Annotated in this window: 411 protein-coding genes, 2 tRNA genes, 8 pseudogenes and 1 riboswitch (2 of these 422 cut by a window edge); of the genes and pseudogenes, 153 read left to right on the forward strand and 268 right to left on the reverse strand. The window is 67.0% G+C overall.

Translation table 11 applies throughout. The features are described from left to right. The 3 genes in view from ACV22W_RS02140 to ACV22W_RS02150 are tightly spaced (at most 10 nt apart) and all read right to left on the reverse strand, a layout consistent with a single transcriptional unit that may run on beyond the window. Nucleotides 1-209 carry the beginning of an aspartate/glutamate racemase family protein gene (locus ACV22W_RS02140; protein ID WP_448017521.1) on the reverse strand. 493 nt of this gene lie to the left of the window's left edge, so 209 of the gene's 702 nt are visible here — the first part of the coding sequence; its start codon is at nt 207-209; the stop codon falls past the left edge of the window. A 10-nt stretch (nt 210-219) separates the two neighbouring features. Further along, on the reverse strand, nt 220-1,536 hold the full coding sequence (locus tag ACV22W_RS02145) for a dicarboxylate/amino acid:cation symporter (RefSeq protein ID WP_448017522.1): 1,317 nt from the start codon (nt 1,534-1,536) through the stop codon (nt 220-222). Between the two features lies 1 nt (nt 1,537). After that, complete coding sequence (locus ACV22W_RS02150) at nt 1,538-2,494, reverse strand: ABC transporter substrate-binding protein (protein ID WP_448017523.1); 957 nt, start codon at nt 2,492-2,494, stop codon at nt 1,538-1,540. A gap of 321 nt (nt 2,495-2,815) precedes the next feature. Between ACV22W_RS02150 and ahpC the strand changes: the two genes are divergently transcribed. Continuing rightward, nucleotides 2,816-3,379 (forward strand): alkyl hydroperoxide reductase subunit C, encoded by a 564-nt coding sequence (gene ahpC / locus ACV22W_RS02155; protein WP_006488685.1) that lies wholly within the window; start codon nt 2,816-2,818, stop codon nt 3,377-3,379. A gap of 125 nt (nt 3,380-3,504) precedes the next feature. Beyond that, the gene (ahpF, locus tag ACV22W_RS02160; protein ID WP_448017524.1) at nt 3,505-5,103 is read left to right on the forward strand and encodes an alkyl hydroperoxide reductase subunit F; all 1,599 of its coding nucleotides are present in this window, start codon (nt 3,505-3,507) and stop codon (nt 5,101-5,103) included. Nucleotides 5,104-5,217: 114 nt separating this feature from the next. Here the strand turns inward: ahpF and ACV22W_RS02165 are convergent, their stop codons facing one another. From ACV22W_RS02165 to glnH, 7 genes are all read right to left on the reverse strand, one after another. After that, entirely contained in the window at nt 5,218-6,030 is an 813-nt protein-coding gene (locus ACV22W_RS02165) for an extensin (protein WP_448017525.1), read from the reverse strand. A gap of 328 nt (nt 6,031-6,358) precedes the next feature. Beyond that, nucleotides 6,359-6,913, reverse strand: coding sequence for a carboxymuconolactone decarboxylase family protein (locus tag ACV22W_RS02170; RefSeq protein ID WP_059679148.1), 555 nt, complete (start codon nt 6,911-6,913; stop codon nt 6,359-6,361). A gap of 25 nt (nt 6,914-6,938) precedes the next feature. Beyond that, nucleotides 6,939-8,273 carry an aspartate aminotransferase family protein gene (locus ACV22W_RS02175; protein WP_448017526.1) on the reverse strand — a complete coding sequence of 445 codons (1,335 nt, stop codon included), beginning with the start codon at nt 8,271-8,273 and terminating at the stop codon, nt 6,939-6,941. 15 nt (nt 8,274-8,288) lie between these two features. Further along, the gene (locus tag ACV22W_RS02180) at nt 8,289-9,338 is read right to left on the reverse strand and encodes a C45 family autoproteolytic acyltransferase/hydolase (protein WP_448017527.1); all 1,050 of its coding nucleotides are present in this window, start codon (nt 9,336-9,338) and stop codon (nt 8,289-8,291) included. A 20-nt stretch (nt 9,339-9,358) separates the two neighbouring features. Beyond that, nucleotides 9,359-10,087 carry a glutamine ABC transporter ATP-binding protein GlnQ gene (gene glnQ, locus ACV22W_RS02185; RefSeq protein WP_448017528.1) on the reverse strand — a complete coding sequence of 243 codons (729 nt, stop codon included), beginning with the start codon at nt 10,085-10,087 and terminating at the stop codon, nt 9,359-9,361. Beyond that, a complete protein-coding gene (gene glnP, locus ACV22W_RS02190) occupies nt 10,084-10,791 on the reverse strand; it encodes a glutamine ABC transporter permease GlnP (protein WP_448017529.1) in 708 nt (235 codons plus the stop codon). Before glnP ends, glnQ begins: the two co-directional genes overlap by 4 nt. A 15-nt stretch (nt 10,792-10,806) precedes the next feature. After that, a complete protein-coding gene (gene glnH, locus ACV22W_RS02195) occupies nt 10,807-11,559 on the reverse strand; it encodes a glutamine ABC transporter substrate-binding protein GlnH (protein ID WP_448017530.1) in 753 nt (250 codons plus the stop codon). 314 nt (nt 11,560-11,873) lie between these two features. On the opposite strand from glnH, the gene ACV22W_RS02200 reads away from it, so the two are divergent. Then, the gene (locus ACV22W_RS02200; protein ID WP_448017531.1) at nt 11,874-12,386 is read left to right on the forward strand and encodes a hypothetical protein; all 513 of its coding nucleotides are present in this window, start codon (nt 11,874-11,876) and stop codon (nt 12,384-12,386) included. Between the two features lie 153 nt (nt 12,387-12,539). On the opposite strand, the gene ACV22W_RS02205 is transcribed toward ACV22W_RS02200, so the two are convergent. Then, complete coding sequence (locus ACV22W_RS02205) at nt 12,540-12,911, reverse strand: MAPEG family protein (protein ID WP_448017532.1); 372 nt, start codon at nt 12,909-12,911, stop codon at nt 12,540-12,542. A 303-nt stretch (nt 12,912-13,214) separates the two neighbouring features. On the opposite strand from ACV22W_RS02205, the gene alr reads away from it, so the two are divergent. Then, complete coding sequence (gene alr, locus ACV22W_RS02210) at nt 13,215-14,336, forward strand: alanine racemase (protein WP_448017533.1); 1,122 nt, start codon at nt 13,215-13,217, stop codon at nt 14,334-14,336. Between the two features lie 139 nt (nt 14,337-14,475). On the opposite strand, the gene ACV22W_RS02215 is transcribed toward alr, so the two are convergent. From ACV22W_RS02215 to ACV22W_RS02240, 6 genes are all read right to left on the reverse strand, one after another. Then, nucleotides 14,476-15,270 (reverse strand): enoyl-CoA hydratase, encoded by a 795-nt coding sequence (locus tag ACV22W_RS02215; protein ID WP_448017534.1) that lies wholly within the window; start codon nt 15,268-15,270, stop codon nt 14,476-14,478. 232 nt (nt 15,271-15,502) lie between these two features. Next, nucleotides 15,503-15,868, reverse strand: coding sequence for a response regulator (locus ACV22W_RS02220; RefSeq protein WP_006765703.1), 366 nt, complete (start codon nt 15,866-15,868; stop codon nt 15,503-15,505). A 36-nt stretch (nt 15,869-15,904) separates the two neighbouring features. Continuing rightward, nucleotides 15,905-16,864 (reverse strand): chemotaxis protein CheX, encoded by a 960-nt coding sequence (locus tag ACV22W_RS02225; RefSeq protein ID WP_448017535.1) that lies wholly within the window; start codon nt 16,862-16,864, stop codon nt 15,905-15,907. A gap of 26 nt (nt 16,865-16,890) precedes the next feature. Then, nucleotides 16,891-17,475 carry a hypothetical protein gene (locus tag ACV22W_RS02230; RefSeq protein WP_448017536.1) on the reverse strand — a complete coding sequence of 195 codons (585 nt, stop codon included), beginning with the start codon at nt 17,473-17,475 and terminating at the stop codon, nt 16,891-16,893. Continuing rightward, nucleotides 17,472-18,212, reverse strand: coding sequence for a methyl-accepting chemotaxis protein (locus ACV22W_RS02235; RefSeq protein ID WP_448017537.1), 741 nt, complete (start codon nt 18,210-18,212; stop codon nt 17,472-17,474). Before ACV22W_RS02235 ends, ACV22W_RS02230 begins: the two co-directional genes overlap by 4 nt. A gap of 2 nt (nt 18,213-18,214) precedes the next feature. Next, the gene (locus ACV22W_RS02240; RefSeq protein ID WP_448017538.1) at nt 18,215-20,605 is read right to left on the reverse strand and encodes an ATP-binding protein; all 2,391 of its coding nucleotides are present in this window, start codon (nt 20,603-20,605) and stop codon (nt 18,215-18,217) included. Nucleotides 20,606-20,701: 96 nt separating this feature from the next. Here ACV22W_RS02240 and ACV22W_RS02245 point away from each other — a divergent pair, with 96 nt between their 5' ends. Beyond that, entirely contained in the window at nt 20,702-21,097 is a 396-nt protein-coding gene (locus tag ACV22W_RS02245; protein WP_448017539.1) for a hypothetical protein, read from the forward strand. Continuing rightward, a complete protein-coding gene (locus ACV22W_RS02250) occupies nt 21,094-21,780 on the forward strand; it encodes an alpha/beta hydrolase (RefSeq protein ID WP_448017540.1) in 687 nt (228 codons plus the stop codon). Before ACV22W_RS02245 ends, ACV22W_RS02250 begins: the two co-directional genes overlap by 4 nt. 33 nt (nt 21,781-21,813) lie before the next feature. On the opposite strand, the gene ACV22W_RS02255 is transcribed toward ACV22W_RS02250, so the two are convergent. Further along, entirely contained in the window at nt 21,814-23,313 is a 1,500-nt protein-coding gene (locus tag ACV22W_RS02255; RefSeq protein WP_448017541.1) for an amino acid permease, read from the reverse strand. 103 nt (nt 23,314-23,416) lie between these two features. After that, entirely contained in the window at nt 23,417-24,823 is a 1,407-nt protein-coding gene (gene aspA / locus ACV22W_RS02260) for an aspartate ammonia-lyase (RefSeq protein WP_448017542.1), read from the reverse strand. Nucleotides 24,824-24,978: 155 nt separating this feature from the next. Between aspA and ACV22W_RS02265 the strand changes: the two genes are divergently transcribed. Beyond that, nucleotides 24,979-25,953, forward strand: a complete 975-nt coding sequence (locus tag ACV22W_RS02265; RefSeq protein ID WP_448017543.1) for a LysR substrate-binding domain-containing protein — start codon at nt 24,979-24,981, stop codon at nt 25,951-25,953. An 81-nt stretch (nt 25,954-26,034) separates the two neighbouring features. Here ACV22W_RS02265 and ACV22W_RS02270 read toward each other — a convergent pair whose 3' ends face one another. From ACV22W_RS02270 to ACV22W_RS02285, 4 genes are all read right to left on the reverse strand, one after another. Next, nucleotides 26,035-27,099, reverse strand: a complete 1,065-nt coding sequence (locus tag ACV22W_RS02270) for an asparaginase (protein WP_448017544.1) — start codon at nt 27,097-27,099, stop codon at nt 26,035-26,037. Nucleotides 27,100-27,316: 217 nt separating this feature from the next. After that, nucleotides 27,317-28,339, reverse strand: a complete 1,023-nt coding sequence (locus ACV22W_RS02275) for a DUF2891 domain-containing protein (protein ID WP_448017545.1) — start codon at nt 28,337-28,339, stop codon at nt 27,317-27,319. 10 nt (nt 28,340-28,349) lie between these two features. Next, entirely contained in the window at nt 28,350-29,300 is a 951-nt protein-coding gene (locus ACV22W_RS02280; protein ID WP_448017546.1) for a DUF979 domain-containing protein, read from the reverse strand. Next, nucleotides 29,297-29,986 (reverse strand): DUF969 domain-containing protein, encoded by a 690-nt coding sequence (locus ACV22W_RS02285; protein WP_059466340.1) that lies wholly within the window; start codon nt 29,984-29,986, stop codon nt 29,297-29,299. The genes ACV22W_RS02280 and ACV22W_RS02285 overlap by 4 nt, the downstream gene beginning before the upstream one ends. Nucleotides 29,987-30,319: 333 nt before the next feature. Here ACV22W_RS02285 and ACV22W_RS02290 point away from each other — a divergent pair, with 333 nt between their 5' ends. From ACV22W_RS02290 to ACV22W_RS02300, 3 genes are all read left to right on the forward strand, one after another. Further along, nucleotides 30,320-30,544 (forward strand): hypothetical protein, encoded by a 225-nt coding sequence (locus ACV22W_RS02290; protein WP_448017547.1) that lies wholly within the window; start codon nt 30,320-30,322, stop codon nt 30,542-30,544. Nucleotides 30,545-30,934: 390 nt separating this feature from the next. Further along, nucleotides 30,935-31,939, forward strand: a complete 1,005-nt coding sequence (cheB, locus tag ACV22W_RS02295; RefSeq protein ID WP_448017548.1) for a chemotaxis-specific protein-glutamate methyltransferase CheB — start codon at nt 30,935-30,937, stop codon at nt 31,937-31,939. Nucleotides 31,940-31,994: 55 nt separating this feature from the next. Next, entirely contained in the window at nt 31,995-33,086 is a 1,092-nt protein-coding gene (locus tag ACV22W_RS02300) for a diguanylate cyclase domain-containing protein (protein WP_448017549.1), read from the forward strand. Between the two features lie 4 nt (nt 33,087-33,090). On the opposite strand, the gene ACV22W_RS02305 is transcribed toward ACV22W_RS02300, so the two are convergent. Beyond that, complete coding sequence (locus ACV22W_RS02305) at nt 33,091-35,340, reverse strand: putative bifunctional diguanylate cyclase/phosphodiesterase (protein ID WP_448017550.1); 2,250 nt, start codon at nt 35,338-35,340, stop codon at nt 33,091-33,093. A gap of 586 nt (nt 35,341-35,926) precedes the next feature. Between ACV22W_RS02305 and ACV22W_RS02310 the strand changes: the two genes are divergently transcribed. Next, a complete protein-coding gene (locus ACV22W_RS02310; protein ID WP_448017551.1) occupies nt 35,927-36,649 on the forward strand; it encodes a haloacid dehalogenase type II in 723 nt (240 codons plus the stop codon). Between the two features lie 13 nt (nt 36,650-36,662). Here ACV22W_RS02310 and ACV22W_RS02315 read toward each other — a convergent pair whose 3' ends face one another. Continuing rightward, the gene (locus ACV22W_RS02315) at nt 36,663-37,616 is read right to left on the reverse strand and encodes a LysR family transcriptional regulator (RefSeq protein ID WP_448017552.1); all 954 of its coding nucleotides are present in this window, start codon (nt 37,614-37,616) and stop codon (nt 36,663-36,665) included. Nucleotides 37,617-37,772: 156 nt separating this feature from the next. On the opposite strand from ACV22W_RS02315, the gene ACV22W_RS02320 reads away from it, so the two are divergent. From ACV22W_RS02320 to mmsB, 3 genes are all read left to right on the forward strand, one after another. Continuing rightward, nucleotides 37,773-39,092 (forward strand): MFS transporter, encoded by a 1,320-nt coding sequence (locus ACV22W_RS02320; protein WP_448017553.1) that lies wholly within the window; start codon nt 37,773-37,775, stop codon nt 39,090-39,092. 125 nt (nt 39,093-39,217) lie between these two features. Then, the gene (locus ACV22W_RS02325; RefSeq protein ID WP_448017554.1) at nt 39,218-40,744 is read left to right on the forward strand and encodes a CoA-acylating methylmalonate-semialdehyde dehydrogenase; all 1,527 of its coding nucleotides are present in this window, start codon (nt 39,218-39,220) and stop codon (nt 40,742-40,744) included. Nucleotides 40,745-40,757: 13 nt separating this feature from the next. Continuing rightward, nucleotides 40,758-41,648: a 3-hydroxyisobutyrate dehydrogenase gene (gene mmsB, locus ACV22W_RS02330; RefSeq protein ID WP_448017555.1), complete on the forward strand. Its 891-nt coding sequence runs from the start codon at nt 40,758-40,760 to the stop codon at nt 41,646-41,648. Between the two features lie 110 nt (nt 41,649-41,758). Here the strand turns inward: mmsB and ACV22W_RS02335 are convergent, their stop codons facing one another. The 4 genes from ACV22W_RS02335 to ACV22W_RS02350 form a co-directional block, all read right to left on the reverse strand. Then, the gene (locus tag ACV22W_RS02335; RefSeq protein WP_448017556.1) at nt 41,759-42,091 is read right to left on the reverse strand and encodes a hypothetical protein; all 333 of its coding nucleotides are present in this window, start codon (nt 42,089-42,091) and stop codon (nt 41,759-41,761) included. A gap of 216 nt (nt 42,092-42,307) precedes the next feature. Beyond that, entirely contained in the window at nt 42,308-44,743 is a 2,436-nt protein-coding gene (locus ACV22W_RS02340; protein WP_448017557.1) for a c-type cytochrome, read from the reverse strand. Further along, on the reverse strand, nt 44,733-45,239 hold the full coding sequence (locus tag ACV22W_RS02345) for a (2Fe-2S)-binding protein (RefSeq protein ID WP_448017558.1): 507 nt from the start codon (nt 45,237-45,239) through the stop codon (nt 44,733-44,735). The genes ACV22W_RS02340 and ACV22W_RS02345 overlap by 11 nt, the downstream gene beginning before the upstream one ends. Nucleotides 45,240-45,428: 189 nt before the next feature. Then, nucleotides 45,429-46,592, reverse strand: coding sequence for an FAD-dependent monooxygenase (locus tag ACV22W_RS02350; RefSeq protein ID WP_448017559.1), 1,164 nt, complete (start codon nt 46,590-46,592; stop codon nt 45,429-45,431). A gap of 295 nt (nt 46,593-46,887) precedes the next feature. Between ACV22W_RS02350 and ACV22W_RS02355 the strand changes: the two genes are divergently transcribed. From ACV22W_RS02355 to ACV22W_RS02375, 5 genes are all read left to right on the forward strand, one after another. Then, nucleotides 46,888-47,640 (forward strand): maleate cis-trans isomerase family protein, encoded by a 753-nt coding sequence (locus tag ACV22W_RS02355; RefSeq protein WP_448017560.1) that lies wholly within the window; start codon nt 46,888-46,890, stop codon nt 47,638-47,640. A gap of 26 nt (nt 47,641-47,666) precedes the next feature. Beyond that, nucleotides 47,667-48,497 carry an alpha/beta fold hydrolase gene (locus ACV22W_RS02360; RefSeq protein WP_448017561.1) on the forward strand — a complete coding sequence of 277 codons (831 nt, stop codon included), beginning with the start codon at nt 47,667-47,669 and terminating at the stop codon, nt 48,495-48,497. Between the two features lie 44 nt (nt 48,498-48,541). After that, on the forward strand, nt 48,542-49,582 hold the full coding sequence (locus tag ACV22W_RS02365; RefSeq protein WP_448017562.1) for a 2,5-dihydroxypyridine 5,6-dioxygenase: 1,041 nt from the start codon (nt 48,542-48,544) through the stop codon (nt 49,580-49,582). A gap of 19 nt (nt 49,583-49,601) precedes the next feature. Continuing rightward, nucleotides 49,602-50,249: an isochorismatase family protein gene (locus ACV22W_RS02370; RefSeq protein WP_448017563.1), complete on the forward strand. Its 648-nt coding sequence runs from the start codon at nt 49,602-49,604 to the stop codon at nt 50,247-50,249. Nucleotides 50,250-50,466: 217 nt separating this feature from the next. Next, nucleotides 50,467-52,746: a molybdopterin cofactor-binding domain-containing protein gene (locus ACV22W_RS02375; protein ID WP_448017564.1), complete on the forward strand. Its 2,280-nt coding sequence runs from the start codon at nt 50,467-50,469 to the stop codon at nt 52,744-52,746. A 36-nt stretch (nt 52,747-52,782) separates the two neighbouring features. Here the strand turns inward: ACV22W_RS02375 and ACV22W_RS02380 are convergent, their stop codons facing one another. Continuing rightward, entirely contained in the window at nt 52,783-53,229 is a 447-nt protein-coding gene (locus tag ACV22W_RS02380; RefSeq protein ID WP_059598821.1) for a MarR family winged helix-turn-helix transcriptional regulator, read from the reverse strand. A 536-nt stretch (nt 53,230-53,765) separates the two neighbouring features. Here ACV22W_RS02380 and ACV22W_RS02385 point away from each other — a divergent pair. Both ACV22W_RS02385 and ACV22W_RS02390 read left to right on the forward strand, forming a co-directional pair. Then, nucleotides 53,766-55,073, forward strand: coding sequence for an MFS transporter (locus tag ACV22W_RS02385; RefSeq protein ID WP_448017565.1), 1,308 nt, complete (start codon nt 53,766-53,768; stop codon nt 55,071-55,073). Nucleotides 55,074-55,501: 428 nt separating this feature from the next. After that, entirely contained in the window at nt 55,502-56,266 is a 765-nt protein-coding gene (locus ACV22W_RS02390; protein WP_448017566.1) for a DUF4397 domain-containing protein, read from the forward strand. A gap of 51 nt (nt 56,267-56,317) precedes the next feature. On the opposite strand, the gene ACV22W_RS02395 is transcribed toward ACV22W_RS02390, so the two are convergent. Both ACV22W_RS02395 and ACV22W_RS02400 read right to left on the reverse strand, forming a co-directional pair. Next, nucleotides 56,318-56,866 carry a DUF3005 domain-containing protein gene (locus ACV22W_RS02395; protein WP_448017567.1) on the reverse strand — a complete coding sequence of 183 codons (549 nt, stop codon included), beginning with the start codon at nt 56,864-56,866 and terminating at the stop codon, nt 56,318-56,320. 195 nt (nt 56,867-57,061) lie between these two features. Then, nucleotides 57,062-57,451, reverse strand: coding sequence for a hypothetical protein (locus ACV22W_RS02400; protein WP_448017568.1), 390 nt, complete (start codon nt 57,449-57,451; stop codon nt 57,062-57,064). Between the two features lie 99 nt (nt 57,452-57,550). Here ACV22W_RS02400 and ACV22W_RS02405 point away from each other — a divergent pair, with 99 nt between their 5' ends. The 3 genes from ACV22W_RS02405 to ACV22W_RS02415 are packed head-to-tail and all read left to right on the forward strand — an operon-like array spanning nt 57,551 to nt 61,031. After that, on the forward strand, nt 57,551-59,083 hold the full coding sequence (locus ACV22W_RS02405; RefSeq protein WP_448017569.1) for an NCS1 family nucleobase:cation symporter-1: 1,533 nt from the start codon (nt 57,551-57,553) through the stop codon (nt 59,081-59,083). A gap of 22 nt (nt 59,084-59,105) precedes the next feature. Beyond that, nucleotides 59,106-59,834 carry an aspartate/glutamate racemase family protein gene (locus ACV22W_RS02410; protein WP_059524874.1) on the forward strand — a complete coding sequence of 243 codons (729 nt, stop codon included), beginning with the start codon at nt 59,106-59,108 and terminating at the stop codon, nt 59,832-59,834. 24 nt (nt 59,835-59,858) lie between these two features. Continuing rightward, the gene (locus ACV22W_RS02415) at nt 59,859-61,031 is read left to right on the forward strand and encodes a LysR family transcriptional regulator (protein WP_448017570.1); all 1,173 of its coding nucleotides are present in this window, start codon (nt 59,859-59,861) and stop codon (nt 61,029-61,031) included. Between the two features lie 66 nt (nt 61,032-61,097). Here ACV22W_RS02415 and ACV22W_RS02420 read toward each other — a convergent pair whose 3' ends face one another. After that, nucleotides 61,098-62,666: an MFS transporter gene (locus ACV22W_RS02420; RefSeq protein ID WP_448017571.1), complete on the reverse strand. Its 1,569-nt coding sequence runs from the start codon at nt 62,664-62,666 to the stop codon at nt 61,098-61,100. Nucleotides 62,667-62,767: 101 nt separating this feature from the next. Between ACV22W_RS02420 and ACV22W_RS02425 the strand changes: the two genes are divergently transcribed. Further along, complete coding sequence (locus ACV22W_RS02425) at nt 62,768-63,646, forward strand: LysR family transcriptional regulator (protein WP_448017572.1); 879 nt, start codon at nt 62,768-62,770, stop codon at nt 63,644-63,646. A 207-nt stretch (nt 63,647-63,853) separates the two neighbouring features. Continuing rightward, nucleotides 63,854-64,843, forward strand: a complete 990-nt coding sequence (locus ACV22W_RS02430) for an ABC transporter substrate-binding protein (RefSeq protein WP_448017573.1) — start codon at nt 63,854-63,856, stop codon at nt 64,841-64,843. Nucleotides 64,844-64,859: 16 nt separating this feature from the next. On the opposite strand, the gene ACV22W_RS02435 is transcribed toward ACV22W_RS02430, so the two are convergent. Continuing rightward, nucleotides 64,860-65,234, reverse strand: coding sequence for a phage protein NinX family protein (locus tag ACV22W_RS02435; protein ID WP_448018108.1), 375 nt, complete (start codon nt 65,232-65,234; stop codon nt 64,860-64,862). A gap of 288 nt (nt 65,235-65,522) precedes the next feature. On the opposite strand from ACV22W_RS02435, the gene ACV22W_RS02440 reads away from it, so the two are divergent. Both ACV22W_RS02440 and ACV22W_RS02445 read left to right on the forward strand, forming a co-directional pair. Further along, nucleotides 65,523-66,599 (forward strand): glycosyltransferase family 2 protein, encoded by a 1,077-nt coding sequence (locus ACV22W_RS02440; RefSeq protein WP_448017574.1) that lies wholly within the window; start codon nt 65,523-65,525, stop codon nt 66,597-66,599. A gap of 16 nt (nt 66,600-66,615) precedes the next feature. Next, complete coding sequence (locus ACV22W_RS02445) at nt 66,616-67,878, forward strand: glycosyltransferase family 87 protein (protein ID WP_448017575.1); 1,263 nt, start codon at nt 66,616-66,618, stop codon at nt 67,876-67,878. Here the strand turns inward: ACV22W_RS02445 and ACV22W_RS02450 are convergent. The 12 genes from ACV22W_RS02450 to ACV22W_RS02505 all read right to left on the reverse strand — a co-directional run bounded on the left by ACV22W_RS02450 (nt 67,842) and on the right by ACV22W_RS02505 (nt 78,382). Continuing rightward, on the reverse strand, nt 67,842-68,882 hold the full coding sequence (locus tag ACV22W_RS02450) for a TadG family pilus assembly protein (protein ID WP_448017576.1): 1,041 nt from the start codon (nt 68,880-68,882) through the stop codon (nt 67,842-67,844). The two genes, ACV22W_RS02445 and ACV22W_RS02450, sit on opposite strands and share 37 nt — an antisense overlap. Then, entirely contained in the window at nt 68,875-69,303 is a 429-nt protein-coding gene (locus ACV22W_RS02455; RefSeq protein ID WP_448017577.1) for a TadE/TadG family type IV pilus assembly protein, read from the reverse strand. Before ACV22W_RS02455 ends, ACV22W_RS02450 begins: the two co-directional genes overlap by 8 nt. Next, nucleotides 69,300-70,157: a tetratricopeptide repeat protein gene (locus ACV22W_RS02460; protein ID WP_448017578.1), complete on the reverse strand. Its 858-nt coding sequence runs from the start codon at nt 70,155-70,157 to the stop codon at nt 69,300-69,302. Before ACV22W_RS02460 ends, ACV22W_RS02455 begins: the two co-directional genes overlap by 4 nt. Next, nucleotides 70,154-71,098 carry a type II secretion system F family protein gene (locus tag ACV22W_RS02465; RefSeq protein WP_448017579.1) on the reverse strand — a complete coding sequence of 315 codons (945 nt, stop codon included), beginning with the start codon at nt 71,096-71,098 and terminating at the stop codon, nt 70,154-70,156. The genes ACV22W_RS02460 and ACV22W_RS02465 overlap by 4 nt, the downstream gene beginning before the upstream one ends. Next, on the reverse strand, nt 71,095-72,072 hold the full coding sequence (locus ACV22W_RS02470) for a type II secretion system F family protein (protein WP_448017580.1): 978 nt from the start codon (nt 72,070-72,072) through the stop codon (nt 71,095-71,097). Before ACV22W_RS02470 ends, ACV22W_RS02465 begins: the two co-directional genes overlap by 4 nt. Then, a complete protein-coding gene (locus ACV22W_RS02475; protein WP_448017581.1) occupies nt 72,069-73,508 on the reverse strand; it encodes a CpaF family protein in 1,440 nt (479 codons plus the stop codon). Before ACV22W_RS02475 ends, ACV22W_RS02470 begins: the two co-directional genes overlap by 4 nt. Further along, the gene (locus ACV22W_RS02480; protein WP_448017582.1) at nt 73,490-74,713 is read right to left on the reverse strand and encodes an AAA family ATPase; all 1,224 of its coding nucleotides are present in this window, start codon (nt 74,711-74,713) and stop codon (nt 73,490-73,492) included. The genes ACV22W_RS02475 and ACV22W_RS02480 overlap by 19 nt, the downstream gene beginning before the upstream one ends. A 22-nt stretch (nt 74,714-74,735) precedes the next feature. Then, entirely contained in the window at nt 74,736-75,119 is a 384-nt protein-coding gene (locus ACV22W_RS02485; protein WP_448017583.1) for a CpaD family pilus assembly lipoprotein, read from the reverse strand. Between the two features lie 14 nt (nt 75,120-75,133). Then, entirely contained in the window at nt 75,134-76,516 is a 1,383-nt protein-coding gene (locus ACV22W_RS02490; protein WP_448017584.1) for a type II and III secretion system protein family protein, read from the reverse strand. A gap of 54 nt (nt 76,517-76,570) precedes the next feature. Continuing rightward, nucleotides 76,571-77,611 carry a Flp pilus assembly protein CpaB gene (cpaB, locus tag ACV22W_RS02495; RefSeq protein WP_448017585.1) on the reverse strand — a complete coding sequence of 347 codons (1,041 nt, stop codon included), beginning with the start codon at nt 77,609-77,611 and terminating at the stop codon, nt 76,571-76,573. 20 nt (nt 77,612-77,631) lie between these two features. Further along, nucleotides 77,632-78,111 (reverse strand): A24 family peptidase, encoded by a 480-nt coding sequence (locus ACV22W_RS02500; RefSeq protein WP_448017586.1) that lies wholly within the window; start codon nt 78,109-78,111, stop codon nt 77,632-77,634. Nucleotides 78,112-78,199: 88 nt separating this feature from the next. Next, nucleotides 78,200-78,382, reverse strand: coding sequence for a Flp family type IVb pilin (locus tag ACV22W_RS02505; protein ID WP_044843866.1), 183 nt, complete (start codon nt 78,380-78,382; stop codon nt 78,200-78,202). A gap of 891 nt (nt 78,383-79,273) precedes the next feature. Between ACV22W_RS02505 and ACV22W_RS02510 the strand changes: the two genes are divergently transcribed. Both ACV22W_RS02510 and ACV22W_RS02515 read left to right on the forward strand, forming a co-directional pair. Continuing rightward, nucleotides 79,274-79,681, forward strand: coding sequence for a DUF427 domain-containing protein (locus tag ACV22W_RS02510; RefSeq protein ID WP_448017587.1), 408 nt, complete (start codon nt 79,274-79,276; stop codon nt 79,679-79,681). A 213-nt stretch (nt 79,682-79,894) separates the two neighbouring features. Continuing rightward, entirely contained in the window at nt 79,895-80,887 is a 993-nt protein-coding gene (locus tag ACV22W_RS02515) for a sulfonate ABC transporter substrate-binding protein (RefSeq protein WP_448017588.1), read from the forward strand. 20 nt (nt 80,888-80,907) lie between these two features. Here ACV22W_RS02515 and ACV22W_RS02520 read toward each other — a convergent pair whose 3' ends face one another. The 4 genes from ACV22W_RS02520 to ACV22W_RS02535 form a co-directional block, all read right to left on the reverse strand. Beyond that, a complete protein-coding gene (locus ACV22W_RS02520) occupies nt 80,908-81,492 on the reverse strand; it encodes a putative glycolipid-binding domain-containing protein (protein ID WP_448017589.1) in 585 nt (194 codons plus the stop codon). A 317-nt stretch (nt 81,493-81,809) separates the two neighbouring features. Then, nucleotides 81,810-82,967 (reverse strand): iron-containing alcohol dehydrogenase, encoded by a 1,158-nt coding sequence (locus ACV22W_RS02525; protein ID WP_448017590.1) that lies wholly within the window; start codon nt 82,965-82,967, stop codon nt 81,810-81,812. Beyond that, on the reverse strand, nt 82,964-83,299 hold the full coding sequence (locus ACV22W_RS02530; RefSeq protein WP_448017591.1) for a putative quinol monooxygenase: 336 nt from the start codon (nt 83,297-83,299) through the stop codon (nt 82,964-82,966). The genes ACV22W_RS02525 and ACV22W_RS02530 overlap by 4 nt, the downstream gene beginning before the upstream one ends. Nucleotides 83,300-83,548: 249 nt before the next feature. Then, entirely contained in the window at nt 83,549-84,265 is a 717-nt protein-coding gene (locus ACV22W_RS02535; RefSeq protein WP_448017592.1) for an SDR family oxidoreductase, read from the reverse strand. Nucleotides 84,266-84,398: 133 nt separating this feature from the next. Here ACV22W_RS02535 and ACV22W_RS02540 point away from each other — a divergent pair, with 133 nt between their 5' ends. The 4 genes from ACV22W_RS02540 (at nt 84,399) to ACV22W_RS02555 (ending at nt 87,843) form a co-directional block, all read left to right on the forward strand. Beyond that, nucleotides 84,399-85,376, forward strand: coding sequence for a LysR family transcriptional regulator (locus ACV22W_RS02540; protein WP_448018109.1), 978 nt, complete (start codon nt 84,399-84,401; stop codon nt 85,374-85,376). A gap of 171 nt (nt 85,377-85,547) precedes the next feature. Continuing rightward, nucleotides 85,548-86,936, forward strand: coding sequence for a nucleobase:cation symporter-2 family protein (locus ACV22W_RS02545; RefSeq protein WP_059689777.1), 1,389 nt, complete (start codon nt 85,548-85,550; stop codon nt 86,934-86,936). 95 nt (nt 86,937-87,031) lie between these two features. Further along, nucleotides 87,032-87,454 carry an NUDIX hydrolase gene (locus ACV22W_RS02550; RefSeq protein ID WP_448017593.1) on the forward strand — a complete coding sequence of 141 codons (423 nt, stop codon included), beginning with the start codon at nt 87,032-87,034 and terminating at the stop codon, nt 87,452-87,454. A gap of 86 nt (nt 87,455-87,540) precedes the next feature. Beyond that, nucleotides 87,541-87,843 carry a hydrogenase maturation factor gene (locus ACV22W_RS02555; protein WP_448017594.1) on the forward strand — a complete coding sequence of 101 codons (303 nt, stop codon included), beginning with the start codon at nt 87,541-87,543 and terminating at the stop codon, nt 87,841-87,843. 49 nt (nt 87,844-87,892) lie between these two features. On the opposite strand, the gene ACV22W_RS02560 is transcribed toward ACV22W_RS02555, so the two are convergent. Next, complete coding sequence (locus ACV22W_RS02560; RefSeq protein ID WP_448017595.1) at nt 87,893-88,105, reverse strand: hypothetical protein; 213 nt, start codon at nt 88,103-88,105, stop codon at nt 87,893-87,895. A 362-nt stretch (nt 88,106-88,467) separates the two neighbouring features. On the opposite strand from ACV22W_RS02560, the gene ACV22W_RS02565 reads away from it, so the two are divergent. Beyond that, nucleotides 88,468-89,625 carry a DUF4382 domain-containing protein gene (locus ACV22W_RS02565; RefSeq protein WP_448017596.1) on the forward strand — a complete coding sequence of 386 codons (1,158 nt, stop codon included), beginning with the start codon at nt 88,468-88,470 and terminating at the stop codon, nt 89,623-89,625. Between the two features lie 288 nt (nt 89,626-89,913). Here the strand turns inward: ACV22W_RS02565 and ACV22W_RS02570 are convergent. The 7 genes from ACV22W_RS02570 to fdnG form a co-directional block, all read right to left on the reverse strand. Next, nucleotides 89,914-90,009: transfer RNA gene (locus ACV22W_RS02570), tRNA-Sec, on the reverse strand. Nucleotides 90,010-90,039: 30 nt separating this feature from the next. Beyond that, nucleotides 90,040-91,965, reverse strand: a complete 1,926-nt coding sequence (selB, locus tag ACV22W_RS02575; RefSeq protein WP_448017597.1) for a selenocysteine-specific translation elongation factor — start codon at nt 91,963-91,965, stop codon at nt 90,040-90,042. After that, nucleotides 91,962-93,401, reverse strand: coding sequence for an L-seryl-tRNA(Sec) selenium transferase (gene selA, locus ACV22W_RS02580; protein ID WP_448017598.1), 1,440 nt, complete (start codon nt 93,399-93,401; stop codon nt 91,962-91,964). Before selA ends, selB begins: the two co-directional genes overlap by 4 nt. A 76-nt stretch (nt 93,402-93,477) precedes the next feature. Next, entirely contained in the window at nt 93,478-94,413 is a 936-nt protein-coding gene (fdhE, locus tag ACV22W_RS02585) for a formate dehydrogenase accessory protein FdhE (protein ID WP_179949127.1), read from the reverse strand. A gap of 110 nt (nt 94,414-94,523) precedes the next feature. Beyond that, on the reverse strand, nt 94,524-95,150 hold the full coding sequence (locus tag ACV22W_RS02590; RefSeq protein WP_059524797.1) for a formate dehydrogenase subunit gamma: 627 nt from the start codon (nt 95,148-95,150) through the stop codon (nt 94,524-94,526). After that, the gene (gene fdxH, locus ACV22W_RS02595) at nt 95,147-96,061 is read right to left on the reverse strand and encodes a formate dehydrogenase subunit beta (protein WP_448017599.1); all 915 of its coding nucleotides are present in this window, start codon (nt 96,059-96,061) and stop codon (nt 95,147-95,149) included. Before fdxH ends, ACV22W_RS02590 begins: the two co-directional genes overlap by 4 nt. Before the next feature lie 10 nt (nt 96,062-96,071). Beyond that, nucleotides 96,072-99,143 carry a formate dehydrogenase-N subunit alpha gene (fdnG, locus tag ACV22W_RS02600; RefSeq protein WP_448017600.1) on the reverse strand — a complete coding sequence of 1,024 codons (3,072 nt, stop codon included), beginning with the start codon at nt 99,141-99,143 and terminating at the stop codon, nt 96,072-96,074. 141 nt (nt 99,144-99,284) lie between these two features. On the opposite strand from fdnG, the gene ACV22W_RS02605 reads away from it, so the two are divergent. The 3 genes from ACV22W_RS02605 (at nt 99,285) to ACV22W_RS02615 (ending at nt 102,702) form a co-directional block, all read left to right on the forward strand. After that, the gene (locus ACV22W_RS02605) at nt 99,285-100,205 is read left to right on the forward strand and encodes a YihY/virulence factor BrkB family protein (RefSeq protein WP_448017601.1); all 921 of its coding nucleotides are present in this window, start codon (nt 99,285-99,287) and stop codon (nt 100,203-100,205) included. Nucleotides 100,206-100,602: 397 nt separating this feature from the next. Continuing rightward, nucleotides 100,603-101,760, forward strand: coding sequence for a porin (locus ACV22W_RS02610; protein ID WP_059689719.1), 1,158 nt, complete (start codon nt 100,603-100,605; stop codon nt 101,758-101,760). Between the two features lie 468 nt (nt 101,761-102,228). Then, entirely contained in the window at nt 102,229-102,702 is a 474-nt protein-coding gene (locus ACV22W_RS02615; RefSeq protein ID WP_448017602.1) for a VOC family protein, read from the forward strand. Nucleotides 102,703-102,841: 139 nt separating this feature from the next. Here ACV22W_RS02615 and ACV22W_RS02620 read toward each other — a convergent pair. Further along, a pseudogene (locus ACV22W_RS02620) lies at nt 102,842-103,642 on the reverse strand (aminoglycoside adenylyltransferase family protein). 259 nt (nt 103,643-103,901) lie between these two features. After that, the gene (locus ACV22W_RS02625; RefSeq protein WP_011548077.1) at nt 103,902-104,351 is read right to left on the reverse strand and encodes an HU family DNA-binding protein; all 450 of its coding nucleotides are present in this window, start codon (nt 104,349-104,351) and stop codon (nt 103,902-103,904) included. Nucleotides 104,352-104,619: 268 nt separating this feature from the next. Between ACV22W_RS02625 and ACV22W_RS02630 the strand changes: the two genes are divergently transcribed. Continuing rightward, complete coding sequence (locus tag ACV22W_RS02630; RefSeq protein ID WP_448017603.1) at nt 104,620-105,738, forward strand: acyltransferase family protein; 1,119 nt, start codon at nt 104,620-104,622, stop codon at nt 105,736-105,738. Nucleotides 105,739-106,057: 319 nt separating this feature from the next. On the opposite strand, the gene galU is transcribed toward ACV22W_RS02630, so the two are convergent. Together galU and ACV22W_RS02640 are read right to left on the reverse strand one after the other, a co-directional pair. Further along, nucleotides 106,058-106,945 (reverse strand): UTP--glucose-1-phosphate uridylyltransferase GalU, encoded by an 888-nt coding sequence (gene galU / locus ACV22W_RS02635; protein ID WP_034179975.1) that lies wholly within the window; start codon nt 106,943-106,945, stop codon nt 106,058-106,060. Nucleotides 106,946-107,173: 228 nt separating this feature from the next. After that, a complete protein-coding gene (locus tag ACV22W_RS02640; RefSeq protein ID WP_006479318.1) occupies nt 107,174-107,317 on the reverse strand; it encodes a hypothetical protein in 144 nt (47 codons plus the stop codon). A 213-nt stretch (nt 107,318-107,530) separates the two neighbouring features. Here ACV22W_RS02640 and ACV22W_RS02645 point away from each other — a divergent pair, with 213 nt between their 5' ends. After that, a complete protein-coding gene (locus tag ACV22W_RS02645; RefSeq protein ID WP_448017604.1) occupies nt 107,531-108,706 on the forward strand; it encodes an acyltransferase family protein in 1,176 nt (391 codons plus the stop codon). Between the two features lie 351 nt (nt 108,707-109,057). On the opposite strand, the gene ACV22W_RS02650 is transcribed toward ACV22W_RS02645, so the two are convergent. From ACV22W_RS02650 to ACV22W_RS02660, 3 genes are read right to left on the reverse strand one after another with little or no spacing between them, the layout of a single operon-like run. After that, nucleotides 109,058-111,523: a glycosyltransferase family 4 protein gene (locus ACV22W_RS02650; protein ID WP_448017605.1), complete on the reverse strand. Its 2,466-nt coding sequence runs from the start codon at nt 111,521-111,523 to the stop codon at nt 109,058-109,060. Continuing rightward, complete coding sequence (locus tag ACV22W_RS02655) at nt 111,520-112,986, reverse strand: flippase (protein ID WP_448017606.1); 1,467 nt, start codon at nt 112,984-112,986, stop codon at nt 111,520-111,522. The genes ACV22W_RS02650 and ACV22W_RS02655 overlap by 4 nt, the downstream gene beginning before the upstream one ends. A gap of 43 nt (nt 112,987-113,029) precedes the next feature. Continuing rightward, nucleotides 113,030-115,222: a hypothetical protein gene (locus ACV22W_RS02660; protein ID WP_448018110.1), complete on the reverse strand. Its 2,193-nt coding sequence runs from the start codon at nt 115,220-115,222 to the stop codon at nt 113,030-113,032. 494 nt (nt 115,223-115,716) lie between these two features. On the opposite strand from ACV22W_RS02660, the gene ACV22W_RS02665 reads away from it, so the two are divergent. The 3 genes from ACV22W_RS02665 to ACV22W_RS02675 are packed head-to-tail and all read left to right on the forward strand — an operon-like array spanning nt 115,717 to nt 118,824. Beyond that, entirely contained in the window at nt 115,717-116,781 is a 1,065-nt protein-coding gene (locus tag ACV22W_RS02665) for an acyltransferase family protein (protein WP_448017607.1), read from the forward strand. A 35-nt stretch (nt 116,782-116,816) separates the two neighbouring features. Continuing rightward, nucleotides 116,817-117,863 (forward strand): GDP-mannose 4,6-dehydratase, encoded by a 1,047-nt coding sequence (gmd, locus tag ACV22W_RS02670; RefSeq protein ID WP_059524769.1) that lies wholly within the window; start codon nt 116,817-116,819, stop codon nt 117,861-117,863. Then, nucleotides 117,850-118,824, forward strand: a complete 975-nt coding sequence (locus tag ACV22W_RS02675; RefSeq protein WP_448017608.1) for an NAD-dependent epimerase/dehydratase family protein — start codon at nt 117,850-117,852, stop codon at nt 118,822-118,824. The genes gmd and ACV22W_RS02675 overlap by 14 nt, the downstream gene beginning before the upstream one ends. Before the next feature lie 97 nt (nt 118,825-118,921). Here the strand turns inward: ACV22W_RS02675 and ACV22W_RS02680 are convergent, their stop codons facing one another. The 18 genes from ACV22W_RS02680 to leuC form a co-directional block, all read right to left on the reverse strand. After that, nucleotides 118,922-120,112, reverse strand: a complete 1,191-nt coding sequence (locus ACV22W_RS02680) for an O-succinylhomoserine sulfhydrylase (protein ID WP_448017609.1) — start codon at nt 120,110-120,112, stop codon at nt 118,922-118,924. A 257-nt stretch (nt 120,113-120,369) separates the two neighbouring features. Then, complete coding sequence (purF, locus tag ACV22W_RS02685) at nt 120,370-121,902, reverse strand: amidophosphoribosyltransferase (RefSeq protein ID WP_448017610.1); 1,533 nt, start codon at nt 121,900-121,902, stop codon at nt 120,370-120,372. A gap of 51 nt (nt 121,903-121,953) precedes the next feature. Beyond that, on the reverse strand, nt 121,954-122,448 hold the full coding sequence (locus ACV22W_RS02690) for a CvpA family protein (RefSeq protein ID WP_448017611.1): 495 nt from the start codon (nt 122,446-122,448) through the stop codon (nt 121,954-121,956). Between the two features lie 6 nt (nt 122,449-122,454). Beyond that, nucleotides 122,455-123,303 carry an SPOR domain-containing protein gene (locus ACV22W_RS02695; protein WP_448017612.1) on the reverse strand — a complete coding sequence of 283 codons (849 nt, stop codon included), beginning with the start codon at nt 123,301-123,303 and terminating at the stop codon, nt 122,455-122,457. A 29-nt stretch (nt 123,304-123,332) separates the two neighbouring features. Then, nucleotides 123,333-124,643, reverse strand: a complete 1,311-nt coding sequence (gene folC, locus ACV22W_RS02700) for a bifunctional tetrahydrofolate synthase/dihydrofolate synthase (protein ID WP_175915662.1) — start codon at nt 124,641-124,643, stop codon at nt 123,333-123,335. 100 nt (nt 124,644-124,743) lie between these two features. Next, the gene (gene accD, locus ACV22W_RS02705) at nt 124,744-125,616 is read right to left on the reverse strand and encodes an acetyl-CoA carboxylase, carboxyltransferase subunit beta (RefSeq protein ID WP_044843820.1); all 873 of its coding nucleotides are present in this window, start codon (nt 125,614-125,616) and stop codon (nt 124,744-124,746) included. Between the two features lie 64 nt (nt 125,617-125,680). Then, nucleotides 125,681-126,499 (reverse strand): tryptophan synthase subunit alpha, encoded by an 819-nt coding sequence (gene trpA / locus ACV22W_RS02710; RefSeq protein WP_448017613.1) that lies wholly within the window; start codon nt 126,497-126,499, stop codon nt 125,681-125,683. A gap of 41 nt (nt 126,500-126,540) precedes the next feature. Then, the gene (locus ACV22W_RS02715) at nt 126,541-127,392 is read right to left on the reverse strand and encodes a DNA-methyltransferase (protein WP_059524755.1); all 852 of its coding nucleotides are present in this window, start codon (nt 127,390-127,392) and stop codon (nt 126,541-126,543) included. A 9-nt stretch (nt 127,393-127,401) separates the two neighbouring features. Then, nucleotides 127,402-128,595 carry a tryptophan synthase subunit beta gene (gene trpB / locus ACV22W_RS02720; RefSeq protein WP_448017614.1) on the reverse strand — a complete coding sequence of 398 codons (1,194 nt, stop codon included), beginning with the start codon at nt 128,593-128,595 and terminating at the stop codon, nt 127,402-127,404. Between the two features lie 55 nt (nt 128,596-128,650). After that, nucleotides 128,651-129,352, reverse strand: coding sequence for a phosphoribosylanthranilate isomerase (locus tag ACV22W_RS02725; protein WP_448018111.1), 702 nt, complete (start codon nt 129,350-129,352; stop codon nt 128,651-128,653). Next, nucleotides 129,349-130,161, reverse strand: coding sequence for a tRNA pseudouridine(38-40) synthase TruA (gene truA / locus ACV22W_RS02730; protein WP_448017615.1), 813 nt, complete (start codon nt 130,159-130,161; stop codon nt 129,349-129,351). The genes ACV22W_RS02725 and truA overlap by 4 nt, the downstream gene beginning before the upstream one ends. Then, nucleotides 130,161-132,209: a FimV/HubP family polar landmark protein gene (locus ACV22W_RS02735; RefSeq protein ID WP_448017616.1), complete on the reverse strand. Its 2,049-nt coding sequence runs from the start codon at nt 132,207-132,209 to the stop codon at nt 130,161-130,163. The genes truA and ACV22W_RS02735 overlap by 1 nt, the downstream gene beginning before the upstream one ends. Before the next feature lie 509 nt (nt 132,210-132,718). Continuing rightward, nucleotides 132,719-133,840, reverse strand: coding sequence for an aspartate-semialdehyde dehydrogenase (gene asd / locus ACV22W_RS02740; protein WP_059466419.1), 1,122 nt, complete (start codon nt 133,838-133,840; stop codon nt 132,719-132,721). Nucleotides 133,841-133,922: 82 nt separating this feature from the next. Continuing rightward, the gene (locus tag ACV22W_RS02745; RefSeq protein ID WP_006756675.1) at nt 133,923-134,042 is read right to left on the reverse strand and encodes a hypothetical protein; all 120 of its coding nucleotides are present in this window, start codon (nt 134,040-134,042) and stop codon (nt 133,923-133,925) included. Nucleotides 134,043-134,150: 108 nt separating this feature from the next. Continuing rightward, nucleotides 134,151-135,218, reverse strand: a complete 1,068-nt coding sequence (leuB, locus tag ACV22W_RS02750) for a 3-isopropylmalate dehydrogenase (protein ID WP_059524744.1) — start codon at nt 135,216-135,218, stop codon at nt 134,151-134,153. 75 nt (nt 135,219-135,293) lie between these two features. Further along, nucleotides 135,294-135,944 (reverse strand): 3-isopropylmalate dehydratase small subunit, encoded by a 651-nt coding sequence (gene leuD, locus ACV22W_RS02755; RefSeq protein WP_059524742.1) that lies wholly within the window; start codon nt 135,942-135,944, stop codon nt 135,294-135,296. 65 nt (nt 135,945-136,009) lie between these two features. Continuing rightward, nucleotides 136,010-136,156, reverse strand: a complete 147-nt coding sequence (locus ACV22W_RS02760) for an entericidin A/B family lipoprotein (protein ID WP_059450800.1) — start codon at nt 136,154-136,156, stop codon at nt 136,010-136,012. 3 nt (nt 136,157-136,159) lie between these two features. Next, nucleotides 136,160-137,569, reverse strand: a complete 1,410-nt coding sequence (gene leuC, locus ACV22W_RS02765; RefSeq protein ID WP_057923944.1) for a 3-isopropylmalate dehydratase large subunit — start codon at nt 137,567-137,569, stop codon at nt 136,160-136,162. Nucleotides 137,570-137,843: 274 nt separating this feature from the next. Between leuC and ACV22W_RS02770 the strand changes: the two genes are divergently transcribed. Together ACV22W_RS02770 and ACV22W_RS02775 are read left to right on the forward strand one after the other, a co-directional pair. Continuing rightward, complete coding sequence (locus tag ACV22W_RS02770) at nt 137,844-138,176, forward strand: cupin domain-containing protein (RefSeq protein WP_448017617.1); 333 nt, start codon at nt 137,844-137,846, stop codon at nt 138,174-138,176. A gap of 127 nt (nt 138,177-138,303) precedes the next feature. After that, complete coding sequence (locus tag ACV22W_RS02775) at nt 138,304-139,029, forward strand: glutathione S-transferase (RefSeq protein WP_448017618.1); 726 nt, start codon at nt 138,304-138,306, stop codon at nt 139,027-139,029. Between the two features lie 14 nt (nt 139,030-139,043). Here ACV22W_RS02775 and ACV22W_RS02780 read toward each other — a convergent pair whose 3' ends face one another. The 5 genes from ACV22W_RS02780 to ACV22W_RS02800 form a co-directional block, all read right to left on the reverse strand. Continuing rightward, nucleotides 139,044-140,741 (reverse strand): flavin monoamine oxidase family protein, encoded by a 1,698-nt coding sequence (locus ACV22W_RS02780; protein WP_448012963.1) that lies wholly within the window; start codon nt 140,739-140,741, stop codon nt 139,044-139,046. A gap of 39 nt (nt 140,742-140,780) precedes the next feature. After that, complete coding sequence (locus ACV22W_RS02785; protein WP_059524736.1) at nt 140,781-141,263, reverse strand: aromatic-ring-hydroxylating dioxygenase subunit beta; 483 nt, start codon at nt 141,261-141,263, stop codon at nt 140,781-140,783. Continuing rightward, nucleotides 141,241-142,587, reverse strand: coding sequence for an aromatic ring-hydroxylating dioxygenase subunit alpha (locus ACV22W_RS02790; RefSeq protein WP_448017619.1), 1,347 nt, complete (start codon nt 142,585-142,587; stop codon nt 141,241-141,243). Before ACV22W_RS02790 ends, ACV22W_RS02785 begins: the two co-directional genes overlap by 23 nt. 156 nt (nt 142,588-142,743) lie before the next feature. Next, the gene (locus ACV22W_RS02795) at nt 142,744-143,142 is read right to left on the reverse strand and encodes a DUF4440 domain-containing protein (RefSeq protein WP_448017620.1); all 399 of its coding nucleotides are present in this window, start codon (nt 143,140-143,142) and stop codon (nt 142,744-142,746) included. Nucleotides 143,143-143,150: 8 nt separating this feature from the next. Beyond that, nucleotides 143,151-144,533 (reverse strand): MFS transporter, encoded by a 1,383-nt coding sequence (locus tag ACV22W_RS02800; protein ID WP_448017621.1) that lies wholly within the window; start codon nt 144,531-144,533, stop codon nt 143,151-143,153. Nucleotides 144,534-144,671: 138 nt separating this feature from the next. Here ACV22W_RS02800 and ACV22W_RS02805 point away from each other — a divergent pair, with 138 nt between their 5' ends. After that, complete coding sequence (locus tag ACV22W_RS02805) at nt 144,672-145,577, forward strand: LysR family transcriptional regulator (protein ID WP_124628505.1); 906 nt, start codon at nt 144,672-144,674, stop codon at nt 145,575-145,577. A gap of 32 nt (nt 145,578-145,609) precedes the next feature. Here the strand turns inward: ACV22W_RS02805 and iaaH are convergent, their stop codons facing one another. The 6 genes from iaaH to ACV22W_RS02835 all read right to left on the reverse strand — a co-directional run bounded on the left by iaaH (nt 145,610) and on the right by ACV22W_RS02835 (nt 152,087). Next, on the reverse strand, nt 145,610-147,031 hold the full coding sequence (gene iaaH / locus ACV22W_RS02810) for an indoleacetamide hydrolase (RefSeq protein WP_448017622.1): 1,422 nt from the start codon (nt 147,029-147,031) through the stop codon (nt 145,610-145,612). Between the two features lie 107 nt (nt 147,032-147,138). After that, complete coding sequence (locus ACV22W_RS02815; protein ID WP_448017623.1) at nt 147,139-148,671, reverse strand: amino acid permease; 1,533 nt, start codon at nt 148,669-148,671, stop codon at nt 147,139-147,141. A gap of 103 nt (nt 148,672-148,774) precedes the next feature. Beyond that, the gene (locus ACV22W_RS02820; protein ID WP_448017624.1) at nt 148,775-149,239 is read right to left on the reverse strand and encodes an Lrp/AsnC family transcriptional regulator; all 465 of its coding nucleotides are present in this window, start codon (nt 149,237-149,239) and stop codon (nt 148,775-148,777) included. Between the two features lie 101 nt (nt 149,240-149,340). Beyond that, nucleotides 149,341-150,099 carry a dimethylarginine dimethylaminohydrolase family protein gene (locus ACV22W_RS02825; RefSeq protein ID WP_448017625.1) on the reverse strand — a complete coding sequence of 253 codons (759 nt, stop codon included), beginning with the start codon at nt 150,097-150,099 and terminating at the stop codon, nt 149,341-149,343. Nucleotides 150,100-150,331: 232 nt separating this feature from the next. After that, complete coding sequence (locus ACV22W_RS02830; RefSeq protein WP_448017626.1) at nt 150,332-151,585, reverse strand: DUF1479 domain-containing protein; 1,254 nt, start codon at nt 151,583-151,585, stop codon at nt 150,332-150,334. 112 nt (nt 151,586-151,697) lie between these two features. Beyond that, nucleotides 151,698-152,087 carry a VOC family protein gene (locus ACV22W_RS02835; RefSeq protein WP_448017627.1) on the reverse strand — a complete coding sequence of 130 codons (390 nt, stop codon included), beginning with the start codon at nt 152,085-152,087 and terminating at the stop codon, nt 151,698-151,700. A gap of 71 nt (nt 152,088-152,158) precedes the next feature. On the opposite strand from ACV22W_RS02835, the gene ACV22W_RS02840 reads away from it, so the two are divergent. Continuing rightward, nucleotides 152,159-153,127 (forward strand): helix-turn-helix domain-containing protein, encoded by a 969-nt coding sequence (locus ACV22W_RS02840; RefSeq protein WP_448017628.1) that lies wholly within the window; start codon nt 152,159-152,161, stop codon nt 153,125-153,127. 90 nt (nt 153,128-153,217) lie between these two features. Here ACV22W_RS02840 and gltA read toward each other — a convergent pair whose 3' ends face one another. From gltA to ACV22W_RS02875, 7 genes are all read right to left on the reverse strand, one after another. Continuing rightward, nucleotides 153,218-154,519 (reverse strand): citrate synthase, encoded by a 1,302-nt coding sequence (gltA, locus tag ACV22W_RS02845; protein WP_050011289.1) that lies wholly within the window; start codon nt 154,517-154,519, stop codon nt 153,218-153,220. Nucleotides 154,520-154,572: 53 nt separating this feature from the next. Continuing rightward, complete coding sequence (locus ACV22W_RS02850; RefSeq protein WP_059450790.1) at nt 154,573-154,845, reverse strand: FAD assembly factor SdhE; 273 nt, start codon at nt 154,843-154,845, stop codon at nt 154,573-154,575. An 8-nt stretch (nt 154,846-154,853) separates the two neighbouring features. Continuing rightward, a complete protein-coding gene (locus tag ACV22W_RS02855; RefSeq protein WP_011658352.1) occupies nt 154,854-155,555 on the reverse strand; it encodes a succinate dehydrogenase iron-sulfur subunit in 702 nt (233 codons plus the stop codon). Nucleotides 155,556-155,576: 21 nt separating this feature from the next. After that, nucleotides 155,577-157,352: a succinate dehydrogenase flavoprotein subunit gene (gene sdhA / locus ACV22W_RS02860; RefSeq protein WP_044843800.1), complete on the reverse strand. Its 1,776-nt coding sequence runs from the start codon at nt 157,350-157,352 to the stop codon at nt 155,577-155,579. Nucleotides 157,353-157,355: 3 nt separating this feature from the next. Next, the gene (sdhD, locus tag ACV22W_RS02865) at nt 157,356-157,724 is read right to left on the reverse strand and encodes a succinate dehydrogenase, hydrophobic membrane anchor protein (RefSeq protein WP_006399546.1); all 369 of its coding nucleotides are present in this window, start codon (nt 157,722-157,724) and stop codon (nt 157,356-157,358) included. 4 nt (nt 157,725-157,728) lie between these two features. Further along, the gene (gene sdhC, locus ACV22W_RS02870) at nt 157,729-158,145 is read right to left on the reverse strand and encodes a succinate dehydrogenase, cytochrome b556 subunit (protein ID WP_059601793.1); all 417 of its coding nucleotides are present in this window, start codon (nt 158,143-158,145) and stop codon (nt 157,729-157,731) included. A gap of 170 nt (nt 158,146-158,315) precedes the next feature. Beyond that, nucleotides 158,316-159,140, reverse strand: a complete 825-nt coding sequence (locus tag ACV22W_RS02875; protein ID WP_082721900.1) for a GntR family transcriptional regulator — start codon at nt 159,138-159,140, stop codon at nt 158,316-158,318. A gap of 288 nt (nt 159,141-159,428) precedes the next feature. On the opposite strand from ACV22W_RS02875, the gene ACV22W_RS02880 reads away from it, so the two are divergent. The 5 genes from ACV22W_RS02880 (at nt 159,429) to acnA (ending at nt 166,586) form a co-directional block, all read left to right on the forward strand. After that, the gene (locus ACV22W_RS02880) at nt 159,429-160,415 is read left to right on the forward strand and encodes a malate dehydrogenase (protein WP_448017629.1); all 987 of its coding nucleotides are present in this window, start codon (nt 159,429-159,431) and stop codon (nt 160,413-160,415) included. Between the two features lie 184 nt (nt 160,416-160,599). Continuing rightward, nucleotides 160,600-161,604 (forward strand): HpcH/HpaI aldolase/citrate lyase family protein, encoded by a 1,005-nt coding sequence (locus ACV22W_RS02885; RefSeq protein ID WP_448017630.1) that lies wholly within the window; start codon nt 160,600-160,602, stop codon nt 161,602-161,604. Between the two features lie 223 nt (nt 161,605-161,827). Next, nucleotides 161,828-162,337, forward strand: a complete 510-nt coding sequence (locus tag ACV22W_RS02890; RefSeq protein WP_059524708.1) for a hypothetical protein — start codon at nt 161,828-161,830, stop codon at nt 162,335-162,337. A gap of 32 nt (nt 162,338-162,369) precedes the next feature. After that, on the forward strand, nt 162,370-163,821 hold the full coding sequence (locus ACV22W_RS02895) for a bifunctional 2-methylcitrate dehydratase/aconitate hydratase (protein ID WP_448017631.1): 1,452 nt from the start codon (nt 162,370-162,372) through the stop codon (nt 163,819-163,821). 47 nt (nt 163,822-163,868) lie between these two features. Further along, nucleotides 163,869-166,586 carry an aconitate hydratase AcnA gene (gene acnA / locus ACV22W_RS02900; RefSeq protein ID WP_448017632.1) on the forward strand — a complete coding sequence of 906 codons (2,718 nt, stop codon included), beginning with the start codon at nt 163,869-163,871 and terminating at the stop codon, nt 166,584-166,586. Nucleotides 166,587-166,705: 119 nt separating this feature from the next. On the opposite strand, the gene ACV22W_RS02905 is transcribed toward acnA, so the two are convergent. Genes ACV22W_RS02905 through ACV22W_RS02915 form a run of 3 tightly spaced genes read right to left on the reverse strand, consistent with a single transcriptional unit; the run spans nt 166,706 to nt 167,882 of the window. Further along, a complete protein-coding gene (locus ACV22W_RS02905) occupies nt 166,706-167,134 on the reverse strand; it encodes a DUF1801 domain-containing protein (protein ID WP_448017633.1) in 429 nt (142 codons plus the stop codon). Beyond that, nucleotides 167,131-167,562: an SRPBCC family protein gene (locus ACV22W_RS02910; RefSeq protein ID WP_448017634.1), complete on the reverse strand. Its 432-nt coding sequence runs from the start codon at nt 167,560-167,562 to the stop codon at nt 167,131-167,133. Before ACV22W_RS02910 ends, ACV22W_RS02905 begins: the two co-directional genes overlap by 4 nt. After that, nucleotides 167,559-167,882 carry an ArsR/SmtB family transcription factor gene (locus ACV22W_RS02915; protein ID WP_059524698.1) on the reverse strand — a complete coding sequence of 108 codons (324 nt, stop codon included), beginning with the start codon at nt 167,880-167,882 and terminating at the stop codon, nt 167,559-167,561. Before ACV22W_RS02915 ends, ACV22W_RS02910 begins: the two co-directional genes overlap by 4 nt. A 700-nt stretch (nt 167,883-168,582) precedes the next feature. On the opposite strand from ACV22W_RS02915, the gene ACV22W_RS02920 reads away from it, so the two are divergent. Next, complete coding sequence (locus tag ACV22W_RS02920) at nt 168,583-170,322, forward strand: S53 family peptidase (RefSeq protein WP_448017635.1); 1,740 nt, start codon at nt 168,583-168,585, stop codon at nt 170,320-170,322. A gap of 82 nt (nt 170,323-170,404) precedes the next feature. Here the strand turns inward: ACV22W_RS02920 and ACV22W_RS02925 are convergent, their stop codons facing one another. The 5 genes from ACV22W_RS02925 to ACV22W_RS02945 form a co-directional block, all read right to left on the reverse strand. Continuing rightward, nucleotides 170,405-171,820, reverse strand: a complete 1,416-nt coding sequence (locus tag ACV22W_RS02925; protein WP_448017636.1) for an MFS transporter — start codon at nt 171,818-171,820, stop codon at nt 170,405-170,407. A 242-nt stretch (nt 171,821-172,062) separates the two neighbouring features. Next, nucleotides 172,063-172,899 (reverse strand): ABC transporter permease, encoded by an 837-nt coding sequence (locus ACV22W_RS02930; protein ID WP_040141016.1) that lies wholly within the window; start codon nt 172,897-172,899, stop codon nt 172,063-172,065. A 46-nt stretch (nt 172,900-172,945) separates the two neighbouring features. Continuing rightward, the gene (locus ACV22W_RS02935; RefSeq protein ID WP_448018112.1) at nt 172,946-174,202 is read right to left on the reverse strand and encodes an ABC transporter permease; all 1,257 of its coding nucleotides are present in this window, start codon (nt 174,200-174,202) and stop codon (nt 172,946-172,948) included. Nucleotides 174,203-174,304: 102 nt separating this feature from the next. Beyond that, nucleotides 174,305-175,351, reverse strand: a complete 1,047-nt coding sequence (locus tag ACV22W_RS02940) for an ABC transporter substrate-binding protein (RefSeq protein ID WP_448017637.1) — start codon at nt 175,349-175,351, stop codon at nt 174,305-174,307. Between the two features lie 79 nt (nt 175,352-175,430). Next, on the reverse strand, nt 175,431-176,522 hold the full coding sequence (locus ACV22W_RS02945; protein ID WP_448017638.1) for an ABC transporter ATP-binding protein: 1,092 nt from the start codon (nt 176,520-176,522) through the stop codon (nt 175,431-175,433). Between the two features lie 107 nt (nt 176,523-176,629). Here ACV22W_RS02945 and pdxR point away from each other — a divergent pair, with 107 nt between their 5' ends. After that, nucleotides 176,630-178,153, forward strand: a complete 1,524-nt coding sequence (pdxR, locus tag ACV22W_RS02950) for a MocR-like pyridoxine biosynthesis transcription factor PdxR (RefSeq protein ID WP_448017639.1) — start codon at nt 176,630-176,632, stop codon at nt 178,151-178,153. Between the two features lie 9 nt (nt 178,154-178,162). On the opposite strand, the gene ACV22W_RS02955 is transcribed toward pdxR, so the two are convergent. From ACV22W_RS02955 to ACV22W_RS02975, 5 genes are all read right to left on the reverse strand, one after another. Beyond that, nucleotides 178,163-179,197 (reverse strand): lipase secretion chaperone, encoded by a 1,035-nt coding sequence (locus ACV22W_RS02955; protein WP_448017640.1) that lies wholly within the window; start codon nt 179,195-179,197, stop codon nt 178,163-178,165. Nucleotides 179,198-179,200: 3 nt separating this feature from the next. After that, the gene (locus ACV22W_RS02960) at nt 179,201-180,295 is read right to left on the reverse strand and encodes an alpha/beta fold hydrolase (RefSeq protein WP_448017641.1); all 1,095 of its coding nucleotides are present in this window, start codon (nt 180,293-180,295) and stop codon (nt 179,201-179,203) included. 235 nt (nt 180,296-180,530) lie between these two features. Then, nucleotides 180,531-182,663 (reverse strand): TonB-dependent copper receptor, encoded by a 2,133-nt coding sequence (locus tag ACV22W_RS02965; protein ID WP_448017642.1) that lies wholly within the window; start codon nt 182,661-182,663, stop codon nt 180,531-180,533. An 83-nt stretch (nt 182,664-182,746) separates the two neighbouring features. Further along, nucleotides 182,747-183,115 (reverse strand): DUF2946 domain-containing protein, encoded by a 369-nt coding sequence (locus ACV22W_RS02970; RefSeq protein WP_448017643.1) that lies wholly within the window; start codon nt 183,113-183,115, stop codon nt 182,747-182,749. Between the two features lie 156 nt (nt 183,116-183,271). Next, entirely contained in the window at nt 183,272-183,808 is a 537-nt protein-coding gene (locus ACV22W_RS02975) for a cytochrome b (protein WP_448017644.1), read from the reverse strand. 229 nt (nt 183,809-184,037) lie between these two features. On the opposite strand from ACV22W_RS02975, the gene ACV22W_RS02980 reads away from it, so the two are divergent. Then, a complete protein-coding gene (locus ACV22W_RS02980; protein WP_448017645.1) occupies nt 184,038-184,676 on the forward strand; it encodes a Pr6Pr family membrane protein in 639 nt (212 codons plus the stop codon). Between the two features lie 48 nt (nt 184,677-184,724). Here ACV22W_RS02980 and ACV22W_RS02985 read toward each other — a convergent pair whose 3' ends face one another. Beyond that, entirely contained in the window at nt 184,725-185,459 is a 735-nt protein-coding gene (locus tag ACV22W_RS02985) for a peptidoglycan DD-metalloendopeptidase family protein (RefSeq protein ID WP_448017646.1), read from the reverse strand. 427 nt (nt 185,460-185,886) lie between these two features. On the opposite strand from ACV22W_RS02985, the gene ACV22W_RS02990 reads away from it, so the two are divergent. After that, nucleotides 185,887-186,207, forward strand: a complete 321-nt coding sequence (locus ACV22W_RS02990; protein WP_006760526.1) for a hypothetical protein — start codon at nt 185,887-185,889, stop codon at nt 186,205-186,207. A 116-nt stretch (nt 186,208-186,323) separates the two neighbouring features. On the opposite strand, the gene ACV22W_RS02995 is transcribed toward ACV22W_RS02990, so the two are convergent. The 4 genes from ACV22W_RS02995 to ACV22W_RS03010 all read right to left on the reverse strand — a co-directional run bounded on the left by ACV22W_RS02995 (nt 186,324) and on the right by ACV22W_RS03010 (nt 189,913). Next, nucleotides 186,324-186,668 carry a DUF4148 domain-containing protein gene (locus ACV22W_RS02995; protein WP_448017647.1) on the reverse strand — a complete coding sequence of 115 codons (345 nt, stop codon included), beginning with the start codon at nt 186,666-186,668 and terminating at the stop codon, nt 186,324-186,326. Nucleotides 186,669-186,868: 200 nt separating this feature from the next. Beyond that, nucleotides 186,869-188,281: an NADP-dependent phosphogluconate dehydrogenase gene (gene gndA / locus ACV22W_RS03000; protein WP_448017648.1), complete on the reverse strand. Its 1,413-nt coding sequence runs from the start codon at nt 188,279-188,281 to the stop codon at nt 186,869-186,871. A gap of 97 nt (nt 188,282-188,378) precedes the next feature. After that, a complete protein-coding gene (locus ACV22W_RS03005) occupies nt 188,379-189,020 on the reverse strand; it encodes a DUF938 domain-containing protein (RefSeq protein WP_448017649.1) in 642 nt (213 codons plus the stop codon). Beyond that, nucleotides 189,017-189,913 carry an NAD-dependent protein deacetylase gene (locus ACV22W_RS03010; protein WP_448017650.1) on the reverse strand — a complete coding sequence of 299 codons (897 nt, stop codon included), beginning with the start codon at nt 189,911-189,913 and terminating at the stop codon, nt 189,017-189,019. The genes ACV22W_RS03005 and ACV22W_RS03010 overlap by 4 nt, the downstream gene beginning before the upstream one ends. Before the next feature lie 1,185 nt (nt 189,914-191,098). On the opposite strand from ACV22W_RS03010, the gene ACV22W_RS03015 reads away from it, so the two are divergent. From ACV22W_RS03015 to ACV22W_RS03025, 3 genes and pseudogenes are all read left to right on the forward strand, one after another. Next, nucleotides 191,099-192,058, forward strand: a complete 960-nt coding sequence (locus tag ACV22W_RS03015; RefSeq protein ID WP_448017651.1) for an LLM class oxidoreductase — start codon at nt 191,099-191,101, stop codon at nt 192,056-192,058. Nucleotides 192,059-192,339: 281 nt separating this feature from the next. Then, nucleotides 192,340-194,769 (forward strand): mechanosensitive ion channel family protein, encoded by a 2,430-nt coding sequence (locus ACV22W_RS03020; RefSeq protein ID WP_448017652.1) that lies wholly within the window; start codon nt 192,340-192,342, stop codon nt 194,767-194,769. Nucleotides 194,770-194,844: 75 nt separating this feature from the next. Continuing rightward, nucleotides 194,845-195,231: pseudogene (locus ACV22W_RS03025) on the forward strand (peptidase S53); the annotation flags it as partial. A gap of 142 nt (nt 195,232-195,373) precedes the next feature. On the opposite strand, the gene ACV22W_RS03030 reads toward ACV22W_RS03025, so the two are convergent. After that, a complete protein-coding gene (locus ACV22W_RS03030; RefSeq protein ID WP_448017653.1) occupies nt 195,374-196,924 on the reverse strand; it encodes a phospholipase D-like domain-containing protein in 1,551 nt (516 codons plus the stop codon). Between ACV22W_RS03030 and ACV22W_RS03035 the strand changes: the two genes are divergently transcribed. Beyond that, nucleotides 196,917-197,063, forward strand: coding sequence for a hypothetical protein (locus ACV22W_RS03035; protein ID WP_448017654.1), 147 nt, complete (start codon nt 196,917-196,919; stop codon nt 197,061-197,063). The genes ACV22W_RS03030 and ACV22W_RS03035 overlap by 8 nt on opposite strands. A 175-nt stretch (nt 197,064-197,238) precedes the next feature. Here the strand turns inward: ACV22W_RS03035 and ACV22W_RS03040 are convergent. The 6 genes from ACV22W_RS03040 to ACV22W_RS03065 all read right to left on the reverse strand — a co-directional run bounded on the left by ACV22W_RS03040 (nt 197,239) and on the right by ACV22W_RS03065 (nt 204,082). Then, a tRNA-Ile gene (locus tag ACV22W_RS03040) sits at nt 197,239-197,317 on the reverse strand. Nucleotides 197,318-197,455: 138 nt separating this feature from the next. Further along, entirely contained in the window at nt 197,456-199,873 is a 2,418-nt protein-coding gene (gene rpoD / locus ACV22W_RS03045) for an RNA polymerase sigma factor RpoD (protein WP_082721897.1), read from the reverse strand. Between the two features lie 88 nt (nt 199,874-199,961). Further along, a complete protein-coding gene (dnaG, locus tag ACV22W_RS03050; RefSeq protein WP_448017655.1) occupies nt 199,962-201,839 on the reverse strand; it encodes a DNA primase in 1,878 nt (625 codons plus the stop codon). Nucleotides 201,840-201,910: 71 nt separating this feature from the next. After that, on the reverse strand, nt 201,911-202,357 hold the full coding sequence (locus tag ACV22W_RS03055; RefSeq protein WP_448017656.1) for a GatB/YqeY domain-containing protein: 447 nt from the start codon (nt 202,355-202,357) through the stop codon (nt 201,911-201,913). Nucleotides 202,358-202,542: 185 nt separating this feature from the next. Further along, nucleotides 202,543-202,755 (reverse strand): 30S ribosomal protein S21, encoded by a 213-nt coding sequence (gene rpsU, locus ACV22W_RS03060; protein WP_006479415.1) that lies wholly within the window; start codon nt 202,753-202,755, stop codon nt 202,543-202,545. Nucleotides 202,756-202,861: 106 nt separating this feature from the next. After that, nucleotides 202,862-204,082 (reverse strand): NAD(P)/FAD-dependent oxidoreductase, encoded by a 1,221-nt coding sequence (locus tag ACV22W_RS03065; RefSeq protein WP_448017657.1) that lies wholly within the window; start codon nt 204,080-204,082, stop codon nt 202,862-202,864. 260 nt (nt 204,083-204,342) lie between these two features. Here ACV22W_RS03065 and ACV22W_RS03070 point away from each other — a divergent pair. Continuing rightward, nucleotides 204,343-204,468 (forward strand): annotated as a pseudogene (locus ACV22W_RS03070) (IS3 family transposase); the annotation flags it as partial. 168 nt (nt 204,469-204,636) lie between these two features. On the opposite strand, the gene cblR reads toward ACV22W_RS03070, so the two are convergent. The 3 genes and pseudogenes from cblR to ACV22W_RS03085 form a co-directional block, all read right to left on the reverse strand. Further along, nucleotides 204,637-205,308, reverse strand: coding sequence for a cable pilus system response regulator transcription factor CblR (cblR, locus tag ACV22W_RS03075; protein ID WP_448017658.1), 672 nt, complete (start codon nt 205,306-205,308; stop codon nt 204,637-204,639). A 461-nt stretch (nt 205,309-205,769) separates the two neighbouring features. Further along, nucleotides 205,770-206,078, reverse strand: coding sequence for a hypothetical protein (locus tag ACV22W_RS03080; RefSeq protein ID WP_448017659.1), 309 nt, complete (start codon nt 206,076-206,078; stop codon nt 205,770-205,772). Between the two features lie 131 nt (nt 206,079-206,209). Beyond that, nucleotides 206,210-206,479, reverse strand: a pseudogene (locus tag ACV22W_RS03085) (fimbrial protein); the annotation flags it as partial. A gap of 493 nt (nt 206,480-206,972) precedes the next feature. Here ACV22W_RS03085 and ACV22W_RS03090 point away from each other — a divergent pair. Both ACV22W_RS03090 and tsaD read left to right on the forward strand, forming a co-directional pair. After that, nucleotides 206,973-207,257, forward strand: a pseudogene (locus ACV22W_RS03090) (transposase); the annotation flags it as partial. A 105-nt stretch (nt 207,258-207,362) separates the two neighbouring features. Next, the gene (gene tsaD / locus ACV22W_RS03095; RefSeq protein WP_448018113.1) at nt 207,363-208,403 is read left to right on the forward strand and encodes a tRNA (adenosine(37)-N6)-threonylcarbamoyltransferase complex transferase subunit TsaD; all 1,041 of its coding nucleotides are present in this window, start codon (nt 207,363-207,365) and stop codon (nt 208,401-208,403) included. A gap of 108 nt (nt 208,404-208,511) precedes the next feature. Here tsaD and folE2 read toward each other — a convergent pair whose 3' ends face one another. From folE2 to ACV22W_RS03115, 4 genes are all read right to left on the reverse strand, one after another. Further along, nucleotides 208,512-209,321: a GTP cyclohydrolase FolE2 gene (gene folE2 / locus ACV22W_RS03100; RefSeq protein WP_448017660.1), complete on the reverse strand. Its 810-nt coding sequence runs from the start codon at nt 209,319-209,321 to the stop codon at nt 208,512-208,514. 155 nt (nt 209,322-209,476) lie between these two features. Beyond that, entirely contained in the window at nt 209,477-211,381 is a 1,905-nt protein-coding gene (gene dxs, locus ACV22W_RS03105; protein ID WP_448017661.1) for a 1-deoxy-D-xylulose-5-phosphate synthase, read from the reverse strand. A gap of 80 nt (nt 211,382-211,461) precedes the next feature. Further along, nucleotides 211,462-212,346 carry a polyprenyl synthetase family protein gene (locus tag ACV22W_RS03110; protein ID WP_448017662.1) on the reverse strand — a complete coding sequence of 295 codons (885 nt, stop codon included), beginning with the start codon at nt 212,344-212,346 and terminating at the stop codon, nt 211,462-211,464. Continuing rightward, a complete protein-coding gene (locus tag ACV22W_RS03115; RefSeq protein ID WP_006479428.1) occupies nt 212,343-212,636 on the reverse strand; it encodes an exodeoxyribonuclease VII small subunit in 294 nt (97 codons plus the stop codon). Before ACV22W_RS03115 ends, ACV22W_RS03110 begins: the two co-directional genes overlap by 4 nt. Nucleotides 212,637-212,907: 271 nt before the next feature. Between ACV22W_RS03115 and ACV22W_RS03120 the strand changes: the two genes are divergently transcribed. Together ACV22W_RS03120 and ACV22W_RS03125 are read left to right on the forward strand one after the other, a co-directional pair. Then, nucleotides 212,908-214,014: an aromatic ring-hydroxylating oxygenase subunit alpha gene (locus tag ACV22W_RS03120; protein WP_448017663.1), complete on the forward strand. Its 1,107-nt coding sequence runs from the start codon at nt 212,908-212,910 to the stop codon at nt 214,012-214,014. A gap of 115 nt (nt 214,015-214,129) precedes the next feature. Next, a complete protein-coding gene (locus ACV22W_RS03125; protein ID WP_448017664.1) occupies nt 214,130-214,999 on the forward strand; it encodes a sulfurtransferase in 870 nt (289 codons plus the stop codon). A 51-nt stretch (nt 215,000-215,050) separates the two neighbouring features. On the opposite strand, the gene ACV22W_RS03130 is transcribed toward ACV22W_RS03125, so the two are convergent. From ACV22W_RS03130 to polA, 3 genes are all read right to left on the reverse strand, one after another. Continuing rightward, entirely contained in the window at nt 215,051-215,926 is an 876-nt protein-coding gene (locus ACV22W_RS03130; RefSeq protein ID WP_448017665.1) for a dienelactone hydrolase family protein, read from the reverse strand. Between the two features lie 412 nt (nt 215,927-216,338). Beyond that, on the reverse strand, nt 216,339-217,673 hold the full coding sequence (locus tag ACV22W_RS03135) for an NAD(P)/FAD-dependent oxidoreductase (protein WP_059531493.1): 1,335 nt from the start codon (nt 217,671-217,673) through the stop codon (nt 216,339-216,341). A 279-nt stretch (nt 217,674-217,952) separates the two neighbouring features. Continuing rightward, complete coding sequence (gene polA / locus ACV22W_RS03140) at nt 217,953-220,706, reverse strand: DNA polymerase I (protein ID WP_448017666.1); 2,754 nt, start codon at nt 220,704-220,706, stop codon at nt 217,953-217,955. A 1-nt stretch (nt 220,707) separates the two neighbouring features. Between polA and ACV22W_RS03145 the strand changes: the two genes are divergently transcribed. Then, complete coding sequence (locus ACV22W_RS03145; protein WP_059531499.1) at nt 220,708-221,466, forward strand: LOG family protein; 759 nt, start codon at nt 220,708-220,710, stop codon at nt 221,464-221,466. A gap of 391 nt (nt 221,467-221,857) precedes the next feature. Then, complete coding sequence (locus ACV22W_RS03150; protein ID WP_448017667.1) at nt 221,858-222,148, forward strand: hypothetical protein; 291 nt, start codon at nt 221,858-221,860, stop codon at nt 222,146-222,148. A 119-nt stretch (nt 222,149-222,267) separates the two neighbouring features. Here the strand turns inward: ACV22W_RS03150 and ACV22W_RS03155 are convergent, their stop codons facing one another. Beyond that, the gene (locus ACV22W_RS03155; RefSeq protein WP_059690185.1) at nt 222,268-223,794 is read right to left on the reverse strand and encodes an AMP nucleosidase; all 1,527 of its coding nucleotides are present in this window, start codon (nt 223,792-223,794) and stop codon (nt 222,268-222,270) included. A 140-nt stretch (nt 223,795-223,934) separates the two neighbouring features. Here ACV22W_RS03155 and ACV22W_RS03160 point away from each other — a divergent pair, with 140 nt between their 5' ends. The 5 genes from ACV22W_RS03160 to ACV22W_RS03180 all read left to right on the forward strand — a co-directional run bounded on the left by ACV22W_RS03160 (nt 223,935) and on the right by ACV22W_RS03180 (nt 227,443). Continuing rightward, complete coding sequence (locus ACV22W_RS03160; RefSeq protein WP_059466512.1) at nt 223,935-224,342, forward strand: hypothetical protein; 408 nt, start codon at nt 223,935-223,937, stop codon at nt 224,340-224,342. A gap of 107 nt (nt 224,343-224,449) precedes the next feature. Next, a complete protein-coding gene (locus tag ACV22W_RS03165) occupies nt 224,450-225,448 on the forward strand; it encodes a homoserine kinase (protein WP_448017668.1) in 999 nt (332 codons plus the stop codon). Continuing rightward, nucleotides 225,439-226,248, forward strand: coding sequence for a BPSS1780 family membrane protein (locus ACV22W_RS03170; RefSeq protein WP_448017669.1), 810 nt, complete (start codon nt 225,439-225,441; stop codon nt 226,246-226,248). The genes ACV22W_RS03165 and ACV22W_RS03170 overlap by 10 nt, the downstream gene beginning before the upstream one ends. A 167-nt stretch (nt 226,249-226,415) precedes the next feature. Continuing rightward, nucleotides 226,416-226,868 (forward strand): MarR family winged helix-turn-helix transcriptional regulator, encoded by a 453-nt coding sequence (locus ACV22W_RS03175; RefSeq protein WP_448017670.1) that lies wholly within the window; start codon nt 226,416-226,418, stop codon nt 226,866-226,868. A 155-nt stretch (nt 226,869-227,023) separates the two neighbouring features. Beyond that, on the forward strand, nt 227,024-227,443 hold the full coding sequence (locus ACV22W_RS03180) for an organic hydroperoxide resistance protein (protein ID WP_448017671.1): 420 nt from the start codon (nt 227,024-227,026) through the stop codon (nt 227,441-227,443). A 108-nt stretch (nt 227,444-227,551) separates the two neighbouring features. On the opposite strand, the gene ACV22W_RS03185 is transcribed toward ACV22W_RS03180, so the two are convergent. Continuing rightward, nucleotides 227,552-227,728, reverse strand: coding sequence for a DUF3563 family protein (locus ACV22W_RS03185; protein ID WP_448017672.1), 177 nt, complete (start codon nt 227,726-227,728; stop codon nt 227,552-227,554). 81 nt (nt 227,729-227,809) lie between these two features. Next, on the reverse strand, nt 227,810-228,919 hold the full coding sequence (locus ACV22W_RS03190; RefSeq protein WP_448017673.1) for an extracellular catalytic domain type 1 short-chain-length polyhydroxyalkanoate depolymerase: 1,110 nt from the start codon (nt 228,917-228,919) through the stop codon (nt 227,810-227,812). Between the two features lie 250 nt (nt 228,920-229,169). On the opposite strand from ACV22W_RS03190, the gene ACV22W_RS03195 reads away from it, so the two are divergent. The 4 genes from ACV22W_RS03195 to ACV22W_RS03210 all read left to right on the forward strand — a co-directional run bounded on the left by ACV22W_RS03195 (nt 229,170) and on the right by ACV22W_RS03210 (nt 232,302). Further along, complete coding sequence (locus ACV22W_RS03195; protein WP_448017674.1) at nt 229,170-229,868, forward strand: phosphatase PAP2 family protein; 699 nt, start codon at nt 229,170-229,172, stop codon at nt 229,866-229,868. A gap of 140 nt (nt 229,869-230,008) precedes the next feature. Beyond that, a complete protein-coding gene (gene modA, locus ACV22W_RS03200) occupies nt 230,009-230,806 on the forward strand; it encodes a molybdate ABC transporter substrate-binding protein (RefSeq protein WP_448017675.1) in 798 nt (265 codons plus the stop codon). Between the two features lie 10 nt (nt 230,807-230,816). Further along, a complete protein-coding gene (gene modB / locus ACV22W_RS03205; RefSeq protein ID WP_448018114.1) occupies nt 230,817-231,494 on the forward strand; it encodes a molybdate ABC transporter permease subunit in 678 nt (225 codons plus the stop codon). Nucleotides 231,495-231,600: 106 nt separating this feature from the next. Then, entirely contained in the window at nt 231,601-232,302 is a 702-nt protein-coding gene (locus ACV22W_RS03210; RefSeq protein WP_448017676.1) for a sulfate/molybdate ABC transporter ATP-binding protein, read from the forward strand. Nucleotides 232,303-232,462: 160 nt separating this feature from the next. Here ACV22W_RS03210 and ACV22W_RS03215 read toward each other — a convergent pair whose 3' ends face one another. From ACV22W_RS03215 to ACV22W_RS03225, 3 genes are all read right to left on the reverse strand, one after another. Then, nucleotides 232,463-233,308: a TOBE domain-containing protein gene (locus tag ACV22W_RS03215; protein WP_448017677.1), complete on the reverse strand. Its 846-nt coding sequence runs from the start codon at nt 233,306-233,308 to the stop codon at nt 232,463-232,465. Between the two features lie 48 nt (nt 233,309-233,356). Continuing rightward, nucleotides 233,357-234,988, reverse strand: a complete 1,632-nt coding sequence (locus tag ACV22W_RS03220) for a CHAD domain-containing protein (RefSeq protein WP_448017678.1) — start codon at nt 234,986-234,988, stop codon at nt 233,357-233,359. 139 nt (nt 234,989-235,127) lie between these two features. Beyond that, the gene (locus tag ACV22W_RS03225) at nt 235,128-235,511 is read right to left on the reverse strand and encodes a tautomerase family protein (protein WP_059531531.1); all 384 of its coding nucleotides are present in this window, start codon (nt 235,509-235,511) and stop codon (nt 235,128-235,130) included. A 106-nt stretch (nt 235,512-235,617) separates the two neighbouring features. On the opposite strand from ACV22W_RS03225, the gene ACV22W_RS03230 reads away from it, so the two are divergent. From ACV22W_RS03230 to ACV22W_RS03250, 5 genes are all read left to right on the forward strand, one after another. After that, nucleotides 235,618-236,475 (forward strand): LysR family transcriptional regulator, encoded by an 858-nt coding sequence (locus ACV22W_RS03230; protein ID WP_448017679.1) that lies wholly within the window; start codon nt 235,618-235,620, stop codon nt 236,473-236,475. A gap of 41 nt (nt 236,476-236,516) precedes the next feature. Next, nucleotides 236,517-237,440 (forward strand): DMT family transporter, encoded by a 924-nt coding sequence (locus tag ACV22W_RS03235; protein WP_448017680.1) that lies wholly within the window; start codon nt 236,517-236,519, stop codon nt 237,438-237,440. A gap of 67 nt (nt 237,441-237,507) precedes the next feature. Next, the gene (locus ACV22W_RS03240; RefSeq protein WP_448017681.1) at nt 237,508-238,287 is read left to right on the forward strand and encodes a sensor histidine kinase; all 780 of its coding nucleotides are present in this window, start codon (nt 237,508-237,510) and stop codon (nt 238,285-238,287) included. Nucleotides 238,288-238,363: 76 nt separating this feature from the next. After that, the gene (locus tag ACV22W_RS03245; RefSeq protein WP_448017682.1) at nt 238,364-239,704 is read left to right on the forward strand and encodes a hemolysin family protein; all 1,341 of its coding nucleotides are present in this window, start codon (nt 238,364-238,366) and stop codon (nt 239,702-239,704) included. 22 nt (nt 239,705-239,726) lie between these two features. Beyond that, nucleotides 239,727-240,311 carry a thiamine phosphate synthase gene (locus tag ACV22W_RS03250; protein WP_448017683.1) on the forward strand — a complete coding sequence of 195 codons (585 nt, stop codon included), beginning with the start codon at nt 239,727-239,729 and terminating at the stop codon, nt 240,309-240,311. Nucleotides 240,312-240,347: 36 nt separating this feature from the next. On the opposite strand, the gene ACV22W_RS03255 is transcribed toward ACV22W_RS03250, so the two are convergent. Then, entirely contained in the window at nt 240,348-241,997 is a 1,650-nt protein-coding gene (locus ACV22W_RS03255; RefSeq protein ID WP_448018115.1) for a DUF3459 domain-containing protein, read from the reverse strand. 302 nt (nt 241,998-242,299) lie between these two features. Between ACV22W_RS03255 and ACV22W_RS03260 the strand changes: the two genes are divergently transcribed. After that, nucleotides 242,300-243,010, forward strand: a complete 711-nt coding sequence (locus ACV22W_RS03260) for a class I SAM-dependent methyltransferase (protein ID WP_448017684.1) — start codon at nt 242,300-242,302, stop codon at nt 243,008-243,010. A gap of 129 nt (nt 243,011-243,139) precedes the next feature. On the opposite strand, the gene ACV22W_RS03265 is transcribed toward ACV22W_RS03260, so the two are convergent. Continuing rightward, nucleotides 243,140-243,793: a DUF1345 domain-containing protein gene (locus ACV22W_RS03265; protein WP_448017685.1), complete on the reverse strand. Its 654-nt coding sequence runs from the start codon at nt 243,791-243,793 to the stop codon at nt 243,140-243,142. A gap of 136 nt (nt 243,794-243,929) precedes the next feature. Between ACV22W_RS03265 and ACV22W_RS03270 the strand changes: the two genes are divergently transcribed. Further along, complete coding sequence (locus ACV22W_RS03270; protein WP_448017686.1) at nt 243,930-244,655, forward strand: metallophosphoesterase; 726 nt, start codon at nt 243,930-243,932, stop codon at nt 244,653-244,655. Between the two features lie 94 nt (nt 244,656-244,749). Here ACV22W_RS03270 and ACV22W_RS03275 read toward each other — a convergent pair whose 3' ends face one another. Both ACV22W_RS03275 and ACV22W_RS03280 read right to left on the reverse strand, forming a co-directional pair. After that, nucleotides 244,750-245,448 (reverse strand): RES family NAD+ phosphorylase, encoded by a 699-nt coding sequence (locus tag ACV22W_RS03275; protein WP_448018116.1) that lies wholly within the window; start codon nt 245,446-245,448, stop codon nt 244,750-244,752. A gap of 2 nt (nt 245,449-245,450) precedes the next feature. Continuing rightward, nucleotides 245,451-245,870 carry an MbcA/ParS/Xre antitoxin family protein gene (locus ACV22W_RS03280; protein ID WP_059531557.1) on the reverse strand — a complete coding sequence of 140 codons (420 nt, stop codon included), beginning with the start codon at nt 245,868-245,870 and terminating at the stop codon, nt 245,451-245,453. A gap of 233 nt (nt 245,871-246,103) precedes the next feature. On the opposite strand from ACV22W_RS03280, the gene ACV22W_RS03285 reads away from it, so the two are divergent. Further along, nucleotides 246,104-246,886 (forward strand): ABC transporter substrate-binding protein, encoded by a 783-nt coding sequence (locus tag ACV22W_RS03285; protein ID WP_448017687.1) that lies wholly within the window; start codon nt 246,104-246,106, stop codon nt 246,884-246,886. Between the two features lie 565 nt (nt 246,887-247,451). On the opposite strand, the gene ACV22W_RS03290 is transcribed toward ACV22W_RS03285, so the two are convergent. The 3 genes from ACV22W_RS03290 to ACV22W_RS03300 form a co-directional block, all read right to left on the reverse strand. Continuing rightward, nucleotides 247,452-247,805, reverse strand: a complete 354-nt coding sequence (locus ACV22W_RS03290; RefSeq protein WP_448017688.1) for a hypothetical protein — start codon at nt 247,803-247,805, stop codon at nt 247,452-247,454. 53 nt (nt 247,806-247,858) lie between these two features. Further along, entirely contained in the window at nt 247,859-249,331 is a 1,473-nt protein-coding gene (locus tag ACV22W_RS03295) for a sigma 54-interacting transcriptional regulator (RefSeq protein WP_448017689.1), read from the reverse strand. Nucleotides 249,332-249,774: 443 nt separating this feature from the next. Continuing rightward, nucleotides 249,775-250,692, reverse strand: a complete 918-nt coding sequence (locus ACV22W_RS03300; RefSeq protein WP_448017690.1) for a metal-dependent hydrolase — start codon at nt 250,690-250,692, stop codon at nt 249,775-249,777. A 576-nt stretch (nt 250,693-251,268) separates the two neighbouring features. Between ACV22W_RS03300 and ACV22W_RS03305 the strand changes: the two genes are divergently transcribed. The 3 genes from ACV22W_RS03305 (at nt 251,269) to ACV22W_RS03315 (ending at nt 254,033) form a co-directional block, all read left to right on the forward strand. Continuing rightward, nucleotides 251,269-251,610: an FKBP-type peptidyl-prolyl cis-trans isomerase gene (locus tag ACV22W_RS03305; RefSeq protein WP_059531564.1), complete on the forward strand. Its 342-nt coding sequence runs from the start codon at nt 251,269-251,271 to the stop codon at nt 251,608-251,610. Nucleotides 251,611-251,636: 26 nt separating this feature from the next. After that, nucleotides 251,637-252,404 (forward strand): helix-turn-helix domain-containing protein, encoded by a 768-nt coding sequence (locus tag ACV22W_RS03310; RefSeq protein WP_448017691.1) that lies wholly within the window; start codon nt 251,637-251,639, stop codon nt 252,402-252,404. A 171-nt stretch (nt 252,405-252,575) separates the two neighbouring features. Continuing rightward, complete coding sequence (locus tag ACV22W_RS03315; RefSeq protein WP_448017692.1) at nt 252,576-254,033, forward strand: MFS transporter; 1,458 nt, start codon at nt 252,576-252,578, stop codon at nt 254,031-254,033. 94 nt (nt 254,034-254,127) lie between these two features. On the opposite strand, the gene ACV22W_RS03320 is transcribed toward ACV22W_RS03315, so the two are convergent. Then, a complete protein-coding gene (locus ACV22W_RS03320; protein ID WP_448017693.1) occupies nt 254,128-254,598 on the reverse strand; it encodes a winged helix-turn-helix transcriptional regulator in 471 nt (156 codons plus the stop codon). 156 nt (nt 254,599-254,754) lie between these two features. On the opposite strand from ACV22W_RS03320, the gene ACV22W_RS03325 reads away from it, so the two are divergent. Next, a complete protein-coding gene (locus ACV22W_RS03325) occupies nt 254,755-255,987 on the forward strand; it encodes an MFS transporter (RefSeq protein WP_448017695.1) in 1,233 nt (410 codons plus the stop codon). Nucleotides 255,988-256,122: 135 nt separating this feature from the next. Here ACV22W_RS03325 and ACV22W_RS03330 read toward each other — a convergent pair whose 3' ends face one another. From ACV22W_RS03330 to ACV22W_RS03375, 10 genes are all read right to left on the reverse strand, one after another. Beyond that, nucleotides 256,123-257,289: a glycosyltransferase family 4 protein gene (locus ACV22W_RS03330; RefSeq protein WP_448017696.1), complete on the reverse strand. Its 1,167-nt coding sequence runs from the start codon at nt 257,287-257,289 to the stop codon at nt 256,123-256,125. Further along, complete coding sequence (locus ACV22W_RS03335) at nt 257,289-258,473, reverse strand: glycosyltransferase family 4 protein (RefSeq protein WP_448017697.1); 1,185 nt, start codon at nt 258,471-258,473, stop codon at nt 257,289-257,291. The genes ACV22W_RS03330 and ACV22W_RS03335 overlap by 1 nt, the downstream gene beginning before the upstream one ends. Then, entirely contained in the window at nt 258,470-259,936 is a 1,467-nt protein-coding gene (locus ACV22W_RS03340) for an O-antigen ligase family protein (protein ID WP_448017698.1), read from the reverse strand. The genes ACV22W_RS03335 and ACV22W_RS03340 overlap by 4 nt, the downstream gene beginning before the upstream one ends. A gap of 10 nt (nt 259,937-259,946) precedes the next feature. Next, nucleotides 259,947-261,083, reverse strand: a complete 1,137-nt coding sequence (locus ACV22W_RS03345) for a glycosyltransferase family 4 protein (protein WP_448017699.1) — start codon at nt 261,081-261,083, stop codon at nt 259,947-259,949. A 127-nt stretch (nt 261,084-261,210) separates the two neighbouring features. Further along, complete coding sequence (locus ACV22W_RS03350; RefSeq protein WP_448017700.1) at nt 261,211-262,170, reverse strand: glycosyltransferase family 2 protein; 960 nt, start codon at nt 262,168-262,170, stop codon at nt 261,211-261,213. A 62-nt stretch (nt 262,171-262,232) separates the two neighbouring features. Further along, on the reverse strand, nt 262,233-264,458 hold the full coding sequence (locus ACV22W_RS03355) for a polysaccharide biosynthesis tyrosine autokinase (protein ID WP_448017702.1): 2,226 nt from the start codon (nt 264,456-264,458) through the stop codon (nt 262,233-262,235). Nucleotides 264,459-264,508: 50 nt separating this feature from the next. After that, entirely contained in the window at nt 264,509-265,687 is a 1,179-nt protein-coding gene (locus tag ACV22W_RS03360; protein WP_124621109.1) for a polysaccharide biosynthesis/export family protein, read from the reverse strand. After that, nucleotides 265,681-266,124, reverse strand: a complete 444-nt coding sequence (locus tag ACV22W_RS03365; protein ID WP_059531598.1) for a low molecular weight protein-tyrosine-phosphatase — start codon at nt 266,122-266,124, stop codon at nt 265,681-265,683. Before ACV22W_RS03365 ends, ACV22W_RS03360 begins: the two co-directional genes overlap by 7 nt. Before the next feature lie 40 nt (nt 266,125-266,164). Beyond that, complete coding sequence (locus tag ACV22W_RS03370; RefSeq protein ID WP_448017704.1) at nt 266,165-267,580, reverse strand: UDP-glucose dehydrogenase family protein; 1,416 nt, start codon at nt 267,578-267,580, stop codon at nt 266,165-266,167. A gap of 71 nt (nt 267,581-267,651) precedes the next feature. After that, a complete protein-coding gene (locus ACV22W_RS03375; protein ID WP_059532388.1) occupies nt 267,652-269,025 on the reverse strand; it encodes an undecaprenyl-phosphate glucose phosphotransferase in 1,374 nt (457 codons plus the stop codon). A 426-nt stretch (nt 269,026-269,451) separates the two neighbouring features. Here ACV22W_RS03375 and ACV22W_RS03380 point away from each other — a divergent pair, with 426 nt between their 5' ends. Beyond that, on the forward strand, nt 269,452-270,978 hold the full coding sequence (locus ACV22W_RS03380) for a mannose-1-phosphate guanylyltransferase/mannose-6-phosphate isomerase (protein ID WP_448017706.1): 1,527 nt from the start codon (nt 269,452-269,454) through the stop codon (nt 270,976-270,978). 121 nt (nt 270,979-271,099) lie between these two features. Here the strand turns inward: ACV22W_RS03380 and ACV22W_RS03385 are convergent, their stop codons facing one another. The 8 genes from ACV22W_RS03385 to ACV22W_RS03420 all read right to left on the reverse strand — a co-directional run bounded on the left by ACV22W_RS03385 (nt 271,100) and on the right by ACV22W_RS03420 (nt 278,195). Further along, on the reverse strand, nt 271,100-272,041 hold the full coding sequence (locus ACV22W_RS03385; RefSeq protein WP_448017708.1) for a transposase: 942 nt from the start codon (nt 272,039-272,041) through the stop codon (nt 271,100-271,102). Between the two features lie 722 nt (nt 272,042-272,763). After that, nucleotides 272,764-273,345 carry a DUF3501 family protein gene (locus ACV22W_RS03390; protein ID WP_448017709.1) on the reverse strand — a complete coding sequence of 194 codons (582 nt, stop codon included), beginning with the start codon at nt 273,343-273,345 and terminating at the stop codon, nt 272,764-272,766. Nucleotides 273,346-273,389: 44 nt separating this feature from the next. Continuing rightward, the gene (locus ACV22W_RS03395) at nt 273,390-274,727 is read right to left on the reverse strand and encodes a heterodisulfide reductase-related iron-sulfur binding cluster (protein ID WP_448017711.1); all 1,338 of its coding nucleotides are present in this window, start codon (nt 274,725-274,727) and stop codon (nt 273,390-273,392) included. Between the two features lie 123 nt (nt 274,728-274,850). Continuing rightward, nucleotides 274,851-275,273, reverse strand: coding sequence for a rubrerythrin family protein (locus tag ACV22W_RS03400; protein WP_059466550.1), 423 nt, complete (start codon nt 275,271-275,273; stop codon nt 274,851-274,853). Nucleotides 275,274-275,579: 306 nt separating this feature from the next. Then, nucleotides 275,580-276,848, reverse strand: coding sequence for an RNA polymerase sigma factor (locus tag ACV22W_RS03405; RefSeq protein WP_448017712.1), 1,269 nt, complete (start codon nt 276,846-276,848; stop codon nt 275,580-275,582). After that, a complete protein-coding gene (locus ACV22W_RS03410; protein WP_448017714.1) occupies nt 276,845-277,261 on the reverse strand; it encodes a VOC family protein in 417 nt (138 codons plus the stop codon). The genes ACV22W_RS03405 and ACV22W_RS03410 overlap by 4 nt, the downstream gene beginning before the upstream one ends. A 35-nt stretch (nt 277,262-277,296) precedes the next feature. After that, nucleotides 277,297-277,716 (reverse strand): YciI family protein, encoded by a 420-nt coding sequence (locus ACV22W_RS03415; RefSeq protein WP_448017715.1) that lies wholly within the window; start codon nt 277,714-277,716, stop codon nt 277,297-277,299. Nucleotides 277,717-277,841: 125 nt separating this feature from the next. Beyond that, entirely contained in the window at nt 277,842-278,195 is a 354-nt protein-coding gene (locus ACV22W_RS03420) for a YciI family protein (RefSeq protein WP_059466554.1), read from the reverse strand. Between the two features lie 790 nt (nt 278,196-278,985). On the opposite strand from ACV22W_RS03420, the gene ACV22W_RS03425 reads away from it, so the two are divergent. From ACV22W_RS03425 to ACV22W_RS03435, 3 genes are all read left to right on the forward strand, one after another. Next, complete coding sequence (locus tag ACV22W_RS03425; protein ID WP_448017716.1) at nt 278,986-279,372, forward strand: DUF883 family protein; 387 nt, start codon at nt 278,986-278,988, stop codon at nt 279,370-279,372. 64 nt (nt 279,373-279,436) lie between these two features. Further along, entirely contained in the window at nt 279,437-280,021 is a 585-nt protein-coding gene (locus ACV22W_RS03430) for a BPSL1445 family SYLF domain-containing lipoprotein (protein WP_448017718.1), read from the forward strand. 231 nt (nt 280,022-280,252) lie between these two features. Beyond that, nucleotides 280,253-281,305: an AI-2E family transporter gene (locus ACV22W_RS03435; RefSeq protein ID WP_448017719.1), complete on the forward strand. Its 1,053-nt coding sequence runs from the start codon at nt 280,253-280,255 to the stop codon at nt 281,303-281,305. A gap of 9 nt (nt 281,306-281,314) precedes the next feature. On the opposite strand, the gene ACV22W_RS03440 is transcribed toward ACV22W_RS03435, so the two are convergent. The 5 genes from ACV22W_RS03440 to ACV22W_RS03460 all read right to left on the reverse strand — a co-directional run bounded on the left by ACV22W_RS03440 (nt 281,315) and on the right by ACV22W_RS03460 (nt 286,223). Then, entirely contained in the window at nt 281,315-281,809 is a 495-nt protein-coding gene (locus tag ACV22W_RS03440) for a thioesterase (RefSeq protein ID WP_448017720.1), read from the reverse strand. A 157-nt stretch (nt 281,810-281,966) separates the two neighbouring features. Next, nucleotides 281,967-282,983, reverse strand: a complete 1,017-nt coding sequence (locus tag ACV22W_RS03445) for an NADP-dependent oxidoreductase (RefSeq protein ID WP_448017722.1) — start codon at nt 282,981-282,983, stop codon at nt 281,967-281,969. A 34-nt stretch (nt 282,984-283,017) separates the two neighbouring features. Continuing rightward, nucleotides 283,018-283,806, reverse strand: coding sequence for an SDR family oxidoreductase (locus ACV22W_RS03450; protein WP_448017723.1), 789 nt, complete (start codon nt 283,804-283,806; stop codon nt 283,018-283,020). 432 nt (nt 283,807-284,238) lie between these two features. Further along, nucleotides 284,239-284,826: a phosphatase PAP2 family protein gene (locus ACV22W_RS03455; RefSeq protein WP_175915598.1), complete on the reverse strand. Its 588-nt coding sequence runs from the start codon at nt 284,824-284,826 to the stop codon at nt 284,239-284,241. 80 nt (nt 284,827-284,906) lie between these two features. Next, nucleotides 284,907-286,223, reverse strand: a complete 1,317-nt coding sequence (locus ACV22W_RS03460) for an Nramp family divalent metal transporter (RefSeq protein WP_448017724.1) — start codon at nt 286,221-286,223, stop codon at nt 284,907-284,909. Nucleotides 286,224-286,496: 273 nt separating this feature from the next. On the opposite strand from ACV22W_RS03460, the gene pseH reads away from it, so the two are divergent. Then, nucleotides 286,497-287,129 (forward strand): UDP-4-amino-4,6-dideoxy-N-acetyl-beta-L-altrosamine N-acetyltransferase, encoded by a 633-nt coding sequence (gene pseH / locus ACV22W_RS03465; protein WP_448017726.1) that lies wholly within the window; start codon nt 286,497-286,499, stop codon nt 287,127-287,129. Nucleotides 287,130-287,271: 142 nt separating this feature from the next. Here the strand turns inward: pseH and pseI are convergent, their stop codons facing one another. The 15 genes from pseI to ACV22W_RS03540 all read right to left on the reverse strand — a co-directional run bounded on the left by pseI (nt 287,272) and on the right by ACV22W_RS03540 (nt 305,395). Next, nucleotides 287,272-288,315, reverse strand: a complete 1,044-nt coding sequence (pseI, locus tag ACV22W_RS03470) for a pseudaminic acid synthase (protein ID WP_448017728.1) — start codon at nt 288,313-288,315, stop codon at nt 287,272-287,274. Nucleotides 288,316-288,318: 3 nt separating this feature from the next. Further along, nucleotides 288,319-289,425 (reverse strand): UDP-2,4-diacetamido-2,4,6-trideoxy-beta-L-altropyranose hydrolase, encoded by a 1,107-nt coding sequence (gene pseG / locus ACV22W_RS03475; protein ID WP_448017730.1) that lies wholly within the window; start codon nt 289,423-289,425, stop codon nt 288,319-288,321. Then, a complete protein-coding gene (gene pseF, locus ACV22W_RS03480; protein WP_448017732.1) occupies nt 289,422-290,114 on the reverse strand; it encodes a pseudaminic acid cytidylyltransferase in 693 nt (230 codons plus the stop codon). The genes pseG and pseF overlap by 4 nt, the downstream gene beginning before the upstream one ends. Further along, entirely contained in the window at nt 290,111-291,268 is a 1,158-nt protein-coding gene (pseC, locus tag ACV22W_RS03485) for a UDP-4-amino-4,6-dideoxy-N-acetyl-beta-L-altrosamine transaminase (RefSeq protein WP_448017734.1), read from the reverse strand. The genes pseF and pseC overlap by 4 nt, the downstream gene beginning before the upstream one ends. Continuing rightward, nucleotides 291,269-292,270 carry a UDP-N-acetylglucosamine 4,6-dehydratase (inverting) gene (gene pseB / locus ACV22W_RS03490; protein ID WP_448017735.1) on the reverse strand — a complete coding sequence of 334 codons (1,002 nt, stop codon included), beginning with the start codon at nt 292,268-292,270 and terminating at the stop codon, nt 291,269-291,271. It abuts the gene before it with no gap. 149 nt (nt 292,271-292,419) lie between these two features. Then, nucleotides 292,420-293,691: a right-handed parallel beta-helix repeat-containing protein gene (locus ACV22W_RS03495; protein ID WP_448017737.1), complete on the reverse strand. Its 1,272-nt coding sequence runs from the start codon at nt 293,689-293,691 to the stop codon at nt 292,420-292,422. A gap of 1 nt (nt 293,692) precedes the next feature. Then, nucleotides 293,693-294,442, reverse strand: coding sequence for a WecB/TagA/CpsF family glycosyltransferase (locus ACV22W_RS03500; RefSeq protein ID WP_448017738.1), 750 nt, complete (start codon nt 294,440-294,442; stop codon nt 293,693-293,695). After that, nucleotides 294,439-295,602: a hypothetical protein gene (locus ACV22W_RS03505; protein WP_448017739.1), complete on the reverse strand. Its 1,164-nt coding sequence runs from the start codon at nt 295,600-295,602 to the stop codon at nt 294,439-294,441. Before ACV22W_RS03505 ends, ACV22W_RS03500 begins: the two co-directional genes overlap by 4 nt. Beyond that, entirely contained in the window at nt 295,583-296,599 is a 1,017-nt protein-coding gene (locus ACV22W_RS03510; RefSeq protein WP_448017740.1) for a glycosyltransferase family 52, read from the reverse strand. Before ACV22W_RS03510 ends, ACV22W_RS03505 begins: the two co-directional genes overlap by 20 nt. 21 nt (nt 296,600-296,620) lie before the next feature. Beyond that, the gene (locus ACV22W_RS03515; RefSeq protein ID WP_448017741.1) at nt 296,621-297,928 is read right to left on the reverse strand and encodes a lipopolysaccharide biosynthesis protein; all 1,308 of its coding nucleotides are present in this window, start codon (nt 297,926-297,928) and stop codon (nt 296,621-296,623) included. Between the two features lie 8 nt (nt 297,929-297,936). Further along, nucleotides 297,937-300,234: a polysaccharide biosynthesis tyrosine autokinase gene (locus tag ACV22W_RS03520; protein ID WP_448017742.1), complete on the reverse strand. Its 2,298-nt coding sequence runs from the start codon at nt 300,232-300,234 to the stop codon at nt 297,937-297,939. Between the two features lie 3 nt (nt 300,235-300,237). After that, nucleotides 300,238-300,717 carry a low molecular weight protein-tyrosine-phosphatase gene (locus ACV22W_RS03525; RefSeq protein WP_448017743.1) on the reverse strand — a complete coding sequence of 160 codons (480 nt, stop codon included), beginning with the start codon at nt 300,715-300,717 and terminating at the stop codon, nt 300,238-300,240. A 90-nt stretch (nt 300,718-300,807) separates the two neighbouring features. Continuing rightward, nucleotides 300,808-301,854 (reverse strand): polysaccharide biosynthesis/export family protein, encoded by a 1,047-nt coding sequence (locus ACV22W_RS03530; protein ID WP_448018117.1) that lies wholly within the window; start codon nt 301,852-301,854, stop codon nt 300,808-300,810. Nucleotides 301,855-302,034: 180 nt separating this feature from the next. Beyond that, on the reverse strand, nt 302,035-303,450 hold the full coding sequence (locus ACV22W_RS03535; protein ID WP_448017744.1) for an undecaprenyl-phosphate glucose phosphotransferase: 1,416 nt from the start codon (nt 303,448-303,450) through the stop codon (nt 302,035-302,037). A 601-nt stretch (nt 303,451-304,051) separates the two neighbouring features. Next, nucleotides 304,052-305,395, reverse strand: a complete 1,344-nt coding sequence (locus tag ACV22W_RS03540) for a helix-turn-helix domain-containing protein (RefSeq protein WP_448017746.1) — start codon at nt 305,393-305,395, stop codon at nt 304,052-304,054. A gap of 286 nt (nt 305,396-305,681) precedes the next feature. On the opposite strand from ACV22W_RS03540, the gene ACV22W_RS03545 reads away from it, so the two are divergent. Together ACV22W_RS03545 and ACV22W_RS03550 are read left to right on the forward strand one after the other, a co-directional pair. Further along, nucleotides 305,682-306,602: a LysR family transcriptional regulator gene (locus ACV22W_RS03545; protein ID WP_448017747.1), complete on the forward strand. Its 921-nt coding sequence runs from the start codon at nt 305,682-305,684 to the stop codon at nt 306,600-306,602. A 119-nt stretch (nt 306,603-306,721) separates the two neighbouring features. Beyond that, nucleotides 306,722-307,123: an OsmC family protein gene (locus tag ACV22W_RS03550; RefSeq protein ID WP_448017749.1), complete on the forward strand. Its 402-nt coding sequence runs from the start codon at nt 306,722-306,724 to the stop codon at nt 307,121-307,123. 100 nt (nt 307,124-307,223) lie between these two features. Here ACV22W_RS03550 and ACV22W_RS03555 read toward each other — a convergent pair whose 3' ends face one another. After that, nucleotides 307,224-308,105 (reverse strand): Dyp-type peroxidase, encoded by an 882-nt coding sequence (locus ACV22W_RS03555; RefSeq protein WP_448017750.1) that lies wholly within the window; start codon nt 308,103-308,105, stop codon nt 307,224-307,226. Between the two features lie 486 nt (nt 308,106-308,591). Here ACV22W_RS03555 and ACV22W_RS03560 point away from each other — a divergent pair, with 486 nt between their 5' ends. Then, a complete protein-coding gene (locus ACV22W_RS03560) occupies nt 308,592-310,454 on the forward strand; it encodes an ABC transporter ATP-binding protein (protein ID WP_448017752.1) in 1,863 nt (620 codons plus the stop codon). Nucleotides 310,455-310,569: 115 nt separating this feature from the next. Then, complete coding sequence (locus ACV22W_RS03565; RefSeq protein WP_448017754.1) at nt 310,570-311,283, forward strand: riboflavin synthase subunit alpha; 714 nt, start codon at nt 310,570-310,572, stop codon at nt 311,281-311,283. Nucleotides 311,284-311,369: 86 nt separating this feature from the next. Here ACV22W_RS03565 and ACV22W_RS03570 read toward each other — a convergent pair whose 3' ends face one another. The 11 genes from ACV22W_RS03570 to ACV22W_RS03620 all read right to left on the reverse strand — a co-directional run bounded on the left by ACV22W_RS03570 (nt 311,370) and on the right by ACV22W_RS03620 (nt 327,207). Then, nucleotides 311,370-312,611 (reverse strand): voltage-gated chloride channel family protein, encoded by a 1,242-nt coding sequence (locus ACV22W_RS03570; protein WP_448017755.1) that lies wholly within the window; start codon nt 312,609-312,611, stop codon nt 311,370-311,372. Nucleotides 312,612-312,690: 79 nt separating this feature from the next. Next, nucleotides 312,691-312,793, reverse strand: a riboswitch (Fluoride riboswitch). Nucleotides 312,794-312,850: 57 nt separating this feature from the next. Further along, nucleotides 312,851-313,870, reverse strand: a complete 1,020-nt coding sequence (cheB, locus tag ACV22W_RS03575) for a chemotaxis-specific protein-glutamate methyltransferase CheB (RefSeq protein ID WP_448017757.1) — start codon at nt 313,868-313,870, stop codon at nt 312,851-312,853. Then, on the reverse strand, nt 313,867-316,173 hold the full coding sequence (locus tag ACV22W_RS03580; protein WP_448017759.1) for a response regulator: 2,307 nt from the start codon (nt 316,171-316,173) through the stop codon (nt 313,867-313,869). The genes cheB (ACV22W_RS03575) and ACV22W_RS03580 overlap by 4 nt, the downstream gene beginning before the upstream one ends. Beyond that, nucleotides 316,170-316,874 (reverse strand): chemotaxis protein CheW, encoded by a 705-nt coding sequence (locus tag ACV22W_RS03585; RefSeq protein ID WP_448018118.1) that lies wholly within the window; start codon nt 316,872-316,874, stop codon nt 316,170-316,172. The genes ACV22W_RS03580 and ACV22W_RS03585 overlap by 4 nt, the downstream gene beginning before the upstream one ends. A gap of 45 nt (nt 316,875-316,919) precedes the next feature. Next, the gene (locus ACV22W_RS03590) at nt 316,920-318,335 is read right to left on the reverse strand and encodes a CheR family methyltransferase (protein ID WP_448017760.1); all 1,416 of its coding nucleotides are present in this window, start codon (nt 318,333-318,335) and stop codon (nt 316,920-316,922) included. Beyond that, on the reverse strand, nt 318,332-318,844 hold the full coding sequence (locus ACV22W_RS03595; protein ID WP_448017761.1) for a chemotaxis protein CheW: 513 nt from the start codon (nt 318,842-318,844) through the stop codon (nt 318,332-318,334). Before ACV22W_RS03595 ends, ACV22W_RS03590 begins: the two co-directional genes overlap by 4 nt. After that, a complete protein-coding gene (locus ACV22W_RS03600; RefSeq protein WP_448017763.1) occupies nt 318,841-320,517 on the reverse strand; it encodes a methyl-accepting chemotaxis protein in 1,677 nt (558 codons plus the stop codon). Before ACV22W_RS03600 ends, ACV22W_RS03595 begins: the two co-directional genes overlap by 4 nt. A gap of 123 nt (nt 320,518-320,640) precedes the next feature. Beyond that, complete coding sequence (locus ACV22W_RS03605) at nt 320,641-321,774, reverse strand: hybrid sensor histidine kinase/response regulator (RefSeq protein WP_448017765.1); 1,134 nt, start codon at nt 321,772-321,774, stop codon at nt 320,641-320,643. 502 nt (nt 321,775-322,276) lie between these two features. Then, on the reverse strand, nt 322,277-323,860 hold the full coding sequence (locus ACV22W_RS03610) for a Na+/H+ antiporter (RefSeq protein WP_448017766.1): 1,584 nt from the start codon (nt 323,858-323,860) through the stop codon (nt 322,277-322,279). 244 nt (nt 323,861-324,104) lie between these two features. Further along, on the reverse strand, nt 324,105-325,538 hold the full coding sequence (locus ACV22W_RS03615; protein WP_448017768.1) for an aldehyde dehydrogenase family protein: 1,434 nt from the start codon (nt 325,536-325,538) through the stop codon (nt 324,105-324,107). Between the two features lie 28 nt (nt 325,539-325,566). Continuing rightward, nucleotides 325,567-327,207: an acetolactate synthase large subunit gene (locus ACV22W_RS03620; RefSeq protein WP_059531686.1), complete on the reverse strand. Its 1,641-nt coding sequence runs from the start codon at nt 327,205-327,207 to the stop codon at nt 325,567-325,569. 377 nt (nt 327,208-327,584) lie between these two features. Here ACV22W_RS03620 and ACV22W_RS03625 point away from each other — a divergent pair, with 377 nt between their 5' ends. Both ACV22W_RS03625 and ACV22W_RS03630 read left to right on the forward strand, forming a co-directional pair. Next, complete coding sequence (locus ACV22W_RS03625) at nt 327,585-327,905, forward strand: type II toxin-antitoxin system RelE/ParE family toxin (protein WP_448017769.1); 321 nt, start codon at nt 327,585-327,587, stop codon at nt 327,903-327,905. 3 nt (nt 327,906-327,908) lie between these two features. Then, on the forward strand, nt 327,909-328,208 hold the full coding sequence (locus ACV22W_RS03630) for an addiction module antidote protein (protein WP_448017771.1): 300 nt from the start codon (nt 327,909-327,911) through the stop codon (nt 328,206-328,208). A 48-nt stretch (nt 328,209-328,256) separates the two neighbouring features. Here ACV22W_RS03630 and ACV22W_RS03635 read toward each other — a convergent pair whose 3' ends face one another. The 5 genes from ACV22W_RS03635 to andAc all read right to left on the reverse strand — a co-directional run bounded on the left by ACV22W_RS03635 (nt 328,257) and on the right by andAc (nt 333,021). Continuing rightward, entirely contained in the window at nt 328,257-329,543 is a 1,287-nt protein-coding gene (locus ACV22W_RS03635) for a DUF445 domain-containing protein (protein ID WP_448017772.1), read from the reverse strand. A 162-nt stretch (nt 329,544-329,705) separates the two neighbouring features. Then, nucleotides 329,706-330,926 (reverse strand): anthranilate 1,2-dioxygenase system ferredoxin--NAD(+) reductase, encoded by a 1,221-nt coding sequence (gene andAa, locus ACV22W_RS03640; RefSeq protein ID WP_448017773.1) that lies wholly within the window; start codon nt 330,924-330,926, stop codon nt 329,706-329,708. Continuing rightward, nucleotides 330,916-331,242, reverse strand: a complete 327-nt coding sequence (gene andAb, locus ACV22W_RS03645) for an anthranilate 1,2-dioxygenase ferredoxin subunit AndAb (protein ID WP_448017775.1) — start codon at nt 331,240-331,242, stop codon at nt 330,916-330,918. Before andAb ends, andAa begins: the two co-directional genes overlap by 11 nt. A gap of 16 nt (nt 331,243-331,258) precedes the next feature. Continuing rightward, nucleotides 331,259-331,735 carry an anthranilate 1,2-dioxygenase small subunit AndAd gene (gene andAd, locus ACV22W_RS03650; RefSeq protein WP_014900133.1) on the reverse strand — a complete coding sequence of 159 codons (477 nt, stop codon included), beginning with the start codon at nt 331,733-331,735 and terminating at the stop codon, nt 331,259-331,261. Nucleotides 331,736-331,749: 14 nt separating this feature from the next. Continuing rightward, nucleotides 331,750-333,021, reverse strand: a complete 1,272-nt coding sequence (gene andAc, locus ACV22W_RS03655) for an anthranilate 1,2-dioxygenase large subunit AndAc (RefSeq protein WP_448017778.1) — start codon at nt 333,019-333,021, stop codon at nt 331,750-331,752. Nucleotides 333,022-333,233: 212 nt separating this feature from the next. Between andAc and andR the strand changes: the two genes are divergently transcribed. Next, a complete protein-coding gene (gene andR / locus ACV22W_RS03660; RefSeq protein WP_448017780.1) occupies nt 333,234-334,190 on the forward strand; it encodes an anthranilate 1,2-dioxygenase regulatory protein AndR in 957 nt (318 codons plus the stop codon). Between the two features lie 173 nt (nt 334,191-334,363). Here andR and ACV22W_RS03665 read toward each other — a convergent pair whose 3' ends face one another. After that, a complete protein-coding gene (locus tag ACV22W_RS03665; protein ID WP_059601570.1) occupies nt 334,364-335,254 on the reverse strand; it encodes a LysR family transcriptional regulator in 891 nt (296 codons plus the stop codon). Between the two features lie 91 nt (nt 335,255-335,345). On the opposite strand from ACV22W_RS03665, the gene ACV22W_RS03670 reads away from it, so the two are divergent. From ACV22W_RS03670 to catC, 3 genes are read left to right on the forward strand one after another with little or no spacing between them, the layout of a single operon-like run. Further along, nucleotides 335,346-336,479: a muconate/chloromuconate family cycloisomerase gene (locus tag ACV22W_RS03670; RefSeq protein WP_059699810.1), complete on the forward strand. Its 1,134-nt coding sequence runs from the start codon at nt 335,346-335,348 to the stop codon at nt 336,477-336,479. Nucleotides 336,480-336,515: 36 nt separating this feature from the next. Then, nucleotides 336,516-337,418 (forward strand): catechol 1,2-dioxygenase, encoded by a 903-nt coding sequence (catA, locus tag ACV22W_RS03675; protein WP_448017783.1) that lies wholly within the window; start codon nt 336,516-336,518, stop codon nt 337,416-337,418. Nucleotides 337,419-337,458: 40 nt separating this feature from the next. Continuing rightward, nucleotides 337,459-337,749 carry a muconolactone Delta-isomerase gene (catC, locus tag ACV22W_RS03680; protein ID WP_050017398.1) on the forward strand — a complete coding sequence of 97 codons (291 nt, stop codon included), beginning with the start codon at nt 337,459-337,461 and terminating at the stop codon, nt 337,747-337,749. A 139-nt stretch (nt 337,750-337,888) separates the two neighbouring features. Here catC and ACV22W_RS03685 read toward each other — a convergent pair whose 3' ends face one another. Beyond that, nucleotides 337,889-338,674 (reverse strand): NAD(P)H-dependent oxidoreductase, encoded by a 786-nt coding sequence (locus ACV22W_RS03685; protein WP_448017784.1) that lies wholly within the window; start codon nt 338,672-338,674, stop codon nt 337,889-337,891. A gap of 86 nt (nt 338,675-338,760) precedes the next feature. On the opposite strand from ACV22W_RS03685, the gene ACV22W_RS03690 reads away from it, so the two are divergent. Together ACV22W_RS03690 and ACV22W_RS03695 are read left to right on the forward strand one after the other, a co-directional pair. After that, entirely contained in the window at nt 338,761-339,654 is an 894-nt protein-coding gene (locus ACV22W_RS03690; RefSeq protein ID WP_448017785.1) for a LysR family transcriptional regulator, read from the forward strand. 186 nt (nt 339,655-339,840) lie between these two features. Continuing rightward, nucleotides 339,841-340,245, forward strand: coding sequence for a DUF2471 family protein (locus tag ACV22W_RS03695; RefSeq protein WP_448017787.1), 405 nt, complete (start codon nt 339,841-339,843; stop codon nt 340,243-340,245). A 125-nt stretch (nt 340,246-340,370) separates the two neighbouring features. On the opposite strand, the gene ACV22W_RS03700 is transcribed toward ACV22W_RS03695, so the two are convergent. After that, entirely contained in the window at nt 340,371-342,404 is a 2,034-nt protein-coding gene (locus ACV22W_RS03700; RefSeq protein WP_448017788.1) for an oxidoreductase, read from the reverse strand. A gap of 76 nt (nt 342,405-342,480) precedes the next feature. Here ACV22W_RS03700 and ACV22W_RS03705 point away from each other — a divergent pair, with 76 nt between their 5' ends. Beyond that, nucleotides 342,481-343,563, forward strand: coding sequence for an AraC family transcriptional regulator (locus ACV22W_RS03705; RefSeq protein WP_448017789.1), 1,083 nt, complete (start codon nt 342,481-342,483; stop codon nt 343,561-343,563). A 217-nt stretch (nt 343,564-343,780) separates the two neighbouring features. Here ACV22W_RS03705 and ACV22W_RS03710 read toward each other — a convergent pair whose 3' ends face one another. The 3 genes from ACV22W_RS03710 to ACV22W_RS03720 all read right to left on the reverse strand — a co-directional run bounded on the left by ACV22W_RS03710 (nt 343,781) and on the right by ACV22W_RS03720 (nt 345,968). Continuing rightward, the gene (locus ACV22W_RS03710; RefSeq protein WP_448017791.1) at nt 343,781-344,230 is read right to left on the reverse strand and encodes an aconitase X swivel domain-containing protein; all 450 of its coding nucleotides are present in this window, start codon (nt 344,228-344,230) and stop codon (nt 343,781-343,783) included. Next, a complete protein-coding gene (locus tag ACV22W_RS03715) occupies nt 344,223-345,470 on the reverse strand; it encodes an aconitase X (protein ID WP_448017793.1) in 1,248 nt (415 codons plus the stop codon). Before ACV22W_RS03715 ends, ACV22W_RS03710 begins: the two co-directional genes overlap by 8 nt. 69 nt (nt 345,471-345,539) lie before the next feature. Beyond that, entirely contained in the window at nt 345,540-345,968 is a 429-nt protein-coding gene (locus ACV22W_RS03720; protein WP_448017795.1) for a MarR family winged helix-turn-helix transcriptional regulator, read from the reverse strand. Between the two features lie 109 nt (nt 345,969-346,077). Here ACV22W_RS03720 and ACV22W_RS03725 point away from each other — a divergent pair, with 109 nt between their 5' ends. The 5 genes from ACV22W_RS03725 (at nt 346,078) to ACV22W_RS03745 (ending at nt 351,746) form a co-directional block, all read left to right on the forward strand. Beyond that, on the forward strand, nt 346,078-346,998 hold the full coding sequence (locus ACV22W_RS03725) for a LysR family transcriptional regulator (RefSeq protein ID WP_448017796.1): 921 nt from the start codon (nt 346,078-346,080) through the stop codon (nt 346,996-346,998). Nucleotides 346,999-347,105: 107 nt separating this feature from the next. Further along, nucleotides 347,106-347,537 (forward strand): MarR family winged helix-turn-helix transcriptional regulator, encoded by a 432-nt coding sequence (locus tag ACV22W_RS03730; RefSeq protein WP_448017797.1) that lies wholly within the window; start codon nt 347,106-347,108, stop codon nt 347,535-347,537. A 64-nt stretch (nt 347,538-347,601) separates the two neighbouring features. Continuing rightward, the gene (locus ACV22W_RS03735; RefSeq protein ID WP_448017799.1) at nt 347,602-348,693 is read left to right on the forward strand and encodes an HlyD family secretion protein; all 1,092 of its coding nucleotides are present in this window, start codon (nt 347,602-347,604) and stop codon (nt 348,691-348,693) included. A 13-nt stretch (nt 348,694-348,706) separates the two neighbouring features. Further along, nucleotides 348,707-350,281, forward strand: coding sequence for a DHA2 family efflux MFS transporter permease subunit (locus ACV22W_RS03740; protein ID WP_448017801.1), 1,575 nt, complete (start codon nt 348,707-348,709; stop codon nt 350,279-350,281). A gap of 16 nt (nt 350,282-350,297) precedes the next feature. Further along, nucleotides 350,298-351,746: an efflux transporter outer membrane subunit gene (locus tag ACV22W_RS03745; protein WP_448017803.1), complete on the forward strand. Its 1,449-nt coding sequence runs from the start codon at nt 350,298-350,300 to the stop codon at nt 351,744-351,746. Nucleotides 351,747-351,810: 64 nt separating this feature from the next. On the opposite strand, the gene ACV22W_RS03750 is transcribed toward ACV22W_RS03745, so the two are convergent. Next, nucleotides 351,811-352,221, reverse strand: coding sequence for a TIGR02594 family protein (locus ACV22W_RS03750; RefSeq protein ID WP_448018119.1), 411 nt, complete (start codon nt 352,219-352,221; stop codon nt 351,811-351,813). 345 nt (nt 352,222-352,566) lie between these two features. Here ACV22W_RS03750 and ACV22W_RS03755 point away from each other — a divergent pair, with 345 nt between their 5' ends. Continuing rightward, nucleotides 352,567-353,520, forward strand: a complete 954-nt coding sequence (locus ACV22W_RS03755; RefSeq protein ID WP_448017805.1) for a hypothetical protein — start codon at nt 352,567-352,569, stop codon at nt 353,518-353,520. Between the two features lie 210 nt (nt 353,521-353,730). Here the strand turns inward: ACV22W_RS03755 and ACV22W_RS03760 are convergent, their stop codons facing one another. The 4 genes from ACV22W_RS03760 to ACV22W_RS03775 form a co-directional block, all read right to left on the reverse strand. Next, nucleotides 353,731-356,178: a heavy metal translocating P-type ATPase gene (locus ACV22W_RS03760; protein ID WP_448017806.1), complete on the reverse strand. Its 2,448-nt coding sequence runs from the start codon at nt 356,176-356,178 to the stop codon at nt 353,731-353,733. 219 nt (nt 356,179-356,397) lie between these two features. Further along, nucleotides 356,398-356,664, reverse strand: a complete 267-nt coding sequence (locus ACV22W_RS03765; protein WP_448017807.1) for a DUF5676 family membrane protein — start codon at nt 356,662-356,664, stop codon at nt 356,398-356,400. Between the two features lie 72 nt (nt 356,665-356,736). Beyond that, nucleotides 356,737-357,393 carry a methyltransferase family protein gene (locus ACV22W_RS03770; protein WP_059699793.1) on the reverse strand — a complete coding sequence of 219 codons (657 nt, stop codon included), beginning with the start codon at nt 357,391-357,393 and terminating at the stop codon, nt 356,737-356,739. Beyond that, a complete protein-coding gene (locus tag ACV22W_RS03775) occupies nt 357,377-357,631 on the reverse strand; it encodes a DUF2933 domain-containing protein (RefSeq protein ID WP_082721894.1) in 255 nt (84 codons plus the stop codon). The genes ACV22W_RS03770 and ACV22W_RS03775 overlap by 17 nt, the downstream gene beginning before the upstream one ends. Nucleotides 357,632-358,118: 487 nt before the next feature. On the opposite strand from ACV22W_RS03775, the gene ACV22W_RS03780 reads away from it, so the two are divergent. From ACV22W_RS03780 to ACV22W_RS03790, 3 genes are read left to right on the forward strand one after another with little or no spacing between them, the layout of a single operon-like run. Beyond that, a complete protein-coding gene (locus tag ACV22W_RS03780) occupies nt 358,119-358,781 on the forward strand; it encodes a LemA family protein (RefSeq protein WP_448017810.1) in 663 nt (220 codons plus the stop codon). A gap of 17 nt (nt 358,782-358,798) precedes the next feature. Continuing rightward, nucleotides 358,799-359,632: a TPM domain-containing protein gene (locus ACV22W_RS03785; protein ID WP_448018120.1), complete on the forward strand. Its 834-nt coding sequence runs from the start codon at nt 358,799-358,801 to the stop codon at nt 359,630-359,632. Nucleotides 359,633-359,634: 2 nt separating this feature from the next. Beyond that, nucleotides 359,635-360,132: a TPM domain-containing protein gene (locus ACV22W_RS03790; protein ID WP_448017811.1), complete on the forward strand. Its 498-nt coding sequence runs from the start codon at nt 359,635-359,637 to the stop codon at nt 360,130-360,132. Between the two features lie 160 nt (nt 360,133-360,292). Here the strand turns inward: ACV22W_RS03790 and glmS are convergent, their stop codons facing one another. The 7 genes from glmS to ACV22W_RS03825 form a co-directional block, all read right to left on the reverse strand. Next, nucleotides 360,293-362,110 carry a glutamine--fructose-6-phosphate transaminase (isomerizing) gene (glmS, locus tag ACV22W_RS03795; protein ID WP_448017813.1) on the reverse strand — a complete coding sequence of 606 codons (1,818 nt, stop codon included), beginning with the start codon at nt 362,108-362,110 and terminating at the stop codon, nt 360,293-360,295. Between the two features lie 47 nt (nt 362,111-362,157). Further along, nucleotides 362,158-363,246 carry a hypothetical protein gene (locus tag ACV22W_RS03800; RefSeq protein ID WP_448017815.1) on the reverse strand — a complete coding sequence of 363 codons (1,089 nt, stop codon included), beginning with the start codon at nt 363,244-363,246 and terminating at the stop codon, nt 362,158-362,160. Nucleotides 363,247-363,338: 92 nt separating this feature from the next. Then, nucleotides 363,339-365,492: a hypothetical protein gene (locus ACV22W_RS03805; RefSeq protein WP_448017817.1), complete on the reverse strand. Its 2,154-nt coding sequence runs from the start codon at nt 365,490-365,492 to the stop codon at nt 363,339-363,341. Between the two features lie 297 nt (nt 365,493-365,789). Continuing rightward, nucleotides 365,790-366,560: a hypothetical protein gene (locus ACV22W_RS03810; RefSeq protein WP_448017819.1), complete on the reverse strand. Its 771-nt coding sequence runs from the start codon at nt 366,558-366,560 to the stop codon at nt 365,790-365,792. A 14-nt stretch (nt 366,561-366,574) separates the two neighbouring features. Beyond that, nucleotides 366,575-367,591 carry a YaiO family outer membrane beta-barrel protein gene (locus ACV22W_RS03815; RefSeq protein ID WP_448017821.1) on the reverse strand — a complete coding sequence of 339 codons (1,017 nt, stop codon included), beginning with the start codon at nt 367,589-367,591 and terminating at the stop codon, nt 366,575-366,577. Between the two features lie 11 nt (nt 367,592-367,602). Then, nucleotides 367,603-368,598 (reverse strand): polymer-forming cytoskeletal protein, encoded by a 996-nt coding sequence (locus ACV22W_RS03820; RefSeq protein WP_448017823.1) that lies wholly within the window; start codon nt 368,596-368,598, stop codon nt 367,603-367,605. A 3-nt stretch (nt 368,599-368,601) separates the two neighbouring features. Continuing rightward, on the reverse strand, nt 368,602-370,137 hold the full coding sequence (locus ACV22W_RS03825) for a glycosyltransferase family 2 protein (RefSeq protein WP_448017825.1): 1,536 nt from the start codon (nt 370,135-370,137) through the stop codon (nt 368,602-368,604). 1,244 nt (nt 370,138-371,381) lie between these two features. Between ACV22W_RS03825 and wecB the strand changes: the two genes are divergently transcribed. Then, nucleotides 371,382-372,599: a non-hydrolyzing UDP-N-acetylglucosamine 2-epimerase gene (gene wecB, locus ACV22W_RS03830; RefSeq protein ID WP_448017827.1), complete on the forward strand. Its 1,218-nt coding sequence runs from the start codon at nt 371,382-371,384 to the stop codon at nt 372,597-372,599. A gap of 126 nt (nt 372,600-372,725) precedes the next feature. Here the strand turns inward: wecB and ACV22W_RS03835 are convergent, their stop codons facing one another. The 6 genes from ACV22W_RS03835 to ACV22W_RS03860 all read right to left on the reverse strand — a co-directional run bounded on the left by ACV22W_RS03835 (nt 372,726) and on the right by ACV22W_RS03860 (nt 379,257). Continuing rightward, the gene (locus ACV22W_RS03835; RefSeq protein ID WP_448017828.1) at nt 372,726-373,514 is read right to left on the reverse strand and encodes a hypothetical protein; all 789 of its coding nucleotides are present in this window, start codon (nt 373,512-373,514) and stop codon (nt 372,726-372,728) included. 101 nt (nt 373,515-373,615) lie between these two features. Beyond that, nucleotides 373,616-375,478: a methyl-accepting chemotaxis protein gene (locus tag ACV22W_RS03840; RefSeq protein WP_448017830.1), complete on the reverse strand. Its 1,863-nt coding sequence runs from the start codon at nt 375,476-375,478 to the stop codon at nt 373,616-373,618. A gap of 149 nt (nt 375,479-375,627) precedes the next feature. After that, complete coding sequence (locus tag ACV22W_RS03845; protein WP_448017832.1) at nt 375,628-376,305, reverse strand: OmpA/MotB family protein; 678 nt, start codon at nt 376,303-376,305, stop codon at nt 375,628-375,630. A gap of 18 nt (nt 376,306-376,323) precedes the next feature. Continuing rightward, nucleotides 376,324-377,088 (reverse strand): flagellar motor protein, encoded by a 765-nt coding sequence (locus ACV22W_RS03850; RefSeq protein WP_448017834.1) that lies wholly within the window; start codon nt 377,086-377,088, stop codon nt 376,324-376,326. Nucleotides 377,089-377,111: 23 nt separating this feature from the next. Beyond that, complete coding sequence (locus ACV22W_RS03855; protein WP_448017835.1) at nt 377,112-378,359, reverse strand: Crp/Fnr family transcriptional regulator; 1,248 nt, start codon at nt 378,357-378,359, stop codon at nt 377,112-377,114. 235 nt (nt 378,360-378,594) lie between these two features. Beyond that, nucleotides 378,595-379,257 (reverse strand): glutathione S-transferase family protein, encoded by a 663-nt coding sequence (locus ACV22W_RS03860; protein WP_448017837.1) that lies wholly within the window; start codon nt 379,255-379,257, stop codon nt 378,595-378,597. Nucleotides 379,258-379,560: 303 nt separating this feature from the next. On the opposite strand from ACV22W_RS03860, the gene ACV22W_RS03865 reads away from it, so the two are divergent. After that, entirely contained in the window at nt 379,561-380,919 is a 1,359-nt protein-coding gene (locus ACV22W_RS03865; protein WP_448017839.1) for a polyhydroxyalkanoate depolymerase, read from the forward strand. 122 nt (nt 380,920-381,041) lie between these two features. Here ACV22W_RS03865 and ACV22W_RS03870 read toward each other — a convergent pair whose 3' ends face one another. From ACV22W_RS03870 to ACV22W_RS03900, 7 genes are all read right to left on the reverse strand, one after another. Further along, nucleotides 381,042-381,509, reverse strand: a complete 468-nt coding sequence (locus ACV22W_RS03870) for a DUF3761 domain-containing protein (RefSeq protein WP_448017841.1) — start codon at nt 381,507-381,509, stop codon at nt 381,042-381,044. 68 nt (nt 381,510-381,577) lie between these two features. Beyond that, complete coding sequence (locus tag ACV22W_RS03875) at nt 381,578-381,715, reverse strand: HHHH-motif protein (protein WP_167359252.1); 138 nt, start codon at nt 381,713-381,715, stop codon at nt 381,578-381,580. A gap of 292 nt (nt 381,716-382,007) precedes the next feature. Beyond that, on the reverse strand, nt 382,008-382,442 hold the full coding sequence (locus ACV22W_RS03880) for a cupin domain-containing protein (protein ID WP_059818690.1): 435 nt from the start codon (nt 382,440-382,442) through the stop codon (nt 382,008-382,010). A 70-nt stretch (nt 382,443-382,512) separates the two neighbouring features. Beyond that, nucleotides 382,513-383,280, reverse strand: a complete 768-nt coding sequence (locus tag ACV22W_RS03885; protein ID WP_448017842.1) for an ABC transporter ATP-binding protein — start codon at nt 383,278-383,280, stop codon at nt 382,513-382,515. Between the two features lie 33 nt (nt 383,281-383,313). Further along, nucleotides 383,314-384,027, reverse strand: a complete 714-nt coding sequence (locus ACV22W_RS03890; RefSeq protein WP_448017844.1) for an ABC transporter permease — start codon at nt 384,025-384,027, stop codon at nt 383,314-383,316. Further along, nucleotides 384,024-384,713: an ABC transporter permease gene (locus ACV22W_RS03895; protein WP_448017846.1), complete on the reverse strand. Its 690-nt coding sequence runs from the start codon at nt 384,711-384,713 to the stop codon at nt 384,024-384,026. The genes ACV22W_RS03890 and ACV22W_RS03895 overlap by 4 nt, the downstream gene beginning before the upstream one ends. A 175-nt stretch (nt 384,714-384,888) precedes the next feature. Further along, on the reverse strand, nt 384,889-385,662 hold the full coding sequence (locus ACV22W_RS03900; RefSeq protein WP_059531821.1) for an ABC transporter substrate-binding protein: 774 nt from the start codon (nt 385,660-385,662) through the stop codon (nt 384,889-384,891). A 495-nt stretch (nt 385,663-386,157) separates the two neighbouring features. Between ACV22W_RS03900 and hutC the strand changes: the two genes are divergently transcribed. Next, complete coding sequence (gene hutC / locus ACV22W_RS03905) at nt 386,158-386,853, forward strand: histidine utilization repressor (RefSeq protein ID WP_448017848.1); 696 nt, start codon at nt 386,158-386,160, stop codon at nt 386,851-386,853. A 16-nt stretch (nt 386,854-386,869) separates the two neighbouring features. Here hutC and ACV22W_RS03910 read toward each other — a convergent pair whose 3' ends face one another. Beyond that, entirely contained in the window at nt 386,870-388,111 is a 1,242-nt protein-coding gene (locus ACV22W_RS03910; protein ID WP_448017849.1) for a glycosyltransferase, read from the reverse strand. A gap of 94 nt (nt 388,112-388,205) precedes the next feature. Here ACV22W_RS03910 and ACV22W_RS03915 point away from each other — a divergent pair, with 94 nt between their 5' ends. Next, nucleotides 388,206-388,826, forward strand: coding sequence for a TetR/AcrR family transcriptional regulator (locus ACV22W_RS03915; RefSeq protein WP_448017851.1), 621 nt, complete (start codon nt 388,206-388,208; stop codon nt 388,824-388,826). Between the two features lie 252 nt (nt 388,827-389,078). Next, nucleotides 389,079-389,432, forward strand: coding sequence for a hypothetical protein (locus ACV22W_RS03920; protein ID WP_059466632.1), 354 nt, complete (start codon nt 389,079-389,081; stop codon nt 389,430-389,432). A gap of 51 nt (nt 389,433-389,483) precedes the next feature. Here the strand turns inward: ACV22W_RS03920 and ACV22W_RS03925 are convergent, their stop codons facing one another. The 4 genes from ACV22W_RS03925 to ACV22W_RS03940 all read right to left on the reverse strand — a co-directional run bounded on the left by ACV22W_RS03925 (nt 389,484) and on the right by ACV22W_RS03940 (nt 393,621). Continuing rightward, on the reverse strand, nt 389,484-390,311 hold the full coding sequence (locus ACV22W_RS03925; protein WP_448017853.1) for an alpha/beta fold hydrolase: 828 nt from the start codon (nt 390,309-390,311) through the stop codon (nt 389,484-389,486). 109 nt (nt 390,312-390,420) lie between these two features. Beyond that, entirely contained in the window at nt 390,421-391,338 is a 918-nt protein-coding gene (locus ACV22W_RS03930) for a LysR family transcriptional regulator (protein WP_448017854.1), read from the reverse strand. A 238-nt stretch (nt 391,339-391,576) separates the two neighbouring features. Then, complete coding sequence (locus ACV22W_RS03935; protein ID WP_006761486.1) at nt 391,577-391,822, reverse strand: DUF3717 domain-containing protein; 246 nt, start codon at nt 391,820-391,822, stop codon at nt 391,577-391,579. A gap of 263 nt (nt 391,823-392,085) precedes the next feature. Next, a complete protein-coding gene (locus ACV22W_RS03940) occupies nt 392,086-393,621 on the reverse strand; it encodes an amino acid permease (RefSeq protein WP_448017856.1) in 1,536 nt (511 codons plus the stop codon). Between the two features lie 596 nt (nt 393,622-394,217). Between ACV22W_RS03940 and ACV22W_RS03945 the strand changes: the two genes are divergently transcribed. The 3 genes from ACV22W_RS03945 to argG all read left to right on the forward strand — a co-directional run bounded on the left by ACV22W_RS03945 (nt 394,218) and on the right by argG (nt 398,634). Then, on the forward strand, nt 394,218-395,750 hold the full coding sequence (locus tag ACV22W_RS03945) for a diguanylate cyclase (protein ID WP_448017857.1): 1,533 nt from the start codon (nt 394,218-394,220) through the stop codon (nt 395,748-395,750). 146 nt (nt 395,751-395,896) lie between these two features. Further along, the gene (locus tag ACV22W_RS03950) at nt 395,897-396,967 is read left to right on the forward strand and encodes an FUSC family protein (RefSeq protein ID WP_448017859.1); all 1,071 of its coding nucleotides are present in this window, start codon (nt 395,897-395,899) and stop codon (nt 396,965-396,967) included. Nucleotides 396,968-397,296: 329 nt separating this feature from the next. Further along, complete coding sequence (gene argG / locus ACV22W_RS03955) at nt 397,297-398,634, forward strand: argininosuccinate synthase (RefSeq protein WP_059531840.1); 1,338 nt, start codon at nt 397,297-397,299, stop codon at nt 398,632-398,634. A gap of 113 nt (nt 398,635-398,747) precedes the next feature. On the opposite strand, the gene ACV22W_RS03960 is transcribed toward argG, so the two are convergent. After that, a complete protein-coding gene (locus ACV22W_RS03960) occupies nt 398,748-399,551 on the reverse strand; it encodes a hypothetical protein (protein ID WP_448017860.1) in 804 nt (267 codons plus the stop codon). Nucleotides 399,552-400,018: 467 nt separating this feature from the next. Between ACV22W_RS03960 and ACV22W_RS03965 the strand changes: the two are divergent. The 4 genes and pseudogenes from ACV22W_RS03965 to ACV22W_RS03980 all read left to right on the forward strand — a co-directional run. Next, nucleotides 400,019-400,204, forward strand: a pseudogene (locus ACV22W_RS03965) (LysR substrate-binding domain-containing protein); the annotation flags it as partial. A gap of 128 nt (nt 400,205-400,332) precedes the next feature. Continuing rightward, entirely contained in the window at nt 400,333-400,959 is a 627-nt protein-coding gene (locus ACV22W_RS03970; protein ID WP_448017861.1) for a LysE family translocator, read from the forward strand. Between the two features lie 13 nt (nt 400,960-400,972). Beyond that, a complete protein-coding gene (locus ACV22W_RS03975) occupies nt 400,973-401,734 on the forward strand; it encodes a class I SAM-dependent methyltransferase (RefSeq protein ID WP_448017862.1) in 762 nt (253 codons plus the stop codon). 50 nt (nt 401,735-401,784) lie between these two features. Further along, nucleotides 401,785-403,008, forward strand: a complete 1,224-nt coding sequence (locus ACV22W_RS03980) for an RtcB family protein (RefSeq protein WP_448017863.1) — start codon at nt 401,785-401,787, stop codon at nt 403,006-403,008. Nucleotides 403,009-403,052: 44 nt separating this feature from the next. Here the strand turns inward: ACV22W_RS03980 and ACV22W_RS03985 are convergent. Beyond that, nucleotides 403,053-403,184, reverse strand: a pseudogene (locus ACV22W_RS03985) (methyltransferase); the annotation flags it as partial. Nucleotides 403,185-403,278: 94 nt separating this feature from the next. On the opposite strand from ACV22W_RS03985, the gene ACV22W_RS03990 reads away from it, so the two are divergent. Together ACV22W_RS03990 and ACV22W_RS03995 are read left to right on the forward strand one after the other, a co-directional pair. Beyond that, complete coding sequence (locus tag ACV22W_RS03990) at nt 403,279-404,574, forward strand: O-acetylhomoserine aminocarboxypropyltransferase/cysteine synthase family protein (RefSeq protein WP_448017864.1); 1,296 nt, start codon at nt 403,279-403,281, stop codon at nt 404,572-404,574. A 12-nt stretch (nt 404,575-404,586) separates the two neighbouring features. Then, nucleotides 404,587-404,724 carry a hypothetical protein gene (locus ACV22W_RS03995; RefSeq protein WP_448017865.1) on the forward strand — a complete coding sequence of 46 codons (138 nt, stop codon included), beginning with the start codon at nt 404,587-404,589 and terminating at the stop codon, nt 404,722-404,724. A 10-nt stretch (nt 404,725-404,734) separates the two neighbouring features. On the opposite strand, the gene ACV22W_RS04000 is transcribed toward ACV22W_RS03995, so the two are convergent. Together ACV22W_RS04000 and ACV22W_RS04005 are read right to left on the reverse strand one after the other, a co-directional pair. Next, a complete protein-coding gene (locus tag ACV22W_RS04000; RefSeq protein WP_448017866.1) occupies nt 404,735-405,232 on the reverse strand; it encodes a hypothetical protein in 498 nt (165 codons plus the stop codon). Nucleotides 405,233-405,265: 33 nt separating this feature from the next. Next, nucleotides 405,266-405,610, reverse strand: a complete 345-nt coding sequence (locus tag ACV22W_RS04005; protein ID WP_448018121.1) for a DUF4148 domain-containing protein — start codon at nt 405,608-405,610, stop codon at nt 405,266-405,268. Between the two features lie 246 nt (nt 405,611-405,856). Here ACV22W_RS04005 and ACV22W_RS04010 point away from each other — a divergent pair, with 246 nt between their 5' ends. Continuing rightward, nucleotides 405,857-407,017, forward strand: coding sequence for a porin (locus ACV22W_RS04010; RefSeq protein ID WP_448017867.1), 1,161 nt, complete (start codon nt 405,857-405,859; stop codon nt 407,015-407,017). Nucleotides 407,018-407,221: 204 nt separating this feature from the next. Here the strand turns inward: ACV22W_RS04010 and ACV22W_RS04015 are convergent, their stop codons facing one another. After that, a complete protein-coding gene (locus ACV22W_RS04015) occupies nt 407,222-407,566 on the reverse strand; it encodes a hypothetical protein (protein ID WP_448017869.1) in 345 nt (114 codons plus the stop codon). A 196-nt stretch (nt 407,567-407,762) separates the two neighbouring features. Between ACV22W_RS04015 and ACV22W_RS04020 the strand changes: the two genes are divergently transcribed. Then, nucleotides 407,763-408,053 (forward strand): DUF4148 domain-containing protein, encoded by a 291-nt coding sequence (locus tag ACV22W_RS04020; protein WP_448017871.1) that lies wholly within the window; start codon nt 407,763-407,765, stop codon nt 408,051-408,053. Nucleotides 408,054-408,147: 94 nt separating this feature from the next. Here ACV22W_RS04020 and ACV22W_RS04025 read toward each other — a convergent pair whose 3' ends face one another. From ACV22W_RS04025 to ACV22W_RS04075, 11 genes are all read right to left on the reverse strand, one after another. Continuing rightward, nucleotides 408,148-409,575 (reverse strand): heavy metal sensor histidine kinase, encoded by a 1,428-nt coding sequence (locus ACV22W_RS04025; protein WP_448017873.1) that lies wholly within the window; start codon nt 409,573-409,575, stop codon nt 408,148-408,150. Beyond that, nucleotides 409,572-410,255, reverse strand: a complete 684-nt coding sequence (irlR, locus tag ACV22W_RS04030; protein WP_059466657.1) for a heavy metal response regulator transcription factor IrlR — start codon at nt 410,253-410,255, stop codon at nt 409,572-409,574. The genes ACV22W_RS04025 and irlR overlap by 4 nt, the downstream gene beginning before the upstream one ends. Further along, entirely contained in the window at nt 410,255-413,467 is a 3,213-nt protein-coding gene (locus ACV22W_RS04035; protein ID WP_448017875.1) for an efflux RND transporter permease subunit, read from the reverse strand. Before ACV22W_RS04035 ends, irlR begins: the two co-directional genes overlap by 1 nt. Nucleotides 413,468-413,523: 56 nt before the next feature. Beyond that, the gene (locus ACV22W_RS04040; RefSeq protein ID WP_448017876.1) at nt 413,524-414,993 is read right to left on the reverse strand and encodes an efflux RND transporter periplasmic adaptor subunit; all 1,470 of its coding nucleotides are present in this window, start codon (nt 414,991-414,993) and stop codon (nt 413,524-413,526) included. Nucleotides 414,994-415,019: 26 nt separating this feature from the next. Beyond that, nucleotides 415,020-416,324 (reverse strand): TolC family protein, encoded by a 1,305-nt coding sequence (locus tag ACV22W_RS04045; protein WP_448017877.1) that lies wholly within the window; start codon nt 416,322-416,324, stop codon nt 415,020-415,022. Nucleotides 416,325-416,552: 228 nt separating this feature from the next. Continuing rightward, nucleotides 416,553-417,761 carry a phosphotransferase enzyme family protein gene (locus ACV22W_RS04050; RefSeq protein ID WP_448017879.1) on the reverse strand — a complete coding sequence of 403 codons (1,209 nt, stop codon included), beginning with the start codon at nt 417,759-417,761 and terminating at the stop codon, nt 416,553-416,555. 36 nt (nt 417,762-417,797) lie between these two features. Further along, on the reverse strand, nt 417,798-418,409 hold the full coding sequence (gene pnuC / locus ACV22W_RS04055; RefSeq protein WP_448017881.1) for a nicotinamide riboside transporter PnuC: 612 nt from the start codon (nt 418,407-418,409) through the stop codon (nt 417,798-417,800). A 59-nt stretch (nt 418,410-418,468) separates the two neighbouring features. Beyond that, a complete protein-coding gene (locus ACV22W_RS04060) occupies nt 418,469-420,700 on the reverse strand; it encodes a TonB-dependent siderophore receptor (RefSeq protein WP_448017883.1) in 2,232 nt (743 codons plus the stop codon). 619 nt (nt 420,701-421,319) lie between these two features. Next, a complete protein-coding gene (locus ACV22W_RS04065) occupies nt 421,320-421,523 on the reverse strand; it encodes a DUF2970 domain-containing protein (RefSeq protein WP_448018122.1) in 204 nt (67 codons plus the stop codon). 124 nt (nt 421,524-421,647) lie between these two features. Continuing rightward, the gene (locus ACV22W_RS04070) at nt 421,648-423,735 is read right to left on the reverse strand and encodes a pyridoxamine 5'-phosphate oxidase family protein (RefSeq protein WP_448017884.1); all 2,088 of its coding nucleotides are present in this window, start codon (nt 423,733-423,735) and stop codon (nt 421,648-421,650) included. Between the two features lie 31 nt (nt 423,736-423,766). After that, the gene (locus tag ACV22W_RS04075) at nt 423,767-424,411 is read right to left on the reverse strand and encodes a glutathione S-transferase family protein (protein ID WP_448017885.1); all 645 of its coding nucleotides are present in this window, start codon (nt 424,409-424,411) and stop codon (nt 423,767-423,769) included. Nucleotides 424,412-424,537: 126 nt separating this feature from the next. Between ACV22W_RS04075 and ACV22W_RS04080 the strand changes: the two genes are divergently transcribed. Next, the gene (locus tag ACV22W_RS04080) at nt 424,538-425,482 is read left to right on the forward strand and encodes a LysR family transcriptional regulator (protein WP_448017886.1); all 945 of its coding nucleotides are present in this window, start codon (nt 424,538-424,540) and stop codon (nt 425,480-425,482) included. 63 nt (nt 425,483-425,545) lie between these two features. Here the strand turns inward: ACV22W_RS04080 and ACV22W_RS04085 are convergent, their stop codons facing one another. After that, on the reverse strand, nt 425,546-426,202 hold the full coding sequence (locus tag ACV22W_RS04085; protein WP_059689453.1) for a TetR/AcrR family transcriptional regulator: 657 nt from the start codon (nt 426,200-426,202) through the stop codon (nt 425,546-425,548). A gap of 88 nt (nt 426,203-426,290) precedes the next feature. Between ACV22W_RS04085 and ACV22W_RS04090 the strand changes: the two genes are divergently transcribed. Genes ACV22W_RS04090 through ACV22W_RS04100 form a run of 3 tightly spaced genes read left to right on the forward strand, consistent with a single transcriptional unit; the run spans nt 426,291 to nt 429,746 of the window. Next, nucleotides 426,291-427,193: an SDR family NAD(P)-dependent oxidoreductase gene (locus ACV22W_RS04090; protein ID WP_448017888.1), complete on the forward strand. Its 903-nt coding sequence runs from the start codon at nt 426,291-426,293 to the stop codon at nt 427,191-427,193. Beyond that, nucleotides 427,190-428,752 (forward strand): flavin-containing monooxygenase, encoded by a 1,563-nt coding sequence (locus ACV22W_RS04095; RefSeq protein WP_448017890.1) that lies wholly within the window; start codon nt 427,190-427,192, stop codon nt 428,750-428,752. Before ACV22W_RS04090 ends, ACV22W_RS04095 begins: the two co-directional genes overlap by 4 nt. A 7-nt stretch (nt 428,753-428,759) precedes the next feature. Next, entirely contained in the window at nt 428,760-429,746 is a 987-nt protein-coding gene (locus ACV22W_RS04100) for an alpha/beta fold hydrolase (protein WP_448017891.1), read from the forward strand. A 40-nt stretch (nt 429,747-429,786) separates the two neighbouring features. On the opposite strand, the gene ACV22W_RS04105 is transcribed toward ACV22W_RS04100, so the two are convergent. Beyond that, entirely contained in the window at nt 429,787-430,185 is a 399-nt protein-coding gene (locus ACV22W_RS04105) for a carboxymuconolactone decarboxylase family protein (protein WP_448017892.1), read from the reverse strand. Between the two features lie 369 nt (nt 430,186-430,554). Here ACV22W_RS04105 and ACV22W_RS04110 point away from each other — a divergent pair, with 369 nt between their 5' ends. Both ACV22W_RS04110 and ACV22W_RS04115 read left to right on the forward strand, forming a co-directional pair. Then, complete coding sequence (locus ACV22W_RS04110; protein WP_448017894.1) at nt 430,555-432,615, forward strand: collagen-like triple helix repeat-containing protein; 2,061 nt, start codon at nt 430,555-430,557, stop codon at nt 432,613-432,615. A gap of 120 nt (nt 432,616-432,735) precedes the next feature. After that, a complete protein-coding gene (locus tag ACV22W_RS04115; RefSeq protein ID WP_448017896.1) occupies nt 432,736-434,019 on the forward strand; it encodes an isoprenylcysteine carboxylmethyltransferase family protein in 1,284 nt (427 codons plus the stop codon). A 79-nt stretch (nt 434,020-434,098) separates the two neighbouring features. Here ACV22W_RS04115 and cml read toward each other — a convergent pair whose 3' ends face one another. Beyond that, nucleotides 434,099-435,292, reverse strand: coding sequence for a CmlA/FloR family chloramphenicol efflux MFS transporter (cml, locus tag ACV22W_RS04120; protein WP_448017898.1), 1,194 nt, complete (start codon nt 435,290-435,292; stop codon nt 434,099-434,101). A gap of 635 nt (nt 435,293-435,927) precedes the next feature. On the opposite strand from cml, the gene ACV22W_RS04125 reads away from it, so the two are divergent. Both ACV22W_RS04125 and ACV22W_RS04130 read left to right on the forward strand, forming a co-directional pair. Then, nucleotides 435,928-436,605 carry a histone acetyltransferase gene (locus tag ACV22W_RS04125; protein ID WP_448017900.1) on the forward strand — a complete coding sequence of 226 codons (678 nt, stop codon included), beginning with the start codon at nt 435,928-435,930 and terminating at the stop codon, nt 436,603-436,605. A 54-nt stretch (nt 436,606-436,659) separates the two neighbouring features. After that, nucleotides 436,660-437,232, forward strand: a complete 573-nt coding sequence (locus tag ACV22W_RS04130) for an NADPH-dependent FMN reductase (protein ID WP_448017901.1) — start codon at nt 436,660-436,662, stop codon at nt 437,230-437,232. 36 nt (nt 437,233-437,268) lie between these two features. On the opposite strand, the gene ACV22W_RS04135 is transcribed toward ACV22W_RS04130, so the two are convergent. The 4 genes from ACV22W_RS04135 to ACV22W_RS04150 are packed head-to-tail and all read right to left on the reverse strand — an operon-like array spanning nt 437,269 to nt 442,356. Next, a complete protein-coding gene (locus ACV22W_RS04135) occupies nt 437,269-437,904 on the reverse strand; it encodes a DUF2894 domain-containing protein (protein ID WP_448017903.1) in 636 nt (211 codons plus the stop codon). Next, complete coding sequence (locus ACV22W_RS04140) at nt 437,901-438,545, reverse strand: OmpA family protein (protein ID WP_059531940.1); 645 nt, start codon at nt 438,543-438,545, stop codon at nt 437,901-437,903. Before ACV22W_RS04140 ends, ACV22W_RS04135 begins: the two co-directional genes overlap by 4 nt. A gap of 3 nt (nt 438,546-438,548) precedes the next feature. Then, complete coding sequence (locus ACV22W_RS04145; protein WP_448017905.1) at nt 438,549-441,596, reverse strand: DUF802 domain-containing protein; 3,048 nt, start codon at nt 441,594-441,596, stop codon at nt 438,549-438,551. Nucleotides 441,597-441,606: 10 nt separating this feature from the next. After that, complete coding sequence (locus ACV22W_RS04150) at nt 441,607-442,356, reverse strand: DUF3348 domain-containing protein (protein WP_448017907.1); 750 nt, start codon at nt 442,354-442,356, stop codon at nt 441,607-441,609. Between the two features lie 454 nt (nt 442,357-442,810). On the opposite strand from ACV22W_RS04150, the gene ACV22W_RS04155 reads away from it, so the two are divergent. Further along, nucleotides 442,811-444,022, forward strand: coding sequence for a hypothetical protein (locus ACV22W_RS04155; protein WP_448017909.1), 1,212 nt, complete (start codon nt 442,811-442,813; stop codon nt 444,020-444,022). 122 nt (nt 444,023-444,144) lie between these two features. Here ACV22W_RS04155 and ACV22W_RS04160 read toward each other — a convergent pair whose 3' ends face one another. After that, the gene (locus ACV22W_RS04160) at nt 444,145-444,783 is read right to left on the reverse strand and encodes a LysE family translocator (RefSeq protein WP_059532414.1); all 639 of its coding nucleotides are present in this window, start codon (nt 444,781-444,783) and stop codon (nt 444,145-444,147) included. Nucleotides 444,784-444,935: 152 nt separating this feature from the next. Here ACV22W_RS04160 and ACV22W_RS04165 point away from each other — a divergent pair, with 152 nt between their 5' ends. From ACV22W_RS04165 to ACV22W_RS04175, 3 genes are all read left to right on the forward strand, one after another. Next, a complete protein-coding gene (locus tag ACV22W_RS04165) occupies nt 444,936-445,400 on the forward strand; it encodes a GNAT family N-acetyltransferase (protein ID WP_448017911.1) in 465 nt (154 codons plus the stop codon). Further along, nucleotides 445,400-445,975, forward strand: coding sequence for a hypothetical protein (locus ACV22W_RS04170; RefSeq protein ID WP_448017913.1), 576 nt, complete (start codon nt 445,400-445,402; stop codon nt 445,973-445,975). Before ACV22W_RS04165 ends, ACV22W_RS04170 begins: the two co-directional genes overlap by 1 nt. Before the next feature lie 160 nt (nt 445,976-446,135). After that, nucleotides 446,136-447,512 (forward strand): FAD-containing oxidoreductase, encoded by a 1,377-nt coding sequence (locus ACV22W_RS04175; RefSeq protein ID WP_448017915.1) that lies wholly within the window; start codon nt 446,136-446,138, stop codon nt 447,510-447,512. Between the two features lie 53 nt (nt 447,513-447,565). Here the strand turns inward: ACV22W_RS04175 and ACV22W_RS04180 are convergent, their stop codons facing one another. Further along, the gene (locus ACV22W_RS04180; RefSeq protein WP_059690309.1) at nt 447,566-448,459 is read right to left on the reverse strand and encodes an SDR family oxidoreductase; all 894 of its coding nucleotides are present in this window, start codon (nt 448,457-448,459) and stop codon (nt 447,566-447,568) included. Nucleotides 448,460-448,553: 94 nt separating this feature from the next. Here ACV22W_RS04180 and ACV22W_RS04185 point away from each other — a divergent pair, with 94 nt between their 5' ends. The 4 genes and pseudogenes from ACV22W_RS04185 to ACV22W_RS04200 all read left to right on the forward strand — a co-directional run bounded on the left by ACV22W_RS04185 (nt 448,554) and on the right by ACV22W_RS04200 (nt 451,932). Continuing rightward, the gene (locus tag ACV22W_RS04185; protein WP_448017917.1) at nt 448,554-449,423 is read left to right on the forward strand and encodes a helix-turn-helix transcriptional regulator; all 870 of its coding nucleotides are present in this window, start codon (nt 448,554-448,556) and stop codon (nt 449,421-449,423) included. 73 nt (nt 449,424-449,496) lie between these two features. Beyond that, a pseudogene (locus ACV22W_RS04190) lies at nt 449,497-449,757 on the forward strand (cyanate transporter); the annotation flags it as partial. A gap of 16 nt (nt 449,758-449,773) precedes the next feature. Further along, nucleotides 449,774-450,079, forward strand: coding sequence for a hypothetical protein (locus ACV22W_RS04195; protein WP_448017919.1), 306 nt, complete (start codon nt 449,774-449,776; stop codon nt 450,077-450,079). Between the two features lie 293 nt (nt 450,080-450,372). Beyond that, on the forward strand, nt 450,373-451,932 hold the full coding sequence (locus tag ACV22W_RS04200; RefSeq protein ID WP_448017920.1) for a methyl-accepting chemotaxis protein: 1,560 nt from the start codon (nt 450,373-450,375) through the stop codon (nt 451,930-451,932). A 106-nt stretch (nt 451,933-452,038) separates the two neighbouring features. On the opposite strand, the gene ACV22W_RS04205 is transcribed toward ACV22W_RS04200, so the two are convergent. Together ACV22W_RS04205 and ACV22W_RS04210 are read right to left on the reverse strand one after the other, a co-directional pair. Continuing rightward, nucleotides 452,039-452,422, reverse strand: coding sequence for a hypothetical protein (locus ACV22W_RS04205; RefSeq protein ID WP_448017922.1), 384 nt, complete (start codon nt 452,420-452,422; stop codon nt 452,039-452,041). Nucleotides 452,423-452,751: 329 nt separating this feature from the next. Further along, a complete protein-coding gene (locus ACV22W_RS04210; protein WP_448017923.1) occupies nt 452,752-453,651 on the reverse strand; it encodes an IclR family transcriptional regulator in 900 nt (299 codons plus the stop codon). A 294-nt stretch (nt 453,652-453,945) separates the two neighbouring features. Here ACV22W_RS04210 and ACV22W_RS04215 point away from each other — a divergent pair, with 294 nt between their 5' ends. The 6 genes in view from ACV22W_RS04215 to ACV22W_RS04240 are tightly spaced (each overlapping or abutting the next) and all read left to right on the forward strand, a layout consistent with a single transcriptional unit that may run on beyond the window. Then, nucleotides 453,946-455,028 (forward strand): ABC transporter ATP-binding protein, encoded by a 1,083-nt coding sequence (locus ACV22W_RS04215; protein WP_448017925.1) that lies wholly within the window; start codon nt 453,946-453,948, stop codon nt 455,026-455,028. Further along, nucleotides 455,029-456,018, forward strand: coding sequence for an ABC transporter permease (locus tag ACV22W_RS04220; RefSeq protein WP_448017927.1), 990 nt, complete (start codon nt 455,029-455,031; stop codon nt 456,016-456,018). Continuing rightward, the gene (locus tag ACV22W_RS04225) at nt 456,015-456,809 is read left to right on the forward strand and encodes an ABC transporter permease (RefSeq protein ID WP_124901421.1); all 795 of its coding nucleotides are present in this window, start codon (nt 456,015-456,017) and stop codon (nt 456,807-456,809) included. Before ACV22W_RS04220 ends, ACV22W_RS04225 begins: the two co-directional genes overlap by 4 nt. Beyond that, a complete protein-coding gene (locus tag ACV22W_RS04230) occupies nt 456,809-457,156 on the forward strand; it encodes a (2Fe-2S)-binding protein (RefSeq protein WP_448017929.1) in 348 nt (115 codons plus the stop codon). The genes ACV22W_RS04225 and ACV22W_RS04230 overlap by 1 nt, the downstream gene beginning before the upstream one ends. Further along, nucleotides 457,153-458,592, forward strand: a complete 1,440-nt coding sequence (locus ACV22W_RS04235; RefSeq protein WP_448017931.1) for an FAD-dependent oxidoreductase — start codon at nt 457,153-457,155, stop codon at nt 458,590-458,592. Before ACV22W_RS04230 ends, ACV22W_RS04235 begins: the two co-directional genes overlap by 4 nt. Beyond that, nucleotides 458,585-458,904: the 5' end (the start) of an NAD(P)/FAD-dependent oxidoreductase gene (locus tag ACV22W_RS04240; RefSeq protein WP_448017933.1), read on the forward strand. 826 nt of this gene lie beyond the right edge of the window; 320 of the gene's 1,146 nt are visible here — the first part of the coding sequence; it begins with the start codon at nt 458,585-458,587; its stop codon lies off the right edge, out of view. The genes ACV22W_RS04235 and ACV22W_RS04240 overlap by 8 nt, the downstream gene beginning before the upstream one ends.

The following is a 458,904-nucleotide window of genomic DNA, read 5'->3' on the forward strand; positions in this document are numbered from 1 at the left end:
AGCAGCGCGATGCCATCGAGCAGCGCCGGCAGCGGATCGGTCCCGCCGTCGATGATCGCGCGCGAGCGATCGGGCGTTCGCGTCAGGTTCGCGACGATCATCGGCAGGTGCTCCTGGTCGCAGCGCGCGCGTGTCAGGCAAATCACGCGATGCATGAAGTCGACCGTGGCCAGCGGCCCCATTCCGCCCAGTACGCCGACGAGTGCCATGACGCCTCCTTCACGCGCGCGGCGGCCGCGCGCAGATCGCGGACACGACGGCCGAGTTGCCGATCACCAGCAACAGCGTCCGCAATATTTCGCAGAACGGATCGATTGCCGCGAACAGCACGAACGCAGCCTCGAACGGCAGGTGCAGTGCCGCGCACACCATGCCGGCAAGCGACACCGTCACGACGCCCGACGTGCCGGTCGACGCGAATCCGGCCAGCACCGATGCGACCAGCACGACGCAAAGCTCGCCAGGGCCGAGCGACCGTTCGTAGAGTTGCGCGACGAACAGCGTCGCGCTCGCGTAATAAACCATCGGCCCGACGCGCAGCAGCGACACGGCAAGCGGAACAACCAGTTCGACGCGTGCACGGGCGAAGCCGAAGCCGTCGGCCAGGCACTCGATCATGCTCGGCATGCAGGCCACGCTGCTGCGCGTGGCGAGCGCCATCGCGAACGGCGTGCGCAACCCGGCGAGCGTCTCGGCCAGCGTCGCGCCCGAGCGCTTCCAGATCACGACGATCGCGGCCGCGATCAGTACGAGCGCGACGACGGCGAACGCCGCGACGAAGCGGACCATCGCCTCGAGCGGCCCGAATCCCGACGTGCCGATCTGCGCGGCGCCGCCGCAGAACAGCACGATCGGCGTCGGATACGCGAGCCAGTGCATGATCTTCTGGCACGTGAAATAGACCGTCTCCAGGGTCTGGCTCAGCGCCGCCGAGATGCTCGCCGGCACACGCCCCGACGCGAAACCGAAGAACAGCGAGAACACCAGCGCCTTCAGCGTGTCGCCGCTCGCGAGCGCCGCGAAGAAGTTGCCGGGTACCAGCGCGATCAACATGTCGGCAAGGCCCGACGACTTCTCCGCGGGATCGGTGCCGTACAGCGTCATCACGGTGTCGCTCGCCGCGCCGTCGGTGCCGACCAGCGCGCCGAACGCCTTCAGCGTCGCGTTCGACAGATGCTCGCCCGGCCGCATCGCGACCAGCACGACCGCGCCGACCGCCACGACGAACACCGACGCGCAGCCGAAGATCGCGATCACGCGCATCACGAGATCCGACGCGCTGCCGTCGCGCAGCAGCCGCTGCAGGCTGAAGATCACGGCGGCCGTCATGAACGGCAGCGCCGTCATCTTCAGCAGGCCGACGTATACCTGGCCCACATAGTCGAACTTCGGCGCGGCGGCCGGCCACAGCACGCCCGCCACGATCCCGAGCGCGAGGCTGCCGAAGACCGTCAACGGATGAATCGCGAGCGCATGCAGCCGCTCGATGCGCGGCATGATCCTGATGTTCTCGTTCCTGTTCCGGTTCGTGTTCATGTCAGCGACCCATCGCATCGAGCAGGGATTTCACGTCGAGCCGCTTGTTGCGCTCGGCCAGGAACTGGTTGACGAACGCGAGCAGCGTCGGCGTCGACACCGGCACACCGACGGCAAGCGCGTCGGTGAGGTCGTCGAAGGTCGCGACGCGCAGGCGGATCGGCGCGGTCGGGTCGTCCTGCATCACGAGCTTGATCGCGAGTTCATCGCGATACACGGCCGTGACCGCGCCGGCGCTCAGCGCGTCGAGCGTCGCCGGCCAGCTCGGATACGTGCGCACCCGCGCGGCCGGGAAGTCGTTGCGCACGTACTCCGCGTAGGCCGACCCCGCGACGACGCCGATCGTGCCGCGGTAATCGCGCACGACTTCCGGCAGCGCGCGCCCTTTCGCCAGTTCCGCGAAGCTGACGCGGTTGATCAGCAGCGCGCGTCGCAGGTTGATGTACGGCGTGCTGAAGCGGACCACCTGCGCACGCGGCAACGTGCGCGACAGCTTGCTGATCGCGACGTCGGCCTGCCCGGTCGCGAGCAGGTGAACGACATCGTCGAAAGTGCGCGCATCGCGGTCGAACTGCACGGACACGCCGAGCTTTTTCGCGAGTTCGTCGGCGAGATCGATGTCGACGCCGGCCAATGCGCCGTTGCGCGACATGAAGAACGGCGGCTGATCGACGCCGAGCACCGCGACGACGAGCGCGCCGCGCGAAACGATGCGGGCGAACTCGGGCGCGAGCAGCCGGCCGTCGGGCATCTGCACGAGGCCGGTCGACGTGGTGGCGGGTGTCGCCGTCGCGGCCGGCGCGGACGCATCGACGGCGAGCGCCGGCGCGGCACACGACACGGTCATGAGTATGCAGGCCGCACCGCGCAGGAGCCGATGCTGGCATCGCCGCTCGGGGACGATCTCGTGGAACCACGCGAGCAGCGCACGCAGGGTGCGTCCGGAAAAGAGGTTCATGGCGGCAGTGGGACGAAGCGTGTCTGACGACCGCGCAGCCGTTCGTGACGAACGGACGCCGGGCCCTTGCGCGGGGCGCGTCGCCGTCGCCCGGCGCGGCGCCCTCCCGCACGCCCAATGTGTCAGAAGCGCCGGCCGGCCGAAATCCGCCGGATGGCCCGGCCCGGATGGCATGGGCCGACCGGACGGCCCGTCGCGACGGGGGCCGGAAGCAGATAGAAATTCCCGATGCCGCGGATTGAAACAAGCAATTTCACAAACCAGGGGTGAACCCGGATACTGGCAACACTTCATCAACACCCAAGCAAAGGAACTCGCAAGATGCCGATCATCAACACCCAAATCAAACCGTTCAAAGCCACCGCATACCACAACGGCGATTTCGTCCCCGTGTCCGAAGAGAACTTCAAGGGCAAGTGGTCCGTCGTCGTGTTCTACCCGGCCGACTTCACGTTCGTCTGCCCGACCGAGCTGGGCGACCTCGCCGACCGCTACGCGGAATTCCAGAAGCTGGGTGTCGAGATCTACGGCGTGTCGACCGATACGCACTTCACGCACAAGGCATGGCACGACACGTCGGACACGATCGGCAAGATCAAGTACCCGATGATCGGCGACCCGACGCTCACGCTGTCGCGCAACTTCGACGTGCTGATCGAGGAAGAAGGGATGGCGCTGCGCGGCACGTTCGTGATCAACCCGGAAGGCGAGATCAAGCTGTGCGAAATCCACGACAACGGCATCGGCCGCGACGCAGGCGAACTGCTGCGCAAGGTGCAGGCCGCGCAATACATCGCGGCGCATCCGGGTGAAGTGTGCCCGGCCAAGTGGACGCCGGGTGCGGAAACGCTGACCCCGTCGCTCGATCTGATCGGCAAGATCTGACGATCGTGCCGCGCGCCTCGCACGAGGCGTGCGCGTCTCGCGAATGCGGGCCGCCTCGTGCGGCCCGCGCCTTTCTCCGGCACGACGTGCCCGACCATAATTATCAATACGGAATCCGAAACGCCATGCTCGACGCCAATCTCAAGAACCAACTGAAAGCGTACCTCGAAAAGATCACGCGCCCGATCGAACTCGTCGCGTCGCTCGACGACAGCGCGAAATCGCAGGAACTGCTTGCGCTGCTGAACGAGATTGTGTCGCTGACGTCGCGCGTGACCGTGACCGAACGCCGCGACGATGCCGAGCGCAAGCCATCGTTCTCGATCGGTGAACCCGGCAAGCCGGCCGGCATCCGCTTCGCCGGCATCCCGATGGGCCATGAATTCACGTCGCTCGTGCTCGCACTGCTGCAGACGGGCGGCCATCCGCTCAAGCTCGACGACGACGTGATCGAACAAATCCGCGCGCTCGACGGCGACTACGCATTCGAGACGTATTTCTCGCTGTCGTGCCAGAACTGCCCGGAAGTCGTGCAGGCGCTGAACGTGATGTCGCTGATCAACCCGCGCATCCGCCACGTCGCGATCGACGGCGCATTGTTCCAGAACGAGGTCGAAGCACGCCAGGTCATGGCCGTGCCGACGATGTTCCTGAATGGCGAATCGTTCGGCCAGGGCCGCAGCAGCGTGAAGGAAATCCTCGCGAAGCTCGACACGGGCGCCAGCGCCCGCGCCGCGAAGTCGCTCGAGAACAAGCCCGTGTTCGATACGCTGATCGTCGGCGGCGGCCCGGCCGGTGCGGCCGCCGCGATCTACTCGGCGCGCAAGGGCATCGCGACGGGCGTCGTCGCCGAGCGTTTCGGCGGCCAGGTGCTCGACACGATGGCGATCGAGAACTTCGTGTCGGTGCAGGAAACGGAAGGACCGAAGTTCGCCGCGGCGCTCGAGCAGCACGTGAAGCAGTACGACGTCGACATCATGGACGTGCAGCGCGCCGACGCGCTGATTCCGGGCGACGTGCACCACGTCCGCCTCGCGAATGGCGCCGTGCTGAAGGCGAAGACGATCATTCTCGCGACCGGCGCGCGCTGGCGCGAAATCAACGTGCCGGGCGAGCGCGAATACCGCAACCGCGGTGTCGCATACTGCCCGCACTGCGACGGCCCGCTGTTCAAGGGCAAGCGCGTCGCGGTGGTCGGCGGCGGCAACTCGGGCGTCGAGGCCGCGATCGACCTGGCCGGCATCGTGAAGGAAGTCACGCTGATCGAATACGGGGCGCAACTGCGCGCGGACGAAGTGCTGCAGCGCAAGCTGCGCAGCCTGCCGAACGTGACGATCGTCACGCAGGCGCAGACGACCGAGCTGACCGGCGACGGCAGCAAGCTGAACGGGCTCGTCTACAAGGATCTGCGTTCGGGTGAAACGAAGCGGGTCGATCTCGAAGGCGTGTTCGTGCAGATCGGCCTCGTGCCCAACACCGAATGGCTGAAGGGCACGATCGAACTGTCGAAGCACGGCGAGATCGTCGTCGATGCGCGCGGTGCGACGTCGGTGCCGGGCGTGTTTGCCGCCGGCGACGTGACGACGGTGCCGTTCAAGCAGATCGTGATCGCGGTGGGCGAAGGCGCGAAGGCATCGCTCGGCGCGTTCGATCACCTGATCCGGCAAGACGCGACGCCCGCTACCGCCGACGCGCCGCAGGCCGAAGAAGCGATCGCCGCGTAACGCGCGACGCACCACACAAGTTCGTGTCTCTTGGCCCCGCATGCCCTGGTCGGCGTGCGGGGCCCTTTTTCATCCGGCATCGAGCGGCGCTGCGCGAGCGCGGCCGCTCCGTTCTCACTGGGTCACGCCGGGCCCGGCGTTCGCCGGTGTGGCTGCCTTGAAGCTGCTCGACTGCCTGACCAGTTGATCGGTCATCGCGGCTGCGACCGGATTCGCGCCCGTCGTCGCGTGCTGCCGATCGGCGCTCGGCGTCGCCACGTATTGCGGCGGCGGCAACGACGGATCGAGCTTTGCCGATTCCCGCACGAGTGCAGCGGTTTCAGGCGTTTCGGATTTCACCGCGGGCGTCGCGGCAGCGTGCCGCTCGAGCCCGTCGCGCTTGCGCGCCGCGTGCTGGGTCGGCTGCTCCGCCTGCTGACTCGGCCGAGCCGCCTGCGTCGCCTGGGCCGGCGGCATCGATTGCACGGGTTGCGCCGCTTGTACCGGCGCTTTTACCGGCGGAGCGGGCTGGGCTTTCGGCGGGGTCGCATCCTCCGGCTCGACCGTCACGACATGGACGGTCGGCGGCGGCGCACTCGGTTTCGGCGGTGGCGCCGGCGCGGCGACGACCGGCGCGACGGCAGCGGATGCCGGCGCCGCGCTCGTATGCGCAGGAGTCGCGGGAGGCGGCCGTACGGCCGCAGGTTGCGGCACGGCCTCATCCATATGCGTGGAAGGGACGGCGACCGCCGCAGGCGGCGCGATCGTGCCTTGTGCGGTGTGGCCGTCGTTCGCTGCCGTCACGGCGGCGGCAGGCGCCGCGGCGTCGCCGATGCCGGCCTCCGCGATCGCGCGGTGGTCCGCACGCAGGAGCATCACGTAGCCGGTGCCGGCCGCGGCAACCAGCAGGCCGCCGGCGATCATCAATGTCTTACGGGTACTAGTCATGCTTGCTCACCGATCTTATCGACGTGAACAAGCCATCATACGCGTGCGATCGCGGCTGATCCCGCACGAATACAATTGGTTTCATTGATGTCGACCCCAGAGCGGCGCGGCCTTGCCGCACCGCGTCGCCCTATCGTCAGACGGTTCGACATCGCCCCCCGGCGGTATTTCATCGGACGATCGATGTCGCGGAAGATACGCCATCCACGCTGAAGCACGGCGAGTCAGGGAAAGTGCCGCGTGTCGCGAAACGGCGCCGTACCTTGCCGCGCCGGCGTATGAACGACACACGCAATGAACGCGATCAAAAGCACCCCGCATGCGGCGATTACTCCGGAAACGGCAAATCCGTTTGTCCGTCCGCGCGCATACCGAACGTGTTGAGCGTCATCGCCACGAGCGCGTAATAGCCGAGCAGCGCGACGAGGTTCACGACGGTCTCGTGGCCGAAACGCGCCTGCGCGCGCGCGAACGTCGCGTCGCTCACGCGCCGCGTGTCGTACAGCTCGGTCGCGAACGCATGGATCAGCGCATCGTCGTCCGATTCGAACGCCGGCTCGACGCCGCGGCGGATCGCGTCGGCCGTCGCAGCCGGCACACCCGCATCGAGCGCGATCGGATGATGGATGTGCCACTCGGCCTGCGAGCGCCAGCGCGCGGCTGTCACGAGAATCGCGAGCTCCGACAGACGCAGCGGCAGCCCCGTGCGATAGCGGCAGAACGCGCCGAGCCGCTGCGCGTGCTGCGCGAGCTCGGGACTCGCGATCCAGCCGAGGAACGGCCCGTTCAGGTTGCCGCGCGGGCCGCTGAGAATGTCGGCGAGCACGGCCTTCTGCTCGTCGGTGGCCGATGCGGGATCGAAGGGAGGCAGTCTGTCCGTCATGGTGAGGATTCGATGAGATAGAGGTTCACGCGCCGACCGATGCGAGCGCCGCATCGATCGCGCCGGACAGCCGTTCGACGATCGTGTCGATCTGCTGCGCGGTGCAGACGAACGGCGGTGCGATCAGTATGTGATCGCCGTGCACGCCATCGATCGTGCCGCCCATCGGATACACCATCAGGCCGCGCTGCATCGCTTCGCGCTTGACTGCCGCATGCAACTTCAACGCGGGATCGAACGTCGCCTTGCTGTCGCGATCGCGCACGAGCTCGACGCCGACGAACAGCCCGCGGCCGCGCACGTCACCGACATGCGGATGCGCGCCGTAATGCTCGCGCAGCGACGCGCGCAATTGCTCGCCGCGCGCCTTCACGTTGTCGAGCAGCTTCTCTTCGGCGATCACGCGCTGCACTTCGAGCGCAGCCGCGCAGGCCGTTGCATGACCGAGATACGTGTGGCCATGCTGGAAGAAACCCGAGCCGTCGACGATCGTCCGGTAGATGCGATCGCTCACCAGCGTCGCGCCGATCGGCTGGTATCCTGCGCCGAGCCCCTTCGCGATCGTCAGCAGGTCGGGCGCGATGCCATCTTCGTCGCACGCGAACAGGTAACCGGTGCGCCCCATTCCCGACATGATTTCGTCGAGGATCAACAGCACGCCGTACTTGTCGCACACCGCGCGAATCTTCTTCAGGTAGGTACGCACCGGCGGTACCGCGCCTGCCGTCGCACCGACCACCGTTTCCGCGACGAATGCCGCGACGTTTTCCGCGCCGAGTTCGACGATCTTCTGCTCCAGCTCGTCAGCCAGGCGCTGTGCATAGGCTTCGTCGGTTTCCCCTGCCTGCTGGTCGCGATACGCATAGCACGGGCTCACATGATGCGCCTCGATCAGCAGCGGCAGGAACGGCTCGCGCCGCCATGCGTTGCCGCCGATCGCGAGCGCGCCGAGCGTGTTGCCATGATAGCTCTGTCGCCGTGCGATGAAATGGCGGCGCTGCGGCTCGCCCTTCTCGACGAAATACTGGCGCGCGAGCTTCAATGCGGCTTCGATCGCCTCGGATCCGCCGGACACGAAATACACGTGTTCGAGACCGGCCGGCGCGGCCTCGACGAGCCGGTCCGCCAGTTCTTCCGCCACGTCGGTCGTGAAGAACGACGTATGCGCGTACGGCAGTTGCTGCACCTGCCGCTTGATCGCATCGATCACACGCTGGTTGCTGTGGCCGAGGCACGACACGGCCGCGCCGCCGCACGCGTCGATGTAGCGTTTGCCGGTCGAATCGATGATCTCGATGCCGTCGCCTGCAACGGCGACGGGCAAAGTGGCGCGTGGAGCGCGATGAAAAACGGTCGTCATGCGTTGCCTCATGGATCAGGACGCGCTGCGCGCGTGCGCGGACGGCACGATGCGCGACGCGAAGCGCCGCGTGCCGTGTTGGTGAATGGTGAAGTCGATCGCGGTGTCGCGAATCGCGAACACGGCAGTCGCCAGCGTGTTTTCATCGTCGGGGTCGGCCGGATCGTCGCGATAGATCGGCAGTCCTTCCGGTGCGCGGTCGCCGAGCACGCGCAGCAGCGCGGCTTCGTCGATCGCGTCGATGCCCGGCGTCAGCGCATCGACACGCCGCTGACGATCGCCGGACGATTGCGTGACGATCTGCGCTTCCGCCTCGCATCCCGGATGCACGAGATGATTCGCGTGACCGGCAAGATGCGCGACTTCGACGACCGAGCAGCGCGCGACGCTCGCCTCGATGCTCAGGAGCCGCGGATCGCCGGTCGCGCCGAGCGTATGGTGAAAGCCGCTCGCGCGCGCATGCGTGCGCAGCACGTCGGCGGCCGCATCGAGCGATGTGGCGTCGAGCACGGCGCGCGCGAGGATCATTCGCGGCACGCCGACCGCCGGCGTGCGGATCCGCAGGTTGTTGATCGCCTGCGTGACGCCCGCGCGGTTCGCGGCAAACGTATGCCCGGGCAGCGAGCCCGGGTAGTAGAAACTGATGAAGCCCGGCTTGCCTTGTGGCTGCACGTCGACCAGCAGGCAGCGCTCGCGCAGGTACGGATCGCCGTCCTCGTTGTGCGCGATCCAGCGCGTGCCGTGCGCATCGCGCCCGGCGAGCGTCGTGCAGCCGTCCGGCGCGTGATGGATCAGTTCGCCGCGGCAGTTCCACAGGAAAATGTCCTCGGCCGGCCAGCCGATGCCCGCCGCAATCCCGTCCAGTTCCGCGACGAGATCGGGGTACGCGGCCAGCGCGGCCTGTCGCAGCGCGGCGACGAACGGATGGCCGCGCCAGCGGCGCACGGCCTGCCATGCGCTGCTCTGCTGCATGTACGCATCGAACACGGGGCGGGCAAGCTCGCCGAGGCGCACGCCGATGTCGAACGGCGTGCCGGCGATGACGGGAGATGGGGAAAGCGGCATGTCGGTTGACTCGGTTTCGTTCAGGACACGTGTTTCAGGAATTCCTTCAGGCGCGGGGTCGGCGGCCGGTCGATCAGGTCGACCGGGCGGCCGTCCTCGGCGATGCCGCCCTGATCCATGAACAGCAACCGCGTGCCGACCCGCTTCGCGAAGCCGATCTCGTGCGTGACGACGATCATCGTCATTCCTTCGGTCGCGAGATCCTGCATCACTTTCAGCACTTCGTGGCGCAATTCCGGATCGAGCGCCGACGTCGGCTCGTCGAACAGCATCAGCCGCGGCCGGATCGCGAGCGCGCGTGCGATCGCGACGCGCTGCTGCTGGCCGCCCGACAGCTCCGACGGATAATGATTCGCGCGCGATTCGAGGCCGACCTTGTCGAGCAGCGCCATCGCCTGGTCGCGCGCGTCGGCGCGCGACGCGCCGCGTACCTGGGTCGGCCCGAACATCACGTTCTCGAGCGCGGTCATCTGCGGAAACAGGTTGAACTGCTGGAACACCATGCCCGCTTCAAGCCGGATGTTGCGGATCGTCGACGCGTTGCCGCGCACGCTCTGGCCGTCGACCAGCAACTCGCCGCTCGTGATTTTCTCGAGCGCGTTGATACAGCGCAACATCGTCGACTTGCCCGAACCCGACGGACCGATCACGACGACCACCTCGCCCGCATCGATCTTCAGGTCGATATGCTTCAGCACCGGCACATGGCCGAAGCTCTTCGACACGTTCTGGAATTCGATCATGCTCATAAGATGCGCATCCTCTTTTCGACGAGCCGAAGCGTCAGCGTCATCGCGCCGGTCAACAGCAGGTAGATGACGGCCACCGCGGTCCAGATCTCGACCGCCTGGAAGTTGCCGGCAATGATTTCCTGCCCCTTGCGCGTCAATTCGCCGACGCCGATCACGATGAACAGCGACGTGTCCTTGAGGCTCACGATGCACTGGTTGCCGAGCGGCGGAATCAGGCGCCGGAATGCGAGCGGCCCGACCACCTTCAGCAGCACGCGCGGCATCGACAGGCCCATCGCGAGCCCCGCTTCCGTCAGCCCCTTCGGGATCGACAGCAGCGCGCCGCGCACCACTTCCGCGAGATACGCGCCCGAATTCACCGTGATCGCGATGATCGCGGCCGTCAGGCCGTCGATGCGGATATGCGCGAGCAGCGGCAACGCGAAATACAGGAACATCACCTGCACGACGATCGGCGTGCCGCGGATCAGTTCAATATAAACCTGTGCGAGCACGTTCATCGCCTTCGGTCCGTATGCGCGGAACATGCCCGCGATCATCCCGACGACGAATCCGCCCACCAGCCCGAAAAATGCGATGAACACCGTCAACCGGACCCCGTCCATCAGGTCCGGCAACGCCGCCCAGATCGCCGACCAATCGAAATTCACCTGTCGCTCCCCGTCCGATCCAAGACCGGCGCGGCCGCCCGGCCACGCCATGCTGTGCCGTCACGCTCACATCTTCGGCGGCTCGGCGCCGAACCACTTCTTGTAGATCTGCGCGTAGCGGCCGTCGGCCTTGATCTTCACGAGCGACGCGTTGACCTTCGGCACGAGCACGCTGCCCTTCGGGAAGCCGATCCCGTACTTGTCGCCGCTGACCGGCTGGCCCGCGACCTTCACCTTGCCCTTGCCTTCGTTGTTCACGAAGAACAGCACGTTCGGCGTGTCGTGCATCGCCGCGTCGACGCGGCCGGCCTCGAGCGCGAGATATGCCTGGTCGATGTTCGGGAACTGGCGGATCTCCTTCGGCTTCAGGTGCGCCTTGATCCAGTCGATCGTCGCGGTGCCCGTCTTCGCGGCGATCACCTTGCCGTTCAGGTCGTCGATCGACTTGATCGTTGTGTTGCCGGTCTGCACCATCGCGGCGAGGCCGCTGTCGTAGTACGGCGCGGAGAAGTCGATCGCCTTCTTCCGCTCTTCCTTGATGGTCATCCCCGACAGCGCGACGTCGATGTTCTGCGTCTGCAGCGCCGGGATCAGGCCCGCGAAATCCATCGGCTGGATCGTGTATTTCCAGCCCTGGTCCTTCGCGATCTCGGCCCACAAGTCGAGATCGAAGCCGACGTACTTGTCGCCCTGCTTGAACTCGAACGGCATGAACGACGTATCGGTCCCGACGACGAGCGTCTTGGTATCCGCGTGCGCGATGCTGGCGCCGAGCGCGGCGACCACCGCGACGGCTTTCAGGAAGGAACGGCGACTCATGACTTTTCTCCGCATGGTTGAGCGATGTAACCGGCCGGCCGGCCGGGGAACGACGACATCAAGCCGCACCGCAACATGCGATGTTGAATTAGACATTAGTGCAACAAGTGTTGTCAACACGGATACTACGACAACAAAAAAATGCTCAACAGGAAAATGCATCGAGACAAACCCGAGCCGCACGGGCGGGATTGATCGGAGGAAAGGCGCGCGCGTGGACGGGCGCCCGCCCGGCAATTCGGCGCGACCGGAGGGTCCCATGCGCGCCGACGCCGCGGCGATCGCGATGCCGGCCACCGCCGCCGTTTTCGTCGATGTGGCTCGCGCGCCGCCTCGCGGAACTTTCGTCGCTGCATCCGGAAACGCCGCTGCACGCCGTCGTGGTCGACGACGAACCGGATTTCGCGCGCAGCGGCGTTGATCTCGCGATCGTGCACGTGCTCGCGCCCCGGCTGCGCGACGACGATGACGTGTTGATGCGCGAAACCGTGTTTTCGGTCTGCAGTCCAGAACTGTATCCGCACGCATCGGGGTATGTATGCCGATCGCGGCTGCTGCAGAAGATGCACGAGGACAGCCCCGAAATCGACTGGCGCAACGGGGCCGTGCAGTTCGGCTTGCCGGACGACTTCGAGACGAAGATCGTCCGCTACAGCAGTTTCAGTCAGGCAATCGGCGCGGCGCTGGGCCGCGCGTGCCGCCGATCGAGCCCGAACTGTGCAGCGGCCGCCTGGTGCCGCTGGTGCCGGGCCTCGCACGCGATGCGTCATGGCGCGTCGTGCTTCGCCGCAATCCGTCGGCACGGCTTCGGCTGCTCGATCCGTTGATCGCATTCCTGCGCCGCGAAGCCGATGCACCGCCGCTTCAGCTCGCGAAGATCGTTGCGCTCGCATCCAACGACAGTCACGCGCGCGGCGCGGGCGGTGCGTAGCGACCCGCGCGCGAGGCCCGCGCCGCCCCCCCCCCTGTTCATCCTCTCGTCACGGCGCGGCAAAGAACAACGCGACGACGCAGGCCATCCCCGCGAACCATACGAGCGAGCGCAGTGCCGCCCAGTTCAGCAGGTACGTCAGCACATAGACGACGCGAATCGCGACGAACCCCATCGCGAGCTGGTCGACGTGATGCGCGTTCGCGCCGTTGTGCCATGCGACGACCAGTGCGGCCGTAAACAGCGCCAGCGCTTCCCAGGCATTCTGGTGCGCGGCCTGCGCCCGCGCGCGCCAGCCTTCGAGCCTTGCCAGGTACTCGCGCGGCGCGTGGTTGTCGTAGCCCTTGCGGGCCTTGGCCAGGAACGTCATCGGGAACGGCAACAGCGCCACGATGAACAGGCAGATCTGGGACGTCGTCATCAAAGTCTCCTCCTTTATGATTACATTGATCACTGACACGGTCGCGCAGAGCTTAGCATTGCACCCGGCTGTTCGCGCACCGGTTTTCTAGACGGGAGACTCGGCAAGTCAGCCTGCCAAAGGCCGTGACGGCATGGATCAGGCACCAAAAATTCCACCAAATCGTCGACAAATACGTTAATTAAAACTGGTCGAACACCAATAAGATAGCGTTCAACACTGGCTCGGCGTATTGCCGCGCCAGCCTGCTCACCCGCGCCGCGCCGCCGCGTGCGCCGAACGACTTTCGACCCAAGCCCGCCCATGCCCCGTCCCATCGTCGCCCATATCCGTCCCGATGCCGTCCGCCACAACCTCGACTTCATCCGCCGCACCGCCGCGCAATCGCGCGTGTGGGCCGTGGTCAAGGCCAACGCTTACGGTCATGGGATCGAACGGATCTATCCGGGCCTCGCGGCCGCCGACGGCATCGCGCTGCTCGATCTCGACGAAGCCGTGCGCGTGCGGGAGCTCGGCTGGGACAAGCCGGTGCTGCTGCTCGAAGGGATCTTCGAGCCCGCCGACGTCGAACTGGCCGATCGCCACCGGCTGACGGTGGCCGTACACTGCGACGCGCAGCTCGATCTGCTGATCGCCGCGAAGCCGCGGCAGCCGATCGACATCCAGCTGAAGATGAACTCCGGGATGAACCGGCTCGGCTACCGGCCCGGCGCATTCCGCGCCGCGTGGGAACGCGCGGCGGCCGCGCCGTCGATCGGCAAGATCACGCTGATGATGCATTTCGCGAACGCCGACGAAGGCGAAGTCGACTGGCAGCTCGAGCAGTTCGATGCGGCCACGGCAGGGATTCCGGGCGAGCGCACGGCATCGAATTCGGCGGCCGTGCTGTGGCATCCGCGCGCGCACCGCGACTGGGTGCGGCCGGGCACGATCCTGTATGGCGCGTCGCCGACCGGCGCGTCGCGGCACATCGCCGACACGCCGCTGATGGCCGCGATGACGCTGACGAGCAAGATCATCGGCGTGCAGACGCTCGCGCCGGGGGAAACGGTCGGTTATGGCCGTCGCTTCACGGCAGACCAGCCGATGCGCGTCGGCGTCGTCGCGTGCGGCTACGCGGACGGCTATCCACGTCACGCGCCGACCGGCACGCCGATCGCGGTGGACGGCGTGATGACGCGCGTCGTCGGCCGCGTGTCGATGGACATGCTGACCGTCGACCTGACGCCGTGCCCGAACGCTGGCATCGGCTCGAGCGTCGAGCTGTGGGGCGATCGGGTGAAGGTCGACGACGTCGCGGAAGCCAGCGGCACGATTGGCTACGAGCTGATGTGCGCACTCGCGCCCCGCGTGCCGGTCGTGATCGCGCCGCCCGGCACGTCGACGGTGCAGCCGGCGCTGCGCACGGGCAGCTACGGGCGTTGATGCCCGGCGCAGATGCGGCGGCACGCTCGCTGCCGCCGCGCATCCGGATCAGCTCGCGGGCCGCTTTGCCAGCGGCCCGTCTGCTTTTGCACCGTGTAAAAAGCGCTGGCGCGGGCAATGCGCACGCGCGGCCGCCGCGCTACGAACGCCACACCGGCTTGCGTTTCTCCAGGAACGCGTCGATCCCCTCGCCGGCGTCCTCTTCCATCATGTTGCGCGCCATCACGTCGCCGGCAAACGCGTACGCGTCGTCGAGCGGCAGTTCGCGCTGCCGGTAGAACATCTGCTTGCCGTAGCGCACCGCCGCCGGGCTCTTCGCGACGATCTCCGCGACCTTGCGCGCGACGGCCGCGTCGAGCGCATCCTCGGGCACGGCCTCGTTGACGAGCCCCCAGGCAGCCGCCGTCGCCGCATCGACGAAACGCCCGGTGACGAGCATGTCGAACGCGCGCTTCGCCGACACGTTGCGGCTCAAGGCGACGGCAGGCGTCGAACAGAACAGCCCGACGTTGATTCCGGATACCGCGAAGCGCGCGGTGTCCGCTGCGACGGCGAGATCGCACGCGGCGACGAGCTGGCAGCCAGCCGCCGTCGCGATGCCGTGCACGCGTGCGATCACCGGCACCGGCAATGCGCGCATCGCGAGCATCACGCGGCTGCATTGCGCGAACAGCGTGCGGTAGTAATCGAGTTCGGGTTTGGCGCGCATCTGCCGCAGGTCGTGGCCCGCGCAGAACGCCTTGCCTTCGGCGGCGAGCACGACGCAGCGCACGTGCGGATCGGCGGCCAGCGAATCGAACGCGTCCTGCAGGCTCGCCAGCATCGCCTCCGACAACGCGTTGAACTGTTGCGGCCGGTTCAGCCGCAGCGTGACGACGCCGTCGCGCACGTCGCGCAGCAGGATCGGCTCGGTGGTTTCGTGACGGGGTTCCATGATGCTCCGCTCGACGGGGTTCGATCGGGCGCGAATCTGCAGCACGGGTGGCACGCGCCCGGATTCGCGATCGACATGATCACGAATCGTCCTCCACATTGCACGCGGCGTCCAGCGGGGGCGACCGGCCGGCCGGCGAAGCCGGCTTGCACGTCGCCGCACCGTGAAGCGAAGGCTACCCAGGCTGCCCGTTGATCGCCGCTCAACGGCGATGCATCTCCCGCGTGCGCGCTCAGCCCGCGAGCTTCTTCAGCGCGTCGAGCACCGCGTCGCCCTTGAACGGCTTCACGATCCAGCCCTTCACGCCGGCGGCCTTGCCGCGCTCCTTCATCGCCGGGCTGCTTTCGGTCGTCAGCATCACGACGTTGACCGACGTATTCGCCAGCTCGCCGCGGATCTTCTCGACCATCGTCAGGCCGTCCATGTTCGGCATGTTCACGTCGCTGATCACGAGGCGCACGCCGGGCGTCGCCTTGAGCTTCGCGAGCCCGTCCTTGCCGTCCACCGCCGTCGCGACGTCGAGCCCGTGATTGCGCAGGAACCCCGCGACCTCGTCACGCACCGTGCCCGAATCGTCGACCACCAGAATCTTTGCCATGCCGTATTCCCCTTTCCTTGTTGCTGACTTCAACATTCAAAACAGTTCGAGTTCGCCCGACTCGACCATCGGCCCCACGTCCTGCACGGATTCGCGGAAATCCTCCGGCGACCAGCTCAGGCTGAACACGAAACGCTGGTCGAGCCGCACCGATCGTCCCGACTCGCGGTCGGTCATCCGGTACTTGAAACAGAGCTGCGGACAGTCGCCGCCGAACGAAATGAATTTCTGCTTGTGATTGACGACGAGCGGCACCTGCACGGGATGGCGCGCGAGTGCCTCCGCGTCGCCGAGATAGCGGTTCTTGAACGCGCCCCACACGAGGTTGGTCAACTCGCCAAGCACGTTGTTCACGTCGCGGAAATCGGGTGCGCGGCCGTCGTCGCGCGTGCCGCCGATCATGTCGAGCAGCGGCTGCTCGCTCGTCTGCAGCAGCATGTAGCCGCGGCACCACGCGCTTTCCAGCGCGATCAGGCTGAACACCTCGCCGAAGATGATCTGGTCGCGCACGATGCACGGCGTGTCGCGCTCGATCGCGAGACCCGGAAACAGGCTGTCGAGCCGCGCCTCGGTGATCTCCGCGATGCCGCGCACGAGTGCGTTCGGGTAATCGCGGCCGAACAGGTATTCATCGATCGCGCGCTTGAGTGGCGTCAGGTCGTCGGCGACGTAGGCTGCGCACGCGACGCGCGCGAGCGCATCGGGCAGCCCGTCGCGCGACGCATTCGACGCGCGGCGCAGGATGATCGGCAACTCGGGCCGCAGCGCATCGATCTGCGTCGCGATGATCGCGCTTTCGTCCGGCGAGCCGCCGTAGTCCTCCGCGAGCAGGATCGCGCCGAGATCGATGTTCGAGCGCAGCACCTTCAGCAGCCGGTTGCGCCGCACGGTCAGGCCGACCAGGTTGTGCTCGTCGCAGAAGCGCTTGAGCGTCGCCGCATGCGCGCGGCTGTCGTCGAGCACGAGCACCTTGCTGACGGGTTGGTCTACGGTCATCTCAAGGAGTCCTTCCTCGCAATCGGTCAAAAGAGTTCGAGCTCGCCGCCCGTGTCCACGCTCGCCGCTTCCGGCACGTGGAAATCGACCGGCGCGTTCGCGCACACGCACAGCGTCGCGCCGATCCGCACGTCGCCGTCGAGCGTCACGTCGTACGCGGCCACGTGGTCGGGATGCAGCGCCGGCAGGTAGTCGACGCTCGCGCCGCTCAACAGGTAAGGCGTCGACATCCCGAGATCGGGGAACGGCGCGGTCAGCGCCTGGTTGATCGCGCCGCAGCACAGGTTCGCGACTTCCATGAATGCCTCGGGCAGCGGCCGCTGCGTGCTCGCGCCGGGCGTCGTCGTGGCGAAGTGACGACGCGTCGGTTCGTCGTCGCGAAAGCGCAGCGCGAGCAGCAGCCGGAAGTACAGTGCCGAGATCGTCAGCACCGCGACGTGCTCGGGCACCTTCGGCGTCGCGCGCGACTTCGCGCGTGACGAATCGTGCGACGCGTCGTGCGCATCGCCGGCTACCGGCCTGATTTCGCACGCGCCGCCGGACGCGAGCCGTGTGCGCGCCGCATCGAAGAAGATCCGCTCGAAACCGGCCCTGGCCTGCGCGCTGATCACGCCGCCGCTCCCTCGAGCCGCGCATGCAGTTGCCCGGCCAGCGTCTCGACCGTCGCGAGCGCGGCCGTGATCATCTTGCCGCCGGCCTGGATGTCCTGGAACGTCGCGGCGGTCACGAGATCGTTGCGATTCAGGCTGTCGCGATAGCTGTTCGACAGCTGCTGCGAGCGCGCGGCGAGCCCGCGCACCTCGCTCGCGACGATCGAGAAGCCTCGCCCGGCCGTGCCCGCGCGCGCGGCCTCGATCGACGCGTTCAGCGACACGATCGACACGTGCGCGACGATCGCCGACAGCTCCTGGTTCTTCGTGCGCATGTCCTGGTTCTGCGTGGTCAGCGAGATCATCTGCTCGTGCCAGCGTTCGAACGTGCCGGCCAGCCCGCGCAGCCGCGCAGCTTCGTCGGCGAGCTTCGTCGCATGCTGCGACAGCGCGGCGCGCTCGGCCGCGAGCGCCTGCAGCGCGTCGCGCTGCTCGCCGGTGCCGGCCGCCTCGCGCGCCAGCGCCTCCTCGAGCGCCGCTTCGCGGCGTGCCCACGCCCGCGCCGCTTCGGCATGTGCGGCAACGGCTTCATCGGCCCGTGCATCGGCCGCGCCGAGTGCGGCGCGCAACGCCCCGGCTTCGCGCGTCAGCGCGGCAACGAGTCGCGCTCGCGTGATGCGACACACGATCGCGGCCACCGCCGCGACCACCATGCCGCCCGCCAGCGCGGCGCCGATCGGGATCATCCACGCTTGCACGATCACTCCGCCACGTCGACGTTCGCGATGGCGGCGCCTGTCGGCTGCCCGGCGTCGCGGGCGGCGCCGTCCGCCACGAATCGCGCCGGCAGCGACACGATCGTCTCGAACGCGCGATACGACGCGCCGACGCGATCGTCGGTGAAGCGCAGCGCGATGTCGCCGCCGTCGCGCTTCAGGAAGTTGCGCACCGCGTCCATCCCGACGCCGCGCCCCGATACTTCGGTCACCGCGCGCGCGGTCGAGAAGCCCGGGCGAAAGATCAGTTCGGCCACCGCTTCGTCGGTCAGCGCGGCTTCGTTGCCGGCGTCGATCCAGCCGCGCTCGCGCGCGATGCCGCGAATCCGGTCGAGCGCGAGGCCGCGGCCGTCGTCGCCGAGCACGAAGCGCAATGCATCGTCCTCCACGTCGACCGCGATGTCGATCTTGCCGGCCGGCGCCTTGCCGGCCGCGCGACGCTCTTCCGACGTTTCGATCCCGTGGTCGATCGCGTTGCGCAACAGGTGCATGAACACGTTCTTCAACGTCGCGCCGATCTCGCTGCGCACGCGATGGCCGTTGCTGTCGATATGCACGACGGGCGCCGGCTTGCCGAGTTCGGCCGCCAGCGACGGCAGCGATTCGATCACCCCGCCCAGCGCATCGCCGATGCCCTGCGTGCCGAACTGGCTCAGCAGGCGGCGCACCGAATCGCGCGCCGCGCGCCAGTCGTTTGCGTTCGCCGGATCGGCGCCGTCGAGCATGCGCAGGCTCTCGCTGATATGCGCGCGCTCGACCATCAGGTAGTCGGTGCCGCCGTGCTGCGCCGCCTCGCCATGCCGGCCGAGCGTGACCGCGTTGATCGTCGCGTAGTGGTCGACTGCTTCGCGCACGCGGGCCAGGTCGTCCATCAGCGCATCGCGATTCCACTCGGGGCCGCCGTCCGCGCGGCGCAGCGATTCGTACGCCTGCTCCGCTTCGTGCACGATGTTGGTCAGATGCTGCAGGCTGTACGTGCGCGCGTTGCCCTTGATCGTGTGCATGTTGCGGAACAGCGCCGCGACGATCGAATGATCGGCGCGTTCGTGCTGGCGGATCATCCGCTCGTTCTCGCTGAGGAAGCCCTTCGCGCTGTGCACGAAGTCGTGGAACTTGTCCTGACTGATCGACAGGATCTCGCCGATCATCTCGAGGCGGCGCTGCTGCTCGCCGGCCTGCGCGGTCAGCTCGCGAATCTCGGTCACGTCGCGCACGCACAGCATCAGGCGCACGACCGTGTCGGTCTCGTCGGTGATCGCCGACCAGCTCAGGTCGAGCCATTTCTCGCGGCCGTCCGGCATCCGCTTCGCGACTTCGTTGACGAGCAGGTGCTCGTTGAACGCGAAGTTCATGCTGTCCTCGCCGAGGCACGCATGCACGGCCGCGTCGACCTGCGAGCGCGCGTCGGAGCCGATGCTCGAATCGTCGAACACGAGGGCCATCAGGTCGCGTCCGGCGATGTCGCCGGTCTCGAAGATGGTCTCGAGGTAAGCCGAATACTCCGCATGCACGACGCCGCCTTCGACGACCGTCAGGATCCCTTGCTGCATGTTCTGCAGCATCGCCTGGATGTCGGCCGTCTTCTGCTTCAGTTGCGCGGCGTTCTCCTGGATCTTCTCGATCATCCCGTTGAACGCGACGATCGAATGACCGATCTCGTCCATCCGGCCCACCGGCACGCGGCGCGTGAAGTCCTGGCTCGCGGCGATCTCGCTCATCGCCGTCTGCATCCCGATCAGCGGGCGCGTGATCTGGCGATACAGCACGAAGCCGAGCGCGGTCAGCAGCACGACCACCGTGCCCGCCACGCCCGCGATCGCGGTGGCCGTCGTCGCGAGCATGCCGTTCAGCGCGCGGATCGCATCGTCCTTCTGGCGGTTCTTCTCGACGCGCAGCGTGTCGACGATGCCCTCGAGTTCGTCGCGATACTGCGCGACGTTCGCGAACAGGTACGCCTGCGCCATCTCGGGCTTGCCGTCGGTCTTCATCTTCACGGTGTCGTCGATCGCGGCGAAGTAGTTCGTGGCGCTGTCCTTCGCCTGCTCGACGAGGCCTTCCTGCGCGCGGCCGACCGCCGATTTCGCCTGGGCGTCGAGCGCCGCGCGCAGCGCGCCCTGCTTCGCCTTCAGCTCGTCGCGCGCCTGCGCGGCGGTGTTCGCGTCGGGCGCGTACACCAGCGTCATCGTCGCGATCTGGATGTTCTTCACGTCGGCGACGAGATCCGCCGATGCGAGCGCGCTCGGCACGATTCCCTGGGTAACCTGACGCACCTCGGACGCGCTCTTGCGCGTCTGGTACACGGCGTACACGCCGATCGCGGACAGCGCGAAAAACGTCAGGACGACTAGCAGCGTAATGCGATGACGGATGGTCATGAGTACAGCTCCCCGCAGCGATCCGGCTTCGATCGCCCTTTTGTCTATTGAAAGAATGTGAGCGCCGAATTATCGGGGATGGTGTATGACTGTCCGATGACTGAAAATCAATCGGTCGTTGAGAAACTCGCAATGATCAATTGCGGCGAGAAAACCCTAAAGTTCTTCTCGAATCGGCCGTTAACCTCCGGCCTGAACGGCCCAGCGGGCCTGCCTGGCGGCCTCGACAAATCGAATCCTGATATTCATTCTTTCAATTTCGATCCGGTCATTCAATCCGGCCGAATGCCGGTAAAACGTTTGCGCATTATCCGCGAATCGAATCGGGTATGCACCTTCTGCCGTGCGGCCGGAATCGCTGCGTCGGCCGACTTGGCGAATGGCCGTCGATTCATTCCAGTCAGGAAACAATCAATCGCCGTCCCGCGATTCACCTTCCCGCCCGCGCGTTCTAGACTGTCGGATCACTTCCCCACCGGACCCTTGCAATGACCGACGTCCTGCCGACCACCGACTCCGAATCCGGCCTCCACTACCGGCTGCGCCCGGCCGCGGGCCGCCCCGTGGGCCGCCTGTTGCTGCTGCACGGCGTCGGCGGCAACGAAACCAATCTGCTGAATCTGGCCGGCACGATCGACCCTTGCATCGAAATCGCGTTCGTGCGCGGCCCGCTGACGTTCGGCCCCGGCCAGCACGCGTGGTTTCCGGTGCGCTTCGGCCCGAACGGCCCGGAAATCGATGCGGCTCGCGCGGAGGCGGGCCGTGTGCAGCTGATCGCGCTGCTGCGCGCGTTGCGCGCCCGGGGCAACGACAACGAACGCGCCGCCCTGCCCACCGTGATCGCCGGCTTCAGCCAGGGCGGCATCATGAGCGCGAGCGTCGCGCTCACGTCGCCGGCCGATGTCGCCGCGTTCGCGGTGCTGTGCGGGCGCATCCTGCCGGAGATCGATCCGCTGATCGCGCCGCGCGACGCATTGAGCGCGCTGCACGCGCTGGTGATGCACGGCCGCTTCGATGACAAGCTGCCGGTCGCATGGGCCGAAACCGCCGACGCGAAGCTGACGGCGCTCGGCGTCGCGCACGACACGCGCCTCTACGACGTCGGCCACGAACTCACGGCGGAGATGGCCGGCGACTTCGGCCGCTGGGTCGGTGCACGCACCGGATCGAACTGAGCGCGCGGGCAGTTGCCCCGCCCGTGCGTATCGTCAGACGTTGCTCGCCGGATCGGCGCCGATCGGCGCGGCGGCTGCAGCGGACGCCTCTCGCGCGGCACCGCGCTTCGCGAGCTTCCAGCCCACCACGAGCGCGAGCACGACGACCGGGATCATCCCGACGGTCCACGTGCCGCCCGGGTAATCGAACGCCATCAGCACCAGCACGCTGACCAGGAACCCGAGCGTGAGCCACGACGTGAACGGCGCGCCGGGCATCCGGAACGACACGGGGTTCAACTCGCCGCGATTGACCGCGCGGCGGAACAGGATCTGGCACATCACGATGAAGCCCCAGGTCGTGATGATCCCGAGCGACGCCATGTTCAGCACGATCTCGAACGCCTGCGCCGGAACGATGTAGTTCAGCGGCACGCCGATCGCATTGACCGCGACCGTGACGAGGATCCCGCCGTACGGCACGCCGCGCGCGTTCATCCGCGACACGAAGCGCGGCGCCGAGCCGCCCATCGCCAGCGAACGCAGCACGCGCCCGGTCGAATAGAGGCCGGAATTCAGGCTCGACAGTGCGGCGGTCAGCACCACGACGTTCATCACCGTGCCGACGTACGGTACGCCGAGCTTGCCGAAGAACGTGACGAACGGGCTTTCGTGCGCGCTGTACGCGGTCCACGGCAGCAGCATCGTCAACAGCACGACCGAGCCGACGTAGAACAGCGCGATGCGCCACATCACGCTGTTGATTGCCTTCGGCAGCACCTTGCGCGCATCGGCGGTTTCGCCCGCCGCGACGCCGACGAGCTCGATGCTCGCATATGCGAACACGACGCCCTGCACGATCAGCACCGCCGGCAGGATTCCGTGCGGGAAGATTCCGCCGTGATCGGCGATCAGATGCAGCCCCGGCATCTGGCCGGCGACCGGGTGGCCGCTGCCGAGAAACACGGCGCCGATCACCAGGAACAACGCGAGCGTTCCCACCTTGACGATCGAGAACCAGAACTCCATCTCGCCGAACACCTTCACGCCGATCATGTTCATCACCGACACGATCCCCAGCGCGCCGAGCGCGAACACCCACTGCGGCACGTCCGAGAACACGGCCCAGTACTTCATGTAGATCGCGACCGCGGTGATGTCGACGATGCCGGTAGTAGCCCAGTTCAGGTAGTACATCCAGCCCGCGACGAACGACGCGCGCTCGCCCATGAACTCCCGTGCGTACGACACGAACGAGCCGCTGGTCGGCCGATGCATCACGAGCTCGCCGAGCGCGCGCATGATCAGGAATGCGAATACGCCGCACACGAGATACACGACCGCCAACGCGGGCCCCGCGCTCTGCAGGCGGCCACCCGCGCCGAGAAAGAGGCCGGTGCCGATCGCTCCGCCCATCGCGATCATCTGCACGTGGCGCGGCTTCAACTGTTTCTCATACCCGGATTCGTGCGACGCGAACATCGCGTCTCGGTCGGCATGACGGGGATCCGCGCCGCCGGCCGTGCCGGCTGCGCGCTCGCTGGCGTGCTTCATGGAGTGTCTCCGTTTCTTGATGTGTCGCGCCCGTCGACGGGGCGCTGCGGGAACGGCCGCACACGGGTCGCCGGCGGCATGCGCCGGCGCCGCGCGGCCGGAATCAGTACGCGCGCGGACGGATCAGCGCTTCGGGCTGCAGTGCTTCGTCCAGTTGCGCGTCGGTCATCAGCTGGCGATCGAGCACGACTTCGCGGATCGACTTGCCGCTCGCATGGGCCTCTGCGGCCACGGCGGTCGCGCGCTTGTAGCCGATATACGGGTTCAGCGCGGTCGCGAGCGCGACCGACTGCTCCATCGTTTCGCGCAACCGCTCGGGGTTCGCGGTGATTCCGCTCACGCAGCGGTCCGCCAGCGTCGTGCAGGCGGCCGTCAGGTGACCGAAGCTGCGGAACAGCGCGCTCGCGATCACCGGCTCGAACGCGTTGAGCTGAAGCTGGCCGGCCTCGGCGGCGAACGTCACCGTAAGGTCATTGCCGAATACTTCGAATGCGACCTGGTTCACGACTTCCGGAATCACCGGGTTCACCTTGCCCGGCATGATCGACGAACCGGCCTGCACGGGCGGCAGGTTGATCTCGCCGAAGCCGGCGCGCGGGCCGCTCGACAGCAGCCGCAGGTCGTTGCAGATTTTCGACAGCTTCACCGCGATCCGCTTCAGCACGCCGGAGACCTGCACGAACGCGCCGCAGTCCTGCGTCGCTTCGATCAGGTTCGGCGCGGTGCTCAGGTCCAGGCCGGTGATGCGCCGCAGCGCGGCCAGCGCCTTCTTCGCGTACTGCGGATGCGCGGTGATGCCGGTACCGATCGCGGTCGCGCCGAGATTGATTTCGCGCATCAGCAACCCGGCTTCCTGCAGGCGTGCGATGTCTTCCGTCACCATCACCGCGTAGGTCGAGAATTCCTGGCCGAGCGTCATCGGCACAGCGTCCTGCAACTGCGTGCGGCCGAGCTTCAACAGATCCGAGAACGCGTCGGCCTTTTCCGCGAACGCATCGCGCAGGCGCGCCATCGCGTCGAGCAGATGCTCGACCGCGAAGCAGGTCGCGATCCGGATCGCGGTCGGATAGACGTCGTTCGTGCTCTGCGCGAGATTGACGTGCTCGTTGGGATGCAGGTATTCGTACTCCCCGCGTGCATGCCCCATGATTTCGAGCGCGCGGTTGCAGATCACCTCGTTGGCATTCATGTTGGTCGACGTGCCTGCCCCGCCCTGGATGATGTCGACCACGAACTGATCGTGCAGCCGGCCCTCGCGGATCTCGACACAGGCGGCGGCGATCGCGTCGCGATACGCATCGGGCAGCAGCCCGAGCTCGCAGTTCGCATCGGCAGCGGCTTCCTTCACCGCCGCGAGCGCCATGACGAGATACGGCAGCGACGCGATCGTGCGCCCCGAAATGTCGAAGTTTTCCTTCGCGCGCAGCGTATGGACGCCGTAGTACGCCGAATCCGGAATGCTTCGTTTCCCTAATAGATCCGCCTCGACGCGGAAGCCGCTTTCCGTCATGGTGCCCCTCCTGAATTGTCTCGTGCCGCCGCGGGAAACCGGCTACGTTCACCGCTTCCCCATGCGACGGGATCGCATTCTATGCCTTTGCATAAAGAACCTCGCTTCTGTATTATCGAAAGCGGTTTTGCGTGTGACGCAACAGCGATAGGCGAATGAAAACAATGGCGAGAGACACAGGCATCGATCACCTGGGCGCGATGCGCGCGTTCGTGCGGGTCGTCGAAATGGGAAGCTTTTCCGCGGTCGCGAAGGAGATGCACGTGTCGACGTCGACGGTCGCGCGCAAGATCACGGCGATCGAGGACGCCCTCGGCGTCGCGCTATTGCACCGCTCGACGCACAGCGTGGCGCTGACCGAGGCCGGCCACATCTACCTGGAACGCGCGGTCACGATGATCGCCGATCTGGACGACACGCTGCGCGTCGTCGCCGAGCTCAATTCACAGCCAAGCGGCCCGCTGAAGCTCACCGCGCCGGTCGCATTCGGCCGCCGTCACCTCGCGCCGCTGATCGCACCGTTTCTCGCGCGCTACCCGACGATCCAGCTCGACGTGCGGCTCACCGACAACCACAACGACCTCGTCGCCGGCGGCTTCGACCTCGACATTCACGAAGGCGAGAACTACCTGGACAATCTGATCGTGCACCGGCTGTCGCGCAATGACAGCATCCTGTGCGCGACGCCCGGCTACCTCGACCGCTGCGGGCGCCCCGCGACGCCGGACGACCTGCGGCATCACAACTGCCTGCGCTACGTGCATCCCGAGGGCGATCCGCGCTGGGAGCTCGTGCGCGGCGATGCACGGCATAGCGTGCTGCCGGCCGGCAACCTCGTCACCGACCATTCGGAATTGCTGCTGGACGCGACCTGCGCGGGCCTCGGCATCGCCGAATTCGAGATCTGGCTGGTGCGCGACCTGCTCGCGAGCGGCCGGCTCGAAGCCGTGCTGCCGCGCTACCGGCTGCAGAACAAGCTCACGGGCGACTACATCTACATCGCGTATCTGGCGAACCGGCGCAGCTCGGCAAAGTTGCGCGTGCTGAAGGACTTCCTCGCGGAGCATCTCGCGCACATCGGCGAGCTGTCGGAAGTCGAACTGACGAAGATTCGCGACGCGGGCGCGTAGCGGCGGCCATCACGCCGGCCGGCAAGCCAGCGCCGATGCCGCATGCACCTTCGGCACGCGGCATCGGCACGACAGCCGCCGTCAGGCCGGCTGCAATTCGAACGGGAACGTCGCGTGCCCGATCTCGACGCCCTGCGTATTCAGCATCCGTGGCCGGTGGAACGCGGCGAGCCGCGCGCGCTGCGCGTCCGTGCCGATCCGCAGCCGTTCGAGCAGTTCGCTGACCATCATGTACAGCACGTCGATGTTGCCGTCCTCGATCTTCACCGAGATGCCGAGGGCGCCGTCGGCGCCGAGTTCCCGCGTGCGCGCCGATGCGCGTACGCCGATCCCGTAGCACGCATCCGCGCCGAGCTTGCCGACGACTTGCCCGTCGAAGGCCTCCATCAGCACCGTGCAGTAGCGCCCTTCTCCGGCGACCAGCTCGGGATGGGCCGTCATCGCATGATGAATGCGCGCCAGCGCGCGCACGCGATCGGTCGTCGCCGCGCCGCCGGCTTCAACCGTATCCGCACCGTCTGCCAGCGATGCATAAAGACGCGCGAGGCGGTCGAGCGGGAACGCCGGCGTCGGCAGGTTGCAGCCGTCGATCGCCCAGTCGACCGCGTCGTCGGGCAGGCCGCACGCATCGGCGACCACCTGCTTGACACGCACCTGCATCGGATGCGCCGGCAGATGATAGTCGGCGATCGCGGCGCCGATTGCCCGCGCGCCGGCCAGCATCCCGACGTGCTTGCCCGAGCAGTTGCTGCACACGCCGGTCGGCGTGTAGTCGCGCTTGATCCATGACCGGTACACCGCGTCCGAGAGCGGCGCATGGCCGCCGCACCGCAAATCCGATTCCTGCGCGTCGACCTTCGCCAGCATCGCCCGCGTGCGGGCGATGTGCCGCTCCTCGCTGCTGTGCGACGCACACATCAACGCGATGTCCGCTTCGTCGAAGCCGAACCGCTCCGGCGCACCCGTCTCGATCACGGACAGCGCCTGCGCCGGCTTCGCCGCCGAGCGCGCGAGCGTCATCCGGAACGGATCGCCGAGCCGGAACAGCAGCCTGCCGCCGGCATCCACCACCGCCACATCGGCGACGTGCGTGTTCTCGATCGCATTGCCGCGGTACGTCACGACCGCTGCGCGTTGGGTGTCCATCTGTGCTGTCTCCTTCGTCGGGGCCTGATATGCCGGGGCCCGTGCAACCGGTATGGCAGTGTATCGACTCTGCCGCCGGGTCGAGCCGGTCGCCCCGTGGAAAGCGGTATTGCGCCGAGTGCAAAGCCGTCGGGCCGCAAGGCGGGCGCCCGCGGCACATTGCGCGACACCCGCCTGGGCATTTCGCCGGCCAAACACCGATCTTCCGACGCGGCGACTACGCGTCCAGCGCCAGCAGCGCGAACGTCGCGAGCCAATGCTCGCCCATGTAGTCGCCGGCCACGTGCGCGAGCGCGCTCGCGAGGTGCCGGTCGGCCGCATCGCGCAGCCTCGCGCGCCGGGCATCGCCCTCAGGCAGCGCGCCGGCAAGCGAGCGCTGGCACCATGCGCGGCTCAGATTCAATCCGTCCAGATGCGCGATCTTGCCGTCGCTGCGGTCGCTGACGGTGGCCGGCTCGAACAGCGTCGCCGGCTCGCCGCGCGCGAGATCGGGCAGGAAACGTGCGAACCAGCCGTCGAATTCGCCGGCCGGCAGCACGCGGCGCATCAGCTCCGCCTCCATCAGCGCGGGCGACAGGAACTCGTCGCCCGAGGGCTCCCACGCCTGGCACGCGACATCGTTCAGATGCCAGCGTTTCGCCGTATCGACGATCAGCGCCGCGAGCCCGTCGCGCTGCGTCGCGCGCGCGAAGTCGAGCGTGAGCGCCAGCGCGAACGCGGTGTTGAAGTGCGTGCCGACCCGCAGCGGATAGGTCGCCTTCGGCAGGAAGGTCTCGAAACGCGCGACGAACAGGTCGGCGAGCGGCGCGATCGTCTTCGCCCAGCGGGCGGCCTGCGGCACCACGCCCTTCAGCGCGAGCCGCTCCAGCCGCGCGGACAGCGCCAGCAGCCATGCCCATCCGTAAGGCCGCTCGAAGCCGCTGTTGTGCGGCAGCGCCAGATACGCGCGTTCGCCGGCGACGTTCGCGTCGGTGAAGTGCGCGTCGACGACGGCGATGATCCGCTCGGCCTCCGGCAGCGCCGGATAGCGTTCGAGCACGCTCAGCACGAGCCAGTAGCCGTGCACGCACGAATGCCAGTCGTAGCTGCCGTAGAAGATCGGATGCAGCGCGCGCGGCCCCTGCACGTCGTGCGGGCCTTCGAGCGAATGCGTGAGCTTGTTCGGATATTCGCGGGTCAGGTGCGCGAGCGCGAGCGACGCGAATTTCGATGCGAGTTCGGGGGTCAGTCGGTCGGTCATGGGCGTCTCGTCAGAAGCGGAATACGAACGCGTACATCAGCAGCGTGTTCACGGCCAGCAGCAGCACGGCGGTCGGCCACTGCGCCTTGATCACGCCGTTCTTGTCCTTCAGTTCGAGCAGCGCGGCCGGCACGATGTTGAAGTTCGCGGCCATCGGCGTCATCAGCGTACCGCAGAAGCCGCTCAGCATCCCGATCGCACCGAGGATCGCCGGGTTGCCGTGAAATTGATGGACGATCAGCGGCAGGCCGATGCCCGCCGTCATCACGGGGAACGCGGCGAACCCGTTGCCCATGATCATCGTGAACAGCGCCATGCCGACCGTGTAGGCGGCGACGACCGCGAACGGCGAATCGATCGGCACCCACGCCCTCACGAGCCCCGACACCACTCCGCCGACGCCCGCGACCGCGAACAGCGCGCCGAGCGCCGCGAGCATCTGCGGCAGGATCGCGGCCCAGCCGACCGCGTCCATCGTGTGACGCGCCTCCTTCAGCGCGTGCACCGGCGAATCGCGCAGCATCGCGAGCGCGACGGCGAACGCGACGAGCGTGCCGAGCACGAGCGAGATCAGCGTCACGCTCTTCGGATCGACGAACGGCACCAGTTTCAGCGCGAACGTGCCGATCAGCGTGACCACGGGAATCAGCAGCGCCGGCAGGAACAGCCGGTTGCCGAAGCGCAGCGCCTTCGCGTCGCGCCGCGCACCCGCCGCGTCGCTGGATTCGTCGGACTTGCCGCGTCCGAGCTTGCCCGAGCCCGCGATCAGCGCGAGCGCGATCGCGAGGCAGCCCGTCACGAAGTGCGGCAGCAGCGCGCCGAACAGGAACGTGAGCGCGTAGATCGCCCAGAACGCGAAATTGACGACGCGGCGCGGGTTCGTGCGGTCCGTCAGGTTGAAGCATGCGAACGCGGCGAACATCAGGCCGGCGAGCGTGTACAGCGGTTCGAGGCCGATCATCGCGCGCCCTCCCGCCCGAATGCGCCGAAGCCGCGCGACAGCCGGTGGTCGAGCAGCGCGAGCCGCGTGCAGTGGATCAGCAGCGCGGCGATCGCCGTGGGAATCGCCCAGACCGACAGGTGCAGCGGCTCGATCGCGATCCCGTTCTGTTCGAGAAAGCCCTTGATCAGCAGGATCGACTGGATCGCGATGAAGATGTCCTCGCCGAAGAACACGGCAACGTTGTCGGCGGCCGACGCATGCGCGCGGATCTGCTGGCGCACGGATTCAGGCAGGTCGCCGAGCCGGCTGACGGCCGCGGCTTCGGCCATCGGCGCGATCAGCGGCCGCACCATCTGCGCGTGGCCGCCGAGCGACGTGAGGCCGAGCGCGGCCGTCACCTGGCGCAGCACGAAATACAGCATCAGCACGCGGCCGGTGGTCGCCGCGTGCACGCGCGAGATCATCCGCTTAGCCTGCTCCTTGAGCCCGTTGCGCTCGAGCAGCGCGATCACCGGCAGCGTCAGCCAGATCAGCCCCATGTAGCGGTTGTCGGTGAATGCCTTGCCGAATGCGCTGACGATATCGACGAGATTCATCCCGCCCGCCAGCCCCGTCGCGAGTCCCGCGATCGTCACCACCAGCAGCGCGTTGAAGCGCAGCGCGAAACCGATCACGACGATCGGCACCCCAATCAGCACCAGCATTGCCCCTCCTTGTGATGGATTCGCCGCGCCGTGAAGGCGCGCCGCCCGCCCGGTTTCGACCGGGTTCAGGCGGCAAAATCTAACACGAGACTTTATCGATAAAAAGTCGACAATTTGAGGCTTCGGGTAAACGTTGAAACCGATGCCACGTTGCGCCGGCCGTATGTCCGCCGAGTTTCGGCGCAACGATTCGCGGCGGGCGGCGGCGGGTGGCGACAACGCGCGCCGCACGCACGCTCCCGGCCGGCGTGTCGGCGACGGCCCCGCCCAGCATGGCGGAGCGCCGGTGCGCCGACTACACTGGAAGGCATCGCAACGTTCGGGAGAGCCGCCATGATCGACGTATTCCAGACCATCGGCAGCCGCGCGTTCTCCGCTCATCTGGCGAAGGACGGGATGGTGACGCTGATGGAACAACACCATGAAGTCGATCGCGTGACGCTCGCGACAGCCTATGCCGCGCTCGTCGAGGAATCGGAGCAGGAAGCCGACCTGCTCGACGCGACGGTCGAAGGGATGATGCGCGCGCTGATCCAGGGGTACGCCCGCAGCCATTGAACGACTGAACGCGCATCGGGCGCGGTGTGCCGGCCTGCGCGGCCGGCTCGCCGGTGCCTGAGCGCGCCCGTGTCGGGCGCCCACTTCCCGCCATCACGAACGCGTCGGCGACGGATTGCCGCGCTGCCGCGGGAACCCGCACGTATGCTGCCCGTCCGCCCGGGCGGCAAAAAATGCCGCCAGGCCATAGAGAAAAGGGGCGGAATCGACGCAATGCGCAATTTTTTCGATTGCCGCCGCTCGCGTCGCATGACAGCATTCGGGGCGTTGCCAGTCGAAAAGAATTCCGTGCCATCCGGCCGCCGACGCCGTTCGGCGGCGCCGGCCCGCACCGCCTTTCATGAACCCGGCCCATATCCAACACTACGAACCGACCGGAGTATCCCGCTTGTGAACATCGGCATCGTCAACGACCTCCCGCTTGCCGTCGAGGCGATGCGCCGCGCGCTCGCGCGCCGGCCCGAGCACCGCGTGCTGTGGGTCGCGACCGACGGCGCGCAGGCCGTCGAATTGTGCGCCGAGCAACCGCCGGACATCGTGCTGATGGACCTGATCATGCCGAAGTTCGACGGCATCGAGGCGACGCGGCGGATCATGCGTTCCAGCCGCCCGTGCGCGATCCTGATCGTGACGAGCTGCATCGGCGCGAACGCGTGGCGCGTGTTCGAAGCGATGGGCGCCGGCGCGCTCGACGCAGTCGACACGCCGCGCCTCGGCGAAGGCGCGGGTGGCGACACCGCGCGGCTGCTGCTCGCGAAGATCGACCAGATCGGCCGGCTGCTCGACGCGCCCGGCGGCGTCCGCGCGGCCGGCACCACCTCGCGCGCGAGCGGCGGCCCGCTGATCGCGATCGGTGCGTCCGCCGGCGGCCCCGGCGCGCTCGCGTCGATCCTCGGCAGCCTGCCGGCCGACTTCAGCGCGCCGATCGTGATCGTCCAGCACGTCGATCGCGCGTTCGCCGAAGGGATGGCGCAATGGCTCGACGGCCAGACGCCGCTGACCGTGCGCGTCGCGCACGAAGGCGACCGTCCTCAGCCTGGCGTCGCGCTGCTCGCGGCGACCGACGATCACCTGCGCATCACGCGCACCGGCACGCTCGAATACACGCGCGAACCAATCGCCACGCCGTACCGGCCGTCGGTCGACGTATTCTTCAACAGCCTGACCGAGCACTGGCCGGGCCGCGTGATCGGCGTGCTGCTGACCGGCATGGGACGCGACGGCGCGATCGGCCTGAAGGCACTGCGGATGAAGGGCTGTCACACGATCGCGCAGGACGAGGCGACCAGCGCCGTCTACGGCATGCCGAAAGCGGCCGCGACGCTCGGCGCCGCGCGCGCGATCCTGCCGCTCGAGCGCATTGCCGGCGAGCTGGTGGCACTCGCGCGGATCTGATCCCGATGAAACCCTGTCACACCCATCGCTACCATGGCGCAACCCTGCATCAATCATGACTAGCGACTTCACCCGCCCGCCCGGCGGCCTGCATGCGGCGTTCGACGCCGCTCACGCGGCACCCGTGCCGCATGCCAACGCCCCCGCGATGGTCCTGCTGGTCGACGACCAGACGATCGTCGCGGAAGCCATCCGGCGCGCGCTCGTCGACGAGGACGGCATCGACTTTCACTACTGCCCGCGCTCGGACGACGCGCTCGCGACCGCGATCGAGACGCGGCCGACCGTGATCCTGCAGGATCTCGTGATGCCCGGCACCGACGGGCTGAGCCTCGTGAAGGCGTACCGCTCGAATCCGGCGACGCGCGACGTGCCGATCATCGTGCTGTCGACGCAAGAGGAGCCGGTGATCAAGAGCGCCGCGTTCGCGGCCGGCGCGAACGACTACCTGGTGAAACTGCCGGACCGCATCGAGCTGATCGCGCGGATCCGCTATCACTCGCGCTCGTACATGAACCTGCTGCAGCGAGACGAGGCCTATCGGGCGCTGCGGCAATCGCAGCAGCAACTGCTGGAGGCCAATCTCGAACTGCGGCGCCTCACCCATTCGGACGGCCTGACCGGGCTGTCGAACCGGCGCTATCTCGACGAATACCTGGCCGCCGAATGGCGGCGCGGCACGCGCGAGCGCAGCGAGCTGTCGCTGCTGATGATCGACGTCGACAACTTCAAGCTGTACAACGACACGTACGGCCACGTGTCGGGCGACGGCGTACTCAAGCAGGTCGCGGCCACCATCGAACGCTGCCTCGGGCAATCCGGCGATCTCGCCGCGCGTTTCGGCGGCGAGGAGTTCGCGGTCGTGATGCCCGCCACGTCGCCGGGCGCCGCGCGGCTGCTCGGCGAGAAGATCCGCCTCGCGGTCGAATCGCTGCGGCTCGAGCACGCGCATTCGTCGACGGGGCGCTACGTGACGATCAGCATCGGCGGCGCGAGCATCGTGCCGGCCGCCGGCCTGCCGACGACGTCGCTGATCGAGGCCGCCGATCGCGCGCTGTACCGCGCGAAGCACGATGGCAAGAATCGCGTCGAGATCGATGCGCCGCCTGCGCCCACTGCCCCGCCGGGCGGCGGCGGTTTAGCGTGAACGCCTAGACGGCGACGAGCCGGCGCGCGTAATCGGCCGGATCGAGCGGCCTGCCGAACAGGTAACCCTGCTGCATGTCGCAGCCGATCTGCTGCAGGAACCACGACTGCGCCTCGGTCTCGACGCCTTCCGCGGTGACCTTCATCCCGAGCGAATGCGCCATCGCGACGACGGCCTGCGTGATCGCGACCGAGTCGCGATGATCGGGCACGCCCGACACGAACGAACGGTCGACCTTCAGGTTGTGCAGCGGAAAACGCTTCAGGTAAGCGAGCGACGAATAACCGGTACCGAAGTCGTCGACCGAGATCCGCACGTTCATGTCCGTGAGTGCCTCGAGCATCGGCAGCACGGTGTCCGTGTCGTTCATCAGCAATCCTTCGGTAATTTCCAGTTCGAGCGCGCCCGGATCGAGCCGCGTCTGTTCGAGGCAGCGGTCGACCGACTCGACGAGCCCCTCGTGGAACTGCCGCGGCGACAGGTTGACCGCCAGCATCAGGTCGGGGGCGATCGTGCGGCGCCATTCGGCGGCCTGCCGGCAGGCCGTTTCGAGCACCCACTGGCCGATCGCGACGATCAGCCCGGTATCTTCCGCGACCGGGATGAATTCCGCCGGCGACATCGGCCCGAGCTCGGGGCTCGTCCAGCGCAGCAGCGCTTCGGCACCGACCGTGCGACCGCTGCGCGCGTCGACGACCGGCTGGTAGGCGAGCCGCAGCGCATCCGAGGCGATCGCGCGCCGCAGCGACTGCTCGATCGCGAAGCGGCGCTGCAGGCGCAGGTTCAGCTGCGCGGTAAAGAACGTGAAGTGGTTGCGGCCGCGCTGCTTCGCGTCGTACATCGCGGAATCGGCGTTGCGCATCAGCGTGGCCGCATCGTCGCCGTCGCGCGGCGCGACGCTGATCCCGATCGACACGCCGAGCCAGTACTCGTTGTTCGCGATCGCGAACGGCTTTGCGATCGTGTCGATCACCTCGCGTGCGAGCACGGCGAGCGCGTCTGGATCGTCGCAGTGGTCGACGAGGATCACGAACTCGTCGCCGCCGACGCGCGTAAGCGCGTGGCGCCCGCCCGCGCACGCCGCGAGGCGCGCCGCGACGCTGCGCAGCAGCGCGTCGCCGGCGTCGTGCCCGGCCGTATCGTTGACCTTCTTGAAGCCGACGAGATCGATGAACAGAATTGCGACACGCGCGGGCCCGGCCGCCGCATCGTGCGCATCCAGCAGCTCGCGCATCCGGTCGGAAAGCCAGCGCCGGTTGTAGAGGCCCGTCAGCGCGTCGCGCGTCGCCAGATAGCGCAGTTGCTGCTGCGCTTCGCGCACGGGGCCGATGTCGTGAAACGACACGAGCACCGATTCGGGCTGCGTCTCGCCCGGCTTCACGATCGGCACCGCGTTGCCGCGCACCCAGATGATGTCGCCGTCGGCAAGCCCGAAGCCGACCGAGTAGTCGAGCTGCGGCGTGGCCGTGGTGAACGCGCGCCGGCTCGGCCAGTCGTCGGGCGCGACCGGCGTGCCGTCCTCGTACAGCTTGTACAGGATCACCGTCGAAAGTCGGCGGCCGACGAGGTCGCCCTTCGCGCGCATCATCCGGTTCGCGCTCGGATTGCTGGCGACCACCACGCCGTCGGGCGACACGACGAGAATCCCTTCGTTCAGGCTGTTGACGACCAGGCGGTGATGTTCCTCGCTGCGCGCGAGCTGCCGCGCGATCCAGTCCTGGTGCACCGCGAGGCCAACGCTGTTGCCGATATCGCGCAACAAGTCGGTTTCCGCGTCGGTGGGCCGCCGCGGCGTACGGTGATAGACGGCGAACGCGCCGAGCACGGTGCCCGCGTCGTCCAGAAACGGCACCGACCAGCACGCGCGCAGGCCGAACGGCAACGCGAACGAACGAAAGTCGGCCCACAGCGGATCGGTTTCGATGTCGTCGACGGCAATCATCCGGCGCTCGTACATCGCCGTGCCGCACGAGCCCGCGGCGGGCCCGATCGATGCCCCGTCGATCGCCGCGCTGTACTGCGCGGGAAGCGACGGTGCGGCGCCGACGTGCACGTGCACGCCGTCCGCGTCGAGCAGCAGGATCGTGCACGAGGCGCCGTCGCCGAGCAGCGCCTCGGCGCGCCGGCATACCTCGACGAGCAGTTCCGGCAGCGGTGTGTTGCGCGTGATCAGCCTCAGCACGCTCTGCTCGGACGCGAGCACTTCCGCTGCGAGGCCGAGGCTGTAGCGAGAACTTTGCGGTTCGGTATTCAAGACGAATCCTGCCGTCAGTTCGACCGGGTCTGATGCGCCCGATTCGTTAGCGATCCTTCGTGCCGTTTCATCGCTCCGGGTTTACGCGACCCCGTTGCGTCCCCATTCGGGCGCCCCTGATGCGCACCAAAATACATTTAACACCAATCCGGTCAGCCCCGCGCGTCCCTGCGCATCAGGGCTTACGCGCGGTCGCGCCGGCCTGCCGCCGGAACCCGATTCGTCTGATGGTTGCGCCGCCGTCAGTCCTTGCGGATATGCTCGGCGAGGAAGTCGATCAGCAGCCGCAAGCGCGCGTTGCGTGACTCGAACCGCCCGAGCCTGCCGGCCCGTGCGGGAGACAATGCGACCTGCATCACGTGGCATCTCGACGACGAGTCTGCCGTCTCCAGCTGGGCCCCGCGATCCGCGTCGGACGCCGTGGCCTCCCTCCCCCAAAGCACCTTCGACGCCGCACCGCGCTTCACTCGAGACGACACGGCCAGCCGCGTTCGCGGATACGTGCTTCAATGTCGTTCGAATCGGCGTCGCGCGTTGTCACCACGCCGCGCATCGCGCCTCCCTCGACCGACCTTCACGGAATCCCATGACGAACCCTGCCGACATCAAGGCGCTCGTTTTCGACGTGTTCGGAACGATCGTCGACTGGAGAAACGGCGTCGCGCGCGAAGCCGCCACGTTCCTGGCGCACCATGCGCCGGATCGCGATCCGTTCGAATTCGCCGATACATGGCGTCGCGAATATGCGCCGTCGATGGAGGAGATCCGCAGCGGGCGCAGGCGCTACGTGCGGCTCGACGTGCTGCATCGCGAGAACCTCGTGCGCACGCTCGACCGCTACGGGATCGACGGCGTGCCCGATACGGAGATCGACGCGCTCAACCTCGCGTGGCACCGGCTCGATCCATGGCCCGATTCCGTCGCGGCGCTGCAGCGGCTGAAACAGCGCTACATCATCGCACCGCTGTCGAACGGCAACATCCGGCTGATGGTCGACGTCGCGAAATACGGCGGCCTGCCGTGGGACGCGATTCTCGGCGCCGAAGTCGCGCACGCGTACAAGCCGTCACCGAAGGTCTACACCGAAGCGGTCGAGATTCTCGGCGTCGGGCCGGCCGAGCTGTGCCTGGTCGCCGCGCACAACGGCGATCTGGCCGCCGCGCGGCAACTGGGGCTCGCGACCGCGTTCGTACTGCGGGCGACCGAACACGGGCCGAACCAGACGACGGATCTGAAAGCCGACGGCGCGTGGGATTTCGACGTCAAGGACCTGCACGAACTCGCGGACCGGCTCGGTTGTCCGGGTTGATGCACCGCCGCGCTCAATCGCCGACGAATCGCAACTGCTCCGACTCCCCCATCAGCAATGCCCGGTTCGCGTCCGCCGCCGCGCGCAGGTAGTCCCATAGCGCCGTCACGCGGCGCAGCTTGCGCAGGTCCTCGCGACACGTCAGCCAGAAGCACCGCGTGACCACCACGTCGTCCGGCAGCACCGGCACCAGCGCCGGCTGCGTGGCCGCCATGAAGCACGGCAGGATCGCGAGCGCGCCGCCCTGCAGCGCCGCGAACACCTGCGCGATCACGCTCGTCGTGCGCAATCCGGCGGCCGCGCCGGGCACCGCGCGCTCCAGGTACAGCAGCTCGCTGCTGAACGCGAGATCGTCGACGTAGCTGATGAACGCATGCCGCACGAGATCGTCGGTGCACGTGATCGGCGCGTGGCTCGCCAGATAGTCGCGCGTCGCATAGAGCCGCAACTGGTAGTCGCACAGCTTCGTGACCACGTAAGGCCCGCGTTCGGGTCGCTCGAGCGTGATCGCCAGATCGGCCTCGCGCTTCGGCAGGTTGACGAAATGCGGGACCGGCAGCAGATCGACCGTCACGTGCGGATGCGCGACGCGAAACTGCGCAAGCTGCGGCGCGAGGAAAAAGCAGCCGAACCCTTCGGTCGACCCGATCCGCACGTGGCCCGACAGCGCCTCGCCGGTATTGGCGACCTGGTCGCACGCGGACTGCACGGTCGTCTCCATCGCGTCCGCGTACGCGACGAGCCGCTGCCCCTCGGCCGTCAGCGTGAAGCCGCCGGAGCGCGACTTGTCGAACAGCAGCGTGCCCATCGCGGTTTCGAGCGCGCGAATGCGCCGCGCGACGGTCGTGTAGTCGACGCCGAGACGCTTCGCCGCCCCGCTCGCGCGCTGCGTGCGGGCGACTTCGAGGAAGAAGCGCAGGTCGTCCCAGTTCAGGTTGCCGGAAACCGGCTCGGTGGCGTGTCGCATCGGCGGGAAAAAGGGCTGGAGGCTCCGGGCCGGCCGTCGATATGCATAAATGCACATCCAACCGGTTTTCTTGTCGGTACATTGTGGATCTGCGCATAACTATACTCGACCGTGACCTGCGGACCATGAGCCGCGGGCAATAAATACGGAGACACCATGCAGACGCGATCCACCCTCGATGAGCATGCCGCCGTCGCGACGCCGGCCCCCGCCCGCACCGCGAGGCACTACCTGCTGGCCGGCTGGGCCAGCATGGCCGGCACCACGATCGAGTGGTACGACTTCTTCCTCTACGGCACCGCCGCCGCGCTCGTGTTCAACCGCATCTTCTTCCCGTCGCTGGACCCCGTCGTCGGCACGCTCGCCGCGTTCGGCACGTTCGCAGTCGGCTTCATCGGACGGCCGATGGGCGGCATCGTGTTCGGTCACTTCGGCGACCGCATCGGCCGCAAGTCGATGCTGATGATCACGCTGCTGCTGATGGGCGTGCCGAGCATGATCATCGGGCTGATCCCGTCATACGACCGCATCGGCTACTGGGCCGCCGCCCTGCTGATCGCGATGCGCTTCCTGCAGGGGATGGCGGTCGGCGGCGAATGGGGCGGCGCGGTGCTGATGGCCGTCGAGCACGCGCCGAAGGGCCGCAAGGGGCTGTTCGGCAGCCTGCCGCAGACGGGCGTCGGGCTCGGGCTGATCCTGTCGTCGGTTGCGATGGCCGCGGTGGCCGCGCTGCCCGAAGCCGACATGCTGTCGTGGGGCTGGCGCGTGCCGTTCCTCGCGAGCATCGCGCTCGTCGGCCTCGGCTGGTTCATCCGCGCGAAGGTGCCCGAGTCGCCGGACTTCGAGAAGATGCAGCGCCAGGGCAAGGCCGAGAAGTCGCCGGTGACGGCCGCGCTGCGCCGCCATCCGCGCGAGGTGCTGACGATCGTCGGCGCGCGCGCCGCCGAGAACACGTGGTTCTACATGGTCGTCACGTTCGCGCTCGCCTATGCGACGCAGCAACTGCATCTGCCGAAGGCCGACATGCTGCACGCGATCACGGCCGGGGCGGCGCTGTCGCTCGTCACGATGCCGCTGTGCGGACATCTGAGCGATCGCATCGGCCAGCGCCGGATGTTCGCGATCGGCCTCGTGCTGATGTGCGCGTTCGCCGCGCCGTTCTTCATGATGCTCGGCACGCAGCAGACGTCGTACGCATGGTGGGCGATCGTGTTCGGCCTCGGCGTCGTGTTCCCGATTCTTTATGCACCGGAGTCGCTGCTGTTCGCGCAACAGTTCCCGGCGGAAATCCGCTACAGCGGCATCTCGCTGTCGGTGCAGCTCGCCGGCGTGATCGGCGGCGGCTTCGCGCCGATGATCGCGACGTCGCTGCTCAAGGCCGGCGGCGGCCAGCCGCACTACGTGATCGCGTATCTCGTCGGCTTCGGCGTGTTCGCGCTCGTATGCACCGCCCTGATGCGTCCGGCACGGACATAAGCGCATCGACGCACGCCGGCCCGTCTTTTACCCGGTTTCAATTCGACTTGCCGTCCGCCGTTGCCGAACGCTCGACGGACGCAGGCCACCCATTTTCTTCGCACCAACGTTTTCCGGAGAGTTCCATGAACGCCGCAGTTCCCCAGACCACCCTCGCCCTGCCCACCGCCAAGCTGCTGATCGACGGCGCGTTCGTCGAATCGCAAAGCGCCGAATGGGGCGACATCGTCAACCCCGCGACGCAGGAAGTGATCGGCCGCGTGCCGTACGCGACGCTGGACGAGGTCGATGCCGCGATCGCGTCCGCGCAGCGCGCGTTCCAGACCTGGAAGACGACGCCGATCGGCGCGCGGCTGCGCATCATGCTGAAGTTCCAGGATCTGGTGCGCCGCAATCTCGAACGGATCGCGCACACGCTGACGGCCGAGCAAGGCAAGACGCTGCCCGATGCGCAGGGCGACATCTTCCGCGGCCTCGAAGTGGTCGAGCACGCATGCTCGATCGGCACGCTGCAGCAAGGCGAGTTCGCGGAGAACGTCGCGGGCGGCGTCGACACCTACACGCTGCGCCAGCCGATCGGCGTGTGCGCGGGCATCACGCCGTTCAACTTCCCCGGCATGATCCCGCTGTGGATGTTCCCGATGGCGATCGTGTGCGGCAACACGTTCGTGCTGAAACCGTCCGAGCAGGACCCGCTGTCGACGATGCAGCTCGTCGAGCTCGCGATCGAGGCCGGCGTGCCGAAGGGCGTGCTGAACGTCGTGCACGGCGGCAAGACGGTGGTCGATCGCCTCTGCACGCACCCGGACATCAAGGCGATCTCGTTCGTCGGCTCGACGCGCGTCGGCACGCACGTGTACAACCTCGGCAGCCAGCACGGCAAGCGCGTGCAGTCGATGATGGGCGCGAAGAACCACGCGGTCGTGCTGCCGGATGCGCATCGCGAGCAGTCGATCAACGCGCTGGTCGGTGCGGGCTTCGGCGCGGCCGGCCAGCGCTGCATGGCGACGTCGGTCGTCGTGCTGGTCGGCAAGGCGCGCGACTGGCTGCCCGATCTGGTCGAGAAGGCGAAGGCGCTGAAGGTCAACGCCGGCGCCGAAGCCGGCACGGATGTCGGCCCGGTCGTATCGAAGGCGGCGAAGGCGCGCATCCTGTCGCTGATCGACGCGGGCGTGAAGGAAGGCGCGACGCTGCTGCTCGACGGCCGCGACGTGAAGGTGCCCGGCTACGAGCACGGCAACTTCGTCGGCCCGACGATCTTCTCGGGTGTGACGGCCGACATGTCGATCTACACGGAAGAAATCTTCGGGCCGGTGGTGGTCGTGATGGAAGTCGACACGCTCGACGAAGCGATCGCGCTCGTGAACCGCAACCCGATGGGCAACGGTGTCGGCCTCTTCACGCAGAGTGGCGCGGCCGCGCGCAAGTTCCAGAGCGAAATCGACGTCGGCCAGGTCGGCATCAATATCCCGATCCCGGTGCCGGTCCCCTACTTCAGCTTCACCGGCTCGCGCGGCTCGAAGCTCGGCGATCTCGGCCCGTACGGCAAGCAGGTCGTGCAGTTCTACACGCAGACGAAGACGGTCACCGCGCGCTGGTTCGACGACGACGCGACGGCCGGCGCCGTGAACACGACGATCGCGCTGCGCTGACAGGAGTCCGAACATGGAAATCGCATTCATCGGACTCGGCAACATGGGCGGCCCCATGGCCGCCAACCTGCTCAAGGCCGGCCACGCGCTGACGGTGTTCGACCTCGATGCGAACGCGGTCGACACCGCCGTGCGCGCGGGCGCGACGGCGGCCGTGTCGCCGCGTGACGCGGCCGCCCGCGCGTCGCTGGTGATCACGATGCTGCCGGCCGCGCAGCACGTGCACGCGGTGTATCTCGGCGACGACGGCGTGCTGGCCGGCGCGCGCGCCGGCGCGACGTTCGTCGACTGCAGCACGATCGATCCGGCCACCGTGCGCGCGGTGGCCGACGCTGCCGCGCAGCGCGACTTCCCGCTCGCCGATGCGCCGGTGTCGGGCGGCACCGGCGGCGCGCAGGCCGGCACGCTGACCTTCATGGTCGGCGCGGAAAGCGCGCTGTTCGAGCGCATCCGCCCGGTGCTGCTCGACATGGGGAAGAACGTCGTGCGCTGCGGCGGTACGGGCACCGGGCAGATCGCGAAGATCTGCAACAACCTGCTGCTCGGGATCTCGATGATGGGCGTGTCGGAAGCGATGGCGCTCGGTGCCGCGCTCGGCATCGATCCGGCCGTGCTGGCCGGCATCATCAACACGTCGACCGGCCGCTGCTGGAGTTCGGACGCTTGTAACCCGTACCCGGGCGTGAACGGCGCGGCGCCCGCCGCGCGCGGCTACTCGGGCGGTTTCGCCGCGAACCTGATGCTGAAGGATCTCGGGCTCGCGACCGAAGCCGCGCGCAGCGCACGGCAGCCGGTATGGATGGGCGCGCTCGCGCAGCAGCTTTATCAGTCGATGAGCCAGCAGGGGCTCGGCACGCTCGACTTCTCCGCGTGCGTGAAGCTGTACGAGGCGCAGCCCGCGTAACGCGTCCGACGGACGTGCGCCGACCCGCGATGCTCGTCAACGGCATCGCGGGTCGATTCACTTCCGGAGCAGCGCGGGCGTGGACCACGGCCGCGCGGGCGACGCGGCGCTTATCCGCGCGGGTTCGACGCCGTCTCGAAGGTCGGATGGCACTCGAACGCGAGTTCCGAGCGCGCGTCGACGCGGCGGCCGCCGGTCACGGACTCCTGCTTCAGGCTCGCGCGCATGCCGCGCTGCGTGCAGTAGTTGGTCGCTTCGTTGACGGCTTTTTCATGGGCATCGGCCCACGTCGTCGACACGCCGAGCGTGCGCGTCGTCACGGTGAAGACGTTCGGGTTCGACGTCGTGGTCACGTCGGAAGCGGTCGAACACGCGGCGAGCAGACATGCAGCGGCCGCAATGGTCAACCCTCGCAAGGATCGAAAAGGTACAGAGATGGACATGGGGAGGGCAGGCGCACGTCGATTCGACGGCATTGAGCAACATAGGCGACAGTATGCCTGCCAGATTGCCGGAGATCATGCCCTTTTCGGTGAACACATTGTTTCGAATGGTTAAACGATGGGGGCGCCCGGCAAGATTTACGGCCCGCGTCGCGCCCGGCGTTGCCCCGTGTGTCGCTTTTCCCGGCTGCCGTGCGGCTTCTTCACGCGCACCGGTCAGTGCGAGCGCGCCTGCCTGATTCTCGCCGAGGCTTCCTCCAGGTTTCGCCACGCCGGTTGACCGGGCGCGTAGCGCGCGCGGATGTACGCGGCGAGCTCGGCCATCTGCCGGTCGTCGAACGCGTCGCGGAAGCCCGGCATGTAGCCGAGCGCGTCGGTGGCAGGATGGTCGATCCCGTCGTGCAGCACACGCAGCAGGTTGTCGGGTGCCGCCTGGCTGACGCTCGTGTTGAGCCCCATCAGCGGACGCACGCCGAAATGCCCAACCCCGCCCGCTTCCGCGTGACAGACCGCGCACGCGGCGTCGAACGCGCGCCGGCCGCTCTCGAGGCCGAGCGTCGCGACGGCTTGCGCGCCGAGCGCACGGCGGGTCGCCGCGTCGGCCGCCACGGCCGCATCGACGGGCGGCGACAGCGACGTCAAATAATGCGCGATCGCCCTGACATCCGATTCGGGCAGCACCGCGAGCCCTGCGACCACCGGCGCCATCGGCCCGGCCGCGACGCCGTGCTGCGCGGAGAAGCCGGTGCGCAGATAGTCGAACAGCGCGCCTTCGGTCCACGGCACCGGCGACGCCGGCGACGCGACGAGCGGCGGCGCGACCCATCCCTCGGCATCGCCGCCGGCCAGATAAGCGCGCCCGCCCCGTTCCGCGCCGAGCGCATTGCGCGGCGTGTGGCATGCGCCGCAGTGCCCGGCGCCGTCGACCAGATACTTGCCGCGATTCCACGTCGCGGAGCGCGCCGGGTCCGGCGCGAACGGCCGCGTGTCGTGAAACAGCCAGTTCCATCCGGCGACAAGGCGCCGCTGGTCGAGCGGGAACGGCAGCTTCGTCTTCGGCGGTGCATGCGCCACTGGCGGCTGCGACATCAGATATGCGTAGAGCGCGAGCAGGTCGGATTCGCTCAGCTTCGCGAACGCGGTGTACGGAAACGCCGGATACAGATGCGAGCCGTCGCGGCCGATGCCTTCGCGCATCGCACGCGCGAACGCCGGATACGACCATGCACCGATGCCGGTTTCCGGATCGGGCGTGATGTTGGTCGTGTAGATCGTGCCGAACGGCGTGTCGAGCGCGAGACCGCCCGCGTTGGGCGCGCCGCCGGGCGCGGTATGACAGACCGCGCAGTCGCCGGCGAGCGCGATCAGGCGGCCGCGTTCGAGCGTCGCCGCGCTCCACATCGCGCCGTCCGCACCGCCCGATGCGACCGGCGCGATCGGCGCCGGGCCCGGCAGGATCGCGCACGCGAGCCCGATCAGCCCGCCGACGACCCCGCCCGCGCCGCCTCCGGCCAGCCAGCGGCGCCAGCGCGACGACGCGCGACGCGGCGTGCCGGAACGGCTTTCGCCCGAATCGACCGGCACCGGTCGAGCCAGCGCCTCGCGAATGCGTGCGGCATCGAACGGCGGCGCGCGAAAACGCACGCCCGTCGCGTCGTGCAGCGCGTTCGCGATCGCGGCCGCGGCCGGCGCGGCCGCCTGCTCGATCCGCTGCGCATCGTATGCCGACAGCGAGCGGGCGCGATTCGCGCCCGGCGCGGCGTCGTCGAACGCGACGAGCTCATGCGCGATCGCATCCGGCGCGACATCGCCGCCGGTTTCGTCATGTGCCGGCCGCGCGGACAGCCGCGCGCCCATCACGCGCGAAATCGCCGCCTCGATCTGCCATGCGGGCAAGCCCGCCATCGACGCCTGCCCGGGTTCGCCCGCGCCCTGCCCGGCGACGACGCGGCGCACCGCGACGTCGCCCGTCGCACGATCAACGTCGAGATCGACGACCCACGCCGACCAGTGCGGGGCGTTGTCACGGCCCGCATCGGCTTGCGCGGTTTCGTCCGCGGAGGATGCATCGGGCGCACCGGCACCGTCGAATGCAAAGCCGCGTCCGCTCGAGCGGTCATGCATGCGTGCCGTCGCCGGTTCGCCCCACGCGGCGCGTTCGCTGACCATCCGGATAATTTCGCGCGGCCCCGCATCGCGAGACGCATCGAGATGCTGCAGGCGCAGTGCGACCGGATCGCGCTTCAGCGCACCGGCCAGCTCGTCGATGAACGATTCGCGCGCGAATGCGTGCGCGTGGCCGGGAATCGCGTGGCGGGTGTCGGCCATCTCGATCGACGTCCGCGCATGTCGATAGACGAACGGCGACGATGGCGCCGACGCGCCATCCTCCGCCATCGCGCGCCGCGCGTCCGCCACCGTGTCGGCCTGCGCGCGATAGCGCCACGTCGTCAACCGGCCGTCGGCGGCGGTCCGTGTTTCGACATCGAACGACGCGTGCGTGCGCGCATCGCCGATCGGCCACTCGTAGCGCGCGCGGTGCGTGCGCACCGCGTCGTCCGCACGCCGCGCCGAACCGGCCATCACGTCATCGCATCGCACATCGCCCTCATCGGTTTCGGGCTGCGCGGGCACGCCCGGGTCATGCTTCATCGCCGTCATCCCGCAGATAGCGCGCGGCCCGATGCACCGCGCGGATGATCTCCAGGTGCGTGCCGCAGCGGCAAAGATTGAAGCGCAGCGCGTCGCGGATCGCCGCATCGTCCGGGGAGGGATTGCGATCGAGCAGCGCTTTCGTGCTCATGATCATCCCGTTCAGGCAATAACCGCACTGCGCGGCCTGCTCGTCGATGAACGCGCGCTGGATCGGATGCGGCGCATCGCGCGAGCCGAGCCCTTCGAGCGTCGTCACGTCGCGCCCGTGCGCGGCGGCGGCCGGCACGACGCACGCGCGCGTTGCCTGCCCGTCGATCAGCACCGTGCACGCGCCGCACTGCCCGAACCCGCAGCCGTACTTCGGTCCGTTGAGCGCGCAGTCGTTGCGCAGGATCAGCAGCAGCGGGGCGTCGGGCGCGGCTGCGTCGAACGTGTGCGGCATGCCGTTCACGCGGAACGCGAGCGGCCGCGACGAAGAAGCGGGATGGGACATGAATGAATCCGGAATGCGGGGCGCGGGCCGGACGACCGGCGGGCCGAGGTCTGGAACCGGCGGCGGACACGGCCGCCGGCTCGCGACGGCCAGCGTCGCGCGCACGGCTCACGTATAACACGCCGAAATGCGCGCGTGCCGCCGCGTCGACACGGCGGCGCGGCATCCGGCGCGGACATCGCATGTGCGTCAGGCGACGGCCGCCACGTCGCCGCGCGACGGCGACGGCGACACGAGCGGTACGTCGAACACGTCGTAGCCGAACACCCACGACGGATCCTCGTTGGTGCGCAGCCATGTGTTGTTGTGCGACACGAGCTGCACCTTCGACGCACGCGCCGCGCGATTCGCCTCATACAGCGCGAACGCACCCGCGTGATCGCCGATGCCGACTTCGTCGAGACAACGCGCGAGCATCGCCGCATCCTCGATCGCCATCGCCGCGCCCTGCGCCATGTGCGGCTTCATCGGATGGCACGCATCGCCGAGCAGCACGAGACGGCCGCGGCTCCACAACGGCAGCGGGTCGCGTTCGAGCAGCGGCCACTTGGTGATCGACGGCGACACGTCGATCAGATGCTGGATGTCGGCATGGAAACCCGCGAACGCCTCGCGCATTTCATCGCGACTGCTGTCGACCATCGACACGCCTTCGGGCCACTCGGCCTGCGGCACGCCCGTCACGTAGTAGTACTCGTCGCGCTTTTCGGTCACGTAGTAGACCATCATGTGACGATCCTCCGACCACCACTTCACGCACATGTCGTACGGCTTGTTGCCGAGCAGCGATGCCGGGAACACCGCGCGATGCGCGACGTAGCCCGTATAGCGCGGCGGTTCCGCGCCGAGCAGATGCTCGCGGATGCGCGAATTCACGCCGTCCGCGCCGATCACGATGTCGGCCGTCTCGACGCTGCCGTCGGCGAACGTCAGGCGCACCGCGTCGCCGGTGTCCTCCACCGACGCGAGCCGCTTGCCGAAACGGATCGTGCCGGGCGTCACCGCCTGCGTCATCAGCGCATGGAAATCGCCGCGATGCACGGTCAAATAGCTCGCGCCATAAGTCTTGCGCGCGTAGTCGCCGAGCGGAATCTGCGACAGCACGTCGGCGGTCCGCCAGTCGCGGCTGTACCAGTAATCCGGATGCGAACCCATCGTCTCCAGCGCGTCCTCGCAGCCGATGCGCCGCATGATCTTCATCACGTTCGGGCCGAGATGGATGCCCGCGCCAAGGCGCGAGAACGCCGGCGCCTGCTCGTACAGCGCGACATCGTAGCCGCGGCGCTGCAGCAGCGCCGCGGCGGCCGTGCCGCCGAGACCGGCGCCGATGATTGCGATACGGGGTTTGCTCATGCGGATCTCCTGATCGTGAGCCCGTCGCCGAACGCGGCGCGAGAACGGGCGGATTGAATGGCGTTTATGTAGCGTACACACTCAATTTATTCAGGACAAGCGGATTGTTGACGTGATCGACGCATTCGGGAAAACACCAGTTACCCTCAACAAACACGTAATCACCAACGATGAATGCCAGACGGCAATCATTTTGATCCATTGCCATTTTCAAATGTACACACTAGACTTTGCTCGAAACCAGGCGACCTCGCGCAAGCGCCGCCCCACCCTTACCGACACGGAGCCTCCCGTCATGAGCAAGACCTACCGCATCGGCCAGATCGTGCCGAGTTCCAACACGACGATGGAAACCGAGATTCCTGCGATGCTGCGGTTGCGCGAGGCGATCCGGCCCGAGCGCTTCACGTATCACTCGAGCCGGATGCGGATGAAGAAGGTCGTCAAGGAAGAACTCGCAGCGATGGATGCCGAATCCGACCGCTGCGCGCTGGAATTGAGCGATGCGCGCGTCGACGTGCTCGGCTACGCGTGCCTCGTCGCGATCATGGCGATGGGCCGCGGCTATCACCGCGCGTCGCAGGCGCGCCTCACGAAGCACACGGCCGACAACGGCGCGCAGGCACCGGTGCTGACGAGCGCGGGCGCGCTCGTCGACGCATTGAAGGTGATCGGCGCGAAGCGCATCGTGGTGGTCGCGCCGTACATGCTGCCGCTGACCGAACTCGTGGTCGACTACATCCGCAACGAAGGCTATGACGTGATCGCGTACCGCGCGCTCGAGATTCCCGACAACCTCGACGTCGGCCGCCACGACCCGGCACGCCTGCCCGACATCGTGAAGACGCTGCCATACCAGGACGCCGATGCGATCGTGCTGTCCGCTTGCGTGCAAATGCCGTCGCTGCCGGCCGTCGCGAAGGTCGAGGCGATGACGGGCAAGCCCGTGATCACCGCCGCGATCGCGACGACCTACGCGATGCTGCGCGAACTCGATCTCGAACCGATCGTGCCCGGCGCCGGCGCGCTGCTGTCCGGCGCGTATTGAGCACCCCGCTACTTCGGAGCCTCTCCATGTCCTCGACATTCCTGTACGGCGCGAACGTCCGCGCGAACGGCATCCGCCAGCACTACCTGCGCTACGGCGGCGCGACGGGCGCGCGCGGGTCGCGACCCGCGATCGTGCTGATTCCCGGCATCACGAGCCCTGCGATCACATGGGGCTTCGTCGGCGAAGTGTTCGGCGCGGCGTTCGACACTTATGTGCTCGACGTGCGCGGCCGCGGGCTGTCCGACGCGTCGCCGTCGCTCGACTACAGCCTCGACGCGCAGGCCGACGACGTCGCGGCGCTCGTCGCCGCGCTCGGCCTGCCGCGCACGAGCCTCGTCGGCCATTCGATGGGTGCGCGGATCGCCGCGCGCGCGGCGCAGCGCGACATCGGCGGGCTCGAGTCGGTCGTGCTCGTCGATCCGCCGGTATCGGGCCCGAACCGTCGCGACTATCCGGGCAAGCTGCCGTGGTACATCGACTCGATGGCACTTGCGCGCGCCGGCGTCGACGCCGAAGGGATGCGCGCGTTCTGCCCGACCTGGACCGATGCCGAACTGCAACTGCGCGCCGAATGGTTGCATACCTGCGACGAGCGCGCGGTGCGCGCGTCGTACGAAGGCTTCCACACCGACGACTTCCACGCGGATGCCGCGCGACTGACCGTGTCGTCGCTGCTGATCACGGCCGAGCGCGGCGACGTGGTGCGCGACGACGACGTCGCCGAATTGCAGCGCGCGATGCCGTCGATGCGGCACGTGCGCGTGCCCGATGCCGGCCACATGATCCCGTGGGACAACGCCGCAGGCTTCTACGCGGCCTTCGGCGACTTCCTCGGCGCGCCGCTCGCGGCCTGATTCGCGTCGCGCCTTTTCCCTTCATGCCTTTACCGGAGCCGACGATGCCAGTCAGCGACTATCAATTGATCGACGCGTGGAAGCAGGTGCTCACGCTGTCGCGCCTCGAACCGGGCCAGACCGTCACGATCCTGACGAGCGCGGCCACCCACCCGCAGACGCTATCGTGCGCACTGATCGCGACGCAATCGATGGGCGCGGTCGTCAACCGGCTCGACCTGCCACCGGTGAACAGCGAGAAGGCGTTCAGCCGCGACCCGCTCGCGTATCTCGGCACGACCCCGCTGACCGGCAACCGAGCCGCGATCGCCGCACTGCGCGAGAGCGACCTCGTGCTCGACCTGATGACGCTGCTGTTCTCGCCCGAGCAGCACGACATCCTGAAGTCCGGCACGAAGATCCTGCTCGCGGTCGAGCCGCCCGAGGTGCTTGTGCGCATGGTGCCGACGCTGGCCGACCGCACGCGCGTGCTCGGCGCCGCAAAAAAAATCTCCGCCGCGCGCGAGATGCGCGTGACCTCCTCGGCCGGCACCGCGCTCGTGTGCCCGCTCGGCGATTTCCCGCCGACCGCCGAATACGGATTCGTCGACGCGCCGGGGCGCTGGGACCACTGGCCCAGCGGCTTCGCGCTGACCTACCCGAACGACCGCACCGCGCGCGGCACGATCGTGATCGATCGAGGCGACATCCTGCTGCCGCAGAAGCACTACGTGAGCGAGCCGGTCGCGCTGACCGTCGAAGGCGGTTACGCGACGCGCATCGAAGGTGGCGTGGATGCCGACCTGCTGCGCGACTACATGGAAACCTTCGCCGACCCGGAAGGCTACGCGATCTCGCACATCGGCTGGGGGCTGCAGCCGCGTGCGCGCTGGTCGACACTCGGCCTGTACGACCGCGAGGCGACGATCGGGATGGATGCGCGCGCGTTCGAAGGCAACTTCCTGTTCTCGCTCGGCCCGAACAACGAAGGTGGCGGCAACCGCACGACCACCTGCCACATCGACATCCCGCTGCGCCGCTGCACGGTCGAGCTCGACGGCGAGACCGTCGTGCGCGAGGGCCGCGTGACCGATCAACCCGCCTGACAGACGAGTGCCCGACACCATGACCGACCTCTCCCACCACGCCGAAGCGAACGTCTACCGCCAGCAGGGTTTCGGCACGCCGCTGCCGCCGCACGGCAACATCGGACTGCTGATCGTCGACTTCGTGGTCGGCTTCGCCGATCCCGCGACGTTCGGCGGCGGCAACATCGCGCCGGCGATCGCGCGCACGACGCGGGCGCTCGCGCTCGCGCGCGAACGCAGCTGGCCGGTCGCGCACAGCCGCATCGTATACGCGGACGACGGCAGCGACGACAACGTGTTCTCGCTGAAGGTGCCGGGCATGGCGACGCTGACCGAGCACCATCCGAACAGCGCGATCGTGCCCGAACTCACGCCTGCCGCCGGCGAACTCGTCGTGCGCAAGACAGTGCCGTCGGCATTCTTCGGCACGCAGCTCGCACCGTGGCTCGCGCAGCGCGCGGTCCAGACGCTGCTCGTTGCCGGCGCGGTGACGAGCGGTTGCGTGCGCGCAAGCGTGGTCGACGCGATGTCGCACGGGTTCCGTCCGCTCGTGCTCGCCGATTGCGTCGGCGATCGCGCGATCGCGCCGCACGACGCGAACCTGTTCGACATGCAGCAGAAATATGCAGCCGTGATGCCGCTCGACGATGCGATCGCGGCGATCGATGCCGTGCACGCGCGCTGAGCCGCCACGCCGCTCCGTGCCGCGAGGGCGGCGGCCTGGCCGCCGTCCGCGCCCTACCCTTCCCCCGCGTGCGATTGACGCCGCGGTTTTGGCGACCTAGATTGACCGCGTGCGCCGTCGCGAAAGTCCGGGCCGTCACCCCGTGCGCGACACGCCGCGTCCGCGCCGAAGCGCGCCCGGCCGCCGGGCGCGCCCTCCCCGACAGGACACCTCGATCGTGAACCGCTCCGAACTGCTTGCGCGCGACGGCTGCCTGACCGTGATCCGGCCGCCCGTGCCTCCGCTCAAGCCGGCGCCCGGTCAGCCGGGCAGCCAGTCGTCGTATGTGCCGGCGCAGCCCGAGGTGTTCGTCGCGATTCTCGACGACGGACGCATCCTCGCATTCAACGGGCACGTCGACCTCGGCACCGGCATTCGCACGTCGCTCGCGCAGATCGTGGCCGAGGAGCTCGACGTGCCGCCCGCGCGCGTGACGATGGTGCTCGGCGATACCGCCGCGACACCGAACCAGGGCCCGACCATCGCGAGCGCGACGATCCAGATTTCTGCGACGCCGCTGCGTTGCGCGGCCGCCCAGGCACGCCACGCGTTGCTGACGCTGGCCGCCGAGTGCTTCGGAGTCGACCTCGCGCAGCTGAGCATCGACGACGGAACGATTTCCGCTCCGGCACATGGGCACGTCGCGACGTTCGCCGCGCTCGTCGCGACGCGCCGCATCGCACTGACACTCGACCTGAATGTCCGGACGAAGGATCCCGCCGACTACCGGATCGTCGGCCGATCGTCGCCGCGCGTCGACCTGCCCGCGAAAGCAACCGGCCAGCTCACGTTCGTGCACGACATGCGCTTGCCGGGCATGCTGCACGGCCGCGTCGTACGGCCGCCGTATGCGGGCCACGACAGCGGCACGTTCGTCGGCGCGTCGCTGGTCGACGTCGATCGCGCGTCGGTCGCCGACGTGCCGGGGCTCGTGGCGGTCATCGCGATCGGCGATTTCGTCGGCGTCGTCGCCGAGCGCGAGGAACACGCGATCCGCGCGGCGCGCCAGTTGCGCGTCACGTGGCGGCCGCATCCCGCGCTGCCGCCGCTCGATGCGCCCGCGGCTGCGATCGCCGCCGCGCGCGCGCAACGCCGCGTGCTGCTTGACGAAGGTGACGTCGACGCGGCACGCACGCAACCCGACACGATCACGCTGTCGCGCACCTACACATGGCCGTTCCAGATGCACGGCTCGATCGGCCCGTCGTGCGCGCTCGCCGACTATCGCGCGCCCGGCGACGGCCGGATCACCGTATGGTCCGGCACGCAGAACCCCGTATCGCTGCGCTACGACCTCGCGACGCTCGTGGCGCGCAACGAAGCCGATTTCGACATCGTGCGAATGGACGCAGCCGGCTGCTACGGCCGCAACGGCGCGGACGACGTATGCGGCGACGCGCTGCTGCTGTCGCGCGCGGTCGGCCGCCCGGTGCGCGTGCAACTGTCACGCGCGGACGAACATCTGTGGGAACCGAAGGGCGCCGGGCAACTGATGCAGGTGACGGGCACCGTGACGCGCGACGGCCGCCTGCTCGGCTACGACTTCACGACACGCTATCCGTCGAACGACGCGCCGCTGCTCGCGATGCTCCTGACCGGCGCGATCGCGCCCGAGCCGCGCGTGTTCGAGATGGGTGACCGCACGGCCGTGTCGCCGTACGAAAGCCCGAACCGCCGTTTCGTGTGCGAGGATCTCGCGCCACTCGTGCGCGCATCGTGGTTGCGTGGCGTATCGGCATTGCCGAACTCGTTCGCGCACGACGCGTTCGTCGACGAATGCGCGACGCTGACCGGCATCGACCCGCTCGCGTTCCGGCTTCGGCATCTCGCGGACACGCGCGCGCGCGAGCTGCTGCAGGCTGTGGCCGATCGCGCGGGCTGGACGCCGCGCGCGAACCGCAATCGCGGACACGAAGCATCTCGCGTCGTGCGCGGACGCGGCGTCGCGTATGCGCGCTACGTGCACAGTCGCTTCCCCGGTTTCGGCGCGGCATGGTCCGCATGGATCGTCGATCTGAGCGTCGATCGCGTGTCCGGCGAAATCCGCATCGAGCGCGTGACGGTCGGCCAGGACACCGGCACGATGATCAACCCGGACGGCGTGCGCCACCAGATCCACGGGAACGTGATCCAGGTATTGAGCCGCACGCTGAAGGAGCGTGTGCGGTTTGCCGAAGGCAAGGTCGCGTCGCGGGAATGGGCAAGCTATCCGATCCTGACGTTCGACGAAGTGCCGGACGTCGACGCGGTGCTGATGCCGCGGCAAGGCGAGCCGCCGCTCGGCGCTGGCGAATCGGCGTCGGTGCCCGGGCCCGCCGCCGTCGCGAATGCGCTGTTCGACGCGACTGGCGTGCGCTTCTACGCGCCGCCGTTCACGCCCGAGACGGTGCGTGCCGCGCTGCGCGAGGCCGGCCGGCTTCCTGGTGCGGAAGCGCCTGTCGCGACACGCGCCGTGTAACGGTGGTTTGCGCCGAGGGCCGGACCGCGCCGCGCGTCACGCGTCGCCGTCGGCCTCCATCATCTTGCGCAGCAGGTACTGCAATGCGACACGCTCGCCCGGATTGAGCGGTCCGTACGTGCGCTCGGTCACCTGCCGCGCGAACGGCACCGTGCGGTCGATCAGCGCGAGGCCCGCCGCGGTCGCGCGCACGATCAGCTTGCGACCGTCGTTCGGGTCGGGCAGCACCTCGATCAGCGCGCGCGTCTTCAACCGATCGACGACGCCGCGAATCGTCGCCTGGTCGATCGCGGTGGCCTTGACGATGTCGTTCAGCGAACACGCCTGCTTTTCCTTGACCGCGCACAGCGCGACGAACTGCGCGGCCGTCAGGTCCGAATCGGGGATCGCTTCCTGGAAGATCGCGACGTGCCGCTGATAGGCGCGGCGCAGCAGGTGCCCGACCTGGTCATGAAAGTCGTAGGAATCCTTGGAAGACGCCATGAAGATGAGAGCCCGCGCGGCATGAATGAGAAAGGCAAGCAGTGTACACCCTCGAATCGGCACGATCGTTCGCGCGGCGGCCGCTTCATTGCGGTACGTCAGGGTTCATCGCGCCCTTTCCGGCTTTCACCTGACGATTATCCGACGGAGCAGGGCCCGCTCTCGCGACATCGCGCCTCGAGGGCGCCGTTCGCGTCCGTCTGCGGGCTGCCGAACGCACGCCATCGCACTACCGAAGCACTTGCATGCACACACTCCACTTTTGAGCGCATACGCACGAATTTCGTGCATTCCGATCCGCTCGCGACGCTCGCTCACATATGTGCATTTTTCCGAATAATTCCTCAAAAAACATGAGGCTTATCCGGCACATCGGTCGATCCTCATCCGGCCGTTTCCATGCCTGTGTGATTCCGTATTTTCTAGTGTGTACGCTATGTAATTGGCGTGCTATACAGACTCCAGCGCGCGGCGAATCTTCGCTCGCGTCGAACGGCCACCCACTTCATCCGTCACATTCGAACAGGGGCAATCCCATGTCTACCGCACACCCGAGCGCCGCCGTCTCCGCCGACGACACGCTGCACGGCGCGCTCTACCGCAAGGTCACGCTGCGCCTGATCACGCTGTTCTGCCTGTGCTATTTCGCGGCCTATCTCGACCGCATCAACATCGGGCTCGCGAAGCTGCAGATGCTCGACGCGCTGAAGTTCAGCGATACCGTGTACGGGCTCGGCGCCGGCCTGTTCTTCGGCGGCTACATCCTGTTCGAAGTCCCGAGCAACCTGGTCCTGCAGCGCGTCGGCGCAAAGCTGTGGATCGCGCGAATCATGATCACGTGGGGTCTGCTGTCAGGCGCGACGATGTTCGTGCAGACGCCGATGCAGTTCTACATCGTGCGCTTTCTGCTCGGTGCCGCCGAAGCCGGCTTCCTGCCCGGCGTGCTGTTGTACCTGACGCAGTGGTATCCCGATGCGCGCCGCGCGCGGATCGTCGCGCTGTTCATGGTCGGCCTGCCGCTGTCGAGCATGATCGGAAGCCCGATCTCCGGCTGGATCATGCGCGCGTTCGACGGCGCGCACGGGCTCGGCGGCTGGCAGTGGCTGTTCCTGCTCGAGGCATTGCCGTCGGTGCTGCTCGGCTTCGCGGTGCTGCGCTGGCTGCCCAACGGCATCGAAACCGCGCGCTGGCTGAACGCCGATGAGAAGCGCGCGCTGCGAGCCAACCTCGACGCCGACCCGTCCGGCAACAAGAGTCATGCGCTCGGCCGCGCGTTCACCGATCCGAAGGTATGGGCGCTCGGGCTCATCGATCTGTGCGTGCTGCTCGGGCTGTACGCGGTGAGCTTCTGGCTGCCGACGATCCTGCGCGATACCGGCGTGAAGGACGCGTATCACATCGGCTGGCTGATGGTGATCCCCAATGCCGCGGCCGTGCTCGCGACGCTGTATTGCGGCGCGAGTTCCGACCGCGCGCGCGAGCGTCGCTGGCATATCGTCGTCCCGTTCCTGGTGTCGGCCGTCGCGCTCGCATTTGCCGCCGCGTCGTCGCACGGCACGCTCGCGACCGTGCTGCTGTTCTCGCTGATCAACGCAGGTGCGGCCGCCGCGATGCCGGTCGTCTGGGCGTTACCGTCCACGTTCCTGAAGGGCTCGGCGGCGGCCGGCGGGATCGCGTTCGCATGCTCGATCGCAAACCTCGGCGGCTTCGGTAGCACTTACTTCATCGGCTGGCTGCGTGACACGTTCCATTCGCAAAGCGCGGGGCTGTACGGCTTCGCCGCATGCATGCTGGTCGGTTGCGCACTCGCGCTCGCGTATCCGGCGAAGCTCGTGAATCGCTGATGCACATCACGCGCGCGGCGCCGCCAGATCGCCGCGCGCCCGCGCGATTTTCTTCATATCGATGCGCGCGCAACGATGTACGCGAAAATCGTCACCCCGCCATCCCGCTTCGGCCGCACCGTACAATGCTCGGCGTTTGAAACGCCTTTTCGGCACACGTCGCGCGCTCCCTGGTTGCATCGCCTTTTTACAAGCATGCAACCACGACTCGCAGGATCCGCCACGGCACGCCACGACCCTGCGTGCCACATCTCGGCCACACGGGCGTCCGCGCCGATTCCGCCGCGTGGGCACGTCGCTTGCGACATCCATGCGCCCGCCGCCCCGGCGGACGGCAATTCCTTCCTTCAATCCGGCACTGCGTACTGCGCGATCGCTCGCGCGGCGACATTGCATCGCAATCAGGTTCCCTGAATGAGAGGACGACAATGAAATCCATTCGAACGATAGCGGCCCTGTGCTCGGTCATTTCCGTGCTCGCGGCATGCGGCGGAGACGGCAACGACGTCGGCACCGAACTCGGCATCTCGAAACCTCAGGCTCGCTTCATCAACGCGGTGCCGGCCGGCCCGAATCTCGATTACTACCTGAATGCGAAGGTCGATGCGTCGGGTGTCGCGTACAAGGGCGTGACTCGCTATCACGACATCGACTCGGGCACGCAGACCGCGAGCTACGACGTATCGGGAACGACCACGACCGTCGCGTCGCAATCGTTCGGCGCGGCGAATGGCCATCACTACACCACGGTCGCGTTGCCGAGCACGTCGTCGGCGATTTCGGTGATCGACGACCCGTTCGACAAGAAGCTGCTGTCCGACAAGGCGCGCGTGCGCAGCTTCAACGCGTCGCCGAACGCGCAGAATGTCGACGTGTACGTCGTGCCTCCCGGTACCGACATCAACGCGCAAAGTCCGACGCTGGCCGGCGCCGCGTATCAGAACGCCGTGCCGGCATCCGGGCAGGATTCCGTGTACCTCAACGGTGGCAGCTACCAGGTGATCGTCACGACGGCCGGCAGCAAGTCGCCGATCCTCAAGACCGCACCCGTGAGCCTCAACAACAACGCCGACTGGCTGCTGGTGACGATTCCGTCGGGCGGCATCGGCGACGTGACACCGAACGACGTCCACGTGCTCGTTGCGCAAGGCAACGATGCGGACACATCCGCGCAGGAACTCGGCCCGCAGTAACGGCCATCGGCGGACCGCCGGCCGGCGGTCCGCCCGGCACCCACCGATACGTCAGTCGGTTCGCTCGAGGCGTATCACGTGCTCGGCCCGCGTGCCGTCGCCGTGCTCGACATCGACGTCGCCGACATACCGGACGCGCCAGCCCGGCCGCGTCGCGATTTGCGGCATGTTGCCGCCCGGCCGGCTCTCGATCCCGCCGAGCCCTTCGTCGGGCGTGTCGACCGCGTCGTCGAGCGACGCGTTCGAATAGATCACGTTGTCGTGCCATTCGGTCGCGCCTGCGCGGGCCTCCAGGCCCTTGCCGTCGACGTCGACCGTGTTGTCCGTCATCGCCATGTTGGCGTTGTCGAGCGTGACGATCCGCCCGGCCGCGCGACGCACGGGGTCGCCGCTGTCGACCGCATGCGCGTCGACGTCGATCGGCGGCAGGCCGGTCGGCGTTTTCGCCGCGACCGCCTCCGGTGTCAGCGGATGCTTCGCGACTTCGGCTGCCTGGGTCGCCGCATCCGGCATGTCGCCGGCCGCCGGCGTCTTCACCGGGCTCTTCTCGATCTGTTCCCGCTGCTGTTCCGGAGTTGGATTCGATTCCGCGTTCTGCATCGCACCTCCTGTTCCCGACGACGGGCGCCAGCATGATGCGGCCGGTGCCGCTCCGGGAATCGCTACAACAGTCCTTGCAAATCTTTCACGCGCAGCGCGCTGCCCGCGCGCGTCCCGAGACGCACGCATCGGGCGGGCAGGCCGTCACGGCGGCACACGGGCAGCCCGCCCGTGCACCCCGCCCGCTCCCGTCGGTCAGCCGCCGCTTGCGCCCGTTGGCGCGGATGCCGCGCCCGGCATGCTCGCCGCGCCGGCCGCGTCGCTGCCCGGCATCCCCGACGGCGCGGTGGACGGCGCCGGCGCCATGCCGCCGGTGGCGCTCGTGTCCGAACTCGCGCCGGTGCCGGTGTCGCTCTTTTTCTGACAACCCGCACCCGCCGCCAGACCGGCGATCAGGATGCCGGCGAAGACGGCCCGCGATACGTGACGAATGGAATATCGCTGCATGACACCTCCGCTGATGTCGATGTGGATGGAGCCCTTCAATACGCAATTCGCGTGCCTCGTCGTCGATCCAGCCCCATTCATTTTTCGAATGACGGCCAGCCGAATATTTAATTTCCCATCGCCGCGCCCGCCACCCATACTCGCGAACAAATCCGAGACATAACGTCCACGGCGGCCGGGCCCGCGCTGCGTGCACACGCAGCCGGTTCGCGCCCCGCACATGGAAGGAGACAAGGCGTGCAACTGGAAGCCACCCACCGCGCGGGCATCGTGCTCGGCGCGCACGACGCACTGCATCGAACCGACACGGCCGCGCGCGATCCCGCGTTGAGCCCGCGGCTGCACAACGCCGACCTCGCGCCGACCAAGGCCGAGGGCCGCACCTGGGGCCGCTACAGCATCTTTGCGCTGTGGACCAACGACGTGCACAACATCGCGAACTACTCGTTCGCGATCGGCCTGTTCGCGCTCGGCCTGTCGGGCTGGCAGATGCTCGCGTCGCTCGCGATCGGCGCCGTGCTCGTGTATTGCTTCATGAACCTCACCGGCTACATGGGCCAGAAGACCGGCGTGCCGTTCCCGGTGATCAGCCGGATGAGCTTCGGCATCTACGGCGCGCTCTTGCCCGCGATGATCCGCGCGGTGATCGCGATCGCATGGTTCGGAATCCAGACCTATCTCGCATCGGTCGTGCTGCGCGTGCTGCTCACCGCGATCTGGCCGGTCCTGGCCGCGTTCGACCACGATGCGATCCTCGGGCTGTCGACACTCGGCTGGATCACGTTCGTCGCGATCTGGCTGGTTCAGATCGGCATCCTGACTTACGGGATGGAGATGGTCCGCAAGTACGAAGGGCTCGCCGGCCCGGTCATTCTCGTCACGACGCTGTCGCTCGCCGCGTGGATGTTCAGCCGCACCGGCGGCCATCTCGCGATGTCGATCGGCAAGCCGTTGACCGGCCTGAAGATGTGGATCGAGGTGTTCGCGGGCGGCTCGCTGTGGCTCGCGATCTACGGCACGCTGGTGCTCAATTTCTGCGATTTCTCGCGCTCGTCGCCGAGTGCGAAGACGGTGCGGGTCGGCAACTTCTGGGGCCTGCCGGTGAACATCCTGGTGTTCGCGGCGATCAGCTTCGTGCTCGCGGGCGCGCAGTTCAAGTTGAACGGTCAGATCATTCACAGCCCGACGGAAATCATCGCGACGGTGCCGAACAAGCTGTTCCTCGTGCTCGGCTGCCTCGCGTTCCTGATCGTGACGGTCGCGGTAAACATCATGGCGAACTTCGTCGCGCCGGCCTTCGTGCTGACGAGCCTTGCGCCGCACCGGCTGACGTTCCGCCGCGCGGGCCTGATCAGCGCGACGGCCGCAGTGCTGATCCTGCCGTGGAACCTGTACAACAGCCCGATCGTGATCGTCTACTTCCTGTCCGGCCTCGGCGCGCTGCTCGGCCCGCTGTACGGGATCATCACGGTCGACTACTGGCTCGTGCGCAAGCAACGCGTGAACGTGCCGGATCTCTATACCGAAGCGCCGACCGGCGCCTATTTCCATACGCGCGGCGTGAACCGCAAGGCGCTCGCGGCCCTGGTGCCGTCCGCGCTGATCTCGATCGCGCTCGCCGTCGTGCCGGCCTTCAGCGCGATGACGCCGTTCTCCTGGCTGCTCGGCGCGGCCGTCGCGGGCAGCGTGTACTGGCTGACGGCCGATCGAAAACGGCAATACGAGGAGCGCTCGGGCGAACACATCGCGGTCGCCTGCGCCCGACACTGAACGCAGCATACGGAGTGCACCGATGAGAATCCTGGTAGTCAACGTCAACACGACCGAATCGATCACCGACGCCATCGCCGCGCAGGCGCGCGCCGCCGCGTCGCCCGGCACGGAGATCGTCGGGCTGACGCCGCGCTTCGGCGCGGAGTCGGTCGAGGGCAACTTCGAGAGCTATCTCGCGGCGATCGCCGTGATGGACCGCGTGTTGAGCTACGACGAGCCGTACGACGCGGTGATCCAGGCCGGCTACGGCGAACACGGCCGCGAAGGACTGCAGGAACTGCTGACGGTGCCCGTCGTCGACATCACCGAAGCAGCCGCGAGCGTCGCGATGCTGCTCGGCCACCGCTATTCGGTCGTCACGACGCTCGACCGCACGGTGCCGCTGATCGAGGATCGCCTGAAGCTCGCCGGACTCGATGCGCGCTGCGCATCGGTGCGCGCGAGCGGCCTCGCGGTGCTCGAACTCGAGGAGAACCCGGCCCGCGCGATCGAGTCGATCGTCGATCAGGCCGCGCGCGCGGTGAAGGACGATCACGCGGAAGTGATCTGCCTCGGCTGCGGCGGGATGGCCGGCCTCGACCGGCAGATCGAGGAATGCACGGGCGTGCCGGTCGTCGACGGCGTGTCGGCCGCGGTCGCCCTCGCCGAGTCGCTGGTGCGCCTGAAGCTGAAGACGTCGAAGGTCCGCACGTATGCGCCGCCGCGTCCGAAGCGGATCGTCGGCTGGCCGGGCACCTTCGCCAAATGACGGACCGCGCGAACGCGTAGCGCCATGCGGGACGCACCGGAGCCGAACGGCCTTGCCCTCGACGTGTCCGACGCAACGGGCGCGCTCGACGTGCTGGACGCGCGGCTGATGCGCATCCTGCTCGTGCTGCTCACCGAGCGCACCGTGTCGCGCGCGGCCGTGCGGCTGAACATGTCGCAGCCGGCGACGAGCGCCGCGCTCAAGCGCCTGCGCACGCTGCTCGGCGATCCGCTGCTGGTGCGCAGCCGCTACGGGATGGTGCCGACCGAGTTCGGCGCGCGGCTGATCGAGCCGCTGCTCAACGCGCTGCGCGTGATCGACTTCATCCGCATCCAGCAGCCGACCTTCGATGCGCGCACGTCGGTGCGCACTTACCGGATCGGCTGCCCCGACTACCTGAACGTGTTGTTCGTGCCGAAGCTCGTCGCGCTGTTCCGCGAACGCGCACCGAACGCGCAGCTCGTCTTCCATCCGCTCGGCGACGGCTTCGACGACGAACGTGCACTCGCCGACGGCGAGCTCGACGTCGTGATCGACAACCGCCCTGCCCGCTCGTCGCAGTTCCGGCAGGACGACCTGTTCAACGATCGCGTCGTGTGCCTGATGCGCGCGACGCATCCGCTCGCGCGGCGCGGCGCGATGACGGCCGCCGAATTCGCGCAGGCGCCGCAACTGTGCCCGACGCCGTCGTGGCTCGAAGCATCCGGCGCGATCGACCGGCAGCTCGAACGCGTCGGCCTGCAGCGGCGGATCGTCGTCACGCTGCCGCACTTCGAACTCGCCGCGCATGCGCTGGTGCGCTCCGATCTGGTCCTGACCACCACGTACCGGCTCGCGCGCCACTACGCGAAACTGCTGCCGCTCGGCGCGGTCGCGCTGCCGGCCGAGCCGCCCGAGATCGTGTACCGGATGACGTGGAACGAATCGGGATCGTGCGTCGACGGTGTGCGCTGGCTGCGCGCACTGATCGTCGAAGCGACGCGCAGCTGGCTCGATGCGGAAGCCGCACAGCCGGCCGTTGCGGCGGTCGCCGCGAACGCGGATGCGCACGCGCGAACGAACGCGCCGATCGCCGATGCCCCACCCGAACCATTGCGGCGCACACGCCGCCGGCAGGCGACGCATTGCGGTGTCTCGCGGCGACCGCACGTCGCGCGCGCAGCGCGCATCCATCGCATCGCGACGAAGCCGCGCTGAATCGCAAGCCCGACGGCTCCGCGTCGTCGTATGCAACGGGCGGCGGTCCACGCGGCGCAGCATGCGTCACGCATCGCGCATTGGTTGCGCAAGCAACTTGTATGCAATGGCGGCGACAGCGAGCGCGAGCGCGCCGCTCACCGTCAGCGCGGCGGCGAATCCGCTCGCGAAGGCCGCGGGCGCCGCGTCGGCGAGCATGCGCGCGGCCGACGGCGGCACGTGCGCCAGCGCCTGCCCGAGATCGCCGGCCAGCAGGCTCGACATGAACGGCGCATCGACGAACGCGCGCACGTCCGCCACGGCGGACAACATCCGGTCGAGTCGCGCGTGCGTGCTGGCGGCCAGCACCGCGCCGAGCACGCCGACCGCCGTCACGATCGCCGAGAAGCGTGTGGTCGTGCTGATGCCCGACGCCATTCCGGTCCGGTTCGGCGGCACGCACGCCATGATGGCCTTCTGCGTGTCGCCGTTCATGATGCCGGCACCGCAGCCCGTCACGAACATTCCGAGCGCGACGAGCCGGTAGTCGCCGCAGGCCGTCAGCGCCGCGGTCGCGAGATTGCCCGCGCCGATCAGTGCGAGCCCGCCCGCCAGCACGCCGCCGGACGACACGCGCGACGCGAGCATGCCGCCGAGCGACGGTCCCGCGATCATCGCGAACGCGAACGGCAACATCCCGAGCCCCGCGTCGATCGCCGACATCCCGAACGCGTTCTGCAGGTACAGCGGCAGGAACGTCATCATCACCTGCGCGCACGCCGCGTAGCCGAACATCGAGAGCACGGCGCCGACGAAGCGCGGCTGGCGAAACAGCGCGAGATCGATCATCGGCCGTGCCTGCCAGCGCTCCGCGCCGATGAACGCGGCCAGCAGCGCGCCGGCGAGCGCGAGCCGGCCGAGCGTCGCGGCCGACAGCCAGCCGTGCGACGGCGCGCCGATCAGCGCCGCAATCGCGCACGCGAGCGCCGTGCCGAACAGCAGGCTGCCCGCGGCGTCGACCCGTTTCGCATGCGGGTCGCGCGACTCGTCGATCGCGACGCGCGCGCCGACCGCGAGCAGCGCGCACACCGGCAGGTTCAGCAGGAACACCCAGCGCCAGCCGATCCACTGCGTGATCGCGCCGCCGACCAGCGGCGCGACGGCCGTCGCGATCCCCATGCACATCCCCCAGATCGCCCACGCGCGGGCGCGTTCGCGCCCGTCCGGAAAGCGGTTCGCGATCACCGCGAGCGCGGCCGTCAGCAATAGCGCGGCCCCGCCGCCCTTCACCGCGCGCGCGGCGATCAGCCAGGCTGCCGACGGCGCGATCCCGCATCCGAGCGACGCGAGCGCAAAGAGCGCGAGCCCCGCGCCGAGCATGCGTTTGCGCCCGAAGCGATCCGCGAGCCCGCCGGCCGGCAGCAGGCATGCGGCGAACGCGGTCATGTAGGCGCTCACGACCCACTCGATGTCGGCGAAACTCGCATGGAAGCTGCGCGCGACACTCGGCAGCGACACGGCGACGACGTTCGTGTCGAGCACGATCAGCGAGCACGTCGCGGAGGCGACCGCGAGCGTCGCGGCGGCCGGCAGGCGGGCACGCGCATGCGCGGCGGCGTGCGCGCCCGAGCGCGGGGCGGGAGAAAACTGGGGCATCGACGGGCTCCGAAGCAAGAGGGACGAGCCGTATGCTAGGCTGGCCCCGTATTGCCTGTCATTGACATACCCATGCAGTTTCATTGACGAAAATCGCAATCATGAATCCGCTCGAATTCCGTCACGTGCGCGCGTTCCTGGCCGTCGCGCAGCACCTGCATTTCGCCCGCGCGGCCGACGCGCTCGACATGGCGCCGCCCGCGCTCACGCGGCAGATCCAGGAAGCCGAGCGGGTGCTCGGCGTGCGGCTGTTCCAGCGCTCGCGCCGCGCGGTCACGCTGACGGCGGCCGGCGAAGCGTTTCTCGCCGAGGCAAGCGCCGCGTTCGAGCATCTGCAGCGCGGGCGCGAACTCGCGACGCTCGCCGAGCGCGGCGAGCTCGGCCGCCTCGAGATCGGCTATGTGTCGTCGGCCGTCTATTCGGGCACGCTGCAGCGCACGGTCGGCGCGTTCCGCGCCGCGCATCCGCGCATCGAGCTGAACCTGCGCGAAGTGCCGATGGACGACGTCGCGAAGCAGCTCGACACGGGCCGGCTCGACCTCGCATACGTGCGCCCGCCATTGCCGCTGCCGGGCGGCCTGCGGATCGTCACACTGCAGCGCGACGTGTTCGTCGCGGCGGTGCCGGCCGATTCGCGTTACGCGGCGATGACCGCCGTGCGAGCCGCCGATCTCGCCGACGCACGCTTCGCGGTGCCCGAACAGGAACGCGGCACGCTCGAAGTCGCACGCCGCGGCCGCTTCGCGCCGGTGATCGCCGCGCGGCCGGGCGGGTTGCTCGCGGTGCTCGCGTGCGTGTCGGTGAACGGCTGGGTCGCCGTGATCCCGGACGCGCTCGCCGGCTGCGTGTCGTTGCCGGGCGTCGTATACCGGCCGATCGCCGGCAGGCCGATCATGTCCGAACTCGCGCTCGCGCATCGACGCTTCGAAAAGGCGCCCGCGGTGCGCGCTTTCCTGCGCACCGTTCCGGCCGCTGGCTAGGGACTGTTCGCGCAAAACGGACTGGCGCCGCCCCGCCGCCGTCGAGCATGCCTCGAGGGCGGCCGCAGCCTTGGCTTCTCCACCCCGTCACGCACCATCCTCGCGTGAATAAGCATTTCGCGATTCGATGTTTGCCCGCGCGAAGGCGATTCCGTAATCTGCCCGGCAGCCGCGCGGCCTGCGCGGATCACCGAGGACCCGCCGCCGATGACTTCTCCCCCCGCCCCGGCCCGCCGCCGCGCCCTGCTGCGCGTGGCCGCCCTGGCCGCCGCACCGCTGGCCGGCAACGCCGTATTGCCCGTGCGCGCGGCCGGCCCCGACCCGTCGAACGTCACGCTGGTGCTCGGCGACCAGGCCGGCGGCCTGCGCGCGCTGGCCGAAGCGGCGCGCGTGTTCGACGGCGTGCCGTACCGGTTTCGATGGGCGAATTTCCAGGGCGCGGCACCGTTGTTCGAAGCGCAGCGCGCGGGCGCGATCGATCTCGCGCCGGCCGGCGACCTGCCGGTGTTGACGGCCGCGCTCGGCGATCCGGCATTGCGGATCGTCGCGACGCGCGTCGGCTCGCCCGCGTCGCTCGGCATCGTCGTGCAGCCCGATTCGCCGGTGCGCACCGTCGCCGACCTGAAGGGGCGCACCGTCGTCGTGTCGTCGGCGCGCGGCAGCATCTCGCAATACCAGCTGTACGGTGCGCTGCGCGAACACGGCCTCGCACCGGGCGACGTCGAGGTGCGCTTCGTGCTGCCGGTCGATGCGTTCGCCGCGTTCGAGGCAAAGCAGATCGGCATCTGGGCAACCTTCGATCCGTATTACGGGCACGTGGTACGGCGCGGTGCACGCGTCGTGCGCGACGGCAGCGGGATCAATTCGGGCCTCGCGTTCCTCACGTCGCCGGTCGACACGCTCGACGATCGCTCGAAGCGCGCGGCGCTGTCGGACGTGCTCGCGCGGCTGACCCGCGCCGGCCAGTGGGCGTTGTCGCACCCTGTCGATTACGCGGCCGTCTATGCGTCGCTCACGCGTCTGCCGCGCGATGCGGCCGCGGACATCGTCCATCGGGCGGCGCTCGCGCAGCGCGGTGTCACCGGCGCGGACATCGACGTGCTGCAGCGTGTCGCCGACCGTGCCGCCGCGGACGCGATCCTGCCGAAGCGCGTCGACGTCGCGTCGATCGCGATACGCAACCTGTCGGCCGCATGACCGGCCTTGCGCGCGCTCAACGCGGCTTCGACATGTCGAGATCCGGCACGTCGTCGCCGAACGTCGACGCGACCAGCGTGCGCATCGCGGCGACCAACAACGTCGGCCCCGACTGGTTGAACGTACAGCGCTCGCCCGCCGCCGGCACGGCCCGATGCAGGACCGCGCGCCACGCGCCGCGCCCGCCGTCGCGCTCGAACGCACCGAACGGCAAGCGCTCGACCAGCGGGCCGCCGTCCGCCCACGACGACGACGGCGCGTACGGCACCGGCGTGCCGCCCGGTTCGCGAATGACCGTGCACCCCGCGACGTCGACGCGCGGCACGCCGAGGTCTTCCACCATCGCCACCCAGAAATCGAGCGGTGCACCGGTCAGCTCCTGAACCTGCATCGCGCCCTCCAGCGGTCTTGAAAACGTCATCCTAGCGCCACCGCGCGTGGTTCGCCGACGCGCCGCCGTCCGATGTTTTCCCGGACAAGCCGGTCCGGCGTGCAAGTCCACCGATACGTGTTACGAATCGGCGATTCCTGCCTACAATGAACGCAATGCCTGTCGTCCGGCCACGGTGGACGAGCAGGCCGGAACCGACTTCACGCCGAACCGGGCCGGGCCCGCTCGGTGAACGACAACCGGAACCATACGGTGCAGTGCAGACCGGATCTCTCGGGGGACCGCAGGATGTCCACGCACGCCAGGAAGCCGCTGATATCGCTCGTCGTGCCGTTTCACGACGAAGAGGAAACGATCGACGCATTCTTTGCAGAAACGCTGCCCATTCTCGAGTCGGTCGCCGGGGTGCGCTTCGAGATCGTCTGCATCAATGACGGCAGCCGCGATCGCACGCTCGACCGGCTGGTCGCGGTCGCCGCCCGCGACCCGCGCGTGCACGTCGTGGATCTCACGCGCCGCTTCGGCAAGGAAGCGGCGCTCACCGCGGGCCTCGACGAGGCCGCCGGCGCCGCGGTGATCCTGATCGACGCCGATCTGCAGGACCCGCCCGCGCTGATTCCCGCGATGATCGAACACTGGCGCGGCGGCGCCGAAGTCGTCGCCGCGAAACGCACCGACCGGATGTGCGATCCGTACCTGCAACGCGCGGCGGCGGCACTCTACTATCGCGTGCACAATGCGCTGTCCGAAGTCGAAATGCCGGAAAACGTCGGCGATTTCCGCCTGATGGATCGTGAGGTCGTCGATGCGCTGCGCGCGCTGCCGGAGCGGCGGCGGTTCATGAAGGGGCTGTTCGCGTGGGTCGGCTTTCGCACCGCGATCGTCGAATACACGCGCGCGCCGCGCAGCGGCGGCCGCTCGAAGTTCTCCGGATGGCGCCGCTGGAACTTCGCGCTCGAGGGCATCACGAGCTTCAGCACCGTGCCGCTGCGCGTGTGGACCTACGTCGGCCTCACGTTCGCGATGCTGTCGCTCGTGTACGGCGCGTTCATCGTGGTGCGAACGCTGCTGTTCGGCAATCCGGTGCATGGCTACCCGTCGCTGATTTCCGTCGTGCTGTTCGTCGGCGGCATCCAGTTGATCGGCATCGGCGTGATCGGCGAATACCTCGGCCGGATCTATCACGAGTCCAAGCAGCGCCCCGTCTATCTCGTGAGGCGACGCTATCGTGCCGAGCGCGATGCCGCCGGGCAGCCGGCATCGAAGCTGCTGCAGTTCCCGCTGAAGCGCGCGAACGCCGCGCGCCGCCGGACGGCGCTGCCGGCGGCAACCGGCGTCGCTGCTCGCAAGGCGTCGTTCAAGTAGAACCGGGCGGCCGCAATTGGACATTCCCCGGCAATCGCTGCACACGGCGGAGCGCCCGGTCGTCGCGTGGCTCACACCGCGACGCGTCATCCTGTACAGCATGCTGATCCTGGCGTTGTCCGCGCTGTTCGTCGCGATCTGGATATCCGTCGTGCGTCATGCGCACGGCAGCGTCCCGTCACGCGCCGGCGCCGACTTCTCGGTGTTCTGGTCCGCATCGTACGTCATGCTGCACGGCTCGCCCTCGCAGGCATACGATTTCTCGGTATTCTCGCGGCTGACGGCCGAACTGTTCCCGAATCTTCGTCGCGACGCCTTCGCCCCGTGGCTGTACCCGCCCACGTATCTGCTGCTCGTAACGCCGCTGGCGCTGCTCCCCTTCGCGCTTGGTTATCCGCTGTTCGTCGCGTTCGGCGTCGCCGTGCTCGGCCTCGCCGCGTGGCGCGTGGCGCGTCTCGGCGTGATTCCCGGCGCATGGCGCGCCGGCATCGTTGCGCTGCCCGTCGCGCCGTGCGTGTTCGTCACCGGGGCACTCGGGCAAAACGCGTTCCTGACCGCATCGTGCGCGGCGCTGGCCGTCCACTGGGCCGAGCGACGGCCGATGTGGGCGGGCCTTTGCATCGGACTGCTGTCCGTCAAGCCGCAGATGGCGCTGCTGTTCCCGTTCGTGCTGGTGGCGACACGCGCATGGCGCGCGATCGCGTGGGCTGCCCTCGCCACCGGCACGTTCGTCGCGCTGAGCGTCCTGGTCTGCGGCATCGAGTCGTTGCGCCTGTTCGCCGCCGGCACGGACCTCGTACGCTCGATCGTCCTCGAACACGGCGTCGTGTTCTGGCTCGCGTCGCCGACGCCGTTCGCGGCGTTCCGCCTCTCGGGCGTGCCGCTCGGCGCCGCGTATGCGGCACATGCGGGTATTGCCGCGATCGCGATCGCGGCCGCCTGCATCGCCTGGACGCAGTCGCGCGATACCCGCGTGCGCGCCGCCGTGCTGACGGTCGCGACGCTCGTGGCCACCCCGTACCTGTGGCACTACGAACTCTCATGGCTCGCCATCGCGATCGCCTGCATGCTGTCGATCGGCTGGCGCGACGGGTGGCTGCGCGGCGAACAGACCGCGATCGCGCTGATGTGGGCACTGCCGATCGTCGAATACCTGAACCCGTGGTTCCAGTTACCGCAGATCGGCCCGGCCGTGACGCTCTTCGCGCTGCTCGTGCTGCTGCGCCGCGCGCGCCACGACGCTCACAACGCGAGCCGCGGCGGCACGTATACGCCGTAGTACGGCCCGACGCCCGTCGCGACGCCGGTCATCTTCACGCCGGCGACGAAGTGCCCCTGGATGTACTTGTACGTGCCGCCGAGCGACACGTCGATATGAAACGCCGCGAACGCGACGATCGGCACGTAGGTGCTGCTCGCCGTCTGCGTGACGACCGGCAGCACGACCGTCGTGCCGACCGGCACCGACGTGTAGAGCGTGGCCTTCACGCCGGTCGCGAGATAGATGCTGTCGCCGATGTTGAGCGTCGTCGGGTTGCCGGTCACCATCAGGCCGCCCATCGTCGTCGTATCGGTCGCGGTCGACTGGAACGACGTCCACTGGCCGCCCATGCACAGCGCGCCGTAGGTCTGGCCGTTCGTGATCGAGAATTCGTACGGCAGGCCGGTCAACGGATCGATCAGCGGCTGGTTGGTCGCCGCGTTCCAGTACTGGTTGTACACGCACTGGTCGATCGCGATCGGAAAGAGCCCGCCCGCCGCGACCCCGCCGGGCGCCGCGAGCACCGCGATCGCGGTCGCACTGCCGGACGCGCCGGCGATGCCGAGCAGCCCGCCGAGCAGCAGCGGAATCGACCCGCCGTTCACGCCCGGCGCACGCGACACGGTCACCTGCACCGCAGGCACATCGTACGAGCCGGGCGTGATGGTGGTCGGCTGCATCGACGCGGGGCTGCGCGTCACGTTCCAGTAGCCGGTGGTCACCGTGCCGGTCGCCAGCGGTGCGCCTGCCGCCGCGTTCTGCGCGATCACGCCGTTCGCCGCGGGCGCGGCCTGCGACCAGTTCAGCGCGCCGCCGGTCGGCGACATCATCGCGTCGGCCCCCGCGAGCGCAGCCGCGTCGGCGGCGTTCTGCAGCTGGTTGCGCACCGTGGCCACCCACGCGATGTCGATCGCCAGCGCGCCGAACGACAGCAGCGGAATCAGGAACATCAGGAAGAACAGCGCGACGGAACCACGCTCGCGCGCGGCGCCGACCCCTGGCGCGTCGGCGGCGTCATTCATAGAGCATCACCGAACTGGCCGAGATCGTCACCGGGCCGGTCAGCGCGCTGAATGCCGAACCCAGCACCAGCCCCGAATACGTGTAGGTCACCGTGACCGTCAGCGCGGTGCCCGACGTCGTGCCGTTCGCCTGCGTCACGGTCACGGTCGGCGTCGTCGCTGTGCCGCCGGTGATCAGGCTGTTCTGCGTGTAGCTCGATGCGACGCTGGCGATCTGCGTCGTGGTCAGCATCGGCACTCGCAACACGACGCCGGCGCGCGCGGCCTCGCGGCTCGCGTTCGTGATGACGGCCTTGTCGCACAGCAACAGGCTGGTGTCGATGATGCCGATCAGCACCATCAACAGGAACGGCAGCATCAGCACGAATTCGAGCGATACGACGCCGCGCGCGCGGCGCGCGCCCATCGCCCCACGTGTCATTTTTCGGCCTCCGCGGCGGGCGGCACGGCGCGCGGCTCGAGCGCGGCGCCCGTCGACGGCCGTGCCGCGGCGGAGGCCGGGCGCGATGCGAGCTGCGCGCGCACCGCCTGGTAGACGCGCAGATTGTCAGCCACCGCCGACGCGGGCAGATCCGCGGACAGCAGCTTCTTCGCCGAATCGGTGTTGCCGAGCACGCCATACGCGAACGCGAGATTCTGGCGTGCCTGCCACGGCGCATCGGGGAGCCCGGCCACGTCGAGCAATACGTTCACGCCCTCGCGTGGCCGGTTGGCCAGCACGAGCGACAGCCCGAGGTCGACACGCAGCCCCTGCGCATCCGGATGCGCGCGCAGCGCATCCCGGTATACGGCCTGCGCGTCCTCGTGGCGGCCCTGCAGATCGAGCACCGTGCCGAGCCCTTCGGCCGCGAGCGGAAGATTCGGCTGCGCGGCCAGCAGGTCGCGGTAGCGCCGTGCGGCCTCGTCGAGCCGACGCTGCCGCAACGCGACCCGCGCAAGCCCGATCTGCGGCCCGAGTTCGGCGGGCGCCTGCTGCCGTGCCTGCTCGTAGAGAATTCGCGCGCGCTCCAGATCGCCCGCGCGGTAGTTGACGTCGCCGAGCCCCAGACGCGCCGGGAGCGAATCGGGATGCCGGGCAAGCACCTTCTCGTACAGCGTCGATGCGAGATCGACGTTGCCGCCTGCAAGCGCGCTGTCGGCAATGCGCAATTCGGCCTGCGGGTCGTCGCTCTTGTGCGACAACGCCGGCCGCGTCTGGATGCCCGGCGCGCAGCCGCCGGCCAGCACCGGCAACACGGCCGCGAACGCGAGCGCACGGAGGACGGATCGTGTCATTTGAATACCTCGAGCAGGCGGATCGCCGCCGGGCCCGCCGCGATCAGGCCGACCGTCGGCAGGATGAACAGCATCATCGGCAGCGTGATCTTCGGCGCGAGCTTCGCGGCCTGTTCCTCGAGCGCGACGATCTGCTCGGTCCGCTCGCTGCGCGACAGCGTCCGCAGCGCCTGCGTGATCGGCGTGCCGAATCGCTGCGACTGCGTGAGCGTCGTGGCAAGCGAGCGCGCCGACGCGAAGTCGACGCGTATCGAAAAGTGCGCGAGCGCTTCGGCCACGTTGCCGCTCAGCGTCAGCTCGTCCGCGCACACCTTCAGCTCGTCGGCGAGCGGCGGGCAAATGCGCTCGAGTTCGCGCGCGACACGCCGCACGCCCGATACGAGGCTGTTGCCGGCCATCGTGCAGATCACGAGCAGGTCGAGCGCATCCGGAAAGCACGCGGAGATGATGCGCCGGCGCCGCCGGATCATCGCGCCGAGCACGTATTCGGGAACGATCACGCCGATCACGAACGCGGCGACCATCGCCAGCGCCCGGATCACGAAGTATTCGCCGAAGCGCGGAATGTACGGGCTGAACACGATCGCGACGCCCGCGAACAGCACGCCGCAACTCAGCTTGATGCCGATCATCGACGACACCGCACGCCGCTCGCGAAAACCCGCGCGCGTGAGCTGCAGCCCGAGCTTCGCGCGCTGCATCGGGTCGAGCACGGGCAGCCGCTCGCCGAGCTGCGCGAGCCGCCGCGTCAGGTCCTGACGCACCTCGCCCGGCTGCAGCCGCCCCGACGCCAGCGACGGCGGACGTTGCCCGGCCGCCTGCTGCACACGCTCCGCGATCCGCCGGCGCGTGCCGCCGCCGGGCGGCGCAAGCGCCACCGCGACGCACGCGAGCAACAACAACAGTTCGAGGCCGCGGGCGGCCAGCATCGACATCGTCATCGCGCGGTATCCAGTTTCGAGATCTTGCGAATCGTCAGCAGTCCGATCGTCAGCAGCACCGCGGCGATCGTCAGCATCACACGTCCGGCATGCGTATCGAACAGCAGCATCACATACGCGCGGTTCACGAGGAACAGCGCACCGATCATCACGAACGGCACCGCCGAAATGATCTTCGTCGTGATCCGCCCCTCGGCGGTCAACGCGCGCGTCTTCAGGCGGATGTCGCGGCGCGTGCGGATGATGCTCGACAACTCGTCGAGCGTCTCGCCGAGGCTGCCGCCCGTCTCGCGCTGCAGCAGCAGGTAGACAGTGAAGAACGAGAAGTCCGCGATCATCAGCCGGTCCGCCGCGAGCGTCAGCACGTCCTTCAGATCCGCGCCGACGCGCAGGCTGTCGCCCATCGTGCGAAAGGTGGAGCGCACCGGCTCCGCCGCGCTGTCGCCCACCGTGCTGATCGCCTGCGTGACCGGAATGCCCGCGCGCACCGCCCGCACGATCAGGTCGATCGCGTCCGGGAACGCTTCGAGAAAGCGCAGCCGGAACCGCTCGACCAGCGCCCGGTAGCTGGCGCGCATCGCCACCAGCGGCAGCCCGACGTAGATCAGCGGATGAAGTACGCTCGGCAGCGCGACGAGCTCCACCACGGCGATCGCGGAGATCGCTCCGGCGATCGTGCCGGCGACGACGATCCGCATCCCACGTTCGCCGCCGACCGCTCGCACGCGCGTCACGTAACGCTGCAGCCACGCGCGCGCGCGGCTTTGCCGGCGAGGGAGGTTGAACAGCGCGACGCCGGGCGCCGCGGCCGCACCGGCCTCCCGGCCCGCCAGCGACGGCGCAAGGTGCCGCATCCGCGCGCGAATGCGCTGCTCCGGCGTGTGGCGCGCACGATCGAGCAGCGCGGACAGCGCAAGGCCCGCCGCGAGGATCACGACGAATGCGCCGAACGCGAACAGGTCCGCGGGCCTCATTGCCGGAATACCTCGGAAAGCGCGTCCTCGACACCGTAATACGCGGCGCGCGGTGCGAACGCCGGCCGCAGCGACGACGCCTCGAACACGCCCTTCACCACGTCCCGCGTCGTGTCACCTTCCTGGCGGAACGCGAAGAGATCCTGCGTGATCACCACCTCGCCCTCCATCCCGACGATCTCGGTGATGCGGGTCACGCGGCGCACGCCGTCACGCATCCGCTCGACCTGCACGAACAGGTGCACGGCACTCGCGATCTGGCGCCGGATCGACAGCAGCTGCAGGTTCGCGTTCGCCATCATGACCATGCTTTCGAGCCGGCTGATCGCATCGCGCGGCGAGTTCGCGTGGATCGTCGTCATCGAGCCGTCGTGCCCCGTGTTCATCGCCTGCAGCACGTCGAACGCCTCCGCGCCACGGATTTCGCCGAGGATGATGCGGTCGGGCCGCATCCGCAGCGCGTTGCGCACGAGGTCGCGCTGCGAAATCCCGCCGAGGCCCTCCGTATTCTCCGGGCGCGTCTCGAGACTGACGACGTGCGGCTGCAGCAGTTGCAGCTCGGCGGCGTCCTCGATCGTCACGATCCGTTCGTGCTCCTCGATATGTTGCGACATCGCGTTGAGCAGCGTCGTCTTGCCCGAACCGGTACCGCCCGAGATCACGATGTTCAGCCGGCATGCGCACGCGATCTTCAACACCTGAAGCATCCCGTGCGAGATATTGCCCTGGTGCGCCATGCGCGCGAGCGTGATGTCGCGCTTCGCGAACTTGCGGATGGAGATCGACGCGCCGCGCATCGCGATCGGCGGCAGGACCACGTTCACGCGGCTGCCGTCGGCGAGACGTGCGTCGACCATCGGGCTGCTTTCGTCGACGCGACGCCCGACCGCCGCCGCGATCCGCTGCGCGACGCTCGTCACGTGTGCGTTGTCGCGAAACTTCAGCGGCGTAAGTTCAAGCCGGCCCGCGCGCTCGACGTACACCTGATCGGGGCCATTCACGAGAATGTCGGAGACGGTGTCGTCGGCGAGCAGCGGCTCGATCGGCCCGACGCCGAACATGTCGTTCAGGATCGCATCGACGATCAGCACCTGCTCGCCCGTCGTGATCTTCAGTCGTTCGCGCTCGACGGTATGCGCGGCCACCTGTTCGATGCCCGCACGCACTTCGTCGCGCGTCTTCATCAGCGCCGCCGACATGTTCATCGACGAAAACACCGCGGTGCGAATCGCATCGAACTTGCCGGAGCGAATGAGCGCCTCCTGGGTATCGGCCGACGCCAGCGCGCGCGCGGACGCGGGCGCCGGGCTCGCGGCCGGACCCGCGCCTGGGCCCGGCCCGGGCGCGCCGTCGGGCGGCGCGGCGGGCGCCCCTGCCGGCGCCGGGTCCGGCGTCGACTGCTTGCGGGTGCCGAACGTCACGATCCCTTCCTCCATTTGACGAAGCGCGCGTACCACGGCTCGGCGACGGCCATCGATTCGCCGGTGATGCCGTTCGCGAGCAGCCGGATCTCGTCCAGGAACCCATGACGTTTCGCGCGCTCGATCGGTTCGCCGAGGTTCTCGGCGACCGCGAGCGGCTGCGGCTCATGCGGCAGCTCGCGCAGCCTCACGCCGCCGAATGCGTCCTCGAAGTCGGTCTGCGCGACACGCCCCTTGACCGGTTCGAGCGGGTTGTTCAGCGTCATCGACAGCAGCCGCTCGCCGGGTAGCTCCTTCACGAAGCGCGCAAGCCGCGCAGCTTCGTACGCGGCGTGCACCGAGCGGTCCGCGACGATATAGACGAGATCGGACACCGCCAACGCGTCCTCGAACAGCTTGCCGACGCGAGTGCCCACATCGAACAGCACGTAGTGAAAGCGGTCTTTCAGCATGTCGACGAGCAGCGCGACCGCATCGTCGCGCAGCGGCGCGTCCTCGCCGTACGCCAGTTCGGCCGACAGCACGTGCAGGCGGTCGCCCTTCGTGACGAACATGCGGTCGAACAACGCGTCGTCGGGGCGCTGCTCCATGTTCAGCAATTCGATCAGTCCGTTGTTGCTCGACAGCCCGAGCATCGAGTTCGCGCCGCCGCCATGCAGGTTCAGGTCGACGTACGCGACGCGGCGGCGCTTCTCGCCCGCCAGACAGCGCGCGAGACTCACTGCGATCGTGGTCGTGCCGACACCGCCGCGCGCGCCGACGAACGCGACGATCTTGCCGGTGCGCGCCTGCACGACCGATTCCGTCGCGGTCAGCGCGCGCCGCATCAACTCGACGGTCAGCGGCTTCACGATGTAGTCCTGCACGCCGATGCCGAGCAGGTTGCGGAACAGCCCGACGTCGTTCTGCGTGCCGATCGCGATGACCCTCACCGACGGATCGCACACGTCGGCGAGCCGCATCAGATCCGATACCGGCAGCACCGAATCCGACACGTCGACGATCAGCTGGCGCGGCGAGCGCTCGTGCTGCTGCAACAGCCGGATCGCGTCGTCGCAGTTTCCCGGCTGCACATGGGCGCGCGTGATCGACAGATCCTGCGCGACGCGCCGGATCACGTCCTCGCTGCCGGCATCGGACACGACCGCGACGAGGTCCGCCGCTCCGGCTGAGGCGGCGCGTTTGGCGTTCTGGCGGTCGAGGACGTTCATGGGCGGCATCGCGCTTCGCATCGGGAGTGGGTCAATGGCCGGGCGAGCCGGTCGTCGTCAACGTCTTGCCGGGTGCGGGCTGCTTCACGCGATCCTCGACGTAGCGGCGCACGGCGTCGGCCGCGACTTGCGCGTCCGCGCCGCCGTACGGCACGGGCGCGACGAGATCCTCCGGGCGCGCGAGCATCGTCGCGAGATTCGTGTAGGTCGCGCAGCCGAACGGCACGCCGGGCCGCCCGAACCCCGCATCGACGAGATGCGACGGCTGCATCAGCTTCGCGCAGTCGGGCGGCACCGCGTGCACGCCGTCGAAGCCGATCGCGCGCGCATCGGGCAGGTTGATCGGCGGCGGCGCCGACAGGCAGCCCGCCAGCACCGGCGGCAACAGGACGGAGACGATGGTTCGAATTCGCATGCGCGCTCCTCCGGTCAGTACACGAAGCCCGCGGCGCCGACGAGGCGCGGCGTGTCGCCCGACAGCATGTCGATCCCGAGATTGCGCTGGATCGCGAACTCGAGATCGCTGCTCGGCCGCGCGACGGTGTCGAGCGCCTGCTCGAGCTGGCCGGGGCCGGACGGCTGCACGATGTACGGCGTCACGATCACGACGACCTCGGTCTTGTTGTCCTGGAAGTTCTTCGACGAAAACAGCCGGCCGATGATCGGCAGCCGGCCGAGCCCCGGGATCTGCGACACGGTATCGGCCGTCTGGCTCTGCAGCAGCCCGCCGATCGCGAAGCTCTGCCCGCTCGACAGCTCGACCGTCGTCTCGACGCGCCGCACGGAGAGTCCCGGCACCGTGACGCCGCCCGTCGTCACGCTGTTGCTCGAGTCGACCTCGCTCACCTCCGGCCGCACCTTCAGGCTGATCCGGTTGTCGGCGAGCACGGTCGGCGTGAAGTCGAGCGACACGCCGAACGGCTTGAACTCGACCGTGATCGCGCCCGTCGTGGTGCCGGCCTGCGCGACCGGAATCGGAATTTCGCCACCGGCGAGGAAACTCGCGGTCTGGCCGGACATCGCGGTGAGATTCGGCTCCGCGAGCATCGTGATCAGGCCTTCCTGGTCGAGCGCATCGAGCACGACGTCGATCGACCAGCGCCCCGCGTGGAATCCACCGAGTACCGAATACGCGCCGGTCGGCGACAGGTTGAACAGCTTGGTCGTCGGATCGATCAGCGTGCGTCCGTTGAACAGCCCGCCGACGAAATTGCCGGCCGCGCCGAGCGAGCTCCAGTTGATGCCGAGCTGCTGCGTGACGTTGCGGCTCACCTCGGTCACGCGCACGCGCAGGTTCACCTGGATCGGGCGCGACAGCGTGAGCCGGTTGACGATCCTTTCCTTGTCGTTGAGATACGGCGTGAGCGACTGCATCACGGCGTCCGCGTCGGCTGCGCTCGGCACCTTGCCCGACACCATCAGCGAGCCCGGCGCACCGGACACCGACAGCTTCAACTGCGGAAAGCGGCTGTCGAGCACCGCCTGCAGCGACGCGGTATCGACCTGAACGATCACCGTCCGGCGCAGGATCGGCCGATGGTTCGCACCGAGCGCGATCAGCGTGGTGGTGCCGGCCTTCTTCCCGAACACGAACACGGTGCGCGGCGACGGCACCTGGATGTCCGCGATGCTCGGGTCCGCGACGAACATCGCGGTCGCGGGTTCGGACAATGACAGCATCTCGCCCTTGCCGGTCGCGATCGACAACGCCGAGCCGGCGTCCGCCGCCTGCGCGCGCGGCGCGAGCACGACGCCCGGCGCGACGATACAGGCCAGGCACCAGAAAGCGATCCAACGAACCATGCGCACCATGCGTCTTCCCGTCAAATGCCGGCCGCCGGGCGGCCGGCCCGAATCGTCATCCCGTCACTGCGGCACGGCCGCGCGCGGCGCTTGCGCCGTCGCGTCCGCGGCAGCATTCCCGCCCGCGGGCACAGCCGGCGCAACCGGCGTGCCTGGCGTACCTGGCATAGCCGGCCACCCGGACGGCAGCGGCGGCAAGCCAGGCGTGCCGATACCGCTGCCGCGCGATCCGTCGTCGACCGACGAGCCGCGATAGATCACGACCGTATTGCCCTGCGACGCAGGCCGCGTGCCGCCGTCCGTTCGGCCGGACTGTGCCCGCGCCGCGTCGCGGGCCGCGCGCGATACGTCGCCGGCCCACACCGGCGGCGTATCGGGCTCCTGTTCGCCGCCACCCGCCGCCTGACGGCGATCGCTCGTCGCGAAGCTGCGCAGGGCCAGCGACAGCGAACCGAGGCGCGTCGCGACCAGCACGACCTGGGCGGTGCGCGGTGCGACCTCGAGCGTGACCGTGCGCGCGCGGACCGGCACGTCCGGCGCGCTCGCGGGCGCCTTCGCACGCTGGAATTCCGAGCCGACCGCGAGCACGCGCGCGCGCCGCACGACCGTCTCCGCTTCGAACGTGCCGGGCGTCGTCGCGGACCCGCCGATCTCCTGCGTGAGCACCACGTCGACGAAGTCGCCCGGCTGGATCAGCCCCGCGTTGCCCGACACGTCGTCGACCGGCACCGAGATCGCGCGCATGCCGGGCTGCAGCGCGGCCGCGAGAAAATCCGGCGCGCCCGCCGCAATCACGTTGTCCGCGCGGATCGGCGCACCGGCGTCGACACGGTTGCGCAGCAGCGCGCCTTTCAGGTCCGCGCCCGGTTGCGACTCGACGAACGCACCGGCCGGCACCTGCGTGCGCGGTATGCGCTTCCACGCGAGATCGTTGTCGCGCAGCAGCAGCCCTTCGGGCAGGTCCGCCGCCGCGACGCGCACGCTCACCTCGGCCGCTTCGCCGGGCGCGGAAGGCGTCGACGCGGAGACATACAGCTGACGCAGGATGAACGCGCCGATCGCGGCAGCGATGATCAGCACGGCCATTCTCAGGGGTTTGGGCATGGCGGCGTGCGTCCCCCTGTCTAGGTAAGCGAAACCGCGTGAGGAAACGGCACCCAGACGGCCAGCATGCCGCCGAGCGCGAGCGCGATGCCGTACGGCACGCCGCGCGGCGCGATCGCACGTGCCGGCGCTGTGTGACGCCGCCATGCAACGGCCGCGAGCGCGGCGACGCCATACAGGGCGCCGCTCGCGGCGACGAGCGTCAGAACCGGGAACGCGAGCGTCGGGCCGGCCCACAGGAACACCGCCGCCGCCAGCTTCACGTCGCCGCCGCCCATCCAGCCCGCGTGACGCAAGCCCGCGAACAGCAGCAGCATCGCCGCGGCGGTCGCCACGTGAGCGGCAAGTTGCGCGAGTCCGTCGCGCGCGAGTGCCGCCGCGACCAAATACAGCACCGCGAACGCCAGCACGGCACGATTGGACAAGCGCCGCTCGCGCAGGTCCTGCGTCGCGAGCGACACCAGCACGAGCGTCGCCGCCGACTGTACGAGAAAGAGCATCGGAGAGCCGTCCGTCGGCGCGCCCCGGCTGGATACGTCGTACCGCTGCGGATCCGTGTGTCCGCCGACGGCGCGCGGGTTCAGGAGATCAGATCAACGCCGTGACCTTGTTGATCAGCGCGGTGAACACGGCCGGCAAGCCGCCGGACGTGCTGCTGAGAATCACCCCGACCGCCGCCAGCGCGACCACGACGATACCGGCCAGAACCGCATATTCGAGCGAGCTGACACCACGTTCATCGCGCAGCAAGGTCTTGACGTATTGCAGCATGACAACCTCCGTGTGGCGGGGTCGGTGATCGACCGTTGAATGTAATGACGCGGTGTTGCACGGGGTGGTGCGCACGGCGTTCGCCCATTCGTGACCCATGCGGCGGCCCCGGCATCGGACCGTGCGCATTCCCCGGAATCCATTCGATCGCTGCAACGCGTGGTGTGCGGCGATGGCGTTCGCCGCTACATTCGCGCGTCTGATGCGCAGCCGCATTGGCACGATGCGAATCACGCTAATTCGTCTAGGGTATAGACAATTTTTTGGGCGAATTCAAATAATTTGGCGTCGGAATGCATTTATGGGCAGAGCGCTTCAGCGATGAAATACGCGCACGCCATTTACCGCTTTTTCAACGTGGCGCGGCAGGCCGGTCATGGCTCGAAGTAAGAATGTTAATGCCCGGCCGCATCATTGCCGCCACCGTTCAATTCGATGGTTTTTTATTCAGTTTTTCGATATGCCGCGCGCTTCGTAATTACGAATTCAGAACAAACTCTCGCGTGCATTGCCCGGCAATCCTTTCGTGCATTCCAGCGCGATCCGGAAAATATTGCACGCGCCGATCGGCATGCGTGAACCGCATTCGCCCCACGCGCGCCGGCCTGCCTTCCTCAATCCAGCCAGACGGCGTCGAACCGGTGCCCGCCGAGCGGCGAGAACGTCACCCCGGTGCACGCGCTTCGAGATCGGCAGCGACACGATCGCTGTCGCGATCGGCGTGAACGGGCGACGCCATTCGCGGCCCGCCTTCCGGCCCCCTGCAGGTTCTCGGTAATTGGCGCATCGTAGCGGTTGGTCAACGCCGACACCGGCGCGCGAGCATTCGCCCGCACGCACGTGCAGCGCGACGTGCCCGCCGGCGCGCCGCACCTTCCTGGAGGACCCACGATGTCGATCAGCCCCGATACACCTTCTCGTCCCGTGAAGTCGCCGGGCCCCGATCATCCGATCACGATCGAACCGCATCCGTCTCGCGTGGTGGTCAAGGTGGCCGGCAAGGTCGTCGCCGATACGTGCCACGCGCTGGCGCTGCGCGAGGCCAGCTATCCGGCCGTGCTGTACGTTCCGCGCGAGGATGCCGACATGGCGCTGCTGCAACGCACCGACCATGCGACGTACTGCCCGTACAAGGGCGATTGCGCGTATTACTCGATTCCCGCCGGCGGCGAACGCGCGACCAACGCGGTATGGACGTACGAGCATCCGAACCCGGCCGTCGAATCGATTCGCGCGCACCTCGCGTTTTACCCGGATCGCGTCGACTCGATCGAGGAAAGCCCGCTCGGCACCGATTGAATGCGGCGGCGCCTGCCGGCCCGTCGTTCACGTATCGTCCGGCCGCTGATTTGCATATGCGGATTCATTGGTTGGCCGCCGATTCGCGCGGCCGTATCGTCGTGCATCCGGCGCGGGCCGGCCGGTCGCGCGCAGCTTGCGCATCCGGCTGCGTCCCGTGCCGATCGCGCCGCAAACGCGCGCGCCCCGTGAACCCGCCTGCAGGACGCCTCGATGAACGACGAATCACACGCAGACCTTGGAACGACCCCGGCAAATCCGCGCCGCCGCCAGTGGCTGCACGGCGCGGCCGCCGGACTGGCCGGGTTCGCGCTCGGCCCGCTCGCGGGCATGCCCGCACTGGCGCAGGGCAGCGAGAAGCGGCTGCGCGTCGGCTTCCAGAAATACGGCAACTTCGTCGTGCTCAAGGCGCGCGGCACGCTCGAGAAGCGGCTCGCGAGCCAGGGCGTGACGGTCCAGTGGCTCGAGTTTCCGGCCGGCCCGCAATTGCTCGAGGGGCTGAACGCGGGCGCGATCGACGTCGGCACGGTCGGCGAGACGCCGCCGATCTTCGCGCAGGACGCAGGCGTCGATTTCGTCTATCTCGGCAACGAACCGCCCGCGCCGCACGGCGAGGCGATCGTCGTGCTGCCCGATTCGCCGATCCGCACCGTCGCGCAGCTGCGCGGCAAGAAGGTCGCGTTCAACAAGGGTTCGAACGTCCACTATCTGCTCGTGAAGGCGCTGGAACATGCGGGCCTCGCGTATGCCGACATCCAGCCGATCTATCTGACGCCCGCCGACGCGCGCGCCGCGTTCGAACAGCGCAGCGTCGACGCATGGGTGATCTGGGATCCGTATCTGGCGGCCGCCGAACGGCAGCTCGGCGCACGTGTGATCGCGAACGGCGACGGGCTCGTGCGCAATACGCAGTACTACCTCGCCGCGCGCAAATATGCCGCCGCGCAGCCGCAGGTGCTGCGCACGCTGCTCGACGAAGTCGACGCGGTGGATCGCTGGGGACGCGACCACGTTCCGGAAGTCGCCGCGCAACTGTCGCCGCTCGTCGGCCTCGACGCGCCGACGCTCGAAGTCGCGCTCAGGCGCACGGGCTACGGCGTGCAGCCCGTCACCGATGCGACGCTCGCGTATCAGCAGAACATCGCCGACGCGTTCAGCGCGCTGAAGCTGATTCCCGGCAAGGTGACGGTCGCCAACGCACGCTGACGCGCCGTCGCTACGCCGCGTTACGGCGAACGCGTCGCGCCGATGCGCCGCCACTCGTCGTAATCGGTGACGAGGCCCGCATCGTCGACCGCGATATCGGCCGCATACGTGCCGCTCTCGTAGCGGTAAACGCGCTCCGCCGTGCGCGCATAGCGCTGCTCGCCGCGCACGATCTCGAACGCCGGAAAGCGCAGCCAGGCCGTGTGAATGACGGCCGACGCACCGACCGCCAGCCCGAGGCGCCGGATCGGCAGCGTATTGGTCGACGGACTGAAGCCGAGATCGATGTCGGTCGCGCCCGCGAGGGCCGGCGCGTCGACGCCGTCGATCGTCCAGCGCGCCGCGTCGCGTTCGATTGCGAGCTGCCGTGGCGGCGCTGCGCCGAGCCAGTACGTCACGTGCGCCGATCGCGTCAGCCAGTCGGCCCCGCACGCGATCGCATAGTCGACGCGAAACGGCGTGCCGTCGATCGCGCCCGCCACCGCGCCCGACAGGTCGATGTCCGCATGCGTCTCGACGAGCCGGCACCATTCGGCCGCCTGCCAGGTCTGCGTGTTCTGCCACGCGACGCACCGCGTGCGCGCTGCTTCGTCCCGTTGCGTCATGTCGTCTCCCGTCGGTTGCATGAGCCGGATTTGCGCTCACGGCATCGATGATCTCATGGGCCTTTGATCCAGACGGTGATGAAGACGAGCCACTAACGCCCGAGGTTCGACACGATCCTGGCCGGCGGCGGCATCGGCGTCGTGCAGGCACCGGCCTGCGGCAATGCGCTCGCGCACGGCAAGCTCGTCGAGAGCCTGTCGAGATACGCGCTTCCCGAGTTCGCGCTCAAGCGCGGGTCAACGCGCAACGGCCGATGCCGCCGCGCGTTTGCCGGCGCCGTCACGCCGTCGACGGTCGCACATTCACCCGCGCCGCATCACCAGGCCTGCCGATAGATCGCCAGCGCGTCGGCTTCCGTGACTTCGCGTGGATTGTTCACGAGCAGGCGCGTCTGCAGCATCGCGTCCGACGCCATCCTCGACAGGTCGCCCTCGCCGATGCCGACCTCGCGCAGCGCGCGCGGAATGCCCGTCGCGACGATCAGGCGATCGATCTCGTCGATCAACGCCTGCGTTCTCGCTTCGTCGCTACCCGTCGCCGACGGCGTGACGATCGCCGCGAGTTCGGCATACAGCGGCGCGGCAGCCGGCGCGTTGAAGCGCAGCACATGCGGCAGCACGAGCGCGTTCGACAACCCGTGCGGCACGTGGAAAATGCCGCCGACCGGATAGGCCAGCGCATGCACGGCCGCGACCGGCGCGTTCGCGAATGCCTGGCCGGCGAACATCGCGCCGACCAGCATCGCTTCGCGCGCGTGGCGATCGCCGCCGTCGTCGCATGCCTTCAGCAGGTTGCGCGACAGCAGCGTCAGTGCCTGCACGGCCAGCATGTCGGACACGGGATTCTTGAGCCGCGACGACGTATAGGCCTCGATCGCATGCACCATCGCGTCGATGCCCGTCGCGGCCGTTGACGCGCGCGGCAGCCCGAGTGTCAGCTCGGCGTCGAGGATCGCGACGTCCGCGAACAGGTGCGGCGACACGACGCCCATCTTGCGCGCCTCGCCGACCGTGACGATCGACACGGCCGTCACTTCGGAGCCGGTGCCGGCCGTCGTCGGCATCTGCACGAGCGGCAGCCGCGACGTTGCAACCTTGTCGACGCCGTACATGTCGGCCAGCGCCTGCCGCCCCGGCGCGAGCACCGCGATCAGCTTCGCGACGTCCATCGACGAACCGCCGCCGAGGCCGAGCACGATTTCCGCATCGGCCGCCACCGCCCGCGCGGTCGCTTCGAGCACGACGTGCTCGGGCGGATCGGCGATCACGTCGTCGATCACGGTCACCTGCCAGCCGTGCGCGGCGAGGCTCTGCAGCGCGGGCGCGAGCACGCCGCTGCGATGCAGGAACGCGTCGGTGACGACGCACAGCCGCGCGAGCGCCGGAAAGCGTTCGCGCAACAGCGCGCCGAGCCGGCGCGCGGCGCCGAATTCGACGATCTGCGTCGGAACGGTACGGAATTGAAACGGGTTCATCGGATGCCTCCCGGTGGCGTCGCCGTGCCGGTGTCCGGCTGCACGATGTAGCGCGTCACGTCGCGGCGATCGAGCAACGGAAAGATCGCACCGACACCGATCCGCTGGAAATGCGGCGTTTCCCGATGCACGTCGAGGCCGTCGGCCTCGCGATAGCGCTCGAGGATCACGATGTGGTCGGGATCGACCGGCGACCGGAAGTATTCATAGTCGAGGTTTTTCGGCTCGTTGCGCGTGGCCGGCGCGAGTTCGGCCAGCAGTTCGATCACGCGGTCGCCGTTGCCGGGTTTCGCGAAGAAATGCGCGATGACCTGCAGGTAAGGTTCGTTCATGCTGCGCTCCGTATTCGCCAGCGGCCCGCCATGACGGGTCGTCATTCCACAATGCGCGACTGCGCGTCGAAAGTGGCGGTCGCGGCCCGACGTCGCATTGTATTGAATCGGCGTCGCGTGCGCAGCGCGTCGTCACGCACGCGGCGGCAACGCTTCGCCTGAACGGTTCGCGGCAGGCCCGTCGAATGCCGGCACGGTGCCCTGGCCGGCCTTGCGCGTCACGCGTCGCACGCCCCGCTGCTCCGGCCGCTACCACGGCACGGTACGCCCCAGGTAATCGAGGTATTCGAGCCCCGCGCGCCGTTGCTTGCCGATCAACACGTTCACGAGGCTCGGCACGCTTTCGTCGATCGTCAGTCGCGCATCGGGCCCGCCGAGTTCCGTGCGAACCCAACCCGGCGCCATCAGCACCATCGCGCGCGGCGTGCCGGCCTGGCGCGCCGCGAAACTGCGCATGAACTGGTTCAGCGCGGCCTTGCTGCCGCGGTAGACCTCGCGCATCCCGCTCACGTTGTTCGCGACACTTCCCTGCCCCGACGACATCGCGCCGATCAGGCCATCCGTGGTCACGAGATCCTGCAGCGCGTCGATCACGCGCATCGGCGCCAGCGCATTCGTGATCATCACGCGCACGAATTCGTCGGTCGTGACGTCGCCGATCGTTTCGTTCGGGTCGTTGGTCGTGCCGGCGTTCACGAACAGCATGTCGAAGCGCCGGCCCGACAAGCGCGCACGCAGCGCGGCCAGTTGTTCCGGCGCGCAGATGTCGAGCGTCTCGATCTCGAGCCATCCGTCGAAGCGGTCGGCGAGCGCATGCAGTTGCGTGCGCCCCGATGCCGCGCGCACGGTTCCGGTGACGTGCCAGCCCTTGTTCAGGAATTGTTCCGCCATCGCGAGCCCGAGGCCGCGCGAGGCCGCGACGAGCAGGATCGAAGGTGTCCTGGGGGTCGATACGGTCGATTGCATGGATCGCACCTGTGCCGGAGTTCGTCATCCGGCCACTATAGGCGTGCGCCAACGCATGCACCAGACGCACCGAACTCAATTGATAGTTGCATCGAACGCCCTATCAAGCCGAGCGATGTCGTATGCTGTCCGGATGGAAGACATCGACCTGAACCTCGTCACCGCGCTCGACGTGCTGCTGACCGAAGGAAGCGTGACCGGCGCCGCGCGCCGGCTCGGACTGAGCACCTCCGCGATGAGCCGCACGCTCACGAGGCTGCGCGCCGCCACGGGCGATCCTCTGCTCGTGCGTGCCGGACGCCGGCTCGTGCCGACGCCGCACGCATCGGCGTTGCGCGATCGCGTGCACGCCATCGCGAGCGATGCGCGTGCCGTGCTTCGTCCGGCCTCGGCCGACGTCGACATGGCCACGCTGTCGTCCACGTTCACCATCCGTGCGGCCGCGTCGTTCATGGACATGCTCGCCGGCCCGGTGGTGGCCGCCATCGGCGACATCGCGCCCGGCGTGCGGGTGCGTTTCGTCGCCAGGCTCGACCGCGATCCGGGGCCGCTGCGCGACGGCACGGTCGACCTGGAAATCGGCAAGCGCGGCGACGACGCGCCCGAGCTGCACACGCGCGAGCTCTTTCACGACGGACACGTCGCGGTGGCGCGCGCCGGGCATCCGCTGTTCGCGGCGGCCAGGATCACGCCTGCGCGCTACGCGGCCTGCCGCCACGTGATCGCATCGCAGCTCGGCGACTTCGGCGGGCCGGCGAACGATCCGGCAGATGCGCGCGCGCCCGCCCATATCGTGCAGGTCGTGGTGCCCGGCTATCCCGACGCGATGCGCGTCGCGGCCGGCACCGACCTGATTGCGCTCGTGCCGCGCTCGGGCCTCGGCAACGCATTCACGCCGGGGCTCGTGGACGCGCTGGGACTGCGCAGCTTCGCGATACCGGTCCGGCTGCCCGAGATCCTGATCTCCGCGCTCTGGCATCCGCGGATGCAGCGCGACCCCGTGCATCGCCGTCTGCGCGATGCCGTCATCGAGGTGTGCAAACGCGCGTATCCGGCGGCCCGCGCACCGCGCGTGCCGAAGCGCGGCACGAACACGCGCGCCGCCGGCTGAAGCACCACGATCCGCACGCAGCGCCCGCGTCTCACACCAGCCGCACCGCCCACGCGACGCCACGGATCCGGCACCGTTTTCCCGAATCCCGGCCATTGCAACGCGCCGGGCGGCGCCGGCGGGCCCTTCGGCTAAAATGCCGCACTTTCCATCCTGTCCGGCCCGCTCGCCATGCAACCCGCCTCCCCCGCCCGATCCGCCTCCCACGGCGCCGACGACGCAGATTCGTCGCGCGACCTCGTCTATGGCCCCAATGACCGGCCCGCGCCGATGGTCGCCTTCGTCGCGGCGCTCCAGCACCTGCTGGCGATCATCGTGCCGATCGTCACGCCCGGCCTGCTGATCTGCCAGGCGCTCGGCGTATCGAGCCGCGATACGACCCTCATCGTGTCGATGTCGCTGGTGATTTCGGGTATCGCGACCTTCGTGCAGTGCAAGCGCTTCGGTCCGCTCGGCGCCGGCCTGCTGATCGTGCAGGGCACCAGCTTCAACTTCGTCGGCCCGCTGATCGCCGGCGGCAGCGTGATGGTCAAGCAGGGCACGCCGGTCGAGACCGTGATGGCCGCGATCTTCGGCGTCGTGATCGCCGGTTCGTTCGTCGAGATGGGCGTGTCGCGCATCCTGCCGTTCGTGAAGCGCCTGATCACGCCGCTCGTCACGGGCATCGTCGTGCTACTGATCGGCCTCACGCTGATCAAGGTCGGCCTCATCAGCATGGGTGGCGGCTACGGCGCGATGGCCAACGGCACGTTCGCGAGCGCCCAGAACCTGACGCTGTCGTGCCTCGTGCTCGGCACGATCATCCTGCTGAACCGCGTGCCGATCGTGTGGGTGCGCAGCACCGCGCTCGTGATCGCGCTCGCGATCGGCTATGCCGCGGCCGCGGTGCTCGGTCGCCTCGACTTCACGGGCGTGCATCAGGCCGCGCTGTTCCAGGTCCCGACGCCGCTGCACTTCGGCATCGGTTTCTCGTGGTCGCTGTTCGTGCCGATGCTGATCATCTATCTCGTCACGTCGCTCGAGGCGATCGGCGACGTCACCGCCACCAGCAAGATCTCGAAGGAGCCGGTCGAAGGGCCGGTGTGGATGCAGCGGATCAAGGGCGGCGTGCTCGTGAACGGCGCGAACTCGCTGCTGGCCGGCGTGTTCAACACGTTCCCGAGCTCCGTGTTCGCGCAGAACAACGGCGTGATCCAGATTACCGGCGTCGCTAGCCGCTACGTCGGCATCTGGATCGCGGGCATGCTCGTGGTGCTCGGCCTGTTCCCGGTCGTCGCGGGGGCGCTCCAAGCCGTGCCGGAGCCCGTGCTCGGCGGTGCTGCGATGGTGATGTTCGGCGCGGTGGCCGCATCGGGCATCAACATCCTGTCCGGCATCCAGCTCGATCGCCGCGCGCTGCTGATCATCGCGGTGTCACTCGCGCTTGGCCTCGGCGTGTCGCAAGTGCCGGACATCCTCAACAGCCTGCCGCATGCGCTGAAGAACGTGCTGGAATCGGGCGTCGCGACGGGCGGCATCTGCGCGCTCGTGATGAACTGGTTCTTGCCGGAACAGAAGTAACGCTACGGACTCCATGACGCAGCCCGACCGACGGGCCGCGTCGCGCTCGGCGGCTCCGGCTTGGCCGGGCGCCCGAGTCTCGCTAGAATCGGGTCATGCCTCAAGCCCCCGTCTCCACGAATGCGCCGGAATCCAGTGCGGTCCTCATCAAGGAACGCGCGACCGTCGTCTGCTACCGCGAAGAACAGGTCTTGCTCGTTGCGCGCGTTTCGTCGCGCTGGGCGTTGCCCGGCGGCACGATCAAGCGCAGCGAAACGCCGCTCGAGGCTGCACATCGGGAACTGTTGGAAGAAACCGGCATCATCGGCCAGAACCTCGTCTATTCGATGCAGTTCACCGGGCTCGCGAAGGTGCACCACGTGTTCTTCGCGGAAGTCGGCCCGGAGCATACGGCCCAGGCGAGCAACGAGATCGAGAAGTGCAAGTGGTTTCGCATCGACAACGTCGATGCGCTGCGTGCGAGCATCCCGACGAAGCGCATCGTCGAGCTCGTCTACCGGCACGAAATCCTCAAGTAGGTAGACACCCCACCCCCACCGGCTCGCACGAGCCGATATCATGCGCCCACGGTCCGTCGTCGCGTTCCCTTCCGAGCGAGCTGCAGATGAACAGTGCGTACACCTACCGCGGATACACCATCGATGTCCGCTGCGAATTCCGGCTCGACGAACCGCGCGACCACGCGCCGCCACCCGCCACGCTTCGGTTCGGGTTCGTGGCGGTGGTGCAGGTCCGCGCGGCCGGCATCGCGCCGCGCCTGCTGGCGCCGGTCCGGCTCGGCGACGATGGCGGCCGCCTGTTCGACGACACCCTCAACGCGCTGCGCGCCGGCCGCGCGGCCGGCGAAATCATCGTCGACGACCTGTTGGCCGATTCCGGCACCACCGACGGGCGCGCGCATTCCTGAGCCGGCGGGCGGCCGGAGTGTTCCGCGCGGATCGACGATGCCCCGACGCTCAGTTCAGGCGCTTTCGCCGCAATTCGTGTGACGAATAGACGACGAGGAAGATCCCCAGCATCGCGACGCCGGATGCCATGAAGTCGTTTGCGGTTCCCGTGCTGTTCAGCGATTTCGGGAAAATGCCGAGACTCAGTCCCGCGGCAGCCAGGAGCACGCCTGCCGCCACACCCCATACCGGTCCGGTGGTCTTTTCGATTGTGTTTTTCATACAGCACCCGTCTGCAGTTGTTACCTGAACGGGGGCGGCGCATGGCGCTCGCGACTACCGTTCGTGCTTCGACTATAGCGGCGAAATAATCGGGGCGGATTCAGTGCTTTCACCGATCAAGTTTTCGCCGATCGCGAACGTGCCTGCCACGGCGATTCATGCCCTGGCTCGATCGGGCCGGACATGATTCATTCGCTGCGCGCCGAATTACCTGCCGTTGCGTCGTGAATACTGCTCGGCAAGCGCGGGCTCTTACGCTCCGACGCAGAATTTACCGTTCGTTTCAAAGCTGTCCATACTGTGGACGTTCACCGAGGCTATGCTTCGTTGCACCCACAATAACTTCGGAGGGGGACAAAATAATGAACAATACATTCTGGAAGGCCGCACTATGTGCGGCAGCGGTGCCGTTCGCGCTCGCGGGATGCGGCGGCGGCGATGATAGCGGCCCACAAACCGGTACGCTGCATGTCGCGATGACCGATGCACCTTCATGCGGCTTCGACCATGTCTACATAACCGTCTCGCAGGTTCGCGTGAATGCGAATAGCAATGCTTCCGACAACGACGCCGGCTGGTCGACGATCACGCTGGCGACACCTCAGAAGATCGACCTGCTGTCGCTGACCAACGGCGTGCTCGCCGATATCGGTCAGACAGCGCTGCCGGCCGGTCAGTATCAGCAGGTCCGCCTGGTTCTCGCGCAGAACCAGGGCAACACCCTCGCGAACTCGGTCGTCCCGACCGGCGGCACGGAACAGGCGCTCGCGACGCCGAGCGCGACGCAAAGCGGCTACAAGATCATCCAGCCATTCACGGTGCAGCCGAACACGCTCGTCGACCTCGTGCTCGACTTCAACGCGTGCAAGTCGATCGTCCAGCGAGGCAACGGCACGTACGCACTGAAGCCGGTCGTCACCGCGATCCCGACCATCGTCAGCGGCGCGATCTCCGGTTACGTCGCATCGGCCGAAGCCGGCGCGACCGTGTATGCGGAACAAGGCGGCAAGGTGGTCCGCGGCACGGTTGCCGACGGTACCGGGAAGTTCGTGCTGTCGCCGCTGATCCAGAGTTCGACGCAAGGCAACTACGACGTCGTGGTCGTGCAGAACAACTTCGCGTCTGGCATCGTGCGCTCGGTTCCGGTCGTCGTGAACACGACCACGGCGGTGTCGACGTCGAACGCGCCGATCGCGCTTCCGGCATCGACGATGAGCACGGTCAGCGGCACGGTGACGGCAAGCGCCGACGCGTTCGTGCGGGCACTGCAGACCGTCGATGCAAAAGCGTACGAGATCACGTCGATCAACGCGAACATGGATACGGGAGCGTATGCGCTCAACGTACCCACGGCCGCGCCGATCGTCGGCACTTACTCGGGCTCGCTGCCGGTCGCGCTGGCTGCGTCGCCGGGCGCCGCGGCACAATATACGATCGAGGCGGACGCAGCGTCGGGCGCAACGCAATCGACGAACGTCAACGCAACGACCAGCCAGTCGAACGTCAATTTCAGTTTCTGACGCATCGACAGCATCATCGAAAGGGCCGCACGGCCCTTTCCTCAATAAACGGGAGAACGAAGTGAAGAAAGGGGTTATCGCATTGCTCGCGGCGGCGAGCGTGGTCGGCGCGCTAAGCGGTTGCGTCGCATACGTTCCGGGCCCGCCGGTCGTCGTCGCACCGCAAGGCGGGCCGGGGAACGGGTTCTGCCCGCCCGGACAGGCAAAGAAAGGCAATTGCTGATTGCACGAGGCCCGCGTATCGCGGGCTTTTTTCATGGTCGCTGCAAGACGGACATGGCGCGGGAATGGCGGAAGGCAGCCAGAGTCGAACTGACCCGGGAGTGTCTGACACCCCCAACCGGGTTTGAAGCCCGGCCGTACCACCGGATACGAATGCCTTCCGTGGGAAAAAACCAAAAGAACGACGAGCGCCTACGCCTGTATACCCACCCAACCGCTGTCAGGCCGCAGGAAGTGAAGATCGCGGTGGAAGCGAGTATACCCAACCCGATCGAAGAATTCGAGAATCTGGATCGCACGCTTGCGGCCGAGCCCGGTCGCGTCGCGAAACGTCGCCGCATCGAGTCCGCCGCCGCGCGTCGGCGTGAGATTGGCGACCAGCCCGGCCAGCTCGCGCACGACATCCGCGTGGTAGAACAGGTCGCGCACGACCTGATGCACGTCGCCGCGCCGCGCGAGCTTGCGCAGCAGCGTGCGCACGGCATCCTCGCCCGCACCCGTGTCGCGCGCCAGATCGCGGACCCACGGCGGATCGAAGCGCCCTGCATGAATCAGCGGCAGCAGTTGCTGCGCCAGCGCTTCCTCGCGCGCATCGAAACTCACCGCATGCGACGGCAGATGCAGCCACGGCCCGCTTCGCGCGACCTCCCCGCCATCCACCAGCGCATCGACCAACGCGCGCCACAGCACGTCGCCGACGAGCGGTGCCGCCATCCGTCGCAGGCGTGCCGCATCGAGTCCCTGCTCGTCCGGCACGCGCTCGTGATATGCGCGCAGCGTGTCGATCGCCCGCGCCTGCAGCGCATGCCAGTGCACTCGCGCGATCACCGTGCCGTCGTTCGACGCACGCTCGCGCTGGCCGATCGCCAGGGCGTCGTCCGGCAATGCGAGCGCGTCGGGCGCGAAGCCCGTCAGGTGCGTGAGCATCGTGCGTGCGATGCCCAGCGGCGCCTGCGCAAGCAGCGCATCGAGCCGCCCTTCGTCGAGCCATGCCGCGAGTGCGTCGAGCCATGCGCGACGCGCGGGCGTGCGGCGCTTGCGCGCGGGACCGAACGGGTCGAGCACGCGGCCGCCGCCGACGGTGCGCGTCGCCTGCGGATTGCGGACGATGAAGCGATCGCCCGGCAGCGCGAACACGGGTTCGTCGAACACCAGTTGCACGCGCATCTGCTGGCCGGCCGCGAGCGTATCGCCGTCGAGCAATGCGACGTGCGCGACGCGATGCAGCGTGCCGAGATGCACGTGCAGCGGCGCCCAGTGCGTCAGCGTGAGCCCCGCATCGGCCAGCAGCGTCAGGTCGACATCGAGACGAGTCGACGTCGCGACGAGCCGCGCATCCGCGACGGTATCGCCACGCTCGACGTCCGCCTTGTCGACGCCGGCCAGGTTCAGCGCGCAGCGCTCGCCCGCGCGGCCCGCGCCGACCGGCCGATTCTGCGCATGGATGCTGCGCACGCGCGCGGCGGCGCCAGTGCGCACGGCCGCGAGCGTATCGCCGGTCGCCACGCGGCCCGCGAACGCGGTACCCGTCACGACGGTGCCTTGGCCGGCCAGCGTGAACACGCGATCGACCGCGAGCCGGAACAGGCCGTCGTCGCGACGTGCGCGCCACGCGAGCGCCGCATCGGCGAGATGGCGCTTCAATGCGGCGACGCCCGGATCGTCCTCGCGCGTCGCGCAGGTTTCGAAGATCGGCGCGCGATCGAGCGTCGTGCCGTGCAGCCACGCGGCGATCTCGTCGCGCACCGCCGACAGGCGTGCGGTGTCGACGCGATCGCACTTCGTCAGCGCGACCGCGCCATGCGTGACGCCGAGCAGTTGCAGGATCGCGAGATGCTCACGGGTCTGCGGCATCACGCCGTCGTCGGCGGCGATCACGAGCAGCGCGAAGTCGATTCCGCACGCGCCGGCCGCCATCGTATGAATCAGCTTCTCGTGGCCCGGCACGTCGATCAGGCCGAGCACGTCGCCGTTCTCGAGCGGCGTATATGCATAGCCGAGTTCGATCGAAATGCCGCGCGCCTTCTCTTCCTTCAAGCGGTCGGTATCGACGCCCGTCAGCGCGCGCACCAGCGTGGTCTTGCCGTGGTCGATGTGCCCCGCGGTACCGACGATCATGCAGCCGGCCCCGCGACCTGCACGCATTGCGCGACGAATGCCGCTTCGTCTGCCGCTTCGAGGCAACGCAGGTCGAGCCGCAGCGCGTTGTCGGCGATGCGGCCGATCACCGGACGCGGCCATTCGCGCAGTTTCTTCTCGAGTTGCGCGAGCGCGCGGCCGCCGCGCTTGCCGTCCGGCGTGCGCACGACGAGCCCGGCGCTCGGCAACTGATCGATCGGCAGCGCACCGCTGCCGATCTGGCTGAACATCGGCTCGACCGTCACGTCGAAACCGCTGCCGAGCGCGGCCTGCAACGCGGGGCGCACGCGCTCGGCGGCCTCCGCGGTATCGCGCTGCGGCCGCGTCAGCAAGCGCAACGTGGTGAGCCGCTCGCGCAGGAATTCCGGCGCACGGTAGAGCCGCAGCACGGGTTCGAGCGCGGCGAGCGTCAGCTTGCCGACGCGCAGCGCGCGCTTGAGCGGATGTTTCTTGATCTTCGCGACGAGCGCGCGATCACCGACGATCAGGCCGGCCTGCGGCCCACCGAGCAGCTTGTCGCCGCTGAACGTGACCACGTTCGCGCCGGCGGCGACGGTTTCCTGCACGGTCGTTTCGTGCGGCAGGCCCCACTGCGTCAGGTCGGCGAGCGTGCCGCTGCCGAGATCGACGGCGACCGGCAGCCCGTGCTCGCGCGCGAGCGGCGCGAGTTCGGCCAGCGTCACTTCCTTCGTGAAGCCGCTGATCGCGTAGTTGCTGCAGTGCACCTTCATCAGAATCGCCGTGCGCGGGCCGATCGCGTCCGCGTAGTCGCGCAGATGGGTGCGGTTGGTCGTGCCGACCTCGCGCAGCTTCGCGCCCGCGCGGCTCATGATGTCGGGAATGCGAAATGCACCGCCGATCTCGACCAGCTCGCCGCGCGACACGATCACTTCGCGTTTCGGCGCGAGCGCGGACAGCGTCAGCAACACGGCCGCGGCATTGTTGTTGACGACCGTCGCGGCTTCCGCGCCGGTCAGTTCGCACAACAGATCGTCGATCAGGTCGTCGCGATCGCCACGGCGGCCGGTGGCGAGATCGAATTCGAGGTTGACGGGCTGGGTGAGCGCGACGACCACCGCACGCACCGCATCGTCGGGCAACAACGCGCGCCCGAGATTGGTGTGCAGCACGGTGCCCGTCAGGTTGAACACCGGGCGCACGGTGCCGGCGTTCTGTGCGGCCAGCGTGCGGGCGACAGTCGCGGCGATGCGCGGCTCGTCGAGCGGCTCGGCCGCCGGCAGATCCTGCTGAGCGGCGGTGCGCCAGCGTTCGAGTTCGGCGCGCACCGCGTTCAGCACGCGGGTGCGGCCATAGTCGGCGAGCAGCGGTTGCAGCGGGGCCGACGACAGCACGCGCTCTACCGAGGGCACGCGCGCGAGGACGGCATTCAGTTCATTCAAACCCGGTTCGGTCACGTAATGGTGGCTCCATTTCCTTGCGTGGCAGGGCAGCCGGCACCGGCACTCGCGCGCTCGCCCCGGCCGCCTGCCGTCACTCCGCTTCGCGCGACATGTCGGGCCACAGCAGCGGGTTCGGTGAACTGCGCTGGTAGCCGGCTTCGTTCATCAGCAGGTCGAGCGTGAGGCTCGCGAGATCGTCCGCCAGCGGCTCGAACTCGTAGTCCTTTTCCTGGTAGCCGATCTTGCGATAGGTCTTGCATTCGTCGCACGACTCGGCCTTGACGGCTTCGCTGCCGCCCTCGATCCCGTGGTAGGCGATGCCCTTGGTCGAATCGCAGTGCGAACATTTCGTGCGCACCATGTGCCACTCGGTCGTGCACAGCCCGCACTGCAGGAAACGGTACCCCTGGAACTGGCCGCCGACGCGCACGACGCTCGCGACCGGATGCGAGCCGCACACGGGGCACAGCCCCGGCTGGTCGAGATACGGGACGTCGGCCGGTGCGACGCGGCTCGCGAGATCGGTCCAGACGACCTGCAACGCGGCCATCAGGAACGGCGCGGTGGCCGGATCGACTTCGGCGAAGCGCAGCGCGAGGATCGCGTCGGCCTGTGCGTCGAGTTCGGCCGGCGCCATCAGCCGCAGCCGGTCGAGCAGCTTCGCGAGCGAAGGATTGACGAGCCCGGCGCTTTCGACGCGGTCGAGCAGTTCGTACAGCACGGCCCGCCACTGCGGGTTGCGCTCGCCGTCGAGCGCCGGCACGAGCGGCATCGAATGCTGCTGTGCACGCGCGATCGCTTCGGGCGACGGCATCGGCAGGTTCAGCGCCTGCAGCGTCGCGTGCTGCGCATCGGCGACGGTCGCCATCAGCCGCAGGTAGCCGCTGATCGGGTTCAGGTCGGCGAGCTTGCGCAGCCGTGCGGCACGCGCGGCAAACACGGTGTCGCGCTCCGGCAGGCGAAAGCGCGGAATGGCCGAATGATCGAGCGTCGAGATCTCGGTCGGTTCGAGAATGCGTTGTGTCACGAAAATGTCATCCAAAAAAACAAGCGCCGACGGATCGGCGCTCTTCAGGCGGTCCCGACGGCAGGCGGGGAAGGCATGCCGCAACCGGCGTACCGCCCCGCTCCGGTGCGTTATTTCACGCTTTCACGGAACCACTTCGGGTGATGCTTGCGGGCCCAGCCCAGCGTGACGGTGCCGCGCACCATCGCCCCGATCGAGCCCTTCACCCACAACGCCGCGTAAATGTGCACGATGATGCTCGCGATCAGCACGAAGGCCGCCACGGCATGCACGACGGCCGCCGCGCGGATCATCCCGATCGGGAAGTAGAACGAGAAGTAGCGTCGCCAGATCACGATCCCCGACAGCAGGAGCAACAGCAGGCACGCCACCAACGTGAAGAATAGCAGCTTCTGTCCGGCGTTATAGCGCCCGACGGGCGGCAGCTTGTCCTCCTGGTTGGTCAGCACGTCGTCGATCTGCTTCAGCCATTGCCGGTCATCCGCGTCGAGCACGTTGTGGTGCCAGAAGCGCACCACGAGAATCGCGAACGACACGAACATCACGAGACCGACGAACGGATGCAGGATCCGCGTCCACTGGCCGCCGCCGAACAGCGCGGTGAGCCAGAACATCGACGGATGGAACAGCGCGAGCCCGGACAGCGCGAGCAGCACGAACGTGATCGCGGTGATCCAGTGGTTCGTGCGCTCGTTCGGCGTGTAGCGGACGATCAGGTTGGGGTCGTCGTGCTTCATTTTGCGTCCTCCTTGATGCGTCGCGCCTCGTCGCGGGCGGCGGCTTCGTCGTCCTCGCTGACTTCGTTCGGACCGACCCGCGTGTAGTGGAAGAACCCGGCCAGCGCGGTCAGCGCGAGCCCGGCAACCGCGAGCGGCTTCGCGATGCCCTTCCACAGCTTCACCATCGGGCTGATCGACGGATTGTCGGGCAGCCCGTGGTACAGCGACGGTTTGTCGGCGTGGTGCAGCACGTACATCACGTGCGTGCCGCCGACGCCCTGCGGGTCGTACAGCCCCGCATGATCGAAGCCGCGCTCCTTCAGGTCCTCGATCCGCTCGGCCGCGTGCTGCTTCATGTCCTCCTTGGTGCCGAACACGATCGCGCCCGTCGGGCAGGTCTTCACGCAGGCCGGTTCCTGGCCGACCGCGACACGGTCGGAACAGAGCGTGCACTTGTATGCGCGATGATCCTTCTTCGAGATCCGCGGAACGTTGAACGGGCAGCCGGTCACGCAATAGCCGCAACCGATGCAGTTCTCCTCGTGGAAATCGACGATCCCGTTGTTGTACTGCACGATCGCGCCCGGCGACGGGCATGCCTTCAGGCAGCCCGGATCCTCGCAATGCATGCAGCCGTCCTTGCGGATCAGCCACTCGAGGTCGCCTGCCGGGTTCTCGTATTCGGAGAACCGCATCACCGTCCACGAGTGCTCGGACAGGTCGGCCGGGTTGTCGTACACGCCGACGTTGGTGCCGACTTCGTCGCGCAGGTCGTTCCACTCCATGCATGCCGTCTGGCATGCCTTGCAGCCGATGCACTTCGATACGTCGATCAGCTTCGCGACACTCCCGGTCACCGGTTCGCGCACCGTGGGCGGTGGCGTCGTGGTGGCCGAGACGCGCTTGATATCCAGCGATTGCAATGCCATCTCTTCCCCCTTACGCCTTTTCGACCTTCACCAGGAACGACTTGAATTCCGGTGTGTACGAGTTGCCGTCGCCTACGGACGGAGTCAGGGTATTGGCGAGATAGCCGGGCTTCGTCAGACCCTTGAAGCCCCAGTGCAACGGGACGCCGACCGTCTGGACCTTCTTGCCCTCGATCGTCAGCGGCTTGATCCGCTTCGTGACGAGCGCAACCGCGACGATGTAGCCGCGCTTGGACGACACCTTCACGCGATCGCCGTGCGCGACGCCGACTTCCTTCGCGAGATCTTCGCCGATCTCGACGAATTGCTCCGGCTGGATGATCGCGTTCAGCCGCGCATGCTTGGTCCAGTAGTGGAAATGCTCGGTCAGCCGGTAAGTCGTCGCGACGTGCGGGAACTCCGACACCTTGCCGAACGACGCGCGGTCGTCCGGGAACACGCGGGCGGCCGGGTTATTCAGCGCCTGCGGGTTGTCGGGGTGCAGCGGGTTCGCCGCGAGCGGCGTCTCGAACGGCTCGTAGTGCTCGGGGAACGGACCTTCGTTCATCCCCGCGCGGGCGAAGAAACGCGCGACGCCTTCCGGGTTCATGATGAACGGCCCCATCCCGCTCTCGGGCGCTTCGTCGGCCTTGAAGTCCGGCACGTCGGCGCCCTTCCACGCGCTGCCGTTCCAGCCGATCAGCTTGCGGGTCGGGTCGAACGGCTTGCCGCTCACGTCGCACGACGCGCGGTTGTACAGGATCCGCCGGTTGGCCGGCCAGGCCCACGCCCAGTTCAGCGTCTGGCCGATGCCGGTCGGGTCCGAGTTGTCGCGCCGCCCCATCTGGTTGCCGGCCTGCGTCCAGGCACCGCAGAAGATCCAGCAGCCGCTCGCGGTCGTGCCGTCGTCCTTCAGCTGCGCGAACGCGGCGAGCTGCTCGCCCTTCTTCACGAGCGTCTTGGCCGGATCCTTCGGGTCGGGCAAGTCGGCGAGCGCACGGCCGTTGAACTCCATTGCGAGCTCTTCGGGCGTCGGGCTTTCCGGGTTCGCATACGACCAGGTCAGGTTCACGATCGGATCCGGATACTTGCCGCCATCCGTCTGGTACATCTTGCGCATGCGCAGGAACAGCCCCGACATGATTTCGAGGTCGCTGCGCGCCTGGCCCGGCGGCTCCGCGCCCTTCCAGTGCCATTGCAGCACGCGGCTCGAACTGACGAGCGAACCGTTTTCCTCCGCGAAGCACGTGGTCGGCAGACGGAACACTTCGGTCTGGATCTTCGACGCATCGACGTCGTTGTAGTCGCCGTGATGTTTCCAGAACTCGGACGTCTCGGTCGCGAGCGGATCCATGATCACGAGCCACTTCAGCTTCGCGAGGCCTGCCGCCGTCTTCACCTTCGACGGCGCCGCCGCGAGCGGGTTGAAGCCCTGGCAGATGTAGCCGTTCATCTTGCCGGCATTCATCAGCTCGATCGCCTGCAGCAGGTCGTACTGCTTGTCCAGCTTCGGCAGGTAGTCGTAGGCCCAGTTGTTCTCGGCGGTCGCCGCATCGCCCCACCACGACTTCATGAAGCTGACGTGGAAGGCCTTGTAGTTCTTCCAGTAGCTCAGCTGGTTCGGTCGCAGCGGCAGCTGCGTGCGCTTCTTGATGTAGCCGTCGAAATCCTGCTCGGCCTGCATCGGCAGCGTCATGTAGCCCGGCAGCAGGTTCGACATCAGCCCGAGGTCGGTCAAGCCCTGGATGTTCGAGTGGCCGCGCAGCGCGTTCATGCCGCCGCCGGCGATGCCGATGTTGCCGAGCAGCAACTGCACCATCGCGCCGGTGCGGATGATCTGCGAGCCGATCGAATGGTGGGTCCAGCCGAGCGCGTACAGCACCGTGCCGGCGCGGCCCGGAACGGCCGTCGTCGCGAGCATTTCGCACACTTTCAGGAATTTCTCCTTCGGCGTGCCGCACGTCTGCTGGACCATGTCCGGCGTATAGCGCGCGTAGTGCTGCTTCAGCAGGTTGTACACGCAGCGCGGATGCTGCAGCGTCGGGTCGACCTTCACGAAGCCGTCGTCGCCGCGTTCGTAGTCCCAGCTCGACTTGTCCGGGTACGCGTGCTTCTCCGCGTCGTAGCCGGAATAGATGCCGTCGTTGAACGCGAAATCCTCGCGCACGATGAACGAGAAGTCCGTGTAGTTCTTCACGTACTCATGCTGGATCTTGTCGTTCGTCAGCAGATAGTTGATCACACCGCCCAGAAAGACGATGTCGGTGCCGGTGCGGATCGGCGCGTAGTAGTCGGCCACCGAGGCCGTACGCGTAAAGCGCGGGTCGACGACGATCAGCCGCGCCTTGCGGTGCGCCTTCGCCTCCGTTACCCACTTGAAACCGCACGGATGGGCCTCGGCTGCATTGCCGCCCATCACGAGAATCACGTCCGCGTTCTTGATGTCGACCCAATGGTTCGTCATCGCTCCACGGCCAAACGTCGGGGCAAGACCTGCCACCGTCGGGCCATGTCAGACACGCGCCTGATTGTCGAATGCGAGCATCCCCAGACTACGGATAGTCTTGTGGGTCAGGTAGCCGACTTCGTTGCTGCCCGCCGATGCGGCCAGCATGCCGGTGGTCAGCCAGCGGTTGACCTTCGCGCCGTCTTCGGTCGTCTCGACGAAGTTCGCGTCGCGGTCCGCTTTCATCAGCTTCGCGATCCGGTCGAGTGCGTCGTTCCACGAGATCGGTTCCCACTTGTCCGAGCCGGGCGCCCGGTATTCGGGATGCGTCAGGCGGTTCGGGCTGTGGATGAAATCGATCAGGCTCGCGCCCTTCGGGCACAGCGTGCCGCGATTGACGGGATGGTCGGGATCGCCTTCGATATGGATGATGCTCGGCTGTGCGTTCTTCGCGCCGTCACCGAGGCTATACATCAGGATGCCGCAACCCACCGAGCAATATGGGCAGGTGTTGCGCGTTTCGACTGTGCGCGCCAGCTTGTACTGTCGGACCTCGGCGAGCGCTTCCGTCGGAGAAAAGCCCATCAGGGCAAGACTCGATCCGGCAAGCGACGTGGCCGTCACCTTCAGGAACTGGCGCCGGGACATTTGTAGCATGATGGTCTCGGCGTTTTTGTGGGGTGAGGTGAAACTGAAAGGAATTATAGACAGTTCAGGCAACTATGATCGAATCCTCGGATCAATACCGATTTGTCTGATCCCCCGATGTCCTCGCGTACAACGCCCAACCGAACCGTCATGAAACGACAGATCACGTCCGAAGCTAGCCGCCTCGCGCAACAGCAGGCCAACTGGGCGCTCAACGCTTTCAAGCGTTTCTCCTCCCACCGCTGCTCGGCGATGGCCGCGAGCATCGCGTTCTTCTCCGCTTTTTCGCTCGCGCCGACGCTCGTGATGGTGATCGCCGTGGCCGGCTGGTTCTACGGCGACGACGCCGCACGCGGCCAGGTGTTCGAGCAGGCACATCAGTTGATCGGCGACGACGCGGCGGCCAGCATCCAGACGATCGTGCAGAACGCGCATCGCGCGGGCGAGCGCGGCGGAATCGCGACGCTGATCTCGTTCGCCGCGCTCGCGGTCGGCGCGTCGGCAACGTTCGCGTCGCTGAACACCGCGCTGAGCGTGATCTGGCCGAGCACGGAAAGCCGCTGGTCGAGCATGCTCGGGCTCGTGCGCGTGCGGCTGGTTTCGTTCGGGCTCGTGCTCGGCGTCGCGTTCCTGTTGATCGTGTCGCTGGTGCTCGATACCGCGATCACGTTCATCGGCACCTGGCTGCTCGGCGATTCGCCGTACGTCGTGATCACCAATCTGCTGCAGTTCTTCGTCGGCATCGCGGTGCTCGCGGGCGCGTTCGCCGCGCTGATGAAGTTCCTGCCCGATGCGCGCGTCGCATGGCGTGATGCGACGATCGGCGGGATCGTGTCCGCGATCCTGTTCTCGGGCGGCAAGAAGCTGTTCGCGCTCTATCTCGCGCATGCGGGCACGGCCAGCGCGTTCGGCGCGGCCGGATCGTTCGCGGTCCTGCTGATGTGGCTGTACTTCTCGGCGGCCGTGCTGTTGCTCGGCGCGGAATTCGCGGCCGCGCGCGGCGATGCGCATCGCCGCACCGGCAACGCCGCGGCCGCATCCGCGCCGGCCGATCGCGCAAGCGGCGACTGATTCATCCCCCACGTATTACCTCCCGCGGCCGCCTCCCTTTCCGCAACCACCCCGCCCGGCGGGGCATTCCTGCACGTTGATGCGTTCTTTGCGTCGGCACGCGATGCACGCTGCAACGGCAAACGTTTGCATGCGTCGTTTTTCGCGCTCGAACCGGCGAAACTCAACCTTCTCCCGCCGAACGCATCAGCCGTTGCAACAATCGCAGCGCAGCAATTGTCAACTATTTCAAAAAGAGGAACAGTCGTTGATGTCCTTGATATATATGGACTTTTTTCGGCTGTTACCTTTTCGAGACACTTTATTTTTTAAGCTTTCTTGCACGTATGGCACTGAGCTATTCTCCAATCCGCAACAAATAACGAATGACGATTCATTTGCGTGGAGATACTCAACGATGAAGAAACTCGCACTCTCGACCCTCTCGCTCGCCCTGCTGGGCGCCGCTGGCGCTGCTCACGCTCAGTCGAGCGTCACGCTGTACGGCGTGATCGATACGTCGATCGCATGGGTTCACGGCAACAACGGCCAAGCCAACAACTCGTGGCAAATGCTGTCGGGCAACCTGCAAGGCAGCCGTTGGGGCCTGAAAGGCGCTGAAGACCTCGGCGGTGGCCTGAAGGCGATCTTCCAGTTGGAAAACGGTTTTGACCCGGGTACCGGCCACCTGAACCAGGGCGGTCGCATGTTCGGTCGTCAGGCATACGTCGGCCTCGAGAGCGCCCAGTACGGTACGCTGACGCTCGGCCGCCAGTACGACCCGCTGGTCGACCTGGTCCAGGCAGTCACGGCTGACAACTACTTCGGCAGCGTGATGGCAACGCCGGGCGACGTCGACAACAACGACAACTCGCTGCGCGTCAGCAACGCAATCAAGTACACCTCGCCGGTCTGGGCAGGCTTCCAGGTCGAAGGCATGTACGCTCTCGGCGGCGTTGCGGGCAAGACGGGTTCGGGCCAAACGTGGTCGGTCGCGGCTGCCTACAACAACGGTCCGGTCGGCGTTGCAGCAGGCTACTTCTACGCAGCCAACCCGTCGCCGACGACGGCTGTCGGCCGCGCAGGCTGGGGTTCGACGACGTCCGACGCGATCTTCGACGGCCCGATCAACTCGGGTTACGCAACGGCGAAGTCGATCGCCATCGCACAAGTCGCAGGCCAGTATGCCCTCGGCCCGGTGACGTTCGGCCTCGGCTACAGCAACGCACAGTACAAGCCGGACGCGTTCTCGGGCTTCGGCTCGACCGAAAAGTACAACACGGGCCGCGCGTTCGTGACGTACCAGGTCACGCCGCCGCTGCTGCTGGGCCTCGGCTACTCGTACACGAAGGCTAGCGGCGACACGTCGGCGAAGTACCACCAAGTCGGTGTCGGCGCGGACTACTCGCTGTCGAAGCGCACGGACGTTTACCTGGTCGGCGCATACCAGCACGCAAGCGGCACGCAGCTCGTCGACGGCGTGCAGCAAAGCGCGCAAGCGTCGATCGCTTCGTACGGCTTCGCTGGCAAGAGCTCGGCCGAGCTGGTCGCGGTCGGCATTCGCCACAAGTTCTAAGAAGTACGTTTCCGGTGTGCATGGCGTCTCCGACGCCATGTCGCCGAACTGCAAAACCAGTCACCGGTTTCGGCCGTGGCTGGTTTTTTTTCGTCCGTTGCCAGCGGCGCCATGGCGGGCGATGGCCGTGGTCGGCACTTGGGTACGGCAACCGGCCGGGAGCGGCTCCTGGATCGCCTGTCGCGCGCTGGAAGCCTGTCCTGAGGCATCCGGACACCTCCTTGCTGTCCGACGGCCGCATACGGCCGGTCAGGCGCATGCCGCCACGCGGACCTCGCCATATCCCCTGACGCGCGACAACGGGATCAGGCATCGCAACGGACGCTTGCGCGCCCACCCTGCCAATTTCGATCCCGCGACGCGAAGCACTATGCTTCGACGTGTCGATTTCGACGGCCTTCGTCCGTCGTATCGATGGCGGCACGCGGATTGCCCCATCCCTCACCGACATCCGACAGGAGACGCTCCATGACGATTCAGAAGATCACGCCGTTCCTCTGGTATGCGACGGAAGCCGAAGAAGCCGCGGCCTTCTACGCGGGCATTTTCCCGAACTCGCGCGTCGTGCGCGTCACGGCGGTACCCGGTACCAGCGGCACCCGGATGGTCGAATTCGAGCTGTTCGGCCAGCCGTTCATCGCGATGAGCCACCCGCGCACCGAGACGTTCAACCACGCAATCTCGCTGATGATCAGTTGCGCCGACCAGGCGGAACTCGACCGCTACTGGAGCGCGCTGCTCGACAACGGCGGCACGGCCGACGGCTGCGGCTGGCTGCGTGACCGCTTCGGCGTCTCATGGCAGATCGTGCCCGACGCGCTGATCCCGATGATGGCCGACCGTGACGAGGTCAAGGCGGCGCGCGTGGCCGCGGCCATGATGCAGATGACGAAGTTCGACGTCGCCGCGCTGAAGGCCGCCTACGCCGGCACGGGGGGCTGACGAAGCACGGGCGCCGCGGCCTCCTTCGCGCGGGCATCGGCACGCCTGCGGCGCGCGCGCGATACGGGCGTGTCCGCGGCCGTCGACGGGATTGCATCGTGCCGCGACGCAATCGCGGGCAGCGACCGTTCGCGCGCGACTACGCCGAGAACATGGCCTCGACGATCCGTCGCACGTAACGCACGAATACGGCGACCGGTTGGCCCGACAACAGCGCATCGACACCGTCGCCGTCACCGCGCAGATAGACGGTGCGCGCGGCCGACAGAACGGGGCGGTACGTGTCGGGCAGTCGCTCCAGCGCCCACGCCGCGGCGACATCCTTCGGCGCGATCCTGCTGGTCGCGGCGCTGTACCAGATGCGCGCGAGCGCGAGCACGACGTTGCATTCGTCGCCGCGCCAGTCGGGCCCGGCATTCCACTGCGCAACCGTGGCGAGGAGCGCGGCGACGAAATCGCGTGCGGGCACCGCGTCGAACCACGCGGCCGCGCGCGGCCCCGCCCAGCGCAACGTCGTGCTGCCGCACCTTCGTCGACGGAATCGCCAGATCGTGATCGACGCATGCCGGCTCGACGATACCCGCGCGAAGATCGCGGCGCAGCCATTCGCCGAACTGCAGTTCGCGCCGGGCCGGATGACGCCGCGGCACCACGTCGCCGCGCACGACCACGGTTGCTTCCAGCGCACGCATGAGCACCTCACTCCGCGGCGCCGCAGACACGTCGGGCAAGTCGAGCATCAGCGCGCGCCGCACCGCTTCGCCCGGCGATGCGGCAACTGTTACCAGCAGGTCGATGTCGCTGCGCGGTTTCAGTCCGCTATCGAGCGTCGCACCGAACCGATGCATCGCCTGCAGCATCGCGCCGAGTGCCGTTCGATCGCGGCGCACGCGGCCGTCACCTGCTCGGCAATCTCGGCGGGAACGATCGTCGCGTTCATCGCGCGCGCCCCGCGCGACACACGCGCAACGCGCGGCGATGCACAGCCGTGCGCCGGCACGAACACGACGATCCGGCCATCCGCGCAAGCAGCCCGCAACATCGGATGCGCGTCACGTCATGCCGTATCCGCGCCGCGCGATACCGACGCGGCCGTTCGATTTGCGCGACGCAATAAAAATCCCCGTACGCTTTCGCGTACGGGGATCGTCGGACATCGCAACGGCCGCCGACATGCATTCGGCGACCGTTACGCTGCATTACGCAGCCGCGTCCTTCAGCTTCTTCAGCGCACGTGCCTTCACGCGCACGCTGGCCGGCTTTGCCGGGAACCAGCGCTCTTCGCCCGTGAACGGATCCTTGCCGAAGCGCTTCTTCTTTGCCGGCACGACTTGCGCCGTGATCTTCAGCAGACCCGGCAGCGTGAACTCGCCTGCGCCCTTCTTGTGAACCGAGCCCAGCACGACGTTCTCGAGTGCGACGAGCACTGCCTTGACCGCCTTCACTTCGACAGCTGCGCGCTCAGCGATGTGCGTTGCGAGCGATGCCTTCGTGAACTTGTCCTTCAGCGGCGTCGGAGCGGCCGGTGCTGCCTTCGCGACAGCCTTCTTGGCCACTACTTTCTTCGCGGGCGCAGCCTTTTTGGCAGCCACTTTCTTGGTGGCCGGTGCGGCAGCCTTCTTGGCCACCTTTTTTGCGGAAGTCGCCATGTTTCTCCTACCAGGTGTGGTCGTTGGATACACGAAGCGTGCAACGCGCGCGCTTCAACGCCGGATTCTACAAGCGCCTTGACGCTTCGTGGAGTACTTTTATGCGTTTTCGCGGGGTTTCCCGCAGGTTTTGTTGCGCGCGACCGACTTCGACGGCGCGCCAGCATCGAAAAACGCCTTCACGTATACGTCCAAACGCGCCCGATCGCGAATTACGTTCGATATTTGCGCACCTATACTGACCTCGCTCAGTGCCCCGGATGCCTTCATGCGCGAAGTCAGATACGTCAAAGGACTCGACGGCCTGCGAGCCATCGCCGTCATCCTCGTTTTCCTGTCCCACAAGGGCCACGTCCTCGCTGTCGACGTGGGCAAGCTCGGTGTGTGGACGTTCTTCTTCATCAGCGGATTCCTGATCGTCGGCGAACTGCATCGCAATCGTCAGGCGATCGAGCGCGGCGCGATGACGCGCCGCCATGCGCTGGCGCTGTTTCTCGCAAAGCGCGCGCTGCGGATCTTTCCCGTCTACTACCTGCTGCTCGCCGCGCTCGCGATCGCGCACGCGCTGTTCTACCAGCGCGGCGTCGATCTCGGGCTCGCTTGGCACGCCACGTTCCTGTCGAATTACTGGATCGGCGTCGTCAAGGACGGCTGGCCGGGCTCCACGTCGCACTTCTGGAGCCTCGCGGTTGAGCAGCAGTTCTATCTGATTGCGCCGCTCACGCTGCTCGCGGTGCCGGCCGTGCGCCATGTCGTGCTCGGCGTCGCGGCCATCGCGCTGTGCGCGGTCGCGCATCTCGCGCTCTACGCGGTCGATGCATCGCCGGTGCTGATCTATGCGTTTTCCCCGTGGAATTTCGCGCTGATCGCGCTGGGCGGCGTCGGCGCGATGGCGCTCGCCGATCGCGGCCAGGACGTCGTCCGCCGCGTTCCGCCCGGCTGGCTCGGCGCCGCCGGCGTCGTGTTCTTCCTCGCGCTGCCCGCATTCACGATGCTGCCGGACGTCGTCACGGGGCTCGCGGATCTCGGCCTGTCCGCGTCGCTCGGCGCGCTGATGTTATGGATCGTCACCGAACCCGACCATCCGGCCGTGGCACTGCTCGACTGGGCGCCGCTCGTGTATCTCGGCACGATCAGCTACGGCTTCTACCTGTTCCACAACCTGATCCCGGCACGTTTCGGCGAGATGCCCGCGCTGTTCGCGCACGTGCCGATGCCTGGAATCGTCCGGGAAGCGTTGCCCGAACTGCTGCAGTTCGCGCTCGCCGTGCTGCTCGCACATCTGTCATGGCGCTTTCTGGAACGGCGCCTGCTCGACTTCAAGAAGCCGATCGCCGCGATGCTGGCCCGGTACTTCGTCGCGCGGCCGAGCACGTCGCCGCGCTGAGCGCGATACCGGCGCGGGCGCGACGCAGCCTGCAAGCAACCGTCGTTCATCAGCGCGCAAGCGCGCCGACGCGCCGGCACCGGTTTCATCGCAGCGGCATCCGGCGCATCGCGCACCGCGCGCTCGAATCGCCACCATCGTCCGGCGGCGTACCAGAATCGTCACGCACGCACCCGCTCGAATCCGCCCGAAATCAGCATCGCCGCTCACCCGCCGCCGCACGCCCGCGATTCGTCCAGACGCAAAAAAGCCCCGACGCACGAGGCAGCCGGGGCCAACGGAACAACCACCACCTGAAACAACGGAGCAGCGCGGCTGCTTATGCGACAGCAGCCAGCGCGGGCAGACAGGTACGCAGGTACGCCTCGAATTCGCGGCTCACTTCCGGATGCTGGAGCGCGAGCTCGACGGTCGCCTTGAGGTAGCCGATCTTGCTGCCGCAATCGAAACGGGTGCCGTAGTAGCGATACGCGAGCACCTGTTCGTTCGCGAGCAGCGTCTGGACCGCGTCGGTCAGCTGCAGCTCGCCGCCGGCGCCGGGCTTGAGCTTGCGCAGGTGATCGAAGATCGTCGGCATGAACACGTAGCGGCCGACCACGCCGAGGTTCGACGGCGCGTCTTCCGGCGCCGGCTTCTCGATGATGCCCGACAGCTTGATGATGTCTTCTTCCCACTCGCGGCCTTCGACGACGCCATACGAACGGCTGTCCTCGCGCGGAATCGTCTCGACGCCGATCACCGAGCTGTGATAGTGGTCGAACACGTCGACGAGCTGCTTGAGCACGGGCTGTTCGCCGTGCAGCAGGTCGTCGGCGAGAATCACCGCGAACGGCTCGCCGTGCACGAGCTTTTCCGCGCACAGCACCGCGTGGCCGAGACCGAGCGCTTCCGGCTGGCGCACGTAGAAGCAGTTCACATGGCTCGGCTTGATGCCGCGCACGAGTTCGAGCAGCTTTTCCTTGCCGCGTGCCTCGAGTTCGGCCTCGATCTCGTACGACTTGTCGAAGTGATCCTCGATCGCGCGCTTGCTGCGCCCGGTCACGAAGATCATCTCGGTGATACCGGCGTTGATCGCTTCCTCGACCGCGTACTGGATCAGTGGCTTGTCGACGACGGGCAGCATTTCCTTCGGGCTCGCCTTCGTTGCCGGAAGGAACCGCGTGCCGAGACCGGCGACGGGGAACACGGCCTTGGTGACTTTCAACATGTTCGCATCCTGATTGCGTTGACTGCGCCGCGTCGCTGGGCGACCCGGCGCGATTGTTTTTCGAACGGCATATCGAGAACCGGCGGCACGGCCAATTCCACTCCGCTCATTTTCGATATGGACCTAGTGCCCATGTTTCCGAAAAATGGATAATCCACGAACCCGGTCGATATTTCCGAACCCGATACCGAGACATAAACAAATTACCGATTTTCCGGATACAAATTCTTACGATTCGAATTCCTCGATATACGGGACGCCGCCCCGCTCGAGGCCCGGGCGAATCGGCTCGTTCTTCAGCGCCTCGCGGTACGCCGACAGCACGGCCATGACCAGCAGTACTGCCGCGCTCGCGATCCAATGCATGTCCATCTTGCCGCTCCTTGCATCAATCAACTGGAGCTTCAAGCTATCAGAAAAAAATCGGCAAATAATTGTGGCAGCGGCGAAACCGCTTTCAGACCGGAATAAAACCACCATCTGAAACATCATCATTTCCCGGCGAGATTTTTTTATTCATTCGATCGAATTCTTGCGCATTACGATTGGACCATCCCCTTCATCCGTCGCAAGGAATCGAATCGCATGCAAGCTTTCAGCGGATCGTCTTTGACTGCGCCGCCCGTCGCCGACCACAAGGAACACGTGATCGACGCGATGCGCGGGTTCGCGGCGCTGCTCGTCGCCTATTTCCACTGCCGCCAGGTCGTCTGGGTCGGCATGCAGAGCTTCCATCACGCTTACGGTCATGCGCTGAACCCGAGCGTGATCGCCGGCTACCTGACCTTCCCGTTCGCGTGGGGCTCCGCCGGCGTGCCGATCTTCTTCGTGATCAGCGGCTACTGCATCCACCGCAACGCGGCGCTCAAGCTCGCGGCCAACCCCGCGTACCGGCTCGATGCGCCGAACTTCTGGGCGCGCCGCTTCGCGCGCATCTACCCGGTGCTGCTCGCCGCGCTGCTGTTCACGCTCGCGATGGACGCGGTCAGCCTGCAGATCGCGCCGGTCAGCCACAAGATCCGCGACGTCGGCCTCACCGCGTTCCTCGTGAACCTGTTCTCGCTGCAGGGCGTCGCCGGCTACACGTACGGGTCGAACGGCGCGCTGTGGACGCTGTCGCTCGAAGTGCAGTTCTATGCGATCTACCCGCTGCTGTTCGCGCTGCGCCGGCGCATCGGCATGCCGGCCATCGTGGCGGCCGTCGCGCTCGTCAACGTCGCGTCGGCGTGGCTGCTCGAACGGCACGACCTGCAGTTCTTCACGTCGTACTGGCTGTCCTGGACGGTCGGCGCATGGATCGCCGACGTGCGCGCGCAGCCGTCGCGCGGCACGGCCGCCGTGCCGTCGCGCGCGTGGTATCTCGCGGCCGCCGCGCTGCTGGCCGCAGGCTGCGGCGCGTTCCACTTCGGCCAGTACGGCGCGTTCCAGCTGTGGGCGGCCGGCTTCGCGTGCTTCCTGTACCGCGCGCTCGCCTGCCCGCCGCGCCCGACGCCGCTGTTGCGCGTGCTCGGCTGGTTCGGCGACTTCAGCTACTCGCTGTACCTGGTCCATCTGCCGCTGTTCGTCTGCCTCGGCTCGGTGCTGTTCCACTCCGAACTGCAACTGTCGATCTGGCCGTCGATCGCGTTCATGGCCGCCGCGATTCCGGTCGCCTACGTGTTCTACCGGCTATTCGAACGCCCCGCGATGATGTGGTCGGCCAGCCTGAAGCCGACGCGCGCCGCACGCGTCGTCGCACCGGCGCCCGAACGGGCTGTCTGATTGCGCCGTTACGGCGCTCCCGGCCCCCGCGCGACCTCGAGTCGTGCGGGGGCATTTTCATGGGCATGACGCGGCGTCACACGCCGCCTGGGCGGCTGCACTACCGTCGCATCGCCCGCCTCCTCGCCGGCCTCACTGCATGACCTCACGGCGTTCCGTGAAGCCAATTCCGATCCAGACTGCCGAGGATTCCCCCAAGACCCCGTACGCGAACGCATCATCAGTTCGCCTCCGGCACCCCGCGCCCGACGCGCATCAGGCTCCCGCCCGCCCAAAAAAGCAGAGCCCTCATGCAGCACACCGCCGCATGAGGGCCCGTTTCCCGGCGCATGGCGTAGATTCGCGCCGCACCTACCGCTTCTTCGCCTTCGCGGCCTTCGCCGTATCCGCGAGGATCTTCTCGACCCGTTCCACATAGATCTCGGTGCCGAACCGGCGCACCGCGGTCGCCCGCCCGCTCGCGACGAGCCGCTCGCGCAGCGCGGCGTCGTGCTGCAGCCTGCCCAGCGCATCGGCCAGCGCGGTCGCGTTGCCCGGCTCGCACAGCAGCCCGTTTTCGCCGTCCTCGATGATCTCGACGACTCCGCCCGCGCGGGCCGCGACCACCGGCCGCCGTGCGAGCATGCCCTCGACGATCACGCGCCCGAACGGCTCCGGTGTGATCGACGTATGCGCGACCACGTCGACCGCCTTCATGCACGCGGCCACGTCGCGCTGGAAGCCGAGGAAGTGCACGCGATCGTCCATACCGTGACGCGCGACGATCTCGTGCAGCTGCGCCGCGTATTCGTCCTCGCCGAACAGCGGCGCGCCGACCAGCACCACGTGCATGTCCGGATGGCGAGCCGCGGCCTCCAGCAGCAGGTGCTGCCCCTTCCAGTGCGCGAGGCGGCTGAACGAGCCGACCAGCCATGCGTGCTCCGGTAACCCGAAGCGCGCGCGCAGCGCGGCCTGGCTGGCCGTGTCCAGCGCGTCGAACGGTTCCGCCGAAATGCCGTTGAACACGACGTCGACGTGCTGCGGCGTGAAGCCCGTCAGCGCACGGAACGCCTGCGCGGACGCATCGGAGTTCGCGATCACGCGCGTGACGCCGAACCGCGCGCAGCACTTGATCGCCATCAGTTGCTTGCTGCCGAAATGGTCGCTGCTGACGATGTCGCGCAGGTGCCAGACCACCGGCTTGCGCGCGAGCCGCCCGGCCAGCGCCGCGACCACCATCGCGCGCTGCGTGTTCGCGTAGATCACCTCGGCGCGGCGTGCGCGCCGCGCGACGTCCCGCACGAGCGTGTAAAGCTGCTTCAACGCGCCTGCCGACACGCCGCCCTGCTTGCGCACCCCCGCGAGCGCGCCCTGGTCGAGCACGTCGACGCGCGCGCCGATCTCGTCGAGCGCCGCGCGGAACGGGCCATCGTCGAACAGCACCACGTCGGCGTTCGCGCGCATGTGCTTCATGATCTCCAGCAGCGACAGCTCCGCGCCGCCGAGCACGCCGCTCTGGTCCAGCACGAGCGTCGCCGGGCCGCGCGCGGGCGGCATCGGCGCGACGGCCGTGCCGCGCTGCGCGGTCGAGCCGGGCAGCGCCGCCTCCACGTAGTCGAGGAAGCGCCGCCGGAACGTGTCGGCGGAGAAGCGCTCTGCATTCGCGCGGCACGCGTGCGGCGTGAAGCGCTGCGGCGCGCGCTCGAAATCGTCGACCGCCGCGACGATCGCGTGCGGCGTCTGTTCGTCGAAGAACAGCCCGGTCGGATTCGCGTGCGCGCGCGGTTCGAGCACCGTCTCGAGCGCACCGCCCTTGCCGTAAGCGATCACGGGCGTGCCGCACGCCTGCGCCTCCACCACCGAGATCCCGAAATCCTCCTCGGCCGCGAACACGAACGCCTTCGCGCGCCGCATCCGGTCGTGCAGCACCGCGAACGGCTGATAACCCATGATCTCGACGTTCGGGCCGGCCTTCGCGCGGATCTTCTGCATCTCGGGGCCGTCGCCGATCACCACGAGCTTGCGCTCCGGCGTGCGCGAGAACGCTTCGACGATCAGGTCGATCTTCTTGTACGGCACCATCCGCGACGCGGTCAGGTAGAAATCGTCCTTCGCCTCGTTCAGCGAGAAGCCGTCGACGTCGACCGGAGGGAAGATCACCGCCGCGTCGCGGTGATACACCTTGCGGATGCGTCGCGCGATGAACGCGGAGTTCGCGACGAAGCCGTCGACCGCATTCGCGGTGCGCGTATCCCAGTTGCGGATGTAATGCAGGATCATCCGCGCGAGCAGCGACTTCGGTCCGTGCGTGAGGTTCGACTGTTCCAGATACTGATGCTGCAGGTCCCACGCGTAGCGAATCGGCGAATGCACGTAGCTGATGTGCATCTGGTCCGGCCCGGTCAGCACGCCCTTCGCGACCGCATGGCTGCTGGAGATCACGAGATCGTAGTCCGACACGTCGAGCTGCTCGATCGCGAGCGGCATCAGCGGCAGGTAGCTGCGGTACTTGGTGCGCGCGAACGGCAGTTTCTGGATGAACGAGGTCGTCACCCGCTTGCCGCGCACGAACGCGCGATCGTCGAGAAAATCGACGAGGCTGAACAGGTCCGCGTCGGGAAAGCACGCGACGATCTGTTCGAGCACGCGCTCGGCGCCGGCGTACGTGACGAGCCAGTCGTGGACGATCGCCACGCGCAGCGGGCGCGACGCATCGCGTGCGCCCGCCTGTCCGGCCGGTTCGGTCCGGCGCAGCGCGGCGGTGTCGCCGGCTTCGGCCACGGCGGCATCGGCCGTGGCGAGGTTCAGGATGGCGTGTTCCGCCAGATCGCGATTCATACGGTTTTCCTCGCATTGAGACGGACGAACAGGTCGCGCACCAGCGCGCGCAGGGCCGGCGTCATCGTGAGCGACCACGCAAGGTTCAGCACCAGCACGACCGCGCAGAGGCCGATCGACTCGCCGAGCCCCGACCACGCCTGCGCGAGAAACAGGCTCGCGAGCAGGAAGGCGAGATGCGCGAGCATGTCGAGCACGATCGCGCGCATCCGGATCGCCGACAGGTAAAGCAGCACGCCGTAATCGACCAGCGCACGGGTCGCGACGACCACCGCCGCGCCGATCAGCCCGAAGTGATGAATGCCGAACCACAGGCCGCCGACGAAGAACGGCATCTCGACGAGCCCGGCGAACGCCGCCCGGGCCGGATTGACCTGCGACTGGATCAGGATCCGCGTGACGCTCGCCTGGCCGACGAGCCAGACGCTGATCACCAGCACGCGCCCGACCGGCGCCGAATGCGCGGCGAGATCGGCGCCGACCCACAACGTGAGGAACGGTGCGAGCGCGAAAATCGCGACGATGCCGACCGGCGTGAACACGCCGTTCAGGAATTCGAGCGACTGGCGCGCGAGCGTGTCGGCATGCTCGCGGCCGACCGCCGACAGGCGCGGAAACAGCGTGCGCACCAGCGCGTTCGGCAGCATGTTCAGCCGCGTGACGAGGTTCTGCGGAACCGTGTAATAGGTGACGAACTTCGCGCCCATGCCGGCGCCGAGCATTACGCGGTCGAGCGTGTCGGCGATCATGCTCGTCGTGCTCGCGATCAGCATCCAGCCGCCGAAGTTGAACAGCCCTTTCGCGGTGCCCCACTGCGGCGGGTCGATGCGCTGGATCCCGAGCACCTTGATGCTTGCGTGACCGAGCATCACCGCCGCGATCAGCCGCGCGAGGACGGCCGCGGCCAGCACCGTCTGCAGGTTAGGCGCGATCCACCATGCGGCGCCGAGCGGCAGCAGCTGGAACAGGAACGTGCCGATCGTCTGGTTCGTGTTGAACACGCCGAACCGTTCGGCCCCGTTGATCGCGCCGGCGAACACCCACGACACGTTCGCGAGCGGAATCGCGAGCGCGAGCCACGGCAACGCGAGATACACCTCGTGCTGCATCGCCGCCGACACCTTCGTGAAATACGCGGTGTAGACGAACGCGCCGAAATAGATCAGCAGGCCGCCAACGATGCCGGTGCCGAGATTCAGCCAGAACGCGCTCCAGAAGACCCGCGCGCTTTCGTCCGCATTGCCGCTCGCGAGCGCCTTCGAGATGTGGTTCTGCGCGGCCATGCTCATCCCGAGATCGAGGATCCCGAAATAACCGATCAGCGTCCACACGAGGCTGACGACGCCGTAGCGTTCGACGCCCAGCGCGTGGATGTACGCGGGCACCGTCACCAGCGACACGAAGGTCGGCAGGATCAGCCCGATGAAGTTGATCGAAACGTTCTTGAGTATGCCTTTGTCCATGCTTCTGCCTTGTGTGACGCCAACGACGACGGCGCGCCGCCCGTCACGGTTTCCAGCGATACATCAGCACCTTGCCGCGCGCGTCTTCCTCGACGAACACCAGGTATTCGCCGTTCTCGCGCCGGAACGCGCTGATGCCGAACGGCACGTCGACCCAGCCCGATGCCTTGCCGACCTCCGCGCCCGGGCTCATCACGCCGACTTCCTTGCCGGTTTCCTTGTCGTACACGTGGATCTTGCCGACCGGCTCCACCGTGAAGATGTAGCGGCCTTCGACCGTGATACCGATCAGGTCGAGGATCGGCTTCGCGTCGAGCTGCCACGGCAGCGCGACCGTGTAGCGCACCACCGGCGAGCCGGTCGACCACTTGTCGAAGCGCACCAGCACGCGGCCGACTTCCTTGTTGATGCCTGCCTGCGGCGGCGCGTCGGCCGTGTAGCCCGTCACGTACAGCGTGTCCGTCTGCGGCTCGTAAATCGCGCGGCGCAGCTGCGTGAACGGCTGCGGCATCGGATAGGTCGTGACCTTGTCGTACGAATAGATCGGGTTGCCGGCCTTGTCGACGCCACCGTAGCCGAAGCGGTGTATGCCGCGCACGTCGCTCGTGCGCCAGATGTCGCCCTTGGTGTCGACCCACCAGCCCCAGCCACCCGCCTTTGCCTTGCCGGTCGTGTTGGTCGTGAATTCGTCCTCGTCGAGCCGGCCGTTGCCATTCGTGTCGCGCCAGATCCAGTCGCCGCCAGGCGGCTTGTTCGGCACCTTGTCGACCGGCCGCGCGCGACCCGCGATCAGGCCCGACGGAATCGCGACCTCGCCGTCGCGCTTCGCGTCGAAGCGGTAGATCTTCAGGTGGTCGGCGTACATGTCGGTCAGGTACAGGAACGTGCGGCCGTCGACGCGCCGCGCGAACGGCATGCCGGGATACTGGTCCGTGTGGAACACGGGATCGTCCGGATACTTGAAGCGGTTCGACAGAAAGCCGGCGTATTTCCAGTCCCGGCCGGGCGGCTTCGACAAATCCAGCTCGAAGCGCTTGTTGCCCGTATACACGCTGTTCGGCCGCGCCGGATCGAGCCACGCGCCGTCGACGAACAGCAGCCCCTGCACCTGCCAGCGCAGCTTGCCGTCCGGCGTATAGCTCTCGAGCACGGCGCCGAGCCCCGCGCCGATCGTGTCGTGACGCGGCCCGATGCCGTTCATCGACACATACACGTTGCCCGCTCGATCGACGCCCACGCCCGTCAGCCCGTTGAAGCGCTGCGGCCCCGGACGGCCGGGCACCGGACCCGCGAAGATTCCGCCGCGCTCGCCGAGCGTGCCCGACGGCGCATAGCCCTTGCCACCTTTCGAGAAGATCAGCACCTGCTGCCGAGGCCCGTTGTCCGCGACCAGCACGCGTCCTTTCGCGTCGACCGCCACGTCCACCGCCTCGGTGCCGTCGGGCAGCGCGGGCGCGTCGTCGAGCTTGCGGCCGTCCGCGCGCACGTGCACGAGGTGCGCGGGCCCGCCGATCGTATCGGTGAGCAGCCACAGCGTGCCGTCGCCGGCGAGCGCGATGCGGCCCGGCTCGTGCGCGCTCCAGGTGGCCTTCTTCTGCATCGTCTCGGCGTCGTACACGTCCACCGCGTCATGCGACGGATTCGTGGAGAACAGCGTCCTGTCGTCGGCCGCGAGGCCGCCGACTTCCGCCTTCGCCTCGCCCACTTCCGACCGGGCCGGGGCCGGCACCTCGTTGACCATCATGAAGCTGGCGGCCATCCGTGCGCGACCGGCATCGGCGCGCCCGCCCGGCGCGACCTGCGGCGCGGCGCGGAACGGCGCCGGCTGCTTCATGTCGCCGATCGTGCGGCGCGAAATGCCGAACCACTGCTTGCCCTTGTCCGGCCAGATGCCGGGCGACTGCAGATGGCCGCGCTCGTTGCCGACGCCGATCGCGACATACGCATACTTGCCGTTCACCGCGACCGCGTTGCCGCCGAGGTTGCCCCAGCCGTGCGTGCCGCCGGCGAAGCCGAGCATCTTCCCGTCCTGGTAGACGCTCGCCTCGGCGCCGCTCTCGTCCCACGGCGCGTTCGTATACACCTTGCCGTCGGGCGTCACCGCGATCGCGCGGATGTCGATCTGCGTCCAGCTGCCGTCGCCATAGCCGAACGTGTTGCCGATCCACGACGTGGTCGCGGGCAACACGGTTTCAGCCGATGCGGCGCTCGCGGACAGCGCCGCGCATACCGTCATGCCAACCAGAATCAGACGTCGCAATGCGCTCTCCAGACTCGATGCGGAAGCGACCGGCGGCGCGGCATGCTGCCTGCACTCGATGCCCTGTCGCTAAATAGGTTTCAAACGTCGCGATGCAGGTTACAAGCAAAAATAATCACAAGAAATTTGGAAATATTTGGGGATGTTTCGACCTGAAATATCGAGCCGGAACAGCGAGGAATTGGCCCGGCAAAACGGAAATATCGACCGCCTTTCATGCGGCGATCCGTAGAAAATGCCGCTCCGGCCCGCCCCGTCGGGGTGCGTAGCCTGCAAACCTTTCATGTCGCGATTGAAACGACCGGCATTCGAATCTTTTCAGCCGGATAAATGACATGCGTTTTTTTGCCGATTTCTTTTCCCTAGAATCGATTTCGATTCAATATTTCATTTAAACGCATGCATTACGTTCACGCATCGGATGCGCGGCGCGCCACGGCATCGGCCGCGCGTCGCGAAGGAGCGGCGCGATGACGGGCATCTCGCGCACCGCCGACCTCGCCCCGCCGCAACACGGCCGCATCGTGCAGCTCGACGGACTGCGCGCGATCGCCGTCGGCGCCGTGTTCCTGCAACACGCGCTGAAGGCGCCGCTATGGATGGGCGTCGACCTGTTCTTCGTGCTGAGCGGCCTGCTGATCACCGGCATCCTGCTCGATCGCAAGGCCCGCGGACAGTCGTACTTCAGCCACTTCTACGCGCGCCGCGTGCGCCGGATCCTGCCGCCGTACGTGCTGCTGCTGGTCGTGTCGACGCTGCTGTTCGGCGCGAGCTGGCTGCCGCACTGGCCGTGGTTCGCGTTCTTCTCGACCAACATCGGGCTGTCGCTCGGCAGCATCGGTCACGACAGCCTGAACGTGCTGTGGTCGCTCGCAGTCGAGGAGCAGTTCTACATCTTCTGGCCGTTCGTCGTGCTGTGGTGTTCGGAGCGCGCGCTGCTGTGGATCGCCGCCGCGCTGATCGTCGCGGCGCCCGTGTTGCGCGCGATCGCGACGCCGTGGTTCGATTCGTTCTGGCCGATCTACTACCTGACGCCGTTCCGGATGGACCTGCTGGCCGCGGGTGCGCTGCTCGCGATCGTGCTGCGCCGCGACCGGCGCGCGCTGGAGCCGTTCTATCCGCTCGCGATCGTCGGCGCGCTCGTGTCGCTCGCGATCCTCGGCTGGCTGCACCTGTCGTTCCCGCGTTTCCGCGCGGCGAACACGCCGCTGTCGAACGCCGCGCTCTACAGCGTCTCGCTGCTGCTCTGCACGTCGATCGTCGTGATCGCGCTGCGCGGACGCGGCATCGTGCAGCGTGTGCTGACGAACCCGCTGCTCGTGTACGTGGGCACCGTCAGCTACACCGTCTACCTGATTCACCTGAGCGTGCTGTACGCGCTGTGGCCGCTGCACCTGAATCGCTTCGTCACGGCCGCGCTCGCCCTCGCCATCACGCTCGCGTACGCCACCGTGAGCTGGTACGGCTTCGAGCGGCGCCTGACGCGCGGCCCCGCACGCGCCACGGTACCCGCCGCCGCGCGCACGACCGCCTGAATTTCTCAATCCATCGATTCGACCAGGACATTGCCATGAGCCAAACTCGCAAGAAGGCCATCATCACGGGGATCACCGGGCAGGACGGCGCCTACCTGACCAAGCTGCTGCTCGACAAGGGCTACGAGGTCACGGGCACCTACCGCCGCACCAGCTCGGTGAACTTCTGGCGCATCGCCGAGCTCGGCGTCGACACGCACCCGAACCTGTCGCTCGTCGAGCACGACCTGACGGACGCCGGCTCCAGCCTGCGGCTGCTCGAACGCACGCAGCCCGACGAGTTGTACAACCTGGCCGCGCAGAGCTTCGTCGGCGTGTCGTTCGATCAGCCGGCCACGACCGCCGAGGTCACCGGCATCGGCCCGCTGAACCTGCTCGAGGCGATCCGCGTGGTGAGCCCGAAGACGCGCTTCTACCAGGCATCGACGTCCGAGATGTTCGGCAAGGTGCAGGCAATTCCGCAAACGGAAACGACCGCGTTCTACCCGCGCAGCCCGTACGGCGTCGCGAAGCTGTACGCGCACTGGATGACCGTGAACTACCGCGAGTCCTATGACCTGTTCGGCTGCAGCGGCATCCTGTTCAACCACGAATCGCCGCTGCGCGGCCGCGAGTTCGTCACGCGCAAGATCACCGACACCGTCGCGAAGATCAAGCTCGGCAAGGCGACCAAACTCGAACTCGGCAACCTCGACGCCAAGCGCGACTGGGGCTTCGCGCTCGAATACGTCGAAGGGATGTGGCGGATGCTGCAGGTCGACGAGCCCGACACCTACGTGCTCGCGACCAACCGCACCGAGACCGTGCGCGACTTCGTGCAGATGGCGTTCGCGGCCGCCGGCTACCAGATCGAATGGACCGGCAAGGGCGAACAGGAACGCGGCCTCGACGCATCGAATGGCAACGTGCTCGTCGAAGTGAACCCGAAGTTCTACCGCCCTGCCGAAGTCGACCTGCTGATCGGCTGCGCGGACAAGGCCAAATCCAAGCTCGGCTGGGCGCCGGAAACGACGCTCGAGCAGCTTTGCCAGATGATGGTGGAAGCGGACCTGACGCGGAATCGTCACCATGACACGTACTGATGCCGGACGCTCGTCGCGCCGTGCGTTCGTCACGGGCCTGACGGGCTTCACCGGCCGCTACATGGTGCAGCGCCTCGAGGCGGCCGGCTACGACGTGTGGGGCACCGTGGCGCCCGGCGCGGCGCGGCCGGACGATCGGGCGTTCGCGAACTGCACGCTGCTGCCGGTCGACCTGCTCGACGCGCAAGCGATGCGCGCGGCGGCCGCCGATGCGCGACCCGATGCGGTCGTGCATCTGGCTGCGCGTGCGCACGTCGCGCAGGACGAGCCGTCGCAGACTTACGCGGTCAATATCGTCGGCACGCGCAACTTGCTGGCCGCGCTCGCCGGCCTCGACCGCCGTCCGTCGGCGGTGCTGCTCGCCAGCAGCGCGAACATCTACGGCAATTCGACGGCCGGCGTGCTCGACGAAACCGTCGCACCCGCCCCTGCAAACGACTATGCGGTCAGCAAGCTCGCGATGGAATACGCGGCGAAACTGTGGGCCGACCGCCTGCCGATCGTGATCGCGCGGCCGTTCAACTACACCGGCGTCGGCCAGGACGATGCGTATCTGCTGCCGAAACTCGTGTCGCACTATGCGCGCAACGCGCCGCGCATCTCGCTCGGCAATCTCGACGTGAGCCGCGATTTCTCCGACGTGCGCGACGTAACGGCCGCCTATCTGAAGCTGCTCGAAGCCGCGCCGGCCGGCGAGACGTTCAACGTCTGCTCGGAGCGCGCGTATTCGCTGAAGGAAGTGCTGGCGATGCTGTCGCGGATCGCCGGTTACGTGATCGACGTGACGATCGATCCGCGTTTCGTTCGGCACAACGAGGTGAAGCGACTGAGCGGATCGCGCGACAAGCTGCGGCGCGCGGTGGGCGAGCTGCCGGTGACGCCGCTCGACGACACGCTGCGCTGGATGATGGAAGCGATGCGCGACGTGCCGCGGCACGCGCAGGCTGGGCACGCCGGCTGATTCCGCCAGCGCGCGCGGCGCCGACCAAAAGACGACGGGCCGCTCGATCTGATCGAGCGGCCCGTCGTCATGTCGGCCGTGAAACCTGCCGCCGCGCTCAGCCCTCGAGGCCGCGCGCGAGATCGTTGCGCAGGTCGCCCGCGTTTTCCAGGCCGACCGCGAGGCGGATCAGCCCCTCGGTGATCCCCGCGGCCGCACGCGCTTCCGGCGTAACGCGAGCATGCGTCGTCGTCGCCGGGTGCGTGATCGTCGTGCGCGTGTCGCCGAGGTTGCCGGTGATCGAGATCAGCTTGGTGCCGTCGATCACGCGCCACGCATTCGCGCGCTGCTGCTCCGGCGTGTCGCCCCTCAGCTCGAACGATACGATCGCACCGCCCGCCTTCTGCTGGCGCTTCGCGAGTTCGTGCTGCGGATGCGATTCGAGCCCCGGATAGAACACGCGCGCGACGGCCGGATGCGAATCGAGCCAGCGCGCGATTTCAAGCGCGTTCGCCGACTGCTTCTCGACGCGCAGCGACAGCGTCTCCATCCCCTTCAGCAGCACCCACGCGTTGAACGCCGACAGCGTCGGCCCCGCGCTGCGTACGAACGGGAACACCTTGCCCATGATGAATTCCTTCGAGCCGACCAGCGCGCCGCCGAGCACGCGACCCTGCCCGTCGAGGAACTTCGTCGCCGAGTGCATCACGACGTCCGCGCCGAGCTTCAGCGGTTGCTGCAGCACCGGGCTGCAGAAACAGTTGTCGACGACGAACAGCGCGTTCGCGGCCTTCGCGATCTTGCCGATCGCCTCGATGTCGGCGAGTTCGGTCAGCGGGTTCGACGGCGTTTCGAGGAAGAACATCTTCGTCTCGGGCCGCACCGCTTCCCGCCATGCGTTCAGGTCGGTCGGATCGACGAAGGTCGTCGTGATGCCGAACTTGCTGAAGATCTGCGAGAACATCCCGAGCGTCGAGCCGAACAGGCTGCGCGAGCTGACGAGGTGATCGCCTGCCTGCAGCGCGGACATCACGACCGACATGATCGCGGCCATGCCCGACGCCGTCGCGATGCAGGCCTCGCCGCCTTCGAGCGCGGCGAGACGATCCTGGAACATGGTGACGGTCGGGTTCGTGAAGCGCGAATAGGTGAAATAGTCTTCCGAATTCGCGAAGCGCTCGGCCGCCTCGGCCGCGCTCGTGAAGCAGAAGCTCGACGTGAGGAACAGCGCTTCCGAATGCTCGTTGAAGTTGCTGCGCAGCGTGCCCGCGCGCACGGCGAGCGTGTCGAAGTTGAGGGAGTCGTCCATGTTCCGTTTTCCGTATTCGAGGGTCGCGCCGCGGGTCATGCATCGGGCGCGCACCCAGCCACAAATCAGGCCAAAACAAAAAGCCCGCTATGCGTCGGCATCAGCGGGCTTCGGTGCGGTACGACAGCGATCGACTCGGGCCGGCTGCCGCCGGCCTTCGCTTTAGCTGTTTTGGGAAGTCGCCCCGCGTCCGCAAGCTGAATCAAATCGACGCAAGGCCACATCCTATCACGCTTCGTCGGAAGCGCGCGCCGGCATCACTCGACCGACAGCTGCAGGTTCATCTGCGAACGCGCGGCATCGCCGGCCGTGTCGCGATCGGCCTGCGACGCCGGTGCGAGACGCGCGCGCTCGATCGCATCGAGGTACTCGGGCGTCACGGCGCCGGTGATGTAGTTGCCGTCGAAGCACGACGCCTCGAAGCGCTCGAGCTTCGGGTTGATGTCGCGCACCGCGCGGCGCAGGTCGTCGACGTCCTGATAGATCAGGTGGTCGGCGCCGATGATCTTCGCGACTTCATCGTCGGTGCGGCCGTGGGCAACCAGCTCGCCGCGCGTCGGCATGTCGATGCCGTACACGTTCGGGAACTTCACGGGCGGTGCCGCCGACGCGAAGATCACCGACTTCGCGCCCGCATCGCGCGCCATCTGCACGATCTCGTGCGAGGTCGTGCCGCGCACGATCGAGTCGTCGACGATCAGCACGTTCTTGTCCTTGAACTCGATGCTCATCGCATTGAGCTTCTGGCGCACCGACTTCTTGCGCACGGCCTGGCCCGGCATGATGAAGGTGCGGCCGACATAGCGGTTCTTGAAGAAGCCTTCGCGATACTCGACGCCGAGCTTCGCGGCGACCTGCATCGCGGCCGGACGCGACGAATCGGGAATCGGCATCACGACGTCGATCGGCACGTTCGGCAGCTCGCGCTTGATCTTCTCGGCGAGATAGTCGCCCATGCGCAGGCGCACGTTGTAGACGGGCACGCCGTCGAGGCACGAATCCGGACGCGCGAGATACACGTATTCGAACATGCACGGATTCAGTGTCGGGTGCTCCGCGCACTGCTGGCTGTGGAAGTTGCCGGCCTTGTCGATGAAGATCGCTTCGCCCGGCTGCACGTCGCGCACGAATTCGAACCCGATGCCTTCGACCGCCACCGACTCCGACGCAACCATCCACTCGGTGCCGTGTTCGGTCTCGAGCTTGCCGATGCAGAGCGGGCGGATGCCGAACGGATCGCGGAACGCGAGCAGGCCGTAGCCGGCGATCAGCGACACGATCGCGTACGAGCCCTGCAGGCGGCGATGCACGCCCGCGACCGCCTTGAACACCGCGGCCGGATCGAGCTCGAGGCCCGTCGTCGACAGCTGCAGTTCGTGCGCGAACACGTTGAGCAGCACTTCGCTGTCGGAATTGGTGTTGATGTGCCGGCGGTCGATCCGGAACATCTCGTCCTTCAGCTGTTCCCAGTTCGTCAGGTTGCCGTTGTGCGCGAGGATGATCCCGAACGGCGCGTTCACGTAGAACGGCTGCGCCTCGGCTTCGCTCGACGCCGAGCCGGCCGTCGGATAACGGACCTGGCCGATGCCGAAGGTGCCGGGCAGGCTGCGCATGTTGCGCGTGCGGAACACGTCGCGCACCATACCGTTCGCCTTGTACATGTGGAAATTGCTGCCGTCCGCCGTCGCGATGCCCGCTGCGTCCTGACCGCGATGCTGCAGCAGCAGCAGGCTGTCATAGATCAGCTGATTGACAGGGGATTGGGAGATAACACCTACGATGCCGCACATGGCATGTCCTTCAAGATGACAAAATCGGTTCCGTCCTGCCCGGCCGCGTCGTCACACGCGCACGTACTGGGCCATGCCGTCGGGCAGGAGCTGCTTCAGCTCGTGCACGCCCTGTTCGGCGAAAGGACGCAATAGCGCATTGCGCCAGAATTCCTGTTTGGGCAATTCGGTCAGCCCGGCCGCCGCGACCAGCAGCACCACCAGCACGCAGCCGCGGACGAGCCCGAACATCATGCCCAGCGAGCGATCGACTCCGCCGAGGCCCGTCGCCTGCGCGATCCGCGACAACAGCGCGTTCGCGACACCCGCGACGAACACGACGCCGATCACGATCAGCGCGAACGCCAGCACCCACTGTGTCAGCGCGCCGCCCGGCCAGTTCGCCGGGATATACGGCACGACCAGTCCGACATAGCGGGCCGCGATCGCAATCGCCGCGATCCAGCCGATCAGCCCGAAAATCTCCGAGACGAAACCGCGCCATGCGCCACGCAGCGCAGACAACGCGATCACCGCCAATACAGCGTAGTCGAAAGCCGTCAGCATCGCACGTTACTGCGTGAGTCCGGCTTCGCGCACCTTCGCGATCGCGGCGGACGCCGCCGCGCGATCCGCGAACGGGCCGGCACGCAGCAGTGTAGCCGTGCTGCCGTCCGCCTGCTTGCGATGCTCGACATATGCGGGCACCCCCGCCGATTTCAACTTGGTGGCCCACGAACGGGCCGTTGCGTCGTCCTTGAACGAACCGAGCTGCACCGCGAAGCGCGCACCGGCCGGCGACGCCGGCGACGATGCGTCGCCGGCGTCGGCCGCGGCATCCGCGTTCGCGACCGTCGCGGGCGCCGGTTTCGGCGCGGCCGGCTTCGGTGCGGGTGCGGCCGTGGCCGGCTTGGCGGCGGGCTTCGGCGGCGTCACGCTCGCCGTGGTCGTCGGGGTCGTGGTATCGGGCTTCGCGGCCGGCCTGGCCGCATCCTTGGCCGCGGGCGCGGGCACGGCCGCCACGGCGACATCGGATGCCGGCGGTTCGTCGTGCGCGACGCCCGCCTGCACGTCGGATGCATCGTCGTCGCGCGGTGCCACCGCCTGATGCGCGGGCCGGTTCGGGATGTCGATCGCGATGTCGTCCGTCACCGGCTTCGGGTGCGAATCGAGCACCATCGGCAGCACGATCACCGCGGCGACGACGAGCGCGATCGCGCCGACGAGACGCCGGCGGGCGCGTTGCTTTTCTGGAAGGGTCGGATCGAGGAGCAGTGCGTCCGATTCCGGACGCTCGGTGCGGCGCGTGCGTCGCTCGACGCGTTCAGTGCGCTCCGTGCGCACGTTCCGGGAGGCCCCGGTACGACCGCCGCGCCGCGGGGGCGCGTCGTCGTCTTTCTTGCCGAACGAGAAAATTCCCATGAATGGCTGAGTCCGAAACTGCCCGTCAGTCAGTGTTGCTGCGATTTCCGGTAGGCCATCACACCTGCCACCGTATGGAAACTGCCGAAAACCACGATTCTATCATTCTCGGATGCTCTTTTTAGTGCATCGCGAAACGCTTCGGCGGGCGACGCGAACCGCGTCACGCTCGAATCGGCCCCCTCCTCCACGCCGGCCTTGCGCAGCGCGGCTTCGAGCTGCTCCGCGCTCGCCGCACGCGGCAGCGGCAGGTCGGTCACGCACCAGTGGTCGATCTCGCCCTTCAGATGCTGCAACACGCCGTCGATGTCCTTGTCGTGCATCGCGCCGAATACCGCGTACGTGTACGGGAAGAAGCCCATGTTGCCGAGATTCTGCTCGAGCACGGCCGCCGCATGCGGGTTGTGCGCGACGTCCAGCACGATCGCCGGCTTGCCGGGCAGCACCTGGAAGCGCCCCGGCAGTTCGACGTTGGCGAGCCCGAGCCGGATGTCCTGCGCGGACACCGGCAGCACCGGGCGCAGCGCCTCGAGTGCAGCCAGCGCGGCCGATGCATTGATCAGCTGATTCGCACCGCGCAGCGCCGGATACGCGAGCGCCGGATAGCGCTTCTCGCGGCCGAGGTAGCTCCATTGCTGGCGCTCGGCGCCCGGCTGCGCTTCGTAGCGAAAATCGCGACCGACCAGCCACAGGTCGGCGCCGATTGCTTCGGCATGCTCGACCAGCGTGTTCGGTACCGCGGGATCGCCGCAGATCGCCGGCTTGCCCGCGCGGAAGATCCCTGCCTTCTCGAATGCGATCTTCTCGCGGGTATCGCCAAGGTATTCGGTGTGGTCGATGTCGATGCTCGTGACGATCGCGCAATCGGTATCGATGATGTTGACCGCATCGAGCCGGCCGCCGAGGCCGACTTCGAGGATCACCGCATCGAGCCCGCGCGACGCGAACAGGTGCAGGATCGCGAGCGTCGTGAATTCGAAGTACGTGAGCGACACCGGCTCGGGCAGCGACGTGCGCGCCGCCTCGACGGCTTCGAAGTGTGGCAGCAGCTCGGCGTCGCTCACCTGCTGGCCGTTCACGCGCGCGCGCTCGCCGAACTCGAGCAGGTGCGGCGACGTGTGGCAACCGACCTTGTAGCCCGCGTGAACGAGGATCGCCTCGAGGAACGCGCAGGTCGAACCCTTGCCGTTCGTGCCGCCGACCGTGATCACGGGGCACGCGAATTCGAGCTGCAACGCCGCCTTGACCTGCCCGATGCGGGTGAGGCCCATGTCGATGCCGACCGGGTGCGCGCGTTCGAGATGCGAAAGCCACGCGTCGAGAGTGGGAAAAGTGCTCATCGGATCAAATCTGAATCGGTACCGCCACTACGCCAAAAAACGAAACGCGCCGCCCGGCGGTTCAGCCGGGCGACGCGCGCAGTTCACAACGCCGCGCCAATCAGGCCAGCGCGTCGGCCGGCTGTCGCTGCAGCAGCGCGAGCAGTTGCGCGATCTCGTCGCGCATCTTGCGGCGATCGACGATCATGTCGATCGCGCCAGTCTTCAGCAGGAATTCCGCGCGCTGGAAGCCTTCGGGCAGTTTCTCGCGAACCGTCTGCTCGATCACGCGCGGGCCGGCGAAGCCGATCAGCGCCTTCGGCTCCGCGATCACGACGTCGCCGAGGAACGCGAAGCTCGCCGACACGCCGCCCATCGTCGGGTCGGTCAGCACCGAGATGAAAGGCAGCTTGGCTTCGGCCAGCTTGGTCAGCATCGCGGTGGTCTTGGCCATCTGCATCAGCGACAGCAGGCTTTCCTGCATCCGCGCGCCGCCCGACGCCGTGAAGCAGATGAACGGCACCTGCTGCTCCAGCGCATTCTGCGCGCCGCGTGCGAAGCGCTCGCCGACGACCGAGCCCATCGAGCCGCCCATGAACGAGAATTCGAAGCAGGCCGCGACGACGGGCAGCGTGTGGATCGCGCCGCCCATCACGACCATCGCGTCGGTCTCGCCCGTTTCGTCCATCGCTTCCTTCAGACGATCGGGATACTTGCGGCTGTCCTTGAACTTCAGCGAATCGACCGGCACGATTTCCTGGCCGATTTCATAGCGGCCTTCCGGATCGAGCAGCCCGTCGAGACGCTCGCGCGCACCGATGCGCATGTGGTGATCGCACTTCGGGCACACGTGCAGGTTGGCGTCCACGTCGTTGCGGTACAGCACGGCCTCGCAGGACGGGCACTTGACCCACAGGCCTTCCGGAATGCCCTTGCGGCTTTTCGGGTCGGTCTGCTTGATCTTCGGCGGCAACAGTTTGTCGAGCCAGCTCATCGTATGGTTTCCTGTTCCGTGGCGGGGCGGGCCGACCGGCCCGTTCCCGCTTCCTGTGTTGTGTTTATCGCGCCGTCTTGCCGGCGCCGTCCAGGGCGGCGCGCAGCTCGGCGATGAAAGTCTTCAGCGCGGCGGCGGCGCTTTCCGGCGCGGCGCTCTCGAGCAACTGCACCAGGCGGCTGCCGATCACGACGGCGTCCGACACTTCGGCCACCGCGCGCGCCGTCTCGGCGTCGCGGATGCCGAAGCCGACGCCCACCGGAACCGGCACGCGCGACTTGATGGCCGGGATTTTACCCGCAATGCTCGAAACATCCAGATTTCCGGCGCCGGTCACGCCCTTGAGCGACACGTAGTACACGTAGCCGCTCGCGATCTTGCCCACGTCGGCGATGCGTTCGTCGGTCGACGTCGGCGCGAGCAGGAAGATCGGATCGATCCGCACGGCACGCATTTTCTCGGCGAACACGCCCGCTTCCTCGGGCGGATAGTCGACGACGAGCACGCCGTCGACGCCGGCCGCCTGCGCTTCGGTCGCGAACGTATCGACGCCCATACGCTCGATCGGGTTCGCATAACCCATCAGCACGACGGGGGTTTTCCGGTCGGTCTCGCGGAAGCGCTTCACGTCGGCGAGCACGCTCTTCAGCGTGACTCCACGCGCCAGCGCACGCTCCGACGAGCGCTGGATCACCGGACCGTCGGCCATCGGGTCCGAGAACGGCACGCCGAGCTCGATGACGTCGGCGCCGCCTTCGGCGAGCGCGTGCATGAATTCGACGGTCTTCGCGGGATCGGGGTCGCCGGCCGTGATGAACGGGATCAGGCCCTTGCGGCCTTGTTCGGCGAGTGCGGCGAAGGTCTGCTGGATACGGGAGGACATGGCAATTTTCCTTGATGCGATCGGCACTGCGGCGGCGCGACTCACGCGCACGCCGGCGTGGCGAGCGCGTTCACGCGCTCGTGCGCGATCGCGCAATAACTTTCGTTGATCTCGTAGCCGACGAAGTCGCGCCCCTGCCGTGCGCAGGCCACCGCGGTCGTGCCGCTGCCCATGAACGGATCGAGCACGCGGCCGCCCGGCGGGCAGCTTGCGAGCACCATCCGCTCGATGATTTCCAGCGGCTTCTGGGTCGGATGATCAACGCGCTCCGCGTGCTGCCGGTGCAGGCGCGAGACCGACCAGACGTCCTTCGGGTTGTAGCCCATCTCCAGCCACTTGCTGCCTTCGAACAGCTTGCGCGAGCGGGCCTTCTTCGTGTCGGCGTCGTACGGGATGCGGACCGGATCGAGATCGAAGTAATACGCCTTGGAAACCGCGAAAAAGCCGATGTTGTCGTGCACCGACGTGAAACGGCGCGTCGTGCCGCCCATGCTCGGCACGCGCCGGTCCCAGATGATCTCGTTGACCATCGTGAGCTTCGTCTTCAGGAAGCTGAAGATTTCCGGCGCGTACTGCCACGTGCAGAAGATGTACATCGACCCGCTCGGCTTGAGCTTCGGGATCGCGAGTTCGAGCCACTCGCGCGTCCACGCGAGAAAGTCGTCGCCCGAGCGCTTGTCCGAGTCGTTGCCGTAGTCCTTGCCGAGCCCGTATGGCGGATCGGCGACGATCAGGTCGATCGACGCATCCGGCAGGCGCGCGGCTTCGGACATGAAATCGCGGTTGTGCAGCTCGATCCCGGACGGCAGCGCGCACGGCACGGCGACGGCGGACTGCACCGCCTCCGCTTCACTCGCGGCACCGCCGCCCGGTTGTTCGATCAGGTCACGCATCGGTCGGGGTCAGAGCGCGATGCCCGATCGCTCGGCGACCGTGTGCATGTCCTTGTCGCCGCGACCCGACAGGTTGACGAGCAGGATCTTGTCCTTCGGCAACGTCGGCGCGAGCTTCACGCCATACGCGATCGCGTGGCTCGACTCGAGCGCGGGAATGATCCCCTCGATCCGGCAGCAGTCGTGGAACGCCTTCAGCGCCTCTTCGTCGGTGATCGCCACGTACTGCGCGCGGCCGCTGTCCTTCAGCCATGCGTGCTCGGGACCGACGCCCGGATAGTCGAGCCCGGCCGACACCGAATGCGTCTCGATGATCTGGCCGTTGTCGTCCTGCAGCAGGTACGTGCGGTTGCCGTGCAGCACGCCGGGGCTGCCGGCGATCAGCGACGCCGCGTGACGGCCGGTGTCGAGGCCGTCGCCGGCCGCTTCGACGCCGATCAGCTGCACCGACGTGTCGTCGATGTACGGATAGAAGATGCCCATCGCGTTCGAGCCACCGCCGACACACGCAATTACCGCGTCCGGCTGCCGGCCGGCGAGTTCCGGCATCTGCACCTTGCACTCGTCGCCGATCACGCGCTGGAAGTCGCGCACCATCGCCGGATACGGGTGCGGGCCCGCGACTGTGCCGATGATGTAGAACGTGCTTTCGATGTTCGTGACCCAGTCGCGCATCGCTTCGTTCAGCGCGTCCTTCAATGTGCGCGAACCCGATTCGACCGGCACGACCGTCGCGCCGAGCAGCTTCATCCGGTAGACGTTCGCGGCCTGGCGGCGCACGTCCTCGGCGCCCATGTAGACGATGCACTCCATCCCGAAGCGCGCGCAGATCGTCGCGGTCGCGACGCCGTGCTGGCCGGCGCCGGTTTCGGCGATCACGCGCTTCTTGCCCATCCGCTTCGCGAGCAGCGCCTGGCCGATGACGTTGTTGATCTTGTGCGCGCCGGTGTGGTTCAGGTCCTCGCGCTTCAGGTAGATCTGCGCGCCGCCGAGCATCTCGCTCCAACGCTGCGCGTGATAGATCGGCGACGGACGACCGACGAAATACTTCAGTTCGCGCTCGTATTCGGCTACGAAATCGGGGTCATTGCGGAATTTTTCATACGCCGTGCGCAGTTCGTCCAGCGCGTGAATCAGCGTTTCGGCGACGAACACGCCGCCATACGGGCCGAAGTGGCCGTGATCATCAGGAAGGTTGTACATGGTGTCACTCTCGATCGGTCGGCGCGCCCCGCTGTCGGGGCCGCACCGGCTTGCATCACCCGGCGTCCGCTTCGCGCACCGCGCGTACGAACGCCGCCATCCGGGCGTGATCCTTCACGCCCTTCGCGCCGTCCACTTCGATGCCGCTCGAGACATCGACAGCAAGCGGGCGCAACTGGCGGATCGCATCACCGACGTTTTGCGCGTTCAAGCCACCACTCAAAACGGCCCGATGCGCGAGCTCTGCGGGAATAAGTGACCAATCGAAGACCTTGCCGCTACCGCCGTAGTCCGGCACCAGGGTGTCGAACAGGAGGCCGCGCGCTTTCGAATAATGAAGAGCCGATTCTACCAAATCGGCTGGCTGCGTCGAGGGGCCGACGCGCACTGCGCGCAACCACGGCAGACGTGCCGCGCGGCCGAGGGTGTCACACTGCTCGGGCGTCTCGTCGCCGTGGAATTGCAGCACCGTGAGCGGCACGTCGCGCACGACCGCCTCGATCTCGGCTTCGGTCGCGTTCACGAACAGCCCGACCACCGACACGAACGGCGGCGCGAGGCGCGCAAGCTCGGCCGCCTGCGCGATCGATACCGCGCGCGGGCTCTTCGGATAGAACACGAGGCCAATCGCGTCGGCCCCGAGCGCGGCCGCATGCATCACGTCCTCGGGGCGCGACAGGCCACACAGCTTGATGCGCGTGCGCGACACGAGGCCGGCCGCGGCGGAAGTCGGAGAAGACACGGCGTGATCCGTCATGGTTGGGGGTCCAGGTCGGCCCAGACGCTGCTCCACGGCACGCTGCCGAGCTGCGCGGGCGGGACGGCGAATTCCGCCGGGTAGCCGACATGGGCGAGGTACAGCCCGTCGGCCATGAACGTGGGCGCGGCGAGATTGCGGTCGCGCCCGGCCAGCACGTCGGCGAGCCAGTCCGCCGGGTAGCGGCCGCGCCCGACCGCGACGAGGCAGCCCATCAGGTTGCGCACCATGTGGTGAAGGAACGCGTTCGCGCGGAAGCGGAAATGAATGAAGTGGCCCGCACGCCGCACGTCGATCTCGTACAGGTGTTTGACCGGCGTCTTCGACTGGCATTCCGACGACCGGAACGACGAGAAGTCGTGCTCGCCGATCAGGTGCGCGGCGGCGACGCGCATTGCGTCGTCGTCGAGCGGCGTGTGGATCCAGCCGGCCCTGCCGGCCAGCATCGGCGAGCGCACGGGATGCACGTACAGCGCGTAGTAGTAGGTGCGTTCGAACGCCGAGAAACGCGCATGGAACGTGTCCGGCATCGGCTTCGCCCACTGCACGGAAACGGTCGACGGCAGGAACGCGTTGGTGCCACGCACCCACGAGAAATCCGTGCGGTCGAGATCCGTGTCGAAGTGCACGACCTGCCCGAGCCCGTGCACGCCCGTATCGGTCCGCCCCGCGACCGTCGTGTGCAGCGGCACGCACGCGAATTCGCCGAGCGCGCGCTCGAGCGCGTCCTGCACGGTCTTGCCGTGCGGCTGCGCCTGCCAGCCGCAGAACGCGGCGCCGTCGTACTGAATCCCCAGCGCGATCCGCATCACGCCTCTTCCGCCAGTTTCGCGAGCAGCGCGCGCGCATCGTCGCGCGTCGCGGCGTCGTTCGCATCGACGACTTCCTGCAGCAGTGTGCGCGCGCCGGACAGGTCGCCCAGCTCGACGTACTCGGACGCGAGATCCAGCTTGTTGCGTGCGATGCGCGCGAGCTCTTCCGGTGTCAGCGCGGGCAGCACGGCGCCCGGCGCGGACGGCAGGTCGAGATCGAAATCCAGCTTCAACGCGCCGAACTGCGCGCCGCCGAGCGGCGGCAGCGACGACGGCGCAGACGCGCCACCCGCGTGCGGCGCGGGCGTTGCCGCATCCGGATCCCAGTCGAACTCGTCGTCCTGGTCGGCCGGGTGCTCCGGCAACGGATCGTTCGCACCAACCGGCGGGTGCGATGCGGACTGACCGTTAGTTGCGATCTGCTCGCTTGCGGCTTGCCTTTCCCGAGCGGCCGGCTCTTCTGCCGTACGCGGCGGCAGCGGCATGTCGAGGCTGCTCAGCGCGCTGATCGCGTTCTGCATCAGTGCCGCGTGCTGATCGTCGTTCGTCGCCGGCGCGGCGGGTGCGTCGATCGACTGACCGGGGAGTGTCTCCGCGACGGGCTTCGCGTCGTGCGGTGCCGGCTCTGCGGCGGGCGCGGCCGGCGCTTCCATTTGATCGTCTTGCGGCGTTGCCGCTTCCGGCGACGAAGGCACGTCGAGATCCCGCGTTTCGGCCACCTCCGCCGCTACCGCAGCGGCCGAAACGAGATTCACATCGGCGGCTGCGTCGCGTGCGACCGGTGTCTCGGGAAGAATCGGCGGCACGGGTTCGACGGGCGACGATGATGCGCCGGCATCCGAAGCGGCCGCCCCGCCGGATTCCGCGGCGACCGCCTCGGCGCGCCGCGCATTCCGGCGCTTGCGCCATGCGAAGCCGGCTGCGAGAACGACCACCGCCGCGCCAGCCGCCGCGGCCGGTCGCCAATCGATCTGTTCGGAATCACGCGCGGACGGCGTCACCGTCGCGGGCGCGGCCGGCTGCACTGGCGCCGATGCCAGCTGCGCCGCACTGGCGGCCACACCGGATGCCGCCTCGCTCGCGGCAGGCGACGACGCGGCAGCAGATGCGCCGTCATTCGCGGCGGGACGCGGGGCAGCAGGCGCCGGCACGGGCGCAACGTTGTTCGTCGCGGCCGGCTTGCCGATTCCGTGTTTCTGCAGTTCCATCAGCACGCGATTCTTCAGCGCGAGCAGTTGCTGCAGGCTCGACGGCCGCGGCTGCGACGCGCCAGCGACGGGCGCCGCCGCGGATGGTTCGTGCATGCCTTGAGCCTGGCCGCCCTGCGTGGGCTGGATGGCGGCTTCGCTCGCGGACGACGGGGTCGCGGACTGGATCGCGCCGCTCCACACGTGCGGCCCGCTTGCCCCGGCCGCAGGCGCGGCCGGCTGAACTGGTTCAACCGTCGACGCGCCATGCACGGCGGACGCGCCGGTCGAAGCCGATGCCCCTGCCGCGACTGTCGCCGTCGCGACGCTTGCGCCGCTGACGGGTGCCGCATGTGCAGCCGGCGCCGTTTGCACGGCCGACCCCGGATGCGGCGCGGACGCGCCATGCTGCGTAGCCACAGCCGCAGTTGCGGCCGTACCCGACGCCGCGGCCACCGCGGACGCGGCCGATGCACCTGATGCACCTGACGCACCGGCCGCCGCCAGTGCCGCGCCCGTCGCGTCGAGCGCCGGCACCGTCAGCGTCGCGCCGACTTTCAGGCGGCTCGGGTCGCGCTTCATGAATGCCTGCGGGTTGGCATCGAACAGCGCGCGTCCGGCGCGCGCGAGCACGCCGGGATCGTGCGACTGCGTGGCCGCCTTCGCGAGATCGTTCAGCGACTGGCCCGGCTGGACTGTCACGGTGAGCGGCGCGGGGCCGCCTGCGGCGGAAGCCGGCAGTTCGACGGTGCCGGCCGCCCAGGCCGACGCGGCCGCACCGAGCGCCAGGATCGCCAGCGCGCCACGCACGGCGCGCGACAGACGGGACTGACGCGGAAACAAGGAAATTCGGGACATCGTAGGCTCTATCGCCGCGCGCGGGCGCGGCTCGGATTCGCGTAGGAAAGCGTCAATAAAGTCGCCGCAGAAATGCAAAAGCGTCGCGCAGAACGCGACGCTTTCGGCGACTCTGCGCGTCGTAATCACATAGTTTACTTCACGCGATCGGGTTCCGGCCGAATTCGTCGCCGGCGGATGCGGCCGTCCATGCCGGTGCATCGGCGCAACTGCTACCCGCGCCGCGCCGCCGGCGCGCGAATCGCGCGACCGCCATGCCGATCCTCACCATCAATCGCGCACGGCCGTTTTATCGAAAAGGGGGCATCAATCGATGAAAATTGTGGAGGCCGCATCGCTTCGGGAATGAATTCATGCCCGTATCGTTCGCGTCGGGCCCTCTCGCAAGCGTCTCGAGGTTTTCGCGCGTATGCCGCGGCGCCGACCAACAAAAAACGCCTGCCGCCCCGCGAAGGGCAGGCAGGCGTTTCGCGTCGCGCGCCGACGGGGCGCGCAGCACAGCCCGATCCTTACTTGTCGAGCAGGATGCGCAGCATGCGACGCAGCGGCTCGGCCGCGCCCCACAGCAGCTGATCGCCGACCGTGAACGCCGACAGGTATTCGCCGCCCATCGCGAGCTTGCGCAGGCGACCGACCGGCACCGTCAGCGTGCCGGTGATCTTCGCCGGCGACAGGTCGCGCATCGACGCTTCACGCTCGTTCGGCACGACCTTCACCCAGTCGTTCGCCGACGCGAGGATGCCGTTGATTTCGTCCAGCGGGACGTCCTTCTTCAGCTTGATCGTCAGCGCCTGCGAGTGGCAGCGCATCGCGCCGATCCGCACGCACAGCCCGTCGACCGGGATCGAACCCGGCTCGCCCATGGCCGGCTTGCCGAGGATCTTGTTGGTTTCCGCGCCACCCTTCCACTCTTCCTTCGACATCCCGTTGCCGAGATCCTTGTCGATCCACGGAATCAGCGAACCCGCGAGCGGCACGCCGAACTGGCTCGTCGGCATTGCATCGCTGTTCATCGTCGCGAGCACGCGGCGGTCGATGTCGAGAATCGCGGAAGCCGGATCGGCGAGCTGTTCCTGCACCGAACCGTGCAGCGCGCCCATCTGCGACAGCAGTTCGCGCATGTTCTGCGCGCCCGCGCCCGATGCGGCCTGGTAGGTCATCGCCGTCATCCAGTCGACGAGGTTCTCGCGGAACAGGCCGCCGAGCGCCATCAGCATCAGGCTGACCGTGCAGTTGCCGCCGACGAAGTTCTTCGTGCCCTTGACGAGCGCGTCCTTGATCACGTCGAGGTTGACCGGATCGAGGATGATGACAGCGTCGTCCTGCATCCGCAGCGACGAGGCCGCGTCGATCCAGTAGCCGTTCCAGCCGGCCGCGCGCAGCTTCGGAAACACGTCGTTCGTGTAGTCGCCGCCCTGGCACGTGATGATCACGTCGCACTTCTTCAGCTCGTCGACGTTGGTCGCGTCCTTGAGCGTAGTCTCGTTTTTCGCGAACGACGGCGCCTTGCCGCCCGTGTTGCTGGTGCTGAAAAACACCGGTTCGATCAGGTCGAAATCACCTTCTTCCTGCATGCGCTGCATCAGCACGCTGCCGACCATGCCGCGCCAACCTACGAGACCTACGTTCATGACTAACCCTTTGAATGGAGCTTCCCCGCCATTTCCGCCCCCGGCGTGACCGCGCGGGGAAACAGGCGGGCACGACGGACGATCAGCGTTTAATGATCGTTTTCGTGGTAATGGTTTTCGTGATGACGATGGCGCGCGCACCCGCACGGGCAGTGTTGCCGTGGAGTTTCAGGACCGGGGAGATCAGGGAAATCAGCGCCATCGTTCGAGTCTACACAAAGCCGGTTGGCCGCACAACGGCCAACCACGCGCGAACCGGCCGATTTCGCGGCCCGTTCGCACCCTTTCTACAATTCACTGCGTTACCGCATTACAGCGCGGCGACCACCGCGTCGCCCATCGCCGCCGTGCCGACCTGCTTGCAACCCGGTGTCGCGATGTCGCCCGTGCGATAGCCTTGTTCGAGCACCGTTTTCACCGCGCGCTCGATGCGATCGGCCTGCTCCGCGCGATTCAGCGAGTAGCGCAGCAGCATCGCGGCCGACAGGATCGTCGCCAGCGGGTTCGCGATGCCCTTGCCCGCGATGTCCGGCGCCGAACCGTGCGACGGTTCGTACAGGCCCTTGTTGTTCTTGTCGAGCGAGGCCGACGGCAGCATGCCGATCGAACCCGTCAGCATCGACGCTTCATCCGACAGGATGTCGCCGAACATGTTGCCGGTCACGATCACGTCGAACTGCTTCGGCGCCTTGGCGAGCTGCATCGCCGCGTTGTCGACGTACATGTGCGACAACTCGACGTCCGCGTATTCCTTCGACACGTCGATCATGATGTCGCGCCAGAATTGCGACGTTTCGAGCACGTTCGACTTGTCGACCGACAGCAGCTTCTTCGCACGCTTGCGCGCGGCCTGGAACGCGACGTGCGCGATGCGGCGCACTTCCGGTTCCGAATAGCGCATCGTGTCGAAACCCTCGCGCTCACCGGCGAACGGGCCGTCGGGAGCGGCACGCACGCCGCGCGGCTGGCCGAAGTAGATGTCGCCGTTCAGCTCGCGCACGATCAGGATGTCGAGGCCCGCGACCAGCTCCGGCTTCAGCGGCGACGCGTCGACGAGTTGCGGATAGCAGATCGCCGGGCGGAAGTTCGCGAACAGCTCGAGATGCTTGCGCAGCCCGAGGATCGCCTGCTCGGGGCGCAGCGCGCGCTCGAGCGAGTCGTACTTCCAGTCGCCGACTGCGCCGAACAGGATCGCGTCGGCTTCCTTCGCGAGTTTCAGCGTCGCGTCCGGCAGCGGATGACCGCTCGCCTCGTAGCCCGCGCCGCCGACCGGCGCCTGTTCGAGTTCGAACTTCTCGTCGAGGGCGTTCAGCACCTTGACCGCTTCGTTGACGATTTCCGGACCGATGCCGTCGCCGGGCAGCACTGCAATCTTCATGCGTTATTCCTGACTGGGTAGGTATGGGTGGCAGGTCGGCGAGCGCGCGTCATGCGCACCCGCCCGGAGGCAATCTCAGCCGACCAGCTTGTTGTTGAGCCACGGCTGCTTCGCGAGCCGCTCCGCTTCGAACTGGCGGATCTTGTCCGCGTGACGCAGCGTCAGGCCGATGTCGTCGAAACCGTTCAGCAGGCAGTACTTGCGGAACGCGGTGATGTCGAACGCATACTCGCGGCCGTCGCCCGTGCGCACGACCTGCGCGTCGAGATCGATCGTCAGCTGATAGCCGTTGAACGCGTACGTGTCGTTGAACAGGTGATCGACCTGCTGCTCGGTCAGCACGATCGGCAGCAGCCCGTTCTTGTAGCAGTTGTTGAAGAAGATGTCGGCGAAGCTCGGCGCGATGATCGCGCGGAAGCCATACTGCTGCAGCGCCCACGGCGCGTGCTCGCGCGAGCTGCCGCAGCCGAAGTTCTTGCGTGCGAGCAGCACCGATGCGCCCTGGTAGCGCGGCTGGTTCAGCACGAAATCCGGGTTCAGCGGGCGCTTCGAGTTGTCCTGGCCCGGCTCGCCGTGATCGAGGTAACGCCATTCGTCGAACGCGTTCGGACCGAAGCCCGTGCGCTTGATCGACTTCAGGAACTGCTTCGGGATGATCGCGTCGGTGTCGACGTTCTCGCGATCGAGCGGCGCCACGACGCCGGTATGCACATTGAATTTTTCCATGATCCGTCTATCCGGTTGAAGGGCCGGCAGTCAGCCGGCGCACATCGACAAATTCTCGGCGGATGTCACTCCGCGGCGCGCTGCAGCGCGTTGCCGGCGGCATTGACGTCCTGGCCGAAGCCTCGGACGGTATTGCAGCCCGCAAGGCCGAAGCCCAGCCCCGCGAGCGCCAGCGCGGCGACCAGCCGCGCGATGAGCTTCGATGCCGTCACGCGTTACCCCAGCTTGCGAATGTCGACGAAATGGCCTTCGATCGCCGCCGCCGCCGCCATCGCGGGGCTCACCAGGTGCGTGCGACCGCCCGCGCCCTGCCGGCCTTCGAAATTGCGGTTCGACGTCGACGCGCAGCGCTCGCCCGGATCGAGCCGGTCGGCGTTCATCGCGAGGCACATCGAGCAGCCCGGCTCGCGCCATTCGAAGCCCGCATCCGTGAACACCTTGTCGAGGCCTTCGCGCTCGGCCTGCGCCTTCACGAGGCCCGAGCCCGGCACGACCATCGCGAGGCGCACGTTCGATGCGATGCGGCGATTCAGCTTCTTCACGACGTACGCGGCCGCGCGGATGTCCTCGATGCGCGCGTTCGTGCACGAACCGATGAAGATCTTGTCGACCTTGATCGACTCGATCGGCGTGTTCGGCTCGAGCGCCATGTAGGCCAGCGCGCGTTCCATCGCGTCGCGCTTGACCGGATCCTTCTCGCGCTCGGGATCGGGCACGCGACCGTCGATCGACGTGACCATTTCCGGCGACGTGCCCCACGTGACCTGCGGGACGATCTCGGCCGCGTTCAGCTCGACGACGCGGTCGAACTGCGCGCCTTCGTCGGACTTGAATTCGCGCCAGTATTCGACGGCCTGGTCCCATTCCGCGCCGGTCGGCACGAACGGACGGCCCTTCAGGTAATCGATCGTCGTATCGTCGACGGCGACCATGCCCGCGCGCGCGCCGGCTTCGATCGCCATGTTGCAGACGGTCATCCGGCCTTCCATCGTCAGCGCGCGGATCGTCGAGCCGCCGAATTCGATCGCGTAGCCCGTGCCGCCTGCCGTGCCGATCTTGCCGATGATCGCGAGCACGATGTCCTTCGCGGTACAGCCGCGCGGCAGGGCACCCTCGACCTTCACGAGCATGTTCTTGCTCTTTTTCTGCAGCAAGGTTTGCGTCGCGAGCACGTGCTCGACTTCCGACGTGCCGATGCCGTGCGCGAGCGCGCCGAACGCGCCGTGCGTCGACGTATGCGAATCGCCGCAGACGATCGTCATGCCCGGCAGCGTCGCGCCCTGCTCCGGCCCGATGATGTGCACGATGCCCTGGCGCACGTCGTTCATCTTGAACTGCGTGATGCCGAACGCGTCGCAGTTCGCGTCGAGCGTGTCGACCTGCAGCTTCGAGACCGGATCGGCGATGCCGTGGCTGCGATCCGTGGTCGGGACGTTGTGGTCCGACACGGCCAGGTTCGCGCTGATGCGCCACACCGGGCGGTGCGCGACGTTCAGCCCTTCGAACGCCTGCGGGCTCGTGACTTCGTGCAGCAGCTGACGGTCGATGTAGAGCAATGCCGTGCCGTCGTCCTCGGTGTGGACGACGTGGGTATTCCACAGTTTGTCGTAGAGAGTCTGTGCCATGGGTATGCGGGGTCGTTGTGACTACAAGCCTTGCGGATGCGGTCGATTATGCCACGCAGAACACGCCACGGCGCAGGCCTGGCGCGAAAAAACCCATTAAAAACAGTGGCTTGGCTGGTAGTTCCAATACCTGTATCGGCATTACCAGCCAAACGGCAGCATCGGACACCGCGACGCCCCGCGCTCGCGACGTTCGCCTCGAGGCGGATTCCGGCATACGATGGGGCGACGTACGCCTGCCTGTCCCCACGGTCCGGAACCGGAGCCCACGACGATGAAGCTCGGCATCAACGAATCGCTCGCCCGCCTCGACGATGAAGGCACGCCGTTCACGACGCTGTTTCGCCACGGCACGCTCGACGTCGAGCTGTACCGGCCGCGCGGCGAGGACCTGCAGACGCCGCATACGCGCGACGAGGTCTACGTGATCGCCACCGGCACGTCCCGTTTCGTCGTCGACGGACGCGAATGCAGCGTCGCGACGGGCGACGTCGTGTTCGTCCCGGCATTCGCGCCGCACCGTTTCATCGGCTTCTCCGACGACTTCTCGACCTGGGTGTTCTTCTACGGCCCCGAAGGCGGCGAGCGCGACGCGCGCGGGGCATGACGCGCGGCAAGCACCGCGCTTCCCGCACGATCCCCTAGACTGTCTATTCGCAACGGGCGGCGCGGCCGCCCTCCCCGCCATCACGATGCGCGCATCGCCCGGCGCATCGACCGGACAGGAGCACGGCATGCGTTACGAACTCTATTACTGGCCCGAGATCCAGGGTCGCGGCGAATACGTGCGGCTCGCGCTCGAGGCGGCCGAGACCGACTATGTCGATGTCGCGCGCGAATCGGGGCGCGGCATGGGTGTATCGGCAATGATGCGGCTGATGGACAGCACGAAGACCGAATGCGTGCCGTTCGCACCGCCGTTCCTGAAGGCCGGCGACGTGCTCGTCGGACAGACCGCGAACATCCTGCTGTTTCTCGGCGCGCGGCTCGGTCTCGCGCCCGCCGACGAAGCCGGACGGCTGTGGGTGCATCAGCTCCAGCTGACCGTCGCCGATTTCGTCACCGAGATCCACGACACGCATCACCCGATCGGCAGCGGCCTGTACTACGAGGACCAGAAGGCCGAGGCCGCCGAGCGCGCGGCCGATTTCCTCGCGCACCGCCTGCCGAAGTTCCTCGGCTACTTCGATCGCGTGCTGGAGCAGAATCCGCACAAAGGCGGCTATATCGCCGGCGGAGCGCTCAGTTATGCGGATTTGTCGATGTTCCAGTTGATCGAAGGGCTGCGCTACGCGTTCCCGAAGGCGATGAAGCGCGCGGAGCGCAAGGTCCCCGGGCTCGTCGGCCTGCACGACCGCGTCGCGCGACATCCGCCCGTCGCGCGCTATCTGGAGTCGGCGCGCCGCATCCCGTTCAACGACATGGGGATCTTCCGGCACTATCCGGAGCTGGACAAGTAACGCCGCACGCCGCGTCAGTCGCCGTAGCGATAGCGGCTGCGCATCGCGTCGAGCGGATTGCCGTCGGCGAGCGTCCCGCCGAGACTGCGGATCACCGCGCTCGCCGCGTTGATCGCGGTCTGCACCGCGCCCTCGATCCAGCCGCCCGTGAACGAGCAGCAGCAGCCGGCCAGATAGATGCCACGATCCGACGACGGATCGGCGGCTGTCTGGAACTGATAGAACAGCGCCTGCGAGTGAATGTCCTCGCCCGGATAGTTCAGCTTGAATGCCCCTAGCGCGTAGCGGTCCGACAACCAGTCGTGGCTCGTGACGTTGCGCGCGTAATCGTCGTCGAGCGGACGCAGGTGCGCGGCGAACGCCGGCGAAACAATGCCGATCTCGGCCACGAGACGCTTGAACCGCTCGACCTTGTCGGTGAGCGACAGGATCTTGTGCGAATCGTCCTCCCACGTGTAGCTGATCAGCACGACGCCGTGTGCGTCGGGATCGTCGGGCGCGTAGTCGAGACAGTAGATGCCGCGCGCCAGCGTGTCCGTCTGAATGTTGTGCGGCAGCCCGTGCTTGAGCCAGAACTTGTCGCGGGTCAGCACGAACAGCTTCGACGAGCTGACCATGTGCGTCTCGTTGATCGCGCGAACGACGTTCGGCGCGAACAGGTTCGCGATGCCGGTGATGCCCATGCCGACCTGCATCGCGCGCGTCGTGGTCGCGACGATCACGCGGTCGAATATCTGCGTCGATCCGTCGTCGAGCGTGAGCGCAAAGGTCTCGTCCGGCTGCTTCGCCACGTGCCGCACGGCCGCGTGGACGATGCAATCGCGCACCCGCGCACCGTCCCCGCCATCGTCGAGCAACCCCTGCGCGAGCGCGAAGATGCCGGCCGGGATCAACCGCTGGTCGACTTCGAGCTCGTTGACCACGATCCGCAGGATTTCGAGGAACGAGGCGCGATAGACCGGCTGGAAGCCGCCCGAGCCGATGCCGAGCGTGCCGAACAGGCGCAGGTCCTCGCCCTTGCGCCAGCGCGCGCCGCCCGGCGGCGTCGCGCCCGTGAAGATCTTGACGATCGCCGAGTAGAACGACTCGTCGCCGAAGCGGTCGATGTACTGCTGCCAGCCATGTCGCGCATCGTCGTAGCGGTGCGCGCGCAGCAGCGCCGTCAGTTCGGCCGGGGCGGGCAGCTGCGTGCCGTCGTCGAGCCGCACGCCGTCGCGAATGAACGCGCGCCAGCCGCGGTCGACGCGGTCGAACAGCGCGGGAGGCGCATCGCCCGCGGGCCAGCGGTACGCATGGCCCTGATAGTGGATCTCGGTGTCGACGATGCCCGGATCGGGAAACGCGGATGCGCTGTCGACGCCGAACCGCTCGAGATAGTGGTAAAGCGCGGCCTGCGACGGCGGGAAACGCATCGCGCCCATTTCGGCGAGCAGGTGCGGATGGTCCGGATTGATCGACTGCGACAGCAGGCGCCCGCCCACGCGCGCGCGATTCGCCTCGAACACGACGACCTGCCGTGCCCCCGCGCGCAGCAGCTCGCAGGCGGCGACCAGACCGCCGACGCCCGCGCCGACGATCGCGATCCGCGCATCGCGTGCGCGCTGCGCCGGCAGCGTGCCGAGATGCCCGCCGGTGCGGGACAGGAAGGCGCCGTAGTCGTATAGCGTGTCGATGTACGGCAACGTGCGCGGCAGGAATTCAGGAGCGTTCATGTGGTCGGGAACGAAAAGGGACGTGCTGGCCGCACGCGATCAGACAGGCAGATGGATGCTGCCGAGCGGCGCGTCGGCGTTGACGAGATCGACACGCTTCACGCGGATGCGCAACGTGTCGTCGCATACCGCGAGTTCATGCGTGTACCAGCCGGCGAACAGCGTCTGCTCGTCGCGTCGCGTTTCGACGTAATGAAACGGCGTGCGCAGCACATAGGCGCCGCGTTCGTGGTCGGCCCGATCGACGTGCGGCTGCTGGAGCAGATGATGACCGCGACTCGCCGGCTGCTGCGAGAACGTCCGGCGCCCGGCCAGCCGCTCGATGCGGATGCGCAGCAGGAGCCGGTCCTCGTCCATCAGCGCGCCGTGCAGGCCGGTGTCGGGCTGGTCCGGCGACAGCGGCATCCAGTAGCGCGCGTCGTCCGCATAGAGCGCGAGCCATTCCTCGTAGCGCCGCTCGTCGAGCAGGCGTGCCTCGCGATACACGAACGCGACGAGCTCATCGTGCGGAAATACGCGCATCGGCGGCCTCCTGCGTCGATACCGGCGCGATGTACTGCAGCCATGCCCGGAACTGGTTGCGGATCTGCTGTTCGCTGGTGCCGTTCGTCTCCGACGTCGGCTGCGCGAACTCCTCGGGCTCGAACAGCCGCCCGACATGCACCCAGTCGCGCGCCTGCGTGGCGAGGCCGCGCTGGGCGCGTTCGTACATTTCGAGATCGTCGTGCGCGACGATCGACGTCGGCGCGTTGATGAGGCGGTTGTAGGCGAGCGTGCGCTCGAACAGCGAATCGGGTGCGCCGACGAGACGAAACGACCACGACTCCACCAGCGTCCGGTCGACCGCCAGCGGCTTGAACACGCGCAGGATCTGGATCGGCCCTTTCACCATCGCATTCGGAAACAGCACCGTGTTGTGACGCACCTCGCCGAGGATCCGCGCGGCGCGCGCTTCGCCGTAGGCTGCGGTCATCTTCTCGTGATAGCCGGGAATCGGCGTGTAGCGCGCGTGAATCGAATCGGCGATGCCGGTGTGACCATGTCCGTTGGGCCACACGCGCAACCCCATCTGCTCGAAGAATGCGTGCGGCTGGATGAACGGCTCCAGCAGCTCCACCGCCATCGGCTTCGCCTGCTGCGTGCCGTCGCGCTCCCACACGCGCACGGCCGTGCCGGCCGACGACTCGTGCGCGACCATCGGATGGCAGGTGTCGGTCTGATTCTCGACGAGCATCTTCCAGTTGCAGCCGTGCACGTAGCGGAACACGCCGCCCGCGACTTCCACGCGCCCTTCCGGCGAACGATCGACGAGGTTGTCGAGCGACGACAGCGCATCGCCGAAGTACGCATGGAAATCGACACCGGACTGACTCAGGCGGCAGAACACGAAACCGCGATGCTCATGGGTCGCGCCGACCGCCTGCATGCCCTTGCTCGCCTCGCACGTCTCGAAGCCCGTGTTTTCGTAGCCGCGCCGCAGCGGAATCGCGTAGAGGCTGCCGTCGGTCCGGTACGACCAGGCGTGGTACGGGCAGCGGAAGAATGTGCCCGTGTTGCCGGCGGCATCCGTCACCAACTGCGTGCCCTTGTGCGAACAGCGGTTGTGCAGCACCCGCACCGAACCGTCGACGTGGCGCACCATCACGACCGGCTCGGCGCCGATCGTCGTCGTCACGTAGTCGCCCGTGGCCGGAATCTGGCTGACATGGCCGACATAGACCCACGTGTTCCAGAACAGATGGCGCATCTCCAGCTCGAAGATGCGCGGCGACAGATAGAGGTCCTTGTGCACCTCGGTATCGCGCACGAGCGAAGCCACCGCATCGGTGAACGACGGCGCCGTCATGCGCGCCCCCGACTGCGGACGCGATGCGGCCGCGCGTCCTCGCGACGCGCGATGTCGATTGCTTTTATTGTCATCTCTCAGGTTTCTGGTTGGTATGCCGCTCGGAGGAGCATGTGCCTGCCGCCGCACGGCGGCGTCAGGCGTTGCGGGTAACGGTCAGCCCGTCACCGGCGTCTCGTGCAGCCGCAGCCAGCTGATGCGGCCATCGGCGTCGCGCTCGAACACGACGGTCGAACGGCGCACCGTTCGCCGCCCTGCCGCGTCGGTCTGCGTCTCGCGATAGGCGATCGTCGAGCCACCCTGCCACGCACTCACTTCGTGCAGTTCGTCGATCGCGATCCGCAGGCCGGGCCGCGCACCGAAGCCGCGCGAGAACAGAATGTCGATATCCGCGTAGTCGAGCGCATGCCCGTGCAGCGAGATCATCGAGAAGTCGCGCGAAAAGCGCGCGAGCAGCGGCGCGAGCCCGTCGCGCGCCGCGCTGCCGGACAACCATTGCTCGATGTCGACGTGCGCGTCGACCACTTCCTGGAAAAACGGGTTTGACGAATTCATCTCGAAACTCACGAACGTTGAGAAGCCGCACGCCCGGCGGGCGCACGGTGCGCGGTGAGGCGCGCGACGAACGGCAGCGGCAGCAGCGTCGCCAGCGCCGCCAGGCCGAAACATTGCTGGTACGGCATGCGCCCGTCGTCCCCGTGCATCGACAGCAGGAAGTTCAACGCGCTGCCCAGCACCGCGACGCCGAGACAGAAGCTCAGTTGCCGGTTGATGTTCCACAGCGCGCTCGCGTCGCCCATTCGCGTGGCGGGGATATCGAGAAACGCCGCGCTTTGCGACGTGCTCGTGCACATGCTGGCGCCGAGCCCCATCGCGACGAACGCGAGCACGCGCCCGGCCTCGAAACCGGCAAGCGGGGTCGCGAGCAACACGATCCCGATCGCGTCGATCGTGATCCCGCACACGAACAGCGGCTTCGGCCCCCACTTCGGGAAGCAGCGGCGCGTCGTCGCGATCGCGGCGAACGACGCGATCGCCCACGGCACCATCAGCGCGCCCGTATGCGTCGCGCTGAGCCCGAGCGCGTTCTGCAGATACAGCGCAGCGACGAGGTTCACGCCAGTGAACACGCCCGGCACGCACAGGTAGACGATCAGCCCGATCCGCAGCAGCGGCTGCGCAACCAGGCGCAGGTCGAGCAGCGGCGCGGCAACCCGGCGCGCGTGCGCGACATACGCACCACCGGCGACGAGCGCGATCGCGAGCGGAACGAACGCGTCGCGGCCCGCGCCCGGCTGTCCCGCAAACGTCAGGCCGAGCAGCAGCGCAACGAGCGCCGCGGCGCTCAGCCCGAGGCCGCGCACGTCGAGCGCCGGCGGGCTGCCGTCCGGTTCGTCGGCCGGCAGCCACGCGAACGCGAGCACGCTCGTGACCGCGGCGAGCGGCAGCATTCCGAAGAAGATCGCCCGCCACGACACGCGATCCACGACCACGCCGCCCAGCGCCGGCGACAGCGCCGGCACGAGCAGCGCGACCATCATCACGATCGACGTCAGATGCGCCCGCGCATCGGGCGGATACGCACGATAGGCCATCGTCTGCCCGACCGGGATCAGCAATCCGCCGCCGAGCCCCTGGATCAGCCGCCATGCCAGAAGTGCGCCGATCGACGCCGACAGGCCGACGCCGAGGCTGCCGAGCGCGAACAGCAGCAGCGACGCGATCAGCAGCCGGCGCTCGCCGAAGCGGCGCGCGAGCCACGTACCGAGCGGGATCACGACCGTCAGCCCGAGCACGTACGCGTTGCCGATCCACGCCAGCTGCGCGACCGACGCGTGCAGCTCGCGCTGGATCGTTGGATAGGCGGCGTTGATGACGAACATGTTGGCGAGGTCGATCGCGAACCCGAGCAGATAGACGGCGGCGATTTTCGAGCGATCGGTCATGGCGGCGGAAGACGAACGAAACGCCGCAGTGTAAGGTTCGCCGCGCACGTCGATAAGCCCGGCCGAACGGCAGGACTGGTCGAAAAATTTTGACAATCAGGGCACCATGTCGGTTTTCCGTCTCGCATCCGACACGCCATGGTGAGTCTCGATCGTTTCGCCGTCTTCCGCGCCGTCGTGGAAGCAGGGTCGTTTACGGCCGCCGCCGCCCAGCTGAACCAGGCCCGGGCCGCGGTGAGCTTCAACATCAAGCAACTGGAAGCCGAACTCGGCGTCACACTGCTCACGCGCACCACGCGGCGCGTCGAGCTGACCGACGCGGGCGAGCGCTTCCATGCGCGCTGCCTGCGCGTGCTGGAGGAAGCGGAAAGCGCGATCGAGGACGCGCGCAGCGAGCATGGCGGGATGCACGGCGTGCTGCGCGTGACGTCGACCGTCGAGTACGGAACGATGGTCGTCGCCCCCGCGCTGCACACGTTCATGCAGCGGCATCCCGCGCTGCGCGTGCGGCTCGAAACGCATGCGTCGCAGGTCGATCTGGTGCGCGAGCGCGTCGACGTGGCGATCCGGCTCGGCCGCCTCGAACAGTTCCAGGATCTGCCGTACCGCGGCGCGTGCCTCGCGACGTACGAAGTGCGGCCCGTGATCGCGCCGTCACTGCTCGCCGCGGCCGGCCTGTCGCACATCGAGTCGCCGGACACGCTCGCCCGGTTGCCGCAGCTCGGCCATACGCGGCTCGAGCGCATCGCCACGTGGCCGCTCGCCGATCGCGACGGCAACCCGCACGCGTTCCGGCCCGGCGCCAAGCCGCGCGTCGTGGTCGACAATGCGTCGGTCCTGCGCGTGCTCGCGCGGCAAGGCAGCGGTGTCGCACTGCTGCCCGAATGGCTCGTGCGCGACGATCTCGCGAGCGGCGCGCTGGTCGATGCGCTCCCCGGCTACCGGTTTCCGCCGCAGGCCGTCTATGCGCTGTACCCGTCGACCCCGCACGTGCCACAGAAAGTACGTGCATGGGTCGACTTCATGAAGGCATATCTCGCCTGAACCCGGCGTGAACGTGGCAGGCGCGCGGCGACTCACGCGCGCGCCGCATCGTCCCGCAGCAGCGCGTCGATCCGCCGGGCGATCGCGAGCAGACGGCGATCGCCGCCCCATGGCCCTTCCAGCATCAGCCCGACCGGCAGCGCTGTTTGCGGGGAGCGTCCGGCCGGGATCGAGACGGACGGCACGCCGGCGAGCGTCGCCGGCGAAGTCTGGCGTGCGACGCGCGCGAACAGCGCGGCGTCCTGCGCGGCGGTCATCGCGGCCGTGTCGTCGAGCGACGGCGGCTCGCCCGGCACCGTGGGCATCGCGATGCAATCGACCGGCGTACCGAACGCGTCGTCGTACCAGCGCACGAGACGCCGACGGCACGCGATCGCGTCCGCATACGCCTGCGCATCGACCGGCGCGGACACGAACGACCGGAAGATCGCGCGCACGTCGTCGCTCGCGATCCGCTCGACGAACGTGTCGAACGGGATGCCGAGCCGTTCCGCCGCGAAGCGGCGCCAGTATTGGTCCGCCTCGTATCCCACGAGCGGAAAGCCGCATGCTTCGCTGGCCTCGTGCAGCGGCATCGCAGGCAACGTCACGAGCGTCGCGCCGGCCGCCGCGAACGACGCGAGCGCACGCTCGATGCAGGTCGCGACGCCCGGATCGAGCGCGTCGAAGTACGGTGCACCCGGCACGCCGATGCGCAACCGCGGCCATTCGGGTGCGATCGCGATGCTGTCGTCGCGCGTCAGCACCGCGTCGAGCAGCAGCAGATCGTCGATGCCATGTCCGATCGGCCCCACCGTGTCGCGCGTGGGCGACAGCGACAGCACGCCGTGCGCCGAATAGCGCTGCGCGGACGGCCGCAATCCGTAGACACCGCAGAACGCGGCCGGAATCCGCACCGAGCCACCCGTGTCGGTACCGAGACCGAACGGGATGCCGGCCGCGACGGCCGCCGCCGTGCCGCCGCTCGACCCGCCGGCGATACGCTGCGGATCCTGCGGATTGCCGACCGCGCCGAAGTGCCGGTTGCCGCTCGTGATGCCGAATGCAAGCTCGTGCATGTTCGACTTGCCGAGCGGCACCGCGCCGGCGTCAAGCAGGCGCCGCACGGTCAGCGCGTCCGTGGCCGCCCGATAGCCGTTCACCGCGGGGCTCGCACCGAGCGTCGGCATCCCGGCGGTATCGAGGTTGTCCTTGATCACGAACGGCACGCCGGCAAGCGGTAACACGTCGCCTTGGGCGACGCGCGCATCGACGTGCTCGGCCGTGCGGCGCGCGAGTTCGCCATCGACGTGCACCATCGCATTGAGCGGCGCGATCGACGCGAGACGCGCGAGTGCGTCGTCGGCCAGATCGACAGCGCGGCGTTCGGCCATACGCACCGCATCGGCAAGCTCGCGCACGCTGGCGGCAGAAACGAATGAAGAGGAGGAAACGCGGTTCGGCTGTGTTGTCATGTTGTGTGCTGGACGCGGAATCGATCGGGAAACGCGCGGCGTGCCGAAGGCCCTGTCCGGCACGCTACGCGAACGCGATGGTATCCCGGCCCTCGGCCGCACGCACGCTACGCGCCGCGCGACGACCGCTCGCGCGTTTCCCCCGCGTCGCCGACCGGGCGCGTCAGCCACGGCCCGATCTCCATCTCCTCGTACCGCACGAGCCGGCTGTTGCGCACGCGGCGATACGCCCACCAGATCGCGACGAACAGCGGGATCCACACATAGATCGACAGCACTTCCATCCAGTCGATGCGTGCGGCGAAGAACGCCTGGTAATCCTGCCCGAGCGAGATCACGATGCAGATCGCGATTGCGAACAACGGCCCGAACGGGAACCACTTCGCGCGATACGGCAGCTGATCGAGCCGGTAGCCCTGCTTCAGAAAGCCCTTGCGGAACCGGTAGTGGCAGACCGCGATGCCGAGCCATGCGATGAAGCCGGTGATGCCGACCGTATTGAGCAGCCACAGATAGATGCGCTGGTTGTTGGTCAGCGACGTGAGGAAGCACAGCCCGCCCACCGCCATCGTCGCGTAAAGCGCGTTGCGCGGCACGCCGCCCGGCGACAGCGTCGCGAACATCGCGGGCGCACGGCCTTCCGCCGCGAGGTTGTACAGCATCCGCGTGGCCGCATACGTGCCGGAGTTGCCGGCCGACAGCACGGCCGTCAGGATCACGAGGTTCATCGCGCCCGCGGCGAGCGGAAAGCCCGCATGGCTGAACACGAGCGTGAACGGGCTCACGCCGATGTCGGTCACGTCGCTCTTCAGCAGGTTCGGGTCGGTGTACGGCACCAGCAGGCCGATCACGAAGATCGCGAGCACGTAGAACAGCATGATCCGCCAGAAGATCTGCTTCACCGCGCGCGGGATCGTCTTGCGCGGGTTTTCCGATTCGCCGGCCGTGATCCCGACCAGCTCGGTACCGAGAAACGAGAAGCCCGCGATCAGCGCGACGCTCATCATCGCGTGCACGCCGCCGACGAACGGCGCATCGCCGGTCCTGAAGTTGCGCCAGCCGACCGGATGCCCGTTGCCGAGCAGGCCAGCCGCGATCAGCAACCCCGCCGCGATGAACGCGATCACGGTGACGACCTTGATCAGCGAGAACCAGTATTCGGATTCGCCGAAGCCGCGCACCGACAGCGTGTTCAGCAGGAAGATCAGCACCAGGAAGCCCGCGCCCCACCACACGCCCGGCACGGCTGGAAACCAGTAGCGCATCACGATCTGCCCGGCGACGAGTTCGATCGCGATCGTCACCGCCCAGCTGTACCAGTAGGTCCAGCCGAGCGCGACGCCGAAGCCTTCGTCGACGTACTTCTCGCCGTAGATCGCGAACGAGCCCGACACCGGCATCAGCGCGGCCATCTCGCCGAGCCCGGTGACGACGAAGTAAACCATCAGCCCGATCGCGATATACGCGGCGATCGCGCCGCCCGGCCCCGCCTGCGCGACCGATGCGCCCGACGCGACGAACAGCCCCGTGCCGATCGAGCCGCCGATCGCGATCATCGCGATGTGGCGGCTCTGCAGCCGGCGCTTCAGCGCCGTTCCGGACGGCGCGGGCGTCTCCACTGCCGCTTGCAAAGCATCCATAGTGTTCACCCTGATTGGATTATGACCGCACCAATTGATTCGGAATACCAACCGATCGACCCGGTTATTCGCGTCGAAGAACGGCCCTGACCACCGGGCTGCGTCAGACGACGCTGCGCTTGATCGCCTGCAGCTCGGCCGTCGTCACGATCTTCTCGATCCGGAACCGCTGACTTTCCAGCCACATGTTCGCGATCCGCCGGTATTCGTCGAGATCCTCGCACGCGAGCCGCACGAGAAAATCGAACGTGCCGCTGACGAGCCAGCAGTCGAGCACCGCCGGGTTGTTCCGCATCTCGTCCTCGAACGGCGCCTGCGAACGCCCGTGGTCGGCCAGCACGATCTGCGCGATCACGACGATCGGCTTGGTCGCGCGCGGCGCGTTGATCACCGCGCGATAGCCTTCGATCACGCCGAGCGCCTCGAGCCGTTCCACGCGTGCCTGGCATGGGCGCGGCGTGAGGTTCACGAGCTCCGACAGCTTCCGGTACGAAATCCGGCCGTCGGTGCGCAGGATGTCGAGGATCCGGAGGTCGATCTTGTCGAGCTGCATCTTCTTGTCGGTCATCCGCGTTCGCTCCGGTCGTGTGGTGGATGGCGCGCGGAACGTCTCCTCCGGTTCCGCGCGTGGGCCACATTATCCGGCCGGAGCGGACGCGCGCCAATCGGCTAGAAGCGCAGCGACAGGCAGGTCAGGCCGCCGTCCATCTTGCGGAACTCGCTCGTGTCGATCACATGCAGCGGCAGCCCGAGCGAACCGATCGCGTCGTGCACGCGCGGGTAGCCGGCCGGTGTGATCAGCGTGCCGTTCACGCGCAGCGTATTGCCCGCGTATTCATCGGCGGCCGAGATGGCGATCCGGCGATAGTCGGCGAACGCCGGATGCGCGGCCAGCGCCTCGGTCACGAGCAGCGTGTCGTCGCCGAGCGCGTTGACCACCGATTTCAGATGCAGGCCGGCGCCGACCGGCACCGCGACGACCGAATAGCCGTAGCGCGACACCAGCGACTCGAACGCGGCGATGCCCTCGGCATCGGTGCGGCTCGTCAGGCCGATGTAGAAGCGCTTGCCGACGAGCATCACGTCGCCGCCGTCGAGGCGGCCCGCCTGCATCGGCAGCAGGTCGCGATGCGCGCCGAGCGCTTCTTCGATGTGCGCCGTCTCGCCGCGCCGCGCGGGTGCGCCGGGGCGCGTGATCACCGCGAATTCGGGCGTGACGACGGCGACGTCCTCGACGAAGTGCGAATCGGGAAACGCGTCCAGCGGCGGCAGTTCGGTCAGTTCGACACCGAGGCCGCGCAGCGCGTCGCAGTATGCGTGGAACTGCGTGAGCGTCTTGTCGTAGTCGGGCGCACCGAGCGCGGCGGTGGTGAGCCCCCCGCCGCAGGACGGCGCGGGACGGCGAACGATCGCTTGCGTGAATTGCATCGACTCCTCCATGGTCACGCTGCCCCCGTGCGGCGCACGGGGCAACTGCGTTGTGTCCGGACCATTATCGGAAGCCAAATTGCGCAATTCGCGTCGAATTCGGGCGTGCCCGCAGCCGATCACGTCGAATTGCGTGCGGGACGCAGCGGATTCGGCAGACGGCTGGCGTGCGCGGCGCAAACGCGCCATATGCGGGTGCCGGAGCGACCGATGCGTCCGTGCGCTGCATCCGTTATGCGACGACAGGCGCGAACCCCATTTGCGCACGCCCCAGCACCGTCAGATCGCCCTCGCCGCCGCGTCCGTCGAAATCGACCTCGAAATGATCGGCCGGGAAATCGGGTGGGCTCTCGCCGCGCAGGAACGCGAGCCGCTGGCGCTGGAGGTACGCATCGTTCTTCGCGCAACCAGGCGCGGCCGCGATGTACATCACGTTGCTGTCGCCGCTGCCGCGATGCGCGTCCTCGACCGCATGCACGACGTCGCCGTGCCAGAACACCGCATCGCCCGGCTCCATGTGCGGGATCGGCACCAGCGCGTCGAGCAGCAGCGCATGCCATTCGGGCAGGATCGACAGCGCGCGCCCCGGACGCGCGCCGCACAGGTCGTCGTCGGCGACGTCGTCCTGCAGCGCACGCAGCACGACATACGCCATCGCGTTCGCGACCGGGATCAGCTGCAGCGTGCCGTCGCCGGGCCCTTGCGGCGTCAGCGCGGTCCAACCCTGAAACGTGCGGAACATCGAGCACACCGCCGGCGACGGAATCTCCTCGACGTCGGGGCGGAACGCGGCGTCGAACGGATCGTAATCGCGCCAGTGGCCGGCCAGCACGTGGCGGTAGACCTGCCGGAAATTCGCGCCGAGCCAGCGTTCGACCGAGCCGCCGTCGACGTGCGGCGACAGCCCGAGCGACGTCGAGCCCGGTGGCCGGCGGCGGATCCGGTCCGCGTATGCCGGCACCTGGTCGGGATCGAAATGCGTGCGCGCGCCGTCCGCATGACGCCACAGGCGGTTCAGGAACACGCGTGCCCGCGTGAGGGCCGGCGACTGGCGCGCGGCCACCTGCGGCTTCGACCAGTAGACGCCGTAGATCTGCGGCTTGCCCGACGCGAGGTTGCCGAAGTAACGGTCCTCGGCACGCGCATGCAGCCGCTCCGCGAAGCGGTTGGCGTCCAGATAGGCGCCGATCTCGTCGTTCCAGTCGCGTGCTTGCTGCGCGTCGAACACGCCGCGGATCACCGCCGCGCCATGCGTACGAATCGCGGCGATCGCCTGCGGATCGACGGTATCGTTCGCGATATCCGCGAATCGCAGCACCGGAATCACGTCGCGGCCTTGCGCATGCGCGCGGCGGATCGCGTCGACCTGCCGCGCGACATCGCCCTCCAGCTCGCGGAACGTGGCCGCGTAACCGGGCAGATCGGCGCGCAGCGCCCGTTTCGCCGTGCGGATCGCGGCCGGCAGATCGTCAATCGTCAGGTGCATCGTCGTCTCCTCGCTGAATCGTGTGTCGTGTCGAGCATTCAGCGTACGGCCGGCGCGGTGCCGTTATCGACACTATCCGGTCAACTATCGATACAATCCCGACAACCACTCGCTACTCGGGGCGATGGCAGACCACGCACAGCTTGTTGCCGTCCGGGTCGCGGAAATACGCGCCGTAGTAGTCGGCGTGATAGTGCGGCCGCAGCCCCGGCGGCCCGTCGCAGGTGCCGCCCTGCTGCAGCGCGAGCGCATGACAGCGGTCGACCCGCGCGCGCGTCGGCACGTCGAACGCGATCGTATGGCCGTTGCCCGGTTCGGGCGCGTGGCCGTCGAGGGGCCGGCCGAAGAAGAACAGCGGCCGGTCGGCGTCGGCCGGCATCCAGCCCGACCAGCCGTCCGGCTCGCTGAACTTCAGACGCAGCCCGAGTTCCGCGAACAGCGGCGCGTAGAAGTCGTACGCGCGCGCGGTATCGCTGACGCCTACGCAAACATGTGAAAACATGGCATCGCTCCGTTGTGACGACCGATCACGATCATGCCACGGCGCGCTGCCCCGCTCGACCGGAGGTCGCGATGAAGCCGCAATACGAGCACGTGACGTTCGCCCCAGGCTGTTCGATTCGCGTGTACCACCGGCAGCTCGCGCACATTCCGTTCGAATGGCATCGACATCCCGAATACGAACTGACGCTGACGCTGAACAGCCGAGGCAGGCGCTTCATCGGCGATCATGTTGCCCGTTACGGGGACGATGACCTGGTGCTCGTCCCGCCCAACCTGCCGCACACGTGGTCGTCGAATGCGCGCATCGATCGCGATGCGCCGGAAGTCGCGCTCGTCGTCTGGTTCGACGGCGACTGGGCACGTCGCATCGCGGACTGCTGCCCCGAGTACGCGCCGCTGCGCTCGCTGCTGCGTCGCGCGGCGCCCGGTCTCGCGTTCGACGCCGAGACGGCCCGCGCGATGCGCGCACGCTTGCCGCAGTTGCTCGACTCATCGCCGCGCGTCCGCCTCGCGGCCGCACTCGACACGCTCGCCGACCTCGCTGAAGCCGGCGGCGAACCGCTCGCCACCGCGCAGGCTTACGGCCAGCCCGACGCCGCCGCGTCATCGGCCGACTCGGCCGCGCCCGAAGCCGAACGCCTCGACCGCGTGCTCGACGCGATCGACCGGGGCTTTCACGAGCCGCTGCGCATCGACGCGCTCGCCGCCGTCGCGCACATGTCCGAACGCACGCTTCAGCGGCTGTTCATGCGGCACCTCGGCGAAAGCGTCGGCCGCTACGTGCAGCGGCTACGGCTCGCGCATGCGTGCCGCCACCTCGTCGGGACCGACTGGCCGATCGCGACGGTCGCCGCGCGCTGCGGCATTCCGAACGCCGCGAACTTCAACCGCCAGTTCCTCGCCGCGCGCGGGATGACACCCGGCGCATATCGGCAGTTCTTCGCGCGCCACGGCCACGCTCCCGACACCGGCACGCCGCCACCGCTCGACACGCGGCCGCCGTCGCTGGAACGCCATGCCGTTCGGCCGCGCAAATGAAAACACCCCGGCGGGATGACCCACCGGGGTGTCGGGGCGTTGCAATTGCCGGACGCGAGCGGCCTTGCGGCCGTTCGCGCCGCGCACGACTTAACGTGCGTTGAGCGGCTTCGCTTCGCGCGGCGTGTCGCCGATGAACAGCTGACGCGGACGGCCGATCTTCTGCTCCGGATCCGCGATCATTTCGTTCCACTGTGCGATCCAGCCGACCGTACGTGCCATCGCGAAGATACACGTGAACATCGAGGTCGGGATGCCCAGCGCGCGCTGAACGATACCCGAGTAGAAGTCGACGTTCGGGTACAGCTTGCGCGACACGAAGTATTCGTCTTCCAGCGCGATCTTCTCGAGCTGCATCGCGAGCTTGAACAGCGGGTCGTCGTGCAGGCCGAGTTCGTTCAGCACTTCGTAGCACGTTTCGCGCATCAGCTTCGCACGCGGGTCGTAGTTCTTGTACACGCGGTGACCGAAGCCCATCAGCTTCACGCCCGAATTCTTGTCCTTCACCTGCTTGATGAATTCGGGGATATTGTCCGGCGAACCGATCTGCTCGAGCATGTTCAGCGCGGCTTCGTTCGCACCACCGTGCGCCGGGCCCCACAGACATGCGATACCGGCTGCGATACACGCGAACGGGTTCGCGCCTGACGAGCCGGCCAGGCGGACCGTCGACGTCGATGCGTTCTGCTCGTGATCGGCGTGCAGGATCAGGATACGGTCGAGTGCGCGGACGAGCACGTCGTTGACCTTGTACTCTTCGCACGGGTTCGAGAACATCATGTGCATGAAGTTCGCGCTGTACGACAGTTCGTTCTTCGGATAAACGAATGGCTGGCCGATGCTGAACTTGTACGCCATCGCGACGAGCGTCGGCAGCTTCGCGATCATGCGGATCGCCGACACTTCGCGGTGACGCGGATCGTTGATGTCGAGCGAGTCGTGATAGAACGCCGACAGCGCGCCGACGGCAGCCACCAGCACTGCCATCGGGTGCGCGTCGCGGCGGAAGCCACGGAAGAAGAAGTGCATCTGCTCGTGCACCATCGTGTGCTTCGTGACGGTGTCGACGAATTCCTTCTTCTGTGCTGCGTTCGGCAGTTCACCCTTCAGCAGCAGGTAGCAGCTTTCGAGGAAGTCCGCGTTTTGCGCGAGATTGTCGATCGGGTAGCCGCGGTACAGCAGTTCGCCCTTGTCGCCGTCGATGTACGTGATCGCCGAATTACAAGCTGCCGTCGACATGAAGCCCGGGTCGTAAGTGAACTTGCCGGTTTGGCCGTACAGCTTGCGGATGTCGATCACGTCCGGGCCCATCGTCCCCTTGTAGATCGGCATTTCGACGCTCGGCGAATTGTCGCTGAACGATAGCGTGGCTTTAACATCAGACGGAGTCATGGCACATCCTCAATCGAAATAAAGAAACGGGATTCGATAACGGGCGTAACGCGTTACACGTTGCGCAGCATCTCCAACAGCCGGTGAACGTCCGGGCTGTCTAGGTCGCCCTCTGGTTCCTTGCGCGCGAGGAGCAAGTCCATCAGGTCGTTGTCGCTCAGATCGAGCAGGCGCGACAACGCGCCTACGTCTGCATCGGTGAGGTCATGCTCGTATCTGCTGAAGAAACGCTCGAATACGATGTCGTTTTCCAGCAGACCCCGCCGCGCGCGCCAGCGGAGGCGCGCGCGACGGTGCGGGTCGGATTGATGCGAATCGTCGCTCATCACAAACTTTAAACCGCGCGACGAACCATCAGTTCCTTGATCTTGCCGATCGCCTTCGTCGGGTTCAGGCCCTTCGGGCAAACGTCGACGCAGTTCATGATCGTGTGGCAACGGAACAGACGGTACGGGTCTTCCAGGTTGTCGAGACGCTCGCCGGTGGCGGTGTCGCGGCTATCGGCGATGAAGCGGTAAGCCTGCAGCAGGCCGGCCGGGCCGACGAACTTGTCCGGGTTCCACCAGAAGCTCGGGCATGACGTCGAGCAGCTCGCGCACAGAATGCACTCGTACACGCCGTCGAGCTCGTCGCGTTCTTCCGGCGACTGGAGACGTTCCTTCTCCGGCGGCGGCGCGTCGTTGATCAGGTACGGCTTGATCGAGTGATACTGGTTGAAGAAGTGCGTCATGTCGACGATCAGGTCGCGCACGACGGGCAGGCCCGGCAGCGGGCGCAGCACGATCTTCTGCGGCAGGTCGTTCAGGTTCGTCAGGCACGCCAGACCGTTCTTGCCGTTGATGTTCATCGCGTCGGAACCGCACACGCCTTCACGGCACGAGCGGCGGAACGACAGCGTCTCGTCCACGGCCTTCAGCTTGACCAGTGCGTCGAGCAGCATGCGCTCATGCTGGATCTCGAGCTCGTACGTCTGCATGCGCGGCGCCGCGTCCTTGTCCGGATCGTAGCGGTAGACTTCAAAAATGCGTTTTGCCATTTCGGATTCCTTTGACTCGGCTTAGAACGTGCGCGGCTTCGGCGGCACGGAGTCGACCGTCAGCGGCTTCATTTGAACCGGCTTGTAGTCGAGGCGATCGCCTTCGCTGTACCACAGCGTGTGGCGCAGCCAGTTGTCGTCGTCGCGATGTTCGTAATCGCTGTGTGCGTGCGCGCCACGGCTTTCCTTGCGCGCTTCCGCCGACACCATCGTCGCGCGGGCGACTTCGATCAGGTTCTCCAGCTCGAGCGCTTCGACGCGCGCGGTGTTGAACACCTTCGACTTGTCCTTCAGGTGGATGTTTTCCACGCGTGCCTTCAGGCCGGCCATCTGGTCGACGCCTTCCTTCAGCAGTGCCGACGTGCGGAACACGCCTGCGTGCTTCTGCATCGTCGCGCGGATGTCGTTGGCGACGTCCTGCGTGTACTCGCCCGAGCTCGACTTGTCGAGCTTGTTCAGACGCGCCAGCGAGAATTCGCCTGCATCGGCCGGCAGCGGCTTGTGTTCCTTCTGGTTCTTCACGTGCTCGACGATGTGGTTGCCGGCCGCACGGCCGAACACCACGAGGTCCAGCAGCGAGTTCGTGCCGAGGCGGTTCGCGCCGTGCACGGACACGCACGAGCACTCGCCCACTGCGTAGAAGCCGTTGACCGGATCCTTGTGGCCGCGCGACGTGCCGACGACCTGACCATGGATGTTGGTCGGGATGCCGCCCATCTGGTAGTGGATCGTCGGGACGACCGGGATCGGCTCCTTGATCGCATCGACGTTCGCGAACTTCAGCGCGATTTCGCGGATCGACGGCAGACGCTTCATGATCGTCTCGGCGCCGATGTGCGACAGGTCGAGCAGCACGTGGTCCTTGTTCGGACCGACGCCGCGGCCTTCCTTGATTTCCTGGTCCATCGAACGCGACACGAAGTCACGCGGCGCCAGATCCTTCAGCGTCGGTGCATAGCGTTCCATGAAGCGCTCGCCGTTCGCGTTGCGCAGGATGCCGCCTTCGCCGCGCACGCCTTCGGTGATCAGCACGCCCGCGCCGGCCACGCCGGTCGGGTGGAACTGCCAGAACTCCATGTCCTGCAGCGCGATACCCGAGCGAGCGGCCATGCCGAGGCCGTCGCCGGTGTTGATGAACGCGTTGGTCGACGCCGCGAAGATCCGGCCTGCGCCGCCCGTCGCGAACAGCGTCGTCTTGCCTTCCATGATGTAGACGTCGCCCGTCTCCATCTCGAGGGCAGTCACGCCGAGCACGTCGCCGTCCGCGTCGCGGATCAGGTCGAGCGCCATCCATTCGACGAAGAATTGCGTCTTCGCTTCGACGTTCTGCTGGTACAGCGTGTGCAGCAGCGCGTGACCGGTACGGTCGGCGGCCGCGCAAGCGCGCTGGACCGGCTTCTCGCCGTAGTTCGCGGTGTGGCCGCCGAACGGGCGCTGGTAGATCGTGCCGTCCGCGTTACGGTCGAACGGCATGCCGAAGTGTTCCAGTTCGTACACGACGTTCGGTGCTTCGCGGCACATGAACTCGATCGCGTCCTGGTCGCCGAGCCAGTCGGAACCCTTGATCGTGTCGTAGAAGTGGAAGTGCCAGTTGTCTTCGCTCATGTTGCCGAGCGACGCGCCGATGCCGCCCTGTGCGGCCACCGTGTGCGAACGGGTCGGGAACACCTTCGACAGCACGCCGACCGACAGGCCCGCGCGCGACAGTTGCAGCGCTGCGCGCAAGCCCGAGCCGCCCGCGCCGACGATCACCACGTCGAACTTGCGGCGCGGCAGGGAAGTTTTGATTGCAGCCATTCTTTACACTCTCCAGAGAATCTGCGCGGCGTAGCCCGCACATGCGAGCAGCCAGACGATGGTCAGCGATTGCAGCAGCAGGCGCACACCGACGGGCTTCACGTAGTCCATCCAGATGTCGCGCACGCCGACCCATGCGTGGTAGAAGAGGGAAAGCAGCGTCACGAAGGTCGCGAGCTTCATCCATTGCGCGGAGAAGATCGATGCCCAGCCTTCGTACGAGAAGTCATGCGCGCCGAAGAACAGGACGAGCAGAATGACCGTGTAGACCGCCATGATCGTGGCGGTGACGCGCTGCGCGAGCCAGTCGCGCAGGCCGTAGTGAGCGCCGACGACGAGGCGCTTCGAGCCGATTCGGTTATTGGCTGCCATTTTCTTAGAATGCTCCGAACAGTTTGAGTGCCATGGCGATCGTCAGGGCGATCGAGACGACAAAGACGACGACGGCCGTCCGCTTGCCGCCTTCCTTCGAGACGGCGTCGTGATTGACGTCCATCAGCAGGTGGCGAATGCCGGCGCAGAAATGGTGGAGGAACGCCCAGGACAGCGCGAGGACGATCAGCTTGACGACGATGTTGGAGAGGAAAGCCTTGAAGACTTCGAAGCTGAGCTCGGAGGTGAGACTCTGATCGAAGAGGAACAGCAGGAACGGCAGGAACAGGAACAGCAGCGCGCCGCTGACTCGATGGAGGATCGACAATATCGCCGCCAAGGGCATGCGATATTTCATCGTGATATCGCCGAATCCGATGTTCCGGTATTCCGGCCTCGGCTTTCTTACTGCGTCAGTCATGCTAGACCCCTACTATGTTGTCACACTAATCCGCGATTTTAGCGCCTTTTTATATCGCGCTGCAGCGAAAGTCTGCTCTGGATCATTACGCGAACGGGAATAAAGGCGGCCCGAAACGTGCTACGCGAACATGGGGAGTGCGCGCGCACGCTGCTTGTGCCGATACGTCGTCAGCTCAAGTCATTCTGATAGTAATACCCGGTTGTGACATACCAGCCGCGTCGCACTTCCACCGGCCGGTCTCCGTATGTATAGGACACACGCTCCACCGACAGCAAAGGAAAACCCGCCGGCACATGCAGCAGGTCGGCCACCGCCGGCTCCGCCGCCACCGCCCGGATCTTCTCCGTCGCGCGGATCATCCGCGTGCCGAACTCCGTCTCGAACATTGCGTAGAGCGGCCCCTTGTACTCGCTCAGCCGCTCGAACGTGAGCCCGCGGAACATCGCGCCCGGCAGCCAGATCTCGTCCAGCACCGTCACTTCGTTCTCGAACTCCAGCAGGCGGCGCACCTGCACGACCGGGTCGGCCGGCTTCAGGTCGAGCTGCCGCGCGATCTCTGCCGGCGCGCGCAGGCGCCGGCATTCGAGCAGGCGGCTCACGTGCGGATGCTCGGCACCGTCGTCGGCCAGCAAACGCAGAAAGCGAAACTGCGCGCGATCTTCGTTGTGCGTTGCAACAAAAGTGCCCTTGCCCTGCCGCCGGACCACCAGGTTTTCGGCGGCCAGTTCGTCGATCGCCTTGCGAACGGTGCCCTGGCTGACCTTGTAACGGGCCGCGAGCTCCACTTCGCTCGGAATGATCTCGCCCGGCTTCCACTCGCCGGATTCCAGGCTTTGCGTGATCAACGACTTGATCTGCTGGTATAACGGACTGAAGGTCGGCGACGGCGACGCGGCAGGCGCCGGCACGGAATCGGCCGCGCCCGGCTGCCCTGGGCCGCCTGCGCCGGTCGGATTCGCGTTGTTCGCCTGGTTCGATGTCATGGCGCGCATTTCATCACAAACCGCGCTTTTCCGTCCACTCAAATTCCGCAAAACATCTGTCTTATATAAGACATATGATACCGTTTGACTTTGGGCCCGCCGGCTCCTACACTCCGGGGCGAGCAAGGGTTCGCGGGTGCAAAACGCGTCCCCGGCTACGTGCCACGGCCGTCTCCAGGTTCACCGCGTCTGCCTTTCGCGAGTCCTCCGCCCTGCTTCAATGCAACGCTACGCGTAACGCGCATAGAATGGCGTTTTGCCTAGCGTCCACCGCTTCACCCGTCCTGGAGATTTTCAATGGCTAAGCCCGCAAAGCGCGTTGCCGTCACCGGCGCCGCAGGTCAAATCGCTTATTCCCTGCTGTTCCGCATCGCGAACGGCGACCTGCTCGGCAAGGACCAGCCGGTCATCCTGCAACTGCTCGACCTCCCGCAAGCCCAAGCCGCCGTCAAAGGCGTCGTGATGGAACTCGATGATTGCGCGTTCCCGCTGCTCGCGGGCGTCGTGATCACCGACGATCCCAAGGTCGCATTCAAGGATGCTGACGTCGCGCTGCTGGTCGGTGCACGTCCGCGCTCGAAGGGCATGGAGCGCAAGGACCTGCTGTCGGCGAACGCCGAGATCTTCACGGTCCAGGGCGCCGCGCTGAACGAAGTCGCGAGCCGCGACGTGAAGGTGCTGGTCGTCGGCAACCCGGCGAACACCAACGCGTACATCGCGATGAAGTCGGCACCGGATCTGCCGAAGAAGAACTTCACGGCAATGCTGCGCCTCGACCACAACCGCGCGCTGTCGCAGCTCGCGGCGAAGTCGGGCAAGCCGGTCGCATCGATCGAGAAGCTCGCCGTGTGGGGCAACCACTCGCCGACGATGTACCCCGACTTCCGCTTCGCGACCGTCGAAGGCGAGTCGCTCCTGAATCTGATCAACGACGACGTGTGGAACCGCGACACGTTCATCCCGACCGTCGGCAAGCGCGGCGCGGCGATCATCGAAGCGCGCGGCCTGTCGTCGGCAGCGTCGGCGGCGAACGCGGCGATCGACCACGTGCGTGACTGGGTCCTCGGCACGAACGGCAAGTGGGTCACGATGGGCATCCCGTCGGACGGCTCGTACGGCATCCCCGAAGACATCATCTACGGCGTGCCCGTCACGTGCGAAAACGGCGAGTACAAGCGCGTCGAAGGCCTCGAAATCGACGCATTCTCGCGCGAGAAGATGGACGGCACGCTGGCCGAACTGCTCGAAGAGCGCGACGGCGTCGCTCACCTGCTGAAGAACTAAGCAGACTGCACGGCCGGGCCGCCTCCGGGCGGTCCGGTCACGGCACGGGCGGCGGGCCGACTGTCGGCCCCGCCGCCCGATCCGATCCGGGCACGTTTTGCCGCTCCAGGCGCCCCGCGCGCCGGCCCAGAACGCGCCCGAATCCGATTTCCTCCACGTTGCCCGCCTCCTTGACGTAGAAGAGATGTCCGCGCTCACTCCTGCACAAGTGCTGTACGACGGGGCGTCCCCGCCCACGATCCTGCCCTGCTGCGATCACTACGCGGGCAGCGAGAAGCTGATGCGCAAGTCGCTCGCGCTCCAGGCCGAACTCGGCCCCGTGTTCGACATCACGCTCGACTGCGAGGACGGCGCGGCCGTCGGCCAGGAAGCCGCCCACGCGCAGCTCGTCGCCGAATGCCTCGGCAGCGCCGAAAACCGCTTCGGGCGTGTCGGCGTCCGCATCCACGACTTTTCCCATCCCCACTGGCGCGACGACGTGCGCATCGTGCTGCGCGCCGCGCGCGCGCCGGTCTACGTCACGCTGCCGAAGATCGCGAGCGCCGCGGACGCGGCCGAGATGGTCGCGTTCATCGAAGGCACGCGCCGCGAGCTCGGCCTCGCGCAGCCGATCCCGGTCGACGTGCTGGTCGAGACGCACGGCGCGCTCGCGCAGGCGGCCGCCCTCGCCGCGCTGCCGCTGGTCGGCACGCTCAGCTTCGGGTTGATGGACTTCGTGTCCGCACATCACGGCGCGATTCCCGATGCGGCGATGCGCTCGCCCGGCCAGTTCGACCACCCGCTCGTGCGCCGCGCGAAGCTGGAAATCGCCGCCGCCTGCCACGCGCACGGCAAGACGCCGTCGCATAACGTGACGACGGAGGTGCGCGACATGGCCGTCGTCGCCGGCGACGCGCGACGCGCGCGCGACGAGTTCGCGTTCACGCGGATGTGGAGCATCCATCCCGCACAGATCCGCCCGATCGTCGACGCATTCGCGCCGCGCACCGATGAAGTCGCGCTGGCCGCCGAGATCCTGCTGGCCGCGCAGGCCGCCGACTGGGGCCCGACGCGCCACGGCGATACACTGCACGACCGCGCGAGCTACCGCTATTACTGGTCGGTGCTGCGCCGCGCACGGGCGACCGGCCAGCCGGTGCCGGCCGAGGCCGCGCCGCTGTTCGGGCCGGCCGCCGGAGACGCGCGGTGAGCGCGCGCCGACACACGCATTTCATCGAATCACCGGAGCGTGAACCCGAGACAGGTTTGCGAAACGACAAAAAACGTAACGGAGCCCGAAAACCTGAAATATGCGCGGCCAAATAGGTGAAAATAGCGGCCGCTGCGCGCTTCCGGGGCGCGTGCAGTTTCAAACCGGCCGACGGTGTCTGCCGCCGGCCCTTGTCAACTGATTATCGAAAGGTTCTGACTCCATGAAGAAACTCCTGATCGCTACCGCCATCGGCGCGTTGTCCGCCACGATGCTGGTCTCGGCTCCGAGCGCGTTCGCCCAGGATACGGCGACGACCGCGAAGAAGACGGCCAAGCGCCCGGCGCCGGCCAAGCGCATCGTTCCGCGCAGCAAGAAGGCGCAGGCGCGTGCCGCGGCCAAGGTCGATCCGGTACCGGACGGCGCAGCCAAGTGGGCGTGCAAGGACGGCTTGTCGTTCGACCTCGCCGGCGACATGAAGCGTGACCAGGTCGTCACGGTTCACTGGGCGAAGAAGAACTACAAGCTGCCGCGTCAGGCCACGACGACGGGCGCCGACACGTTCTACGATCCGGCCGCGGGCTTCAAGCTGGTCGTGATCCCGAGCAAGGCGATGCTGTTCAGCGACGCCAACGGCGGCGAGCGTCTCGCCGACGAATGCGTGACGCCGGAAATGGCGCAAGGCACGCCGGCTCCGACGCAATCGAACGAACTGAAGCCGGCAACGAACTAAGCGCCCGCGTTTTCGCGCTCCCAGGCCCCTCGATGTCCGCCTCGGTCTCCAACGTCCGCCCCGCTCCGGATACGGTACTCGTCGATATCGTCGACTACGTGCTGAACACCGGAATCGACAGCGCGCTCGCGCTGGAGACGGCGCGTCATTGCCTGATCGACACGCTCGGATGCGGACTCGAGGCGCTGTCCTACCCTGCCTGCACCAAGCTGCTCGGCCCCGTCGTGCCCGGCACGATCGTGCCGAACGGCGCGAAGGTGCCCGGCACGTCCTTCCAGCTCGATCCCGTCCAGGCCGCTTTCGACATCGGCGCGATGATCCGCTGGCTGGACTTCAACGACACCTGGCTCGCCGCCGAATGGGGTCATCCGTCCGACAATCTCGGCGGAATCCTGGCGACGGCCGACTGGCTGTCCCGCACGGCCGTCGCGGCCGGCAGGAAGCCGCTTGCCATGCGCGACGTGCTCGTCGCGATGATCCAGGCCCACGAGATCCAGGGCTGCCTCGCACTCGAGAATTCGTTCAATGCGGTCGGGCTCGACCACGTGCTGCTCGTCAAGGTCGCGTCGACGGCCGTCGTCGGCCGCCTGCTCGGCCTCACGCGCGACGAGCTGATCAACGCGGTATCCAATGCCTTCGTCGACGGCCAGGCGCTGCGCACGTACCGCCACGCGCCGAACACCGGTTCGCGCAAGTCGTGGGCGGCCGGCGACGCGACATCCCGCGCGGTGCGCCTCGCGCTGATCGCGAAAACGGGTGAAATGGGCTACCCGTCGGCGCTCACCGCGAAAACCTGGGGCTTCTACGACGTGCTGTTCGACGGGCAGCCGTTCCGCTTCCAGCGCCCGTACGGCACGTACGTGATGGAGAACGTGCTGTTCAAGATCGCGTTCCCCGCCGAATTCCACGCGCAGACGGCCGCCGAGGCCGCGCTGCAGCTGCACGCGCAGCTCGCCGCGGCGGGCCGCACGACCGACGAGATCAGCCGGATCACGATCCGCACGCACGCGGCCGCGATCCGCATCATCGACAAGCAGGGTCCGCTCGCCAATCCGGCCGACCGCGACCACTGCATCCAGTACATGGTCGCCGTGCCGCTGCTGTTCGGCCGGCTGACCGCAGCCGATTACGAAGATGCGGTCGCCGCCGATCCGCGCATCGACGCGCTGCGTGCGAAAACCGTGTGCGTCGAGGATTCGCAGTTCACGAAGGATTACCATGACCCGGCCAAACGATCGATCGCGAATGCGCTGACGATCGAATTCGCGGACGGGTCGAAGCTTGCCGAAGTAGCGGTCGAATACCCGATCGGCCATCTGCGACGCCGTGCGGACGGCATCCCGCTCCTGGTCGAGAAGTTCAGGACCAACCTCGCCCGTCGCTTCCCGGCAAAGCAGCAACAAGCGATTCTCGACGTGTCGCTGGACCAGGCAAAGCTCGAAGCGATGCCGGTCGATGAGTACGTCGACTTGTATGTGATATAGCCGTACAGGACTCTTTGTTTCCTAGCCTTAAACCCAGGAAAATCACCATGGCCCACAATCTCCACAAGACCCTCAAGGAATTCGACAGCGGTTCCGGCAAAGGCAAGTTCTACTCGCTGCCGCAGCTCGGCAAGGAACTGAAGACGAAGATCGAACGCCTCCCGGTGTCGATCCGTATCGTGCTCGAGTCCGTGCTGCGCAACTACGACGGCAAGAAGATCACCGAAGAACACATCGAGCAGCTCGCGAACTGGAAGCCGACCGCGAAGCGCGTCGACGAGATTCCGTTCGTGGTGTCGCGCGTCGTGTTGCAGGACTTCACGGGCGTGCCGCTGCTCGCCGACATCGCGGCCATGCGCGGTGTGGCAGAGCGTTCGGGCAAGAACCCGAAGAAGATCGAGCCGCTGGTCCCGGTCGATCTCGTCGTCGACCACTCGGTCCAGATCGACTACTTCCGCCAGAAGGACGCGCTCGACCTGAACATGAAGCTGGAATTCCAGCGCAACAACGAGCGCTACCAGTTCATGAAGTGGGGCATGCAGGCGTTCGACACGTTCAAGGTCGTGCCGCCGGGCGTCGGCATCGTCCACCAGGTGAACCTCGAGTATCTCGCGCGCGGCGTCCACAAGAAGGCGGACGGCGGCGACACCGTGTACTACCCGGACACGCTCGTCGGCACGGACAGCCACACGACGATGATCAACGGCATCGGCGTGGTCGGCTGGGGCGTGGGCGGCATCGAGGCGGAAGCCGGCATGCTCGGCCAGCCGGTGTACTTCCTGACGCCGGACGTCGTCGGCGTCGAGCTGAAGGGCAAGCTGCGCGAAGGCGTGACGGCCACCGACCTGGTGCTGACGATCACCGAAATGCTGCGCAAGGAGAAGGTCGTCGGCAAGTTCGTCGAGTTCTTCGGCGAAGGCACGAAGTCGCTGTCGCTGCCGGACCGCGCGACGATCGGCAACATGGCGCCGGAATACGGCGCGACGATGGGCTTCTTCCCGGTCGACGAAAAGACGATCGACTACTTCGAAGGCACGGGCCGCACGAAGGCGGAAATCGCCGCGTTCGAAAACTACTTCAAGGCCCAGAAGCTGTTCGGCATTCCGAAGGCCGGCGACATCGACTACACGAAGACGGTGACGCTCGACCTGGCAACGGTCGCCCCGTCGCTCGCCGGCCCGAAGCGCCCGCAGGACCGCATCGAGATCGGCAACGTCAAGTCGACGTTCACCGACCTGTTCTCGAAGCCGGTTGCGGAAAACGGCTTCGCGAAGAAGGCGGACGACCTGAACGCGCAATACACGACGAGCAACGGCGTGAACGTGAAGAACGGCGACGTGCTGATCGCCGCGATCACGTCGTGCACGAACACGTCGAACCCGAGCGTGCTGCTGGCCGCCGGCCTGCTCGCGAAGAAGGCCGTCGAAGCCGGCCTGACCGTCGCGCCGCACATCAAGACGTCGCTCGCGCCGGGATCGCGCATCGTCACCGAATACCTGACGAAGACGGGCCTGCTGCCCTACCTCGCGAAGCTCGGCTTCGAAGTCGCCGCCTACGGCTGCACGACCTGTATCGGCAACGCGGGCGACCTGACGCCGGAACTGAACGAAGCGATCACGAAAAACGACATCGTCGCGGCTGCGGTGCTGTCGGGCAACCGCAACTTCGAAGCGCGCATCCACCCGAACATCCGCGCGAACTTCCTCGCGTCGCCGCCGCTGGTCGTCGCTTACGCGATCGCCGGCAACATCACGCGCGACCTGATGACCGAGCCGGTCGGCAAGGGCAAGGACGGCTACGACATCTACCTCGGCGACATCTGGCCGACCAGCGATGAAATCCACGCGCTGCTCAAGTTCGCGCTCGACCCGAAGAAGTTCGAGGACAACTACTCGAAGCTGACCAAGAAGGGCGACCTCTGGAGCAAGATCGAGGGCGAAACGGGCCAGGTCTACGACTGGCCGAAGTCGACCTACATCGCCGAGCCGCCGTTCTTCGGCGACGACTTCTCGATGGAGCCGGCCGCGTCGATCCCGACGGTCAAGGGCGCGCGCGCACTGGGCATCTTCGGTGACTCGGTCACGACCGACCACATCAGCCCGGCAGGCTCGATCAGGGAAGACTCGCCGGCCGGCAAGTGGCTGAAGGAGAACGGCGTGCAGAAGGCCGACTTCAACAGCTACGGCTCGCGCCGCGGCAACCACGACGTGATGATGCGCGGCACGTTCGCGAACGTGCGGATCAAGAACCTGATGATCCCGGCGAAGGCGGACGGCACGCGCGTCGAAGGCGGCCTGACGATCCACCAGCCGAGCGGCGAACAGCAGTCGATCTACGACGCGGCCATGCAGTACGTCGCGGCCGACACGCCGACCGTCGTGTTCGCAGGCGAAGAGTACGGCACGGGCTCGTCGCGCGACTGGGCCGCGAAGGGCACGCAACTGCTGGGCGTGAAGGCCGTGATCGCACGCAGCTTCGAGCGGATCCACCGCTCGAACCTGGTCGGCATGGGCGTGCTGCCGCTGCAGTTCAAGGGCTCGGACAGCATCCAGTCGCTCGGCATCACCGGCGAGGAGACCTACGACATCGAAGGCCTCGGCGACGACTTCAAGCCGCAGCAGGACGTCACGCTCGTGATCCACCGCAAGAACGGCGAAGCGACCCGCGTGCCGGTGCTGCTGCGCATCGATACGCCGATCGAAGTCGACTACTACAAGCACGGCGGTATCCTGCCGTTCGTGCTGCGCTCGCTGCTCGCGGCGTAAGCGCCCTGCTTTTGCAGGTGCCGCAGCCGCCTCGCGGCGGTTGCGGCCGATTTGGATGCCCGACTTCGTGTCGGGCTTTTTTTATGCGCGCGCGGCAGGAGCGCAATGTCGCCGGTACGTCATGCGGTCTTGTCGGCGCGTGCCTTGGCCCCCGCCCGCACGTTCTTCTTCAGGTGCGCGCGGTTGTAGTCGATCGCCGCGCGAACGAGGCGCTTCAGCGCTCGCTCGTCGAGCGTGTCGCCTTCGAGGAAATCGATCGCGCGCCGTGCATTGCCGTCGAGGCCGGCATTGAACAGCCCATCAGGATCGGGCAGGTGCGCGCCGTGCATGAACGTGAGCTTCACCTTGCCCTTGTGCGCGTTCGCAACTGCGATCATCCCGTCGCACGACCACACCGGGCTGCCCATCCATTTCCATTCCTCGACGATGCCCTCCTCGGCGGCGAGAATCGTCTCGCGCAGCTCGGCGAACGTCTTGCCTCGCCAGTCGGCAATTCCCGCGATCAGCGCGTCGATGCGTGCCGACGGCTCCAGATCGGAGGCGCTCATGCCCCGGCCTCCGGTTCTCCATCGGGACGCGCCAGCACCTGTTCGAGCGACTCGAAGAATTGCACCCACCCGTGCTGCGCCCCGCGATACGCCTGTTCCTGATCCGCGCGGAAACCGGCCTGCTCCATGCGCAGCAGCGTGCCGCCCGGCGTCGGCGTGAGCGTCCACGTGACGACACTTTCCAGGCCATACGCGGCCCATGTATAGGACAGCACGCGCTGCGGCTCGATCGTCAGCACCGTGCAGTCGACCGAACCCCAGTCCGCGCGGAAGTTGAACACGCGGCCCGCGACGGGCTCGAAGTCGCTCTGCATCAACCACGCCTCGATCAGGTGCGGTTGCGTGAGCGCACGCCAGATCTTCTCCGGCGGATGCGACAGTTCCCGTTCGACGACGACGGTACGCGTTTCGGTAGTGGCCTGGTTCATTGATCCATCCTTTTGAGCAGATCTTCGAGAGCGTCGAACCGGTTCTGCCAGAAGCCGGCCATCTGGCTGGTCCAGTCGATCAACGGCGTCAGCGCCTGCGGCTGCGCGCTGTAGTGCGTCTGCCGGCCTTCGTGACGATCGCTCACGAGCCCGGCCTGCTTCAGTACGCCCAGATGCTTCGATACCGCCGGCTGCGACACGCCTGCATGGGCCGTGAGCGCGGCGACCGTCAACTCGCCCTCCTCGCACAGCCGCTCGAAAAGCGCGCGACGCGTCGGGTCGGCAAGTGTTCTGAAAAGCAGGTCGTGAGCGTCGTGCATGTTCGAATCAATAACCCGATGGTTATGGATTGAAGCATAGCCGGCGAACGATACGCGTCAAGGAGGAATTTCGCGCGTCACGTCGTTCGATCCCGCAGCGTGCTCGTTCGCCGGCGCGGGCCGAGCGGCAGCGAACCGGTTTGCAATGGGCATCCGGCGCGTGCCGACTCGACGCCGTCGCCCGCATTCGAGCATTTCCTCTAATCCGCTCACCCGACCTGCGAACCGAAAGCACGCTGCAAGACTCGGCAACGCGCCGTTCCACAGTTCGGGAAACGCGCGCGATCGACCGGCCCCGTTTTTGTGCATCCGCCCATCTCGACGTCGTCGCGTTGGCGTCATGGCGTCGCTTGACCACATAGTGCAACGCGCGGCGCACCCACGGCTGATCGCACGCGATGCGCTCTCGCGGCAACTCGCTCCGCAATCGCGCGCATTCCGATACCGCAACGAACGAGTCATGCGTGCAAACGCCGTCTACCGCAGCGCGATCGCGTCGCGAACCGGTTCCCTTCGCCGGCGCCGATGCCGCGTGCGCCGACGCCGCCGCGCATGCGCGCGAATACGCCGATGTCAGAACTGACAGCTATGGAAACTGGCAGCTACCTGAACGGCACCGACGCCCTACGCTCGTCACCGCTCGCGGCCCCACAAGGGCTGGGGGCTCCAGCAACGTCGTCTCTCCTAAAAAGGACTCCCGATGAAAAGGAACGCCTGGTTTGCCCTTCCCCTTCCGTCGCCCCGCCGCCTCGCGTGCGCGTGGCCGCTCGTGCTTGCCGCCGGCGCGGCGCATGCGACGACGGACTGGGTCGACACCCACACGAAGGCCTTTCTGACCGGCCCGCAACTGATGGCGCGCAGCGCAGCGCCGTCGCTCGAACTCGCGGCCGGCGAGACGACCGACGTCGTCGTCAGCCTGAAGCTGCGCAACGCCGCGCAGCTCAAGCAGCTCGCGCACGACGTGAACCGGCCCGGCAACGCGCATTACCGCCAGTACCTGACGCACGAGCAGTTCCTCGCCAGCTACGCACCGACCGACGCGCAGGTGAAGTCGGTCGTCGACTATCTGCGCAAAAGCGGCTTCGTGAACATCGAAGTGGCGCCGAACCGGCTGCTGGTGTCCGCGCGCGGCACGGCCGGCACGGTGAAGACCGCGTTCAACACGTCGCTCGTGCATTTCCAGTACGCGGGCCGCTCGGGCTTCGCGAACGCGTCGACCGCGCAGGTGCCGCGCGCGCTCGGCGACGTCGTCGGCTCGGTGCTCGGGTTGCAGAGCGTCGCGCGCGCACGGCCGATGCTGCGCATCGGCAACGTCGCGAAGCCGCAGGCACTCGCGGCCGGCACGGCCACTGGCCACTATCCGAAGGAATTCCCGGGCCTCTACAACGCGACCGGCGTGCCGACCGCGGCCGGCGTGACCGTGGGCATCATCACGATCGGCGGCGTGTCGCAAACGCTGCAGGACCTGAAGCAGTTCACGTCGAGCAACGGTTACGGCGCGGTCACGACCCAGACCGTCAAGACCAACGGCACCGGCACGAGCGGCAGCTACAGCGACGACCAGGACGGCCAGGGCGAATGGGATCTCGACAGCCAGTCGATCGTCGGCTCGGCCGGCGGCCAGGTCGGCAAGCTGGTGTTCTACATGGCCGACCTGAACGCCGCCGGCAACACGGGGCTCACGCAGGCATTCAACCGCGCGGTGTCGGACAACACCGCGAAAGTGATCAACGTGTCGCTCGGCTGGTGCGAAACCGACGCGAATGCGGACGGCACGATCGACGCCGAGGAACAGATCTTCACGACGGCCGCCGCGCAGGGCCAGACGTTCTCGGTATCGTCGGGCGACGAAGGCGTCTACGAGTGCAACAACCGCGGCTATCCGGACGGCGCGAACTACACGGTGTCGTGGCCGGCCGCGTCGCCGCACGTGCTCGCGATCGGCGGCACGACGCTGTACACCACGTCGGCGGGCGCATTCTCGAACGAAACGGTGTGGAACGAAGGCCTAGACGGCAACGGCAAGCTATGGGCCACGGGCGGCGGCGTCAGCACGGTCCTGCCGGCACCGGCATGGCAGTCGGGCAGCAATCGTCAGTTGCCCGACGTGTCGTTCGACGCCGCGCAAAGCACGGGCGCGTACATCTACAACTACGGCCAGTTGCAGCAGATCGGCGGCACGAGCCTCGCCGCGCCGATCTTCACCGGTTTCTGGGCGCGTCTGCTCGCGGCAAACGGCACGGGTCTCGGCTTCCCGGCCGGCAAGTTCTATGCGGACGTTCCGTCGAACCCGTCGCTCGTGCGCTATGACGTCGTGTCGGGGAACAACGGCTATCAGGGGTACGGCTACAACGCAGGCAGCGGCTGGGATCTGACGACCGGCTTCGGCAGCCTGAACATCGCGAACCTCAACAAGCTGATCCAGACGGGCGGCTTCTGAGCGTGATGCGAAGGCCGGCGCGCGGTGGTCGTTCACTGCGCGCCGGCCGGGAAATTCACGGGCGCCGGGCGCGCACGGAGCGCTACTCCGTCGTCGGCGTCGCCGCGACCGATGCAACCGGCGCACCGGCGCGATGCGACGGCGCGAAGAGCCGCAGCCCGCTCGCGACGCTCGCGGCACCGGCAAAGCCCGCACCGAGCATCAGCGCGAGCGTCGGCCCATGACGCCCGGCGATCCCGAACGACAGCGCAACGAGCGCCGCACCGGTCGCCTGCCCGATCAGCCGCGCGGTCGCGATGATGCCGCTCGCGCCGCCGCTGCGCTCGGGCGGCGCGCTCGACATCAGCGCCTTCAGGTTCGGCGACTGGAAGAAGCCGAAGCCCGCGCCGCACAGCATCATCCGCCAGCCGATGTCGACGACGTTCGGCGCCGCCGGCAGCGCGGCGAGCGATACCATCCCCGCGCTCAGCAGCGCGAGCCCGATCGCACCGAGCAATCCGGGCGGATAACGATCCGAAAGCCGCCCCGCGATCGGCGCGGCGAGCGCGACGATCGCCGACCATGGCGTCATCAGGAAGCCGGTTTCCACCGCGTCGCGATGCAGGACGGTTTCGAAGTAGAACGGCAGCGATACGAACGCGAGCCCCTGCGCGGCGAATGCGCACACGGCCGTCAGTGCCGACAGCGTGAACACCGGCCGGCGGAACAGGTCCACCGGCAGCATCGGCGCCGGGTGCCCGGCCTGGCGGCGGATCAGCAGTGCCCCGAACGCGAGCGCGACCGCGGCAGCCGCGAACACGATGGACAGCGGCCCGCGCTGCGCGAATTCGCCGAGCGCGAAGATCAGCGATGCGAACGTGATCACGTTGAACAGTGCGGCGAGCGGATCGAACGCATGCTTGCCGCGCGCCGTCTGCGGCAGCGACGGAATCGCCACGGCAAGCGCGAGCACGCCGAGCGGCACGTTCACCGCGAACAGCCACGGCCAGGCGGCCACCGACAGGATCAGCGACGCGATCGTCGGCCCCACCGCGAACGACACGCCGACGACGAGTGCGTTGAAGCCGACGCCGCGCCCGAGCCGGTGTGCGGGAAACAGGTTGCGGATCAGCGCGACGTTCACGCTCATGATCGCGCTCGCGCCGAAGCCCTGCACGATCCGCGCCGCCGTCAGCTGCGGCAGCGTCGCCGCGAGCGAGCAGCCGAGCGATGCGAGCGTGAACACCGCGAGGCCTGCCACATACACGCGCTTGTGACCGACGATGTCGCCGAGCGACGCGAACGGCAGCAGCGTCGCGACCATCGCGAGCTGGTAGGCGTTGATGATCCACACCGACGCGGCCGGCGACGCGTGCAGGTCGGTGGCGATCGCGGGCAGCGCGGTGTTCGCGATTGCCGTGTCGAGCGTCGCGAGCGCGACGGCGAGCAGCACGGCGGACATTGCGCGCCAGTTGACGGCCGGCTCCCGGGCGCCGGCAGGGGATGCGAATTCGGACAAGATGAGGCTCGGCTGACGAGCGACGCGCGGCGTCGCGGATTGAGCGGCGCGGCACCGGGCCCCCCCTGCTGCAAGAACGGGACGCGCGGCACCGCGAGCCGTATTGTTGCAGAGCCTCATCGAGCGTGCAGGCCACTGCGTCGCCAGTCAGCGAAACGAAAGCTTCCGTGCGCCGCGTCGAGTGTGCGGCATCGTTGAGACCGCGACGATCGGCGATACGGCGGACGCCGCGGTTGCGGCCGTCACGACACCGCGCGTCGCGCGTTGCGTCCGCGCAGCCATTCGAGCGCGAGCAGCAGGCTCGTGGAGAAGATGATCAGGATCGTCGCGAGCGCGGCGATCGTCGGGCTGATGTTCTCGCGAATGCCGGTGAACATCTGGCGCGGCAGCGTCGTCTGGTCCGCGCCCGCGAGGAACAGCGTGACGACGACTTCGTCGAACGACGTCGCGAACGCGAACAGCGCACCCGACATCACGCCAGGCGCGATCACCGGCAACGTCACGCGGAAGAACGTCGTGACGGGATTCGCACCGAGCGACAAGCTCGCGCGCACCAGGTTCTGGTTGAAGCCCTGCAACGTCGCGGCCACCGTCGTCACGACGAACGGCACGCCGAGCGCCGCGTGCGCGGCGATCAGCCCCGTGTAGGTATTCGCGAGCCCGAGCGGCGCGAAGAACAGGTACATGCCGACGCCGACCACGACGACTGGCACGATCATCGGCGACAGCAGCACGGCCATCAGGAGCCCCTTGCCGCGGAAATCCGCCTTCGTGAGACCGATCGCGGCGAGCGTGCCGAGCACGGTCGCGACGACGGTCGCCGACGGCGCGACGATGAAGCTGTTCTTCGCGGCCATCCGCCACTCGTCCGACGCGATCAGGTTCTCGTACCAGCGCGTCGAGAAGCCCGGGATCGGATAGACGAGGAACGTGCTCGACGAAAACGACAGCGGTACGATGGCGAGCACCGGCAGGATCAGATACAGCAGCGTCAGCACGACGAGCACGCGCAACGCGACGTACCACGCGCGCTCGACGAACGACATGTGCGGCGCGAACAGCGGCCTGGCGAGTTTCATGGTCGGTATCCCCTTCCCGTTTCGTTGCGTGTTTCTGCTCGGGCGCTCAACCGAGGCTCACGTTGGTGCGCGTGAAGCGCCCATACACCGCATACAGCACCAGCGTCGCCGCGAGCAGCAGCCCGCCGAGCGCGCATGCCATGCCCCAGTTGATCGTCACGTTCGTGAAATACGCGACGTAGTAGCTGACCATCTGGTCGTTCGGCCCGCCGAGCAGCGCAGGCGTGATGTAGTAGCCGATCGCCAGGATGAACACGAGCAGCGCGCCGGCGCCGACGCCCGGATAGGTCTGTGGCACGTACACGCGCCAGAACGCGGCGAACGGATGGCTGCCGAGCGACACGGCCGCGCGCTGGTAGGTCGGCGGGATCGACTTCATCACGCTGTAGAGCGGCAGGATCATGAACGGCAGCAGGATGTGCGTCATCGAGATGTACACGCCGACGCGGTTGAACAGCAGCGTCAGCGGATGCGAGATCAGTCCGCTGCCGATCAGCGCCGTGTTGATGAGCCCTTCGCTCTGCAGCAGCACGATCCATGCGGCGACGCGCACGAGCACCGAGGTCCAGAACGGAATCAGCACGAGGATCATCACGAGGTTCGCGCGCCGTTCCGACAGCGTCGAGATCCAGTACGCGAGCGGATAGCCGAGCAGCAGCGCGAACAGCGTAACCGCGACGCCGATCACGAACGTGCGGCCGAAGATCGCGAGATAGATCGACTGATCGGGATCGGCCTGCACGATCTGGCCGAAACCGTCCTGCTTGTGGTCGAGCGCGGCGAGCAGGTAGAACGGCGACACCTGGCTGCCGTTTTTCGCGATCGACTGCCAGTACGCAACGTCGCCCCAGCGCGAATCGAGGTCGATCAGTTTCGTGCGTGTTTGCGCGGGCGTCAGTACCGCGTCGTTGTCGCTTTTCAGCGGCATCGCGCGCGCCGTCTTCGCGACGAGCGAGCGGTAGCCGGGAATCTCGGTGTTCAGGCGCCGCGCCAGTGCGCCCATCGCCTCGCTGTCGGCGACCTTCGTCATGTCGGCCGCGAGCGCGACGTACGCGGCGTCGGCTGGCGGCGCCTTGCGGTCCCACCCCGACAGCGCGGCGATCGTGTTCGGCAGCGCGGTCGCGATCTCGGGGTTCTGCACCGCGCGCGTGAGCAGCGTGCCGATCGGCACGACGAAGATGAGCAGCAGGAAGATCGCGAGCGGCGCGATCAGCAGCAGCGCCATCGTGCGCTTGCGGGCCTCGGCGGCCTTCAGCTCGCGCTTGAGCGCGGCTGTCGACGGCGAGGAAGGAGCGATCGTCATCGTGTTCAACGGTTCTCTCCGGCCGGGCTCGATCCGGCGGAATGCCGCGCGACGCAGTCGATGCGCCGCGCGGCAGGTTGCATCAGGACACCTGAGTAGCGGTTACTTCGTCGCCCACGCGGCGAAGCGCTGCTCGAGCTCGTCGCTGTGGTCGGTCCAGAAGCCGATGTCCTCCAGCACCGCGTTCTTGCCGTTGGCCGGCGAGTTCGGCAGGTTCGCGAGCGTCTTCGCGTCGAGCGACTTGATCGCCGCGATGTTCGCGGGGCCGTACGCGATGTGCTGCGCATACCCTTGCTGCGGCTTCGGCGTCAGCGTGTACGCGATGTACTGCTCGGCCAACGCCTTGTTCGGCGAGCCCTTCGGAATCGCCCAGTAGTCGAGGTCGTAGATGCTGCCGTTCCACACGACCTTCAGGTTCTTGCCTTCCTTCTGCGCGGCATCGATACGGCCGTTGTACGCGGTCGACATCACGACGTCGCCGGCCACCAGGAACTGCGGCGGCTGCGCGCCCGCTTCCCACCACTGGATGTACGGCTTCAGCTCGTCGAGCTTCTTGAACGCGCGGTCCTGGCCGGCCTTCGTGCCGAGCACCTTGTACACGTCCTTCGTCGCGACGCCGTCGGCCATCAGCGCGAACTCGAGGTTGTAGCGCGCGCCCTTGCGCATCCCGCGCTTGCCGGGGAATTTCTTCACGTTCCAGAAATCGGCCCAGCCGGTCGGCGCGGTCTTCAGCTTGTCCGCGTTGTACGACAGCGCGGTCGACCACACGAAGAAGCCGACGCCGCACACCTGCGGCGATTCGGGAATCAGGTCGGACTTCTTCGCGATCTTCGACCAGTCGAGCTTTTCGTACAGCCCTTCGTCGCAGCCGCGGTTCAGGTCGCCCGATTCGACTTCGACCACGTCCCAGTTGACGTGCTTCGCCTCGACCATCGCCTTCACTTTCGCCTGCTCGCCGTTGTACTCGACGGCCGTGACCTTGTTGCCGGTCGCCTTCTCGAACGGCTGGTTGAATGCGGCCTTCTGCGCGTCGCCGTTCGCGCCGCCGAAGTTGACGACCGTGAGTTCGGCCGCCGTGGCCGATGCGCCGACGACGGCGAGCGCCAGTGCGAGCGCGGTGCGACGCGCGGTAGTGCTTGCTCCGTTCATGATGGTTCCTCTCCTCTCGTGGTGGAAGTGGGCAGTTGTTGTTGACGACGTGCTGCGATAAAAGCGGGAAAACCCTGCGTCAGGCGAATACGCGCAGATGCTCGGGCGCGAATGCGAGCGATACCGGCGCGCCGGGCAAGAACGCGTCGAGCGCGCCCGTGCCGAGCGGCACCTTCACGAAGCATTCGTCCTGGCCCGGCAGCGCGCAGCGCATGCGCACGTGATCGCCGAAATAGATGAGACTGCGCGCCTCGCCGGTCACGCGGTTGGCGGTGCCGTTCGCGTGGCCGTTCGCGAGGCTCATGCGTTCGGGACGGATGCACGCGACAGCCGGCGCGCCTTCGGCCGCGTCGCCGATGCGGCGACCAACGAGCTGCGTGCCGTCGTCGAGGCGGAATTCGCAGAATTCGCCGTCGACGCGCGCGATGGTGCCGCGCAGCCGGTTGCTGTCGCCGATGAAGTTCGCGACGAACTCGTTGCACGGCGATTCGTACAGGCGGTCGACGGTATCGAGCTGCTGCACGATGCCCTTGTCGAACACCGCGACGCGATCCGACATCGTCAGCGCCTCGCCCTGGTCGTGCGTCACGTACACGAAGGTCACGCCGAGCTTCTCGTGCAGCGCCTTCAGTTCGTACTGCATGTGTTCGCGCAACTGCTTGTCGAGCGCGCCGAGCGGCTCGTCCATCAGCACGAGCTTCGGCTCGAACACGAGCGCCCGCGCGAGCGCGATGCGCTGCTGCTGGCCGCCCGACAACTGCGCCGGATAGCGTTTCGCGAAACGCTCCATCTGCACCATCTTCAGCGCATGCGCGACGCGCTCCGCGCGCTCGGCCGCCGGCAGCTTGCGCACCGACAGCGGATACGCGACGTTCTGCTCGACCGTCAGGTGCGGAAACAGCGCGTAGTTCTGGAACACCATGCCGATGTTGCGCTTGTGCGGCGGCACGGTGTTCAGCAGTTCGCCGTCGAGGCGGATTTCGCCGCCCGTCGGAAACTCGAAGCCCGCCAGCATCATCAGGCAGGTGGTCTTGCCCGAGCCGGACGGCCCGAGCAGCGTCAGGAATTCCCCTCGGTGGATGTCGAGGTCGAGCGATTTGACGACCAGCGTCTCGCCGTCGTAGGTCTTCCGCACGCCGCGAAAGCTGACGATCACATCATCGGACTTCATCGTGGCTGTCCCCTTGCTGCGCGACAAACGTTTTTGAGATGGACCCACTATACGGTGTGTACGGTTCTACAATAGGGAACCATTTCAATATTCCTAGTAGGACCACTTTGGATACCGTGATCCTGGCCGACTGGCTCTCCGCCCGTCTCGACCGCGGCTCGTCCGAGCCGATGTACCGGCAGTTGCTGCAACTCATGCAGCAAGCCATTCTCACCGGGGAATTAGGGCCGGGGACCAAGCTGCCCAGTTCGCGCACGCTGGCGGCAGACCTGTCGATCGCGCGCAATACCGTGCTGCACGTGTACGACCAGTTGACGGCCGAAGGCTACGTGCTGACGACGACCGGGAGCGGCACCTATGTCGCCGACACACGACCGGACGCGGCCGCCATCCGCGTGCCGGGCGCCGCGCCGCCGCCGCGCGGCGCCGGTGCGGCGGCGCAGCAGGACGCACAAGGCGACCTGTCGATGCGCGGGCGGCAGCTGATCGAGCATGCGGGCGTGTCGCGGCGCCAGTGGGGTGCGTTCATGCCGGGCGTACCGGATGTATCGGAGTTCCCGAGCCGGACATGGAGCCGCCTGCAGGCGCGCCTGTGGAAAGAAGCGAATCCCGAATTGTTGACCTATTCGCCGGGCGGTGGCTACCGGCCGCTGCGCCGTGCGCTCGCCGACTACCTGCGCGTCGCGCGCTCGGTCAAATGCTCGCCCGACCAGGTGATCATCACGACCGGCATCCACCAGTCGATCGACCTCGCGGTGCGGTTGCTGTCCGACATCGGCGATCGCGCGTGGGTCGAGGAGCCGTGCTACTGGGGCGTGCGCAGCGTGCTGCAGGCGACCGGCCTCGCGCTCACGCCGGTGCCCGTCGACCAGGAAGGCATCGACCCGAGCGCGAACGACATGCAGCATCCGCCGCGGCTCGTGCTCGTCACGCCGTCGCACCAGTATCCGCTCGGGATGGTGATGAGCCTCGCACGGCGCCGGATGCTGCTCGAGTACGCGCGCCAGCACCGCTGCTGGATCATCGAGGACGACTACGACAGCGAGTTCCGCTACGGCAGCCGCCCGCTCGCGTCGCTGCAGGGCCTCGACGACGGCGGCCGCGTGATCTACGTCGGCAGCCTGGGCAAGATGCTGTTCCCGGGCCTGCGGATGGGCTACATGGTCGTGCCGGAGCATCTTGTCGACACGTTCCGCACCGGGTTGTCGGAACTGTATCGCGAGGGCCAGCTGATGCAGCAGGCCGTGCTCGCCGAGTTCATCATGGACGGGCACCTGACTTCACACGTCAGGCGAATGCGCACGCTTTATGGCGAGCGCCGGCAATTGCTGATCGATGCGATCCATGCGCGCTTCGGCGACGCGCTGCCCGTGATGGGCGACGAGGCCGGCCTGCATCTGGTGCTCGGCCTGCCCGACACGTGCGACGATCGCGCGGTCACGCAAAGCGCATTCGACGCGGGTGTGATCGTGCGTCCGCTGACGAGCTACTACAGCAGCCTGGACACTGCCCGGCGCGGGCTGCTGCTCGGCTATGCGTGCGTCGCGCACGAAGGCATCGGCCCCGCGTTCGAGACGCTCGCGGCAACCATCGAACAGCATCTGCCGCAGCATTTCACGCACGCGGCATGATCGCGTGCATCACTGCGCGGCAGCCGTGCCGCGGTCGAGCGACGCCGCGCGCATCGCTTCGCCGGGCTTCGTGAACATGCGCTGCCGCAGCGCGGCGATCTGCGCGTCGCGATCCTGCGGCGGCAAGCCGGCTGCGCCGATCTGCGCACGCTGCGCCGCGTAGTCGGCGTAGCGGCTCTGCCACGATGCGTCGTCCTGCTGCATCTGCGCGACGCGCGCGGCGGCTTCCGGGCCGAGCGTCTGCGTCAGTTGCGCGCGCATCGCATCCGGCGTCGCCCCGCTCTTCTGCAACTGCGCGATCTGGTCGATCGCGGCCTGCTGCCGGTCGGTCTTCTGTCGTGCTGCGCGTTCGTCGGCGGGCATCTGCTGCGCGAGCGCCGCGAGCCGCTCCGCCTTTTGCGCATCCGTCAGCGTGCGGTCCTGCGCAATCTTCAGCCGCGCGAGATCGTAGCGCTGCCGCCACTGCTCCGAGCCGAAGAACGGCTGGCTCCAGTCGCCGAGCGCGCGCGACGCGATCGATGCGCGCTGATCGAGCGCGAGCTGCAGCGCACCGAGATCGGACTTGTCGACCGCGCCCGCCTCCGGTAGCTTCGCCAGCGCGTCGAGATACGCGCGATAACGACGCCAGACGTCGAGCGCCTCGGGTTGCGCGAGCGTGCCGTCGAGCTGTGCGGCGATCTCGCGCACGACGAGTGCATCGAGCGCGGCCGCGTTCAGGTCGCTGCGCGCCGTCAGACAGTAGTCGAAGAAATCGCGCACCGCGCGCGACTTCGCGAGATGGCCGCCGGCATCGAGCGGCAGCCTCGGCGCACTGGAACCGGCGAGCGGCAGCGGCAGGTCCGCGCTCGCGGGCAATGCGGCCTGCGGCGGTGCGGCGCGCGCGCCGCCGGGCACTGCCGCATCGACCGACGCATGCGTCGCGTCGGCGCCCCAATGCGATGCCGTGCCGCTCCAGATCGCGACGCAGGCGATCGCCGCCAGCCCCACTGCGCCGTAGACCGCAACGCGCCGCGCGAGCGGCGCGCGTCCTTCACGTGCCGTCATCGGTCACACGCCCGCGAGCTTCAGCCGGTTCGCATGCGTGCGGATCACCGCGACCGGATCTTCCGCATTCGCGCCACGCACGCCGAGCAACTGGTTGATCTCGTCGAGATGGTTCCACTTGTAGCTCGTGCTCAGCACCTTCCCGTACAGCGCACTGCACTTCGACACGAGCCCGTCGTTCTGGCCCGAGGCGCGATTGATCATCACCGTGCCCGTGCCGAACAACGCAAGCGTCGACAGGTCCAGCGCGTTGGCCGGATCGATCAGCGGAATCGTGCTGGTATCCGTCGCACCCGTCACGCCGAACGCGGAGACGGTCGGCTGAATCGCCGTGCCGGCCCACGAATACAGCAGGTGCGTATTGCCACCGACGGTTTCCGTCGGTGCACCCGTCTGGCAGCTGCCCGGCGCGCCGAGGCCTGCGCTCGGGTAATTCTGGTTGTACGTGGCGGCCTGGGAAGTCGTCAGCGTCTTCAGTGCGGCAAGCGCGTCCTGGTTGGTGTTGTTGCTGCTGCTCGTCAGGATACCGAACACATTGACGAACGCCGCGATGACCGACGACGACAATCCGGTCGGATCGTAGGCGAGCACGCCCTGCACGAAGTCCGCGAACTCCGAGCCGCGATGCGGCGTGCCGATCGTCGTCACCGACGCGACGAGATCGGGTGCAACGGCCGCGACGTAGCGCGACGTGAGGCCGCCCTGGCTGTGACCGACCAGGTTCACCTTGGTCGCACCGGTCGCCGCGAGCACCGTCTTTACGTAAGCGAGCAGTTGTTCGCCGCGCCCGTTCGGCCCGTCGTCGCTCTGGAACCCCGACAGGTTCGCGACGTAGACGGTCGCGCCATGCTGCTGCAGGTCTTCCTGGATGCCGTACCAGTACTCGAGCACGCCCGCGTACTTGTCGGTGCCGGTGAGCCCGTGCACGAGGATGATCGGATAACGCGTCGCCGCGTAGTCGTCCGCCGGCGCGGTTGCCGCCATCGCCGCGTGCGTCGTCGCGAGCGTCATCAGCGCGGTCGACCCCGCGAACGGCGCGACGCTCATCGCGCAAGCCACTGCCCCTGCCACCACCCTGGAACGCATCGATCTGGCCATGCATGTTCTCCTGATTATTGTGCTGCCGGTGCGAATGAGATCGGATCGACGCGCACGGCAGGTCGCGAACGGACGGTTGCGGGCAACGTGTGCGTCGAATGCGGGAGTGAATCACGAGTCGCGAACGATTGCGCCCTGACTAGAAACGGTTCTCTAATCGGTTGACGCGCCCCGCCCATTCGGGCGGGGCTGCGTTCACGCGTGCGCATGCTGCATCGCACACGCGCGCCACGCGTTACAGCTTCGCGCTCACACGCAGCCATGCCGTGCGCCCCGGCTCCATCACCGGCGCGTTCGCCGGATAGCCGAAGCCCGCATTGCCGGCGAGGTTCAAATGCTCGCTGTAGGCCTTGTTCAGTACGTTGTCGATGCCGACCGAGATCTGCACCTTCTTGCTGACGTTGTACTGCGCATGCAGCGACAGCACGCCGAAGCCGGCGCTCGGACCGAAGTCCTTGCCCACCACGTTGCCTTCGTTCACGGCATAGCGATGCTGCGGTGCAACGACCCGCCACAGGCCGCCGGCCGACCATGCGCCGCGCGTGTATTCGAGCCCGAAGCGCGCCTCGAGCGGCGGCATCTGCGGCAGCGGATCGCCGCTCGTCGCGTTGCGCCCCCACGCATAGGCGAGCGACGTCTCGACGCGCAGCGGTGCGACCGGCCGCCACGACACGCCGGCTTCGCCGCCCATGATCTGCGCGTTGACGTTGGTCGCCTGCGTGGTCGGCCCCATCATTCCGGCCGCGTAGTTGAACAGGATGTAGTCCTGCACATATCCCGCGTAGGCGGACACCCATGCATCGAACCGGTCGCTTTTGTACTGCGCGCCGATGTCGAGTTGCGTGGTCTTCTCCGGCTGCACCGCCGAGAACGCGTTGACCGAACCGGCCGGCCCGCGCTTCGCGGAGAACAGCTCCCAGTAGTCCGGATAGCGTTCCGCGTGACCGATCCCCGCGTACCATGTGACCGGTAGCGCAGCGAGATCGCGCTCGTACCGCACGAAGCCGCTCGGCAGCACGCGCGCGCGATCGTCGTCGAAGGTCGGGTTCGGCTTGCTCGACATCATCCCGCGCGTCGTCGCACGCTTGTCGCGCGCGCTCGCGTAGTCGACCCGCGCGCCGCCGATCACGCGCGACGCATCGCTCGCATACCACGTCAGCTCGCCGAACGCGCCGGCGTTCCACATCGTCGCCTGCGCGTCCCACGGCTGGTCGCTGTAGTTCTGTCGCCCCATCGCCGAGCGGGCATCGAGCCGGTTCGACTGCGCATCGACGCCGGTCACGAGCTTGAAGTCGTCGCCGAATCGGAAAGTCGCGGCCGCCCGCGCACCGAGCGTGCGGCGCCGCACCTCGGATGCCATTCGCATCGGCATGCTGCTGGTCGGGTCGGGTTGCCGCAGCGTGTAGTTGTCCATCACGTGGTCGGCTTCGTTGTAGTAGACGCGCGCTTCGATCCGGTCGAGCACGTCGCCGAGATGCCGCTTGTCGAACGACAGGCCGAACGTCTCGCGGCGGAAATGAGCGCCGTCCATCCCGCGCCCCGCGTAGCGCGCATAACCGTCACCGGTGCCCGCCGTCAGTTCGACGCGCGTGTGATCGTCGGGCGTCCAGCCCAGCGCCGCGTCCGCGTTCCACTTGTCCCATTGCGACGGTACGGTGTTGCCGTTGCCGTCCTCGTAGTCCTGCGCGTGCGCATGGTTCGCGGTCACGCGGCCGTAGACGTCCGGCGTCCCGGCCGTCACGTCGACGTTCTGGTCGTTGCGGCCGAACGATCCACCGACCACGCTGCCGTCGAAGCGCATGCCGGGGCGCTCGAAGCGCGGCGTCACGCGTTCGAACAGCACGGTGCCGGCCGATGCGCCGGGGCCATATAGCACCGTCTGCGGACCCTTCACGACGGTGACCTTGTCATAGCTTTCCGGCGCGATATAAGAGGTCGGCGCATCCATCCGGTTCGGGCACGCGCCGAGCGTCGGCATCCCGTTCGCGAGAATGGTCAGCCGCGACCCGAACATCCCGCGCAGCACGGGGTCGCCGTTCGTTCCTCCGCTGCGGATCGACGTGAAGCCGGGAATCGTCTTCAGGTAGTCCGCGCCGTCGCTCGCCGGCAGCGGCTGACGCGGCGTCTTCGGATCCGTGACGACGACGAGCGGCGTCGTCAGCGGCGACGCAACGACTTCGACGGGTGGCAGCAGCGCGGCCGCGGCGTCCGTCGGCGCACCGGCGGCCTGCGCGGAGTCGGTCGCGGCCGCAGCTGCGGTCATCGCGCCGACGGCCAGCGCGGGAACAGTGAGTTTCAGCATCCGCGGCACGCGCCGCGCACGAGAATGGCGCGCCGCCCTCGGCGCGCGCAAGGAAAGAATGGTCATGATCGAAAGCCCGAGTGACGCCCTCCACGCGGCCTCGACGGACCGCACGGATATGGGCGATGAATGGAACGGAAGACAGCGCGTCAGGCGCGCTCGGGCGGTGCGCGTGGATACGCGCGCGGATAGCGGTCGGCGTGTGCCGCAACCGCATGTGGCGCGGTGGCGGAAAGGGCATGAGAGGGGGCGAAGGCGAACGGTGCGGCTGCCGCACCGCCGATCGCGGGACTGTGCGCGAAGAAGCTGCAATAGCCGCACGCATCAGGATGCAGCACATGGCCGTGCGCGCGGCCCGCATCGGGCGCGCGGTGTGCGCCATGCTCTGCACTGCAGACGATCGCGTCGGGGGTGGCCGCCTGCGCGATGCGCCACTGCGACACCAGCGGCGCCGCGATCGCGAGCCAGATCGCGAACACGCCGAGCCAGGCGGTCAGGTGACGATGTCGGTGCAGCATGCGCGGCGATGCGTAAGCGGAATGTAAAAGCAGCCGAGATGTTACAGAATGTTCGCCGCGATGGCCAGTCGCGCATCGCGGTAAACGGACCGGGGGCGCATGGTTGTCGATACAACCATGCGCCCCCGGCTGCTACACGGCTTCAGCGCGCGACAATCACGGCACCATGCGTCGCAGCACGTCGTCGCGCCGGATGAAGTGGTGGTAAAGCGCGGCCAGTGCGTGCAGGCCGATCACGAAGTAGAACGCGTTACCGATCAGTTCGTGCGCTTCCTTGATCGTCGGCCGCAGCGCCTTGTCCGGGCCGAACAGCGTGAACGACACGCCGATCCAGTCGAGCGATACGGGCTTGCCGCCCATGTTGACCAGCATGATGCCGAGCAGCGGCTGCGCAATGATGAATGCATACAGCGCGAAATGCGCGAGCTTCGACAGCCACTTGAGCAGCGTCGTCTGTGGAATAGGTTCCGGCACGCGGCTGATCATGCGCCACAGCACGCGCAGCACCGACAGCACGAGCACGAAGGTACCTGCCAGCAAGTGCACGTTCATCCAGAACACGCGACTGTCACTGCCTTTCGGGCCGCGAATCTCGACGGCCAGATAGGCCAGCGCCACCAGCAGGAAGATGGCCCAGTGGAAGAAGATTGCGGGTGAGCTGTAGCGCGTCTGTTTCGCGAGGATGTTTTTCATGCTGTGTCTCGTAATTGCTCGTGTGGTATGCGGGGCCCGCACATGCCGCGGCTGACGCGCCCCGGTGGTTGCCCCGATTGTAGCGTCACGCACGACCGGTGTTGTGCGACCGGATCAAATATCCGAGGAATCCGCGCGGCCCGTCCACCGCCCCCATATGGAAAGTCCGAATCGCGCGCACCTGCGGCTGTGGCAGGATGAAGCTTTGGTGCGACGTTGCGCGGGCATCATGAGCAAAGCGTTCTTCGTTGCGGCCTACCGGCTGATCGCCGCGTTGCTCGCGGTGTCGACCACGCTGCACAGCGTCGCCGGCTACTGGGGCATGCCTGCCTTCCATCTCGGCAACTACTTCAGCTACTTCACGCAACTGAGCAGCCTCTATGCCGCGGCCATGCTGGTCGTGGGGCTGTCGCGTGTCACGCGTCCCGGCTCGGCGCGCTACGAATCGATGCGCGGCGCTGCCGTGCTCTACGTGCTGATCACCGCGATCGTGTACGAACTGCTGCTCGCCCGGCTCGATGCGTTGCGCCACGTCACACCGGCCCTCAACAACTGGGTCCTGCACCGGATCGTGCCTTTCGTCGTGCTGTGCGACTGGCTGTACGTGGAACCGCGCTCGCCGATCGCATGGCGAAGTGCGTTCGCGTGGCTCGGCTTTCCGGTCGTCTATCTCGGCTACACGCTCGTGCGCGGCGCGCTGGAGAACTGGTATCCCTACCCGTTCGTCGATCCGCGCCCGCACGGGTACCTGCCGGTCGCGATCCAGTGTTCGCTGATCGCGCTCGGCGCGGCGGGGCTCGCGCTGGGCATTCGCTGGCTCGGCAATCATGCGAGGCAGCCCGGCACCGCGGAGCTCAAGGAAGGGTGAAGACGGGAACGTGTGCGCCGCGCGGCGCACACGTCGTGACGCGGCGCGTCAGCCGCCGTTGCGCGGCAGGAAGTTCATCGGATCGACGACCTTGCCGTTCTGCCGGACTTCGAAGTCGAACGTCGCGCGACCGCTCGCGTCGGTGCCCATCTCGGCGACCGGCTGACCCGCACGCACCGCGTCGCCTTCGTTGACGAGCAGCTTGCCGTTGTGCCCGTAGGCCGTGATGAGCCCGTTGTCGTGCTTCAGGATCACGAGCGGGCCGTATGCCTTGACGCCGGAGCCGGCGTAGACCACGCGCCCGTTCGCCGCGGCCCGCACCGAACGGTCGGGCCCGGTCGCGGCGATCACGATGCCGCGCGTCTTGCCGGCCTGGAACGGCGCGGCGACCATGCCCGTGGCCGGCCAGGCGAGCGAGCCCGGTTGCACGGCAGCGGCAGGCGACTGCCCGAGCGAGGTCGCGGCAGGCGGCGGCGCGACGCGCAGCACCTGGCCGGGCGACAAGACGTCATTCGGCGACATGTGGTTCCAGCTGGCCACGTCCTGCACGCGCTGCCCGTAGGCGGCGGCGACACCGGCGAGCGTGTCGCCCGGATTCACGCGGTAATAGCCGGCGATCACGCCCGGCGTGGCGACCGACGCCGGCGTCGATGGCCGTACCGGCTGCCAGCTGTCGGTCCACGGCGTCATCGTACAGCCCGTCAGCGCGGCAGCCGCGGCAACGAGCGCCGCCTGCGGCAACCAGCGCGCCAGCGCATCGTGGATCGGAATCGTTTTTCTCAAGGGTCCTCCGGATTTGCGTCGTTGCACCGCCCGCCGCCCTCCGGCGTGCGACGCACGATGTCCGGCCAGGCGGCCGGACCAACCATTATCCGACCGCTCTCGCGGCCGTCAGTTTCCACAGCGGGACGTCGGCGCGAACGGGCTCACCGGCCCCTTTTTCGCGCCACTTTCGCGTCGTCCCGGCCGTCAAAGATACCATCTGTCGTGGTCAGGACCGCGACAGGCGCCCGATCCGGCAACAATCTTGCGGTATGGCAGACGCAGGTCGGCGGGCCGCGATCTGCTCCGCACGGAGCATCCCGAGAGGCTGCAGGCCACCGTTCCGCGGCCGTCCGCCGTGTCGGCCGCGATGACCGCCGCCCCGCTGTCAGCCGCCTCCTATACTCGGAGGTGCACCGCTCGATCCAGCGATAACGAGGAGAAAACCATGAACAATGCGACGTTTCTGTCCGTGCAGCTCAACGCCGAGGATTTCGCCGGCTCCAGCGGCCTCGTCGAATTGCTCAACCGGCACCTGTTGTTCGCGACGGACGTCGCCGAAGCGGCGGACGCACTCGTCCAGCTGGCGAGCGTCGCGCACCTGAGCGGCGCCACCCGGCACAGCGTCGAGCTGCCGGTACTCGCGATCGAGCGGCTACGCGACGCGCTCGACACGCTGAGCGGCTACGACGAGGCCTGGCTGCAGGCGCTGGAGCCGGCCGACGCGCTGTTCCGGGACATCGGCCGCGGGCCGCGGCCGCTGCATTGACACGGCGGGGCGCCGCCAATGAAAAGAGCCCGTCGTTCCGTGATGCGGAACGACGGGCTGCGGGTACTGCGTGGGGTCACATCAGGCCGCACTTGCGGCCCGGCGATCGGCGCCGATCAACGACCCTTGTAGACCGGTGCGCCATCCGACACGCGCTTGACCTGCCAGCCGGTCTTGGCGGCCGCCGGAGCACCCGACTCTTGCTGGGCGACCGGTTGCGCACCGTAGCCGCTCGTATCGGCGGCGGCCACGTTCTGTTGCGGGTTCACACGGGCTTCAGCTGCCTGAATGCCAGCCGGGTAGTCGGTGCGGTCGCTGCCCAGCTTGTAGCCTGCCTGTTGCAGTTGGACCAGTTCGGCCTTCACCTGCGCACGGGTGACGGGAGCGTTCTGTTGGGCGAACGAGACGGCGGGAACGGCGAGGACAGCAGCAGCAGCGAACGTTGCGATCAGCGATTTCATGATTACCTCCGGGATTTTTTTGCTCCGCCGCACACACCATGTCTGCAGCGATGGAACAAAGTTTAGTCCCGAGATCACCTAGGGAAAACCATGAAAGAACGAAAACACTGTTTCCTCGAAGCCAACAATTCCGGCATCCGGGAACGAAAAACCCTACTCAAAGAATAGAATTTCGCAACAATGCCATCCTCGCCAACCCGTTACGACCAGTTCGCGTGGAAGCTGCCCGGCTTGTCGGTACGCTCGAACGTATGCGCGCCGAAGAAGTCGCGCTGCGCCTGCACAAGGTTCGCCGGCAGACGCTCGGATCGGTAGCTGTCGAAGTACGCGACCGCCGACGCGAACGCCGGCACCGGCACGCCTGCCCTCACCGCGGCCACCACGACGTCGCGCAGCGCCGTCTGGTAATTCGCGGCGATGTCCTTGAAGTACGGGTCGAGCAGCAGGTTCGCGAGCGCGGGATCCTTCGCGTACGCGTCCGTGATCTTCTGCAGGAAGCGTGCGCGGATGATGCAGCCCGCGCGGAAGATCTTCGCGATCGTCCCGAGATCGAGGTTCCAGCCATACTCTTCGGACGCCATGCGCAGTTGCGCGAAGCCCTGCGCATACGAGATCACCTTGCTCAGGTACAGCGCACGGCGCACCGCTTCGACGAACGCGGCGCGATCGCCGTCGAACGGCGCGGCGGCCGGGCCCGACAGGATCTTGCTGGCCGCGACTCGCTCGGTCTTCAGCGACGACAGCACGCGCGCGAACACCGACTCGGTGATCAGCGGCAGCGGCACGCCGAGATCCAGCGCGTTCTGGCTCGTCCACTTGCCGGTGCCCTTCTGCGCGGCGCGATCGAGGATCACGTCGACGAGGTGCTTGCCGGTTTCTTCGTCCTTCTTGCCGAAGATCTTCGACGTGATCTCGATCAGGTAGCTGTCGAGCTCGCCCTGGTTCCACTCGGTGTACACCGCGCCGAGTTCGTCGTTGGTCAGGCCCGCGACGTCCTTCAGCACGGCATAGCTTTCGGCGATCAGCTGCATGTCGCCGTATTCGATGCCGTTGTGGACCATCTTCACGTAGTGGCCCGCACCGTCCGGCCCCATGTATGCGACACACGGCTCGCCGTCCGACGGAGCCTTCGCGGCGATCTGCTTGAGGATCGGCTCGACCAGGTCGTACGCGTCGCGCTGGCCGCCGGGCATGATCGACGGGCCGCGCAGCGCGCCCTCTTCGCCACCCGACACGCCGGTGCCGATGAAATGCAGACCCGATTGCGCGAGTTCCTGATTGCGGCGGATCGTGTCCGTGAAATGCGTATTCCCGCCGTCGATCAGCACGTCGCCCTTCTCGAGCAGCGGCTTGAGCGATGCGATCGTCGCATCGGTCGCTTCGCCGGCCTTCACCATCATCAGGATCCGGCGCGGCGTCTCGAGCGACGCGACGAACTCTTCGAGCGTATAGGTCGGTACCAGATTGCGGCCGGGGAATTCGGCGATCAGTTCGTCGGTTTTCTCGCGGCTGCGGTTGTACACCGACACCGCGTAACCGCGGCTCTCGATATTGAGTGCGAGATTGCGGCCCATCACCGCGAGCCCGATCACACCGATTGCTTGTTTGCCCATTAGTCAATTCTCCGGAAAAAACAGGGCGCGCCCCGAACCGGGCCGCGCGCACAGGCGAAAGGATAGTGGAAACCCGGCTGCGATGCGCGCTTGCGTGTCATTGCTCCGCGTGCGGCAGACGCCGGAACACGACGCTCAGGTTGTTCGCCGGCATCTCGACGACCTCGATGCAGTCGAGCCCGCGGTCGAGGCCGAGCGCGACGACCGCCTCGAGATCGCGCACGCCCCACGACGGGTCGCGGCTGCGCAACTGCTGGTCGAACACTTCGTTGGACGGCGCCGTGTGCCGGCCTTCGCGGCGATACGGGCCGTACAGGAACAGCACGCCGCCCGGACGCAGCACGCGCGACGCGCCGGCGAACAGTGCGTCGGTGCAGGCCCACGGCGAGATGTGGACCATATTGATGCAGACGATCGCGTCGAACGCCGCGGCCGGCCACGACGCGTCGCGCACGTCGAACGCCAGCGGCTCGGCCAGGTTCGCAAGGCCGGCATGGGCGACCCACGCGGCGATCGAGCGGCGCGCGTGCGCGTCGGGATCGCTCGGCTGCCAGCGCAGCGCCGGCAGCGACCGCGCGAAATGGACGGCATGTTGCCCGGTGCCGCTCGCGATCTCGAGCACGTCGCCGCTGGCCGGCAGCACGCGACGCAGCACGTCGAGGATCGGCCCGCGATTGCGCTCGGCCGCCGGCGCCGACAGCCGCGCGGACGGATCGGGCGAGGACGTCGGCCCGGTCACGATGCATGCTCCGGCGCGTCGCCGGCAACACCCAGCCGCGCGTTCAGCGCATCGAGCGCGGGCGCGCAACGCGCCTCGACCTTCAGCGTCAGCATCGGATCGGCGCGCGTATGGCCGAGGTTCAGCGCGGCGACGGGCTTGTTCTGCGCCTGGGCCCACACGCAGAACCGGTAGCCGGAATACACCATCAGCGACGAGCCGACGACGAGCAGCGCATCGGCCGCATCGAGCGCCTGCGACGCCAGTGCGACGCGTTCGCGCGGCACGTTCTCGCCGAAGAACACCACCGCCGGCTTCAGCAGCCCGCCGCAGTTCGGGCAGGCCGGAATGCGGAACGTGTCGAGCGCGGCCCATTCGAGGTGCGCGTCACCGTCGGCGGCCGGTTCCGCCTGAGCGCCCAGCAGTTCGGGGTTGTCCGTTTCGAGCAAGGTCTGGATCGTCGCGCGCGCGTGATGCGCGCCGCAATCGAGGCATGTGACGCCGTGGATGCCGCCATGCAGTTCGATCACGTCGCCGCTGCCCGCACGCTGGTGCAGCCCGTCGACGTTCTGCGTGACGAGGCGCTCGATCCGGCCGATGCCGCCGAGCCGCGCGAGCGCGACGTGCGAGCGGTTCGGCTGCGCACGGCCCACCACGGGCCAGCCGATCATGCTGCGCGCCCAATAGCGGCGGCGCGCGGTGTCGGAACCGAGGAATTCGTGGAGCTGGATCGGCGGCGAGCGCATCCATTGACCGTTGCGGTCGCGGTAGCCGGGAATGCCGGAATCCGTGCTGATGCCCGCACCGGTCAGCACGAGCAGCCGAGGATGGCGCTCGACGAACGCGTGCAGCGCGTCGAGCGCGGCCGGATCAATGCTGTCGGATGAGGGGGTGGGCAAGGCGATGTCGTTCATGTTGGCGGCGCTTGATCGCGCGTGGCGGCAAACCGTGCGGCCAGCGCGCCAGCACATGATACAGAACCCCGCGCGATCGGGCCGGCAGTCCGCGCGACACCGGCGCAGCAAAAAAAAGACGCCCATCGACCACATGGCGATGGGCGCTTCAACAATTGATCCATCGGGGTAGTGGATCAACTGACAGCACAATGTCGTCAGATCCACCGCGGCGCGGCCGGCGGACCTTTCCCCGGGACTACACCTTCGAATTCCTGATGTCGGGCGGATCGCCGCGCGGCACCGCGTGCGGCAGGCACACGCATGCGTCGCGCTCGGCACGCATGCGTTTCGCGCGCCGGCATGACGGTCCGGAACTCATGATTGCCCATCTGCGTGCACGGGCGGTTCATCCCCGACGGCCGACCGGCACCGGTCGTCCTGGTGCTTCATGCCTGCACGTCGTCGTTCGGAATGAACCTGAATTGGTCGGATGGAACGAAAGGCCGCACGCTCATGTCATCGCGATCAACGGCGAAGCGAATTCACGGGCAGGTCGGCGATTCATGTTTGCAACACGACACGTTGCGATTCGGTCTGTTCTCATTCTCTTGTCCCCGTCTTCGATGCGTCCGACCCACTGATGCGATGGCCGACCCTGTACCGCGCCGGCGATCGCGCTCACGGCACACACAGATACGCAAGGAACGCACCATGCTTCGCGGCGCAAGGCCGCGCGGCCGGTGAAGCGACCCCCGATGCAGATCAGGCGGCGACAGAAATGCGTGAACGTTTCGAAAGTGAAACGACGGGAAGCGGCCTTAGCGATCGGCGAAGGGGTGGGACGCCCGTGTTGCAGGAATGTGACGTGTGCGCCGGCGAGATGTTCGAACCCGAACGACGCCGACGATCTGCTTACAATCGCCCGTCCGTTCGGCGGGTCGCTCAGATATCCGCGTGCGTCGCCGCAACCGCGCGAGCGCCGCAGCCGACCAAGGACAGCACCGTGCCCCCACAAGCCCGACCACCGCTTGCCGCAGCGCGGTCATGGCGATTGACTGCCCGATGACCGAAGGCGCCGATCATGCCGGAACCGCCGATGCCGCCGTGTCTCGCTCGCCGCGCGTCGCAAGCGTCGCGCAAACACGTTAGGATGCGAACACCGTACTGCGCGCGCCCGCTTCGCCCCGTCTTCAAGGAATGGACATGCCCCTGCCCGCCTCAGGCCGCGCCGACGTTGCGCAACGCGTCTTCTCGCCCGAGCGGCTGTCGGTCGGCCTGACGCTGCCGCTGCTGCGCGGCGGCCGGACCGTTGCCGATTTCAACGAGCAGCTCGAACTCGCGGCGCTGGCCGATTCGCTCGGCTTTCGCGCACTGTGGATTCGCGACGTACCGCTGAACAGCGCCGACTATCCCGACCCGGTCGGGCACCTCGATCCGTGGGTGCTGCTCGGCGCGCTCGCGTCGCGCACGCGCCGGATCGTGCTCGCCAGCGGCGCGATCGTGCTGCCGCTGCGTCATCCGCTGCATATCGCGAAAGGCGCGCTGTCGGTTGCGACGCTGTCCGGCGGACGCTTCATCCTCGGCCTCGGTTCCGGCGACCGGCCGCCCGAATATGCGGCGTTCGGCGTCGATGCGGAAACGCGGCGCGACCGGTATCGCCGGCACTGGGACATCGTCGCGGCCGCACTCGGCATGCCGTCTCGCGTGCTGCCCGACGAAACACCGCCCGACGCGCCCGACTTTTCGCTGCTGCCGCGCGGCGATGCCGCAGTGCCGATGCTCGCGGTCGGCTCGGGCGGACAGAGCGTCGACTGGATCGCACGGAACGCGATCGGCTGGATGACGTACCACCGCGATCCGGACACGCAGCGTTCGCGTTATTCGATGTGGCGCGCGGCCGTCGACCGGCTCGCGCAGCCGGGTTTTCGCGCGTTCGGCGTGTCGATGCGGCTCGATCTCGATGCGAATCGCGATGCGCCGGCCCGCGCGCTGTCGCTCGGCTACGCGACCGGACGGAACGCGTTGGTCGGCATCTTGCGGGACATGCGCGCGGCCGGCACGCACCACGTCACGCTGAATCCCGGCTCGGACCGGCCCGTGCGCGAGGTCATCGAGGAAATCGCCGAGCACGTGCTGCCGATCTTTCACGACGAGCAGGGCTGATTCATCAGGAATCCGGAGTTCGCTGCACGTAACCGCGGTCGTGGTTTGTACCGAGTCGATGTGCCGGGCAGCACGTTTCGTTCCTGGTCTGACCATCGCAAGGGTCGACGTGCGCGAACAGCGGCTCGCGAACACCGCCGCCACGCGAAACAGACCGCACCGCTTGCTGCATGCCCGATTCGAACATTCGTCGACGGAACTATTCGGGTCCGTTCGCGATCATGTTAACTTCCGTCCATCGTCCAGCCCGGCGGGCCACATGCGCGCCCGCACGCCTACCCATGCGACATTTCCTGCTCGGCTGGCTGCTCGCCGCCATCGTATCGATTGCCCACGCGGCCGCCCACGCACCAGCCGCCGCATCGGCGGCCTCCGGCGCCGCGCCGGCCCTGACGCCGCAACAGGCGCAGCAGGCCCTCTCCGTCCTGCAAAATCCGCGCGAGCGCGAACAAGTCGAAACGACGTTGCGCGCAATCGCCGCCGTCGGCGTGCTGACCACGCCCGTGCTTCCGGCGAGCGCCGCGGCACCGGCCAGCGCGGCATCGGCTGCGCCCGCCGCGCTCACGACGAACGGCCTCGCGTCGATGCTCGTCCGGCAGGGGGCACGTTGGACCGGCGAAATCGGCGGTGCGCTGAACGAATCGCTGCACTCGCTGCTTGATGTCGGCTCCGTCGGCAACTGGTGGCACGAACGGCTGGTGCGCGCCGACGAACGCGCGGACCTCACGCGCGCGATCCTGGTCATGCTCGCCGTGCTCGTGCCCGCGTTCGTCGTCGAATGGTTCGCGAAGCGGCTGCTACGGCGCGCGCAGGGCGCCCTGGGCACGCGTCGGGCCGAATCGTCGCGTCGGGCCGAGTCCCAACCTGCCGGGACTGGCGATTCCAGCGCGTCAGCGCCGGCCGACGCCGAGGCCAGCGGCGAAGGCACCACCGCGCCCGATACGTCGTCGCAAAGCCGTGGCCATGCACGGCGCCACACCACGCTGCTGCGCCGGATGCCGCGCGCGCTGGTCAGCCTCGCGCTGCGCGTGGTGCCGCTGCTGGTGTTCGTCGGCATCGCGAGCCTGACGATGTCGCTGCTCGACGGCGCCGGCACGCCGACCGAAACCGCACTCGAATCGCTGATCGACATCTACGTGATCTGTCGCCTGGTGACGATCGTCAGCCGGCTGTTCTTCCAGCCCGATGCGCGGCAGTTGCGGCTGCTGCACGTCAGCGACGCATGGGCCGCGATCGCGCAACGCTCGATCGCGCGGATCGTGATCGTCGTCGGCGTCTGCACGGCTGCGGTCGAAATCGCCGCGAGCTTCGGCCTCAGCGACGCCGGTCACGTCGCGCTGCTGAAAGCCGTCGCGCTCGTCGGCCACTTGATGATCTCGGCACTGATTCTTCGGTGCCGCCAGCCAGTCGCCGCCCGCATCCGCGCCGCCGGCGACGATCGGCCGGCCTTCGCGATGATCGGCAACGCGCTCGCCGACGCGTGGGCCCCCGTGTCGGTGTTCGTCGTGATGGCGCTGTGGTTCGTGTGGGCGCTCGACGTTCACAACGGCTACCGCGTGCTGATCGCGCTCGGCGGCCGCTCGATCGCCGCCATGATCGGCATGCGCATCGTGTCGATCGTCGTGTTCGGTGCGCTCGCGCGACTGTTCCAGCGCCGTGACGACGATCGCACGCTGGTCCACCTGCACGCGTACCGGTACTACCCGCTGGTGCGCCAGATCGTGTCGGCCGTGATCGCCGTCGTGACTGTCGTGCTGCTGCTGCAGATCTGGGGCGTGCCGATCTTCCACGCCTTCCAGACCGGCACGATCGGCCATCGGCTCGCCTCGGCGCTGATCACGATCGCGATCGCGGCCGTCGTCGCGCTGATCGTATGGGAAGCCGCAAACATCGCGATCGAGCGCCGCCTGCAGCAGTGGACGCGCGAGGGCAACCTCGTGCGCGCGGCGCGGTTGCGCACGCTGCTGCCGATGCTGCGTTCGCTGCTGTTCATCATGATCGCGCTCGTCGTCGTGCTGACGGGCCTCAGCGAAATCGGCGTGAACATCGGTCCGCTGCTCGCCGGCGCCAGCATCTTCGGCGTCGCGCTCGGCTTCGGCTCGCAGAAGCTCGTGCAGGATTTCATCACCGGAATCTTCCTGCTGATGGAGAACGCGATGCAGGTGGGCGACTGGGTCACGCTCGCCGGCGTGTCCGGCACGGTCGAATATCTGTCGATCCGCACGGTGCGACTGCGCGCGGGCGACGGGTCGCTCTATACGATCCCGTTCAGCTCGGTGACGACCGTCAACAACACGAATCGCGGGCTCGGCAACGCGGCCGTCAAGGTCAGCATCGCATACGGCCAGGACATCGATCGGGCGATCGCGACGCTGAAGGAAATCGGCGCCGCGTTGCGCGACGATCCGAATTACAAGGACGGCATCCTGTCGGATTTCAGCTACTGGGGCATCGACCAGGTCGACGGCGCAACGATTGCGCTGGCCGGACAGATCCAGTGCAAGGACTCGGCACGCTGGGGCGTGCAGCGCGAATTCAACCGGCGCATCGCGGTGCTGTTCCACGAACGAGGAATCCGGATCGCGAATCCGCAGCGCAGCCTCGTCGCGTATGACGACGGTTCGCGGCCCGTGGCGCCCGAGAGCGATGAGAACGGCGCCCCGACCGCCGGCACGCCACCGCCCGCTGCACCGGACCGCAAGCCGGGCTGATGCCGATGGCCGAGCCATCATGCGTCGCGTCGTGCCCTTGTGCCCATGCCATTGAACGACCGATAGCGCGCTGAACGCGCTTCACTGCCGGACGTCGGCTTCGACGCCGATCTACGCACCGGCGCGATCCTCGTGGTGAACGGCCAGACGTCCGACACGCTGTGGGACTCCGGCTACCTGAACAACGAAGGCGGCACGAGCGTCGCCGCACCGATCTTCATCGGCATCCGGGCGCGGCTGCAATCGGCCAACAACAACGCGCTCGGCTTCCCGGCGTCGAGCATCTACAAATACTTCCCGAGCAATGCAGCGCTGGCGCACGACGTGACGTCCGGCAACAACGGCAGCGGCACGTACGGCTGCAAGGCGAAGGCTGGCCGGGACGCGACGACTGGCTTCGGCGGCGTGAACATCTCGAAGCTGAACACGTTCATCCAGAGCACGTCGGATTTCGCGCGCTGATCGATCGTGCAATGAGCGGTGCGGTTCCGGGTGCGGGTCGTTTCGCGCGCCTGGAGCCGTATCTGCGCCGCTGCGCGCAGCGCCTCCAGATCGACGCTGCGCGTCGGCACACACCGCCCGCGGTCGTCGCGGGCCAGCGAAATCACAGCTGCGATTCGATCGGAAACAAGCCGAGAAACCACACTTCCATGCGCCGCGCCGCCGACACTTCCGGTTCGTGATCGATCTCGGTCACCGTCCCGTCCGCGTCGGTCTGAATCCACTTGAGCCGCCCCTTCCCGGCCGGATCGGTCCGCGATTCGACTCGCCACGCGATTCGATCGAGCCGCGGCTCGAGGTCCGTCGCGACCTCCGACGCAATTGCCGGGCTCTCGCAGTAAACGCCGATCTCGGTATTGAGGTTCAGCGAGCGCGGATCGAGATTCATCGAACCAATGAAGATGCTCTTTCGATCGAACACATAGGTCTTCGCATGCAGCGAAGCACGCGACGAGCCGATGATGACCTGCTTCGCGATGCTCTTGTCGCCGGACGGTCGCCGTTCGTAAAGCCGCACGCCGGCTTCCAGCAGCGCACTCCGATAGCGCCGGTAGCCGGCATGCACGGCCGCGACGTCGGTGGATGCGAGCGAGTTGGTCAGGATCGTCACGCGCACGCCGCGTGCCGTGAGCGCGTGCAGCCGTTCGACCATGTCCTTGCCCGGCACGAAGTACGGCGACACGATCAGCAGTTCCTGCTCCGGCCGCAACGCAAGCGCGCGCAGTTGCGGCATCAGATGCCCGTCGCTGTCTTTCGGCGAGCGTGCGATCTTCGCCGGATCGTCGTACAGGACCGTCGCCCGCCCCCAGGACAGCTCGGTGCCTTGTCCGTGCACGATCTGGTCGAGCCTGTGGCGCGCCTCGAGCACGTACGGATTGTCCTCCATCGCGCGCAGGTAATCGCGCAACCGTTCGCGCTCCCGGTCGAGGCCGCCCGGCGCCGCGTCGTGCCCGACCAGCGCATCGACCGGATACGCATACGGCGAATTCCAGAACGTATCGAATTCGGTCGAGATGTCGTTCACGACGGGGCCGTGCACGACCACATCGAGATCGCCGAACTCCAGCATCGACGACGCGCCGAAATACTCGTCACCGATGTTGCGGCCGCCGACGATTGCCGCCTGGTTGTCCGCGATCATCGCCTTGTTGTGCATGCGCCGGTTGACGCGCGAGAACTCGAGCACCGTGCCGATCTTCTTGAAGTGGCGTGTGGCGACCGGATTGAAGAGCCGGATCTCGATGTTCGGATGCGAACTGATCTCGAGCAGCTTGCGATCGTCCGCGTTCGTCCCGAGATCATCGAGCAGCGCACGCACACGAACCCCGCGATCGGCCGCACGGACGATCGCATCCGCGAGTTCGTGTCCGGTCAGGTCGTCGTGCCAGATGTAGTACTGAAGGTCCAGCGAGCGGTCCGCGCGATCGGCGAGCAGCACGCGTGCATCGAGTGCATCGACGGGATCGCGCAGCAGGTGAAACGCGTCCTGTCCCGGATGGGCGGCGGCCTGCTGGCGGAATGCGATGCCGAGGCGCGTGGTTTCGGTATCGGTGAATGCGTGCGTTGGCGCGCGACCGGCCTGCGGCGGCAGGCTGGCGCATGCGGCAAGCATCAGCAACGACAGAATCGCACTCCAGGAACGCAACGTGATCATGATGGCCGCCCCCACTGTCGGGCGAAGTCTGTTTGTGTTTGTTCTGGCCGCCGGACGGAACGCGGCGCTGGCCTACGGTTCGCGCGCGCGACGATTCTCGATCGTGCGCGCCGACCGCGCTACAGCATACTTCGATTGATATCGGGACGGCACGCTCCGCGCGTTTCGCCGGTGGCGGCAATGCGACACGCGACGCCGGCGTGAACGCATTCAACACGCTCGACACATTCACGCGGCGCGCCAAAAGAAAAACCCGCGAAGCCTTGCGGCGTCGCGGGTTCCGAGGCTTCCCCGGATAACCCTGGAAGCGAATCTGGTGGGCCCCCCGGGAGTCGAACCCGGCACCAACGAATTATGAGTTCGCTGCTCTAACCAAGCATGAGCTAGGGGCCCAGACGAGAAGCAACGTGTGCTAGACGCCACGCCGGCAACGAAGCCGGGCCGGCATTGTAACAACAAAGACGCCAAAGAGGACAAACGCCACCGGCATCACGCGGATGCCGGCGGCGTTCACAAGTAAGACGCTGGAAATCAGTTCCCTTCGAGGAACGACTTCAGCTTGTCGGAACGGCTCGGGTGACGCAGCTTGCGCAGCGCCTTGGCCTCGATCTGACGGATTCGCTCGCGGGTGACGTCGAATTGCTTGCCGACTTCCTCGAGGGTGTGATCGGTGCTCATCTCGATACCGAAACGCATCCGCAGCACCTTCGCCTCGCGCGGCGTCAGCGAATCGAGCACGTCCTTCACGACGTCGCGCATGCTTGCATGCAGCGCGGCATCCGCCGGCGCGACCGTGTTGTTGTCCTCGATGAAGTCGCCGAGATGGGAATCGTCGTCGTCGCCGATCGGCGTTTCCATCGAGATCGGCTCCTTCGCGATCTTCATGATCTTGCGGATCTTGTCTTCCGGCATCTCCATCTTCTCGGCGAGCGTTGCCGGATCCGGCTCGAGACCGGTTTCCTGCAGGATCTGCCGCGAGATGCGGTTCATCTTGTTGATCGTTTCGATCATGTGAACCGGAATACGGATCGTGCGCGCCTGGTCCGCGATCGAACGCGTGATGGCCTGGCGAATCCACCACGTCGCATAGGTCGAGAACTTGTAGCCGCGACGGTATTCGAACTTGTCCACCGCCTTCATCAGGCCGATGTTGCCTTCCTGGATCAGGTCGAGGAACTGCAGGCCGCGGTTCGTGTACTTCTTCGCGATCGAGATCACGAGACGCAGGTTCGCCTCGGTCATTTCACGCTTCGCCTGACGCGCCTTCAGTTCGCCGGCCGCCATCTGGCGGTTGGTTTCCTTCAGATCCTTCAGCGGCAGCACGACGCGCGCCTGCAGGTCGATCAGACGTTGCTGCTGTTCGCGGATCGCCGGAACGTTACGCGACAGGACCGCGCTGTACGGATGGCCTTCGGCCGTGATCTTCTCGGCCCAGTCGAGATCCGTCTCGCTGCCCGGGAAGCGCGCGATGAATTCCGAACGCGGCATGCCGCACTTGTCGACGACGATGTGCAGGATCTGACGCTCGACCTGACGCACTTCGTCCACTTGCGCACGCAGCGTGTCGCACAGACGCTCGACGGTACGCGCGGTGAAGCGGATCGTCATCAGCTCGGTCTGGATCGTTTCCTGCGCCTTCAGGTAGGACTTCGACTTGTAGCCTTCCTTCTCGAACGCGCGGCGCATCTTGTCGAACCACTCGCTGATCTGCGAGAACTTGTCGAGCGATGCACGCTTGAGGGCTTCGAGTTGAGCGGCGTTGGCCGACGCCTGAGCGGCACCGTCATCCTCCTCCTCTTCCTCTTCTTCCTCTTCCTCTTCGGCTTCCTCGTCCTCGTTCTCGATGGCTTCGGCTTCCTTCGCGGAGAAACCGTCCGTATCGGCGGAGTCCGAAGCATTCGGATCGAGCAGGCCGTCGACGAGTTCGTCGACGCGGATCTCTTCGTTCGCGACGCGCTCGGCCATCGCGAGGATGTCGGCGATCGTCGTCGGGCACGCGGAAATCGCCATCACCATGTGGCGCAGGCCGTCCTCGATCCGCTTCGCGATCTCGATTTCGCCTTCGCGCGTGAGCAGCTCGACCGTGCCCATCTCGCGCATGTACATCCGGACCGGATCGGTCGTGCGACCGAATTCCGAATCGACGGTCGACAGCGCGACTTCCGCTTCTTCCTCGACTTCATCGTCCGACGACGCGGCCGGCGCGTTGTCGTTCAGGAGCAGCGTTTCCGCGTCCGGAGCCTGCTCGTAAACCGCCACGCCCATGTCGTTGAACGTGCCGATGATGCCTTCGAGGGCTTCAGTTTCGGTGAAGTTGTCCGGCAGGTGGTCGTTGATTTCGGCATACGTGAGGAAGCCGCGCTCCTTGCCGAGCTTGATCAGCGCGCGCAGCTTCACGCGGCGCTCTTCGAGCTCCTCGGCCGTGCCGGGCGTGCTCGTCGCGAACGCTTCCTTCAGCAGCGCCTTTTCCTTGGCGCGACGATCCCGCACCTTGGATTTGCCCGGGGCAGCCGCGGCTGCGGGCTGCTCGTCGCTCTGATTTGCGTCGTCATCGACGGATACTTCGTTCAGCTTTTTGGTCATGGAGTTCGCCGTACCGGCTATATCGACTCGCGGCTGCTGGACGACAGCCGGTTGAACCGTGGGTGCATGAGTAGTACGTACTGCCGTTTCGTCCGCGGCGGCAGTCGTGTCCCTTGCGCTTTTCGCACTTGCCCGCTTCGCCGCCGGCTTGGCCGGCCCGGAGTCGGGTCTGGCGGCAGCCCGTGTTCTGGCTGCCGGCGCCGGCGCAGCCTGAGCAGTGCCGGCCGCGGTTTTCTTTCCTGCAGGGGCTGACGTGGCTGAAGACGTTGTCCTGGTGGAAGAAGCAGACTTGGCCGCTGTGACCTTCGTGGTCGGCTCCGTCGAGCCCTTGCCTGTTGCTTTCTTTCCGCCTGTCGTCTTTGCCATCGCGATTCTCGCCTCTGCTTAGAAAACAAACCGCTGGAAACCTTATATTATAGCACGCTGGGGCGCCCTCTCTTGGCGCCCCGGCCGCCTACAGCCCGAGCCGACGCTTCATGTCGGTTCGCTGCTGGTTCAATTCCGTCAATTCCGCCAGTTCCTCGGGTGTGAAGGTGGACTGCCGCGCAAGCCGATCGAGCCGGTCGCAGCAGGCGTCATAGCGCATCTTGAGCACCGCGGCCTGCAGTTCCTCCCCCGCGATCCGTTCCTGTTCACGCTGCCGCTCGGGCACCGTCTCGTCTTCCGGATTCTGTAACAGCAAATCGCGGACGTTTTCATCATAGTCCAGAATTTCGCGGAAGATTTCCTCGTAAGTCGCGCCGTTCGAGGACGTCCGCAGGACATCCGACAGTAGCCGGAACTCCGCGCCGTCGCCCAGCGCACGCGCATGCTCGACGACTTCGGCGAACAGCTCGCCGATCCGCGGCAACGCGCGCAGGGTCGCAAGCTGTTCGTCGTCGAGTTGCGACGCGATCCGCGGATGCATCACGAGCGTACGCAACGCGCGCTTTTCGCTGTCAGTCACACGCCGCCGTTCGCTGCGCGCGGGCGCCTGGCGCGCCGGCGCCGCGATGCGCGCATCGACGTCCGACAGCCCCGCGACTTCCTCGAACGGGATATCGAGCCGGTCGGCGAACATGTGCATGATCTGCGCGCGCAACGCGTTCGCCGGCAATGCCTGTAGCAGCGGCTTCGCGTCGAACAGCGCCTTCGCTCGACCCTCCGGCTGGTCGAGCGCCTTGCCGGCAATCGCTTCGTTCAACAGAAATTGTGACAGCGGCATCGCGCGCTCGACTTGCTCGGAAAACGCGTCCGCGCCGAATTCGCGCACGTAGCTGTCCGGATCGTGCTCGGACGGCAGGAAAAGGAATCGGATCGTCCGATTGTCCGCCGCATGCGGCAGGCACGCCTCGAGCGCGCGCCGTGCCGCGCGCCGGCCGGCCGAGTCGCCATCGAAGCTGAAAATGACCGTGTCGGTCTGGCGCAGCAACTTCTGCACGTGAATCGGCGTGCACGCCGTGCCGAGCGTCGCGACCGCGTTCGGGAAGCCGAGCTGCGCGAGCGCGACGACGTCCATGTAGCCTTCGACGACCAGCACGTACTTGCGCTCGCGGATCGCGAGACGCGCCTCGAACAGCCCGTATAGTTCGCTGCCCTTGTTGAACAGCGGCGTTTCGGGCGAATTCAGATACTTCGGCTCACCGCTGCCGAGAACGCGGCCGCCGAACCCGATCACCTGCCCCTTCACGTTGCGGATCGGGAACATGATCCGCTCGCGGAACCGGTCGTAGCGCCGCGCGACGCCCTGCGCATCGGTTTTCTCGCTGACGATCACGAGGCCCGATTCGACGAGCGCGTCGTCGCGGTAGTCCGGGAACGCGGTTTCGAGGTTCTGCCAGCCGTCCGGCGCATAGCCGAGCCCGAAGCGCGCAGCGATTTCGCCGGTCAGGCCCCGGTTCTTGAGGTACTGGATCGCGACCGTCGCGCCGCGCAACTGCTTGCGGTAGTAATCGCACGCGGCGGACATCACGTCGGACAGCGCGGTCGCAACCGATTTCGATACGGGCGCCGGATAGTCGCCGCCACCCGCACCGACTCCGCCACCACCGCGCATCGACGGTTCGTGCGGCACGGTCAGCCCGACCGATTGCGCGAGCTCCTGCACGGCTTCCGGGAACGTAAGCCCTGCGTGTTCCATCAGGAAACCGATCGCAGTGCCGTGCGCGCCGCAGCCGAAGCAGTGATAGAACTGCTTGGTCGGGCTGACAGTAAACGACGGGCTCTTCTCGTTATGGAACGGGCACAACCCCATGAAGTTGGCGCCGCCCTTCTTGAGCTGCACGTACCGGCCCACCACGTCGACGATATCGACGCGGTTCAGCAAATCCTGCAGGAACGAATGCGGAATCACCGTGGGATCGAGCGAAAAAAGACAATACGACGTCCCGGCGCACGCGCATGCGGCGCGCCGGGAAGCGGGTTTTACTTCGACAGCGCGGCCTTGACCTGCGCGGAAACGGCCGTCATGTCGGCCCGGCCGGCGAGCTTGCCCTTCAGCACGCCCATCACCTTGCCCATGTCCTGCGGGCCGACAGCGCCTGTTGCCGCGACCGCGGCCTGGACTTCGGCAGCCACTTCGGCATCCGACAGTTGCGCGGGCATGTATGCACCCAGCACGGTCAGTTCGGCTTGTTCCTTCGCGACGAGATCATCGCGGCCGGCGGCTTCGAACTGGCTGATCGAGTCCTTGCGCTGCTTGATCATCTTGTCGATCACCGCGGTGATGCCCGCGTCGTCGAGGGTTACCCGATCATCGACCTCGCGCTGCTTGATCGCGGCCATCAGCAGGCGAATCGTCGCCAGACGCTCGCTTTCCTTCGCGCGCATCGCGGCCTTCATGTCTTCGCTGATCTGCTCTTTCAAACTCATCTTGCACCCGGGATGGAAACGTGACTTCGGCGCCCGCGAACGGGCGTCAACACAAAAACCCGCTTGGGACTAAGTCTCAAGCGGGTTGCTCGAATCCGGCATCGGCGACTCGCGGCCCCGGATCGAGGCCGATCGCGCGGAGGTCGCCGGTGCGCCGCTCTGTGAATCGCGCGGCGCTCAATCGTTCAGTACAGCTTCTTCGGCAGCGTCTGGCTGCGGATCCGCTTGTAATGACGCTTCACTGCGGCGGCCTTCTTGCGCTTGCGCTCGGCGGTCGGCTTCTCGTAAAACTCCCGCGCACGAAGCTCGGTCAGCAGACCGTTCTTCTCGATCGTGCGCTTGAAGCGGCGCATGGCGACTTCGAACGGCTCGTTTTCTTTAACGCGAATGATCGTCATGATCCGACACGAATAAAGGTTTGCAGGGAAGACTTACGAGTATAGCAGAGCGCCAAGCAAAGACATAAGGGCCGGGTCCCGTCAATGGCGGGCCCGCGCGGCCGCGTCAGGCGCCACGCGCAAACTCCGCCGCCGCCTGCCCGGCCGCCGTGCCGGATGCCCACGCCCACTGGAAATTGTAGCCGCCGAGCCAGCCCGTCACGTCCACCGCCTCGCCGATGAAGAACAGCCCCGGCACCCGCGCGCTCATCATCGTCGCCGACGACAGTTCGCGCGTATCGACGCCCCCCTTCGTCACCTCGGCCTTTTTGTAGCCCTCGGTGCCGTTCGGCGTCAGCGTCCAGCCGGACAGCGCGTCGCCGATCTGGCGCAGCGTCTTGTCGGGCAGATCGGCGAGCCTCGCGTCCGGCGCGACATGGTGCGTGTCGAGCCAGACGTGAGCAAGGCGCGACGGCACCCAGTCCGCGAGCAGCGAGCCGATCTGGCGCTTCGACGTGCGCTTCGCGTCGAGCAGGTCGGCCACCGCGTCGCGCTGCGGCAGCAGGTCGATGCGGATCGGATCGCCGGACTGCCAGTAGCTGGAAATCTGCAGGATGCCGGGGCCCGACAGGCCCCGATGGGTCAGCAGCAGATCCTCGACGAATTCGCCGCCGCGCTTCTTGTCGCCGGTCGACACGCGCACTTCGAGCGACACGCCGGACAACGCCGCGAACGGCTCCCAGTCCTGCTGCGCAAAGGTGAGCGGCACGAGCGCGGGCCGCGTATCGACGAGCTTGTGGCCGAACTGCTTCGCGAGCCGGTAACCGAAGTCGGTCGCGCCGATCTTCGGGATCGACAGGCCGCCGGTGGCGACGATCAGCGCGCGTACGCGGATCGGCCCCGCCTGCTGCGTGTCGAGCGTGAAGCCGTCGGCCGACGCGTGGCGCACCGCGTCGACGACCACCGGCCGGCGCCAGGCAATGCCGCCCGCATCGCATTCGTGCTTCAGCATGTCGATGACCGCGTCGCTGCCGTGATCGCAAAAGAGCTGCCCCTTGTGCTTTTCGTGCCAGGTGACGTGATGGCGCTTGAGGAGCCCGAGGAAGTCGCGCGGCGTGTAGCGCGCAAGCGCCGAGCGCGCGAAATGCGGATTCGACGACAGGTAATTGTCGGGGCCCGCGTAGAGATTCGTGAAATTGCAGCGGCCGCCGCCCGAGATGCGGATTTTCTCGGCGAGCCGCGGCGCGTGGTCGATCAGCACCACGCGGCGGCCGAGTTGCCCGGCGACCGCGGCGCTCATCATCCCGGCGGCGCCCGCGCCGATCACGGCGATGTCGTAAGTTTCCATTGCGCTTCAGGAACTTTGCATGAGTTAGGCAAATTATCCAGATTTATCAGATGCTTAGGCGTAAGTGGCCGATGACCATCTTGAGGAAGGGCGAATGATACATGCGACGGCGGAGAACGCAACGCCTGGATGGTGGCGCAACCTCGATTCGCGGGCGGGGCCGCACGCAATCGCGAACCTACAGGGTTCATCCTTGTTGTTCGGCAGGGCCGTACTACCCACTCTGACCAATGACACCGCACCGACGAGCACATTGCTCGCGTATCGACTACGGAGAACCGCTGCGCGTGACGTTTGCGCTGGATTGTTGCGACCGTGAAGCGATAAGTCGGGCGGTCACGACGGCAGGTCATAGCGGCAACATCGTGCGCGACGTGATGCTGGCCCCGTAACGCGCTGAAATACCGCTCACCTCGCGAGTTCCGGCGTCCAATGGATTCAGAAATCCTTGGTGACGCTGTGCCCGGAATTACAGGGGCAAACTCCACCAGCCACCTCACTTCTTCAACACGCATATGCGCGCACGGATTCGGCCACAGCAATGACAAGGCGTCTCAGCCTCCGTCGATCAGCTTGCGCGACGCGAAAAATTCGGCATCGCTACGGACGCCCAGTTTGCGAAACGCCGATTGCTTTTGCGCGCTGATCGTCTTGAGGCTGCGGGAAAACTTCGATGCAATGTCGGACACGGTCATGCCGGCGAGAAAACAGCGCAGAACCTCGTGCTCGCGCGGGGTGAGGCGCAGGTCTGCAGACAATCCGGACTCGACCGGCGGTGCGCCATCGCCGCTCGCCGCCTTTGCCTCTTCGACGCGAGAACCGGGCGTCGCGCTTGATTCTATCCGCGCGGCCAGGTCAGTGCTGATGTATGGACGACCGTTGGCCACCATGCGGATTGCATACGCCAACTCACCAAGATCCTCACTTTTGCTGAAGAAGCCGAGTGCCCCGGCGCGCATTGTCATGTTGACCGTCGCTGGGGTATCGCTGCTCGATGTCATCAGGATCCGGCAATCCGGGAAGCGCGTATTGACGAGCTTGATGAGATCGAGGCCGTCGATCTCGCAGGGGCCGAGCGTGTAGTCAAGCAGCACGACATCCGCGTGATTCGCTTCGAGCCAGCGAATCAAATCGCGCGACTTCGCGAAACTCGCCGCTACTTCAATGCCCGCCTTCCCAGTCAGATAACTAGAAATCCCATGCTGAACAACGGCATGGTCGTCCAAGATTATGACGCGTGTCGCTTGGTGCTTTGGTCTCATTGTTACCCCTTTCGTTGCTGTGTACGGCGCGAAACGGCTGACCTCAATCTCGTTGCGGGATGTCGTTCATGATTGTCATGATCAACTTGCCGGCTTTCGACCTCGCTTTCTGGATGCGCCGGAGATCATCTCGATGTCGGACGCAAATCGATAGGCCGCCCCGGTGCAGCAAGGCAAATAATCTGATGAAACAGTGTGAGCAAGCGAAGTTTGAAGCGATGTGCCGTCCTCGCAGACACGATCGTCTGCCTGATGCCCACGTTGGGATAGGCGGTCAACGCACAGCAGTTCACTGCTGAACGAAGGGCCTGGATTGCCTCGCACCCGGTGGTGCGAACGCGCATCGATCTGCATTTGCGCCCGTTCGAATTTCGCGAAAACGGCAAGGTCGTCGGCGTAGTGCAGCCGTTTCTCGAGACCATCTCTCAAATCAGCGGGTTGCGCTTCGCCGCGAGCGACTTGTCGATAATCGATGGCACGGTCGGCAAGTCGGCGCGCGTGAGCATCGCGAGCGAAACGGGGCGTTCCTCAAGCATCCCGGAAATGTAAAGCTGGCGCGGGACGCGCCGGACGATCGGCAGCATCGTGACATCGGTGCCCAGCGCGGCGTCGGCGACCGCGGCCCGCGCGAGTTCCTCCGAATCGAACGCGAGTATGTCGAGTTTTACACCGCTTTGGCGGGTGAAGTAATCGACCGCGACGCCCCCCCCTGACCGCGATGCGCCTGCCTTCATGGCGGCTCAGGCTGAAGATCAGCGCGGAATCGTTGCGCGTAGTGGCGGTTAGCCGTCCGACAGATGCGGAAAACTCACGCGTGCATCGGTGCCGACTCGATCCGGGATCAACTCGCGCCATACACCCTGTAGCTCCAGACGAGGCTGAAGTCGATCTTGCCTGACACATCGCCCTTCGCCGCGGAGCCGTCGTCGGACGGTGCCGCCACCGGTTGCAGATAGACGCGATACAGCACCTCCTTTTTCGGAACGCCTAGCGGGATCACTCGCACGAGCCGCGTGCCGCCAGCCGGCAACGCGAACTTGGCCGGCGGGATCACGATTGCGTCGTCGCCGGAATTCATACTGGCCTCCTCGCGCTCGAGGTCCGTCGCCGGGTCGATCACGCGCTCCGCGATCGCGACAAGTGACGTCCTATGCGGACCACATTTCAATCTGCGAATAATTTGGGTAACTTATTGATTCAAATCCACTTGATTCTTCAAATCACGATCGCACCTCGATTAAGCGCGATTTCACCAGTTGAATAACTGACAGGTCGGAAATACCAGACTGACCAACTTTACCGTGCGTGCCAGCAACGCGGCCGCCTGTGCCACCAAGCTCACCGCAACCCTCCCGGACAAACTCATTGCCTCGCGGTAATTCGCGCATTTCCGCCGAGCACTGCTGCCGTGAGTAGCACGTTTCGTATCGATGACATCAACTGCTGAAGCGCACGGCCAGCATTATGATTAAACGTGTGCAAGCTGAATATAAGAATAGGCTTAAAGCGATGGCTTTCGCCCCATCGAAGGGTCACGTGCCCAACAGACTAGAGCGCGTGTGACCTGAACCGTTTCGTTTCTTTTGGCCATGTGGAAAGCGAGTTCTCTTTTATGCAAGGAGAACTCTCTGAACAAGCGATTTACCGGCGAACAAATCATCCGGATCTTGCGCGCGGCCGAGAGCCGGGACGAGGCGGTGAAGGATCTGTGCAAACGCCACAACATCTCGGAACAGACGTTCCATCGTTGGCGCAATAAGGTCGGCGGCATGGATGTGGCCGCCGCCCGCCGGCTCAAGGAGCTGGAATCGGAGAACGAACAGCTCAAGCACCTGATTCCAAGCCAGTACAACGGACAAAGCCCTAACGGGTTAGGGAGGTTCCAGAAGCGTTGTCCCTGCCCGCCCGGCCGCACACCCGGGCCGCACCCCAGCGGCGGCAGGTCCTCGCCTGCTATAATTCTCGATTACGTTTACCTTCCCGCGGCGCACTCGACGCAGCTCGCCCCGCCTCTACCCATGCTCGTTCTCGGCATCGAAAGCTCCTGCGACGAAACCGGTCTCGCGCTCTACGACACGCAGCGCGGCCTGCTCGCGCATGCGCTGCATTCGCAGATCGCGATGCACCGCGAATACGGCGGCGTCGTGCCCGAGCTCGCATCGCGCGACCACATCCGCCGCGCGCTGCCGCTGCTCGAGGAAGTCATGGCGCAAAGCGGCACGCGCCGCGAGGACATCGACGCGATCGCATTCACTCAAGGCCCTGGCCTCGCCGGCGCGCTGCTGGTCGGCGCGAGCATCGCGAATGCGCTCGCGCTGGCATGGAACAAGCCGACCGTCGGCATCCATCACCTCGAAGGCCACCTGCTGTCGCCGCTGCTCGTCGATGGGCCGCCGCCGTTCCCGTTCATCGCGCTGCTGGTGTCGGGCGGCCACACGCAGCTGATGCGCGTGACCGATGTCGGCGTGTACGAGACGCTCGGCGAGACGCTCGACGACGCGGCCGGCGAAGCATTCGACAAAACGGCGAAGCTGATCGGCCTCGGCTATCCGGGTGGCCCGGAAGTGTCGAAGCTTGCGGAAACGGGCACGCCAGGCGCAGTCGTACTGCCGCGCCCGATGCTCCATTCTGGAGATCTCGACTTCAGCTTCAGCGGCCTGAAGACGGCCGTGCTCACGCAGATGAAGAAGTTCGAAGCGGCAAAACTCGAAGGCGAAGCGTTCGAACGCGCGAAGGCCGATCTCGCGCGCGGCTTCGTCGACGCGGCCGTCGACGTGCTCGTCGCGAAGTCACTCGCCGCACTCAAGAAGACGAAGCTCAAGCGCCTCGTCGTTGCGGGCGGCGTCGGCGCGAACCGCCAGTTGCGCGCGACGCTGTCGGCCGCCGCGGCCAAGCGAGGCTTCGACGTGCACTATCCGGATCTCGCGCTCTGCACCGACAACGGCGCGATGATCGCGCTCGCCGGCGCGTTGCGGCTCGGCCGCTGGCCCGAGCAGGCGAACGCCGACTACGCGTTCACGGTGAAACCGCGCTGGGATCTCGCGTCGCTCGCACGCTGATTCGCACGACGCACCGGCACGTTTCGGAATACGGCAGCCAAAACACAAAGGCCGCTCGATCGAGCGGCCTTTTCCGTTGCAGCGGCAAAACGCCGCAGCGACGCAATGTTACGCGGCGTGCCGCTTGTCGCGCTCGATCAGCGCATACGCACTGTGATTGTGGATCGACTCGAAGTTCTCGGCTTCGAGCACATAGGCGACCACGCGCGCATCCGCATCGAGACGTTGCGCGACGTCGCGCACCAGATCCTCGACGAACTTCGGGTTTTCGTACGCGCGCTCCGTGACGAACTTCTCGTCCGGACGCTTCAGCAAGCCCCACAGCTCGCACGACGCCTCTTCTTCCGCGATGCGGATCAGCGCCTCGACCGGCAGGTCGGCCGCAAGCTCGGCGTCGATCGTCACGTGCGAGCGCTGATTGTGCGCACCGTACTGCGAGATCTTCTTCGAGCACGGGCACAGGCTCGTCACCGGCACGAGCACTTTCAGGAACAGGCGCGCTTCGCCGTTGCGGCTTTCGCCCGCGAGCGTCACTTCATAGTCGAGCAGGCTCTGCACGCCCGACACCGGCGCCGTCTTGTTCACGAAGTACGGAAACGTGACCTCGATGCGGCCGGCCTCGGCTTCCAGCTTCTCGAGCATCGACGCGAGCATCGCACGGAAGCGCTCGACCGTCAGCGGCGCACGATTCTCCTCGAGCAGCGCGACGAAGCGCGACATGTGCGTGCCCTTCTGATCGGCAGGCAGGCGCACGTCGAGATTCCAGACGCCGACGGTCGGCTGCACGTCGCCGCTTTCGGTGCACACCGTCAACGGATGCCGGACCGCCTTCACGCCCACGCGCTGAATCGGAATCTGGCGGGTATCCACCGTGCTCTGCACGTCGGGCATCACGAAGGCGGGATTCATCTGGTTCATCTTGTTCAATCCTTGTAAGCCGCGCGTCCGACGACGCGCACGCCGCGTCATGCGGCAGCCGGAAAAGCAACATGGGCCCGCAGGCCCATGTTTTCCGCATCAATGTAGACCGGTCGCACCAGTCGCACCGACGCCGCCCGCAGGCGGCGCCAGCCTCATGCGACGCGCTTCGCTTGATCGGCGACATCGGCCGCCGGGCTCAGGAAGCGTTCACGAATCGATTTCGCGATGCCCGCGCCGTCAAGGCCGCATTGCGACAGCAGCTTCGCGGGATCGCCGTGATCGATGAACTGGTCAGGGAGGCCCAATTGTATTACGGGTCGGATAACCCCACTCTCCATCAGGGCTTCGACGCAGGCCGAGCCCGCCCCGCCCATCACGCAACCTTCCTCGACCGTGACGAGATAGTCGTGCGTCTCGGCGAGTTCACGCACGAGCGCCGCATCGACCGGCTTCACGAAGCGCATGTTCGCGACCGTTGCATCGAGTTCCTCGCCTGCCACGATGGACGGCGCAACCATCGTGCCGAACGCGAGGATCGCGACGCGCTTGCCTTCCGGCTGCGACGTGCGCCGACGCACTTCACCCTTGCCGAGCGGGATTTCGGTGAATTCCTTCACCGTCGCCACGCCCGTGCCCGCGCCGCGCGGATAACGCACCGCGGTCGGGTTCGGTTGCTGAAGCGCCGTGTGCAGCATCTGGCGGCACTCGTTCTCGTCGGACGCTGCCATGATCGTCATGTTCGGAATGCAGCGCATGAATGCGAGATCGTACGCGCCCGCGTGCGTCGCACCGTCCGCGCCGACGAGGCCCGCGCGGTCGATCGCGAACACGACCGGCAGGTTCTGCAGCGCGACGTCGTGGATCAGCTGGTCGTACGCACGCTGCAGGAACGTCGAGTAGATCGCGACGACGGGCTTCAGCCCTTCGGTCGCGAGGCCGCCCGCGAACGTCACCGCGTGCTGCTCGGCGATACCGACGTCGTAATAGCGATCCTTGAAACGCTTCTCGAACTCGACCATGCCCGAACCTTCGCGCATCGCGGGCGTGATGCCGACGACGCGCGAATCGCGCTCGGCTTCATCGCACAGCCATTCGCCGAACACCTGCGTGTACGTCTTCTTCGCGGGCGTGGTCGACGGCTTGATGCCTTCTGCCGGGTTGAACTTGCCGGGGCCGTGGTAGAGCACGGGATCGGCTTCGGCGAGCTTGTAGCCCTGGCCTTTCTTCGTCACCACGTGCAGGAATTGCGGGCCGCGCAGTTCGCGGATGTTCTGCAGCGTCGGGATCAGCGAATCGAGATCGTGACCGTCGATCGGGCCGATGTAGTTGAAGCCGAACTCTTCGAACAACGTGGCCGGCACGACCATGCCCTTCGCGTGCTCCTCGAGCTTGCGCGCGAGTTCGAGCACCGGCGGCGCGACGCTCAGCACGCGCTCGACGCCCGCGCGCGCGGCCGCGTAAAAGCGGCCCGACATCAGGCGGGCGAGATGGCGGTTCAGCGCGCCGACCGGCGGCGAAATCGACATGTCGTTGTCGTTGAGGATCACGAGCAGCTTCGCATCCTCCGACACGCCCGCGTTGTTCATCGCCTCGAACGCCATGCCGGCCGTCATCGCGCCGTCGCCGATCACCGCGATCGAGAAGCGGTCGTCGCCGTTCAACTGGCTGCCGATCGCCATCCCGAGCGCCGCCGAGATCGACGTGCTCGAGTGCGCGGTGCCGAACGTGTCGTATTCGGACTCGCTGCGGCGCGGGAAACCCGAGATGCCGTCGTACTGGCGCAGCGAATGCATCTGGTCGCGGCGGCCCGTCAGGATCTTGTGCGGGTAGGTCTGATGACCCACGTCCCAGACGATCCGGTCGTTCGGCGTGTTGAACACATAGTGCAACGCGATCGTCAGCTCGACCGTCCCGAGGTTGGACGACAGATGGCCGCCCGTCTTCGACACGCTGTCGAGCACGAACGCGCGCAGTTCATCCGCGAGCGGTTGGAGTTGGCGACGATCGAGGCGGCGCAGATCCGCCGGGTCGTCGATGGTTTTCAGCAAGTCGTACATCGTCGTTCCATTGTAGGAAATCAAACGCGCCCGCATTCTATTGCACGCACCGTAGCGTGTGCGCAGCGGCGGGCTTCGCGTCAGCTGACCCGGTTCACCACCAGGTCGGCAAGTTCGGCGAGACGCTGTGCGCGTGCGCCGAACGGTTTCAGCGCATCATGCGCTTCGGCGCGCAGCTGGGCCGCGAGCTCACGCGATGCGTCGAGGCCGAGGATCGATACGTACGTCGGCTTGTCGTTCGCCGCATCCTTGCCGGCGGTCTTGCCGAGCGTCGCCGAATCGGTCGTGACGTCGAGAATGTCGTCGACGACCTGGAAGGCCAGGCCCACGGCACCCGCGTAAATGTCGAGCGCGGCCATCGCTTCCGCCGACGGCGTGTCGCCGGCCAGCGCGCCCATCCGCACGGCGGCACGCAGCAGCGCGCCCGTCTTCATCCGGTGCATCGTCTCGAGCTGTTCGCGCGTCAGCTTGAGGCCGACGCTCGCCAGGTCGATCGCTTGCCCGCCGGCCATGCCGATCGAGCCGCTCGCCAGCGCCAGCTCGCGCACGAGCGCAGCCTGCTGCACCGGAGTCAGTGCCGCGGCGTCGGTCAGCGCGACGAATGCCTGCGACTGCAGCGCATCGCCGACCAGCAGGGCCGTCGGCTCGTCGTACTGCACGTGCACGGTCGGCTTGCCGCGTCGCAGCGCGTCGTCGTCCATGCACGGCATGTCGTCGTGCACGAGCGAGTAAACGTGGATCATCTCCAGCGCCGCCGCCGCTGCGTTGCGTGCCGCTTCGGTCGCGCCGGTCAGTTCGCCTGCTGCATGGCACAGCAGCGGGCGAACGCGTTTGCCGCCGCCGAGGACCGCGTAGCGCATCGCTTCGTGAAGTTGCGTGGGCACCACATTATCAGCCGGCAAATAGTGGCCGAGTGCGTCCTCGACACGGTCGAGCACGGACCGCATCCATTGTTCGAATGTCATAGATCGTCGTCTTCGCCGTCCGTGGCGGCCGTTCCGGACGAAAGCGGCTTCAGCGTCGCGCCGTCGAGCACGCGAACCTGCTGCTCCACTTTCTCGAGCTGCTGTTGGCAAAACGCAACGAGGGTCGCACCGCGGCGATACGCCGCCAGTGAATCCTCGAGGCTCAACGCGCCGCCTTCCATCCGGGCAACCAGCGTCTCGAGTTCCGCGAGCGCCATCTCATAATTGTCCGGCAACGGTTCGGTGCCATTGCCGGGCGGCGTGGCGCCTGGGGATGCGGTTTTCGCCATGGACGAGGGTGTCAAATTTCAAAACAAGTCGGACATTCTACGGCAAAAGAGAATTCTCCGATCTGCCGACGTGGGCTGCCCGGCACATCTTCCGGCCCCATCTTCGACACACGAGGTGCGCACCCGGATTGCCTGCCGACAAAAAATTGACACAAATCAGGCACTTAATCCTAGCCTTGCGAGGCGAACCGGGTATAATTCCGCGTTTCCCTAAATCGATTTTTCGATGGTTGGGTTGTTCACTGCTTTCACGCTAACACCGGGAGTGGGAATGTCCAATCTGAGCGATGCGCTTCAGTTGAAGTCGGCTCACAGCCAGCTTCCAGTCACTGCATATTTCGATGAGGCGCTCCTTGAGCGCGAGATCGAAACCCTCTTCAAGAAAGGACCTCGTTACGTCGGGCACGAATTGATGGTGCCCGAGGCGGGGGATTATTTTGCGCTGCCGTCCGAGAACGAGGGCCGCGTGCTGGTCCGCAACCCGGCGAACCAGATCGAACTGCTGTCGAACGTATGCCGTCACCGGCAGGCGATCATGCTGAACGGGCGTGGCCACACGCAGAACATCGTGTGTCCGTTGCACCGCTGGACGTACGATCTGGAAGGCCAACTGCTCGGTGCGCCGCACTTCCCCGACAAGCCGTGCCTGAACCTCGGCAAGAGCCCGCTGCAGAACTGGCAGGGGCTGCTGTTCGAGGCCGAAGGCCGCAACGTCGCGCGCGATCTCGCGAACCTCGGCACGAAGCATCACTTCGACTTCTCCGAGTATCACTTCGACCACGTCGAAGTGCACGAGTGCGACTACAACTGGAAGACGTTCATCGAGGTCTATCTCGAGGATTATCACGTCGTCCCGTTCCACCCGGGCCTCGGCAGCTTCGTGTCGTGCGACGATCTCAAATGGGAGTTCGGCGACTGGTACAGCGTGCAGACGGTCGGCGTGCACAACGCCCTCGCGAAACCGGGCAGCGTGACCTACCAGAAGTGGCACGAGCAGGTGCTCAAGTTCCGCAATGGCGTGCCGCCGGAGTTCGGCGCGATCTGGATGGTCTACTACCCGGGCCTGATGATCGAGTGGTATCCGCACGTGCTCGTCGTGTCGTGGCTGATTCCGCGTGGCCCGCAGAAGACGACCAACATTGTCGAGTTCTATTACCCTGAGGAAATCGCCCTGTTCGAGCGCGAGTTCGTCGAGGCCGAGCGCGCTGCCTATATGGAGACGGCCGTCGAGGACGACGAAATCGCGATGCGGATGGACGCAGGCCGCCGCGCACTGATGGCGCGCGGCGAATCGCAGGTCGGCCCGTACCAGAGCCCGATGGAAGACGGCATGCAGCACTTCCACGAGTTCCTGCGCCGCCATCTCGGCGACATCTGACCGCACGCGGCGCGCCGGCGCCGCATGGCATTCGGCATATGAAAAGACGGGTTTCGGCCCGTCTTTTTTTGTTTAGACTTGGAATATCGGGCCGTTTGCACTCCAGGGAGCCGTCATGCCACATACCCACTACACCACGCTCATCTCCGCAGCCAATCTCGCCGATCGGCTGGCCGCGGCGCCGGGCAGCATCGCCGTATTCGACTGCCGCTTCGATCTGGTCGATCCGGGTGCAGGCGAAGCCGCCTATGCGACCGGCCATATCCCCGGCGCGCAGTATCTCCATCTCGACCGCGACCTGTCCGGCCGCAAGACAGGCACCAACGGCCGCCATCCGCTGCCGACCCGCGACGCGTTCGCGACGCTGATCGCCAGCCGCGGCGTCAAGCAGGGCCAGCAGGTCGTCGCCTATGACGCACAAGGCGGCGCCTATGCGGCGCGGCTTTGGTGGCTGCTGCGCTGGCTCGGGCACGATTCCGTCGCGGTGCTCGACGGCGGCCTGCAGGCATGGGAAGCGGCCGGCCAGGCGCTCACCGCCGACGTGCCGCAGCCGGCCGCCGGCGATTTCCGGGCGACGACCCCGCTCGAATCGACGGTCGACGCGGCAGCCGTGCTCGCGAATGTGACGTCGGCCAAGCGCGTCGTGATCGATGCGCGCGCACCGGATCGCTATCGCGGCGAAAATGAAACGATCGACCGTGTTGGCGGCCACATCCCCGGCGCACGCAACCGGTTCTTCAAGGACAACCTGGCCGCCGACGGCCGCTTCAAGACCGGCCATGAGCTGCGCGAGACGTTCACCACGCTGCTGGCCGGTACCGAACCGAACAGCGTCATCCTGCAATGCGGGTCCGGCGTGACCGCATGCCACAACGCGCTCGCGCTCGAAATCGCGGGGTTGCATGGCGCGTCGCTGTATCCGGGCTCGTGGAGCGAATGGAGCGCCGATCCGTCGCGGCCGATCGCGACTGGCCCGAACCCGTAAGCCCTGCGCGGCGCGATGACGAGCCGGCGGCATCTGCCGCCGCTCCAGCGTTTACATCACACCGTACTTGCGGAACCACTCGATCGCGCGCTTCCAGCCGTCCTCGGCATCGCCCTTCACGTAACTCGGCCGATAGTCCGCGAAGAACGCGTGACCGGCATCCGGATACACGACAATCTCCGATTGGCGCGCGAGCTTCGAATCGCTCGCCTGGATCGCCTTGCGCATGTCCGCGAGCGACGCCTGTGTGATGTTCGTGTCCTTCTCGCCGTACAGCCCGAGCACGGGCACCTTCAGCAACGACGCATGATCGACCGGATTGAACGGCGTCATCTCGTCGGTATTGCCCTCGACGAATCCATACCACACAACGGCCGCCAGCACGTGCGGATTGTGCTCCGCGTACAGCCACGCCTGACGCCCGCCCCAGCAGAACCCCGTCACGCCGAGACGCGACAGATCGCCACCGTTCTTGCCGGCCCACGCGACGGTCGCATCGAGATCCTCGGTGACCTGCCTGTCGGGCACCTTGCTGACGATGTTGTCGACGAGCGCCTGGATCGTCGGATACTTCGACGCATTGCCCTGGCGCGCGAACAGGTCGGGCGCGATCGCCAGGTAGCCGAGCTTCGCGAAGCGACGGCAGACGTCGGCGATATGCGCATGCACGGCGAAGATTTCGTGGATCACGATGACGACCGGCAGGTTCGTCTTGTCGACCGGCTGCGCACGATACGCGGGGATGCTCGCGTCACCCGAGCGGATTTCGATGGTGTCGACATCCAGCCCGCTGCTGTCGGTCGTGATCGTCTGCGCCGACACGGGCAGCACGGCCGCCGCGAAAGTGCCGCCCAGCGCGGCCTGCATGAACTTGCGGCGCGAGAACGGAACGTGGGGAACCAGGCTGTCGACTTCGGGTTTCAACATGAATGCACTCCTCGATTGGGCGCCACCGCCACGGCCGGGGATTGGACCCGGCATCACGCCGGCGGACGGAGCGAATGTCGCGGCGGTGGCACCCCGCCGCAAGCGGAAACCCGGACAAGATGCCCAATAATCCGTTGTCGCGTCAACTGTCAGATGTGTAAGACTCGATTACGACGGTGTAATGCCGTGGCACCCGAGGGCATCGACAACCACGGCGGCCCGACCTCGCGAGCCCATGCGCGGCATGATGCGGCGAGCGTCGTCGCGCGCGCAAATTGTCCAAGTTTTGACACGAAATGACGCGCAACAAACCAGCCCGAGGCGTGAATTCGCGGTCACCCGCCCTGGAAACGACAACGGGCAGGAAACACGCGCGATGCGCGTTCCCTGCCCGTCGGAGCACGAAGTGCGGTCAGTGCAGCTTGACGCGCGGCAGCGTCGTGCGGCGCAGCCAGTGCGCAAACGTATCGAGCACCATGCGCGGATAGCCATGCAGCGCCGCGATGTGCAGGCGGTACAGCGACATATACATGAAGCGCGCGAACAACCCTTCGATCAGCATGTTGCCGCCGATGAGCCCGCCCATCAGGTTGCCGACCGCGCTGAAGTGACCGAGCGACACGAGCGAACCGAAATCGCGATACGTAAACTCGGGCAGCTGACGTCCGTCGAGCCGGCAGCCGATCGCCTTCAGCAGAAAGCTCGCCTGCTGGTGCGCGGCCTGCGCGCGCGGCGGCACGTTGCGTTCGTTGCCGGGCCATACGCATGCGGCGCAATCCCCGAGTGCGAAGACGTTGTCGTCGGTGAAGGTCTGCAGCGTGCGGCGCACGTCGAGCTGGCCGAGTTTGTTGACCTGCAGGCCGTCAAGATTCGACAGCACGGACGGCGCCTTGATGCCGGCCGCCCAGACCGTGAGATCCGCGCGCACCGACTTGCCGCTCGCGGTGTGCACGAAACCCGGCGCGACCTCGGTCACGCGCTCCGCGAGCATCAAACGCACGCCGAGCTTTTCGAGCAGCTCGGCCGTTGCGGTCGAGACGCGCTCCTGCAGCGCAGGCAGAATCCGCGGTCCCGATTCGATCAGCACGATGCCGACGTCGTGCTGCGGGTCGAGCTTGTGCAGCCCATAGACGGACAGCACCTGCGCGGTGTTGCGCAGTTCCGCTGACAGCTCGACGCCCGTCGCGCCGCCGCCGACGATCACCACCTGGATGCGCGGCTCGTCCGCCGCTCCCGGCGCGGGCTGCGCCGGCGCCTGGTGCTCCGCGCGCATGCACGCGGCGATCAGGCGCTTGCGAAAGCGCTCGGCCTCGCCGACCGTATCGAGCGCTATCGCGTTTTCAGCCGCGCCCTGCACGCCGAAGAAATGCGTCGTGCTGCCGATCGCGATCACGAGCGTGTCGTATTCCAGGTCGCGCGCAGGCAGTAGTTCCGCGCCGTCGCTGTCGTTGACGGGCGACAGCGTGATGCGCTTCGCCGCGCGATCGAGCGCGGTCAGTTCGCCCTGCTGAAACTCGAAGCCATGCCAGCGCGCCTGGGCCGCGTATTCGAGTTCCTGCGTGAACGGGTCCATGCTGCCGGCCGCGACCTCGTGCAGCAATGGCTTCCAGATGTGGGTCGGATTGCGGTCGACGAGCGTGACGAGCGCACGCGCGGGACGATTGCCGCGCGCGCCGTAACGGTCGCCGAGCCGCGTCGCCAGTTCCAGGCCGCCCGCGCCTCCGCCTACGATGATGATCCGATGCATCCGATTCCCCCTTTGCGATTCGAAACTGCTGCCGCCGGACGATGCAGACGCGATGCGTTCGCACTGCCCGTTGGATTAACCGGTTCGGACATCATCGATGTGCAGTTCGAAACACTTCGATGCGCCGATCCCGGAACGCGGGGCGCGCTGCCCCCGCGACAATGGCCTGACTGACATGCATTGTCCGGGAGCTTGCGCGTTGACCACAAGCAAACCATCTCGATATTCAGCATCCCTGCAACAATATGCCGCGGGGCGCGGGAATCACGCGGGGGTGCGTCAGTGTGCCTCTTCCCAGTTCGCGCCGGCACCCACTTCAGCGACCAGCGGCACCTTCAGCTTCGCCACACCGCACATCATTTCCGGCAGTTTCTCGCGCACGAGCGACAGTTCGTCGTCGGGCACCTCGAGCACCAGTTCGTCGTGCACCTGCATGATCATCCGTGATGCGAGCTGGTCGCGCGTGAGCCAGTCGTCCACCGCGATCATCGACAGCTTGATCAGGTCGGCCGCCGTGCCCTGCATCGGTGCATTGATGGCCGCACGTTCAGCGGCCTGGCGGCGCGGGCCGTTGCCGCCGTTGATCTCCGGCAGCCACAGGCGGCGGCCGAAGACGGTTTCGACGTAGCCCTTCTCCTTCGCCGCCGCGCGCGTGTCCTCCATGTACTGCGCGACGCCCGGGTAGCGCGCGAAATAGCGGTCGATATACAGCTTCGCCGCATCGCGCGTGATGCCGAGGTTCGACGCGAGGCCGAACGCGCTCATCCCGTAGATCAGCCCGAAGTTGATCACCTTCGCGATCCGGCGCTGATCGGAGTTGACCTCCAGCGGCGTCACGCCGAACACCTCGGCGGCCGTTGCGCGGTGGATGTCCTCCCCCTGCGCGAACGCGCGCAGCAGCGACGCGTCGCCGGAAATGTGCGCCATGATCCGCAGTTCGATCTGCGAATAGTCGGCCGACACGATGCGGTGACCCGGCGACGCGATGAACGCTTCGCGGATCCGCCGGCCCTCGGCCGTGCGCACCGGAATGTTCTGAAGATTGGGGTCGTTCGACGCGAGGCGGCCCGTGACGGCGACAGCCTGCGCATAGTTCGTGTGCACGCGGCCCGTTGCGGGATTCACCATGCGCGGCAGCTTGTCGGTGTACGTCGACTTCAGCTTCGACAGCCCGCGATGCTCGAGCAGCAGCTTCGGCAGCGGGTAATCCTCGGCCAGCTTCTGCAGCACTTCTTCGTCGGTCGAAGGGGCGCCGCTCGGCGTCTTCTTCACGACCGGCAACTGCAGCTTCTCGAAGAAGATCTGCCCGATCTGCTTCGGCGAGCCGAGATTGAATTCACCGCCGGCCAGTTCGTACGCTTGGCCCTCGAGCTCGATGAGACGCGTCGCGATCTCGCTGCTTTGCGCCTGCAGGCGCGCGTCGTCGATCAGCACGCCGGTGCGCTCCATCTTGCGCAGCACGAGCGACACCGGCATCTCGATCTCGCGATACACACGCTCGAGGCCCGGTTCGCGCGCAATCTGCGGATACAGCGCATGATGAAGCTGCAGCGTGATGTCTGCATCTTCGGCGGCGTACGCGGCGGCCTGCTCGAGCGCCACCTCGTCGAAGCCGATCTGCTTCGCGCCCTTGCCGGCCACGTCTTCATACTTGATCGTCTTGACGCCCAGATGGCGCAGCGCGAGGCTGTCCATGTCATGCGTGCGGTGCGATTCGAGCACGTACGATTCGAGCAGCGTGTCGTGCTCGATGCCGTTCAGCGCGATGTCGTAGTTCGCGAGCACCTGCGCGTCGTACTTCAGATGCTGGCCCACCTTCTTGCGGTCGGCCGATTCGAGCCACGGCTTCAGGCGCGCGAGCACGTCGTCGATCGGCAACTGCTCGGGCAGGTCGGGGCCGCGGTGCGCGACCGGAAGATACGCGGCCTTGCCCGGCTCGACCGAGAACGACAGGCCGACGAGCCGCGCGATCATCGGATCGAGCGAGGTGGTTTCGGTATCGAATGCGGTCAGTGCGGCCGCATCGATCTTCGCGAACCATGCGTCGAATTGTTCCCAGGTCTGGATCGTGTCGTATTCGCGGGCGATGTCCGCCGCGATCACCGGTGCCGGCTCACCTTCCGGTGCATCGGCACCGCCGCCTTCGGCGGGTGCGCTGTCGACTTCGCGCAGCCACGTCTTGAAGCCGTAGCGCGCGAAGATGTCGCGCAGCAGGTCGCGTGCCTCGCCGTCGCTCTTCAGCGACGCTTCGATCGATTCGAGATGCGGTGCGAGATCGCAGGCCGTGTCGACGGTCACGAGCTTGCGGCCGAGCGGCAGGAAGTCGAGCGCGCGGCGCAGGTTGTCGCCGACCACGCCCTTGATCTCGCCCGCATGTTCGATCACGCCGTCGAGGCTGTCGTATTGCGACAGCCATTTCACGGCCGTCTTCGGCCCGCACTTCTCGACGCCGGGCACGTTGTCGACGGTATCGCCGATCAACGCGAGGTAGTCGATGATCCGCTCGGGCGGCACGCCGAACTTCTCGATCACGCCGCCGCGATCGAGCGTCTCGTTGGTCATCGTGTTGACGAGCGTGACGTGATCGGTGACGAGCTGCGCGAGGTCCTTGTCGCCGGTCGACACGATCACGTTCATCCCGTGCCGCTCGGCTTCGCGCGCGAGCGTGCCGATCACGTCATCGGCCTCGACACCCTCGACCATCAGCAGCGGCCAGCCAAGCGCACGCACCGCGCCGTGAATCGGCTCGACCTGCAGTGCAAGATCGGGCGGCATCGACGGACGGTTTGCCTTATAGTCGGCATAAAGGTCGTCGCGGAACGTCTTGCCCTTTGCATCGAACACGCAAGCGCTATACTCTGCACTGACTTCCTTGCGCATACGGCGCAGCATGTTGACGATTCCGTAGAGCGCTCCGGTCGGCTCCCCGCCAGGGCCACGCAAATCAGGCATCGCATGGTAAGCCCGATACAGATAGCTCGAACCGTCAACCAATAGCAGGGTCTTACCTTCCAGATTTCGTTCTTCAGGCATTATGAACAAGAGAAAAGTGATTCCGAGTCTGCGTTCGCTCGCAGATCAAGAACGCGCGACGGCCAAGAAGGCGCGCGCATCGTGGCAGATGTTCACGATTATGGCAGAGTTTATCGAGGCGACCGAGTACCTGTCGGAGATCCGCCCGGCCGTCAGCATCTACGGTTCTGCCCGCCTCAAACCCGACACACCGCATTACAAGCTGGCCGTGCAGATTGCGCGCAAGCTGTCCGACGCCGGCTTCGCGGTGATCTCCGGCGGCGGCCCCGGCATCATGGAAGCCGCGAACAAGGGTGCGCACGCCGGCAAGGCGCCGTCGGTCGGCCTGAACATCGAGTTGCCGCACGAGCAGGCGGGCAACCACTACCAGGACATCTCGCTGCGCTTCCGCCACTTCTTCACGCGCAAGGTCACGTTCGTGAAGAACTCCGACGCGGTGATCGTGATGCCGGGCGGCTTCGGCACGCTCGACGAGTTGTCCGAGGTGCTCACGCTGATCCAGACGAAGAAGTCGCGCCTCGTGCCGATCATTCTCGTGGGTAGCACATTCTGGCAGGGGCTGCTGCAATGGTTCCGCGACCAGCTGATTCCGATGGGCCTCATCAATCCGGAAGACATGAATCTGATGCAGGTGATCGACGATCCCGACCAGGTGCTCGACGCCGTGCTCGCGTTCTACGAGGACAGCGGCGAGGAAGAAGGCGCGGACGGCGAAGACCATCCGCCACGGCCCGAAGAAGACCGCATGTTCTATCTGTAATTCGATCGGTGCGATGGCCGGCCTCATGGCCGGCATCCCGTCTCCCGCGCGGCAGGCACGGCAATTCCGCCACCTGCCGCGCGTCATTTTGTAACACCGTATTAATCCCGCCGCGCGGCCGGGCGCCACCGAATGTCAAATCCGGGCAGCCTGCATCGCGCAATGCGGTCGACACATCCCATGCCCGGCCCGCCATTGTCAAATGGCGCTGCTTGCCATCGATCTGGCCGGCGTGCCCGACGTCAATCCGCCGTAACAAACACGTCTCGCCTTTTTCGCGCTGCGCCTGCACACTGCATCTCGTCGGCGTGGCGTCCCCCCGGTGGAACGATCCCCCCTCGCGTCCATCGCGTCGCGCCGGCCTTTTGACAACGACATCACGGAAAACAACATGAAACGCTCGCTGATCGCCCTCGCCTTCGCCGGCCTCGGTCTTTCGCTGTCCGGCCTCGCCCAAGCCGTCAACGTCGACGTCAACATCGGCACGCCCGCGCCTGTCGTCGTCGCGCCCGCGCCTGTCGTGGTCGCACCGGCGCCGGCGGTCGTGATCGGCTGGCACGGCGATCGTTACTGGGACGGCCGTCGCTACTGGGAGCGTCGCGAGTGGGAAGATCATGAGCGCCATCGCGGTCACGGCGGCTACCATTGCCCGCCGGGACACGCGAAGAAGGGTGAGTGCTGAGCATACGAGCGCGAGGTCGATCGGGCCCGCGCACTGCAGGACAATGAACAAGGCCGCACGTGAACGAAAGTTCGCGTGCGGCCTTTGTCGTTAAGCCCGCGGCTTGCGCAGCGTTCGCATCACTGAAACGCCACTTCCGCAAAGCTCCGAAGTTTGCGGCTATGAAGCTTGTCGAGCCCGTTCGTGCGCAGAATCTCCATCGCCTTTACGCCGATCTGCAGATGCTGGTCGACCTGCCCGCGATAGAACGTGTCGGCCATGCCCGGCAGCTTCAGCTCGCCGTGCAACGGCTTGTCCGATACGCACAGCAGCGTGCCGTACGGCACGCGGAAACGAAAACCGTTGGCCGCGATCGTCGCGCTTTCCATGTCGAGCGCGATCGCGCGGCTCTGCGACAGCCGCTGCACGGGCTCGCGGTGATCGCGCAGTTCCCAGTTGCGGTTGTCGACGCTCGCGACCGTGCCCGTGCGCATCACGCGCTTCAGTTCGGCACCTTCGAGACGGGTGACCTCGGCCACGCCGCGCTCGAGCGCGAGCTGCACTTCGGCGAGTGCCGGGATCGGCACCCACAGCGGCAGGTCCGCATCCAGCACGTGATCCTCGCGCACGTAGCCATGCGCGAGCACGTAGTCGCCCAGGCGCTGCGTGTTGCGCAGGCCCGCACAGTGACCGAGCATTACCCAGGCATGCGGACGCAGCACCGCGATGTGATCGGTGATCGTCTTCGCGTTCGACGGACCGACACCGATGTTGACCATCGTGATCCCGCTGCCGTCCGCGCGCTTCAGGTGATACGCGGGCATCTGCGGCAGCCGCGGCGGCGCGGCGCCCTCGGCCGGCTCGCTGCCGAGGTTCGCGTTGTACGTGATGACGTCGCCCGGCTCGACGAACGAACTGTACTGGCTGCGGTACGCGCGCACGTCCGGATCGGTGCTTTCCGTCATCATCGCGCGGCCGAGCTTCACGAACTCGTCGATGTAGAACTGATAGTTCGTGTAGAGCACGTAATTCTGGAAGTGCGTGGGCGACGTCGCCGTGTAGTGACGCAGCCGGTGCAGCGAGAAGTCGACGCGCGCGGCCGTGAACAGCGCGAGCGGATGCGGCTCGCCGGGTGCCGGCTCGAACGTGCCGTTGACGATGCGGTCGTCGAGGTACGACAGGTCGGGCGTGTCGAAGATGTCGCGCATCGCGAGCAGGCGGTCGCGATCGAGCTCGCCTTCGAGATGGATGCCTTCGGGAAACGCGAAATGAACTGGAATCGGCTGCGACGACACGCCGATCTCGATCTTCACATGGTGGTTCTTCGACAGCAGGCGCAGTTGCTCGCGATAGTAGTTCGCGAACAGGTCGGGACGCGTGACGGTCGTCTCGAACACGCCGGGGCCCGCGACGAAACCGTATGAACGGCGCGAATCGACGTGCGTGTTGACGTCGGTGCGAATCCGCACGAACGGATAGCACGCGCGCACGTGCTCGGTGATCGATTCATGGCGGCGATAACGCGCGAAGGCGTCACGCAGAAAGCCCGTATTGGTGTCGTAGATGGCAGACAGCCGCGCGACGGCGGCAACGGAATCGTCGAATGCTTCGACGGGCGGGCTCTCGGGCGTCAGCACCCGATGCCGGCGGCTCAAATCGTTCTTCATTTTCATCACCTCGTCTGATCGAACGACATTACCACGGAACCCGGTCACGCTCATGGCCGCCCGCTTGCACGCCGCTTGCACGCGAGGGCCGGGCCACGCGCAGTATTTGCTAAAATCGGAAGGTTCACTGGAGACTCATCATGAAGCCGCTCATTCTCGTCGCCGCTGCCGCCGTGCTCGCTGGCACGTTTGCCGCCGCCGGCGCCGCCTACGCCGCCGGCGGCACGCCGGACGCCGACGCGCAGGCCCGGGCCGAGGCCAACGAAGCCGCCGGCCTGCCCGATCTCCGCAAGATCAACCGGCCGGGTGCCGAAGTCACGTCGAAAGTCGACTTCGCCGACATTCGCCGCACGCCGAGCTTCCATGAAAAGAGCAAGAACGGCACCGAGGTCACCGAGTATCGCGATCGCGGCAAGCCGGTCGAGATCGACGTGAAGTCGAACTTCGGCACGCGCTACCAGATGAGCTCGACGCTCGACACGTCGCCGAAGCCGCACGACGCGGGCGTCCCGATCACGCGCCTGCCGTCGGTGAACCTCCGCTACTGATTTCCCCCCGCGCCGCGTCGATCCCGACGCGGCGCGCCGGCTTTCCCTTCACCTCCTGTCGCGCCGCACGCCGCGCGCGTGCCGACAACTGACCAGACGCATCTCGCATGGCCGTTTTCACCGCTGTTTCCGACTCCGATCTCGCGCAATGGATGCGCCACTACGAACTGGGCGACGTGCTGGCGTTCCGCGGCATTCCGTCCGGCATCGAAAACAGCAACTTCTTCCTGACGACGACGCGCGGCGAATACGTCCTGACGATCTTCGAAAAGCTGACGGCGGAACAACTGCCGTTCTACCTGGATCTGATGCGCCATCTGGCCAGCCACGGCGTGCCGGTGCCGGATCCGGTCCCGCGCGACGACGGCGCGCTGTTCGGCGAACTGCACGGCAAGCCGGCCGCGATCGTCACGAAGCTCGATGGCGCCGCCGAACTCGCACCGGGGGTCGAACACTGCATCGAGGTCGGGCAGATGCTCGCGCGCCTGCACCTCGCGGGGCGCGACTATGCGCGCCACCAGCCGAACCTGCGCAGCCTGCCGTGGTGGCAGGAAAACGTGCCGGCGATCGTCCCGTTCATTTCCGACGCGCAGCGCACGCTGCTCAAGGACGAACTCGCGCATCAGGCCGCGTTCTTCTCGTCGGACGACTACGCGGCGCTGCCGAGCGGCCCGTGCCACTGCGACCTGTTCCGCGACAACGTGCTGTTCGCTCACGCGGCGCCCGGCACCGGTCATGACGTCCGGCTCGGCGGCTTCTTCGATTTCTATTTCGCGGGCTGCGACAAATGGCTGTTCGACGTCGCGGTGACCGTCAACGACTGGTGCGTCGACCTCGCGACGGGCGTGCTCGACGTCGCGCGCGCGGATGCGCTGCTGCGCGCGTACCAGACGGTCCGGCCGTTCACGGCCGAGGAGCGCCGCCACTGGAGCGACATGCTGCGCGCGGGCGCGTACCGCTTCTGGGTGTCGCGCCTGTACGATTTCTACCTGCCGCGCGCGGCTGAAATGCTCAAACCGCACGACCCCGGTCATTTCGAACGCATCCTGCGTGAGCGTATCGCCCACACGCCCGCGCTTCCCGAGACCCATACCGCATGCAACTGATCGAAGTACCCGCGAAAGCGGGCTATGTCTGGTTCCGTCAAGGCATCTGGCTGTTCCGCCGGAACCCGCTCGCGTTCATCACGCTGTTTTTCACGTACCTGCTCGCGATCACGCTGGTGTCGATGGTGCCCGTCATCGGCGCGGCGCTGCCGCTGCTGTTCATCCCCGGGATCGCCGTCGGCTTCATGGCCGCGTGCCGCGACACGGTGGCCGGCAAGCCGGTGATGCCGACGATCCTCATCGACGGCTTCCGCTCGTACGGCTCCGTGACGACGCAGCGGCTGCTCGTGCTCGGCGTGGTCTACGTCGCGCTGATGGTGCTGGTGTTCGCCGCGTCGTCCGTCGTGGACGGCGGCGGGCTGCTCACCATGATGCTGGGCGCGACGAGCGAAACGAGTCCGACGCCGGAAGCGCTTGCCGCGCAAGGCACGCTCGGCGCGTTGCTGCTGGCGACGCTGCTCTACGCGCCGGTCGCGATGCTGTTCTGGTTCGCGCCGGTGCTCACCGCATGGCACGACATCCCGCCCGCCAAGGCGCTGTTCTTCAGCATCGTCAGTTGCTGGCGCAATCGCGGCGCATTCGTGGTGTACGGGCTGCTCTGGTTCGGCGTCGCGCTCGGCACGTCGTTCGGCCTGTCGCTGCTGCTGCAGGCACTCGGCGCCGGCGCCTACGTGCTGACGATCATGATGCCGGTAACGATCATCATCGTCACGATGATGTACTGCTCGTTCTACGCGACCTATCGCGGCTGCTTCGGCGTGCAGGAACCGGGAGCCGCGACGCCCGCGTCGGGCCGTTGAGTCGGGCCGCTGACGCAGACTCGGCCGGCGCACGCCGCCGGCCGCCCATCTCCCCTCCCGGCCAACCCGGCGCCTCAATCTTCGCGCCGCCCCCTGTTCAATCGAATCCGTTGCGCGCAAAATAATTTGCATGCAAATCGTTAGCGCGTCCGCCGCGCCCCCGAATCATGGACCGCCTGCCCACGCTGCCCCAGACGCTCGACGAGCAACTGTGCTTCGCGCTCTATTCGACTTCCCATGCGATGACGAAGGCGTACAAGCCGCTGCTCGACAAGCTGTCGCTGACCTATCCCCAATATCTTGCAATGCTCGTGTTGTGGGAGCGCGACGACATCGCCGTGAAGGACATCGCCGCCCGCCTCGACCTTGACCCTGCCACCGTCACGCCGCTGCTGAAGCGGCTCGAGGCGCTCGGCTACGTCGAACGCGTGCGCAGTGCGACCGACGAGCGTGTCGTCAACGTGCGCGTGACCGCGGAAGGCCGTGCGCTGAAGCTCAAGGCGCGCTCGGTGCCCGCCGATCTCTTCTGCGCGATGCAGCAAACGCCCGAGTTCCTGGTCAGGCTGCGCGCGGATCTCCAGCAATTGCGCAACGCGCTGTCGGCCGCCAACGAAGGCTGATGGCACGTCGGTCTCAAACAAGCCCGGCACTGCCGGGCTTTTTCTTCAAAATTTCATTTGCACACAAATCATTTGTGCTCTATATTTCACTCGTGGCCGGCGACATCCCGTCCGACCGGACCGCTTCCTACCACTCTTCCGACAGGAGCTGCACCATGAACATTCTGTACAAGACCAGCGCCACGAGCACGGGCGGCCGCGACGGCCGCGCGGTATCCGCCGACAACAAGCTGGAAGTGAAGCTGGCCGCGCCGCGCGAACTCGGCGGTACGGGCGCGGAAGGCACGAACCCGGAGCAGTTGTTTGCCGCAGGTTACTCAGCCTGTTTCCTGAGCGCGATGAAGTTCGTCGCCGGCCAGAACAAGCAGGCGCTGCCGGCCGACACGCAAGTGACCGCGGAAGTGGGCATCGGCCCGAACGACGCCGGCGGCTTCGGGCTCGACATCGAACTGCGCGTGTCGCTGCCGGGGCTCGACAAGGCCGATGCTCAGGCGCTGGTCGAGAAGGCGCACCATGTGTGCCCGTACTCGAACGCGACCCGCAACAACGTGCCGGTGCGCCTGACGGTCATCTGACGCAACGCACGGCGCCGAATGCAAAAAGGGCGTGTGCGGCTGAGTGCCGCACACGCCCTTCTGCGTGATTCGCCGGACCGGCTGGTGAGCCGGCCCGCGCTGCGCTGCTTAACGCGAGCCGAACGAGAACGGACGGTTCATCGCCGCTTCGCGATCGATCTTGCGCATGCGGAATTCGAGATCGTAGATGTCGGTTGCTTCGGACAGGTACGCATCGGCGCGCTCTTTCGCGGCCTTTTCAGCGTTCTTGGACAGCATCAGGAAGAGGTGGCTCAGCAGGTACATGATCGATCTCGCAATCCAAAGGTTCTTTGACTAGGGTTTTCCCGAATTATAGGGAAAACCCTAGTCTTTGGCCAGCGTCGATCAGACGGTGCGTCGTTCGGTCGCCACAGTGCGCCGATTCTCTTCGAAAAAGGACCAGATCATCGCGCTCGCATCGGGGCCGACAGCCGCATGAAACGGCACCGCTTCGTCGCCGCCCGCCCATGCGTGATCGAGCCCTTTCACGTGGCAGAGCCGCACGATCGACTCGCCGTCGCGACGCACGTCGGTGATGTGCGCGCCCGCCTCGCGCGTTTCCACGCGCTCGCCGCCGCGCAGTGCGCCGCGGCTGTCCGCGAGCCCGTTCAGGCGCATGAACTGCACCATCAACTGGTCCGCATTCTTCGGCGCGACGACGTGGTCCCGGTCGCCCTGCACGATCAGCACGGGCATGCCCGGATACGCCGCCACATCGACCAGCGTGTCGACCACCGCTGCCGGGTTCTGTCGCAGGCCGCGCCGCATCACATCCATCGCGCTGATTCCGGAATTCGCCTCGCCGAGCGCGGGGCCCGAATGCAGCGCCACCGCCGCGAAGCGGTCCGGGTGGTGCAGCGCGAGTAGTGCCGCGAGGCCCGCGCCGGCGGACAGCCCGGCAACGTAGACGCGCGATGCGTCGAAGCCGTGCTCGTCGACGAGCACTTCGACGAGCGAGGCGACTGCGTCCGCCTCGCCCCGGCCCGCGCGGTCGGTGTCTTCATACCAGTGCCAGCAGCCGTGCGCGTGCGCGCGCACCGACTGCTCCGGATACAGCACCGCGAAGCCGTACTTGTCGGCCAGCAGGTTCATCCGGGTGCCCTGTGCGAACTCGTCGGCTGATTGCTGGCAGCCGTGCAGCATCACGACGAGCGGTATCGCACCGCGCCGCCGGCCGGGGGGAACGTACAGCCCATAGGCGAGCTGCTGGACCAGGCGGCCGAGCGCGGGGGCCATCGGATGTTCGCCGCGTGTCCACTCGCCGGCCGCCCATGCAGCCGCGCGCGGCCGCACGCGCGATTCACGTGGCGGGGACAGATCGGTTGCGGCGGGCGACGCCGCGGCCTCGAGCGTATCGCGCGCGATACGCTGTGCATCGCGCGCCGCACGTTTGGCAGCCGGAGACAGCATACGTTTCATGCCGCCCAGCCATACCTTCGTCAGACTTTTGGTCATCGATCGGGCTCGCAGTCAGGAAAAATAGGGATACAACACTCGGTGCATCGTTCGACTTTGTGCAATGCACCATAACATTGTTTCTGGGATTTTTCCTGCGCGCGACCAGTTCCGCCCGCAGCGCAAAAAACGGGCCTCGAGCACACGCGGCGCTATACTCGGGTTTAGCCGCTTGTATCCGTTGTAGTCGTTCTTTCCGGCTCGCGCGTTGATTTAAGCATTCGTCCCGCCTCTGCCTGCTTCCCTCCCGATGTTCGACCTGTCCTCTCACCTGTGGATCATGATCACCGCCTTCGGCGGCGCCGGCCTGACCTTGCCGCTCGCGATCACGATCGCCGTGTGGCTCGCATTCGGCTACTCGTGGCAGCGCGCGACCGCGTGGCTCGGCGTGCTCGCCGTCGCGATCGGGGTCGTCGCGCTCACGAAGATCGCGTTTCTCGGCTGGGGCGTCGGCATCCGCGCATGGGACTTCACGGGATTCAGCGGCCACGCGATGCTGTCGACGTCGGTCTATCCGGTCGCGATCTTCCTCGCGCTGATCCGCACGCGCACGCCGGTGCGGATCGCCGGCATCGCGCTCGGGCTCGCGGCCGGCATCGCGGTCGGCGTGTCGCGCGTCGCGCTCGACGCGCATTCGCCGTCCGAATCGATCACCGGCTGCATCGTCGGCGCGATCGCGGCGCTGGCATTCATTGCCGGCTCGTGGCACGCGGTGCCGCACCGCTGGTCGGTGCCGGCGGTCGTCGTGAGCCTCGCGCTCGTCACCGTCGCGCTGCACGGCATCACAGTGCCGTCGCACCGCTGGGTCACCCGGGTCGCGCTGGAACTGTCGGGGCACGAGCGGCCGTTCGTTCGGGCCCGCTGGAAAGCCAATCCCAACTACCGACCGGCATCGCAGCCGTCGTCGCTGCACCGCACCGGGTCGCCGCCGCCGTTGATGCACGCGTGACTGGGCGCACGCACATCCTTCCCGTCGCCTTCCAGATCTGAAGATTTCATGCGCGCCGGCGCATGAACGGTATGCCGAGCGTTATAACCCACCCTATATTACGATTACGGTTTCAACCATTCCATTCGAACGACCAGACCATGCGCCCAACCGTCCGCCCGCTTCGCCGCACCCTGCTCCGCCTGCTGCCGCTCGCCGCGCTTGCCGTGGGCATCGCGTTCAGCGGGCCGGCTTCCGCTGCCGACGAGCTGGTCGTGTCGGCGGCCGCCAGCCTGACGAATGCGTTCAAGGCCGTCGGCGATGCTTATCAGAAGCAGCATCCGGACACCAAGGTGCTGTTCAACTTCGGCGCGTCGGACGTGCTGATGCAGCAGATCGCCAAGGGCGCGCCGGCCGACGTGTTCGCATCGGCCGACCAGAAGGCGATGGATCGTGCGATCAGCGAAAAAGTCATCGTGCCGGGCACGCGCCGCGATTTCGCGGCGAACTCGCTGGTGCTGATCGTGCCGGCCGACAGCCACGCGGCCGCGCCGACGTCGCTGAACGACCTGACGGCGCCCGGCGTGAAGCGCATCGCGTACGGCGACCCGGCGTCGGTGCCGGTCGGCCGCTACACGGAAGGCGCGCTGCGCGCGGCCGGCGTGTGGGACGCCGTCAGCGCGAAGGGCGTGCTGGCGGCCAACGTGCGCCAGAGCCTCGATTACGTCGCGCGCGGCGAAGTCGACGCGGGCTTCGTGTTCGGCACCGACGCGGCGATCATGCCGGGCCGCGTGAAGGTCGCGCTGACCGTGCCGACGCAGACGGCCATCACCTATCCGATCGCGGTGGTCAAGGACAGCCGCCATCCCGCACAGGCACAGTCGTTCATCGACTTCGTCACATCGTCGCAGGGCCAGGCCCTGCTGGCGACGTTCGGCTTCAAGCCCGCAGGCAAGTGAGCGCAGCATGATGCAGGACGCCTGGGTACCGCTGCTGTTGTCGCTGAAGGTCGCCGGCTGGGCGACCGCGCTCGACATCGTGCTCGGCGTCACCGCCGCTTTCATGCTCGCGCGCTGGCGCTCGCCGATGCGCGACGTGGTCGATTCGCTGCTGACGCTGCCGCTCGTGCTGCCGCCGACGGTGCTCGGTTATTACCTGCTCGTGCTGCTCGGCCGACGCGGCGTGTTCGGCGCGTGGCTCGACAAGCTCGGCATCGAACTCGTCTTCACGTGGCAGGGCGCGGTGATCGCATCGATGGTCGTCGCGTTTCCGCTGATCCTGAAATCGGCGCGCACGGCGTTCGAAAGCGTCGATCCGCATCTCGAGCGCGCGGCACGCACGCTCGGGCTCGGCGAAGCCGCGGTGTTCTTCCGCGTGACGCTGCCGCTCGCCACGCGCGGCATCCTGGCCGGCGCGCTGCTCGCCTTCGCGCGCGCGCTCGGCGAATTCGGCGCGACGCTGATGATCGCCGGCAACCTGCCCGGCCGCACGCAGACGCTGTCGGTCGCGATCTATGCGGCGGTGCAGGCCGGCGACGACAGCACGGCCAACTTCCTCGTGCTGGTGACGTCGATCACCTGCGTGCTCGTGCTGCTCGCGACCGGCTGGCTCGTGCCGTCGCGCGCCGGGCGGAGCCAGCCGACATGACGCGCCGGCCGCCTCCGTACCGCCGCGCCTCACCGGTCGCGGCAAAACGCCTTCCCGTCGCGCAAGCGGCTTCCCGCACGCGCGGCGCGGCACGACGGAGGCCCGCATGAGCGTCGCCGTCGACATCCGCAAGACCTACGTGAACGCTGAGCGCCGCTTCACGCTCGACGTGTCGTTTACGGCCGCCACGCAGCGCGTCGTGTTGTTCGGCCCGTCCGGCGCGGGCAAGAGCATGACACTGCAGGCGATCGCCGGCCTGCTGTCGCCCGACGAAGGCACGATCGCGCTGAACGGCGAACCGCTGTTCGATTCCGCGCACGGCATCGACGTGCCGACCCGTGCGCGCCGCGTCGCGTACCTGTTCCAGGACTATGCGCTGTTTCCGCACCTGAACGTGCGCCAGAACATCGCGTTCGGGCTCACGTCGGGCCTGCGCAATCCGCGTGCGAAGACGGTGCCGCCCGAAGTCGCGTACTGGCTGCATGCGTTCGAACTCGACACGCTCGCCGGGCAATTCCCGTCGCAGTTGTCGGGCGGACAGAAGCAGCGCGTCGCGCTTGCCCGCGCGCTGGTCGCGCAGCCCCGCATCCTGCTGCTCGACGAACCGTTCGCGGCACTCGACGGCGCGATGCGCCAGCGCATGCGCCACGAGCTCGCCGAACTGCAGGCGCGGCTCGATATCCCGATGGTGCTCATCACGCATGATCCCGACGACGTCGCCGCGTTCGGCGACCAGGTCGTGCAATTGAGCGAAGGACGCGTGCAGGCCGCCACGCCGCACGCCGAGTGGCCGACGCGCGTCAGCTGATCGCGCGAAGGCGGTGGCCCAAGCGGCCACGTTTGACCTGAGAGAAGCCGCACTGGCGGCACAAGCTGAAAACGCGATCGAAGCCGGCGCCTCGCGTACGTTGGGCGGCGCCGGTTTCGCCTCGTCCGCCCACGGTCGGCGCCGGAAACGTCGCGCGCGATCAGCCCGTCACCGCGAGAATCACGCTGGATGCCTTGAACAGCGCGATCGCACGCCGGCCGGCGTCGAGCTGCAATGCCCCGACGCTGTCGTTCGTGACCACGGCCGTGAGCGTTCCGCCGCCATCGAGCGCCAGCGTCACCTCGCTGTTCACCGCGCCCGCCGCGACGGTTTCGATCACCCCGCGCAGCTGGTTGCGTGCGGATACCTTCAGAGCCGCTTCGGCGCCGCCTTCGTCGTCAACCGCCAGCACGACCCACGACGCCTTCACGAGCGCGCACGCATCCGCGCCCGGCTGCAGGCCGAGCGCGTCGGCGCTTTCGTGCGTGAGCACCGCGACGATCACCTGCCCGCCGGGCAGCACGAGCGTCACCTCGTCGTTTACCGTGCCGCGCACGATCGATTCGACCTTCCCGAACAACTGGTTGCGTGCGCTCGTCTTCATCCCGATCCGGCCGATCAGCGCCCAGTCGACGTCGAAACCGGAAACCGCCGCGCTCGCGGCGTCGATGAAGCGGCGATGCTCGCGCTCGATCGTGCGGAATGCGGTAATCAGCGAGGTCGCACGCGGCGTCAGCGTCGTGCCGCCGCCGCCCTTGCCGCCCGTCGAGCGCGTCACGAGAGGCTCGCCGGCCAGGTTGTTCATCGTATCGATCGCATCCCACGCGGCCTTGTAGCTGAGGCCGACGGCCTTCGCCGCGCGCGTGATCGACCCGGTGTCGCCGATCGCCGCGAGCAGCGCGATGCGGGTGGCGCCGCCGAGCGTCTGCTCGCCCGCGCGCAGCCACAGTTCGCCGCCCAGTTCGAGCGGTCCGGCGGAAGAGGAAGGAGGCGACGCGTCGCTCATCGGTCTGTCTGAAGAAAACGGGTGGCCATTATAGTGAGCGCGCGCCGCTCACCGCGGCTTGCCATCCAGCTTCGGCGGACGCAGGCTCGCGAGCAGGGTCTCGGCGTCCCTCGCCGCGCGTTGCTCGAGCGCGGCACCATAGCCGCGCACGAAACCCAGCTGGTAAGCGGGTGCCCCCAGTTGCTCGAGATGATGCAGCGCGACGATCGTGTCGTTCGCCTCGCCGAGCACGCTCTGCACACGCGCGAGCGTCTTGACCGTTTCGTTACGCGTGCGGCGCGAGGCCAGCGACGCGAAGAATTCGAGTGCGTAACGCAGCCGCTTCGTGTCGATCCGCACCTGATGCCGCGCGGCCGTGTCGAGCGACGTGAGCGACGGCGATGCATACAGATGACCGAACAGCCGCCGCACGCGCTTGGTTGCATGACGCCGCAGCGACGGTGCGCCGTCGTCGGCATCGGTCGCCGGCAGCGCGAGCCCGCTCAGCCACTCGAGCCACCCGAGCGTCAGTCGCGCATAGCGCGCCGAATGCAGCGCCTGGCGCAGTTCGACGCGTGCGGCCATCGCCTGTACGCGCGCGGCGTCGAGCGTGCCGTCCCAGTCCGCGCTGCCGCCGTCGGCCGCGATCAGCGCCGGCAGGCTCTCGGTCGAGAACACGTCCCAGTCGCGCACCGTGCCGAGCAGGGTCGCAAGCCAGCGCAAGTCGACGCCGAACGTGTTCTGCCATTGATCGTCCGCGAAACGCGGGAAGAAGCGCATCAGCGTCCGCAGCCGCCGCAGCGCGACGCGCATCTGGTGCACGAATTCGGGATCGTCGCGGTCGAGCACGCCGCGCTCGTTGCCGAGCCATTGCGCGGCGATGTCGCCCGACAGCGAGAACAGCGCGGCCCGCTGCGTGCGGATGCCGGTCAGGTCGACGAGTTGCGCCTTGACCGGCCCGGCAACGACAGGCTCGCCCGCGCACGCGCGATCGATCACGCTGGTCAACTGCACGAACGCGGGCCATGCGCCGCTGAGCTCGCGCGCGGCGGCAAACAGCGCGCGCAGCGCGGCCGTGCGTGCGGCGGCGGTTTCCCAGTCGGGTGCCGCGAGGCGCAGCTCGACATGGCGGCGCGGCGGCTCGGTGCCGCCGTGCAGCGTGACGTCGTCGAGCGTCATCTCGACCACCACACCGCTGTCGTCCGCCCAGCGCCCGCGCCGCCGTTCGCTGACGAGCCGCGGCGGTGCCGGCGCCGACGATGCGGCGACCGCCGCTTCGTCAACGTGGCCGGGCACGACGCGGTCGCCCTCACCGGCGGCCTCTGCCGATTCCGTATCAGCAATCGGCTCGGACGCCGGCGTGGCCACGACGATGCCCGCATGCTCGGCATCGAACAACTCCCGCTCCACGACGCCGGGCGCGAATGCCTTCGTGCGCGACGCGACGACCCGCCGCCCGTGCGCGTTCGACTCGATCCACGTCCACCAGCATTCGCCGGGGTTCGGTTCGGCCTCCTCGACCTGGCACGGCTCGATCGTCACGCGCTCCTGGCCGCGCCGCATCCGCACCTGCGGGCAGATCCGCCACGCACGGACGAGTTCGGCACCGAAGTCGCGCTGCTCGCCACGGGCCCGGCTTCCCGTCTTGACCGGCCAACCTTCCAGCGACAGGCACAACACGATTTCCAGCACACGCGACATGGAGGCTCCTGCACATGAAGAATCGCCGGCGCACCCTTCGCGCCGGCGTCGCCCGTGAAGCAGCTTCCATAGTACACGCCGCAAGAACGCGCGGGAGACGATCTGGCCCTGTCGCGCCTGTCGCGTGTCAAACGACGTATCAGACGACGTATTGCGCGATGCCGTTGCCGAACGACCAGTCCTCCTTCAGCACTTCGACGAGACTGATGAATACGTCCTGCGGCCGCACGCCGGGCTGCCGCGCGAGGTTTTCGGCGATGGTTCGGTACAGCGCCTGCTTCTGCTCGAGCGTGCGCGTGTTGTTCGCCGTGATCTGGATCATCACGAGATCGTCGCTGCGTTCGATGTCGAGGTAGTGGCGGCCGAACACGAAGTTCTCGGCCGAATGCTCGGTCACGACCATGAAGATGTCGTCCTCGGGCACGTTGAACGTGTGCATCAGCGCGCGATGCACGCCGTCGACGAGCGCCGCGCGGTAGGCGGCCGGTTTGCCTTCGCGCACTGCGATACGGGTGAACGGCATGGTCTGCTCCTTTCGGTGACGTTGAAACGGAAACGCCATGTCAGGTTAGGCGTGCGCATCTATAATGAACAGTCATCCATCCATATTTCATTCATTTTCATTTGAAATGAAAGTCCTCGACCTCGATGCAGTGCGCGCGTTCGTACTGGTCGCCGATCTCGCGAGCTTCACGCGCGCCGCCGACGCGCTCGGCACCACTCAATCGGCCGTCAGCCTGAAGCTGAAACGACTTGAAGCGCACCTCGGCAAGCCGCTGCTTGCGCGCACGCCGCGCGTCGTCAAGCTGGCCGCTGACGGCGAGACCTTCCTGCCGGCCGCGCGCGCGCTGCTCGACGCACACGACCAGGCCCTCGGCGCGATCTCGGCCGCCACGCACCGCCTGTCGCTCGGCGTCAGCGAGCACGTTGCGGTGCCCGACCTGCCGGCCGTGCTGACGAGCCTGCACCGGCAGGATCCCGGGTTGTCGCTGGAAATGCATTTGGGAATGTCGGCGAGCCTGCTCACGCAGTACGACGAAAGGCGGCTCGACGCGGCGATCGTGCGGCACGAACCGGGCGAGGATCCGCCGCGCGACGACGGCACGCTGCTGTTCACCGAGCCGCTCGCGTGGCTCGCCGCGCCCGACTGGACGCCGCGCGCCGGCGAGCCGCTGCCGCTCGCGGTGCTGGCCGGACCGTGCGGCGTGCGGGCCGCCGCGCTGCGCGCGCTCGAGCACGCTGGACGCCCGTGGCGCGAGCGCTTTACGGGCGGCGGCGTCGCGGCGGTCACGGCCGCCGCCGCGGCCGGGCTCGCAGTCTGTCCGCTGGCCCGGCGCGTCGCGCCGCGCACGCTGATCGACGTCGGCGCAAAATTCGGCTTGCCGCCACTGCCGCACTCCCAGGTCGTGCTGTATTCGCGCGTGCGCGACGCCCGCGCGGCGGCCGCACTGCGCAGGTTTTCCGACAGCCTTGCAATCTCGGCGTAAACTGACGAGTTACGCCGTTCGCAATCTTCCGACGAATTCCGATGAAGCCCGAAGCCCGCAAGCACCTCCGTGCCAACCTGCTGATGCTCGCCGCCGCCGCGATCTGGGGCTCGGCGTTCGTCGCGCAACGATTGAGCCTCGACGTGATCGGGCCGTTCCTGTTTACGGGGCTGCGTTTCCTGCTCGGCGCACTGGTGCTGATCCCGCTGCTGATGGTCAACGGGGCGTCGCGCGCGCAGCTCGCGGCGATTCGGCGCGAGCCGGCGCTCCTCGCGCCGGGCCTCGCGCTCGGCGGGCTGCTCGCCGTGTCGATCTCGCTGCAGCAGATCGGCCTGCAGTACACACGGGTCGCGAACGCGGGTTTCATCAGCTCGCTGTACGTCGTGATCGTGCCGCTGATGGGCGTGTTCGTCCGCCACCGAATCGGCGCCGGGACCTGGTTCGGCGCGCTGCTCGCGGCGATCGGCCTGTATTTCCTCAGCATCGACGAGCATTTCTCGGTGCTCTACGGCGACTGGTTCCAGCTCGTGGGCGCCGTGATCATCGCAGCGCACGTGATGGCCGTCGGACATTTCGCGAAGCGGCACGATCCGCTCGTGCTCGCGTTCCTGCAGTTCGTCGCATGCGGCGCGCTGTGCCTCGCGGCCGGCCTCGTGCTCGAGCCGGTCGGCGTCGCGATGCTGCGCAGCGCGCTGCCGACGCTGCTGTACGGCGGGCTGCTGTCGGTCGGCGTCGGCTATACGCTTCAGGTCGTCGCGCAGCGCGATGCGGCGCCCGCGCACGCGGCCGTAATCTTCAGCATGGAAGGCGTGTTCGCGGCCATCGCGGGCTGGGCCGCGCTCGGCGAGACGCTGACGCTGCGCGCACTGGTCGGCTGCGCGCTGATGCTGGCCGGCCTGCTCGCCTGCCAGTTGCTGCCGAACGGCGACGCCCGGAAAAAGGACGAGGACGCGCTGCCGGCGTGACACGCGCGATCCCTATAATGGCGGTTCGCGTGTTTTTCATGCCAACCGTTTCCGACAGGCCAGCTCCGTGACGTCCAATCCCGTCGATCCCGCCGCCGACCTCCTGCGCGAACGCGCAGCGCGCTATGCCGCCGAGGCCGCGCTGTTCCTGCGCGACCAGGCGCTGTCCACCGCATCGCACGACCTGCGCAGCCCGCTGAACGCGATGCACAGCTGGGCATATGTGCTCGAGCGCCAGCTCGCCAGTGCCGACCCGAGCCTGCAACGCGCACTCGCGGGCATCCGCGCGGGGATCGACCAGCAGGTCGCGCTGATCGACGACGTGCTCGACGCGCCGCGCGCGGCAACGCGCACGCTCGCGATCGCCGTGCAGCCGTTCGCGCTGCGCCCGTTGCTCGACGACACGCTCGCACTGGTGCGCTTTTCGCTCGCCGACGCGCGGCAAGTGACAGTCGACGCGACGCTGCCCGACGGCGAGCCGTCGCTGAGCGCCGATCGCGAACGCATCGCGCAAGCGCTCTGGACGATGCTGACGACGGCCGTCGAAACCAGCGCCGCCGGCAGTCGCGTGACCTTCACATGCACGCGCGATGGCGCCCTGTGCGTCGCGCACGTCATCTGCAACGTGAACGCCGACGCCCTCGCCGATCCCGCGCTGCCGCACGCATTCGAACCGTTCGCCCGCCACGAGATGCTGCGCGCGCGCGACGCGAAACGCGTCGCGTGGGCGCTCGCGCTGTGCCAGCGTGTCGCGCTCGCGCACGGCGGCACCTTCACCCACACGCCGTTCGCCGACGGCTGCGCCGTCACCCTGTCGCTCTCCGTGCCCTGCGAGGCGCCGGTGTAAGCGATCGGCCGCCCGCATCATTACATTTTCCTTTCCGGCCCTATACTGACGGGCCTGTCATGACTGGAGCGATTCCTTGTTACAGATCTTCGCGCTCATCGGCGCGTTGTTCCTGGTGGCCCTGAACGGGTTTTTCGTCGCGGCCGAATTCGGCCTCGTCAAACTGCGCGCGACGCGCGTCAAGACACTTGCTCGCAAGCACGGCCTGCGCGGGCGCATCCTCGCCATCGTGCACGGCCGGCTCGACGCATATCTGTCGGCCTGCCAGCTCGGCATCACGCTCGCGTCGCTCGGCCTCGGCTGGGTCGGCGAGCCGGCGTTCGCGGAACTGATCGGCCCGCTGCTCGACCTGATCGGCGTGCAGTCCGAACGCATCGTGCACCTGATCTCGCTCGTGTTCGCGTTTTCGCTGATCTCGTTCCTGCACATCGTGGTTGGCGAGCTCGCACCGAAATCGATGGCGATCCGCCAGTCGGAAAAGGTCGGCCTGTGGGTCGCCCTGCCGCTCTACGCGTTCTACTGGGCGATGTATCCGGCGATCTGGGTGCTCAACAGCAGCGCGAACGCGGTGCTGAGGCTCGCGGGGCTGTCGGCCGATCACGGCGGCGACGCGCACTACTCGACCGACGAGCTGAAGCTGATCCTGCGCAGCCGCCGCAGCGCGGGCAACGCGGCCCAGCCGGCCCGCGGCACGTACACCAATGACGAGTGGAACACGCTCGCGCATTCGCTCGATTTCTCGTCGATGACGGTGTCGGACCTGATGCGGCCGGCGCATGAAATGATCGGCCTGCGCCGCGACCTGCCGCTGCCTGACAACATGGAGATCGTCGCGCGGCACCGCTTCAGCCGCTATCCGCTGTTCGAGGATGCGTCGCGCGAACAGGTGAGCGGGCTGATCCACCTGAAGGACTTGTTGCTCGCGCGTCATGCCGGGGCGGCGCTCGAGGATCTGTCCGACTACGTGCGCCCGGTGCAGTACGTGAAGCCCGACACGCCGGCGCTGGAGCTGTTCCGCCGCTTCCGCAAGGGCGCGCCGCACTTCGCGCTGGTCGGCAACAAGGGCGAAAAACCGATCGGCTTCCTGACGCTCGACAACCTGCTCGGCGCGCTGGTCGGCCAGATCCACGACGAGTTCCGCCAGGGCGATGCGGACTGGAGCCGCCTCGACGACGGCACGCTGATGGGCAAGGGCAGCCTGCCCGTCGTGTCGCTCGAGCAGGCCCTCGGCATCGACATCGACGAAGGGCGCGCGGAATCGGTCGGCGGCCTCGTGATCCAGGCGCTCAGCGATTTGCCGACCGAAGGGCAGCGCGTGTCGTTCGATCGCTTCGACGTCGTCGTGAAGAAGATGAACGGGCCGCGCATCGTGCTGGTGCGCGTCTATCCGAAGATCGCGAAGGAGGCCGACGAATGACGGCCGCCGCGCGCCGCACGCGATGACGGCGACGCTGCCGCGCTGCTGCGTGATCACGCCGGAGCCGGCGTCCGCGTCGGCCGCCGATTGCCACGCATTCCTCGACAGGCTGTCGGCCGTGCTCGCACGCGGCGAGACGCTCGTGCAGTTGCGCGTGAAGTCGTTCGATGCGGACGCGTTCGCGCGACTGGCCGCCGATGCGCTCGCGCGCTGCGACGCGGCCGGCGCGCAACTGATGCTCAACGGACCGATCGACGCGGCTGGCGTGATGCAGCTCGACGGCGCGGGCTGGCACCTCGACGGCGCCGCACTGCGAGCCGTCGCGCAACGGCCGCTGCCGGCGGCGCGCCGCATGTCGGCCGCATGCCACGCGGCCAACGATCTCGTGCTGGCCGCGCGCGCGGGCGTGGATTTCGTCACGTTGTCGCCCGTATTGCCGACGCTCAGCCATCCCGGCACGCCGACGCTCGGCTGGACGCGATTCGCCGCGTTGGCCGCGCAGGCCGCGATGCCGGTCTATGCGCTCGGCGGCATGACACGCGCGCATCTCGACGACGCGCGCCGCCACGGCGCGTACGGCGTCGCAGGCATTCGCGGCTTCTGGTAAGTGTGGCCGGACGCGCCAGCGCCGGGCGCCGGAACGTTATGCGCGCGGAACGGGACGCATTGCGCGCCGCGCGCTGTCGTCGATCCGGCGCACGTCGTGCGTCAGCGCGTAGCGGTTGACGTCACCCGTCAGCCACGCGACGAGCGAATACGGCGGCAACTCCCCTTCATCGACCCGGTCGCGTGCGCGTGCCGGCGTCTCGAACACGACCTGCCCGCTCGGCGCATCGAACGGCACCGCGTCGGGCGACAGGTTCAATGCGATCGTCAACGTCTCGTCATCGGCGAGCCACCACGATGCAAGCAGCGCATCGGCATCGCCGTCACCGCTCGCCTTCAGCGCATGCGCGTCCTGCGGCCTGCAATCTGTCAGCCGCGGCGCAATCAGCTTCGCGCGCACCGCGAGCGCCGACTGTACGAAATGCGCACGATCGACATCGCGCGCGGTTTCGTCGAAGATCAGCGGGATCTGCGGCGTGAGCAGCGACAGCGCAAGCGCCGCGAGGCCGGGCGTCTGCTCGTGGTCGCCATGCTCGCTCTCGTGCCATGCGCCATCGGACAGCACCAGCGACGTGAGCGACAACCCTTCGGTGCAGGGGCCGTCGCCCGACGTAGCCGGCTGGAATGCCGCGCCTGCCGCGGTCAGCGCGCGAGCGAGCGTGTGGATCGACTGGTGAGGCGAAATCCCTTCGTGCGCCGACACGTCGCGCCCCGTCAGCCGATGCAGCGCACGTTCTCCGCAACCGTTCCACTGCGCATCGAAATGCGTATCGGCCAGATGCACCGGATGACGCTCGCTGCCGAGCACGAGGTGGATCATCCGGTCGGCCGGCACGGCCGCACGCACGCGGTCGGCGATCTCGCGCAGCCACGACGTGCCGATCCGGTCGGCCTCGCGCAGCCGCAAGCCGTCGCAACGGTATTCGTCGATCCAGTACAGCGCGTTGTCGCAGAAAAAGTCGCAAACCTCCGGATGGTCCAGCGCGAGCGGCGGCACCTGCAGCGGATCGTCGCGCGTATGGAAGAACGGCACCGCGTAATGACGCAGCGCGTCGGTGCCGCTGCCGAAGCGCGCGTAATCGAGTTCCAGCAGCACTGCGAGACCGTAGCCGTGCGCATCGTCGATCAGCGCCTTCAGTGCGTCGGGGCCGCCCTCCGCCGCGAGCGGCGCGAACGGCAGGCTGTCGTGCGGCGACGCGAGCAACTCCAGCGCGGTCACGCCGAGACGGGCAAGCTGAGGCAACCGGCGGCGCACGCCGTCGAAGCCGCCCACCGCGTGCGGACGAATCGCGTACAGCGCAATGTCTTCCCACGCACGTCCGCGCCAGAACGTGTTGCGCCACGTGAACGCGCGCGGATCCACGACCTCGCTCGGGCCGTTGAGCCCGTCGGGTTGCGAACGCGACGCGGGATCGGGAATCGACGTGACGTCGTCGAGCCGATAACGGTAACGCGCGCCCGCACCGCATTCGACGAACGCTTCGAACCAGTGCGGACCGGCCGCCGTCATCGGGACGAGCGTCGGGCCCATACCGGTATCGAGTTCGAGCTGAACATGCGTACTGCCCGGCGCCCACACGCGGAAATGCGTGCGCGGCGACGTACCGAGCGCGCCGCAGGGCTGCGCGCCGGACGGCAGGCAGTGAATGTAATGCTGCGCATACGGATCGTGCGGACAATCTGACATCATGCGCTCCTCGTGCGTGCCGAGCGGCATGGCCGCGCGGTCGGCGCGGCGCATCGGGCCCGGCATGCGAAGGCCAGGCAGAGGGGGAGAAAAGTATGCGCCGGTTTCGCGGCCGCGATGCATCGAATCCTCACATTTTTAAATGCGAATCGACCCCGCCAACGTATGCGCGTAGCGCGCGCCGAATCGGGTAGTCCGCATACCGGAATGTCCACTCGCCTTGCTGCGCGGCCGACCCGCGCTTACGCTCCGTGCGATGCGCGTGGACACCCCGTCCTCGCCCGAACCCGAGGAATCCCGCCATGTCGCTCCCCGCCAGCGTCGCGAAGTTCGATCCGGCACGCGCGCACGAATACGCCGAACAATCCCGCATCGCGCTCGCCGGCTACGACGCATGCCACGAGCTCGCCGCGTGCATGCTCGCGTCGGCGATCAGTGCGCCGGAGGCGAGGCTCCTCGTCGTGGGTGCAGGCGGCACCGGGCAGGAAATCTGCGTACCCGCGGCGCTGGAACCCGGCTGGCAGTTCACGGCCGTCGATCCGTCCGCGCCGATGCTCGCGCTCGCGCGTGTTAACGTCGAAGCGGCGGGTTTCGCCGCCCGCACGCAATTCGTCGAGGCCGGCGTCGATGCGCTGCCCGATGCGCCGGCCTTCGACGGCGCGACATTGATCGGCGTGCTGCATCACGTCCCCGGCGACGCGGCGAAGGCCGCGCTGCTGGACGCGATCGCGCGCCGCCTGAAACCCGGCGCGCCGCTCGTGATCGCGGGCAACTATCGCCGCTACGCTGACCACCCTCGCCTGCTCGACGCGTGGCAGCAGCGCTGGCGAATGAAGGGCGCATCGCCCGACGCCGTGCGCGCGCAGCTTGCGAAAATCCTGCAGGGTGCCGATCCGCCGGCTGCCGAGGAAGCCGTGTTCGCATTGCTGCACGATGCGGGCTTCGATGCGCCGCTGCGCTTTTTCTCGAGCCTCTTCTGGGGGGCGTGGATCGCGGTGCGGCGCGGTGCGTGACAACGCGAAACGGCGCGCGGCGGCGAGCATCCGGCAATCGCGCGCTTTCTCGTGGCGATTCACATGCGGGCCGCCGACCGCCGCTCGCTTGAACGTGGCAGTCCGTACGAACGCCTCAAGTCACCCGCGTCAGCTCAACAACCCTGCCGCGACGTTGATCGACAGCCCCAGCACGGCCATGTTGAAGTAGAACGACAGGATCGACTGCGCGAGCACCGCCCGCCGCGCGGAACGGTTCGCGAGCGATACGTCGGCCGTCTGCGACGCGACCGCGAGCGTAAACGCGAAATACAGGAAATCCCAGTAATCGGGCTCGGGGTTGCGGTCGGGGAACCGCAGAGCGCGATCGCTGCTCGGCGAGCCGTAATAAAGCCGCGCATAGTGCAGCGTGAAAATCGTCGGAATCAGGAACCATGCGCCGAACAGCGTCGCGCCAGTGACCGCGTAATGGCCGAGCCCGGCACGAAAGCCGACGTTCTTCGCGGTGGCGAGTTCGATCGCGATCGCGGCCACGCTCGCGACCGTCGCGATGCAGATGACCGTCAGCACGGTCGTTGCGTTCTCGTCCTCGCGGATCGCGATCTCGCGCACCTGGTGATGATGTGCGGTGACCATGCGTCCCCACATCAGCGCGAGATACAGCCAGATCGTGCAATCCCAGCCGATCAGCGCGCGCGCGGTCGGCCTCAACTGCAACGGCAGCAGCACCGCGCACAGCACGCCCGCGACGAGGGCGGCGACCATGCGCGGCCGATTGCGTAACACCTGCGGATAAAGCGTCATCGTACGATTCCGAAAGCGGATGGAAAGGGTTCGGCCGGCGTGCGAACGGCCCGCTGCGCCGCGCCGGGCGGTACCGCCCCGATTATCGCCATTCCTGCATGACGTTGCGATGGGCGTGAGCGCCTAAGATATCGGGATGACTCCCGTCCTCTGCCATCATCCCGCGAACGCGGCCGGCCGCGACTTCGTCGTCGGCGATCTGCACGGTTGCGTGGATGTGCTGCGCGCGCTGCTGCACGACATCGGCTTCGACCCGGCTCGCGACCGGCTGTTTTCGGTCGGCGATCTCGTCGATCGCGGCCCCGCCTCCGAAACCGCGCTCGAGTTGCTCGACCGCCCGTGGTGCCACGTGGTGCGCGGCAATCACGAAGAAGTGCTGAGCCTCGTGTCGCGCGGCAAGCTGTCGGCCGACGCGTGGCGCGGGATCGGCGGCGACTGGGGCGCCGATCTCCCGCCGGAACGGCTGCACGCGCATGCGGCACGCGTCGACGCGCTGCCGCTCGTGCGCGTGATCGGCGACGGCCCCGCGCGCTTCAACGTGCTGCATGCGGAATTCTTCGGCCCGGACGCCGAACTCGACACGGGCAGCTATTCGCCCGACGTGCGCGAGCGGCTGATCTGGGGGCGCGACCTGGTGCAGGGGCTCGCCGACCCGGCCCGGCAGGCCGGCCTGTCGCTGACCTGCACCGGCCACACGCCGGTGCGCGCGCCGCAGCGCATCGGCGCGCAATGGTTCATCGACACCGGCGCGTTCGCACCGTCGGGACGACTGACGATCGTCGAGCCGCGTACGGGCGACACGTGGTCGCTCACCCAGGCCGATGCGCGCGCACGTCATGCGGGCGATCTGCCGCTGCCTTGAGGCCCGTTCACGCCAATAGCGGACCTTGTCGGGGCCCGCAGCCTTCGTGGCGGGCCCGACGCGCACGCGTTTGCGTGCACGAGCACAGCGCTGGCTAACCGACCTGGTTCAATTCGAACACCGCATCGATCGCGGAACCGTTCCAGTTGTATTCGAGATACGCCGCGTGATGACAGTCGCGCAACAACGTCGTGCGGAACGCCGCGAGGCACTCGCCGCGCGGGTCGCGCACCGACGGATAGACGATCCCCGCTCCGCCCGCGTTGCGCACCGCGCGGCCGAGCGCCTGCCCGGCGCTGTAATCGAGCGGATCGAGCAGCCCCGGGCTGCGCTGCGACCACGTGCGCACGTCGGCGACGTCGCCCTGCGCATACACCGTGTACAACCGCATCTGCTGGCGCATCGGCGCCTCCTTCGTGGCGGCCAGGAACAGCCCACTGTGATAGCGCGTCTCGGCGATCGCCGTATCGCGTGACCGCCCGCAGTAGAACACGCCGTAGCTGCCGTCGGAAAAGCGGCTGCCCAGCGGATTCAGGTGCGTGAACGCGGCCATGATCGGCCCCCAGCCCTGGCCGTAGCGACGCTCGGCCGGCGGCACGAGTTCGAGCGTGCCGACTTCGTTGCGGATGCGGTCATTGGTCAGCGATTCGAGCGCATAGAGCGCGTCGAAATCCTCGGCCGACGCGACGCGGTCGAACAGGTTGATGGCCGGGAAACGGGTGGGTATCACGCGATAGGCAGGTGCCCAGTCGACGACGGTCGTGGGCCAGTGTCGTACTGCTTCGATCGGCATCGTCACGCCCAACCACCTCGCATCGCGTCGAGATATTGACGGACGGCAACCAGGTCGCCGACGTTGCCGGCGAGCATGCGGTCGAGCGCGCGCTTGCCGCCGAACGGCGCGGCGTCGTTGGGCCGCTTGACCCAGGTGTCGGCGGCGGCCGGCTGCGGCAGCAGGATCTGCAGCGCCTTGTAGATGCCGAGCAGCAGCGATAGCCGCTCGAGCGTATCGCGCGGCAGGCGCGCCGATTCCGGCGCCGCCTTCCACTTGAAGAACGTCGAGCGGCCGGGCGACCCGAGCAGCACGATCTGTTCGTCGATCGTCAGCTCCCAGTCGCGTGCGATGTTGAAGAATGCGCGCAGGCCGGCCGCCGACATCTGCGCGACCGAGGCCTGCCGCGGGGCGGAATGCGGATCGAAGGCGGGCTGTGACATGATCGTTAGTCTCGAAACGAATTTACTAACAAGATTAGTCCATTTTCGTATTTTTGCAAGGGTCGTCCCCCACCGCGTCGGCATTCCGTCCGAAGGATCGATATTTTTTGTCCATTCTGGACTGATATTTTATTTTCTGCGTTAATGACCGTGCGGACGGCGCATCGGGACGCGGTGCGTCCCCGCAGCAACCGTGTCGCCCAGAACCGGATAGACCACGCCAAGGAACCACCATGAAGAGACTGATTGCCGCCGTTTCGATCGCCCTGCTCGCGGTATCGGCAGGCCCCGCCGTCGCGAAGGACTGGACCACGCTGCGCTTCGGCACCGACGCCAGTTACGCGCCGTTCGAATCAAAGGCGCCCGACGGCAAGCTCGTCGGCTTCGACATCGACCTCGGCAACGAGATCTGCGCGCGGCTGAAGGCGAAGTGCCTGTGGCTCGAGAACGATTTCGACGGGATGATCCCGGCGCTGAAGGCGAAGAAGTTCGACGCAGTGCTGTCGTCGATGTCGATCACGCCGCAGCGCGCGGAACAGATCGGCTTCACGACGAAGATCTACAACCAGCCGACGCGGCTCGTCGTGAAGAAGGGTTCGCCGCTGCTGCCGACGGCCGAATCGCTGAAGGGCAAGTCGATCGGCGTCGAACAGGGCACGACGCAGGAAGCGTATGCGAAGGCCTACTGGGCGAAGCAGGGTGCGAACGTCGTGTCGTACCAGAACCAGGACGGCGTGTATGCGGACCTGACGTCGGGCCGCCTCGACGCCGCACTGCAGGACGAGGTGCAGGCCGCGATCGGGTTTCTGAAGTCGCCGCGCGGAGCGGGCTACCAGTTCGTCGGGCCCGAACTCGTCGACGAGAAAGTGCTCGGCATCGGCGCCGGCATCGGGCTGCGCAAGGAAGACACCGACCTGAAGGCGAAGATCGATCGCGCGATCCTCGACATGGTCAAGGACGGCACGTACAAGCGGCTCGCGTCGAAGTACTTCGACTTCGACATCTACGGCGGCTGAAGCGGTGCCGCGCGCGCACGGGTGCGATGCCCGTCGCGCGCGGCCTGACCGCCCCTCCCCTGCTCGCCGGACAGCGACGCCTCCCTGACGTTCGCCGCCGCGCCGGTTCATCGTCCGTATCGCGCATCCGGACGCCGCACGTCATTCGCATTGCAAACGGATCACCCTGCGCTGGCGACCGCAGGTGCTCGACGTCGTCAATAAGCGAAGATCGGGCGCCGGGGGACCGGTGCCCGCGTGCACATCCCCATGCGGATCGGGTTGGCGAGCGGAAAAGCGCCGGCCCGGCGCGGATGACCGGGTATCAGCCGGATCCGCCTCGCACCGGGCGCGGAGAGATGGCCTGTCGACGCATGCCGACCGGCAGCAAGATGCGCGGTCGACCGGCGATGGGTCGAATCACTGCGGTCGCGGCCTGCCGGCCGCGGCGTGTGGCGATCGTTCGTCATTTTTCTACCCCGTATTCGAACCGTAGCTTGTACCGGCAACCGGACACCGCCGGCGCCCCGACGATCCGTCGACAACGGCCCATGCCGTTCGGAGCAGGGCTGTTGCTGCCCGTCCGTCAGGTCATCCCCCGGACTGCGTCCTTGCCGGTCCTCGCATGGTTCGCTGCCGAACCGGCCGGACGCCACGTCGTCGACTCTCGCACCTCGAACGCCGCAAGGAGCGGGCCAGCTTCGTTTCGGGCCGGCCGCACAAGGCTTTCATCGGACAAGCCCGCGGCCGGAACGGGCGGAACAGGCAGGACGTTGCGAAACTGAAACATGCCGGGCGCAGGCTGGCCCGGCCAGGTGGCGGCAACGCCTTGACGGACAAGGCGCGCGGACGAGCCGGAAAATTTTCCCGGCACGGGCAGCACGCCGCCGCATGCGCTTGCCGGGCCGATTTGGGCGGTCGCCGGCAGGAAACGTTTCACGCTCTTTACATGGTGCCGGACGCCCGGCCGACCGCGCCACCTCCCGCCGCCGTTCAGCCGACTCGCTGGTGGTTGGCGTCATCGGGCGGCGCGCTGTCCTTTCCGGCGTTGTCGCCGTTGTTGTCGTGGTCGTTGAGCCCGTGCTCGATCATCATCCGGTAGAGCGTGACGCGCGAGATGCCGAGCTCGGCGGCGGCCTTGTTGATCCGGTGATCGTTGCGCAACAGCGCGTTTTCGATCGCGGTGCGCTCCGCCAGCGAACGCGCCTGCTCGAGCGTCACGGGCTCCGTTTCGCCCGGGACATCGAGCCCGAGATCGTGCGGCGTCAGCAGCCGGCTCTCGGCCATCACGATCGCGCGGCGCACCCGGTTGATCAGCTCGCGCACGTTGCCGGGCCACTCGTAGCGGCGCATCGCGTCGAGCGCGGCCGACGTGAACCCGCTGATCTTGCGGCCGCTGTCGGATTTGTATTTCTGCAGCACGTAATGCGCGAGGATATCGATGTCCTTGCCGCGCGCGCGCAGCGGCGGCTCGTGAATGCGCAGCACGCAGAGCCGGTGATAGAGGTCCGCGCGGAAGCGCCCGGCTTCGACCGCGCCGTCGAGATCCACGTGCGTCGCCGAGATGATCCGCACGTCGACCGGAATCGATTCCTGGCCGCCGAGCCGCTCGATCTTCCCTTCCTGCAGGAAGCGCAGCAGGCTCGCCTGGCTTTCGACCGGCATGTCGCCGATTTCGTCGAGAAACAGCGTGCCGCCGTTCGCGGATTCGATCCGGCCCGCGCGCCGCTGGTTCGCCCCGGTGAATGCGCCGCGCTCATAGCCGAACAGTTCCGACTGCAGCAGGTGATGCGGAATCGCACCGCAGTTGATCGCGACGAACGGCCCCTTGCCGCGCACCGAGCGCTCGTGGATCGCGAGTGCCGTCAGTTCCTTGCCGGTGCCCGACTCGCCGGAGATGAACACGCTCGCGTCGGTCTTCGCGACCTTGCGGATCGTGCTGAACAACTGCTGCATCGCCTCGCAGTTGCCGATCATCCCGTGCTCGCCGATCGACGCCGCGTACGCCGCGCCGTCGACGCGATCGAGCGCGGCCATGCCGCGCGCGTGGCCGAGCACGTGCGAAATCCATTCGTACGGCAACGGCAGCGTCACGTAATCGAAACAGTAGCTGCGGATCAGCTCGCGCACGGCAACGCCGATCGTGATGCCGGCCTGCGCGACGGAAATCCAGCCGATCGCCGGCTGGCTCAGGCATGCCTTCAGCGCGGGATAGTCGCGTGACGTGAAGCCCGAGAAATCGACGAGCCCGGCGGCGACGTTCACGCCGGACGTCATGTTCTGCGCGGCGCCGGCCGTCTTCGCGACCGAGATGTCCCAGCCGAGCTCGCGCAGCTGCGCCAGCAACGGCTCGTCCGGCGAACGCATGATCACGAACAGCTTGCGTCCGGCCTCGGGAGCGGTAACGGACACGAGCGGCATCTCGGACGCCGTCGTCCCGCTTGCGTCGGGTGACCTTGCAACCATCGTTGTTCCCCGCTTGGCATTGGTATCGCGCGCCGGCTCGCCGCCGCGTCCGAAGGACCTCGATTGAACCGACATATTGGCCGCATTTCCGTCCGAATAAAATCCCCCCGGGCAACAATCGCGCGCCGGGCGGATCCTTTCATGAACGGTATATCGGTGCCGCCGATGCGCGGCTAGATGGGTGATTTCCCGGTGGCGAGGCGGGTGCGAAGACGCCGCCGTACACGGGCATCGAGCCCGGGAAGCCGCGCCGGCGCGGGCGCGCCGGTGCGACACGCGACGCCGGGCACGTGGAATCGGACCGGCGGCAGGCACCGGCGCGACCGCGGCGGCCGTGCCGGCATCCGCTCGCGCAACCGTTTTACGCTTGACGCCGGTCAATCGTCTGAAGAAGTGGGGCTGATGCACGAACGCAACACGTGCCGCGTAGCGCGGCGACGGCGTCAGCGCCCCGAAGCGAGCGGCGCGAGCACGTTGGCGCGGCCGCGTCCGGCCGACGCGCCGTCGTGTTCCCCGTAGGCGGCGACGAGCGCGTCGACGCGCGCGAGGTGGTGACGGTTGTCGTGGTCCCACGGATGGAAGCCCGGCCGGAAAAAGCTCAGCCATTCACCCGCGATGCGCGGGAACAGCCCGCGGCGCGGCCCGTACAGGAATGCAATCATGCGCAGCATGCCGCGCACGCGATTCCTGATGTCGCGATCGCGCGACAGCAGCGTCACGTGCATCAGGAACACGGTCGGCCAGAACGTCAGCGTCGTCGCCAGGTAAACGCCGACGCGGATCAGGTAGCGGCGCGGGCCCGGCTTCATCGCGGCGTTCCACACGTCGTACGACACGGCCTTGTGCTCGGTTTCCTCGAGCGCATGCCACAGCCACATCTGCCGGTAGCCTTCGACGGAGCCTTCCAGGCGCGTCGGGTCGCGCAGGAGCCAGTCCGCGAGCATCGCCGTGTAGTGTTCGGCGGCGACCGTGTGCGCGAGTTGCACCGAATGCGGCAGCGTGCGCTTCATGAAGCCGAGCACCGTCCACACGCGCTTGTCGAGCTTGCGCGCGGGCAGGTGGTTGGCCTGCATCAGTTCGTTGTATTCGACGTGCTCGCGCGTATGCATCGCCTCCTGGCCAATGAAGCCGAGCACCTGCCGCTTGAGCACCGGGTCGTCGATCCGGTCGCGGTAATTGCGCACCGAATCCATGAAAAAGCGCTCGCCAGCCGGAAACAGCAGCGACAGCGCATTGAAGAAGTGGGTCACGTGCGGGCCGAGCCCATGCCAGTCCTTCGCACGTTCGACCGGCAGGTCGAAACGCAGGTCGCGGCGCACCGGCATCACCTCGGCCGAGGTGGCGGAAGCAGCTGACTTCATGTTCGTCGTTCTCCTGGTTCTCGGGCGGCACAGCAGGCGTCGCGGCCTTGTCGGCGCGGGCCCGGGCGGCGCATTGCGCAATGCCGAAATCTTGACATCGATAGCTGTAAAGATAGGCGCCGGCCGGCGCCGCGCGCAAGCCGCGCGGTAGATGCGCGCTTCCAAACAGGGCACGGTCGGCAGCGCGGAAAAAACGACGTTCGGGCGGCGTTCGCGCGTGCCGCGATTCGAACGCGCATGCCGGCACGCGACCGGCAGCCGGGGCGGCGCATGCACGCGCCGAAATCGGCACGAAGCCCCGCGCGACGGGCGTTGCGCGGGCTCGCACGGTGGCGCTCGACGTGACGCCGAGCAGCCGGGTGGCATCGATTCATACGCGCGCCCCGTTCGCGCGGTGCAACCCCGTCGCTCCGGTTCGCGAAAAATTCAAACGCGCGTTCCATTGGCGTATCGGGCGGGTTGTGCGAAGACCGCCGCGACCGACCCGCGACCGGCACGGGCGCTCGCCGCGTACGGCGGCCCCCTGCCCGCTCGCCTACAATAGCGGTTTTACCCAACCCCTTTTCAGGAGAAGTCATGTCTGTCACCACGACCGCATCGGGCCTCAAAATCGAAGACCTGACCGAAGGCACCGGCGCGCAAGCGCAAGCCGGCCAGACCGTCAGCGTCCACTACACGGGCTGGCTGACCGACGGTCAGAAATTCGACTCGAGCAAGGACCGCAACGACCCGTTCGCGTTCGTGCTCGGCGGCGGCATGGTCATCAAGGGCTGGGACGAAGGCGTGCAGGGCATGAAGGTCGGCGGCGTGCGTCGCCTGACGATCCCGCCGCAACTCGGCTACGGCCCGCGCGGCGCAGGCGGCGTGATCCCCCCGAACGCGACGCTCGTGTTCGAAGTCGAACTGCTCGCCATCTGACGACGCCGCCCGCCGACGTCCTTCCGATGGAACGCATCCCGTCTCCCGCCATCGCACTGCGCCGTTACGACACGTGCGAAGCATCCGACGTGCACGACTTTCACCAGGTCGTGATCGGCGTCGACGGCGCGATGGTGATGGCGGTGGACGGCGTCGGCCAGCGCATCGACCGACGCGCGGCATGGCTGATTCCGGCCGGCGCGCGCCACGATTACGCGGGCCTCGGCGACAATCGCCAGCTCGTGCTCGACTTGCCCGCCGCGTCGCTCGCGGTGCCGCAGCGGCTGTTCGACAGCGCGCGTGCCGTGTCGATCGACCCGGCGCTGACGTCGCTCGTCGCGCAGGTCGCGGCGGTGGCCGCGCAACTCGACGGGACGGCCGGCGACACGCAGCAAGCGCATCGCTTCCAGTGGCAGGCCGCCGCGCGTCTGTGCGACGCGCTGCTCGACGATGCCGGCCTCGCCGCGCCCGCGACGGGCCTGGATTTCGCGCGCATCGACCGCTGGCTACGCGCGCGGCTCGCGGAACCGCTTCGCATCGCCGATCTCGCCGCACACTGCGGCTACGGGATGCGCCGCTTTCATCAACTGTTCGTCGACGCGTTCGGCGAAACCCCGCATCGCTACCTGCAGCGGCTGCGGCTCGACGTCGCTGTCGTGCTGCTCGGCGACGGCCGCCATCCGCTCGTCGACATCGCCGGCATGGTCGGCTTTGCCGACCAGAGCACGTTCACGCACGCTTTCAAGAAGCGCTTCGGCGTCGCGCCGGGGCGCTGGCGCGGCGAGCGGCACTGAGCGCTCACGCACGCCGCTGCGGCCTGCCGGAAAGCCGAATCACGGCTCGCTGAGCCTCCCGTCCCCGGTCTGCCGTTGCGCTCCGGCCGGCAGGCCGGTCGCATCGCGACGGTATCGACACTTCACGCCTCCCTGAAGCGTCGCCCGCCCGTCGCGTCCTACCATGACCGCATGGATACGACCACGCGCTCCCCTGCCTTTCCGCCCGCGCTCGCCCGCATCGTCGCGACCGCCAGTATCGGCTTCGTCGTCACACAGCTCGACGTGACGATCGTCAACATCGCGCTCGCGCGTCTGGCCGGCGATCTGCATCTGTCGGTGGCCGGCCTGCAGTGGGTCGTCGATGCGTATACGCTCGCATTTGCGGTGCTGATGCTGTCGGGCGGCGCACTTGGCGACCGCTTCGGCCCACGCCGCATATACGTCGTCGGCCTCGTGCTGTTCGCGCTCGCATCACTTGCGTGTGGCGCCGCCGTCGCACCCGCGATGCTGATCGCGGCCCGCGCGCTGCAGGGCGTCGGTGCCGCGGCGATGCTGCCGAATTCACTCGCACTGCTCAACGACGCCTGCCGGCATGATCCGCGTCTGCGCGCCCGTGCCGTCGGCTGGTGGACTGCCGCGGGCTCGATCTCGATCGCTGCCGGCCCGGTCGTGGGTGGCCTGCTGATCGCCGCATGGGGCTGGCGCGGCATCTTTCTCGTCAACCTGCCGCTGAGTGCGGCGGGGCTGGCGGCCACGTTCTCGTGGGTGCCCGCGTGTCGCATCGGCGTTGCATCGAAGCAACCGACGACGCCCGTGCGCTCCGTGCGGGCACTCGACCTGCGCGGCCAGCTCATCGCGATCGCAATGCTGACCGCGCTGACCGCCGCCGTGATCGAATGGCAACCGCTCGGCTTCGCGCATCCGATCGTCGCCGGCGGCTTCGCGCTCGCGGCGCTGGCCGGGCTCGCGTTCGTCGCGGTCGAGTCGCGCACTGCGATGCCGATGCTGCCGCTGTCGCTGTTCCGCCGGCGCACGTTCAGCGCGGCTGTCCTGTTCGGAATCTGCGTGAACCTCACGTACTACGGCACCGTGTTCGTGCTTGCGCTGTACCTGCAGCACGTGCGCGGCGAATCGGCGTGGCAGGCGGGGCTCGCGTTCCTGCCGCTCACGGGCGGCTTCCTGCTGTCGAACCTCGCGAGCGGCCGCGCGGTCGCGCGGCACGGCCCGCGCGCGCCGATGCTCGCGGGCGCGCTGGTCGCCGCGCTCGGCTACGGCGCACTGCATTTCATCGATGCGTCGACGCCACTGCCGCTGCTGCTCATGCCGTTCCTGCTGATTCCGACCGGCATGGGCTTCGCGGTGCCGGCGATGACGACGGCCGTGCTCGCGTCGGTCGAGCACGAGCGCGCGGGTATCGCATCGGCGGTGCTGAACACCGCACGACAGGCCGGTGGCGCAATGGGCGTCGCCGCGTTCGGCGCGCTCGCGGGCGGCGGCGGCGCGTGGCAGACCATCGAGGGCCTGCATGTCGAAACCGGTGTGTCGGTCGGGCTGCTGGTCGCGGCTGCGCTGCTCGCGACGCTGATCAGGCCGGATGCGCATCGCGGTGCACACGGTGCGCATCGTGCGGTGCCGGCAGCCGATTGAACGGAACGGCCGGCCGTCATCGGGCGCGCGACCTGTGCGTCGGCGCCGCGAAGCAGAAACGACGTGTTTCTTGCGTCGCGCGGCGACCGGACACTCACGCGCGCTTCCCGCCCTCCTCGTCGCCCACTTTCCGCACGACCGTCTCCGCCGCCTTCAGCGGCCGGCCGTCTTCGTGCCGAAGCGCGAGCTTGCGGATCGCGCGGCCGGTCTTGCGCTCGACCAGCACCGAATGCGGCTCGCCGCGCTCGAACAGGTTCGCCTCGCCCCACTGCCGCAACATCACGATCACCGGAAACAATCCCTCGCCCTTCTTCGTCAACGCGTATTCCTGATACGCGCTGCCGTCCGACGCGGGCACGACTTCGAATACGCCGGCGTCCACCAGCATCCTGAGCCGGTCCGACAGGATGTTGCTCGCGACGCCGAGGCTCGCACGGAAATCGCCGAACCGGCGCACGCCGTCAAACGCGTCGCGCACGATCAGCAACGCCCAGCGATCGCCGACGATATCGGTCGCCCGTGCCACCGGGCACGGCGAATCCGCGAGACTTTTCTGCCTGGCCATATTGCTCTCCGCTGTCACGCCGGCGCCTTCGCGGGCCGCCGGGCGTCCGTGCGCGGGCCCGTCGCCCGCGGTCACACAGGTTGCATTTTAAAACCACTTTTTCTACACTCATACTGGTTTCAAATTGCAACTACTTGAGCGAGCGTGAGGCCCCCCATGGAATCGTCCTGTTCAGGAACGGTCGCGTCGAACGTGGCATCGCGCGCCGCTCGTCCGGTCGCCGTGTCACGCGTGCCGACGGCGCTCGTCGCGCTGCTGGCCGTCTGCTGCGCGGCAAGCGTCGCGAACGTGTACTACGCACAGCCCCTGCTCGACTCGATCGCACGCGACTTCGGCGTATCGCAGGCGGCGGTCGGCGGCGTCATCACCGCGACGCAGCTCGGCTGCGCGCTTGCGCTGTTGTTCGTCGTGCCGCTCGGCGACCTGCTGAATCGCAAACGCCTGATGACCGTTCAACTTCTGCTGCTGACGGCGGCATGCATCGGCGTAGCAGCCTCGTCGACGCGCATCGCATTGCTGGCCGGCATGGTCGCGGTCGGGCTGCTCGGCACTGCGATGACGCAAGGGCTGATCGCCTGCTCGGCCGCGCTCGCGGGCGCCGGTGAGCGCGGCCGCGTGGTCGGCGCGGCGCAGGGCGGTGTCGTGATCGGCCTGCTAGCCGCGCGCGCGCTCGCCGGTGTCGTCACGGATGTCGCCGGCTGGCGCGCGGTCTATCTGGTGTCGGGCGCGCTCGCGATCGCGATGCTGGTCGCGCTGGCGCGGCTGTTGCCCGATGCGGATGCGCCGCGCGAGCGCATCGGCTACGCGGCGCTGCTCGGTTCGATGGTCACGCTGCTGCGCAATGAGCGCGTGCTGCTTGTGCGCGGGACGATCGCACTGCTGATGTTCGCGGCGTTCAGCATCTTCTGGAGCGCGCTCGTGCTGCCGCTGAGCGCGCCACCGCATGCGATGTCGCATACGCAGATCGGTGCATTCGGCCTGGTCGGCGCGCTGGGTGCGGCAGCCGCCGCACGCGCCGGCCGGCTCGCGGATCGCGGCCTCGGCGAGGCCACGACCGGCGCCGCGCTCGCACTCCTCGCGCTCTCGTGGCTGCCGCTCGCGTTCGCCGGCACATCGATCGCGCTGCTGGTCGTCGGCATCGTGCTGCTCGACGTCGGCGGGCAGGCCGTCCACGTCGTGAACCAGAGCATGATCCTCGGCGCGCGGCCCGATGCGCATGCACGCCTCGTCGGTTGCTACATGCTGTTCTATTCGGTCGGCAGCGGGCTCGGCGCGATTGCGTCGACGATGACGTATGCGCACGCCGGATGGATCGGCGTCTGCGGGCTCGGCGCGGCGGTCAGCGTGGTTGCATTCGCCGTATGGGCCATGACGCTCGAACGTGCATGACGGATGTCGTACACGAATCGCGGCATGCCTCGCACGGAACGAAAAAACCGGCTCGCCCGGATCGGGCGGCCGGCATGCGGACCGGACGCATGCGCATGTGCCGGCCCGACCGTCGCGGCGGCGTGCCGCGTTCGCTTACCCCGCCGCCCGGATCGCCTCCTCGTACACGCCGGCGACGCGTCGCGCGATCACCGCGTTGTCGAAATGGTCGCGCGCGTAGCGCTTGCACGCGGCCTCGTCCGGCAGCGCGATCGCGCCCGACAGCGCGCCGCCGAGCCCTTCCGCGATCGCATCCGCGCCCGTCGACGGCAGCACGAGATCGTTGGACAACCCGGCCACCGCCTCCGGCAGCCCGCCGACCGGCGTCACCAGCACCGGCGTGCCGGACGCCAGCGATTCGACCGTGATCAGCCCGAAGCCTTCGAGCGCGACCGTCGGCACGACGCTGACCGTCGCCGCGCGGTACAGCGCCGCGAGATGATTGTCGGGCACGAAGCCGAGCAGCTTCACGTTGTCCTGCAGCCCCGCGTCGTCGATGCGCTGCTGCAGTTCCTCGCCGATCTTGCCCTTGCCGGCGATCAGCAGCAGCACGTCCGGGTGACGGTGCTTGACGAGACCGATCGCGTCGATCAGGTCTTCCAGCCCCATGCGCCGCACGAGCCGGCGCACGGCCAGCACGATCGGCCGGTCCTGCGGCAGTTGCAGCTTGTGCCGCGCCTCGGCCGGCGTCAGCGGCGTATCGAACTGCGCGGTATCGACGCAGCCGGGAATCACGCGCACGCGCGACGGATCGATGCCGTAGCGATTCGTCAGGATCTGGCCGAACGCCTGCGACAGCACGATCAGGCGCGACGAGCGCGTATAGACGGCCTGTTCGAGATAGCGCTTCGCGCGCTGCCCGAGCGACGCGGCGCCCTCGACCTGGCTTTCGTCGGCCCACGGCCCCTGGAAATGCGACACCTGCGGAATCCCGCGTGTCACGTCGAGGCCGGGGAACGTGTACAGCGCGAAGTGCGACGAAATCACGTCCGGCCGCTCGCTGCGAATCTCGTCGCGCAACGCGCGGCGCGCGGCGAGCATGCGGCGCGCGAGCGGCTGCGACGCGGGCCCGAAACCCTGGATCGCACCGCCCGTGTCGTCGGCGACCTTCGGCGAGCCGGCGACGAGCCCGCGCACCTCGACGCCCGCGCCGGGCAGCGCGCCGACGAGCGAGTAATACATCCGGTCGAGGCCGCCTGCGCGTTCGGGGAACCAGTGCATGCCGATCTGCAACGATTTGATCGGCCGGGAAGATTGGGACATTACGACTGCTCCTGCGTAACCGCATGCTCGACCCGCTCGAAGGCGGACGGCTGCGAGGGTTGGCCGATGCGCCGGTAGAGCGCGACATACTGGGCGCCCATGTGGGCCCAGCCGAAACGGGTCATCAGTTCGCGAGCCGCATCGCCCATCGCGCGACAGGTGTCGCGCGACGCCGCGAGAGAGCCGATCGCCTGCGCGAGCGCGGCCGGATCGTCGGGGTCCTCCAGCACGATCCCGCAGTCGCGCGTGATGATTTCCGCGCCGCCGGCGGTGCGCGCGGTGACGACCGGGAGCCCGGCCGCCATCGCCTCGAGCAACGACAGGCTCATCGCTTCGTAGCGCGACGGAAACACGTATGCGTCGACCGAGCGCATCAGCGTCGGCATGTTCTTCACGAGACCGAGGAAATGCACGCGCGAATCGATGCCGAGCGCGCGCGCCTCGTCCGGATACGGGCTGCCGGGCAGATAACCGGCCACCGCGAGATGGACGTTCCCCGGCAGCTTCGTCAGCGCCTTCAGCACGGTGCCGAGGTTCTTGCGCGGCGTGCGCAGGTCGCCGACGAACAGCAGCAGGAACGCGTCGTCCGGCAGCTTGAACGCCGCGCGATCAGCCTGCGCGCCCGCGAACGCGCTGCCGTCGACGCCGTTGTAGATCACGCTGATCTTGCCGCTGTCGATGCCGAGCCCGGCGATCTCGTCGGCCACCTTCTGCGACACGGCCGTGATCGCGCGCGAACGCCGGTACGCCCAGCGCTCGAGCGCCGTATTCACGCGCGTGTAGACATACTGGTAGGCCGACCACAGCCCCTTCGTCAACCCGAACGGGTAATACGGGCTCTTGAACCAGCCGCCGTGCACGAAGTGCGCGGTATTCACGTCGGCCTTGATCCACGAAATGAAACCGTTCACGTGCAGCACGTCGTACTCGCCGCGATGCGCGCGCAGCCACCACGCGCTCTTCAGCGCGAACACCTGCTGCTTGACGAGATTCGACGGCCAGAAGCCGCCGACCTTCACCGGTACCCAGCGCACGCGCGGGTCGGCCAGCAGCTCGGGCGCGACATGCGACGCGACCAGCGTGACCTCGTAGTTTTCGGCCAGCGCCGCGCGCGCGATTTCGTAATTGACGCGGCCCTGCCCGTCGTTATGTCGCACGACGTGCGTGACGATCGCGATTCTCAATGGTCGCCTCCCCGTGAACGCGCGGCGGCCAGCAGGCGCTGTGCCTTTTGCCAGTGCGCCGCGGATAGTATTGAAAAAATGGCCGTGAACAACAGCAGACCGCCCGTGCCGATCAGCGAGTTCGTGAACACGAGCATCGCGAACACCGACAGGCACAGGCTCAGGCATGCGCCGACGAACTTGTCCTTGCGCAGCTTGAATGCCGCGCGAAGCGTGCGGGCGAGCAGCATCACGACGCCCGACAGGTACAGCAGCGTGCCGGGCCAGCCGAGCACGAACGGCACGTTCATCACACCGCTGTCGAAGCTGCCGTACTTGCCGAGCTCGCCGCTGTCGCTCGACAACTTGGTGGACGCGCCGGTGGCACCCATCCCCTCGCCCGCGACGTCGGTGAACGCCGTTTGTGCGAAGGTCGCGTAGAACTTGTTGCGGTCGTCGTAGCTGCGGTCGTCCTTCAGGTTCGTGATCGATTGCAGGCGCGCGCCGAGCCGGTCTGCCACCGGCCCGACGGTCAGCAGCGGTACGCACAGCCCGACCAGCACGACGCCGCTGATCAGGATCCGCATCCGCACGCGGTTGCTCGACTGCACGAGCTGGATCGCGAGTGCGATCACCCAGCCACCCCAGGTCGAGCGCACGAGACACAGCGCGAACGACACGAAGCCGGCGGCGCCCGCGAACCAGCGGACCTTCTGCGGCGCCGCGAACACGAATACCAGCGCGCCCATGATCGCGAACGCGAACGGCCCCGACGAGTTCATCGTGCTGAAGACGCGGACACCGTACGGCACCGGCTCGCCCTGCGAACCCATGTCCGACCCGATCATCCACAGCACGTCCCACTGCGGCATCACGAAGTACTGCACGACCCCGTACACGCCCATCACGAGCATGCCCCACATGAACGTGGACAACAGCACGTCGCGGTACTCGGGATAGTCGCGCGAGTTGACCATGATGTGAAAGCCGATCAGCACCGGGTACACCCAGTTCGCGAGGTCGTAGGTCGCGGCCATCACGCCGCTCGACACGATTCCGACCAGATACGCATACGTGAGCCCGAACAGCATCAGCAGCACGGGAATCCCGCGCCGCTGCGCAAGCACGCGGTAATGCCTGAGCAGCCCGAACCCCGCGATCATCGTCACCGCGAGCGGCGCGACCTGGATCAGGCTCGTCGGCGTGAATGCGCCCTTCGACCAGTCGGCGAGACGTCGAACTTCGGGGCTCAGGAACCACACCCACCACATGAAGCCGATGTAGCGCGCCGGGCTCTTGAAATACAGCCAGATGCCGACCGCGATCGCCAGCACCGGAAACGCGAGCGTCAGCACCTTGCCCTGGTGAATGGCGATCAGCGCGGCGGTAAACGTCCACAGCCCGGCCTGCCCGACCCAGTGCTTCGGTTCGGGCAACCGGCTGCGGCTGCGCGACGGTGCGCGTTCGGCGGCAATCGTACTCATCGATCCGCTCTCACCGCGACGACGGGCGCGAATCCGCGAGCGGCATCGCAAGACCGGCCGCCGCCGGCGTGCGACGCCGGCGCAGCATGTCGCGCGTGATCCGCACGTGCTGTTCCGCGAACGCCTGCGTGGTCAGGTCGCGCTCGCGCAGGCAAGCGGCCGCGGCACGCGCGCATTCGAGCGCGGCGACCGGATCGGCCACGAAGCGATCGGCGGCCTGGCGCATCGCCGCCGCGTCGAACGCTGGCACGTAGGCGGCCGTGTCGTGCGGGAAGTAGTCGCTGAGGCCGCCGACGTCGGACACGATCATCGGCTTGCCGACCGCCGCCGCCTCGAGCATCACGGTGATGCCCGATGCGTGGAAGTTCGGCCGCAGCGGCACGACGATCACGTCGGCCCACGCGTACAGCTCGTGCTGCTTCGCGAGGCCCGAGGCCGAGCCGATCTTCACGTTCGGTGCATGCCACTCGCGCGGCACGCGTCGCCGCGTCGCGAGCCGCACGTCGTAGCGCTCGTCGCCGCCGAACGCGGCGAGAAACGTGCGCCAGTCGCGATCGCGGTCGTTGCCGATCGCGGCGATCCGCAGCGGCCGGTTCGGCTGCCACTGCCGCGGCTCTGTCGGCGGGAAGTCCTGCGTGTTCAGCCCGTAGTAGACGAACTCGGCCTCGCGCCCGAGAAAGCGGCGGCACAGCTCGGCGTTGTCGCGGGCGAGCGTCGTCAGCGCGTCGGCGCGCGCGAGCAGCTTGCGGTACAGCCAGCGGCGCGGGGCGCCGAACGTGTTCCACTTGTCGAACAGCCACACGCTCTGCGCGAGCAGCAGCGGGCGCTTGCCCTGTGCGCCGGCGAGCTTCAGGATCAGCGCGGCGGCAAGATGCTCCTGCTCGGTATGCGTCCAGATCACGTCGGTGCCCAACAACGCGGCGCGATTGCGCCACGCATGCACGACGTCGAAGCCGAGCACAGCCTTCAGCGCACGGCGCGCGAGGCTCGCGACGCGGTTCTCGCGCCGGTCCTGCGAATAGGTCAGCCGGAATTCGTCGGATTCCGCGTGGTGATAGCCGTACAGGCAGCCGATGTTCTCGCCTTTCCGGTAAGTACGCGGATCGGCGCCGTAGAACAGGTGGACGTGAACCTTCGTGGAATTCATGTCAGCCTCCGCCGGGCCGCCCCGAGGAGGCTGACCGTCCCCTCGGGGGACAGCGAACAAAGTGAGCGTTGGGGTCGTACCATTTCAAGCCCTCCGGGGATGGCCGCGCGTCGTGCGCGCAGCCCGTTCAAGACGTCACCGGCGGCATCGCCGCACGATGGGGGGCAAGGTCGGCGCGGCGCGCATCGCGTGCGCCGCGGCGCACCGCGCGCCAGTGCTCGCGCACACGGTCGCGCCGCGCGGTATGCAGCGACAGCAGCACATGTGCGAAGCCCGGATAGACGCGCGTGCCGATCAGCGTCCACCACCACCACGCGATCTCGCGCCGCACCGGCGGCAGATGCTCGCGCAGGATCAAATGCAGGTTGTAAGCGCCATTACTGATCGCATTGAGCGATGCGGCGTCGCGCCGGTCGTCGTCGAAACGCTCGGCCGGAAAATGATCGACCGCGATCGCCGGGTCGTAGACGAGCGTCCAGCCGTCACGCTGCACCTGCATGCTGAAACCCATGTCGTTGTGCACCTGCGCGCCCGCGCCGCGCAGCCGCGTGTCGAAGCGCAGACGTTCGATCGCGGCGCGGCGGTAGCTCATGTTCGCGCCCTTGAGCATGTCGACTTCGCGCGCGCCGCCGACGCCCAGATGATGGTTGCCGATGATCTTGCCGGACAGCGTGAGCTGGCCGACGAGCTCGCGCGACTCGTCGAGCACGCGGCCCTTCTCGTGCACCCAGTCGCGGCCGCCGACCGCACCGACGCGCGGGTCGGCCAGGAACACGGCCTCGACGCGCGCGAGCCAGTCGGCGCGCGGCGCCGCGTCGTCGTCGGTGATCGCGACGACGTCGCCGTTCGCCGAGTCGAGCCCCTTGTTCAGCGCGGCGACCTGCCCCGGCACGTCGACCGGCACGATCCGCAGCGGCAGCATGCCGCCGACCGACGGGTCGGCGAGGCGCTCGTGCGTGGCATCGTCCTCCGGGCGCGCGACGACGATCACCTCGTCGGGCAGCCGCTGCTGGCGCTGCAGCGCCAGCAGGCAGCGCGCGAGGTCGGCGGGACGCCTGTAGGTCGGAACGAGCACGGAAATTTTCATCGAGGGTTCTCCAGTCGGCCAGGCCGGCGCTGCGCACGCCGGCCCGGTTTCGTGCAATGCCGTCAGGCGCTCAGGTATTCGTGGACGGCCGCATAGCCGCGGCCGTAGCCGCGCGCCTTCGGCGGCACGCCGTTGAAGATTCCGCCTTCCAGATCGACGCCCGCGGTACGCAGGCGCTTGATCGCGTCGGCGATCTCGCCTTCGGTATGCATGCCCGAGCGCAGCACCATGAAGGTCGCGCCGGCCATGCGGCCGATGATGGTCGCGTCGGTCACCGCCAGCACCGGCGGCGAGTCGATCAGCACGACGTCGTAGCGCTTGCCGAGCCCTTCGAGGTATTGCGGCAGGCGCGTCGACATCAGCAGCTCCGACGGGTTCGGCGGGCGCGTGCCGGCCGAGATGAACGACAGGCCCTGCACCGGCGTCTCGCGGATCGCCTCCTCGAGCGGCGACTGATCGCTCAGCAATTCGGACAGGCCCGGCTGCGCGGTGAGGCCGAAGTAGCGGTCGAGCATGCCGCGGCGCATGTCGGCGTCGATCAGCAGCACGCGCTTGCCCGAATGCGCGAGCAGCACCGCGAGGTTAACCGTCAGGAAGCTCTTGCCGATGCCCGGCGTTGGGCCGGTGAGCACGACCACGCGATTCTTCGCGTCCATCATCGCGAACTGCATCGCGGTGCGCAGGCTGCGCATGCTTTCGACGCTCAGGTCTTTCGGACGCAGGCTCGCGAGGATCGGCCGCGCGCGGCCGCCGCCCTTCTCGGCCATGGCGTCGAGCTTCACCTGCTCGGTGCTTTGCGGCACCAGCCCGTACAGCGGCAGGTTGAACGTGCGCTCCACGCGATCCGGATCCTCGATGCCCTGGAACAGGTTGCGGCGCAGGAACACGATGCCGGTGCCGAGAATCAGCCCGAGGAACACCGCGGCCGACAGGATCAGCACCTTCTTCGGCTTGACCGGATCGCCCGGGCGCAGCGCCGAATCGACGAGGTGAATGTTGCCGCCCGTGCCGGCCTTCTGCACCGACAGTTCCTGCACGCGGTTCAACAGCAGCACGTAGATGTCCTCGGCGACCTTCGCGTCGCGCTGGAGCTGGACGGCCTTCACTTCGGTCGCCGGCAGGCTGCGGAAGCGGTTGCTGAACTTGTCCTTCTCGCCCTGCAGCTCCGCGAGCTGCTGCTTCGCGGCGATCACCATCGGGTGCGAATCGGTGAAGCGCTGCGCGAGCGATGCGAGCTGCAGGCGCTGGGCCGCGATCTGCTGCTCGTACTGCACGCTGCCTTCGAGGTAGACCTTCGCCTCGTCGCTCGCGTTGATCGAGCCGGACGTGCGCTGATACTGCGTCAGCGCAGCTTCCGCGCGCTCCAGGTCGGACTTCAGGCGCGGTTCCTCGCCCTTCAGGAAGTCGAGCATCTTGGTCGCTTCGGCCTGCTTCGCGATCACGTGCTGGTTCAGGTACGACTGCGCGAGCGCGTTCGCGATCGCGGCGGTCTGGTCCGGGTCCTTGCCTTCGAGCGAGATCTGCACGACGCCCGTCTGCTTGCCCTGCTCGGACACCTGGATGCCCGACTGGAAGCCGGTGATCGCGTCGAGATCGTTGTAGCGCACCACCGTGAACTGCGTGCCCGGACGCGCGACCAGCTTCTGCACGAGCAGCGTCACGCCGCCACCCTGCTCCGATTCGCCGACACGGCCCGACAGCAGGCGGCTGCCGTTCGGTCCGACCAGCGTATACGTGCCGTTCGGGCCGGCCGTCAGCGTCATCTTCTTGCCTTCGAGCGCGGGCTCGACGTTGATCGTGTCGACGTCGGCGACTTCGCCGCCCCAGGCGTACGACCGCAGGCCGAACCACGCGCGCGACGGCTCGCCCGGCGTCGCGACGCGCGCGGCCAGGCTGCCGAGCAGCGGAATCGTCTTCGGCACGACCGAGAAGTTCAGCTTGAACTGCTCGACGACCGGCGTGACGACGCCGCGGCTCTTGATGATCTCGATTTCCGCGTCGGTCTGCGCCTGCTGCGGGCCGCTGTTGATCGTCGCACCCGTCTGCGTCTGCGTGAGCGCCTGCGACGTGTTGTCGTTGCTCTCGACCCGCACGTGCACGTCGGCCTGATACACCGGTTTCGCGATGTAGCAGTAGAGGCCCGCGAGCGCGATGACGGTCACCGCGATGCCGAGCAGCAGCCAGATGTCGTCCATCAGCACCTGGAGCAACTGGCCGAGGACGACGTCCTCTTCCTCGGTTTTCGCGGTCAGATCCGCGTAGGCGTGTTTTGCTTGCGTGTTCACCATTCGTTCCCGCTTGAGTGGTGCCGGGGCGGAGGCGCCGCCCCGGCGGGCTATCAGCGCGTGATTTGCCGCATGTAGAAGATCGTCTGGATCGTCGGCAGCACTTGCTGCAGCACACGGTTGAACTGCACCGAGCTGGCCGTGCTGACGTAGACGACGTCGAGCGGCTGGAGCGGGAAGCGGCTCGACAGCATCAGCGCATCCGGCTGCGTCATGTCGAGACGGAACACTTCCGGCTTCGTCGGGTTGTCACGCATCCCGCGCATCACGTAGATCTTGCGCGGGTTCGCATCGGTGTCGAGGATGCCGCCACCGGCCGTCAGCGCGTCGGCGATGGTCAGCCTGCCCTTGAGCATCGGCACCGTGACCGGCGTCTTGACCTCGCCCATGATGAATACGCGGCTGTCGCTGCGGTCCGGCACGTTGACGATGTCGCCCTGCTGCAGCATCACGTTCTGCTTCACTTCGCCGCGGTCGAGCACGCCGTTCGCGTCGAGCGTGTACAGCTTGCCGTCGCGCGTCAGGCGCACGCGCTGCAGGTCGGCCTCGGCGGTCGAGCCGCCCGAGCGCGAGATCGCGTCGACCAGCGTCAGCGGCACGTCGCTCATCGCGAGCGGGCCCGGCGTCTTCACTTCGCCCGTCACCTGCACCTTCTGGCTGCGGAACGACAGCACGCGCACATCGAGCTGCGGATTCTTCACGTAGCGCGCGAGGCGCGTGGCCAGCTCGTCGCGCGTCTGCGCGATCGTCTTGCCCGCCACGTGGATGCGGCCGACGAACGGGAAGAAGATCGTGCCGTCGGCGGCCACGGTCTGGCCGTACGGGTCGGCCTGGCCCGGCAGCGACGACGAATACGGTTGCTGCAGCGCGCCCGCGATCGTCTGCGTCGTGTTGCCGCCGCTCGAGAACGACTGGCCCTGCGGCGTCGTCAGCTCGGGGTGATCCCAGACCGTGACGCCGAGAATGTCCTGCGGGCCGATGCGGTAAACGTACTGCGACGGATCGGTGTAACGGCCCGGCGGCAGCGGGTGTTCGACCTGCTGCTTCTGCAGCTGATCCATCACCAGCTTCGCGTCGATGTAATGAACCGGATAGGTTTCGGCCTGGCCTTGCCGGCCTTCGTCCTTCAGGTTCGACGAGTCGAGATAGTTGCCGGGCGCGGTCGCGCAGGCCGACAGGAATGTCGTCATCGCGACGGCGAGCGCCAGCGGGCGCATGGGACGTTTCAGCATAGTTTTTGCAGCCATCCTTGAACCAGACGTTCGATCAATGAGTAGCTCTCGCGATAGTCGGCCTCGGGGCCGCCATGCGGATCCGCGATCTCGGCGTCCTCCCACTTGCCCAGCAGGTGGACCTTGCCGCGCGCGAACGGATCGACCGATTCGACGGCCTTGATCTGTTCGCGCTCGCTGACGAGAATCAGGTCGGCGTCGCGCACGATCCGGCGCGACAGCCGCCGCGACCGGTGCGTCGTCGCATCGACGCCGCGCTCGGCGAGCAGTTGCCGCATCACCGGATCGATACCGTCGCCGTCGTTCGCACGCACGCCGGCGGAGTGGAACGTCACGCGCGGGCCGCCACGCGACGCCGCATGCGACTTGAACAGCAGTTCCGCCGCCGGGCTGCGGCAGACGTTCGCGTGACAGACGATCAGGATGTTCCGGAACATGGCGTCTCGATTCGGGTTACGGGTAGCGGCGACGCGCAGGTCACGCGTTCGCGCGCGCGGCGCCCGGCACGCGGGCGGCGACGGCCTGGCGCGAGCCGGGGCGGCCGATCGGGTGGTATTCGATGCCCTGCTCGCTCATCGTTTCCGGCTCGTACAGGTTGCGGCCGTCGAAGATCACCGGCGATTTCCATTGACGGCCGAGCGCGACGAAATCCGGGCTCTTGAACGCCTTCCATTCGGTGACGATCACGAGCGCGTCGGCATCGCGCGCGGCCTGCGCCTCGTCGTCGACGAAGGTGAGGCGCTCGAGCCAGCTCGGGTGATCGGCGAGATCGAGCGCGAGCACGCGGCGCGCCTCCTGCTGCGCGACCGGGTCGTACGCCGCGATGCGCGCGCCGCGCGACAGCAGCTCGGCGATCAGCTCGCGGCTCGGTGCCTCGCGCATGTCGTCGGTGTTCGGCTTGAACGCGAGACCCCAGATCGCGAACGTGCGGCCCGTCAGGTCCTCGCCGAAACGCGCGACGATCTTGTCGGCGAGCACGCGCTTTTGCGTCGCGTTGACCGACGACACGGCCTTCAGGATCTGCAGCGACTGGCCGTGCTCGTCGGCGGTGCGGATCAGCGCCTCGACGTCCTTCGGGAAGCACGAGCCGCCGTAGCCGCAACCCGCATACAGGAAGTGATAGCCGATGCGCGGATCGGAACCGATCCCGCGGCGCACGGCCTCGATGTCGGCGCCGAAGCGGTCGGCCAGGTTCGCGAGCTCGTTCATGAACGAGATGCGCGTCGCGAGCATCGCGTTGGCCGCGTATTTCGTGAATTCGGCCGAGCGCACGTCCATGTACAGCGTGCGTTCGTGGTTGCGGTTGAACGGCGCGTAGAGCTTCTTCATCAGCTCGCGCGCGCGCTCGCCCGGCACGTCGTCGTCGCAGCCGATCACGATGCGGTCCGGCCGCGTGAAATCGTCGACCGCGGCGCCTTCCTTCAGGAATTCCGGATTCGACACGACCGAGAACATCGGGGTGTCGCCGCCGCGCTTCGAGAGTTCCTCGGCCACCGCCGCGCGCACGCGCTCGGCCGTGCCGACCGGCACCGTCGACTTGTCGACGATCACCTTGAAGCCCTTCATGTAGCGGCCTATGTTGCGCGCCGCCGCGAGCACGTATTGCAGGTCGGCCGAGCCGTCTTCGTCGGGCGGCGTGCCGACCGCGATGAACTGCACGTCGCCGTGCGCGACCGCCGCCTCGATGTCGGTCGAGAAGCGCAGGCGGCCGGCCGCGCGGTTGCGCGCGATGACTTCCTTGAGGCCCGGCTCGTGGATCGGCACGCCGCCGTTGTTCAGGACGTCGATCTTCGCCTGATCGACGTCGAGACAGAACACGTCGTGCCCGATGTCGGCGAGACAGGCGCCGGTGACAAGACCTACGTAACCGCTGCCGATGATAGTCAGATTCATGATGTGTCGGACCTCGTGACCAATGATTCGAAATTCGTGAAACCGGAGTGTCTGCGCGGGATGAAACCGCGTCAGTACGCGTTGCTGCCGGTGAAGCCTTTCCAGAGCGTCAGTACGACGATCTTGATGTCGAGCCAGAACGACCAGTTCTGCATGTAGTACAGATCGAGCTTCACGCGTCCCATCATCTTCTCGATCTGGTCGGTCTCGCCGCGAAAGCCGTTGATCTGCGCCCAGCCGGTGATGCCCGGCTTGATCCGGTAGCGGAACATGTAGCCCTTCACCAGATCCTTGTAGATGTCGTCGTGCGCGAGCGCATGGGGCCGCGGGCCGACGACCGACATCTCGCCCTTCAGCACGTTGATGAACTGCGGCAGTTCGTCGAGGCTCGTGCGGCGCAGGAAGCGGCCGACCGGCGTCACGCGCGAGTCGTTCTTGGTCGCCTGCGTGACCTGTCCGGCGACTTCCTGATGCACCTTCATCGAGCGGAACTTGTAGATCTCGAACTCGTGGCCGTCGATGCCCTTGCGCTTCTGGCGGAAGAACACCGGCCCGCGCGACGTGAGCTTGATCAGGCACGCGATCAGCACCATCGCCGGCGCGAGCGCCGTGAGCGCCGCCAGCGCGAACAGCCGGTCGAACACGAACTTCGGCAGGATCCGCACGTCGGTGATCGGCGACGCCGCGAGGTTGATCGCCGGCACGCCGAGCACCTCGACCACTTCCTGGTTGAAGAACGACAGCGTACGCACGTCCGGAATGAAACGGATATTCACGAAATCGTGGCGGAACACCGTCACGATCTGGTGAATCCGGCGCTCCTCCGTGATCGGCAGCGTGAGCCACAGCTCGCTGATCGCGCGGCTGCGCACCAGCCAAACCAGCGATTCGAACTGCCGCTCGATGCGCACGTCGTCGAGCGCGACTTCGCCCGGCACTTCGCTTTCGTCGTACACGCACACCGGGTTGAAGCCCGCTTCCGGACGCGCCCGCATCTGTGCGATCAGCCGCCGCGCCGCCGGCGTGCCGCCGACGATCGCCACCGCCTTCAGGTTGTAGCCGCCGCGACGCAGTTGCCGGAGCACGACGTGCACGCAAGCCTTGGAGCCGGCAAGCAGCGCCATGGTCACGAGCGCCCAGTAACCGAGCCACAGTCGCGACAGGTCACCCGACTGGTGGAAGCTGAAGCTCATCAGGATGCCCGCGAGCTCGACCACCAGCCACGCGAACGCGACGCGCCCCACCAGCCCGACGAGACGCTTGCCGCGCCACGACTGGTAAATGCCGATGGCCGGAAAGAACACGACGACCAGCAGGCAGTCGAACAGCACCGTCGTGCGCTGCAGGTCGTTGAGCCAGATGCTGCCGCCGTGCAGCGCGGCGGCGATCAACGCCCCCAACACGACCATCGCGATATCGATGACTCTCGCCAGCACGCTCAACATGTCCGCTTCCTCTTTGAACAGGCGTTTGCCGAACAGCTCCTCGTGCAGCCCGTGCCGCACTTTCGATTCAAACGTTGCATGACGCTATTGAAGCGACAAGAAAATCGCGCCTCAAGCGCTCAAGTATTTCGAAAAATAATCGGAAAATCTTGCCGCGACATTCCCGAATTAAATCGGCACGTTTTCCCGAATCGGTCGTGAACCGGGATTTTTTCGAGAACTTTACGTCCGCCGCAAACCCTTTGCGGGATGGGGCTCCAGCCAGATTCACCGAATTATTTTTTATTTTTTTATTTGCATCGCGTGCTACCGAGGAAAAATTTCCCTGACACGTGCACGCCGAATATCGCGCAAATCGCCCGGTTTTATTGTCGATTTACTTCATGCTACAAACAGGCACTGACTTCAATCGAGGAGAGTGTCATCATGAATGCTCCGGCCGTGGCAGCCGATACGCGCCCTTCTTCTACCGCCGCAACCGACGCCGCGACGCGTGTCGCGGTGCAGCCGGTGATCCTTGCCGGCGGTTCGGGCACGCGTCTGTGGCCGATGTCGCGCGAACACTATCCGAAACAGCTGATCGGCCTGCTCGGCGATCATTCGCTGCTGCAATCCACCGCGCTGCGGCTCGACGGCCTCGCGACCGGTCATCCGCTGAACGACGACGTGCTGATCGTGTGCGGCGAGGATCACCGCTTCACGACCGCCGAACAACTGCGCCTGACCGGCAAGCGTGCATCGATCATGCTCGAGCCGCTCGGCCGCGACACCGCGCCCGCGCTGACGCTCGCCGCGCTGCGGATCGTCGCCGGCGGCAACGATGCCGTGATGACCGTGATGCCGGCCGACCACGCGGTGGCCGACCAGCCGCGCTTTCACGCGGCCGTCGCGGCCGGCGTGCACTGCGCGGCCCAGGGCAAGATCGCGACGATGGGCATCGTGCCGGGCCGCGCCGAAACGGGCTACGGCTACATCCGCGTCGGCGCGCCGCTCGGCGATGCCGCCACCGGCAACCTCGACGTGCGCCGTCTCGACCGCTTCGTCGAGAAGCCGCATTTCGAACTCGCGCAGCAGTACGTGGCATCCGGCGAATACTGGTGGAACAGCGGGATCTTCATCGTGCGCGCGTCGGTGTGGCTGAACGCGATCCGCCAGCTCGAACCCGAGATCCTCGCAGCCTGCGAGCAGGCCGTCGCGCGTGGCAAGGAAGACGGCGACTTCTTCCGCGTCGATCGCGACGCGTTCGCCGCGTCGCCGTCGAATTCGATCGACTACGCGGTGATGGAGCGGCTCGTGAACCTGCCGCAGCTGTGCGAAAGCGTCGTCGTGCCGCTCGATGCGGGTTGGTCGGACGTCGGCTCGTGGGACGCCATCTGGCAGATCCTGCCGAAGGACGAAGCCGATAACGTCGGCCGCGGCCGCGTGCTGTTCGAAAACGCCGAATCGACTTTCGCACATTCGGAAAGCCGGCTCGTCGCGTGTGTCGGCACGCAGAATCTCGTCGTCGTCGAAACGCCCGACGCCGTGCTCGTCGCCGACAAATCCCGCGTGCAGGACGTGAAGAAGATCGTCGGGCGCATCAAGGCCGAACGCGGCGCGGAAGCGACAGATCACCGCAAGGTCCATCGCCCGTGGGGCCATTACGACTCGGTCGACATGGGCGAGCGCTTCCAGGTGAAACGCATCGTCGTGAAGCCGGGCGCACGACTGTCGCTGCAGATGCACCACCACCGCGCCGAACACTGGATCGTCGTGCGCGGCACCGCACGCATCACGCGCGGCGACGAAACCTTCCTGCTGTCCGAAAACGAATCGACGTATATCCCACTCGGCGTGTCGCATCGTCTCGAGAACCCGGGCAAGATGCCGCTCGAATTGATCGAAGTGCAATCGGGCGCATATCTCGGCGAGGATGACATCGTCCGCTTCGACGATACCTACGGACGCCAGTGACGCAATGCCTGCCGGGCGCGCCGTCTCGACGGTGCGCCCGACATCAGGGGCATGACGAACACAAAAAAACGCGCGGGCGCCGTGATGGACGGCGACCCGCGCGTTTTCTTTCGGAGAACGATCAACCTACGCGATACGCGTATTCTCGGCGGTCCGACTGCACCGGGTCGTTGCGGCCTTCGGACAACGCGCCGGCTCGGCGCTCGGCGATGAAGCGCTTGATGTCCGACTCGGCACGCGCCAGCGCGGACAGGCCGGCCAGCACCTCGCTTTGCGGCGCACGCACCGGTTCGTCGCTCGCCCCATGGCGATCGATCCACTGACGCGCCCAGTCGAGCGCGTACTGCTCCGCTTCCTCCGCATCGGTGAAGCGTGGGCCGATCAGGCCCGAGCGCTCGACGCGCCGGTCGTCCTGCGTGATCTCGGCCCACGCGCGGTACATCAGGTTCTGCACCGGCTGCGCGCTGCCGCAGATCGTATAGCCTCGGTATTCGTCGACTTGGGGCTCGGCCGCAGCGAAGCTCGCGGCGGACGGCCGCCCGTGACGCAGCCCCGAGGGCGGTGCGCCCGGCACCGCGAACGACGCACCGGGCGACGCGTCGGCGGTGCCGTTCGGCATCGCGCTCAGCGAAGCGCCCTCGCCGTCCCAAACGTTTGCCTGCGCGACCGGTAGTTGCCACGACTCGGGGTTCTGCCAGAACACGCCGCGCAGACGGTCGTTGTCAGGCACGGGCTCCGCACGACATGCCGGTGCGGCCGGCACCGGCGGCGGCGGCACGTACGCGAACGTACGCCCGCTGAACTGGGTCAGCACGTCGATCATCTGCAGCAGCGTGCCGTTCGCAAGCCACTCCTCGTAGCGGCGGCGGCACGTCGGCCCGGACGGATAACGCCCGGGCAGTTTGGACCACGCCTCACCGGTCGTCAGGATCCAGAGAACCGCGTTGGCGACGACGCGCGGTTCGGCTCGCGGACGGCCTCGACGGTTCAGCCGAATGGGTTCATCGGCGATCAGCGTTGAAAGTCGAAGCCACTCTTCATCGTTAAGCTCATCGAAGAACATAGTCGATTTCTCCACGCAGCCAGGCCGGGGCTGCGATTGTCGGCGCCGCCGTCACGCATCGCGTCACGGGGCGGCCCGGTTGCACATTATGGTTATCCGATCGTTGTGCATGCCGGTGCGACACCGCACTTTCACGGTGCCGCCATTCACGGCAATGGCGCACAGACTACGGTCTCACTCCAATGTGGGAATTTTTGTGCACGAAGCATACCATCCTCAGGGTTTATCTCAATATGACAATGACTTAATGTTACGCACTGAAACAACCTGCCATGGATGCGCAATCGATTTACGCTTGAATTTTTTTACGCGATCGTTATGCGAGGCGCTGGAAAGCCCCATCTGGCGGGGCTTTGCGGGGTCCACCTGGCAGGCCTCCCGCCTTGTTCCGACCCTTGCCGGCAACCCTCCCGGGAATTACCGCCTAAAATCGGTAAATCAGGGAAAAATTCGTAACAAATTATTCACTGATCGGTAAAATCGTTCAAACTCCATTGGTCTGAATTTTCCCCGTGCACAATCTTTTTATTGTTTCTCCGCGAGTAATGAAAGCGGCGTAAGGTCGATGCACATCGTTTCCCGGCATGCAAGTGCCGACGGGCCTGTTACATCTCGGCGTGGCAGACAGCCAACGGCGGCGGGCGCGACGATCGGGTGCCGCGTTACGGGTCGGAACGATGGCGAATCCGCGGGATACGGAAAGCGGCGCCGGGCCGCGCGCGTCAGCGCAGATCGCCGGCCAGCGACGCGGCGACGTCCGCGTCCACGCGCTGCGGCGGCACCGTATAGGCCGGGTGATCGCAGCCGATCGACAGCGCCGCGCCGCCCTTGAGCGCCGCCCGCATCAGCCGGTCCAGTTCGAAGCGCACGAAATGCACGGCCGATGTCTTCTCCGCGTTGTCGCGGTCGAGATCCTCGTCGGCGATCGCATAGACGTCAGGGTGCCCGTCGACCCGCAGGTACACGCGATCCTCGACGCCGATCAGTCGCGCGAGCGCCGCCCGCCGTTCGGCCTCGTGCTCGTATTCGATCTGCAGCGTCGCCTTCAGGTTGGTGCCGTCGGGCACGAGTGGCAGATAGGCTTCCAGTTCGCCTTCGATGCCGGCCTCGTCGAAGATCTTCTCGATGTGCAGCATTTCCTGGATCTGGTAGCGGATCGTGGTCTCGTCCTCGAACAGGAAGCGCAGATGGTTGCCGAGCGCCACCGCGCGGCGGCGCTTGTACGCGACGAGCCGCGCGTGTTCGGTCTTGCGGATCTTCGCGTACGCTTCGAGCGTCAGCAGCGAGTCGCGGGTCAGCGTCATGGCGTGTCCTTGGATAGCGTCGATGTCTTCGTGGAGTGGCCGGTTCAGATGCCGTATGCGCGGCGCAGCAGCGTCAGCGGATGCGCCAGCGGCGCGGCGGGCAACCCTTTCTCGTCGATGCCCTGCGCGATGTGATGCCCGGCGAGCGCGCAGTCCGACGACACGACATCCGGCTTCGGCTCGGCCATCGCCTTGAACACCGGCGCACCGATCCGCATCGCGTCCGCATGGAAGGCCTTCTTCACGCCGAACGTGCCCGCATGCCCCGAGCAGCGCTCGACGACGTTCACGCGCGTATCGGGCACGAGCGACAGCGTGTCGGCCGTCTTGCGGCCGATGTTCTGCACGCGAGCGTGGCACGGCACGTGATACGACACGGTGCCGAGGCCCTGCCTGAAATCGGTCTTCAGCAAACCGTCACGATGCCGCGCGATCACGTATTCGAACGGATCCCAGAACGCATCGGCCACCGCGCGCACGGCGTCGTCGCCGGGAAACATCAGCGGCAGTTCGCTCTTGTACATCAGCACGCAGCTCGGGATCGCGCCGATCAGCGCATAACCTTCGCGTGCATAACGCTCCAGCACCGGAATGTTGACGGCCTTCTTCGCGGCGACGCCCTCGAGGTTGCCCTGCTCGAGGAGCGGCATCCCGCAGCACGCTTCGCGCGTGACGAGTTCGTACGGGATCTCGTTGTGCGCGAGGATCGCGAGCAGGTCATGGCCGATGCCCGGTTCGTTGAAGTTCACGTAGCACGTCGCGTAGATCGCGACCTTGCCGGGCGTGCGTTCACCGTCATGTACCGGCGGGCCGTCCGAGCGCTTCGCGGCACGCCGAAACTTGCGCGGCGCGAACTCCGGCAGCCACGCGTTGCGATCGACGCCGAGCGCCGCTTCGAGCGCGTGGCGCGCGGGCGGCGTGCGATTCACCGCGTTCACCGTCTGCGTGACGATCGGAATGCCCGCGAAATGGCCGAGCGCGTCGGTGTTCGACAGCACCTTGTCGCGCAGCGGTGCCTCCCCGCGCTTGTAGCGCGCTGCCTTGCCGCGCAGCATGAGGTGCGGGAAGTCGACATTCCACGCGTGCGGCGGCACGTACGGACATTTCGTCATGTAGCAGAGGTCGCACAGGTAGCACTGGTCGACGACCTTGCCGAACGCGTCCTTCGGCACTTCCTCGATGTCGCCCATCGGCGTGTCGTCGACGAGATCGAACAGCGTGGGAAACGCGCCGCACAACGACACGCAGCGCCGGCATCCGGCGCAGATGTCGAACACGCGCGTCATTTCCGCATCGATCGCGGCCTGGTCGTAGAACGCTTCGGACTGCCAGTCGAGCGGATGCCGCGTCGGGGCTTCGAGACTGCCTTCCTTGTGTGGCATGGGGCGCTCCAGCGTGGCGCGCATGCGCGCGGACCCGCCGCCCGCGTGGTGCGGGCAGCGATCAACGCACGGTCGGCCGCACGATGTCCGGCCGAACCGTGCTGCCTTGCTGCCGGAACCGCGTCAGTCGACGAGTGCGTCGAGCGCCTTCGTATAGCGGTTTGCGTGGCTGCGTTCAGCCTTCGCAAGCGTCTCGAACCAGTTCGCGATTTCGTCGAAGCCTTCGTCGCGCGCCGTCTTCGCCATGCCCGGATACATGTCGGTGTATTCGTGCGTCTCGCCGGCGATCGCCGATTCGAGGTTCAGTCGCGACGAGCCGAACGGCAGCCCTGTCGCCGGATCACCGACTGCTTCGAGGTATTCGAGGTGGCCGTGCGCGTGGCCCGTTTCGCCTTCGGCAGTCGAGCGGAACAGCGCGGCGACGTCGTTCTGGCCTTCGACGTCGGCCTTCGAAGCGAAATACAGATAGCGCCGGTTCGCTTGCGATTCGCCCGCGAATGCGGCCTTCAGATTCTCTTCGGTCTTGCTGCCCTTGAGTTGAGCCATTTGCGCCTCCGTTCGAGTCGGCGCGGCCGCGTGCGAAGCCGGGCCGATGATGTATGTGGGGAACGAAGCGCAGGCCGGACGCGCACGCTTCGTGCCTTTTAATCTAGGCGCTGGCGTTCGCATCCCCCAATAGGCTTTTTCAATCCGCGCGATAGCGGCTGGCGGGAATGAGGGACAGTTGACGGCGGGAACGGGATGGGTCGCGTCGCCGGATGGGTCGGCGTTTCGCTCGGGATTCGGCTTCGGGCTTCAGGCTTCCGGCGCGACGCCCGGGGCACTCGCACCGGCGTCGTCGCTCGTCATGCGTCACGCATCCGTGGCGCGCTTCAGCAGCAATTCCTTTTCGCGTTCGTTGCGGGTCAACTCCGCCGCACGACGGAACTCGACCTTTGCTTCGTCGGCGCGGCCGAGCTTCGCGAGCAGGTCGCCGCGCACACTCGGCAACCAGTGATAGCGGGCGAGCGCCGGATCGTCGCGCAGCACGTCGACGATTTCCAGTGCCGCGGCGGGCCCGAACGCCATCCCCACCGCCACCGCGCGATTCAGCTCGACGACCGGCGACGGCGCGACCTCGGCCAGCGCGTCGTACAGCGCGACGATCTGCGCCCAGTCCGTTTCCGACGCGTGCCGCGCGCGCGCATGGCATGCCGCCAGCGCGGCCTGCAGCGCATATGGGCCGCGCACGCCGCCGAGCTTCGTCGCCCGCTCGAGCGCGGCGAGGCCGCGCCGGATCAGCAGTGGATCCCAGCGGGAGCGATCCTGGTCGAGCAGCAGCACGGGCCGCCCCTGCGCATCGGTCCGCGCGTGCATGCGGGACGCCTGCAGTTCCATCAGCGCGACCAGCCCGAGCACCTCGCTTTCGTCCGGCACGAGCCCGGCCAGCACGCGGCCGAGACGCAGCGCCTCGTCGCACAGCGCCGGGCGCGTCCAGTCGTCGCCCGCGGTCGCCGCATGGCCTTCGTTGAACACCAGGTAGATGACTTCGAGCACCGACGCGAGCCGCGTGGGCCGCGCATCGGCGGCCGGCACCTCGAACGGCACGCACGCCGCCGCGAGCGTACGCTTCGCGCGCACGATGCGCTGCGCGATCGTCGGCTCGGGCGACAGGAACGCGCGCGCGATCTCGCTGGTGGTCAACCCGCCGAGCAGCCGCAACGTCAGCGCGACGCGCGCATCGGTCGACAGCACCGGGTGGCACGACGTGAAGATCAGCCGCAGCAGGTCGTCGCCGATATCGTCGTCGCTCGCATCGGCGAGCGCATCCGCGATGTCGGGGACCACGTGCGCTTCGAGCGCGTCCATTTCATGTCCGAGCTGGTCGCGCTTCGCCGCATGCAGCGACTCCTGCCGGATCCGGTCGAGCGCGCGCCGCTTCACGGCCGTCATCAGCCATGCGGCCGGGTTGTCGGGCACGCCGTCGACGGGCCAGTGCTCGAGCGCCGCGACGAGCGTGTCCTGCGCGAGTTCCTCGGCCACGCCGACATCGCGCACCACGCGCGCGGCGCGGGCAATGATCTTCGGCGCCTCGATCCGCCAGACCGCTTCGATCGCACGGTGAGTCGCCTCCCGCGTCACGACGCCTGCCCCTGGGCGGACGCATCCAGCGGCATGGCCATCAACTCCCACGCGTGGCCGTCCGGATCGTCAAAACCGTGGCCGTACATGTTCGGATACTCGCGCGGCGCTTGCGGTGCGGACCCGCCGGCCGCGAGCGCCTTCGCGACGATCGCGTCGACCTCGGCGCGGCTGTCACACGACAGGCACGAGAGCACTTGCACCTGCGTCGCCGGATCGACGATGGTCTTGCCGGTGAAGGTCTGGAAAAATGGCCGCACGAGGAGCATCGCGAAAATCGTGTCGCTGATCTTGATGCAGGCGGCCTGATCGTTCGTATAGGCCGGTACGACCTCGAAGCCGAGGGCCTGGTAGAACGTCTTCGAGCGCGGCAGGTCGGCCACGGGCAGGTTGATGAAAACCATCTTGTGCATGACGGATGCTCCGGTGAGATTGGATTCGGGCAGATTCAGGCGTGGTTGCGGCCGACGTGGAGATCACGAAACCGCTCGACCGCGTCGCTCGGTGTGAGGTCGTCGAGCTCGAACAGCGGCCGCACCTCGATCTCGCAGTCCATTTCGGCACCGAACGGCGCGGGAAACCGGCGCGTCCATTCGAGCGCCTCGTCGCGCGAGCGCACCTGGATCAGCGTGTAACCTGCAATCAGTTCCTTCGTCTCGGCGAACGGGCCATCGACCACCGTGCCCTTGCCGCCGGTGTAGCGCACGCGCCAGCCTCGCGCGCTCGGCCGCAAGCCGTTCGCGTCGAGCAGCACGCCGGCCCTGGCCAGCTCCTCGTGGTAGACCGTCATCGCCTCGACCAGCCGGTTGTCCGGCAACGCATCGGATTCGCTGACGGCGTTCGCCCGAATCATGATCATGAATCGCATCGCTCACTCCTTGTCATCGGTGAAAAGGGGCGTCCGTTCATCGGCGCCTTATCCGGACGACGGGCGGCAGACCGCCGGATCGACGTGCCGCTCGACGAATCAGGGTAAATACCGAGACGCAGCCGTCACAGGAAGCACGGGCCGACCGCGCGCACTTCGACCGTGCACCATTGCGCGGCCGGGCACTGGCGCGCGATCTCGATCGCTTCGTCGCGCGTGTCGACGTCGACGATGAAGAAACCGCCGACCATTTCCTTCGCCTCGGCGAACGGGCCGTCGACGAGGCGCGTCTCGCCTTCGCGCACCTGCACGCGCGTCGCGCGTTCGGAGCGCTCCAGCGACTCGACGCCGCGCAGCACGCCACGCGCTTTCAGCGTCTCCGCGAAATCGACCATTCGCGCGTACAGCGCCTGCCCGTCTTCGAGCGTACGTTCGGCGCGCTGGCCGGTCGGTTCGACAATCAACAACATGTAGGACATGAAAAATCTCCTGTGGGGGCTTGCGCGGAAGCGTTCGGATCGCAGGCCGGAACGATGTGTCAGACGCGAAGCGTAGCAGCCCCGGCCGGAGCTGCCGACATCGTTGGCCGTTCGGCACTGGCCTGATGGCCAATTCGATCACAACACGCGATTTTGCCGTCAGGATGCTTGCCCGAACCTTCGAATTTTCTTCCCGTGGAGCGCACCATGTCACGCCTGCCGCCGTTCATGCCCGCCACCTCGCTTCGCCGTTTTCGCCGCCCGCGTGAAGGCCGTGCATGCCTGACACACCAACGCCGCTGAGCCGATCGCGCTGCAATCCGTGCGCGATTGCGAAACCCCGGCGCAACGGGCCGCCTGTTACGCATCCGATGCAGATCGCTCGTCAGCCCACGATCCCGTCGCCATCGGCCTCTGGCTGGACGGCGCCGCCGCCTACGGCCATGACGGGCACAAACCCTGCTCCACGAAGAAATGGACGATTAGTGCAATTGCATCGGCCCATCCCGTGCAATGGCACTATTTACCTGACGCATCGGGCGACGCCATATTTACCGGACTTCCACGTCGCGCAACGGCTCGCCAGGTCGTTTCGCCCGAAGCGCGAAATTTTTTCAACCGCCGCCGCGCCCCGTCGCGCGGGGCTTCCCGGGAAACTTGCCGACGAATTGAAAATTTGTCTCGAAACTCAATTGGCTGATGTGAATCACACCGGTTGCTGGGATTCGTCTTATCTTCAAATGGGCCTGCAAATCCGGGCTGCAAACCAAATCCAAGGAGGATAAACATCATGGCGCTCACCGACTCGATCGAACACAAGCTGGACCGCGGCCTGTCCGATATCCGTCGCACCGGCCGGCGCGTGGGACGCACGGCCCGCTCGGCCGCCCGCGACCTGCATGCGGACGTGTCCGACGATCTGCGCGGGCTGGTCGATGAACTGGAAGACCTGCTGAAGAACGACGGCGACGGCGATATCGCCGCGCTGCGCAAGCGCGTGCAGTCGCGGCTCGACGAAGCGCGCAGCACGCTCGACTACGCGTCGGGCAGCGCGGCCGCCCGGCTGCGCGATTCGGCCGAGCGCGTGTCGCAAGCCGTGCACGACAACCCATGGCAGACCGCGGGCGTCGTCGCGGGCCTCGCGTTCGTCGCGGGCCTGCTGCTTGCCCGCCGTTGAACGGGGCTGCCCGCACCGCCGCCCGCCCCATCCGTTCTCAACCCGACAACGAAGGAGAAACGCCATGCAGAAGTCTCTCGCCCTGAAGGCCGCCGCCGCCGTCTTGCTCGGCAGTCTCGCCCTTGCCGGTTGCACCACCACGCCCAACAAACCCGACAACGCATCGGCCAGCGCGTCGAAACGCGAATCGATCGACGCGAGCGTGAACGCGACGCTGTCGCGCCTCTACTCGACGGTGCCGGGCTCGCGTGAACTCGTCGCGAAATCGCGCGGCGTGCTCGTGTTCCCGAACGTGCTGCAGGCCGGCTTCATCGTCGGTGGCCAGTCCGGCAACGGCGCGCTGCGTGTCGGCGGCAGCACCGTCGGCTACTACAACACGTCGTCGCTGTCGGTGGGCCTGCAGGCCGGCGCGCAATCGAAGGCGATCGTGTTCCTGTTCATGACGCAGGATGCGCTCGACTCGTTCCGCAAGTCCGAAGGCTGGTCGGCCGGCGCCGACGCTTCCGTCGCTGTCGTGAAGGTCGGCGCGAACGGTGCGGTCGACTCCAACACGGCCACCGCTCCGGTCGAGGTGCTGGTCCTGACCAACGCGGGCCTGATGGGCGACCTGTCGGTCAACGGCACCAAGGTCACCCGCCTCCACATCTGACGAGCCGACACGGCCCCACGGCCGGATTGCTTCCCGGCAACGCCGCGATTCCGGTCGCGGCGTTTTCGCGTGCGCCGCGCGCAGCGGCTATGATGGCGGCACCTTTGCGGGCATACTGCCCGTCGGGCCGCCCTGCGCGCGCTTCGCCGCGAACCCGTGACGTTCGCGAGCCGATCGCACGCGAGGCAACGAGATTCAATCAAACCAGGCATCAATCTGCGCGAACCATCCATGGATAGCGGACACGACCACCAAAAATTCTTCTATTTCCTGCTGTTCGCGGTCACCGTCGGACTATGCTGGATCCTCGCGCCGTTCTCCGGCGCCGTCTTCTGGGGCACCATTCTCGCGATCCTGTTCCAGCCTGTGCAGCGCTGGCTCGCCGCGCGCTTCGGCAAACGGCGCAACCTGGCCGCGCTCGTGACGATGTCGCTGATCATCCTCATCGTGATCCTGCCGCTCGTGTTCGTCGCGGCGACGCTCGTGCAGGAAATCGCGTACGTGTACCAGGAGCTGAAGAGCGCGCAACCGAATTATTCGCAGTACTTCCATGACATCATTCACGCGTTGCCGACGTCGATCCAGAACCTGCTGCAGAAATACGGGCTGACCAACATCCCCGGCATCCAGAAGAAGCTGACCGACGGTGCCGCGCAGATCAGCCAGTTCGCGGCAACCCAGGCGCTCAGCATCGGGCAGAACACGTTCCAGTTCGTCGTCAGCTTCGGCGTGATGCTGTACATGGTGTTCTTCCTGCTTCGCGACGGCGGCGAGATCGGCCGCCGCGTGCGCCGCGCGATGCCGCTCGACGAAGAACACAAGAACCTGCTGCTCGCGAAGTTCACGACGGTGGTACGCGCAACCGTGAAGGGCAACATCGCGGTCGCGCTCGTGCAGGGCGCGCTCGGCGGGCTGATCTTCTGGATCCTCGGGATCGAGGGCGTCGTGCTGTGGGGCGCGCTGATGGCGTTCCTGTCGCTGCTGCCGGCGATCGGCGCGAGCCTCGTGTGGGTGCCCGCCGCGCTCTACTTCCTCGCGATCGGCGCGATCTGGAAATGCGTGATCCTCGTCGCGTTCTGCGTCGGCGTGATCGGCCTCGTCGACAACCTGCTGCGCCCGATCCTCGTCGGCAAGGACACGAAGATGCCCGACTGGGTCGTACTGATCTCGACGCTCGGCGGGATGGCGCTATTCGGGATCAACGGCTTCGTGATCGGACCGCTCGTCGCCGCGCTGTTCATGGCGAGCTGGGACATCTACGCGCGCGCCGAACAAGGGGAATGACGCAACGCGTCACGGATGTCGAATCCTGATCACGACGGGCGCCACGGCGCCCGTTTCCATGTCCGGCCCCGCGACCGTCAGCACGCCGCCATACGGGCCGACACGATGTGCACGCGCCGAATCCAGCGGCACGATTCGATCGCCGCCCGCATCGCGCCATGTCGCGCGAACCTCCGCTCCCGCGGGCCGCGAAAGCGGCCGGCCGTCCAGTTCCACGAGCGCCACATGCGCGCCGGGCAAGCGCCGGCCATGCGCATCGAACCGGAGTGTCGCCGCGGCGGCGCTGCGGGAGGCCCCGATCGACGGCGCGTCGAATCCCACGTCGTAAAGATCGACGAGCGCGCCGGCGAATCGCACGATGCCGTCCGCGCGCGCCGGCTCGGCCGCACCCACGCCCGACATCGCGAACACGATGCCGAACCCGGCCGCGACGATCCGCAACCTGGCGCCGATGCGCCGCTTCGTTCGATCGCGCACCGCCGCCTGCGCCGTCTTCGTTTGCATGTTTCGCCTCCCGTTTCGCCGCGCAAATGAAAAACGGCGGCGTGACGCGCATGTCACGCCGCCGTTTGCTGGCAATTACTTTAAGGAGAGCGGCCGGAACAATATATGGGACAAGTCTTAAATTGATGCCGGACGATGCAGACTCAACGTGCGCGGCTCATGCGTCCGGATCGACGCGCAGCACGAGCTTGCCGCGATGGTCGCCGTCGAACAGTCGATTCAGCACGTCGGGAGCGTTCTCGAGCCCGTCGGCGACGGTTTCCTCGGCCTTGAGCCGGCCGTCGCGCAGCCATTCGGCGAGCGTCTGCACCGCCTCGCGGCTCTTGCGGTAGTCGAGGATCAGGAAGCCGCGCATCGTGAGCCGCTTCGAGATCAGCACGCCGACGTCGTCCGCCGCGCGGCCGCTGTTGTAGTTCGAGATCACGCCGCACAGCGCGACGCGCCCGCCGATCACCATCCGCGACAGCACCGCGCGCATCACCTCGCCGCCGACGTTCTCGAAGTTCACGTGCACGCCGTCCGGTGTCGCTGCCTTCAGCTGCTCTCGGAAATCGTCGGCCTTGTAGTCGACGGCCGCGTCGAAGCCGAGCGTCTCGGTCAGGTAGCGGCACTTGTCCGCGCCGCCCGCGATCCCCACCACGCGCGCGCCGTGAATCTTGCCGATCTGGCCGGCGATCGAGCCGACCGACCCGGCCGCCGCCGACACGACGAGCGTCTCGCCCGGCTGCACCGGCGCGATGTCGGTCAGCCCGTAATACGCGGTCAGGCCGCTCATCCCGCACGCGCCGAGCAGCGTCGGCATCGGCAGGCCCGACTGCGCGGGCAGCTTCACGAGCTGCGCGGCCTGGTCGGCCGGCACGACCGCATAGTCCTGCCAGCCGACCAGCCCCTGCACGAGATCGCCTTGCGCGAAACCCGCATGGCGCGACGCAACCACGCGCCCGATGCCGAGCGCGCGCATCACTTCGCCGATCGCGACGGGCGGCAGGTATTGTGGCACGTCGCTCATCCACACGCGGTTGGTCGGATCCATCGACAGATACAGCACGCGCACGAGCACTTCGCCGTCGGCGAGCGCCGGCACGGGCGTTTCGACGAGCGAAAAGTGTTCGCGGCCGACCCGCCCTTCCGGGCGCGTCTTCAGCAGCAGTTGGCGGTTCACGAGTGTCGACACGATGCTCTCCTCCGGTTGTTGTCGTCGATGCGCGTCAGACCGCGCACATGCCGCCGTCGATCACGAGTTCGGCGGCCGTCACGAAGCGGCTTTCGTCGGATGCCAGGTAGACGGCCGCATGCGCGACGTCGTCCGGATCGCCGAGCCGGCGCAGCGGAATGCCGCGTGCGAGCTTGCGCGTCGCATCGCGTTCGCCGAGCGACTGGAACAGCGGCTCGACGATCCCCGTGCGAATGAACGCCGGGTGAATCGAGTTGCAGCGCACGTCGAGCTCGCGGCGCGCGCAGTCGATCGCGACCGACTTCGTCAGCGACGCCACCGCGGCCTTCGACGCGTTGTACGCGGTGAAATCCGGCTCGACCTTGAACGCGGCCACCGACGAGATGTTGATGATCGACGCCGGACGGCTTGCGCCCAGGTACGGCAGCGCATGCTTGCAGCCGAGCACGATGCTCTCGACGTTGATCGCCATCACGCGCCGCCATTCGTCGAGCTCGATCTGCGCGGGCGCGCCCATCGACCCGACGCCGGCATTGTTGACGAGCACCGACAACCCGCCCATGGCTTCGTTCGCCTGCGCGAGCAGCGCCTGCCAGCGCGCCTCGTCGCGCACGTCCTGGGTGGCCGCGAACGCGACCGGCGCCGCGTGTCCCGCATTGAGTTCGTGCGCGAACGCGTCGAGCACCGCCGCGTCGGCGACGTCGGTCAGGAACACGCGCGCGCCCTGCTCGACCATCCGGCGCGCGATCGCGCGGCCGAGGCCGCCGACGGCGCCCGTGATGTACGCGCACTTGCCTGCGAGGCGCGGGGAAACGATTGTCATGGGACCTGCTCCTTTCGTGAATCGTCGTCGCGGACTGGTGCCGCGACGGCGGTTGCCGTGGCGCGGGCCGACGGCCGCGCGGTTTGCGCGAGTATAGCGAGCCGGCCGCAGCGCGTCGGACAAATCAGGCAGGCCGCCGCTGCCCCGGCCACGATCGAACGAACGCCAGCGTACGCGATTGCCGCCGATCGATGAAATGAATATTCGTAATGCCCGGTCATAGACCTGGCTCATGACCTTCGTCGCCTCTCCGGGGCGACGGGACGAACCTGTCCAGCGCGCCGGATCACCGCGAACATCGATTCAATGAAGGCGGAACGCCGGATTTCGACAATGAAGAGGAAGGAATTGGATGTGGCTCGGCGGGGCCGCCGCCGCGGGCGACCACTTCACCTGACACCGGGACACCGACGCCCCGGGAAAGAACGACCGTCAGAACCCGTTGCCGGACGTGCGCATGAATGCACAGAACTGCGGGGAATGCGTATCGATCATCTGCTGGAACGGTGCACGATTCCCGTACGCGATGCCGGACACGAGCAGCAGGCAGACGGCCGCGATGCGCGGCGAGAACGAGCGCTTGTGCGCCCGCTCGTAGGTCCGCAGGAACACCAGCGCGACCAGCGCGCCGAGCAGCCAGCCGACGACGACCTCGGGAATCGTGTGCGAGTGGTCGAACACGCGCGCAACGGCCGTCACCGCGCCGACGGCGAGGCCCGCCGCCACACCCGGTACCTTGCCCGCACGGAAGGCCTGCCACAGCATCGACAGCGCGACGGTCCACACGGACGTCGACAGCATCGTATGGCCGCTGATCACGCGGAAGTCGAACTGCGGGATCTCGACGCCGCAGCCCGCATAGAGAATCTTGGTCGCCCCGACCAGGCTCATGCCGGCCGCGAGCAGCACGATCCAGCGCACCGCGAGCCGCCAGTCGGACAGCGCGAGCCAGACCGCGCAGGTCAGCGCGACCGGCAGGGTGAGCGCGGCGTCGCCGATGTTGCTGATTTCACTCCACATAACAAACGTCGAACGGCTGGCAAAACGCGCAGTTTAACGCAGGCGCGCCACGCGCCTGTTTCAGCCTGTGACAGGCTGTATCAGCCCGCGACACCGGTAATCAGCAGCAGGTTCGTGCCGGTGATGACGACGAACAGCGTCCACGCGGCGACCTGCATCCTGCGGCCGATCGCATGCTCGCCCATCGTGTCGCGATCGCTGACCGACCGGATCAGCGGCCACATCGCGAACGGCAGTTGCAGGCTCAGCAGCACCTGGCTCCAGACGAGCAGTTGCCCGACCGAGTTCTCGCCGAGCCACAGCACGCCGACGAGCGCGGGCGCCAGCGCGAGCCCGCGCGTGATCAGCCGGCGCTGGTAGCACGGGATTTTCGTATGCAGGAAGCCGTCCATGATCACCTGGCCGGCGATCGTGCCGGTCAGCGTCGAACTTTGCCCCGACGCGAGCAGCGCGATGCCGAACAGCAGCGCGGCCGCGCCGCCCGCGATCGGCGTGATCAGCCGGTACGCCTGTTCGATGTCGGTCACGTCGTGCTGGCCGGTTGCATGGAACGCCGCGCCCGCGACGACCAGGATCGCCGCATTGACGAGCATCGCGACGAACAGCGACACGCAGGTGTCGATCCGCACCAGCGCGAGCGTGTCGCGGATCAGGCCGCGCGCGCCGCCGACGACATGGCGCGTCTGCACGACCGACGAATGCAGATACAGGTTGTGCGGCATGATCGTCGCGCCGACGATGCCGAGCGCGAGCACGATCGCGTCCTTGCGGTCATGGCCCGGATCGCCCGGCACGAGCCCCGCCGCGACCGCATGCCAGTCGGGCGGCGTGATCGCGACCTGCGCGACGAAGCAGAACGCCATCGTCGCGATCAACCCGAGCACGATCGCCTCGATCTGCCGGACGCCCTTGCCCTGCAACCCGAGGACGATCACCGTGTCGAGCGCGGTGAGCACGATCCCCCACGCGAGCGGCACGCCGAGCAGCAGCTTGAATGCCAGCGCGCAGCCGAGCACTTCGGCGATGTCGCACGCGATGATCGACACCTCGGCGGTCACCCACTGCACGATGCGGCCCAGGCGGCCATAGCGGTCGTAGCTGGCCTGCGCGAGATCCTTGCCCGCGACGAGGCCGAGCCGCGCGGCGAGCATCTGCAGGAAGATCGCGGCGAGGCTCGAGAACGCGACGACCCACAGCAGCGAATAGCCGAACTGCGAGCCGGCCTGGATGTCGGTGGCCCAGTTGCCCGGATCCATGTAGCCGATCGCGACCAGCAGGCCCGGGCCGAAGAAGCGCTTGAGCTTCATCCAGCGCGACGCGCCGGCGTCGATCGTGATGCTGCCCTTTACTTCCGACGGGCAGAAGGGGGCTGTGGCGGTGGTGGGGAGCAGAGGCATGGGGCGGGTGCGGTCGGTAATGCGCCGATTGTACGGGTAGCACGAAGGCGTGGCACGCGTGCATGCGAAGCGCGGCAGCAGTCCGCGAAAGTAGCGACAAGCCCCAGTGCGCGATGTCTGTCTGCGCTCGAACATCCCATCGTCCCCTGTATTGCGGTATGGCGAACGAAACCGTACGCAGTGCGCGAAAACCCGTACTACGCATCGGCGAAGCACGCTAACATACGGCTGCACTTCGGCAAACAGACCGATACAGCGACGGGGAGAAAATGCATGACGGACGTGAACAACATCGAAACAATCGGGCCGCGCGTAGTCAAGCTGCGGCCGCTCGTTGATTGCTCGCCGGCACAGCAGGCGCAGGTTCGCGAGATCAGAAATCAGGATGGTGTGCGGGCGGCCATGTACACGGACCATCTGATCACAATTGCCGAGCATGAGCGCTGGCTCGTCAAGCTCGCCCACGACGCAACGCAAATCGTCTTCGCCGTTCTCAATGACGACGATCATCCGATCGGAGTTATCAGCCTCAATGCACTCGACCGCAAACATCAAAAGTCAGATTGGGCCTTCTACTTATCGGAAACGGAGCGCGGTGGGCTTGGTGCGGCGCTCGAGTTCCAGTTGATTGAATTCGCGTTCAACGCGTTGCAGCTGCGCAAGCTCAACTGCGAAGTCATCGAGACCAACGACGTGGTCGTCCGGCTGCACAAGAAGTTCCATTTCGCCGAGGAAGGTCTGCGGCGTTCCAACGTTGAAAAGAACGGGCAGCGAATCGGCGTTTATCTGCTCGGACTCACCCGCGAAGACTGGTTCGAACATCGCGCACAGACGCTCGCCAAATATGCGTCCGTCTTCTCGAAGTTTGCGATCACACTGGAATACGAGCGGCAGCCCGCCGAATGATGCATGGTCGCGCCGGATCGACTGTCACGTCAACTCGTCGCGCATCGCCGCCCTACGGCGCTCCACAGGCTGCCAGCCTCCCGGTATCGCTGCGGAACTGAATGCGCGCACGACCCTTCGGTCGAGGCGCCCGATGCCCGCCCTACCCGAGGATCTCCCGCGGAATCGGCTCGCCCACCCCGACATCGACACGCGCAGGCAGCCCCAGAATTGCATCGAGGTATTTCGGCGCCAGTCCCAATCCGGGTCGGATGCTCCTGACATGTTCGTGCGTGATGATGTCGCCCTTTCTGATTGGCCGAACGGCATAGAGCGAGCGCCGAAACTGCACGTTACCTTTCTCGCTCTCCTTGCGCTCATAGTTGACGCACCCGAGGGCGCTCCACGCGGTGCGCGCGCCACGCACCAGCGCATCGAGGTCCGCCGGTTCGAGCGAAAAGCTGTCATCCGGTCCGCCACCGTTACGGTCGAGCGTCACGTGTTTCTCGATCAGTGCGGCGCCGAACGCAATACTCGCAACCGCGGTCGTATTGTCGACCGTGTGATCCGACAACCCCGTCACCACACCAAAGCGGCCGGCCATATCGGCAATCGTGCGCAGGTTGTAGTCCTCGGGCGGCGCAGGATATCCGCTGACGCAATGCAGCAACGCCAGCGATCTGCATCCGCCAGCACGAGCGGCATCGACCGCCTCGCGAATTTCCTCCGCGTCTGCCATACCGGTCGAAATGATCATCGGCTTGCCCGTTTGCGCGACATACCGAATCAGCGGCAGATCGATCGCCTCGAACGATGCAATCTTGTAGGCCGGTGCGTTCAGGTCTTCAAGCAGGTCGACCGCCGTGCGATCGAACGGTGAACTGAAGATGCTGATACCGAGCTTTCTCGCATGTTCAAACAGCGGCTTGTGCCAATCCCACGGCATGTGCGCCCACTGGTAGAGATCGAACAGCGATCGTCCATCCCATAAGCCGCCTTTGATCTGAAACTCGGGGCGAGAGGATTCAATGGTGATCGTATCGGGGCGATAGGTTTGCAACTTTACGGCATCGGCACCCGCGCGGCGTGCCGCCTCGACGATCCGGAGTGCCGTGTCGAGGCTGCCGTTGTGATTGGCCGACAACTCGGCAATAATGTACGGCGAATGTTTGGCGCCGATCCGGCGTCCATCGATTTCGAATTCCATTCCTTACTCCCTTTCCATCAAACGGTTGACGACGCGATCGCAGCCCGATCCGTCGACCTGCTGTCGAATGCGCATCCGCCGCGCACGATATGCGTCAGACGCGGGGGCCAGGTTTCGCAGCAGACGTTCGTATGTTTCACGAGTCGTCTGGCGCCAGTCGCCCGCGTAGTCGACAAGTTCGATCTTGCCCAGATGCCGGGCAAGACCGACCTGATTGGGCGCAACCGCCGTAATGGTGCAATTCAGCCCGATGCAGAAGCGTTCCCAGTTTGTTACACCTGAAGCGCCGAACGCGTAATCAGCCCGTGCCATCATCGATGCCATGTCGTCCACGTGGCGGTGAAGGCGTATGCCGCGCACTCCGGCGGCCATACGGATTAGCGCTTCCGCATGCGGATTGGCGACGCCGATCAGGACGTCCGCTTCGAGATCCGGACGCCCCACCGACGACCACGCCGCGATGAACTTCCCCGTTTCACCGGTCGCGTCGACGCCGCCGAAAAAGACCAGCAAGCGGTAGGGTTCACTAGCGTGCCTCGACGCCGCAGCAGCACGTTGCACACGAAAATCGGGGGGCAGTAATGCGTAGCTCGGCCCGAGCAATAATTCGCAGTTCGGGGACACGAACGCTGGATAGCGACTATCGGCGTCCGGATAAGGATTCTGGTCGAGCAGCACATCACAGTCGTGCGGCCGGTCAGCAAGATCATCGATGACCATCACGTGACGCACGCATGGGCGTAGTTGGCGCTCCCATTCTGCATCGAGAGCATAGTGATCGACGATCAGCCAATCGATTGCATCGCCGACGCGATGCAGCGCGTCGCGCGTTTGCGCCGCGTCCACGTCCTGCCCGCATCCAAGCCAGCTCGCATGCCCGCGTTCAGCGCCGCCCGCATCGGAGGACCGTGACAGTACGGGGAGGCGCCGGCAGTCGAAGCCCCGCCGCTCGATCAGTGTCGCGAGATGGCCCGCGTGCTCACGCGTTACGAACGTCGGCAGTATGCCTGCCTCGCGCAGTGCCGTGGCAAGGGTCAGGCAACGCATCACGTGCCCGCTGCCGATGTCGATCGACGCGTCCGCACGGATCACGGCCCGAGCGCGACTCATCGGGTCGCCGCCAGCGCGTGATGCATCAGCTCAGCGGCAACCCAGTCCTCAGGAGTGTCGATGTCCTGCACGCGATAGCGCGGCAGAATGATCGGCACTGACACGCTCGAAAACAGGGGCTTGCCGACCTGAAATGCTTCCGCGCGCCCCCAATAGAACTGCCCCGCATCGTGGTATGCCGGCTCGAGATCCTGCGAGCGCGTCGTCATGTGCTCGGGCTGGAACATCGCGACACGCCCCGCGCGCGTCATTCGTATCGCACGCTGAATCGGAAACGCGTAACTCGTCACGGAGAACGCGAAGTCGCTCCCCTGCTCGTTCAGCGTCTCCCAGCCGCGCTGGAGATCTTCTGGAGCGAGGAACAAAGCCGTCGCATAGATACAGCACACCCACTCCGGCGCCGCTGCCCCGGCCGACAATTCGCCGATCGCGTGCTGAATGACTGTAATCGTCGTCGTGTGTTCATCTGCCAACGCTGTCGGGCGTCGGAACGGCACCTCCGCGCCATGGGCCCGCGCAACCTCGGCAATTTCGTCGTCGTCGGTCGAGACGATCACGCGATCGAAGCAACCGGAAGCACGTGCGGCTTCGATCGGATAGGCGATGGCCGCCTTGCCGTTAAACATCTTGATGTTCTTGCGCGGAATACGCTGACTACCGCCACGAGCAGGAATGATCGCGATCTTCACGACAGCACTTCCTCCAGAGTATTGACGACGTGCACCTGCTGCGCGTCGGTGAGCGTCGCGAACATCGGCAAACTGATTGCTTCCGCATAATAGCGTTCGGCCTCCGGAAATTCGCCAGCATGGAAACCCAGCTTTTCGTAGTACGGCTGCGTATGGACCGGGATATAGTGCAGATTGACCGCGATCCCGGCTTCGCGCAGCGCAATGAATACTTCACGATGCGACTTGCGAATTCGGTCGATCTTCAATCTAACGACATAAAGATGCAAACCGGAGTAGGTGTCCGGCAACTGCCACGGTGTCAGGACCGGCAACGCACCCAGCAGCGCATCGTAGCGCCGCGCCAGCGCATGGCGCCTCGCGACATAGTCGTCCAGCCGCGTCATCTGAGAAATCCCGAGCGCCGCCTGCAACTCCGTCATCCGGTAGTTGAATCCCAGTTCGGTCTGCTGATAATACCAGGGGCCATCGGCCTCGTGCGTCATGCGCGCAGGATCGCGCGTGATTCCGTGGCTGCGCAGCAATGCCATGCGCTCCGCAAGTCGATTGTCGTTGGTAAGCGCCATCCCGCCTTCCGCGGTCGTGATGATCTTGACCGGGTGGAAGCTGAACACCGTAATGTCGGCGTAACGTCCATCACCTACGTACCGCCCGTCGATCTTACCGCCGATCGCGTGCGACGCGTCCTCAATGATCCTGAAACCATACTCCCGCGCAAGCGCGTTGATCGCGCGCATGTCGCACGGCTGGCCACACAAGTGCACGGGGATGACGACCTTGGGCAAGGTGCCGGTTTCACGTGCACGTTCCAGCTTCGCCTTCAATGCATGCGGATCCATGTTGTAGGTACGCGGATCGATATCGACGAAATCCACATCGGCACCGCAGTAGCGTGCGCAATTGGCCGACGCGACGAACGTGATCGGGCTTGTCCATACCCGATCCCCCGGCCCGACGTCGAGCGCGAGACACGCGATATGGAGCGCGGACGTCGCGCTATTGACGGCGATCGCATGGCGCGCACCCACTTTCCCCGCGACACACGCTTCGAATCTCGGCACCATCGGCCCCTGCGTCAGGAAATCCGACGTCAGAACCGCGGTCACCGCATCGATATCCTCGCGCGTAATGTCTTGCCGGCCATAGGGAATCATTCAAGCACCCGCGATGTGATTGAACTCGACAATCTCGTCGAGCTTCAGGAAATGCTCGTTCGTACCCGAGTTGTATTCGAATCCGCGCTGTACAGGTCGCCCGCACTCATTCAGCCTGTTCGTCGTGAAATCATTGTCCAACCGATTGAACATGATCGTCGGGCTCAGGACGTAATGATCATCGAACTCGATCGTCAGATGCGAGTCGTCCGACGGGCACATGATTTCGTGCAATTTTTCGCCCGGCCGGATACCGACCACCTTATGGGACAGACGCGGAGCGATCGCAGTCGCCAGATCGACGATGCGCACCGACGGAATCTTCGGCACGAAAATTTCTCCGCCCTTCATCCGTTCGAAGTTTCTCAGTACGAAATCGACGCCCTGCTGAAGGGTGATCCAGAAGCGAGTCATGTCGACGTGTGTAATGGGCAGATGGTCGGCGCCATTCGCAATCAACTGCCGGAAAAACGGCACCACCGAGCCGCGCGATCCGACCACGTTTCCGTACCGCACGACCGAGAATGTCGTGCGATGGCCGCCAGACATGTTGTTGGCCGCAACGAACAGCTTGTCGGAAGCGAGTTTGGTGGCGCCATACAGATTGATCGGATTCGCGGCCTTGTCGGTGGAAAGCGCGATGACCCGGTCGACTTCATTCGCGAGCGCGGCACGGATGACATTCTCCGCGCCGTGAATGTTCGTCTTGATGCATTCTGTCGGATTGTATTCGGCTGCCGGCACTTGCTTCAGCGCCGCGGCGTGAATGATGAAATCGACGCCCTTGGTCGCTTGAATCAGCCGTTCGCTGTCGCGAACATCGCCGATGAAGTAACGCATGCACGGGTCGTTGAATTCCTGTTGCATCTCGAACTGCTTCAGTTCGTCGCGCGAAAATATGATTAGGCGTCGCGGCTTGTAACGGCTCAGGATGGTCCTGACATACTTTTTCCCGAACGAGCCGGTGCCACCCGTAATGAGAATGGATTTATTGTCGAACATAACGCCCCCCTTTTCATTCAAAAAATTTGGTCTTCATGTCCGGCCGGATAGCGATACGATCGCGCGGCCGTGGTTCACGTTCCCGGTCGTGCGGGCTCACTGCAACGCCGTTACGGAAGCATCGCCGGGCCCGGCTCGGTGGCGGCGCATCATTGCGGAATTCCGCCAATACCCTTGCTCGCACCAAGACGATTTCCGATACCACGAAACCCCGACACCTGAACGGATTCCGATGTCGGGCCGTCATTGGCGACCTGAATTCCGTAGCCGAGATTACTGCTGGCATCGAAGCCATTCACAACGGCGCCGGCAGACTGCAGCAACAAGCCGTCCTTGCCGTTTCCTGTAGCGCTGCCCGACACCGCGCAGCCGTCGCTGTGAAACAGGTGAATACCGTGGCCCGCGTTGTGATTGGCGCGAATCCCGACGAGTTGCGTCCGCGGAGACGCGGACGCAACGAAGCCACCACCGGCGTTGCCATCGGCCTGAAAATCGACGAACACGTTGTTTTTGTTCTCGTACCCGGAACCGCCGCTCATGCGGCACCCATCGCCGCGATTGTCTTGGGACTTCACGTGCTCGATGCGATTGAACGACGATCCATTCCCGAGATATACGCCACCATAGCCGTTGGTTGTCCGCCCGTTCAGATTGCAGATCGCGTCGTGGATCGTGTTGTATTTGCCGCCATCGCCTGCCCCCGTCGCCATGCCGTCGATCATGATGCCTGCGGCATCGTTGTTGTTGCATGTGACACCGGCGACCTCGTTACGCTGGCCACCGTTGATCGTGATGCCGATCCGATTCTTCGAGAATTCTCCGCCGATCACCCGGTTGCCGACCGCACCCGTGCCAAAGATCGAGACCCCAGCGCCGTCCTTCCCGGTCGCGCCTTCGATACGTGTCACGCGCACTTCGTTGCCGTCGCACGGCGCGCCATCACTGACGATATCGATACCTTTGTTGCGCACGTTCACTATCGCACCGCCGACGATCGTGCATTGGCGACTGTTGCGCAGCACGATCGCGGATTGCCCGTCCTGTCCGGACTCCCCGACGATACTGACAAAGCGAATGTGTACGCTCCGGCCATTATCGACAAACATCGCCTGGGCACGCGCCGCGCAATGGACCGTTTGAAGGAACTCGATCTGACAACCAGACGGGATCACCAACCCGCGCTGGATCCGGAGCGCACGGCTCACGACGACACGTCGGCCGTCGGCGCGCTCCATCAACCGCTTCTGTAGCGCGTCTTCGGACAGTGGCCCGCTCGCATCGATCACGTCACTGTCGTTCTGCTGTCTCTGCGCCAGCGCCATGCGCGGCAGCGCGATACCGCAAGCCGCCGCCCACGACACGCCAACTGCGGCGAACGACGCGACGCCCATCGAGCTCCCGAGGAACTTCCTGCGATGCATATCAATTTCCTCCAACACGCTGACGATCGAGATTCCGCACCAACGCATCGTGTGCAAGGCACACGAACGAGATCGGATATTCGACGGCATAACGGTAGAACAGCCGCGGCTCGTCCAAGATCCGGAACAGCCAGCGCAGATGCCACTCGTCCGCCCACCGCGGGTAATAGTCGATCCGTCCGTTTGCGGTCTGGTGCAGAAACCCGCCGCACGTGTAGCCGTGCCCGCACCAGCCCGCGTCGGCCAGTTCTACGAGGAAGCGCTCCTGGCTCACCGAGCCCATACCGCATATCACAATGTCGGGCCTGCGGCACACGATGTCGGCTATCAGATGCCGCTTCGTTTCCGAAGTCAGATATCCATGATGCGTCCCACAAAACACGATGTCTGGGTAGCGCGTCGCGAAGACTGCCCGTGCCGCCTCGACCTCGTGAGGTTTCGAACCGACAAGAAATATGGATCGTCTCGCTTCGTTCGCTCCAGCGAGCACATCGGCTCCGACCGATGTCATGTCGAAACTCAGGCGCGGCACATCGATTCCGCAAACGCGTTTCAGAAACACGCACAGGGAAATACCGTCGACCCCGACCGTATCAAAGCGTGCGAGCAGATCGGTGTTCGAACGCAGTTTCAGATAAGAGTACGGATTGACGAACGTGCACAGGCGAGCGTCAAGCACGGCCCGTTTGTCTCGCGCAAATGTCGAATCGCACATCTGAACGAGACTCTGGCGGGTTTGTCGATAAGTCACGAGATTGCCTCGGGTTGCAGACGGGCGAAGTTCAGATACACGGCGAACAACAACAAGGTCCCCGGTGCCTGAAAGATGTTGTGCAGGGACATCAGCAAGACGTTGGCCATAAAAAATGGAACGACGAGACGCCGATATCCGCGCGCCTGCGCATTGCGCACGGCGCTGCCGGAAAGAAATCCCCTGACCAGCACGAACGAGAACAATCCGACGAAGAGGATCGAGTAGTCGTACCAGTAACGCAGTACGTCGAAATGGGTGATGTAACCGGTAGCACGCTCGGCGCTTCCGGCCCCGAACCCGCCAAAGTAGTTGTTGGAAGCGAGCCTCATCCACAGCTCCAGATACCAGCCGACCCGCGTGTTCAGCGATCCACCGTCTGAATCACTCTGCGCGAACACCCGCGAGTGCGTACCGCCTGTCGTCATTGCATCGCGCAGGTCCCACGCGACGAGCGCAACAATCGCCGATCCAAGCAAAATCAATGCGTAGTACGCCGACCGATTTCTGGCGATTCCGGCGGCCGTCCCGAGCAGCAGCATTTCGTACAGCACCAGCGTCATCAGCGCTGACCGCGTACCTGACAGAACTATGCATAACACCGACGCCACGAACAGCGGTACGATCCATCGCAGGCGCAGGTGGTTATTGCGGGCAACGAGGTAGGCAAGCATCACGCCGTTCGCAAAGATTGGCGGCGACAGCGAGAATCCGGCAAACCGCCCCTCGTATCCGACCATGCCGGTTACTGCCCCAAGCGTCGGGAAAATCACGATGATCAGCAATGCGAGCCACGCCGCGAACGATCTAGAATCGATACGCCCGTTATCGATGCGCTCGCGCACGGCACTGAACGTGACGACCAGGAGGAACATGTACAGATAGTCGCGCGCCAGCTTCTGTGCGGCACCCTGGTCGTCGATCGCAGCCAGCGCGACCATCAGGACCGCGAAGGCCGCCAGCACTCCCGGAAGCCAAATCGGCATGCGCTTTCGGAACACGAACGCCGTCCCGGCAGCGGCTGCCACGACCACCGCGATAGCTGGGTTGAATTCGCCCGCTTCCGTCAGACCATGAAGCAGCGCGAGGAAGCCGTCCGCGTATGCCACCATGCTGATCGCACCGGCAAGAAGGATTCCGTTAAGCTCGGCGCGTTTCATAATCCCTCATCAAATCGGACTCCGTAACGCTTGAAACCGACCGCTTCTTCATCACTCGCGTCATGGATACCGCGGCCTGATCATCGAGAACCCGCAGATTGATCGCATCGATCCCGGCTAGCGACGAGAGGTTGAGGAGTGCCGTGCTATTCAGCCCGATGACCCTGACATGCGCGTGGCGCTGCCTGAGGCCTATTACGAACTCCTCCGCGATCAGCGATGTCTTAACACGCTTTTCTCGCAACGGCTCGTAGTGCGAAATAATCCGGCTTCTCGGGTGCGGCAAGAAGTAATCCACGGCGTAGTTGGCATGGACCGCGCGATCGATACGTTCAGCATCGGCCGGAGAACGCAGGCCGTCCTCCGTCAGAGTGTGGCCGATATAAACTGTCGCCGTCTCTCCCCGCACTTCCGCAGCAGCCTTGCTCCGAAAGGCAGTGCCGCCCTCGGTCAGGCCCGACATCAGATCGAAGCGGACCAGTTCGCGTGCATGGTCTTCATAGACGTTCCGCTCGGCGTAAATCGAATAGTGACGCTCGATATCGCGAACCACATTCACATACAGGTAGCGTCGTCCCAGAACGGCAAACAGGCAACGACCGGCACGCGATTCGCGCGATTCGCTGAAATACCCGTTCTCGACGATGTTTCCGCTGCCGTCGTCGAAGGTCTCGAAGCGGCGAATGCCGAACACCCACGCCAGGAAGCGCGAGTGTGCGTGCTTGAGATTTCCGCAGATCAGCGTGAAAGGGACGCCCCCCCGCCGGACGCTGCGCCCCCACAATGCAAGTCGCCACGGATCGCGGAAATCGTGAGGAAGCTGAAGCAAGTCAGAACCGTGCGTGGCGTGCCGGGAAAGTCGCGCGTAATAGGCATGATGGCTCGGTGCGTCGTTGAAGCACAGGTACAACAAGCGAAAATTCCCGATGGCGCCTAGTTCGACCAGGCGCATCGCAATCAGCGCGTGCAGCGGTGTGTAGCAGACCAGCAAATTCATCATTGTCTCAACGTAGTTTCATCACGCACGGTACGGAGTCCAGCCGTTCTGCGACGACCTGACGCGCTTGAGGCGAGCCACCTTGCCGCATGCCATAAAGCCAAATGCAGCGACGAGCGCGACCGGGACCGCCTGCTGAGGAACCCGTGCGCCGATGCACATCGCAACAGCGAGAAAGAGCCCGATCGCAAGCAGATTGATGATCAGAATGTCTCGATCGCGTCCGAGTGCGTACAAGGCGTAATGCGGTATCAGGCTGAGTGAGAAAAGTGCGGAGGCAGCCACCAGCCAGAAGAACAGGTCGACGTGCTCGCGGTAGATCGGCTTCGCGACGACTGCCAGCACGGGCCAGACCAGCAAGACGGCTGCGACCACAAAACTGCCAGTCAACATCAGCGTCGAATTCGCCATCCGCCTGTACGTGCTGGCGAACGCATTTGCATCGAACGTCCGGGCGGCAGCCACGACACGCGGATACAGGAACGCAATGACGCCTGCATCGAGCAGCGCGACAAGCGCGCCCGCCATGCCCGCAAAGAACGTGTAGACACCGACCAGCGCCGGGCCGGCATAGGCCTGCTCCAGATAGCGGTCGACGGTGAATAGGCCGCGCATGGCCAACGTCGCCACCAGCAGCGGCAGCGCGACGCGTATGCCCCGCCTGATCCAGCCCCAGTCGACGCCCTGCTTGCAGACGCGCCAGTCGAACTGCATCAGTGGCCGGACGGCGAGCAGTACCGAGCAGGCCGCCCCACACGCCCACGTTCCGAGTACCCAATCGAGCGTACGCAACTCGGGGGACGCCAGCAGTCCGATGCCACCGGCGATCGCTGTTGCACCGCTACGAACGAACAGCAGCGTCGTGGCGCGCAGCGTATGTGACATCACGGTCAGCAGACGGGTCAGCTCCTGCGCGATGTGTTCCAGCAGCAGCAGCAACAGAACCCATGCGATCAAATGCCCGGGCAGCATCCCCGACAAGCCCAGCGTCGCGGCCAGCAACGGCAGCGTGACGACGTAGCAGACGAGCTGAAAGACAGCTTGGTTGCGCAAGATGCGCGGCCAGGCGTCGCGCGCTTCGCCCAGTAACTCACGCGTGCTGTACGTATAGAAATCGATCCCGGCCAGATACAACGCGTAACTGACCGTTACAGACACGATGCCGAATTCACCAACGCTGGCCGGAACCAGACAGCGCGCCATGACAAACAGCAACAGAAAGCGACTGCCAAGCGTCGCGACGCGCAGGCCGACATTCAACACGCGCGACATCGCGATCGACCGCATCGGCGTGACCGGCTCAACTGAATTTGGGGCCTTGACGGACATGCTCACGATCAGACACGCTCGGTCGTTTTCGATGCCGTGCCGCGGGCGTTCGCGTTGTATGCGTAGACCTCGTGGCGGTATGTGCCGTACTTGTCGCCATACGCGTAGCGCCCGGCCCGAGGTACCAATGCATTGAGTACCACACCCTTGACAGGCACCCCGACCATCTTCAGCCGCTTGTCGGTTTCGGTTACCTCGCCGAGCTTCGTCACCCCGGCCCGCCCGACCACGAATACGGAGCCGGCCTGCTTCGCGATGATTCCCGTATCGGCCACGGCCAGCACCGGCGCGGTGTCAATAATTACCACGTCATAGTCGTTCATCAGGCCGTCGACGATCTTGCCGAACTTCCCGGACAGCAGCAGCTCTGCCGGCGCTGGCGGTACCGAGCCGCACGGGATGAAGTCGAGGTTTGGCGTAACATCACGCCGCAGCACGTCATTCGCGGCCACCGTCCCGGCAATCAGCTCCGACAGACCGGGTTGACGAATGCCGCCGAAATGGCGATGCAGCCGGCCGGCACGCAGATCCGCGTCGATCAGCATTACGCGCATGCCGCCCGATGCGAGAACCGCCGCCAGATTCGCGCTGACAAACGATTTGCCCGCGCCGGGTGCCGCGCTGGTCAGCAGGATGACGTTGTTCTTGGCCTCGCATAGCGCGAATTGCAACGCGGTTCTCAAACTCCGTAGGCTTTCGATCGCCGGCTCTTCGGGATTGCAGGCCGCAAGCAGCGGCACGGTTCCATGCGGGCCGGCCCGCTTCGTCATCCCGGCCTTTTCCTTGTCGCTGAACGGAATCGTCGCGTAGACCGGCAGCCCCGCGCGGGACTCGATTTCGTGCGGATCCGAAATTCCGTCAAACAGGCGGGCCCGCGCAAAAGCGAGTGCGACACCGGCAAACAGACCGCCCAGCACAGCCGCGACCAGCACCAGCAGCTTCTTCGGCTTCACCGGATCGTCCGGCACCACGGCGCTGTCGATCAGGCGAACGTTACCGACCTTGCCCGCCTTCAGCAGCCGCAATTGCTGCACGTTGTTCAACAACGCCGTATATAGACCTGTATTGACCTGAACATCGCGAGTCAGTGAAACGATGTCCTGCTCGCGTTCCGGCAACTGCGCGATCCGGCGACGAGATTCCTGCTCCTGTGCGTCGAGCACCGCGATTTGCTGATCAACGGCAATGACGTCAGGATGCGTGCTCGCATAGCGCGCTGCCAGCATGCTCCGCTGCTGCTTCAATTCGAGCAGCTTGGTCTTGACGTCGGCGGCCGCCTGCAGCGCCAGCTTGGCCTCGGTATCGATATCGATCGAACCGAGCCGGATACGCATCGCGTTATAGCGCCTCTCGGAGTCTTCCAGTTGCTTGCGGAAGATCGGCACCTGCTGATCCAGAAAATCGAGCGATTTTTGCGCCTCGGCCGACTTTCGTTCGACGTTCTGCTTCAGATAGAGTCGTGCAATTTCGTTCATGACATCCGCAACTCGTTGCGGATCGCGGCTCTGCCACGAGACCGAAATGACGCCCGATTGCTTGCCCTGCTCGGCGACGATGAGCGCCTGCTGCATGTCGTTGACCGTCTCCAGGCGCGAATGGCGGCGCAGGACATATTGCGTGCCCGGTGCGCCGGTCAGCGTATCCACATGCAGTTCGAGCGGGCCGCCCGGCGAATCGATATGTTGCGTGACGCCGATGCGGCCGGTCACGTCACGGTCGAGATCGCGCCCTTCGAGACGATATGCACCGCTACCCAGCGCCGTGAGCGTAAACTTGTCGTCTTCAAAATCGCGCGGCACCTCGAACCGCGACACGACGATTCGTTCGTTACCCGATGCGAATCCCGGGACCCGGGGAACGGCCCACACCGGCAGCCGCTTTGCGTGGTTCGCGATCCAGCGGCCGAAGAGCGGCAGATAACGGGGGGTCGCGTCGATGAACAACGCGAGGTTGTCGACGGCCTGACCGACGATCATGCGAGACCCGAGAATCTGGATTTCCGCGTCCGATGACGATTTCACGTCGAACAGCGACGACACGTCACCCAGCAGATTCTTCGCGGACGAATCGAGATTGTCTTCGACCTGAACGAGAATGTAGGCTTCGTATTTCGGACTGGCGACGACCAGATAGACACACGCCAAGACCAGGAACGCGATAACCGTCCAGATAATGGCCAATCGATGACCGATGACGATATCAAGAAATGCGACGAGATCGATTTCATCATCGGCATTCCCGCTCGCGGCATCTCGACCGCTCTCGGGCATACCGCCAAACTGCTTGAAGATGTTCGGATTGTCCATTGATTACGCTCCCGACGCGTCGACGTTGCGGGCTGCATGCCGGCCGGCGCCCAGTGCTGCGATTCGACGTGCCCACGCGTCGACACCCTTGTCGATCAATCTCAGGCAAGCTTCGAATACGTCGCGGTCATTGCCATAGGGATCGAAGATGTCGAAATCCCCCGCCTCGCCAAGTCGAAATACCTTGCCGCGCGCATACGGATAGCGTTGCTCCACGCGCGCCTTTTGGTCTCGGTCCATCACCAGGATCAGATCGGACTGCATGCAGATCGCCTGATTGATGAATTGCGCCCGATGCCTCGCAATATCGATGTCGCGTTCGGCGAGCAGGCCGACGGCGATGGGATCGGCTGGGTGACCGACCAGCGCGCCGAGCCCGGCGGACTGGATCGTCATGTTGGGGAGCTGCTTCTTCAGCAGGCCCTCGGCCATCGGGCTGCGGCAAATGTTGCCTATGCAAAGCACGAGAATCGAATTCACCATGCGCTCGGCTCCGGACCGCGTTGCTGTCTGGGTTGCTCCGCACCGGCGCCGGCGCGGATGGAATGATTGGCAGTCATGTCGTAGTGCGATTTACTTTGAAACGATGGCTGCCGTCATGCCGGCATTGATCGCAGGTAGAAGCAGACTCAGAACGCGGCTGAAGCGCACCAGGCCGTTCCCATCGACGTACACGACGTCCTTGGGATGAAGGTCGAATTGGTTTGCCAGCAACATCGCCACCGGCGAACGCGCATCGAGATGGAACACTTGCGGATTCGCTTGCACCGCGCCGCGAATTACGTAGATCTGCGCTGCGTCCGCACTCAGATTGTTGAGACTGCCAGCCTGGGATATCGCGTCGCTGAGCGTGAGCCTGCCATTGCGCATCGGCAATGCGGTAAGCGGCTTGGCAACTTCACCCATCACGTAGATGCCGTTTTCGTCTCGCGGCATCACGCGCAGCAAATCTCCGTCGCGCAACACGATTCCGGCCGGATTGATGCTCCGCGCGAGCATGCTCGACAGGTCGAGCGGATAGGAAACGCCTTCCCGTACGAGCACGAGATGACTCTCGTCGGCCGTCGGCGCGAATCCGCCTGCCCGGTTGACCGCCTCGAAGAGCGTCATGGGAATATCGTTAACCTGAATGTTTCCCGGCGAGCGTACTTCCCCGTCGACATAGATCTGCTTCGCACGAAACGACGCGACGCGCACCGATACCTTCGGCCGGACGAAGTAGCGGGAAAGGGCCGCGGTCACCGCAGTGCGAACCTCGTCGACGGTCATGCCAGCGACGTGGACATTGCCGGCGAACGGCACCTGGACGTTGCCGCCGTTGTCGATCACGAATCCTTGAGGCGGGTCGTACGGACGGCCGTTGGTTTGCTGGGGCGCGCCCTGCGCGGCCGTCAGTTCGGGGTGGTCCCAGACGGTAATCTGCAGCACGTCGCCGGCGCCGGTCGTATACGGCCCTGGACGACCAACCAACGACCGGATCCTCGCGACGTCGACCGAATCGTCCGCCGCCTTCAATTGCTGGATCAGCGTTGCGTTGATTTCCGACACCGGTACCTGAACCGATTCACGTGGGGTCTGCGCACCACCGCCCGATACCGGCAGGGTCGCCGGCTCCGTCATCCGCATCCCTGGCGCAGCCGCACACCCCGATAGCGCGATGCACGCGCCGAGCAAGATGCTCGTTACCGAACTATTCATTGATCTGATTTCGCAAAAAACACCCGCACACCCGCCGTCCTCGTCACCAACGGCCCCTCCCCCGGCGCGAACCCGTCGCCGGCGCAAACAATCCGCGCACAATCAATACGCATTACTCCCCGCGAACCCCTTCAAAATCGTTGTCCCCACAATCCGCATATCCAGCCCGAACGACCAGTTCTGCAGGTAATAGAGATCGTGCTCGACCCGCCCCTGCATCTTTTCGAGGCGATCGGTTTCGCCGCGATAACCGTTGACCTGCGCCCAGCCCGTGATACCCGGCTTGATCCGGTAGCGCTGGATGTAACGATCGACGACCTTGCGATACAGCTCGTCGTGTTCAAGCGCGTGCGGGCGCGGCCCGACGACCGACATGTCGCCCTGCAGCACGTTGATGAACTGCGGCAGTTCGTCGAGGCTCGTGCGCCGCAGGAACCGCCCCAGTGGCGTGACGCGTGCATCGTGACGAGTCGCCTGCCTGACGATGCCCGGCTGTTCCGCATGCAACCGCATCGTGCGAAATTTGTAGATGCGAAACACGCGGCCGTCCGCGCCCTTGCGGCGCTGCCTGAAAAACACGGGCCCGCGCGACGTCGCCTTGACCGCGATCGCGATGATCAGCATCGCCGGCATCAGCGCCACGAGCGCGAACGCCGCGAAGCATCGATCGAAAATCTCCTTGCTCAGCAGCGCGTGCGGCGGCAACGGCGATGCGGCGAGATTGATCGCCGGCACGCCGAGCACATCCGTCAGCGCGCTGTCGAACAGCGACAGCGCACTGACGTCCGGCATGAAGCGGATGTTCAAGAGTTCGTCGCGAAATTCGGAGACGAAGCGCAGGATCGTGCGCTCCTCCGACAAGGGCAGCGCAAGCCAAAGTTCGCGCATGCCTTGCTGACGCACATAAGCAATGAATTCAGCATCGCTGTCGAAAGTCGCGATGCCCAACACCGACCCGGACGCTGCGCGATCGAGATCGAATACCGCGGCCGCACGGAACCCGCTCGCAGGCGAGCGCGCGATCGTGCCCAATACGCGGCGGCAATATTCGCCACGCCCCACGACCGCGACCGATCGAAGGTTCATCCCCGCATGACGCAATCGGCGCAGCATCGCGTGTACGGCGAGCCTCACCACGATGAGGGCGGTACCCGTCATGCCCGTCCAGTATGCAAACCAGAGCCGCGACACGGCCTCCGATTTGTGAAGCGTGAACGTCACCACCAGCGCGCCGCCCTGCGCGATCAGCCAGGCCAGCGTCAGTTGACCGGCTAGCCTGGACAGCGAACGTCCGCGCCACGACTGGTACACGCCGAACATCGGAAACACCATCAGCGAAAACGCACACGAGAATGCGATGACCGATGCGTCGAGCCGGACATTCACAATCGCATCGAACCGAAAATGCGCGGCCAGCACCGCACCGAACACGATCAGGACGAGATCGACCGAACGCGCGGCTGCCCCCTGGGCACTCGCCGCAACCGACCTGTACTCGACATGTGGCGTTTCGCTCATCTTGCCCTCGCATTCGCGACGTGATCGACTACTCCGGCGTACCGGTGCCCATTCCATTCGACGAACAGTGCGGCCACTGCGCGCCCCGGCACGCCGGATGTCGCCTGATAGCAGCTCGTCATATTAGGATTCCTGCCTATCACTTCCCATGAGACAACCAGCGACGATTTCACGTTATCGATCCGGATTGCGATCACGGCATGACGCACGCATTGCGGCGTGCGCATGCGCCGCTTCGCCTGTACGGTCAAGCGGCGTATGCCGTGATGCGATCGACGGTTGAATCAGGGATGCGGACCCCGGTGCGGCGGCATCTGCGGGATTGGCCGCCTGCTGCCTGCAGGGCACATATGGCATCGACGGCATTTCCCCGGCGCCGACACCGAAAGTCGGAATTGAATACATGATTTGGTCTGATGTTATTGATGTTAAATACTGCGGCACGCACGGAAATAAGCAGAAAGTGTGCCAAGTCCGAAAATCGGGATGCACGTCCGTTCCGTATTCGATGCAAACCCTCATGAAATCCGCGGATTAGGTGACGCCCTTCAGGAATCGGATTTCGCCGCGAGCGGTCGGGCGATGCGTATCACGATCGTTGTTACGTTACGCGTCGCGTAACATGTGGCGTAACGCACGAGGTTTCGGGCACCGGCGCGTCATCGCATTTCGATCGAATCGCGGTGCCGCTCCAGTATCGGCCGCTCTTCTTCAGTCGTGCGCCCGCCGGATCGGACGATCGTGTGTCGCGCCGATGGCTCAGCGCCGGCGCGCAGCTGAGCTCGATGCCGGCCTTCGCGATTCGCTCGCGCTCGAGGGCGCGAAATTCGATGGGTGACAGCGCGAGGTGTTGCCGGAACAGTTTCGCGAGGCGCTCGCCATTGCCGAGACCGGCGCGCCGTGCAATCTTGTCGGCCGGCAGACTGGTGTGGACCAGCATGTGGCAGGCACGCTCGAGACGAATGCTCAGGACAAATTCCGTCGGCGTCGCCCCGACCTCTTTCTTGAAACGCCTCAAGAAGTTGCGCTCGCTCATCGCGACGGCTTGCGCCACCTGAACGATCGAGATGCGCGCGGCACTGCGCGCACGCAACTGCTGCATGGCCGCGCGAATCGGCTGGCTCGCGGACAGTTCGCGCATGGACCATGCGGCCGACTGCACGAGCCGTTCCCCGAAAGCGCGGCAGGCGTGGCGTTCGATCTCCTCGGCTGCGGCGGTTCCGACTTCATGTCTGAACAATTCCAGCAGAACGGGGAAAATGCCCGGTCCGTCGTTGGGTGCATTACCCGTGTCGGCTGCGGAAACGAGGCTCAGTATCGACGCCGCGGGCTGCTGCACGCCACCGCGTTTCGACACGGTAATCGCGGGAATCTTCACGTCGTCCGCAATCCAGCGCACCTGCGCATGCACGCGCTGGATCCGGTGCAGCAGCGCGTCGGTCCATGCGAACAGCACATGACCGCCGTGCAGATGAAAAAACGCATGCACGCATTGCGCGTGCGCGTCGTCGAGCATGTCCGTCGTCACCTGCACGCCGCACGACGACGACACCAGCCCTCCGCTGGCCGACATGAACTTCACTTGATATCCCGGACCCACGGGCAGCAAGCGATTCGCAAGATTGAACGCCTCGATCATGTACGCGGCCTGAACCAGCGAGAACCCCGCACTCAAAAAGACGACAACTACCCGTTGTTCAGCAGCATCCACTTGCCCAGCCCCCGTTTTTCCTGCCAATTCTCTCGAACACGCCTTTTTATTTGACCGCGGCGCTTCTCTTCGCTTTAAAAGCGCCCGAATCATATCTTTAAACCGGGACACGATGGCGAACTGGCAGACATCGACAGGGTTGTGGCGGATTGATACAAGCCGCCGGGACAAGCACCCGAATCCGAAAATAACGAAACGATTATCGTCACCACGATAATCGCCCTCGGGGAACACGAGAGAATCGCACGCTGTTTATGGAATTAGAAACGAATCATGCATTCCGTCTTCGTGTTTTTATAGATTATTAAACACCTTTCGACTCCTCCACCTATTTAACGGACATCCGGGGAAGCCCGTTGGAATGCGTAATTCGAGCGATGCAAACGTTGTCGCACACCGAAACGGCAGATATCGGTACGGATCGACGGTGCGACGTTCGGCCGTCCACACGCCCGCGCGCTCGGCGAACGCTGCCCGGCCGCTCTAGAATTGGCCACGTTCCCACTAAGGTTTCGAACCCGTGCCCGCCAACCATCGTCTCGACCTGAACCTGTTCCGCGTGCTCGACGCCATCTACGTGCACGGCGGCATCGGCGCGGCCGCCCGTGCGCTGCACCTGACGCAACCGGCCGTCACGCACGCGCTCAACCGGCTGCGTGCGCATTTCGACGATCCGCTGTTCGTGCGCCAGGGCAACCGCGTCGTGCCGACCGAACGCACGCGCACGATCATCGCGGACGTGCAGCTTCACCTCGCCGGCCTGCAACGCGCCGCGCGCGACCCGTCGGCATTCGACCCGGCGACGCTCGACCTGAGCATCGCGGTCGGTATTCGCGACGTGCTCGAATCGATCGCGCTGCCGCAAATCGTCGCCGCGTTCGCCGACGAAGCGCCGGGCCTGCGATTCGTGAGCCGCCGCATCGCAGTGCACGACATCGAACGCGAACTCGCGTCGGGCAATCTCGACCTGGTTGTCGATCGACGCGTGCAGACCGGCCCGCGCATCGCGACCGAACATCTGCTCGACGATTCGCTCGTCGTCGCGATGCGGCACGATCATCCGTTGACCGGCGGTCCGCTGCGGCGCGGCGACTATTTCGCCGCACGGCATGTCGCGGTGTCGTCGCTCGGCGAGCCGCAATCGCTCGACGTGCTGCTCGGCAACGACGGGCGCTTCCGCCACATCCAGCTCGTTTGCCAGCATTACTTCGCCGCCTGCCAGATCGCCGCGACTGGCGACCTGCTGCTCACGCTGCCGCGCACGTATGCGCTGCGCATGGCGGCGCTGCTGCCGATCGCCGTGCAGCCGCTGCCGCTGCGGCTCAAGCCATTTCCGCTGCTTGCGTACTGGCACGAGTCGCGCGAGACGGACCGCGCGCACCAGTGGGTGCGCGAACGCGTCGCCACGCTCGTGCGCCGGAGCGCCGGCGTCGCCGGTTGATTCCGGCGAGCCATGTCGACGCACGCAGCGCCTGCGATTCTCCTCGAGACGGTATGCTGACGGCTCGCACGCCGCGCATCGTCGCGGCCGCCTCTTTCCCCGCTTACCGGAGTCTTGCCATGCCGCTCATCCACGCTGCCGCCACCCTCGCCGCCGACGCGCCGAACTACGTCGTCCAGTTGCAGGCCGGCACGCACGCGCTGACCGGCGACGAAGCGCCGCGCGAAGGCGGACAAGGCCTCGGGCCGGCGCCGTTCGAGTTCGTGCTGGCCGGCCTCGCGCAATGCACGGCCGCGACGCTGCGCATGTACATGCAGCGCAAGACGTGGCCGGCCGTGCGCATCGACGTGCACACCGAACTGCACGCCGATCGCGAAGGACAGCAATACGTGCGCCGCGTCGTGACGCTCGACGGCGCGCTCGACGATGCGCAGCGCCAGCGGCTCGCGGAAATCTGCGAGAAGACGCCGGTGACGCTGTTCATCAAGCGCGGCACGCGCATCGAAACGACGCTGAACTGACGGGCGGCGCACCACGCCGCACACGATCGCTACGCAACAAGCAAAACGGGCGGGCCGCGCACGATGCGCGGCCCGCCCGTTTGCGGTTCCCGTCCGGCGCTTACAGCCCGAACGCCGACAGGTCCAGCTTGCCGTCCTTCACCGGCGGGCACCAGAAATACGCGCCCGTCAGCGGCCGCGTGAAGCGGAACAGGCCGTCGACGATGCCGTCGTCCGCGCCGCTCATCCGGCGCATCTGCACGTCGAACGCGCGGAACGAACAGCCGAACGCGACGAAATAGAGCCCCGCGCGGCGCGCATCCGACCATGGCGACGACCGGCGCAGCATGAACGCCTCCGGCTCGAAGCTCTCCTGCGCGGTGCGCTTCACGTGCGCGAACTCGGGCGCGTCGTCCAGTTCCTCGTTGTCCGAGCGGCGGCGGCCGACGATGTGATCCATGTCGCCGGACGCAATGCGCTCCATCTGGTCGAAGTCGTGCAGCCATTGCTGAACCGCGACGAAGCTCGAACCGTCGAGACCCGCGCCCTGCCCCGTGACGATCGCGGCGGCTAGCGCGTCGTCGCCGGTCGGGTTCTCGGTGCCGTCCTCGTAACCCGACAGGTCGCGATCGTTCGAATAGCGGAATCCGTCGACCGCGTCCTGCAGCGCGAACGCCGGCGCAAGCGCCCGCTCGATCGCCCGCGCACGCAGCACGAGCTCGCCGCGATCGTCGCCGCGCAGCCAGACCCAGATGTCGGCCGGCGTGATCGGCAGCGTGCGGTCGTTCACCGCGAACGCCGGATATTCGGTGAGGCCCGGGACCGGACGCCCGAGGTGTGCGGCGAGCGCGTGTCCGAAACCCGCGACCGTGTCGCGCCCGTCAACGAGCTCGCGCAACGCCGTCAGCGCCGCTGCCACGTTGCCGTTGTTCGAAATCGTGAAAGTGAGGTATCGGGCCGCCGTGTCGATCGGAGCCAGGATGCCTTGCTGAACGTCGCTCATCGTTTCCTCAGGAATGTATCGGGGGTGAATCCGCGCGGCCTCGGCGGCCGGCGCGCAACGGCAAAGTGTAATCGATGCGGCCCGCCGACCCGTGCGGCACCGCACCGCGGAACCCGCGCGAAAAAGGGCCGAAACCCCGAATACTAACCGTATCGACGCTGCAACGCCGCATTCGTCAGACGTTGCGGCGACTCCGGCACTGCTGATAAAATCCCTTCACGTCTTTTCGGCGTCCTTTCAACCGTTCACTTCAGGGAGGTGCAGATGTTCCGAATGCCAGCAGCCTTCCCGAACGTGGTCCCACGGCGCGGCTGATCCAGCCCGTCGTCCGCGCCGGCTCCCGAGTGCTCCGCTAACTCGCCGGCCCGCGCATTTTTCCGACAGTCCGTTTCGTTTCGCCCGCGTCATCCGCGCGGCCGGGCTGTTGCGTTTTCGACGTTCTCCGAACCGGAAAGTCCCGTCGCGCGATGCGCCGGGCAACGATACATGACCAGAAAAACCACCCATCTGGGCGGCCAGGCATTCCAGGCCGTCTTCGGCTTCACGTTCCGCTACTGGCGCAAGCAGCCGGTGCGCATCGCGACGATCACGACCCTGGCGCTGCTCGGCGCGCTTGCCGACGTGCTCACGCCGCTGTTCGCCGGACGCCTCGTCGATGCGCTGTCGACCGGCCTGACCGACCGCGCCGCCGCGTGGCATTCGGCCGTCGTCGCGTTCGGCACGCTGGCCGCGCTCGGCATCGGCGCGACGCTGCTGCGGCAAGGCGTCTACCTGAACATCATCACGCTCACGCTGAAAATGATGAGCGAGATCGCCGCCGCGTCGTTCCATCGCGTGCAGCGTTTCTCGACCGACTGGCACGCGAACAGCTTCGCGGGGTCGACGGTGCGCAAGATCACGCGCGGAATCTGGGCGCTCGACCTGTTGAACGACACCGTGCTGATCGCACTGCTGCCGTCGGTCACGATGCTCGTCGGGGCGACGGTGCTGCTCGGCACGCACTGGCCTGTCATGGGGCTCGTCGTCGGCGCGGGTTCGCTGCTGTACATCTCGGTGACGGTCGCCGTGTCGCTCGGCATCGTCGCGCCGGCCGCCCGGCTCGGCAACCTGTGGGACACGCGCATGGGCGGCGCACTCGCCGACGCGGTGAGCTGCAACGCGGTCGTCAAGGCGTTCGGCGCGGAAACGCGCGAGGAAGCGCGGCTCGCGCGCGTGATCGGCAAATGGCGCCAGCGCACGCGCCGCACGTGGGTACGCGGCACGCTCAACGGCGGGCTGCAGGGTGCGATGCTCGTCGCGATGCAGGCGGCGATGATCGGCGTCGCGCTGCGGCTGTGGGCGAACGACGAAGCGAGCGTCGGCGACATCGCGTTCTCGCTGACGATGTTCTTCATGCTGCAGGGCTACCTTCGCGACGTCGGCATGCACATCCGCAACCTGCAGCGCTCGGTCAACGACATGGAAGAGCTCGTCTCGCTCGAGCGCCAGCCGCTCGGCATCGACGATCGTCCCGGCGCACCGGCGATCCGGATCGGGCAAGGCGAGATCCGCTTCGAGCACGTGACGTTCCGCTACGGCAATCATCCGGTGCCGCTGTACGACGACTTCTCGATGCGCATCGCGCCCGGCGAGCGTGTCGGCCTCGTCGGCCATTCCGGGTCGGGCAAGACGACGTTCATCAAGCTGATCCAGCGTCTGTACGACGTGTCGGGCGGCCGCATCACGATCGACGGCCAGGATATCGCGCAGGTGCGGCAGGATTCGCTGCGCAGCCAGATCGCGATCGTCCAGCAGGAACCCGTGCTGTTCCACCGCACGCTGGCGGAGAACATCGCGTATGCGCGTCCCGACGCGAGCCGTGCGGAAATCGAGCGCGCCGCGCGTCTCGCCAGCGCGCACGACTTCATCGCCGCGCTGCCGGACGGCTATGACACGCTGGTCGGCGAGCGCGGGATCAAGCTGTCGGGCGGCGAACGCCAGCGCGTCGCGATCGCGCGCGCGTTCCTCGCGGATGCGCCGATCCTGATCCTCGACGAAGCGACGTCGAGCCTCGACAGCGAAAGCGAGGTGCTGATCCAGCAGGCGATGGAGCGGCTGATGGTCGGCCGCACGACGCTCGTCGTCGCGCACCGGCTGTCGACCGTGCGCGCGCTCGACCGGCTGCTGGTGCTCGATCGCGGCAAGGTGATCGAGGAAGGCAACCACGATGCGCTGATCCGTATCGACGGCGGCATCTATCGCCGGCTGTTCGAGCGGCAGGCGCTGGAGCTGGCGAAGGGCCTGATCGATTCGCCGCAGCGCACGGTCAACGGCGATGCCGGCCCGCGGGGGGAGCCGGCGGAGGCTTGACGGCAAGCCGGTTGCGGCCGGACGTGCGGCAACTGCCGCCGCGCGTCCAGCCCCGACGCCGCCCGCCGCGATCACTTATCATACCGGCCAGGCAATTTGCGACGAAAGGCGGATCATGTTTACAGGCATTGTTCAGGGTGTTGGCGTCATCAAGGCCATCAAGGATCACGGCGAACTGAGAACGTTCAGCATCGAATTCCCCGAGCGGTTCACCACCGACATCGAGATCGGCGCGAGCGTCTCGGTCGACGGCGTCTGCCTGACGGTGACGACCATCCACTCGCCGCTGCTGATCGACTTCGACGTGATGTTGCCGAGCCTGAGAATCACCACGCTGGCCGACCTCACGACCGGCGCCCGCGTCAATGTCGAACGGGCCGCGAAGGACGGCGCGGAAATCGGCGGGCATCCGCTGTCCGGTCACGTCGACTTCATGGGGACCATCCTGCAAATCGCATCGTCCGAACACAACCGGATGATCCGCATCGCCGTGCCGGCCGATTTCAAACGTTACGTGTTCGCGAAAGGCTACATCGCGATCAACGGCTGCAGCCTCACCGTGTCGGACGTCGATCGCGACGCAGGCTGGTTCGACGTCTGGCTGATTCCCGAAACGCGGCGCGCGACCACCTTCGACGCCAAAGGCGTCGACGACAAGGTCAATATCGAGATCGAGCGCAGCACCCAGGTCGTCGTGGATACGATCCGCGAGTCGGTCAAGGAAACGCTCGGGGAGCTGACCGGCGTCGTGACGGCCTTGCTCGCGGAGAAAGGCATCGACATCGAGGAACTGCTCGCGCGCAACGTCGCGAAACTGCCGAAGGCGTAACGGACGCCCCTCGCACCCGGTGATCGGCGCGATCACCGGGTGTCGGTTTCGGTCGACACACCGCGGTCGGCCGCCGCGCGCCGCCGTCACTCCGCCTCCACCCGCGCCCCCTTCCCCACCGCCACCCGCTGCGATCGATAAATTCCCGCGTGCCCGGAAAACAGATAGGCGACCACGCAGGCGACGATCGCATAGACGCCGACATCCGCGCCGAACAGTTCGATCGCCATGATCGTCGACGCAATCGGCGTGTTGGCCGCACCCGCGAACACCGCGACGAAGCCGAGCCCCGCGAGCACCGGCACCGGCAGCGCGAGCACCTGGCCGAGCGCGTTGCCGAGCGTCGCGCCGATATAGAACAGCGGCGTCACTTCGCCGCCCTTGAATCCCGACGCGAGCGTGACGACGGTAAACGCGAACTTGCCCGCGAAATCGTAAGCCGGCAGCGGCCCGTGAAACGCGGCCTCGATCGTCGGAATCCCGAGCCCGAGATACTGCGGTACGTTCAGCGCGGTCGCGGCCACCGCCACCAGCGCGCCGCCGAGCACCGGCTGCAGCGGCACGTAGCGCACGACGCGGCGGAACCATGCGGTCAGCGCATGCGTCGCGAACGCGAACAGCCGGCCGACGACGCCGAACGCAACGCCCGCGACGACCGTCGCGGCCAGCCCCGTCGCCGACACGGCCGGCACGAACGGAATCGCATAAGCGGTGTGATGCACGCCCCACGCGCGGCACACGACGTCCGCAACGATCGCCGACGCGACGCAGGTCAGCAGCGCGTCGTACCGAACGCGGCCGATCGCGAGCACCTCGAGCCCGAACACGGCGCCCGCGAGCGGTGTGCCGAACACCGACGAGAAGCCGGCCGCGATGCCGCCCATCAGCAGCACGCGCCGATGCTCGCGATCGAGCCGGAACAGATGCGTGACACGATCGGCGAGCGCGCCGCCCATCTGCACGGCCGTGCCTTCGCGGCCGGCCGACCCGCCGAACAGGTGCGTGACGACGGTCGCGACGAGCACGAGCGGCGCCATCCGCTTCGGCACGAGCGCCTTCGGGTCGTGAATTTCGTCGATCAGCAGGTTGTTGCCGCGCGCGACCGACTGGCCGAACCGGTGATAGACCCAGCCGGTCGCGAAACCGGCGGCCGGCAGTCCCCACAACAGCCACGGATGCGCGACACGCGTGCCGGTCGCCCAGTCGAGCGCGATCAGGAACAACGCGGAAGCCGTGCCGGCCAGCGCGCCGAGCAGGGCGGAAAGCGCGAGCCAGCGGCACACGTAGCGCACGGTCGCGAAAAAATCGGCAGAAGTCGAGAAAAACATGATTTCCAGATTCGACGGGACATCAAAACCTGGGCGGCAGAATACCGCATGGACGGCCTGCGACCTCCTGACGACCCAGGAACACGCAGGCATCATCAGCCGGGCAACCGGCGGTTGAGGGCCGAACCGCGCGCGACGCGCCGGGATCGACCGCAGGGAGGCATGCCATCTCCGCTGGCGGCAATTGTACGCGACGCCGCGCGGCGCGTGCAACGCGGCCCCGCCGGGGCCGCGCGCCGTCAGTCGAGCGGCATGCGCGTCACGCGCGAGATCAGTTGCGGCGCGATCCGCTCGAGCGGCAGGATCGCCGACGCTGCGCCGATCGCCGCGGCCGCCTTCGGCATCCCGTAGACGGCGCACGTCGCCTCGTCCTGCGCGATCGTGTAGCAACCCTTCGCGCGCATCGCCTTCAGCCCCAGCGCCCCGTCGCGCCCCATTCCGGTCAGCAGCACGCCGAGCGCGTCGCCCTGCCAGCCGTCGGCGACGCTGTTGAAGAACACGTCGATCGACGGCCGGTACGGCGTCTCGGCCGGATGCCGCGTATAGCCGAGCACGCCGCGCGGCGACATGTACAGGTGATCGTTGGTCGCCGCGAGCAGCACCTCGCCGGCCCGCGGCACGCTGCCCTCCCGCGCGACGCGCACGGGCAGCCGCGTATAACCGTCGAGCCACTCCGCCATGCCGACCGCGAACGCCTGGTCGACGTGCTGCACGATCACGAGCGCGGCCGGAAAATCGGCCGGCAGCGCGCGCAGCAGCGCGGTGAGCGCGGTCGGCCCGCCCGCCGACGCGCCGATCGCGATCAGCGTCGGCAGGCCGCGCGTGACGGCCGGCACGGGCGGCACGAGCGTCGCCGTCCGGCTTTCGAGCAGCCGGCCGATCTGGTCGATCTTCGCGAGCAGCGGCTGCGGCCCCGCGTCCGAAGGCAGGCCGAGCGCGAACGTCGGCGTGTCGACCGCGTCGAGCGCGCCGGCGCCCATCGCCTCGTAGACTGACGACGTGTTCGCGCTGACGCTCGCGGTCACGACCAGGATCGCGCACGGCGCACGCGCCATGATCTGCCGCGTCGCGGCCACGCCGTCGAGCTTCGGCATCACGAGATCCATCAGCACGAGGTCGGGCGGATGCGCGACGCAGAAATCCACCGCCTCGTCGCCGTCGGTCGCCACCCACAGCACGCGATGATCGGTGCGCAGCGCGATCACGCGGCGCAACGCCTCGACCGCGAGCGGCAGATCGTTGACGATGCCGATGTTCATCCGCGCGCGTCCCCGATCAGGTCGTGCACCGCATCGAGCAGCGCCTCGTCGTGGAAACTGCTCTTCGCGAGGTAGTAGTCGGCGCCTGCGTCGAGCCCGCGCCGGCGATCCTCGTCGCGATCCTTGTACGACACGATCATCACCGGCACGCGCTTGAGCATCGGATCGCCCTTGATCAGCGTGACGAGTTCGATCCCGTCCATGCGCGGCATGTCGACGTCGGTGACGACCAGATCGAACGCGTCGCTGCGCACGGCGTTCCAGCCGTCCATTCCGTCGACCGCCACGGTCACGTCGTAGCCGCGCTTTTCCAGCAGCTTGCGTTCGAGCTCGCGCACCGTCAGCGAATCGTCGACGACGAGCACGCGGCGGCGCCGGTCGGCGAGCGCGAGCTGCGGATCGCGCTTGAGCTTCGCGAGCTGTCCGCCGCGCACGAGCTTGTCGACAGAGCGGATCAGGTCTTCGACGTCGACGATCAGCACCGGGTCGCCGTTCTCGAGCAACGCACCGGCCGCGATGTTCTGGATCTTGTTCAGGCGGCTGTCGAGCGGCTGCACGACGAGCATCCGTTCGCCGAGGAAGCGGTCGACGGCGACGCCGTAGAGTTCGGGCTCGCCGCCGACGACCACGACCGCCGTGCGTGCGCGCGCGACGTCGGGCTCGCCGGCATCGAGCAACTGATGCGCACTGACGAGGCCCGCGCGCCGGCCGTCGAACGGAAAATGCGGCTGCCCTTCGAGCACGTCGATGTCATCGTGCGACAGTTCGAGCGTGCGGCGCACGTGCGCGAGCGGGAACGCGTACGGCTCGCCGCCGACCTCGACCAGCAGGCTGCGGATCACCGACAGCGTGAGCGGCAGTTGCAGCACGAAGCGCATGCCCGCGCCGGGCTCGTTGAAGATGCGCACCGCGCCGCGCACGCCGCGCACCATTTCCTGCACGGCATCGAGGCCGACGCCGCGCCCCGACACGTCGGTCACCGCATCGCGCATCGAGAAGCCCGGCAGCAGCAGGAACTCGAGCAGTTCGGGATCGGACAGCCGCGCGGCCGTCTCGTCGTCGGTCAGGCGCTGGCGCACGACCGCCGCGCGCAATGCGTCCATGTCCACGCCCGGCCCGTCGTCGATCACGCTCACGAGCAGCGAGCCGGCGCTGTGGCGCGCCTCCAGCGTGACGCTCGCCTCGGCCGGCTTGCCGCGTGCGCGACGCGCGTCGGGCGCGTCGACGCCGTGATCGATCGCGTTGCGCAGCAGGTGGCCGAGCGGCGCGTCGAGCAGGTCGAGGATGTCGCGGTCGACCTGCGTGCCTTCGCCGACGATCGAGAAGCGCACCTGCTTGCCGAGCGAGCGCGCGAGATCGCGGACGATGCGCGGATACGCGCGCGTCGCGTCGCCGAACGGCCGCATCCGGCACTGCAGCGCCTCGTCGTACAGCTGCTCGGCGATGTGCGTGCTGCGCCGCTCGAAGCGGTCGAATTCGTCCATGCGCTCGGCGAGCGAGCGCTGCAGGTCGTTGAGCATGTGCCGCACTTCGTTCACCGACGCGAGCACGCCCGCGTCGAGATCGTCGGCAAACTGTTCGTACAACAGATCGAGCGAGCGGGCCGCATCGCGCTGCGCACGCTTCACGCGCAGCATCGATTCCGCGAACGGCTTGAGCCAGCGCGACTCGACGAGCGACTCGCCGGACAGGCTCAGCAGCCGGTTCAGCGTATCGGCCCGCACGCGGCGCATCGCACCCGCGCCGGCCACGCGGCCGGCCTGGACCGGATCTGGCACGGCCGCCGACACGGCGAGCGGCGGCACCGCGGCGCCGGCCCCCACCGATTCGTTCGCGGCGCCGTCGTGCTCGCGAAGCGGCTCGACGGACGGCGGTGCAGGCGGCGCGAAGGCCGAAGCCGGCATCGCATGGGCGCCGTCGGCACCCGTCAGCGCCAGCGCGAACGCCTCGATCTCGGTCGACGACACGGGCTGCGCCTGCGGATCGGCGACGCGCACCAGCAGATCGACGCCGGCGAGCAGCACGTCGACGTGCGTGGCCGTCAGCGCGATCGTGCCGGCCTGCGCGGCGACGAAGCATTCTTCCATGCGCCCCGCGATGTCGACGCCGAGCGGCACACCGACGATGCGTGCGGCGCCCTTCAGCGAATGCGCGGCGCGCATGCACGCCTCGAGCGCGACGGAGTCGGGCTCGCCCGATTCGAGCGCGAGCAGGCGCTCGGACAGCGCCTGGGTTTGCGTGCGCGTCTCCTCGCGATACAGCTCGAGCAGCGACAGGTGGCTCAGATCGTCATCGCCGCTCATCGCATGCTCCGTGTCACGGCGTCGAACAGCCGATCGTCGTCGAGCAGGCCCACCGACTTGCCGCGCCACGACAGCACGCCGCGCGACAGGCCGGCGCTCGCGCGCCCGACCGTCGCCGGCACTGGCACCCATTCGGATGCGCCGAAGTGCAGCACACCCTCGACTTCGTCGACCGGAAACACGACCGGCTCGCCCTGGTGCGCGGCGACCAGCAGCCGCGTGAAACGGCCGTCCGCGCCGCCGTTGCCGCCCCTGCCCGCGTCGAGGCCGAGCAGCGCACCGATCGAGATCGCGATGCGCAGCGTGCCGCGAATGTTGACCACGCCGCGCACGGCCGAATGACGGCGGTACGGCAGCGAATGGATCGGGCGCGTGCCGGCGATCTCGCGCAGCACGCCGATCGGCAGCGCGAGCCATTCGTCGGCAACGCGAAACGCGAGCGCCGCCTGGCGCGTATCGTCGTCGCCATGCGCGCGGGTCGCGTCGAACGCGCTGATCCGCTGCGTGGCGTCGGTCATCTCGGCGATGCCGAGCGGGCGTTCGAGCAGCTTCGCCGCGTGATACGCGTAGACAGGACAGTTCAGGCAGCGCAGGCAGTCGGACAACCGCTCGCACGAGCGGTCGCCGCGCGTGCCGATCCGGTTCCAGCAATCGTCGACGCCGGTCGTCGTGTCGTCAGTGGCAACGGCGTCGCGGTTCATTCTTTCCTCGGTCATCCCGATGTCGGCTCCCAACCCGTAGTCTCGTTATCCGGCCGAGCGCCGCGCCCGCTCGAGCAGCCATCGCGCGCCTGCGCCGTCGCCGCCGACGTCGAGCAAGGTCGCCAGATGCGTCAGCGCTTCGTGGTGTGTCGGCCGCAGATACAGCGCCTTCCGGTAGAAGTCGCCCGCTTCCGCGACGCGCCCGCGCGCATCCGCGATCAGCCCGTTCAGGTAGAACGCATCGGCGTGCGGCCCGGCGTGCGCGGAGAACCGCGCGAGCACGCGCTCGGCCTCGTCGAATGCGCCCGCGTTGGCCAGCGCCTGCGCTTCCTCGAGCGTCGGTGCGGCGCTGTCGGCGACGGGCGTCGCCTGCGCGGGCATGTCGGTCGCGTTGGCAACACGGGGCGGCGAGTCGACGCGCAAGCCGGCCCGCGACTCGAGCGCCGTCGGACGCTCGACCGGCGCATATGCGGCGCGCGACGGCGCGGCATCGCTCCACGTGGTCGGCGCGACGGCCAGCAGCGGGCGCGTCGTGGCCGGCGGCGCCACCGCGAAGCGCTCGGCGCGTCGGTACGGCGCGATCGCGGGCATCGGTGCCGCATGGCCGTCCGCCGCGGCGCCACCGCGCACGCGATGAAACGCGAACGCCAGCGGCACGCGCGCCGAGCACATCCCGTGTCGCATCGCGACACCCGTTTCGGCGGGACCGACGAACAGCATGCCGTCATCGGCGAGCGAGCGTTCGAGCGAATCGATCACGCGATCCTGTGCGTCGCGGTCGAAATAGATCAGCACGTTGCGGCAGAACACGAAATCGTAGCGGATGCCCGTGTCGATGCCAGGCTCGATCAGGTTCGCCTGGCGAAACTGCACGCACGCGCGCACGCGCTCGTCGAGCAGCCAGCCGTCGGCGACCGGCGTGAAGTAGCGGCCGCGGAACTCGGTCGCCGTGCCGCGAAACGCATTGCGCCCGTAGCAGCCGAGCCGCGCCTGTTCGATCGCGCGCGCGCTCAGGTCGATCGCGTCGATCGTGAAACTGGCCGGATCGAGCCCGGCGTCGAGCAGCGCCATCGCCGCCGAATACGGTTCCTCGCCGCTCGAGCATGGCGCGCTCAGCACACGCATTACGCGCCCGGGCATCGCGGCGACCCGCTCGGCCGCGAACCGCGCGAGCGTCGCGAATGCCTCGCGATCGCGGAAGAACCACGTCTCCGGCACGATGAACAGTTCGATCAGCGCGCGCCGTTCGTCGGCCGACGCGTTGAGCTGCTGCCAATAGGCGTCGAGCGCTTCCGGCGTGACGGGCGGCCGCGCCGCCGACGGCAGCCGCTCGCCGTCGCCCTGCAGCGCCTGCACGCGCTCCGTCAGCGCGCGGCTCAGGAAGTCGTTGCCGAGCGAATCAGGGTCGATGCCGGTCTCGCGCAGCAGCCAGTCGCGAAATCGCGAATCGGACACTTTCATGTGGACTCCCCTCCGTGGCCCGGCTGGCCGTCGAACAGATACAGGCGCGCAACGTCGTCGATCAGCTCGAACACCGAGACCTGCTGCACGATCCCGTCGGGCGTGTTCGCGACCCGCCCGAGCCAGCGCGTGCGCGCGGTCGATATGCCGCTGGCCCGGAACGCGGTGCGGTCGATCCGCAGCGTCTGCGTCGCGCGTTCGACGATCAGGCCGACCACGCGATCGCGGTCGAGCTGTCCGACGCGATAGCGAGCCATCACCAGCCGCGTCGACCGCAGCGCATGCGCGCGCCGTCCGAGCGCCAGCATCGGCACGTCGATCACGGGCACGGGCTGACCGCCGCGCATCAGCAGCCCGGCAATCCATTCGGGCGCGCCGGGCACGGCCTTGGTGGTCGCAAGCGGCAGCACCTCGTCGATGTCGGCCGCGTCGAGCGCATAGCGCTCGCCGTCGAGCTCGAACATCAGGAACAGCGCGTGCGCGCCGCCGTGAGACTCGGCGCGCGTCACGCGTCGACCTTGAAGCGCGACACGCTGGTGCGCAACTGATTCGCGACGAGCGTCAGATCGTCGATCGCCTGCGACGACTGGCGCAGCGATTCGGCCGTCTGCTGCGCGGCCTCCGACAGTTGCGACAGCGCCTGCGTGATCTGCTCGGCACCGTTCGCCTGGGTCTGCATCCCTTCATTGACCATCTGGAAGCGCGGCGCGAGCGTCTGCACCTCGGCGATGATCTGCGACAGCTGCCCGCCGACCTGCTGCACGTCGAGCATCCCTCGGCGCACTTCCTCCGAGAACTTGTCCATCCCCATCACGCCCGCCGACACGGCCGACTGGATCTCCTTCACCGTCTGCTCGATGTCGTACGTCGCCACGGCCGTCTGGTCGGCGAGGCGGCGGATCTCGGTCGCGACGACCGCGAAGCCGCGGCCGTACTCGCCGGCCTTCTCGGCCTCGATCGCTGCGTTCAGCGACAGCAGGTTGGTCTGGTCGGCCACCTTGGTGATCGTCGCGACGACCTGGTTGATGTTCAGCGCCTTCTCGTTGAGGATCGCGAGCTTCGCGTTCACCGAACCGGCCGCGTCCATCACGCTGCGCATCGTCTCGCCCATCCGCGTGAGGCCGCTCTGGCTCACGCCCGCAAGCGTCGCCGACTGCTCGGCCACGCCGGCGACCTCGTTCATCGTGCGCAACAGGTCGCGCGACGTCGCGAAGATCTCGCGCGAGGTCGCGCCGATCTCGGTCGTGGTCGCCGCGGTCTCGTTCGCGGTCGCCTGCTGCTCGCGCGACGTCGCCGCGATTTCGGCGACCGACGTCGTCACCTGCAGCGACGACTGCTGAGCGCGCGCAACCAGCTCGGTCAGCTCGTCGGCCATTCGGTTGAAGCCCGTCTCGAGCGTGCCGAACTCGTCGCGGCGGCGCAGGTCGAGGCGACGCGTCAGATTGCCGGTGCGCATCACGTCGTGCACCTCGACGAGCCGCGCCATCGGCACGGTGACGGAACGGTACAGCCCGTAGCCCAGCCCCAGCGCGGACAGCAACACGATCGCCAGCGCGGTCGCGAGGACGATCTCCGTGTCCTGCACGGATTCGCGGATCAATTTCGCGGACTGGTCGGCGAACTTGCGGTTTTCCTGCACCAGGATATTCGCGTTGCGCACGACCTCGGCCCACGCAGGCTGCGCCTTCGCATAAGCGGCGACGGCCTCCTCGCGCGACACGCGGCTCTTCTGCACCGCGTCGTTCAGCAGCGGCAGGTAGCGATCGTAGGCGCCGCGAAACGCCGCGAAGCGCTGGCGGTCGTCGTCGCGGAACGTCGTGTTCTGGTAGTCGACCGACAACGACTCGACCTCCTTGAGCGTCTCGCCGATCTTCGCGAAATCACGCTGCACGAGTTCGGAATCGGTATCGACGAACGTCGCCTGCTGCAGCATCGCGATCGATTCGTTGACCGCCCCGCGCAGCGACGCCGCCAGATACACGCCCGGCAGCGAGTCGCGTTCGATGCTGACGGCTTCGGTGTTGATCGCGCGCAGGCGCTCGTAGGACACGCCGGCCGTCACCAGCATCAGCACGAACAGCACGCCGAAGCTGAACAGGATACGGTTGCCGAGCGTCAGCCGGGCGGCGCCGATCGTCGGATGCAGGCTTTCATTGGTCGCGCGGGGCGTCACGGTGGCCATGTTCGTTATGGGCTTTCTAAAATCAGCGTTGAAAAAAACCGCGCCCGCCCGCGCGCCGGACGGCGCGCCACGAGCGCATCGGGGTCTGCGGGCAGCGCGGCACCGGCCGGCCGCGCCGCGAAATCATCGCTCCGCTTGCGCCGGCAGCCGAAGCGCGACCATGAAGCCACGCGCCGTATTGCGCATCAGGATCTGGCCGCGATGCCGCGCGGCCGTCGCGCGGACGAACGCAAGCCCGAGGCCGAAGCCGCTGCGCGCCGCGCCATGCACGGATTCGAGCCGCACGAACGACTCGGTCGCGGCCGTGCGCTGCTCGGGTGCGATGCCGGAGCCGGCGTCCTCGACGCCGATCAGCCACGCACCGTCGTCGTCGCTCAGCGTGCAGTGAACGTCCGTGCCGGCCGGGCCGTACTTCAGCGCGTTGTCGATCAGGTTTGCGACCGCGCGCGTGAGCATCATGCGGTCGCCCATCGTCACGCACTCGGTGTCGGGCACGTGGGCAAACACCCGGCTGCCGAATCCGGCCGCCTTCTCCCACAGCTGGTCGACGGCGTCGAGCACGATCTCGTTGAGACTCAGGACCTCGTGCGCGCGGCGTTCCGACTGCGCACGGGTCAGGTGGATGAAGCCGTCGGCGAGCGCGAGCGCGCGCCGTGCATGGCCGGCAATGCGCTCCATGATCGGCGGCATGTCGCCGTGCTCGGTCCGGTAGGCCTCGAGCAGCGCGAGGATCGACGTTTGCGGCGAACGCATGTCGTGCGACAGGAAATCCAGCGCTTCGTCGCGCTGGCGCGACATCAGGTACGAATTCGAGTGATAGCGGATGCGCGCGGTCAGTTCCATCGCGTCCGGGAGCTTCACGAGGTAATCGTTCGCGCCGGCGATGAACGCCTCGCGCTTGACGATCGGCTCCTCCTTCGCCGACAGCACGATGATCGGCACGCGTGCGGTGTCGGTGTCCGCGCGCCACGCGCGAACAAGGTCGAGGCCGTCGAATTCCGGCATCACGAGATCCTGCAGGATGACCGTCGGCTTCACGTCACGCGCGACCGCCATCGCCCGATGTGCGTCGGTGCACACATGCAGGTCGATATCGTGCTCGGTGCGCAGCGCGCGGCGGATCACCTCGCCGACGAACGGCTGATCGTCGACGAGCAGAACCGATAGCCCCGACTCGAGACAATCCGACGCATTTTCACCGCTGGATTCTTTCATAAATACCGCTTCAAACGCCAAATCTCCAATTGATTCTTTCATAGGAGTTGTTTATCCGACTTGGACGCCATCTTAAATATGGCGGCGGAGAAATCCGCCTAATGTTGCCGATCTGGCCTGTCGGCATTGCCTCACGGGGATCCGAGCGTCGATTTCACCCCGACGACGGTCGCATTACCTCCGCGCGCTTTCTCTCAATAAAGATAACCGGCTGATTCTAAATGAAATTAGAACACAGCATCTATCTCCTTCCGGTTTAGTTTTGCCAAATATGGTGAAAGAGCGGGATTCAGATAAATCAGATCATTTCCGGAGGCGAAAGACGATAACGTTTGCGAAGCCGGCATCGCGAGGTTTGCATGCGCTGCAAGGCCGTCGATTCGAACGTTTTGGGGCCGGATTCCGATGCGACGGAATCGGAGGATATGGAAGGAAAAAGCGCATGCCACGACCGGATCGGCGCGATGCGAAGGCTCGGGGCACCGCGCGCCGAACCTGATCGGCGCGGGCGGGCCGCGCATTCACCGCCTGCCCGCGCGGTCGCTTACCCGCGCGCGTGCTGCGCGGATACTTCCTGCAGGTCGAGATCGCGCTCGAGCATGTGCAGCATCTCGTCGTGGATGCGGCCCGAACGATGCAGGCGCAACAATTCCGCACGCCCGGCCTTGATCGCGGCCAGCACGACATCGTAGTGCGCGACGCGTACCTCCGCCGGATAAGCAGGCTCGTTCTTCGCCCGCTCGGTCAGTTCCGCGCGATACGTGTATTGCTCCAGCAGGCGCGGGTGAATCACCTTGCCGCTCTCGTCGCGCACCAGCGGCTGGATCGCCGCGAGCTGCGCAGCCTCGATATGCGCCCACGCCTGCGGCTCGCTCAGGTGATGCGCGGCGCGCTCCTCGCGCTGAGGCAGACGCAGCAGCCTGATCAGCGGCCCGATGGTCGTGCCCTGCATGAGCACGGTGACGAGAATCACCGCGAACGACGCGACCAGGATCACGTCGCGGCCCGGCATCGCCTCCGGCAACGACAGCGCGATCGCCAGCGTCACGACCCCGCGCATCCCCGCCCAGCTCATGATCGTCGCGGCCTTCCAGTCGGGCGCGGCGCCACGCCGGATGATCCTGCGCACCGGCATCTTCAGCGCCTCGACCGCATAGATCCACACGAAGCGCGACACGACCACCGCCACCAGCACCGCGAGCACCGGCGGGACCATCGTCGCGAGCACCTGCTCGAAACCGCCGAGCCGGTGGATCGCACCACGCAGCGACAGCCCGATCAGCACGAACACCAGCGCTTCGAGCAGGAACACGATGACCTGCCAGAACGCGGTGCCGCGCGTGCGCACGGCCGCCGAGAACACCTCGTGCTGATGCCAGCCGACGATCATGCCGGCCGTGACCGTCGCGATCACGCCCGACACCTCGACCATCTCGCCCGCGATGTACGCGATCCAGCCGGCGATCACCGCGACGGTGATCACCAGATAGTCGTCATCGAGCAGCTTCAGGAACCACACGACGAGCTTGCCGACCACGAAGCCGACCACGACACCGCCGAGCCCGAGTTCCGCGAAGCGCACGACCGCGTGCTCGAGGCTGAACGCGCCCGTCAGCGCGGCGGCGACCGCGAAGCGGAACAGCACCAGGCCCGCCGCGTCGTTCAACAAGCTTTCCCCTTCGAGCAGCACCATCAGCCGGCGCGGCAGCGCGACACGTTCGAGCACCGCCTTCGCGGCCACCGCGTCGGGCGGCGACACGATCGCGCCGAGCGCGAAGCACGCGGCCCACGGCAGCGACGGCACGACCCAGTGCACGGCGAAACCGACCGCGAACGTCGTGAACACCACCGCGCCGATCGCGAGCATCATGATGCCGCCGACGTTGTGCTTGAACTCCTCCCACACCGAGAAATACGCGCCGTCCATCAGCAACGGCGGCAGGAACACGAGCAGCACGAGTTCCGGATCGAGGTTGATCGGCGGCAGGCCGGGAATGAACGCGATGCCGATGCCGCCGATCAGCAGCGCAGCCGCGGGCGGCAATCGCAACCGCTTGGCGATGCATTCGAGCGCGACGATCGCGAGGAATGAAAGCAGAACCAGCTTGAATGCCGAGACGGGAGACATGAATCGACCTTGTGAAGAATGAATGCGCACGCCAGCCGATGTCATACCCCGGTTGGCCAATTCGCGCGATTACATCACGATGCGATGCATGCAGTCGAGCGCGTTCGGCAAGCAAGGCACGCTGTGCCGCCACGATGTCGCAACGGCGGGCATCGCCGCTCCCGTCCGTGTGCGCCGAAACGAAAACGGCACGCGGGCAAGCGCAATCGCCCGCCCGCGTGCCGTCATGCCGCCGCCCTTCGCGCTAACGGCGCCGCACGACCATCAGGCGCGGCTCGGTCATGTCTTCGATCGCGTAGCGGATCCCTTCGCGGCCGAGCCCCGAATCCTTCACGCCGCCATACGGCATGTTGTCGACGCGGAACGACGGCACGTCGTTGATCACGACACCGCCCACCTCCAGCTCGTCCCACGCGCGCTGCGCATGCGCGAGCGAATCGGTGAACACGCCGGCCTGCAGCCCGAAGTCGCTGTCGTTGACGCGCGCGAGCGCATCGTCGAAGCGCTCGAACTTCTCGAGGATCGCGACCGGACCAAATGCCTCCTTGCGGTACAGGTCCTGTTCGCGACCGACGTTTTCCAGCAGCGTCGCCTCGAACATCGCGCCGTCGACCTTGCCGCCCGCGACGATCTTCGCCCCCGCCGCGACGGCCGCGTCCATCCAGCCCGACAGGCGGCGCGACTCGGATTCGGAGATCATTGGGCCGACGAACGTCGACGGATCCTTCGGATCGCCCATCTTCAGGGAACGCGTCTTCGCGATCAGCTTGTCGCGCAGCGCGTCGTACAGATCCGCATGCACGAGGATCCGCTGCACGCCGATACAGCTCTGACCCGACTGGTAATACGCGCCGAACGCGAGACGCTCGACCACGTAGTCGAGCTGCTCGCGCTGGTCCGCGTCGACGATCGCCGCCGCGTTGCCACCGAGCTCCAGCACGACCTTCTTCTTCCCGGCCTTCTCCTTCAGCGCCCAGCCCACGGCCGGCGAACCCGTGAACGACAGCAGCTTGAAGCGCTCGTCGGTCGTAAACAGGTCCGCGCCATCGCGATGCGCGGGCAGCACCGAGAATGCCCCCTTGGGCAGGTCGGTTTCGGTGAGCACCTCGCCGATGATCAGCGCACCGATCGGCGTGCGGCTCGCGGGTTTCAGCACGAATGGACAGCCCGCAGCCAGCGCGGGTGCGACCTTGTGCGCGGCGAGGTTCAGCGGGAAGTTGAACGGGGAGATGAACGAGCACGGGCCGATCGGCACGCGCCGCGTATAGCCGGTGTAGCCCTGCGCGCGTGCCGATATCTCGAGGTTGATCACCTCGCCGTCGATGCGCACCGACTCCTCTGACGCGACGCGGAACGTATCGATCAGCCGCGTCACTTCGCCCTTCGAATCGTTGATCGGCTTGCCGGCCTCGATGCACAGCGCCTCGGCCAGCTCGTCGAATCGCTCGCGAAAGCGCGCGACGCAGTGGTCGAGCACCGCCTGACGCTTGTAGGCCGGCAACTCGCGCATCGGCTTCGCGGCGTCGACCGCCGCGCCGATGGCCGCATCGATCGCCTTCGCGTCGGCCAGCGCGACGCGCGTCGCGACCTTGCCGCTGAACTTGTCGGTCACTTCCAGATCGGTGTTCGCGTAGACGGCCTCGTTGGCCAGATAGTACGGATAGGTATCCTTCAGCATGGAACGCTCCTTCCGGTGAACTGCGGATTCAGAGTTGCGCCGACAGGCGCTTGATTTCGCGGTTGAGCACGCGCTCGTTGTCCGAATAGTCGATCGGCACGTCGATCACGTGCACGCCCGGCGTCGCGAAGCAGTCGCGCAGCAGCGGCTCGAGATCGTCGGCCGCTTCGACACGATGCCCGTGCGCGCCGTAGCTCTGCGCATACGACACGAAATCGGGGTTCTTCAGCGTCATCGCGAAATCAGGGAAGTTCATGTTCTCCTGCTTCCAGCGGATCATCCCGAACGCGTCGTCGCGCAGGATCATCACGACGATGTCGAGCTTCAGCCGCACGGCCGTTTCGAGTTCCTGCGAATTCATCATGAAGCCGCCGTCGCCGCACACGGCGATCACCTTGCGCTGCGGATGCACGATCTTCGTCGCGATCGCCGACGGCAGGCCCGCGCCCATCGACGCGAGCGCGTTGTCGAGCAGCAGCGAGTTCGGTTCGTGCGCACGCCAATAGCGCGCGAACCAGATCTTGTACATCCCGTTGTCGAGACAGACGATCCCGTCGGTCGGCAGCGCGTTGTACAGGTCGTTCACGATCCGCACCGGGTACATCGGGAAGCGCGGGTCGTGCTGGCCTTTCTGCAGGTGCGCGTCGAAGTGCTCCTTGATCATCGCGAAGCGTGCGAAATCCCAATGTGGCTGCGGCGCGATCGCCTCCTTCATCTGCCACACCGCGTTCGCGATGTCGCCGACCACCTCGATCTGCGGGAAGTAGACGGGATCGACCTGCGCACCGAGGAAGTTCACGTGGATCACGGTCTTGTCGTCCGTGCGCATGAAGAACGGCGGCTTCTCGATCACGTCGTGGCCGACGTTGATGATGCAGTCCGCATGCTCGATGGCGCGGTGCACGAAGTCGCCGTCGGACAGCGTCGCGTTGCCGAGCCACAGCGGATGCGTTTCGTCGATCACGCCCTTGCCCATCTGAGTCGTAAAGAACGGGATGCCCGTCTTGTCGACGAATTCGAGCAGCATCTTGCAGGTCGTCTTGCGATTGCCGCCCGCGCCGATCATCAACAGCGGGTGGCGCGCGGCCTGGATCGCGTCGACCGCATGCGCGACCGCCTTCTCCTCGGCCACCGGTCGCCGGCTGTAGCTGCGCGGAATCGGCTTGCCGTCGCCCTCCTCGTGCGCGATGTCCTCCGGGAGTTCGAGGTGCGCGGCGCCCGGGCGCTCCTCCTCCGCGCGACGGAACGCCTCGCGCACCGCCGACGGAATGTTGCCGATCGACACGATCTGCCGCGTGAACTTCGTGAGCGGCTGCATCATGCCGACGACGTCGACGATCTGGAAGTGACCCTGCTTGCTGGACTTGATCGGCTTCTGCCCGGTGATCATCAGCATCGGCATGCCGCCGAGCTGCGCATATGCGGCAGCCGTCACGAAGTTGGTCGCACCCGGCCCGAGCGTCGCGAGACACACGCCGGTGCGGCCCGTCAGCCGGCCGTAGGTGGCGGCCATGAACCCGGCCGCCTGCTCGTGCCGGGTCAACACGAGCTTGATCTTCGATCGCCGCAGCGATTCGAGCAGATCGAGGTTTTCCTCGCCGGGGATGCCGAACACATACTCGACGCCCTCGGCTTCCAGCGCCTTCACGAACAGATCCGATGCTTTCATGGGGGACTCTCGGTTGATGCCGCCTGCCCGGCTTACGGGCGCGCGACGTTCAGAACGCGCGCCGGCCTACGGCACGCGGACGCTTTACCTACTGGTGACCACGGCACTGCCCGCCGCGCAACGCACGGCGGCGCCTCCCTGTGCAGGAGGACAAACGGATCCGCCCGCGCGCGGCAAGCGCGCACGGGCGGCAAGGACGTTTTTGATTGTAGACGGATTCGCGGAATTCCGACTTCGGCCGAATGGCCGGGTCCGGCCGCGCGAAAGGATCGGCCTGACGACCAATTCGATCTCAAACGGCGCGCGCGGCCCTAATGTTGGACGCACCCCGATTCCATCCACCAAGCCTGTGAACCATGGTTGACATACCGCGATCCATGTCCTACAGTGCGCCTACGTTCAGTATCCGGACTACCGACGTCTTCGATGCATGGTTTGCCGGCCTGCAGGATCGCGTCGCCCGGCGGCGCATCCAGGCGCGCATCGACCGTCTGTCGATGGGCAACCCGGGCGACTGGAAATCGGCCGGCTCACCCGTCGTCGAAATGCGTGTCGACCACGGGCCCGGCTATCGCGTCTATTACGTCAGACGCGGAACGATATGGGTGATCCTGCTCTGCGGCGGCGACAAGTCGTCGACGCAACAGGCGAACATCCGCGCCGCGCATGCGATGCTCGAGCGGCTCGACCTGGAGTGATCAATGGACAAGATCAAGACCCGGCCGTGGGATTCGGCCGAACACCTGAAAACCGACGACGACATCGCCGACTACTTCGAGGCCTGTCTGCAGGAAGCCGGCGACGACCCGGCCTTCATCGCGCATGCGCTCGGCGTGATCGCCCGCGCGCGCGGCATGTCGCAGGTCGCGCGCGACGCGGGCCTGTCGCGCGAAGGACTGTACAAGGCGCTGTCGCACGACGGCAATCCGAGCTTCGGCACGATCCTGAAAGTGATCAAGGCGCTCGGCCTGCAACTACACGGCACGAAGGCACATGCTTGATTCAGCGGCGTACGGCGGCGCACCATGTGCGCGACGGCCGCGCCCGCATCAATGCAACCAACCCGCCGCCCAGCGCGGCACCAGCGAGACGAGATACAGCCCGAGCCCGATCAGCCCGCCGACCAGCGTGCCGTTGATGCGGATGTACTGCAGGTCCTTGCCGATGTTCAACTCGATCTGCCGCGACATCTCGCGCGCATCCCAGTTGCGCACCGTATCGCGGATGTGACGCATCAGGAAATCCGCGAAATCCGGCGCCATCTCGTGCACAGCCTTCTCGATGTGCTCGTTCAGCGACGCACGCAGCGCCGGGCTCTCCGCGAGCCGCGCGCCGAGCCAGCCGCCGAGCGTCGCGGCCTGCCGGTGCAGCGTCGAATCGGGCCGCGCGAGATCGGCCTTCAGCCATGCGCGCAACTCGTCCCACAGATCGAGCACATAGTCGTTGAACGCGTCGCCGTCGCGAATGTAGCGCTTGATCTCGTCGCCCTTCGCGATGAACGCAGGGTCATGCTTCAGCCGCTCGGTGAGCCGCATGACCGTGCGGTCGAAGCGCTGCCGCAATTCGTGCTCCGGATCGGCCGCCACGCCCTCGAGCACGTGGCTCACCGCGCTCGCCAGCATGCGCGCGCCGTTCTCGCCGAACCACTGCGTCGGCAAGATCTTCTCGACCTTCGGGTATTGCGTCTTCAGCCATTCGACGATGAAGCCCGCGATCACCTCACGGTTCTCCTCCTTGTCGAGCACGTCGACCACCTGCCCGATCGCGTCGTCGAGCAACGCCTGGTGACGGCCGTCCTTCGTCAGCGTATCGAGGATCGCGCCCATCGATTGCGACAGGTCGATCCGGTCGATCACCGCGCGGAACGCGTCGTGGACGAACGACTGGATCCGCGCATCGTCGGTCATGTCGAGCGCGAAGCTCATCAGCTTCGTCACGTAGCCGCCGAGCGCGTCGGTGTTCGCGGGCTCGCCGAGCCATGCGCCGAGTTTCCGTGCGGGATCGTGCTGGCGGATCTGCGCGACGAGCGCGTCGGGGCCGAGGAATTTCTCGCGCACGAACACCGCGAGGTTGTCGGCGATCTTGTCCTTGTTCTTCGGGATGATCTCGGTGTGGCGCGACACGAACGGGATCGGCACGCGGCGGAACAGCGCGACGACCGCGAACCAGTCGGCGAGCGCGCCGACCATAGCGGCCTCGGCCACCGCCTTGAAACCGTCGACCAACGGGCCGCGCGGCAGCAGGATCGTCGTGACGAATACCGCGACCGCGGCCAGCAGCAGCCATAGCGCGCGGCGCTTGCTGCGTTTCAGTTCGAGGGCTTTGTCTGGCGTCATGGGCAACCGGTGAAACGACAATGCCGCTAATATGCACCGATCGCCGGCCCGCGACAAACCCGCGCGCGTTGCGAGCCGAGAAGATTGTCCGGAACGGGTTTCCCTCGACGTTTCAGCTACCCGCAGCGAACACGGCCGCGCCGGCCGCGTTCGCGCACTTCCTCAGAGAAACGTCTTCAGGTTCACCGCCGGATCGGCGAGCTTCGCCGGATCGGGCACGGCGCCTGCCGCGATCAGGCGCCGCGACGCACCGATGTCGCGCCCCAGGTTCGCCGCGGCCACCGCGGCGATCTTCCCGTCGTCGTCCAGCCCGAACACCGTGAACGGCCCGCTCGCGGGATCGCCACGCACGACGGTCGTTCGCTCGCCGCCGAACAGCCCGAGCATCTGCAGGTTGCAATCGTACTGATCGGACCACAGCCACGGCAGCTCGGCATAGATTTCGTCCGCACCCAGCAGGTTCGCGGCCGCGACCGCCGGCTGATTCTCCGCGACCTGCCACGACTCGATCCGCACGTGACGCCCGAGCAGCGGATTGAAGTGCATCGTCACCTCGCCCGCGGCGAAGATCGCGCGATCGGCCGTCCGGCATCCCTCATCGACACGGATGCCGTTGTCGATCTCGAGGCCGGCCGCCTGCGCGAGTTCGACGTTGGGCACGACGCCGATGCCGATCACGACGACATCGGCCGGCACGTTGCCGTGATCGGTCTCGACGATCGCGCCGCCGCCCGGTGCGCGGCGAATCGCGCGCGGCAGCGACGCCATCTGGAAGATCACGCCGCGTGCGTCGTGCAGTTGCCGCGCATACGCGCCGACGACTTCCGGCAACGCACGCTGCAGCAAGCGTTGAGCCGGGTCGATCACCGTCACGTCGCACCCGAGCTGGCGTGCCGCGGCCGCCACTTCGAGGCCGATGAAGCCGCCGCCGAGCACCGCCACGCAACGCCCCGGCGCGAGTTGCGCGCGCAACGCTCGCGCGTCGGCAACGGTCCGTACGTAATGCGGGACGACGCCGTCGTCGACCGGCCCGCCGAACGCACGCACGCGCGAGCCCGTCGCGAGCACGAGCCGGGCGTACGGCAACGTCGCGCCGTCGTCGAGCCGCACACGCTGCGCGTCGCGATCGATCGCATCGACGCGCGTGCCGAGCCGCAGCTCGATGCGCTGCGCGTCGTACCATGCCGCATCGCGGATGAACGCACGCTGCTCGCCGCCGTCGCCCAGCAGCGCGTCCTTCGACAGCGCGGGCCGGTCGTACGGCAGCTCGCGCTCCGCACCGATCATCACGATGCGTGCGTCGGCGTCGCGCTCGCGCAGTGCCTCGGCCGTGCGCCGCGCCGCATGGCCGGCACCGACGATCACGAACGGGTCAGCCGACATTGACTTCCACCTGACCGTCGACGATCCGGATCGGATAAGTCCGTACCGGCTCGGTGATCGGCGCGCATTTCGGCGCACCCGTTCGAATGTCGATCAGCCCCTGATGCAGCGGGCATTCGACGCAGCCGTCTTCCACATAGCCTTCGGACAGCCGCGCGTGACCATGCGAACAGAGGTCGTGCATCGCGAACACTTCGTCGCCGATCCGGAACACCGCGATCGGCTTCTGGCCGGCGACGCGCGCCGCCGGTTCGTCTTCGGAGAATTCGTCGAATGCGCCCAGCGGATGCCATTCGGCGAGCGTTGCTTCGGTCATGTCGTTTCCTTCGCTGTCAGATCGGGGTGGCGAGCAGCGTCTGCACGCGCGACGTGTCGTAGATCACGCGCTTGGTCTTGTAGCGCAGCCCGTCGGGCGTGCGCACGACCGTGTCGTAGTACTTGCCGGCCTGGTACACGTTCGATTCGCCGTTGCTGCGCGTCTGCACGACCACGTAGTTGCTCTCGGTGTCGATCTCGCCGTCGCGCTCCGCGACGATCGTGAGGCCCGACGTCATGTGCCGGTACGTGTGCTCTTCGAAGATGTTCGCGTGCCGCAGCGACACCACGCGGTCGCGCAGCATCCGCTGGTTCGTGCAGTGGACGATCCCGACCGGCAGCCCGAGATCCGCGTTCTCCTTCGGCACGATTTCGTACGTGCAGTCCTCGGTGAACATTTCCGGCCAGTGTTCGAGCCGGTCGTTGTCGAGGTGGCCGATGTAGCGGTTCTGGAGCATGTAAATCTCGAACCACGTCTTCATGTCTTCCGTCATTTCGCGCTCCCGCTTCAATAGCCCATCAGCTTCTGGTACCCGACCCAGAACTTGCGGATCAGGCTTTCGGTGATCACCGTGTCCTGCTGGTCCGGGTTGCCGCGCGACATCTCGATCACCGACGTCGCGTCCGCATCTCGCGCCGTGCCGCGCTGCACCAGCTCGGTCGCCTCGGTGTCTTCCATCGAGATGTAGCCGGCCGGCCCGACCAGGTTCGCCTGCTTGATGCGCAGCGCGCGCAGTTCGGGCGTGTCGTCCGCGTAGCCGAAGAAGTGAAAGATCAGCTCGAAGTTGTCCGGCCCCTTCGGCAGGATCTGGCGCGCGACCAGCGTGTTGTGGATCTGCTGGATCACGAGTTGCGGAAAGATCGGCTGGATATGGTTCGTGCAGTCCTCGTCGTATTCCGACACGAGATCGAGGATCGATTCGTCTTCCAGATGGAAGCCCTCGTCGAACGAACGGATATTTTGCTGCTTGTACGCGGCCGACGTGTCGTCGCCCGTCTTCGTCACGGTGATGATGCTGTGCAGCCCGTGGTTCGCATCCGGAATCGAGCGCGCCTTCATCCCGACGCGGAAAATGTTGAAGGTCGTATGGAACAGGTGCAGCATGCTCGCGTGATACGGATCCTTCACGTTCTCCATGTACAGCTTCCAGTTCGACTTCGAATACTGGCGCGTGCAGCCGAGATACTCGATCGGCTTGTGGAAGATCCGGTCGATCCACGGACGCATCTGCTCGCCGAGATAGTCGGGCAGCGACGCCACGTCATCGCTGAAGGTCGCGAACACGAGCCCGCGATAGCTGTCGACACGCAGCTTGCGCAGCCCGTGCTGCTTCGGGTCGAAGTCGGCCGGCATCCCGGTCATCCCCTTCTGGCCGCGCCGGAACGGCACGCCGAGCAGGTTGCCCTGGTTGTCGAAGCTCCACTGGTGGTACACGCACGTGTGCGAACTCGCGTTGCCGCGCGACTTGCGGCAGACCTGCGCGCCGCGATGCGCGCAGCGGTTCACCCACGCGGAGAGCGCGCCGTCCTCGGTGCGCGTGACGACGACCGGCGTGTCGCCGACGAACGTGCTCTTGAAGTCGCCCGCGTTCGGGATTTCCGCTTCCAGCGCGACGAAGTTCCATGTCGGCCCGCGGAAGATGCGTTCCTGCTCGCGATCGTAGACCGCGCGCGAGCTGAACACCTTGTACGGCACGCGCGAGCCGTCGTCGTGCGGAAAGCGCACATCGGACGCGTCGTCGCGCGCGGCGAATACGACGGGCGATTCTGTCTGCTCCATGTCGGACTCCTTCTGGTTCCGTTTCGTTGATTGCATGGAGCCGATTTTTGAAAAGCTAATATTCGGCGTCTATCCGGAAAGTGCGATTGCGGCGGCGCAATATCCACTTTCGGCGGATTTCTGCGCTAGCATGGCGACACACGCGACCCACGCACGATCGCGACCCATTCGTCGGATCGAAGCGCCCGTCGTTCATACCAAGGCCGATGCTCATGTCCCCAACGTCGTTCGAGCCGCTTGCGCTGCGTGCGCACCGGCTGTTCGAATCCCGCGATCTCGACGAGACGCGCGAGCGGATCTCGCGCGTGATGCAGCCGCACGCGCTGCTGCCGAGCGGCCGCGTGCAAGGCGCGTCGCATATGGATTTCGTGCGGCTCGGCGGGCTCGGGATCGGCACCATCGCGTTCGGCGACGCGATGCGCGTGCAGGTCGACGCCGTCGACGGTTATTACCTGCTGATGTTCTGCCTGTCCGGGCAGGCGGAAGTCAACGCAATGGGGCGCCGGCTCGGCGTCGACGGGCAGACCGGCGTGCTGTGCGCGCCCGGCGAGCGCTTCGACGCGGTGCTGTCCGCCGATTGCGAGCAGTTCGTGCTGCGCATCGATGCCGCGACCGTCGGTTCGCTGACCGGCGACCCGCGCGCGATGCTCGACCCCGTGCTGCACATCAGCGATGCCGCGCTCACCGCGTGGCGCCAGCAGCTGATGCTCGTCGCGCGCTCGCCGGCGCTGCTCGAACGGGCGAACGCGAACCCGCGCGTCGCGTCGCAGCTCGAGCATCTGTTGATCGATCTGCTGATCGAAGGCCACCCGCCGTCGGTACCGAGCGCGCGCCAGGATCCCGCGCCGGGCTTCGTGCGGCGCGCGCAGGAGTTCGTGAACGCGCACTACGCGCAACCGCTGCAGCTCGCCGATATCGTCCAGGCCGCCAACGTGCCGGAGCGAACGCTGCGCGACGCCTTCCTGCAGTTCCGCGGGATGAGCCCGATGCAATACCTGCGCGCGACGCGGCTCGAGCATGCGCGGGAGTTGCTGCGCGGGTCGGTGTCCGAGCGACGGATCGCCGATATCGCGCTCGATTGCGGGTTCACGCATCTTGGGCGATTCGCGATCGCGTACCGGGAGAAGTTCGGCGAATCGCCCTCGGAAACGCTCGACGGGAAGCGGTAGGGGGTAGACGGGCGCGGGCTCCCCGGCTTGCCGATTGCCGGCCGGGGCAGCTTGCCGGCTTGCTGCCCGCCTGCATCGGCGACGGATGACATCGCATCGCGGCAGCGGCTCCGCATTCGGCCTGGCCCGCCGAAATTGACCGTTAGTTGCAGTCGATACGGAAACGACCGTCGCTACGCCGCCGGCGCGATCATCTCCCGCGCGATCGCGCAGAACGCGGTCGTCGCCGCGCTTTCGCCGTGCAGCCTGCGGCTCATGATGATCGGCGACGTCGCCGTGGGTTCCGGCAGCCGCCGATAGACGACGCCCTTCACGCGCACGCCTTCCACGCTTTCCGGCACCAGCGACACGCCCACCTGTGCGGCAACGAGCCCGAGCGCCGTCTGCAGTTCACGCACCTCGTGCACGGCCGCCGGCACGAGCGCGCCGTCGCGCAGCGCGGACAGCTGCTGGTCCGCGAAGCTCGGCCGCGGCGTGCTCGGATAGACGATCAGCGTCTCGTTCGCGATGTCCGCGAGCGTCAGCGGCCGGCCCGGATCGGCGAGCGGATGCCCCACCGGCAGCGCCGCGATCAACTTTTCCTCGATCAGCGCCTCGCGCACGAGTTGATCGTCGTCGAAACGCAGGCGGCCGAACCCGACGTCGATCCGCCCGCCCTTCAGCGCGCCGAGCTGCTCGAGCGTGAACATTTCGATCAGCGACAGCTCGACGCCCGGATGCGCCTCGCGGAACGCGCGGATCACGTCCGGCAGCGCCCCGTAGAGCGTCGACGGCACGAAGCCGATCACGATCCGCTCCGACAACTGCGCGAGCCGCCGCGTCAGCGGGCCGAGCTCGTCGGCCTGTTCGACGACGCGCGTCGCCTGCGCATAGAACACGCGGCCCGCGTCGGTCAGTTTCAGCGGCCGCGCGCCGCGCTCGAACAGCGGCAGCCCGACCTCGTCCTCGATCGCCTGGAGCTGGCGGCTCAACGGCGGCTGCGTCATGTGCAGCCGCTCCGCGGCACGCGTGATGTTCATTTCCTCCGCGACGGCGATGAAGTATCGAAGCTGGCGCAATTCCATTTCATGCCTCGAAGGTATGGAAGTAGTCGGAAAGAGTGTTGGACGCCGCCGGGCGGGAATTCCTACCATGTGCACCAACAGGAGGAATCGCATGATAGCAACTACCGCCACCATCGAACGCATCGAGACGCTGCTCGTCGACGTGCCGACGATCAGGCCCCACAAGCTCTCGGTCGCCACGATGAATTGCCAGACCCTCGTGCTGGTCCGCGTTCGATGCACGGACGGTATCGAAGGCGTCGGCGAGGCGACCACGATCGGCGGTCTCGCGTACGGCGAGGAAAGCCCCGAGAGCATCAAGGTCAACATCGACACCTACTTCGCGCCGCTCCTGCAGGGTATGGACGCGACGCGCCCGGGCGCCGCGATGGCACGTGCGCGCAAGCTGTTCCAGGGCAACCGGTTCGCAAAGTGCGCGATCGAGACCGCGCTGTTCGATGCGCAGGCGCGCCGCCTCGGCGTGCCGCTGTCCGAGCTGTTCGGCGGCCGCACCACCGACGCCGTCGACGTCGCGTGGACGCTCGCGAGCGGCGACACGCAGCGCGACATCGCGGAAGCCGAGGCGATGCTCGACGCGCGCCGCCATCGCGCATTCAAGCTGAAGATCGGATCGAACGCGGTCGACGACGACGTCGCGCACGTGATCGCGATCAAGCGCGCGCTCGGCGACCGTGGCGACGTCCGCGTCGACGTGAACCAGGCATGGACCGAAACCGACGCGATCCGGGCCGGCGCACGACTTGCGGAGGCCGGCGTGAGCCTCGTCGAGCAGCCGATCGCCGCGACCAATCGCGCGGGGCTCAAACGCCTCACGCAGCTCGCGCAGATTCCGATCATGGCGGACGAGGCGCTGCACGGCCCCGTCGATGCATTCGCGCTCGCGCAGGACCGCGCGGCCGACGTGTTCGCGGTGAAGATCGCGCAATCGGGCGGCCTGCTCGGTGCGGCGAGTGTCGCATCGATCGCGTCAGCGGCCGGCATCGACCTGTACGGCGGCACGATGCTCGAAGGCGCGGCCGGCACGATGGCGTCCGCGCAACTGTTCAGCACGTTCGGCTCGCTGAAATGGGGCACCGAGCTGTTCGGCCCGCTACTGCTCACCGAGGAAATCCTCGTCGAGCCGCTGCGCTACCAGGATTTCAAGCTGCACCTGCCGGCGACGCCCGGCCTCGGCATCACCTTCGACTGGGCCCGCATCGAACGGATGCGACGCAACGCCCGCTGATCCCGCATGACACGACAACCGAAACCGGAGACACAGATGAACAAGCAAGCCATCGACGCCCTGCTGAAAACCTTCGACGACGCCGCGGAAAAGCCCGGCAACCCGCGCGTGCGCGCGATCGTCAACCGGATCGTGAAGGACATCTGCTACACGATCGAGGACTTCGACGTGCAGCCGAGCGAGTTCTGGACCGCGCTCAACTACCTGAACGAAGCCGGCCGTGAATTCGGGCTGATCGCCGCGGGCCTCGGCCTCGAGCGCTTCCTCGACGTGCGGATGGACGAAGCCGAGGAAAAGGCCGGCTTCCACGGCGGCACGCCGCGCACGATCGAAGGGCCGCTGTATGTCGCGGGCGCGCCGGAATCGGTCGGCCATGCACGTCTCGACGACGGTACCGATCCGGGCCAGACGCTGATCATGCGCGGTCAGGTACTCGGTCAGGACGGCGCGCCGATCGCGAATGCGCTCGTCGAGGTGTGGCACGCGAACCATCTGGGCAATTATTCGTACTTCGATCAGTCGCAGCCGGCGTTCAACCTGCGCCGCTCGATCCGCACTGACGCCGAGGGCCGCTACAGCTTCCGCAGCGTGCTGCCGGTCGGCTACAGCGTGCCGCCGGGCAGCAAGACCGAGCAACTGCTCGACCAGCTCGGCCGCCACGGCCATCGTCCGGCGCACATCCACTTCTTCGTTTCCGCGGACGGATATCGTAAGCTGACGACGCAGATCAACATCGAAGGCGATCCGCACATCTGGGACGACTTCGCATTCGCGACCCGCGAAGGGCTGATCCCGAAGATCAAGCAGGCCGAGGGCGCGGAAGGCAAGCCGTACGGCGTCGACGGGCAATTCGCGCTGATCGACTTCGATTTCTCGCTGCTCGAGGACAAGCAGGACGTGCCGGCGAGCGAAGTCGAGCGGGCGCGTGCACAGGCCTGAGCGGTCCCGTTCGGCGAATCGACAACGCAAGGAGCGCAGGATGCTGTTTCATGTGGAAATGACCGTCCGCCTGCCGGCGGACATGGATCCGGTCAAGGCTGCCACGCTGAAGGCCGAAGAGAAGGCGATGTGCCAGCGGCTGATGAACGAAGGGACCTGGCGGCATCTGTGGCGGATCGCGGGGCAGTATGCGAACGTCAGTATTTTCGACGTCGAGAGCGTGCAGCAACTGCATGACGTGTTGAGTCAGCTGCCGTTGTTTCCGTATATGGAGATGGAAGTGCGGGCGCTGTGCCGGCATCCGTCTTCGGTGCGCGAGGATGATCGATAAGTGAACGCGACGCGCGGCGTGACTGAACGGCCGCGCAGAGTACGACACGGGCAGCCGGCGATTTTCTCGCCGGTCGCCCGTGTCGTTTTGCAGCCGTCCCGTCCAGGTATCGCCCCGCATCACGACGATGCGGCGACGATCACCACTCCTGCGCCAGATGCGCCGCGAACCCCACCGTCCCCGGCGCGATCTCCGCCTTCAGCGTCAGCGCCGGAATCTCGTAATCGCCCGCGTTCTGCCGCCGGAACGGAATCGGCTGCGCGGTCCACAGTTCGTCGAGACGCTTGCCGAGCGCGGCACGCGTTTCATCGAAGCGCGCGTCGTTCATCCGGTGCGTCTGGTAGACCACGAACGGCGGCAGCACGTCGAACCCCGGGTAATAGAGAATCCCGTGCTGGATTGGAAACAGCACGTCGTCGATCGGCCCGTTGATGCCCCGTGCGCTGTAATGCGACTCCCAGCCGCCCGTCGTGACGACGATCATCGCGCGCTTGCCCGCAAGCGAACCTTCGCCGTAACGGTCGCCCCAGTGCAGGTCGGAATGTTCGCCGACGCCGTATGCAAAACCATACGCATACACGCGCTCGACCCAACCCTTCATGATCGCCGGCATCGAAAACCACCACAGCGGAAACTGCAGGATCACCGCATCGGCCCACTTCAATTTTTCCTGTTCGCGCGCGATGTCTTCGCTTTGCGTGCCCGTCGCGAACGCGTGCTTCGAGTCGAGCGACGGATCGAAACGCGCGTCGGGCTTGCGATCGGTCACGTCGTTCGCGTCGAACGCGGCCTTCCAGTTCATCGCATACAGGTCCGTCACCTGCACGCTATGCCCCGCCGCTTCGAGCCGCTCGACGGCAAAGTCGCGCAGCGCGCCGTTCAGCGAACGCGGTTCCGGATGGGCATAAACGATCAGCACATTCATGTTCGTCACTCCGTTGATTGAATGACTGCAGGATGCCGTCGCCCAAGGTATATTTGAAATGAATTCCTGATATTCCAGGTATAGGCATGAACAATCTCAGACGACTGGATCTGAACCTCCTGGTCACGCTCGACGTGCTGCTCGCCGAGCACAACGTCACGCGGGCAGCCGAAAAACTGAACATGTCGCAGCCGTCGGTCAGCGTGCAGTTGCAGAAACTGCGCGATCTCTTCGGCGATCCGCTGTTGCTGCCGGGACCACGCGGCATGCGGCCGACCGCGCGCGCGGAAACGCTGCGCGAGCCGCTGCGGGACGCGCTCGACGCGGTCGAACGTGCGGTGCTGACGGCCACGCCGTTCGATCCGGCAACCGCGACGAACACGTGGCGCGTGGCCGCGACCGACTATGGCGAATCGACGATCGTCCTGCCCGCGCTGAACACGCTGCGGTCAGCCGCCCCCGCGACGCGCCTCGCCGTCGTCGAGCTCGTGCCGCCACGCATCGAGCAGGACGCGGAGCGAAACGGCATCGACCTGGCCTTCCACACGACGGAAGGTTCACCGGAAGGGATGCGGCGCCTGCCGCTGTTCGTCGAGCGCTACGTGCTCGTCGGCCGCGCCGGTCATCCGAAGCTGAAGCGGCGCCCGACGCTCGCGCAGTTCGGCGCGCTGGAACACGTGATCGTGTCGCCCGACGGCGGCGGCTTCTTCGGCGTGACCGATGAAACGCTCGCGCAAGCGGGCGCCGCGCGGCGTGTCGTGCTGTCCGTTCCGCATTTCCTGTTCGTGATGTCGGCCGTCGCCAGCACGGATCTCGTCGCGATGCTGCCCGAGCGTCTGGTGCGCGACGTGCCCGCGCTGCGCGTGGTGGAAGCGCCCGTTCAAGTTCCCGGCTATGAAATGTCGATACTGTGGCACGAGCGCGTGCACCGCGATCCCGCGCATCGGTGGTTGCGGGAAACGATCGCGGCGTCGGTGTAAGTCGTTCGCGAAAGCCGCGCGGCGCGCGCGCCGGCCACCGTCGCCGCCGCGCTCGCCCCGGTGCCGGGAAACAGAGTTGCATTCAGGACTTGAAACCGCCTCGGACACTGTATATATTTACAGTGTTTTTGCACCATTTGACCCGAATTCCGTCACCCATGACGGACGGACTTTTGTGAGGCGACCATGTTCCAGTCATCCGCATTCGATCCCGAGCAACCCGGCTTCAACCCCGTCCACTTCGAGCGTGCCGCGCAGCGGGCGGTCGTCGACCTGCAGCGTGTCGTCGGCGGCCCCGCCCAACGCGCGCTCGGCCTGCGGCGCCGCACCCATCCGGCCGCCGTCCGCACGATGAGCTGGCAGGCGCTGCTGAACGTCGAGGAACTCGCGTTCTCGAATACCGGTTTCCTGAGCCGCAACGACCCGACGGTCGTCGACGCGTTCATCCGCCTGCGCGGCAGCCGGCTGGTGGCGGCGGATGTCGAGGAGCCGGTCGACTGGCGTCGCGACGACGACGACCTGCCGGCCGTCTACCTGATCGTCAAGGCGATGCTGGAGGCGGAAGAGGAAGAGCGCGCCGAAGCGGCCTGACGCATGCCGGCCGATCGCGAATGGCGTTCTGACGGAATCGCGTCGCCACGTTGCATGGCGACGCGGGAAGTCGCCAGCGCGTCGCGCGACGCACGCCGCCGTTTCGCAACCCGGCACGACGCCCGTTACAGCCTCGCCGCGAGCCGCGATCCCTGATCGATCGCACGCTTCGCATCGAGCTCGGCCGCCAGTTCCGCACCGCCGATCAGATGCACCGAGCGTCCGGCCGCCTGCAACGGCGCGAGCAGCGCGCGCTGCGGCTCCTGCCCCGTGCACAGCACGATCGTGTCGGCTTCGATCAGTTCATGATCGGTCCGCTGCTCGCCATACGACACGTGCAACCCGCGCGCATCGATCAGTTCGTAGTTCACGCCGCCGATCATCTTCACCTGCTTCATCTTCAGCGTCGCACGGTGAATCCATCCGGTCGTCTTGCCGAGCCCCTTGCCGAGCGGCGCGGCCTTGCGCTGCAGCAGCGTCACTTCGCGAGCCGGCGCCGAGACCTGTGCGCGAGTCACGCCGCCGCGCGTCGCAGCCGGATCGGTCACGCCCCACTCCGCTTTCCACTCTTCCAGATCGAGCGTCGGCGACTCGCCGCCTTGCACCAGATATTCGGCGACGTCGAAGCCGATGCCGCCGGCGCCGACCACCGCGACACGCCGGCCAACCGGCTGCCCGCCGGCCAGCACGTCGATGTAGCTGAGCACGTTCGGCCCGTCCTGGCCGGGAATCTTCGGGTCGCGCGGCGCCACGCCGGTCGCGAGCACGATCTCGTCGTAGCCGCCCGCGATCAGGTCGCTCGCATCGATGCGGCGGTTCAGGTGCAGGTTCACGCCGGTCAACTCGACCTGACGGCCGAAATAACGCAGCGCTTCGTCGAACTCCTCCTTGCCCGGAATCCGCTTCGCCATGTTGAACTGGCCGCCGATCTCCGGCGCCGCGTCGAACAGATCGACGTGGTGGCCGCGCTGCGCGAGCACGGTCGAGCACGCGAGCCCGGCCGGCCCCGCGCCGACCACCGCGATGCGCTTCGGCTGCTGCACGCGCGTATAAATCAGCTCGGTCTCGTGGCATGCGCGCGGATTCAGCAGGCATGACGCGATCTGGTTCTTGAACGCGTGGTCGAGACACGCCTGGTTGCAGCCGATGCAGGTGTTGATCTCGTCTGCCCGGCCCTGCGCGGCCTTGACGACGAACTCGGCATCCGCGAGCAGCGGGCGCGCCATCGACACCATGTCCGCGCAGCCGTCCGCGAGAATCTGCTCGGCCACCTCGGGCCGGTTGATCCGGTTGGTCGTCACGAGCGGGATGCCGACCTCGCCCTTCATCTTCTTCGTCACCCACGCGAACGCGCCGCGCGGCACCGACGTCGCGATCGTCGGCACGCGCGCCTCGTGCCAGCCGATCCCCGTATTGATGATGGTCGCGCCCGCGCGCTCGACGGCCTTCGCGAGCTGCACGGTTTCGCTCCAGTCGCTGCCGTCCGGAATCAGGTCGAGCATCGACAGCCGGTAGATCAGGATGAAGTCGCGCCCGACTGCCTCGCGCGTGCGCGCGACGATCTCGATCGGCAGCCGGATCCGGTTCTCGTACGAACCGCCCCACTGATCGCCGCGCTTGTTCGTATGCATCGAGATGAACTGGTTGATCAGGTAGCCCTCGGAGCCCATGATCTCGACGCCATCGTAGCCGGCCTCGCGCGCAAGCTGCGCGCAGCGGACGAACGCGCGGATCTGCCGCTCGACGCCGCGCGCACTGAGTTCGTGCGGCGCGAACGGCGAGATCGGCGACTTGATCTTCGACGGCGCGACCGCGAACGGGTGGTAGCCGTAGCGGCCGGTATGCAGGATCTGCAGCGCGATCTTGCCGTCGTCCGCATGCACGGCGTCGGTGATCACGCGATGGCGCCGCGCGCCGGCCGACGTCATCAGCGTGCCGCCGAACGGCTTGGTCCAGCCGGCCACGTTCGGCGCGAAGCCGCCGGTCACGATCAGGCCGACGCCGCCGCGCGCGCGTTCGGCGAAATAGTCGGCGAGCCGCGGCAGCGTCTTGCGGCTGTCCTCGAGGCCCGTGTGCATCGAGCCCATCAGCACGCGATTCTTCAGCGTGGTGAAGCCGAGGTCGAGCGGCGCGAGCAGGTTGGGAAAGGAAGTCGTCATGGTGAGTCTGCCGATAAGCGATACGTGCCATCGTAGGCCGCGCGCCGCCTTGAACGTGAGGGGGCAAACAGCCATAATGCTTGTCATTTCCGGCCAAATCGACATGACCTCCCCGTCACGCAAGGACCACCTCGGGTTACGCCGGCCGACGATTCCGGTCGCCTACACGCGCCTGCTGCTGCAGGCGCTGGCCGCGCGCGGCGTCGATCCGGCCGCCGTGCGCGCGGGCACCGGGCTGCGCGATGCCGTATTGGCCGAACCGGACGCGCGCGTCGCGCCGTCGCAATGGGGCCGGCTCGTGCTCAACGCGATCGAAATCGGCGGCGATCCGGGCATCGGGCTCGCGTTCGGGCTGCTGCTGAAGCCGACCGTGCACGGCTTCCTCGGTTATGCGACGCTGACCGCGCGGGACATCCGCGAAGCACTGGTCGTCACGCAGCGCTACTTCCGGATGCGCAACCGCCAGTATCGGCTGACCTATGCGGAGGACGACGACGGCGCGACGCTCGAACTGCACGGCGTGCAGGCGAGCCCGGTGCTGCAGCATCACGTGATGTTCGAGTTCGTGCTGACGGGGCTCGCGCAGAACATCTCGCAGTGGTCCGGGCGCGCGTCGCCGCCGATCGCGCTGCGCTTCGCATGGCCGGAGCCCGATTACTTCGCACGCTATCGCGACCAGTTGCCGCCGGTTGAATTCGGCTGCACGGCGAACGCGCTGTGGATCGCGCACGACGTGCTCGACTGGCCGCTGCCGCTCGCCGACGAAGTCGCGCACCGGCAAGCACTCGTGCAGGTCGAGCGCGAGTATGCGCAGGTGCGTCAGGAGGAAGGCGATCTCGTCGAGCGCGTGCGCGCGGAACTGGCGGGAACGTCCGGCAACTATTCAAGTCCGGAGGCGCTCGCCGACGCACTGCTCGTGTCGACGCGCACGTTGCGGCGCCGGCTCGAGGAAGCGGGGTCGAGCTATCGGCAGCTGCTCGACGAAGCGCGGTTTCGCGACGCGAAGCAATTGCTGTCGGCGTCGGATCTCGACCTGAAGACGATCGCCGAGCGGCTGCAGTTCACCGACCCGGCGAATTTCACGCGCGCATTCCGGCGCTGGGCCGGGCAGACGCCGAGCGCCTATCGGGAAGCGGCCGCCGGAACCACGCGCGAATGACCGGAGAACGCGGGCGGCACCACGCGCCCCGTTGATGTTTCATCGATCGGCGATCGGCCGCTTCGTGCCGAGCACGATCCTCCATTCCGCGTTCAGCCTGACTGCGTCGTCCGAAATCCGGCGGCCGGCACGACCGGGCGGCAAGAAATGCGCTCTCGCTCATGCGGGAAGATACGCCGCACACCCGCTCCCTCCGAGCCGGCGAGCACGTGACGCGTCAGCCGCCGACGTCGATCCGCGCGCCGCCGTCGCCCTCGCCTGCGTCGATTCGCACGTCGCCCGTCGCGGCGACGATCGCGTCGTACACCGCATCGGTCACGCACACCACCGGCACCGCGACCGCATACAGCTCGGCGGCGACGATCGCGCCGATCGAGATGATCAGGTCGCGCTCCTTCAGCACGATCCCGACCGGCCCCGTGCCGTTGCGCACCGCTTCCGCGAGCACGCTGCTGCTCGAACTCGAGCCCTTCGCGTGCGGCATCACCATGATCCGGCCGGCCAGGCTCGCGCCCGCCTGCGGATGTCCGCGATCGACGATCCGACCCGCGCCCGAGTCGTAGCCGCCCCAGAAGCTGAGCGGCTTGTCGAGCACGATCGTCGTCGCGCGTGCGCTACCCGGCACGAGCGTGTCGCCCGTCAGTTTCCGAACGCTTGCTTCAGTCATCGAATCGCACCTTTCCTTCGAACGCGGAGCGCACACACTCGCGCATGCTGCCGTACGCGACCGTGACGCCGATGTTCGCGGGCGCATACGACGCCCATTTCCCCGAGTTCGTCATCACCAGGCCCGACAGCTGTTTCATCACCGGCGTGATGTAGGTGCAGGTGTCGACGACGATCTGGATGCCGCGCGCGTCGAACTTGCCGGCAAGCCCGAGTTCGCCGAGTTCCCACAGGATGAAGCGGCTCGTGTTCACGTAGAAATCGCACTTCGGCTTGCCGTCGAACTGGTCGAGGAGCGCGTCGAGCGTGCGGAATTCGGCGAGCGAGAAGTGCGGCGTGCCGAGCGCGACCGCGACGAGCGCATCGCCGGCCGCACCGTGGTTCAGCGTGCTGCGGATCTCGTCGAGATCGGCCATCGCGACATCGACCGTTCGCTGCGCCGCCTGCCCGTGCAGCGCGGCGTCGAGCGTCGGCGCCTCGGGCGTGACGCCCACCGCATGGAACAGCGCGACCGCGCCGCTCGATGCGGCGGCTGCGCCGAGCGCCTTGAGTTCGTCCTCGGTGGTGTCCGCCGGCAGCCCGACGATCGCCGGCACGGTCGCGCCGGCGATCCGGCCGATCAGCAACCCGAGCGCCGCGAAATAGATGTCGCGCGACGGCCGGTGGCCGAAGTCGGGCGCGTTGAACACGATCCGCGCCGCGCGATTCGATTCGACGTGCAGCCCCGCATAGGGCGCGCGCCCGGTGATCGCGGCGGCCAGATCGAGAAAGTCGCCATAGCGGCTGGTGCGCGCGCCGATCACCGAGTTGGCGAACACGATCGCATTGGATTCGGCCCACGCGATCTGCTCGCCCAGGCGCGGACGATTCTTCAGCTGATACGGCGCGCACGTGAAGCTCGACTCGCAACCGAGCTGGAGATGCGCATCCATCAGGCGTTGCGCGTCGCGCTGGATCGTGCGGTCGCCGTGATACAGCTCGGGATGGATCAGGTCGAGCGACCCGACGTTCAGCGTGGTCGGCACCGCGACCTGCGCGCCGGTGTCGACGAAATATTCGACGAAGTCGAGGCTGGTCTGGCCGTGGTAAAGACAGCCGTCGATGTGCGCGGACGTGATGTCGATCAGGTGCGGCGCCGACATGACCTCGGCCGTGCGCGCGACGATCCGCATCGCGCGCGCGACGCCGTCGCCGAATGCGCCGCGCAACATCGCGTCGTCGCGCTCGCTCAACTGCAGCATGGGGGGTGCTCCTCGTGTCTCGTCCGGTGGATCCGGATCGCTTTTGTAATACTACCGCGCGCGTTGCGCCTATCGCTGCGCCGTCAGGCTGAACAGCTCGTCGCGCAGCGCCTTGGCGCGGCCGCGGCCGAACTGCGTCTCGAACTCGTCCTGCGCGGCCTGCCACGCGACTTTTGCCTGCGCGTAGGTGCGCTCGCCGAGCTTCGTCAGGCTGAGCGCGTGCGCGCGCGCGTCATGCTCGGACGCGGCCGCGGCGACGAAGCCGTCGCGCTGCAGCGGCTTCAGCGCGCGCAACAGCGTCGTGCGATCCATCACCAGCGCGTCGGCGAGTTCGCTCATCACGAGGCCGGGCCGGTGCGACAGGTTCGCCATGATCGAGAACTGCGCGGGCGTGACACCGACCGGGGCCAGATGCCGCTCGTAAAGTTGCGTGACGAAGCGCGCCGCCTGACGAAGCGCGAGGCAATTGCAGGCCTGGGCCATCTGGATATCGTTCATGATCGGCAATTTATATGTGCATATGCATAAAGTCAATGTACACTCCGCCGTAACGTGGCCGGGCCGCCGCGTGCATCAGGCGCCCCGCCATCGCCCCGAGGAGACGGACATGGACTACATCGACAAGCTGCGGATTTTCCGGTCGGTGGTGGAAATGCGCAGCTTCACGCGCGCCGCCGACATGCACGGCCTCGCGCGGCCGGTCGTGTCGCGGGCGGTCGCGGATCTGGAGGCGCGCTTCGGCAGCCGCCTGCTGCACCGGACCACGCGCCAGGTCTCGCTGACCGAAACCGCCGAGCGCATCTACGAACGCTGCGCGGCCGTGCTCGACGAACTCGACTCGCTGGAAGCGCAGGCGCAGTCGCACACGCGCGAGCCCGAGGGGCTGCTGCGCCTCGTCGCGCACACGACGGCCGCACTGAACCGGCTCGTGCCGCTGATCGCCGGCTTCAAGGCCGCGCATCCGAAGGTGCGCCTCGACGTCACGCTGACCGAGCGGCCGGTCGACCTCGTCGGCGAAGGTTACGACATCGGCATCATCGTGCCGTACATGCTGACGAGCGAGACGACCGTCGTGCGGCTGGTCGAACGCATTCCGGTGGTGATCGTCGCGACGCCCGCGTATCTGCGCACGCATCCGCGCCCCGAAACGCCGGCCGACCTCGCCGGCCATGCGTTCGTGCCGCTGTCGCCGTCGCTGCGCCGGCCCGCGCTGTCGTTCCGCGTCGACGGCGACATGCTGACCGTGCCGCTGAGCTTCGACATCTCGTCGAACAGCCCCGTCCTCAACCGCGAAATGGTGATGCACGACTTCGGCATCGGCGTCGTGCCGAGAACGCTCGTCGAAGCGGAGCTCGCGTCCGGCGCGCTCGTGCAGTTGCTCGACGGCGCCGACCTCGTCGACGCGTTCGTGGAGATCAAGCTGGCGTACGCGAACCGCGCGCTGCTGCCGGCGAAGGTCAAGGCGTTCATCGACTACACGGCCGCGTACGGCGACCGCGAAGGCGCGATTGTTCCGGCCGCCGCCTGATCCGGCGCGAAAACGCGCCGTTCCACCGTCGATTGGTACAACCACGGCACCAATCTGATCCCGCCTCGCCGCTCGCTTCAGGTCGCTTTGCCGCCTAACATGTGCACATGCACAAGACCACGCTTACCGATGACGATTGCTTCGCGGTCCGGCAAGCCGCCCGGCGGATCTCGCAGTTCTATGAGCGCTACCTGTCGCGGGCGGGCGTCACGCCGTCGCAGTACAGCATTCTCGCGCTGCTGCGGGAGCGCCCGGGCCTGACGATGGCGACGCTGTCGGCGGTGCTGGTGATCGAGCGCACGGCGTTGTTGCGCGCGCTCAAGCCGCTGGTCGGCGCGGCGCTGGTCACGGGCAGGATCGAGCCGCGTTGTCGCCGCCAGACGTTCGCGCTGACCGCGCACGGCGAAACGAAGATCGCCGACGCGCAGGTGCACTGGCTCGCCGCGCAGGAGGCGTTCGAGCAGCGGTTCGGGGCGGCGCAGGCCGCCCGCCTCAGAGACGAATTGTTCCGGATCACGCACAACCTCCCGGAACGCTAACCCCTTCCCCGACCGGCGACGCGTCGTCGGTCGTTTCAATACGTGCATATACATAGGTGAATCGATGGACACGACCCAAGCCGCTGCCTCCCGCGAGGCAGCCACAATCGACCGGCCGGCAAAGCAGCAACGCCGCGTGCCGTGGATGCGGATCGCGGTGGCCGCCGTCGTCGTCGTGGTCGCGGCCGCGGCGCTCGACTGGCTGTTCGTGCTGCGCTTCCAGGAAAGCACCGACGATGCGTATGTCGGCGGCGACGTCACGGTGCTCGCGCCGAAGGTGACCGGCTTCGTCGACAGGATTCTCGTGACCGACAACCAGCGCGTGAAGGCCGGCGACGTGCTCGTGCAGCTCGATGCGCGCGACTACGACGCGAAGCTCGCGCAGGCGACCGCCGAAGTCGACAGCGCGCGCGCCGCGGTGGCCGAACTCGAGGCGAAGCAGCAGCTTCAATACGCGGTGATCGGCCAGCATGCCGCGGACAGGACTGCGTCGTCGGCCGAGCTCACGCGCGCGTCGTCCGACCGCGTACGCTACCGCGAGCTCGTGAAATCCGATGCGGTGTCGAACCAGATCGTCGAACGCGCGGACGCCGATTATTCGAAGGCGGATGCGGCCGTCGCGCGCAGCGACGCCGCGCTGCTCGCATCGAAGCGGCAGCTGGACGTGCTCGGCGCGCAGCTCGTCGATGCGCGGGCCCGCGTGAACACGGCACTCGCCGCGCAACGCGTCGCGGCGCTCAACGTCGAGTACACGACGATCCGCTCGCCCGTCGACGGTTACGTCGGCAACCGTACGGGCCGTGTCGGGATGCTCGCGAACGTCGGCGTGCCGCTGCTGACGATCGTGCCGGCGTCCGGCCTGTGGATCGACGCGAACTTCAAGGAAGACCAACTGCGCAAGATGCGCGCGGGCGATCGCGTCGACGTCGCGCTCGACGCGTCGAGCACGCGCCTGCACGGCCGCGTCGACAGCCTGGCGCCCGCGACCGGTGCGACCTTCAGCGTGCTGCCGCCCGAAAACGCGACCGGCAACTTCACGAAGATCGTGCAGCGCGTGCCGGTGCGCGTGCATCTCGATCCGCAGTCCGGCATGGCGCATGTGCTGCGTCCCGGCCTCTCCGCGGTCGTGACCGTGCACACCGACCACGCGAACTGACCGGGAGCCTGCGATGACCACCGCATTCTCCGGCGACCCCGCGTCGCAACCGACGAAGCAGCGCGTCTTCGCGTTCGCGCTGATGTGCGTCGGCTTCTTCATGGCGACGCTCGACATCCAGATCGTCGCGTCGTCGCTGCGCGACATCGGCGGCGGCCTGTCGGCGAGCCAGGACGAGCTGTCCTGGGTGCAGACGGCCTACCTGATCGCCGAAATCATCGTGATTCCGATGTCGGGCTGGCTGTCGAGGGTGATGTCGACGCGCTGGCTGTTCGTCGCGTCGGCCGTCGGCTTCACGATCACGAGCATGCTGTGCGGGCTCGCGTGGGACATCAACTCGATGATCCTGTTCCGCGGGCTGCAGGGCGCGCTCGGCGCCGCGATGATTCCGACCGTGTTCACGACCGCGTTCGTGCTGTTTCCCGGCAAGCAGCGGCTGATCGCGTCGACGACGATCGGCGCGCTCGCGTCGCTCGCACCGACGATCGGGCCGGTAATCGGCGGCTGGATCACCGAGCAATGGTCGTGGCACTGGCTGTTCTACCTGAACCTCGTGCCGGGCATCGCGGTGGCCGCGCTGGTGCCGCGCTACGTGCATATCGACGAGCCCGATCTCAGCCTCATCAAGCGCTGCGACTATCCAGGCATCGCACTGATGTCGGGCTTCCTCGGCTGCCTCGAATACGTGCTCGAGGAAGGCCCGCGCAAGAACTGGTTCAGCGACGACGCGATCGTCATCTGCGCGTGGATCTCCGGCATCTGCGGCTTCCTGTTCATCGTGCACGCGCTGACCGCGGAAGACCCGATCGTCGACCTGCGCGCGCTCGCCGTGCGCAACTTCGGGATCGGCAGCCTGCTGTCGTTCGTCACCGGCATCGGGATCTTCGTGACGGTGTTCCTGACGCCGCTGTTTCTCGCGCAGGTGCGTGCGTTCAGTTCGCTGCAGATCGGCATCGCGCTGCTGTCGGTCGGCGCGTTCCAGCTGCTCGCGCTCTGCGCGTATGCGTTCGCCACGCGCTACTTCAGCATGCGCGCGCTGCTCGTGTTCGGGCTCGTCTGCTTCGGCCTCGGCTGCTACCTGTACACGCCGATCACGCACGACTGGGGCTGGCGGGAACTGCTGCTGCCGCAGGCATTGCGCGGCATCGGCCAGCAGTTCAGCGTACCGCCGATCGTGACGATGGCACTGGGCTCGCTGCCGCAGTCGCGGCTGAAATCGGCGAGCGGCCTGTTCAACCTGATGCGCAACCTCGGCGGCGCGATCGGCATCGCGGTGAGCGCGACGATGCTCAACGACCGGCTCAACTTCCACTACCTGCGCCTGAGCGAACACGTGAGCGCCGGCGAGCCGCAGGTCACGTCGCTGCTCGACCGCCAGGCCGCGTACTGGACCTCGGTGGCCGGCAACACGCTCGATACCGCGCAGGCGGGCCTCGCGAACCTGCACCGCCTGATCTATCGAGAAGCGCTGACGCTCACCTACGCGGATGCGTACTACGCGCTGTCACTGTGCTTCGTGGTCGCGCTGCTTGCCGTCGCGTTTTCCCGTCCCATCACCCTGAACGCGCCGCCGCCGGACGCGCACTGAAGCCAAGGTCGTCATCATGAAGAAGCTACTCGTCGCGCTGGCCGTCAGCGCCTTCGCCGCAGGGTGTGCGGTGCAGCCCGCGCAGCATCCCGCGCTGCACGATACCGTTCACGCCCTCGCGCCCGCCGCGTGGGACACCGACGTGCCGCGCGCGGACATCGACGCCGCTGCGTGGTGGGCGCAGTTCAACGATCCCGTGCTCGACCGGCTGATCGCAACCGTGCTCGACGGCAACCTCGATCTGCAGGCCGCCGCCGAACGCGTGAAGCAGGCACAGGCGCTGACCGTGCAGAAGCGTGCGGTGCTGCTGCCCCAACTCGACGCGACCGCGCGCGCGTCCGACGCGCGCCAGAACACGCCGCCGCCGCTCGGCTACGTGCGGCAGGCCGGCGCGGGACTCGCGCTGAGCTGGTCGCCGGACGTGTTCGGCGGCGAACGGCTCGACCTGCTGGCCGCGCAGGCCGAGCTGGTCGGGCAAAAGCACGCGCAAGACGCGATGCGGCTCGCGCTCGCGGCCGATGCGGCCTCGGCCTATGTCGACCTGCGCTGGGCGCAGCAGGAACTGAAGATCCTGCAGGACAACGCGGCGATCCGCCGGCATGCGCTCGAACTCACGCGCAAGCGGCAGGCGTTCGGGTTGTCGACGGAGCTCGACGTCACACGCGCGCAGAACCAGCTCGATGCGCTCGAAGCGCGGATTCCGCCAACGCAGGCGCAGATCGCGCATCAGCTCAACCTGATCGCCGTGTATTCGGGCCGCACGCCCGAGTCGATCGACCGGCTCGTGCTCGCGCAGGCCGGCGCGATTCCGGCGCCGCCTGCCGGGTCGCCCGCCACGCTGCCATCACAGGCGCTGCTGCGCCGGCCGGACGTGCTCGCCGCATACGCACAGGTCGAGCGGCGCGCGGCGCAGGTCGGCGTCGCTAAGGCCGAGCGATATCCGAAGTTCTCGCTGAACCTGACGGACGGGATTCTGGCCGCGTCGTATCTCGGGTTGCCGACGCTGACCGACAACCTGTTCAGCGCCGCGTTGAGCGCGACGAGCCCGATCTTCAACGCGGGGCGAATCACCGCCGACATCACGCAAAGCGAAAGCCGGATGCGCGAGTCGGAACTCGGGTTGCGGCAGACGATGCTGCAGGCGCTGCGGGAAGTCGAGGACGCGCGTGCGAGCCTCGTCAGCAGCGATGAAGCGACGCGGCGCCTCGACGGCGCGCTCTCGGCGTCGGACAAGGCGCTCGGGTTGGCGAACCAGCTCTACAAGGGCGGCGCGACGGATTTTCTGGACGTGCTGTCGGCGCAGGAGGTGTATCTGCGGGATTCGGATGCGCTCAATCAGGTCAGGCGCGAGCATGCGCTGGCGGCGGTCGCGTTGTATCGGTCGCTCGGCGGTGGGTGGAGCAGGAACGATGCGGCGGGTGACGCGCAGGCCGTGGCCGTCGCTGCCACCGCCGCGCAGGATTGACCGCGGCCGCCATGCGACTCCGGCGCCGGCCTCCAGTGCACGGGAGGCCGGGCGTGCGGCGCGCTCAGCCCGCGTCCGGCCACCGGTATCCGATCACCTCGCTCACCGGATACGCAAGCTCGCGCACTTCCTCCAGCTGATTGCCGCCGAACAGGTGCACATGCTCGTCGTCGTGACGCAGATAGAACCCGACATGCCCCTTCCAGCTCACGGGGTCGTCGCGCGTCAGGATCGCGATGCAGCCGTATACCGGACGCTCCAGCGGACGCCCCCATTCGAGCCACGAGCGCGCGAGCGCCGACCCCGTGCCGCGAATGCCGGCATGCGTCATGCACCAGTTGACGAATGACGAGCACCACGAAATCTTGTCGTCGTAGCCGACGAGGTTCGTGTGGTTGTTGTATTCGACGATGCGCGGATTGATGCGGCCGGGCGGGAAGCGGCGAATGCCCAGCTCGGCCAGTGCGACGGCCATCCACGGCGGATGGCCGGCTTGCGGGTTGCCCTCGGGGTTCGATCGGATCACGACGGTCTCGATGGAATGCGGGTGGAATGTCGCTCAATCTTCGCACGAAGGCGGCGGTATGGTGGTGTCGGTTTGGGCCGCCTCGGGCGAACCGGTCGAGCATTGGGGTTCGACCGTCACAACCGACGCCGTCGTCTTTCCGGATTCCCGACACAGAAGAAAACAATCGGCCGGATTCTTTTGCTTTCGCGCGGAGAACCCTGATTCCGGTGCGAGCCGTTCCACCAGATCGATTACCATCCGAACGACCCGCCGATTTCCAACACACATCCTGCGACCAAGGGGCCACGCGCCATGACGATCCGCTCAGACGACGCGCCGAGTCAATCCGCCCCGGACACAAGCGCAAAACCGCGAGTCATCACGCTGCCTGCACACCTTCGACAGATACCGACATGCAAAGGTATTCCGGATCGGTTCAATACCTATCTGCTGAATATCGGTTTCATGCTGTTTTTCGGCACGATGTTCGTCGGATTGCTCGTTGCGCCATTCGACGATGCGTCCTTTTCGCGAGTCGGGTTCATCGGTTTCGTTCTATGGTTTTTCATTTTGGCCTGCCTCGCCTGGGCGATGGCGATCGTGATTCGCGCAACGATGAATATCGGCGGCTGGTTTCAAGTCGACGCAACCGGCTTCCGATACGGCGTCGGCAAGCACTCGGACGGGGTGGCGCTGCAGCGGGAACGGCGCGTCGAATGGCATGAAGTCGTGCGGAGCGAGGACATGCGCTGCGACGTTGACTTCAACTCGCCTTCCCGGGTGACCATGAGCCCGGCGAACTTCCAGTTCTGGCGACGCAGTGGGACGGGAGAACCTCCGAAGCGATACACACTGCGCACGAGCCTCGTGGATTACGACGCCGACAACGCCATTCGCTGCGTTCGCTTCAAGAATCGTCACGAATTGCTTGTCGCGCTGCTGTGCGGCCTCGCGCATCAGGGGTTGCGTTTCAATCCGAGCACATTCATTGCCGCCGGAATTCATCCCGAAACGTGGCAGCCGCTCGCAAAAGCGCGACGCCCGGCCATGATCTATTTTGCGATCGTCGCCGTACTCGGGATGCTTGCCTTCTGGACATGGGGGCGCCTGTCGCTGCCATTCTCCGTGGCGATTCTGCTCGTCTCCTTCGCGTACTACTGGACCGAGGGCAAGTACGATTTCTCTCCGGACATCAAGCACTATCCACGCGACCCAATCGTATTCCGGATCGACGGCGACACGCCCGCCTTCGATCCGGAATCGTAACGGCGCGCACGATCGCGCTTGAATCGCCGTCGTTTTCCGCTGCCGTCTCGGGACCGCTCAGCCTCGTGCCGAGCGGTCTCGTCGAAGTACATCAATTGGTTACGCGCCACCCGTCGTTCTGGTTACGCTCGAGCCTTCCCGGCAGCCAATGACTTGCTTGGCCGGCCCGACGACGTCAAATCGTGCGGACGTTTGCGTGCCGATCGCTGCTCAAATTTTGGCGTTACGCAACCTTAGCGCGTTCGAAATGACCGAAGCGGAGCTTAGACTCATTGCAAGTGCCGCAATCATCGGCGAGAGCAGCAAACCGGTGAATGGATAAAGTGCCCCTGCCGCCAGCGGAACGCCGAGCGCGTTGTAGACGAACGCGAAGCCGAGATTCTGCTTCATGTTCGCAACGGTTGCCTCGGACAGCCCTCGAGCACGCGCAATACCGCGCAAGTCGCCCTTGACGAGCGTCACCTGAGCGCTACTCATTGCCACATCCGTGCCTGTTCCCATTGCCACGCCGACATCGGCCTTGGCAAGCGCAGGGGCGTCGTTTATGCCGTCTCCAGCCATCGCGACGACATGCCGGGCTTGCTGAAGCTGTGTCACCAGATCGAGCTTATCGGCAGGCTTCACCTCGCCATGGAATTCGTCGACGCCGAGCTTCTCGGCCACGGCCTTCGCAGTCACCACACCATCACCGGTCGCCATTACGACTCGAATGCCGTTCTCCTTCAATGTCGAAAGCGCTTCCGGCGTCGTCGCCTTTATCGGGTCAGCGACCGCCAGCAGTCCGGCCAAACTGCCATCGACAGCCAGGTACATGACACTGGCGCCTTGCGCACGCAGGCCGTTCGCCTCCTTGGCCAGCGATTCGACGGATACGGCGTCCGCCTGCATCAGCGCGGTGTTGCCAAGCGCAAGTCTCCTGCCGGCGACCATTCCTCTCACGCCGATACCCGTCGCGGATTCGAAATTTTCCGTGCGGTCCAAAGTCAGCTTCTTCTCACGGGCTGCCTCGACGATGGCTGCAGCAAGCGGATGCTCGCTACCTTGGTCAAGGCTCGCCGCCAGACGAAGCACTTCGTCGGTCGTGTATCCGTTTGTGCCTACGGCTTGCTCGAACGCCGGACGCCCCTCTGTCAGCGTCCCTGTCTTGTCGACAATGAGCACGTCGACCTTGCGAAAATTTTCAATCGCAGCCGCATCGCGAAAGAGAATCCCCGTTGTGGCGCCCTTTCCGCTCGCGACCATGATGGACATTGGCGTCGCAAGGCCCAGCGCGCAGGGACATGCAATGATGAGGACCGCCACCGCATTGATGAGACCGAACACCCAACTGGGCTCCGGGCCAAAGATGCCCCACACGAAGAACGTCAAAAGAGCGACGCTGACGACCCCGACGACAAACACGCCAGCCACCTTGTCAGCCATACGTTGCATGGGGGCACGGGACCGCTGCGCCTGCGCGACCATCTGCACGATTTGCGACAGGACGGTTTGGGAGCCGACCTTTTCCGCGCGAATGACGAGACTGCCCGTCGCGTTCATCGTTGCGCCAATGACGTGGCCGCCAACACGCTTCGTGACCGGAATGGGCTCGCCGGTAATCATGGACTCGTCGAGCGAACTCGTGCCGTCCGTCACCACGCCGTCCACAGGGACTTTTTCACCCGGCCGCACGCGAAGCAGGACTCCCACATAAACATTGGACAACGGAACATCTTCTTCGGAGCCATCCGGGTTGATACGTCGCGCAGTCTTGGGTGCGAGCCCGAGTAGTGCCTTGATGGCGGCGGACGTTTGCGAGCGCGCCTTCAGTTCGAGCATCTGCCCGAGAAGCGTCAGCGAAATGATGACTGCCGCCGCCTCGAAATACACGCTGACTCGGCCGTGCGCGCTGTATGTTTCCGGAAACACGCCGGGGAAGATGGTGGCGATGACACTGTAGATGTAAGCGGCACCTGTCCCAAGCCCGATGAGCGTCCACATGTTGGGGCTGCGGTTCATGAATGAACGCACGCATCGCGCGAAAAACGGCTGGCCTGCCCACAGGACGACCGGCGTAGAGATAATGAACCCGACCCAGCTCCCGGTGTCGACGCCCCCCGATCCGAAGCGATGGCCGAACATCGCAAGGACGAAAACCACGACGGTCAGTGGCAGCGTCCACCAGAATCTGCGTTGGAAATCGACCAGTTCCGGATTATCGCCTTCGTCAACGCTGGGCAGCATCGGCTCCAGGGTCATGCCGCACTTTGGACATTGCCCCGGATGGTCCTGGCGAATTTCCGGGTGCATCGGGCACGTGTAGATGGTTCCGTCGGGCACTGCTTGCCGCTGCTCGATGGTCGAGGGCTCAACATACTTGGACGGCGCAGCCTGGAATTTCGTCAAGCACGCCTGGCTGCAGAACGCGTACCACTTGCCATTGTGTTCTCCGTGGAAGCGTGACTTATCGGACACCGTCATTCCGCAGACGGGGTCGTGAAGCGAATCCGTGGAACGAACGTGCTCGGCCCGGCCCTCATGATGATGCGCACGCGCGCCGTGTCCGTGCCCGGCGGAAGGCGCGTGCTTGTCCGCTTCACGAGCGTGATGTTCGCGCGATGACACCTGCCCGGAAATCCGTTGATGGTGAAGCTTGTCTTCGCCGGGTCGGCCGCTCATTTGACGCTCCCTTGTTCACCCGTTCCGCTTCCATTGAGATTCGTCGCCCTGCGCATCAGAGGGCGCCACCGACGACGTGCCGGTGTGTCGAGCGCTAGCACAGGAGCAACGATCATTCCGTGCTTTCCCGCTCAACCCGTTACCTCACTCTCCTGATTTCCGGAGACGGACACGGGCAACGTGTAGTCCGGGAGAGAGGTACGGGCGTACGGAATTGCGTCAGCCCGGTCCACTCAGGCGGTTGTGTAACCACGCGAAGAAGGCGCCAGCTGCAAAGAACCAGACCGCGAACACACCGGCCGGGTAGACGACGAACCACCACGACAGTGACTCGCCCGTCTGAAGGCGCCGAAAATCGAGTCCGTGAAAAAGCATGTTCATGAAGTTCATGAACGGTTCAGGAAGTGCCATCCATACGAGCGTGCATAGGACATAGAAGAGCACAACCGTGGCTGAAAGCGTCACGCCAGTCTTGAAGGGCTTCATGGCAGCCTCCTCATCCCGGAAGATTGCGATTGAGTTCAGCAGCAGTGCCAGCTATCGGTGAGCCGCCTGAAATCAATGTATTTGGGCCGGGCGTTTTCCAAAAACGTTGGGTACAAAGCGCGGCGTATGTGCCGCGTATTCACGCCACGCCGCGCCGAACTGCGCCTCCGAATCGCGTTCCTCTTGTATCGCTAGTCGAACGTACATGAAAACCAGAATGGGAAACATTGCCAAGGTCACCAGCGTGGGCCATTGAAGCAGGAAACCCAGCATGATGACGACGAACCCGACGTACTGAGGATGTCGGATTTTCGCGTAGGGTCCGGTGGTGGCCAACTCCTTGCTACGCTGAGCTTCATACAGCACGTGCCACGCCGTGGACAGCAAGTAGAAACCGCCCAATATCAAGAAGAAGCTGAGAAGATGCGGAAGTCCGCCATGCGGGTCGCCGTGCCTGCCGGTCAGGGTCCACCACAGGTGTCCTGTATCGTGCGACAGCAAATTTGTTTGCGGAAAGCGCGTCTGCAACCAACCCGATAGCAAATAGATGGTGAGCGGAAACCCGTACATTTCCGCGAATAGCGCGACGATGAAGGCAGAGAATCCACCGAACGTTCGCCAGTCCCGCTTTGTCGCCGGCTTGAAGAAGCTGAACGCGAAGATGATGAAGACAAGTGAATTGATCGCTGCGAGGCTCCATAACCCGTAACCGTCATCGATGCTGGTCATGACCCTCTCCCGAATCAGGACGCCCCTCGGTCGATTTCGTTCCATGGTGCCCGTGCCCATGGTGCATAAACAGATGCATCAGCGGGCACGAGAGCAACAGCAGATAGGGCAACACCCCAAGGAAGTGCGCTCGGTGTTCCGAAAGCAGGAGAAACAGTGCTATTGCAGCGAACGCGACGAGTGCAATGGCCGACCGTGATTTCCAGAACGGCCGAGCACCATGTGAGTTGTCATTCACCGCTGCCTCCCATTTCGTACCGTCTCACTTCCCGGCCGGATGCTGCCGCGCAGTTTGCCTTGCTCGGCACTTTTGCAGTCGCCGTATTGGGATGATGGCGATCGCGAGCTGCATTGTCGGTGGCCGCCGGCGGACCGGCGATTGCAGCGCCATGACCATGCCGAGCGCCGCAACTGCGATTGCCGGTTTTTTCGGCAATGCCATCGCGTTCTACACGAGCATGGCTCCGGATAGCCGGTCGAGCCCTGAAACCACTCTATGCTCCCCCCCCTTCGATGGCTTGACGTGGCTCAACGAATCACGAATCGAACGCTTCATACGTAGCACGGCCGCGGGGCGGACAAGCGACCGGAACGGGGTATCGCTCCGGGCACGCTCGACAATGCAGCATTGACATGCATCAAATCTGCGACCGCGCTGCCACTTACGATAAGTAATGTACACGCGAGCGGCGGAATGCCGAGGAATATCGGACAGAGGCGCGTCCATGTCGACGAATCCTGCAGCAATCTCTGCGCGGCGCAGTCTGGCCCGCGCACTTCTGATCGCCGCATCGGCGGTGAGTCTGCTTTCTCTCCCTGGGTGCGGTTATAACGCCATCCAGAGCGAAGACGAGCAGGTAAAGGCCAGTTGGTCAGAAGTTCTAAATCAGTATCAACGGCGTGCCGACCTCGTTCCCAACCTCGTCAACACAGTGAAGGGGTACGCGAACCAGGAAAAGGAAGTGCTCGTCCGCGTGACTGAGGCCCGGGCACAAGTCGGCTCGATTCGCGCCACGCCCGAACTCATTGCCGACCCGCAGGCGTTCGCAAAGTTCGAAGCGGCGCAGGGACAGCTCACGTCGTCTCTGTCACGCCTGCTCGTGGTATCGGAGAACTATCCGCAATTGAAGTCGGACGCGAACTTCCGGGACCTGCAGGCGCAGCTCGAAGGCACGGAAAATCGCATTGCCGTCGCCCGCAACCGATACATTCGCTCCGTCCAGACGTACAACACGACGATACGTTCGTTCCCGAACAATTTGACTGCGAAGGCATTCGGTTATCTGGAGCGCCCGAACTTCTCGGTGAGCAACGAGGCCGAGATTTCCAAACCGCCTCGAGTCGACTTCGGCTCGACGCCGGCATCTGCAGGCAAGGCCTCCAATTGAACACGTTCCGACTGGCGATGGTCGTCGTCTTTGCCTTCCTTGTCCTGGGGGTAGCACACGCGCACGCGGACGCCGCCATCCCGCCACTGACGTCCAGAGTGACCGATGAGACCGGAACCCTGACCAGCGACCAGACGGCCAGCCTTGAGAAGACGTTGAGAGAGTTCGAGGCGAAACGAGGAACGCAGCTTTCAGTTCTCATTGTCCCGACCACGGAGCCCGAAACCATCGAACAGTATTCGATGCGAGTCGTCGAGCAATGGAAGCTTGGGCGCAAGAATGTCGACGACGGCGCGCTCCTGATCGTCGCCAAAAACGACCGAGCACTTCGAATCGAGGTCGGGTACGGCCTCGAAGGTGTGCTCACCGACGCAACGAGCAATCGCATCATCAACGAAGCGATAGTCCCGCGATTCCGAAACGGGGACTTCTACGGTGGCATCACCGCCGGCCTCGACGGCATCATGCGCGTCACCAGCGGCGAGCCGTTACCTCCGCCGCAGCGACCACCACGGGCCAGCGACGGCGCCGGACGGTTGCTTCCTGTTCTTTTCCTCCTGACGGTCATGGCCGGCGGGCTGCTGCGCGCCATGTTCGGGCGTCTGCCAGGAGCCGTCGTTACCGGCGGCGTCGTTGGGGTACTCGCGTGGATTTTATCGCAGGCGCTTTTCGTCGCCATCGCGGCGGGAATGATGGCGCTGCTCTTCACATTGCTGGGTGGCGGGATGCGAGCCGCTGGCGGGCGCTTCATTGGCGGTAGCGACGCACGTTTCGGTCGTGATTCGAATCGCGACATCTTTCGCGGAGGCGGTGGGGGCTTCGGCGGCGGTGGCGCATCGGGACGGTGGTGAGTATGGACCTGAAACGCCTCTTCCGGCATCTTTTCACGACCCGCTGGCAGGTCGACCGCGCATTTTCACGGCGGGCGCTTGACGCAATCGACGAGGCTGTACGTGCTAGTCATCGCGCGCACGTGGGTCAAGTCAGGTTTGCCGTAGAGGGGGCGCTGCACATCGGCGCCTTGCTGAAGGGCACAACTGCGAGGGATCGTGCCATCGAGGTGTTCTCGGAGCTCAGGGTCTGGGACACGGAGCACAACAACGGCATTCTCATCTATCTTCTTCTTGCGGACCGCGACGTCGAAATTGTTGCGGACCGGGGCATACACGCCAAGGTGGATAGCCTCGAATGGGAGGCGATTTGCCAGGCCATGGAGGCTCATTTCCGGCAAGGCGATTATCGGTCCGGTGTTCTGCGAGGTGTCGAGCAAGTTACCGAACTGCTGCAAAAGCACTTTCCAGTTCACGGTCCGCAGCTCGATGACCTTTCCAGTTCGCCCATCGTGATATGAGCTCCGGAGCTTGACATCGGTCCTCTCCGCGAGCGGCAAGCCACCGATTCGTTACAGGAGGTCGTCTGGATGAGACCGCGGACGGTTACTTCGCCGGCAAAGCGAGCGTCAGCAAGAAAAGGGGGCTAAAAACGCTTTAGCCCCCCCTTCGCACCTCCCGTCACTCCACCGTCACCGATTTCGCGAGGTTCCTCGGCTTGTCGATATCCGCACCGCGCAGGCAAGCCGCGTGATACGCGAGCAGCTGAAGCGGCACGACGTGCAGGATCGGCGACAGCAGCCCGTAGTAATCCGGCATGCGCAGCACCGACACGCCTTCGCCGTTGTCGATGCGCGTATCGGCATCGGCGAATACGTAAAGCTGCCCGCCCCGCGCCCGCACCTCCTGCATGTTCGACTTGAGCTTCTCGAGCAACGCGTCGTTCGGCGCAATCGTCGCGACCGGCATCGCGTGCGTCACGAGCGCGAGCGGCCCGTGTTTCAGTTCGCCGGCCGGATACGCTTCCGCGTGGATGTACGAAATCTCCTTCAGCTTCAGCGCGCCTTCGAGCGCGATCGGGTAATGCAGGCCGCGCCCGAGGAACAGCGCGTTCTCGTGCCGCGAGAATTCCGCGGCCCAGCGCTCGATCTGCTGTTCGAGCGCGAGCACGTCTTCGAGCGCGCTCGGCAGCCGTCGCAACTGCGTCGTATAACGCGCGAGCTGCGCATCGTCGACGTAGCCGCGCAGCCGGCCGAGCGTCACCGCGAGTATGAACAGCGCGACGAGCTGCGTCGTGAACGCCTTGGTCGACGCGACGCCGATTTCAGGGCCGGCGCGCGTCAGGAACCGCAGGCCGGTCTGACGCATCATCGCGCTGGTCGGCACGTTGCAGATCGCCAGCGTATCGATGTGGCCGAGCGCCTGCGCATACTTGAGCGCGGCGAGCGTGTCGGCGGTCTCGCCCGATTGCGACACGCTGACCACCAGCGTATTCGGCAGCGCCAGCGCGTCGCTGTAACGGTATTCGCTCGCGATCTCGACCTGCGCTGGCAGCCGCGCGATCGTCTCGAGCCAGCGGCGTGCGGTCAGGCCGGAATAGTAACTCGTGCCGCACGCGAGGATCAAAACGTTGTCGATCTGTTCGAACGCGCGCGCGGCATCCGGGCCGAATATCGCCGGATCGAACAGCCCCGCATCGGGAATCGTCGCGGCGACGGCCTGCGGTTGCTCGAAAATTTCCTTCTGCATGAAATGCCGGTACGGCCCGAGCTCGACCGCGGCCTGCGCCGACGAGACGGTCTGGATCGGGCGATCGACCGGCGTGCCACCGCGTTCGAGGATTCGCACGCCGCCGGGCGTCAATTCGACGATGTCGCCTTCCTCGAGAAAGATGAACCGATCGGTGATGCCGGCGAGCGCGAGCGCGTCGGATGCGAGAAAACATTCGTCGTCCTTCAGGCCGACGACGAGCGGCGATCCGACCCGCGCGCCGATCAGCCGCTGCGGCTCATGCTTGCTGAACACCGCGATCGCGTATGCGCCGTGCAGTTGCGACGTCGCATCGCGCACGGCGGCGAGCAGATCGCCGCGATACTTGCTGTGAATCAGATGGGCGACGACCTCGGTGTCGGTCTGGCCATCGAACTGGTAGTGCTCGTCAGACAGTTGCCTGCGCAACGTTTCATGATTCTCGATGATGCCGTTGTGCACGAGCGCGATTTCGTCGCGCGAGAAGATCGGATGCGCATTGCAGGTTGCGGGCGCGCCATGCGTCGCCCATCGCGTATGCGCGATGCCGGTGCTGCCGGACAGCCCGGCGCTGCGCACGTGCGCGTCGAGATCGGCGACCCGCGACACACTGCGCTCTCGTCGCGCCTGGCCGTCGACGACGGTCGCCACGCCGCATGAATCGTAGCCGCGATATTCGAGGCGGCGCAAACCTTCAATCAGAATCGGAACGATGTTCCGTTGCGCGACCGCGCCGACGATGCCACACATGACACGTCTCCTTCCCTGTTTCCGTTCATCGACCGTGCGCCGTCGTGTCAGCGCGATCCGGTCACCGTTATCTCCGCCGTCGTGAACCCGCATTTGGCGGGCGCGAGCGGGTCGGCCATCCGGCTTTCGAATGCCAGATACAGCGCCTCCTCCAGTACGTTCCAGTGCGAGCCATGACGGTACGGGCCCGAGCGCGCATACCAGCAGGCGACGGTGCTCCAGTCGTTCATCTTGAATGCGACCAGCGCGATCAGCCCCCACGGAAAATCGGAGCCGGCCAGTTGCATCCAGGTCTTGCCGTACTTCTGCATCCACTGCGCATAGATCGTCTCGTTCGACTGGTCGGGCACCTGGATGCCGGACAGGATCGGGAAGATCTGCGCGACTTTCGCCGGATAGAAGCTCGTGTCGCTGATCTTCTGCGTGCTCGCGCGAAATCCGGACTGCGTGCCGCGCCAGAATACCTTCACGATCGCCGACGACAGCCGGTCGGCACGCTGGCTCCACGGTCCCGCGTGCGCGTAGTCGGCGCGGCGCACGTAATACGCGGCGAGCGCCTGGAACGCGCTGTGCACCTCGACGTTATCCATCAGCAGTGCGACATGAAGCGACGACGAGATCTGATAGACGCCGCTCGCCTTGTCGAGCAGCGTGTCCAGGTGCGCGCCCGCGCGGTTCAGGCTGAGTTCCCAGGCAGCCGGCATCCCGTCCGGAGGCGCAAAGCGCGCGAGCAGTTCGATCCAGGTCGCCATCATCGCGTCGTCCGCGTCGGCTTCCGCGCACGGGTTGACCTGTCCGCTCTTCACGCAGAAGCGGTCGAATCCGCCGTCCAGCCGCTGGCGCGGCAACACCCATCCGATCCACGCGAGTGCGGCCTGATGGGCATCCATATGGGTGTCGGCGGCGGCAAGCAGCGCCTTCGCCGCGAAATAAGGATCGATGCCGGCGCCGTTCAGGCGCACGGTGATCGCGCCGTCCGGGCGTTGATACAGCCCGTTCAGCTGAAGGTCGGCGGCGCCCGCGTGCAGCACGGAGCAGCACGCGGCGACGCAACAGGCAACGCGCCATGCATGGCACAGCCTGACAAGGGTCGCCACGCACGCGCGTGCGGCCGGGAAAAGCGCGGGCCGTTTCATGATCGGGGGCTCCTGCGCGGTAGTTCTGCGCAATTCGCGCCGGGCGCGGCGTTGGCCGCGTCGCGCGCCGGCGGGTATATCGACGTTGCGCCTCAGTGCACCTTGGCGCTGGTGAACTTGAGGCTGGTGCCGCTATTCGCGGTCACGAGCCAGTACGTCGAGTCGGTGATATTCACGCTGCCGCTGCCTTGCGTGATGATCGGCAATGCATACGCGGCCTTCGGCAACAGCCACGTCATGTTCGTCAGGCTGCTCGGGTGGCTGGCGGAGAAAGCCCAGCCGCTACCCGTGTCGGTAGCCGACCACGTGACGCTCAAACGCGCCCGGTCGAAGATCGTTATATCGCTCATCGTGTACCACCGGAACTGACCGAGCAGTTTCAGCGAATTGGCTTGCGTGAAGATCGCGGACAACGTCGACGGGTAGAACGACGCGCCGTACGGGTGCGCATAGATCAGCCGGCTCGTATGGTTCGCGACGACGAAGTTCATCAGCGCGGCGTACCAGTTGTTCACGTCGGTCGTCGGCACCGCGTACTGCTGGAACTCCTCGAACGTCGCGTACTTGCCGAACGGCATCACGGGGTAAGCCCACAGGCCCGGGTTCAGCAGCGCACCGTTGCGGTATGCGCGGGTCGGCGCCGAGCCGGTGTGGCCGGTGAAGTAGTACCCGTTGAAGCCATTGCTTTCGAGCCAGTTCACCGACCAGGTCGGCGTGTTGCCTTCCGGCGCTGCATATTCCACGTCCGGCACGCCGGTCGCGGCCTGGACCGCCTGATGGTTCATCACCAGGTACTGCTGGAACGTGCTCTGGTTCGTCTCGCTCGCATTCGCGCCCCAGTAGTCGTGGATCCACCCGCCCTGGCTACCGACGCGATGGCCCTTGCCCACCAGATACTTGAGCAGATTCTGCGCGGTCGGATTGTTCGCGAGATTGATGCCGTTGCCGTCGCCGAAGGTCGCTTCATCGGGACCGGCCGTCACCGCAAACGTGAACGGCCCGTTGTTCCATACGCCGAGGCTCTTCAGGTACAGCGCCGGCTGGATCTGGTCCTCCGCGCAGAAGTGCCAGTTGAACACGATCCCGGCCTGCGCTTTCGGCAGCGGCGACAGCGACGGAAGATTCAGCATCTGCGTGCCGAAATAATGCAGGTAGCCGTGAATCAGCATGCCGTCGGTCTGGCCGTCGAGGTAGGCCAGCGGCAGGTTGACGAACAGCACGCCGCCGTTGCCGTACGGGTTGTAGCCGGACACCAGCCCGAACGTCGGCGAGGTCAGGATCGTCGTGCCGGAATACGTGCCCTGCGTGACGAAGCTCGGATAGGTCAGGAAGCCGTACACGTAGCCCGAAATCCCTTCGAGCGTGTCGGTGGTGGTCGTCAGCGTGGACGCAAGCGTGTTTGCCGTCTTGCCGGTCGAGGTGCTCAGCAGCGAACCGGCACTATACGTCGTGGTCTTCTTCAGTTTGCCGGTCACGGTGCCGGTCAGCTTCGGGAGCGTCTGGCTCAGCACGCCGCTGCCCGTGGAGGGCGTCGTGTACTGGAACCACGCATTGTGGTTGTAGTTTGCGAGGCCGCCCGGGTTCGACGGGCTGGCGGCCAGGAACAGCGCGCTGCCGGACGTCGATGCCGACGTCTTCGACGAGCCGGAGCTGCTCGTCGACGCGAACGAAGTCGTGGGGCTGGCGGCTGTGGTCGCCGAAGTCGTCGTCGTCCATGCCATCGACTTGCCGGGGGGCACTTGCAGCGTGCGCAGCCAGCTGCTCATGCCGGTCACGTTGCCGAGGCCGATCATGTTGCCGCCGTATTGGTCATACAACACGTAGTCGACGCCGACCATGTTGCTGAAACGAGACTTCGGACTCACATAGAAGCCTGCCGAATTCAGTACGCCGAAATCATAGACGAGCATCACCTTGCCACCGTTCAGCGCGTAGTTCTGGATCGCCGTCACGAGCGTATCGTCGGCCGTCGTATGAACCTGGTCCGGCAGGATCAGGCCTGGATACTGCGACAGCGACGAGCCGGCGGCCATGAACTGGCTGTCGGTCATGACCGTGATCTGCAACCCTTCTTCCTGCGCGGTATCGAGCCACGCGGACACGCGAGGATCAGGCAGCGTCAGCGTGTCGGGCACCAACAGGAGAAGCTGGTTGGTAGCCGCCCGAACGCCGCCCGGACTGAATGCGAACGCCAGCGCGAACAGCGCGAACAATATCCGCAAGAACTTGCCTGACTTTTCCAACATGGTGTGCTCCTCGCTTAAGGAATGGGTGGCGCCACAGCAGCGATGAGCGTGCCGCCGACTCGGCCCACCTTGCCCGGTAGATGTGTGCGGCTGCCCAGTTCGTCGAGCATCGAACGACGTCGGCCGTCGGCGGCCGGGCCGTCATCTCCGTTGGAAACGAATCGATGCGACGCAGGGAGAGAAGCGAACAACGTGCCATTGGCTCCGGAAGCCCTGTCGTGCTCGCTCCGTGCGTCGCGTGCGGCACGGAGCTGCGAAAAACGCGGCCGAATCGTTTCATCACTGATACGGCGGCGTTTAGCGCGAATGGTCGGACGGATTCGTCAGCGAGCCGGGCCAGCTCGCGCAGTAGGTGTAGAGAGTGACGAGCAGGCCGATCAGCAGCGGACCGCCGAGCAGGAAATAGCAGAATGGCAGGAACAGCAACGAGCCATGATGGATGACGACCGCGTGCAGCAGCATTACGAACGGCAGCGCGAACACGAAGTAGCCGACCACGAAAAGCGATGCGGCGATCTTCTGCAGCAGCGTGAAATCGAGCGGATAGTAAAGCGCCGCCATCACCAGCGGAATCAGCGCGATCGCCGCGCCGTGCAGTACGAACATGTCGCGCAGATGCAGCATCGGCACATACGGGAACGCGCCTGGCGCGAGCCAGAAATACGCGCAGATCAGCAGCTGCGTGAAGCTCGCGATACGTAACAGATATGCAACGGGCAACCAGTTCGCACGCCGAAAGAACGACGCGCCGAAGCCGATCGCGCACAGCACCGCGGTCACGGCAAGCTGCGTCCCGCTCGGCATTCGCGCGGCGAGATCGATCGACAGCAGCGGGACGCGCGGCGCGTCGGGCGGGTAGCCGATCACGATCACGTGCAGTGCCGGATCGATCTCGTGCGCACCCCATGCCATGACCGCTCGCCAGTAGCGCCACGCGAGCGGCAGGCCGAGCCACAGCAACGCATAGAGCGTCGGGGTCAGCAGCACGATCGACATCAGCCAGCGCTGTGGATGCGGGTGGATCCGCAGCGAACGGTCGACGGGAGGACGGACGGGATGCGTCTGCATGGCGCCCGTTCCCGTTACCAGCGATAGAACACGCTCAGCTCGCCGCCGATCCGTGAATAGTAAGGGTTATGGTAGTAGTCGAATTCGAGTTGCGTACCCCACTTGCGCGTGAACCAGTAGCGCCATTTCGCGATCACTTCATGACTGCGGAAATCAGCGATCTGCGAACCGGATCCGGTGACCTGATACGCCTCGCGGCCGAACCCGCCACGCAGCACGATCACGCTCTTCCCGACCTCGCCGTAGGTGACCGCGCCGTAGTATTGCGGCGCCTTCACCGATCCCGGTGAATCGACCGTGTAGTTCGTACCCGCCTCGAAGATCCACTTCGGCAGCGCATACCAGATCACGCCGGCGTGATACAGCTGGTCCCGGTGACCGCTGCGATTCCATGCATAGCCGGCGCCCAGCGACACGATCAGCGACCGGTTGGACAGCAGCTTGCGGTTGATCGAGAGGTCGACACGCGCGCTCGGCAGGATCGTCCCGGACGTGGTGCCGGAAAAGCCGATGCCGCCGAACCAGTCCGGCCCCAGGTCCTGCACATATGTCAGTGCGCCGAGCTGCGTGTTCTCGCCGAAGCGATGCAGCTGCGCCAGCTCGCCGAGTATCGTGCGACCACCGTCCTGATAGACGCCACGCACGTGCACGCCGTACCAGTCGCCATACCCGTGCGTCAGGTGTGCGCTGGACACGCCGAGCGACATCTCGGCATGCGGTTCGCTCGGCGCCTGCACGTGCGCGATCACGGCATCAGGCAACGGCGGCCGGTTCGTATCGTCAGGCGAAAATTCGGCGAGCGACGTACCGTCCGGCAGGCCGTCGGCGGACACGCGCACGAAGGCGGGCGCGTCGAGCGTGCGCGGCACGATGACGGGCACGGCGGCCTCAGGCAATTGCGCGGGCGCCGGCGCGCCGGCATCTTCCGGCTGCGCCGCGAGCGCCGGGAGCGGGCCGACGGCAACGCCGCACAGCATCGCCAGTGCGGCGACCGGTGCGCGCGAGCCGCGGCTGCGGGAACGATCGGACATGGAGGCGCTCCTTAACGGGATGCGTGGAACCAGCCGCTGCGGCATGCGACGAGGTCGCCGTGCACGCATGCATGGCCGACGACCGAGACGTCGCGCGCACAGGCGCTGACAGGATGGCCGGCGACGCCGATGCGCGCGCCGGTCAGACGCAGCAGGCCACCCGCCGACACGACGCCGTCGATGCAACTGCCGCTGGCGAGCAGCACGTCATCGCGCGCGAACACCGAGCCGTGCAGGAATGCGTGGCGCTCGAGCTCGACGCGATGCGCCTTGACACTGCCGCGCAGCACGCAGCCGTCGCCGAGCACCAGCGTGCCGTCCACGACGAGGTTGCCCTGCACGACCGTATGCGCGGGCAGACGCACGTCGCACGGCAGCAGGTAGCGGCCGTGCACGTAGCGATGCGGCAGCTTGGAAAAGTGCCGCGTCAGCGAGACTGCACGGCGCGGCACGACGGTCGTATCATCGGCCGGCAGCGCCGGTGTCTTGCCGAAGACGATCGGCTCGCCGTACAGGCACGCGAAGCCGCCGGCGCCATGCAGATATACCGTGCCGCCCACCACGACACCGCGCAGCACCGCGCTGTCGACGTCGATATGCGGCGCGTGCGCGAGCATGCCGATCGTCGCGCCGGCATGAACGTCGATGCGCTGCTCGGCGAACGCATACGTGGCCCGCGCGCCGCCGTCGAGCGTGATCGCGCGATCCGCGTACAGCACGTCATCGCAATGCTCGTCGCGCACGACGCGGATCTCGTCGTCATGTCGCACCAGGAGCCCGAGCGCGTGCCACGGCGGCATCGCGGACGAATCGGCCGGCCGCGCTGCGCCCGCATGCACGCGCAGCGCATCGCGCCAGCGCGCGGCGAGCAGCGCCTGATCGACGAACGGCCCATCGCCGATCGGCAGTGCCGCCACGTCGCTGCGCCGGATCAGCTCGTGCAGCAGCGGCAAGAACGGCAGGCTCAGCACGCCCGCCACCGGCACCATCACATTGAAGGTCGTCATCGTTCATCGCCCCGGTTTCAGTTGCCGGCGAAAACGCTCGGTCTTGTCCCATTTCAGTTCGCGCCGCAACGCCGCGTCGAGCACGAGCCCCCATAGCGCGGAGACCACGGCCGCGATCGTCACGCAAAAGCCGACCACGTTGACCGGCACGAGCCGCAGGCGCGTCGCGCGACCGTCGAGCCGCGCGGCGACGACGATCTCGAAGAACACGCCGAAGTTGCCGAAGGTGCTGAACGCGAACAGCGCGAACAGCGACACGAGCAGGCCGAGCGCCGTCGAGTTGACGCCATTGAGCAGATAAAGCGTGATCGCGGTGCCCCATGCGATCGCGAGCAGCGCGGGCATCAGGAACACGCCGAGCAGCAACGCGCCGTCCAGCCGGCAGCGCCGCGAGATCAGCGGATTGCGCAACACCGGACCGAGATAGCGCAGCAGCGTCTGGTTGTGCCCCTTCGCCCAGCGCGTAAGCTGCCGCGCGCGCACGGCCCAGCGCTCGGGCACTTCCTCGTAGCACTCGGCGTGATTCAGGTAGACCGTGCGCCAGTCGCTCAGCAGCAGGCGATAGGTCATGTCGGTATCTTCGGCGAGCATGTCGTCGCACCATCCGCCAACCGCGTCGAGCGCGCTCTTGCGGATGCCGCCGACCGTGCCGCCGTACTGCGGCACCAGGTTCAGGTTGTTGCGCGCCTGCTGATTGACCTGATAGCCGCCCGCGCGCTCGAGATCGAGCAGCCGCGCGAGCAGGTTGCTGTCGGCGTTCTGCGGCACGACACGGCCCATCACCGCGCCGACTTCCGGATCGAAGAACGGCGCGACGAGCTCCTTCAACAGCCCGGGGCGCGGCAGGTAGTCGGCATCGAACACCACCATGATGTCGCCGCGGATGAAGCGCAGCGCGTCCTTCAGCGCGGCCGCCTTGCCCGGCTTGCCGCTCTCGCGGTGAAACGGCTTGATGAGCCCGGGCGCCAGCGCCCGCACCTCGTCGATCAGCGCGCGCGTGTTGTCGGTCGAACGGTCGTTGACCGGAATGATCGTCAGCCGGTCGTGTGGATAGGTCGTCGCGAGCAGCGCCATCAGGCAATCGACGACGACGGCTTCTTCGTTGTGCGCGGCGACGAACACCGTGAGGCGCGGCCATTCGCCGTGGGTGACCGCCTGATAAGGCGCGTGCTGCGGCTTGAACAGACGGTCGAGACTGAACACGTAATGCCGCGCCGCGTAGACGCAGGTCAGAAGCGTGAACAGCCACAGGTAGGCGACACAGGGAATCAACAGCGCGTCGGGATCGAATGTGGCCTGCGCGGTTCGGGCCGGCGCCGGTTCGAGCCACGAGTCCGCATCGGTCGACGCGCGCACCGCGAGCGGCGCGGCACCGGCATAGGCGGTGCCGCGCTCCGCCGCGCCTGCCGCAGGCATGCCGATGCGCACTGTGTCGGCGAACGGCCGCGATGCGGTGTCATGCACGACCTGCGAGCAGGCCAGCACGATCAACAGCAGGATGCCTTCGACGCAGAGCGACACCGTCCGACGGTTCTTCATGTCCTGCCCCCCGTGCCGGCGACGGCGGCAGCCAGGCGCTTGCGCCCGAGCCGTGAGTCGCGCGGATGACAATGGGAAGCAGCCGTACGTTCGTCGGGCTGGCGCGGGCGTCTTCCGCGCCGGACGAACGTGTCGTGCCGCTTTCCGGATTCGTTGCTTTGGCGTCCCTGTCCGTCTGCTGTCGTTGGAACACGTCGGAACGCGCCTGTCCGCCCAGAACAAGCAAGCGGCGAGCCATCGGCCGCCGTGCCCCGTGCGGCAAGGACCGGCGATCGGACGGCGGGCGCGGCCGGGGCGGCGGCCGAGTGTTTTTGATTCACCGGCGAATCAGCTTTTGGCACGGCATGTGCGGTCGGCATCGCGATCCGTTCGCGTTGCGCGGCGAATTGTCCGTTCATCGCACGTGCGTCGCCTCGCGCGATGCAGCTTCGAGACGCCGCCCGACGCGAATCGCCGTTGCACGGGCCTCGGCCGGAAAACGTGCACGCCCCCGGCTGCCGCGCGCGCCGGAGGGTCGTCATGCAGGCATGCCAGCCGCATTCCGGCCGTGCGTTACAGATACGCAACATTTCGCGCCTGTCGACTCGGGCAGCGCGAGCGATGCGGCGCGACGGGCAAATCATTTTTCCGCCACCCGATCCGGATGACCGGGGAAGCGCCTTTCATTGCCCAGACAAAATTCGCATATCGAATCGATTCAAGGTGCTTCGAAAGATGGATGCCGTTCGATCGGCAGTCGACGCTCGAGCCACGCCCCCATTCTTCGGATGCCCCGACCGGACCGCTCGCACGAACGGCCGCCCGTTTATCCGCATCGCGCCCTTGCGCCGATCCGGCGTCCGTAGCAGTTGTGAAACGTTCCACGACGAACCGTGCGTGCCGCGCGAATCGGACCCGGGCGCAGGGGCGCTGGTTTGAATATTGCTGTATCGAAAGCGGGACCACCTTCCGGGTGCGCCGGCACGCGGCAAAGCGAATCGTGTGACGGAAGGACGTGCCGATCGACGCAGTGAGGAACGTTCATGACGTGATTGACGAAGTGCAAGGGTGACGTCCGTAGTCCGACGATGGCGTGGCGGAGACCGCGCCGACAAGAACGGTGCGCTCGCCCCGCCACACCGCTGAATGTCGCGCGGCCGACGCAGGCCGGCGTGGCCGCATGCGAGGACGGGACGGGTCGCCTGCAAACAGGCTTGGTGCCAGGAGCCGGCCTTCCGGCGCGAAGATGCTCAACGAGGATAACGATGAAGAAGATCTTGCTTGTATTCGGGACTCGGCCGGAAGCCATCAAGATGGCGCCGCTCGTCCGCGCGCTGAAGTCGCGCAGGGATGTCGACGCCCGCGTGTGCGTGACAGCCCAGCATCGGGAAATGCTGGACCAGGTCCTCGCGTTGTTCGACATCAAGCCAGACTACGATCTCAATCTGATGCGCCAGAGCCAGACGCTGACCGACGTGACGACCGGCATTCTTCAGGCGATCGGGATCGTCTTCGACGACTTCGGCCCCGACGTCGTACTGGTGCACGGCGACACGACGACGACGCTTGCCGTGAGTATCGCGGCGTTCTACCGCTATCTGCCGGTCGGGCACGTGGAAGCGGGCCTGCGCAGCGGCGACATCTGGTCGCCGTGGCCGGAGGAGTTGAATCGCCGCGTGACCGATGCGGTGTCGTCATGGCATTTCGCGCCGACAGGCCAGGCGCGCGACAACCTGTTCAGCGAAGGCGTTCCGGTCGGCGCGGTCGTGATGACGGGCAACACCGTGATCGATGCGCTGCACGACGTCAAACGCATGCTCGACCACGATACCGCGCTCAACGACAAGGTCGCCGCGCACTTTCCTTTTCTCGATCCGTCCCGCCGCGTCGTGCTGATCACCGGCCATCGCCGCGAAAGCTTCGGCGAGCCGTTCCGGCATTTCTGCGAGGCGCTCCGCACGCTCGCGAACCGCTATCGCGATGCGCAGTTCGTCTATCCGCTGCACCTGAATCCGAACGTGCGCGAGCCGGCGCGCGCGCTGCTCGGCAGCGTGCCGAACATTTACCTGATCGAGCCTCAGGAATATCTTTCGTTCGTATTCCTGATGTCGCGCTCGCATTTCATCATCACCGATTCGGGCGGCATCCAGGAAGAAGGGCCCGCGCTCGGCAAGCCGGTGCTCGTCACGCGCGAGACGACCGAGCGGCCCGAGGCGATCCAGGCCGGCACCGCACGGCTCGTCGGCACGGACCAGGAGCGAATCGTCTGGGAGGCGTCGCGGCTGTTCGACAGCGAGAGCGCGTACGAGGAAATGGCACGCGCGAGCAATCCGTATGGCGACGGCCATGCGAGCGAGCGGATCGTTCACGCGCTGATGCATTCGCCGGGGGCGACCGCGAAGGCGACGAGCTTTTCGCTGGGGGCCGCGGAGATGCCGTTCAACGCGCTCACGCTGGGGTTGCAGGCGTTGCGGTCGCCTTGAATCCGTTCGGCGGGCGCCAGGCCGACGGGCGGCGACGCGCGATGTTGCCGCCCGTCGTTCGTCGGCAGCAAACGTCCATCCCTCGCCGCCGAATCAGGCCGTGCGATCGCCGTCCGCTGCCGTCCTCTACCGGACGACGGCGTCGGCCATCGATTGCGCCTGAGCGACCAGCCGCGGGTAGATCCGCTGTGACACCACCGCCCTGGCGAAACACGCCTGCCGCGCGTCCTCGGGCACGCGCCCCGCGCTGCACGCCACGATCGGGCGCAGCGTCACGCTCTTCCACTGGAAATAAACGCGTTCGCCCTGCCGGACCGATACGGCCAGCGTGTTCGGCCCGTCCGGCACGCCGTCCTGGCTTTCGCCCAGCAGCCACGCCTTCACCACGCCGTCGGCCGGCTGCCGCTTGACGGGCAACTCGGCGAAGCGAAACGCCGCTGCGTCGTCGCTGAATACGTCCGTGTAAAGCGTTTCATTGTCGAGAATCGCGGCGACGTCGTCCGTCGGCTTGACGCCCGCATCCGCCGTGCTCGCCCATGCCTTCAGTAGCGGAACCGTCGTCACGACGAGATTCGTCTTGCCGTCGGTCGACTTGAAGGCCAGCCCGTCGGGCCCCGGCGGCATGCCGTCGACGGGGCCGACGCTCTGCACCGTGCCCGCCGCCTTCGCGGCAAACCCTTTCGCCCGGACCGGGCCGACGAGCCTCGCGAGCCGCGCATTCACGTCGGCCGTGTACTGCTGGTCGACACGCGGTCGATCTTCCGTTCGCGCCGCGGCCACGGCCGCCGCGGCCTTCTTCCGATACGCGAGATACGAATCCGCCGGCGATGCGATTACCTTCGCCCCAACCGCGGCTAGCACCGCCGCGACCACCACCGCCCCTACCCCGACCTTGAGTCTTGAAATGCGCTTCATTTTTATGACGTTGACGAATCCCGCGCCGACCGCGAAAACGTCCGCCGCGATCCCGCGGCCGACGTCCCTCAGAAGCGCATCATTCTAACGTCGCGCGCGCTTCATTCATCCACCTTGAATGCCGATACCAGCTGCGTCAGTTCCGCCGCCTGCTGCCTCAGGCTTTCCGCCGCCGCCGCACTTTCCTCCACCAGCGCCGCATTCTGCTGCGTCATCTGATCGAGCGACTGCACCGCGTCGCCGATCTGGTCGATGCCGGCGCTCTGTTCCAGGCTCGCTTCGGCGATCTCGCTCATCATCGCGCTCACGCCCTGCACCTGCAATACGACGTCGCTCATCACCTTCCCTGCCTCGCTGACGAGCCGCGACCCGGCGTCCACCGTCCCCGCGCTGTGTTCGATCAATGCCTTGATTGCCTTCGCCGCCTGCGCGCTGCGCTGCGCGAGATTGCGCACTTCCGACGCAACGACCGCGAACCCGCGGCCCTGCTCGCCGGCGCGTGCGGCCTCGACCGCCGCATTCAGCGCGAGGATGTTCGTCTGGAACGAGATGCTGTCGATCATCACGATGATCTCGGAGATGCGCTGCGACGCATCGCTGATCTGCTCCATCGTCGTCACGACTTCGCCCACGACGTGCCCGCCGCGCATCGCCGTATCGGATGCGCCGGTGATCAGCTTCGCGGCCGTCGTCGCGGTTTCGGTGTTGTTGCGCACGACCGCCGTGATTTCCTCCATCGACGAAGCCGTCCGCTCGAGGTTGCTCGACTGCCCTTCGGTCCGTTCGCTGAGGTCTGCATTGCCCGACGCGATCTGCGCGGAGCCGGTCGCGATCGACGCGGACGCCGCGCGAATCCGGTGAACGAGCGTCGACAACGACGACACGAAGCGATTGAACGCGTCCGACAGCTGGCCGATCTCGTCCTCGCTCTCGACCGTCATCCGGCGCGTCAGGTCGCCCTGGCCGCTCGCGATCTCCGACAGCAGCGTCGCCGCGCGGCGGATCGGCGCGGCGATCGCGCGCCCGACCAGCCAGATCACGACCAGCGCGACGCCGAGGCCCGCGACCGCGGCGACCAGCGCCGCGCTGCGAATCGCACGCGTCACCGGGCCGAGCAGTTCGGCCTGCGGCACTTCGACGACCACGTACGCATTCAACTCCGGAATGAACGACGTCGCGATGAAGCGCGCACCGCCGTCGCCGTCGTAGCTCAGGTACGCATATGGCTGGCCAGCCAGCAGCGTCGACGATGCATCGCCGGGCAGCCCCGGTTCGTCCTTCAGGAAGTGCTTGCCGTCGATCAGCGACGTATCGCGATGCATCATGATCGCGCCGTCAGGCCGCACGAGGTACGCGAACCCGGTATCGCCGATCCGGTATGCGGCGATACCTTTCGCGAGCGCGTCGACGGACAGGCTCATGCCGGTCGCGCCGACCGGCGTGCCGTCGAGTTCCACGCGGCTGTTGATGAACATCATGTAGCCGCCGGCCGTGACCTCGCGATCCATGTTCACGTCGTAGGTCTTGCCCGATGCGAGGAAGGTCGCGAGCCATCGATCGTTGTCGGTGACCTTCCGCTGCAGGCCGGCCTCGTTGTAGTAGTTGCCGCTCTTCACCGACACCCACTGCACGGACGCCGCCTTCTGCTCGTCCTTCACGTTCCTCGCCAGCTGGATCCAGTTGCGCGTGCCGGCGTCGGGCTCGCCGTCGGCTTCCCATTGCAACAGGAACGCATCGCGCGCGAGGATGCGCGACGCGGCGATCGGCCCGGCCAGCTGCCGCTGCACGTCGGCGCGGATGCCGCTCACGGCCGTCGGCAGCCCTTCGCGGACGACGCGATCGCGCACGGCGTTGCCGATCAGACGGACACTCAACCCGCTCGAGATCGCGACGAACACGAGCAGGCAGCTCGTCATGCTGACAATCAGCTTGTTCTGAATGGACAGCTTGCGCCAGAAATGCATGGGGAACCCTCGATAACCGCTCGGTCTGAGCCAGCTTGGGTTATCGGCAGGCGCGCGCGGAATCGCATCGCCGGCTTCACATGTTCGTCATGCGAGATCGGATATGTCGTTGACGGGTAACCGTCGCGCGCCTGGCGAGGTCCGCACGCTCAATACGCGACGAAGATGGTCACGCGCCGGTTGCGCGCCCTGGCGGCCGCATCGTCGCCTGCGACGAGCGGCTGCGTATCGGCCCGCCCGATCGCGGCGAGCCGGTGCGGGGCGACGCCACGATCGGCCAGATAGCGCACGACGCTGCCCGCCCGCGCGGACGACAGCTCCCAGTTCGACTCGTATTTCGCATTCGCGATCGGCACGCTGTCCGTATGCCCTTCGACGAGAATGTCGCCGGTCGCATGTTCGCTCAGCGCCTGCGCGATCTGGCCGAGCACCGGCGTCGCATCGGGCAGCAAGCGTGCATCGCCGACGTTGAACAGAACTTTCGCGTCGATGCCGATCTCGATGCCGTGCGGCGCGCGCACGAGCGAGATGCGGCCGTTCGACTTCAGCGCGTCGAGCGATGCCAGCCAGGCGGTGGCACGCTCGGGCATCGCCGCGCCGGGCGCGCTGGCGGTCCCGCTGTCGTGCCGCGCGAGCGTCTGATAGCGCGCGTCGAGCGCGTTGTATTTCGCGAGCTGCAGCACGTACAGCGCGAGAAACAGCACCATCAGCGTCGTGATCAGATCCGCGTAGGAAATCAGCCAGCGTCCGGATTGCGTGCCTTCGCCTTCGCCGTCGCGATCGGCAGTGGCCGAGCGGGCCCGCGCGCCGTCAGTTCGAGCGGTCATGTCGGAGCTTCCGGTGCGTCATGCGAGGGACTCCGCTGCGCGACCGCGCACGTCGCCGGTCAGGCGAGTCTCGATCGTATGCGGCGACTCCCTGCGCGAAATCGCGAGCAGGCCGTCGAGATACAGCTTGCGGAAACGCAACTCGCTGTCGATCTGCGCGCGCAGCTTGCCGTAGAGCGGCAGAAACACGAGGTTCGCGAACGCGAGGCCGTAGAGCGTCGCGATGAACGCGACCGCGATGCCCGGTCCGAGCTGCGCCGGTTCGAGAATATGGCTCGTCACCTGGACCAGCCCGAGCACCGAGCCGAGGATGCCGAACGTCGGCGCATAGCCGCCGGCCTGCTGCCACACGCGCGCGGCCGCGAGCCGGCTGCGCTCGTATGCGTCGAGCTCGCGGTGCAGCGCGTCCTCGAGCACGGCGGTCGACACGCCGTTCGCGAGCAGTTCGAGCCCGCGCCGCGCGAATGGATGGATGCCGCTCACGTCCATCGATTCGAAGGCGAGCAACCCGTCGAGCTTCGCGCGATCGCCCCACTCCAGCAGGTCGGTCAGGTGCTTGCGGTCGACCTCCTGCGCACGCACGAACGCGAGCCGCAACTGTTTCACTGCATCGAAGAAGCGCGCCCACGTGTTCTGGATCATCACCGCGCCGAGCGTACCGCCGAGCACGATCACGAGCGCCTCGAACTGGAACAGCGTCGAAAGATGTCCGCCTTCCAGTGCGAAACCGAACACGATGGCCGCGCCGCCGAGCAGCACGCCGGCCAGGGTCAACAAGTCCATGGGTGTCTCCGTCGGGTCACGCGTCACGCGTCGGATGAAGCCAGCGGCATGGGCGCCGCGCCTGCCGCCGGTGCCTTGGCCGCTCGCACGGCGTCGAGCACGCGTCGCTCGATCTCCTCGATCTCGATCGGGTCGAGCTTCAGCTCACGGCGCATCACCCACGACACCTCGTTGCGCCGCGCTTCCGTCATCACGGAGAACAGCTTGTCGGCCACCGCGCGATCGTCGAGGCTCGCGATCAGCTTCGCGAGATCGTACGTATCGAATGCGCTGATCACGTCGAACAGCGTGCGCTGGTCGACCCACACGATATCCTCGAGCGCGCGCACGTCGCCGCCGGCGCGCGGGCTGCGCCGCGAGAAATACGCGACGCCTTTCTGCTCGACGTAACCGAGCACCTTCGACTTGCGGAACGCGAACACCTCGTCGGCGATCTCGCCGTGCGACAGCTTGTTGAGCAGCAGCTTCCGGTCGACGCCGATCAGCGCTTCGAGATCGGCCAGCTCGATCAGTTCCAGTTCGCTGTTGATCGACACGTCGAGATCGTGATCGGCGACCTGCTGCGCGCGATCGATCACGCGCGCGGCATCGAACGTGACAATCTGGCGCGCATCCGACGAAGCCGCGTAATCGACCGCGCCGCCCGCATGGTCGGTCTGCGCGGCTTCGATCGTGACGAGATTGAGCTTCTCCATGCGGCGCAGCATTGCAAGCACGTGCGGGCGAGAATGGCCGGCGATCGCGCGACAGCGGCGAATCACCTCCGCGAGCGGCACCGATGCCTCGGCCGCCTGCGCCTGCATCGGCCGCCGCGACCACGCGTCATCCGATCCGCGCGTATCGGCACCCGCCATCAGCGACAGCACATGCGCATACGACAGCACGCCCGGCATGAAATCCGCGTGCGTATAGGTCGCGAGCTGGTCGTCCTTGCGCTTCACGCGCCGGATCATCGTGCGCACGACATGACGGAGCAGCGCGGACACGTGCTCGATTTCCTCGTCGAGCTGCGCGGCCGGCACGACCGTGAGCTGGCAGAACGACAGCGCCTTCGCCGTATGCGCGCGCGGCTCGGAAGCGAGCAACGCGGATTCGCCGAAGAATTCGCCGCGCCCGAGCGTCGCGACGACGACACGCTTGTCTTCGCAGCGCGTCGACAGCTCGACCTTGCCGTCGGCGATCAGAAAGATGACGGGCTCGCCGGCGAAGCCCTCCGAGTAGATGATCTCGCCGGGCGCGGCCGTGCGCGTCCAGGATTGCTGACGGTTCAAGTTGGTTCCCCTGCTGCGCTGGTTGTTGCGGACTGCACGTCGCATGTCGCATGCATGCGATCGACAGTCGTCCCCGTGCCCGATTAACGTCATCGGTATCGACATCCTTTAGGGAATTCGTCCTCGTTTTCAGCGAAAATCAACGTCAAACGTTTGCGCGTTGCGCGGCTGAGGCGGCAGTTCGTTTCGATGGACGTGCCTGCATCCGATTCAACGCAAGAAGGTACGTCGGGCGTCAGAACTCCATGTCCAGTTCGTCGATGTCTTCGTGCTCCGCTTTCGCGGCATCGATCCACTCCGCGACGAACGGATGCGCGAGGATGCGCATGCAGTACTCGGCGATATCGGGTTCGAGTTTCACGTCGTAGGTCAGGAATCGCGTGACGACCGGCGCGTACATCGCATCGGCGACGCCGATCCGCTCGCCGAACAGCCAGGGGCCGCCGTACGCGGCCAGACAATCGCGCCAGATCGTCACGATGCGCTCGATGTCGTGCTGCGCACGCGACCAGATCCGGAAACCGGGAAAATGCGCGCGCAGGTTCATCGGCAGCGCGGAGCGCAGCGCGCTGAAACCGGAATGCATCTCGCCGCAGATCGACCGGCAATGCGCGCGCGCACGCCGGTCGTCGGGTAACAGCCGCGCCTGCGGTCGGATCTCGTTCAGGTATTCCGCGATCGCGAGCGTATCCCACACCGTGCTGCCGTCGTGCGTCAGGCACGGCACGAGGATCGACGGCGACAGCAGCAGCAACTCCGCGCGCGATGCCGCGTCGATCGGCACGCTGACGGTCTCGAACACGAGGCCGCTCAGTCTCGCGAGCAGCCAGCCGCGCATCGACCACGACGAGTAGTTGCGGCTGCTGATGGTCAACGTCGTCCGCCCGGTAGCTTCCATGTCGCTCTCCCGCTGATTGCCGTTCGTGCCCCTGCACCGAAAGCGCACGCCGCGCCACGCGAACCGCACCACGCCAGTGCGGCGCGTTCGCCGAAGTGGCGCATCGCCGCCTGGTGCAGAGGCACGGCCGTTACCCCGAACCGCAGCAGCAGCGCGCGGCGGTCGGTCGCCCGGCTGCACGGGGACCGCATGTATCGCAGTGTCCGTCGCCGCGTTCGAGAACCGCGTGCAACGCGCGTGCCAGCCGCCTGCTGGCACACGGCTTGCCTCGCTCCATGCAACGTGACGCGACGAGCGACGGACATGAACCTGCTTGCCTATCCGCTCTACCAATGGTCTGCCGAATGCCTGCGCCCGGCGCGCGCATGGGCAGCCGTCACACGCGCGACGATGTCGATGTGGCCGCCCGCCACGTCGACGCCGACGGGCCGCATGGTCGACGCGCTGTGCGAACTGCTCGAATGCTGCGCGTTCTCGCACCGGCGCCTGCCGTTCGGCATCGCGTCGGTCGTCGTCGACGGCGAATCGGTGCCGATCGTCGAGGAAGCCGCGGCGGCCACGCCGTTCGGCACGCTGCTGCATTTCCGCAAGGCGCGGCCGGTTGCGCGCCAGCCGCGCGTGCTGATCGTCGCGCCGATGTCCGGGCATTTCGCGACGCTGCTGCGTGGTACGGTCGCCACGATGCTGGCCGATCACGACGTGTACATCACCGACTGGCACAACCCACGCGACATCCCGCTTTCGGCCGGGCGATTCGGCTTCGACGAATACGTCGGGCACGTGATCGATTTCATTCACCAGATCGGCCCGGACGCGCACGTGCTCGCGATCTGCCAGCCGACCGTCGCCGCGTTGTCGGCGGTCGCGCTGATGGCCGCCGCCGGCGATCCGACCCAACCCGCGAGCCTGACGCTGATGGCGGGGCCGATCGACTGCCGCGTGAATCCGACGAAAGTCAACGCGCTCGCCACGAGCCGGCCGATCGAATGGTTCGCGCGCAACCTGATCAGCGTCGTGCCGGCCGGCTTCGTCGGCGCGCAGCGGTGCGTGTATCCGGGCTTCGTGCAGGTCGGCGCGTTCATGTCGATGAATCCCGACCGCCATGCCGCTTCGTTTGCCGACCTCTACTACGAGCGTGCGAAAGGCGACCCCGCGAAAGCCGACACGCTGCGCCACTTCTACGACGAATACTTCGCGACGGCCGATCTCACCGCGGAGTTCTATCTGGAAACGGTCGAGAAAGTATTCCAGCAATACGCGCTCGCGCGCGGCGAGCTGCTGGTCGGCGACCGGTTGGTGGAACCGGCCGCGATCCACCGCACCGCGCTGCTGACGATCGAGGGCGAGAAGGACGACATCTGCGCCGTGGGCCAGACGATGGCCGCGCAGGAGCTGTGTTCGGGATTGCCGCCGTACCTGAAAACGCACCACGTGCAGACGGGCGTGGGCCACTATGGCGTGTTCAACGGCAGCCGTTGGGAAACGCAGATCTATCCGATCGTGCGGGCGACGATCCATGACAACGAGCCGTACGATCGCACCGCCGATACGGACGGCGGCGCGAGCGGCGCGCACTACGTGACGCTGCGGTCATTGCTCGATGCCCGCGCGGCCGATCGCGATGCGGCGGCGACCGCGCCGCAATCCGATCGCGTGCTCTGAACCCGCGCGGTACGGCAGCAATCGGCGCGGCACATCGGGTTGAAAACGAAGCGCCCCGCACGGATGGCGGGGCGCGATGCCGGTCAGTGCGCGAGCGGCAACGCTCGCGCATGCCGTCGATATTACGAACAGGCCTTGCCGTGCGACGCGTGGTAGCCCTTCGCCTTCGCATCGGCTTCCGACATGTAGCTGCCGTGCTTCGTCTTGCCGTAGTACTTGTCGGTCGCGCAGTGGTAGACCTTCGTGCTGTCGTTGGCCCACACCTTGCCCGCGCCGCCGCCGGGCGCCGCTGCCGCGGTCGTCGCGGGCGCGCTCTTCGCCGGTGCGGCGTCCGATGCGGCGGAAGCGGAAGCCGCGGTCGCGGGGGCTGCGGCCGGTGCGCTGGCCGCGGCTGCCGACGATGCGCCGTACCACGTCTTCACGCCCTTGTGACCGGCGCATGCGCCCTTCTTCGACGCGCCCGAGTAGAACGAGCCATCCTTGCACAGCCCGGTCGTGCCGGCCGGCGCGCTGGCCGGAACCTGTGCGAACGCACCGATCGACATGCCCATGCCCGCGACGAGCGCGGCGATCAACATCGTCTTTTTCATAGTCCTCTCCTGATTTGCCTGAACGGGAAAAACGTCCCGACGCGATGCCGGGAATACCGCGCCACGAGTCAACGGACCCAGCGGCACACGCGGTGATGGTGGTGATCGAAATGGCACACGCGGTGCGAATGGGCTTCGGCCAGCGCCGGGACGAGAGCGGCGCAGGCGACGGCCGTCACGGTCAGGATCTTCGCGATGCGGGTCATGACATTCTCCTGGGTAAGCCAGCCGGTGATCCGGCTGTTATCCCCTTAACGCCGGCCACCGATGTGCCGTGCACCGCACCCGCATCGAATTGACGATCTTTGACGGCGTGTAACGAAACGTCACGCGAGGCTGACAAACGTCTGTCTGTCATTTCTAATTCCTTACATGGCGAACGCTTCGGATGTCGAATGACCGAATCAGGGCAATGCGACTGAAGAAGGCCAATAAAAAAACCGCCCGAAGGCGGTCTTTCACCGGCACGTGGATGCCTCGCATGCGAATGAACGGCGGCTACGCGCCTGCGTCGCCCCACGGCGTCGGTGCAGGCACTTCGCATGGCCCTTCGACGTCGATCGACTTGAAATCGGCCGGCCCGACGATCTCCAGATACTCCATGTCGGGCGAATAATCGAACAGATAATGCACGATTCCCGGTGCCTGGTGCACGCAGTCGCCGGCGTTCACCAGCGTCTCGCGGTCGCCGTACATGAAGCGCGCCCAGCCCTTCAGCATGATCACGATGTGAAACTCGGCCTCGTGACGGTGCCAGCCGGTGCCCGCCGTCGGTGCATGATTCGCCCTGACGAGTTGCGCGACGACCTTGCCGTTCGTCGCGGCCGCGATGCCGAGATCGCGATACAGGAAGAAGTCGCGCAGGCCTTCGCCTTGATAAGCGGTGTCCTGCGGCCTCACATGGGAAAACGCGGTAGGGGTCGGCGTGCTCATCGCGGCGCTCCTCGATCGAAAGAGTCATCCGGGACAAGCATTTGGCGTTCCAGGCCGCGGCAGCGTCCGCTTACTTGAGCCGCCCCGAGAGGAACTGCCCGAGCCGCTCGCTCTTCGGATTGACGAGAATCTCCCGCGGATCGCCCTCTTCCTCGATCTTCCCCTGGTGCAGGAAGATCACGTGGTTCGACACGTTCCGCGCGAAGCCCATCTCGTGCGTGACGACGACCATCGTGCGGCCTTCCTCGGCCAGCTTCTGCATCACCTTCAGCACTTCGCCGACGAGTTCCGGGTCGAGCGCCGACGTCGGTTCGTCGAACAGCATCACCTCCGGTTCCATCGCGAGCGCACGCGCGATCGCGACGCGCTGCTGCTGGCCGCCCGACAGGTGCGACGGATACATGCCTTCGACGCGCGGCGCGAGGCCGACCTTCTCCAGATACTTGCGTGCCCGCGCGACGGCCTCTTCCTTGCCGATCCCGAGCACGGCCATCGGCGCCTCGATCACGTTCTCGAGCACCGTCATGTGCGCCCACAGGTTGAAGTGCTGGAACACCATCGACAGCTTCGTGCGCATGCGCTGCAGCTGCTTCTGGTCGGCCACGCGCAGCGCGCCGTTGCGGTCGCGCGTGGTCTCGATCGGCTCGCTGCCGATCGTGATCTGCCCCGAGCACGGCTGTTCGAGGAAGTTGATGCAGCGCAGGAACGTGCTCTTGCCGGAGCCGCTCGAGCCGATGATGCTGATCACGTCGCCGGCCTTCGCCTTCATCGACACGCCCTTCAACACCTCGTTGTCGCCGAACTTCTTGTGCAGGTTGTCAACGGTGAGCTTGTACATGCTTGGTCCTTCCTTGCGAATCTTGCGAATGCGTTAATGGCCGCGCGGCGACAGGTACGCGAGCCAGCGCGTCTCGAGCTTGCGGAACGCCCAGATGAGCGCGAACACGACGATGGCGTACAGCACGGCCGCGATGCCGTAGGCCTGGAACGACATGTACGTGGCGGAGTTGACGTCGCGCGTGACCTTCAGGATGTCAGGCACGGTCGCGGTGAACGCGAGCGTCGTCGCGTGCAGCATCAGGATCACTTCGTTGCTGTAGCTCGGCAGCGAGCGGCGCAGTGCGGATGGCAGGATGACGCGCGTATAGAGCGTGAAGCGCGACATCCCGTAGGCCATCCCGGCCTCGATCTCGCCGGCCGACGTCGCCTTGATCGCGCCCGCGAAGATCTCGGTCGCATACGCGCATTCGTTCAGCACGAACGCGAGCAGCGTGCAGTTCATCGCGTTGCGGAAGAACGTGTCGAGCAGCACGTGGTTGTGCACGACCTGCAGGCTGTAGATGCCGGTGTAGCACATCAGCAGCTGCACGTAGAGCGGCGTGCCGCGGAACACGTACGTATAGAGCCACACGGGGCCGGAGATCCAGCGGTTCGACGACGCGCGCGCGATCGCGAGCGGCACGGCCAGCGCGAAGCCGAGCGCGATCGACACGACCAGCAGCCACAGCGTGATCGCGAGGCCACTGAAGCGGTAGCCGTCGGTGTAGAGATAGCTTTGCCAGTACTGGCTGACGAGTTCGATCACAGTGCAAGCCTCCGGACGCCCACGGAATAACGCTTCTCGAGGTGGTGCAGCACGACGTTCGACACCGTCGTGATCGCGAGGTAGATTGCGCCCGCCGCGAGCGTGAAGAAGAAGAAATCGAGTGTGCTCTTGCCGGCGTCCTGCGACGCTTTCACGACATCGGCGAGGCCGATGATCGATACCAGCGCCGTGGCCTTCACGAGCACCTGCCAGTTGTTGCCGATGCCCGGCAACGCGAAGCGCATCATCTGCGGGAACAGGATCCGGTGGAATACGCGCCAGCCGCTCATTCCGTATGCGAAGCCCGCTTCGAGCTGACCGCGCGGCACCGCGAGGAACGCGCCGCGGAACGTCTCGGTGAAGTACGCGCCGTAGATGAAGCCGAGCGTCACGACGCCGGCCACGAACGGGTCGATGTCGATCTGATCCCAGCCGAGCATGTCGGTGAAGTTGTTCAGCAGGATCTGGATCCCGTAGAACAGCAGCAGCATCAGCACGAGATCGGGCACCGCGCGGATCAGCGTCGTATAGAACGTGCCGACCGACTTGAGCACGCGGTTGGTCGACAGTTTCGCTCCCGCGCCCGCGAGGCCCAGTATGAGCGACGCGGCGAGCGACAGCACCGCGAGCTTCACGGTCTCGACCGTGCCGGCCCACAACAGCGGGCCAAATCCTTGGAAGATCATATAAGGGATCCAGAACGAAATGGCTGGATTGTCAATAGCCATTAACCGCGCATCAAACGATATCTGCGCACTACCTGATGCGACTTGCTCATCAAGCCGGACGTATCATGCGAAGCGGGTTGCACGCGGCAACCGACGCGGCGCGCGCCACAGCCGACGCGCGCCGCATGGACGATCAGCCGCCGTAGACGTCGAATGCGAAGTACTTCTTCTCGAGCTTCTTGTACGTGCCGTCCTTGATCATGTCGGCGATCGCGTGATCGATTTTCGCCTTCAGGTCCGCGTCGTCCTTGCGCATCCCGATGCCGGCGCCGTTGCCGAGCGTCTTCGGATCGTCGATGTCCTTGCCGGCGAATTCGAAGTTCGCGCCGCGCGGCGTCTTCAGGAAGCCGAGGTCGGCCTGCACCGCGTCCTGCAGCGCGGCGTCGAGGCGGCCGGACATCAGGTCCTGGTACACGCCGTCCTGGTTCTGGTAAGGCACGACCTGCACACCCTTCGGCGCCCAATAGGCCTTCGCGTAGGTTTCCTGAATCGTGCCCTGCTCGACGCCGACCGACTTGCCCTTCAGCGATTCGGCCGTCGGTTGCAGGTTCGCGCCCTTCTTGGCGACCAGGCGCGTCGGCGTGTTGAACAGCTTGTCGGAGAACGCGATCTGCTCGGCGCGTGCCGGCGTCATCGACATCGACGACAGCACGCCGTCGAACTTCTTCGCCTTCAGCGCCGGGATCATCCCGTCGAAATCGTTCTCGATCCACACGCATTTCGCCTTCAGCCGTGCGCAGATCTCGTTGCCGAGATCGACGTCGAAGCCGACGACCTTGCCGCTTGCGTCCTTCGATTCGAACGGCGGATAGCTGGCGTCGACGCCGAACCGGATCGTCGACCAATCCTTGGCGTGGGCACCGACCGCGAGGCAGGCAAGGGCAATACTGAGCGCGAGTTTCTTCATGGCGTTCCTGTCATAGGCGAACTGGGCACGGGTCCCGCCGGCGTCGCCGCCGCGAACCCTTCCAACCCGGGAGCCGCCTGTCCGGTGACTCTCGAAGTTGTACATACAACTTTGCCTTTTTCAAGTCACTGCCAGCAATCCGTGTTTATCTCTAATTGTCGGTTGATTGTTTCCATGAGCGAATTTCCCTTATATTTCAATTCGCTACAGATTACATGCAGATGAAATCCAGCTTTCTGTGTGGATTCCGTGCGTCGTCGGTGCGCCCGCATTTGTCTATACTTTTCCGTCTATCGAGCTCGCCGACGCGGCGACCGCGGTCCGTACGGCCCCTGCGGGCTCCCCGACCGGCGCGCCGGATGCAGGCCGGAATTACCCGAATCCCGGGCCCACAGTCGGGCCCGCACCGCGTCGAACCCGGTACACTCCGCCCGGACACCGCACGAAGGCCGGCCTGCAACGGCACGCGGCCGCCGTCTCTTGAACAGCAATGCAATGACCACACCGATCTATCAGGAAATCAAGGACTTCATCCTCGCGCGCATTCATGCAGGCGAGTGGGCGGAAGGCGACCAGGTGCCGTCGGAGAACGAGCTCGCGCGCGAATTCAACGTCGCGCGGATGACGGTCAACCGCGCGCTGCGCGAGCTGACGGCCGAACAGGTGCTCACGCGCACGCGCGGCTCGGGTACGTACGTCGCGTCGCCGAAATACGAATCGACACTGGTCGCGATCCGCAGCATCTCGGATGAAGTCGCCGCGCGCGGCCATGCGTATCGTGCGCAGGTGCTGGAGGTCGGCGCGGCCGTCGCCGACGCGAAGCTCGCCGACGAGCTGCAGCTCGACACCGGCAGCCCGATCTTCCATTCGCGCGTGCTGCACTTCGAGAACGACACGCCCGTGCAGCTCGAGGAGCGCTGGGTCAACCCGGCCTGCGCGCCCGAATATGCGTTGCAGGACTTCACGACGACGACGCCGAACCAGTACCTGACGCGCGTCGCGCCGCTGCAGCGGGTCGAATACCGGATCGAGGCCGCGATGCCCGATGCGGCAACGCGCCGCCACCTGTCGATGGACGAACGCGAGCCGTGCCTGCTGCTGCATCGGCGCACGTGGTCGCAAGGGATGGTCGCGTCGGTGGCCAATCTGTGGCATCCCGGCAGCCGTTACCGGTTCACCGGGCACTTCTGACGCGAAGCGGACGCGTTCAGCGCACGCCTGGGCGCCCCCAGCGCTCGATCGCGTCAACCGCCGGCCGCACCCCGTCCTCCCGCGCGATCCGCGCACCCAGTTCGACGGCACGCGCTTGCGTGTCGGCGCGTGCCGCGAACGCAATCGCGTGTGCAAGCGCCGCCGCGTCCACGCGGCGCCCCGCCACCGGCGCATCGGCCACACCGAGGCGTTGCAGCCGGCTCGCCCAGAAGAACTGATCGCCCGCGAACGGCACGACGACCGACGGAATGCCCGCCCGCGCGGCCGAATGCGTGGTCCCCGATCCGCCGTGATGGATCGCCATCGACACATGCTGAAACAACCGATCGTGCGGCGCGTCATCGGTCACGCACACGTGCGCCGGCAGCATCGACGCATCGATGCCGCTCCAGCCCGGATGGAACAGCGCGCGCCGGCCGTCGAGCGCCTGCAGCAGCGCGTCGACCATCGCGCCCCGGTCGAACCCGGCCATGCTGCCGAAGCCGATATACACGGGCCGATCGCCCGCATCGAGGAAGCTCGACAGCGCGGGCGGCGGCGTCCACGCCGGCGCGTCGACGCGCCACTGACCGCATGCCAGCACATGCGACGGCCAGTCGGCCGGATCGGCCAGCAGCGCGGGCGACACGCCGTACAGCATCGGATGATCGGTCCATACGCGCCGGCGCGGCGGCAGTCCGCACACGCTGGCGCGCGCCGCATCGGTCGCCTTCCTGAACGCGTGCCACAGCAGCCCGTTCACGAACCTGTGGCTCGCGCGATTCAGCCAGCGCGGCACCTTGCCGGGCGGCAGAAACGGCGACGCGAACGCCGCGGTCGGCGTGATCGGGATCATCCCTGTGCCGACCGCCGGCACGCCGCGATACTCGGCGATCGACAGCCCGACGAACGACGCCAGCCCCGACACCAGGATCGCATCGCAACCGGCCGACGCGGCCGCGACTTCGCGCATCCATGCCGCCGTATTCGCATTCGCGATCGCGGCGAGCGCCTTCGACGTGTCGTTGAAACCGCCGCGCCCGCGCACCGCGTCGGACAACGCGCCATCCGGCGCGATCGCCGCGCGGATGTCGCCGGACAGCGGCGCGCAAGGCACGCCGAGCACGGCGGCCGAACCGAGCGTCGCGGCGTCGGCCAGCAACCGGACCTCATGGCCGGCATCCAGTAGCGCGCGGCCGAGCGCCGCGAGCGGGCGCGTGTCGCCTTCGGTGCCGTAGGTGGCGATGACGAGCTTCATGCGTGGCTCCTCCTGCACGATGCAGGCGAGTGGATTCATAAAAATGCACGTCGTATACTAATGCAATTCGTGCACTTTAAGTCGATACCGAACCATGCCGACGACGACCGACGATCCGGGCCGCCGCGCACGCAAGCGCATCCAGATGCTCGCGCATCTCGCCGACACCGGCGCACGCCTGTTCGATGCGCACGGCTACGATGCCGTGACGATGGAACAGATCGCCGCGCAGGCCGATGTCGCGAAGCGTACGCTGTACAACCACTTTCCGACGAAGGAGGCCGTGCTCGCGCACTGGCTCGAAGGCGAACTCGCGCGCGACCTCGCGCACCTGCAGCGTGACGTCGCGCGACGGCGGACCTTCGCGTCGCGGATCGCCTGCGTGCTCGACGCGTCGGCCGCATGGTGCGAACAGCATCCGGTGTATCTGCTCGCATACCTGCGGCATCGGTTCCTGAGCATCGGTGTGGTGGAAGCGGAAAGCGGGAAGGACGGCGGCGGCGACATCGCGCTCGTGTGGCAGCAACTGATCGCGGCCGGACAGCAGACGGGCGAACTGAACCCGGCGCTGGCGGCCGACCAGCTCGCCACGTGGTTTCATCACCTCTATCTCGCGGCGATGCTGCGCTGGCTGACGGTGCCTGGTTTGTCGCTGAAGCGGGAATTCCGGTCGGTCGCGAAGCTGTTCGTCGAAGGCGCGCACGCGAAAGCGTGAGCGGTCGCGCAGGCGGCGCCCGGTCAGGGAAGTGCGTCTGCGTCGAACGCGCACCGCGAGCGACGACCGTTGAAGGCATCGCATGATGCGAAGGGGTTTTTACAACGGTCGCACGGACGGGATGCCAAATTTCCCGCGCAGCAGTATGCTGGTGCCGTACGACCGCGCACGATGCCTCGGGCAATCCCTTAGTCCGCACCTCGTCGCGCCGCCGTCGCGACCGCAATCACGCGTTGCAAGGAGGGCTTCTTGATGGCTACCACGCATCAGCACTTCCACCTCGAACTACGCCACGCCACCGCGCCGACGTATTTCATCAGCTACCTGTTTCCCGCCTTGCTGTTCGTCTACGAACTGCTGCGCGTCGGCCAGTGGATCCGCGATCACGGGATGCAATTCGCCGCGTTCAAGCAGATGGGTTACGAGTATCTGCTGATGCTGCTGTTCGTCGGGCTGCAGATCGTCGTCGAGGCGATCTTCCTGCTCGGTGCCGCGATGCGTCGCGACAATCGCGACTTCGAGCACCGGCTGCCGAACGTGGTTCTCGGCATCGGCTGCTCGATCGCGATTCTCGCGATCGACCTCGCAATCCAGTTGTCGTTCTGAGTGCCGGCGGGCCCGGCCCGCCGGTCGCATCGCACGCCGGCGCCCTGGCGTTCAGGCGAGCGCGTCGCGCAGGAACGTCGCCACGGCCGCGAGTACGTCGTCGGTCCGCTCGCGATGCGGCATATGTCCGCATCCGTCGAGCAGCAGGAACGACGACGGCCCCGCGACGCGCGAGGCGATCCGCTTCGGATGCACGTCCGACCCGTATTCGTCCTGCTCGCCGTGAATCGCGAGCGTCGCGCAACGCACGCGCGGCAGTTCGTCGTCGAGACGCCAGTCGCGAAACGCCGGCGACAACCACGTGTCGACCCACGCACGCAGCACCCATTCGGCCTTGTCACCGTGATAACGCGCGAGCCGCTCGAGCTGGCCGGGTGCGTCGAACTGCTGCCCCGCCTCGCGAATGCCGTCACGCGTGCGATCCTCGACGAACGCCTGCGCGGAAACCGTCACCAGTGCGCGGCAACGCGCGGGATACGCGGCCGCGCATCCGACGGCCATGCCACCGCCGACGCTGTGCCCGAACGCCACGAACGCATCGATGCCGAACCGCTCGAGCAGTGCATGGAATCCGTGATCGGCCTCGTCGCGCACGAACGTCATGCCGAGCTGCCCCTGATGACGATCGGACCGGCCGAAGCCGAGCCGGTCGTATGCGATCACGTCGCGCCCGGTGGCGCGCGCGAGTTGCGCGGGGAAGTCGCGCCAAAGCTCGACGCAGCCGAGCGAATCGTGCAGCAGCACGATCGGCGCGGCCGGCTCAGGCGCGGCCGGCTCAGGTGCGGCCGGTGCCTGCGCGGGCACACCGCGCCAGCGCTTCGCGAAGAGACGCCCTTGCGGCGTCTCGACCCAGGTCTCCTCGGTCACGATTTCGGTCATGTGTGTCGTCTGCATGAAGGCGGCCGCACGCGGGCGGGCCGCATCGAATGCCGACGATGGTGGCCCGGCGACGCGCGCGGCGTCAAGCAAGGCCCCACCGCCCGCACGCTCATTCGGGCTGCGGCGGCAGATATTCCATCTGCGACTCGTCGTACAGCCGGTAGATCAGCGCCTGCATCGCGCGGATGTCCTCCGATTCGTCGAGCATCCGCATGCTCATGATGATCGGCGACACGAGGTTCGGATCGTCGAGCGGCTTGTAGCTGATGTCGTCGCGCTTCAGGCCGTACACGCTGTGCGGCACGACCGACACGCCCTCGCCCATCGCGACGAGCCCAAGCGCGATCTGCAGTTCACGCGTCTCGTAGATCTTGCGCGGCTGCAACGCGCGATCGTGAAAGGCGGCGAGCACCTGGTCCGCATAGCTCGGCCGCGGCGCCTTCGGGAAGATGATCAGCGTGTCGTTCACCAGATCGTGCAGCGACAGCACGGGCTTCGCACCGTCGAGCACGTGGCCGACCGGCAGCGCGACGATCATCCGCTCCTCGCGCAGCACGACGCGCCGCACGCTCGGATCCTCGTGACGGATGCGCCCGAACCCGACGTCGATGCGCCCTTCCTTCAGCGCCTTGATCTGGTCCATCGTCGACATCTCGTGCAGGCTCAGCTCGACGGCCGGATATTCGCTGCGAAAGCGCCGGATGATCTTCGGCAACATCCCGTACAGCGTCGAGCCGACGAACCCGACCGACATGCTGCGCTCGATCTTGCCGACCCGCTTCGTCATCGATTCGAGTTCGGCGGTCTGCGCGAGCAGCTGCACCGCGTGCGAATAGAAGAACCGCCCCGCGTCGGTCAGCTTCAACGGCCGCGCATTGCGCTCGAACAGTGGCACGCCGAGCGCCTCCTCGAGCTGCTGGATCTGCCGGCTGAGCGGCGGCTGCGCGATGTGCAGGCGCTCGGCCGCGCGCGTGAAATTCCGCTCCTCGGCAACCGCGACGAAGTAGCGGAGGTGTCTCAACTCCATGTTCGATCCCTCCCGGACCGGCAACGGACGTTCATTCGGCCCCGCGCGCATGTGTGTCGCGCCGGTCGTCCCGTGATCGCCTGATCCCGATGCCATGACGATACCTCAGCCCGCGCCGATACCGGCGCGACCAGCGCCATGCCGCCCTCGCACCGGCACCGCGCGAAGCAAAACGGGAAGCCGCCAGGCTTCCCGTTGCTTCATCGACGCCGCGTCGCGGCAACGTCCCGACCGCGCGTCACGCCTCGGTCGCGTACAGCGCGTCGCGCTGCGCGTCGCTCAGCGAGTCGAGCGGCACGTCCGGCAGCCGATAGCAGATCATCGCGCCGTACAGCTCGGCCAGGCAGTTGCTGCCGGCGTCGAGCGCGTAGCCGTCCTCGCCGTCCGGCGCCGGCGGATACACTTCTCGCCACGCGTTGATCGCGGCTTCGATTCGCACGATGGAAACGGGTCCGGCCTTCCGCTCGGCGGGTGATGCGCTCATGGATTCCTCTGGGTTGCGCGCCCCGCAGGCCGTGCCGGCCGCGGCGGAGCGATGAAAACGCCGGGCGCCGCCGGCCGCCGCGACAGGCGCGCGCCGGATGCCCGATCCGCGCCGCGCTCGTCGCGCCGGCCGGGCCGTGACCCGGTAGGGTCGGGCAATATAACCGGCTTTGACCCCGTGCAGGGAAAAGCGGACAAAAAAAACGGGAAGCGCGCGGCTTCCCGTTTCGTTGCGCCATCGCGCACGCGCATGCCGCGCCGGCATCAGCCCACGGTTTCGCGGTTCTCCACGCCCTGCAGCTGCGCGCCGCGGTTCGCGGCGACCCACGGTGCGATCTCCATGTCCTCGTAGCGCACGAAGCGGCTCTTGTTCAGGAACCGGTAGCCGAGCCACACGACGAGGAACAGCGGAATGCCGACGTAGGTCGCGGCCACGCCCGCCCAGTCGATCCGGTTCGCGAGGAACGCCTGGTAGTCCTGGCCGAGCGCGATGACGAGACACAGGACGAACGCGAACAGCGGGCCGAACGGAAACCACTTCGACTGGTACGGCAGCTGGTCGAGCGCGTAGCCTTGCGTCATGTAGCCCTTGCGGAACCGGTAGTGACTGATCGCGATACCGAGCCACGCGATGAAACCCGTCATCCCCGACGTGTTCAACAGCCACAGGTACACCGTCTTGTCGCCATACAGCGACGTGAAGAAGCACAGCGCGCCGACGGCCGTCGTCGCGTACAGCGCGTTGCGCGGCACGCCGCCCGGCGACAGCTTCGCGAACAGCTTCGGCGCGCGGCCTTCCGTCGCAAGGTTGTAGAGCATCCGCGTCGACGCATACATGCCCGAGTTGCCGGCCGACAGCACGGCCGTCAGGATCACCGCGTTCATCACGCCGGCCGCGAACGCGAGGCCCGCGTGGCGGAACACGAGCGTGAACGGGCTCACGCCGATGTCGGTCACGTCGCTCTTCAGCAGGTTCGGGTCCGTGTATGGAATCAGCACGCCGATCACGAAGATCGCCAGCACGTAGAACAGCAGGATCCGCCAGAACACCTGACGCACCGCGCGCGGGATCGTCGTGCGCGGGTTCTCCGATTCGCCGGCCGCAACGCCGATCAGTTCGGTGCCCTGGAACGAGAAGCCCGCGATCATCGCGACGCCCATCAGCGCCGGCAGGCCGCCCGCGAACGGCGCGTCGCCGATCGTCAGGTTGCCCCAGCCGTTGCCCGGCGCGCCTTTCAGAATGCCGAAGATCATCAGCAGGCCGACGCCGATGAACGCGACCACGGTGACGACCTTGATCAGCGCGAACCAGTATTCGGCTTCGCCGAAGCCGCGCACGGTCAGCGCGTTGAGCAGGAACATCACGCCGAGGAACGCGGCGCTCCACCAGACGCCCGGCACGTCCGGGAACCAGTAGTGCATCACGAGCTGCGCCGCGACGAGTTCGACCGCGATCGTCACGGCCCAGTTGTACCAGTAGTTCCAGCCGAGCGCGAAGCCGAAGCCTTCGTCGACGTATTTCGCGCCGTAGGTCGCGAACGAGCCCGACACCGGCATGAATGCGGCCATTTCGCCGAGGCTCGTCATCAGGAAGTAGACCATCAGGCCGATCAGCATGTACGCGACCATCGCGCCGCCGGGGCCGGCCTGCGAGATCGACGCGCCGGACGCGACGAACAGGCCCGTGCCGATCGAGCCGCCGATGGCGATCATCGTCAGATGGCGCGCCTTCAGCGCGCGATGAAGCTTGGGTGGGTTCGCGGACGAACCGGGTTGGTCGGAATTCGGAATTGCGGACATAAACGAGACGAACGTTGAGCGGGCCGGCATCCGGAGCCGGCGCATGCGGGATCGGGGCGCGGCGCGCCGCCTGCGGCGATGCATTCGATGCGGCCCCGATACGCGTTGCGCGCCGGGCGCCTGCGGCGAAGCGCGGATTCTACCTGATTCGCCGCGCGGACAGCTGAGCGCCGAACGCACCGCCGCCGCACGCAGACGCAGCAGAATCAACAAGTTGGAGGCGGCGCGGCGACGAGATGGCGGCACGGCCGCGGGTTGCGCGGCACAGGTCGTGCCATGCGCGATGGCGAACCGTTGCAATGCGCAATCAATGCGTCATCGCGCCGGCGCAATCGTCCGATCCTCTATTAAAACGACAAACCGATCGGCATGCGCCGGTAATAATCAGACAAAATACCGGCCATCCATAATCGATTCAATTCGAATTGGAACCGGCTCGCGGTGGTGGTATGTAATCGTTCCCAATCGCGACCGGCGCATGCATGTTTTGCATCGCGCGGCGAAATTCGGGAATTCGCGAGATAATGCCGCCTAATGCGAATTAATCACTGCGCGGAATCGTCCACGATGCAAATTTCCGCCGCCCGTCCCCGAGGATGAAGCCACACACGCCGCTCGCCACGCTGCGCCGTTATACCGCGTCGGCCGTGGCACGCATTCTGTCGCCCCGCGGCGTGCTTGTCGCGGGCATCGTGCTGCTGCTGTTCAGCTGGGGACTCTCGACGTCGCTTTTAATCGAGGCACGCCACGACGCATATGATCATGCGGTCGAAAATGCGCGCAACCTGATGCTGCTGATCGAGCGCGATATTTCCCGCAATATCGAACTGTATGATCTGTCGCTGCAAAACGTCGTCGACGGCCTCGCCGATCCGGAACTGATGGCATTGCCGCCGCACCAGCGTCACCGGCTGCTGTTCGACCGCGCTGCGAGCGGCGCATATCTCGGCGCCATTTTCGTGATGGATCCGCACGGCAATATCGTGATCGATTCGGCCGCATCGCCGCCGCGACAAGGCAATTTCGCCGACCGCGAATATTTCGCCGTGCATCGCGACCGGCTCGTGCAGGGTCTCTACATCAGCCGGCCGTATGCGTCCCGGCTGCGCGGCGGTGCATTGACGATCGCGCTCAGCCGACGCATCACGCTGGCCGACGGCCGCTTCGGCGGCATCGTCGTCGGCACGCTCAGCATCGACTACTTCCGCGCGCTGCTCGACGGTCTCGCGGTCGGCAAGCACGGCAGCGCGGCGATCGTCGAGGACAACGGCGTGCTCGTGTCCCGCCTGCCGTACGATGCACGCGTGGTCGGCCTCGACCTTCACCACGCGCCGCTCTTCATGGAGGCGCAGCGCAGCAGCGAAGGCGCGTTGACGGGCATCGGCGCGATCGACGGCGTGCGGCGCATCTATGTTTACAAGCATCTCGCGAATCTGCCGCTGATCGTCGACGTCGCGCCCGCCGAGATCGACATCTACGCGTCGTGGCGCCATCGCACGATCTGGACCGCCGTGCTGATGGCCCTGTTTACCGTGTTCATCGCGTGGGGCTCGCTCGCGCTGTCGCGCGAACTCAAGCGCCGGCAGATCGCCGAATCGAAGCTGTACCGGCTCGCGCACACCGATTCACTGACCGGGCTCGACAACCGCGGCACGTTCGACACGGTGCTCGCGAAGGAAGCGCAGCGCGCGTCGCGCAGTGGCCGTCCGCTGTCGGTGCTGTTCGTCGACGTCGACCATTTCAAGGCGTTCAACGACTACTACGGCCACCTCGCCGGCGACGACGTGCTGCGCCGCGTCGCGCAATCGGCGTCGCGCTGCCTGCGCCGCGACAGCGATCACGTCGCGCGCTACGGCGGCGAGGAATTCGTCGTCACGCTGCCCGACACCGATGCGCGGGGCGCAGCGACCGTCGCCGAAGGGATCCGCCGCGCGATTGCCGGGCTCGACATCGCGCACAGCCGCAGCCCGTACGGGCACGTGACGGCGAGCATCGGCGCCGCGACCGCCGCCGGCGGGCGCGTCAACGCCGCGACGCTGCTGCGGCAGGCCGACGAGGCGCTGTACCGCGCGAAGTCCGGCGGACGCAATCGCGTGTCGAACGCCGAGGCAAGCACGGCCGACGCGTGACGCGGCGGCCGGCAGCACCCGCGCCGTCGTGGACAGCCCGCGCGCGTTCGGCTAGCGTTACGTCAGCTGCGCGTGCGGCGCGGCGCCGGCCCGCGCTGGCCGCCCGCGCGTATTCCGGCCACCCCGCCGGCCACCCCCGCTCCGTCATGACCGCCCAGCTCCCTGCCCGACTGCCGCCGCTCCTGCGCCACGCCCTCCGTCCCCTGCTGGACCCTTACCGCCGCTACCGGCACGCGAAGCTGATTCATGCGGCGCGCGTCGCGCTCGCGATCCTCGTGTCGATCGCGTTGTCCACCGGGCTGCGCGTGCCGCACGGCGAATGGTCGACGATCACAGTGCTGATCGTCGTCGGCGGGCTGCAGCACCACGGCAACATCCGCAAGAAGGCGGCCGAGCGCGCGCTCGGCACGTCGATCGGCGCGCTCGCGGGGCTCGGGTTGATCCTGCTCTACTCCGTCCTGCACGCGCCGCTCGCGATCTACCTGCTGATGGCGATCGCGTGCGGGGTCTGCGCCTATCACGCGATCGGCAAGGCCGGCTACATCGCGCTGCTGTCGGCGATCACGATGGTGATCGTCGCCGGGCATGGCGACAACGAGATCGTCGACGGCCTGTGGCGCGCGGTAAACGTACTGACCGGCATCGCGATCGCGCTGGCGTTCTCGTTCGCGCTGCCGCTCTACGCGACCTACTCGTGGCGCTACAAGCTCGCCGACGCGCTGCGCGCGTGCGCGGCCGTGCATTCGCGGCTTGCGGGCGACCGCCACGTGAGCGACGACGCGCACCTGAAGGAAATGGCCGCGCTGAGCGCGCTGCTGGTGCAGCTGCGTTCGCTGATGCCGTCGGTGTCGAAGGAATGCGAGATCTCGGTCACGCACCTCGAGGCGATCCAGCGCAGCCTGCGCCTGTGCATCGGCTACCTGGAGATCCTGTCGAGCACGATGCCGGCCCGCGACGACCTGGCTGCCCGCGAATACATGCGCAACGACATGAAGGCCATCAACCGCCGCATCCGCGATACGCTCGTCGGCGCGAGCCGCGCGCTCAAGTTCGGCACGCCGAGCCGGCTCGCGGCCCGCCGCCGGCCGGCCGAGCCGCCGCACGACCTGCCTCCGCCGCAGTTGTCGGGCTATGTGTCGATCACGGCCAAGCTGGCCGGCGAAGTGGATCAGTTGCGCGAGAAACTGCTCGATACCGCGCAGGCGTGGAATATCTGAAGACCGGCGGATGGCGGGAAACGCCGGCAATACTTTCAAATATCTTTCATGAAGACGGACCGGCATCCCGTCGACGGCGACCGTGCCCGCCGGCCGATCCGGCCCCGGAAACCGGGCCTGCGCGCCGCCGCGTTTCCGCCGGTTTCGACAGCCGCCCGCGGCCGGTTCCCGCCGGATTCTCCGGCCGGTTAACCGCCCGCCGGGCCCGCCGCGACAGGCCCGACGACGTATTGGCGCGAAAATCAGGTCTTGCCCCAACTTCCCGGACAGCCGATACTCGCATATTCCGCGAAATACGATCCCACCGGCTTCAATCCACGGTAATTCCTATGAGCACGATTCTCGAAAGCCTCCCGACCGGCCAGAAGGTCGGTATCGCCTTCTCCGGCGGCCTGGACACCAGCGCCGCGCTGCACTGGATGAAACTGAAGGGCGCCGTCCCGTACGCATATACGGCGAACCTCGGCCAGCCCGACGAAGACGATTACGACGCGATCCCGAAACGCGCGATCGAATACGGCGCAGCCGGCGCCCGCCTGATCGACTGCCGCGCGCAGCTCGTCGCCGAAGGCATCGCCGCGCTGCAAAGCGGTGCGTTCCACATCACGACGGCCGGCGTCACGTATTTCAACACGACGCCGATCGGCCGCGCCGTGACGGGCACGATGCTCGTCGCCGCGATGAAGGAAGACGGCGTCAACATCTGGGGCGACGGCAGCACGTACAAGGGCAACGACATCGAGCGCTTCTACCGCTACGGCCTGCTCGTGAACCCGGATCTGAAGATCTACAAGCCGTGGCTCGACCAGACGTTCATCGACGAACTCGGCGGCCGCGCCGAAATGTCCGAATTCATGAACCAGGCCGGCTTCGCATACAAGATGTCGGCCGAGAAGGCGTATTCGACCGACTCGAACCTGCTCGGCGCGACGCACGAGGCGAAGGATCTGGAAAGCCTCGAAAGCGGCATCAAGATCGTGAACCCGATCATGGGCGTCGCGTTCTGGCGCGACGACGTGAAGATCGCCGCCGAGGAAGTGACGGTGCGCTTCGAAGCGGGCCAGCCGGTCGCGCTGAACGGCGTCGAGTTCAAGGACCAGGTCGAGCTGCTGCTCGAGGCGAACCGCATCGGCGGCCGCCACGGCCTCGGCATGAGCGACCAGATCGAGAACCGGATCATCGAGGCGAAGAGCCGCGGCATCTATGAAGCCCCGGGCCTCGCGCTGCTGTACATCGCGTACGAGCGTCTCGTCACCGGCATCCACAACGAAGACACGATCGAGCAGTATCGCGAGAACGGCCGCCGTCTCGGCCGCCTGCTGTACCAGGGCCGCTGGTTCGACCCGCAGGCGATCATGCTGCGCGAAACGGCACAACGCTGGGTCGCGCGCGCGATCACCGGCGAAGTGAAGATCGAACTGCGCCGCGGCAACGACTACTCGATCCTGAGCACGAAGTCGCCGAACCTCACGTATCAGCCGGAACGCCTGTCGATGGAGAAGGTGGCATCGACGTTCTCGCCGCGCGACCGGATCGGCCAGCTGACGATGCGCAACCTCGACATCACCGATACGCGCGACAAGCTGCGCGTGTATTCGCAAGTCGGCCTGCTGACGCCGGGTGAAGCTTCGGCGCTGCCGCAGATCAAGAGCGACAGCGGCGAGTAAGCAAGCCGTTTTCGTGAGCAGCCGGGCGGCATGAAAACCGCCCGGCTGCGTGCAGCACTTCCTTCCCTCCCCCTTCAAGCACGGCCGGATCCAGACCAGCCGTCGCGTTGAGTTCATTTCGATGCCGTGGCCGTCCCGGTCGCAGTCGTCGTCATCGCGGTAGAAGCAGTCGCAGTTGCCTGCGTCGGCGTCGGCGTGCGTGCCAGATCCTGACCGATCATGTCCGCGACCGACTTCTCGCACGACTTGATCCCTTCCACCGACTTGTCGAAATTCTTCTCGAGATCGCTGAAGCTGCCGTACGTATAAGCGAAATCGCTGTCGATGTGGACACTGTTCGACTTGATGTCGTAGCCGCACGCGAACGTCTTGTAATAGATGTCCTGCTTCGTCTTCGCGTCGAGAATGCGCGCGCGGACGACCACCCACGGGATGTAATCGGGCTCGGTGGGCGGCGAGATATAGCCGAACGACGTGAACCAGACGTTCATGATGGCATCCGCGTCGGTCTGGATCGCGGAGTAGTCGTCCGACTTGCCGTCGTCGGCGAGCTTCACTTTCTGGCCGTCCAGCTTCACGACCTGATAGCCGTTGCTGGTGAGGCGGCCCGTGACGCCGTCCACGATGTCCGGCGCGAACACGATCTTGCCGGCCGCCACGTGATCCGTATAGGTGCTCGAATGGCTCGCGTTGACGGCGGTTTGCGCAAGCGCGCCGATCAGGCCGAACCCGCCCGCTGCGCCGCCGAGATTGACGACCGCGACACGCTTCGGCTCGTTGACCTCGAGGATCGCGATCGAATGCAGCTTCTGACGTGCTTCGGGTTTCATGTCGGTGTTCGGCAGCGTGACGCAGCCGGACAGCAGCGTCACGAGCAGGCCGCAAGCGGACAGGGTAGCTTTGGATGACTTCTTCATGGAGTGAGTGGCTTTTTGTTGTTGACGGAACGTTTTCGCCGGGCCGTCGCATGTGGCACGTGGCGCGTCCAGGTGCTGCGTGCGAGTCGGCCGTACGCTTATTGTTTGATGACCTGACCGCAGGCGATGAAGCTGTACCCGGCCGCGCGCGGCACGTACAGGATCGAGCACTGGAAGCCGTGGGTTCCCGTGATCGACATGAACATGATTGCGGCGCGTCCAGACAGCGGAACGCCTGCCGGCAGCTGTCGTGCGGCTTGGTAATACTTTGGTGCGCTACCGAGAAAGGGTAACGGCGGGGCTTGAGGTTTCTTTAGGGCGCGCTATCGAACAATTTTTCTAATCGTTTCGATATTACAAACAGGTTTCTGCACGCGCGTTCCATGCGGCTCGTCGTCTTCGTATCGGGCGCGGTATGAACGCCGGCCCGTGCGCCCGAGTGTCTCTACGGCCGCACGGCTCCCGCGCACGGGATCCTGATGCGCGCCGAATGGGATATCCGCGACTATCTGGCCGACGGGCGCCTCGTCGTCGTGCTGCCGGATTACGAGACACCGAGCGCGGACATCTATGCGGTGTACGCGTAGCGGCATCAGATGTCCGCGCAGATACGGGCGTTCGTGGATTTTCTGGCGGCGGAGCCGGGCGGATGACGGGCGGCGGGCGGAGCGGGCATCGATGCCCGAAACGCTGATATTCTGGCGAATCGAGCAGTGAATGATCGGAATATTCCCGCCGCCGCGTCATCCCCCGCCGCTGCGCCAACCTTGCCGGAGCCGCCATGTTCGACCTCACCACGCTGACCACCTTCACTGCCGTCGTCCTGGGTCTGTTCCTGATTCCCGGCCCCGCCGTGCTGCTCGTGCTGAGCCGCACCGTGCAGGGCGGCCGCAAGACCGGCATCCTGACCGGGCTCGGCGTCGCGAGCGGCGACTTCGTGCACACGCTGTTCGCGGCGGTCGGGCTGTCGGCGCTGCTGATGACGTCGGCGCTCGCGTTCAACGTCGTGAAGCTGGTCGGCGCCGCGTACCTGATCTACCTCGGCGTGCGCGCGCTGCTCGACAGGCCGTCCGATCCGTCGCTGCCGAAGGTGTCGCCCGTCACGCCGCTGAAGGCGTACCTTCAAGCGATTCCCGCCGAAGTGCTGAACCCGAAGACCGCTCTGTTCTTCCTCGCGTTCATGCCGCAATTCGTGCATCCGGAACGCGGTTCGACGTTCGTGCAGTTCGCGGTGCTCGGGCTGATCTTCGTCGTGCTCAGCTCGCTCTACACGACGATGATCGCGTGCTCGATACGCCCGCTCGGCCGCGTCGTGAAGCGGCTTGCGTGGCTCACGCGCTGGCAGGGGAAGATCATCGGCTCGATCTTCATCGCGCTCGGTTTGCGCGTCGCGGTCCAGCAGCGCTGACGCGCGGTTTCGCATGACGTCCGACGCGGCAACCGCCGACGAAATCCTCTATACCGACCCGCGCCTCGTCGCGGTCTACGACCGGTTCAACGCGGGCGATCGCGACTTCGCGTTCTACGCATCGCGCATCGGCACCGCACGGCAACGGATTCTCGATCTCGGCTGCGGCACCGGCACGTTCGCGCGCCGGCTCGCGGCGGCGGGGCACGACGTCGTCGCGATCGATCCCGCGCCCGCGATGATCGAGCATGCGCGACGCCAGCCTGGCGCCGGCGCGGTCGGCTGGCTCGCGTGCGATCTCGGCGGCCTGCCGCCCGGCGCGCCGTTCGATGCCGTCGTGATGACCGGACACGCGTTCCAGTGCCTGCTGACCGACGCTGACATCGACGCGACGCTGCGCGGCGTGCGGCGCGTGCTGGCCGACGGCGGCCGCTTCCTGTTCGACACCCGCAACCCGCGTGTCGAGCCGTGGCGCGGCTGGACGCCGCAGGCGTCCGCGTCCCGCATCGATTCGCCCGAATTCGGCAGCGTCGAGCTGCACCATGCGGTAACCGCGGTCGACGGTCCGATCGTGTCGTTCGACACGGTCTACCACTTTCAGCGCGACAATACGCGAGTGAAGAACGCGAGCCGGCTGCGCTTCATCGCGCGGCCCGACCTGCGGGCGCGCGTGGCGGCCGCCGGCTTCACGTCGGCGGACTGGTGCGGCGGCTGGCACGGCGCGCCGTTCGACGACGCGGCCAGCGCGGAGATCATCGCGATCTGCCACGCGTGAGCGGTTGAATGCCGCGCCGGACGCGAATAGTGGAATGAAGGGTGAAGCAAATGGGTAGCGACGAATTCCAGGTGATGGAATTGTCGAACGGCAAGCCGGTGAAGATGTGGACGCAAGGCGTCGCGGTCGAGGACGATGCGCGCGCGCAGTTGCGCAACACCGCGCGGATGCCGTTCATCTTCAGGCACGTCGCGGTGATGCCGGACGTCCACCTCGGCAAGGGCTCGACGATCGGCAGCGTGATTCCGACGAAAGGCGCGATCATTCCGGCCGCGGTCGGCGTCGATATCGGCTGCGGGATGATGGCGGCGCGCACGACGCTCACGGCAGCGGACCTGCCGGACTCGCTCGGCGGGCTGCGCAGCGCGATCGAACGCGCGGTGCCGCACGGCCGCGTGCCGGGGCGCCGCGATCCCGGAGCATGGGGCGATCGCACGCCGCCCGCCGTGACCGAATCGTGGAAGTCGCTGCTGCCGGGCTTTCAGCGGATCGTCGACAAGTATCCGAAGCTGGAGAAGACGAACCACCGTGCGCATCTGGGTACGCTCGGCACGGGCAACCACTTCATCGAGGTGTGCATCGACGAGGCCGGACGCGTGTGGTTCATGCTGCACAGCGGCTCGCGCGGCGTCGGCAACGCGATCGGCAGCCTGTTCATCGAGCTCGCGCAGGCCGACATGCGGCAGCACATCGCGAACCTGCCGGATCGCAATCTCGCGTATTTCACCGAGGGCAGCCGCCACTTCGACGATTACGTCGAGGCGGTCGGCTGGGCACAGGACTACGCGCGCCGCAACCGGCAGGCGATGATGGACGCGGTGATCGGCGCGGCGCGCGGCGTGATCGCGAAACCGTTCGCGCTCGACGAGCACGCGGTGAACTGCCACCACAACTACGTGCAGCGCGAACGCCACTTCGGCGAGGACGTGCTCGTGACCCGCAAGGGCGCGGTGTCCGCGCAGAAGGGGCAGCTCGGGATCATTCCGGGCTCGATGGGCGCGAAGAGCTTCATCGTGCGCGGGCTCGGCAATCCGGAGAGTTTCTGTTCGTGCAGCCACGGCGCCGGACGCTCGATGAGCCGAACCGAGGCGAAGCGCCGCTTCACGGTCGACGACCAGGTGAGCGCGACGCGCGGCGTCGAATGCCGGAAGGACGCGGGTGTCATCGACGAGATCCCGATGGCCTACAAGGACATCGACGCGGTGATGGCGGCGCAGCGCAGCCTCGTCGAAGTGGTGCACACGCTGCGTCAGGTGGTGTGCGTGAAAGGATAGCGCGGCGCGCGTCACGCGCCGACGGTCGAAATCGAAAACCCGTCCCAGCCGCCGAGCGTGCCGACTTCGAGGATGCGCCGTGCGCCGCGAATCGTCGCCAGCAGTTGCAGCAGCTTGCCCTGATTCGGCGCGACGTTGATCGCGGGCAGCCCGGCCGCATCGCTCGCCGCAAGCGCGGTGGCCGCATAAGCAACCAACCATTCGTTCTAAAGGCGGCCGCGCACCTGCTCCTATAATCGCTCGACCACGACAACAACAGACGGAGCACCCATGACCGATCAGGCCACTTCGAACTGGCGACTCGAAACCATCGCCGTGCACGGCGGCTATCGTCCCGACCCGACCACGCGCGCGGTCGCGGTGCCGATCTACCAGACCGTTGCGTACGCATTCGACGACACGCAGCACGGCGCGGACCTGTTCGACCTGAAGGTCCAGGGCAACATCTATACGCGAATCATGAACCCGACGACGGACGTGCTCGAGCAGCGAATCGCCGCGCTCGAGGGCGGCATCGGCGCGCTCGCGCTGGCGTCGGGCCAGGCGGCCGTCACGTACGCGATCCAGACGATCGCCGAAGCCGGCGACAACATCGTGTCCGCCAGTTCGCTGTACGGCGGCACCTACAACCTGTTCGCGCATACGCTGCCGCAATACGGCATCACGACGCGCTTCGCCGATCCGCGCGACCCGGCATCGTTCGAGCCGCTGATCGACGCACGCACGAAGGCGATCTTCGCGGAATCGGTCGGCAACCCGCTCGGCAACGTGACCGATATCGCCGCGCTCGCGGAAGTCGCGCATCGTCACGGGATCCCGCTGATCGTCGACAACACGGTGCCGTCGCCGTATCTGCTGCGCCCGTTCGAACACGGCGCGGACATCGTCGTGCATTCGCTGACGAAGTATCTCGGCGGCCACGGCACGAGCCTCGGCGGCGCGATCGTCGATTCGGGCAAGTTCCCGTGGGCGCAGCACGCGGACCGCTTCAAGCGGCTCAACGAACCCGACGTCAGCTATCACGGCGTCGTGTACACCGAAGCGTTCGGGCCGGCCGCCTATATCGGGCGCGCGCGGGTCGTGCCGCTGCGCAACATGGGCGCGGCGATCTCGCCGTTCAACGCGTTCCAGATCCTGCAGGGCATCGAGACGCTCGCGCTGCGCGTCGAGCGCATCAGCGACAACGCGCTGAAAATCGCGCAGCATCTCGCGCGCCACGAACACGTCGAGTGGGTGAACTACGCGGGGCTGCCCGATCACCCGGATCATGCGCTCGTCGCGCGCTACCTGTCGGGCCGCGCGCCCGGCATCCTGACGTTCGGCGTGAAGGGCGGCCGCGACGGCGGCGCGAAGTTCCAGGACGCGCTGAAGCTGTTCACGCGGCTCGTCAACATCGGCGACACCAAATCGCTCGCGACGCATCCGGCCTCGACGACGCACCGCCAACTGTCGCCGGCCGAACTCGCGAAGGCCGGCGTGAAGGAGGAAACGGTGCGGCTGTCGATCGGCATCGAGCACATCGACGACCTCCTCGCCGATCTCGACCAGGCGCTCGCGCAAGTGTGACCTGGCGCGGGCGTGCACACGCCCGCTCAAGGTGTTCAATCCCCGGTTGATGCCGGAGCGACGCCCGGCACGAAACCGTCGTGCGTCATCCGGCATTTCACCGGCTTCATCGTGTTCTTCCTGATCGAAGGTTCGGTGAAGGCCGGCTGAAACGCGAGCATCACCACGTCGTCGCAGCGGTCGGATACGTCTCGACGATGCGTGTGCCGTTGACGGGCGTCACGCCTTCGTTGCGCAATGCGGCCCACAGGTCGATCGCATGCTCGCGCGACTTGCGGCTGCCGTCGTCGGTCAGCACGTTCAGCGCGATCACTTCGTCGCGCGTAGTCAGTTGCAGTTGCTCCTTCAGTTTGCGCGACTGATGCGACGCGGTACGGACCTCGCGCAGCATGATCCGCTGCTTCGCGAGCGGCGCCGGCACGGCGCCCGCATCGGCGGGCAGGAACGTCAGCCGCCCGTTCCCGACTTCGCATTGCCCGCGCGTGAACGTCGCGCTCCACTCCCCCGCCGGCACGGCCGCGAACTCGCAGCGCATCCGTTCGCTCGCGCGGCGGCCAACGTCGTGTTCCGGCGCATGCGACAGCGCGCGCTCCGGCCAGCCGGCCGCCGTCGCGGCCGTCGCAGTCAGGCACGCTGCCAGTACGATCGTTTTCGTCATGTTGCGCATTGTCCGTTCCTCCTCGCAAAAATATCAACGCACCGCGAAGCCGTTGTCATGCGCGTCGACGACCGGCGCCGATTCGCCGCGGTGCACCGCCGAGCGATGGACTTCCTGATTGCGGGCGATGGTGGCCGGGCTCGGAGGATAGTCGTGCTTTGGACTCGGGATCACGCCGTCGTGGCGGGCGCGCAGCAGTTCCTGGCGCACTTCCTGCCGGGTCCTGGACTGCGCGGTGGCCGACTGCGAGAAAGCGGCGATCGACAGCGCGGCAACGGCGATCGAAATCAGGGGTCGTCGAATGTTCATGAGCTTCGCTCCTTGTCCGGAATGGGTAACGTGAGTTCCAAGATTGATCCGCCGGCGGTGCGCGATCATGAACACGGGATGACGATTTCGTCATCGCATGCCACGCCATGAATCGCAGTGCGAAGGAAATCGACGAGATGCTTCGACTCACATGACGCGCGGATGACATTTTTCTCATTTGTCCCTCACCGTCGCGATTCGAACGGTTCCCAGAATCGCCTGCACGTTCGCCATATTCGTCGCCCGCAAGCAGAAAGCGCGGCGGCGCGATCGACGGACGCACGAAACGATCAACTCGAACCTCAGGGACCCAACATGAGAACTCCAGCTCGGCTCGTCATGCTGTCCGGTGCGCTGCTCACGACCGCCCACGCGGTTCACGCGTCGGAAGTCAGCCTCTACGGCCTGTTCGATACCTCGCTGACGTATGTATGGAACGCCGATGCAGACGGCAAGAATCTCGTCGGCCTGGGCAACGGCAACCTGCTCGGGAACCGCTTCGGCGTGAAAGGCGCCGAGGACCTCGGCGGCGGGCTGAAAGCGATCTTCACGCTGGAGAACGGCTTCAATCCGAATACCGGCGCGCTCGGGCAAGGCAACCGGATGTTCGGCCGGCAGGCGTTCGTCGGTCTCGACAGCTCGCGCTGGGGTTCGCTGACGATCGGCCGCCAGTACGACGCGCTTGCCGATGTCGCATGGCCGATTACCGGCGATTTCTACTTCGGCAGCGTGTATGCGACGCCCGGCGACGTCGACAACTACGACACGTCGTCGCGAACCGACAACGCGGTGAAGTACGCGTCTCCCGTCATCGCCGGATTCCAGTTCGTCGGTATGTATGCGCTCGGCGGCGTGGCCGGCAAGACGGGCGCGGGACAAACCTGGTCGGCCGGGCTTTCGTACAGCAACGGCCCGGTCGACGTCGCGGGCGGCTACTACTATGCGGCCAACGAGTCGCCGCTTGCCGACGGCATCCGGACCGGCTGGAACGGCACCTCCGACGGCACGTTCGACGGATCGCTGGTCAACGGCGGCTACATCTCCGCGAAGTCGATCGGCATTGCACGCGGCGCGTTGCGCTACAGCATCGTGCCCTTCGCGATCGGCATCGACTACAGCAACGCGCAGTACAAGGCCGATTCGATGTCGGCGTTTCGCAACACGCAGAAATACGATACCGTGCGCGGCTTCTTCAACTATCAGGCGAGCGCGAGCCTGCTCCTCGGCGTCGGCTACAGCTACACGAAAGCCCGCGGCGATACGCGCGCGACCTACCATCAGGTGTCAGCCGGCGCGGACTACGTGCTGTCGAAACGCACCGATCTCTATGCGGTCGGTGCGTGGCAACGCGCGAACGGCGAGCAACGCACGCTCGACGGCGGCACGCAGACGGCGCAGGCGTCGATCGGCTCCTACGGCTACGGCGGCACGCGCACGCAAGGGATCGTCAATCTCGGGCTCCGCCATCGCTTCTGATCGGGGCAGCGGCAACGCGCGGGTACGCGCATGACGAAAATTTCATCTTCCGATCAGGTTCGCGATGAATCGTGTCGCTACCATCGAATGCGTGACGGGCGATGCCCGTTGCAACCCACGCAAGCGAATCGCTGTCACATGGCACGATTACGCGTTCGGCCCGGACACTGTGAGTGCCGGGCTTTTTTTCATGCGTACGACGGATCAAGGCGTGACGTTGCGCTTCGGGAACAGGCACGGATGCGTCTTCACGTAGAAGTTCGGATTGCCGCAGCGATGTCCCGCATAGTCGATCTGCTCGCCGGGCGTCAGGCCGGCGGGCACCACATTGCGCACGGCCCTCGGTGCGGACGATCCGGCCGTTCCTGCATCGGGACGGGACGAAGCGCAACCGGCGACCAACGGGGCAATCAGCAGGGCAAGCAACGACAGGCGAATGGCGGGACGATCCACTGTTTGGTCCGGAACGGAAGTCGAAACGAAGCCGCCCGCCCCCATGCCGGTGCGGCGAACGGCGCGCATGCCGACGACACCACCGGCCGTCAGCAAGCGCCATGCTCCGCTTTGCGTGCATCGCACGCATGACCCGAACATGACGATTGCGTCATGTCGGCCGGGCCAGCACGTTGCACACGCCGCCGCGCAAACTGACGGATTTTTCATCTGCCGATCACGGTCACGCTCGGCTGCTTTCGCATACTGGTTCCATGGATCGCCACCCGGCGGCCTCATCAAGGAGAGCTCCATGAAAACGGTAAAACTCGCTGCCCTGTTCGTCACCGCGACGCTGTCGCTCGGCATCGCCACGCAAGCCGCATTCGCACAAACGCAAACACCAATGCAGGGCAAGACCCGTGCGGAAGTCATCAGCGAACTGAAGCAGGCGCAGCACGACGGTGTGGTGCCGACGAGCAAGACGCAATACCCGCCGACCGGCGAGATCGTCGCGCGCAACAAGGAGCTTCACGGGATTTCGGTGCATGCCGGCGAGAAGGCGCCGCAGGCCGACAATCACGACAGCCTCGCGACCCGCTGATGCCGGTCAGGCGCGGGCGCCGCCGCGCGATCGCAGGCAGCGTGCCGCGCGCCGCCGTATCGTGGCGAACGCGCGGCCGTGCCGGCGTGCGATCTCAAGCATGGGCCGCCGGCATCGTCTTCGGCGCACCCGGCGGCCGCTGCGGAAAGCGCAGCCAGAATGTCGTGCGCCGGCCGGGATCACTGTCGACGCCGCATTCGCCGCCATGGTTGTCCATGATCGACCGGACGATCGCGAGGCCGAGGCCCGTGCCCGACGCCGAATTGTGCCGCGACGGATCGACGCGATAGAAGCGCTCGAAAATCCGCGCGACGTGCTGCGCATCGATGCCCGGCCCCGTATCCGATACGGCGATCGTCGTCCCGCCGGCCTGTTCCGAACAATCGATCGTCACGACACTGCCGCGCGGCGCATACGCCAGCGCATTGGACAGAAGGTTGCTCAATGCGCGCTGATACAGCGTGAGATCCGCATCGACCCATGCGTAGCCGTCGACCTTCACCGACACACCCGCGTCCTCCGCGAGCGGCTCGTAGTAGCCGGCGACTCGCGAGGCCTCCTCGGCCGCATCGAGCCGCCGCACGTCGATCGACGTGCCGGCCTGCTCCGAGCGCGCGAGGAACAGCATGTCCTCGATCATTCTCGACAGCCGCTGATACTCGTCGATGCTCGACTCGATCACGCTGCGGTATTCGTCCGCGCCGCGCGGCTGCGACAGCACGACCTGTGCGGCCGCCTGCAGGTTCGTGAGCGGCGTGCGCATGTCGTGCGCGAGATTCGACGAAAACTGGCTCAACCGCGTAAACGATTCGTTCAGGCGCGCGAGCATCCCGTTGAACGCATGCTCCAGTTCCTTCAGTTCGCCTGACGTATCGAGTTCCGGCAGCGGATGGGCCAGGCGGCTCGTCGACATCTGCTCGGCCCGTGCCGCGAAGCGCCGCAACGGGCTCAGCCCGAGCGCCGTGATGCCATACGCGATCGCGGCCGCCAGCACGACGCCGAACACCTCGATCACGACGATCGTATAGGCATGCGTGCGAAGCAGCAGCACGTCGGCGCTGCGGTCGTACTGCACCGCGACGCGCACGACGGACGCGCCCGCGCCGGCGAGCGGCACGGTCATCACCAGATACTGATGTCGCACGCCGGGCGGCGCGACGAATACCGGAATGCGGCCCGCTTCCGTCGACAGCAGCGGCGCGTAGGTCCGGAATCCCGGCGTGCCGACGATGCGCGTGCCGGCCGCATCGTAGATCGCCAGGTCCATGTTCGGATGCCCATGCAACTGGTCGATCCAGATTTCGGGGTTGCGCGCGACGTCGGCCGTCGAACGCGCTTCCGCCAGGTGTGTGCCCAGCGCGGTCGAAATACCGACCATCTGCTCGGCCGCCGTCGTCTCGATGCGATTGCTCAACGCCTCGTACAGCGCGACGCCGCTCGAAGCGAGGATCACCGACGTCGACAGGATGATCAGTGCGGTCAGGCGTCCGCGCAGCGTGCGTGGCAGCAGGCGCGCGATCATTTGGCCGCGCCGTCGCGCACTTCGAGCACGTAGCCCATCCCGCGCACGGTGTGGATCAGCTTCGGTTCGTAGGCGTCGTCGATCTTCGAGCGCAGTCGCCGGATCGCGGAATCCACGACGTTCGTATCGCTGTTGAAGTTCATGTCCCACACCTGCGACGCGATCGTCGCACGCGGCAGGATCTCGCCTTCGCGACGCATCAGCAGCCACAGCAGCGCGAATTCCTTCGCGGTCAGCAGGATCGTGTCGCGCTGCCGCGTGGCCTTGCGGCGCGTCAGGTCGAGTTCGAGATCGGCCACCCGCAGCGTGTTCGAATCGCGCGGCTGGCCGCGCCGCAAAATCGACTTGATGCGCGCGGTAAGTTCGACGAAGTCGAACGGCTTGGCCAGGTAATCGTCGGCGCCGAGTTCGAGCCCCTTCACGCGGTCGCCGACGTCGTCGCGCGCGGTGAGGAACAGCACGGGCGTCGACTTGCTGCGACGCAGGTTCTGCAGCAGCGTCCAGCCGTCCTGCCCCGGCAGCATCACGTCGAGCACGAGCAGATCGTACTCCTCGGTCTCGGCCTGGTGCTGGCCCGTGATGCCGTCCTCCACCCAGTCGACGACATAGCCGGCTTCGGTCAGGCCCTTGCGCAGATAGGCGCCGGTTTTCGGTTCATCCTCGACAATCAGAATTCGCATCACGCATTACCCTTGAAAAAACCCAGCCGGCGCAGCATGCCCGCGCCGAACCCGCCGCGCAATACCGCTCGCCACGACACAGCGTGGCTCACGCGGTACAGCACCGGCAGCACCAGCAGCGTCAGCGCCGTGGACGACAGGATACCGCCGATCACGACGGTCGCGAGCGGGCGCTGCACCTCGGCGCCGGTGCCGGTCGCGAATGCCATCGGCAGGAAGCCCAGCGACGCGACGAGCGCGGTCATCAGCACGGGCCGCAGCCGCGTGAGCGCGCCTTCGCGCACGGCCGCGTCGAGCGGCATCCCGTCGTCGCGCAGGCTGCGGATGAACGAGATCATCACGAGACCGTTGAGCACCGCGACGCCGGACAGCGCAATGAAGCCGACCGCCGCGGTGATCGACAGCGGAATCCCGCGCAGCCACAGCGACACCACGCCGCCGCTCAGCGCGAACGGAATGCCGGTGAACACCAGCAGCCCGTCCTTCACGTTGCTGAACATCACGAACAGCAGCACGAACACCATGAACAGCGCGAGCGGCACGACGAGCTTCAGCCGTTCGCTCGCGCTCTGCAACTGCTCGAACTGCCCGCCCCACGACACCCAGTAGCCGGCCGGCACGCGCACGTCCTGTTGCAATTGCTCGCGCGCATCGGCGACGAACGAGCCGACGTCGCGGCCGCGCACGTTCGCGCTGACGACGACACGCCGCTTGCCGTCCTCGCGGCTGATCTGGTTCGGGCCCGGCGCGACCTCGATCGTCGCGAGTTCCGCGAGCGGCACGTACGGCGCCTGCGCGAGCGGCGCGCTGGTACCCGCGGCCGGCGCGGGCAGCGCGATCGGCAGCCGCTTGATCGCCTCGATGTCGGAGCGCAGCTCATCCGGCAGCCGCACGACGATGTCGAAGCGGCGATCGCCCTGGAACAGCGTCCCCGCCTTCTGCCCGCCGACGGCCGCGGCCACCGTATCCTGCAGGTCGGCGACCGTCACGCCGTAACGCGCGAGCTTGTCACGGTCGAGGTTGACGGTCAGCACCGGCAGGCCGGTAGTCTGCTCGACCTTCACTTCGGAGGCACCCGGCACCTTCTGCAACGCGGCCGCGATCTGCTCGCCGGTCTGGTTCAGCACGGTCATGTCGTCGCCGAAGATCTTCACCGCGACGTCGCTGCGCACGCCCGAGATCAGCTCGTTGAAGCGCAACTGGATCGGCTGCGAAAACTCGTACGCGTTGCCGGGCAGTTCCGCGAGCGCCGCCTCGATCTCGCGCACGAGCTGATCGCGCGGCTTGTTCGGATCGGGCCACTTGCCGGTCGGCTTCAGCATGATGTAGCCGTCCGACAGGTTCGGCGGCATCGGATCGGCCGCGATCTCGGCCGTGCCGGTGCGCGCGAACACGCGCTCGATTTCCGGGAAGCGCGCCTTCAGCGTCTTCTCGATCGACTTCTGCATCTCGACCGATTGCGACAGGCTCGTGCCGGGAATGCGCAGCGCGGCGACCGCGAGATCGCCTTCGTTCAGGCTCGGGATGAACTCGCTGCCGAGCCGCGTCGCGAGCCCGAGCGTGACCAGCACGATCGCGCCGGCGCCGAGCATCACGCGCGCGGGGCGCGTCATGAACGCGGCGAGCACGGGTTCGTACGCACGCCGTGCCCAGCCCATCAGCCGGTTTTCCTTTTCCTCGACGCGCTCGCCGATGAACAGCGCGACCGCTGCCGGAATGAACGTGACGGTCAGCACCATTGCCGCCGCGAGCGCCATCACCACGGTCACGGCCATCGGATGGAACATCTTCCCTTCGACACCCGTGAGCGCGAAGATCGGCAGGTACACGACCATGATGATCAGTTGCCCGAAGATCAGCGCGCGACGCGCCTCCTGCGATGCACCGAATACTTCCGCGAAACGCTCGTCGCGCGTCAGAGGCCGGCCGGCAACGGCCTGCGCATGCGCGAGCCGTCGCACGCAGTTCTCGACGATCACGACCGCGCCGTCCACGATGATCCCGAAATCGAGCGCGCCGAGGCTCATCAGGTTCGCGCTGACCTTCGCATTGACCATCCCGGTGAAGGTCATCAGCATCGACAGCGGGATCACGAGCGCGGTGATCAGCGCCGCGCGGATGTTGCCGAGAAACAGGAACAGCACCGCGATCACGAGGATCGCGCCCTCGAGCAGGTTTTTCTTCACCGTCGCGACGGCCTTTTCGACGAGCACGGTTCGGTCGTACACGGGAATCGCCTTCACGCCGGCCGGCAACGTGCGGTTCACGTCCGCCATCTTCGCGGCGACGGCTTTCGCGACCGAACGGCTGTTCTCGCCCATCAGCATGAACACCGTGCCGAGCACGACCTCCTCGCCGTTCGACGTCGCGGCGCCGGTGCGCAACTCGCGGCCGACGTCGATCTGGCCGACCTCCTTCATCCGCACCGGCACGCCGCCGACGTTGGTGAGCACGATGTTCGCGATGTCGTCGACGGTGCGCGCCTGGCCCGGCACGCGCACCAGGTACTGCTCGCCGCGCTTCTCGATGTAGCCCGCGCCGACGTTGTCGTTGTTGCGTTCGAGCGCGCGCACGACGTCGGCGAGCGTCAGCCCGTACGACATCAGCTTCGCCGGGTTCGGCGCGACGCGGTATTCCTTCACGTAGCCGCCGATCGAATTCACCTCGGTCACGCCGCGCACGTTTCTCAGTTGCGGCCGGACGACCCAGTCCTGCAGCTCGCGCAGGTCGGCCGCCGTGTAGCGCGTGCCGTCGGGCTTGCGCGCGGCTGCGTCGGCCTCGACGGTCCACAGGTAGATCTCGCCGAGGCCGGTCGACGTCGGCCCCATCGCGGGTGCAATGCCGGCCGGCAGCTTGTCCTTCGCTTCCTGGATGCGCTCGTTGACGAGCTGCCGCGCAAAGTAGATGTCGGTGCCGTCCTTGAAGATCACGGTGACCTGCGACAGACCGTAGCGCGAAATCGAACGCGTCTGCTCGAGGCCCGGCAGGCCGGCCATCACGGTTTCGACCGGATACGTGATGCGCTGCTCTGCCTCCAGCGGCGAGTAGCCGGGCGCGGCCGTGTTGATCTGGACCTGCACGTTCGTGATGTCGGGCACCGCGTCGATCGGCAGCTTCTGGTAGCTGAACACGCCCAGCGCGGCCACGGCCGCGATCGCCAGCATCACGAGCCAGCGGTGCGCGATCGCAAAGCGAATCAGGCGCTCAAACATGGCGGGACTCCTCGAAGCGGGGAACGTCCACTGCGTGGGCCTTCGATACGTGACGCTCATTCATGTTCCGCGCTCCCCTTGCCGAGCTCGGCCTTCAGAACGAAGCTGTTCGCGGCCACATATTCCTGGCCCGGCTTGAGCCCCTTCAGCACTTCGGTCGCACGGTCGTCGCGCCGCCCCGTCTCGACGGCCTGTGCGACGAAGCCCTTCGGCGAGCGCACGAATACCGACGGCACGCCGTCGACGTCCTGCAGCGCGTCGCTCGTGACGGCGAGCGGCACGGCCTGCTTGCCCGCGTCGACCGACACGTTCACGAACATCCCCGGCCGCCACACGCCGTCCGGATTCGGCAGCACGACGCGCGCGGGCGCGGTGCGCGTCTGTTCGCCGAGCAGCGAGCCGACGTAAGCGATCGGGCCGTTCGAGCGCGATTCGAACGCAGTCGCGCTGACCGTCGCGTCGCGGCCGACGCGCACGTCGTTCAGCCGCTGCGCGGGCACGGCCATCTCGGCCCACACCGTCGACAGGTCGGAGATCACGAACATGCTCGCGTCGGCGGCGATCGCTTCGCCGGGCGTCGCATGCTTCTCGACGATCGTGCCCGCGAACGGCGCGCGCAATTCGTAGCGGTTCAGCGCGCCCGCGCCGGCCGGCGCGTTCAGCGCGGCCAGTTTCTGCCGCGCGTTCTGCACGGCGATCTCGGCCTCGCGCAACTGAACCTGCGCCTGCTGGTAGTCCTGTTCCGCCGAGATGCGCTCCTGCCACAGCGTGCGTTCGCGTTCATAGGTCGCGCGCGCGCCCGACAACCGGCGTTCGGCGGTCAGCAGTTCGCTGCGACGATCCGCGAGATCGGTGCTCGCGATCACGGCCAGCACCTGCCCCTTCGCGATGTTCTGTCCAAGCGACACCGACACCTGTTCGACGATGCCGGCCACGCGCGGCACCACGTGCGCGGTGCGATCCTCGTTGAATTTGATCTCGCCCGGCAGCTGGAACGGCGTGGCGATCTGCGCGGGGGCGGCCTTCGCGAGCACGATCTTCGACGTCTTCAACTGCTCATCGGTGAGCGCGATCGCGCCGTCCGCACGGGCGAACGGAAACGACGCGGCCTCGTTGCCCGCCTTGACGTCGATCGTCGCGTCGAATACGTGCGGCTTCGCGATCGATTGCGCCGACACGAACTTCTGGCCCGCCGCGTCGAATCGCATCGGTTCGTGCGAGCGGTCGTACCGCACCAGCGTGCCGGACACGGCAACGCCCTTGGTCGCAGGCTTGCCGTCGACGAACGGATAGACGACGAGCCGCGCGTCGCCGGGCTTTTCCGTCATCACGATCTCGACGGACAATGTGCCGCGCGTGAGCACGACGCCGCCGTGCGAGCCGGTGCCGATGCCGTCGGCCGCCTGCGCGGCTTCGGTTCCCGCGGGCACGGACGCGCCGCCTCGCGTGACGGCGAGCGCGCCGAGCACGATCCCGACGCCGCCGAGCACGGCCGCCGCAATGATGAAGATTCTGCTGCGTGACATGATGATCCTTCAGGTAAGAAGCGCGGCTATTGCGCGACGGCCGCGAGCGGCGTGCCGACGAGCCGTCCGATATCGGCGCGGGCCGCATGCGCGTCGGCGAGCGCGCGCACGTATTGCGATTGCCCCTGGAACAGCGTGCGCTGCGCGTCGAGCACGTCGAGGAAGCTGAATTTTCCGAGCTCGTAGCCGCGCGACATCGCATCGAGCGCGAGCCGCGCGCCGGGCAGGATGTCGGTCTTCAGCCGCCGCGCTTCCTGCGCGGCCGCGTCGAAATTCGCGTACGCCTGCGTGAGTTCGAGCCGCAGCCGCGTGCGCTCGCGGTCGAGATCGGCATTCGCGCGCTCGGCCTTGTGCGTCGCTTCGAGCAGCGCGCCCCGGTTCGTGTCGAACAGCGGAATCGGAATCGACACGCCGACCACCGCCTGGTTGTCGGGCACGCCACCCGTCGTCACCCGCTTCATGCCCGCGCTGACCGTCACGTCGGGAATGCGCCGCGCGCGTTCGAGCGACACGGCCGCGTTCGAGCGCAGCATCTGCGCACGCGCGACGCGGGCGAGCGGCGCGTCGTCGAGCTGCGCGATCAGCGCGGACAACGCCTCGACCGCGGGCACCGTTTCCAGATCGCCGAGCGCGACGCGGCGGTCGCCGCGCGCTTCCCCCATCACCGCATTCAGCTTCTCGCGCGCGACGTCGACACGGCCGCGCGCGGTCGCCACCTCGATCTGGACGCCGGCCGCCGCCACCTGCGCCTTGGTCGCCTCGACCGGCGACACCTTGCCGGCCTGCGCGCGGCGGCCCGCGAGGTCAGCCGAGCGCGCGGCGATCGCGGCCGACTCTTCGGTGACCTGAAGTTGCCGCTGCGCGGCAAGCAATCCGTAGAACGCCGCGATCACATCGGCGCGCACGGCGGCGCCCTGCTCGTCGAGCGACGCATTCGCGGCCTCGCGGCCGTACGACGCGACATCGAGCCGCGCGCGGCGCTTGCCTCCGAGTTCGATGGTCTGGTTGATCAGCGCGGTCGACGTGCGCTCCGCACGGCTGAAGCCTTCCTGCAGGAACGACACTTCCGGATTGGGACGCGCGCCGGCCTGCATCAGCGCGCCGGCCGATGCGTCGACGTCCGCGCGCGCGCCGCGCAACGCCGGGTTGTTGCGGGCCGCTGCCGCGAGCGCGTCGGACAGCGTCAGCGATGGGGAAGAAGCGGCGTCGGACGGCGGTGCAACAGCGGAAGCCGTCGAGGCCAAGGCCGGGGCCGCGACCTGCAGCGATTGCGCATGGGCCGTCGCGGCCGTCGCGAAGACGACGGCCACGGCGAGGGTGAGCTTGAGCATGTTCGGTTCTGCGATAACGGTTCGCACCGATGCTACGGATCGGGTGCAGTGCGAACATGAGCCGAAGATGACATTTCCGTCATGTTGGATGCGACGGCGTGCGGACGTGCGGCGTCCTGCGGGAGCAGGGTCCGCTTCGTGGATCGGATGATTTCAGTGAATGTGCGGTGCGATCGCCGCACGGAAGGAAACTGACTTTGCCGGCTCAACAACGTCCGGCGCGCAGCTTTACACGCTGCCCCGCTTCGCGCGCCGGCGTTGCACCAGCCAGTCGAGCAGTTGTCGTCCGTCGCGTTCGCCGAACCAGCGCGCGTGTCCGAGCAGGTAGCCGTCGTACGCGACGTCGACGATCGCCGGAGCCTCGATGACGCACCCGAAATACGCGACTTCCGACAGCGCGAACTCCGTATGCACGATCGGCAGCATCGCGACCAGCGCCGCATACGCATCGTCGCTCAACGGTTCGAGCGATTCGTAGCCGTCGAGCAGCGCATCGATGTGCGCGTATTCGATGCGGCGCGCATCGGCCGGCGCCATCCAGTCGATCGTATTGCGCTCGATCGCCAGCGCGACGTCCATCACCGCGCACGTGCGATCGGACAGGCCGAAGTCGAGCACGGTGCGCACCTGTGCGCCGGGACCGGCATCGGTCCACAACAGGTTCGACGCATGCCAGTCGCCGTGCGTCCACAGCGGCGGCAGCGCGGGAAGCAGCGGCACGAGGCGCGCATGATACGGGCCGATCGCATCCGCTACGTCGCCGCGCCAGTCGCGCGTGCCGAGCGCGCGCACCAGCAGCGGCTGCGCATCGACCCAGCGTTCGAGCGCACCCGCCAGATCGGCGGACGACAGTACGCGAAAACTCGACAACAGCGTGCGCACGGGCCGCGCCGGCGCATCGTAGCCGGCCGATGCGCGATGCAGTTCGGCCAGCGCGCGGCCGGCCGCGTATGCATGCGAAGGATCCGTGAACGGCTGCCACGACATCACGCCGCGATACGCGTCGACGCCGGGCGCGACCACGTGCACTTCATAGGTCCAGTCGCCGGATGCGAACGCGGTCGCACCGTCGCGACCGGCGAGCACGTCGGCGACCGGAACGTCGCGTGCACGCAGATGCGCGATGAAGCGATGCTCTTCCTCGAGTCCGGCGACATCACGCAGGCTCACGTGATGACGCTTGACGAACAGCGTGCGCTCGTCTGTCGTGCGCACCAGCACGGCCGCCGAGAACGGCCGCGGGCTGTGCCACGTGAGCCGCGCCGGCGCGCCGACGCCATCGATCCGCGCGAGCACGCCCGCGACTTCGTCGTGCGTCATCAGCGGCCAGTCGCGTTCGGCCTGCTCGCCGTCGACGCCGAATTGCGGCGGTGCGACGTCCCGCGCGTCGGCGGCGTCACGCGACGCAGGCGCGTTCGGCTCGAGAGGAAATGTCATGAACGACGCAGCTCCGTAGTTGAATCGGCCCGTGAATCAGCCCGCCGGGCTGGCCGTCGCGCGCTGCGCGTCGGCCGTCCGGCTCCAGTCGCGCCAGCCGATGACGGCGAGCGCGATGAACAGCGCATAGAGTCCGGCCGTCAGATACAGTTCCTTGAACACGAACATCCCGACGTATACGACGTTCACGACGATCCACAACCCCCACGACGCGATGTAGCGCCGCGCGGTCCAGTATTGCGCGACGAGGCTGAACGCGGTCAGCGACGCATCGACGAACGGCAGCGCCGCGTCGGTCCAGCGCGCCATCATCCCGCCGAGCAGCGCGCTGCCGACGACGGCCGCGATCAGGTCGGGCAGCATCTGCCGCGGCCGCACGCCGGTGACGGGCGCGACATCGCCTGCCGGCGCCGCGCCGCTGCTCGCCTCGAGCGTACGCTGCGCGATCCAGCGGCGCCAGCCGTACACCTGCAGCACCGCGAACGCGCCCTGCAGCAGCATGTCGGAATACAGCTTCGCGTCGAAGAAGATCCAGCCGTACAGGGCGACCGACGCGAGCCCGACCGGCCAGCACAGCATGCGCCGTTTCGCGGTCAGCCAGATCGCGAGCGCGCTGACGATCACGCCGGCGATTTCGAGTGGGGACATCGTCTGTGCTCTCCTGGTTGGCTGCCGGGGCCGCGCATCACGCGGCCGGATCCGGACGATCAGAAATCATAGGTCAACGATACGCGGGCGGTGCGCGGCGCGCCCGGGAACAGGTACGCATCGCCCTGCTGCTCGCCCGCGTCGCGCCAGTAGAACTTGTTGAACAGGTTGTCCACCGACACGCGCAGCACCGTGCGATGGCCCGCGATCTTCGTCGTATAGCGCGCGCCGAGATTGAACACGAACCACGACGGCACGCGCGCGGTGCCTTCCTCGTTCGCGTTGCGTGCCGCGCTGTACTCGACGCCGCCGAGCACGTTCAGACCGGCGACGCCCGGCACCGCGTAGTCCGCATACAGCGATGCGCGCAGCGCCGGCACGTTGATGATCTGATGCCCTTCGTAGGCCGGCGAACCCGAATCGTACGCGCGCGCGCGAATCGCCGCGACGCTGGCCGTCAGCCCGAGCCGCTCGGTCACGCGCCCGGCCGCGCCGAGTTCGATCCCCTGGTGGCGCTGCGTGCCGCGCTGCACGAACGTATAGCTCGTGCCCGACGCATCGGGATCGGCGAACTGGAACGGCTTGCTGATCGAGAACACGGCGGCCGTGAGACTCAGCCGGTCGAGCCAGTCGTATTTCGCGCCGAGTTCGAACTGATGCGATTCGACCGGCGGCAGGAACGCATACGCGTTGGTCGCGCGCACCGGCGCCTGGTCGCCGAGCGACAGCGCCTTGCTGTACGACGCGTAGAGCGACAGCACGTTCACCGGCTTGTAGACGAGCGCGACTTGCGGCAGGAACACCGAGCGGTCGGTATGCGTCGCGTCCCCGTCGAGGCTGTTCCAGCTGCGCTGGCGCAGCAGCACTTCCTTGCCGCCCGCGAGCACCTGCCAGTGCTCGCCGATGCTGATGCGGTCGAGCCCGAACACGCCGTACTGCCACGAGTCGAGCTGCGGATACGACGGCCCGGCCGTGTTCGGCGACGGCGCGAACGCGATGTCGGGCCCGTAGATGTTCTCGCTGCCCACGTAGTCGTACACGGCGTTCGCCATGTGCACGACGCGGCGCTGCACGCTCACGCCGAGCGTCAACTCGTGGCGCAGCGGGCCCGTCGCGAACCTGCCCGTCGTCACCGCGCGCAGGTCGTCGTTGCGGCGGTATTCGCCGGGGCTGCGGAAATCGTACACGTCGTAGTCGCCGTTCGCGCCGAAGAAGAACGGCGACGTCGCGCCGGCCGTGCAGCTCGGCGCATACGAACAGCCGTACGCGAACGCGCTGTTGTCGTCGATCATCGTGCGGCTGCGGCCGGCGGCGATGTAGGCCTTCCAGTCGTCGTTGAACTGGTAGTCGAAGCGCGCGTTCAGGTTCAGCGCGTCGGTCGTCACCGGCTTCGCCCACGGCTGCGTGCCGAGCGCCTTCGACGTCGTGTCGACGGACGGCACGACGGTGCCGCCGAGCAGCTGGTAGCCGGGCGCGGAGCGCTGGATCCACTGCTGGAATTCCGCGTTCAGCTGCAGGCTCGCGCGCGGGCTGATGTCCCAGTCGGCGGCGATCGAGCCGAACGTGCGTCGCCCGTTGGTGCCGTCGATGTACGAATGCATGTTCTCCTTCGCGGCATTGATCCGGAAGCCGAACTGATTGTCGGGGCCGAAGCGGCGGCCGAGATCGACGGCCGCCGACGTCGAGCCGCGGCTGTCGACGCCGGTCGTCACGCTCGCGACGTTCGCCGAGCGCTTCGTCACGAAGTTGATCACGCCGCCCGGCGCGACCACGCCGCTGTCGATGCCGGCCAGTCCCTTCAGGATCTCGACACGCTCCTTGTTCTCGAGCGGCACGTTCTGCTCACCGGACACCGTCAGCCCGTCGATCCGGATCGCGCTCGCGAGATCGACCGGAAAGCCGCGGATCGCGAAGCCTTCGAAATAGCCGACCGGCGCATAGTCGTTGACGACCGACGCATCGTTGCGCACCACGTCGCTCAGCCGCTTCGCCTGCTGGTCGTCGATCAGCGCCCGCGTGACGACGTTGACGGAGGCAGGCGTGTCGCGCAGCGGCGCATCGTCGAGCCCCGCGACCGACGCCTCGCGCACGCGAAACGAGCCGCCGCGCTCGCCGCTCACCGTGATCGTCGGCAATGTCGCGGCCCCGGTCGCATCGGCGTCGGATGCCGGCGCGTCGCCCTGTGCCGCGGCGGCCTGCGCCGCGAAAAGCGTGATGCCGAGACCGACGCCAAGCCCGACCTTCGCGCGCCGCCACTGTGCGGGCGCCGCTGTTGTTCTATTCACCGTCATTGTTCTGGATGGAAAACTCGCCACTCGACCCTGTCGAAACACTCGAAACGCGTCATGCAGCCGCGAAGCGCGACCTCGCGCAAGAACCCGCGACGGCCCCGCAGCGGCCGCGCACGAACGTCGATACGACATTCATCAGACGAATCGGACGATCGGGCACATGCGTGCCGATCGATCGGGAAAGCGCTGGATGGGACATCGGATGACGGTGACACGCCGGGTACCGACGCAGCCGTCGACCGGTTCGTCGGGGGCGTGTCGGGCGGCCGGCTGCATCGCGCGCGGCTTGCCATGCGGGGGGACGCTTCGAACGCCCCGTTACGGGCGCGACGTACTTGCGCGCGCCGTTCGCTGGAACGGCGGCATGCCCGTCGCGCACGACATGGCGGCGCGGCGCGCATTTTACCCCGGGCGGGGCTGGCGGCCCGGGAATCGTGTAGCTCGGGGGCGTGGAAGGCGGGAACGGAAACCGCGCGAGTCCATCCGATACGGCGACGGCGCAGATGTGCGCGTGACTGGCGTCGGGCACGGCCACCTCGATGGCCGGCACGGTCAAGTGCCGGTCACGCGGCCGGAAACCGGAGCGGGAACGTTCGCCCGCTCGCGATTCGGCGGTCGGTCAGAACCCCTGCATCGTCGCGGTCGGATCGACGACCAGGTGCACCACGCCGTAGATGACCGCACCAACCAGCACCGCGAGCACGATCGCCACGAACGGCAGCAACGTGTAGTTGATGTTCGCGAGATCGGCGGCGTGCGCCTTGCTGTTGCGTACACCGAAGAAACTCCACAGGACCAGCTTGATCATGCCCAGCAGTTTCATGGTTGTGCTCCTTTCGTCGAATCGGTTGGCGCTATCGTCGATCCAACCTGCATCCGAAAAAAGCAGCAGTTGCGCGCGCTTTTCGCGCAGCAGGCCATCTGCGGCGGCATGTCGCATGGTGCGTTCAGCGCTCGAGCACGAGCGGCGTCACGGCCCCTTCCGCAGGCTGCGCGACGCACAGCAGCACGCAGCCCGGTTCGACCGGCGCATCGTGCGACTGCACGTAATCGACCGCACCCGAGAGCACGCGCGTCGCGCACGTGCCACACGACCCGGAACGGCATTCGGACGGCACCGCCACGCCCTGGCCTTCGGCGAATTCGAGCAACGTGCCGTCGGCGGGTGTCCATGCAGCTTCGCGGCCCGTATGCCGGAATACGACTGCCACGCTCGGCGCCCGAGTCCCGGCCACACGGGTCGCGTTACGCACGACGCTCGACGGCCCGAACGCCTCGAAGCGGATACGCTCGTCCGGCACGTTCAGCGCGCGCAACCCGTCGTACAAATCGCGCATGAACGCGGACGGCCCGCACAGGTAGAAGTCGTAGTCGTCGAACGGCAGGATGCGCTTCAGTTGCGCGATGTCGATGCGGCCCGGTCGCGCCGCGCCGTCGCGCTGCGGCCGGCTGTCGAACCAGTGCAGCGACACGCGTGCGTCCGCGTCGGCGATGCGCGTCAGTTCCGCCGCAAACGGCCGGTCGGCCGTATCGCGCGCGCCGTGCACGAACACGATGCGACGCGACGCCTTGTCGTCGGCGAGCGCGCGGCGCAGCATCGCGATCATCGGCGTGATGCCGATGCCGGCCGATACCAGCACGGCCGGGCGCGGGCTCGCGACGTCGAACGTGAAGCGGCCGCGCGGCATCTGCGCGTCGAGCGTCATGCCTGCCTGAGCATGATCGTGCAGCCACGCCGACACGCGTCCTTCGCGCTTCACGGTGATCCGGTAACGCGGCGCGCCCGGTGCATCGGACAGCGTGTAGCTGCGGATCGTCGGCGCATCGCTGCCCGGCAGCGCGACGCGCAGCGTCAGGTGCTGCCCGGCTTCGTACGTCGGCAACGCGTCGCCATCGGCCGCTTCGAAATGAAACGAGCGGATCGCGCGCGCTTCGTCGACGATCTTCGCGATGCGCAGCGGGCGCCATGCGGGAGCAGATGCGATTGCCGATGAAGGCGCGGACGTGAGTGCCGTTGCCGATGCGAGTGCGGACGGCACCGGCCCGCCCGCCGCAACCGCGCCCGCCGCCATCGCCGCGAACTGCGGCGCGCGTTCGACCGCCGACCACCTGAACGGCAGCACCGCACGCATGCGCCGCACTTCCCGCACATGAAACCGCACGACCCGCTGCGCGCCTTCGAACGACGCGACGAGCGGCCCGTCCCACACGATCTCCGCCCGCGCGGCGACATACAGCAGATCGCCGCTGCCGAAATCGACGAACAGCAGCCCCGCGCGCGGATCGTGCTGCAGATTGCCGAGGGTATTGAAGAAGCGGTTGCCGCTGAAATCCGGCGTCGTCAGCGTATGCGCGTCGTCGACGCGCACGAAGCCCGGCATGCCGCCGCGATGCGACACGTCCGCGCCCCGCGCGGCACCCGCATCGTCCGACGTGTTCGCACTCGCGACGAAGAACGTATCGGCCTGCGCGAGCAGCGCGCGATCCGCGTCGCTTAGCCGGTCCGACACATCGGACGCAATGGACGCCACGGTTTCACGCGCGACGAACGCGGGTTTGCGGCCCTGGATGTATTTCGCGCAGTTGCCGAAGCTCTGCTCGACCGCGATCGTCAGCGCACCGCCGTCGATCGCGCGCACGACGCCGTTCACGCGATTGCGCCGGCGCGTATCGAACTCGATCCCGAGCCCGCCGAGCGGCGCACCCGGCTGCCACGCGCCGGCCAGCGGATCGCCGGGCAGCGCATCGCCGTCGATGCGCAGCGTGCGCGCGTCCGGCGTCGTCAAGAAGCCGGGCGTCCCGACCCGCAGCGTCGCCCACGGCTGGCCGTGCGCATCGACGCCGCCCAGCACGAAGAACGGCAACTGCGCAAAGAACGTCCGGTGCTGATCCGGCATGAAGCGGCGAATCCCGCGCCGGCCGGCCGTGCCCGCGGCCTCCGTCACGCCCGCGCGCTGCTGCACGGCAAGCTCGCCCGCATGAAACGGCGCAACGTCGAGTTCCCAACCCGGTACGGCAGCGGTCGGCGTGGTCATCGCGTTCTCCCGGTCAAGGCGTGGCTTCGCGTCAGGCGGCAAGCAGGCCGGCGCGCGTCGGCGGCATCGCGACGAAGCCCGGCAGCGCCTCGACGCGCGCGAGCCACGCGCGCACGTGCGGATACGGTTCGAGCGACACGCCGCCTTCCGGCGCGTGCGCGATGTACGTGTACGCGGCGACGTCGGCGATCGTCGGCTGCGCCCCGGCGGCGAACGGCTTGCCGGAGAGTTCCCGGTCGATCACGGCCAGCACCTTCGCGGCCGTGCGCTTGGCCGCGTCGTGATCGAGCGGCGCGCTGAACACGGTGACGAGCCGCGCAGCCGCCGGCCCCGATGCGATCGGCCCGGCCGCGTACGACAGCCAGCGCTGCACGGTCGCCGCGCCGGCGGCATCGTCGGGCAGCCAGTGCGCATCGCCGTAGCGCTTCGCGAGATAGACGAGGATCGCGTTCGAATCGGCGAGCACGGTGCCGTCGTCGTCGATCACCGGAACCTGGCCGAGCGGATTGAGCGCGAGGAATGCGGGTTCGCGCTGCGCGCCGGCCGCGAGATCGACGTCGACTGTGTCGAACGGCAGCCCCAGCAGCGACAGGAACAGCCGCACGCGATGCGCATGCCCCGACAGCGGGAACGAATAGACACGAACCGGACGGGCGGGCTTGCTGGCGGCTGGCATGGAGAGGCTCCTGGATCTCGCGCCGCCGGGAATCGGCGACGAACGACCCCAGCGTAACGCTCGCCGTTCGCGTCCAGAAGACGGATAATCGCTGAAACATTATCCGTTTCCATAGGACAATCGACGATGGCCGATCTGCGCGACGTGAACCTGAACCGGCTGGCGATCTTCGTCGCGGTGGTCGATGCCGGCTCGCTGACGGCTGCGGCCGAGCGGCTCGGCCTCGCGAAGACGGTCGTCAGCACGCACATGCAGCGGCTCGAATCCGAGGTCGGCGCGAACCTGCTGGTGCGCACCACGCGGCGGCTGAGCGTGACTGAGGCGGGGCGCGCGTTCTACGACGCATGCCGCAACATCGTGCGCGCGACCGAAAGCGCGCTCGACGCGGTGTCGTCCGACGCGGGGCCGCTGCGCGGCACGCTGCGCGTGAGCGTGCCGATCGACTACGGCGCGCTCGTCGTCGCGCCGGCCGTCGTCGCGCTGCGCGACGCGCATCCGGGGCTCGACGTCGAACTGATCGCGAACGATCGTGTCGTCGATCTCGTCGCGGACAATCTCGACGTCGCGATCCGCATCGGCCGCCTCGCGGATTCGAACTATCGCGCGGTACAGCTCGGCGAATACGAGAAATGGCTGGTCGCGAGCCCGGCGTTCGTCGCGCGGCACGGGCTGCCGCGCGCCCCGGACGCGCTCGCCGCACTGCCGTTCGTGATGCTGTCGACGCTGTCGCGCCCGCATACGCTCGACCTTCACGATGCGAGCGACGGCCATGTGTCGGTGCGCTGCGTCGCACCGGTCGTGTCGAACACGGCGACGGCCTGCCGTGCGATCGCGCTCGCGGGCGGCGGCTTCGGGCTCCTGACGGATTTCTCGATCGCGGAGGACGTCGCGGCCGGCCGGCTCGTCCGGCTGCTGCCCGCATGGCGCTCGGCGCGGGCCGGGATTCACGCGGTGTATCCGTCGACGCGGCTGCCCTCGCCGAAGGTGCGTGCGTTCATCGATGCGATGAAGACGAGGATCGCGGACGCACGGTCAGTGACGCCGGCACGACCGAAACGCTCAAGGGGGTGAAGCGCCGAATGGCTCCGCGACGCAACCGGATGCGAATCGCGCAAATCGGCTCGTCGCCGCTTCCTAGCCCGCTTCCCGCAACGTCCCCAGCAGCACCTTCCTGCAACTCGCGACCATCTGCGCCTCCGGGTCGCGATACCCGGTGAGCAGCCACGCCGCGCCGACGTTCGTCATCGCGCCGACCAGCGCGAGCCCGACGAGCCGCTGCTCGGTGCGCTCGGCTGGCGTCACCGCCTCGCGCGCCGTGCCGATCGCCATGATCAGCTTGCCGAAGTCGATCAGTATCCGCTGGTACGTCATGTCGGTATCCGCGCTCACGCCCATCACCTCGAGCAGCAGCACGCGCGCCGCGCACGGATCGCGCAGGAATCCGAAGAACGCGGCGAGCCCCGCGTCGATGCGCTCGCGCAGATCGCCGCCGCGCTCCGCCACAGCCCGCGCAACCGCGTCGTGCAACTGCTGCGCGTGATGCAGGTAGGTGCAGCGCAGCAGATCCTCGGTACTGTCGAACGCCGCATAGAAATAGCGGTCGTTGAGCTTCGCTTCCTGGCAGATCGACCGCACGGTCGCCTTGCGGAAGCCGACCGTGCCGAACACGCGCGTCGCCGCGCGGATCAGCGCATCGCGCCGCTCGGCGGCCCGCACCTCGGGCGCCACGCCGCCGTACGCCCGGCCCCGTTTTTCCGTTTCGAGTGCTTTCTCCATTTCGCTATTTGACATCAGGACACCCGAAAACTAAAGTGGTGACGAATAACACCACAATAGGCGCGCCGCCGACGCAGCGCAAGCGGAACGGGAGGAACGACGAATGAAGGGTTTTTCCGGCAAGGTCGCCGCGATCACGGGCGCCGGCTCGGGCATGGGCCGCAGCCTCGCGGTCGAGCTCGCGCGGCGCGGCTGCGAGGTTGCGCTCGCCGACGTCGACGAAGTCGGGCTCGCCGGCACGGCGGCCGCGTGCGCGAAGCACGGCGGGCGCACGAGCACGCGGCGGCTCGACGTCGCCGACCGCGATGCGGTGTTCGCGTGGGCCGATTTCGTGCGGGCCGAACACGGCAAGGTCAACCTGGTCTTCAACAACGCGGGCGTGTCGCTGGCCGCGAGCGCCGAGACCGCGCGCATCGCCGATCTCGAATGGATCGTCGGCATCAACTTCTGGGGTGTCGTACACGGCACGCAGGCGTTCCTGCCGCATCTGCGCGCGTCGGGCGACGGGCACGTGATCAACACGTCGAGCCTGTTCGGGCTCGTCGCGATGCCGACGCAGAGCGCGTACAACGCGACCAAATTCGCCGTGCGCGGCTTCACCGAGTCGCTGCGGATGGAGCTCGAACTCGACGGCGCGCCCGTCAGCGCGACCTGCGTGCATCCGGGCGGCGTCGCGACCAACATCGTCGACGCGAGCCGCGTCGACGCCAGCATCCACGCGCTCACGGGCCAGGACGAAGCGACCCACCGCCGTCAGGCGAACCGCCTGATCAACGCGACGACGGCCGACGATGCCGCGCGGCAGATCCTCGCCGGCGTCGAGCGCAACGCGCGCCGCGTGCTGGTCGGCGCCGATGCCCGCCGCCTCGACAAGCTCGCGCGCCTGCTCGGCGCCGGCTACCAGCGGCTCGTGCTGCGCCACGTGCGTCGCGCCCGCGCACGCAATCTCGAACGCATCCATGCGCCGGCCGCGCTCCCGACCACCCCGACCAAGGATCCCGCATGACCTCGACGACGACCGACCGGCGCGACGTGCCGTCCGCCCGCGGCGACAGCCGCGACCTCGACGTGCTGATCGTCGGCGCCGGCCTGTCCGGCATCGGCGCCGCCTATCACCTGAAGCAGCGCTGCCCGCATGCGAGCGTGGCGATCGTCGAGGCGCGCAACGCGATCGGCGGCACCTGGGACCTGTTCCGCTATCCCGGCGTCCGTTCGGATTCCGACATGTTCACGCTCGGCTACAGCTTCCGCCCGTGGCACAGCGACAAGGCGATCTCGGACGGCCAGACGATCCTGGACTACATCCGCGACACCGCGCGCGCGTACGACATCGACCAGACAATCCGCTACGGCCAGAAAGTGGTCGCGGCAGACTGGGATTCGAACCGCGCGCGCTGGACGGTGCACATCGAGCGCACGCGGGACGGCGCGGTCGACACGCTGGTCTACACGTGCCGCTTCCTCTACATGTGCAGCGGCTATTACGACTACGACGGCGGATACCTGCCCGACTGGGCCGGCATGGAATCGTTCGAAGGCCGAATCGTTCATCCGCAGCAATGGCCGAATGACCTGTCGTACGCGAACCGGCGCGTCGTCGTGATCGGCAGCGGCGCGACGGCCGTCACGCTGGTGCCGTCGATGGCGGCCGATGCGAAACACGTGACGATGCTGCAGCGCTCGCCGACCTACATCGTGTCGCTGCCCGCACGCGACAAGATCGCGAACGCGTTGCGCCGCGTGCTGCCGTCGAGCCTCGCGCACCGGATCGTTCGCATGAAGAACGTACTGCTGACGATGTACCTGTACAACGTGTCGCGCCGCAAGCCCGAGCAGACGAAACGATTCATCATCCGCGCGGCCGGCAAGCAGCTCGGCCCCGACTTCGACGTCGCGAAGCATCTGACGCCGCGCTACATGCCGTGGGACCAGCGCGTGTGTCTCGTGCCGAACGGCGACCTGTTCAAGTCGATCCGCGCGGGCCGAGCCGCGATCGTCACCGACGAGATCGAGCGCTTCACGCCGACCGGCCTGAAACTGAAGAGCGGCCAGCAGCTCGACGCGGACGTGATCGTCACCGCGACGGGACTGAAGGTGAAGATGCTCGGCGGCGCGCGCGTCACGGTCGACGGCCGCGCGGTCGATCTGCCGCAGACCGTGTCTTACAAGGGAATGATGTACAGCGACGTGCCGAACCTCGCGTCGTCGTTCGGTTACACGAACGCATCGTGGACGCTGAAGGCCGAGCTGATCGCACACTACGTGTGCCGGCTGCTCAACCACATGCGCGCGAACGGCTACGACACCTGCGTGCCGCGGCTCGGCGCGGGTGATCTCGGCGACGTGCCGGCGGTGAACCTGAGCTCGGGCTACATCCAGCGCGCGGCCGGCATCCTGCCGAAGCAGGGGCATCGCAAGCCCTGGAAATTCCATCAGAACTACGTGCTCGATCTCGCGTCGCTGAAGTTCAGCGGGCTCGCCGATTCGGCGATGCAGTTCGAACGCCGCGCGAAAGCCGGCCCGGCCGCCGCGCCGGTCGCCGACCCCATACTCGAAACCCGTTGAGGCCGACATGAGCCATACGCTCCACCTGATCCAGAACGTGCTGATCGGCGTCGTCGCGGTGCTCGCCGCGCTTGCGCTGTTCTCCGGCTACGTCGCGCGCCGCGTGACGCGCGCGTTTCCGCCGGAGGGCCGCTTCGTCGACATCGGCGGCGACCACATCCATTACGTCGAATACGGCAGCGGCCCGCCGCTCGTGTTCGTGCACGGCCTCGCCGGGCAATGGCGCAACTTCGCGTACCTGCCGCTCACGCGGCTCGCGCAGCACCATCGCGTGATTCTCGTCGACCGGCCCGGCGCCGGCCGCTCGCTGCGCGGCGCCGGTTCGCAGGCGAACGTGTTCGCGCAGGCCCGCACGATCGCCGCGTTCATCGATGCGCTGAAGCTCGATCGGCCCGTACTCGTCGGCCACTCGCTCGGCGGCGCGATCGCGCTCGCGGTCGGTCTCAACCACCCGGAGCGCGTGAGCCGGCTTGCGCTGATCGCGCCGCTGTCGCACGAGCAGACCGAGCCGCCGGCGCCGTTCAAGCCGCTGATGCTGCCGTCGCCGCTGGTGCGCCGCTTCGTGTCGTGGACCTTCGCGATCCCGCTGACGATCCTGACCGGCCGCAAGGCCGTGAGCCAGGTGTTCGCGCCGGAAGCCGTGCCGCGCGACTTCCCGGTGAAGGGCGGTGGGCTGCTCGGGATGCGGCCGCACGTGTTCTACGCAACGGCGACGGACCTGCTGTCGGCGCCCGTCGACCTCCCCGCGATGGAGCGTCGCTACGCGGACCTCGCGTTGCCGGTCGACGTGCTGTACGGTCGCGCCGATCCGATCCTGAACTGGCGTACGCACGGCGAGGCGCTCGCGCAGAAGTCGGCGCGCGTGCGGCTGAAAGTCGTCGAAGGCGGCCATATGCTGCCGGTCACGATTCCGGACGCGACGGCGGACTGGCTGCTCGAAGTCGCCGCCGCGCCGGTCGAGGCGCCAACGCAAGGCGCGCACGTCGCGCATTGATCCGCCGCGGGCCTGCCGGCCGCGATGCGTCGCGTGCCGGTCAGGCTTCGTCGTCGGGCAGCGACAGCCCGAGCTCCGTCATGACCTCTCGCGCGCTGCGGAACGCCTCGACCGCTGCCGGCGCGCCCGCGTACAGCGCGCTGTGCAGCAGCACCTCGCGGATCTCGACGAGGCTCGCGCCGTTGTTGAGGGCGCCACGCACGTGGCCCTTCAGTTCCGAGCCGCGGCCGAGCGCGGCCAGCATCGCGCAGGTACAAAGGCTGCGCGTCTTCAGGTCGATCCCGCCGCGCTGCCACGTGCTGCCCCACGCGTGCTCGTTCAGCCAGTTCTGCAACGGACGCGAAAAACCGTCGAGGTCGCGCATCGCACGCTCGACGAACGCCTCGCCCATCACCTCGGTGCGGCGCGCCTTCCCCTGTTCCCTGTCCTGTTCGCTCATGTCGTGTCCTGTCTGAAGTCGTGGCCGCTTCGGCGTTGCCCGCGGCCGGGTGGGTCCGCTTCATGTTCGAGGCACGCGGGCGTTTCGTCAAAGACCGTGTCCTCGGGTCGTGGCCAGCCGCGTCACACGCGCAACGTCGGGTCGAACGCTACGTAACATCCGGCGCGGCGTTACGGTTCCTTACGGGAACATCACGGCGAGGGCGCCGGCACGTCCGGCGCCTCCGTCTCGCGAAACCGCCATTCGTCCGTTTAAATCGCGCCGATATTCCCGATTCCCGCAACAAAGCGCTGACGCGTTTCGCGAAAGGTGTCATGGCGCGGAATTTGCAGTAATGGCCCGGACACAACTTCCAATGTCGAGGCCTCCATGCACCATTACTTAAAGAAGTCGGCGGTATCGCTGGCCGTCCTGTCGCTGCTCTCACTGTACGGCTGCGGCTCGGTCGACGGACCGGTCACGCCGTCGATCAAGCCGAACTCGTCGGGTACGTCCGGCACTTCGGGGACTTCAGGGACGTCGGGCGGCGGTTCGTCGGGCACTTCCGGTTCGTCGGGCACTTCCGGCACGTCGGGTACTTCCGGTACCTCGGGCACCTCCGGTACGTCGGGCACCTCTGGCACGTCGGGTACTTCCGGTACCTCGGGTACTTCCGGTACGTCGGGCACTTCCGGTACCTCGGGCACTTCCGGTACGTCGGGCACTTCCGGTACCTCGGGTACCTCCGGCACGTCGGGCACTTCCGGTACGTCGGGCACTTCCGGTACCTCGGGCACTTCCGGTACCTCGGGCACTTCCGGTACGTCGGGCACTTCCGGTACCTCGGGTACCTCCGGCACGTCGGGCACTTCCGGTACCTCGGGCACTTCCGGTACGTCGGGCACTTCCGGTACCTCGGGTACCTCCGGCACGTCGGGCACGTCAGGCACTTCCGGTACCTCGGGTACCTCCGGCACGTCGGGCACGTCAGGCACTTCCGGTACCTCGGGTACCTCCGGCACGTCGGGCACTTCCGGTACCTCGGGTACCTCGGGTACCTCGGGTACCTCCGGCACCTCCGGCACATCCGGCACCAACGTCACCCCGCTCGGCAACGTCCTCCAGCAAACCGGCACGCTCGTTACGGCACTCGGCACGACGGTCGCGAACGGCGGCTCGCAGATCGGCGGCGTGCAAGTTCCGGGCACGAACCCGACGACGGCCACCAGCATCGGCAACGCGGTCACCAGCCTCGGCAACGGCGTGCAGTCGCTCGGCAACGGCGTCGCGGCCGGCCTCGGCTCGATCGGCGTGTCGCCGAACCCGCTCGGCCCGACGCTCACGTCGACCACCGGCCTGCTGACCGGCGCCGGCAGCGCGGTCAACAACCTCGGCAATGCGGTGACGAGCCTCGGCGCCGGTCCGCTGTCGCCGCTCGCGCCGGCGACGACCCTGGTCGGTAGTCTGGTCAACACGGTCGGCACCGCAGTCAACTCGACCGCATCGGCGCTGAACACCGCGCTCAACAGCGCGCCGGTCCAGCAACTCGAGACGCAGCTCGGCAGCGTGATCAACCCGATCACGAACACGCTGACCGGCGGCGTCACGACGCCTGGCGCCACGCAGATGCTCGGCGGCGCAACCATGCTCGGCGCCCCGCTCAGCGGCCTGCTGAACACGCTCGGCAGCGGCCTCGGGCTCGCCGGTACGCAGGTCGGCAACGCGACCGGCAACCCGGTCGGCACGAGCGCCGGCAGCAGCGTGTCGCAGCTCGGCAACACTGTGTCGTCGGCTGGCGGCCTGCTGTCCGGCGGCAGCTCCAGCAGCGGCACCAACCCGCTCGCGCCGATCACCGGTCTGCTCGGTACGCTGACGGGCGGGCTCGGCGGCGGCAGCAGCTCGAGCGGCTCCGGCGGTACCAGCGGTACCAGCGGGACGAGCGGCACCAGCGGCACCAGCGGCGGCCCGCTCGCGCCGATCACGGCCCTCCTCGGCACGGTGACGGGCGCGCTCGGCGGTCTCGGTTCGAGCGGTACGGGCGGCACCAGCGGCACCAGCGGCACGAGCGGTACCAGCGGCTCGGGCATCGGCGGTCTGCTTGCACCGGTCACCGGCCTCGTCAACTCGCTGACGCCGCTTGACGCAAGCCTCACCGGCACGGTCACGACACCGGGCGGCAACCTGACCGGCAACCTCGGCGGTGCGCTGACGAGCGGCCCGGTCGGCACGCTGACGGGCTCGCTGACCTCGCCGGCCGGCGCGCTCGGTGCGCTCGGCACGGCCAGCCCGGGCGGCGCGGCCGGCACGGTGACGACGCCGTCCGGCAGCGGCACCGTCACGGCCGGCCTCACCGGCAGTTCGAACGGCACCACCACGGCTGGCGCGACCAACCTGCTGGCACCGGTGACGAACCTGCTCGGCGGTCTGCTCGGCGCCGTTCCGAAGAAGTAACGCTTCACCTATCAGAACCACAGGCCAGTGGCCGGGCACATACCAATCCAAAGCCCGGCCGACGGCCGGCGCTACCCGCCAGGCGGGGGCGCCGGCCCTCATCCCGACGAGGATCCGATCATGAATTCCACGCTCGACGGCATCGCCGCGGTCCAGGACCGCCCGCCCCGTTCCGCCACGCCATTCCGCGCGGGCCTGCTCGGCATCGCGGCCGGCCTCTTCGCGCTGTGGATCACGCGCGACCAGCCGAACTTCGACGCGGCCGCGCGCGCGGTCATCGCGAGCCTCGCGATCATCGGCACGATCGCGCTGCACGAAATCTTCATCTCGCGCGTCTACCTGCGCCCGAGCGCGGGACTGTCGCGGCAGGCCGTGCGCCCGCTCGGGCTCGCTCGCGTCGCGACGCGGCTCGGCGCGCTGACGTCGATCTACGCCGGCATCGGCATGATCTACTGGCTGCTGCCCGAATATCACGGCGCGTTCTACCTGCCGTTCTGGTCGCTGCTGCGCTCGCTCGCGCCGTACGTGATCGTCGCCGCGCCGTTCTACTTCGCGTGGATGGATCGCCACCAGCGCGAAACCGACGACGCATACCTGCTGTGGGGCCGCTACCTGTTTCGCCGCGAGAAGCCCGCGAGCTGGCAGCCCGTGCGCGAGATGCTCGCCGGCTGGGGCGTGAAGGCGTTCTTCCTGCCGCTGATGACCGTCTACCTGTCGAAGGATGCCGATCACCTGAGTGCATCGCTTGCGAACGCGGTGCACGCGCCGATGACGCTCGCGACGTTCGTATTCCTGTACGACCTGTCGTTCACGATGGACCTGATGTTCGGTACCGTCGGCTATCTGTGCACGTTCCGCATCCTCGACAGCCACGTGCGCACCGTCGAGCCGACCACGCTCGGCTGGGTCGCCGCGCTGATGTGCTACCAGCCGTTCTGGTCGCTGATCTCGAACAACTACATCCGCTACGAAGGCTCGCTGTTCTGGGACAACTGGCTGCTGTCCGCGCCGACGCTGCGCGTGATCTGGGGTGCGGCGATCATCCTGCTGCTGATGACCTACGCGCTGTCGACGATCTCGTTCGGGCTGCGTTTCTCGAACCTCACGAACCGCGGGATCATCACGTCGGGCCCGTATCGTTTCACGAAGCATCCGGCGTACATCACGAAGAATCTGTCGTACTGGATGGTGTCTGTGCCGTTCGTCGAACCGCTCGGGTGGAAGGTCGCACTCATGCACTGCGCGGGGCTCGTCGCGGTCAATCTGATTTACTACACGCGGGCGAAGACGGAGGAGCGTCATTTGATGCGGGATCCTGACTATCGTGCTTATGCGGAGTGGATCGCGCAGCGTGGGTTGTTCGCGCGGATCAGGCAGGCGTTCGGGGCGCGGCAGGCGGTGTGAGGCGGCGACGGGCAGCCGGACAGCCGACGCACGTGCCGTGCCATCGCATCGTCGGCTGCCGTCGAGCCGCCCGGCCGGCTCAGCCGCTGCGTCGCTTCAACACGGCGATTGCCACGCAGCACGCCGCCGACATGACCAGGCAGAAGGCCACCAACGGCCACGGCGTATCTCCCGGCAGCACCAGGATCGATAACGTACCGGCGCCGCCGGCGATCAAGCTCTGGACGCAGTAATACAGCGCGACTGCCGTGCCGGCGACATCGTCGAAATCCCGAAGCGCGCCGTTCGCGGTCACCGACGACATCAGGACGATACCGACCGCGACGATCCACATCGGCGTCACGAACGCGACGAACGACGGCGGCATCAGGAACGTGCCCGCCGCCAGCGCGATTGCGCCTGCCATCATGACGACGGCGCCCCGGACGAAGCAGCCCCGCACGCCCCAGTTCAACACGAACCGCCGCGCGAAGCGGGCGACAACGATCATGACGAGCGCAACCGACGCGAAAGCCGCGCTGAATTCCGGGCGGGTCAAGCCGGCACGGTCGATCAGCACGCGCGGCGCGATCGAGAAGAACACGAAAAACGCGCCCATCGCGGTACCGAAGCCGAATGCATGGACGACGAAGGACGGATTGCACAGGATCGACACGACGGACCGCAACGACCCATGCTGCGTCCGCGTTCGCGTTTCGTGCCATCGCGACCACGCGCGGCCGGCCGCCATGCAACCGGCCACGCCGAGCGTCACGAAGATCGCACGCCATCCGAAGCCTTGCGCGATACCCGCACCGAGCATCGGCCCAAGCGCGGGCACGAATGCCAGGATTGCGCCGAACTGGCTGTATATCGTGGCGCCCTCGGGGCGATCGGCATAGACGTCGCGCACCGTCGCGAAGGTCGCCACGAGGGCCGCGGACGCACCGGCTGCCTGCAGCGCGCGCAGCGCGACGAATACGTCCCCGCTGCTTGCGATCGCGAGCGCCAGGGACGCTGCCGAAAAAAGCAGCGCGCCGCCCAGCACCACCGGCCGCCTGCCGAAACGATCGGACAACGGCCCGAACACCACCTGCCCGAGCCCGAGGACGACCATGTAGACGCTCAGCGTCAACTGAACCGTCGCGGGCGACGCATGCAGCGCTGCCGGCATGTCGGGAATCACCGGCAGATAGACGTCCATTGCCAGCGACGCGAGGAGATCGAAAGGGACCATCAGCAACAATGCCGACGGCAATGAGAAGGCCCATGCGGGCTTGGATTGATCAGGCATGACGAGGCATCCGCTCAGAAAGGACATTCCGGCGGCAATCAGCCTGCAGACTCAGTGACGAGAGGAGATCGCCGCAACAACCGGGTCAAGAAGGTCGTTGCGGCTTAGCGATCCGTGGACGGGCCCGCTCCCATGGTCAGATCCTGGTGAAGTTCGTTTGCCGTGAAGTGTATGTGATTTTGAGACAAACCCCGACAAGCGACGTCGACACGCGCCCCCATTGCGACCAATTGTCGCGAAACACCCCGATTCCCCGCGTTTCGTCGCTTTTCTCCCGCAGTCCGATTGCCCGCCCGGTGTCCGTCGCGTATGGTGCTGACCGTCCGTGCGCCTGCCGCCCGGACCTCCGACCGTCGTCCCGCACGACGGCCGCGCGGGCCGTACCCGCCATCACCGTCTCCGCGGCACCGCCTTCGGCGCCGCGCGTTCATGAGGAGAGAGGCGTGATCCACAAAGTCCTGATCCTGTTCGCACTCTGCATCGCGGGCCTCGCCGCGATCGCCGCCGGTTTCCAGCACATCCCCAGCTGATTCGCGGCCCCGGCTCGCTCGCCGAGCCCGGGGGCCGCTGCCATTTCCTTTCCCCGTTTGCGATGAACCCCTTTCTCGATGCGCCCGGGACGGGCGCCTTTTGCCATGCGTATCGACGTACAGCATTCCCAGCACGACATCGACGATGAACTCGACACGCTCTACGCGCGTCTGCACCAGCCGGGCCATCGCCTGCACGGCCTGCCGGCCGTCGCGCTCGGCGACTCGGGCCTGATCGTCCGCCACCGCAAGGCCGACGGCGAATACTTCCTTTACGTTGAGGATCCATCGGCCCGGCAGCTCGCCGGCTACACGATCTTCAACCGGCTCCCCGAACTGCCGCGCCGCGCGGACCGCTACCTGCGCGCGCCACACACGCGGCTGCGCGGGTCCGCGCAACGCAAGGGGCTCGCGACGACGCTGTATCGATGGGGCCTCGACGCGGGCCTGTGCCTGATCAGCGGCGCGCGTCAGTCGATCGGCGCGGCGCAGCTCTGGACCGCGCTCGCGCACGACTACCGGCACGGCTTCGTCGACGTCGAAGGCCGCGCGCTGCGCTATCTCGGCGAGGCCGTCGCGGACGACGTGCACGGTGCGCTGCATACGCGCCGGCTGTTGCTCGGCAACGGATGGACACTCGGCGACCTGGCGCGCGTAACCGGGATGATCGATACGCTCGCCGTGGGACGTCAGGACGTGAAGTTTCCGCGGGAAGGACGCGAGTGGCATCGCCTGCACCGCGTCGCGAACGCGCGCCACGTCGCTCACGCACCGATGCGATAATCCGTCGGATTCGCGCGGCGTCGCCGCGCAAGCCACCCTCCCCGACGCTTCTTGATGGCTACCGAACCCCGAACCGATTCCGAACGCCGCATCGACATCGTCGCGCTGTGCGGCAGCCTTCGCGCGCAGTCGTACAACGCGGCGCTGCTGGACGCAGCCGCACGCGTCGCGCCGCGCGGGATGCGCATCACGCGTTTCGATCGTCTCGGCGAGTTTCCGCTGTTCAATCCCGATACCGAATATCCGTCGCCGGCCGCGGTGCGCGACCTGATCGAGCAGTTGAACGCCGCGGACGGCGTGCTGATCGCGAGCCCGGAATACGCGCACGGCGTGACGGGCGTGATGAAGAACGCGCTGGACTGGGTCGTGGGATGCGAAGCCATGGTGTACAAGCCGGTCGCGGTATTGAACGCGTCGCCGCGCGCGACGCATGCGGACGCGGCGCTGCGCGAAACGCTGTCGGTGATGTCGGCGTGCATCGTCGAGCGCGCGTCGATCACGTTGCCGATCCTCGGCAGCCAGCTCGACGCGGCGGGCATCGCCGCGCATCCGCCGTTCGCGTCGGCGCTGACCGACGCGTTGCACGCGCTGCGCGCGGCGATCGACGCGCAGGCGCCGGGTCGCTAGACGACAACCCGCGCGGCGGCCGGCCGAGGTCGTGTGTTATCGCGCCTTGGCGCGCGTGGTCTTCCTCGCGGGTTTCGTCGGCTTCGCGACCTTCGCGCGCGGTGCTTCCTTCTCGGGCTGAGCGCCGCCGCCAGCGAGATCCTCGAGCCACGCCAGCGCATCGATGTACGACATGAATTGCTGCAGGTATTCCGGCGACAATTCGCGCATCGTCGCGAGCGACCGATGCACGAGGCTGTTCGAATTGAGCGGCCCCGCGTTGCGCGGCACCTGGTCGAGCGACTGGCGATACTGCTGTTCGGTGCGGACCTTCGACCACGTCGTGCGGAAGTAGTCGATCAGTTCGGGATCGATCCCGCTTCGATCGGCCTGCGCATCGCGCGCGAGCTGCTCGACGAGCCCGCCGAGCAGGCCGCGCGCGGGCGCCAAGGCGGCGGCTTGCGCGGTCTCGCTCGCGGCTGCCGTCTCACCGGCTCGCGCGACGATCGCCGCAAACCCTTCCAGCAGCGTCGCGAGCCGCGCATCGAGCAACGCGCGCGCGTCGCCGTCGAGCGCGGCCGCGCGCTTTTCCAGCGCGTCGAGCCGATGGAAGCGCACCGGATCCAGCCGGTCGGCGCCCTGCTCGCGCCACGCGTCGAGCGTCGCGCGCACGTGCGTCGCGTCGTCCGTCACTTCGCCTTCCCTCCGCTCGATGCGGTCTTGCGCGGCACCGGCGCGATCTCCACGCGGCGGTTCTTGGCGCGGCCTTCATCGTCCGCATTCGAGCTGACCGGCTGCTCGGAGCCGAACGCGGCCGCGAACACCGACGGCGCCGGCACGCCGGCGTCGATCAGCGCACGCGTGACCGTCAGCGCGCGCTTGGCCGACAGTTCCCAGTTGTCCGCGAACTGGCGGTTGCCGGCGCGCACCTGCTGGTCGTCGGCGAAGCCGCTGATCATCAGGATCTCGTCGCGCGTCTTCAGGTACGCGGCCAGCGGAGCGGCGAGCGTCTTCAGCAGATCGCGGCCCTCGGGTTGCAGCTGGTCGGAGTTCAGCGCGAACAGCACGTTGCCGCTGATGCCGATGCGTCCGTTCACGAGCGTCACGCGGCCGGCCGCGAGCGGCCCGGCGAGCGCCTCTTCGAGCGACTTGCGCTGCTGCGCTTCCTGCTGGCGCGCACGCACGGCTTCCTCGAGCTTCGACGTGAGTTGCAGCTGCATGCCGATCACGCCGACGAGGATCAGCACGAATGCACCGAGCAGCACCGACATCAGGTCGGCGAACGCGGGCCACACCGGCGCGGAAGGCGCGCCGTCGTCGATTTCGTCGTGCATGCGTTACGCTCCGACCGATGCCCGCCGACCGGCGATCTGCTGCAGGTCCTCGACGATCTGCTTCTGCGACATCATGCTCAGGTCGATCACCTCGCGCGCCTGCGCGACGTAGTACTCGAGCTGCTCGTCGCTGCGCGCGAGCGATTTCTCGAGCGCGGCCTCGATACGCTGCAGGTGGTTCAGCAGCTTGTCGTTCGATTCGCCGAACACCTGCACGGCCGCACCGAATGCATCGCCGAGGCTCGCGACCTCGACCGCCCCCGCCGTGACCTGCGCGGCCACCGAATCGAGCTTGCGCGTTTCGGCATCGACGGTGTCGTTGAAGCGCGCGCCGACGCGGTCGAGCAGGTCGGCCGTCGTGCTGACGAGCGCGTCGATCGCGGTGCGCTGCTCGGTCGACGCGTGGTTGACCGTGCCGAGCAGCGTTTCGAGCGTCGCGAGCAGGCGGCTGCGCTCCTCGAGCATCGCGGTGTCGCGCACCATGCTGTCGGACAGGCGCTGGCGCAGTTCCGCGACGACGTCGGCCGCGGCCTTCGGTGCTTCGGATGCGGCCTGCACGAGGCGCGAGATTTCGTTGATCGTGTCGCTCGCGTGCACCTGCGCCTGGGCCGTGATGTCGTTCGCGGTGCGGGTCAGCGTGTCGCAGATGTCCTGCTGGCGCGTCGCGGCCTGTGCGCTCGTGCGCGCCCATTCGTCGCGCAGCGCGGCGGCCATGGCAGCGAGCGAGTCGTTCCATGCGGTCAGGCGTGCTTCGTCGCGTGCGGCCAGTTGCGTTTGCAGGCTCGCGTGCGATTCGCGAATCGTCGACAGCAGGTCGTTCGACCGTTGTTCGAACGTGGACGCTTGTGCCGTCAGATCACGCGTCGTTTGCGCGAGCGCGTCGCAGATTTCCTGCTGACGGCCCGCGCTGTGCACGCCCGCACGTTGCCATTCGTCGCCGAGCTTCGTCGCCATCGCAGCCAGCGAATCGTTCCATGCCGCCAGACGTTCTTCGTCACGCGCGGCCAGTTGCGTTTGCAGGCCCGTGTGCGATTCGCGAATCGTCGACAGCAGGTCGTTCGACCGTTGTTCGAACGTGGACGCTTGTGCCGTCAGATCACGCGTCGTTTGCGCGAGCGCGTCGCAGATTTCCTGCTGACGGCCCGCGCTGTGCACGCCCGCACGTTGCCATTCGTCGCCGAGCTTCGTCGCCATCGCAGCCAGCGAATCGTTCCATGCCGCCAGACGTTCTTCGTCACGCGCGGCCAGTTGCGTTTGCAGGCCCGTGTGCGATTCGCGAATCGTCGACAGCAGGTCGTTCGACCGTTGTTCGAACGTGGACGCTTGTGCCGTCAGATCACGCGTCGTTTGCGCGAGCGCGTCGCAGATTTCCTGCTGACGGCCTGCGCTGTGCACGCCCGCACGTTGCCATTCGTCGCCGAGCTTCGTCGCCATCGCAGCCAGCGAATCGTTCCATGCCGCCAGACGTTCTTCGTCACGCGCGGCCAGTTGCGCTTGCAGGCCCGTGTGCGAATCGCGAATCGTCGCAAGCAGGTCGGTCGAACGTTGTTCGAACGTGGATGCTTGCGCGGTCAGTTCGCGCGTGGTTTGTGCGAGCGCATCGCAGATTTCCTGCTGACGGCCCGCGCTGTGCGCGCCCGCGCGCTGCCATTCGTCGCCGAGCTTCTCGGCCATCGCGGCCAGCGACGCATTCCACGCCGACAGGCGTTCCTCGTCGCGCGCGGCCAGTTGCGTTTGCAGCCCCGCATGCGACTCGCGCATCGCGGCAAGCGCCGCGCCCGAATGCCGCTCGAACGTCGCGGCGGCTTCGCCGAGCGCCTGCGCATGCTGGCCGGCCAGCGTCTCGCCGACCTGCTCCTGCCGCGCGAGCGCGTCGCGCCATGCGTCGGACAGCCGGCTTTCGGTCGATTCGAGGCGCGTCGCGACGCCGTCGAGCAGGTCCGTCGAACGCTGCGCGAAGGTGTCGGTGAACTGGCCGAGCGTCGTTTGCAGCTGCTGCGCAACGGCATCGCCCGCGCGGCGCTGCTCGTCGAGCGCGCGATTCCAGACGGCCGTCACGTTCCCGGTGGTCTTCTCGAAACCGTCGGTCAGCCCGTCGAGCTGACGCTGCACGGCGCCCGTCACGGTGTCGCGCAGCGCGGCCATTTCCTGCGCGAGCCCCGCCATCGTCGCCGCGACGACCGGCTGCAGCGCGGCACCGGCCACGCGCGCGCTCTCGGCGGCGCTTTCCTTCAGCGCGTCGCCGACGTTCGATGCCAGGCCGGCATACGCGCGCTCGGTCCGATCGAAGAACGCCTGCTGGCTTTCGATCTGGCGATCGTGCATCGCGACGCTGCGCGCCTCGAGCGTCGTCATCATCGTCTGCAGCCGGTCGACCAGCGCCGGCATCACGTCGGCCTGGCGCTGCAGCAGCCGGAACGATTCGTCGCGCTGGTGCGCGGACGAATGCACGCGCAGCGTCGTCGCGATCTTCGCGTCGAGCTGCTGGCCCGCGTCGAGCCGTTCGCGGCGCACGAGCGCGGACAGGAGGCCGAGCATCGCGGACGTCGCGACACCCGCGATCGACGTGCCGAACGCGAAGCCGAGGCCCTTCACCGGCGCGATCAGCGACGCGCGGATCGCGTCGAGGTCGGTCGCGCTTTCGAGCGCGGCGCCCGTGCCCTTCAACGTCACGACCATCCCGAGCAGCGTGCCGAGCATGCCGAGCAGCACGAGCAGGCCGACCAGATACGGCGTGAGCGACGGGCCCGGCAGCGCGACGCGCGCACCTTCGACGCGTGCCCGCACGGCACCGCGCAGGCCCGGGGGCAGCGTATCGAGCCACGTGTCGAGCTTCGCCGGCGGTTCGGTCAGGCCGGCCACCGCGCGCGACAGCGCGGCGGTGGCTTGCCGGTAGCGCCGCAGTTCCCACGCACCGGCGACGTAGCACGCGCCGATCAGCAGCGTGACGGCCGTCGCGAGCGGGTTCGACGCGACATAGCCGACGCCGATCCAGCACACTGCGAGCAGACCGGCGATGAAGACAACGAGATCAAGACGAATTCTGGACATAGCGTAGGGATTAGCAGGTACGAAGGGCCGCGAGCAGGCCGTCTACCGTTTGAAACCGGACTTCGAGTTCGGCGAGCAGGATGCTTTGCATCTCGTTGCGGAACGTGTCGAGCCACGTGCCGGGCACGATCGCCGCGACGGACGGTGCGTCGCCCTCGGCATCGGCGTCGGCCGCCGCTTGCGCGTCGGCGAGCGCCTGCCGTTCCGCGTCGCGCAGCCGCTCGAAGCGCGTGCCGAGCAGCGCGGGCACGGCGGACAGCAGGCTGCGCTCGCGCGCGCCGAGCACGCGCTCCATGATCGCGTCGAGCGTCGCGAGCCGCGCCATCCCGGACGAGCGCGCGGCGACCGCGACCCGCAAGCGGCCGCGCAACTGGCCGATCGCGGTCTCCATTTCCTGCTGGAGCGACAGACAGCTCTGGCGGAAATCGGCGAAGTCGGCCGTGTCGGCGGGCGGCGGCGGCAACTCGCCGGGACGCCGCCGCGTGCGCGGGCGGTGAGTGGCCGTGATCGCCTGCGCGAGGTCGTGGCGCACGCGCGCGCAGTCACGCTCCGCGTCGTAACCACGCACGCCGGCCGCGACGCCGGGCGGGCTCGCATTCAGCGCGGACGACAGCGTGATCGCGTCGGTCCAGCCGAGCCACTGGCTCAGGCGGTCCGACAGCGTCTGCCGGGATTCCGCGACGTCGGCATCGGTCAGGCGCGCGAGCAGCCGGACGAGCGTCGGGCCGCTCAGTGCCGGGCGCGGGGGTGCTTGCACCATGCTGCAAACCGTCAAAAAAGGCAGCAGTTTACACGTCGTCGGGAGGTCGACCGCCAGAATCGGGGAAGCGGCCCGGCCCGGCATGCCGCGCAATCGGCCCGAACGCCCGCAGCACAAGGCTCGCGGGCCGATCGCCGGGGATTCCCGGTGCGCCAGCGCGGTGCTGGCCACGCATTCGGCCGCCTTCCGAAGCCGCCCCGGCGGGCGCCGGTTCATGCCGGACCATAACGTTCGCCCGCATGCGTTTCCGTCACGGACGTGCGGTACCATCGCGACACCCGCCGCGCGATTCGCGCCCGATGCGGGCCCGCGCCGCTTTGCAGCCGGCGCGCGGGCCGCCGGACGCACATGGATATCCGGCCGATATCCGCGGGACGCAGGCGGCGCCCCGGGAGACCGGCGCCGCCGCCCATGACAACGACTGATAACAGACGGGCCTGCCCGACCGCTCACGATGCTTTCCGACTTCGTCGCGCGCCTGCGCGAGCGCTTCAGCAAACCGCCTACCCGGCAGGACTTCGCCGCCCGCCTGATCGCCGCGCTGCGCGCGACCGGCGACACGCGCGAGTGGCTTCACGAGGACGACAAGGGGCGTCTCGTGCAAGCGGATGTCCCGTCGAACATCATCAACCTGCACAACCTGTTCCGCGACTACGCGGACGCGAAGCCGGCCGAGCGCGAAGCGACGCTGCAACGCCAGGCGAGCGCGATGATGCAGCACGAGATTCCGGCGAACTTCGCGGAGGTCCGCGCGCGGCTGCGCCCCGTGATCCGCAGCGCGACCGAGCGCGGCACCGTCGCGCTGCAGCTCGCCGGACAGCCCGCCGCGTCGGAAGTCGCGTTCCGGACGCTGTGCGAGAACCTCGAGATCGGCATCGCGTACGACGGCGAATTCAGCGTCGCGCGGCTGACGAGCGCGCGGCTCGCCGAATGGGGCGTCAGCTTCGACCACGCATGCGACATCGCGATCGACAACCTGCGCGGTGCGTCGTCAACGCCGTGGGCCGCATTGCGCGACGGCGTGTTCCTGTCGCAGTTCGGCGATTACTACGACGCGGCGCGGCTGTTGCTGACCGACCTGCTGCACCGCCAGCCGATCTCCGGCGCGCCGGTGGTGATGGCGCCGAACCGGGCCGTGCTGCTGCTCACCGGCGACCGCAACGCGGCCGGGCTCGCGACGATGATCGAACTCGCGGAACAGGCGCGCGCGCAGCCGCGTCCGCTGCCGCCGCTGATGCTGCGCTGGGACGGCGCCTCGTGGCGGAATTTCGTCCCGGCAGGGCTGGAAGCGAAGCTGCACGCGTTGCGCGTGGACGAGCTCGCGGGCGACTACCAGGATCAGCGGACGCTGCTGGACGACCTCCACAAGCGGGACGGCACCGACGTCTTCGTGGCGTCGTACACCGTGTACCGGCGGCAGAACGGCGAGCTGTTCAGCGTCGGCGTGTGGAGCGACGGCGTGCCGACGCTGCTGCCCGAGACGGACATCGTCGTGCTCTATCGGGAAGCGACGCGGCAGTCGGCCCACGTGCCGATGGCCGCGCTGCGGAACGCCTGCGGCGACCTGATGACGGCCACCGCGCACCGGCCGGTGCGGTATGAAGTGACGGCGTTTCCGGATGACGCGCGATTCGCGGCCCTGCTCGAACGGTTTCCGGCGGCATGACGCGCGCTTGCATGTCCAGGGGGCGGTGATTCGCAGCCGTGGCTCCGCCCGCGACGCCATATGCCGGAATGACCGGCCGCGGCGGCATGCCTTTCAGGAATGCAACGGCGCCGCCGCTGCCGTCAGATCCCCGCCTTCGGCGCGTTCAGGATCAGCCGCAGGCCGAGCAGCGTGATCGCGCCGGCCGCGACGCGGTCGACCCACTTCTTCGCGCGCAGGTAGAGTTCGCGCGGCCGGCGGGTCGAGAAGCACAGCGCGACGAGCGTGTACCAGCCGAATTCGACGCCGAACACGAGCGGCGGCAGCGCCAGGTAGCACCAGAGCGGCGGATGCTGCGGCAACAGCGCCGCGAAGATGCTGCCGTACCAGATCGCCGTCTTCGGGTTGCTGAGCTGGGTCGTGAGCCCGGTCCAGAACGACTTGCGCGCGCTGCCGGCGACGACGGCCTGCGAATCGTCCATCGCGATCGGCCGGTCGGCGCCGCGCCAGATCTTCGATGCCATGTAGATCAGGTACGCGCCGCCCGCGAGCTTGAGGCCCACGTACAGCCATTCGACCGCCTGCAGCAGCGTATAGAGCCCGGCCAGCGCGACGCCGCCGAACGCGATCCCGCCGACGCCCATGCCGAGCGCGGTCGCGAGCCCGTCGCGGCGCGACAGCCCGATGGAATTGCGGGCGACCAGCACGAAACTCGGGCCCGGAATCATTGCGCCAAGCCACAGCGCGGCCAGAATGGCGAGTACGGCAGCCGATGCAGTCATCGAAGTCTCCTTGATCAGCGACGCCGAAGCGCCGGCGCCTGCGTGTCGATTCCCGACGGTGAAGTCGACGATTCTGGCACGCTTCGCGGGCCGCCGGAAGCACCCGCGCGCTGCTATGCTGGGTGCCGTTTCCGCCATCGCGCCACGCCCCCATGATCGAGATCCGCGCCGCCCGCTATCCCGACGATGCCGCCGTCGTCGAAGCGATTTTCCGCGAGTACATCGCGAGCCCCACGGTCAGCCTCGCGTTCCAGGACCATGAGCCCGAACTCGCCGCGCTGCCGGGCAAATACGCTGCGCCGCGCGGGCAATTGCTGCTCGCGTGGCGCGGCGAGCGCGCGGTCGGCTGCGCGGCGTTTCGCGGAATCGACGCGACGACGTGCGAGATGAAACGCGTGTACGTGCGCCCCGAAGCGCGCGGGCTGAACGTCGGCCGCCAGCTCGTCGAACGGCTGCTGCGCGACGCGAAGGCGGCCGGTTATGCGCGGATGTGTCTCGACGTGCTGCCCGAATTCGTCGCCGCAAGGCAACTGTATGATTCGCTCGGCTTCACGCCCGCGCTGCCCATTGCGTTCAATCCGGTGCCCGGCACCGCGTTTCTCGGGCGGGATCTGTGATGGGCACGGCCGCGCGCCGCACTCTCCTCGCGCTGCTCGCCGCGCTGTCGTCCGGCGCCTGGGCCGACGGCCTGCCGCAATCCATCGCGACGCAACTGCCGTCCGGCTTCCAGCCGCTCGTCGCGCAAGCGGGGCCGGACCTCGGCGACGGTCGGCGCAGCTTTCTCGTCGTCGTGCATCGCGGGGCCGATTCGCGTGGGCAGCCGTCGCCCCGCCCGCTGCTGATCTTCGAGGAGCGGCCCGATCACGCGTACCGGCTCGCCGCGCGCAACGATCACGTGGTCCTGCGCGCGAACGAAGGCGGCCAGTGCGATCCGTTCGATCCCGAAGACGCCGCCGACAGCGGCCTCTCGGTAAAAGGCCGCTATTTCACCGTGCAGAATTTCGTCGCGTGCGGCCAGCACTGGAGCGACTACGTGACGTTCCGCTACGACACGCGCACGCACGGCTGGCTGTTCGCCAGCGAGATCTACACCGAGTCGTTTCCGCTCGACGACAAGCCCGACGAAGTCACCGTCACGCGCGCCGATGCGCACCGGCCGGTGACGTTCGGCCAATGGCGGCGCAAGGACTGAAAAACCGTCGGCGGACAATGTTCCGCCGCTTGCGTCGGCGCAACTCGCCTCCCCCCGCCAACCGGTCTACCATAGGCGCTCGTCGCCGTTCGGGCGCGCGCCGACGCGGCATGCGTCTTGCGCGCCCCCTTCCCACGTTGAACCAGCGCAGGAGGACGTCATGACGCAACACTTCGACGCGATCGTCATCGGCACGGGCCAGGCCGGTCCGCCGCTCGCCGCGCGGCTCGCGGGCGCCGGCATGAAAGTGGCGATCGTCGAGCGCGGCCGCTTCGGCGGCACCTGCGTGAACACCGGCTGCATTCCCACCAAGACGCTGATCGCGAGCGCGTACGCGGCGCAGCTTGCGCGCCGTGCGGCCGAATACGGCGTGTCGGTCGGCCCCGTCAGCGTCGACATGAAGGCCGTGAAGGCGCGCAAGGACCGGATTTCCGGCCGCTCGAACCACGGCGTCGAACAATGGGTGCGCGGGCTCGAGAACACGACCGTGTTTCAGGGTCATGCCCGATTCGAGCGGTCGAACGCGGTACGCGTCGGTGACGACGTGCTCGAAGCCGACCGCATCTTCATCAACGTCGGCGGGCGCGCGCAAATTCCGCCGATGCCGGGCCTCGACTCGGTGCCGTACCTGACCAACTCGACGATGATGGACGTCGACTTCCTGCCCGAGCATCTCGTGATCGTCGGCGGCAGCTACGTCGGGCTCGAATTCGGCCAGATGTACCGCCGCTTCGGCTCGCAGGTCACGATCGTCGAGAAAGGATCGCGCCTGATCCGGCGCGAGGACGAGGACGTCTCGCAGGCCGTGCACGAGATTCTCGCGAACGAAGGCATCGACGTGCAGCTCGATGCGAACTGCCTGACCGCGCGGCGCGACGGCGACGGCGTGGTGATCGGCCTCGACTGCACCGGCGGCCGCCGCGAGGTCGCGGGCTCGCACCTGCTGCTCGCGGTCGGCCGCGTGCCGAACACCGACGATCTCGGGCTCGAGCAGGCCGGCGTCGCGGTCGACGCGCGCGGCTACATCACCGTCGACGATCAACTGCGCACCAACGTGCCCGGCATCTGGGCGCTCGGCGACTGCAACGGGCGCGGCGCATTCACGCACACCGCGTACAACGACTACGAAATCGTCGCGGCCAACCTGCTCGACGACGATCCGCGCAAGGTGACCGACCGCATCGCCGCGTACGCGATGTACATCGATCCGCCGCTCGGCCGCGTCGGCATGACGCTCGCGGAAGCGAGGCAGACCGGCCGCCGGCTGCTGGTCGGCACGCGGCCGATGACGCGGGTCGGTCGCGCGGTCGAAAAAGGCGAGAGCCAGGGTTTCATGAAGGTGATCGTCGACGCGGACAACCATGCGATCCTCGGCGCGTCGATCCTCGGCGTGACGGGCGACGAGGTCGTGCACGGGTTGCTCGACGTGATGGCCGCCGGCGCGCCGTACACGACGATCAGCCGCGCGATGCACATCCACCCGACCGTGTCGGAGCTCGTGCCGACGCTGCTGCAGGACATGCATCCGGTCGAATGACGCGCGACGGGCGTGCCGGCCGACATCGACGGCACACCCCGCGCATTCGCGCATCAGGTCTCGAAGTACCGCGGCCGGTCGATGTCGGCCAGCAGTCCCGGCTGCACCGGCGCCCAGTCGAGCAGCGCGCGCGTGCGCTCGCTCGTTGCGGGCGCATCCATTCCCGCGAACATCGCGAACCAGCCGAAATGCTCGCCCGCTTGCGCGGCCGATTTCGACACGACCGGCACGTTCAGCCGGCGACCGATCACGTCCGCGATCGCGCGAAACGGCACGCCCGTATCGTCGACCGCGTGATAGCGCGCGCCGGACGCGCCACGCTCGACGGCGAGCCGATACACGCGTGCCGCATCGAGCCGATGCACGGCCGGCCAGCGGTTGCCGCCGTCGCCGAGATACGCCGACGCGCCCTTCTCCCTCGCGAACGCGATCAGGCGCGGCACGAAGGCGTGATCGCCGTCGCCGTGCACGGACGGCGGCAGGCGCACGACCGACGCGCACACGCCGCGCGCGGCCAGCGCGGCCGCCGTCGCTTCCGACGCGCGCGGATAGGTCGCCGACACCGGCACGTGCGGATCGTCCTCCGTCGCCGCGCGGCCGGGCGCGACGAGCGCGAGGCCCGACGTGACGATCAGCGGCCGCGCCGACCCCGCGAGCGCCGCACCGATCGTCTCGATCGCGCGGCGGTCGAGCTCGCAGTTTTCCGCGAAGCGCGAGAAGTCGTGATTGAACCCCGTGTGGATCACCGCGTCGACGGCCTCGGCGCCGCGCGTCAGGCTGTCGAGATCCTCCAGCGACCCGCGATGCACCTCGGCACCCGCTGCCGCGACCGCCTCGGCGGCCGCGTCGGAACGCGCGAGACCGAGCACCGCATGCCCGGCGGCCACGAGTTCCGCAACGACCGCGGAGCCGACGAAACCCGACGCTCCCGTTACAAAGACACGCATTTCGACACCTCCGAATGAATGAGAGGCTTACTATCTGTCGACCGTCGCGCGCGGTGAAGACGTGACGGTTTACCGGTAAACGAACTAACAGGCTATGGCTGACGCATCCGACAACCTGCTCGGCGCGTACCTTCGGGACCGCCGCGAGAAACTCGATCCGGCCGCGCTCGGGCTGCCCGTCGCGCGCCGCCGCACGCCGGGCCTGCGGCGCGAGGAAGTCGCGCAGCGCGCGCACGTGAGCGCCGCGTGGTACACGTGGCTCGAACAGGGGCGCGGCGGCGCGCCGTCCGCCGACGTGCTCGACCGGCTCGCCCGCGCGCTGCTGCTCAACGATGCCGAACGCGAGCATCTGTTCCTGATCGGCCTCGGTCATCCGCCCGAGGTGCGCTATCAGGCGAGCAGCGACGTCACGCCGCGCCTGCAGCACGTGCTCGATTCGCTCGATGCCAGCCCCGCGATCGTGCGCACGGCGACGTGGGACGTCGTCGCGTGGAACGACGCGGCCGCCGCGACGCTGACCGACTACGCGACGCTGCCGCCGCCCGCGCGCAATATCCTGCGGCTGATCTTCGTCGATGCCGGGGTGCGCTACGCGCAGCAGAACTGGGAACGCGTCGCGCGTTTCGCGGTGGGCGCGTTTCGCGCCGACATTGCGCGCGGCGGGGCCACGCAGGCCGTGCAGACGTTCGTCGACGAGATGCGCGCGACGAGCGCCGAGTTCGACGCGATGTGGCGCGATCACGACATCCATTCGCATGACGAAGGAACGAAGGAGATTCGTCATCCGCAGGCAGGCCGGATCGAGCTCGAATACTCGGCATTCTCGGTGACGGGCCGCCCGGACCTGAGCCTCGTGATCTTCACGCCGGCGACGCCTGCCGATCGTGCGCGCATCCGGACGCTCGTCGCCGCGCGTGAAAAGGCCCGCGAACGGGCCGGCGAACCGCACGTGCCGGCCGCGTAGCGCGTCGACGTTGCGCCCGGAACCGTTCTCGGAATCGCACCCGCCACGGCACCGGAAACCACCGCGCCGCGCCATCGCAGTGGGCTGCACTGCGCGTCTGTGGACCAGCAGCAGCACCGGGCTGATCGTCACGGCAGTCGTCGCGGGCGCGGGCGTCGCGGTGGTCCAGCCGCTCGCGCCGGGTCTCGCCAAGCGCTGGTTCGTCGGCTGGCTGCCGCTCGCGATGGGCCTCCATTCGGCCGCGCTGGTCGGCGGCGACGCATTCGGCGCGATCGCGAGCCCGTGGCTCGCCGCGCACGGCGGCCGGCATCTGTCGCGCGCCGTCTGGGCCGTGACCGAAAGGCGTCATCGTGCGCACGTACCAGACGCAGGATCTCGTCTATCAGGATTTGATTGCGGGCCGCCTCGACGCGTCGCTGCAATCGTCGGTGCAGGCCGATCTCGCCTTTCTGAAGACCGCGAAGGGCGCGAACTTCGAATTCGCGGGGCCGCCGCTGCACGATCCGAAGACGCTCGGCGTCGGCTCCGCGATCGGCGTGCGCAAGGATGACGACGCGCTGCGCACGCAGACCAGCCAGGCGCTCGCAAGCCTGATTCAGGACGCCACGTATCGGCGAATCGCGAAGAAGTATTTCTCGTTCGATATCTACAACTGACGGATGCCAACGGCCGCGGCGGGTTGCCACCGATTGCGGCCAGTAACACAGGCGTGCGTCGGCACGACCGGCACGCCGTTTTCCACGGCAACCTATCCCCCTTCCCCCTCCGCCCTGCTGTCGCATTCGTCCAGATTCGCGTCGCGTGTAGATAAAACCGCCGCGCCGCCGCTGCCGTTAACCCGTTCGCAACCCCGGCGCCCCGCAATTCGACGCCGCGCCCCGTCGTCGTTCGTGATCCGGAATCCATATCCGCCGTCGGCCGCCCGTCGGGCCGTCGGCAAGGGAACGTCATGCGAAAACTCACCATCCGCGGCGGACTCGTCGCGACCATCGCCGGCTATACGGCGCTGCTCGTGCTCGTCGTCGGCGCGTGCATCGCCGCCCTCTACGCGGGCAACGGCTCGCTCGAAGCGATGTACCGCGACGACACCGCGTCGCTGCTGCACCTGAAAACCAGCTCGGAACGCATGCTCGTGCTGCGCGAACGCGTGAGCGACGTCGCGCAGATCATCAGCGCCGGCCAGCCCGCGAAGGCGGAAATCGCGCAACTCCATACGCTCCTCAAGCAGAGCGACGACGAACTGGACGCGTACACGCGCCTGCACACGCGCGACGCCGACGAGCAAACGCTGTTCGACACGCTGCGCAATCGCCGTCGCACGCTGCTCGACCAGGTGTTCCTGAAGGCGATGTCGCAACTCGATCACGACAACGCATTCGACTTCCTCGACACGCACCGCACCGCGCCGCCGGCACTCTTCACCGCGTACCAGGAAGCGATCGACGCGCTCGAATCGTTCCAGATCGCACGCCAGAAGGCGCGCTACGACGCGGCCGGCGAGCGCTTCCACCGGATCGTGTGGGCCATGGCGGCGGTTGCCCTGTTCGCGCTGATCGTCGGCTTCCTGGCGCAGCGCGTGCTCGCGAAGGCGATCATCGCGCCGATCCATCTCGCCGTCGCGCATTTCGACAGGATTTCGAAAGGCGACCTGACCGGCACGGTCGTCATTCCCGGAGAAAACGAAATGGCATATCTGCTGAATGCGTTGAAGCGGATGCAGGACGGCCTCGTCGAAACCGTGAACCAGGTGCGCTCGAGCACGGAGACGATCGTAGGCGACGTCCGCACGATCGCGAGCGGCAACGTCGACCTGTCCGCGCGCACGGAGCAGCAGGCCGTGTCTCTGCAGCAGGCGGCGGCGAGCGTGGAGCAACTGACGGCGACCGTGCGCCAGAACGCGGACAACGCGCGCGACGCGCGCACTTACGCGGAAGGCGCGGCCGGCATCGCGTCGAAAGGCGGCGACGCGATGCAGCGCGTCGTCGAAACGATGTCGGCGATCTCGCACAGCTCCTCGCGAATATCCGGCATCGTCGGCGTGATCGAAAGCATCGCATTCCAGACGAACATTCTTGCGTTGAATGCCGCGGTCGAAGCGGCGCGCGCGGGCGAACAGGGGCGTGGCTTCGCCGTGGTGGCGACCGAGGTACGCGGGCTCGCGCAGCGCTGCGCGTCGGCGGCGAAGGAGATTCGCGAGCTCATCGGCCACTCGGCGCAGCGCGTCGAAGACGGCAGCGGCCTCGTCGCGCTCGCCGGCTCGGCGATGACCGAACTCGTCGCCGCGGTCGAGCGCGTGAACGCGATCATGGGCGAAACGAGCATCGCATTCGACGAGCAGTCGGCCGGCATCGAGCAGGTGAATGCCGCGGTCATCCAGATGGAGCAGACGATGCAGCGTAATGCGGCGCTGGTGGAAGAAGCGGCCGCCGCGGCGCTGTCGCTCGAGGATCAGAGCACACGGCTGAGCGATGCCGTCGCGCAATTCCGTCTTCGAGAAGCGGCGGCGTGATGTGAACGGCCCGACCGACGTCGGGCTGCCGGCACGGTACGACACCCGGGCCGAGGCCCGGTGTCGTTGCCGGCAAAATGTGGATCGTCCGGCGGGCCGCTCGCGCCTAGGCCGCCCGTGCCAGCAGGTCCATCGCGAAAGACTTCGCGTGCGCCACGGCCTCCCGCGCGTCGGGGAATACACCGAGCTGCTCCCAGCGTTCTTCGGCCGCGTAGGTTCCTTTCACCGCAAGCGCCCGCTGAACGCGAAGCTGCGCTGCGAAACCGCCCTCCTCCAGAGCGCGCGCCGTCGCGACGACCTTGTGCGGGGGACTGGCTCTCTCCGGCTGATTCAACTCGACAGGACCACCCGGCACGCCCGCACTCGTCAACTCGTTCCGGGCCTTGCAGTCCGGGCAGTAGAAGCACCACCCCGCATCCTCGTGTTCGGGCTTGACCTGACCGCGAGCCAGCACGGCACGGCATTCAACGTTTTCGCAGATGAACGGCATAGCAGTCTCCGGAGTTGTTTGACGGAAATCCTAGCATGTCCGTCGGCGGCAAAAGCAAAAAAAGCCGGCGCGAACCGATGCTGCCGCGGCGTCGTTCCGTGGCGGCTGCGCCCCTTCCCGCGCCTTCGGTTCGTCGACCTGGTGTTCCAACCGGCTGCGCGCGATCATCGTCTCCGCGATCGTCATCACGCGCTCGAGCATCTCCTTCTCGTCGGCCGCGCTCGCGAAACACGTCACGCGATGCACGGGCATGTTCGCCGGCAACATGTGCGGCCGGAACGGATCGGAGAGCTTGCCGGCTTCGAGCGATCCGGCGACGCGCGACGCTGCTACGCGCTATTCCCGGATAGCCCGTGCATCGGCCGCCGCAATGCGGCGTCGAACGGGTTCGTGCGCGGGCCGATCGCGTCGGCCTGGCGCCTGAGCAGCTCGACGACCATCGGCATCCGGTCGTCGCCGAGACGCGACGCCAGCGTGCCGACGCTCAGCGCGCCGACCGGATAACCGGTGCGGTCGAGGATCGGCACCGCGACGCCGGCCATCCCGTCGAGCACGCCGCTGTTGCGGCCCGCATAGCCGAGCTGGCGCACGCGTTCGATCTCGGTGCGCAGGTACACCTCGTCGAGCACGCCGTAGCCGCGAATGCGCGGCACGTTGAAGCGGATCACCTCCTCGCGCTCGGCTTCCGGCAGGAACGCGAGGATCGCGAGGCTGCCCTGCCCGACGCCGAGCGCGATGCGCCCGCCGATGTCGCCGGTAAACGAGCGGATCGGGAACGGCCCTTCGCACAGATCGAGACACACCGCGTCGAAGCCGCTCTTCACGAGCAGGAAGATCGTCTCGCCGAGACTCGCGCACAGCCGCAGCAGCGCGGGCCGGCACAGCGTACGCATGCTGCTCGGGTTGCCCGCCAGCGCGGCGAGCGCGAAGAAGTCGACGCTCAACCGGTACAGCTTCGACTGCTCGTCCTGCTCGACCATCCCTTCGGCGATCAGCGATTGCAGGATCCGGTGCGCGGTGCCCTGCGTAAGGCCGACGGCCTTCGCGAGGTGCGTGACGCGCACGCCGTCCTGCTGCATGCCGGCCAGTGCGCGCAGGATCGCGAATGCGCGCTGCAGCATGCCGGTGCCCGGCGGGCCGGCGGCATCGGCCGCATCGGCGGCGGCGTCCTCGTCCGGGGCCGGCACGCTTGCGGCACGCGACGTTCCGCGCGAATGAGGTTCCTGCATGCGAGTTCTCCTCGATGATTTCAGTGAACGGAATACGCCTGCCGCCATTGTCGTGCCGCCGAAATGCGTCGGGCATCCGGATGTGCACGGGATTGACGCGCGCTTTTCATCGCCTCACCCGCCTTCACTCAACGGAACGATTTTCCCGAGATGTCTCAAACAATTCCGTTGACTGGAATTTTTCGAAAATTCATCCCGCTGAGCAGAATTGGAAATTGACGCTCCCAAATATGGCTGGCTAGAGTCCGCGTCAATGACGCACCGGCCATCCGGTGTACGAACCCGGAGCTCCCCATGTCGTTTCTCACGCTTACGGATCTGACGAAATCGTTCGGCGAGCTCACGGCCGTCGCCGACGTCAACCTGTCGGTCGAACAAGGCGAATTCGTGTCGCTGCTCGGGCCGTCGGGCTGCGGCAAGACCACGACGCTGCAGATGATCGCCGGCTTCGTCGACGTCACGCGCGGCCGCATCGCGCTCGACGGTCAGGACATCACGCACATGAAGCCGAACCGCCGCGGGCTCGGCATCGTGTTCCAGAGCTATGCGCTGTTTCCGCACATGAGCGTCGCGGAGAACGTCGGCTTCGGTCTCGACATGCGCGGCGTCGACAAGGCGGAGCGCGCCGAGCGCATCCGTGCGGCGCTCGCGCTCGTGCGTCTCGATGCGCTCGCGCACCGCTTTCCGCGCGAGCTGTCCGGCGGCCAGCGGCAGCGTGTCGCGATCGCGCGTGCGGTCGTGATCGAACCGCCGGTGCTGCTGCTCGACGAGCCGATGTCGAACCTCGACGCGAAGCTGCGCGAGGAGATGCAGTTCGAACTGCGTACGATCCAGCGCAAGATCGGCACGACGACGATCATGGTCACGCACGATCAATCGGAAGCGCTGTCGATCAGCGATCGCGTGGTCGTGATGGAAGCCGGCCGCATCACGCAGACCGACACGCCGTATCGCGCGTACGAACGCCCGGAGAACCACTTCGTGTCGCAGTTCATCGGCAAGGCGAACCTGCTGCCCGGCACCATCGTCGCGCACGACGGCGACGCGATCCGCATCGACCTCGGCCACGATCTCGCGGAGACGGGCCGCACCGCGCACCTGCCGGCGCGCGAGCGCGACGTGCGCATCGGCGACGCCGTATCGGTGTGCATCCGTCCTGAAAAACTGCGCCTGTGCGCGCCGGGCGCGGGCCGCTTCGCCGCGACCGTCACGAGCCGCTTCTTCCTCGGCAGCCAGTGGCTGTACCGCGTCGACAGCGCGCTCGGCGAAGTGCTCGTCTGCTGTCAGAACGAAGGGGCGGAGCCGCTCGCGGAAGGTGCGCCGGTCGGCGTCGACTGGCACAGCGACGCGGTGCGCGTGATGCGGCGGGAGGCCTGAATGGGACAGCCTGCCCGACCGCTCCCGACCGACGGCACGCCGGCCGCGCGCGCGCAATCGGCGGTGCCCGCGCCCGCATCCGATGCCGCGCCGCCACGCGCCACCGGCGGTCGCACGTCGCGCGCGTCGTGGCGCGCCCATGCGCCGCTGTGGCTGATGTGCGCGCCCGCGTTCCTGCTCTTCGCCGCGCTCGTGCTCGTGCCGCTCGCGATGACCTTCGCGCTCACGCTCTACCGCTACGACCCGGCCACGGGCCCGATCGCCGCGTTCCAGTTCGGCAACTACGCGGAAGTGCTCGGTTCGTCGTACTTCCACACGATCTTCGCGCGCACGTTCGGCATTGCCGCGCTGACCACCGCGATCTGCGTCGCGATCGGCACGCCCGAAGCGTACGTGCTGTCGAAAATGCGCGACCCGTGGCGCTCGCTGTTCCTGCTCGTCATCCTTGCGCCGCTGCTCGTGTCGGTCGTCGTGCGCGCGTTCGGCTGGAGCATGCTGCTCAACACGAGCGGGCTCGTGAACCAGACGCTCGGGCTCGTCGGTCTCGGGCCGTACAAGCTCGAATACACGACGTTTGCGATCGTGATCGCGCTGGTGCACGTGATGCTGCCGTTCATGGTGATCCCCGTGTGGACGGCGCTGCAGCGGCTCGATCCGCAGACCGAGCACGCGGCGCTGTCGCTCGGCGCGTCGCCGTTCACGACGCTGCGCCGCATCGTGGTGCCGCAGCTGATGCCGGGCGTGCTGTCCGGCAGCCTGATGGTGTTCGGGCTGTCGGCGAGCGCGTTTGCGATTCCGGGCCTGCTCGGCGGACGCCGGTTGAAGGTCGCGGCGACCGCCGTCTACGACGAATTCCTAGGCTCGCTGAACTGGCCGCTCGGCGCGACGATCGCGGTGCTGCTGCTGGTCGCGAACCTCGTCGTGATGCTCACCTACTACCGCGTGCTCGAACGCCGCTATGCGCGCAGCCTCGGAGGCGCTTCCCGATGAGAAAGAACGGCCCCTTCGCCCTGGCGTTCCACACGCTCGTGATCCTGTTCGTGCTCGCGCCGCTCGTGATCGTCGTGCTCGTCGCGTTCACGCCCGACGAAACGCTGACGCTGCCGACGCACGGCCTGTCGCTGCGCTGGTTCCGCGCGATCCTCGACTATCCGGACTTCGTCACCGCATTCGCCAACAGCGTGAAGCTCGCGTTCGCGTCGGCGACGCTGTCGCTCGCGATCGCGTTACCCGCCGGGCTCGCGATCGGCCGCGCGGCGTTTCCCGGCCGCGCGTTCCTGAACGGCCTGCTGCTGTCGCCGCTCGTGATCCCCGGCCTCGTGCTCGGCATCGCGCTGTTGCGGTTCTTCGCGCTGATCGGCGCGACCGGCTCGTTCGCATGGCTGGTGCTCGCGCACATGATCGTCATCACGCCGTTCGTGATGCGGCTCGTGCTCGCTTCCGTCGCCGGCCTCGACCGCAGCGTCGAGCAGGCCGCATGCTCGCTCGGCGCCGATCCGTGGACGACGTTCCGCCGCATCACGCTGCCGATGATCGTGCCCGGCATCACCGGCGGCTGGCTGCTCGCGTTCATCAACAGCTTCGACGAACTGACGATGTCGATCTTCGTCACGTCGCCGCAGACGGTCACGCTGCCGGTGCGCATGTACATGTATGCGACCGAATCGATCGATCCGATGATGGCGTCGGTATCGGCGCTCGTCATCTTCATCACCGCCGGCGCGATGCTGCTGCTCGATCGCGTATACGGCCTGAACCGCATCCTGATCGGCCAACACTGATGACGACTTCCGTTTCCCGTTCCGCCGGCATCGCGGACGACGGCGCGCAGTTCGTGCGCGTCGCCGAACGCGATCGCGCCGCCGTCGCGTTCACGCTCGACGGTCGCCCCGCGCACGCGCTCGCCGGCGACACCGTGCTCACCGCGATCCTCGTCGCGCAGCGCCGCGTGCGCGTGAGCGAATTCAGCGGCAAGCCGCGCGCGGGCTTCTGCCTGATCGGCGCGTGCCAGGACTGCTGGGTGCGCACCGAGGCCGGCGCACGCGTGCGCGCATGCTCGACGCCGATCGTCGACGGCATGCGGATTCTCACCGGCGCGCAGCCCGCCGCAGCCGGAGAGGCATCATGAACGACGCGTTGCGACCGGTGATCGTCGGCGCGGGGCCGGCCGGCGTACGCGCGGCCGAGGCGCTGGTCGACGCGGGGCTGCGCCCCGTCGTGATCGACGAGAGCGCGCGCTGGGGCGGGCAGATCTATCGTCAGCCGCCGGCCGACGGCGCGTTCGCGCGCGGCAAGCGCGTGCTGTACGGCTTCGAGGCCGCGAAGGCCGATGCCGTGCACCGGACCATGGCCGCGCTGCTGCCGCACGTCGATTACCGGCCGAACACGCTCGCGTGGGCGTGCGGCGCGGGCCGCGTCGACACGCTGCAGGACGGCCGCGAGACGACCGTGCCGTTCTCGCACCTGATCGTCGCGAGCGGCGCGACCGATCGCATGCTGCCGGTGCCGGAGTGGACGCTGGCCGGCGTCTACACGCTCGGCGGCGCGCAGGTCGCGCTGAAGGCGCAGGGCTGCGCGATCGGCAGCCGCATCGTGTTCGCGGGCACGGGACCCTTGCTGTATCTCGTCGCCTATCAATACGCGAAAGCCGGCGCGCAGGTCGCGGCGGTGCTCGACACGAGTCCGCTGCGTCAGCAGGCAGCCGCGACACCGGCCCTGCTGCGCATGCCGTCCACCTTCGCGAAGGGGCTGTACTACATCGGCTGGCTGCGCGCGCACGGTGTCGCGATCGAAACGGGCGTCACGCTCGAGCGCGTGCTCGGCGAGCGGCACGTGACGGGAATCGCATGGCGCGCGGCCGGCGGCGACGCGCCGCCGCGGCGGCTCGACTGCGATGCGCTCGGCCTCGGCTTCGGGCTGCGTTCGGAAACGCAGCTCGCGGATCTCGCCGGCTGCCGGTTCCGTTTCGATCCGCTCAACCGCGCATGGCTGCCTGAACGCGACGCGGCCGGCCGCACGTCGGTGCGCGGCATCTACGTCGCGGGCGACGGTGCCGGCATCGCTGGCGCCGACGCGGCCGAGGCGTCCGGGCGACGCGCGGCGCTGGCGCTACTCGACGATGCGGGCATCGAAACGCCATCGCACGCACGTTCCGGCAAACCCGATGCAGCGACGCTGGAACGCAGGCTCGCCCGGCTCGGCGCGTTCCGCGCGGGCCTCGAAGCCGCATTCGCGCCGCCCGCCGCACTTGCCGCGCGGTGCCCGGACGACACGATCGTGTGCCGCTGCGAGGAAATCGACGCGGGTACGCTGCGACGCTGCATTCGCGGCGGCGAAGCGACCGAGCTGAATCGGCTGAAGGCACTGACACGCGCCGGGATGGGCCGCTGCCAGGGCCGCATGTGCGGCGACGCGACCGCACTCGTGCTCGCCGCGGAAACCGGCCACTCGCTCGCGGACGTCGGCCGGTTGCGCGCGCAACCGCCAGTGAAGCCATTTCCGATCTCCGCCGCGCTCGCGGGCGACGATGTCGCGGCGATTCCCGACGAGGCGCGCGATGAGTGAACTTCGCCACTACGACGTCGCGATCGTCGGCGGCGGGCTCGTCGGGGCATCGGCCGCGCTGGCGCTGACGCGGCGCGGCTTGCGCGTCGCGCTGTTCGAACGCCGCGACTGCGGTGCACAGGCGAGCGGCGTGAACTACGGCGGCGTGCGCTGCCAGGGCCGCCCGGCGGAACAGCTGCCGCTCGCACTGCGCGCGCGGCGCATCTGGGACCGCCTGCCCGAGCTGATCGGCATCGACGGCGAATTCGTCGTGTCGGGCCACTTGCGGCTCGCGCGCAGCGACGCCGATCTCGATGCCCTCGATGCCTACGC

This window comes from Burkholderia sp. AW49-1, from assembly GCF_053427845.1.

Coding starts and splice junctions, on each gene's coding strand:
- ACV22W_RS02610 (WP_059689719.1), top strand. CDS start 100,603: ATGAAGAAACTCGCACTCTCGACCCTCTCGCTCGCCCTGCTGGGCGCC.
- ACV22W_RS04085 (WP_059689453.1), bottom strand. CDS start 426,202: ATGTCAAATAGCGAAATGGAGAAAGCACTCGAAACGGAAAAACGGGGC.
- ACV22W_RS03280 (WP_059531557.1), bottom strand. CDS start 245,870: ATGTCACAGCCCGCCTTCGATCCGCATTCCGCCCCGCGGCAGGCCTCG.
- ACV22W_RS03665 (WP_059601570.1), bottom strand. CDS start 335,254: ATGGAATTGCGCCAGCTTCGATACTTCATCGCCGTCGCGGAGGAAATG.
- ACV22W_RS02465 (WP_448017579.1), bottom strand. CDS start 71,098: ATGACGATGTCGATGCTGGCCGCCCGCGGCCTCGAACTGTTGTTGTTG.
- ACV22W_RS02885 (WP_448017630.1), top strand. CDS start 160,600: ATGTCCGCGCTCACTCCTGCACAAGTGCTGTACGACGGGGCGTCCCCG.
- ACV22W_RS04185 (WP_448017917.1), top strand. CDS start 448,554: ATGGCTGACGCATCCGACAACCTGCTCGGCGCGTACCTTCGGGACCGC.
- ACV22W_RS02325 (WP_448017554.1), top strand. CDS start 39,218: ATGAACGCCGCAGTTCCCCAGACCACCCTCGCCCTGCCCACCGCCAAG.
- glnP (WP_448017529.1), bottom strand. CDS start 10,791: ATGGCGTGGCCGGGCGGCCGCGCCGGTCTTGGATCGGACGGGGAGCGA.
- ACV22W_RS03345 (WP_448017699.1), bottom strand. CDS start 261,083: ATGAATTCCACGAAGGTTCACGTCCACCTGTTCTACGGCGCCGATCCG.
- ACV22W_RS03385 (WP_448017708.1), bottom strand. CDS start 272,041: ATGTTCTTCGATGAGCTTAACGATGAAGAGTGGCTTCGACTTTCAACG.
- ACV22W_RS03835 (WP_448017828.1), bottom strand. CDS start 373,514: ATGAAGCGCATTTCAAGACTCAAGGTCGGGGTAGGGGCGGTGGTGGTC.
- ACV22W_RS02995 (WP_448017647.1), bottom strand. CDS start 186,668: ATGAAATCGCTGATCGCAACGTTCGCTGCTGCTGCTGTCCTCGCCGTT.
- ACV22W_RS02240 (WP_448017538.1), bottom strand. CDS start 20,605: ATGACCATCCGTCATCGCATTACGCTGCTAGTCGTCCTGACGTTTTTC.
- ACV22W_RS02945 (WP_448017638.1), bottom strand. CDS start 176,522: ATGAAGTCCGATGATGTGATCGTCAGCTTTCGCGGCGTGCGGAAGACC.
- ACV22W_RS04005 (WP_448018121.1), bottom strand. CDS start 405,610: ATGATCGCGCACCGCCGGCGGATCAATCTTGGAACTCACGTTACCCAT.
- ACV22W_RS02395 (WP_448017567.1), bottom strand. CDS start 56,866: ATGCAGAACGCGGAATCGAATCCAACTCCGGAACAGCAGCGGGAACAG.
- ACV22W_RS03325 (WP_448017695.1), top strand. CDS start 254,755: ATGGAATCGTCCTGTTCAGGAACGGTCGCGTCGAACGTGGCATCGCGC.
- ACV22W_RS02910 (WP_448017634.1), bottom strand. CDS start 167,562: ATGAACCAGGCCACTACCGAAACGCGTACCGTCGTCGTCGAACGGGAA.
- pseG (WP_448017730.1), bottom strand. CDS start 289,425: ATGAGTCGCGCTCGGGCCGTGATCCGTGCGGACGCGTCGATCGACATC.
- ACV22W_RS02805 (WP_124628505.1), top strand. CDS start 144,672: ATGGTGAGTCTCGATCGTTTCGCCGTCTTCCGCGCCGTCGTGGAAGCA.
- ACV22W_RS02675 (WP_448017608.1), top strand. CDS start 117,850: ATGACACGTACTGATGCCGGACGCTCGTCGCGCCGTGCGTTCGTCACG.
- ACV22W_RS03870 (WP_448017841.1), bottom strand. CDS start 381,509: ATGAAAAAGACGATGTTGATCGCCGCGCTCGTCGCGGGCATGGGCATG.
- ACV22W_RS02425 (WP_448017572.1), top strand. CDS start 62,768: ATGAATCCGCTCGAATTCCGTCACGTGCGCGCGTTCCTGGCCGTCGCG.
- ahpF (WP_448017524.1), top strand. CDS start 3,505: ATGCTCGACGCCAATCTCAAGAACCAACTGAAAGCGTACCTCGAAAAG.
- ACV22W_RS02565 (WP_448017596.1), top strand. CDS start 88,468: ATGAACAATACATTCTGGAAGGCCGCACTATGTGCGGCAGCGGTGCCG.
- ACV22W_RS03910 (WP_448017849.1), bottom strand. CDS start 388,111: ATGAAGCTCGTCATCGCCACCTACGGCACCGAAGGCGACACGCGCCCG.
- ACV22W_RS04045 (WP_448017877.1), bottom strand. CDS start 416,324: ATGCTCAAGCTCACCCTCGCCGTGGCCGTCGTCTTCGCGACGGCCGCG.
- ACV22W_RS03920 (WP_059466632.1), top strand. CDS start 389,079: ATGGCTACCACGCATCAGCACTTCCACCTCGAACTACGCCACGCCACC.
- ACV22W_RS02345 (WP_448017558.1), bottom strand. CDS start 45,239: ATGTCCCATCCCGCTTCTTCGTCGCGGCCGCTCGCGTTCCGCGTGAAC.
- ACV22W_RS03440 (WP_448017720.1), bottom strand. CDS start 281,809: ATGCAAACGAAGACGGCGCAGGCGGCGGTGCGCGATCGAACGAAGCGG.
- ACV22W_RS03515 (WP_448017741.1), bottom strand. CDS start 297,928: ATGTCCGTCAAGGCCCCAAATTCAGTTGAGCCGGTCACGCCGATGCGG.
- ACV22W_RS02415 (WP_448017570.1), top strand. CDS start 59,859: ATGCGGGACGCACCGGAGCCGAACGGCCTTGCCCTCGACGTGTCCGAC.
- ACV22W_RS02255 (WP_448017541.1), bottom strand. CDS start 23,313: ATGAAGCACGCCAGCGAGCGCGCAGCCGGCACGGCCGGCGGCGCGGAT.
- ACV22W_RS04080 (WP_448017886.1), top strand. CDS start 424,538: ATGGCCGATCTGCGCGACGTGAACCTGAACCGGCTGGCGATCTTCGTC.
- ACV22W_RS03895 (WP_448017846.1), bottom strand. CDS start 384,713: ATGATCTTCCAAGGATTTGGCCCGCTGTTGTGGGCCGGCACGGTCGAG.
- ACV22W_RS03705 (WP_448017789.1), top strand. CDS start 342,481: ATGCTTGTCATTTCCGGCCAAATCGACATGACCTCCCCGTCACGCAAG.
- ACV22W_RS03915 (WP_448017851.1), top strand. CDS start 388,206: ATGCCGACGACGACCGACGATCCGGGCCGCCGCGCACGCAAGCGCATC.
- ACV22W_RS03630 (WP_448017771.1), top strand. CDS start 327,909: ATGGACAAGATCAAGACCCGGCCGTGGGATTCGGCCGAACACCTGAAA.
- ACV22W_RS02615 (WP_448017602.1), top strand. CDS start 102,229: ATGACGATTCAGAAGATCACGCCGTTCCTCTGGTATGCGACGGAAGCC.
- ACV22W_RS02690 (WP_448017611.1), bottom strand. CDS start 122,448: ATGCTGACGGCTTTCGACTACGCTGTATTGGCGGTGATCGCGTTGTCT.
- ACV22W_RS04010 (WP_448017867.1), top strand. CDS start 405,857: ATGAGAACTCCAGCTCGGCTCGTCATGCTGTCCGGTGCGCTGCTCACG.
- ACV22W_RS04140 (WP_059531940.1), bottom strand. CDS start 438,545: ATGCACGACGAAATCGACGACGGCGCGCCTTCCGCGCCGGTGTGGCCC.
- ACV22W_RS03430 (WP_448017718.1), top strand. CDS start 279,437: ATGCAGAAGTCTCTCGCCCTGAAGGCCGCCGCCGCCGTCTTGCTCGGC.
- ACV22W_RS03815 (WP_448017821.1), bottom strand. CDS start 367,591: ATGTCCGATCGTTCCCGCAGCCGCGGCTCGCGCGCACCGGTCGCCGCA.
- ACV22W_RS03455 (WP_175915598.1), bottom strand. CDS start 284,826: ATGTGGAGTGAAATCAGCAACATCGGCGACGCCGCGCTCACCCTGCCG.
- ACV22W_RS03850 (WP_448017834.1), bottom strand. CDS start 377,088: ATGGACTTGTTGACCCTGGCCGGCGTGCTGCTCGGCGGCGCGGCCATC.
- ACV22W_RS02490 (WP_448017584.1), bottom strand. CDS start 76,516: ATGGTGCGCATGGTTCGTTGGATCGCTTTCTGGTGCCTGGCCTGTATC.
- ACV22W_RS03250 (WP_448017683.1), top strand. CDS start 239,727: ATGACGGCGACGCTGCCGCGCTGCTGCGTGATCACGCCGGAGCCGGCG.
- ACV22W_RS04035 (WP_448017875.1), bottom strand. CDS start 413,467: ATGTTTGAGCGCCTGATTCGCTTTGCGATCGCGCACCGCTGGCTCGTG.
- ACV22W_RS02550 (WP_448017593.1), top strand. CDS start 87,032: ATGCCTCAAGCCCCCGTCTCCACGAATGCGCCGGAATCCAGTGCGGTC.
- alr (WP_448017533.1), top strand. CDS start 13,215: ATGCCCCGTCCCATCGTCGCCCATATCCGTCCCGATGCCGTCCGCCAC.
- folC (WP_175915662.1), bottom strand. CDS start 124,643: ATGAGCACTTTTCCCACTCTCGACGCGTGGCTTTCGCATCTCGAACGC.
- ACV22W_RS02975 (WP_448017644.1), bottom strand. CDS start 183,808: ATGAAAAACATCCTCGCGAAACAGACGCGCTACAGCTCACCCGCAATC.
- ACV22W_RS02790 (WP_448017619.1), bottom strand. CDS start 142,587: ATGACGGCGCCGTCGTTCACCGATGCGGTGGCTTCGCTCGTGCGCGAT.
- pseC (WP_448017734.1), bottom strand. CDS start 291,268: ATGATTCCCTATGGCCGGCAAGACATTACGCGCGAGGATATCGATGCG.
- ACV22W_RS02895 (WP_448017631.1), top strand. CDS start 162,370: ATGTCCGCCTCGGTCTCCAACGTCCGCCCCGCTCCGGATACGGTACTC.
- ACV22W_RS03505 (WP_448017739.1), bottom strand. CDS start 295,602: ATGAAACGCGCCGAGCTTAACGGAATCCTTCTTGCCGGTGCGATCAGC.
- ACV22W_RS02205 (WP_448017532.1), bottom strand. CDS start 12,911: ATGACGACGTCCCAGATCTGCCTGTTCATCGTGGCGCTGTTGCCGTTC.
- ACV22W_RS02665 (WP_448017607.1), top strand. CDS start 115,717: ATGACGGGCATCTCGCGCACCGCCGACCTCGCCCCGCCGCAACACGGC.
- ACV22W_RS02970 (WP_448017643.1), bottom strand. CDS start 183,115: ATGCTGCACCGACATCGTCACCTGACCGCCTGGCTCGGCGTGTTCGCG.
- ACV22W_RS02165 (WP_448017525.1), bottom strand. CDS start 6,030: ATGACTAGTACCCGTAAGACATTGATGATCGCCGGCGGCCTGCTGGTT.
- pseI (WP_448017728.1), bottom strand. CDS start 288,315: ATGGAATTCGAAATCGATGGACGCCGGATCGGCGCCAAACATTCGCCG.
- ACV22W_RS02955 (WP_448017640.1), bottom strand. CDS start 179,197: ATGACGGCACGTGAAGGACGCGCGCCGCTCGCGCGGCGCGTTGCGGTC.
- ACV22W_RS02560 (WP_448017595.1), bottom strand. CDS start 88,105: ATGAAAAACACAATCGAAAAGACCACCGGACCGGTATGGGGTGTGGCG.
- ACV22W_RS03365 (WP_059531598.1), bottom strand. CDS start 266,124: ATGTTCCGGAACATCCTGATCGTCTGTCACGCGAACGTCTGCCGCAGC.
- gltA (WP_050011289.1), bottom strand. CDS start 154,519: ATGACTCCGTCTGATGTTAAAGCCACGCTATCGTTCAGCGACAATTCG.
- andAd (WP_014900133.1), bottom strand. CDS start 331,735: ATGACGGAAGACATGAAGACGTGGTTCGAGATTTACATGCTCCAGAAC.
- accD (WP_044843820.1), bottom strand. CDS start 125,616: ATGAGCTGGCTCGACAAACTGTTGCCGCCGAAGATCAAGCAGACCGAC.
- ACV22W_RS03395 (WP_448017711.1), bottom strand. CDS start 274,727: ATGCCACACAAGGAAGGCAGTCTCGAAGCCCCGACGCGGCATCCGCTC.
- andAc (WP_448017778.1), bottom strand. CDS start 333,021: ATGGAGCAGACAGAATCGCCCGTCGTATTCGCCGCGCGCGACGACGCG.
- ACV22W_RS04180 (WP_059690309.1), bottom strand. CDS start 448,459: ATGCGTGTCTTTGTAACGGGAGCGTCGGGTTTCGTCGGCTCCGCGGTC.
- ACV22W_RS04115 (WP_448017896.1), top strand. CDS start 432,736: ATGAATTCCACGCTCGACGGCATCGCCGCGGTCCAGGACCGCCCGCCC.
- ACV22W_RS03125 (WP_448017664.1), top strand. CDS start 214,130: ATGCCACATACCCACTACACCACGCTCATCTCCGCAGCCAATCTCGCC.
- ACV22W_RS02510 (WP_448017587.1), top strand. CDS start 79,274: ATGTCGATCAGCCCCGATACACCTTCTCGTCCCGTGAAGTCGCCGGGC.
- ACV22W_RS03710 (WP_448017791.1), bottom strand. CDS start 344,230: ATGACTGAAGCAAGCGTTCGGAAACTGACGGGCGACACGCTCGTGCCG.
- ACV22W_RS03390 (WP_448017709.1), bottom strand. CDS start 273,345: ATGACGCTGACCCGCGACTCGCTGCTGACGCTCGAAGCGTACGCGAAG.
- ACV22W_RS02770 (WP_448017617.1), top strand. CDS start 137,844: ATGAAGCTCGGCATCAACGAATCGCTCGCCCGCCTCGACGATGAAGGC.
- andAb (WP_448017775.1), bottom strand. CDS start 331,242: ATGACCGAAGCAACGCTCGCCGAATGGCATCCGCTGGGCGCATTCGAC.
- ACV22W_RS04065 (WP_448018122.1), bottom strand. CDS start 421,523: ATGAAACTGCTGGGCATGATCAAGCTGGTCCTGTGGAGTTTCTTCGGT.
- ACV22W_RS02480 (WP_448017582.1), bottom strand. CDS start 74,713: ATGCCGCCCATGAACGTCCTCGACCGCCAGAACGCCAAACGCGCCGCC.
- ACV22W_RS02530 (WP_448017591.1), bottom strand. CDS start 83,299: ATGAACGAACCTTACCTGCAGGTCATCGCGCATTTCTTCGCGAAACCC.
- ACV22W_RS03825 (WP_448017825.1), bottom strand. CDS start 370,137: ATGAAGAACCGTCGGACGGTGTCGCTCTGCGTCGAAGGCATCCTGCTG.
- ACV22W_RS02455 (WP_448017577.1), bottom strand. CDS start 69,303: ATGACACGTGGGGCGATGGGCGCGCGCCGCGCGCGCGGCGTCGTATCG.
- ACV22W_RS02820 (WP_448017624.1), bottom strand. CDS start 149,239: ATGACCGACAAGAAGATGCAGCTCGACAAGATCGACCTCCGGATCCTC.
- irlR (WP_059466657.1), bottom strand. CDS start 410,255: ATGCGAATTCTGATTGTCGAGGATGAACCGAAAACCGGCGCCTATCTG.
- ACV22W_RS04060 (WP_448017883.1), bottom strand. CDS start 420,700: ATGACGGTGAATAGAACAACAGCGGCGCCCGCACAGTGGCGGCGCGCG.
- mmsB (WP_448017555.1), top strand. CDS start 40,758: ATGGAAATCGCATTCATCGGACTCGGCAACATGGGCGGCCCCATGGCC.
- ACV22W_RS03570 (WP_448017755.1), bottom strand. CDS start 312,611: ATGTTTTTCTCGACTTCTGCCGATTTTTTCGCGACCGTGCGCTACGTG.
- catC (WP_050017398.1), top strand. CDS start 337,459: ATGCTGTTTCATGTGGAAATGACCGTCCGCCTGCCGGCGGACATGGAT.
- ACV22W_RS02745 (WP_006756675.1), bottom strand. CDS start 134,042: ATGGCGCTGATTTCCCTGATCTCCCCGGTCCTGAAACTCCACGGCAAC.
- ACV22W_RS03620 (WP_059531686.1), bottom strand. CDS start 327,207: ATGAAAGCATCGGATCTGTTCGTGAAGGCGCTGGAAGCCGAGGGCGTC.
- ACV22W_RS03030 (WP_448017653.1), bottom strand. CDS start 196,924: ATGATCACGTTGCGTTCCTGGAGTGCGATTCTGTCGTTGCTGATGCTT.
- sdhD (WP_006399546.1), bottom strand. CDS start 157,724: ATGGCAGCCAATAACCGAATCGGCTCGAAGCGCCTCGTCGTCGGCGCT.
- ACV22W_RS04130 (WP_448017901.1), top strand. CDS start 436,660: ATGGCTACCGAACCCCGAACCGATTCCGAACGCCGCATCGACATCGTC.
- ACV22W_RS03425 (WP_448017716.1), top strand. CDS start 278,986: ATGGCGCTCACCGACTCGATCGAACACAAGCTGGACCGCGGCCTGTCC.
- ACV22W_RS02340 (WP_448017557.1), bottom strand. CDS start 44,743: ATGAAGCATGACCCGGGCGTGCCCGCGCAGCCCGAAACCGATGAGGGC.
- ACV22W_RS03765 (WP_448017807.1), bottom strand. CDS start 356,664: ATGAAGCCCTTCAAGACTGGCGTGACGCTTTCAGCCACGGTTGTGCTC.
- ACV22W_RS03865 (WP_448017839.1), top strand. CDS start 379,561: ATGAACCTGCTTGCCTATCCGCTCTACCAATGGTCTGCCGAATGCCTG.
- ACV22W_RS03980 (WP_448017863.1), top strand. CDS start 401,785: ATGGGTAGCGACGAATTCCAGGTGATGGAATTGTCGAACGGCAAGCCG.
- leuD (WP_059524742.1), bottom strand. CDS start 135,944: ATGGAAAAATTCAATGTGCATACCGGCGTCGTGGCGCCGCTCGATCGC.
- ACV22W_RS03590 (WP_448017760.1), bottom strand. CDS start 318,335: ATGAAAGTGTCCGATTCGCGATTTCGCGACTGGCTGCTGCGCGAGACC.
- galU (WP_034179975.1), bottom strand. CDS start 106,945: ATGTTGAAAGTCACCAAGGCCGTGTTCCCCGTCGCCGGTCTCGGCACG.
- ACV22W_RS02145 (WP_448017522.1), bottom strand. CDS start 1,536: ATGAACACGAACCGGAACAGGAACGAGAACATCAGGATCATGCCGCGC.
- ACV22W_RS03350 (WP_448017700.1), bottom strand. CDS start 262,170: ATGAAAATTTCCGTGCTCGTTCCGACCTACAGGCGTCCCGCCGACCTC.
- ACV22W_RS03750 (WP_448018119.1), bottom strand. CDS start 352,221: ATGGCCGTCGCACTGGCCGAGCTGGGCATTCGCCGCTTCCCGCCCGGC.
- ACV22W_RS03235 (WP_448017680.1), top strand. CDS start 236,517: ATGAAGCCCGAAGCCCGCAAGCACCTCCGTGCCAACCTGCTGATGCTC.
- wecB (WP_448017827.1), top strand. CDS start 371,382: ATGAAGAAGATCTTGCTTGTATTCGGGACTCGGCCGGAAGCCATCAAG.
- ACV22W_RS03975 (WP_448017862.1), top strand. CDS start 400,973: ATGACGTCCGACGCGGCAACCGCCGACGAAATCCTCTATACCGACCCG.
- ACV22W_RS03730 (WP_448017797.1), top strand. CDS start 347,106: ATGCACAAGACCACGCTTACCGATGACGATTGCTTCGCGGTCCGGCAA.
- ACV22W_RS03275 (WP_448018116.1), bottom strand. CDS start 245,448: ATGCCGATCGAAGCAGTACGACACTGGCCCACGACCGTCGTCGACTGG.
- ACV22W_RS03265 (WP_448017685.1), bottom strand. CDS start 243,793: ATGACGCTTTATCCGCAGGTGTTACGCAATCGGCCGCGCATGGTCGCC.
- ACV22W_RS02795 (WP_448017620.1), bottom strand. CDS start 143,142: ATGAATTCGTCAAACCCGTTTTTCCAGGAAGTGGTCGACGCGCACGTC.
- ACV22W_RS04230 (WP_448017929.1), top strand. CDS start 456,809: ATGACGACTTCCGTTTCCCGTTCCGCCGGCATCGCGGACGACGGCGCG.
- ACV22W_RS02855 (WP_011658352.1), bottom strand. CDS start 155,555: ATGGCAAAACGCATTTTTGAAGTCTACCGCTACGATCCGGACAAGGAC.
- ACV22W_RS02400 (WP_448017568.1), bottom strand. CDS start 57,451: ATGGGTGGCGGGCGCGGCGATGGGAAATTAAATATTCGGCTGGCCGTC.
- ACV22W_RS03770 (WP_059699793.1), bottom strand. CDS start 357,393: ATGACCAGCATCGATGACGGTTACGGGTTATGGAGCCTCGCAGCGATC.
- ACV22W_RS02500 (WP_448017586.1), bottom strand. CDS start 78,111: ATGCTCTTTCTCGTACAGTCGGCGGCGACGCTCGTGCTGGTGTCGCTC.
- modB (WP_448018114.1), top strand. CDS start 230,817: ATGCAGGACGCCTGGGTACCGCTGCTGTTGTCGCTGAAGGTCGCCGGC.
- ACV22W_RS02640 (WP_006479318.1), bottom strand. CDS start 107,317: ATGGACATGCATTGGATCGCGAGCGCGGCAGTACTGCTGGTCATGGCC.
- trpA (WP_448017613.1), bottom strand. CDS start 126,499: ATGTCCTCCCGTATCCAGCAGACCTTCGCCGCACTCGCCGAACAAGGC.
- glnQ (WP_448017528.1), bottom strand. CDS start 10,087: ATGAGCATGATCGAATTCCAGAACGTGTCGAAGAGCTTCGGCCATGTG.
- ACV22W_RS03845 (WP_448017832.1), bottom strand. CDS start 376,305: ATGACCGCTCGAACTGACGGCGCGCGGGCCCGCTCGGCCACTGCCGAT.
- ACV22W_RS03115 (WP_006479428.1), bottom strand. CDS start 212,636: ATGGCGAAAACCGCATCCCCAGGCGCCACGCCGCCCGGCAATGGCACC.
- ACV22W_RS02535 (WP_448017592.1), bottom strand. CDS start 84,265: ATGCAATCGACCGTATCGACCCCCAGGACACCTTCGATCCTGCTCGTC.
- ACV22W_RS03010 (WP_448017650.1), bottom strand. CDS start 189,913: ATGAACGACATCGCCTTGCCCACCCCCTCATCCGACAGCATTGATCCG.
- ACV22W_RS03565 (WP_448017754.1), top strand. CDS start 310,570: ATGTTTACAGGCATTGTTCAGGGTGTTGGCGTCATCAAGGCCATCAAG.
- ACV22W_RS03410 (WP_448017714.1), bottom strand. CDS start 277,261: ATGCACAAGATGGTTTTCATCAACCTGCCCGTGGCCGACCTGCCGCGC.
- ACV22W_RS04160 (WP_059532414.1), bottom strand. CDS start 444,783: ATGACTGCATCGGCTGCCGTACTCGCCATTCTGGCCGCGCTGTGGCTT.
- ACV22W_RS03170 (WP_448017669.1), top strand. CDS start 225,439: ATGCAACTGATCGAAGTACCCGCGAAAGCGGGCTATGTCTGGTTCCGT.
- ACV22W_RS03020 (WP_448017652.1), top strand. CDS start 192,340: ATGCGACATTTCCTGCTCGGCTGGCTGCTCGCCGCCATCGTATCGATT.
- ACV22W_RS02800 (WP_448017621.1), bottom strand. CDS start 144,533: ATGACCGATCGCTCGAAAATCGCCGCCGTCTATCTGCTCGGGTTCGCG.
- ACV22W_RS02180 (WP_448017527.1), bottom strand. CDS start 9,338: ATGCCGCTTTCCCCATCTCCCGTCATCGCCGGCACGCCGTTCGACATC.
- ACV22W_RS04170 (WP_448017913.1), top strand. CDS start 445,400: ATGGGCACGGCCGCGCGCCGCACTCTCCTCGCGCTGCTCGCCGCGCTG.
- ACV22W_RS03635 (WP_448017772.1), bottom strand. CDS start 329,543: ATGACGCCAGACAAAGCCCTCGAACTGAAACGCAGCAAGCGCCGCGCG.
- ACV22W_RS02875 (WP_082721900.1), bottom strand. CDS start 159,140: ATGCGCGCCATGACATCGAACCAGGCGAACAACGCGAATCCGACCGGC.
- andAa (WP_448017773.1), bottom strand. CDS start 330,926: ATGTCGGCTGACCCGTTCGTGATCGTCGGTGCCGGCCATGCGGCGCGG.
- ACV22W_RS02475 (WP_448017581.1), bottom strand. CDS start 73,508: ATGGAGGAAGGGATCGTGACGTTCGGCACCCGCAAGCAGTCGACGCCG.
- ACV22W_RS03450 (WP_448017723.1), bottom strand. CDS start 283,806: ATGACAATCGTTTCCCCGCGCCTCGCAGGCAAGTGCGCGTACATCACG.
- ACV22W_RS04095 (WP_448017890.1), top strand. CDS start 427,190: ATGACCTCGACGACGACCGACCGGCGCGACGTGCCGTCCGCCCGCGGC.
- ACV22W_RS03700 (WP_448017788.1), bottom strand. CDS start 342,404: ATGACGACTTCCTTTCCCAACCTGCTCGCGCCGCTCGACCTCGGCTTC.
- ACV22W_RS03310 (WP_448017691.1), top strand. CDS start 251,637: ATGGAACGCATCCCGTCTCCCGCCATCGCACTGCGCCGTTACGACACG.
- polA (WP_448017666.1), bottom strand. CDS start 220,706: ATGCCTGAAGAACGAAATCTGGAAGGTAAGACCCTGCTATTGGTTGAC.
- ACV22W_RS03740 (WP_448017801.1), top strand. CDS start 348,707: ATGACCACCGCATTCTCCGGCGACCCCGCGTCGCAACCGACGAAGCAG.
- ACV22W_RS02470 (WP_448017580.1), bottom strand. CDS start 72,072: ATGAGGCCCGCGGACCTGTTCGCGTTCGGCGCATTCGTCGTGATCCTC.
- ACV22W_RS03785 (WP_448018120.1), top strand. CDS start 358,799: ATGGTCGTCGTCTTTGCCTTCCTTGTCCTGGGGGTAGCACACGCGCAC.
- ACV22W_RS03525 (WP_448017743.1), bottom strand. CDS start 300,717: ATGGTGAATTCGATTCTCGTGCTTTGCATAGGCAACATTTGCCGCAGC.
- ACV22W_RS03220 (WP_448017678.1), bottom strand. CDS start 234,988: ATGTCGCGTGTGCTGGAAATCGTGTTGTGCCTGTCGCTGGAAGGTTGG.
- ACV22W_RS04020 (WP_448017871.1), top strand. CDS start 407,763: ATGAAAACGGTAAAACTCGCTGCCCTGTTCGTCACCGCGACGCTGTCG.
- argG (WP_059531840.1), top strand. CDS start 397,297: ATGAGCACGATTCTCGAAAGCCTCCCGACCGGCCAGAAGGTCGGTATC.
- ACV22W_RS02605 (WP_448017601.1), top strand. CDS start 99,285: ATGAAACGACAGATCACGTCCGAAGCTAGCCGCCTCGCGCAACAGCAG.
- cpaB (WP_448017585.1), bottom strand. CDS start 77,611: ATGCCCAAACCCCTGAGAATGGCCGTGCTGATCATCGCTGCCGCGATC.
- ACV22W_RS03460 (WP_448017724.1), bottom strand. CDS start 286,223: ATGCCTCTGCTCCCCACCACCGCCACAGCCCCCTTCTGCCCGTCGGAA.
- selB (WP_448017597.1), bottom strand. CDS start 91,965: ATGATCGTCGGTACCGCGGGGCACATCGACCACGGCAAGACCACGCTG.
- ACV22W_RS02265 (WP_448017543.1), top strand. CDS start 24,979: ATGAAAACAATGGCGAGAGACACAGGCATCGATCACCTGGGCGCGATG.
- ACV22W_RS03555 (WP_448017750.1), bottom strand. CDS start 308,105: ATGAGCGACGTTCAGCAAGGCATCCTGGCTCCGATCGACACGGCGGCC.
- ACV22W_RS03180 (WP_448017671.1), top strand. CDS start 227,024: ATGAACATTCTGTACAAGACCAGCGCCACGAGCACGGGCGGCCGCGAC.
- ACV22W_RS02460 (WP_448017578.1), bottom strand. CDS start 70,157: ATGACACGATCCGTCCTCCGTGCGCTCGCGTTCGCGGCCGTGTTGCCG.
- ACV22W_RS02420 (WP_448017571.1), bottom strand. CDS start 62,666: ATGCCCCAGTTTTCTCCCGCCCCGCGCTCGGGCGCGCACGCCGCCGCG.
- ACV22W_RS02370 (WP_448017563.1), top strand. CDS start 49,602: ATGACCGACCTCTCCCACCACGCCGAAGCGAACGTCTACCGCCAGCAG.
- rpoD (WP_082721897.1), bottom strand. CDS start 199,873: ATGGCAAAGACGACAGGCGGAAAGAAAGCAACAGGCAAGGGCTCGACG.
- ACV22W_RS02780 (WP_448012963.1), bottom strand. CDS start 140,741: ATGAACGCTCCTGAATTCCTGCCGCGCACGTTGCCGTACATCGACACG.
- ACV22W_RS04090 (WP_448017888.1), top strand. CDS start 426,291: ATGAAGGGTTTTTCCGGCAAGGTCGCCGCGATCACGGGCGCCGGCTCG.
- ACV22W_RS03945 (WP_448017857.1), top strand. CDS start 394,218: ATGAAGCCACACACGCCGCTCGCCACGCTGCGCCGTTATACCGCGTCG.
- ACV22W_RS04000 (WP_448017866.1), bottom strand. CDS start 405,232: ATGACGAAAACGATCGTACTGGCAGCGTGCCTGACTGCGACGGCCGCG.
- ACV22W_RS02815 (WP_448017623.1), bottom strand. CDS start 148,671: ATGGATGCTTTGCAAGCGGCAGTGGAGACGCCCGCGCCGTCCGGAACG.
- ACV22W_RS04105 (WP_448017892.1), bottom strand. CDS start 430,185: ATGAGCGAACAGGACAGGGAACAGGGGAAGGCGCGCCGCACCGAGGTG.
- ACV22W_RS02290 (WP_448017547.1), top strand. CDS start 30,320: ATGATCGACGTATTCCAGACCATCGGCAGCCGCGCGTTCTCCGCTCAT.
- ACV22W_RS02880 (WP_448017629.1), top strand. CDS start 159,429: ATGGCTAAGCCCGCAAAGCGCGTTGCCGTCACCGGCGCCGCAGGTCAA.
- ACV22W_RS03885 (WP_448017842.1), bottom strand. CDS start 383,280: ATGTACAAGCTCACCGTTGACAACCTGCACAAGAAGTTCGGCGACAAC.
- ACV22W_RS03260 (WP_448017684.1), top strand. CDS start 242,300: ATGTCGCTCCCCGCCAGCGTCGCGAAGTTCGATCCGGCACGCGCGCAC.
- leuC (WP_057923944.1), bottom strand. CDS start 137,569: ATGGCACAGACTCTCTACGACAAACTGTGGAATACCCACGTCGTCCAC.
- ACV22W_RS03760 (WP_448017806.1), bottom strand. CDS start 356,178: ATGAGCGGCCGACCCGGCGAAGACAAGCTTCACCATCAACGGATTTCC.
- ACV22W_RS02355 (WP_448017560.1), top strand. CDS start 46,888: ATGAGCAAGACCTACCGCATCGGCCAGATCGTGCCGAGTTCCAACACG.
- ACV22W_RS02485 (WP_448017583.1), bottom strand. CDS start 75,119: ATGCGAATTCGAACCATCGTCTCCGTCCTGTTGCCGCCGGTGCTGGCG.
- ACV22W_RS03840 (WP_448017830.1), bottom strand. CDS start 375,478: ATGCATTTCTGGCGCAAGCTGTCCATTCAGAACAAGCTGATTGTCAGC.
- ACV22W_RS03725 (WP_448017796.1), top strand. CDS start 346,078: ATGGACTACATCGACAAGCTGCGGATTTTCCGGTCGGTGGTGGAAATG.
- ACV22W_RS02275 (WP_448017545.1), bottom strand. CDS start 28,339: ATGACCGACCGACTGACCCCCGAACTCGCATCGAAATTCGCGTCGCTC.
- pseH (WP_448017726.1), top strand. CDS start 286,497: ATGACGGACGTGAACAACATCGAAACAATCGGGCCGCGCGTAGTCAAG.
- ACV22W_RS03415 (WP_448017715.1), bottom strand. CDS start 277,716: ATGCGATTCATGATCATGATTCGGGCGAACGCCGTCAGCGAATCCGAT.
- ACV22W_RS04025 (WP_448017873.1), bottom strand. CDS start 409,575: ATGATCGCGCGCCTGCTGCCACGCACGCTGCGCGGACGCCTGACCGCA.
- ACV22W_RS04150 (WP_448017907.1), bottom strand. CDS start 442,356: ATGGTGCAAGCACCCCCGCGCCCGGCACTGAGCGGCCCGACGCTCGTC.
- ACV22W_RS03120 (WP_448017663.1), top strand. CDS start 212,908: ATGTCCAATCTGAGCGATGCGCTTCAGTTGAAGTCGGCTCACAGCCAG.
- sdhC (WP_059601793.1), bottom strand. CDS start 158,145: ATGACTGACGCAGTAAGAAAGCCGAGGCCGGAATACCGGAACATCGGA.
- truA (WP_448017615.1), bottom strand. CDS start 130,161: ATGCGGATCGCGCTGGGGATTCAGTACGACGGCGCCGCGTTCTGCGGC.
- cheB (WP_448017757.1), bottom strand. CDS start 313,870: ATGAACATCGGCATCGTCAACGATCTGCCGCTCGCGGTCGAGGCGTTG.
- ACV22W_RS04205 (WP_448017922.1), bottom strand. CDS start 452,422: ATGCCGTTCATCTGCGAAAACGTTGAATGCCGTGCCGTGCTGGCTCGC.
- ACV22W_RS03495 (WP_448017737.1), bottom strand. CDS start 293,691: ATGCATCGCAGGAAGTTCCTCGGGAGCTCGATGGGCGTCGCGTCGTTC.
- ACV22W_RS03625 (WP_448017769.1), top strand. CDS start 327,585: ATGTCCTACAGTGCGCCTACGTTCAGTATCCGGACTACCGACGTCTTC.
- ACV22W_RS04220 (WP_448017927.1), top strand. CDS start 455,029: ATGGGACAGCCTGCCCGACCGCTCCCGACCGACGGCACGCCGGCCGCG.
- ACV22W_RS04040 (WP_448017876.1), bottom strand. CDS start 414,993: ATGTCACGCAGCAGAATCTTCATCATTGCGGCGGCCGTGCTCGGCGGC.
- ACV22W_RS03690 (WP_448017785.1), top strand. CDS start 338,761: ATGAACAATCTCAGACGACTGGATCTGAACCTCCTGGTCACGCTCGAC.
- ACV22W_RS03305 (WP_059531564.1), top strand. CDS start 251,269: ATGTCTGTCACCACGACCGCATCGGGCCTCAAAATCGAAGACCTGACC.
- ACV22W_RS02350 (WP_448017559.1), bottom strand. CDS start 46,592: ATGAGCAAACCCCGTATCGCAATCATCGGCGCCGGTCTCGGCGGCACG.
- ACV22W_RS03320 (WP_448017693.1), bottom strand. CDS start 254,598: ATGGCCAGGCAGAAAAGTCTCGCGGATTCGCCGTGCCCGGTGGCACGG.
- ACV22W_RS03990 (WP_448017864.1), top strand. CDS start 403,279: ATGACCGATCAGGCCACTTCGAACTGGCGACTCGAAACCATCGCCGTG.
- ACV22W_RS02215 (WP_448017534.1), bottom strand. CDS start 15,270: ATGGAACCCCGTCACGAAACCACCGAGCCGATCCTGCTGCGCGACGTG.
- ACV22W_RS02280 (WP_448017546.1), bottom strand. CDS start 29,300: ATGATCGGCCTCGAACCGCTGTACACGCTCGCCGGCCTGATGTTCGCC.
- ACV22W_RS03315 (WP_448017692.1), top strand. CDS start 252,576: ATGGATACGACCACGCGCTCCCCTGCCTTTCCGCCCGCGCTCGCCCGC.
- ACV22W_RS02435 (WP_448018108.1), bottom strand. CDS start 65,234: ATGCAGGTTCAGGAGCTGACCGGTGCACCGCTCGATTTCTGGGTGGCG.
- sdhA (WP_044843800.1), bottom strand. CDS start 157,352: ATGGCTGCAATCAAAACTTCCCTGCCGCGCCGCAAGTTCGACGTGGTG.
- ACV22W_RS02905 (WP_448017633.1), bottom strand. CDS start 167,134: ATGAGCGCCTCCGATCTGGAGCCGTCGGCACGCATCGACGCGCTGATC.
- leuB (WP_059524744.1), bottom strand. CDS start 135,218: ATGAAGATTGCAGTGCTGCCCGGCGACGGCATCGGTCCGGAAATCGTC.
- ACV22W_RS03930 (WP_448017854.1), bottom strand. CDS start 391,338: ATGGAGTTGAGACACCTCCGCTACTTCGTCGCGGTTGCCGAGGAGCGG.
- ACV22W_RS03015 (WP_448017651.1), top strand. CDS start 191,099: ATGCCCCTGCCCGCCTCAGGCCGCGCCGACGTTGCGCAACGCGTCTTC.
- ACV22W_RS03110 (WP_448017662.1), bottom strand. CDS start 212,346: ATGACATTCGAACAATGGATGCGGTCCGTGCTCGACCGTGTCGAGGAC.
- ACV22W_RS02430 (WP_448017573.1), top strand. CDS start 63,854: ATGACTTCTCCCCCCGCCCCGGCCCGCCGCCGCGCCCTGCTGCGCGTG.
- iaaH (WP_448017622.1), bottom strand. CDS start 147,031: ATGACAACACAGCCGAACCGCGTTTCCTCCTCTTCATTCGTTTCTGCC.
- pnuC (WP_448017881.1), bottom strand. CDS start 418,409: ATGTCCCCACTCGAAATCGCCGGCGTGATCGTCAGCGCGCTCGCGATC.
- ACV22W_RS03610 (WP_448017766.1), bottom strand. CDS start 323,860: ATGTCTCCCGTCTCGGCATTCAAGCTGGTTCTGCTTTCATTCCTCGCG.
- ACV22W_RS02935 (WP_448018112.1), bottom strand. CDS start 174,202: ATGACGATCGCTCCTTCCTCGCCGTCGACAGCCGCGCTCAAGCGCGAG.
- ACV22W_RS03225 (WP_059531531.1), bottom strand. CDS start 235,511: ATGCCGTTCACCCGTATCGCAGTGCGCGAAGGCAAACCGGCCGCCTAC.
- ACV22W_RS03550 (WP_448017749.1), top strand. CDS start 306,722: ATGCCGCTCATCCACGCTGCCGCCACCCTCGCCGCCGACGCGCCGAAC.
- ACV22W_RS03520 (WP_448017742.1), bottom strand. CDS start 300,234: ATGGACAATCCGAACATCTTCAAGCAGTTTGGCGGTATGCCCGAGAGC.
- ACV22W_RS02680 (WP_448017609.1), bottom strand. CDS start 120,112: ATGGACGACTCCCTCAACTTCGACACGCTCGCCGTGCGCGCGGGCACG.
- ACV22W_RS03600 (WP_448017763.1), bottom strand. CDS start 320,517: ATGGCCACCGTGACGCCCCGCGCGACCAATGAAAGCCTGCATCCGACG.
- glnH (WP_448017530.1), bottom strand. CDS start 11,559: ATGAGTCGCCGTTCCTTCCTGAAAGCCGTCGCGGTGGTCGCCGCGCTC.
- ACV22W_RS04225 (WP_124901421.1), top strand. CDS start 456,015: ATGAGAAAGAACGGCCCCTTCGCCCTGGCGTTCCACACGCTCGTGATC.
- ACV22W_RS03805 (WP_448017817.1), bottom strand. CDS start 365,492: ATGTTGGAAAAGTCAGGCAAGTTCTTGCGGATATTGTTCGCGCTGTTC.
- ACV22W_RS03160 (WP_059466512.1), top strand. CDS start 223,935: ATGAAGCCGCTCATTCTCGTCGCCGCTGCCGCCGTGCTCGCTGGCACG.
- ACV22W_RS04235 (WP_448017931.1), top strand. CDS start 457,153: ATGAACGACGCGTTGCGACCGGTGATCGTCGGCGCGGGGCCGGCCGGC.
- ACV22W_RS03935 (WP_006761486.1), bottom strand. CDS start 391,822: ATGAGCGCATCACCCGCCGAGCGGAAGGCCGGACCCGTTTCCATCGTG.
- purF (WP_448017610.1), bottom strand. CDS start 121,902: ATGTGCGGCATCGTAGGTGTTATCTCCCAATCCCCTGTCAATCAGCTG.
- ACV22W_RS02390 (WP_448017566.1), top strand. CDS start 55,502: ATGAAATCCATTCGAACGATAGCGGCCCTGTGCTCGGTCATTTCCGTG.
- ACV22W_RS02320 (WP_448017553.1), top strand. CDS start 37,773: ATGCAGACGCGATCCACCCTCGATGAGCATGCCGCCGTCGCGACGCCG.
- ACV22W_RS04210 (WP_448017923.1), bottom strand. CDS start 453,651: ATGCAGGAACCTCATTCGCGCGGAACGTCGCGTGCCGCAAGCGTGCCG.
- ACV22W_RS03970 (WP_448017861.1), top strand. CDS start 400,333: ATGTTCGACCTCACCACGCTGACCACCTTCACTGCCGTCGTCCTGGGT.
- ACV22W_RS03165 (WP_448017668.1), top strand. CDS start 224,450: ATGGCCGTTTTCACCGCTGTTTCCGACTCCGATCTCGCGCAATGGATG.
- ACV22W_RS02335 (WP_448017556.1), bottom strand. CDS start 42,091: ATGTCCATCTCTGTACCTTTTCGATCCTTGCGAGGGTTGACCATTGCG.
- ACV22W_RS02980 (WP_448017645.1), top strand. CDS start 184,038: ATGAGCAAAGCGTTCTTCGTTGCGGCCTACCGGCTGATCGCCGCGTTG.
- ACV22W_RS02515 (WP_448017588.1), top strand. CDS start 79,895: ATGAACGACGAATCACACGCAGACCTTGGAACGACCCCGGCAAATCCG.
- ACV22W_RS02385 (WP_448017565.1), top strand. CDS start 53,766: ATGTCTACCGCACACCCGAGCGCCGCCGTCTCCGCCGACGACACGCTG.
- ACV22W_RS03255 (WP_448018115.1), bottom strand. CDS start 241,997: ATGTCAGATTGTCCGCACGATCCGTATGCGCAGCATTACATTCACTGC.
- ACV22W_RS03400 (WP_059466550.1), bottom strand. CDS start 275,273: ATGGCTCAACTCAAGGGCAGCAAGACCGAAGAGAATCTGAAGGCCGCA.
- ACV22W_RS03695 (WP_448017787.1), top strand. CDS start 339,841: ATGTTCCAGTCATCCGCATTCGATCCCGAGCAACCCGGCTTCAACCCC.
- ACV22W_RS03355 (WP_448017702.1), bottom strand. CDS start 264,458: ATGGTGAACACGCAAGCAAAACACGCCTACGCGGATCTGACCGCGAAA.
- ACV22W_RS02525 (WP_448017590.1), bottom strand. CDS start 82,967: ATGAACCCGTTTCAATTCCGTACCGTTCCGACGCAGATCGTCGAATTC.
- ACV22W_RS03670 (WP_059699810.1), top strand. CDS start 335,346: ATGATAGCAACTACCGCCACCATCGAACGCATCGAGACGCTGCTCGTC.
- ACV22W_RS03580 (WP_448017759.1), bottom strand. CDS start 316,173: ATGAGCGGCGATGACGATCTGAGCCACCTGTCGCTGCTCGAGCTGTAT.
- folE2 (WP_448017660.1), bottom strand. CDS start 209,321: ATGAACCAGATGAATCCCGCCTTCGTGATGCCCGACGTGCAGAGCACG.
- ACV22W_RS03375 (WP_059532388.1), bottom strand. CDS start 269,025: ATGTTGAGCGTGCTGGCGAGAGTCATCGATATCGCGATGGTCGTGTTG.
- dxs (WP_448017661.1), bottom strand. CDS start 211,381: ATGTACGACTTGCTGAAAACCATCGACGACCCGGCGGATCTGCGCCGC.
- ACV22W_RS03510 (WP_448017740.1), bottom strand. CDS start 296,599: ATGAATTTGCTGGTCTGCTACACACCGCTGCACGCGCTGATTGCGATG.
- andR (WP_448017780.1), top strand. CDS start 333,234: ATGTCCCCAACGTCGTTCGAGCCGCTTGCGCTGCGTGCGCACCGGCTG.
- rpsU (WP_006479415.1), bottom strand. CDS start 202,755: ATGACGATCATTCGCGTTAAAGAAAACGAGCCGTTCGAAGTCGCCATG.
- ACV22W_RS03875 (WP_167359252.1), bottom strand. CDS start 381,715: ATGACCCGCATCGCGAAGATCCTGACCGTGACGGCCGTCGCCTGCGCC.
- ACV22W_RS04145 (WP_448017905.1), bottom strand. CDS start 441,596: ATGTCCAGAATTCGTCTTGATCTCGTTGTCTTCATCGCCGGTCTGCTC.
- ACV22W_RS03560 (WP_448017752.1), top strand. CDS start 308,592: ATGACCAGAAAAACCACCCATCTGGGCGGCCAGGCATTCCAGGCCGTC.
- ACV22W_RS02440 (WP_448017574.1), top strand. CDS start 65,523: ATGTCCACGCACGCCAGGAAGCCGCTGATATCGCTCGTCGTGCCGTTT.
- ACV22W_RS04155 (WP_448017909.1), top strand. CDS start 442,811: ATGCTTTCCGACTTCGTCGCGCGCCTGCGCGAGCGCTTCAGCAAACCG.
- ACV22W_RS03880 (WP_059818690.1), bottom strand. CDS start 382,442: ATGAGCACGCCGACCCCTACCGCGTTTTCCCATGTGAGGCCGCAGGAC.
- ACV22W_RS02630 (WP_448017603.1), top strand. CDS start 104,620: ATGCGCGAAGTCAGATACGTCAAAGGACTCGACGGCCTGCGAGCCATC.
- ACV22W_RS03780 (WP_448017810.1), top strand. CDS start 358,119: ATGTCGACGAATCCTGCAGCAATCTCTGCGCGGCGCAGTCTGGCCCGC.
- ACV22W_RS03230 (WP_448017679.1), top strand. CDS start 235,618: ATGAAAGTCCTCGACCTCGATGCAGTGCGCGCGTTCGTACTGGTCGCC.
- ACV22W_RS03150 (WP_448017667.1), top strand. CDS start 221,858: ATGAAACGCTCGCTGATCGCCCTCGCCTTCGCCGGCCTCGGTCTTTCG.
- ACV22W_RS04075 (WP_448017885.1), bottom strand. CDS start 424,411: ATGCCAGCCGCCAGCAAGCCCGCCCGTCCGGTTCGTGTCTATTCGTTC.
- ACV22W_RS04050 (WP_448017879.1), bottom strand. CDS start 417,761: ATGACATTTCCTCTCGAGCCGAACGCGCCTGCGTCGCGTGACGCCGCC.
- ACV22W_RS04110 (WP_448017894.1), top strand. CDS start 430,555: ATGCACCATTACTTAAAGAAGTCGGCGGTATCGCTGGCCGTCCTGTCG.
- ACV22W_RS03420 (WP_059466554.1), bottom strand. CDS start 278,195: ATGTCCTACATGTTGTTGATTGTCGAACCGACCGGCCAGCGCGCCGAA.
- ACV22W_RS03360 (WP_124621109.1), bottom strand. CDS start 265,687: ATGCTGAAACGTCCCATGCGCCCGCTGGCGCTCGCCGTCGCGATGACG.
- gmd (WP_059524769.1), top strand. CDS start 116,817: ATGAGCCAAACTCGCAAGAAGGCCATCATCACGGGGATCACCGGGCAG.
- pseB (WP_448017735.1), bottom strand. CDS start 292,270: ATGTTCGACAATAAATCCATTCTCATTACGGGTGGCACCGGCTCGTTC.
- ACV22W_RS02850 (WP_059450790.1), bottom strand. CDS start 154,845: ATGAGCGACGATTCGCATCAATCCGACCCGCACCGTCGCGCGCGCCTC.
- ACV22W_RS02695 (WP_448017612.1), bottom strand. CDS start 123,303: ATGGGAATTTTCTCGTTCGGCAAGAAAGACGACGACGCGCCCCCGCGG.
- ACV22W_RS02835 (WP_448017627.1), bottom strand. CDS start 152,087: ATGTTTTCACATGTTTGCGTAGGCGTCAGCGATACCGCGCGCGCGTAC.
- ACV22W_RS02590 (WP_059524797.1), bottom strand. CDS start 95,150: ATGAAGCACGACGACCCCAACCTGATCGTCCGCTACACGCCGAACGAG.
- gndA (WP_448017648.1), bottom strand. CDS start 188,281: ATGGGCAAACAAGCAATCGGTGTGATCGGGCTCGCGGTGATGGGCCGC.
- ACV22W_RS03380 (WP_448017706.1), top strand. CDS start 269,452: ATGAATGCTCCGGCCGTGGCAGCCGATACGCGCCCTTCTTCTACCGCC.
- ACV22W_RS03215 (WP_448017677.1), bottom strand. CDS start 233,308: ATGAGCGACGCGTCGCCTCCTTCCTCTTCCGCCGGACCGCTCGAACTG.
- ACV22W_RS02920 (WP_448017635.1), top strand. CDS start 168,583: ATGAAAAGGAACGCCTGGTTTGCCCTTCCCCTTCCGTCGCCCCGCCGC.
- ACV22W_RS02965 (WP_448017642.1), bottom strand. CDS start 182,663: ATGACCATTCTTTCCTTGCGCGCGCCGAGGGCGGCGCGCCATTCTCGT.
- ACV22W_RS02270 (WP_448017544.1), bottom strand. CDS start 27,099: ATGGACACCCAACGCGCAGCGGTCGTGACGTACCGCGGCAATGCGATC.
- ACV22W_RS02225 (WP_448017535.1), bottom strand. CDS start 16,864: ATGACCGTAGACCAACCCGTCAGCAAGGTGCTCGTGCTCGACGACAGC.
- modA (WP_448017675.1), top strand. CDS start 230,009: ATGCGCCCAACCGTCCGCCCGCTTCGCCGCACCCTGCTCCGCCTGCTG.
- ACV22W_RS02785 (WP_059524736.1), bottom strand. CDS start 141,263: ATGCGCGTATTTCCGCACGATGAGCTCGTCGCGTTCGTGTATCGCGAG.
- ACV22W_RS03340 (WP_448017698.1), bottom strand. CDS start 259,936: ATGAGTACGATTGCCGCCGAACGCGCACCGTCGCGCAGCCGCAGCCGG.
- ACV22W_RS02545 (WP_059689777.1), top strand. CDS start 85,548: ATGCAACCCGCCTCCCCCGCCCGATCCGCCTCCCACGGCGCCGACGAC.
- ACV22W_RS02200 (WP_448017531.1), top strand. CDS start 11,874: ATGTGGCTCGCGCGCCGCCTCGCGGAACTTTCGTCGCTGCATCCGGAA.
- hutC (WP_448017848.1), top strand. CDS start 386,158: ATGACCACACCGATCTATCAGGAAATCAAGGACTTCATCCTCGCGCGC.
- acnA (WP_448017632.1), top strand. CDS start 163,869: ATGGCCCACAATCTCCACAAGACCCTCAAGGAATTCGACAGCGGTTCC.
- ACV22W_RS03210 (WP_448017676.1), top strand. CDS start 231,601: ATGAGCGTCGCCGTCGACATCCGCAAGACCTACGTGAACGCTGAGCGC.
- ACV22W_RS03270 (WP_448017686.1), top strand. CDS start 243,930: ATGACTCCCGTCCTCTGCCATCATCCCGCGAACGCGGCCGGCCGCGAC.
- ACV22W_RS03285 (WP_448017687.1), top strand. CDS start 246,104: ATGAAGAGACTGATTGCCGCCGTTTCGATCGCCCTGCTCGCGGTATCG.
- ACV22W_RS03685 (WP_448017784.1), bottom strand. CDS start 338,674: ATGAATGTGCTGATCGTTTATGCCCATCCGGAACCGCGTTCGCTGAAC.
- ACV22W_RS02890 (WP_059524708.1), top strand. CDS start 161,828: ATGAAGAAACTCCTGATCGCTACCGCCATCGGCGCGTTGTCCGCCACG.
- ACV22W_RS02725 (WP_448018111.1), bottom strand. CDS start 129,352: ATGACGGATCACGCCGTGTCTTCTCCGACTTCCGCCGCGGCCGGCCTC.
- ACV22W_RS03130 (WP_448017665.1), bottom strand. CDS start 215,926: ATGTTGAAACCCGAAGTCGACAGCCTGGTTCCCCACGTTCCGTTCTCG.
- ACV22W_RS03810 (WP_448017819.1), bottom strand. CDS start 366,560: ATGCAGACGCATCCCGTCCGTCCTCCCGTCGACCGTTCGCTGCGGATC.
- ACV22W_RS02555 (WP_448017594.1), top strand. CDS start 87,541: ATGAACAGTGCGTACACCTACCGCGGATACACCATCGATGTCCGCTGC.
- ACV22W_RS02250 (WP_448017540.1), top strand. CDS start 21,094: ATGACCGACGTCCTGCCGACCACCGACTCCGAATCCGGCCTCCACTAC.
- ACV22W_RS03300 (WP_448017690.1), bottom strand. CDS start 250,692: ATGAAGTCAGCTGCTTCCGCCACCTCGGCCGAGGTGATGCCGGTGCGC.
- ACV22W_RS03155 (WP_059690185.1), bottom strand. CDS start 223,794: ATGAAGAACGATTTGAGCCGCCGGCATCGGGTGCTGACGCCCGAGAGC.
- fdxH (WP_448017599.1), bottom strand. CDS start 96,061: ATGGCATTGCAATCGCTGGATATCAAGCGCGTCTCGGCCACCACGACG.
- ahpC (WP_006488685.1), top strand. CDS start 2,816: ATGCCGATCATCAACACCCAAATCAAACCGTTCAAAGCCACCGCATAC.
- ACV22W_RS03190 (WP_448017673.1), bottom strand. CDS start 228,919: ATGACCAAAAGTCTGACGAAGGTATGGCTGGGCGGCATGAAACGTATG.
- ACV22W_RS02840 (WP_448017628.1), top strand. CDS start 152,159: ATGAAGCCGCAATACGAGCACGTGACGTTCGCCCCAGGCTGTTCGATT.
- ACV22W_RS03860 (WP_448017837.1), bottom strand. CDS start 379,257: ATGGAAGCTACCGGGCGGACGACGTTGACCATCAGCAGCCGCAACTAC.
- ACV22W_RS02520 (WP_448017589.1), bottom strand. CDS start 81,492: ATGACGCAACGGGACGAAGCAGCGCGCACGCGGTGCGTCGCGTGGCAG.
- asd (WP_059466419.1), bottom strand. CDS start 133,840: ATGAACGTAGGTCTCGTAGGTTGGCGCGGCATGGTCGGCAGCGTGCTG.
- ACV22W_RS03900 (WP_059531821.1), bottom strand. CDS start 385,662: ATGAAGAAACTCGCGCTCAGTATTGCCCTTGCCTGCCTCGCGGTCGGT.
- ACV22W_RS03925 (WP_448017853.1), bottom strand. CDS start 390,311: ATGACCGAAATCGTGACCGAGGAGACCTGGGTCGAGACGCCGCAAGGG.
- ACV22W_RS03585 (WP_448018118.1), bottom strand. CDS start 316,874: ATGAACCGCGACGCCGTTGCCACTGACGACACGACGACCGGCGTCGAC.
- ACV22W_RS03370 (WP_448017704.1), bottom strand. CDS start 267,580: ATGAATCTGACTATCATCGGCAGCGGTTACGTAGGTCTTGTCACCGGC.
- ACV22W_RS02360 (WP_448017561.1), top strand. CDS start 47,667: ATGTCCTCGACATTCCTGTACGGCGCGAACGTCCGCGCGAACGGCATC.
- ACV22W_RS02645 (WP_448017604.1), top strand. CDS start 107,531: ATGCAAGCTTTCAGCGGATCGTCTTTGACTGCGCCGCCCGTCGCCGAC.
- ACV22W_RS03195 (WP_448017674.1), top strand. CDS start 229,170: ATGTTCGACCTGTCCTCTCACCTGTGGATCATGATCACCGCCTTCGGC.
- ACV22W_RS02625 (WP_011548077.1), bottom strand. CDS start 104,351: ATGGCGACTTCCGCAAAAAAGGTGGCCAAGAAGGCTGCCGCACCGGCC.
- ACV22W_RS02285 (WP_059466340.1), bottom strand. CDS start 29,986: ATGCTGGTGCTGATTGGGGTGCCGATCGTCGTGATCGGTTTCGCGCTG.
- ACV22W_RS02735 (WP_448017616.1), bottom strand. CDS start 132,209: ATGTCCCGAATTTCCTTGTTTCCGCGTCAGTCCCGTCTGTCGCGCGCC.
- ACV22W_RS03185 (WP_448017672.1), bottom strand. CDS start 227,728: ATGTACCTGCTGAGCCACCTCTTCCTGATGCTGTCCAAGAACGCTGAA.
- ACV22W_RS02505 (WP_044843866.1), bottom strand. CDS start 78,382: ATGCTGCAATACGTCAAGACCTTGCTGCGCGATGAACGTGGTGTCAGC.
- ACV22W_RS03295 (WP_448017689.1), bottom strand. CDS start 249,331: ATGGTTGCAAGGTCACCCGACGCAAGCGGGACGACGGCGTCCGAGATG.
- ACV22W_RS02170 (WP_059679148.1), bottom strand. CDS start 6,913: ATGACGGACAGACTGCCTCCCTTCGATCCCGCATCGGCCACCGACGAG.
- ACV22W_RS04200 (WP_448017920.1), top strand. CDS start 450,373: ATGCGAAAACTCACCATCCGCGGCGGACTCGTCGCGACCATCGCCGGC.
- ACV22W_RS02990 (WP_006760526.1), top strand. CDS start 185,887: ATGAACAATGCGACGTTTCTGTCCGTGCAGCTCAACGCCGAGGATTTC.
- cml (WP_448017898.1), bottom strand. CDS start 435,292: ATGCCTGATCAATCCAAGCCCGCATGGGCCTTCTCATTGCCGTCGGCA.
- ACV22W_RS02380 (WP_059598821.1), bottom strand. CDS start 53,229: ATGGCGTCTTCCAAGGATTCCTACGACTTTCATGACCAGGTCGGGCAC.
- ACV22W_RS03330 (WP_448017696.1), bottom strand. CDS start 257,289: ATGTCCCAATCTTCCCGGCCGATCAAATCGTTGCAGATCGGCATGCAC.
- ACV22W_RS03175 (WP_448017670.1), top strand. CDS start 226,416: ATGGACCGCCTGCCCACGCTGCCCCAGACGCTCGACGAGCAACTGTGC.
- ACV22W_RS04215 (WP_448017925.1), top strand. CDS start 453,946: ATGTCGTTTCTCACGCTTACGGATCTGACGAAATCGTTCGGCGAGCTC.
- catA (WP_448017783.1), top strand. CDS start 336,516: ATGAACAAGCAAGCCATCGACGCCCTGCTGAAAACCTTCGACGACGCC.
- aspA (WP_448017542.1), bottom strand. CDS start 24,823: ATGACGGAAAGCGGCTTCCGCGTCGAGGCGGATCTATTAGGGAAACGA.
- ACV22W_RS03065 (WP_448017657.1), bottom strand. CDS start 204,082: ATGGAAACTTACGACATCGCCGTGATCGGCGCGGGCGCCGCCGGGATG.
- ACV22W_RS03145 (WP_059531499.1), top strand. CDS start 220,708: ATGAACAAGAGAAAAGTGATTCCGAGTCTGCGTTCGCTCGCAGATCAA.
- ACV22W_RS04165 (WP_448017911.1), top strand. CDS start 444,936: ATGATCGAGATCCGCGCCGCCCGCTATCCCGACGATGCCGCCGTCGTC.
- ACV22W_RS03720 (WP_448017795.1), bottom strand. CDS start 345,968: ATGAACGATATCCAGATGGCCCAGGCCTGCAATTGCCTCGCGCTTCGT.
- ACV22W_RS02830 (WP_448017626.1), bottom strand. CDS start 151,585: ATGCACCTGACGATTGACGATCTGCCGGCCGCGATCCGCACGGCGAAA.
- ACV22W_RS02825 (WP_448017625.1), bottom strand. CDS start 150,099: ATGCAATTCACGCAAGCGATCGTTCGCCGTCCCGCGCCGTCCTGCGGC.
- ACV22W_RS02365 (WP_448017562.1), top strand. CDS start 48,542: ATGCCAGTCAGCGACTATCAATTGATCGACGCGTGGAAGCAGGTGCTC.
- ACV22W_RS03055 (WP_448017656.1), bottom strand. CDS start 202,357: ATGAGTTTGAAAGAGCAGATCAGCGAAGACATGAAGGCCGCGATGCGC.
- ACV22W_RS02410 (WP_059524874.1), top strand. CDS start 59,106: ATGAGAATCCTGGTAGTCAACGTCAACACGACCGAATCGATCACCGAC.
- ACV22W_RS03950 (WP_448017859.1), top strand. CDS start 395,897: ATGACCGCCCAGCTCCCTGCCCGACTGCCGCCGCTCCTGCGCCACGCC.
- ACV22W_RS03530 (WP_448018117.1), bottom strand. CDS start 301,854: ATGACGGAGCCGGCGACCCTGCCGGTATCGGGCGGTGGTGCGCAGACC.
- ACV22W_RS04175 (WP_448017915.1), top strand. CDS start 446,136: ATGACGCAACACTTCGACGCGATCGTCATCGGCACGGGCCAGGCCGGT.
- ACV22W_RS03820 (WP_448017823.1), bottom strand. CDS start 368,598: ATGACGACCTTCAATGTGATGGTGCCGGTGGCGGGCGTGCTGAGCCTG.
- ACV22W_RS02960 (WP_448017641.1), bottom strand. CDS start 180,295: ATGGCCAGATCGATGCGTTCCAGGGTGGTGGCAGGGGCAGTGGCTTGC.
- ACV22W_RS03605 (WP_448017765.1), bottom strand. CDS start 321,774: ATGAAAGAATCAATTGGAGATTTGGCGTTTGAAGCGGTATTTATGAAA.
- ACV22W_RS02450 (WP_448017576.1), bottom strand. CDS start 68,882: ATGAATGACGCCGCCGACGCGCCAGGGGTCGGCGCCGCGCGCGAGCGT.
- ACV22W_RS03745 (WP_448017803.1), top strand. CDS start 350,298: ATGAAGAAGCTACTCGTCGCGCTGGCCGTCAGCGCCTTCGCCGCAGGG.
- ACV22W_RS03080 (WP_448017659.1), bottom strand. CDS start 206,078: ATGAAGGCAGGCGCATCGCGGTCAGGGGGGGGCGTCGCGGTCGATTAC.
- ACV22W_RS03755 (WP_448017805.1), top strand. CDS start 352,567: ATGACGATCCGCTCAGACGACGCGCCGAGTCAATCCGCCCCGGACACA.
- ACV22W_RS04100 (WP_448017891.1), top strand. CDS start 428,760: ATGAGCCATACGCTCCACCTGATCCAGAACGTGCTGATCGGCGTCGTC.
- glmS (WP_448017813.1), bottom strand. CDS start 362,110: ATGTGTGGCATCGTCGGCGCGGTCGCGCAACGGAACATCGTTCCGATT.
- ACV22W_RS02245 (WP_448017539.1), top strand. CDS start 20,702: ATGACTGAAAATCAATCGGTCGTTGAGAAACTCGCAATGATCAATTGC.
- tsaD (WP_448018113.1), top strand. CDS start 207,363: ATGCTCGTTCTCGGCATCGAAAGCTCCTGCGACGAAACCGGTCTCGCG.
- ACV22W_RS02715 (WP_059524755.1), bottom strand. CDS start 127,392: ATGCGTGACCTGATCGAACAACCGGGCGGCGGTGCCGCGAGTGAAGCG.
- ACV22W_RS02655 (WP_448017606.1), bottom strand. CDS start 112,986: ATGGACAAAGGCATACTCAAGAACGTTTCGATCAACTTCATCGGGCTG.
- ACV22W_RS02915 (WP_059524698.1), bottom strand. CDS start 167,882: ATGCACGACGCTCACGACCTGCTTTTCAGAACACTTGCCGACCCGACG.
- ACV22W_RS03435 (WP_448017719.1), top strand. CDS start 280,253: ATGGATAGCGGACACGACCACCAAAAATTCTTCTATTTCCTGCTGTTC.
- ACV22W_RS03615 (WP_448017768.1), bottom strand. CDS start 325,538: ATGCTGAAGGATACCTATCCGTACTATCTGGCCAACGAGGCCGTCTAC.
- ACV22W_RS02315 (WP_448017552.1), bottom strand. CDS start 37,616: ATGCGACACGCCACCGAGCCGGTTTCCGGCAACCTGAACTGGGACGAC.
- trpB (WP_448017614.1), bottom strand. CDS start 128,595: ATGTACAACCTTCCTGATGATCACGGCCACTTCGGCCCGTATGGCGGC.
- ACV22W_RS02650 (WP_448017605.1), bottom strand. CDS start 111,523: ATGAATCGCGATCTGGCGGAACACGCCATCCTGAACCTCGCCACGGCC.
- ACV22W_RS02220 (WP_006765703.1), bottom strand. CDS start 15,868: ATGGCAAAGATTCTGGTGGTCGACGATTCGGGCACGGTGCGTGACGAG.
- ACV22W_RS02775 (WP_448017618.1), top strand. CDS start 138,304: ATGCGTTACGAACTCTATTACTGGCCCGAGATCCAGGGTCGCGGCGAA.
- ACV22W_RS03800 (WP_448017815.1), bottom strand. CDS start 363,246: ATGAAACGGCCCGCGCTTTTCCCGGCCGCACGCGCGTGCGTGGCGACC.
- ACV22W_RS02310 (WP_448017551.1), top strand. CDS start 35,927: ATGACGAACCCTGCCGACATCAAGGCGCTCGTTTTCGACGTGTTCGGA.
- ACV22W_RS02150 (WP_448017523.1), bottom strand. CDS start 2,494: ATGAACCTCTTTTCCGGACGCACCCTGCGTGCGCTGCTCGCGTGGTTC.
- ACV22W_RS03135 (WP_059531493.1), bottom strand. CDS start 217,673: ATGCATCGGATCATCATCGTAGGCGGAGGCGCGGGCGGCCTGGAACTG.
- ACV22W_RS02660 (WP_448018110.1), bottom strand. CDS start 115,222: ATGACGGTATGCGCGGCGCTGTCCGCGAGCGCCGCATCGGCTGAAACC.
- ACV22W_RS03535 (WP_448017744.1), bottom strand. CDS start 303,450: ATGAGCGAAACGCCACATGTCGAGTACAGGTCGGTTGCGGCGAGTGCC.
- ACV22W_RS02940 (WP_448017637.1), bottom strand. CDS start 175,351: ATGAACGGAGCAAGCACTACCGCGCGTCGCACCGCGCTCGCACTGGCG.
- ACV22W_RS04125 (WP_448017900.1), top strand. CDS start 435,928: ATGCGTATCGACGTACAGCATTCCCAGCACGACATCGACGATGAACTC.
- ACV22W_RS03960 (WP_448017860.1), bottom strand. CDS start 399,551: ATGAAGAAGTCATCCAAAGCTACCCTGTCCGCTTGCGGCCTGCTCGTG.
- ACV22W_RS02930 (WP_040141016.1), bottom strand. CDS start 172,899: ATGAAACTCGCCAGGCCGCTGTTCGCGCCGCACATGTCGTTCGTCGAG.
- ACV22W_RS02540 (WP_448018109.1), top strand. CDS start 84,399: ATGGAAGACATCGACCTGAACCTCGTCACCGCGCTCGACGTGCTGCTG.
- ACV22W_RS02175 (WP_448017526.1), bottom strand. CDS start 8,273: ATGACGACCGTTTTTCATCGCGCTCCACGCGCCACTTTGCCCGTCGCC.
- ACV22W_RS03715 (WP_448017793.1), bottom strand. CDS start 345,470: ATGCTGCAGTTGAGCGAGCGCGACGACGCGATGTTGCGCGGCGCATTC.
- ACV22W_RS03735 (WP_448017799.1), top strand. CDS start 347,602: ATGGACACGACCCAAGCCGCTGCCTCCCGCGAGGCAGCCACAATCGAC.
- ACV22W_RS03940 (WP_448017856.1), bottom strand. CDS start 393,621: ATGTCCGCAATTCCGAATTCCGACCAACCCGGTTCGTCCGCGAACCCA.
- ACV22W_RS03790 (WP_448017811.1), top strand. CDS start 359,635: ATGGACCTGAAACGCCTCTTCCGGCATCTTTTCACGACCCGCTGGCAG.
- ACV22W_RS02300 (WP_448017549.1), top strand. CDS start 31,995: ATGACTAGCGACTTCACCCGCCCGCCCGGCGGCCTGCATGCGGCGTTC.
- ACV22W_RS04070 (WP_448017884.1), bottom strand. CDS start 423,735: ATGACCACGCCGACCGCTGCCGTACCGGGTTGGGAACTCGACGTTGCG.